A 459009-nucleotide genomic window follows, 5' to 3' on the forward strand; every position below is an offset into this window, starting at 1 on the left:
TTAATTCATGGAGTTTAAGACGGGCAGCGGCGAGAGAAGTCTGCGGGAAGTTGCCTATTTTGACCTGAACTAGTTTGCCCGTCAGAGGGCTTGTGTAACGGTAGAAAAAAGACTTAACCCCAGTTGCACCACAGGAGACACGTAAACCTCGATTTTCGCCTACATCAGCCTTATCTTTGTCCCCAGGCTTCATCATTTCTACCGCTTTAAACGAAAGTGGCGCGCCCTCTTGTTTTCCTGCCATAAAGACTCCGTTATCATGCACCTTATGTAGTCATGAATAAAATGTAGGTTGTGCTGCACATGCCTATATTTTACCAAGCTATAGGTTAGCAAGCTACACTTTAACCTACATTTAAATGTAGGATTTCATGAGATCCAATGAGACAAAGTGAAACTCAATGAGAACAACAAATACCGCTAACTCATTAAAATTTAAGAAAATGGATATCATAAGCTGATGAGCACGCTAGAGAATTTCGACGCCCACACCCCAATGATGCAGCAGTATCTGAAGCTGAAAGCCCAGCACCCAGAGATCCTGCTGTTCTATCGGATGGGCGACTTTTACGAACTTTTTTATGATGATGCGAAACGCGCATCTCAGCTGCTCGATATCTCGCTGACCAAACGCGGCGCCTCTGCAGGCGAGCCGATCCCGATGGCGGGCATTCCCCACCACGCGGTGGAAAACTATCTGGCGAAGCTGGTTAATCAGGGTGAGTCGGTAGCCATTTGCGAACAGATTGGCGATCCCGCGACCTCAAAAGGGCCGGTTGAGCGCAAAGTGGTGCGCATCGTCACCCCAGGCACCATCAGTGATGAAGCCCTGCTGCAGGAGCGGCAAGATAATTTGCTGGCCGCCATCTGGCAGGACGGCAAAGGTTACGGCTACGCCACGCTGGATATTAGCTCCGGGCGTTTTCGTCTGAGTGAACCGGCCGACCGTGAAACCATGGCGGCAGAGCTGCAGCGCACCAACCCTGCGGAACTTTTGTATGCCGAAGACTTTGCCGAGCTGGCATTGATTGAAGGTCGTCGCGGCCTGCGTCGTCGCCCCCTGTGGGAGTTTGAGATCGATACCGCCCGTCAGCAGCTCAACCTGCAGTTTGGCACCCGCGATCTCATTGGTTTTGGTGTCGAAAATGCGCCACGTGGCCTTTGCGCGGCGGGATGTCTTTTGCAATACGTGAAAGACACCCAGCGCACGGCTCTGCCGCACATCCGCTCTATTACCATGGAGCGCCAGCAGGACAGCATCATCATGGATGCCGCCACCCGTCGCAATCTTGAGATCACCCAGAACCTGGCCGGGGGCGTTGAAAACACCCTGGCCTCGGTGCTCGACAGCACTGTCACCCCAATGGGGAGCCGTATGCTCAAGCGCTGGCTGCACATGCCGGTGCGTGATACCGCAACGCTGGTCGGCCGTCAGCAGACTATTGCCGCCTTGCAGGATCGTTTTACCGAACTGCAGCCGGTTTTGCGTCAGGTAGGCGACCTCGAACGTATCCTTGCCCGCCTTGCGCTGCGCACCGCTCGCCCGCGTGACTTAGCCCGTATGCGCCATGCCTTTCAGCAGTTGCCCACCCTGCGGGCGCAGTTGGCTGAGGTTGAGAGCGCACCGGTACAAAAGCTGCGTGAGACCATGGGTGAATTTAGCGAGTTACGCGAGTTACTGGAGCGTGCTGTGGTTGAAACCCCGCCGGTGCTGGTGCGCGACGGTGGCGTTATCGCACCTGGCTATAACGAAGAGCTGGATGAGTGGCGCGCGCTGGCAGACGGCGCAACGGATTATCTCGATAAACTGGAGATCCGCGAACGCGAACGCCTGGGCCTGGATACCCTGAAAGTCGGCTATAACGCCGTTCATGGTTACTACATCCAGATTAGCCGTGGGCAGAGCCACCTGGCGCCTATCCACTATGTCCGCCGCCAGACGCTCAAAAATGCCGAACGCTATATTATTCCTGAGCTAAAAGAATACGAAGACAAAGTGCTGACCTCCAAAGGGAAAGCGCTGGCGCTGGAAAAACAGCTTTATGACGAGCTGTTCGATACGCTGATGCCGCATCTGGGCGATCTGCAGCTCAGCGCAAGCGCGCTGGCAGAGCTGGACGTGTTGGTTAACCTGGCGGAGCGTGCCGATACGCTGAACTACAGCTGCCCCACCTTTAGCGACAAGCCTGGCATTCGTATCACCGAAGGTCGCCACCCGGTGGTGGAACAAGTGCTCAATGAGCCCTTTATTGCCAACCCGCTTAACTTGTCGCCTCAGCGTCGTATGCTGATCATTACCGGCCCGAACATGGGCGGTAAAAGTACCTATATGCGCCAGACCGCGTTGATTGCGCTACTGGCCTATATCGGCAGCTACGTGCCCGCGCAAAAAGTTGAGATCGGCCCCATCGATCGCATTTTCACCCGCGTGGGTGCGGCAGATGACCTGGCCAGCGGCCGCTCCACCTTTATGGTGGAGATGACCGAAACCGCCAATATTCTGCACAATGCCACGGAAAACAGTCTGGTGCTGATGGATGAAATTGGCCGCGGAACCTCAACCTACGACGGCCTGTCGCTGGCGTGGGCCTGCGCTGAAAGCCTGGCAAACAAAATCAAGGCGCTGACGCTCTTTGCAACCCACTATTTCGAGCTAACCCAGTTGCCCGAAAAGATGGAAGGGGTGGCGAACGTGCATCTGGATGCGCTGGAGCATGGGGATACTATCGCCTTTATGCACACGGTGCAGGATGGCGCGGCCAGCAAGAGCTACGGCCTGGCGGTAGCGGCGCTGGCAGGGGTGCCTAAAGAGGTCATTAAACGGGCACGGCAGAAACTGCGCGAGCTGGAAAGCCTGTCGCCAAACGCGGCGGCAACCCAGATAGACGGTACGCAGATGTCTTTGCTTGCGCCGGCAGAAGAGACATCGCCTGCCGTTGAGGCGCTGGAGAATCTCGACCCGGATACACTGACACCGCGTCAGGCGCTGGAGTGGATCTACCGGTTGAAGAGCCTGGTTTAGGGCTCAGCGGTCTCCGGGCCGATTGAGTCAGATCTGTAACCTATGTGACCGGTTCATACACGGCCGGTCCTCCTTGTCACGTTCACGGGTGGTGTAATGCCACACTCCGCTGAACATGAGGTGAACGGAACGATTCCACCGCGCTAACTGATCGGCATGACAACCAGAGTTGCCGTTGTGCTTTGTCCATCTGTCACGACCGTTTTTCAGCGGCAGTTGTAGCGACGCGCCTAACGGCAACTCACCCGCAGTAACACATATCACTCTCTGGCAGCCAGGAGTGGAACCGCTGGCTCTCACCGTCATGACCATGAGCCCAAAGCGATACCAGCGAACCGGCGGAGCAGCAGAGAACCTGCCGTCTGGAAAATGGCGAGCATAATCATGCCGACCATCATCGCTGCTTTCTCTTTTTATCCGCGCTTGGTGAGGGCGCTGGAAGGGCACCTTCACAAAGAAGAACCTGAGCGGTACCCGGCAAGCATCAAAACCAGGATCATAACGCGTTAACCCGGGTACGCATAAAATCAATAAACGTGCGCACCTTTGCTGAAACATGCTGGGCATCAGGATAGACAGCATAGATGCCCTGTTGGGCAAAAGTGTATTCCGGTAAAACGGGGAGCAGTTGCCCCTCCTCCAGCGCGCTTTGTGCCAGCCACGCAGGCAACAGCGCCACACCACTACCGGCCAGGGCAAAGGCCATTAATGCCTGCGCGCTGTCCGCATATAATCGCGGGGCTTTTTTTATCTCCAGCATGACGCTCTCACCGGCAGCGTTACGTAGCTGCCAGCGCAGCGGTGAAGCGACGCGTTCATGAATGATCCAGTCAGCCTGCGCCAGCGCCTCTGGTGATCCCACAGGATGGGCCTGCAGCCACGCCGGGGATGCTACGGGCAAGATGGCAAACTGCGAAATCAGCGCGGCGTGGTAGCGCGAATCTGCAAGCGTCCCAAGCCGAATGGCGACATCAAAACGTTCAGAAATAAGATCCCTGTGCAGCGAAGATGATACCAGCCGCACGCGTAGCTCCGGGTGCTGAAGGCTAAATTCGGCCAGCAGGGGGACCACCACCTTCGCCCCATATTCCGGAGTGCTGGTAATACGCAGTTCCCCCGTCAGCCCGGCATGGTTGGCGCGTACATCATCCGCGAGTTTCTCCGCGTTCTGAAGCAGCGCCACGCTACGTTGGTAAAACAGTTCCCCGGCTTCGGTTAAGCGCAGCCGGCGGGTGGATCGTAGCAGCAGCGTAACGCCCAGCTCATCTTCGAGCTGGCGAATATTGAAACTGAGAACCGCTTTTGTTAACCCCATAACGTCTGCGGCAGCGGTAAAACTTCCGCTCTCTACCACCGCCACAAACATCCCTGTACGCTGCAAATTCAACATCGTCAGCCTTTTCATTGTCAAAATTTTTTTGACAGTATATCGCGCTTTGTCGCGTTTATCTGTTCTCTTCCGCCCGCTACGATACGGCCTCACTTGAGGAGTTCCCATGACCTATCGCACCAGGGTTGCCGTTGTATTTCTGCTCGGTTTTTTTCTCGACCTGATTAACATGTTCATCGCCAGCGTGGCCTTTCCAGCAATGGGCCGGGCGTTTGACGCCACGCCTTCCGCACTTGCCTGGGTGAGTAATGGCTATATTGCCGGGCTAACGCTGGTCATCCCGTTCAGCGCCATGCTGGCGCGCCTGCTGGGCCCCAAACGCCTGATCCTGCTATCGCTTTTACTATTTAGTACCGCTTCTACCGCCGCGGGGCTGGCGTCCACACTCGACAGCCTCATCGCCTGGCGCGTCGTGCAGGGGCTTGGCGGTGGGCTGCTGATACCGGTTGGGCAGGCGCTGGCGTGGCAGCAGTTTAAGCCGCACGAACGTGCCAGACTCTCTTCGGCGGTTATGCTGGTGGCGCTGTTGGCACCGGCATGCTCACCCGCGCTGGGCGGCGTGCTGGTGCAAACGCTCGGCTGGCGATGGATATTTTTTGCGACTCTGCCCGTCGCTGCCCTCGCATTTACGCTGGCCTGGCTATGGCTTCGTGACGAGAAACCACAGCAGATCGTGACGCGACGACTGCTTCATCTCCCGCTGCTGAAAGATCCGCTGCTGCGGTTTTCTATGCTGGTCTACCTGTGCATTCCCGGCACGTTCATTGGCGTGAACGTGATAGGCATGTTTTACCTGCAAAGCGTCGCCAGACTGACGCCTGCCGAAACGGGGGCGCTGATGCTGCCCTGGTCACTGGCCTCTTTTGTGGCGATCGCATCAACCGGACGCTACTTCAACCGTCTGGGTCCCCGACCGCTGATTATCCTCGGCTCTCTTTTGCAGGCCACGGGAATGGCGCTTCTTGTCCCTGTCGGCCCGGAGAGCCCGCTCGCACTGCCGGTGCTGGCATTTACGCTTATGGGTGCGGGCGGTAGCCTGTGCAGCAGCACGGCGCAAAGCAGCGCGTTTTTGACTATCCCGCATGATGCGATGCCGGATGCCAGCGCGCTGTGGAACCTGAACCGTCAGCTGAGTTTTTTTCTGGGGGCGTTAGTGCTGGCCGCGCTACTTAGCCTGGCGCAGCACTACCTGCCGCCGATTACGGCGTGGCACAGTACTTTTCTTTTTGCCGCTGGCGTAACCTTACTGCCCCTGCTGACCGTTATTCGTCTTAACAATGCGAAGGTGCTGATGCAGCTTCAACAGGAGAAATCATGACCCCGTACGAAAAAGAAATTATTGATCTTCACGTTGCGCTCGAGCAGTGGCTTGGAGAAGGCGAAGGCGACATCACCGCCCTGCTCGCCCGCTTCCGGCCGGATTTTATGATGATTCCACCGGGCGGCACTCATCTGGACCATGCGGCACTGGCCGGCTTCCTGCAAAACCAGCGCGGCAGTCGCCACGGCCTGAAAATAGCTATCGATGAGCTCGCTACGGTGCAGGAATGGGAAGGTGGCGCGGTGCTGCACTACCGGGAGACGCAAACCCGTCCGGACCAGCCTGTCAACGTACGTTGGTCAACCGCGGTGCTTAATCAGGAAGGCGCTAGAGTCACCTGGCGTCTGTTGCACGAAACGACGCAGGGGTAGCACAAAAGAAAAAGGCCCGTCTCACGACGGGCCTTTTTTGACGAAAGGGTAATTATTCGCGGAACAGCGCTTCGATATTCAGACCCTGCCCCTGCAGAATTTCACGCAGGCGACGCAGACCTTCTACCTGAATCTGACGAACACGTTCACGGGTCAGGCCAATTTCGCGGCCGACGTCTTCCAGTGTCGCAGCTTCATACCCCAGTAAACCGAAACGACGTGCCAGCACTTCACGCTGTTTGGCGTTCAGTTCGAACAGCCATTTAACGATGCTCTGTTTCATGTCATCGTCTTGCGTAGTGTCTTCCGGGCCGTTGTCTTTTTCATCGGCCAGGATGTCCAGCAGCGCTTTTTCGGAATCGCCACCCAGTGGGGTGTCAACCGAGGTAATACGCTCATTGAGACGCAGCATACGGCTTACGTCATCAACCGGTTTATCAAGCTGCTCGGCAATCTCTTCTGCACTTGGCTCGTGGTCCAGCTTATGGGACAACTCGCGTGCAGTACGCAGATAGACGTTCAGCTCTTTCACGATGTGAATCGGCAGGCGAATCGTACGGGTTTGGTTCATGATTGCCCGTTCGATGGTCTGTCGAATCCACCAGGTTGCGTAGGTTGAGAAACGGAACCCACGTTCTGGGTCAAACTTCTCAACAGCACGGATAAGCCCCAGGTTACCCTCTTCAATCAGATCCAGCAGAGCCAGACCACGATTGCTATAACGACGGGCAATCTTCACAACCAGACGCAAGTTACTCTCAATCATGCGACGGCGTGAGGCTACGTCACCACGCAATGCACGGCGCGCGAAATAAACTTCTTCTTCGGCTGTTAACAGTGGGGAGTAACCAATCTCCCCAAGGTAAAGCTGAGTCGCGTCAAGCACACGTTGTGTGGCGCCCTGCGATAACAGCTCTTCTTCAGCTAAATCGTTATCACTGGGTTCCTCTTCTACTAAGGCTTTTTCATCAAAAGCCTCTGCTCCGTTCTCATCAAATTCCGCGTCTTCATTTAAATCATGAACTTTCAGCGTATTCTGACTCATAAAGGTGGCTCCTACCCGTGATCCCTGAACGAAACATCCTGACTGGCATGTCTCGTCAAATTATCGCTGCGGCAAATACTGCAGCGGGTTTACGGATTTCCCCTTGTAACGAATTTCAAAATGCAAGCGTGTAGAACTGGTTCCGGTGCTACCCATGGTAGCGATTTTTTGCCCCGCCTTAACTTCTTGTTGTTCCCGGACCAGCATCGTATCGTTATGGGCGTAGGCACTCAGGTAATCATCGTTGTGTTTGATGATAATAAGATTACCGTAACCGCGAAGTGCATTACCGGCATACACAACACGTCCGTCTCCGGTCGCGATGATAGCCTGTCCTTTACTCCCCGCGATATCGATCCCTTTATTTCCCCCCTCGGAGGAAGAGAAGTTCTCGATAACCTTGCCGTCAGTCGGCCAGCGCCATGAAGAGATCGGCGAGCTGGACGTTACACTGCTGGCAGTGGGCTCGGTAGAGCTAACCACAGGTGCCGTAACCGGTGCTGTGACAACGGTCGCAGTACCCTTATTATTCGGCAACATCTTGTTAGCACTCTGTTCACCTGAGTCCTCAGAATACGTAATTACAGGTTGTGAAGCAACCACTGTGCTTGATTTTTGTGCAGGGGTCACACTGTTATTTTGCGCGGTGACGTCGGCCGCAGAAACGCTGTTACCCGGCGTCAGAGGTTTACCGGTGGCATTGCCCACCTGCAGCGTTTGGCCTACTTCCAGTCCATACGGGGCTTGTACGTTGTTTCGCTGGGCGAGATCGCGGAAATCGTTCCCGGTGATCCACGCGATATAGAACAGGGTATCGCCGCGCTTAACGGTATAGGTGCTGCCGCCAGTATAGCTGCCTTTCGGAATGTTCCCATACTTGCGGTTATATACTATGCGGCCATTTTCGGTCTGAACAGCTTGTTCCACTGGCTGAATCTGCGTCGGCTGGACAACAGGACGTTGAACAGGCTGGATCTGCGGAGTTTGCTGCGCTGTAGAGTTACCCATCTTTGGTGGAGGAGTAATCAGCATTCCACTGGATGTGTTACCAGAACCGCTATTGCCGCCAACTGAGCTCACCGGCGCAGGGGGATTGTTTGAATTAGAACAACCTGCCAGCCAGAGTGAAACCAGTGATAATGCCGCGACACGGCTGATGGTGAATTTTGGGCTTCCCGCGCTCATTTATCCCCCAGGAATGTGTTAACTACCAGTGACTTAATATTATCCGTGTTGGCACGAATCTTTTGCGCCCCACGATACGCTGAATTGGCCTGAATAACCCTGGAAAAATCTGAGTCTCAGGCCAGCTCCCCCTTTACGAGAGGGACAAAGCGCACGGCTTCCACGGTATCGATGATAAATTCGTCGCCGCGCCGACGAACACGCTTTAATAGCTGCTGTTCATCGCCCACCGGCAAAACGAGAATACCGCCCTCATCCAGCTGCGATAGCAGTGCTGCCGGGATTTCGGGCGGTGCCGCCGTGACAATGATGGCGTCGAACGGGGCGCGTGCCTGCCAACCCTGCCAGCCATCACCATGACGTGTTGAAACATTATGTAAATCAAGTTGTTTGAGGCGACGACGCGCCTGCCACTGCAACCCTTTAATGCGCTCCACTGAACAGACATGGTGCACCAGGTGCGCCAGGATCGCGGTCTGGTAGCCAGAACCGGTGCCAATCTCCAGCACCCGGGACTCCGGTGTCAGTTCCAGCAGTTCGGTCATCCGGGCAACCATATAGGGCTGCGAAATTGTCTGCCCCTGCCCGATGGGCAACGCGACGTTTTCCCAGGCTTTGTGCTCAAACGCCTCATCGACAAACTTCTCGCGCGGTACCTGAGCCAGGGCATCAAGCACCTTCTCATCGGTAATGCCCTGAGCACGTAATTGATTCAGAAGGCTTTGTACACGTTGACTTACCATTGCTCGTTCACCCCGGCACGATCCAGCCAGCCTGACACCACATCCTGCGCGCTGTAAGCGGTTAAATCTACGTGCAGTGGTGTAATCGAGACATAGCCTTCATCAACGGCAGCAAAATCGGTATCGGGCCCGGCGTCGCACTTCTCGCCCGGCGGCCCGATCCAGTAGAGCGTATTACCACGCGGATCCTGCTGTGGGATGACCTGGTCCGCCGGATGGCGGCTACCACAGCGGGTAACGCGTATGCCTTTAATCTGGTCGAGCGGTAAATCGGGCACGTTGATATTCAGGATCCGCCCGGTGCGCAGTGGTTCACGGCTCAGGGCACGTAGAATCGTGCAGGTGATGGCAGCAGCCGTATCGTAATGCTGGTGACCATTGAGTGAGACCGCCAGGGCCGGAAAACCGAGATGACGGCCTTCCATTGCGGCGGCAACGGTACCCGAGTAGATGACATCATCGCCCAGGTTTGGCCCGGCGTTGATGCCGGAGACCACCACATCCGGTCGCGGACGCATCATGGAATTCACCCCAAGGAAGACGCAATCAGTCGGTGTGCCCATCTGCACGGCAATGTCGCCGTTATCGAAAGCAAAGGTGCGAAGCGATGACTCCAGCGTTAATGAGTTAGAGGCACCGCTGCGGTTACGATCGGGAGCAACAACCTGAACCTCTGCGAACTCGCGCAGATGCCTGGCCAGTGTCTGTATGCCTGGGGGGTGGATCCCGTCATCGTTACTCAGCAATATTCGCATAGTCACCCGAAGTGTTGATAAGTTCCCTGACAACACTGGTGGCAAAGCTACCTGCCGGCAGCCAGAATCGTAACTCAAGGGTTACGTCATCCCACCAGTTCCAGTTCAACTGTTGCGGATAGAGCAGCATCGCCCGGCGTGCCGCTTCCACTTTTTCCCGCACCAGCAAAGATTGTAATTCCTGCGCATCTGCCACCGCAGATTGCTCCGCGCTCAGCGCGTCGCCCACACTTCCCCACTCTCCGGAGCCCGGAAGCGGTGCGGTAATCATCAGCGTTTTGTTTCCGACGCGCGTCTGCAGGTCGTCCATCTCTTCAGCCGTGGCCACGAACCAGCTGCCGCGCCCCGCTAATTGTAGCGCATCGCCGACAACAACTTGATTCGCGTCTGGTTTTTTCAGCCTTTCACTCACAATCTGATTAAACAACGCACTGCGGGCCGCAGACAACCAAAAACTGCGTTTATTCCTGTCGCGAACCGGCGCGTTACTCTGCGCCCAGCGTAGCGCCCCCTGCAGATTACTGCCGCCAATGCCGAAACGCTGCGCACCAAAGTAGTTAGGCACGCCCTGGGCGCTGATGGCTGCCAGACGTTTTTCGACATCGGCGCGATCGCTGACTTCACGCAGCACCAGCGTAAACGCATTTCCCTGCAGGGCACCGAGGCGCAGTTTGCGTTTATGGCGGGCGTACTCCAGTACCTTACAACCTTCAAGCTCAAACTTACTGAGATCCGGCATCGAATTGCCCGGAACGCGCGCGCAGAGCCACTGCTCTGTAACGGCATGTTTATCTTTTTGCCCGGCAAAGCTCACTTCACGGGCATGAATCTTCAGGAACTTTGCCAGTGCGTCGGCAACGAAACGGGTGTTACAACCGTTTTTCAGGATCCGCACCAGGATATGCTCGCCTTCCCCATCCGGCTCAAAGCCGAGATCTTCCACCACCACGAAATCTTCCGGGCTGGCTTTTAGTAAACCCGTGCTTTGCGGCTTACCGTGCAGATAAGTGAGGTTGTCGAATTCGATCATTTTGCCGCCTTCACCAGCAGGGCTACTGCTTCGCAGGCAATGCCTTCACCACGGCCAGTGAAGCCCAGCTTCTCGGTGGTGGTGGCCTTGACGTTGACATCATCCATGTGACAGCCGAGATCTTCGGCGATAAACACGCGCATCTGTGGGATATGCGGCAACATTTTGGGTGCCTGCGCGATGATGGTGACATCGACGTTGCCAAGGGTAAAACCTTTGGCCTGAATACGGCGCCAGGCTTCACGCAGTAGCGCGCGGCTGTCGGCCCCCTTGAATGCCGGGTCGGTGTCCGGGAAGAGTTTGCCGATATCACCCAGCGCCGCCGCGCCCAGCAGCGCGTCGGTTAAGGCATGGAGCGCCACGTCGCCATCAGAATGGGCCAACAGTCCTTTTTCGTAGGGGATGCGTACGCCGCCAATGATAATTGGGCCTTCACCGCCAAAGGCGTGTACGTCAAAACCATGTCCAATTCGCATTATGCCTTCTCCTGAGGGGTCGAACGGGTAAGATAAAATTCCGCCAGCTGTAAATCTTCCGGTCGCGTCACTTTGATATTATCAGCGCGTCCTTCAACCAGAGTGGGATGAAAACCACAATACTCCAGCGCCGATGCCTCATCGGTAATGGTCGCCCCCTCATTCAGGGCGCGAGTCAGGCAGGCGTGGAGCAGCTCGCGAGGGAAAAATTGTGGGGTCAGCGCGTGCCACAAATCAACGCGCTCTACGGTATGGGCAATGGATGCAAGGCCTGGTTCAGCGCGCTTCATGGTGTCACGCACCGGCGCGGCCAGAATGCCCCCGACCTTGCTGGTCTCGCTAAGCGCCAGAAGTCGCGCCAGATCGTCCTGATGCAGACAAGGGCGCGCCGCATCGTGCACCAGCACCCATGCGGCCTCACCGGCGGCCTGAATACCGGCCAGCACCGAGTCGGCGCGCTCTGCGCCGCCATCAACGACCGTAATTTGCGGGTGGTTTGCCAGCGGGAGCGCGGCAAAGCGCGCATCGCCTGGGCTGATGGCGATCACCACCCGGGACACCCGCGGGTGCGCCAGCAGCGCCGCCACGGAGTGTTCAAGAATGGTTTTATCGCCAATTGAGAGATACTGCTTAGGACACTCTGTCTGCATGCGTCGGCCGAACCCGGCGGCCGGTACAACGGCGCATACGTCCGTAAAAGTTACTGCCATGTCGTCATCCCGGGCTAATTATCGATTGTTTTGTACAGAGCCCTGGTTGCGTTTAGACGCATCCGGAACCAGACGATAGAAGGTTTCGCCCGGCTTAGTCATACTGAGTTCATTGCGTGCACGTTCTTCAATCGCCTCTTGCCCGCCATTGAGGTCATCAATTTCGGCAAAAAGTTGATCGTTTCGCGCTTTAAGTTTGGCGTTTGTCGCCTGCTGTGCCGTCACGTCATCGCTGACGCGACTATAGTCGTGAAGGCCGTTCTTACCGAACCACAGCGAATACTGAAGCCAGACCAGCAAAGCCAGCAACAGCAGCGTAAGTTTACCCATCCTGCCCCCTGAAAAACGGCATCATCATCCCATAACTTTCCCCACGACTCTACTCTGGGGCTACAGAGATGCCGCAACATCGCGGGCAAATGTACCACATTTTTTCCGCAGATTCGCGCCAGCACACCATTGCACATAGTTGGTTACGGTTTGAATTATGGCTGAACTTATCCCATGAGCCACAAAAATAACAGCCCGAACAGGACGACGACCGTCACAATGGTGATGATGGCGCTATAAAGCAGTCTGCCATCCAGCAGCGAGTGCAGCGCAATGCCGACCACAACCGCGACGGGCATCAGCGCCAGGAAGAAAGGCCAGGTATAGAGGAAGAAAAACAGCGTGTTACTGCCGTAAATCAGAAACGGGATGCCCAGCGCCATAAGCCACGAGATAAAGCCGACGATCGCCCCAGGGAAAGACCAGGTCGTCTCGTCGTTAGTCGCTACTGTTTCCGACCTGGTGATAATGTAATTTTCGCTGTTACGCATCGCTAATCCTGTACCATGACACATCGGGGAAGCCTAAGCCCGATACCGTCTCAGGATCTGATAATATCGCCCTGTCTGAGCAGGTCTAATAATTGGCCTACTAAATTTGTTACCAATTGTTGACCTTGCAGGTGAATTTCAGGCGTTTCAGGCGCTTCGTAAACGGCATCAATTCCGGTGAAGTTTTTCAGCTCGCCCGCGCGCGCTTTCTTATACAGGCCCTTCGGATCGCGCTGCTCACATACGGCCAGCGGCGTATCGACAAAGACCTCCAGAAAACGGTCGTTACCCACGCGCTCGCGTACCATCTGCCGCTCGGCGCGGTGCGGAGAGATAAAGGCCGTCAGGACCACCAGCCCGGCGTCGGCCATCAGGCTGGCCACCTCACCGACCCGACGAATATTCTCTTTGCGATCATCATCGCTAAAGCCCAGATCGCGACACAGGCCGTGGCGTACGTTGTCGCCATCAAGCAGATAGGTGCTGACCCCCGCCTGGTGAAGCGCCTCCTCCAGCGCCCCGGCAACGGTCGATTTACCCGAGCCCGAAAGCCCGGTAAACCACAGCACAACCCCACGGTGACCGTGGAGTTGTTCGCGTTGCGCGACGGTAACCGGATGAGGATGCCAGACGACGTTCTCATCATGTTGCGCCATTACTTGCCTCCCAGCAGATCGCGTGCGCCCCAGTGTGGGAAGTGCTTACGCACCAGCGCGTTCAGCTCCAGTTCAAAGGCGCTGAATTCAGAGACGACGGCAGCCTCTTCATTAGGCTGGCGTACCATACCGGCGCCTACCGTGACGTTCGTCAGACGATCAATAAAGATCAGTCCGCCCGTGACCGGATTCTGCTGATAAGCGTCCAGCACCAGCGGTTCGTCGAAGGTGAGATCGACCAGACCAATACCGTTCAGCGGCAGTTCAGTGACATCGCGCTGGGTCAGATTATTGATATCCACCTGGAACTGAATACCGTCCACGCGGGCACGGGTCTTCTTGCCCGCGATTTTAATGTCGTAGCTCTGGCCTGCGGTCAACGGCTGTTCAGCCATCCACACCACATCCACGGCAGCCCCCTGCACCGCTTTTACCCTTTCCTGGGCATCCACCAGCAGGTCGCCACGGCTGATATCAATTTCGTCTTTTAGTACCAGGGTTACGGCTTCACCTGCCCCCGCTTCCTGGAGATCGCCATCGAAGGTCACAATGCGGGCGATGGCCGATTCCACGCCGGACGGCAGCGCTTTAACGCGCTGACCTACCTGCACAGAGCCGGACGCCAGCGTGCCAGAGAAGCCGCGGAAGTCGAGGTTCGGCCGGTTGACATACTGCACCGGGAAGCGCATTGGCTGGGTATCGACCACACGCTGGATCTCTACGGTCTCGAGTACTTCCAGCAGCGTCGGGCCGCTATACCAGGGCATATTTGCGCTCTGGGAGGCGACGTTATCCCCTTCCAGCGCCGAGAGCGGCACGAAACGGATATCAAGGCTGCCCGGCAACTGCTCAGCAAAGGTCAGATACTCTTCACGAATACGGTTGAACGTCTCTTCGCTGAAGTTCACCAGATCCATTTTATTGACCGCCACCACCAGGTGTTTGATCCCCAGCAGCGTGGAGATAAAGCTATGACGGCGAGTCTGGTCCAGCACCCCTTTACGCGCATCCATCAGCAGAATGGCCAGGTCGCAGGTGGAGGCACCAGTCGCCATGTTGCGGGTGTACTGCTCGTGCCCCGGGGTATCGGCAATAATAAATTTGCGCTTTTCGGTGGAGAAGTAGCGATAGGCCACGTCAATGGTGATGCCCTGCTCACGCTCCGCCTGCAGGCCGTCTACCAGCAGCGCCAGGTCGAGCTTTTCGCCCTGAGTCCCGTGACGCTTGCTATCGTTATGCAGCGACGAGAGCTGATCTTCATAAATCTGGCGTGTGTCGTGCAACAGGCGACCAATCAGGGTGCTTTTCCCGTCATCGACGCTGCCGCAGGTCAAAAAGCGCAGCAGGCTTTTATGCTGCTGAGCATGCAGGTAGGCTTCAACCCCGCCTTCGTCGGCAATTTGTTGTGCAATTGTGCTGTTCATGGCGGCTCCTTAGAAATAACCCTGACGTTTCTTCAGCTCCATGGAGCCTGCCTGGTCGCGGTCAATGACGCGGCCTTGTCGCTCGCTGGTGGTGGAGACCAGCATCTCTTCGATGATCTCCGGCAGCGTTTGCGCGTGAGATTCCACCGCGCCGGTCAGCGGCCAGCAGCCGAGGGTACGGAAGCGCACCATCTGTTTTTTGATCACCTCACCCGGTTGCAGGTCGATACGGTCATCATCAATCATCATCAGCATGCCATCGCGCTCCAGTACCGGACGCTCTGCGGCCAGGTACAGCGGAACGATTTCAATATTTTCCAGATAGATGTACTGCCAGATATCCAGCTCGGTCCAGTTTGAGAGCGGGAAGACGCGAATGCTTTCGCCCTTGTTAATCTGGCCGTTGTAGTTGTGCCACAGCTCCGGACGCTGGTTTTTCGGGTCCCAGCGGTGGAAACGATCGCGGAAGGAGTAGATACGCTCTTTCGCGCGGGATTTCTCTTCGTCACGGCGCGCGCCGCCGAAGGCCGCGTCAAAACCGTATTTATTCAGCGCCTGCTTCAGCCCTTCGGTTTTCATGATGTCGGTATGTTTGGCGCTGCCGTGCACGAACGGGTTAATCCCCATCGCCACCCCTTCCGGGTTTTTATGCACCAGCAGCTCACAGCCATAGGCTTTGGCGGTGCGGTCACGGAATTCATACATCTCACGGAATTTCCAGCCAGTGTCCACGTGCAGCAGCGGGAACGGCAGCGTGCCTGGATAGAACGCTTTACGCGCCAGGTGCAGCATCACGCTGGAATCTTTGCCGATGGAGTACATCATCACCGGGTTGGAGAACTCGGCGGCCACTTCGCGGATGATATGAATACTTTCCGCTTCGAGCTGCCGCAGGTGAGTAAGTCGTTTTTGGTCCATAACCGTTCCTTAAGCCAAATTTACAACAGAAGAACCAAAGCCTTCCGTCTCGGTTGTGTGCTGGAACCAGGCGAGCGTGCTATGCAGCTGCACCACTTCACCCACCACAATCAGGGCGGGCATAGGGGCGTCTTTCGCCAGGGTTGCAAGGTTGTGTAATGTGCCGATGGCGACATGCTGATCGGCGCGCGTGCCGCGAGAGATCACGGCAACGGGCGTTGCTGCATCGCGACCGTGTTTAATCAGTTGTTCACTAATGTCCGCCGCTTTCATGGTGCCCATGTAGATAGCGAGGGTCTGACGACTTTGCGCCAGGTGAGACCAGTCGAAGGGGGTGCTGTCGGCTTTGTAGTGCCCGGTAACAAAGGTGACGCTTTGGGCGAAATCACGATGCGTAAGGGGAATACCGGCATAGGCCGTTACCGCCGAGGCGGCCGTGATGCCCGGCACCACCTGGAACGGGATGCCCGCTTCCGCCGCGGCCTGCAGCTCTTCACCGCCGCGACCAAAGATAAAGGGATCGCCCCCTTTCAGGCGCACCACGGTTTTACCCGCTTTGGCTGCCGCAATAAGCATCTGGTTGGTTTCATGTTGCGGAATAGAGTGCTCTCCCGCCCGTTTACCCACGCAGATCTGCTCGGCGTCGCGACGAATAAGCTCGCGCACGCCGTCGGTAACCAGGTGATCGTAAAACACCACGTCAGCCTGCTGAATCACCTGTAAACCGCGCAAGGTCAGCAACCCGGCATCTCCCGGCCCGGCGCCGACCAGAATAATTTCGCCATTTGCCCCCTGCCCGGAGGCGAGTGAGCGTTCCAGGTGTTGTTCCGCTTCGGCCTGATTACCCGCCGCCATCAAACTGGCGAAGCGGCCGCGGAAAGCGCGATCCCAGAAGCGACGGCGACCGTCGGTGGTGGTAATCACCGTTTTCAGACGCTCACGAAACTGGCCCGCTACCGCGGCCATGCGGCCAAGGTTCGCTGGCAGCAGGGCCTCTATTTTTTCACGCAGCAGACGCGCCAGCACCGGTGCATTGCCACCGGAAGAGATGGCAACCAGCAGGGGCGAGCGGTCAACGATAGAGGGGAAAATAAACGAGCACAGCGGCTGGTCATCCACCACGTTCACCAGACGGTGACGGACATTCGCGGCATCAAAGACCTGGCGGTTCAGCTCGCGATCGTCCGTTGCGGCGATGACCAGTACCACGTGATCGAGCATGCTGGGCTCGAATTCGGCACCGGTAATGACCTGCACGCGCGCACCCGCCTTATGTAAAAAGGCAATTTTACGATCGGCGACCTCGCCCGTACCAACAACCAGTACGGGTCGATCTTTAATGGCAGCAAATAACGGCAGGTAGTCCACAGTGCTACAACTCACTAACAAACAGGAATAGTGGGACTATAGGGGGCGGCTAAGATCGAATGAAATTACGAATTGGAATGAGTAGTTACTCAATGGAATAACGCCCTGAAAAAGCTAATATCAAAAAGTGCTTAACGCGCGATTTTTCGGGGATTTAAGAGCAAATCAAATTGTGTAAGGCCGATCACAGTTTCATACTAGGCGCGTCAAATTTTTTGCTCTGTTTTTAAGGACTCCCCTATGTTTTCCGCAATGCGCCACCGTATCGCTGCCCTGGCGTTCGGCGTTTGCTGTATCTTCCCCGTTCAGGCAAAAACCCACCCTTTTGGTGAAATGGCCGCCGAACAGGCACGACACATTGCCACCGTGTTTCCAGGACGCATGACCGGAACGCCCGCCGAAATGCTTACCGCCGATTATGTGCGTCAGCAGTTCGCCGGAATGGGGTATCAGAGTGATATCCGCACCTTCCACAGCCGCTATATCTATACCTCCCGCAATCGTACGCAAAACTGGCATAACGTCATTGGCAGCACGGTGATTGCAGCGCATGAGGGCGAAACGGCACAGCAGATTATTATTCTCGCCCATCTCGATACTTTCGCGCCGATGAGCGATAACGATGTGGATAACAACCTGGGCGGCTTAACGCTACAGGGGATTGATGACAACGCAGCCGGCGTCGGGGTGATGCTGGAGCTGGCAGAACGCCTGAAAGATATTCCGACCCAGTATAGCGTGCGCTTTATTGCCACCAGTGGCGAAGAAGAGGGACGACTTGGGGCCGAAAATGTACTGAATCGCATGAGCGAGAAAGAGAAAAAAAATACGCTGCTGGTGATCAATCTCGATAACTTAATCGTGGGCGATAAACTCTATTTTAATAGCGGCAAAACCACCCCGGCCCCGGTGCGTAAGATCACCCGGGACCGCGCGCTGACGTTAGCCCGTGCGCACGGCATTTTCGCCACCACCAACCCCGGTGGCAATGCGGCCTACCCGAAAGGAACAGGTTGCTGCAACGATGGTGACGTGTTTGATAAGGCCGGGATCCCGGTGCTGTATGTTGAAGCAACCAACTGGTCGTTGGGTAAAAAAGATGGCTACCAGCAACGGGCGAAGTCGAAAGCGTTCCCGGATGGCACCAGTTGGCATGACGTGAGACTGGATAATCAGCAGTACATTGATAAAACCCTGCCGCAGCGCATAGAACACCGCAGTCGCGATGTGGTGCGTATTATGCTGCCGCTGGTGAAAGAGCTGGCGAAAGCGGGGAAAGCGTAGCGCGGGGTTTTCCCCTCACCCTAACCCTCTCCCACAGGGAGAGGGGATCTTACAAAGCACGCTTCCCCCCCAGCCCTTCAGAGAGAGGGGGAAATCACTCAACCTTCGTGCAATCCGCATTCGCGCTTAAGCCCAAAGAAGCGGGTCTCTTCTTCCGCCATGCCGGGCTCCCATTTACGCGTGGTATGGGTATCGCCCACCGACAGATAGCCCTGATCCCACAGCGGATGGTATTTCAGCCCATGCTGTTGCAGATACTGATACACGGTACGGTTGTCCCAGTCGATGATCGGCAGCACTTTGAACACGCCGCGCTGGACAGCCAGCACCGGCAGGCTGGCACGGCTGCCAGACTGATCCCGGCGCAGCCCGGCAAACCAGGTTTGCGCGTTAAGCTCTTTCAGCGCCCGGTTCATCGGCTCGACTTTGTTGATCTCATTGTATTTCTCAATGCCCTCAACGCCCTGCTCCCACAGCTTGCCGTAACGCGCCTCCTGCCAGGCCGCGCTCTGCGCTGCGCGATACACTTTCAGGTTCAGCTTCAGCTTATCCGTTAACTCATCAATAAACTGATAGGTCTCCGGGAACAGATAGCCGGTATCGGTGAGGATCACCGGAATGTCCGGGCGGATCTGATTCACCAGATGCAAACTGACCGCTGCCTGGATACCAAAGCTCGATGAGAGCACAAACTCTCCCGGCAGATTTTCCAGCGCCCATGCTACACGCCCTTCGGCGTCCAGCTTCTCCAACTGGGCATTGGTTTCTGCAAGCTGAAGAACACGTTCCACTTTGGGCAGTGCATTCAGGGCATTTAAATCGAGTACGGACATAATTACCTCTCGTGTTTACTCCCAGAAATCCCTTGCGGGATCGAGCACCGGGCGAATGATGCCCGCACGCACCGTAAAGTCGCCGAAGCCTTCACCCGCTTCGCGCTCTTTCGCCCAGCGCCCGACAAGCTGGTCAATGGAATCGAGAATTTCCGGCTCCGTGATGTTTTCGCGATACATTCGCGGAATGCGTGTTCCCATCCGGTTACCGCCCAGATGCACGTTGTAACGGCCCGGCGCTTTACCCACCAGTCCCAGCTCGGCCAGCATCGCGCGGCCACAGCCGTTCGGGCAGCCGGTCACGCGCATCACGATATGCTCGTCCGGGATACCGTATTTTTGCAGGATCGCTTCCACTTTGTCGGTGAACGACGGCAGGAAGCGTTCGGCTTCAGCCATCGCCAGCGGACAGGTTGGGAACGAGACGCAGGCCATTGAATTTTCACGCTGCGGTTTCACCGCATCCATCAGCCCGTGGCTGCGCGCCAGCTCTTCGATCTTCGCTTTCTGATTTTCTGGCACGCCAGCAATGATCAGATTCTGATTAGCGGTGATCCTGAATTCGCCCTGATGGATCTTAGCAATTTCCAGCAGGCCGGTTTTCAGCGGACGCCCCGGATAATCGAGAATACGGCCGTTTTCGATGAACAGCGTCAGGTGCCAGTTATTATCGATACCTTTCACCCAGCCGATGCGATCGCCGCGCCCGGTAAATTCGTAAGGACGGATCGGTTCGAACTTAATGCCTGCGCGACGCTCCACTTCCGCTTTGAACGTCTCAACGCCCACGCGCTCCAGCGTGTATTTGGTTTTCGCGTTTTTACGATCGGTACGGTTACCCCAGTCGCGCTGGGTGGTAACGACCGCTTCCGCCACTGCCAGGGTGTGCTCCAGCGGCAGATAACCAAACTCACTCGCAGTACGTGCATAGGTATTCTTGTTGCCGTGCTCGATTGAAAGCCCCCCGCCCACCAGCAGGTTAAAGCCCACCAGCTTGCCGTTTTCCGCAATGGCGACAAAGTTCATGTCGTTAGCGTGCAGATCGATATCGTTCTGCGGTGGGATCACCACGGTCGTTTTGAACTTACGCGGCAGATAGGTCTGTCCGAGGATCGGCTCTTCGTCGGTGGTTGCCACTTTTTCCTGATCGAGCCAGATCTCCGCGTAGGCGCGGGTGCGCGGCAGCAGATGTTCAGAGATCTTTTTCGCCCACTCGTAGGCTTCTGCGTGCAGTTCGGACTCGTATGGGTTCGAGGTGCAAAGCACGTTACGGTTCATGTCATTGGCGGTCGCCAGCGCGTCCAGCCCGACGGAGTGCAGCATCTGATGTACCGGCTTCACGTTCTTCTTCAGAATGCCGTGGAACTGGAAGGTCTGACGGTTGGTCAGACGGATGCTGCCGTAAATCGTGTTTTCACCGGCAAACTTGTCTATCGCCTGCCACTGTTTCGTGGTGATGATCCCACCCGGCAGGCGGCAGCGCAGCAGCATCGCATGACGCGGCTCCAGCTTCTGCTCGGCACGCTCGGCGCGAATATCACGGTCGTCCTGCTGATACATACCGTGGAAACGGATCAGCAGAAAGTTATCGCCTTTAAAACCGCCGGTCAGACCGTCATTCAAATCTTCGGCAATGGTGCCACGTAGGTAGTTGCTCTCTACCTTCATGCGCTCGGCATCAGACAGTTTGCCTTCGACCACCAGTGGGCCAGGATGTTTTTCGCTCATTAGTAGACATCTCGCTGATAACGGCGCTCTACGCGCAGCTCACTTAAAAATTCATCCGCCGCTTCGGCATCCATACCGCCGAATTCGGCAATCACTTCCAGCAGTGCCTGCTCAACGTCTTTCGCCATACGATTGGCATCGCCGCAGACATAAATATGGGCGCCATCATTAATCCAGCGCCACAGCTCTGCGCCCTGTTCGCGCAGTTTGTCTTGTACGTATACTTTTTCTTTTTGGTCGCGAGACCAGGCCAGATCGATGCGCGACAGCACGCCCTCTTTGACGTAGCGCTGCCACTCAACCTGATAAAGGAAATCTTCGGTAAAGTGTGGGTTGCCGAAAAAGAGCCAGTTTTTACCCGGCGCCTCGTCTGCCGCACGCTGCTGCATAAAGGCGCGGAATGGCGCAATACCGGTTCCGGGGCCAATCATAATCACCGGGGTTTCCGGGTTAGCCGGCAGGCGGAAGTTGTCGTTATGTTCGATGAACACCCGGACTTCACCATCCTCTTCCACGCGATCAGCCAGGAAGCTGGAAGCGCCGCCCGCCCGGGCACGACCTTCGATGTCGTAGCGCACTGCACCCACGGTAATGTGCACTTCGCTTTCCACTTCCGCCTGCGACGAGGCGATGGAGTAAAGACGCGGTGTGAGGGGGCGCAGCAGGCCAACCAGCGCCTCAGCATCCAGCTGTGCCGGCGAGAAACGCACCATATCGACAATCGGCGTGGTGGCGGCGTAATGCTGCAACTGTGCCTTATCCCCTACTAACGGCAACAGCGTTTCGCTGCGCGTTAAGGTGGCATAGTTTTCTACGATATTGGCGGTGTTGACGGTCAACTCAAAATGCCACTGCAGGGCCTCGGCCAGCGGCAGGGTTTTGCCATCCACGGTAACGGGCTCATCGCCCTTCAACCACAGCAACTCAACCAGCTCTTTCACTAAGGCAGGGTCATTCTGATACCAGACGCCCAGCGCATCGCCTGGCTGGTAGCTCAGGCCCGAATCACCGAGATCGATTTCGATATGACGCACATCTTTTTCAGAGTCACGGCCGGTGATTTTTTGGTTAACGGAGAGCGCAGCCGTCAGCGGCGCCTCTTTAGTATAAGGGCTGGAGGAGACTTCATTTACCGCGCCGGACGCGGTAACGGCGGCCTGAGCCGGCGTCTCTTTTGGCACACGCGCTTTCAGCACATCCACAATGCGCTCGCGCCACTGGGCCGCTGCTGCCTGATACTCTACATCGGTATCAACGCGGTCCAGCAGACGCTCGCCGCCGAGCTCCGCCAGTTTGCTATCAAAATCTTTACCCGACTGGCAGAAGAATTCATAGGAAGAGTCCCCGAGACCAAAGACGGCAAACGCCGTGCCGTCGAGCTTCGGCGCTTTCTTAGAAAACAGGAATTTATGCAGCGCTACCGCCTCTTCTGGCGGCTCACCTTCGCCCTGCGTTGAGGTCACCACCAACAGCAATTTTTCTGACGCGATTTGCTTAAATTTGTAATCTCCGGCGTTGACCAGATTCACGTTCAGTTTGGCGGTCAGCAGGTCATCGCGAAGTTGCTCTGCCACACGACGAGCGTTACCGGTCTGGGACGCGGAGATCAGCGTAATCGACGGAACCTCGACCGCTGCCGCAGGTGCAGCGACCGCAGCGCCCGGCTGCTGGTTAAGGACACCCCAGAAATAGCCAGAAACCCAGGCAAGCTGGTGAGGAGAGAGATCGGTGGTGGCTGCCTGGAGGCGCGCCAGTTGCTCCGGATTTAGCGGTAGCAAATTTGAAGGTGGGGCCTGTGTTGTCATGCGTCGTTATGTTCCAGTAGCAAAGCGGACTTTAAGCGAATAAATCCAAACTGAAGATAAGGTTAACGGCGGCGATAATAACAATTAAAGAAGGGATGGAAATATTAAATAACCAAATGGACTAACCTGTTTTAGTTATCGTTCTTAACAATAAAAACGATTATTTAACCTAATGAAATTTATAGATAAAAAAGCAAATTACCCCATAACTTAAGCCCACCGGCAAGTTTGGCCGTTTTAGCTAATGATAAAAAAAGTCCTTTCCGGTACTATGCGGCGGTTTTTTCCGCATTTGAGAGTCCACGATGTCCACCACACTGTTTAAAGATTTCATCTTCGAAGCCGCACACCGCCTGCCTCACGTACCGGAAGGACACAAATGTGGCCGTCTGCACGGGCACTCCTTTATGGTGCGCCTTGAAATTACGGGTGAGGTCGATCCGCATACGGGCTGGATTATGGATTTTTCCGAGCTGAAAGCGGCCTTCAAACCCACTTATGATCGCCTCGATCACTATTATCTGAACGACATTCCGGGTCTGGAAAACCCCACCAGCGAAGTGCTGGCGAAATGGATTTGGGATGTGATGAAACCGCAGGTTCCGCTGCTGAGCGCGGTGATGATCAAAGAGACCTGCACCGCCGGGTGTGTCTATCGCGGCGAGTAAAAAAAAGCCCGGTTAAACCGGGCTTTTTTTTTAAGCGATGTTCAGGTACTTGTGCGTCTGCATCGACAACCGCCAGTTGCGGGCGATGCAGGTTTCGATGCACAGGCGCGTGGCATCCTCTTTCTGACTGATGGGTTGCAGCGCAATCACGCGCTGTTTTTCATCCGTCAGCGTTGTCAGCAGCTCATCCAGCGCTTCGATATCCCGCACGCGGCCAACCGGATGCTTGATTTCATCAGCACGCTCCAGCGCCTGGGATAAGATATCGTAGCCGCCGCGCATGTTTACCTTAGGTGAGACCGTCACCCAAGTGGTGTGAGAGCAGCGGACTTCGTGGGTACCGCTGGTCTCAATCTGGCAGCTATAACCATTTTTTTCCAGCAACTGGGTGAGCGGCATCAGATCGTGAATGCAGGGCTCGCCCCCGGTGATCACCACGTGACGCGCCGTCCAGCCCTGGCGGCTAATAATCGCCAGCAGATCTTCCGAACTGGCCGCGCCCCACTTATCGCTCTCTTTGGTTTTGGCCAGGATGCTAAACAGCGACACTTCTCGATCCGCGAGCTTATCCCAGGTATGTTTGGTGTCGCACCAGGCACAGCCTACCGGGCATCCCTGCAAACGAATAAAAATAGCGGGAACGCCGGTAAAGTAACCCTCGCCTTGCAGGGTCTGGAACATCTCGTTAATCGGGTACTGCATAGTTATCTCTGGTCTGATTTGCGGGGGGGCATTATTGCAGATCGCACATAATCAGGCAAAACAACCCCGGCCTCGATTTTATACCTGTCAGTTTAAGGATAGCCAGGCTAACAGTCCTAAGGTAGAAAGCCGTTTTCAGAAGGCAATGTTAAAAACATTAAAACTTACGCTACGCTTTAAAGATATCGCCCATCCGGCACGCGTCGACGTTAACCTCCTTGACTGAGTAGCCATCACAATACTGGACAAGCAGAATGAGCCATTTTGCGGTAATAACGCTACCGTTATACAGCCATATGCACGCTATGGAAGCACTGGCAAAACACCTTATCATGCGCGGCCATCGGATCACTTTTTTTCAGCAGGAAGAGGCTCGCACCTTGCTCAGGGAACCGCAGGCGCACTTTGTCGCTGTGGGTAACCCGACGCAGTCTGCGATGCACGAGCCGGGGTTTTTTCGCCTGATATCAGATATGGCAAGCGTTACCGATATGCTGTGCCGTGAACTTCCCCTCGCCTTCCGGCAGCACAATATTGACGCCGTGATTGTCGATCAGATGGAGCCGGCTGGAGGGTTGGTGGCACAAGCTCTCAACCTGCCTTTTATCTCCATCTGCTGCGCCCTGCCGGTAAACCGGGATAACAACATCCCCCTGCCAGTGATGCCTTTTCGCTATGGCACCAGCGATCGCTGCCGGAAATTATACGCCTCCAGCGCGGATGTTTATGACTGGCTGATGTCGAGACAAGGCCGGGTAATTGCCCGTCATGCCCGGGCATTTGGTCTGCCTTCGCGCAGCAGACCAGATCAATGCCTGTCGCCGTTGGCGCAAATCAGCCAGACCATTCCAGGCTTTGATTTTCCGCGCTCCTTGCCCGCCTGCTTCCATGCGGTAGGCCCGCTACGCTACGATCCGCTAACGGTTTCATCCGGCAAAAAGAAGCCGTTTGTTTTTGCGTCATTAGGCACGATCCAGGGCTACCGCTTTGGACTGTTCCGCACGATTGCCCGCGCCTGCCGACAGGCTGGTGTGCCCTTGCTTATTGCCCACTGCGACAGACTCAATGCAAGTCAAACCGCCCGGCTGGCGCGTACGGGGACGCAAATTGTAGGATTTACCGATCAGCTGGCGGTATTACGTGATGCCAGCGCCGTCATCACCCACGCCGGACTGAATACGGTTATGGATGCCATCGCCACCGCCACGCCTATCCTCGCCGTGCCGCTGGCATTTGATCAGCCAGGCGTCGCCGCCCGCGTGGTCTTCAGCGGCATTGGTCTTAAGGCCTGCCGTTTTTCGCCGAGCCGCACGCTCAGCCAGCATCTTCTCGACCTGCTGGAAAATAAGCAGTACACGCAGCGCATCACCGCCCTCCAGACTCAGTTGATAAACGCCGGAGGGGCAGCACGGGCTGCAGAAATTATTGAACGGGCGGTATATACACGTCATAGCGTACCGACGGTGTGATGATAAAAAAAAACCCGCCGAAGCGGGTTTTTTCTAAAGATTAAGGTTCAGGATTACTGACCTTTGATCTCTTTACGGCCGTTGTATGGTGCTTTTTCGCCCAGCGCTTCTTCGATACGAATCAGCTGGTTGTATTTAGCAACACGGTCAGAACGGCTCATAGAACCGGTTTTGATCTGGCCTGCAGCGGTACCCACTGCCAGGTCAGCAATGGTCGCATCTTCAGTTTCGCCAGAACGGTGGGAGATAACCGCAGTGTAGCCAGCGTCTTTCGCCATTTTGATCGCAGCCAGAGTTTCGGTCAGAGAACCGATCTGGTTGAATTTGATCAGGATGGAGTTAACGATGCCTTTCTCGATACCTTCTTTCAGGATCTTGGTGTTGGTTACGAACAGATCGTCACCAACCAGCTGGATTTTGTCGCCCAGTACTTTGGTCTGGTATGCGAAACCATCCCAGTCAGACTCGTCCAGACCGTCTTCGATAGAGACGATTGGGTACTGTTTGGTCAGGTCTTCCAGGAAGTGAGTGAACTCTTCGGAGGTGAATGCTTTGTTGCCTTCGCCAGCCAGGACGTATTTACCGTCTTTGTAGAATTCAGATGCTGCACAGTCCATCGCCAGGGTGATGTCGGTGCCCAGCTCGTAGCCCGCTGCTTTAACCGCTTCTGCGATTACAGCCAGTGCTTCGGCGTTGGAGCCCAGGTTAGGTGCATAACCACCTTCGTCACCAACTGCAGTGTTCATACCTTTAGCTTTCAGAACTTTAGCCAGGTTGTGGAACACTTCAGAACCCATACGTACCGCTTCTTTCAGGGTTTTCGCGCCAACTGGCTGAATCATGAATTCCTGAATATCAACGTTGTTGTCTGCGTGCTCACCACCGTTGATGATGTTCATCATTGGTACAGGCATGGAGTATTTGCCTGGGGTGCCGTTCAGTTCAGCAATGTGCTCGAACAGTGGCTGACCTTTGGACGCAGCGGCAGCTTTGGCGTTTGCCAGAGACACGGCCAGGATTGCGTTCGCACCGAAGTTAGATTTGTTTTCAGTACCGTCCAGATCGATCATGATCTTGTCGATGCCAGCCTGGTCTTTCGCGTCTTTGCCCAGGATAGCCTGTGCAATTGGGCCGTTAACCGCGCCAACCGCTTTGGTTACGCCTTTGCCCAGGAAACGGGATTTGTCGCCATCGCGCAGTTCCAGCGCTTCGCGGGAACCAGTAGAAGCACCTGACGGCGCAGCTGCCATACCGACGAAACCACCTTCCAGGTGTACTTCGGCTTCAACAGTCGGGTTACCACGGGAGTCGATGATTTCACGACCGATGACTTTAACGATTTTGGACATTAGATTTTCCTCAGTACAAGTTAAACTAAAACTCCAGACAAACAACGCGTACCAAAGGTACGCGTTGCCGTTCTAACTTTTTTTACTTCGCCTGACGCTTCTGGTAATCGCTGGCGGCTTTCACGAAGCCGGCAAACAGCGGATGTCCATCGCGCGGGGTTGAAGTAAATTCCGGGTGGAACTGACAGGCAACAAACCATGGATGGTTCGGCACTTCGATGATCTCGACTAACTGATCATCCCCGGAGCGGCCCGCAACACGCAGGCCCGCGGCTTCAATCTGTTTCAACAACATGTTGTTGACTTCATAGCGGTGACGATGGCGCTCGGTGATGGTCGGCTCGCCGTACAGCTTGCGAACCACGCTATCATCGGTCAACTGGCAGGCCTGTGCGCCAAGACGCATTGTGCCACCCAGATCGCTCTTCTCGGTACGGACTTCGACGTTACCTTCTTCGTCGCGCCATTCGGTGATAAGCGCCACAACAGGGTACTTACAGTCTGGCACAAATTCCGTAGAGTTCGCGTTTTCCATCCCCGCTACGTTGCGCGCAAATTCGATCAGCGCAACCTGCATACCCAGGCAGATGCCGAGGTAAGGAATATTGTTTTCACGCGCATAGCGTGCGGTGGCGATCTTGCCTTCAACACCACGGTAGCCGAAGCCGCCTGGGATCAAAATCGCATCCAGATCTTTCAGAATTTCAACGCCGCGTGTTTCAACATCCTGCGAATCAATCAGCTTGATGTTTACAGAGACGCGGTTCTTCAGACCACCGTGTTTCAGCGCTTCGATAACGGACTTATAGGCATCTGGCAGTTCGATGTACTTGCCAACCATACCGATAGTCACTTCGCCTGCCGGGTTCGCTTCTTCATAGATAACCTGTTCCCATTCAGACAGGTTAGCTTCCGGACAGTTCAAGCTGAATCGTTTACAAATATAATCGTCCAGCCCCTGAGATTTCAACAGGCCTGGAATTTTATAAATGGAATCGACATCTTTCATTGAAATAACGGCTTTTTCTGGCACGTTACAGAACAATGCAATTTTCGCACGTTCGTTCGCTGGCACCGCACGATCGGAGCGGCAAACGAGGATGTCTGGCTGAATACCGATAGAGAGCAGCTCTTTAACAGAGTGCTGGGTCGGCTTGGTTTTCACTTCACCGGCAGCCGCCATGTACGGCACCAGCGTCAGGTGCATGAACAGCGCGTGTTCACGACCGATATCCACCGCCAGTTGACGAATTGCTTCCAGGAATGGCAGGGACTCGATATCCCCTACGGTACCGCCGATTTCCACCAGCACCACGTCGTGGCCTTCGCCACCCGCGATAATGCGCTCTTTAATGGCATTGGTGATGTGCGGGATAACCTGAACGGTTGCGCCCAGATAGTCGCCACGGCGCTCTTTACGCAGAACGTCAGAATAGATACGGCCAGTGGTGAAGTTGTTGCGGCGGCTCATTTTGGTGCGAATGAAGCGCTCATAGTGACCCAGGTCCAGATCGGTTTCGGCGCCGTCTTCAGTAACGAACACTTCCCCGTGTTGGATCGGGCTCATGGTGCCAGGATCGACGTTGATGTACGGATCCAGTTTCATCATGGTCACATTGAGGCCACGGGCTTCAAGAATGGCTGCGAGGGAGGCTGCGGCAATGCCTTTACCCAGAGAGGATACGACCCCGCCGGTCACAAAAATATAGTTCGTTGTCATGCTGAACCTGAGAAGTTAGGGTGAAACGATGGAATAACCAGGACGGGAAAGTAGTATACCCGAACACGGCGAGCGCCACAAACTTTCATTCTCCGTCTCCATTCCAGGCCATGACAAACATAAGGAGTGAGAAAATAGCCCCTTTTGGGTAAATGTTTTTGACGCAAATCAAGCGCTTGTCATTTAAAAAATCACACAAATTGCGCTTGGTCGCAAAAAGCCGTTAGAGATCAGTTTCCTGGCGTTTTACTTCCTGCCAGACTTCTTCCATTGCATTAAGGTCAACCCCGGTCATTTCCAGGCCGCGCGCCGCAATAATGCGTTCTACTTCGCGGAACCGACGTTCAAACTTCAGGTTCGCTTTTTGCAGTGCCGTCTCGGCCTTTACCCCTAAATGGCGCGATAAATTTACCGTGGCGAAGAGCAGATCGCCAACTTCCTCTTCCAGCTTCGCCTGGTCAACGACCGCCTGGTTAGCTTCGTGCATAACTTCATCGATCTCTTCATGCACTTTGTCGAGCACCGGGCCAAGCGTGGTCCAGTCAAACCCTACCGTGGAGCAACGCTTCTGGATTTTATGGGCGCGCATCAGCGCGGGCAGGCTTAAGGGGATGTCATCAAGTGCAGAATGCTGTGATTTTTCAGCGCGTTCCGCACTTTTGATCTGTTCCCAGCGGGCAAGAACCTCGCTGCTGTTTTCGGCCGTCGCGTCGCCAAAAATATGCGGATGACGGCGTTCGAGCTTGTCGCTGATGGCCGCACAGATGTCGTTAAAATCAAAACGCCCCTCTTCCTGCGCCATCTGGGCGTAAAAGACCACCTGAAACAGCAGGTCGCCCAGCTCACCGCGCAGATCGTCGAAATCTTCGCGGGAGATAGCATCCAGCACTTCGTAAGTCTCTTCCAGGGTATAAGGTGCGATGGTGGCAAAGGTCTGCTCTTTGTCCCACGGGCAGCCATTTTCCGGGTCGCGCAGGCGCTGCATGATGCCAAGCAGGCGGTCGATTTGAGTCATAATTCTGTCCTGATAAAAAAAGAGCCGGGTGAGCGAGCGCGCCCTACCCGGCTTACAAAAAAGAAGGATTAGCCGCCGTGCAGACGACGCGCGTCAATCACATCCGGCACCTGGTTCAGCTTACCGAGCACGCGGCCCAGCACCTGCAGGTTATAAATTTCGATGGTCATATCAATGGTGGCCAGCTGCTGACGCGTATCGCTGCGGCTGGCAACCCCGAGAACGTTGACCTTTTCATTCGCCAGAATGGTAGTGATATCGCGCAGCAGACCGCTGCGGTCATTGGCGGAGACCCGCACCACCAGCGAATAACCCGCAGAGTAGCTTTCACCCCAGACGGCATCGACGATGCGTTCCGGCGCATGGGATTGCAGCTCTGCCAACTGATCGCAGTCCGCGCGATGAATGGAGATCCCGCGCCCCTGGGTGATAAAGCCCACAATTTCGTCGCCGGGAATGGGCTGACAGCAGCGGGCAATGTGGTGCATCAGATTCCCCACGCCCTCAACCACCACCCGGCCATTATCCTTGCTATGGTGCTGCGGCGGCACGTAGGTTTTCTGCTGCAGTTGTTTCAGTGCTGCCGCATCCTGCTCTTCCGCGCTCGGCTTATTAAACTGGGCCTGCAGGAAGTTGACCATCTGGTTAAGACGGATGTCGCCCCCACCGATGGCGGCCAGCAGCTCATCCAGCTCGTTGAAGTTGTAGCGTGGCAGGAGGTGTTTTTCCGCCTCTTTCAGGTGAATACCTAAATGCTCCAGCTCATCGTCCAGAATCTGGCGGCCGGCGAGGATGTTTTTGTCACGATCCTGTTTACGGAACCAGGCGTGGATTTTCGACCGTCCCCGGCTGGTGGTGACATAGCCCAGGTTCGGGTTGAGCCAGTCACGGCTGGGGTTCGGCTGTTTCTGGGTGATGATTTCAATCTGATCGCCCATCTGCAACTGATAGGTAAACGGCACGATACGGCCACCAATTTTGGCACCGATGCAGCGATGGCCTACATCGCTGTGAATATGGTAGGCAAAATCGAGCGGGGTCGATCCTGCGGGAAGATCCACCACGTCGCCCTTCGGCGTAAAGACATAGACCCGGTCATCAAAGACCTGGCTGCGCACCTCATCCAGCATTTCGCCGGAGTCGGCCATCTCCTCCTGCCACGCAATCAGCTTACGCAGCCAGGCGATGCGATCTTCATGGCCGGAACGCGCCCCGCCTGAGGTGCCCTCTTTATATTTCCAGTGCGCGGCGACGCCCAATTCGGACTCTTCGTGCATCTGTTTGGTACGGATCTGGATCTCCACCGGTTTGCCGCCCGGCCCCAGCACCACGGTGTGGATCGACTGGTAGCCGTTCGGTTTCGGGTTCGCGACGTAGTCGTCGAACTCATCCGGCATGTGGCGGTAATGGGTGTGAACAATCCCCAGCGCAGCGTAGCAGTCCTGCAAACGCTCGGCAACGATTCGCACGGCGCGCACATCAAACAGCTCATCAAAGGCGAGATGCTTTTTCTGCATTTTGCGCCAGATGCTGTAGATGTGCTTCGGCCGGCCATAGACTTCGGCCTTCACGCCCTCTTCTTTCATCGACTTACGTAAGCCGCCGACAAACTCTTCAATGTAGTGTTCGCGGTCGATACGGCGTTCATGCAACAGCTTAGCGATACGTTTGTATTCCGCCGGATGCAGGTAGCGGAAGCAGTAATCCTCCAGCTCCCATTTCAGCTGGCCGATCCCCAGACGGTTCGCCAGCGGCGCATAGATATTGGTGCACTCTTTCGCCGCCAGCACGCGTTCGTCTTCCGGCGCATCTTTGACTTCGCGCAGATGGGCCACGCGTTCGGCGAGCTTAATGACCACGCAGCGGAAGTCATCCACCATGGCCAGCAGCATACGGCGAACGTTATCGACCTGTTCGGAAGAGACGGAGTCGGTATGGGTTGCTTTAAGCTGGCGGATAGCCGCCATGTCACGTACGCCGTGTATCAGCGAGACGATCGACTTCCCGACGCTTTCGCGCAGCACCTCTTCGGAGACCACCTCGGCGTCGGCCAGCGGGAAGAGCATGGCGGCGAGCAAAGTGTCAATATCCATGCTCAGCATGGAGAGGATCTCCACCATCTCTACGCCGCGCCACAGCAGCAGCTCGGCATCGGGATGCCCTTGGGTGGTGCGCAGACAATAGGCCCAGGTTTCGGTTAAGCGTTCACACGACTGCTGGCTGGAAATCCCCAGACTTGCGATCCATTTTTGTGGGTCAAACTCACCAGCTTTATTGAGATGTGCACTTCTTACCGCAACCATTGTCCTCTCCTTTTGGGACCGTGCCTGTCGAATTCGACAAGCCGAAACTAATCGATGTGCTCAAACAACGCCATGGATTCCAGGTGTCCAGTGTGCGGGAACATATCCAGCATTGCCAGACGCGTAATTTGGTAACCCGCACGCAATAATGCCTCACTATCCCGGGCAAGCGTCGCCGGATTGCAGGAGACATAAACCACGCGCGTTGGCGCGAGTTTAATAATATGCTGCATCACGCCAGGCGCGCCAGCGCGTGCCGGGTCGAGCAGGATTTTATCGAAACCGTGCTTCGCCCAGGGCTGCTGCGTGACATCCTCTTCCAGGTTCTCATGAAAGAATGTCACGTTGTTCAGCTCATTGTGACGGGCATTGTCACGCCCTTTTTCCACCAGCGCTGCCACCCCTTCGACCCCCACCACGCTCTGTGCCCGCGTAGCCAGCGGCAAGGTGAAGTTACCCATCCCACAAAACAGATCCAGTACCCGGTCGTCACGCTGAACGTCAAGCCAGGCCATTGCGGTCTCCACCATTTGCTGGTTAACCCCGTCGTTGACCTGAATAAAATCGCGTGGGCTGAACGTTAAGCGTAGCCCGTCTGAATCATACCAGGGGCTTTCACCGCTAAGCTGCTCAAGTATCTCGCTTTGCGGAGCGAGATAAAGCGCAAGCTGATGGGAATGCGAAAAGCGTTCCAGTTTTTCGCGATCTTTCGCACTGAGCGGCGCGGTATGGCGCAAGACCATCATTGGCCCGTTGTTCGCCTGCACCAGTTCTACGTGGCCGAGATGACGCACACCCTCCAGTCCGGAGAGACATTCGCGCACCGCGGGGAGCAATGCCTCAAGTTGGGGCGCAAGAACGGGGCACTGTTTGACGTCAACAATATCGCTGGAGTTGGCTTTACGAAAACCCATTTCCAGGCGTTCTGTTTTCGGCTGATAGTTAAGGCTGAGCCGCGCACGACGCCGATAGCCCCAGGGCGTGTCGGCGATAATCTCGTTGACCTCATTTTTCAATAAACGCGCCAGCGCGCTGCTTTTGCTTTTCTCTTGCAGGGCAATGCTGGCATGCTGTTGCTGGCAACCGCCACAGACGCCAAAGTGCGGACAACGCGGGATTTCGCGTTCGGGGCTATCATTCAGGCGGCGTTTTACCTGGCCGCGGGCATACTGACGTTTCTCTTCCGTCAGGGTGATTTCCGCCCGTTCCCCCGGTAACAAACCCGGAATAAATAACGCCTTACCGTTATGGCGCGCCACGCCCTGACCGAAGGGATCAAGGTCGGTGACATCAACAGTTATGATCTGACGCGTCGTCACGCGTCGCTTTGCAGAGTAGAATTGCGCCATTGTCGGGATTTATCTCGTATGAACTTATTGACTCTAATTGTCCCATAACGGAACTCCATGACCAACTACAGCCTGCGTGCGCGCATGATGATTTTGATCCTCGCCCCGACCGTTCTCATCGGTTTGCTTCTGAGCATCTTCTTTGTTGTGCACCGCTATCATGACCTGCAGCGTCAGCTGGAAGACGCAGGAGCCAGCATTATCGAACCGCTGGCCGTCTCCAGTGAATACGGTATGAACTTGCAAAATCGCGAGTCAATCGGCCAGCTTATTAGCGTGTTACACCGGCGTCATTCGGAGATCGTGCGAGCCATTTCCGTCTATGACGAACATAACCGTCTGTTCGTGACCTCAAATTTCCACCTTGATCCTGGCACGCTGAAAATCCCGGATAACACGCCGTTTCCCCGCAGGCTGAGCGTGGTGCGCCGTGGCGATACTATGATTTTACGTACCCCGATTATCTCCGAAAGCTATTCGCCTGATGAATCCGCCGTATCGGATGCGAAAACCAGCAGTAATATGCTGGGATATGTGGCGCTGGAGTTGGATCTTAAGTCCGTGCGGCTCCAGCAGTACAAAGAAATTTTCATCTCCTCGGTGATGATGCTCTTCTGTATCGGTATCGCCCTGATCTTTGGCTGGCGCCTGATGCGCGACGTGACCAGCCCTATCCGCAACATGGTGAACACCGTTGACCGTATTCGTCGGGGTCAGCTTGATAGCCGCGTTGAAGGATTTATGCTCGGCGAACTGGATATGTTGAAAAACGGCATCAACTCCATGGCGATGTCGCTGGCTGCCTACCACGAGGAGATGCAGCACAACGTTGACCAGGCCACCTCTGATTTACGTGAAACCCTGGAGCAGATGGAGATCCAGAACGTCGAGCTGGATCTGGCCAAAAAGCGTGCCCAGGAGGCGGCGCGCATTAAATCTGAGTTCCTGGCCAATATGTCGCACGAGCTGCGTACGCCACTGAATGGCGTGATTGGCTTTACCCGCCTGACGCTGAAAACGGAGCTTAATCCAACCCAGCGCGATCATCTGCATACCATCGAGCGTTCGGCGAATAACCTGCTGACTATCATTAACGATGTGCTCGACTTCTCGAAGCTGGAAGCGGGCAAGCTGATTCTGGAGAGTATCCCCTTCCCGCTGCGTAACACGCTGGATGAAGTGGTCACGCTACTGGCCCACTCCTCCCATGACAAGGGGCTGGAGTTAACGCTTAACATCAAGAATGATGTGCCGGACAACGTGATTGGCGACCCACTGCGCCTACAGCAGGTGATCACGAATCTGGTGGGCAATGCCATTAAATTTACCGAAAGCGGCAATATCGACGTCCTGGTGGAGAAACGCGCGCTCAGTAACACTAAAGTGCAGATTGAAGTACAGATCCGCGACACCGGCATTGGCATTCCTGAGCGCGATCAGTCCCGGCTGTTCCAGGCATTTCGTCAGGCGGATGCCAGCATCTCGCGGCGCCATGGCGGTACCGGGCTGGGTCTGGTCATCACCCAGAAGCTGGTGAAAGAGATGGGTGGGGATATCTCCTTCCACAGTCAGCCGAACCGGGGCTCCACCTTCTGGTTCCATATCAATCTCGATCTTAACCCCAACGTGGTGACCGATGGCCCGGTCATGGACTGCCTGCGGGGCAAGCGGCTGGCTTACGTTGAGCCGAATACCGCCGCGGCTCAGAGCACGCTGGATGTGCTCAGCATCACCCCGCTGGAGGTGATTTACAGCCCGACCTTCTCGGCGCTGCCGGAAGACCATTACGATATTCTGCTGATGGGGATCCCGGTGACCATTACCGGGGAACTGACCATGCAGCAGGAGCGGCTGGCAAAAGCTGCGTCCATGACCGATTACCTGCTGTTAGCTCTCCCCTGCCACGCCCAGATTAACGCCGAAGAGCTGAAGCATGACGGCGCCGCGGCCTGTCTGTTAAAACCCCTCACCTCCACGCGCCTGTTGCCAGCACTCACTGAATATTGTCGTCTGAATCACTATGCCGTGCCGCTGGTGAACGATGAGAGCAAGCTGTCGATGACGGTGATGGCGGTGGACGATAACCCGGCAAACCTGAAGCTCATTGGCGTACTGCTGGAAGATCAGGTACAGCATATTGAACTGTGCGAAAGCGGGGCAAAAGCGGTGGAGCGCGCCCGGCAGATGCAGTTTGATCTGATTCTGATGGATATTCAGATGCCCGACATGGATGGCATCCGCGCCTGCGAACTGATTCGCCAACTGCCGCACCAGCAGCAAACGCCGGTGATTGCCGTTACGGCGCACGCGATGGCCGGGCAGAAGGAGAAGCTGCTCGGCGCAGGCATGAATGACTATCTGGCCAAGCCGATCGATGAAGAGAAGCTGCATAGCCTGCTGCTGCGCTACAAACCCGGCCCGACAACCACCAGCTGGATTGCCCCGCCTGAAAGCCCGGAGCCGGCGATAAACAATAACGCTACCTTCGACTGGCAGCTGGCATTACGCCAGGCGGCGGGGAAACCGGATCTCGCCAGGGAGATGCTGCAAATGCTGATCGCTTTCCTGCCGGAAATTCGCAACAAGGTGGAAGAACAACTGGTTGGAGAAAATCCGCCGGATCTGCTTGAAGCCATCCATAAGCTGCATGGCAGCTGCGGCTATAGCGGCGTACCGCGTCTGAAAAATCTCTGTCAGCTACTGGAACAGCAATTACGTTCCGGCACCCCGGAAAGCGAGCTGGAGCCTGAGTTTCTGGAACTGCTGGATGAGATGGATAACGTCACGCGGGAAGCCACCAAAATTCTGGTGTTGTAACCGCCAGCGGGAGCAAAGGGAGCTCAGGCTCCCATTCCCACTTTCACTGCCGCCGCAACGTTGCGGGCCGTCATGCGAACGTTCTCGCTGGCGTTTTCCAGCGCCTCTTCCAGCGTGCAGATGGTATAGAGGACGCTAAAGACGGCATCCAGTCCGTGGTCATGTACTACGCCCACGTCGGCAGTCAGGCTGCCGGCGATGCCGATAACCGGCTTGTTGTAACGTTTAGCGATTTTCGCCACGCCGACGGGCACTTTGCCGTGAATGGTCTGGCTGTCGATGCGCCCTTCACCGGTGATCACCAGATCCGCATCGGCTACCTGCCGATCAAGATCTAGCGCGTCGGTCACGATCTCAATTCCCTGGCGCAGGTGCGCACCACAGAACGCGTAGAGTGCGGCACCCATCCCCCCCGCAGCCCCCCCGCCTTCGAGGCTGAGTACATCAACGTCGAGATCCCGGGCGATCACCTGCGCATAGTGTTCCAGCGCCTTATCCAGCCGCGCGATCATCTCAGGGGTCGCCCCTTTTTGTGGGCCAAAGACGGCGGTAGCCCCCTCCTTGCCGGTGAGCAGATTGGTCACGTCACAGGCCACATCAATGCGGCACCCGGCCAGCCGTTTATCCAGACCGCTAATATCAATGCGTGAAATGTTCTCCAGCGCCTCGCCGCCGGGGCCAATTGGCTCACCCTGCGCGTTAAGAAGTTTCGCCCCCAGCGCCTGCACCATACCGGCACCGCCGTCGTTGGTTGCGCTGCCGCCGATGCCGATAATGATATGGTTAACGCCCGCATCCAGCGCGTGGCGGATCAGCTCTCCGGTTCCCCAGGAGGTGGTTTTGAGTGGATTACGTTGAGAAGGGGCAACCAGTTCAAGGCCGCTCGCCGCAGCCATTTCAATAAAGGCGCTCTCTTTGTCACCCGAGCGGCCATAAAACCCCTCAACGCTTTCGCCCAGCGGCCCGGTTACGCGCACGTGAACAATTTCGCCCTGAGTGGCGGCCACCATTGCTTCGACGGTGCCTTCACCGCCATCAGCAACCGGCAGTTTGACGTACTCTGCCGTGGGAAAAATCTCGCAAAAACCTTGCTCAATCGCCGTTGCGACTGCCAGAGCACTCAAACTTTCTTTGTATGAGTCCGGTGCAATCACTATTTTCATAAGCCGTCCTTACGCCTGTTAACTCTCGTTAGCTTACACCCGAATAATCGGAGGAGATGCCGGCCCCGTCAGGAACCGGCATGCGGCTTAACGCACCATGCAGGGGCGTTTGTTATCAAACGTCCAGTTCGGGATCAGATACTGCATGCCCATCGCGTCATCACGCGCGCCCAGCCCGTGCTTCTGATACAACTCGTGGGCTTTCATTACCTGATCCATATCCAGTTCAACGCCAAGACCCGGCTTCGACGGCACCTGCACCATCCCGCCCTTGATCTCAAACGGCTCTTTGGTCAGACGCTGGTTCCCCTCCTGCCAGATCCAGTGGGTATCGATAGCGGTAATCGTCCCCGGTGCCGCGGCGGCCACGTGGGTAAACATCGCCAGCGAGATATCGAAGTGGTTATTGGAGTGTGAACCCCAGGTCAGGCCGAACTCGTGACACATCTGCGCCACCCGCACGGAACCATGCATCGTCCAGAAGTGCGGATCGGCCAGCGGAATATCGACCGACTGCAGCGAGAGCGTGTGCCCCATTTGACGCCAGTCGGTAGCGATCATATTAGTAGCGGTGGGCAGGCCCGTCGCGCGGCGGAACTCTGCCATCACTTCACGGCCTGAGAAGCCCTGCTCGGCACCGCACGGATCTTCCGCATAGGCCAGTACCCCTTTCAGCTGTTTACCAATGCGGATGGCCTCTTCCAGCGACCAGGCCCCGTTGGGATCCAGCGTCACGCGCGCCTGCGGGAAACGTTTTGCCAGTGCGGTAATAGCCTCAGCCTCTTCTTCACCAGCCAGCACGCCCCCTTTCAGTTTGAAATCGTTAAAGCCATATTTTTCATAGGCTGCCTCTGCCAGACGCACCACCGCATCCGGAGTCATTGCCTCCTCGTGACGGATGCGATACCAGTCGAGTTTCTCATCCGGCTGGCTTTGATACGGCAGCGGGGTCAGTTTGCGATTGCCCACAAAGAACAGGTAGCCCAGCATCTCCACTTCGCTGCGCTGTTGACCGTCGCCCAGCAGCGAGGCAACGTTGACGCCCAGGTGCTGACCGAGCAGATCAAGCAGCGCCGCTTCAATCCCCGTGACCACATGGATGGTCGTACGCAGGTCAAAGGTTTGTAGACCACGCCCGCCCGCATCACGATCGGCAAAGGTGCTACGTACTACGTTAAGGATGTTTTTGTATTCACCCAGCGGTTTGTCCACCACCAACGGAATCGCATCTTCCAGCGTTTTGCGGATCTTCTCACCGCCCGGAATCTCACCCACGCCAGTATGGCCAGCGTTGTCTTTAATGATCACGATGTTACGGGTGAAGAACGGGGCATGTGCGCCGCTCAGGTTCATTAACATGCTGTCATGGCCGGCGACCGGGATAACCTGCATGGAGGTGACGACAGGGGTAGAAAAAGTACTCATATTTCAATCCTTTTAATCAGTGGCGACCAAACGCCGGGCGTTTGCGATCAAATGTCCAGCCGGGGATGAGATACTGCATCGGGCCTGCGTCATTACGCGCCCCACCAGGCAGCTTTTTATACAGCGCATTGGCTTTATGGATCTGATCCCAGTCAAGCTCTACGCCGAGACCCGGCGCATCCGGAACAGCAATCATGCCGTTCTTAATTTCCAGAGGATTTTTGGTCAGGCGCGCATCGCCCTCCTGCCAAATCCAGTGCGTATCGATGGCGGTCGGCTTACCGGGCGCGGCGGCCCCCACGTGGGTAAACATCGCCAGCGAGATATCAAAGTGGTTATTGGAGTGGCAGCCCCAGGTTAAGCCCCAGTCGTCGCACAGTTGCGCAACGCGCACTGCGCCGGAGAGGGTCCAGAAATGGGGATCAGCCAGCGGGATATCGACCGAGTTCAGCATCACCGCATGACCCATTTCACACCAGTTTGTCGCGATCATGTTGGTGGCCACCGGCAGCCCGGTGGCGCGGCGAAATTCCGCCATCACCTCGCGTCCGGAGAAGCCCTGCTCTGCGCCACACGGATCTTCCGCGTAGGTCAGGACATCCCCCAGCCCTTTACACAGCCCGATAGCCTCGTCCAGCAGCCAGGCTCCATTAGGATCCACGGTGATTCGCGCCTCAGGGAAACGCTTTTTCAGCGCCCGAATGCTGTCAATCTCCTGTTCGCCCGGCAGCACGCCGCCCTTCAGTTTGAAATCTTTAAAACCGTAACGATCTTGCGCCGCCTCGGCCAGGCGGACCACGGCCTCGCTGGAGAGCGCCTCCTGATGGCGCAGGTGATACCAGTCATGGCTGCCAGGCGTATGCGCCAGATAAGGCAGATCGGTTTTATTGCGATCCCCGACATAGAACAGATAACCCAGCACCGTGACCGCATCGCGCTGTTTGCCCGGACCAAGCAGTTCGCAGACCGGCACATGCAGCGCTTTCCCCAGCAGATCAAGCAGCGCGGCCTCCAGCGCCGCCACCGCGTTGACCCGTAGTTCAAAGGTCCAGGCACCTTTGCCAAAGGTATCGAAATCTGCGGACTGATTGCCCTTATGTACCTGTTGCACCACTTTATTCAGGCGGGCGACCTCTTGCCCTACCACCAGCGAAGTGGCATCCACCAGCGTCTGATAAATAACTTCGCCGCCCGGCGCTTCACCGACGCCGGTATTCCCGGCGTTATCCGTCAGCACCACGATGTTACGGGTGAAGTAAGCATGGTGCGCACCGCCGATATTCAGCAGCATACTGTCCTGGCCGGCGACAGGGATAACCTGCATGTCCGTCACAATGGGGCTTGCTTGAGTGTTCATCAGGCGCGTTCTCCCACAGGTTTCAGTTCAATACGTTTAATATCTCCCACCAGCACCAGGTAGCTCAGTACGGCGACCAGAGCATGAACGCCCACATAAATCAGCGCGCCGTTAAAGGAGCCCGTGGTTCCCACGATGTAACCAATGGCAATCGGGGTAACGATACCGGAGATATTGCCGAACATGTTGAACAGACCGCCGCTCAGGCCGCTGATCTCTTTCGGCGCGGTATCGGCCATGACGGCCCATCCCAGCGCACCGATGCCCTTGCCGAAGAAGGCCATCGCCATAAAGCCGATAATCATCCACTCGGCGCTTACGTAATTGCAGAAGATCATGGTCATGGAGAGCAGCATGCCCAGTACGATGGGGGTTTTACGCGCAATATTCAGCGAACCGGTACGACGCATCAGCCAGTCGGAAATGACACCGCCCAGTACCCCACCAATAAAGCCGCAGACCGCCGGAACAGAGGCGACAAAGCCCGCTTTCAGAATCGACATGCCGCGCGCCTGCACCAGATAGACCGGGAACCAGGTGATAAAGAAATAGGTCAGGGCGTTGATACAGTATTGACCCAGATAGATGCCAATCATCATGCGCGAGCCGATGAGCTGTTTGATCTGCCCCCATTTCTGGCTGAACGGTACTTTTACTTTCTCGCTTTTCTGATCCATGTTGATCAGCGCGCCGCCTTCAGCAATGTACTCCAGCTCTTTTTTATTCACGCCAGGGTGTTGGTTCGGCTCGTGGATCACTTTCAGCCAGATAAAGCTGATTACGATCCCCAGTCCACCCATGAAGAAGAACACGTGCGACCAGCCCACTTCGTGAGTCAGCCAACCCATGATCGGGGCAAAAATAACCGTGGCAAAGTATTGCGCCGAGTTAAAGATCGCCACCGCCGTTCCCCTCTCCTGCGCCGGGAACCAGGCCGCCACGATTCGACTGTTTCCCGGGAACGATGGCGCTTCTGCCAGCCCGACCAGGAAGCGCAGCGTAAAGAGCGCAACGATAATGCCAAAACCGCTAAAGATATCGACGAACCCCTGCAGCAGGGTAAACATGGACCAGATAAAGATGGACCAGAAATAGACGCGTTTGGAGCCGAAGCGGTCAAGCAACCAGCCGCCGGGGATCTGGCCAATAACATAGGCCCATGAGAAAGCAGAGAAAACATAACCCATACCGACGGGATCGAGCCCGATATCTTTTGCCATCTCTGAACCGGCAATTGACAGGGTGGCGCGGTCGCCATAGTTAAAGGATGTGACGATAAACAACATCACCACTATCCAGTAGCGAGCATTAGTGCGCTTCTCAGCGCTGCTCGCCGCGTGGCTAAATGTACTCATTGTTGCACTCCTGAATCATAGCTTTTATCGCTACGTTCATTCTGAACAGCACAACCTGTAGGGTAATCAGAATGACGTGTTAGTGTTTTGCAGTTTTTGTACTCAAGGTCATATTTGCCTTGTTGGCTGCATATTTTTTAACTGGCGAGAAAAGTATAAGAAAGGGACAACCTCTCCCTCACCGTGCAACACCACAACATTGGCGGATCGCATGCAGGTTGTTTTTGGCATAAGCCCAACCCAATGGAAGGCAGTTCACGGAAACGTGGCTGAAGTGAAAAAGTGGGGGGAAGAAAGAGAAGAATGTGAAACAGGTCGCTTGACGCAATAGAAAGCCCTCCCGGCGCGGGAGGGCCAGCCTTTAGCCGAGAAGTGTGCCCCAGTGTTCAACCCAGGGGTTGGATTCGCTCTCGGGTTCAGGATGCTCGGCGGCGTCAATCATCAGCATGTCGCCCACGCGCTTAGCACTCTGCTCCTGTAACAGGGCATCGAACAGCTTACCGCCACCACAAAAGTTGGCGTAGCTGCTGTCACCGAGCGCGATAATGCCGTAGCGCATCTCAGGCTGGTATCCCAGATCTTTGAGCCCCTGGAACAGCGGAACAATACTGTCCGGCAGATCGCCCTGCCCGGTAGTGGACGTGACGACCAGCGCAAACTGCCCCTGATACTTCTGCCAGTCGGCCAGCTCAGGATCTTCATACACCGTCGCTTTATGGCCCATCTCACCAAGGATGGTCTCGGCCTCTTCGGCGACCAGTAGCGCGTTGCCGTACATCGTGCCGACAAAAATTCCGACCTCAGCCATACATGACTCCCTACGTTGAATGCGTTTGCTGTTCATCCTGAACGTTGGCGGCAGCAAACTCAACCCTTTCATTTTCGGGGAGTTGTCCACGCCAGCCAAACTGTGACAGGGCCTGCATCCATACCTCATCCAGCCCGGCGCGGATAACCAGCGGCTCGCCGGTGAAGGGATGCGTCAAACTCAGCTGGCTGGCATGCAGCATCAGACGATTGCAGCCAAAATGTTCTGCGGCGCTGCGGTTCTGGCGCAGGTCGCCATGCTTGCTGTCGCCAATAATCGGGTGGCGGAGGTGGGCCAGATGACGACGAAGTTGATGTTTGCGCCCGGTTTTGGGCTCCAGCTCCACCAGACTGTATCGGGTAGTGGGGAATTTACTGGTAGCCACAGCCATTTCGGTGGTGGCAAAGCCGCGATAGTGCGTCACCGCAGGCTGTGGGTCTTTGTCTTCGCGCGCGTATTTATCGCCAATTTTATCCAGCTCTTCCACCAGCGGGTAATCGAGGGTCGCCGTCTCCGTTAACCAGCCGCGCACAATAGCGTGGTAACGTTTCTGGATCTGATGCTGTTCGAATTGCTGCGACAACAGGCGCCCGGCCTCGCTGGAAAGCCCCATGAGCAGGACACCAGAGGTAGGGCGATCGAGACGATGGACAGTAAACACATGCTGACCAATCTGGTCGCGCACGGTTTGCATCACCACCACTTTTTCATCGCGATCGAGCCAGCTGCGGTGCACAAGCCAGCCGGAGGGCTTGTTCACCGCCACCAGCCACTCATCCTGATAAAGGATTTCAATCATGCTTTGCCGCCGAACAGGGCGTCGAGCGCCTCGAGTTCCGCCAGCAGCGCATCGCGCGCGGGGTGGGCGGCATCCAGCGCCATTTCGTAATAGGGTGCAACGGCAAAAGCTTGCGGCAGCGGATGACCGCTATCAAGCAGTGCGTGCAGTCGGGGGATCATTACCCACTGCAGCCACTCAAACGGTGCAAGGGTGTCCAGGCAGAATGGCTGCGTACTGGCAAACGCCTCTGGCGCTGGCGCCGCTGTTTGCCAGAGCTGCTGCGCCTGCATTAGGGCTTCGAGTGCGTGCAACTGCGCGCGCACGCTTTCGTGATGGGTCATATCACCTCCACTGAAAATCTGAACGGCGCGCAGCATAGCAAAGACCGCGCAGAAATAAAAAAAGGGAGCACTGTAAAAACAGTGCTCCCGGTTCGTTTCGCAGCAATCCAGCTACTTTTCGTGCTCCCTGCTCATCCGTGACAACTTTTCCTCTGACCCGAAGGCCTGGTCATCCGTTTACCGCTGCATCCTGCATCACACCGTCCTGGTGTGATTGTCCATCCTGAGACGTCCTGGCCTTCCTGACCCACCGGGCATCCTGACCGGCTCTCGTTCTCCTTCCTGGAGGTGTCCCTTACGCGTCCTGCGTGTTCCGCTTTGCTTCGTCCAGAAGCCTTCCTTGTAACGCCTTCCTGACGTGTCCTGCTTTAGTAACGCCATCATCCTGATGTTCGTTGCTGGTGTTGACTTCCTGTCAACGAATATAGAATCCGCCATTCCGCTTCGTCTTACAAGGCATGCTGTAAGCCTGACGAAGGCGGCGCTAAGTGAATAGCAGCGTGTGCTACCATATAAATGGTTGATTATAAGAAGATAAAAAGAATTGTCTGAAAAACTATCTTAAGAAGATTCCAGCGATCTCTCACAAGCTTTGTAAGAGATCTCTTACAAGACGAGTAGTATTCCGGATTACACTACGGGCTGTAGTTGATTGAGGAAATCCGCAAGATTATTAGCGAGAACTTCACGTTGGCGGGTGCCGAGCGTCTCTCTGATTACCTCGCCGGAAAGGTTGCACAGGGAAATTACGTCCAGCTCGCTATCCAGTGTGGCAATAAAAAACGTAGGCGATAGCTTAAGGCGTTTCTGTGTGACCAGATGGCCGATCAGATTTTCCTGCACACGCTGGAAATCGGTTTCGCTCCAGCTTTGCAGCAACATCATCGTGCAATTGCCAAATCTGGCGCCCATATCCCCGGCAAACTGTGAGGTATAGAAAGCAGTAACGGCTGGTTGTACCACAATGTCCATCGCCCGTTCAATGCCCTTTACATTCTGCTCAGCCGTGAAAGGCTGCGGCTGCCAGATGACCGCGCCGCCGCAGGTGCTGATGATGCACGGAGAGGGAACCCCTACGTACTCTTCGCTTTGCGGCCAGGTCCCCTTTTGATCATGCCAGGCATCGCAATAACGTGTGGTAAAGCCCTTCAGGGCAGCTGCGATCTCTTTTTCCACCGATTTCTCTCTTCACTTAAGCCAGGATACACTCAGCTCTATAGTTTACCGTTAAAGCGACAATGAAACATGTCTTACGAAGGAAATCAGGCCCTGACGGGCTTAACATTGGGTAAAACCACCGATTATCGTGATGTCTATGACGCCAGCCTGCTCCAGGGCGTGCCGCGTAGCCTGAACCGCGATCCGCTGGGGCTGAGCGCAGATGCTCTCCCCTTCCATGGCGGTGATATCTGGACGCTGTACGAGCTTTCATGGCTCAATGCGCGCGGCCTGCCGCAAGTAGCGGTGGGCCATGTCGAACTGGACTACACCAGCGTGAATCTGGTGGAATCCAAAAGCTTTAAGCTCTATCTCAATAGCTTTAATCAGACGCGATTCACGAGCTGGGAAGAGGTACAAGAAACCTTGCAGCGCGATTTAAGCGCCTGCGCCCAGGGTAAGGTGACGGTGGCGCTCTATCGCCTGCATGAACTGGAAGGTCAGCCCATCGCTCACCTGCACGGTACCTGTATCGACGAGCAGGCCATCGACATCGACAACTACGAATTTGACACCGCTTATCTGCAAGATGCTGCCAGCGGTGATGTAGTGGAAGAGACCCTGGTGAGCCACCTGCTGAAATCTAACTGTCTGATCACCCATCAGCCGGACTGGGGCTCGGTACAGATTCAGTATCGCGGTGGCAAAATCGATCGTGAAAAACTGCTGCGCTACCTCGTCTCTTTCCGACATCACAACGAATTTCACGAGCAGTGCGTAGAGCGGATTTTTAATGACATTCTGCACTTCTGTCAGCCAGAGTCCCTGAGCGTGTACGCCCGCTATACCCGCCGCGGCGGCCTGGATATCAATCCATGGCGCAGTAATAGCGATTTTGTGCCGGCCACCGGCCGCCTGGTCCGTCAGTAAAGTAAATAATTTCACAATAATGCGCGGTCTGTTCCGCGCTTTAGGTTGTGAAAGGTCATAAGCCAGGGCTATTGTAATCAACAGGGAATGACGATAAACGTCCCATAAGGAGCTCACTTGATTACACATATTAGCCCGCTTGGCTCTATGGATATGTTGTCGCAGCTGGAAGTGGACATGCTTAAAAGCACGGCCAGCAGCGATCTTTATCAACTGTTTCGCAACTGTTCACTTGCCGTTCTGAACTCCGGAAGCCTGACCGATAACAGCAAAGAGCTGCTCTCGCGCTTCGAAAGTTTTGACATTAACGTCCTGCGTCGCGAACGCGGCGTGAAGCTGGAACTGATTAATCCACCGGAAGATGCCTTTGTGGATGGGCGCATTATTCGCTCCCTGCAGGCGAACCTCTTTGCGGTGCTGCGTGACATCCTGTTTGTTAATGGCCAAATCAGCAACGCCGGGCGATTCCAGCATCTGGATCTGGAAAGCTCGACCCACATTACCAACCTGGTCTTTTCTATTTTACGTAACGCCCGTGCCCTGCACGTGGGCGAAGCGCCGAGTATGGTCGTCTGCTGGGGTGGCCACTCCATCAACGAAACCGAATATCTGTATGCCCGTCGGGTGGGAACCCAACTGGGCCTGCGTGAACTGAATATCTGCACCGGCTGCGGCCCGGGCGCTATGGAAGCGCCAATGAAAGGGGCTGCCGTAGGCCATGCCCAGCAGCGCTACAAAGAGGGGCGTTTTATCGGGATGACCGAACCCTCGATCATTGCCGCTGAGCCGCCTAACCCGCTGGTTAACGAACTGATTATCATGCCGGATATCGAAAAACGCCTTGAGGCGTTTGTCCGTATTGCGCACGGTATAATCATCTTCCCGGGCGGGGTAGGTACCGCAGAAGAGCTGCTGTACTTGCTCGGCATTCTGATGCACCCGGCGAACAAGGATCAGGTGCTGCCGCTGATCCTCACCGGCCCGAAAGAGAGCGCAGATTACTTCCGCGTGCTGGATGAATTTATTGTCCATACGCTGGGCGAGGCGGCTCGTCGTCACTATCGCATCATCATCGATGACGCGGCGGAAGTGGCGCGGCAGATGAAAAAAGCGATGCCGCTGGTCAAAGAGAACCGTCGCGAAACCGGCGATGCCTACAGCTTTAACTGGTCTATCCGTATCGCGCCGGATCTGCAGATCCCGTTTGAACCGTCGCATGAAAATATGGCGAACCTGAAACTTTACCCTGATCAGCCCGTTGAAGTTTTGGCTGCGGATCTGCGTCGTGCCTTCTCTGGCATCGTGGCGGGTAACGTGAAAGAGGTCGGGATCCGCGCCATCGAGGCGTACGGTCCTTATAAAATTCATGGCGATCCTGAAATGATGCGCCGTATGGACGACCTGCTGCAGGGCTTCGTTGCTCAGCATCGTATGAAATTACCGGGCTCTGCCTATATCCCCTGCTACGAAATCTGCGCCTAATCTGCTTTTGCCCGGTTAACATGCCGGGCAATTTTCCTCCCCTGCGCTCCTCATCATCTTGTTCATAGTCATCAGGCATATAGACACGCCCTTATCATTCCTCAAACTTATAGTTTTTCGCATTCTGCTGCGCGCGCAAACGTTTACCTGGAATGTGTAACCGGAAAATATCACCACTAATCAAGGTTATTTGCTGGAATATCCTGAAAATCACCATCTTTACAGCGTAAGCCACCTATCTCTCTGGTAACGCTTTCAGCCTGTATGTCGTTAATGGTAGCCTTCGCGCCCGTAAATTCGCTTTGAAGTTTTTTTAGCAGATAAATGGTCTAAAGATATGCATCTCAAAAGTGGATTATTGCAATTGGGATCAAGATCACTGAAGGATTCATAACGAAAATGTATCTTTCCGCCCGCCAATAGTTACGGGCAAAAATTATATAAAAACCGTCACTAAACGAATTTCATATTACCGTTGGGCACTTTTTTATCGGATTCGACTAAAAAACCTGACAATTCGCTTCCTCCAGGAGATACAGATGGAAACTACTCAAACCAGCACCGTTGCTTCGATTGATTCCCGAAGTGGCTGGCGCAAAACGGATACCATGTGGATGCTTGGCCTGTACGGCACAGCAATCGGCGCTGGTGTACTGTTCCTTCCAATCAACGCAGGCGTAGGCGGTCTGATCCCGCTGATCATCATGGCGATCATCGCTTTCCCGATGACCTACTTTGCCCACCGCGGTCTGACCCGTTTCGTCCTGTCCGGTAAAAACCCGGGTGAAGACATTACGGAAGTGGTTGAAGAGCACTTCGGCGTTGGCGCAGGTAAACTGATTACCCTGCTCTACTTCTTCGCGATTTACCCGATTCTGTTGGTATACAGCGTGGCAATCACCAACACGGTTGAAAGCTTCATGACGCACCAGCTGCAGATGACCCCGCCACCGCGCGCCATTCTGTCGCTGATCCTTATCGTGGGCATGATGACTATCGTCCGTTTCGGCGAGCAAATGATCGTGAAAGCGATGAGCGTGCTGGTCTTCCCGTTCGTTGCGGCGCTGATGCTGCTGGCTTGCTACCTGATCCCACAGTGGAACGGTGCAGCGCTGGAAACCCTGTCTCTGAGCAGCGCTTCCGCAACCGGCAACGGCCTGCTGTTGACCCTGTGGCTGGCAATCCCTGTGATGGTCTTCTCCTTCAACCACTCGCCGATCATCTCCTCCTTCGCAGTAGCGAAGCGTGAAGAGTACGGCGATAAAGCAGAGAAGAAATGCTCCAGTATTCTGGCACGTGCGCACATCATGATGGTGCTGACCGTTATGTTCTTCGTCTTCAGCTGCGTACTGAGCCTCTCTCCGGCGGATCTGGCTGCGGCGAAAGAGCAGAACATCTCTATTCTCTCTTACCTGGCGAACCACTTTAACGCACCGCTGATTGCCTGGATGGCGCCAATTATCGCCATTATCGCAATCACTAAATCCTTCCTGGGCCACTACCTGGGCGCACGTGAAGGCTTCAACGGTATGGTGATTAAATCTCTGCGCGGTAAAGGCAAGAGCATTGAAATCAACAAGCTGAACAAAATCACTGCGCTGTTTATGCTGCTGACCACCTGGGCAGTTGCAACCCTGAACCCAAGCATCCTGGGGATGATTGAAACCCTGGGCGGCCCGGTTATCGCGATGATTCTGTTCCTGATGCCGATGTATGCGATTCAGAAAGTGCCTGCGATGCGTAAATACAGCGGCCATATCAGCAACGTATTCGTTGTGATTATGGGCCTGATTGCCATCTCCGCTATCTTCTACTCGCTGTTCGCTTAATTCCTTTCGCGCCGTCCTCGGGCGGCGCACTCTCTCCTCTTCAGACTGAAAGCAACGGACGCATCATGATTAGCGTATTCGATATTTTCAAAATCGGTATTGGTCCCTCCAGCTCTCATACTGTTGGCCCAATGAAAGCCGGTAAACAATTCACGGACGATCTGATTTCACACGGCATTCTCCATGACACCACCCGCGTAGTCGTGGATGTCTATGGCTCCCTCTCCTTAACCGGAAAAGGTCACCATACGGATATCGCCATTATCATGGGGCTGGCGGGTAACCTGCCGGATACCGTCGATATTGATGCGATCCCGAGCTTTATCCAGGACGTGAATACCCACGGTCGTCTGCTGCTGGCGAACGGCGAACATGAGGTTGAGTTCCCGGTTGACCACTGCATGAATTTCCATGCGGATAACCTGTCGCTGCATGAAAATGGCATGCGTATTACCGCGTTAGCTGGCGATAAAGTCCTGCACAGCAAAACCTATTACTCTATCGGCGGCGGTTTTATCGTCGACGAAGAACACTTCGGGCAAAGCAGCAACGACACTGTGGCGGTGCCTTACCCGTACAAATCGGCAGCCGATCTGCAACGCCATTGTCAGGAGAGCGGTCTGTCGCTCTCTGGCCTGATGATGAAAAACGAGCTGGCGCTGCACAGCAAAGAAGAGCTGGAACAGCACTTTGCGAACGTCTGGGAAGTGATGCGTGGTGGGATCGAGCGCGGAATTACGACCGAAGGCGTATTACCGGGTAAGCTGCGCGTTCCACGTCGTGCCGCCGCGCTGCGCCGCATGCTGGTCAGCGCCGATAAGACCACCACAGACCCGATGGCGGTTGTGGACTGGATCAATATGTTTGCGCTGGCCGTGAACGAAGAGAACGCCGCTGGTGGACGTGTGGTAACGGCACCGACCAATGGCGCATGCGGGATCGTGCCGGCAGTACTGGCTTACTACGACAAATTCATCCGCGAAGTGAACGCTAACTCACTGGCACGCTATATGCTGGTGACCAGCGCGATTGGTTCGCTCTATAAGATGAATGCGTCTATCTCCGGCGCCGAAGTGGGCTGTCAGGGTGAGGTTGGCGTGGCCTGCTCGATGGCTGCAGCAGGTCTGGCTGAGTTGCTCGGCGGTAGCCCGGCGCAAGTCTGTATTGCGGCGGAAATCGGTATGGAACACAACCTTGGCCTTACCTGCGACCCGGTTGCCGGACAGGTACAAGTCCCCTGCATTGAGCGTAACGCGATTGCCTCGGTAAAAGCGGTTAACGCTGCGCGTATGGCCCTGCGCCGCACCAGCGAGCCGCGCGTCTGCCTCGATAAGGTCATCGAAACCATGTTCGAGACCGGAAAAGACATGAACGCCAAATACCGCGAAACCTCCCGCGGCGGCCTGGCGATGAAAATCGTTGCCTGCGACTAACCTTTAGCGCCTCGTTTTTGCGAGGCGCTTTCCCGTTTCACCCACCGCGCGTAGTTTCATTCTGCCGACAGTGATACCCTTTATTCACAAGATGGAAGGAGATTATCTGTGGCTGTTCATTTGCTTATTGTCGACGCGCTTAACCTGATTCGCCGTATCCATGCGGTACAGGGTACGCCCTGTAAGGATACCTGCGTCCACGCGCTGGAGCAGTTAATCCGCCACAGCGAGCCCACGCATGTGGTGGCGGTGTTTGACGACGAAGCACGCAATACCGGCTGGCGACATCAGCGTCTGCCCGACTACAAAGCCGGACGCGCTCCTATGCCCGACGACCTGCACAGCGAAATGCCAGCCCTGCGTACGGCATTTGAACAGCATGGCGTTCCCTGCTGGGGGGCCCAGGGCAACGAAGCCGACGATCTCGCTGCTACGCTGGCAGTCAAAGTAGCCAGCGCCGGACACCAGGCCACTATCGTCTCTACCGACAAAGGCTACTGCCAGTTGCTCTCCCCCACCATCCGCATTCGTGATTACTTTCAGAAACGCTGGCTGGATGCCCCCTTTATCGCCAGTGAATTTGGCGTGACCCCTGAGCAACTCCCCGACTACTGGGGGCTGGCAGGCATTAGCAGTTCAAAGGTGCCCGGCGTGGCCGGTATCGGGCCGAAAAGCGCAGCCCAGCTCTTGAACGACTTTCACTCTCTGGAAGGTATCTATGACCGGCTGGATGAGGTGCCTGAAAAGTGGCGTAAGAAACTGGTGGAGCATAAAGAGATGGCGTTTATCTGTCGGGACGTGGCGAGATTACAGACGGATTTACAGCTCGACGGGAATTTACAGCAGTTGCGGTTAACGCGGTAATTCCCTTCAACCTGGCCCTCTCCCGGGGGAGAGGGAATCAGACCGCGCAGACTTTTCCCCCTCGCCCCAGGAGATGAGGGGATTTCAGTGCACTATCGCTCGTCGCGGCGTCCACCGACCGCAGCCCACCAGCGACGAACATGTACCGTCACCTCTTCGCGATCGTGATACAACTGACGCGCCTGGATCACCACGTTAATACCGTTAGCATCCATCTGCTCCTGAATATAAGCCAGGTTCTGCGACACCTCTTCGTAGCGCTTCTTCATTGGCAGCTTGAGGTTGAAAATGGTTTCACGACACCAGCCATTTACCAGCCAGGAAGCCATCAGCGCAGCCACTTTCGCCGGTTTTTCCACCATATCGCATACCATCCAGGTGATGTTATTGCGGGTCGGGCGATAGCGGAAGCCATCCTCACGCAGCCAGGTCACCTGCCCGGTATCCATCAGGCTCTGCGCCATCGGGCCGTTATCAACGGAGGCAACCCACATGTTGCGCTTCACCAGCTGATAGGTCCAGCCACCAGGGCAAGCCCCCAGATCCACCGCGTGCATGCCATTAGCCAGGCGTTCGTCCCACTCATCAGCCGGAATAAAGACATGAAACGCCTCTTCAAGCTTCAGCGTGGAGCGGCTCGGCGCGTCAGACGGGAACTTCAGGCGCGGGATCCCCATATAGAACGGTGAGTTATTGGTGGTGAGCGAATAGCCTGCGTAGCAGCAGCCCGGCGCAATGAAAAAGATATGCACAACAGGACGTTTTGGCGTCTCGTAGTTGGTCAGTACGCCTGCTTCACGCAGAGCTGCACGCAGCGGTACGGTGAATTTGCGGCAGAACTTCATCAACTCTTTGCTTTCGTTGGTATCGGCGACTTCAACGCGCAGATCGCCCCCCTTCTCAACGACACCCTGCAGCATACCGACGATAGGCGTAATACGATCTTCAGGCGGGAGATCTTTGAGCAGCTCGCCTGCCACAAACATCTGGCGGGCAAAAATCAGGGAGCTAAACGGCAGCTCGTGCACCAGTTTTTCTGCGTCATCCGGCTGATAGCACTCGAATACCACATAACCCGAGTCCTCTTTGACGCGGGCAAAACCAAATACCTCGCGCTTAGCGGCTTTATCGGTGATTTCCGCAGCGCACTCTTTCTCAAAGCCCGGGCGACAATATAAAACAACTTTATTCATGAACAACGCCCTTGCGTTTCAGACGGATAGAACCAATCAACATTAAAAACCACCCCACCAGGAAGCAGACGCCGCCGACAGGGGTAACAAACGCCCAGAGGCGTAAATGTGACAGCGCCAGGCAGTAAAGGCTGCCGCTGAACAATACGGTACCGAGCGCGAGGAAAACGCTGCTCCAGTAGAACCAGATGCTAATACGGCGCTGCATGGCAACCGCTAAACCGAATATCGCCAGGGTATGAAACGCCTGATACTCAAGGCCGGTCTGGAGCCAGCCCATCTCGACAGCACCCAACGATTTACTTAATACATGCGCACCGAAGGCGCCCAGCGCAACGAAAATAAAGCCACTTATTGCGGCGAAAATTAGCATGAAACGGCTGGTCATGTTCCTATCCCAAAGTCATGCGTGCAGGCACGCGAAATCATTTATTGCTCATAACGAAAGCGGAATTTCTCTTGCTCACTGGCCGCTTTCGCCAGTATCCATTGCCGGAAGGCGGCTATTTTACCCAGTTCTGCCTGACTGTCATGACAAACCAGATAAAACGCATTTTTACTGACCAGAACATCATTAAATGGACAGACCAGGCGGCCTGCCTCAATTTCGGACTGCGCCATCACGTTGTTCGCCAACGCCACGCCCTGCCCGTGAATAGCAGCCTGTAACACCATCGCGCTGTGGCTGAAGATGGGCCCCTGCTGCACATTGATATGGTTCAGGCCCAACTGGCGGGTATAAGTTTGCCAGTCGCGGCGAGAAGCATCATGCAAAAGGGTATGTTTCGCCAGGTCGGCAGGTGTTTTCAGCGCCTTTTCACCCGTTAATAATAGCGGTGAGCAGACCGGCAGCAGATATTCTGCGTATAATTTTTCGACACGCAAGCCCGGCCAGTTACCGCGACCATAAAAAATCGCCACGTCGACATCATCCGCGAGCTTATCTTCCTGACGGTCTACCGCCTGGATTCGAACGTCGATTCCCGGATAAGCTGAGTTAAAGCTTGTGAGCCTCGGCACCAGCCACTGGATGGCAAAACTGGGCAATAAACTGACCGTCAGGGCCCCTTTTGCACTGCGCGCTTGCAGTTTGCGGGTCGCCTCCGTCAGCTGTGAAAAAATCTCTTTGATATCCTGAAAATAGCTCTGTCCCTCTTCCGTTAATAAGAGAGAACGGTTGCGTCGACGGAACAGCTTAAGCCCCAGAAAGTCCTCAAGAGACTTGATTTGATGACTTACTGCGGCCTGTGTCACAAATAGCTCATCTGCCGCGCGAGTGAAACTCAAATGGCGGGCAGCAGCATCAAAAACACGTAATGCGTTCAGTGGTGGTAATCGCTTTGACATGGCTTTATGGCTTAGATGTTAAAGGCTTTTAACAAACAGGAAACAATAGTTAACCTATTAGTTTTTTTTATCTGAGCCATTATAATTTGTCCGTTGAGGAACTACCAGCAAATACCTATAGTGGCGGCACTTCCTGAGCCGGAACGAAGAGCTTTTTCGGAATGCGTGTTCTGAGGGGCTTTTGGCTTACGGTTGTGATGTTGTGTTGTTGTGTTTGCAATTGGTCTGCGATTCAGACCACGGTAGCAACGCTACCAATTTTTCACTTCCTGTACATTTACCCTGTCTGTCCATAGTGATTAATGTAGCACCGCCTAATTGCGGTGCTTTTTTTTATCTGCTATTCCCTTACTTGTTCAGCTCTACCATCTCTTTTACATCAGAGCGGTTGATCTGCTGCTTATTCCCGTTGGCATCCTTATAGGAAATCATACCGGTATCGTTATCGGTCTGCGGCTTCCCTTCAGACACGATGGAACGACCATCGTTGGTATGCATCACATAGTTGTTACCAGAACAGGCGCTCAGGGCAAAAGTAAACATACAGGCAGAGATGATCGCGGCAGTCTTTTTCATAATTCTTCTCCTTCAGCAATTAATGCTATTCATAGCTCGTTTTATGACAGGCTCAGACACTCACCTAACACTATTCAGCATAACGTGCTTCACGCAGGATGCCAGGATAAACAGACAATTCCGATAGAGATCAACCTCCTTGCTCTGCCGGGAATTTTGCGCGACGATCTAGCGATGACCATGAGGAGTCCCATGAACGCTTTCAGTCCTGCCCACTTTCGCGCCCAGTTTCCGGCGCTGGCTGATGCCGGCGTCTACCTTGATAGCGCCGCTACCGCCCTTAAGCCAACGGCGGTTATCGAAGCCACAAACCAGTTTTACAGCCTGAGCGCGGGCAATGTGCATCGTAGCCAGTTTGCAGAAGCCCAGCGCCTGACCGCGCGCTATGAAGCGGCTCGCGAACAGGTGGCGCGGCTGATCCATGCCGAAAGCGGCAAAAACATTGTCTGGACCCGCGGCACCACCGAAGCGATAAACATGGTGGCCCAAAGCTTTGCTCGCCCGCGTCTGCAGCCGGGTGACGAGATCATTGTCAGTGAAGCTGAGCATCACGCCAATCTTGTCCCGTGGTTGATAGTGGCAGAGCAGACCGGCGCCAAAGTCGTGAAACTGCCGCTGGGCGCCGACCTGTTGCCCGATGTTGCGCGTCTGGAGGCGTTGATTACCCCACAAAGCCGGATCCTCGCTCTCGGGCAGATGTCGAACGTCACGGGGGGCTGCCCCGATCTCGCCCAGGCGATAACCATGGCTCACGCCCATAATATGGTGGTGATGGTGGACGGCGCTCAGGGAGTGGTGCACTTCCCGGCGGATGTACAGGCGCTGGATATTGATTTTTACGCTTTCTCAGGCCACAAGCTGTATGGTCCTACCGGCATCGGCGTCCTTTACGGAAAGGCGGAGTTGCTGGAGCAGATGTCGCCCTGGTTGGGCGGCGGAAAGATGATAACTGAAGTCAGTTTTGACGGATTCAAAACACAGCCGGTGCCTTATCGCCTGGAGGCGGGTACGCCGAACGTCGCGGGGGTGATAGGCCTGAGCGCCGCCCTGGAGTGGCTTGCAGACATTGACGTGGCGCAGGCCGAAAGCTGGAGCCGTGGGCTGGCGACGCTGGCTGTAGAGGCATTGAAAACGCGTCCGGGCTTCCGTTCGTTCCGTGTTCAGGACTCCAGCCTGCTGGCCTTTGATTTTGCAGGCGTTCATCATAGCGATATGGTTACGTTGCTTGCCCAGTCAGGTATCGCCCTGCGTGCCGGGCAGCACTGCGCCCAGCCGCTGCTGACAGCCCTGGGCGTAAGCGGCACCCTGCGCGCGTCCTTTGCCCCTTACAATACCCAAAGCGATGTCGAGGCGCTGGTCGCCGCCGTGGATCGCGCACTTGCACTACTGGTGGATTAATGACAAGCCCTACCCTGGCCGGACACCCGTTCGGCACCGTCATCACAGAAGAGACGTTAAAAGAGACCTTCGCTCCACTTAATCAGTGGGAAGATAAATATCGCCAGCTCATCCTGCTTGGCAAACAGCTGCCAGCGCTTTCCGATGAACTCAAAGCACAGGCCAGAGAGATCCCCGGTTGTGAAAACCGCGTCTGGCTGGGTGTCACCCGGGTAGGTGATAAGCTGCATTTTATGGGCGACAGTGAAGGGCGTATTGTGCGGGGACTGCTGGCCGTGCTGCTCACGGCTGTCGAAGGCAAAAGCGCAGCGCAGCTGCTGGCCCGCGACCCGCTCACGCTGTTCGATGAGCTGGGGTTACGCGCTCAGCTCAGCGCATCCCGTAGCCAGGGGCTGAATGCGCTGAGTGAAGCGGTGCTGGAGGCTGCGCGTCAGGCCTGACGGTTCGCCTTCGCCATCATTTTCTTCAGGGCGTGAGAGACCGCCACAAAGCCAAAGGAGGCAGTCACCATGGTGGCTGCACCAAAGCCGGAGGCACAATCCATCCGTTTTGGCCCTTCTGCCGTGCTCTTCATTGCGCAGACGGTGCCATCGGCCTGCGGATAAACCAGCGCTTCCGTCGAGAAGACGCAGTCCACCCCCAGTTTACCTTTGCTGTTTTTGACCACGTTGAAATCGCTTTTCAGCCGCTCGCGTAATTTTGCCGCCAACGGATCCTGAATGGTTTTTGCCAGATCGCTCACCTGAATCTGGGTCGGATCAATTTGCCCGCCAGCTCCCCCCGTGGTGACCAACGGCACCTTATACCGCCGGCAGTAAGCAATCAGCGCCGCTTTCGGGCGCACACTATCAATAGCATCGATCACATAGCTATAACCGGCACTCATATACTGCGCCACGTTATCCGCCGTCACGAAATCATCGATCACCGTTACCCGGCACTCAGGGTTGATCTGGCGAATACGATCCGCCATGACTTCAGATTTGGCCAGGCCCACGCTGTCGCGCAGGGCATGGATCTGCCGGTTGGTATTGGTGACGCAGACATCATCCATATCAATAAGCGTAATGGCACCGATACCGGTTCGTGCCAGCGCTTCCGCCGCCCAGGAGCCGACGCCGCCAATCCCGACTACGCAAACATGCGCCCCGGCAAAGAGTTGCAGGGCATTTTCACCGTAAAGACGCGCTGTGCCGCCAAAACGCTGGCGCCAGGCGTCGCTGATTACCACAGACATATGACCTCAGATGTAAAAAGGGGTGAGAGTTATCCCTCACCCCGGCCCCCGTCAGAGAGCAGAAAGCATGACGTTAATGTACCACATTTAGCCGCTAAAGACGCTGCCACCCGCGCCCGGCGCCGTTTTCAGCACCCAGACGCGGCCATAGTGGTTATACCAGCCCGCGCGGTGACCCGCATCCGGGCCAATCCCCTGATAGATATCGAAGTGCTGACCCTTAATGGCACCACCTACGTCGAGAGCGACCATCAGGCGCAGTTCGTACTGACCGGAGAACTTACCGTTATTATCCAGCGTCGGTACCTCTGCTAACAGCGTGGTGCCTTGCGGGATCACCGTACGGTCAGAGGCGACGGACGCGCGGCCAATCAGCGGCACCGCGCTTGCCCCTTTCACTGGCGCAAAGTTTTGCGGTTTAAAGAAGACGAAGGAAGGGTTCTGCTCCAGCAGTTCACGGACTTCGCTTTCGCTGTGCTTCTCGCCCCACTCACGGATAGCCTGCATCGACATATCTTCGCGTTTGACTTCACCGCGGTCGATCAGGACTTTGCCAATGCTGCGATAGGCATGGCCGTTTTTACCTGAATAGCTAAAGAAGTTAAGCGGGCTGCCATCACCGAAATCGATATAGCCACTGCCCTGCACATCCATAATGAAGTTATCCATCAGCGAGTTGCTGTAGGCGAGGATATAGTTGTCACTCAGCGCCCCCGCATAGATCTCGGCGCGGGACGGCAGGCGGCCACGCTTCGGTGGCATACGGTAGATAGGATACTGGAACTCACCCTGGCGGGTATGACGCGCTTGCACTACCGGCGTGTAGTAGCCGGTAAACTGGACGTTGCCATAGTTATCGGCCCCTTCCATCTGCCAGGCATCAATACCGTACTGACGCAGCATGCGGGTATCTCCCCCGGCGCGTAACCACTCCTGAATCGCGTTATAAACGGCATTCTGTGAGCCATACAGGCGCGGAGAGGCGGTACGGATCTGGCTTACCTGCTCAGCAAAGTCACCACCGTTAATTGGCGCCCCGACGGCATCGGGCTGGTTCACTAAGGAGAAAGGCTGGGTAAATTTCCCGTCTTTATATTGCTGACCGCGATCGGTCGGTTTGGAGGAGCAGGCCGCAAGAATCGCTACCATTGCGCCCGTCATCAGATACTTCGCCCAACGTCCTTTCATTATATCTCGTCTTTTAGTTGCCCGTTTCTGCGAAATGAAGATAACAAACCGCTACAGTGATTGAAATGCGATTACATGCCCAAGGGCAAATTTCGCGCAAAAAATCGCCTTATTGTATCTAATTCGTTCAATTTACATACTATTAGGGTATTTTTACTTAAAAAGGGTTGCAACAATGAGTCAGCAGAGTATAGTGCGCATCCACGGACGCGGGGTGGAGCAGCCTGGTAGCTCGTCGGGCTCATAACCCGAAGGTCGTCGGTTCAAATCCGGCCCCCGCAACCAATTAAAATTTGATGAAGTACAAGTAGTACGGTGACGCGGGGTGGAGCAGCCTGGTAGCTCGTCGGGCTCATAACCCGAAGGTCGTCGGTTCAAATCCGGCCCCCGCAACCAATCAAAATTTAATAAAAATAGAAGCAGTACGGTGACGCGGGGTGGAGCAGCCCGGTAGCTCGTCGGGCTCATAACCCGAAGGTCGTCGGTTCAAATCCGGCCCCCGCAACCAATCAAAATTTAATAAAAATAGAAGCAGTACGGTGACGCGGGGTGGAGCAGCCTGGTAGCTCGTCGGGCTCATAACCCGAAGGTCGTCGGTTCAAATCCGGCCCCCGCAACCAATACTTCGAAAACATTAAACACCCATCTGGGTGTTTTTTTGTATCTGCGATTTGTGAATCGGCCGGGCGTGAACCCGGCGTGTCTCCACTACCCTCTTCTGGCCAGCGTCGCGCCATCAGAAAAGTAAGCTTTAATCCCGGCCAGAATCGACTCGGCCACTTCCTGCTGGAATTTAGCGGTCTTAAGCTTACGCTCTTCTTGAACGTTACTAATAAAAGCCGTCTCGACCAGAATCGACGGAATATCCGGTGCTTTCAGCACGGCAAAGCCGGCCTGTTCAACGCTGTTCTTATGCAGTTTGTTGATGCCGCCAAGTTTACCCAGCACCGCTTTACCAAATTTAAGGCTGTCGGTGATAGTGAGCGATTGCACCATATCAAACATCGTGTGGTCGACGTAGCGGTCGCCGCTTTTGCTCACGCCGCCAATCAAATCCGAGGCGTTCTGCGTATCGGCGAGATAGCGTGCTGCGGTACTGGTGGCCCCTTTTGTTGAGAGCGCAAAGACGGAGGACCCGCTCGGCTGACGGCTGGTAAAGGCATCCGCATGAATCGAAACAAAGAGATCCGCACGCTGCTTCTGCGCTTTGGCCACGCGCACCTTCAGCGGGATAAAGACATCTTCGTTGCGCGTCATATAGGCGCGCATATTGCCTTCCCGATCGATCAATGCCTTCAGGCGACGGGCGATCTGCAGTACCACATCTTTTTCGCGCGTATGATATTTGCCTACCGCGCCGGAGTCTTCTCCACCATGCCCCGGATCGAGCATGATCACTATCGGGCGATCGCGCCCGGCTTTTCCTGGCTGCGGGCCACTCTGGGCCGGAGGAACCTGCCGGTCAAGATCGCCTTTGTTGTAATCTTCCAGCAGGGCCAGCAGCGGATCCTGAATGTCTGTGGCATTGGCCGGATAAAGATCCATCACCATACGCTCTTTGAAACCCGCGACCGGCGCCAGCGCAAACAGCTGCGGCTTCACGTTTTGTTTCAGTTCAAACACCATGCGCACGGTATGCGGATCAAACTGCCCTACCCGCGCAGACTTGATGTAAGGATCATCGCCGCGGATCTGCGCGCTCATCCCCTTCAGGACGGAGTTAAGATTGACACCTTCAAGATCCACTGCAACGCGCTCAGGGTTGCTCAGGGCAAACTGCTTATATTTCATCACCCGGTTCGATTCTACCGTGACGCGGGTATAGGTTGAGGATGGCCAGACGCGTACAGCCACGACCTGCGTGACAGCAGCAAGCCCAACCTGACTCACACTGAGTAACCACATGGCCCCGGCCCCTTGTAACAGACGGCGGCGGCTTAAAGCTGACTTGGATCCCGACATGCTTCTCCCGAGCAAAGAAATCGTATTTATACACAAAACGTCCAAATTGACCGAAAACTTTAACGAATGACGCATAAACTGTCATCTATTAAAGGGTAAACAATCCTTAGTTAATGCCTTGCTTATATAGCTATTTCTTCGTATCAGCCAAAATTTAGGCTTGCGCTCGCGGCCACGATCGAATAAAAATACATTAATTACGAATAAAAATTCATTGAGGGTTGTGCCGTGGTGAAGGAGCGTAGAATCGAACTGGTCCAGGGATTCCGCCATTCTGTTCCCTATATCAACACCCATCGTGGGAAAACCTTTGTCGTGCTGCTCGGCGGCGAAGCCATTGAACACGAAAACTTTTCCAGTATCGTCAACGACATCGGCCTGCTGCACAGTCTGGGTATTCGCCTGGTTGTGGTTTATGGCGCCCGGCCGCAGATCGACGCCAATCTGGCCTCTCATCACCACGAACCTATCTACCATAAACATACCCGCGTTACCGATGCCAAAACGCTGGAACTGGTTAAGCAGGCGGCGGGCCTGCTGCAGCTGGATATCACCGCACGTCTCTCAATGAGCCTGAACAATACCCCTCTGCAGGGGGCACATATCAACGTGGTGAGCGGCAATTTTATTATCGCCCAGCCACTCGGCGTGGATGACGGGGTGGATTACTGCCATAGCGGCCGTATACGGCGCATCGACGAAGAGGCGATCCATCGTCAGTTGGACGGCGGTGCCATCGTACTGACGGGGCCGGTCGCCGTCTCCGTCACCGGCGAAAGCTTCAACCTCACCTCGGAAGAGATTGCCACGCAGCTGGCTATCAAGCTGAAAGCCGAGAAGATGATTGGTTTCTGCTCATCGCAGGGCGTGACCAACGAGCTGGGGGATATTGTCTCTGAGCTGTTCCCTAACGAAGCGCAGGCCCGCGTAGAGTCTCTCGAAGCCCAGGGCGATTACCACTCTGGCACCGTGCGCTTCTTGCGGGGGGCGGTAAAAGCCTGCCGCAGCGGGGTGCGTCGCAGCCATTTGATTAGCTATCAGGAAGATGGCGCGCTGTTGCAGGAGCTCTTCTCGCGCGACGGCATTGGTACGCAGATCGTCATGGAGAGCGCCGAGCAGATACGCCGCGCCACCATCAACGACATCGGCGGAATTCTGGAGCTGATCCGCCCGCTGGAGCAGCAGGGGATTCTGGTGCGTCGTTCCCGCGAACAGCTGGAGATGGAGATCGACAAGTTCACCATTATTCAGCGCGACAACCTGACTATCGCCTGTGCAGCTCTCTATCCCTTCCCGGAAGAGAAGATCGGTGAGATGGCCTGTGTGGCCGTGCATCCGGATTACCGCAGTTCGTCACGCGGTGAAGTGTTGCTGGAGCGTGTTGCCGCCCAGGCGCGGCAAATTGGGCTGAATAAACTCTTCGTCCTCACTACCCGCAGCATTCACTGGTTCCAGGAGCGTGGCTTCACGCCGGTGGATATTGACTCTCTGCCTGAGAGCAAAAAAGAGATGTATAACTATCAGCGCCGTTCCAAAGTGCTGATGGCCGATCTCACCTGAGCCCTCTCCCGCGGGAGGGGCAGTTACAGCGCTTCGAATAGGGTGTTCAGGCCGCTACGCCGCTCGGTTCGCGTGGTGACAGCCTGCTTCAGGACACTCTCATCCGCATACAAGGATAAGCGGCGACGCGCACGGGTAATGGCGGTATAGACCAGCTCACGGGTGACGACGGGCGACATCTGTACCGGCAGGATCAGCGCCGCATGATCGAACTCCGACCCCTGGGATTTATGCACCGTCATGGCCCACGCGGTTTCATTTTCAGGTAAACGGCTTGGCTGAACCGATTTCACGCGGCCATCCGGCATCTGGAACCAGACACGTAACCCCTGCCCGCGATCCAGGGCAATCCCGATATCCCCGTTAAATAACCCGAGCGCGCTGTCGTTGCGCGAGATCATAACCGGGCGGCCCTCATACCAACGGGAGAGGGGCTGACGGGTAATCTTGCGTTTTTGCGCCAGTACCTGCTCCAGCTTCTCGTTCAACCCTGCCACTCCGAAGGGCCCTTCTCGCAGCGCACACAGCAGCTGGAACTCGCCAAAGGCGGCAATGACCGCCTCCGGGGAGGCTTGCTGCTGAACGGCCTGCAGGAAGCGCTGATATCCGTCCAGAGCATCGTCGAGCATACTCAGATACTCTTCACCGCTTTGTAGCGCCTTTTTCTCAATATCGCTGAAACGACCATCAAAGACGGTGCTTAAGGCCTGGCGATCGCCGCGATTGACTGCCGCCGCCAGCTGACCAATGCCGGAGTCGCTACCAAATCGATAGCTCTTTTGCAGCAGGCACAGGCTGTCGCGCAGCGCCCCTGCCACCTGGCTGGCATTACCTTCGAGCGCGTAGCCCGTCAGGCCAGCAAGCTCCTGCGCGCGCTGGGCAGTGAATCCCGCGCTGGCCCAGGTGCAGATATCCCCCAGCACCGCGCCGGCCTCTACCGAAGCCAGCTGATCGCGATCGCCTAAGAAGATCACGCGCGCATGCGCAGGCAGCGCATCGATCAGGCGCGACATCATCGTCAGGTCAATCATGGACGCTTCGTCTACCACCAGCACATCCAGATGCAGTGGATTACCTACGTGATAACGCAGATTCTGGCTACCCGGCTGCGCCCCCAGCAGGCGATGCAGTGTGCTGGCCTCGCTCGGGAAGAGCTTGCGCTGCGCCTCTGTCAGGGGCAGTTTTTGCACTGCGCCACCCAATGACTCCGTCAGGCGTGCCGCCGCTTTGCCCGTCGGTGCGGCCAGGCGGATACGGCATTTTGTCTTGCCGGCCATCTGTATCAGCGCGGCCAGCAGGCGCGCCACGGTGGTGGTTTTACCGGTACCCGGCCCGCCGGAAATGACCGAGATTCGGCGTGTCAATGCGACTGCCGCGGCCACTTTTTGCCAGTTCACGTCGCCCTCGACGCTAAACAGATCGTTGAGCGTCTTCTGCATCTCTGCTTCATTGTGCGTTAAAGGCTGGTTCGCTTCCGTGAAGAAACGCGCCACGGCCTGCTCGTAACGCCACATCCGGTTCAGATAGAGCCGATCGTCAACCAGGATCAGCGGAGTAGGTTTCGCGCCATCGCTCACCGCCGGAGAGTCCATTAACGCTCCCCGCCAGTCGGGATCGTCCCCCAGCAGATTAAAGCAGGCCAGCAGCGGGGCTGGCGTTTTCGCGTCGGGCTTCAGGCGCGATAATGGCAGGCAGACATGCCCTTCCCCGGCATCATAACTGAGTAAAGCGGCAGCCAGCATCAACGTCGGGTGGTCGTTATCTGCCACCATCATGGCAAATTGCACATCCAGACGACGCAACAGACGCTGCTCAACCGCCTCAAGTAAGCACTCCTGCATCGTCATTGCGCTACCTCCTCTGTGGTGCCAGCAAACAGGCTATCCATCTGGTTAATCAGGGCTTCGTCAGGACGCGTGCAGAAAATCCCCGATCCCGGCGCGCTGCCGTCGACGCCACGTAAAAACAGATAAATCACGCCGCCAAAATGGCGCTCATAAGTGTAATCCGCAATGCGATGGCGCAAATAGCGGTGTAACGCCAGGGTATAGAGCTGGTACTGCAGATCATAGCGATGCATCTGCATCGCCCGCGCCATCGCCTCCTGGGTGTAAGCATCACGGTTCTCGCCCAGCCAGTTAGATTTGTAATCCAGCAGGTAATAACGGCCGTTATGGCGAAATACCAGGTCGATAAAGCCTTTCAGCATGCCGCGCACCTGACGAAAGTCGAGAGGTGGGCAGCCCTGCGACAGGGGATCATATCGACGAATTAGCGCGTCCAGCGCCGTAGCGGTAAGCGGGCCAGAAATAGGCAGATAAAACTCCATCTCTACCTGTTTCTCTTTCGCCGTTAACTGACTCAGAGAGATGCCTTCATCGATCAGCGGCGCCTGTAAAATACGGGTAATCCAGGCCGTCAGCACCGGTTGCCAGCGTACGTCGTACCCCCCTTTTTGCAGCACATCCGCTACCCAGGTTTCTGATACCGGCTGGGTAAAGTCGAGTGTTTCAAACAGGCTATGCAGAAAGGTCCCAGGGGACGCACCACGTGGAAACTGGTGCGGCGTCAGCTCCGGCTCCTGTGCGACTTCTCCAACGCCTGCGGCATCGACATCCAGCCGCGGCATCAGATCCTGTGCCAGCGCCTGGCCGTGCTGCTGCAAACCAGAGTAGCTGGTGACCCGCCAGTCATCCGCCAGCGCGCGGGCGATTTGTCGCGCCTGCAGCTCAGGAGATAACGATTCAGGCATTTGCCAGCGGTCGCTGTCTGCCACGCCGGCCGTGAGCAGCGAGATATGCTCATTGCAGAGAGTCTCCAGACACTGGCGCAGCCCGACGGCGTCTTTCGCTTCGCCTTTTTGCACCAGTCGCCCCAGCGCGCTGAGATGGAAATCGCTCTCGCCGGATTTATCGCCACGACGGCGTGATAGAGGAGCCACTCCCAGGCTGCAGTGCCATACGGAACGGGTGAGCGCCACGTACAGCAGGCGTAGATCTTCTGCCAGTCGCTCCGCCTCGGCAAGCTCAATACTGGCATCGGCCTTGCTGAGATCCAGCACCGCTTCGAAGGTTTTGCGATCGTGGTAGAAGGCCTGATCCTGCACCCGATAGTTAGCAATAAAGGGCAGCCAGACCAGCGGGTACTCCAGGCCTTTGGATTTGTGAATAGTCACGATCTGGACGAGGTGTTTGTCGCTTTCCAGCCGCATCTGCTGGCTGGAAGCATTGCTGTTTGGCTCGGCAATATGCTGCGCCAGCCAGCGTACCAGCGCGTGCTCGCTTTCCAGCTGCGAACCCGCTTCCTGTAACAGCTCGCTAATATGCAGGATATCCGTCAAACGCCGCTCGCCGCCGGGAGTGGCCAACATATTCTCGGCAATCTGTCGCTGCGTCATGACATCGCGCAGCATTGCCATTACGCCCCGCTTTTGCCAACGGTCGCGATAGCGGGTGAACTCTTCTACCGCTGCATCCCAGTGGGTTTCGTTATTATTCAGCGTGTCGATATCCTGCGCGTTCAGCCCCAGCATGGAGCTGGCGAGCGCACTGCGCAGCACGTTTTCGCGCTCCGGCGCCAGCACCGCCTGCAGCAGCCAGAGCATCTCCTGCGCCTCCAGCGTTTCGAACACGCTGTCGCGGTTGGAGAGATAGACCGAAGGGATACTGAGCAAGGTTAGCGCGTCGCGCACCAGCGCAGCCTCCTGGCGACTGCGCACCAGCACCGTGATATCCGATGCCTGCACCGGTCGGGAATCTTTGCCTGTATGCAGCACGGCTTCATTGCGCAGCCCGGCGCTCAGCCAGTCGCGGATTTGCGCCGCGCAGTGCTGGGCCATAAAGGCCTGGTAGTCTCCTACGCCACAGCCCTCCCCTTCCATCAGCCAGAAACGCATCGCCGGCTGCGCTTCACCCTGGTATTCGAAGCGTAACCCGGCATTTCTTTCAGCCCATTTGACCGGTTTGAAGGGAATGTCGCGGAACATGAAGGCATCGTCCATCTGCGAGAAGAGCCTGTTTACGCTCTCGACCATGCCAGGCGCGGAACGCCAGTTAGTATCCAGCGTATAGTGCGCCGCCACTTCGCCACGTGCTTTCATGTAGGTGAAGATGTCGGCGCCGCGAAAAGCGTAGATCGCCTGCTTAGGGTCACCGATCAGCAGCAGCGCCGTCTCCTCTTGCTGGCGCCAGATGCGGCGGAAGATACGGTACTGTTGCGGGTCGGTATCCTGGAATTCATCGATCATCGCCACCGGGAATCGTTTACGAATCGCGGCCGCCAGCGCTTCGCCGTTTTCACTGTTAAGCGCAGCATCAAGTCGACTCAACATGTCGTCAAAGCCGAGCTCGCCCCGACGGCGTTTTTCGCGCGCTACGGCTTCGCGGATCTCCACCAGCGCACGGGTAATCATTAAATCGTTCAGGGTAAGGGACTCAGCCAGTATCGCATCAATGGCGGCGAACAGCGGATGTTCCGGTACCTGGCCGCCCGCTTTGGTGCGTTCGGTCAGGGATGTCTGAGAGAATTTTTCCAGCGCGTCAGGCAACTGATAGCTACAGGTCTCTTCTTCTGCCCAGGCGTTAATTCTCTCAATGTATTTTGCCTGATTACCCCGGTTAAGCTTGCGCCTGTCGATGCCCGAATTTTCGATGATGGCATCAATCTCACCGACCCCACTGCGCCACTGCTCTTTCATCGCATCGATCGTCGCGATGATCTTTTCATGGCGAGAGGCCAGGGTTTCATCCGCTGGCGGCGGGGATTTAATCACCGGGGCTTCCCCCTGCAGATAACGATCGATGGAACGCAGGAGCGCTTCCGGCCCTTTCCACAGGTCGTGAACAGCCTGGGCGATATCGCGTGGCAAGGGGTAACAATGGCGACGCCAGAAATCAGCGCAGGCCTGGTAGCGCAGCTCAGATTCATCTTCGATCAGCTGTTGTTCAAAGAGCATGCCCGATTCAAAGGCATTGAGGCTGAGCATCCGCTGACAAAAACCGTGGATAGTAAAGACCGCCGCTTCGTCCATCTGCCGCTCTGCCAGCAGCAACCATTGCGCCGCCTGTTCGGTATCGCCAATCTCTTCGAGCAGGCTGGCATAGAGCGGGTTATCGGTGGCGTTTCGCAGGCAGGCGATGCGTAGTTCGTGGATGTTGGCGCGGATACGGCCACGCAACTCTTCCGTTGCGGCCTCGGTGAAAGTCACCACCAACAACTCTTCCACGCTCAGGGGGCGGCTAAAAGCAGAACTGCCGCCCAGGCCAAGCAGTAGTCGCAGGTACAGGGCGGCAATGGTGAAGGTCTTTCCGGTTCCCGCTGAGGCTTCAATCAACCTTTCGCCCTGGAGTGCTAAACGAAGGGGATTAAGAGACTCAGCGGTATCGGTCATTCTTTCTTGCTCCATGGTAGTGATTGCTGCAGCTCACTTACGCTTTTCCAGACTTTCCAGCCGTCCGGGTGGAGGTATTCGACCTTCCCGTTCTGGCTACCTGACACCTGGGAGAGGATGGCCATCCCTTTAGGATCAACCACCGCCTGGTGGAAGAAGTCGGCCACTTTTTGCGGCGTGAGCTGCTTAATTTCGGCCACTACTTTATCACGCGAATCGAAGCGCATATTACCCCGATCGAAATCTTTGCTGATTTTTGAGGCCTCTTCGCCCAGGGTTTGTGGCGCCTGGTTGATCTGCGCAATCACTGCTTGCTGGATTTGGGCAAACTCTTCCGGCTTCATGGCGCGAAGCTTCGCCTCTGCCTGCGGGAAGAATGCCTGATAGCGTTGCCACAGATAGGCAGGCTGCTTATCGCTACTTTGCAGCAGGAAGCCGAGCCCCCACTGGCGCCCGACGTTCATCGAGAAGGCAAAGACCGCATAACCCAGCTGTTCTTCAGTACGCAGCTGGTTATAGAACCATGGCTGAATGATCTGTCCCAGCACCGCGCTGTTTGCCGAACTGGCAAACTCGTCGTATCCGGTAGGGACAAAAACGGCCGCCAGCGCAGAGTCAGAGGTGTTGCTCTCTTTATCGAAAATCACGTTCTGCTGTTTTTCGACCAGCACATCCTGATTACGACACCATTCGTTACCATGAGCATCCAGCTGGTCACGGACATTTTTCGCCAGCGTTTTCGTCTGCTCTTCCGTCATATTTCCGACCACCAGGAACTCCGGACGGGCATTCGCTTTCAGCGCATCGCGATAGGCCATCACCTCTTTCAGACTGATAGAGGGCAGCAATGCACGGCGCTCTTCACGCTGGAAGTACGGAATCTGAGACAACATTTGCACCGGCATGATCGCCTGATCAAAGGCTTTGCCTTTTTCCGCCGAATCCATCATCTGGGCATACCATGACTTCGCCTGCTCCAGCTGATCCTCGGTTGGCGTATAGCTGAAATATCCCGCCAGTAGGGCCTGGAAAAGCTGCGGCAGCCGTTGGGTATAACCGTTGGCATTGAGCATCAGGCCATTGTTGGCATTGGTCGAGAAGCTGATCCCGCCGACGGCGGCCTGGTTGCTGAGCTCGTCCAGCGCGATCCCCGCCAGATAATCATTCAGGGCAAACATCACCTGGTTGCGGGCACTGTTCATGGCCGCAGGATTACGCAGTATCACGCTAACGTCGGCCTTCGGCTCGTTAGCAAAGTACTGGCTTGGGGTATAGACCACCCGCAGGGTTGGCTCATCGACAATCAGTTTGGGTTGTGGATAAGCCCCCTGCGGCTTGATCAGGGTGAAGTCATCAGGAATGTAAGGGTTCAGCTCCGGCAACTTGAGCGCGATGGCCGCCGATTTTTGCTGCCAGTCGGTAAAGGTTTTATCGCTAATTTTATCGACCTGATAAGGCGCATTGACGAAATAGGCTGTCTTGTTGTGCGGTTCATCCGGGCTGATATACCAGATGCGGGCATTCTGCGGCGTCATCATCTCCAGACGGGCTTTCACCGCGGCAGCATCGTATTGATCGGCAATATTGACCGCGTCAAGCGTGTGCTCAACCGGCACGCGGATCATGGTATCGGCCAGCCACTCGACGTAATCCATATCGCGGGTGATAGAGGGGTAACGGAAGTCGAGATCCAGCACGTGAGCCAGTTCGTCAAAGTAGCGCTTATCGACCCCTTTCTCGCGCAGCAGATTGAGGTAGCTGAAAATCGCCGCCACCACCTCGTCGCGATGGGCAAGGCCTTTATCGGTTAAGGTTGCGGAGATGGCGAGCACGCCACTGTTGCCGTTTACTACCGGATCGGAATCAGCGCGGATACCTTCTGCCAGCCCCTGCTTTTGCAGCCAGTCCGACAGCGTGTCGGCGCTGCGGTTGCCGATGAGGTAGTTCACCAGTTCGTCGGTTTTACTGCGGAACTGGGCGGTGTTGTCGTCAATACGAAACTCGACGCGCAAGACTTTACGCGGCATCGCCGGTACGTAATGAATGATCACCCCTTTTTGTGCATCGGTCACGACCGGGACGTCAATTTGCGGTTTAGTAATGTTTTTATTCGGCACGCGGCCGTAAGTCTCAGCAGCGATTTTTGCCAGTGCTGGCAAGGGCTTATTACTGTACACCACCGCTTTCATCAGGTTGGCGGAGTAGTATTTATCGCGAAACGCATGCAGGGCATCCAGCACCGGGCTGCCGGGTTTGTCGCTCAGGGTTTCGAGGTTCCCACCAGAAAAACGGGAAGCCGGGTGCGCCGGGTTGATGGTCTCGGCGCTTACCTGGGCCATACGCATCCCGTCACGGGTACGGGCCAGCGTCAGCTCTGCGTTTACGGCGTTGCGTTCGCGATCGGCATACTTTTTATCCAGTAACGGCGAGGCTATCGCATCCGCAAGACGATCTACCGCCCCTTCCAGGGCGTCATTTTCCACTTCAAGGTAGAAGGCGGTGCGATACGGCGCGGTACTGGCGTTGTGGCTGCCACCGTGCATTTTTAAAAATTCGGCGAGACTGTCGGGCTGCGGGTACTTTTTCGAGCCCATCAGGATCATATGTTCAAGATAGTGTGCAAGCCCGGGATGCGCATCGGGATCTTCCAGCGAGCCAACCGGCACCACCAGCGCCGACAGCGACTTTACCGCCTGAGGATCGGAAACCAAAAGCACAACCATCCCGTTATCAAGCCGAATAGCCTGATACTGACGGGTGTCTTTGTCGCTTTTGCGGATCGTTTCCTGAAGGGGTTGCCAACCGGTGTTCGCCTGACTGAAGGGTGCCCAGAGGGCGACAAACAAAACAAACGCTTTCAACATGGTGCTGCCTGGCATTCACTACCTCATCATCACGGACGACATCATTAACGTGTTTCGTGCCGAACGCGCCGGCATCTCTTTATCGTGGTACATCAGTCCGTGACGCGATGGGCATCATAATTCAATGCTTATGACCGCGCAATTTTTATACAGCCGCCAGGACTAATTAAATTTGAACAAAGGTAACAGATAGCGCTGCGCCTCTTCCGTGATAGCGTCAAAGTATTCCGGTTCAAGGGTGCGCCATAAACGCTGATACCAGACATCATCCCCTTCGCCGCGCACCATCATATTGCCCTCGTAGGCCTGCAGGAACTTGCTACGCGCTTTTTGCAATGTGGCCTCATCGGTTAACATGACATTGTTTGTCGCGTCGTAACAGGTTTTTACCCATGCCCCCCCACTTTCTGGCAGCAGAAGTAGCGGTTGGTTCATTCCTTGCAGATAACCGGCAACGAGCTGTTCCAGATAGTGCATAGCCTGTTCCGCCGGAAGCGGCGGGAAGCGCCACTCGCCATCCTTGCGCACAAAGAGCCGGCTTTCGCCTTCACCGCCACTGGCACAGTAGACAAGATGTTCCAGCCAAAGTTGCAACCCTTGTGAAACACTCAACATCGCCGGGCGCCAGCGCAGCAGGCCATCCGGCTGTACATGCTGTAGCCAACCGGTGAGCGGAATACCGCTGCATTCGAGATCGATCTCCATACTGATACCCGGCTGGCGACATTCAATCACGCGGGAAGCCAGCGTCTGCATCTCCTGACACTGAGTCTCCCAGACGATTTCGCCAAAGGCGCCATAGGGTAGCTGCCCCGCAGCGCGAAAACGACGAAACAGCATGTCGGCATCTTGCTCATCAACCAGCGCATTCAACAGTTGCTGATTAAGCTGATAACGGCTTAGTCCCTCCAGGGTAAAGGGCTCCGCATCGGGGATTTCGCTCTCTTCAGAGCGGAAGTTGACCTGCAGGCGCATCTGGAAAAAAGCGCGCACAGGGTGCGCCCAGAAACGCTGTAACTGCTCGAAGGTAATGGCGGTGATGGGCAGCGCGGGCAGCGGCTGTATAAAGTCGGTATGGGCTTTGCCTTCTCTCTTCGCCGCCGGTAACCATTCGCGGGCATAGCTCTGCTGCTCGCTTGCCACGTAGTTGGCTGGATCAAATGGCATGCGGCTGTGATAGCAGGTGATATGCGCTTTCACCCGCTTCTCGCTCTCGTCACAGTTACGTTCTTCATCGCCCGGCAGGTAATGGCTCTGCCCGATATAGTCCACCAACTCCTGCACCAGCACGGAGGGGAAACGTTCGCTGTTATCCTGAATGGAGCGACCGATATAGCTGATGTAAAGTTTTTGCTGAGCTGAGATCAAGGCTTCAAGGAACAGATAGCGGTCATCATCACGACGACTACGGTCGCCACGCTGGGGATTCTGGCTCATTAAATCGAAGCCGAGCGGGGCCAGCGCGCGTGGATAGACACCGTCGTTCATCCCTAACAGGCAGACCACCTTGAACGGAATGGAGCGCATTGGCATCAGAGTACAGATGTTAACCGGCCCGGCGAGGAAGCGCTGGCTGATACGCTCCTGATCCAGACGCTGGGTCAATTCGTCGCGCAGCAGAGAGAGGGGAATCGCTTCGCCATAGTGAGAATTTACCCCCTCTTCGATGATCGCCTGCCACTGCTGCTCAATCAGCGCCATTGCCGCTTCAGTCTCCTGGTCGGGCAGGAAAAAGTCGTTCAACATTTCCCGGGCGACTGGCAGCCACGCTTCCAGCTCCCGGCTCTCCATCAGCCTGCTACGCCAGCGATTAAGCTGCATCAGCAACGAGGCAAGATGCCCAACCAGTTCGGCAATCAAGCCGCTTGATTCGTCATAAGGCAGAACGTCGTTCCACTCCCCCTGGCTGCTCTCCATGGCATAGCCGAGCAGCATACGGGTCAGCCCGAATTGCCAGGTGTGCTGGCCCGTCACAGGCAGTTCAAACGCCTGCACGTTGTCGTCATCCATCCCCCAGCGCACGCCCGATTCGTTTACCCACTGGCGCAGGTAACGTAGCCCCTCTTCATCAATATCGAAACGGGCAGCCAGCACCGGCACGTCCAGCAGCGCCAGTACGGTTTCAGGCACAAAGCGGCTGTCTGGTAGCGTAAGCAGACTGATAAAGGCCTGCAGGGCCGGATGAGACTGGCGCGCACGACGGTCAGATACGGCATAAGGAAGATAGCGATCGCCCGTCGCGCTGCCAAACACCGCCTGAATAAAAGGACTGTAGCTATCAATATCGGCCACCATGACCACGATATCACGTGGAGTGAGCGACGGATCGTCCTCAAGCATCGCCAGCAGTCTGTCATGCAGCACTTCTACTTCACGCTGCGGACTATGGCAGATATTGATGGTCACGCTGCGATCCTCGGGATCAAGCAGGCGTTTTCTATCGCTGCGGGCAAACTCATCGGCAGTGATTCCCGCGACGGCACTGTTTTCCAGATCCAGAATATCCAGTTGAACGTTATGCAGCAGGCTGTCGGGCGTGATATCTACAAACGCATCCACATCCCCTTCACCCGTTTCCGTGATCTCCGAAAGCATGTAGATATAGTCGCGTCCCAGCTTGCCCCAGGAGGCCAGCAAAGGATTCGCCAGCTCATGGATCCCTTCATCGTTAAAGCGTTGCGCCGCCGTCTCGCTGTCTTTGAACAGCGGGACACTGCGCTCATCGAAAAGACGCCGCCGCTGACGGGTCAGCCTGCGTGCCAGCCAGCGGGCATCCTGAATATCACCCCAGTAGTGACGACAGGGATTGGTAAAGAGAATGTGGATATCAATGTGTTTACCCAGCGCATTAAGCGCCTTCAGGTAGACCGGCGGCAAAGCAGAAATACCGCAAATAAAGACCCTTGAAGGCAGGCCTTCTGGTGCAGAGTCTGCGGACTCCAGCATGGCGATGAAACGCTCATATAAATTGGCACGGTGCCAGCGGGGCTGCCCCAGCGCGTGCGTATGTTCCACCAGTGCCTTCCAGAGCGGGGCCTGCCAGATTTGCGCCTGATCCAGGCCATCAATCAGTTCGCCCGCTTCCCAGCGGGTGAGCCATTCCGGGCGATAGACCAGATACTGGTCATAGAGATCCGCCGTCCGCGAGGCCAGCTGGAAGAGTTTTCGCTTATCCGTATCGTCGTTGAGATAGTGCCGCAGCATGGCAAACTCATCGCGGGGTAACATATCGGGCAGAAGCGACATTAGCTTCCAGCTCATGCTCTGCTTATTGAACGCGCTCTGTTCTGGAATTTCTGGCAACACGCGGACGAACATATCCCAGATAAAGCTGGCGGGCAGCGGGAAATCAATATTGGCGGCGATACCAAATTTTTGCGACAGGGACATCTGCAGCCATTGGGCCATACCGGTGCTTTGAACCAGGATCATCTCGGGTTCAAAGGGATCGTCGAGCCGTTGCTGTTCGACGATGAACTCCATCAGTGCTTCCAGCACATCCAGGCGGTTTGAGTGGTAGACCCTTAACATAACTGCTCTCAACTATTTACTGATCGGACAGTGCAGGCGTGTCATCTGCCCCTGTCGACCTTGTGGAGAAATAAGTGTGACCGAGATGCTGACACATCCGGCGTGCGTTGTCTGCCCCCGGTTTATTTGCCAGCCTTCCGGGAGAGTGCTGGCGTGGAGCTGAGACTGGTTCCAGCCATGGCGCCAGAGCTGGCGATAGTGATCCAGCATGATGAACCGGCTGGCCAGGGCACGATGATAGCCCGCCAGCATCGTGACGACCATGATCATCAGCGCCATTGCCAGTAACACCTCGACAATACTGAATCCACGCTGTCTGCTGATTATTTTGCCTGACACAGTGCGGCCTCCTTTATGGGGCAAAAGTCGCTCCAGCCGTGGCGGGAAAATTCGACCTCACCGGAGGTAATGCTCCCTAACCGCCACAGCGTGCTGCCTTCGCTGCCGGCAATCAATAGACGCTCGTCATCCCCAACAGGACGCAGACATGCCCACCACGTCTGGCTGGGATGCTTTTGGCATTGCTGCTCAGCGACAGGCTGCCAGCCAAGGGTGCGCGCCCACTCCATCGCTGACTGCGCCCCGGCCTGCTGCTGTATAGCATGACGTTCAGCATTGACGATGAACAACAGGGTATTCAGTTGCTGGTTGTGCCCGGCCAGCAATAGCGAGCCCAGCATCAGGATCATCAATACCATTGCCAGCGAAGAGATCCCTTTTTGCCGCTTCACAGGTTATACCCCGTCACACTGTGATAGGCCTGGAAAACCCGCCCCTGCCGACCTGCAAACGCGGCAGAAAGTGCCAGGGTAAGCTCCGGGGCAAACCCCGCTCGCTGCACCTTTTCTACTTTAAAATGAACAACCGTAACCCTGTCCGGATCCGTTATCCGCTCCCAGCCTTTACCCCGACAGGATGTGGCCCCGCGCAGCGTTTCCAGTGCCCCGGCATTCAGACGAAATCCCGTTTGCTCCGCCGCCGTTTGTGGGGTGGTTTCCCAGCGGCCATTACTGTTTTCATCCCATTGCACAATGACGCACTCACCCTGCGCGCTAAGCTCTAACGCAGCCCCCTGACAGGTGCCGGCGCAGAAACCCGCGCGCTGCAGATGTTTACCAATACCTGCTAATCGCAGCCCGATCTCCTCTTCAATTTCCTGCTGCGCGGTCTCCGTTTGCAGCGCCCGCTGCAGTCCCGGCAGGAAACGGACGGCACTGAGCAGCAGCAGGCTGCTGATGGCCATCGCGATCAATACTTCCGTCAGTGAAAAGCCTGTCTGTTTTAGCGGCATGCAAATTCTCCCTTTGCGCTGCACATCCTGATGCGACCCCAGGATGAGACAATCACCAGCCACTCCCCCGCCGGGCTTTGAAGGTAAATACGCCCGGCCCAGGCCGTATCCCGAAGCCCATAGAAGCCTAGCCCGGGCGTGATCGCTTTGACGCTGATGGCTGGCCAGAGGGGGATTAGCACCCAGGGATCATGCTGCTGGCACGCAACTGCCTGTTCCCTTCGCAGGCACCACTGTTGACCGCGCTGCCCGAGTACCACCCTATGGTCGCGGTTATTACGCCAGGCGTCGTTGCGCAGCATAACCAGGTAGTCACGTACCTGACGTGCGGTCTGCCAGAGTTGCTGCTGTTGCTGCCAGCTTCGCCAGCCATACAGCCCCGCCGCGCTTAGCGTCACGACAAGCGAAATAGCCACCAACGTTTCGATGAGCGTAAAGCCCTTTGCGATTTTCATGTGCGGAGTGTGGCGCAGCGGCGTAGCACTGGCGACAGGCAAGTCGGCGGTTTACGAGGCGGTTTCCACGCTTTTTTTGACATTGCAGCCCGTTGCAAACAGGGCGGAAGCAGGGCCGCAAAGAGAGCTTACAGGCAAAAAAAACCGGCGCCCTGGGGCACCGGTTGTGTCAGCATGATCGGGTCAGATCGCGACCGGCGCCTTGATGCCAGGGTGCGGGTCGTAGCCCTCGATTTCGAAGTCATCAAAACGATAATCGAAGATAGAGTCGGGCTTACGCTTGATCACCAGTTTCGGCAGGGCACGCGGTTCACGGGTGAGCTGCAGATGGGTCTGCTCCATATGGTTGCTGTACAGGTGGGTATCTCCCCCCGTCCAGACGAAGTCACCCACTTCCAGATCGCACTGCTGCGCCATCATATGTACCAGCAGCGCATAGCTGGCGATGTTAAACGGCAGACCGAGGAACACATCGCAAGAACGCTGGTAGAGCTGGCAAGAGAGCTTACCGTCTGCCACATAGAACTGGAAGAAGGCGTGGCATGGCGCCAACGCCATCTTATCCAGCTCGCCGACGTTCCAGGCAGAAACGATGATCCGGCGCGAATCCGGGTCATTCTTCAACTGGTTCATCACGGTGGTGATCTGGTCAATGTGACGGCCATCTGGCGTAGGCCAGGCGCGCCATTGCTTGCCGTATACCGGCCCCAGATCGCCGTTCTCGTCGGCCCATTCGTCCCAGATGGAGACATTGTTTTCATGCAGATACGCAACGTTAGTATCACCCTGCAGGAACCACAGCAGCTCATGGATAATCGAGCGCAAATGGCAACGCTTGGTGGTGACCAGCGGGAAGCCCTCTTGCAGATTGAAGCGCATCTGGTGGCCAAAAATGGAGAGCGTACCGGTGCCGGTGCGGTCGTTTTTCGGCGTGCCCTCATCGAGCACTTTTTGCATCAGGTCAAGATACTGTTTCATGAGACCTCAGGAAAGCTGTTGCTGTGGGCGACGACGATAAGCCCAAATCATCATGATAATACCCGCGACAATCATCGGGATGGAGAGAATCTGCCCCATGCTGATGTACTGCACCCACTCGCCGGTGAACTGCGCATCCGGTTGGCGGAAGAATTCCACGATAATGCGGAACGCCCCGTAACCTATCAGGAACAGACCCGACACGGCCCCCATTGGACGCGGTTTGCGGATAAAAATGTTCAGAATGATAAAGAGCACTATGCCTTCCAGCGCCATTTCATACAGCTGAGACATGTGTCGCGGCAGAACGCCGTAGGTATCGAAAATCGATTGCCATTCAGGATGCGAGGGCAGCAGCGCCATATCTTCCGCGCGGGAAGCCGGGAAGAGCATGGTGAAGGAGACGTTAGGATCGACACGTCCCCACAGCTCGCCGTTGATAAAGTTACCGAGACGACCTGCACCCAGGCCAAACGGGATCAGCGGCGCGATGAAATCTGACACCTGGAAGAAGTTACGTTTGGTGCGATAAGCGAAGATCACCATCACCAGAATGACGCCAATCAGGCCGCCGTGGAACGACATGCCGCCATCCCAGACGCGGAACAGATAGAGCGGATCGCTGAGGAACACCGGGAAGTTGTAAAACAGCACATAGCCGATACGTCCGCCGAGGAATACCCCGAGGAAGCCGGCATAGAGCAGATTTTCAACTTCGTTTTTGGTCCAGCCACTGCCGGGACGGGAGGCGCGACGGCCTGCCAGCCACATGGCAAAGATGAAACCAACCAGATACATCAGGCCGTACCAGTGAAGCGCAACGGGTCCAATTGAGAAAATGACCGGATCAAATTCCGGAAAATGCAGATAGCCACTATTCATCTGTCACCACAGGATCTTGTTATTCCGCCGAAAAGAGGTGGACAGCGGTAAAAATGCCGCCCGTGTTTATCGGGGGCTCCAGGGTTGCGAATCATAGCACAAGGGAGACGGCGACGCGGTGGTGAAGTTGTAAAAGATATGTATACCCTCTCGTCACCGGGAGGGTATCGCTTTTTAACGCCCGCCGCGAATCAGGCCACCCATCCCACGGCGCTCCATGAAGGCCGCAACCTGATGACGTACCTCTGTCGCCAGTTGGGCTTCGAGACTGCGCTGGGCCAACTGCTGCGCGTCTTCATATTCAATATGGCGTAACAGGTATTTGACGCGCGCCACGGAACGCCCGTTCATGGAGAGGTGGCGGAAGCCCAGGCCGACCAGAATCGCTACGCACATCGAATCACCGGCCATTTCGCCGCAGAGCCGCAGGTCGAGACCCTGCTGTTCTGCTTCCCGGGCAATCATCGCCAGCGCACGCAGCATGGCCGGGTGCAGGCTGTCGTAGATACTCGCCACACGGGTATTGTTACGATCGACCGCCAGCATGTACTGCGTGAGATCGTTGGTGCCCACGGAGATAAAATCGACGCGAGAAGCCAGCTGGGGCAGCATGAACACCATTGACGGTACTTCAAGCATCACCCCGATACGCGGTTTCGGGATCGCATAGCCGATCATCTCTTCCACTTCGCGCCCGGCACGTTCGATCAGGCGTTTCGCCTCGTCAATCTCGTCGATGCTGGTAACCATCGGCAGCAGAATACTGAGATTGCCGGTCGCGGCGTTGGCTCGTAGCATGGCCCGCACCTGGATCAGGAAGATCTCAGGCTGATCGAGCGTAATCCGGATCCCGCGCCAGCCGAGGCAGGGATTCTCTTCGCTGATCGGCATATACGGGAGCTGCTTGTCCGCCCCCACATCAAGGGTACGCAGCGTGACAGGTTTATCATTGAACATCTGCAGCATGCCCTGATATTGCGCGACTTGCTCCTCTTCCGACGGGAAGCCGCTTTGCAACATAAAGGGGATTTCGGTGCGATAAAGTCCAATGCCGTCGATACGGCTACCCAGCTTTTCTTCATGCTCCGGGCTTAAGCCGGCGTTGAGCATGACTTTGATTCGCTCGCCGCTTTTCAGCGCAGCGGGCAGGTTAACATCGTCTTCTGCCAGACGACTCAGCTCATTCTCTTCAACAATAAGCTTTTGATATTCTTGCAGGACTACCGGTTCAGGATCGACCAGCAGTTCTCCGCGATAGCCATCCACCACCAGCGTACGGCGATGCAGTACTGAAGGCTGGATGTCTGCCCCCATAACCGTTGGGATCCCCAGCGCGCGCACCATGATGGCAGCATGCGAGTTAGCTGCCCCGTCGCGCACGACAATCCCGGCGAGGCGATCTTGCGGCAGCTCCGCCAGCGTAGTCGCTGACAGCTCATCGGCCACCAGCACAAAGCGTGCAGGCCAGGTATTGGGTCCCTGAATGGTGTCGTCAAGATGGAAGAGCAGGCGCTGACCCAACGTACGCAGATCCCCTGCCCGCTCTTTCAGATAGCCATCGGTCAGGGCCGCAAACTGCTCGGCAAATTTTTCAATGACCTTTTTGACCGCCCACTCGGCCACCGAGCCGTTATCCACCTCAGCAAAAAGCTCCCGACGCAGACGCGCATCTGACAGCAGGTGGGAGTAAAGATCGAAAATGGCGGCCGTCTCTTTCTGCGCACCGGCGGCAAAGCGTTTACTGTAGCGGCGAAACTCACTGGCTGCCTCTTCCAGCGCGCCGGTTAGTCGCTCTCGCTCAAGGGCGGTGTCCAGCGTAGAGGCTTCGTAAACCTGCTCCATTAACGGCAGGGTTGCGTCCATCCAGCCTTCGGCGATGGCGACGCCCGGCGAAGCAGGCAGCGCGCGTATGCGCGTCTGGCGATATTGACCAAACAGCGCCGCGAGCTGGGACTGGGAGAGAATGGCTGCCATTTGCGTGGCCAGCGTAACGAGGAAAGACTCTTCACTTTCGTCGTACTGACGCAGTTCGCGCTGCTGAACGACCAGCACGCCAAGCAGCTGACGACGCTGAATAATGGGAACGCCCAGAAATGCCCGGAAGCGTTCTTCTTTTACGGAGGGGATATATTTAAAGCTGGGGTGTTTCTGCGCATCCGCCAGGTTGATAGGCTCAGCAAGGCGCCCAACCAACCCGACGATACCTTCATCAAATGCAAGCGCGACGGTACGGCCGCGTGGTTTTTTCAAACCTCGCGTGGCCATCAGATAATAACAACGCCGATCATGGTCGGCCAGGTAGACCGAACAGACCTCAGTTTCCATCGCAAGACAGATGTCAGTGACCAGAATATCCAGCGCCTCGTTGAGCCGTGGAGCGCTGGCCACCTTCTCGACTATTTCTCGCAGGCGGGTGAGCATAATGTGCGTAGCTTAACCTCTTTTACGTCGCCAGGCAGGTGCACTTTGCGGCTTAGGAGGGGCCTCCTGAAGCGTCATGACGGCACTTGCGAACTCTTTCATTACCCTGCGGTAAACGTCGCGTTTAAACGACACGACCTGACGGACAGGATACCAGTAGCTAACCCAGCGCCAACCGTCGAACTCCGGCGTGCTACTGCTTTGCATGTTGATATCTGCGTCGCTGCTCACCAGTTGCAGAAGAAACCATTTTTGTTTCTGGCCGATACATACCGGCTTTGTGTCCCAACGCACCAAACGTTTTGGTAATTTGTAACGCAACCAGTTGCGGGTCGAAGCAAGGATACGAACATCCTTCCGGCTTAAGCCAACTTCTTCGTACAGCTCCCGATACATCGCTTGCTCTGGGGTCTCTCCGGGGTTTATCCCACCCTGGGGAAATTGCCAGGAGTGCTGGCCATATCGGCGGGCCCACATCACCTGCCCCTGACGATTACAAATTACGATTCCGACATTCGGGCGGTAGCCATCGTCATCAATCACCGGACTACCTCAAACTAAACTTTATATAGAAATGATTGTTTCACACTCCAGTGAGGCGGTAAACCACTCTCTTACAGCCCTGCGGCGTAATAACATTTGAATAACTCACAAATTTCATCTGAGTTATAAACAGATGACCGAGCCGAAAGACGATTTTATTCACTTTTTCTGTGGATAGAGTTGTGAAGAAGTATGGAATTACCGATGGACAACCCAGATTACTCTTAATGATACGTAAAAACCCCACCCAAACAAAAGCTTTAAATACAGGGCATTACCCTGCTAATTCACTGCATAACATCGGCTAGTGTGATGCAGGTCACAAGCAAGATCATTGTATTGATGAAAGATCCACCAGCGTCGGTTTTATCCACAGATTGTGCCAATAAGTTAGGCACATTTTGTCTGATTTTTCGATTTTGACCATACGTCAAGGCTGTAAATGGAACCAGTAGTCAGGGTTATCACCACTTATCCCATTTTTCTGTGGATAACATGGTATAAGATCCTGTTCATTGTCAGTGACCAGAATTGAACAACCTTTTCGTGCCAGAAAAATTTCGCCTAAAAAGGTTAAGAAAAGCGTTATAAATCATTGGCCTGTTTTCTTTATACAGAACGGGATAAACTCATTCCCGATCGTGTATAACAACTGCTCATTTTTTAACCAATAGGTTCGTTATGTTTTCCCTCGTACCGTTAAGCTCTCCACCTGACAGCGAAGCACAGTTAATGGCCCAGGCCCAGCGGCTGGCAGGCTACTCTTTGGGAGAGTTGGCGCGGCTTGCAGGTTTACCCATTCCGCAGGATCTGAAGCGTGATAAAGGCTGGATCGGTCTCTTGCTGGAGGTGTGGCTGGGTGCCAGCGCCGGCAGCAAGCCGGAGCAGGATTTTGCGGCGCTCGGGGTAGAACTCAAAACCATCCCGGTGGATAGTCAGGGTAAACCGCTGGAGACGACCTTTGTCTGTGTGGCACCACTGACGGGGAATACCGGGATCACCTGGGAAACCAGCCACGTGAAGCATAAATTGAACCGCGTCCTGTGGGTGCCGGTTGAAGGGGATCGAGCTATTCCACTGGCAGAACGGCGAATCGGTTCGCCGCTGATCTGGAGCCCTGACGAGGAAGAAGATCGGCAACTGCGGCTGGACTGGGAAGAGTTGATGGATATGATTGTCCTTGGCCAGGTTGAGCGTATTACTGCGCGTCACGGAGAGGTGTTGCAATTGCGCCCTAAAGCCGCCAATAGCAAAGCCCTGACCGAGGCCATTGGTACACATGGCGAGCCCATTTTGACCCTTCCGCGCGGCTTTTACCTGAAAAAGAATTTCACCGGCGCCTTGCTGGCCCGCCATTTTTTGTTGAAAACATAGTTTTTCATGGCCATTTTCGTTATATCGCCCGCAATATGAGTATTTTTAAGATTTTACTGCTTTCGGCTTCGTAACTTCTAAGTTATTACTACACTAAGAAGAGTTTGAGCCAGTTAAAGGGGGTGGATATGAAAAAATGGGCAGTGATCATTTCAGCTGTTGGTTTAGCGTTTGCCGTTTCTGGTTGCAGTAGCGATTACGTCATGGCGACAAAGGACGGTCGGATGATTTTGACTGACGGCAAACCCGAAGTCGACGATGATACCGGTCTGGTGAGCTACCGCGATCAGCAAGGAAATTCGATGCAGATTAACCGCGATGAAGTTTCACAAATTATTGAACGATAAAGATTAAGGTCAGCGCCCGCTGGCCTTTTTGATTTTTCTCTTCCCCTTTTGCTTCCCCTCTGCCATGTTTATATTCCTTTGTCGGGAGGTTCCTGACCCATCTTATAAGTCACTATAAAGGAAGCCGGCTATGCATTATCACCGTATCCCCCATAGCTCACTGGAAATCAGTCAACTGGGGTTGGGCACCATGACATTTGGTGAACAAAATAGCGAAGCCGATGCCCATGCTCAACTCGACTACGCCATCAGCCAGGGGATAAACCTGATTGATGTGGCAGAGATGTACCCGGTGCCGCCGCGCCCCGAGACTCAGGGCTTAACGGAAACCTATGTTGGCAACTGGCTGGCAAAGCATGGCAACCGTGAGAAGCTGGTCCTCGCCTCTAAAGTCAGCGGGCCGTCACGCAACAATGACAGCGGGATCCGCCCGAATCAGATCCTTGATCGCAAGAACATTCGCGAAGCGCTGGATGCCAGCCTGAAGCGTCTGCAGACCGATTACCTTGACCTCTATCAGGTACACTGGCCGCAGCGACCAACTAACTGTTTCGGCAAACTGGGTTACAGCTGGGCCGACAGCGCGCCGGTGGTGACCCTGCTCGAAACCCTGGAAGCGCTGACCGAGTGCCAGCGCGCCGGAAAGATCCGTTATATCGGTGTCTCTAACGAAACCGCGTTTGGCGTGATGCGCTATCTGCACCTGGCCGATAAGCATGATCTGCCGCGTATCGTCACTATCCAGAACCCCTATAGCCTGCTGAACCGCAGCTATGAAGTGGGTCTTGCGGAAGTGAGCCAGTATGAAGGGGTGGAACTGCTCGCCTACTCGTGTCTGGCCTTTGGCACCCTGACGGGTAAATACCTTAACGGCGCGAAACCTGCCGGGGCGCGTAATACCCTCTTTAGCCGCTTTACCCGCTACAGCGGCGAGCAGTCGCAAAAAGCGGTGGCGGCGTATGTCGATATCGCGAAACGTCACGGTCTGGATCCTGCCCAGATGGCGCTGGCCTTTGTTCGCCGTCAGCCGTTTGTTGCCAGCACCTTGCTGGGCGCAACCTCGCTGGAGCAGTTGAAAACCAACGTTGAAAGCTGGCATCTCGAATTGAGTGAAGAGGTGTTAGCCGAGATTGAAGCGGTGCATCAGGTTTATACCTACCCCGCCCCATAACAAAAGCAAAACGGCAACCCAGAGGTTGCCGTTTTCGTCTCTGCCCTCTCCCTTATGGAGAAGGCATCAGCCCGCACAGGTTTACCGCCGACGCTGCCAAATCCACAGCGCCGCAATCGCCAGCGCAAACAATGCGCCAAAGCCCACACCGATACCCACCACCGGCACTCCCACCTTCACCGCCAGCGAATAAAGGCCCAGCATCAGCAGCATCGCAATATTTTCGCCCAGGTTCTGTACCGCAATCGCATTCCCCGCCCCTACGGTGTGCTTGCCGCGCTCCTGCAAGAGCGCATTGAGCGGCACCACAAAGAAACCGCCGAACATACCGATCAGCAGTAACAGCGCATAGGCGGGCAACAGCGCGTGTTGTAACGTGAAGAACAGCACCGCCACACCGATAAGGATCCCCGCAGGCATACAGCGCGCCACCGTTTGCAGCGTCACCAGTTTGGCTGCCGCGCCAGCGCCCACCACAATCCCTACCGCAACCATCGCATTGAGATAGGTTGGCGTGGCGTTATCCGTGATACCAAGCGCAACTGGCACCCAAAGAACCAGCAGAAAGCGTAGCGTAACCCCGGCCCCCCAGAACATGCTGGTTCCCAGCAGCGAAAAACGGGTTTCACCGTTATGCCACAGTACGCGCACGGCATTAAAGAAGCTGGCCGTCATTGGCGTAAAGCGCCAGGATTGTCCCGGACGGGCAACCGGCAGGCGCGGAATAAAGAGGTTTGCCACCACCGCCCCGGCATAGACAACGGCACACACGCCCAGCGCCGCCAGCACGTGCCAGTCGGCCAACACGCCTCCCGCCATCGATCCCAGCAGAATCGCGGCAATAGTGGAGGATTCCATTAAGCCGTTGGCTTTCACCAGCTTATCGCCGGTCGTCAGCTCTCCCAGAATGCCGTACTTAGCCGGCGAGTAAGCTGCCGCCCCCACGCCCACCAGCGTATAGCCAATAAAGGGATTAACGCCGAAACAGATGCTGGCTGCGCCTAGCAACTTCAGGCCGTTAGCGAACATCATCACTCTGCCTTTCGGGAAGCTGTCAGCCACCTGCCCGACAAAGGGGGCAAAAACGATGTAAGCACCCACAAACACCATCTGCAGGATCGGCTGACTCCAGTCCGGATAGAACTGCTCTTTTAGCAGCGCCAGGGTGGCAAACAGCAGCGCGTTATCGCCGAATGCAGAGAGGAACTGGGCGGCGGTCACCGCCATCATCCCTTTCGACCACAGGGAAGTGTTAGTGTGTACTGACTCACGCATGTGGTTGTTCCACCTCTTCAACCATCCCTTTCAGGGTCACAAAATCGGGTTTCCCGCTGCCCAGCACCGGCAATTGTTTCAGGAAACGGATATCACGCGGTACCGCCAGCTCCGGAATGCCGTGCTCGCGAGCATGCTGCAGCAGTTGCTCGCGCCTGAGCTCGCTATCGGTCGTGAAAAGCACCAGCGCCTCACCTTTACTGGCATCGCTTTTTACGACAGTGGCATGAAGTTTATCGGCAGAGACAGAGAGAGCCAGCTGCACAACCATCTCCAGCGACACCATCTCGCCGGCAATTTTGGCAAAGCGCTTCGCCCGGCCCTGGATTTGCACGTAGCCCTGTTCGTCAAAACGAACAATATCCCCGGTGTCGTACCAACCGGTCTCGACCTCGCCGTTCACGTTTTCTGCCGTCGGCGCTTCCAGTACGCCCGGGTTTTCAACCCGCAGATAACCGTTCATGACGTTCGGCCCTTTTAGCTGCAGCCGCCCCCCCTCTTCAATGCCCGGCACGGCCATCAGACGTGCATCCATACCCGGCAGAATACGCCCGACGGTGCCCGGCTTCGCGGCCATCGGCACATTAATCGACACGACGGGCGCACACTCGGTAACGCCGTAACCTTCCAGAATGCGCAGGCCAAATTTATCCTGCCAAAGCTGGCGAGTGCTCTCCTGCAATTTTTCCGCCCCCGCCACCACGTAGCGAATCCGGTGGAAGTCGTACGGATTGGCGAAGCGAGCATAGTTACCCAAGAAGGTCGAAGTACCGAAAATCACCGTGCAGTTACGGTCATAGGTCAGCTCCGGCACAATGCGATAGTGCAACGGGCTCGGATAAAGGAACACTTCCGCACCGGTCAACAGTGGGGTGAAGAGCCCAACGGTCAGACCAAAAGAGTGGAACAGGGGCAGCGCAGACATAAAGCGGTCTTTTGCCGTGAAGTCGGCGATAGTTTTAATCTGCTCTACGTTTGCCAGCAGGCTTTTATGACTGTGCACCACACCTTTTGGGTTGCCTTCAGAACCGGAGGTGAACAGGATAATCGCCGCATCTTCTGGCTGCTGTTTGACCTGCGCAAGACGCGGGGCCAGCAGGTGCGCAAAGATCCACAGCTTATCGCCGGTTGTGACATCGGCTTTTAAATCTTCCAGGAACACCCAGCGTACCTGCGTCAGCTGTTCCGGCAGATGCCAGAGCTTGCCTTTATCGAGGAACTGGCGTGAGGTAAAGATGGTTTTAATCTGGGCGGCGGTGATGGCGCTGGTAAGCCCTTTCACCCCGGAGGTGTAGTTCATCATCGCCGGGATACGCCCGCGTGAGACCGCACCGAAAATCACCGCGGCGCTGATCCCTGCGTTCGGTAGCATCAGGCCAATTTTTTCGCCCTGCTGGCTATATTTATCCAGGATGCGGCCTACGAACAGAGTTTTGGTCAGCAGTTTGCGATAGGTATCCGGCGCGAAATTGATGTCTTCAATACAATTCTTCTTCGCCCCATAACGATACTGGGCCGAGAGCAGTGATTCATACAGCGTTTCGCGCGGACGCACCGCCATGCGTGCTTCCATCATGATTTGGTGCAACATCTCACCAGCAATTTTGCGGCGATCGCGGGCGCGGGGCGCTTCAGGCATCGGCAAATGAGTAGGCGGCAGAATATGCAGGCTAATACGCGGGAAAAGGCGCTGTTTCACCAACCCTTTCAGACGGCTGAAATAAGTCAGCTCCGCCCCTTCAATACGCAGCGGTACCACGGTTGCCCCGGATTTAGCCGCCACAAACCCCGCGCCGTCATAAATTTTCATCAGCGAGCCGGTAATAGAGATACGCCCTTCGGGGAAGATCACCACCGGGCGACCCTGCTCAATCAGACGCACCAGATGTTTGATCATCATCGGTTTGGTGGGGTCGAGCGGCACGAAGTCGATCACTTTGGTAAGCCAGCGCATGTACCACTGTTGGCTAACGGAGGTATAGACGGCAAATACGGGGCGCACCGGCAAAAACAGCGCCAGTAAAATACCATCAATAAATGAGACGTGGTTCGGTGTGATCAGTACGCGCTCGGCGCGAAGCGCCTGAGTATCGCCCGTGAGGCGGATGCGGAAAAGAATACGGAAGAGTGTGCGAAAAAACCCAAAAAGCATTTCAACTCCCTTTGCCCTGACAATGTATGGGATGACTATAAATTGTGGCAGATTACACGAGAAGTGCGGCAGGGGCGACAGCTATATCCGGACAAAAAAAAACCTGCGCATCTGCGCAGGTTGGTGCAAGAGATGAGTACGCAGTACGTACCAAGAATTCTCACCAATCAATACCTCTGGGATCTTGATTGTGGCTGTTGGGCACGGGCTTCGCCAGCGTGAAAACGCAAGCGAATGAGCCTAAGTGCAACCAGGTGTGAATATTTCCGCCGCCTGTTACATATTGAGTTACAAGCAAAAAAAAACCTGCGTAAGAACGCAGGCTGGTGTAACGCGGTTCATCAACTGACGTTGATTCCACCTATCAATACCTCTGGGATCCAGAATGTAGCAAGGGGGGCCGGACGCCAGCCAGCGAACAATCGCAACAGCCTGCGCCAAAGTGTAAGCAAAGATTCATAATCACACGCTCCTGAAACGCCTTGCCGTGTAACGATTACACTGTTTTCGGTGACAACTCCTGCTTTTGTGATCGCCACGATTTTCCCAGGCTTGAATAGACCTCGCTTTTCCGCAACACTGTTAGGTGTGTAAACGCTTACCCAATACTGAAGGTGTTAAATGGCGACAATTAAGGATGTGGCCCGGCTGGCTGGAGTATCTGTCGCCACTGTCTCGCGCGTTATCAATGACTCCCCGAAAGCCAGCGAGGCCTCTCGTCAGGCGGTACTGACGGCGATGGAGTCCCTCAACTATCACCCTAATGCCAATGCCCGCGCCCTTGCTCAGCAGTCTACCGACACCGTCGGTCTGGTGGTGGGCGATGTCTCCGATCCGTTCTTTGGTGCCATGGTGAAAGCCGTGGAGCAGGTTGCCTACCAGACCGGTAATTTCCTGCTGATTGGCAACGGCTACCACAGCGAGCAAAAAGAGCGCCAGGCCATTGAACAACTCATTCGCCATCGCTGCGCGGCGCTGGTGGTGCACGCCAAAGTATTGCCCGATGAAGAGCTCATTCATTTGATGAAGCAGATCCCCGGCATGGTGATTATCAACCGCATTATCCCGGGCTATGAGAAGCGCTGCGTGGCGCTGGACGACCGCTACGGCGCCTGGCTCGCCACCCGCCACCTTATTCAACAAGGCCATACGCGCATCGGCTATCTCTGCTCTAACCATCAAATTTCAGACGCTGACGATCGTCTGCAAGGCTATTACGACGCGCTGCGTGAAAACGGCCTGCCCTGCAATGATCGGCTGGTCACGTACGGCGAGCCCGATGAGAGCGGCGGGGAGCAGGCGATGACCGAGCTGCTGGGACGCGGACGTAATTTTAGCGCGGTGGCCTGTTATAACGACTCAATGGCCGCCGGGGCGATGGGGGTGCTGAACGATAATGGCGTTGAGGTGCCGGGCGAGATCTCGCTGATTGGTTTCGACGACATTTTAATATCGCGCTATGTGCGGCCAAGGCTGACCACCGTGCGCTATCCGATTGTCACCATGGCAACCCAGGCTGCAGAGCTGGCCCTTTCCCTTGCTGAGAAACGCCAGCCGCCAGAAATCACCCATGTCTTTAGCCCGACGCTGGTGCGCCGTCACTCCGTTACGCCACCCGCCGAGGCGGTAAGCGAATAACGGTAGAGGTGCACCGTTTTGTCCGGGTACTCCAGCCCATCGCCGATATACTGCCAGCCGTAACGTTCGTAAAAGTCACGGCAGGCAGACCAGAGATGCAGCTCGTGATACCCGGCCTCTCTCGCCCAACGTCGTACATAATCCTGTAGTTGTCCCGCCAGCCCTTGTCCGCGTGCGGCTTCATCCACATACAGCGCTGCCAGCCACGGATAGAGATCCTGACGGCTAATCAGATCGCAGCGCCAGAGCCCCACTGTGCCCAGCAGACGCTCGCCGTCGGTGGCGATAAAGGTCAGCGGCAGTGCCCCGGGCGTTTGGCTGTGCTGGACGATACTGGCGAAGAATGCCTGCGGTAATCCCTCACCAAAGGCCTGCCACAACCACTGCGCGACCTGCCCCGCATGCTGGGGGGCGGCGTACAGAGGCTGAATAGTCATACCAGCTTGCCCTGGAAAAGCGGCACCGATTCAAACAGATAGCCGTCAAAATCCGGTGCGTCTTCGTCAGAAAGCTCCAGCAGGCTCTTTTTGACGTTTTCCAGATGCTGAAACATGGCCTGCCAGGCGCCCATCACGTCGCGGCGACGCAATGCCGCCAGGATCGTCTGCCGATCCCCGAGCCACTTCAGACGATAGGCGCGACTGGCAATATGCACATTAAATTGTTGCCACAGTGGACTGCTGTCCATGTGATGCCAGACGCTTTCGACCGTTGCCAGCAGCATCTGGTTTTGCGTGGCGCCCGCCAGCACCAGGTGGAACATCTTATTGTTGTCCTGGCTATTATCATTAGCCGCAATCGCCCGCTGCTCCTGCTCAATGATCCGCCTCAGGTTGTCGATATCAGCGCGGGTGGCCATTTTAGCGGCGAAAGCGGCGATATTGCTTTCGAGTAACTGCCGGGCCTGCAGGATTTCAAACGGGCCGACGTCGCTATTGAGGAAACGCTCTTCTTCGTTTTCATGCTCTTCCGGAATGCGCATCACATACACGCCAGACCCCTGGCGAATATCCACCGTCCCCTGTAGTTCAAGCATCAGTAGCGCTTCACGGACGATGGTACGGCTCACCCCGTAGGTTTCCGCGATATTACGCTCCGGCGGCAGGCGCGATCCCACGGGATAGTGCCCCTGGATGATCTGCAGGCGCAGATCCTCGCCAATCTCCTGGTACTGCTTCTTTTCCGCCGGGACGACAGCCTTATCCACGTTATCACCTGTACTCTTTGTTAATGCGTCGGCCGGGCATCCTGCCGGCCAGTTTGTGCGCTATGTTACCAGAACTGGCACGCTCTTCGCCTACTTCCATTCTTCGTCGAGAATGAGCGCCAGCACACGCTCATCACGCAGCTGGCGGAACCAACTCGCCGACTTCTTGGGCCGCCGGGCGCGCTGATTATCGAGATCGATCTCAATCAGGCCGTAGCGGTTTTTAAAGGCATTCATTGGCGAGACATTATCGGTAAACGCCCACAGCATGTAGCCGTGACAGTTCGCTCCCTCTTCCCGCGCCAGTAGCGTGTAATAAAGATGTTCGCTGATGAACGTGATCCGGTAATCATCTTCTATGACTCCGTCACGGTTGCGGAACTGACTCTCGTTCTCGACCCCCATCCCGCTTTCGGCAACGAACCACGGGATGTTGCGATAGTCGTTTTTGATGCGCATTGCCATGTCATAAATAATGCGCGGATAAATCTCCCAGCCGCGGGATTTATTCATGCGCCGCCCCGGCAGCTCAAAAGGCTCGTAATAATAGGCCGGATGGAAAGGCGTCTCAGGATGCCAGGCTCTGGAGGGCGCCTTAACCCGGTGCGGGTAGTAAAGGTTGATGCCCAGCTCATCGACGGTGTTATCCGCAATTAGCGCCAGCTCCTGCTCGTTGTATTCCCACTGTACATCGTGCTGTGCCAGTAGGGAGAACAGCGCCTGCGGGTAACGCCCGTGAACCAGCGGATCGAGAAAGACCCGGTTGTAGAAGAGATCGTAAATTTCTGCCGCCCGCACGTCATGCGCTGCGCGTGAGCGCGGATAGGTCACCTCCGGGTTGAGTATGCAGCCCACGCTTCCGCTGTAGCCTTTTTCGCGAAACAGTTTCACCACCTTTGCCGTCGCCAGCACTTTGTGATGGTTCCACTGCATCCAGGTGCCGGTGTTCTGCTCGTAGGGCCAGCGCAGCGCATCCAGATAGACGCGAGTCTGTACAACGATCGGCTCGTTAAAGGTGAACCAACGCTTCACGACCTTGTGATAACGGGCGAAGACCTGCTCTGCATAACGGGTGAAGAGCTCCACCACATGCTTCGATCCCCAGCCGCCGTAGGTCTCCAGCAGGGTGCCAGGCAGTTCGTAATGTTCGAGGCAGATCATCGGCTCAATGCCTTGGCGATGCATCTCGGCGAACAGTTCATCGTACCAGGCGGCGTAGGTCTCATCGACCACGGCGTTTTCATAGTCGATTAAAAAGCGTGACCAGTTGATGGACGTGCGGTAATGGGTCAGTCCCGCCTGTTTCATCAGCGCCACGTCTTCCCTGAAGCGGTTGATGAAGTCGGTGGCCACCGCCGGGCCATAGCCGTTATGCCAGACGTGGCGATCATTTTTGTACCAGAGGTCAATCCAGGAGTCTTGTCCCTCTCGCTTGCCGCTCCAGCCTTCAGTCTGCCAGGCGGAGGCCGCCGCCCCCAGGATAAAATCCTGAGGGATGCTAATGCGTTTTATGCTCATGAAATCCTCATGCGTTATGGGTCGCCTGCTGGTTCTGGGCCTGCTGCGCGGCAATCTCTGCGCGGCGGGAGGCGATTTTCACAAAGGGCAGATAGATAAGTATCGCGGTCACAATGCAGATCAGCTGGGTGATCACCGCCCCCATCGAGCCCGCCGTTGAGAGCCAGGCGTTAATCAGCGGCGGCGTCGTCCAGGGCACCATCACCACGGCTTTACCGGCAAAACCGGTTACGGTGGCGAAATAGCCGATAGAGCCCGTCACCAATGGGGTGATGATGAACGGGATCGCCAGAATCGGGTTGAGCATGATTGGCATACCGAAGATCACCGGTTCGTTAATATTGAAAATGCCGGGGCCAATCGAGAGCTTGGCGATCTCTTTCATCTCTTTACGTTTGGTGGCGATCATCACCGCGATCAGCAGCCCGATCGTCAGGCCGGAGCCGCCGATGCTCATATAGACATCCCAGAACGGCATGGTAATGATATTGGGTACCTCTTTGCCCTGCTCAAACGCGCTCATATTTACGGTGATGGCCCCCAGCAGAAGCGGCTCGCGGATCGGTTTGATCATCTGGTTGCCATGAATGCCGATCACCCAGAACAGCTGGGCCACAAACATCAGCAGCAGAATGCCCGGCAGGCTTTGCACCACGCGTTCAAGCGGCTGTTGCACCACCTGATAAACCGCATCGTACAGATACATACCGGTCAGCTGATGGAAGACAAAGCCGAATGTAGCAATAGCGGTGGTGGTGATGATCGCCGGGATCAGCGCAGAAAAAGAGGCAGAAACGTTAGGCGGTACGGTGTCGGGCATTTTGATCTTCAGCCCGGGACGGGTCTCCAGCCAGCAATAGATCTCTACCGACAGAATCGCGATAAACATGCCGAGGAACAGGCTGCGGGTGTCAGAGAATTGGCGCAGCAGCACATCTTTTACCACGTGCATTTCACCATCCACCAGCATCTCTACCGTCGTTGGCGTAACGCAAATAAAGCAGATGACCGCCAGCAGCCCCGGAAAGAGCGATTTAATGCCGTTAATCCGCCCCAGTTCGACGCCGATCAGGAACACGGCGCCGATATTCAGGAAGTTAAGGGTGGCGTAGTTAAGCGCACTGGTGATGGGCTTTAGCGCCGCCAGGAACGAGAGCGACTGAAAGCTGGCCAGGCCGTTTTTCGGATCCAGCACCATATTGGAGATCAGCACCGAAAAGGCCCCAACGATGATGACCGGCATTAAGGTGATGAAAGCGGATTTTATCGCCATGATGTAGCGATAACTGTTGAACTTGGTGGCGAAACTGCCCAGAGAATCGATCAGTTTTTCCTGTAAGGCCATAGGGGTAATACCTCAGTAAAAGGGCTTTTATTGAATAAGGTGTACAGCCGGATACTATTGGCATACCAAAAATAGCTTTCAGCGTCATATTGTTCTGTGACTTGGCTCGCAACGCGGTAAGAGGTATCCCAGATTGTGATTTAGATACACTTTGGTATACCACTTATCGCCCGCGATTCCGCGGGTGGCAAAAAGCGTGATCATGATGGGGGTTTTGCCCTACCCGCCCGGCTTAAGCGCCGGAACGTCTGTGATAAACTGCTTTTATAACGGGAAAGCAGGAATAACGAATGGCAACAATGCTGGATGTCTCACTGCGTGCGGGCGTATCAAAAGCCACTGTATCGCGCGTGCTGAACGGCACAGGTCAGGTAAAAGAGAGTACGCGGCAGCAAGTGTTCAAAGCGATGGAAGAGCTGGGTTATCGCCCTAATTTTCTTGCCCGCTCGCTGGCTAACCGTACCAGCAACAGTATTGGCCTGGTGGTTTCCACCTTTGACGGATTCTATTTTGGCCGCCTGTTGCAACAAGCCTCGCGTCAGACAGAAACGCATGGCAAGCAGCTGATTGTTACAGATGGCCATGACACGCCCGAGCGGGAGCAGGAAGCCGTGCAGATGCTGGCGGATCGTCAGTGCGACGCCATCGTGCTCTATACCCGGTATATGAGCGAAAAAGCCATTATGGCGCTGATCAACAGCGTGAAGATGCCGCTTATTGTCATCAACCGTGACGTCAGCCAGGCCCGCGATCGCTGCGTCTTCTTCGAGCAGCAGGATGCGGCGTATAAAGCCGTGGATTATCTGATTCGCCAGGGGCATCGGGAGATCGCCTGTATGACGGTACCGATCCATACGCCGACCGGGAAAGCGCGTCTGATGGGGTATCGTAAAGCGCTGGAAGAACACGGCATTGCGTGGGAGGAGAGCCGGGTAAAATATGGCGACGCCGGGATGACGCGGGGCTATGAACTCTGCCGCGAACTGCTTACCGAAAACGTGAAGTTTACCGCCCTGTTTGCCTGTAACGACGATATGGCGCTGGGCTCATCGAAAGCGCTGCACCAGGCGGGGCTGCGTATTCCGCAGGATGTCTCTCTGTTCGGCTTTGATGACGCCCCCTGCGCGAAATGGCTGGAGCCAGCCCTGTCGACCGTCTATCTGCCGATCGACAATATGATCACCACGGCTATCGATCAGGCAATCCGGCTGGCGAATGACCAGCCGATCGAGGCGATCCCGCCCTTTACCGGCACGCTCGTCATCCGGGACTCCGTCGCGCCAGGGCCGGAGTATGATCAGAAGAGTTCCAGCGCCAGTAATTCCTGAATCGTCTGACGGCGGCGGATCAGGCGTGCCGCGCCGTTATCAAAAAGCACTTCCGGCAGTAGCGGGCGGCTGTTGTAGTTAGAAGACATCGACGCACCGTAGGCCCCCGTATCATGCAGTACCAGATAATCTCCCGGTACCACGGCGGGCAGCGAACGGGTTTCGACCTTGCCGCCTTCCAGCTGGGTAAAGACATCACCGGATTCACACAGCGGTCCGGCAACCACGGTTTCTACCTGCTCTGCCTGGGTTAAATCGCGCCCGTCGCCGGCCAGCGCGGTAATGTGATGATAGCTGCCGTACATTGCCGCTCGCATCAGATCGTTGAATCCTGCGTCGATCAGTACGAAGTGGCGGCTACCCATTGTCTTGACGCTACGCACCTGTGCCACCAATACGCCGGACTCAGCCACCAGGAAACGCCCAGGTTCGATCTCCAGCTTTACCGGATGGCCGAGGTGAGCGGCAATTTTGTCACGCGCGGCGCTCCACAGACCGTAATAGTGATCGGTATCGATCGCCTCTTCCCCTTCACGATACGGAATAGAGAGGCCGCCACCCGCGGAGATCGCTTCCAGATCCTGCCCGAAATCCATGACCTGACGCACCATGGCACCGCATACCTGCTCCAGGTGGCCGTAATCGACGCCAGAACCAATGTGCATGTGAATGCCCACCAGCTTCAGGTTGTACTGTTGCAATACCTTCAGCGCCACCGGCAGATCGCTATACCAGATGCCGTGTTTACTGTTCTCGCCGCCGGTATTCGTTTTCTGACTGTGGCCATGGCCAAAGCCGGGGTTAACGCGCAGCCAGACGCGATGGCCAGGCGAAACCTCCCCTAACTGGGCAAGCATATCTACCGAGCCCGCGTTAACCGGGATCTGCAGTTCATGCACGCGGGCCAGGGTTTCGCTGTCGATCAGATCGGCAGTAAACACAATGGCATCGCCATCGGCTTGCGGATCATAACCCGCCGCCAGGGCACGTTCGATCTCCCCCAGCGATACGGAGTCGACTTTGACACCCTGCTCGCGCATCAGGCGCAGGATATGGATGTTTGAGCACGCTTTCTGAGCGAAACGCACCACATCAAACTGATGCAGCGCGGCGATTTTTTCTCGAACGATCTGTGCGTCGTAAACCCAGACCGGGCAGCCAAACTCCGCAGGCATGCGCAGCAAATTCTCGGCGTTGAGGGCGGTGTCTGTGTTGTGTAACGAGCGTGGCATGGTCTTCTCCGGTACAGGTTTTTTATGATTACGCCACAGTGTGAACCGAATAAAAAATATCGTTTTATCTTCAGTCTATGCAAAAATGATATGGATAACTTTTTGCCACAGGCCACCGTTATGCCCGCCGTTAACCTACGCCATATCGAAATCTTCCACGCCGTGATGACCGCCGGTAACCTGACCGAGGCCGCACGTCTGCTCCACACCTCGCAGCCCACGGTCAGCCGCGAGCTGGCGCGCTTTGAAAAGGTAATTGGGTTGACGCTCTTTGAGCGAAGCCGCGGGCGTCTGCATCCTACGGTGCAAGGGCTGCGGCTCTTTGAAGAGGTCCAGCGATCCTGGTACGGGCTGGACAGGATTGTCAGCGCCGCCGAAAGCCTGCGTGAATTCCGCCAGGGAGAGTTGTCGATCGCCTGTCTGCCGGTTTTTTCCCAGTCCTTTTTACCGACGCTGTTACAGCCCTTTCTGACGCGCTATCCCGACGTTAATCTGACTATCGTGCCGCAAGAATCCCCGTTGCTTGAGGAGTGGCTTTCCGCCCAGCGACACGATCTGGGGCTGACGGAAACCTTGCTCACCCCTGCCGGAACGGAACGTACTGAGCTGCTATCGCTGGATGAGGTGTGCGTGCTGCCCGCAGGGCATCCGCTCAGTCAGAAGAGCGTGCTCACCCCCGCCGATTTTCAGGGTGAGAACTACATTAGCTTGTCGCGCACCGACAGCTATCGCCAGCTGCTGGATTCGCTCTTTAGCGAGCATCAGGTTAAACGCCGGATGGTGGTGGAGACCCACAGCGCAGCATCGATTTGCGCCATGGTGCGCGCAGGGGTAGGAATTTCGGTAGTGAATCCGCTCACGGCGCTGGAGTATGCGGCGAGCGGAGTGGTTATCCGCCCATTTAGCCTCTCGGTGCCGTTCACGGTGAGTTTGATCCGCCCGCTGCACCGGCCGGCCTCCGCCCTGGTGGAGGCATTCAGTGGCTGGTTACAGCAGGGGGCAAAACAGTTTACAGCCGATCTTCTCAGGACAACATAAATTCCACCGCATCTGCCGCGTGGATCGCCGCCGTATCGAAGACCGGAATGGGGCTGTGCTCAGCAGGCACCAGCAGGCCAATCTCGGTGCAGCCGAAGATCACCCCTTCCGCCCCCTGCGCCGCCAGTTTCTCGATCACGCTCAGATAATAGTCGCGCGAGGCATCACTAAAGGTGCCGAGGCAGAGCTCTGCAAAGATGATCTCATTGATGCGCGCGCGGTCTGCTTCATCGGGGATCAGCGTTTCAATGGCAAACTGCGACGTCAGACGGCCCCGGTAAAAGTCCTGCTCCATGGTATAGCGGGTGCCCAGCAATGCCACGCGCGACATGCCGGATGTCGTAATCGCCCGCCCGGTCGCATCGGCAATATGCAGAAATGGCAGCGGGCAACGCGCTTCAATATGCGACGCAACTTTGTGCATGGTATTAGTACAGAGCAGAATGGCTTCGGCTCCCGCCTGCTGCAGGCCCAGCGCCGCGCTGGCCAGCATCTCTCCGGCTTTGTCCCAGTCGCCGCTTGATTGACAGGCTTCGATCTCATGAAAGTCCACGCTATGCAGCAGCAGACTCGCAGAGTGCAGACCACCCAGGCGCTGCTTTACGCCCTCATTGATTAAACGATAATAGGGAATGGTTGATTCCCAACTCATTCCGCCCAACAGACCGATCGTTTTCATTCTGCTCCCCTTTCTGGTTTTCCTCAGTGAAGCAAACTTGTGATCGAGTTTCCAGTTCCTTGGTTCAACGTTTTCTTTTTATACGGGCTGAGATAAGTTAATTGAAACAACGTTTCACTCTATATCAGGATACAACCATGTTTATTTTTCATAAAGAGACCCGCCTGGACGATTTGGGCAACGGCGTGACGCGCCGCATTCTGGCTCACGACGGCAAAATGATGGCAGTAGAGGTGAATTTTGAGGAAGGGGCAATTGGCCCGATGCACAACCATCCGCACGAGCAGCTGACCTATGTGCTGTCTGGCGAGTTTGAGTTCACTATCGGTGATGAAAAACATATCGTGACCGCTGGCGATACGCTCTATAAAGAGCCGCATGTGATGCACGGCTGCGTCTGCCTGAAGCCCGGTACGCTGCTGGATACCTTCACGCCGGTGCGCGAAGACTTTCTGAAGTAAATAAGAGGGCGCGATTAAGCGCCCTTTTCTTTCCTGCCTTTAGGCCGCTACCGCCTCAGGCAGTGGAATACGGGAACTTAATGCCTGGTTCAGCAGTACGCTACCGCAAGCGAATAGCCCACCCAGTAATCCCGCCAGCAGTACAATGAGCGCTTTACCTGGGCCGTCTTTATTTACCGGCATAGAAGGGGAAAGCTGATATTTAAACGGCTCTACGTTCACATCTTCAATAGAGAGATTTTCCAGCTGTTGCAGATAGTATTGACGGTTCTGGAAGTCCGCATTGAGTTCAGCCACGTCCTTGATGTTTTTTTCAATCTGCAGTTTCTGCGCGATACCGTCAGCGCCTAACGCCACTGAGTAGTCAGGATCATCCTTCACGGCTTGCCCGTTACTGTAGACCGGCTTTTTGATGCCCGCCGCGTTAGCGACCTCCAGCGAGTAATGCAGGCGCTGAAGATTGGTGTTGTGAATATTGGTCAGGCGCACCCTATCAAGCTGCAGCTGCTCTTTTACCACTTTGGTTTTCAGCGCGATCTGGTTGCGTATGTTCTGCATTGTCTCCTGCTCGACGATGCGAGAAACGTAGTTGATATAGCCTTCCAGCACGGTCTGTGCATCGGCTGCCGTTGGCGCGGTAAAGCTCAACGTCCACGAAATATAGGGCGCTTTATCCGCATCTTTTGCGGAGGTGTTATCGGCTGCTTTCATTCTGTCAGCGATGCTGACTACCGCGCGATGCAGCGTCAGGGGATCCACCTCTGAGCCTTTCAACTGTTCCATCACAAAGGGTGAACTCGCCATGTACTCTTCGAGAAGGGACTGCGACTGGAATTTTTTAATGAACATTTTGAACACTTCCGGTCGGTCCACCTTAACGTCAACATCAAGGACTTGTAACGCAACCATCATCTGGCGCAGCGGGTTCCACTGTGTCTGTTCTGCCGGGGTGATAACGGCTTTACTGGTCCATTTCTGCGGGAGTAAAAACGCGATTGCCAGGCCGGCCAACGCAAACGCGGGTGATGCTGCCAACTTACTGATTTAGTGTATGATGGTGTTTTTGAGGTGCTCCAGTGGCTTCTGTTTCTATCAGCTGTCCCTCCTGTTCAGCTACTGACGGGGTGGTGCGTAACGGCAAAAGCACCGCCGGACATCAGCGCTATCTCTGCTCTCACTGCCGTAAAACATGGCAACTGCAGTTCACTTACACCGCTTCTCAACCCGGTACGCACCAGAAAATCATTGATATGGCCATGAATGGCGTTGGATGCCGGGCAACCGCCCGCATTATGGGCGTTGGCCTCAACACGATTTTACGTCACTTAAAAAACTCAGGCCGCAGTCGGTAACCTCGCGCATACAGCCGGGCAGTGACGTCATCGTCTGCGCGGAAATGGACGAACAGTGGGGCTATGTCGGGGCTAAATCGCTCCAGCGCTGGCTGTTTTACGCGTATGACAGGCTCCGGAAGACGGTTGTTGCGCACGTATTCGGTGAACGCACTATGGCGACGCTGGGGCGTCTTATGAGCCTGCTGTCACCCTTTGACGTGGTGATATGGATGACGGATGGCTGGCCGCTGTATGAATCCCGCCTGAAGGGAAAGCTGCACGTAATCAGCAAGCGATATACGCAGCGAATTGAGCGGCATAACCTGAATCTGAGGCAGCACCTGGCACGGCTGGGACGGAAGTCGCTGTCGTTCTCAAAATCGGTGGAGCTGCATGACAAAGTCATCGGGCATTATCTGAACATAAAACACTATCAATAAGTTGGAGTCATTACCCAAACGCGAAGGTAATTGCCACAATGCGCTTTTTGGCTGCAAAAAGGGTCTGTAACAACTCCAGAAGGTCTATTTCTCGGGTATTGACTGCCGGGGAGGCATAACGAGGGAAATCGAGGTCCGTGTGTTTGTTGGTATCCATAGATGACATAACCGTTTTTCTTTTAAAGGTGCAGTGCATTTCTGCCTGGCAAATTACGGGGATCCCGATGATACAAGAACCTAAGAATAATCTGAACGCCTGAATGGTATATCTGTCGATGGGCTATCAAATTTAGTAGCCCATCCAACAAAAGGATTGCTGCTATAAAACCTCTCCGTTATGCCCCACCCTCCTCTTCCTTTTGGCGAGTGCAATTTTTTGAAATGACGCAAAAATGCCAGCCCCATCACCTTATTGAAACAGCGTTTCGACATCGATCACATTTCCATCATTAACCGAATGACGCGGAAATAAATAGCAATAAAATAAAATAAAACGATGTTTTAGTATTCAAGAAAGACAGTTCGTAAGTTTTGAAAACCAGACACTTCAGTGCGAGGTGCATTCTGAAAATACCCTATTAATCAGCATGTAATGGGTGACTAACCTTCGCATCGCCCTAAAAATTTTCCCTCATGCTAAGGAACACAGGCGTGAGAAGTCTTTACAAATGCAGATTCCGTTTTTTAAACCATTGATCGCCAGGTAGGTATGTATGAATGAAAACAAGCTGCTGGGGTTAGCATGGATATCGCCCTACATAATTGGGTTGATACTCTTTACTGCTTTCCCATTTGTTTCATCTTTCTTCCTCAGTTTTACTGATTACGATTTGATGAGCCCGCCGGTATTTAACGGCATTGAGAACTATCGCTACATGTTTACCGAAGACACCCTCTTCTGGAAATCCATGGGCGTGACCTTCGCGTATGTATTTTTAACCATCCCGTTAAAGCTGGCCTTTGCCCTTGGCATCGCTTTTGTCCTGAACTTTAAATTACGCGGCATTGGATTCTTCCGAACCGCTTACTATATTCCGTCGATCCTGGGCAGCTCCGTCGCGATTGCCGTTCTGTGGCGCGCCCTGTTTGCCATCGATGGGCTGTTAAATAGCTTTATCGGCGTATTTGGCCTCGATCCGGTCAACTGGCTTGGTGAGCCTTCGCTGGCGCTGATGTCCGTCACCCTGCTGCGCGTATGGCAGTTCGGCTCCGCGATGGTCATCTTCCTTGCCGCTCTGCAGAACGTGCCGCAATCCCAGTACGAAGCGGCAATGATCGACGGCGCATCTAAGTGGCAGATGTTCATGAAAGTGACCGTGCCGCTGATTACGCCGGTGATCTTCTTTAACTTCATTATGCAAACGACCCAGGCGTTCCAGGAATTTACCGGGCCGTATGTCATCACCGGCGGTGGGCCGACTTACTCGACCTATCTGTTCTCGCTCTACATCTACGACACCGCATTCAAATACTTTGACATGGGTTATGGCGCCGCACTGGCCTGGGTCCTGTTCCTGGTCGTTGCTGTCTTCGCCGCTATCGCCTTTAAGTCTTCGAAATACTGGGTGTTCTACTCCGCCGATAAGGGAGGCAAAAATGGCTGATATTCAACAACTCTCCACGGCGAGAAGCATCGCAGAACGCGAAGTGGCCCGTACGCTGCGTCGTGAAAAAATTAGCGCCAGCATTCGCTATGTGATCCTGCTGTTTGTTGGCCTGCTGATGCTCTACCCACTGGTGTGGATGTTCTCGGCGTCGTTCAAACCGAACCACGAGATCTTTACCACCCTGAGCCTGTGGCCTGCCCATGCCACCTGGGATGGTTTTGTGAATGGCTGGAAAACCGGCACCGAGTACAACTTTGGCCATTACATGCTCAACACCTTTAAGTATGTGATCCCCAAAGTGATCCTGACCATTATCTCCTCCACCATCGTGGCGTACGGCTTTGCCCGCTTCGAGATCCCGTGGAAGAAATTCTGGTTCGCGACGCTGATCACCACCATGTTGCTGCCAAGCACCGTGCTGCTGATCCCGCAGTACCTGATGTTCCGTGAAATGGGGATGCTGAACAGCTATATGCCGCTGTACCTGCCGCTGGCCTTCGCCACGCAAGGGTTCTTCGTCTTCATGCTGATCCAGTTCCTGCGCGGCGTGCCGCGAGACATGGAAGAGGCGGCGCAGATTGACGGCTGTAACTCTATTCAGGTGCTGTGGTACGTGGTGGTACCTATCCTGAAGCCGGCCATCATCTCCGTGGCACTGTTCCAGTTCATGTGGTCCATGAACGACTTTATCGGGCCGCTGATCTATGTCTACAGCGTGGATAAATACCCGATTGCACTGGCTCTGAAAATGTCCATCGACGTCACCGAAGGGGCGCCGTGGAACGAAATTCTGGCAATGGCGAGCATCTCCATTCTGCCATCCATCATTGTCTTCTTCCTGGCACAGCGCTACTTCGTACAGGGCGTAACCAGCAGCGGAATTAAAGGTTAAGAGGGAAATATCATGGCTGAAGTTATCTTCAACAAACTGGAAAAGGTTTACTCCAACGGCTTCAAAGCGGTACATGCTATCGACCTGAAAATCGCTGAAGGTGAGTTCATGGTGATCGTCGGCCCTTCCGGCTGCGCGAAGTCCACCACCCTGCGTATGCTGGCCGGTCTGGAGACCATTAGCGGCGGCGAAGTACGCATCGGCGACAAGATCGTCAATAACCTGGCGCCAAAAGAGCGCGGGATTGCGATGGTGTTCCAGAACTACGCCCTTTACCCGCATATGACCGTGCGCGAAAACCTGGCCTTTGGCCTGAAGCTGAGCAAACTGCCGAAAACGCAAATTGAGGCGCAGGTGAATGAAGCGGCCAAAATCCTTGAACTGGAAGAGTTGCTGGATCGCCTGCCGCGCCAGCTCTCCGGGGGCCAGGCCCAGCGTGTGGCGGTAGGCCGTGCGATTGTGAAAAAGCCGGACGTGTTCCTGTTTGACGAACCGCTCTCCAACCTGGATGCCAAACTGCGTGCCTCAATGCGTATTCGTATTTCGGATCTGCACAAGCAGCTGAAGGCCTCCGGCAAACCGGCGACCACCGTCTACGTAACGCACGATCAGACCGAAGCGATGACCATGGGCGACCGCATCTGCGTGATGAAACTGGGTCATATCATGCAGGTAGATACCCCGGACAACCTCTACCACAAACCGAAAAACATGTTCGTGGCCGGTTTTATCGGCTCGCCGGAGATGAACATTCGCGCCAGCAAACTAGTGCACCAGGACGGCCAGCTCGCCCTGACCATCGGCGACCAGACCATGCCGCTAAGCGCTGAACTGAAAGAGAAAGTCGAGAGCCACGTTGGCCAGGACATTTTCTACGGGATTCGCCCGGACTTTGTCTCGCTCTCTGACGAGCCCTTTATTCAGGGCGGCTGCAGCGGCGAGATAGTTCGCGCCGAAAACATGGGGCACGAATTCTTTGTATACCTGAAAGTCGCCGACTATGAACTGACAGCCCGCATTCCTTCCGACGAAGCTAAGCCCATGATTGAAAAGGGACTTTATCGTAAGGTGTATTTTAAGTTCGACATGAATAAGTGTCATATCTTTGACGCGAAATCTGAACAGAACATCTCTCTCTGACTGGAGTTATAAAAATGAAAAAAGTGCTTTTAAGCGCAGCAATCTCCGCTACCCTGGGTCTGACTGCTTTGCCATCGATGGCGCAGGATGTTGATTTACGTATGTCCTGGTGGGGCGGTAATGGCCGCCATCAGGTGACGCTGAAGGCGATTGAAGAGTTCCACAAACAGAATCCGGACATCAACGTTAAAGCCGAATACACGGGGTGGGATGGACACCTCTCCCGTCTGACGACGCAAATCGCAGGCGGCACCGAGCCGGACGTGATGCAGACCAACTGGAACTGGCTGCCGATCTTCTCTAAGACCGGTGAGGGCTTCTACGACCTGAACAAAATGAAAGATGTGATCGATCTGGCGCAGTTCGATCCTAAAGAGCTGCAGTCCACCACGGTAAACGGCAAGCTGAACGGGATCCCTATCTCCGTGACCGCGCGCGTCTTCTATTTCAACGATGAAACCTGGAAAAAAGCCGGTGTCACCTACCCAAAAACCTGGGATGAGCTGATGGCGGCGGGTAAAACCTTCGAAAGCAAACTGGGCAAACAGTATTACCCGGTTGTACTGGAGCACCAGGACACCCTGGCGCTGCTGAACTCTTATATGACTCAGAAGTACAACATCCCGGCGGTTGATGAAAAGGCGAAAAAATTCTCCTACAGCAAAGAGCAGTGGGTCGAATTTTTCCAGACCTACAAAAAGCTGGTTGATAGCCACGTGATGCCTGACACCAAATACTATGCCTCATTTGGTAAGAGCAACATGTATGAGATGAAGCCGTGGATCCAGGGTGAATGGGGCGGGACCTATATGTGGAACTCCACCATCACCAAGTATTCCGACAACCTGAAGCCACCGGCAAAACTGGAGTTGGGTAGCTACCCAATGCTGCCGGGCGCAACGGACGCGGGTCTGTTCTTTAAACCGGCACAGATGCTCTCCATCGGCAAATCGACGAAGAATCCGGAAGCGGCAGCTAAGTTGATTAACTTCCTGCTGAACAGCAAAGAGGGTGTCCATACTCTGGGCCTGGAACGTGGCGTACCGCTGAGTAAAGCGGCAGTGCAGTATCTGACGGAAGACGGCACCATCAAAGAGAATGATCCTTCCGTAGCGGGTCTGCGCCTGGCGCAGTCACTGCCTGCCAAACTCTCTGTATCGCCATACTTTGACGATCCGCAGATCGTGGCACAATTCGGCACCTCCCTGCAATACCTCGACTACGGCCAGAAAACCGTGGAAGAGACTGCCGCTGACTTCCAGCGTCAGGCTGAACGTATTCTGAAGCGCGCCATGCGCTAACAAGGACTTACTTTGAATACCCTGACGCCTATGCGTTGGGGTATTTTTTTATGGAGAAAACACCATGAAAGGCAAAATCATCCCGCTGAATTTTCAGACGCGTCAGGACAGTGAGACCGGACACGAGGTCATACGGATGACGCCCCCGCATATTATTTGCCACCGTAATTACTTCTATCAAAAGTGCTTCACCCGCGATAGCAGCAAGCTGCTCTTTGGCGGCGCCTTTGAAGGGCACTGGAATTACTATCTGTTGGATATCCCCGGTCAGCAAGCCATGCAGCTCACCGAGGGGCCTGGAGATAACACATTTGGCGGCTTTTTATCGGCTGACGATAAATCGCTCTGGTATGTCAAAGAGACCCGCGAACTCCGGCGCGTCGACCTGGAGAGCCTTGAAGAGTACGTGGTGTACGAGGTCGATGACGACTGGGTCGCCTACGGCACCTGGGTGGCCAACAGCGACTGCACGAAGCTGGTCGGGATTGAAATTAAAAAGAGCGACTGGCAACCCCTCACCGACTGGAGCAAGTTTCGGGCATTTTACTTCACTCAGCCGGAGTGCCGCTTAATCAATATCGATTTACGCACCGGCGAAAGGACAGTGATTTTGCAGGAGAAGCGCTGGCTTGGGCATCCCATTTATCGTCCGTTTGACGACAATACCATCGCTTTTTGCCATGAGGGCCCGCGCGATGCTATCGATGCGCGTATGTGGCTGATCAACCCCGACGGTCGCAACCTGCGCAAAGTGCGCCAGCACGCCGCAGGAGAGAATTTTACCCATGAATTCTGGGTGCCGGACGGATCCGCTCTCTATTATGTGGCGCACAAAGAGCATGCAGCCCAGCGCTATCTGTGCAGTGCCGATCCTGCCACCTTAGAGAACCGCGAACTAATGGCCATTCCCCCCTGCTCTCATCTGATGAGCAACGACGATGGCTCGCTGATCGTCGGCGACGGCTCGCCGCACCACACGGGCGATATCAACCTGAACGATCCTTTTATCTGGGTATTCGATATTAAGAAGGGAACACAAAAAGCCATTTGCCAACATAACAGTAGCTGGAAAGTGCTGGACGGCGACCGTCAGGTGACGCATCCCCACCCCTCGTTCTCGCCGGATAATAAGTGGGTGTTGTACACCTCAGATACGGAAGGAATGCCTGCGCTCTATCTGTGTGCGGTTTAACTTGCTTGCCCCTCTCTATGCAAAGAAGAGGGGCAAACTGAACAGACATTACACGCCGATGTCGCGCAGTTTCTCTCCTGACATCAGTTTGCGTTCGATATGTTCCAGCGTCACCCCTTTGGTTTCAGGAATAAGCCAGAAGGTGATGCCAATAAAGGCCACGTTTAACGCCGTGTAGAGCCAGAACGTTCCCGCCGCACCAATGGCATCCAGCAATGTCAGGAAGGTTGCCCCGATGATCATGTTGGAGACCCAGTTAGTGGTGGTAGAGCAGGTGATGCCAAAGTCACGGCATTTCAGTGGCTGAATTTCAGAACACAAGATCCATACCACCGGCGCGGCGCTCATGGCATAGCCTGCAATGCACATCATGGTCATGCCCACCGAAAGCCAGGAGAGCCCGCTCGATGCGGTACCGTTATCGAACTGCATCAGGCAGTAGCCGAGGATCAGCGTACCTATTGCCATCACGCTAAAGCCAATCTTCAGCGCCGGCTTACGCCCGGCTTTATCGACGGTGAACACGGCGATAAAGGTGGCAAACATAAAGGTCAGCCCGACCACCAGGGTAGCAATCATCTGCTGTTCTGTGGTGGTGAATCCGGCCATTTTGAAGATACGCGGGGCGTAATACATGATGATATTCATGCCGGTAAACTGCTGCATTGCCTGCAATAGCATGCCGAGGAATACCGCGCGGCGAACGTTGCGGTTAACCTTAAACAGCGACCAGCCGCCCTGCTTCAGCTTCAGACTTTCGCGGATCTCATTCAGCTCTTCGCGCGCTTTTTCAGAGGTGTCTCGCAGCATGCGTAGCACCTCTTCCGCCTCCACGTGGCGACCTTTCTGCGCCAGCCAGCGCGGGCTGTTCGGCAGGAAAATTACTAATACGATCAGCAGCAGCGCTGGTAACGCCAGTACTCCTAACATAGCGCGCCAGTTACCGCTGTAGCTAAAATAGGTATCCGACAGGAATGCCAGCACGATGCCCAGCGTCACCATCAGCTGATACATACTGATCATTTTCCCGCGCACGTTTTCACTCGCCATTTCCGAGAGGTAGAGCGGCGCCGTATAAGATGCAATCCCCACCGCCACGCCCAGCAGCACGCGGGCGAGCAGTAGCACTTCAACCTGTGTGGCAAAGGCAGAGCCAACGGACCCGGCAACAAACAGAATTGCCCCCACCATCAGGCTGTATTTACGCCCCAGACGGAATGAGAGCCAGCCATTAAATAACGCTCCTATCGCTGCGCCCAGCATCATGCTGCTCACTACCCACTCCTGCAGGCGGCTGCTGAGGGTGAAATGCTCGGTAATAAACGGCAACGCACCGGCGATCACGCCAATATCGAGCCCGAACAGCAGGCCTGCCACGGCAGCCGCAATCGAGACAAACTGATTCATGCGCCGGGTGTCGCGCAGCGCAGCCGGCATAAGGGTAGAGTCATTTATCGATGTCATAATTTCCTGCCAGAACCGAAAAATCGTTAACTGAAATTACGAGATAAGGGGAATAAGTGTCAGGCGGGAATGGGTGAAGTTATGGACTAATTAGCTATGGCATGGCGTTATGTGATGGACATTACAATTTCAAATGATTATGAAAAATCTTAATTTCCCGTTAATTAGCTAATAAATAAACAATAAATGTGTGACGCCTGTCGTGCCTGTTTTTTGAGTATGGATTAATTATCTTTCTTGATATGGATAATCAACATTACAGGCAAAAAAAACCTCCGCCCATGGGCAGAGGTTTTTTATAACGTGACGCGAAAATTAACGTGCCAGCCAGCCACCATCAACCGCAATGGTATAGCCGTTGATATAGTCAGATGCACCGGAGGCCAGGAATACCACCGGCCCCATCAGATCCGATGGCAGACCCCAGCGGCCTGCCGGAATACGCTCAAGAATGGCAGCACTGCGCTCTTCGTCAGCACGCAGCTGCTGGGTATTGTTGGTTGCCATGTAACCTGGCGCGATGGCGTTCACGTTAATGTTGTGCTGCGCCCATTCGTTGGCCAGCAGACGGGTCACGCCCATTACGCCGCTTTTCGATGCGGTGTAAGAAGGCACACGGATACCGCCCTGGAAGGAGAGCATAGAGGCGATATTGATAATCTTGCCGCCGTTGCCCTGAGCGATAAAGTGCTTCGCCGCTGCCTGAGACATGAAGAACACGCTCTTGATGTTCAGGTTCATCACGTCATCCCAGTCCTGCTCGCTGAAGTTAATCGCATCTTCACGGCGAATCAGACCCGCGTTGTTTACCAGAATGTCGATTTTACCGAACTCAGCAACGGCGCGATCCAGCAGCTCAGGAATAGCGTCGATTTTACGCAAATCGGCAGTCAGGCTCAGGAAGCGACGACCCAGCGCAGTAACGCGCTCAATGGTTTCTGTCGGCTCAACGATGTTAATACCAACGATGTCGCAGCCCGCTTCTGCCAGACCTAACGCCATACCCTGGCCCAGCCCCGTGTCACAACCCGAAACAACGGCCACTTTACCTTGCAGAGAAAATGAATCCAGAATCATGTTTTTTCCTTAATCGTTCAGCGCCTGTCATAACAGGCAGAGTTATGCATAACTGCCCGCAGTTAGCGCAAATCTTTAACAGCGACGTGGTCCATGTCATCAAAGACCTGGTTCTCACCCACCATACCCCAGATAAAGGTGTATGCACGGGTACCAACGCCTGAGTGAATGGACCAGCTTGGCGAGATAACGGCCTGCTCGTTGTGCATCACGATATGGCGCGTCTCTTGCGGCTGTCCCATCATGTGGAATACGCAGGCGTCGTCTTCCATGTTGAAGTAGAAGTAAACTTCCATGCGGCGCTCATGGGTATGGCACGGCATGGTGTTCCAGAGGTTGCCCGGCTCAAGCTCGGTCAGCCCCATGCTGAGCTGGCAGGTTTCCAGCACATCGGGAACGAAATATTTATTGATGGTGCGACGGTTGCTGGTGAGGTTATCCCCCAGCGTGACCGGAGCGACGTCTGCCGGGGTCACTTTTTTGGTGGGATAGGTGGTATGCGCAGGGGCGCAGTTGTAGTAGAACTTCGCGGGTTTGCTGTTATTTACGCTGGCGAAGACCACCTCTTTTGCACCCTTGCCTACATACAGCGCGTCGCGATGACCAATTTCGTAGCACTGGCCATCAACGGTGATGGTACCTGGCCCACCGATGTTGATCACGCCCAGTTCGCGACGCTCGAGGAAGTAGCTTACGCCCAGCTGTTTGCCCACTTCGCCGCCCACGGAGACGGTTTTTGCCACCGGCATAATGCCGCCAACAATTATGCGGTCAATGTGGCTGTACACCATGGTGTACTCATCCGCGACAAACACTTTCTCAACTAAAAACTCATTACGCAGCCCCTGGGTATCCAGCGTTTTTGCGTGCGCACTGTGGATGCTTTGTCTGACTTCCACATTAACCTCCAACGTATTCTGGCTAGTTAGCCTGGATAATTAACAAAACGATGTTCCGTTTTCATGATGAGCACATATTATCTTCTGTGAAATGGGTTTTCAATTGCATTCGAAACGTTGTTTCACTTTTTCTGCATGTTAATCTCAGAAGTGTAGTTTCGATCACGATTGTCAGGCTAGCGGCCCTACCGCGTCGTTTACGGTGTTTTTTAAATCACTTTAAAAACATGAAGATATAATAGAAAAAGGTTTTTACCAGGTTATTCAGTACAAAAATTATTATCAGCAATAACATGAAACTGAATGATACAAATGTCTCCATATTGTCCAGAAGTGCGCCACCAGTCACACACATTGAAACGATGTTTTGATAATTTAATACCCAGTTTTTAAACCATTATCTTCAGGGCCTTTGCCCTGCCGTCGACATCAAGGAGCGCATCATGGCAAAAGGTATGCGGGTCAAGCTGAACTATGACGTCAGCCGCGATCCGGATACAGGCGTGGAAGTCACCCGCCTGACCCCCCCGGAAGTAACGTGCCACCGTAACTACTTCTATCAAAAATGCTTTTTCAATGATGGCAGCCATCTGCTGTTTGCCGGAGAGTTTGACGGCCACTGGAACTACTACCTGCTGGATATCAACAAAGCCGAGGCCGTACAGCTGACCGAAGGGGCCGGTGATAACACCTTTGGCGGCTTCTTGTCACCCGACGATACTTCGCTCTACTACGTGAAGAACGATCGTACCCTGCGGGAAGTGAATCTGCGCACGCTCGACGAGCGTGAAATCTATCGCGTGAGCGATGACTGGGTCGGATACGGCACCTGGGTGGCGAACAGCGATTGCACGAAACTGGTTGGCATTGAAATCGCCAAAAGCGACTGGACGCCGCTCAATGACTGGAAGATCTTCCACGACTTTTTCCACAAAGGCCCACACTGCCGTCTGCTGCGCGTGGATCTGCAAACCGGCGAAAGCCGCGTCATCCATGAAGAGAAAAACTGGCTCGGTCACCCTATCTATCGCCCGTTCGATGACAACACCGTTGCGTTCTGCCATGAAGGTCCGCACGACCTGGTCGATGCCCGCATGTGGCTGGTCAACGAAGACGGAAGCCATGTGCGTAAAGTAAAGGAGCACGCTGAAGGCGAAAGCTGCACCCATGAGTTCTGGGTGCCAAACGGTTCTGCCCTGATTTATGTCTCTTATCTGAAGGGCGAACAGGGCCGCACGATTTATCGCTTCAATCCGGATACCGGCATTAATGAAACCGTGATGCAGATGCCCGCCTGTTCTCACCTGATGAGTAACTTTGATGGCACGCTGCTGGTAGGCGATGGTTCGGGTACGCCGGTGGATGTGAAAGACACCAGCGGCTATACCATCGATAACGATCCTTATCTGTATGCGTTCGACGTGGCGAAGAAAGGTTATTTCCGCATCGCGCGTCACGATACCTCCTGGGCCACGGTAGCAAATAGCCGCCAGGTGACCCATCCGCACCCTTCCTTTACGCCGGATGACAGTGCGGTCCTGTTTAGTTCCGATAAAGACGGTAAACCCGCTCTTTATATCGCGAAACTTCCTGAGCAACCTGAAATGTTGCAATCTTAATTGAGTTAGTGTTTCTGTAACTGGCCTTGCCCTCCTTCGCGGAGGGCTTTTTTTATTTCTACTGAAACCCATAAGATATTTCAGGCACAAAAAAGCCGGCGCATGAGCCGGCTTTTCTTTCCCTGATGCTGTCTGGTTAGAATGAATATGCCACACCTAAACGGAAACGGGTTTGACGTTCATCTGTTGTTTTAACACCGACGTTACCCACTTCAGCGTATGGTGCCCAGTTTTTATCCCACTTATATGCCAGCTTCACGTTATATTCTTGAGAATAATCTTTGTTGTTATTGCGAATGGTGCCTTCAGAGCTTTTCGCATAAACATAATTCAGCTCGGTGCGCCAGTCGCCCATTACCCAACCGATCCACGCATCACCACGATTGACTTTATCGTCTTCCCGGTCTGGCGTAGAAGGATAACGGTTATATTCATAACGGTAACGTGCGGCCATGTAGAAACCGCTATCGAAGCTATATTGCGCATGCAGATAAGGTTTATAGACGGTATTACTCTCTTTGCTTTCCAGCGTCAGGCCCGGCGTTATCGCAATATTCTTGTTTGCTTTCCAGCGCCAGCTAATTTGCTCTTCGTGGCCATTGCCCACGATATCTGCAAAAGGCTGATCGGCTTTATCACCACCTGATTTCCATTTCGCTTCAACAGAGAAACCAAAACCATTATCAAAACGGTGTGATACGGACACGCGGTCTGCGTTAGTTCCTGTATCGATATACTCATGACGCAAATCTACGGTAACAGCCTGAGCCGCGAAAGACGCACCAATGAGAGAAGCAAGGACCAGAGATTTTTTAAACATGGGACACCCTCAATTAAAATGATGTTTCGTTTTTATGGAATTGCATTTTATTTTTTAAATAACGATATTTCAGTGATCCTGATCGTAATTATTTGTTTCATTTTTTTTGGCAACGATGGACGTGACAACCATCAACAAAAGAAGATGATTAAGGGGAAATTTAATGGTAAGGATCACAAAAGGAGGGTATTAACGCACGGGATTAATGACACTTAAATTATTAGAAAATTGAGAATTGACTTATGCGGATAAAAATAAGATTCATTTCACAAAAAAAGCCCCCAAAATTGGGGGCTGTGTAGCAGGAGATATTACTGCGCTGGGGTTATCTTTCGATGGCGAGCGCCACACCCTGGCCGCCGCCGATACATAATGTGGCCAGCCCTTTACGGGCATTGCGCTTCGCCATCTCATGAACCAGCGACACTAAAATACGACAGCCTGAAGCGCCAATAGGGTGACCGAGAGCGATTGCCCCGCCGTTAACGTTGACCCGGAGAGGATCCCACTCCAGCATCTTACCCACCGACAGCGCCTGCGCGGCAAAGGCCTCGTTGACTTCAATCAGATCCACGTCGCTGAGTTGCCAGCCTGCACGCTCCAGACAGCGGCGGGTGGCATAGACCGGCGCAATCCCCATCAGGGCAGGATCGACTCCCACGCTGGCAAAGGCTTTTATACGCGCCAGCACCGGAAGATTCAGCTCTTCCGCTTTACTCTCACTCATCATCATCACCGCCGCAGCACCGTCATTGATTGACGACGCATTGCCGGCGGTCACGGAACCGAGCATTTCAAAGGCCGGAGCCAGCATAGCCAGCCCTTCGGCGCTGGCATCCACACGCGGTTGTTCGTCGGTATCGACGATAAAGGGTTCGCCGCCAGCGCGGGATGCAGCAACCGGTACAATCTCATCGCGAAAACGCCCGGAATCAATAGCCGCGCGGGCCTTTTGCTGAGAGCTGAGCGCATAGGCATCCTGTAACTCACGCGTGATGCCATACTCCCGCGCCAGGTTCTCTGCGGTCACGCCCATATGGTAATCATTGAAGGCATCCCACAGGCCATCGTGCACCAGGCTATCGATAAGCTGACTGTTGCCGAGCTGCGCACCGGTGCGACTGTCGGTCAAAACATGTGGGGCACGGCTCATGTTCTCCTGACCGCCCGCAATGACCACGTCGGCTTCGCCGCACTGGATCGCCTGCGTGGCCAGGTGCAGTGCCTTCAGGCCCGAACCGCATACGTCGTTAATGGTGATCGCCGAGACGGTATTCGGGAGTCCCCCTTTTAACGCCGCCTGCCGCGCGGGATTTTGCCCGGCTCCTGCGGTCAATACCTGACCGAGGATCACTTCATCAATTTCATGGGCAGCAACGCCGCTACGTGCCACCAGCGCGTTAACCACCACGCTACCCAGCTCAACCGCAGAGTGACGCGCCAACGCTCCCTGAAAACAGCCAATAGCTGTACGCAATGCACCCACAATGACGACGTCTTTCATCTCAACCTCTGCGCAAAATGACACCGGCAATAGTAGAGGATTGTTATCAACTATTAATGTAATTGTTTAAAAATAGTGAGTTTTATCACAAAGGATTTGTGGCTTAACGCCGCAGGACATTAAGAAGAGTAATCATTATCAAGGTAATTATAAGAGAACGTATTTGCATTATCTCAGCAGAAAGATAAGTTAGAAATTGCAAACACGCGTTCACACTGGAGTAACAAATGGTCGACTGTATCATTCCAGAAATAAAAGAATCAGAAGACGAAATTATTGCCATCCGCCGTTATTTACATGCCAACCCAGAATTAAGCCTCGAAGAGTTTAATACCAGTAATCTGGTTGCCCGCCAGCTAGCGTCGTGGGGCTACCAGGTTACGCGTGATATCGGTAAAACCGGCGTCGTGGGTTCGCTCAGCAAAGGCCAGGGCAGTAAAACTATCGGCCTGCGGGCCGATATGGATGCGCTGCCGATTTTTGAAACCACCGACCTCCCCTGGGCCAGTACCGTACCCGGCAAAATGCACGCCTGTGGTCACGACGGACACACCGCCATTTTACTGGCGACGGCAAAATACCTCGCCTCAGACGCCTGTCAGTTTAACGGCACAGTGCACCTTATTTTCCAGCCAGCCGAAGAGGCAATTGGCGGGGCGGATTTAATGATTAAAGATGGACTGTTTGACCGCTTCCCTTGCGACCGAATTTTTGCCCTGCACAATATGCCCTGGCTGCCGACCGGTAAATTCGGCTTCTATGAAGGCAACTTTATGGCCTCTGCCGATACCGTCAAAATTACCCTTAACGGCTACGGTGGACATGGCGCGCACCCTGAGCGTAGCGTCGATCCCATTCTGACGGGCGCCGCGTTGGTGATGGCGTTGCAAAGCATTGTTTCGCGAAACGTACCGCCGGGAGAAACCGCCGTCGTTACCGTAGGGACCTTCAACGCGGGTATTGCTTCCAACGTGATCCCGGATAGTGCCCAGATGGAACTGACAGTACGTTCCATGAAACCGGAGATCCGTGAGCTACTGATTCGCCGTATTAAAGAGATTGCCGATCTCACCGCCCGTAGCTATGGCGCCCGCTGTGAAATCGAGATCTATGACTCCTATCCGGTATTAATTAATGATGCCGAACAGACTGCTTTTGCCCGCCAGCTGGCCATCGAGTTCTTTGGTCAGGATGCGGTGCTGGATAGCGTATCGCCTTCTAACGGCAGCGAAGACTTCGCTTTTATGTTGCAGGAACGCCCTGGCAGCTATTTCTTACTCGGCAACGGCGAGAAAGGGGAGAAAGGCGGCTGCATGGTGCATAACCCGGGCTACGACTTTAATGACGAAATCATCACCACGGGTGCCTCTTTCTTTGCCCGTTTAGTGGAAAACTATTGCCGTTAAGAGAGTACATAAAAATGAAAAAATATTTATTACCGCTGCTGGCATTGATGGCTACGTCATCCGTGTTCGCGGGTGAGACCCGGGAGCTCCGCTTTGGCGTAGATCCGACCTTCGCCCCTTTTGAGTCGAAAAATCCTCAGGGCGACGTGGTTGGGTTTGATATCGATCTGGGTAATGCGATTTGCGCAAAGTTACAGGCGAAATGCGTCTGGGTAGAGAACAATTTCGACGGAATTATTCCCTCCCTGAAGGCGCGTAAGTTCGATGCCATTTTATCGGGGATGTATATCACCGAGAAACGCAAAGAGCAGATTGCCTTCAGCGACAAGATATACAGCGGACCCGCTTTCCTGGTCGCCCGTAAAAATAGCCTGCCCGACAACAGCCTGGCCCAGCTGAAAGGCAAAACCATTGGCGTTGAGCAGGGTTCCGCCCAGGAGACTTATGCCAACCAGAAGTGGCGCGGTGAGGGAGTTAACGTGGTGGCGTATCAGGGTGCCGACCAGGTTATCCGCGATCTCGAATCCGGGCGAATTGACGGGGCTGTCCTCTCGGGCGTTATGGCTGAGTACAGTTTTCTGAGCAAACCCCAGGGCAAGGCATTTGCCTTTGTTGGCGGCGCGCTTCAGGACGATGCCCTGTTTGGCGCCGGGGCGGCCATTGGTCTACGTAAAGAGGACGATAAGCTGCGCCAGGAGCTGAACGGGGCGATTGCCGCGATCCTGGCGGATGGTACCTACAAAAAGCTCGCCGACCGCTATTTCAGTTTTGATATCTATACCGGTAAGTAATGTTTTCCCGCTCGTCACAAACGGATGGGCGGGCCTTTTCTGCCGGACGATGTCCCGGGATCGGCCTTCTCCTGTAAGTAATGCCGCAGCCAGTTCCCCGCCATTCCCGGCGGGGAACGTTTATTCCATACCGCATCAATGGCCACCGATCGCGGCCACCCTGCGACATTGAGCTGCACCAGGGTTTTTGCCGGCGCGAACTCCTCTACCAGCGCGCAGGGTAATTCGCACCAGCCGAAGCCCTGCACCGCCATGCTGAGCAACATCAGATAGTTAGGTGCAGACCAGACCGGCCCCTGAGCCAGCGTTGGCTGGCGCTCCAGATAGGTGTTCAGGCGCAGTTCTCGCCAGCCGTGCAGTTCATCGGCATTGATGCGCGTCTGCGCCGCCAGAGGGTGGCCGGCAGAGGTATATATCGCCATGTGCGTCTGCATGGGCAGGCGGGTGGCACCAATATCGGTAGGATAGTGCTCACGCGCCTCGGTCAGGCCAATCTGCGCCCGCTCTTTTTGCAGCAGATCGATCACGTCCTCTTCTTCCCCAATCAGACATTCAAATTCGGTGTGTGGAAAGCGCTCGTCGAAACGGTAGAGCATCTCTTCAAGCACATCCGGGTGCAGGGTGTCAGAAAGTACAAAGGTCAGCCGGGGTTCAGTTTCATCGCTGAGCGAGACCGCCAGTTCATCGAGACGAGCGCTGGCGGCCAGGATCGACTGGACATAGCCCAGCACCTGCCTGCCCTGAGCAGTCAACACCGGCTGTCGTGCACTGCGATCAAACAGTGTAAAACCGAGATCGTCCTCCAGGTGGGCGATGGCCGTGCTGATGGTGGACTGACTTTTTCGTAGACGGCGGGCCGCAGCGGAGAAGGATCCCGCCGCCACCGTCTCGACAAACGCCGTTAATGCTTCAGGAGAGTAGCGCATGGTGTATCTACTTTATCGATGGAATCCAACTTTTATATATCAGTTTAAACGATAAAAATAGCGACATTATTTTGCCCATACAGGCACGCTAACGAGGTATCAGGTTATGCAGCACAACGATGTTCAACGCAGAAAACTGCCGGAACGCATCTTTCACGCCGTCTGTTTTGAGGGGATTGCCACGGCGATCCTCGCGCCGACAACCGCCTGGCTGATGCAGCGCCCGGTGCTGGAGATGGGAGGATTAACCCTGCTTCTCGCCACCACCGCGATGATCTGGAACATCATTTATAACGCCGGGTTCGACGCACTGTGGCCCCGGCATAAGGTGCCGCGCACGACCAAAGTGCGCGCCCTGCACGCGCTCGGTTTTGAAGTCGGATTTATTTTTATCGGCGTCGGTATCGTATCGATGGTGCTGGGCGTGAGCCTGCTTCAGGCGTTTATGTTAGAGATAGGGTTCTTCATTTTCTTCCTGCCCTACACCATGTTCTATAACTGGGCATACGACACGCTGCGCGATCGTATTATCCGCCGCCGCGAGCTGCGACGCGCCGCAGCAAACTAACGTCCCCACCGGCCGGAAATGTTTTCCGGCCCCGCTTACCTAACGTCAACTGCGCCGTCTTCCCATAATTATGGTAAATTAGCCTCCTTTTTGTTGTTTTTATAGTTGATACGTTTTTCTAATGTCGAAAATTTGGTCTAAAGAAGAGACCCTCTGGAGCTTTGCCCTGTATGGCACTGCCGTGGGCGCAGGAACCCTGTTCTTGCCTATCCAGCTCGGGTCCGCAGGCGCTATCGTCCTGTTTATCACCGCTCTTGTGGCCTGGCCACTCACTTACTGGCCTCATAAAGCACTGTGCCAGTTCATCCTCTCCTCAAAGACAAAAGGCAATGAAGGGATCACCGGTGCGGTAACGCACTACTACGGAAAGACGATCGGCAATCTGATCACCACGCTCTATTTCGTGGCTTTCTTTGTGGTCGTGCTGATCTATGCCGTGGCGATCACCAATTCGCTTACTGAACAACTGGCAAAACGCATGACGGTAGACCTTACCGTGCGGGTGCTGGTGAGCCTTGGCGTGGTACTGGCCCTGAACCTCATCTTCCTGATGGGACGTCATATCACTCTGCGGGTAATGGGTTTTCTGGTCTTCCCGCTGATCGCCTATTTTCTGCTGGTCTCGATTTATTTGACCGGCAGCTGGCAACCCACCCTGCTCACCAGCCAGATGAGCTTCGATAAACAGACGCTGCATCAGGTGTGGATATCGATCCCGGTCATGGTATTTGCCTTTAGCCACACGCCGATCATTTCAACCTTTGCCGTTGACCGTCGGGAAAAGTATGGCGATGCCGCCATGGGACACTGTACCCGCATCATGAAGGTGGCCTATTTGATCATCTGCCTGAGCGTGCTGTTCTTTGTCTTTAGTTGTCTGCTGTCGATTCCGCCGGCCTATATCGTGGCCGCCAAAGAGCAAGGCGTGACCATTCTCTCTGCGCTGTCGATGATGCCTTCATCGCCGTCCTGGCTGGGTATTTCCGGGATTGTGGTCGCCATTGTGGCGATGTCGAAATCCTTCCTTGGCACCTATTTTGGCGTGATCGAGGGGGCGACGGAGATAGTGAAATCGTCGTTGAACCAGGTGGGGGTCAAGAAAAGCCGGGCCTTTAACCGCGCGCTCTCCATTATGATCGTGTCGTTGATTACGTTCGTGGTGTGCTGCATTAATCCGAACGCCATTTCGATGATTTATGCCATTAGCGGGCCGCTCATCGCCATGATTTTGTTCATCATGCCGACGTTATCAACCTACCTGATCCCGGCCCTGAAACCCTACCGCTCGGTGGGTAACCTGCTGACGCTGATTGTCGGCGTGATGTGCGTATCGGTGATGTTTATCGCCTAAATCGCCATGCCATAGACGTGCAGCACGCTGGTCTGGTCCGGCGTGCTGAACACGTCGTCGCGCAGATGGCGCATGCCCTGCGCTTCATAAAACCGCCTTGCCCTTTCGTTGCCCTGCAATACCTCAAGACAAAAGTAGCGACTGCCGCTGGCTTTCGCGCGGGTTAACACCTCTGTAAAGAGTAATTGTCCAAAGCCATGGCCGGTGGCGGCCTGGGTGAAATAGAGTTTATTCAGCAGCGTACCCGGCTCCGCAGGCGGCGGCTGCCGGGTGTATTTTGCAAAACCGATGGGCTTATCGGTGATGGCCAGCAGCCAGCGCACGTCAGGGTCATTCAGGCTGGCCGTAAGGGTCGAGACAGAATACTCCTCCTCCAGCCATGCCAGCATCGCCTGTTGCGAATGCCAGTAATAGGCAAAGTGGCTAAGGTAGGTTGTTTTGCCTAATGCGGATAGCACGGCGATATCCTCAACCGTGGCTTCTTTGATCTGTAAATCCATGCTTCCCCCTGATATCCCTGAAGAGAGTACCGGGGGGCATAGCACTGAGGCAACTATCAGATTTTGCAGGATAAGGTCTGTGAATGCGGCATCAGGCGCGGATACTGTCGTACTCGCGATTATTATCAAATTCATGCTTAGCAAACGGACAGAGAGGAATGATTTTGCGATTCTCTGCACGCATTTTTTCGACTACTTTCGCCACCAGCTGTTTGCCCACCCCTTGCCCCTTCAGACTCGGATCGACATCCGTATGTTCAATGATGCTCAGGTGCTCGCCCGTAGGCACAAAGACGATTTCCGCGACCTGGTTACCTGCGGCATCATTGACATAAAATTTGTTGTGGCCTTCCTGAATTTCCATAATTTCTCGCTTATTTATGACGGTATTTAAGGGCGCCGCTCGGGCAGGTGTCGATGACGCGCACCACGGTATCTACATCCACTTCATCAGGGATGATCCAGGGTTTACGTTTAAGATTGAAGAGCTTTGCACTTCCACGCACGCAGTTGCCTGCATGCTGGCAGATACCGGTATTAAAATAGACATCAATTTTTTCACCGGTATAGGCGCGATACCCCGCTTCCAAGAGTTCGTTATCCATGACATTGCCTCTGTAATTATTATTGATTCGGCAGTAAGAATAGCGCTACGGCTCATTGAGAAGCAAAATGAAAAAGTGTGCCTCAGGCAGTTCAGATAGAAGAGTGGCGTTTTAAAAAGAGAGTGGAAGAAGATGCGCTTTTTTTCGTTTAAAGCTGTGATTGTTCATGCTGACAGAGCGTTAAGCGGCTGATTATTTGTCGGGTGATGCAGGAATAAAGAGATTTTTTAAGAAAAGAGAAAGCTGGAGCGGGCGAAGGGAATCGAACCCTCGTATAGAGCTTGGGAAGCTCTCGTTCTACCATTGAACTACGCCCGCTTTGAGGTGCGTAAAGCATTATAGGCTTTACGCACACGCTGACAAGCCTGCTAACAGCTAAGTGGCGATTAAATAACCATTTAGCACTTCGGTTTTCCGCCCGGGGCGGGCAGATAGCGCTGGGGATCGATAGCCGTGGCGCGATAGCGGATCTGGAAATGCAGCGCCACCGTATTGGTCCCGGTACTGCCCATGGTGGCGATCTTCTGTCCGGCCTTCACGTTTTGCCCGTTATTCACCAGCATGGAATCGTTATGCGCATAGGCGGTAATGTAATCCTCACCATGTTTAATCATGATCAGGTTGCCATAGCCACGTAGCTGATTACCCACGTAGACCACTTTGCCGGCATCCGAGGCATAAACCGGTGAACCGCGCGTGCCTGCGATATCTATTCCTTTGTTTCCCCCCTCTGCGGTGGAATAGGGAACAATCACTTTTCCACTGGCAGGCCAGACCCAGCAGCGCTGCCCAACCGGTGGCCAGGAGGAGGTCGGTACCGCATAGGACGGCGTGACGGCAGTTTTTCTGCTGCTCTTGCCAGACGACTTTTTCGCCCCTCCGCTGCTGCCGTTCACGTTCAGCTTCTGCCCGATTTCGATGGTATACGGCGGAGAGATATTATTCAGACGCGCCAGCTCCTTCACGCTGGTGCCCGTCATCCGCGATATGCGATAAAGGGTATCGCCGCGTTTAACGGTATACACCGCACCGGAATAACTGCCCCCCGAAGATTTACTGCCCGAACATCCCACCAGCAAAAGTGTGAGCGTCAGGCAAGTAAGCGCGAAGAGGTTTTTTCTCGTCAGGCTTCCTGCAAACAAAACAGTTCCTTATTCAACTTGAATGGCCGCCATATGATAGCAGCCCCCTTCCCGATGCCCAATCTTTTCACGGCAGCTGAACTCGCCTTCTGCCAGACGAGATAACGGTATACCGGTGGATAGTGCCCGATGCGCTGTTATCCCCCCGAGGCAGGCAATAAAAAAGCCCCGACGCGGTAAACGTCGGGGCTTATTTGTGTCTCTGTCAGGCTTACTTCACCGGACGCATCGCCGGGAAGAGGATCACGTCACGGATGGTGTGGCTGTTAGTAAACAGCATTACCATACGGTCGATACCAATGCCCAGGCCCGCCGTTGGTGGCAGACCGTGCTCCAGCGCGGTCACGTAGTCTTCGTCAAAGAACATCGCTTCGTCGTCACCGGCGTCTTTCGCGTTAACCTGATCCTGGAAACGCTGCGCCTGGTCTTCGGCATCGTTCAGCTCGCTAAAGCCGTTACCGATTTCGCGGCCACCGATAAAGAATTCGAAGCGGTCAGTGATTTCCGGGTTCTCGTCATTACGACGCGCCAGCGGAGAAACTTCAGCCGGGTATTCAGTGATGAAGGTCGGCTGAATCAGGTGCGCTTCTGCCACTTCTTCGAAGATCTCGGTCACGATACGACCCAGACCCCAGCTCTTCTCAACCTTGATACCGATGCTCTCGGCAATGGCTTTCGCCGAGTCGAAGTTATCCAGATCGGCCATATTGGTTTCAGGACGGTATTTCTGTATTGCTTCGCGCATGGTCAGTTTTTCGAACGGCTTACCGAAGTCAAAGACCTCTTCACCGTAAGGCACTTCCGTGGTGCCCAGAATATCCTGCGCCAGGGTACGGAACAGGGATTCGGTCAGCTCGATCAGATCTTTGTAATCTGCGTACGCCATATAGAGTTCCATCATGGTGAACTCTGGGTTATGACGCACGGAGATGCCTTCGTTACGGAAGTTACGGTTGATTTCGAACACGCGGTCGAAACCACCCACCACCAGACGCTTCAGATACAGTTCCGGCGCGATACGCAGGTACATGTCGAGGTCGAGGGCATTGTGATGGGTGATGAACGGACGCGCAGAGGCGCCGCCAGGGATCACCTGCATCATCGGGGTTTCCACTTCCATAAAGTCGCGATTCACCATGAACTGGCGAATACCGGCCATGATCTGAGAGCGAATTTTGAAGGTCTTGCGGGATTCATCGTTAGAGATGAGGTCCAGATAGCGCTGACGATAACGCGCTTCCTGATCCTGTAGGCCGTGGAATTTGTCCGGCAGCGGGCGCAGGGCTTTGGTCAGCAGACGCAGCTCGGTGCAGTGAATAGAGAGCTCGCCGGTCTTGGTTTTGAACAACTTGCCTTTCGCGCCCAGAATATCGCCCAGGTCCCACTTCTTGAACTGCTCGTTGTAAATGCCTTCCGGCAGGTCATCACGAGAAACGTACAGCTGAATACGGCCGCCCACGTCCTGCAGCGTTACAAAGGAGGCTTTACCCATAATACGGCGGGTCATCATGCGGCCAGCAACGGCCACTTCGATGTTCAGCGCTTCCAGCTCTTCGTTCTCTTTACCATCAAAGTCAGCGTGCAGTTGGTCTGAGGTATGGTCACGACGAAAATCGTTCGGGAACGGCACGCCCTGCTCACGCAGCGCAGCCAGCTTCTCACGGCGGGTTTTCAGTTCATTGTTAAGATCGACGACCGCGTCAGCGCCCTGTGCTTGTTGTTCAGACATGTTGGTTCCTCATAACCCTGCTTTCAAACTTGCTTCGATAAATTGGTCCAGGCTGCCATCCAGCACCGCCTGCGTGTTACGGGTTTCAACACCGGTACGCAGATCTTTAATGCGGGAGTCATCAAGGACATAAGAACGAATCTGGCTGCCCCAGCCGATGTCAGATTTGTTATCTTCCATCGCCTGCTTCTCAGCATTTTTCTTTTGCATCTCCAGCTCATAAAGCTTCGCTTTCATCTGCTTCATGGCCTGGTCTTTGTTCTTATGCTGGGAACGGTCATTCTGGCACTGCGTCACCAGCCCGGTTGGGATGTGGGTAATACGCACCGCAGATTCTGTACGGTTAACGTGCTGACCACCCGCGCCGGATGCGCGATAAACGTCGATACGCAGATCCGCCGGGTTGATGTCAATATCAATATCTTCGTCAACTTCCGGGTAAACAAACGCGGAACTGAAGGAGGTATGGCGACGGCCGCCGGAGTCGAACGGGCTCTTACGCACCAGACGGTGCACGCCGGTTTCAGTACGCAGCCAGCCGTAAGCGTAATCGCCGATGATCTTGATAGTCACGGATTTCAGACCCGCCACTTCGCCTTCAGACTCTTCGATGATTTCAGTTTTGAAACCACGCGCTTCCGCCCAGCGCAGGTACATACGGGTCAGCATGCTGGCCCAGTCCTGTGCTTCGGTACCGCCGGAGCCCGCCTGGATATCCAGGTAGCAATCTGCGCTGTCGTATTCGCCAGAGAACATACGACGGAATTCGAGCTGTGCCAGCTTCTCTTCCAGAACGTCGAGCTCGGCTACGGCTTCGTTAAAGGTTTCTTCGTCGTCGGCTTCAACAGCCAGCTCCAGCAGCCCGGAAACATCTTCCAGACCCTGAGACATTTGGTCGAGGGTATCAACAATGGCTTCGAGGGAGGAACGCTCTTTACCCAGCGCCTGTGCGCGTTCAGGTTCGTTCCAGACGTCCGGCTGTTCCAGCTCGGCGTTTACTTCTTCGAGACGCTCTTTCTTGGCATCGTAGTCAAAGATACCCCCTAAGAACGTCAGAGCGCTCCGTGAGGTCCTGAATGCGGTTTTTTACCGGGTTAATTTCAAACATGGTCTGTTTTCTTTTCTGGACTAGTCAAAATGCGGTGATAAGAGCGGGATTGTACCCAATCCACGCCCTTTTTTATAGCGATTACTGCCGTTAAATTGGCCAGATATTGTCGATGATGATCTGCAGGGAGCGGTTGCCACGAAACTCGTTAATATCGAGTTTATAAGCCAACTCCACTTCACGCACGCCGTTGTCCGGCCAGATAGAGGTGTCAACATTAAAGGCGATACCGTCCAGCAGCGGACCGCCGCCAACAGGCTCGACCATAACTTTCAGGTGGCGTTCGCCGACAATGCGCTGCTGCAGCAGACGGAAGCGGCCATCGAACAGCGGTTCCGGGAACATCTGCCCCCAGGGCCCTGCATCGCGCAGCATTTGTGCCGTTTCCATGGTCATTTCGGCTGCCGGAAGTTCTCCGTCCGAGACCACCTCGCCCTGCAGTAACGCGGGATCCAGCCACTCGGTCACCAGCGCGCCAAACAGCTGCTGGAATTCCTCAAACTTTGCCTCTTCCAGCGACAGGCCCGCCGCCATCGCGTGGCCGCCGAACTTAATCATCAGGTCCGGATGAAGCGTATGGAGTCGCTCCAGAGCATCGCGCATATGCAGCCCCTGAATGGAGCGGCCGGAGCCCTTCAGCGTGCCATCCCCCGCGGGGGCAAAGGCAATGACAGGACGATGAAAACGCTCTTTGATACGCGACGCCAGAATGCCGACGACCCCCTGGTGCCATTCCGGGTGATACATCGCCAGCCCGCCCGGCAGCGTCTCACTGCTGCGCTCCAGTTTCTCGCACAGATTCAGCGCTTCGGCCTGCATCCCCTGCTCAATCTCTTTGCGGGTCTGGTTCAGCGCATCCAGTTCGTTGGCCAGCATGCGCGCTTCGCCGATGTTATCGCACAGCAGCAGCGCCACGCCGACGGACATATCATCCAGACGCCCCGCCGCATTCAGCCGCGGCCCCAGAGCAAAGCCCAGATCGCTGGCAGCCAGCTTTAACGGATCGCGCCCGGAGATCTCCAGCAGCGCTTTAATACCCGGCCGGCATTTGCCCGCACGGATGCGGCCTAACCCCTGCCAGGTGAGAATACGGTTGTTAGTATCCAGCGGTACCACGTCTGCCACGGTACCCAGCGCCACCAGATCGAGATATTCAGCGAGGTTAGGTACGGCGATGCCGCGAGATTCAAACCAGCCTTTATCACGCAGCAAGGCGCGCAGGGCCAGCATCAGATAAAACGCCACCCCGACACCCGCCAGCGATTTAGACGGGAAGGCGCAGTCGCGCAGATTTGGGTTGATGAGCGCTTCTGCCGCCGGGAGCGTATCGCCGGGGAGGTGATGATCGGTGACCAGCACCGGGATCCCAAGTTCATGCGCGCGATCCACGCCGCTATGAGAGGAGATCCCATTATCCACGGTCATGATCATTTGCGCGCCGCGCGCGTGGGCTTGATCCACCACTTCCGGGCTCAGGCCGTAACCATCTTCAAAACGGTTCGGCACCAGGTAGGCCACATTGTCGCAGCCCATCGCCCGCAGGCTCAAGACGCTCAGCGCCGTACTGGTAGCGCCATCGGCGTCAAAATCGCCCACCACCATAATGCGAGTGCCTTCACGAAACGCGTTGTAGAGCATTTCAACGGCTTTATCGATACCGCTCAGTTGCTGCCAGGGAAGCATCCCTTTTACGCTGCGTTCCAGATCGTCAGGTTTTTTTACGCCACGGCTGGCGTACAACCGACGCAACAGGGGCGGCAGATCCGCAGGCAGATCTGCATTTTCATCCACTTCACGTCGGCGGAGCTGTATCGTTGATTTCACGCGAATTATTTACCGCCAAACTGTTTCTGGTGTGCATCAAGGAAGGCTTTCATCTCTTTCGGCCCCTGATAACCCGGCACTACATAGCCGTTATTCAGCACAATGGCCGGGGTGCCGGTCACACCGAACTGAACGCCCAGCGCATAGTGATTCGCGATATCGATATCGCAAGAGGCCGGCTGAATGCCTTTGCCGCTCATGGCGTCATCAAAGGCTTTGTTGCGATCTTTCGCACACCAGATGGCTTTCATATCCTGTTCTGGCTGGCTCTGGACGCCCGCGCGCGGGAAGGCCAGATAACGCACGGTGATCCCCAGCGCGTTGTAGTCTTTCATCTCTTCATGCAGCTTGTGGCAGTAGCCGCAGGTGATGTCGGTGAAGACGGTGATAACATGTTTTTCCTGCGGCGCTTTGTAGATGATCATCTCTTTTTCCAGCGCATTCAGGTTTTTCATCAGCATCTGGTTGGTGATATTCACCGGCTGCGCGCCGCTCACATCGTACAGCGGCCCCTGAAGGAAATGTTTGCCATCTTCGGTGACGTACAGCACGCCGCCGCTGGTCATGACGGTTTTCATTCCGGCAATGGGCGCAGGCTGAATGTCGCTGCTGGTGACGCCAAGCTTAGCCAGCGACTGTTTAATCGCTGCATCATCTGCATGTGCCAAACCCGATAACGAAGCTGCCAGCAGAGTGAACAGCGCTAATGACTTTTTCATAATCCTTCCTTAAACAATTCGGCACTCACGCGCGTGGGTGGTGCTGTTGATGTAGCTGCCGCAAGCGTTCCGTGGCGACGTGCGTATAGATTTGCGTCGTGGAAAGATCGCTATGACCAAGCAACATCTGCACCACGCGCAAATTGGCCCCGTGGTTTAACAGATGCGTTGCAAAGGCGTGACGCAGAACGTGCGGTGACAGTTTTTCACTGTCGATGCCTGCCAGTGTGGCGTAATGTTTGATGCGATGCCAGAAGGTTTGCCGCGTCATTTGCTGGGCGCGCTGGCTGGGAAACAGCACATCGTTAGAGACGCCGTTCAGCAGCCAGGGGCGACCGTGCTCCAGCCAGTTTTCCAGCCAGTACACCGCCTCTTCGCCCAGCGGAACCAGTCGCTCTTTATTCCCTTTACCGATTACCCGCACCACACCCTGACGCAGGCTGATATCGCTCATCGTCAGCCCGACCAGTTCAGAGACGCGCAGACCTGTCGCATACAACACTTCAAGCATCGCTTTATCGCGTAACTCCAGCGGCTGGTCAACAACGGGTGCCTGTAATAATCGCTCAACTTGCGCTTCGCTCAGATCTTTGGGCAGACGTTGGGGCAGCTTAGGCGACGCCAGCGAGGCGCTGGGATCGTCCGGGCGAATTTTCTCGCGATAAAGATATTGAAACAGCCGACGCACAGCGCTGAGCAGCCGCGCAGAGCTGGTGGCTTTGTATCCCCCCTCAACGCGCTCGGCAAGCAGGGTCTGCAAATCATCGCTTTGCGCAGTCGCCAGTTCGCGATCGTGATGATGCAGCCACGCCGCCAGCATCGTCAAATCGCGCCGATAAGCACTGAGGGTATTTTCAGCCAGATTCTTCTCAAGCCAGAGCGCGTCGAGAAATTGTTCGATGAGTGCGAGATCCTTTTCCACTTCCGCCCCTTTAGTTCTGCTGTCGGTGCATTATGCCTGAAGGCGTATCGTTTCTGGTACACTAGTTCGCAACGTCAAAGCAAGTATTGAGACATTTTAGCGATGAATATTGGTCTGTTTTATGGTTCCAGCACCTGCTATACCGAAATGGCTGCTGAGAAAATTCGCGACATTATCGGCCCTGAGCTGGTCACCCTCCATAACCTCAAAGACGATGCGCCGACCCTGATGGAGCAGTACGACGTGCTGATCCTCGGCATTCCAACCTGGGACTTTGGCGAACTGCAGGAGGACTGGGAAACGGTGTGGGATCAGCTGGACTCCCTGAACCTGGACGGCAAAATTATTGCGATGTACGGCATGGGCGACCAGCTGGGTTACGGCGAGTGGTTCCTGGATGCGCTGGGCATGCTGCACGATAAACTCGCGCCAAAAGGGGTGACCTTTATCGGCTACTGGCCGACGGAAGGCTACGAGTTTACCAGTAAGAAACCTATCACCGCAGAAGGGCAGCTGTTTGTCGGTCTGGCCCTTGATGAAACCAACCAGTACGACCTAAGCGAAGAGCGGCTGCAAAACTGGTGCGAGCAGATCCTCGGCGAAATGGCAGAGCAGTTTAGCTAAATCGCTACCGTCCTTGCGTCGGCTGTTGCTGAGCAATCATCCGACGCAGGTCTCGCCACTCCCCTTCATCCATGCTATCCGCCGATACCCATAAATGGTGGCAGCGCTGCTCTTCGCTTGCACGCAGACGCAGCATCATGCCGGCGTTAATCATCCACGGCGAGCCGACGATCTCCCACTCTTTCCCCTGCCAGCGCAGGCGGGAATCCATAAACAGTTTGATTTCACCCTGACGGGCGTTGATCCGCCGCTGGCTTCTAACGCTGTCAAAGACCACCAACGAGAGAAGTAGCAGCCAGAGCGGGGTATAGCTCAGCGGCCATGGCATTAACAGAATGGCGGCCGCAACCAACCCGTGGAGTAAAAGAGACATCCACTGTGAGCGCCACGAGACGCGTAAATCAGATTGCCACAGGACCACGTTCCCGATTCCGTGTTTGAATTAAAAGCACCATCCGTTGCAGCTCGCTGTCGGCTGGTTCGCCATGATTCATCAGCCAGTTGAATAAATCTGGATCGTCACACTCCAGCAGGCGGATAAACAGCTGTTTGTCTTCATCGCTCAGGCTGTCGTATTCATGTTCGAAGAACGGCATGATGGAGATGTCGAGTTCACGCATACCGCGACGGCATGCCCAGTGAATGCGGGCTTTATTATTAATATCCATGTCATTTTTCCTGCATAACGTTGGGTTCAGACACTGCTCCACGCCAGAGTTTTCCCTGCGTGAGGCAAAATCTAGTGTAACGTGTTTTCTGTCGATTCTTTACTGGAATATTACGCATAGGAAGAGGCTGCGCAGAAAACAGAGGCAAAACTGAAGCGGCTCGCACGCTCTTGCGTAACCTTTCGCAGAACGCGTTGAAGGCACGAATAGCCTGTTGAAACCGCTTGCATTGACTACAGTCTCTTTTACCATTAGGCATCAATAAAGCGTTAAGCAAATCAGGACATCACTATGGCATTTACCCCTTTCTCTCCGCGCCAGCCTGTCGCCTCTGCGCGTCTGCCGCTGACGCTGATCACCCTCGATGACTGGGCGCTGGTTTCCGTTACCGGCCCGGATAGCGAAAAATATCTGCAGGGCCAGGTGACTGCGGATGTGGGTCAACTGACGGAGCACCAGCATCTGCTTGCGGCTCACTGCGATGCAAAAGGTAAAATGTGGAGTAACCTGCGCCTGTTCCGTCGCGGCGAGGGCTTTGCTTTTATCGAGCGCCGCAACCTGCGCGATGCTCAGCTGACTGAGCTAAAAAAATACGCGGTCTTCTCCAAAGTCACTTTTTCGCCGGACGACGAGGTCGTGCTGCTGGGCGTGGCAGGTTTCCAGGCGCGTGCTGCCCTGACGAATCAGTTTGCAGAGCTGCCGGATGCCAGCAAACCGCTGACCACCGATGGCGTTACGTCTATTTTGTGGTTTGAACATCCCGCTGAACGCTTCCTGCTGGTCACCGACGTCGCCACGGCCGAGCGCCTGACCGAAGCGCTGCGCGGCGAAGCGCAGCTGAACGGCAGCCAGCAGTGGCTGGCGTTGAACATTGAAGCCGGTGTGCCCGTCATCGATAGCGCCAACAGTGGGCAATTTATTCCGCAGGCCACGAATTTGCAGGCGCTGGGCGGCATCAGTTTCAAAAAAGGGTGCTATACCGGCCAGGAGATGGTGGCGCGGGCGAAGTTCCGTGGCGCGAATAAACGTGCGCTCTGGTATCTGGCGGGCACCGCCAGCCGCGTTCCGGAAGCCGGCGAAGACCTTGAAATGAAGATGGGTGATAACTGGCGTCGTACCGGTACGGTTCTGGCCGCCGTTCAGCTTGATGATGGCCGCCTGCTGGTGCAGGTCGTGATGAATAACGATATGGAGCCTGACAGCGTGTTCCGTGTACGTGATGACGCCAACACATTAAGCATCGAGCCGCTGCCTTACTCTCTGGAAGAGTAATAGCCCTGACAGACGGCGAGTAAAAAAAACGGTAACCCGAAGGTTACCGTTTTTTGTTATGAGAGCGCGCGCGCCGCACTGCGGTTACACCTGCCCCACATATAAATAAATCGCCAGGAAGTGACAGACACTTCCCCCCAGCACGAAGCCGTGCCAGATAGCGTGGTTGTAAGGGATGCGTTTGCAGACGTAGAAAATAACCCCTAGCGAATAGATTACGCCCCCTACCGCAAGCAAGGTCACGCCGCCTGCCGACAGTTTCACCGCCAGCTGATAGACCACAATCAGCGACAGCCAGCCCATGGTCAGATAGGTGACCAGTGACAGAACTTTGAAGCGGTGAGCGATGGTCAGTTTAAACAGGATGCCCAGCAGCGCCAGACTCCAGATAACAATCATTAACCCACGCGCAAGCGGAGAACCCAGCCCCACCAGCAGGAAAGGTGTATAGGTGCCGGCAATCAACAGATAGATGGCGCAGTGGTCGAATTTCTTCAGCCAGATCTTGGCTCGCTGGTGTGGAATAGCGTGATAAAGGGTGGAGGCCAGGAACAGCAAAATCATGCTTCCGCCGTATAAACTGTAGCTGGTGATAGCCATCGCACTGGCGTTAGCATCCACCGCCTGCACCAGCAGCAACACCAGACCGACAATACCAAAGACGAGGCCAATGCCGTGGCTGATGCTGTTGGCTATCTCCTCAGCCAGTGAATATCCCTGTGCGAGTAATGGTTTATTAACCATAGAGGTCTCCAGGAGAACATAAAAAAATAACGTATCGCCAGACTATGCTAACTGAGAATGATTCCAGTGAACACCTGTTAGCTAAAATAAAGTCTGATTTTCAGATAAGTTATATTTTTCATATTGTTACATATAAACCTCACCGCACAGCTGTTCACTCTACGTTAAAGACATTCAAATTCAATGAGATAAAACTGCGTCTGCCCGGGATAGATGTCGGTGATGACCTGCTTTAGCTCAGACAAGGTCATGTTTTCTTGTCGTGCATGTTGTTCATCAAGCGTATCCAGGGTCACGGTCGCGGTGCCGGTCACCTTGATGGTGCAGAAATAGCCATCATCTTCATAGCGGCCAACGCGCAAAATATCACCTGTTTTAAAATGCGACTCGCTTTTATCGCGAAGGGTAATGGTCTTACGCCCGGCCAGAATGTCATCCTGAAAGCGTTGAAAAAAAGTGATGTCGTTTGGCTGCATGGTATGATTCCTTAACGATGACGTCTGCGATGAGAGTTTTGCCACAGTGAGTATGTTCACCCACGCCGCGATTGCCAGTCTCAATAATCTGGAGATGATGGTCTACAACTTTGTCATCAAAAACCGCGACAAAGTCATGTATATGACCATTCGCGAGCTGGCAGATGCCGCGGGCGTGTCCACGACCACCGTGCTGCGTTTTTGCCGCAAGCTTAACTGTGAAGGTTATTCTGAATTTCGGGTACGCTTTAAACTCTATTTAGAGCAGAACGAACCTCAACAAGCTAATTTTGGCGCCAGCGAAATTATCAGCTTCTTTAAAGGTGTCAATAACGAAGAGTTTGATGCCCTGCTCGACGAGGCTGTAGATATTATTTTATCTTCTGAACGAATTATATTTGTCGGCGCGGGCACCTCTGGCTCCCTGGCAAAATATGGCGCACGCTTTTTCTCAAATATCGGAAAATTTAGCAACCATATCGACGATCCTTATTTCCCCGTGACTAACGATATGGCTAAAAACGCCCTGGCTATTGTCCTCTCTGTCTCGGGCGAAACCGAAGAGATCCTGCGCTTCGCCAGCCAGTTCAGCCTGCATCACTGCAAGGTACTCTCCATTACCAGTCACGAGCACTCTCGCCTGGCGAAGCTGGCCGACTTTAATCTCTCCTGGCATGTGCCTCAAACGCGCATCGGCGGCGTCTACGATATTACCACTCAGATCCCGGTGATTTATATTCTGGAATCTTTAGGCCGTAAACTGGCGAAGAAACTGACAGAATAAAACATCCTGTTTTTTTGATGTAACAAATCACATTTAGCGCGAATTGTTATATCGTGACTTTTAATTCCCCTTTGTTAGACTCGAAAACAGAACGTAATTAACGAGATTAGCAAAGATGAAAAAACTCACCTTACCAAAAGACTTTTTATGGGGCGGCGCGGTTGCGGCGCATCAGGTCGAAGGCGGCTGGAACAAAGGCGGCAAAGGGCCGAGCATTTGTGACGTGCTGACCGGCGGTGCCCATGGCGTACCGCGTGAAATCACCCAGCAAGTGGTGCCGGGGAAATACTATCCGAACCATGAGGCGGTCGACTTTTACGGCCACTATAAAGAAGACATTAAGCTGTTTGCCGAAATGGGCTTCAAATGTTTCCGCACCTCCATCGCCTGGACCCGTATCTTCCCGAAAGGGGATGAAACCCAGCCAAACGAAGAAGGGCTGAAGTTCTACGATGAGATGTTCGATGAGATGCTGAAGTACAACATCGAGCCGGTGATCACCCTCTCCCACTTCGAAATGCCGCTGCATCTGGTGCAGGAATACGGCGGCTGGACCAACCGTAAAGTGGTCGATTTCTTTGTGCGCTTCTCTGAAGTGGTCTTCGAGCGCTACAAAAATAAGGTCAAGTACTGGATGACCTTTAACGAAATCAATAACCAGCGTAACTGGCGTGCGCCGCTGTTCGGCTACTGCTGCTCCGGCGTGGTCTATACCGAGCATGCTAATCCGGAAGAGACCATGTACCAGGTGCTGCATCACCAGTTCGTGGCCAGCGCCCTGGCGGTGAAAGCCGCGCGTCGCATTAACCCGGAGATGAAAGTCGGCTGCATGCTGGCGATGGTGGCGCTCTATCCGTTCTCCTGCAAGCCAGAAGACGTGATGTATGCCCAGGAATCCATGCGTGAGCGTTATGTCTTTACCGATGTTCAGCTGCGCGGCTACTACCCGTCTTACGTGCTGAACGAGTGGGAACGCCGCGGCTTCTCTATCAATATGGAAGCGGGCGACGAGCAGATCCTGCGCGAAGGCACCTGCGACTATTTAGGCTTTAGCTACTACATGACCAACGCCGTGAAGGCAGAGGGCGGTACCGGCGATGCAATTTCCGGCTTCGAAGGTAGCGTGCCGAACCCGCACGTCAAAGCCTCTGACTGGGGGTGGCAGATTGATCCGGTGGGCCTGCGCTACGCACTGTGCGAGCTGTATGAACGCTATCAGAAGCCGCTGTTCATCGTGGAAAACGGGTTCGGCGCCTACGATAAAGTGGAAGAGGACGGCAGCATCAACGATGATTACCGCATCGACTATCTGCGCGCCCACGTCGAAGAGATGATAAAAGCCGTCACCTACGATGGTGTAGATCTGATGGGCTATACCCCGTGGGGCTGCATCGACTGTGTGTCGTTCACCACGGGTCAATACAGCAAGCGTTACGGCTTTATCTATGTGAACAAGCACGACGACGGTACGGGCGACATGTCGCGCTCCCGTAAGAAGAGCTTTGAGTGGTATAAAACCGTCATCGCCAGTAACGGCGAAACGCTTTAAGCCCCACGGGCACATGGCCTCTCCCCTGCGGGGAGAGGTTCTATTTCCCGCCCGCTAATTCAAGAAAACTGCCCGTCACGTACGACGCCTTCTCGCTCAGCAGCCAGACAATCGCCTGTGCCACCTCTTCCGGCTGCCCACCGCGCTGCATCGGCAACATCGACTTCACCCGATCGACACGGCCCGGCTCACCGCCAGAAGCATGAATATCGGTGTAAATCAGCCCCGGACGCACGCAGTTCACGCGGATCCCCTGCGCTGCCACTTCCAGCGCTAAGCCGGTGGTCAGCGAATCCACGGCCCCTTTCGACGCGGCATAATCCACATACTCGCCCGGTGCGCCAAGGCGAGAGGCGGCAGAAGAGACGTTCACAATCGCCCCGCCTTTACCCCCGTGGTTGTGCGCCATGCGTTTGACCGCCTCACGGCAGCAGAGGAAATAGCCAGTGACGTTGGTCGCCAGCACCCGGTTAATGCGCTCGGCAGAGAGATTCTCAATCGTGCTCTGTTCAAACAGAATGCCGGCATTATTGACCAGGGCGGTGAGCGGTTCTCCTTCACGATCGAGACTTTCAAACATTGCCAGCACCTGCGCTTCATCGCTGATATCGGCGCGCAATGCAAACGCCCTGCCGCCTGCGTCCTGTATGGCATTAATGACCTGCGTTGCGGCGTGGATGTTGTGATGGTAGTTAACCGCCACGGTATAACCTTCACGGGCCAGCTGCAGCGCGGTAGCTTTGCCAATCCCCCGGCTGGCGCCGGTAACCAGTGCGATTGCCATTGTTCACTCCTTAAAAAAAAACCGGGTAGCGCATGCGCTTACCCGGTTTGTTAATCAGTGGGGGGTTACTGGTATTCGCTCATCGGCACGCAAGAGCAGAACAGATTCCGGTCGCCGTAGACATCGTCCAGACGTTTAACCGTCGGCCAGTATTTGTTTGCCACACCCGCCGGGAAGACCGCCAGTTCGCGGGTGTAACCGTGGTTCCACTCCGCCACCAGTTCGTTCTGGGTATGCGGGGCATTTACCAGTGGGTTATCGGTAAGCGTCCACTCACCCGATTTCACGCGGTCAATCTCACTGCGGATCGCCAGCATCGCATCGATAAAGCGGTCCAGCTCGACTTTGCTTTCAGACTCGGTTGGCTCAACCATCAGGGTTCCGGCAACCGGGAAGGACATGGTTGGCGCGTGGAAGCCGTAGTCGATCAGACGTTTAGCAATATCCAGTTCGCTGATGCCGGTCTCTTCTTTCAGCGGACGGATATCCAGAATGCACTCGTGTGCTACGCGGCCATCACGGCCCGTGTAGAGCACCGGATAGGCATCTTTCAGACGCGTCGCAATGTAGTTCGCGTTGAGGATGGCGACCTGGCTTGCCTGCTTCAGCCCTTCGGCACCCATCATGCGGATATACATCCAGCTGATTGGCAGGATAGAAGCGCTGCCAAACGGTGCCGCAGAGACCGCGCCCTGACGGGTCAGCATGCCTTCGATCTGCACCACGCTATGGCCCGGAACAAACGGCGCCAGGTGCGCTTTCACGCCAATCGGCCCCATACCTGGTCCGCCGCCACCGTGTGGGATGCAGAAGGTTTTATGCAGGTTCAGGTGGGAGACGTCCGCGCCGATAAAGCCTGGGGTCGTGATACCCACCTGGGCATTCATGTTGGCGCCATCCAGGTAAACCTGGCCGCCATACTGGTGCACGATTTCGCAGACTTCGCGGATAGTCTCTTCGTACACACCGTGAGTGGACGGGTAAGTGACCATGATGCAGGAGAGCTTGTCACCGGTCTGCTCGGCTTTCGCCCGCAGATCCGCAAGATCAATGTTGCCGTTCTTATCGCAAGCGACCACCACCACTTCCATACCCGCCATCTGAGCAGAGGCTGGGTTGGTGCCGTGCGCGGAGCTTGGGATCAGGCAGATATCGCGATGCCCTTCGTTGCGGCTTTCATGATAGTGGCGAATCGCCAGCAGGCCCGCGTATTCACCCTGCGCGCCGGAGTTCGGCTGCATGCAGAGCGCGTCGTAGCCGGTCAGCTTCACCAGCCAGTCAGAGAGCTGGTTGATCATCTGGTGGTAACCTTCCGCCTGATCTGCGGGGCAGAACGGGTGCAGCTCGGCGAATTCCGGCCAGGTGATCGGGATCATCTCGGCCGCGGCGTTGAGCTTCATGGTGCATGACCCCAGCGGGATCATTGCCTGGTTCAGCGCCAGATCTTTGCGCTCCAGAGAGTGCATATAACGCATCATCTCCGTTTCGCTGTGGTAACGGTTAAAGACCGGATGGGTCAGGATGTCGTCGTTACGCAGCATGCTTTCCTGGATGGAGCGGCTATCGTGCGCCACCTCTTTATCCAGCGTGTCGATGTTCAGGCCATGGTCTGCACCCAGCAGGACGTCGAACAGCGCTGCAATATCGTCGCGGGTCGTGGTTTCGTTCAGCGTAATACCCACCGCGTTCAGGATGTCGCTGCGCAGGTTAATCTCTGCGGCCTCGGCGCGCGCCAGCACTGCGGCCTTGTCGGCAACCTCAACACACAGGGTGTCGAAGAAGTGGGCGTGACGCAGCTTTTGCCCTTTTTGCTGCAGACCCGTCGCCAGAATATCGGCGAAGCGATGAATGCGGGAAGCAATGCGCTTCAGGCCAACCGGGCCATGGAAGACGGCATACAGGCTGGCGATGTTGGCCAGCAGTACCTGAGAGGTACAGATATTGGAGTTCGCTTTCTCGCGGCGGATATGCTGCTCGCGCGTCTGCATCGCCATGCGCAGCGCGGTATTACCGGCCGCATCTTTAGAGACGCCGATAATACGGCCCGGCATGGAGCGTTTGAATTCATCTTTTGCGGCAAAGAAGGCCGCGTGCGGGCCACCGTAGCCCATCGGAACGCCAAAGCGCTGGGCAGAGCCGAAGACGATGTCCGCCCCCTGTTTACCCGGCGCCGTGAGCAGTACCAGTGACATAAAATCGGCCGCTACGCTGACCACGATTTTACGGGCTTTCAGCTCAGCAATAAGATCGCTGTAATCGTGGACTTCACCGGTGGTGCCCACCTGCTGCAACAGCACGCCAAAGACATCCTGATGATCCTTCGCCTTTTCGGCATCATCCACAATGACGTCAAACCCGAAAGTTTCCGCACGGGTACGTACTACGTCCAGAGTTTGCGGATGGATATCGGCCGCGACGAAGAAGCGGTTTGCGCCCTTCAGTTTGCTGACGCGTTTTGCCATCGCCATGGCTTCGGCAGCGGCGGTGGCTTCATCCAGCAGTGAGGCAGAAGCAATATCCAGCCCCGTCAGATCCAGCGTCACCTGCTGGAAGTTCAGCAGCGCTTCCAGACGGCCCTGAGAGACTTCCGGCTGATACGGCGTATAGGCGGTGTACCAGCCCGGATTTTCCAGCATATTGCGCAGAATAACCGGCGGCAACTGTACCGGGGTGTAGCCCATGCCAATGTAAGACTTAAAGCGCTTGTTAAGGCCGGCAATCGCCTTCAGCTCCGCCAGCGCGGCAAATTCCGTCGTGGCATCGCCTACCTGCGGCGGTGTGGCAAGCTGGATGTCTTTTGGCACGATCTGGCCGATCAGGGCGTTTAATGAATCTGCGCCAACCGTGTTCAGCATCTCCTGCTGTTGCTGAGCATCCGGCCCGATGTGACGTTCAATAAAGGCGCCACGATTTTCAAGCTGGCTTAAAGTCTGTGTCATGAGCGATGGTTCCTGAAACGTGCAGTGAATGTGTATTCTCCCTCTCCCTGAGGGAGAGGGCTGGGGTGAGGGTGTCGTCTGTTCCCCTCACCCTACCCTCTCCCCAAAGGGAAGAGGGAAAAGGCTTACTCGTCTTCTAACAGTGCTTCGTACGCGGTAGCATCCAGCAGCGCGGCAACTTCCGCTTCATCGCTGGCTTTGATTTTAAAGATCCAGCCGCCCGCGTAAGGCTCGCTGTTTACCAGTTCCGGGGAGTCGCTCAGCGCGTCATTCACGGCAACGATTTCGCCGCCAACCGGCGCGTAGATGTCAGAAGCGGCTTTCACAGACTCCGCCACCGCACAGTCATCGCCTGCGCTAACGGTCGCGCCCACTTCCGGCAGGTCAACAAAGACCATGTCACCCAGCAACTCTTGCGCATGCTCGGTGATGCCTACCGTGTAAGTGCCGTCCGCCTCTTTGCGCAGCCACTCGTGTTCTTTGCTGTATTTCAGTTCTGCTGGCACATTGCTCATTGAAGTTCTCCTGATAAAAATAATTAGACGACCGGCTTACCGGCGCGAACAAAAATCGGTTTAGTGACGGCAACCGGCATCTCGCGATTGCGGATCTGTACAACGGCAGTTTCGCCAATGCCCGCCGGTACGCGTGCCAGCGCAATGCTGTAGCCCAGGGTCGGCGAGAAGGTGCCGCTGGTGATCACCCCTTCGCGATGATTGCCATCGGCATCGGTGAAGCGCACCGGCAGTTCACCGCGCAGCACGCCTTTGTCTTTCATAACCAGGCCAACCAGCTGTTCGGTGCCCTTCTCACGCTGCATCTCCAGCGCTTCGCGACCGATAAAGTCACGGTCAGCCGGTTCCCAGGCAATGGTCCAGCCCATATTCGCAGCCAGCGGAGAGACGCCTTCGTCCATCTCCTGGCCATATAAATTCATACCGGCTTCCAGACGCAGCGTATCGCGCGCCCCCAGGCCTGCCGGTTTCACGCCGGCTTCTACCAGCGCACGCCAGAAATCAGCGGCTTTCTCGTTAGGCATGGCAATTTCATAACCCGCCTCGCCGGTGTAACCGGTGGTGGCAATGAACAGGTCACCTGCCTGCACACCAAAGAACGGCTTCATGCCTTCGGTGGCGTTACGCTGCTCATCGCTAAACAGCGTTGCAGCTTTCGCCTGGGCATTCGGCCCCTGAACGGCAATCAGCGACAGATCGTCACGGACGGTGATGTCGATGGCGTAAGGTTCGGCGTGTTGGGTAATCCAGGAGAGGTCTTTTTCGCGGGTGGCGGAGTTTACAACGAGGCGGAAGAAATCTTCAGTGAAGTAATAGACGATGAGGTCATCAATCACGCCGCCGGAGGCATTGAGCATGCCGGTATAGAGCGCTTTTCCCGGCGTCTTCAGTTTGGCGACGTCGTTGGCCAGCAGATAACGTAAAAACTCCCGGGTGCGGCTGCCGTGCAGATCGACAATGGTCATGTGGGAAACGTCGAACATGCCGGCATCGGTGCGCACGGCGTGGTGCTCATCAATTTGTGAGCCGTAGTGCAGCGGCATCATCCAGCCATGGAAATCCACCATGCGCGCGCCACATAACGTGTGCTGTTCGTACAAAGGAGTCTGTTGAGCCATCTTTTCCTCGTTGAATAAGCAGGGCTATCTTTGCGTTTCATGCGGTTTTATCCCCACGAAACCCGGCATCGGCACCACTCCTGGATGTCGACGCAAACGTTCTCTTTGACCTGAACTTACCACCGAAAACGGCGGCAAACCATAAGCGAAAATGGGCCATCACATTAGCTTATGACCAAAAAGGTGCCGAAAGCCTACAGAGTTATTCACTAGAATTATGCGATACAGGCCGCACAAATCCAGCATCACACCCGCTGCATTCTGTTAAAAATGATATTTAATCTGGAAAAACGGGATGATTTTCCGCAACATAAAAATCACTACATTAGTTTTATTAATGCGAAAAGGCGGGTGAAATTAGATTATTTCAAACGAGGAGAAACACCCGGCCAGTAGGCCGGGAAAGGAAAGTGTGACGGGGGTCTTATTTAGCGCAGCCAGTCCGGCAGGTCGTTCAGACCCATTGCCTGGCGTAAAAGTTGGGGTTTCACGCCCGGAAGGGTATCGGCCAGCTTCAGACCCAGGTCGCGCAGCAATTTTTTGGCCGGGTTAGCTCCGGCAAAGAGTTCGCGAAAACCCTGCATCCCTGCCAGCATCATGGCGGCGCTATGTTTGCGGCTGCGCTCATAGCGGCGCAGATAGAGATGCTGGCCAATGTCTTTGCCCTGCTGATGCAGACGACGCAACTCCGCGACCAGCTCCGCGGCATCCATAAAGCCGAGATTGACCCCCTGCCCGGCCAGCGGATGAATGGTGTGGGCAGCATCCCCCACCAGCGCCAGACGATGCGCGGCAAACTGGCGGGCATAACGCCCCGTCAGCGGGAAGACAACACGTTCGCTTTCGACGCTGCAGAGCCCCAGGCGGTTATCAAATGCCACGCAAAGCGCCTGGTTAAAGGCCTCTGGTGTAGCATCACGCATGGCCTGTGCCGCATCGGGAGAGAGCGACCAGACGATGGAACAGAGATGGGGATCGCTGAGCGGTAAAAAGGCCAGAATGCCGTCATTGTGGAAAATCTGCCGCGCCACGGCCTGATGCGGCTCAGCGGTGCGGATCGTCGCTACCAGCGCATGGTGATGGTAGTCCCACCAGGTCAAGGGGATATCGGCTTTGTTACGCAGCCAGGAGTTGGCGCCATCGGCTCCCACCATCAGGCGTGCCGTGAGCATTTCGCCGCTTTGCAGGGTGAGAAACGCCTCATTTTCTCCCCAGGCTACCTGCTGGATTTGCGCCGGCGCCAGTAGCGTGACATCGCTGCACTGTTCAGCTTTTTGCCACAGCGCCTGGTGAATCACTGCATTTTCAACAATGTGGCCGAGATGGCTATAGCCCAGGCTCTCGTCATCAAAGGCAATGTGACCGAAGCTGTCTTTCTCCCACACTTCCATACCGTGATAGCAACTGGCGCGGCGCGCAACGATATCAGACCAGACGCCAAGGCGGGTAAGCAGCTTTTCGCTGGCGGCATTGATGGCCGACACGCGCAATTCGGGTGCCGCATCGGCGGCTATGGGCTGAGGCGGCTGCTGTTCGAGTACCGCCACGCGCAGGCCGCTACCCTGTAAACCACAGGCTAACGCCAGCCCAACCATCCCACCACCGACAATGGCAACATCAACATTCTGCACTTGTTAACTCCTTAGCGAGCGACCCAACCGAGAGTCCTCTGCGCCAGCACGTCGCGTGCCGGAATGAATAATTCCATCGCCATCAGCCCTAAGTTGCGCCCCGCAACCAGCGGGGCCCAGCGGTTAGCGAACAGATGCACCAGCCCATCGGTGACGCCGATGGTCGCCTCTTTATCGCGCTGACGACGGTGTTGATATTGGCATAACAGGGGATACGCCCCGCAATCTTCTTGTCCGAAAAATGCCTGCGCCAGCGTTTCGGCGAGGGTCATCACGTCGCGCAGCCCCAGATTAAAGCCCTGCCCGGCAATCGGGTGCAGGGTCTGGGCGGCGTTACCCACCAGCGCTACGCGATGGGAAATAGCCTGACTGGCGGTGGTGAGCGCCAGCGGATAATGTGCGCGCTGCCCAACATGGGTAATGCGCCCTAACCGCCAGCCGAAAGCCTGTTGTAATTCGTTGCGAAAACGTTCGTCAGACCAGCCTTTGATCTCGTCCGCTTTCTCCAGCGGATGGCTCCAGACCAGCGAACTGCGCCCCTCAGACATGGGCAGCATCGCCAGAGGGCCGTATTCGGTGAAACGCTCAAAGGCACGGCCCTGATGCGCCACGGCGGTGGCAACGTTGGCGATAACCGCCAACTGGTGATAAGGCTGCTGCTGCCACTGGATACCACACTGCTGGCCCAGCGCTGAACGCGAGCCATCGGCGGCCACCAGCAACTCACCCGTGAGAGAGCTGCCATCATCAAGCGTCACGCTGACCTGATCGTCACTACGCGTGAAATGGGTAACACGTGCCGGACAATGCAGCGTCACGCCCGGCGCCTCTTTTAACAGACGGAAAAGCCGCAACCCCACATCATGGAGCTCGACTACCTGTCCAAGGGCATCGATACGATAATCCTGCGCTTCAAGGGTGACGAACCCGGCGTGACCGCGATCGCTCACGTGCACGGTCTTGATCGCCGTCGCGCAGTCGGCAATCGCCTGCCAGATACCGATGCGGGCAAGGTGCTGACAGGTACCCTGCGCGATAGCGATAGCACGGGCATCGAAACCCGGATGGTCGTTACGCTGTGGTGCGACGGCTTCAATAAGATGGACGGGTAATTGCCCCCGGGTAAGCCGGGAGATCGCCAGCGCCAGCGTCGCGCCGGTCATGCCGCCGCCTACGATGATGACGCTCATGCGCGCGCCGCCGCCATCAACGCTTCGATATCGTCGGCTTTTTTCACTACCGTCGCCGTCAGGTTTTCATTACCGGTTTCGGTAATCACAATATCGTCTTCAATACGAATACCGATTCCGCGATATTGCGCCGGGACATCGGCATCCGGGGCAATGTACAGACCGGGCTCAACGGTGAGCACCATTCCCGGCTCCAGCACGCGGGAGCGGTCCGGGCCATAGAAACCGACATCGTGGACATCCAGCCCCAGCCAGTGACTAAGTCCGTGCATAAAGAAGGCGCGATGTGCGTTCTCTGCAATAAGCTGCTCCACGTCACCTTTGAGGATTTCGAGATTGACCAGCCCGGTGACCATAATACGCACCACTTCACCGGTCACCTCCTGAATGGTGGTGCCAGGGCGGAAAAGGGTCAGCGCCGTCTCCAGCGAATCGAGGACAATATCGTAAATCGCACGCTGGGCAGGGGTGAACTTACCGTTAACCGGGAAGGTACGGGTAATGTCTCCCGCATAGCCTTTATACTCACACCCTGCATCGATCAGCACCAGATCCCCATCGCGAAGTTCGGATTCGTTTTCAGTGTAATGCAGAATGCAGCCGTTTTCGCCGCCGCCAACGATAGTGTTGTAAGAGGGGAAACGCGCGCCGTGGCGGGTAAACTCGTGCAGAATTTCCCCCTCCAGCTGATATTCAAACATCCCGGGGCGGCAGCGTTCCATGGCGCGGGTATGCGCCAGGGCACTGATCTCACCGGCGCGACGCATTACCTCCAGCTCCTCGGGCGATTTAAACAGGCGCATCTCATGCACGACAGGGCGCCAGTCAGTCACAGATGCTGGTGCCTTCAGGTTCTGCCGTGAGCCTTTGCGCAGCGTATCGAGCGCAGTAAATACAATCTCATCGGCATACGCATACTCGCCCTGGGCGTGGTAGACCTCGTCCAGCCCATTGAGCAGTTGCGCGAGCTGTTCATTGATCTCACTGAAGGCCAGCGCACGGTCTACGCCCAGTTTTTCTGGTGCCGCCTCCTGCCCCAGCCGACGGCCAAACCAGATCTCGGCCGTCAGGTCGCGTACCCGGTTAAACAACACGCTGTGGTTATGGGTGTCATCGCTCTTAATCAGCACCAGCACGGCTTCGGGCTCATTAAAGCCGGTGAAGTACCAAAAATCGCTGCTCTGGCGATAGGGGTACTCGCTGTCGTTGCTGCGTGTGGCTTCCGGTGCGGCGAAAATAAGCGCGGCGCTGCCTGGCTTCATGGTCGCCAACAGCGCCTGACGGCGGCGAAGATACTCTTGCTGAGTCATGACACCCTCCAGTGGTTGATCTTAATGTAAGGTTGGCTTCTTAACTTCCGGTGCTGTCGGTTTCACGCGCGTAAATGCGTCATGGCACAGCAGCGATGCTACGCGTACATACTCAATGATCTCTTCGAGAGACATCTCCAGCTCTTCCTGGTCTTCGTCTTCGTCATAGCCTAACTGGGCGATATTACGCAGATCATCGATGGCTTCACCCGCCTCACCGGTCACTTTATCCAGCTTCGGCTGCGTTACCCCCAGGCCAAGCAGGTAGTGGTTAACCCAACCGGCCAGCGCGTCGGCGCGCTCAAAGACGCTGACCTCATCGCCTTCAGGCAGATAAAGCTGAAAAAGGAAGCCGTCATCTTCCAGTGAATCGCTGGTCGCGGCGTGCATTTTTCGCAGGGCCTCGGCCAGCTCGTGGCCAAAAGCCAGCCCTTCGTTAGTCAGGTCGTGAACCAGCGGCAGCCATGAGCTGTCGTTGTTTCCACCACACAGCATCCCGCTGATCAGACCGTGCATTTCAGCCGGGGTGAGCCCCACGCCCTGCTGGTTCAGTAACTGGCCAAATTCGTTGTAGCCAGGCATTTCGTTCTGTATAGACATGCGCATTCGTCATCATTGGGAGGAATATTCATGATATGCTACCACTTTGGACCCTGGTGACACCAGAAAAGGGCTTGTATCTCCGCACCAGGGTAGCTATAGTGTCGCCCCTTCGCAGGCCCCGGGCCGGATGTGAAGGTAGCGCAGTCAAACAGCAGGAAGGTGGCATGTCTGCACAACCCGTCGATATCCAAATTTTTGGCCGCTCGCTGCGAGTGAATTGCCCGCCTGAACAAAGGGATGCTCTGAATCAGGCTGCGGATGATCTGAATCAGCGGTTGCAAGATCTAAAAGAACGCACTAGAGTCACCAATACTGAGCAACTGGTTTTTATTGCCGCGTTGAACATCAGTTATGAACTGACTCAGGAAAAAGCGAAGACCCGCGATTACGCGGCGAGCATGGAACAACGTATTAAAATGCTCCAGCAGACCATTGAACAGGCGTTACTTGATCAGGGTCGCATTACCGAAAGAACGGGGCAAAACTTTGAATAACGCTTCACAGTTGACTATGGTAGAGTGACTGTGAAGAAAAAATTTCTCTGAGATGTTTGCATGTGGGCCAGTCCCCTGAGCCGATATTTCATACCACAAGAATGTGGCGCTCCATGGTCGGTGAGCATGCTCGGTTCGTCCGAGAAGCCTTAAGACTATGACGACACATTCACCTTGAACCAAGGGTTCAAGGGTTACAGCCCGCGGCGGCATCTCGGAGATTCCCTCTCTTCCTACTACCTCTTCATTACCCATGACGCAACTTCCTGAAGTCTCTTCATCCCGACAAGCCATTCGTCAATCTATTCGCCAGCGTCGTCGCGCATTATCCGCCGAACAGCAAACCCTTTTTGCCCAACAAGCCGCCGCCCGCATGATGGCCTGGCCACCCGTATTGATGGCCCATACCGTGGCACTGTTTTTGTCGTTTGATGGCGAACTGGATACCCGACCGCTTATCGATGCGCTGTGGCGCGCCGGCAAGAAGGTCTATTTGCCCGTATTGCACCCCTTCAGCCCAGGCCATTTACTCTTCCTGCACTACCATCCCCACAGCGAGCTGGTGGTGAATCGTATGAAAATCACCGAGCCAAAACTGGATGTTCGTGACGTGCTGCCTCTGAGCGAATTGGATGTATTGATTACGCCTCTGGTCGCCTTTGATGAGCACGGCCAACGTCTGGGGATGGGGGGCGGTTTTTACGATCGTACCCTGCAAAACTGGCAGCAGTATGGCCTGCAGCCTGTGGGTTATGCTCATGATTGTCAGAGAGTGGAAGCGCTGCCGGTTGAGAAATGGGATATTCCGCTGCCTGCGGTGGTTACCCCGTCCAGAGTGTGGGAGTGGTAGAGATGTCGGGTAAGCGCGAACGCTACCCGACAAACTTGCAGGATTAGTACAGCAGACGGGCGCGAATGGTGCCCGGAATCGCCTTCATGCTCTGCAGCGCTTTCTCCGCCACATCTTCATCTGCTTCAATATCGATAACCACGTAGCCCATCTGGGCGTTAGTTTGCAGATACTGAGCCGCGATGTTCACGCCCTGCTCGGCGAAGATCTGGTTGATGGCGGTAAGCACGCCTGGTCGGTTTTCATGGATGTGCAGCAGACGACGGCCACCGTGAAGCGGCAGAGACACTTCCGGGAAGTTCACGGCAGAGAGCGTCGAACCGTTATCGGAGTATTTGCTCAGCTTGCCCGCCACTTCCAGACCGATATTCTCCTGCGCTTCCTGCGTTGAGCCACCAATGTGCGGCGTCAGGATCACGTTGTCGAATTCGCACAGCGGAGAGGTAAAGGGATCGCTGTTGGTTGCCGGTTCAGTCGGGAAGACGTCGATGGCGGCACCCGCCAGGTGTTTACGCTTCAGGGCATCGCACAGAGCCGGAATATCGACCACGGTACCGCGTGCGGCGTTAATCAGCAGTGAACCGGGCTTCATCAGCGCCAGCTCTTCCGCACCCATCATGTTTTTGGTGGAAGCATTTTCTGGCACGTGCAGGCTCACCACGTCGCTCATATTCAGCAGGTCGGAGAGATGCTGAACCTGAGTCGCGTTGCCCAGCGGCAATTTGCTCTCAATATCGTAAAAGAAGACGTTCATCCCGAGAGATTCCGCCAGAATACCGAGCTGAGTACCGATATGGCCGTAGCCGATGATGCCCAGTTTCTTACCGCGCGCTTCGAAAGAGCCGGACGCCAGTTTGTTCCAGATACCGCGGTGTGCTTTGGCATTCGCTTCCGGAATACCACGCAGCAGCAACAGCAGTTCGCCAATAACCAGCTCGGCAACAGAACGGGTGTTTGAGAACGGTGCGTTAAACACCGGAATACCGCGTTTCGCTGCAGCGCCAAGATCAACCTGGTTAGTGCCAATACAGAAGCAGCCGATAGCAACCAGCTTCTCAGCGGCGGAGATAACGTCTTCGGTCAGTTGGGTACGGGATCGCAGGCCAATGAAGTGTGCATCACGGATCGACTCTTTCAGCTGTTCAGTGTCCAGCGCACCTTTATGAAACTCAATGTTGGTGTAACCCGCCGCACGAAGGCTATCCAGTGCTTTTTGATGCACCCCTTCGACCAGCAGAAATTTAATTTTGTCTTTCTCCAGTGATACCTTTGCCATTTACCCGACCCTGTCTGATTGTCTGAACTGATGTTGTGCTGGATTTAAATCCGCTCCAGCCAACATATCAAAAAAAACTATTGCAGCAATATGAACGTTTGCGTCGGCTCTCTGAAGAAAAGTCATCCAGAGCAAAATGGCAGAGGAAAATGCTGGAGATGATAATGAAAGCGGCAGGATTGTCAGACGAGACCGAAAAACGTGATACAAGTCACCGAATTTGGCTTTTGCAAAATATTTAGCGGGGGGGCAACGCCCCCCACCAGATCATTTTGTGATGGTTTTGACGCCATCTGCGGTACCGATCAGCGCGACATCCGCGCCGCGATTGGCAAATAACCCTACCGTGACGACGCCCGGAAGCGCGTTGATCGCGTTTTCCATTGCGATAGCATCCAGAATTTCCAGACCGTGAACATCCAGAATCACGTTGCCGTTATCGGTAACCACGCCCTGGCGGTATTCCGGACGGCCACCCAGCTTCACCAGTTCGCGCGCCACAGCGCTGCGCGCCATCGGGATCACCTCAACCGGCAGGGGAAATGCACCCAGAATATCCACCTGCTTGGAGGCATCAGCAATACAGATAAACTTGTCAGCTACGGAGGCGATAATCTTCTCACGCGTTAGCGCCGCGCCGCCGCCTTTGATCATCTGCATATGACCATTGATCTCATCAGCACCATCGACATAGATCCCCAGACGATCCACTTCGTTGAGATCAAAAACGGTAATACCCAGGCTTTTCAGTTTTTCGGTAGAGGCGTCAGAGCTAGAAACCGCGCCCTCGATCTGGCCTTTCATCGTCCCCAGCGCATCAATAAAGTGTGCTGCGGTCGACCCCGTACCCACGCCAACAATGGTGCCCGGCTGCACATACTGGAGAGCGGCCCATCCTACTGCTTTTTTCAGTTCATCCTGTGTCATGATCTCATGCCTGTGGTGTCAATGCGTGACGCGCATTATAGAGCAAACACCTTGCCGGTGTGATCGGCGCGGTCACCAATTTCGTCTGTATCAAACATAAATTTATGTCATAGTGCGACGTAATGAATTTCCTGGGAGCCAGCCAAAGCAATGAAACGTCCGGACTACAGAACACTTCAGGCGCTTGATGCCGTTATTCGTGAACGCGGTTTTGAACGCGCGGCGCAAAAGCTGTGCATTACGCAATCCGCCGTATCACAACGTATCAAACAGCTGGAGAACATGTTCGGGCAGCCGCTGCTGGTTCGTACCGTACCACCGCGCCCAACCGAACAGGGGCAGAAGCTGCTGGCGTTGTTGCGTCAGGTTGAGCTGCTTGAAGAGGAGTGGCTGGGCGACGAGCAGACCGGCTCTACCCCACTGCTGCTGTCACTGGCGGTAAACGCCGACAGTCTGGCGACCTGGCTGCTGCCCGCGCTGGCGCCGGTCTTATCCGATTCGCCCATTCGTCTGAACCTGCAGGTTGAAGATGAAACCCGCACCCAGGAGCGCCTGCGTCGCGGGGAAGTGGTAGGCGCAGTCAGTATCCAGCCTCAGGCACTGCCAAGCTGCCTGGTAGACCAGCTGGGGGCGCTGGATTACCTGTTCGTCGGGTCAAAAGCTTTTGCCGACCGCTATTTCCCGAACGGCGTGACCCGTGCCGCGCTGCTTAAAGCCCCTGCCGTGGCGTTCGACCATCTGGATGATATGCACCAGGCATTTTTACAACAGAACTTCGACCTGCCGCCAGGCAGCGTGCCGTGCCATATTGTTAACTCGTCAGAGGCCTTTGTGCAGCTGGCGCGTCAGGGCACCACCTGCTGTATGATTCCGCACTTGCAGATTGAGAAAGAGTTGAACAGCGGCGAGCTTATCGACCTGACGCCAGGCCTCTATCAGCGCCGGATGTTGTACTGGCACCGTTTTGCGCCGGAAAGCCGCATGATGCGCAACGTGACGGATGCGCTGCTGGCCCACGGGCATAAGGTATTAAGACAGGATTAAATGTGAAAACCCTCTCCGGCTGGAGAGGGTTTAAGTGAAGCGTAAATCGTTACTGCGCTTTAGCCGCCGTATCCTGCTGCTGACCCTGCGCAGGCTCAAGCTGGAACACCACATCAACCTGATCATCAAACTGAATCGTTGGCTGCTCGTAGGTTTCCTGTGCGGAGACCGGTGCTGAATCGGCCTTCATCATACGAACCATCGGGCTCGGCTGGTAGTTAGAGACGTGATAACGAACACTGTACACTGGCCCCAGCTTACTGTTGAAACCGGAAGCCAGCTGCTGAGCCTGACGCACGGCATCATCAATCGCTGCTTTACGTGCTTCGTCTTTGTATTTTTCAGGTTGCGCAACGCCCAGTGAGACGGAGCGAATCTCGTTCAGCCCCGCTTTCAGCGCGCCATCCAGTAGAGAGTTAAGTTTATCGAGCTGACGCACGGTCACTTCCACCGTACGCACTGCACGGTAGCCTTTCAGAATGCTTTTACCGTTCTGGTAATCGTAATCTGGCTGGGTACGCAAGTTGGCTGAGTTGATATCCTTTTTACCTACGCCGTTCTGCTCAAGGAAAGAGAGATATTGCGCAACACGGTCGTCAGCCTGCTTCTTGGCTGTCGCGGCGTCTTTTGCCGCCACGTTCACTTCAATGGCCAGGGTGGCGATATCCGGTACCGCATCCACGCTTGCCGTACCTGAGGTAACAATATGCGGGCTGTCAGGCAATTCGCTGGCCTGAACAGATACGGCGGCAAAACCCATTAATGCCGCTAGGGCGATTGCATTCAACTTCACTTTCATTCCTCCATGCTGCGAAAGAGTGCCCATGTAGCAGGGCGCATGCCAGCAAGCTTAGCGGCTGCTGGCCTATTGTCCATAAGACAACGCTTAGTTGAATAGTTCACGGACGTGATAAATACCCTCTTTCGCCAACTGGAAGGCGATAAACCACATCACCAGCCCCACCAGGATGTTGATAATGCGCTGGGCTTTGGCGGTGCGCAGTCGCGGAGCCAGCCAGGCGGCGAGCAGCGCCAGACTGAAGAACCAGAGGAATGAGGCGCTAATTGTCCCCAGCGCAAACCAGCGCTTCGGCTCTACGTCGAGCTGTCCCCCCAGACTGCCCAGTACGACAAAGGTATCAAGATAAACGTGCGGATTAAGCCAGGTGACGGCCAGCATAGTGACAATCAACTTCCAGCGTCCCTGCTTCATTACCCCGGCGGTCGCCAGTTCCAGATTACTGCTCATCGCGGTTTTCAGGGCGCCAAAGCCATACCAGAGTAAAAACGCCACCCCGCCCCAGGTCACCAGCGCCATCAGCCACGGTGACTGCATTAACAGGGCGCTGCCACCAAAGATCCCCGCGCAAATGAGCAGCAGATCGCTCACGGCACATAGCAGCGCAATCATCAGGTGATACTGGCGACGTATCCCCTGATTCATCACAAAGGCATTTTGTGGGCCGAGGGGAAGTATCATGGCCGCACCTAGAGCAAGCCCTTGAAAATAATAGGATAACATTCTTAATGTCTCATACTGTTGTCTTAAGTGCAGACTATACTGCGAGAGCGTCATTAGTTGAAATTGATATTATTAATTGTTAATTAAAATAATTAATGGCAGCAGTGATTATTGTATAACAGAATCAATTCCGTTTATTTAACTCACCAGGGATTGGTATGAAACCTCATCGTAGATTGTTTTGTCTGTCGTTAGTTCTCACTGCCCTTTTCATATCCTGCGCTGTTGGCCATGCGCAAACTGTGTTGCGCTACACCGATCACGAACCCTATGGCAACATGCGAACACGAGCCATCAACGAGATTTTTTTCCATGCAGTTGAGCGTGAATCTCAGGGAAAGGTAAAAATAGAAGCTCACTGGGGAGGTGAGCTCTCCGCCAGCTACAATGCGCTTACCACCGTTGCCGAAGGCAAAATAGCGGATATGGGTATTGTGGTTCCGGAGTATTCACCCGCCCAACTCCCTCTGCACCAGATTTTCAAAAGCTTCCCTGTTGGGCCGGATACGGGCGCAGCTCAGGTCGCCTTTTTTAAACACATATTTTTGCAGAATCCACAGTTCAGCCGCGAGCTGAACAACAACAACCTGATCAATCTGCAATTTTTCCTGGGCTATCCAGCCGGATTTTTCAGCACGGTACCGTCGCTACGGTTCGATGCGCTGGAGGGAACCCGCTGGCGCACAGCCAGCTTTTGGCACCAGGCGTGGCTCAGGAACGCGGGAGGAACGCCAATCTCAATGCCCTGGAACAACAATATTAGCGGGGCGTTGCGCAGCGGGCAGCTTGATGGTCTTCTGGTAAATCTTGATAGCGCCTGGGACATTCAGGCGCAGCGCGCTGCGCCGTGGGTAAGTTACTCTCCCGCGATGTGGCTGGGACATGTTTATCTATTAGCGATTAATAAAGAGGTGTGGGCGGCGCTGGATGCAAAAGATCAGGCTGCCATTCAACGGGCGGCGGCATCAACGGAAAAGCAACTGGGCACGCTACTCGACAAGAGTGTTCGTTCCCTGGGTAAGCGGATGGCAAAAGAGGGGGCTCACCTTCACATCCTGAGCCATGCAGAGCTCGCGCGTTGGCAGGAAGCCACGAATTATCAACAGGTACAGGCAGAATGGATCCAGATTCAGGAAGAGAAAGGCAATAAAGATGCCGCTCTGATAATGCGTGCCGTGGGATTAGCGCTTAAGGATGCCTTGCAAAAATAGCCTTTAAACGACGCCCCCGCGATGCGTGGGCGTCATTAAACGGGTGTCAGTTATTCACTCGCGTTCTCTTTCACTCGCTTAAAGTTAACGTCCATCTGCGGATACGGGAAGCTAATACCGTTGGCATCGAAATCACGTTTGATGCGCTCCAGTACGTCCCAGTAAACGCTCTGCAGATCGCTGCTGTTACTCCAGACACGAACCACAAAGTTAATTGATGAGGCACCCAGCTCGTTGAGACGCACCGTCTTTTCACGATCGTTCAGAATACGATCGTCGGAGTCGATGATGTTGGTGAGCAGCTGTTTCACTTTATCAATATCAGAATCATACGCGACACCAATAATAAACTCGTTACGACGTACCGGTTCGCGTGAGAAGTTGATGATGTTATTAGCGATGATTTTACCGTTCGGGATGACCACGATACGGCCATCTACGGTACGCATAGTGGTAGAGAAGATCTGCACCTGCAATACCGTACCTGCCACCCCACCCAGATCAACGTACTCGCCGGAGCGGAACGGGCGGAAGGTCACCAGCAGCACGCCAGCCGCCAGGTTCGACAGAGAACCCTGCAACGCCAGGCCAATCGCCAGACCGGCGGCACCCAATACGGCGATAACCGATGCCGTTTGCACCCCCACGCGGCCAAGCGCGGCGATCAGCGTAAAGGCAATAATACCGTAACGAACCAGCGCGGAGAGAAAGTCCGCAACCGTGGCATCAATGTGACGCGCGCGCATTACGCGGTTAACCGCATTCGAAATGATTCGTGCGACAATCATCCCGATGATGATGATCGCAATCGCCGCAACGATGTTTACCGCATAACTCAGCAGTAGCGCCTGGTTACGCACCAGCCAGGAGCCAGCGTTATTGATGCTATCTACAACACCGAGATCTTCCATTTATCTATCCTTATGCTCATTCAACGTCAGAACCCTCCCACAGAGGGACAGGCAAGTGAGTAAAGGGTAAACAAAAAGCCAGGGTTTTGCCAAACAGATCACAAAATCAGGATTTACAGCTTATTGAAAAAGCATAAAAAAAGGCCCGCACAGGCGGGCCTTTCTGAGGCTGTTAGCAGCGCAAATTACAGAACGTCAACCGCGTTCAGCTCTTTGAAGGCCTGCTCCAGACGCGTCACCATGGATGACTGGGCAGCACGCAGCCATACGCGCGGATCGTAGTATTTCTTGTTCGGCTGGTCTTCGCCTTTCGGGTTACCCAGCTGACCTTGCAGATACGCTTCGTTGGTTTTGTAGTACTGCAGGATACCGTCCCAGGTTGCCCATTGGGTATCGGTATCGATGTTCATTTTGATAACGCCGTAGCTGACGGAATCTTTGATTTCCTGAGCAGAAGAACCGGAACCGCCGTGGAAGACGAAGTTCAGGCTGTTGTGCGGCAGGTTGTGTTTCTTAGAAACGTATTCCTGAGAATCACGCAGGATGGTCGGGGTCAGAACCACGTTACCTGGTTTGTAAACGCCGTGCACGTTACCGAAGGACGCTGCGATAGTGAAGCGTGGGCTGATTTTGCTCAGCTCGGTGTAAGCGTAATCAACATCTTCTGGCTGAGTGTACAGGGCAGAAGCGTCCATGTGGCTGTTGTCCACGCCGTCTTCTTCTCCACCGGTGCAACCCAGTTCGATTTCCAGAGTCATGTCCATTTTGGCCATACGCGCCAGATATTTGGAGCAGATCTCGATGTTCTCTTCCAGAGACTCTTCAGACAGGTCGATCATGTGAGAAGAGAACAGTGGCTTGCCGGTAGCTGCGTAGTGTTTTTCACCCGCATCCAGCAGACCATCGATCCACGGCAGCAGTTTCTTCGCGCAGTGGTCAGTGTGCAGGATGACTGGAACACCGTAATGTTCAGCCATCTGGTGTACATGGTGTGCACCAGAGATAGCACCCAGGATAGCCGCGCCCTGAGGAACGTCAGTTTTCACGCCTTTACCTGCGATGAACGCAGCACCACCGTTGGAGAACTGAACGATAACCGGTGCTTTAACTTTCGCAGCGGCTTCCAGTACGGCGTTGATGGAGTCGGTACCCACGCAGTTAACAGCAGGCAGAGCAAAGTTGTTTTCTTTAGCTACCTGGAACACTTTCTGAACGTCATCACCGGTGATTACGCCAGGTTTTACGAAATCAAAAATTTTAGACATGTTGCGAGTCCTGTATCTTCGGCCTTGGAAAGGGATGCGTGCTTTAAAGCGCGCTAATAATTGGGCAGGTTACCCTGCCCTTAAATGGCTTACTTCTTCGCGCGCTCTTCGAGCATTGCTACTGCCGGCAGAACTTTGCCTTCCACGAATTCGAGGAATGCGCCGCCGCCAGTGGAGATGTAGGAGATTTTGTCGGAAATACCGAACAGGTCGATTGCCGCCAGGGTGTCACCACCGCCTGCGATGGAGAACGCTTCGCTGTCAGCAATCGCGTTAGCCACGGTTTCAGTACCTTTACGGAAGTTCGGGAATTCGAACACGCCAACCGGGCCATTCCACAGAATGGTTTTGGCGTTTTTCAGGATCTCTGCCAGACGCTGTGCAGAGACGTCGCCGAGGTCCAGAATCTGCTCTTCATCTTTAATGTCAGAGACAGATTTCAGGGTCGCGGTCGCGGTTTCAGAGAACTCGGTCGCCACGCGAACGTCGGTTGGAACCGGGATATCGCAGGTAGTCAGCAGGCGTTTCGCTTCATCAACCAGATCGGCTTCGTACAGGGATTTACCCACGTTGTGGCCCTGGGCCGCGACGAAGGTGTTCGCGATACCACCGCCAACGATCAGCTGGTCAGCGATTTTGGACAGAGAGTCCAGAACGGTCAGTTTGGTAGACACTTTAGAACCGCCGACGATAGCAACCATCGGACGTGCTGGTTCTTTCAGGGCTTTACCCAGTGCTTCCAGTTCGTCAGCCAGCAGTGGGCCTGCACAGGCGACATCAGCGAATTTACCGATACCGTGGGTAGAGGCTTGCGCGCGGTGAGCGGTACCAAAGGCATCCATAACGAATACGTCACAGAGTGCAGCATATTTTTTGGACAGCGCTTCGTCGTCTTTCTTCTCGCCTTTGTTAAAGCGAACGTTTTCCAGCACTACCAGCTCGCCTTCAGCCACTTCAACGCCATCCAGGTAATCTTTTACCAGGCGCACCGGGCTGGACAGTTTGTCTTTCAGGTAATTAACAACCGGCAGCAGAGAAAACTCTTCGTTGTACTCGCCTTCGGTCGGACGACCCAGGTGGGAAGTTACCATCACTTTAGCGCCTTGTTTCAGGGCCAGTTCGATGGTCGGCAGAGAAGCACGGATACGCGCGTCACTGGTCACTTTGCCGTCTTTAACCGGTACGTTCAGATCTGCACGGATGAAAACGCGTTTACCAGCCAGATCCAGATCGGTCATCTTAATTACAGACATGGTGAATCCTCTCGTTGATTCTTAAAGTTTTGCAGGCGCTTTACGCGCCTTACCTGAAACCTTTAGCGGCCATTGCTAACGTGGTGTCGAGCATCCGGTTAGCAAAGCCCCATTCGTTGTCGCACCAGACCAGCGTTTTGATTAAGTGCGCTCCACTGACCCGCGTTTGGGTGCCATCGACAATGGCACTGTGCGGATCGTGGTTGAAATCAATTGAGACCAACGGTAATTCCGTATAGTCAACTATACCATGAAATGCTTGCTGTGCCGCTTTTTGCAGCAACAGGTTGACTTCACTGGCTTTTACCGGTTTTTTCACGGTAACGCTGAGGTCAATTGCCGTCACGTTGATGGTCGGTACGCGCACGGCAATGGCTTCAAAACGGTCGTTAAACTGCGGGAAAATGCGCGAAATACCGGCGGCCAGTTTGGTATCGACCGGGATAATCGACTGGCTCGCAGCACGCGTGCGTCGCAGGTCAGGATGATAGGCATCAATAACCTGCTGATCGTGCATGGCAGAGTGGATTGTGGTGACGGTACCCGACTCGATGCCATACGCATCATCTAACAGTTTAATGACCGGAATAATGCAGTTGGTGGTGCAGGAAGCATTGGAGACAAGGCGGTGTTCAGCTTGCAGTTCATGGTGATTCACACCAAAGACCACAGTAGCATCGAGATCGTTGCCGCCAGGATGAGAGAAAAGAACCTTTTTCGCGCCCGCCGCAAGATGCGCTTCGCCATGCTCGCGGCTGCCGTATACGCCGGTGCAGTCGAGCACCACATCTATGCCCAGCTCGCGCCAGGGCAGCGCATCAAGGCTGCGTTCATGCAGAACCCGAATGGCATCGTCACCGACAAAAAGCTGCTCTCTTTCCTGACGAACGTCCCAGGCAAAGCGCCCATGGCTGGTGTCATATTTCAACAAATGCGCCATGCCAGCAGCATCGGCCAGTTCATTGATTGCCACCACGGTGATTTCCGCACGGCGCCCGGATTCATATAAAGCACGAACCACGTTGCGTCCGATGCGACCGAAGCCATTAATCGCTATGCGTACGGTCATAAGTCTCCTGCAAGGCTATCCTTGATTCGAGGTGGCTGACAGAGTAATGCAGCGACGCTCAGAGGGGAATGCTTGCCTGTCACAAACTGCAACTGATTGGTCATTTGTCGAACACATAATCGACTGAAACGCTTCAGCCAGAATAAGCGAAACGTGGAATAAAAGGAACGTTCCAGCGGAGTGATTCGCCATTTATCTGACTTGCGTCACATTTTCTCCGTTAAAAGCGCGTCCAATTATTCCAGTCAGGCAAACCTGTATTCCCCTGCTGCCGTCATCTGCAATACCACATCAGCCTGGCGACTCTGACTAAGCACACGATCGACGTTTGGCCCATCTGTGCGCAGATAAAATGCCTGCGCCTCGTCTGGTGATAACCCCCCTGCTATCTTGCGCTGCACCAGCCGTTCACGCAGCGCCGATGGCGGGGCTGTGATAAATACCGATAAATCACAAAATACTTCCAGCGCTTTCCATTTCTCGTCATCGAGCAGGAGCCAGTTGCCTTCAACGATCGCAATACTCGCCGTTACCGTAATAGCCGCTTCGACAGGATCGTGTTTTTGTCTGTCATACTGCGGCCAGAGTGCGATTGGCTCGCGAAGCTGAGCCAAATTTGCGGCAAGTTTATCAACGTTAAAGGTCTCCAGAGCGCCTTTAAACGTGCGTAAATGGTTGGCGTCCAGCCAGGTGTTGTAGTGATGGAAACCGTCCATCGGCAGCGTCTGGATGCTGGGCAGGTCGGGGGCTTGCCGGGAGAGGTACTCCCAGAACGTTGTGAGCGTCGATTTACCTGTCCCCGGGGGGGCGCTGAGGAAAACAACGGTTCTGGATTGCGGGTTCTCCCTGTGTCGCTTCGCTATGTGCTGTAGCAAGGGAAGATGTACGTTTTGGATTTCATCATCTGAATACTGAGCGTCAACCGGTAATCCATTCACCGTCAGGCTAATTTTCACGGGTCTAATTCCTTAAGTATTGCCGTTATCGCCAGCGTCATTGCCGTTTTGACCATGCCCGTAAACCGCACTTCAGACCACGCGGCAAAGTCAGCAAACTTCATCGACTCAAGGGCGTTAAATAAGGTGGCATTGCGGGTAATGCTATTCACGTTGCTGATGAAATCCCAGGTGATGTCATCTGCAAAACCCGGGATCTCTTTTTGCTCCTGAAGATAGTGATAGAACTGCGAGAAATGGGTGATATCGGCATACAACCATTTCTCCATTTTCCCCAGGGCAAAAATCAAACGCAGCGCCACGGTAATATCGTCTAACGGCCCGCTTTGCGCGAGTAACGGCTTCACTGCATATTCCACAATTTCTTCATCATTATTGACGAACAACGACGGCAGAAAACGTCTGATACCCAGCAGCAAGATCTCATTTGCTTTTGCCATAAACGCGAGTAAATCCGTCTGAGCATCCAGTTGCTCAATTACGTCGTCTTCGATTAGCGTCGTCATTCGTTTCTCGATAAATCACCATGAATGCAGAGAGTCTATAATATTACACGTCCGGTCCGCGCCGCCGATGAGTAAAGTTTGCGTGCGCACGCCGTCCGTCACCTGTTGAATGCCATTGACGAGATCGCCTCCGGTCACGCCCGTGGCGGAGAAAATAACGTCCTCGCCTGCAACGAGTTCGCCCAGTGAGTAGACGCGGTTTATTATCACGCCCATTGCTTCACAGCGCAGGCGTTCGCTGGCGGCGATACGATGATTCTCTTCCGACTCCCCTTTCGCCTGACAAAAGTCGATAAGCTCTGCCTGCATATCTCCCCCCAGTGCCGCGACCGCACAGGCGGAGATCACCCCTTCTGGCGCGCCACCGAGGGTATACATCACATCGTACTGATTATCCCGCAGACAGGTCATTACGCTTGCCGCCACGTCTCCGTCGGGTAAGGCAAAGACCTTCACGCCAAGAGCGGTTGCTTCATCAATGGTCGCCCGCATTCGGGGCTTATCGAGCGTGACCAGCCGCAATTTGTCCAGTGGTTTATCCAGCGCCTGCGCCACGTTACGTAGATTGTCGACCAGCGGTAAATGGAGATCGATGGCCCCCTTCGCCAGCCGGTTCACCACCAGCTTTTTCATATACATATCGGGGGCATGCAGCAAACTCCCCGCTGGCGCAAACGCCATTACCGCCAGGGCATTGTTTTGCCCCATCGCCACCATCCGGGTGCCTTCGATAGGATCAACCGCAATATCCACGCGAGGCCCGCAGCCCTGTCCGACCTCTTCGCCAATCCACAGCATTGGCGCATGGTCAATTTCACCCTCACCAATAACAATGCGGCCACGTATCGGCATATTGTTGAGAGACTGACGCATTGAGCTTACCGCCAGTCCGTCGATTTTATTTTTGTCACCGCACCCGATTTGAGGCCAGGCAGCAAGCGCCGCCTGCTCCGTTGTGCGAAACAGCGGCCAGGCAAGCGACATCATGCCAATGCCTCCCCGGTATCAACGCCAAAGTGCGCCAGAAGATATTTTTCTGCCTGCTCATTCCAGATGCCATGCGTTTCGGCAACCAACCTGGCCAACGCGTTAAACAGCGGGTCGGTCTTCCCTTTCTCGGCAAAATCGGCAATCGCCGTCAAAGGCATGGTCACACCGTTGTAGATGAGCTTTTTACCCCCCGGAATGTTGGGCAAATTGAGGACAGTTTCAGGTACCGCATCCAGCCCGCCGATATGTGTCACCATAAAGGAGGGTTGCAGCTTCCCTGAGGCGCTAAGCGCTATCGCTTCTTTCATATCATCGGTTGAGCCGCCTGAGGTGCCCACCACGTGCGTGCTGTTGTAATGCACGTTATAAAAGTTGAAGGGAACCTTGAAGGCTTTATCAGTAGGGCCGGCGAAGAAGTTAAGGCAGCCATCCTCCGCCAGCAGTTCGTCGGCCATCTCAACCACTGACGCAACCGCTGCATAGACAAAGACGTCGTCAAAACCGACATCGTTAGTCAGCGCGCGCAAAGCCGCCGCAGGATTTTCCATACCCGACGTGTTGATATAAATGAGCTCAATACCCTTTTGGGCCGCCAGTTCAACGGGTAATAGTTTACGGGCCTGCGCCAGGCGAGTTTCATCAATATCAACCACCACAATACGAGCAGGCTGAATACCGCCGTTAATGGCGTAATCTATTGCACCAATTCCCATTGGCCCGGCACAGGCCAGTAGGGCCAGATTACCACCGGGCTTTATTCCCATTCGATGTTCGTAGACATATTGCGTGGTATGGTAATTCGCTTTATAGGCGCCAATAATGCAACAGGTTGGCTCCGCCAGCGATGCGGCGGCAAAATAGGAGCCGCTATAAGGTAATACGCAGCCCAGATTTACCGCTATTTCCGGAATAATCATATAGGTCGCGTTGCCACCAAAATACTCATAGCTATACCCGGCCGAATAACCGCTCGGTAACCCCATGGCGGGTTGTAAAACAAAACGTTGTCCTTTTTTATATTTCCCGACCAGATTTTTCCCTACCTCAACAATAACGCCTGCACATTCGTGCCCGGTAATAACGGGATGGTTTTCTAAATCATCCGGTACGCGTTTATGATCGCTTCCCAGCATTGCCGCTTTCCAGGTAGATAAACAGACGCTATCCGAAATAACGCTCACCAGTAATTCATTATCGGTAATTGCAGGCAGTTCGAATTCGCGTAAACGTACATCACCCTTACCGTATATCGCGGCGACTTTTGTTTTCATGATAAACCTCTATGAATTTGATTAGATTTCAGCAGTGAGTTTTTTGAACAGCACATCAAGCTGTGGGTCGCCGATATAATTATTAATAAGAATGAGTGGCTTTTCTGATACTCGTTTTACGCGCCCTTCAAAACTGGCATGCGTCACCACCATATCCGCATCGGCGGGAATATTTTCAATGGCATAATGTTTTACCTCGATAACAAGACCACTCTTCTCAAGCCGGGTAATGACTCCAACTTATTGATAGTGTTTTATGTTCAGATAATGCCCGATGACTTTGTCATGCAGCTCCACCGATTTTGAGAACGACAGCGACTTCCGTCCCAGCCGTGCCAGGTGCTGCCTCAGATTCAGGTTATGCCGCTCAATTCGCTGCGTATATCGCTTGCTGATTACGTGCAGCTTTCCCTTCAGGCGGGATTCATACAGCGGCCAGCCATCCGTCATCCATATCACCACGTCAAAGGGTGACAGCAGGCTCATAAGACGCCCCAGCGTCGCCATAGTGCGTTCACCGAATACGTGCGCAACAACCGTCTTCCGGAGCCTGTCATACGCGTAAAACAGCCAGCGCTGGAGCGATTTAGCCCCGACATAGCCCCACTGTTCGTCCATTTCCGCGCAGACGATGACGTCACTGCCCGGCTGTATGCGCGAGGTTACCGACTGCGGCCTGAGTTTTTTAAGTGACGTAAAATCGTGTTGAGGCCAACGCCCATAATGCGGGCGGTTGCCCGGCATCCAACGCCATTCATGGCCATATCAATGATTTTCTGGTGCGTACCGGGTTGAGAAGCGGTGTAAGTGAACTGCAGTTGCCATGTTTTACGGCAGTGAGAGCAGAGATAGCGCTGATGTCCGGCGGTGCTTTTGCCGTTACGCACCACCCCGTCAGTAGCTGAACAGGAGGGACAGCTGATAGAAACAGAAGCCACTGGAGCACCTCAAAAACACCATCATACACTAAATCAGTAAGTTGGCAGCATCACCGACCATCGCCGTTAAAAAGCCACCAAAAGCCTGGACTTTAGCGCGAGCAGACTTATTTTCCATAATAGTATCCTGTAAAGGAAAGCGTGATTAAGCGTTAGCAATAATATCGGTGAGTTGTTTTTCTGTATCACAATCTAACAAAGACGTTAAGTTTTCTTCCTCTGATAATAACTCACTGAGGGCCTGGATTGCCTCAATATGTGAATCTGCGTCAGCCGCCGATAACCCGATTAATAGCTTTACAGGTTCATCATTATTATCGAACATGACTCCTTGCTTTAATAAGGTTAAAGACATGCCTGTTTTTAATGCGCCATGCTCTGGTCTGGCGTGGGGCATCGCAACACCGGGAGCCAAAATATAATAGGGTCCGTTATGCTGCGTTGAATCTTTAATGGCCTGAATATATTGCGCGTTGACATAACCATTTTTTAGCAATGATGCCATACTGTGATCAATGGCTTGCTGCCAGTTATCAGCAGAATGTTTTATCTTTATTGATTCATCGGGAAAATAACTTATAAGTCGCATAACCACCCTCTTATTTTAGGTTCGGGCTGAACGTAAAAATAAAATACGCGGGGAAATGCTTTAAGGCAAATTAAGCAAATACGAAAGGTCAATACTAATGGAAAAAATCAAAGCGTTATTAAACAATAATTTGTGAAGCTAATTTAATTTTGCAACTGTTTAAATGGGATCTTCACTGCAGATATACAAAATACCCATTATTGAAATTTGTGATAAAAATCAAGTTTCAGCTATTGCTTCACATTTAATTCGTGATCTTAGCCATAAAAAAACCAGGCGACTTTTGGTCTGCCTGGCTTTGCGATTTCAGCCCCGGGCGTATAACGCGCCGGGGAAAATATCAATTACAGCAACGCTTTCGCTTTCGCGACTACGTTCTCAACGGTGAAGCCGAACTCTTCGAACAGCTGCTCCGCTGGTGCAGACTCACCGAAGGTGGTCATACCAACGATAGCGCCGTTCAGGCCCACGTATTTGAACCAGTAGTCTGCGATACCGGCTTCCACCGCCACGCGAGCGGAAACCGCTTTAGGCAGTACGGATTCACGGTATGCCGCATCCTGCTTGTCGAACGCATCAGTAGACGGCATGGACACCACGCGCGCCTTCACGCCTTCGGCAGTCAGTTTTTCCCATGCCGCTACGGCCAGCTCAACTTCAGAACCGGTAGCGATGAAGATCAACTCAGGCTGGCCTGCGCAATCTTTCAGTACGTAACCACCACGCGCGATGTTAGCCAACTGCTCAGGAGTACGCTCCTGCTGTGCCAGGTTCTGACGGGAGAGGATCAGCGCGGTCGGGCCGTCCTGACGCTCAACGCCGTATTTCCACGCTACCGCGGATTCAACCTGGTCACATGGACGCCAGGTAGACATGTTCGGGGTCACGCGCAGGGAAGCTACCTGCTCAACCGGCTGGTGAGTTGGGCCATCTTCGCCCAGACCGATAGAGTCGTGGGTGTAGACCATCACCTGACGCTGTTTCATCAGCGCAGCCATACGCACGGCGTTACGCGCGTACTCAACGAACATCAGGAAGGTTGAGGTGTACGGCAGGAAACCACCGTGCAGGGAGATACCGTTAGCAATCGCGGTCATGCCGAATTCGCGCACGCCGTAATGAATGTAGTTACCGGCAGTGTCTTCGTTGATTGGCTTAGAGCCGGACCAGATAGTCAGGTTAGACGGTGCCAGGTCAGCGGAGCCGCCCAGGAATTCTGGAAGCCAAGGACCGAACGCTTCAATCGCATTCTGAGACGCTTTACGGCTCGCGATTTTAGACGGATTAGCCTGCAGTTTAGCGATGAATTCGTTGGCTTTCGCATCGAAATCAGATGGCATTTCGCCTTTCATACGACGGGTGAATTCAGCGGCTTCCTGTGGGAAAGCTTTCGCATAGGCAGCGAATTTCTCGTTCCATGCGGACTCTTTCGCCTGACCCATTTCTTTCGCATCCCACTGTGCATAGATCTCAGACGGGATTTCGAAGGCAGGGTGTTTCCAGCCCAGCGCTTCACGGGTCAGCGCAATTTCTGCGTCGCCCAGCGGCGCACCGTGGGAGTCATGGGTGCCAGCTTTATTCGGGGAACCGAAACCAATGATGGTTTTGCACATCAGCAGGGATGGTTTATCCGTCACCGCACGCGCTTCTTCAACTGCGCGTTTAATCGAGTCAGCATCGTGGCCATCAACGCCACGCACCACGTGCCAGCCGTAGGCTTCGAAACGGGCTGCGGTATCGTCGGTGAACCAGCCTTCAACGTGACCATCGATAGAGATGCCGTTGTCATCGTAGAACGCAACCAGTTTGCCCAGCTTCAGGGTACCGGCCAGGGAGCACACTTCGTGAGAAATGCCTTCCATCATGCAGCCGTCACCCAGGAATGCGTAGGTGAAGTGATCAACGATGTCATGGCCCGGACGGTTAAACTGCGCTGCCAGCGTTTTTTCGGCAATCGCCATACCGACTGCGTTAGCAATACCCTGACCCAGCGGGCCGGTGGTGGTTTCTACGCCCGCGGTGTAACCCACTTCCGGGTGACCTGGAGTTTTAGAATGCAGCTGACGGAAGTTTTTCAGCTCTTCGATTGGCAGATCATAGCCAGTGAGATGCAGCAGGCTATAGATCAGCATTGAGCCGTGGCCGTTGGACAGCACGAAGCGGTCGCGGTCAGCCCATGCTGGGTTCTGCGGGTTATGGTTCAGGAAATCACGCCACAGGACTTCGGCAATATCAGCCATGCCCATTGGGGCACCCGGGTGGCCAGATTTGGCTTTTTGTACTGCGTCCATGCTCAGCGCACGGATAGCATTTGCAAGCTCTTTACGTGAAGACATTTTGACTCCAGATCGGACTGTTAAAGGCCATACCCTTGACGACAGCGCGTTTTGGGCTACGCCGGAAAAAAGTGCCAACAATGTAACCCAAGCGACAAAGCATGTACATGGACCATTCTTTTGCCTGTTAAGAAATCTCTGGAACACGCTCGCATGTTGCGCAATCTTCTCGCCCGGCGTGATTTATATTCTTTATACTGAGTGAAACTCCGGCTTCGCTGCCCTGGAGTACTTTCAGAATTTATCGAATTTAACGAGTACGGAAGCAACATAATGAAAATGCGTGCAATAGTGCTGGCTCTGGGTACCACTCTGCTTTTGAGTGGCTGTCAGAACATGAACTCCAACGGTCTGATGAGCTCCGGTGCCGAAGCCTTTCAGGCCTACAGCCTGAGCGATGCTCAGGTTAAAGCCCTCAGTGATGAAGCCTGTAAAGAGATGGATGGCAAAGCCACCGTCGCGCCAGCTAATAGCACCTACTCGCAGCGTCTGACCAAGATTGCTTCCGCACTGGGCGATAACATCAACGGCCAGCCGGTAAACTACAAGGTATACATGGCGAAAGACGTGAACGCCTTCGCGATGGCGAATGGCTGTATCCGCGTCTACAGCGGCCTGATGGATATGATGACCGATAACGAAGTCGAAGCGGTGATCGGCCATGAAATGGGTCACGTGGCGCTCGGTCACGTGAAGAGAGGCATGCAGGTTGCGCTGGGCACCAACGCCGTGCGCGTGGCCGCCGCTTCTGCAGGCGGCATCGTCGGTAGCCTGTCTCAGTCACAGCTAGGCGATCTGGGCGAAAAACTGGTGAACTCTCAGTTCTCACAGCGTCAGGAGTCAGAGGCCGATGACTACTCCTACGATCTGTTGCGCAAACGCGGCATCAACCCATCCGGTTTAGCCACCAGCTTCGAAAAACTGGCCAAACTGGAAGAGGGTCGTGCAAGTTCTATGTTTGACGATCACCCGGCCTCCGCAGAACGTGCACAGCATGTACGCGACAGAATGGCGGCTGACGGCATCAAATAAAACAAAAAGGAGGCGATATCGCCTCCTTTTTATTTCGCACCAATTGCCAATATTATCGCACAGATTGTTAATATCCCCAGATAGCAATCAAAGCGGGTTATTCGATATTTCAGCTTGTCTCAGTGAAATATATTAAGAGCAAATGACTCTGCCATTTTTATCGCTGCCTGTATCCCTTCTGTCGAAATATAAAATAGTCTACCCCCTGCACCGGAGAACCACGCGGACAGTGGCCCGGCGCGTTACAGCGCGTCACATAACCATTGCAATCATTTATCTTTCAGGTAACTATCAAATACGCAGCAACGCAATTTGATATTATTTAGAAAGAGAAGTTCCTTCCGTGAAAAAAGAATTATCGTTAATCGCATTAGGTTTATTTTCGGCCCTTCCCGCCGTTGCAAGCCAGCAATCTGACAGCCAGGGTTTTATTGACGACAGCCATCTGGACCTGTTTTTCCGTAACGCATACATCAGCCGCGACTACCATCAGGGCCAGCAAGACAAGGCCGAATGGGGTCAGGGGATCGTTGCGACCTTTGAATCCGGTTATACCGAAGGGCTGGTAGGCTTTGGTGTCGACGGCATTGCGCAGTACGGCGTGCGTCTCGACGGTGGCCGCGGCAAGAGCGGCGCGGGGGGTATCGACTTCTTCAGGCAGGAAGATGATGGCCGCGCGAAGTCCGAACTGGCAAAATTTGGCGCGACTGCCAAAATGCGCATCTCCAATACCGTGCTGAGCTACGGCAACCAGCGTCCTGCGTTACCGATTGTCACCTCCGACAGCTCACGCCTGCTGTTCGAAAGCTATACCGGCGCGCTGTTAACCTCTAAAGAGATCGACGGTCTGGAAGTTAACGCAGGTTACTTTACCGACGAGCAGCGTAAGAGTGACGATCGCCACGATAGCGGTCTGAAGAGCCTTACCTTCGGCGGCGCAAGCTATCAGTTTAACGATCAGTTCAGCGGCGCGCTGTACGCCTCTCACAATGAAGAGGTGATGAACAAGCAGTACCTGGGTCTGAACTTCAAACAACCGTTCAGTACTGGCCAACAGCTGGTACTCGACTTTAACGGCTATAACTCTCGTCTGGATCAGGGCTATGCCAACGACCTCAACACGGGTCGCAGCAATAGCATCTGGAGCCTGGCGGCCAGCTATATCTGGGACGTTCATACCTTTAAGGTGGCGTACCAGCAGAGCAGCGGCAGCACCGGTTATCACTATGGTAGCTATCGCGATCGCGACGGCGTGGGCGATGGCGGCAACACCATCTGGCTGGCGAACTCCTACTGGTCTGATTTTAATGGTGAAGACGAACGCTCGTGGCAGGCCTCTTACGGTCTGGACTTCGCTGGCCTCGGCTTACCGGGTCTGAGCTGGACCACGGCCTACGTGCGTGGCGATAACATCAAAACGTCTGAAACCAGCAACGGTAAAGAGCACGAGTGGTTCAACCAGGTGCAATACCAGGTCCAGGATGGCCCCGCAAAAGATCTGAAGCTGAAACTGCGCTATTCCGTCCTGCGGGTCTCCAGCAACGCCAGCGACTATAACGTCGGCGGCAACGAGCTTCGCGCTTACGTGGAATATCCGTTTAACGTGTTTTAAGTTTGTCCCCCCTCACTCTAACCCTCTCCCAAAGGGAGAGGGAACGCGATCACCCTCTCCCTTTGGGAGAGGGCCGGGGTGAGGGGAATTAACCCGCACCTCAGCTAACGTTGCTATATCCTCTAATCAATACAGCGACTTCTGCGGCGGCCCGGCAAACTTCAGCGCGCCAATCTGCCCCATGCGCACCTCTACCACCGATGGCCCCGGCATTGACAGCGCCTCCGTCATCACCGCGTCAAAATCCTCGGCCCGCTCCACGCTCCACGCCTGCAGGCCAATCGCCTGCGCCAGTAGGGTAAAGTCCGGCGTGTGCAGTTCGTTGTAATACTGACGCCCACCGAAATACTTATCCTGGATACCGCGCATTACGCCATAGCCGCCGTCGTTCATGATCAGCAGCGTCACGTTCGCTTTCTCCTGGGCAAGCGTTGCCAGTTCCCCGAGGTTAAGGCTCAGGCCGCCGTCACCTACCAGCCCCACCACCTTGCGCTGCGGGTTGGCAATCGCGGTGCCGATCGCCATCGGCAGCCCCATGCCAATCGCCCCCGCCAGAGAGTGAATGTTCATCAGCGGGCCGTTAGCGCGGAACAGACGGCTGCCCCACAGGCTGCCGGAAACGGTGATATCCCGCACCAGCAGGCCGTCGTTCGGCAGGGCGTTGTCGATAGCGTCGTTCAGCTTCGCATAGGCGCCGCACTGCTCGCGCAGCCCCTGCTCTGCTGTTGCTACCGCCTGCTGAACCTGCCCATCCCACTGGGCATTGCCCCATTCGCGCCCCTGCGCTTTGTTCGCCAGCACCGCCAGTAGTGCGGAGCAGTCGGCGACCAGGGTGTTATCCATCAGATAGTTACGGCTCGCCGCCGCCGGATCGATATCAATCTGCACGCGGGGATGCGGCAGCTCGAGCGTCCACGAGCGGGTTTCGTTACTGCGCAGGCGTGAGCCTGCCACCAGCGTAAAGTCGCACCGGGCAATCAGCGCCTCGACCGACGGTGAATTGTGGAACGCCCGCAGGCTGGCGCGATGGCTGTCCGGCAGCACGCCGCGTGCGTGGGTGCTGGAGATCACCGTAACGCCCGCATCCGCCAGCTTTTGCACGGCCTCAGCACTTCCCAGCGCCCCCCCGCCCAGCCACAGCAGAGGCTGTTTCGCCTGCTTAAGCTGTGCCCAGAGCGCCTCGACCACAGCCTTATCAACGGTGTCCGGCGCGGTGGATTTTACCGGTGCCGTCACCAGCGAGGCCGGGATCTTCGCCCCCTGAATATCAATCGGAATTTCCACCGAAACCGGCCCGCACGGCGGCGTCTGTGCCTCCTGAATGGCCTTATGGAGAATAGCGACCGCCTGGTGAGCATTGCTGATGCGCCAGGCCCGTTTCGAGCTGGCCTTGAGGAAGGTCAGCTGATCGCGGGTTTCGTGTATAAACCCGGTGTCGGCATCCAGCCAGGCTTTTTCAACCTGGCCGGTCAGGTGCAGCAGCGGCGTACAGGCGTTCATGGCTTCCACCAGCGCCCCCACCGCGTTGCCCGCCCCTGCGCCGGTGCTGGTCAGCGCCACGCCAAGGCCGGAAAAGCGTCCGTGGGCGTCGGCCATGGTGACGGAACCCGCCTCGCCGCGCGCGGGCACAAAGCGGATGTTGCCCCGCTGACCCACCGCATCCGCGATCGGCAGGTTGTGAATAGAGATGACGCCGTAGATGGCCTCAACCTGATACTGCTCCAGCGTTCTGGCGATGGCGTCGCCGACGGTTATCATTTCGCTCATTGCTCACCCTTTCTCAGTCGCACCAGTGGTTGACGCTATTACCCGTCGCCAGATAAATGCTCTTTTGCTGCATCCAGGCTTTCAGCCCCTGAATGCCCTTTTCGCGGCCCAGACCGCTCTCTTTAAAGCCCCCAAACGGGGTCGAAATCGCAAACACTTTGTAGGTGTTGATCCACACGGTGCCTGCTTCCAGTTGCTCGCTCAGGCGCAGGGCACGTCCGGTATCGCGCGTCCAGATGCCCGCCGCCAGGCCGTACACCGAGTCGTTGGCCTCGCGGATCAGCGCCGCCTCGTCACTGAACGGCATCGCCACCAGCACCGGGCCGAAGATCTCCTCCTGACAGGCGCGGGCGGAGTTGGTCAGCCCCTCGATAATCGTTGGCTGGAAGAAGCTGCCGCTGGCAAGCGCCGGATCGGCCGGGATCTCCCCGCCGCACAGGACGCGGCCCCCTTCGCGTTGCGCCAGCTCTACGTAGGCCTGCACGCTCTGGCGATGTTTGTCGTTAATCAGCGGGCCGATATGCGTACCGTCGGCAAACGGATGGCCGACGCGCAGGCCGCGCGTGAGTTTCAGCAGCCGTGCCATCAGCGGAGCGTAAATGCTCTCGTGGATAAACAGCCGTGAACCGGCAATGCACGCCTGCCCCGCCGAGCTGAAAATGCCGTAGCAGATCCCGCGCGCAGCCTGCTCGACGTCCGCATCGTCCAGCACAATGGTCGGGGATTTTCCGCCCAGCTCCAGCGACGCCGGGATCAGTTTTTCCGCCGCCACGTGCGCCAAATGCCGCCCTGTGGTCGTGCCGCCGGTAAAGGAAATTTTCCGCACGCGAGGATGGCGCGCCAGCGCGTCGCCAATCACCGAACCTTTGCCCGGCAGCACGCTCAGCAGCCCGGCGGGCAGCCCGGCCTGTTCAAAAATACGCGCCAGCTCCAGCGCCATCAGCGGCGTGGCCTCGGCAGGTTTGAGGATCACGGCATTTCCGGCGGCAATGGCCGGGGCAACCTTCTGCATTTCGCTGGCAATCGGTGAATTCCACGGCGTGATGGCCGCCACCACGCCGAGTGGCTCGTAGCGGCTCAGCGTCAGGAGATCGGGCTGGCGTGGGGTGGGAAGTTCGCCTTCCAGCAGTTCGCAGGCGGCGGCGAAATAGCGCGCCGTGCCCGCCGCACTCATCACCAGGCCACGCGCTTCCGCCAGCGGCTTGCCGTTATCGCGGCTCTGCATCTGCGCCAGTTCATCGACGCGGGATTCAATCAGATCGGCCACCTTGTGCAGGATCTTCGCCCGCATATGCGGCAGGCGGTTGCGCCAGTCCGGATCGCGCCACGCGCGTTCGCCTGCCTCGATGGCATCTTCCAGATCGTCCAGGCTTGCGGCGTTGAGCGTCGCGTTGATTGAGCCGTCCGCCGGGAACTGGCTCTGCATCAGGTTGCCGCCGCCGTGGCGCCAGTGACCACCGATAAAAATCTTCAGATCGTCCATTGTGACTCCTTAGCTCAGGGCCAGCTCACGGCAGGCGCGCACCGCGCTCAGTGCCGCCAGGGTGGAGGTTTTGGGGTTGCTGGCAAGCGGCAGGCCGCTCAGTTCCAGATGAAACTCGCCAAACAGCCCTTCGACGTGCAGCGTATGGGTGTTGCGCGTCGTCGCCGGGTCGACCATCAGTTGCACGCGAGTGTCATCCATCCCGACGCCGCCGAGCGCCACGGTCGCCGCCACGTTGGCGTTAGCCGGGAACAGCCGCGCCGCCTCGCGGGCGCTGCCCTCAAAGAACACCTGCGCCTGCGACACCGCGTTAAGATCGATAAGCTGCTCGGCGTAGCTGCCGCGCCAGCTGGCCGGGCTTTTGCGCGACCGATAGGTCACACGCTCCAGGCCGCCCTCTCTGGCGGCGGAAAGCCCGTCGATGCCCGCCACCGCGCCGGAGAGGAGCGTGAGTTTTCCGCCCGCGTTGAGCAGACGCTGTTCCAGCGCGCTGTCCGCCAGCGCGCCGGTGGATATCACGGCCAGATGCCAGCCGCGATGCAGTATCTCTTCGCCGTACTGCGCCACTGCCTGCTGGCTGGCGCACTCCAGCACCAGATCGGGCGCTTCAGCGCAGTCCACCGGCGAGGCCAGCGCCGCCACCGCACCGCCGAACTGCGCGCGAATGGCCTCGTGGTGAGCCTCGCGCGCAACGATCCAGCCGATGCTGACGCCATCAGGCAGGCGCTCAATTACCGCCTGCGCCATCGCGCCAAAGCCAATTAACATGATTTTTTTCATGATGCGTCCTTACAGGTGACGGCAGAAGCCGCCGGAAACGTCCAGTGCGGCACCGGTGGTAAACGAGGCCAGCTGCGAGGCGAGGAACAGCAGCGCCTGTGCGGGCTCCTGCGGCTTGCCGAGGCGCGCCATCGGTATGCCCCGCTTGCGCGCAATATCCGCCGTCCATTCCGGCCAGCTCTGGCTTTTATCCGTCCGGTTTTCAAAGCGGCGCTGCCACTGGCCAGACTCCACCATGCCGAGCAAAATGGAGTTGACGCGAATACCTTTGCCCACCAGCTCTTTAGAGAGTGTCAGCGTCATGTTCAGCAGCGCGGCGCGGGCGGCGGAGGTGGCGATCATGTGCTCCTCCGGCTGCAACGCCAGCAGGGAGTTGACGCAGGTAATCGAGGCGATATCGGACTGCTCCAGCAGAGGCTGAAACGCCTGCACCGGGTTGATTACTCCGAACAGTTTCAGTTCGGCTTCGTGCAGCCACGCCTCGCGCGGGGTGTCGTTGAAGTGCGCCACGTAGCCCTGCCCGGCGTTGTTGATCAACATATCCGCCGCGCCAAAGCGCGCCTGAACCGCCTGCGCGAAAGCCTGCACCTCATCGGCGTTGAGCACGTCGCAGCGGTAAGCGAAGATCTCTCCGTCGGGGTAGTCGTTTTGCAGCGCCGCGTGCGCACTGGCGAGCCGGTCCGGATCGCGGCCGCAGAAGGCCACTTTTGCCCCCTCGCCCAGCAGCAGGCGCAGCGTTTCAAAGCCAATGCCGGACGATCCGCCGGTGACTACCGCTACGCGACCATCAATGTGTGCATTCATCGCCTATCTCCTGGTGAATACGTAAAAGCTGTTGGTTAAAAAACGCCGCGTTATCGAGGTAGCTGGCGTGCCCGGCCTGGGGAATAGAGGTAAACGGCATGCCGTAGCGCAGCGCCAGCCCCTGCACCTGCTCGGGTTGGGTGATGGCATCCTGCTCGCCGCACCAGGCTTCAAAGGTGCCCGAATAGCGCGTCAGCCAGCCGTGGATATCGTCGTGGGCCAGCATCCACGCGGCGGCGAGATAGCCTTCCGGGCGCAGGGCGCGCATGCCCGTCGCAACGGTCGCGATATCCTCCGCGCGCGCGCCGGGGCGCAGCAGCTTCGCCGCACGGGTCTGGGCGAGTATGTCGCCGCCCAGCGCGATCTGCTGCTCGCGGTTGCGCCACACCTGCTCACGCTGCTCCGGCGCGGCCTGGCCGTAGCCCTGCGCCGCGTCCGCCAGCACCAGATGCTGCACGCGTTGCGGAAACTTCGCGGCAAAGGCGCTGGCAACCAGCGCCCCCAGCGAGTGCCCGACCAGCACCGCCTGCCAGACGCCCGCGCGATCGAGCATCGCCGCCAGCGCGTCGGCGTAATCGCCCGCGTTCGCGCGTTCGGTCGAGAGCATCGGGCTTTCGCCATACCCGGGCATGTCCCACGCCAGCACGCGAAAACCGCTCAGCGCCATCTGCTTATGCCAGGAGGCCGCGCCGGAGCTGATACCGTGCAGCAGCATCAGCGGCGTGCCGCTTCCCTGTTCGCGAAAGCCCGTCATACCGCCTCCTTACCCGCGCTTCACTTTAGAGAGCGGATGATCGGCCGGATAGGTTGGGACTTCCGGCTTGTTGGTTCCCAGCATTACGCACATCAGCGCCTCTTCTTCGCCGTGGTTAAACAGCCCGCGGTAGATGCCTGGCGGAACGGAGATCAGGTCGCGCTCGCGCAGCACGGTTTCGGTGTAGTTGTCGCCGTCCTGAATCATCAGGGTGATCTGCCCTTTGAGCATGAAGAAGACCTCTTCCACGTCGTCGTGCAGGTGCAGCGGCCCTTCGCACTTCGACGGCAATACCATGGTGGAAAAGGTGAAGTGGTCGGCCTGAACGGTATTGGTGTCGTTCGCCACGCCGGTTGCGCCGGTGCCGATATAGCGCATCTGCGCGCGGCGGTATTTCGGGTCATAGTCGGCCTGGAACTTCAGGGCGTTCCAGTCGTATTTGCGGCCTTCAAAGCGCGCAATGCGCGACTCGACCCACTCTTCCATGGTCAGATGGTCAGGCTTAATGCCCGGTTTTGCAGTTACGGTTGAATCAGTCATGACACTCTCCTCAGTAACGTCTCAGCAGCGGCAGTAACAGGACGCAGCCCACCGCCGCCATCACCGCCAGAAAAATCAGTCCGGAATCCATGCTGTGGGTGAAGGCGATAAGCGCCCCCATCACCGCGGGCGACAGCGCCCCCGCAAAGTTTCCCAGCCCGTTGAAAATGCCGCCCGCCGTCGCGCTCACCCGGGGATGGGTAGCCTTCGCCAGCAGGGCGAAAATGTTCGGCGCACCCGTGCCCCACATAAAGGTGCTAAAGCTCATCGCCGCGATAATCGTCAGGGGCGTATCAAGGTGCATCACCGCCGTCAGCCCGACGGCTGCGCCCGCCATGGAGATAAAACAGGCCGCCGCGCGCTTATCGACGCGGTCCGAAAGCCAGGCGCCAATCACTTCGCCCGCCAGCATGGCGATAAACGGCATCGACGACAGCCAGCCCGCGTGCTCCAGATGAATGCCCTTGCCCTTGATCAGGTAGCCCGGCAGCCAGCCGTTGATCCCCCACAGATAGGTGAGAAAGGCGACGTTAAAGACGCAGATTATCCAGAAGTGCGGGCTGACAAACAGCTCGCGCCGCGCCGCACGCCGCTCGTCCCGTGATGCCTGCGTGGTTGTCGGCTTCACGTCGAGACGAATACCGCGCAGGCCTATGCGCACAAAGATCAGCACCGGCACGGTGAGCATCGCCATGACAAAGAAGGTGCTTTGCCAGCCGAAAGTGTTGAGCAGCCAGAGGGAGAGCGGGAAACCAATTGCCGCGCCCACCGGCGTACCGAGCAGCCACAGCATGGTGGCGCGCGCCTGCAGATGTTGCGGGAAGTTATGGCGCACGATGGCGAACGCCAGCGGGAACAGCGGCCCTTCGGCGATGCCCAGCAGAATGCGCAGAACAATCATCACCGTGTAGTTATGGGTGAAGCCCATCGCCACCATCAGCACGCACCACACCGCCATCATCCCGGTGAGCAGGCGCAGCGGCGGGATTTTGTCCCCCAGCCCGCTAAGTAGAACCGATGAAAAGCCGTAGCTCAGCAGAAATACGCTCATCAGGATGCCGAGGCGCGTGGTGTCAAAATCGATCCCCATCGCCTGCTGGAAATGGCTATCGGAAAACAGTGCCGCGATACTGATTTTGTCGAAAAACGCCAGCAGCACGCAGGCCAGCAGCGACAGCGGGATAGCCCAGCGTACGGCTTTTTCAGGCGTGCGGGTTCCCTCGCCGCTCGCCTCTGCGGGCGCGGCGTTGGTCTCGAATGTGGTCATGTCTCCCCCTACGGGTGCGGGTTAGCTATCGCAGTGACATCAGTGAAAAGGCCGGGTCGCTCAGCGGCACGTCCGATAAGTCTCGTCCCGCCGCCATCCAGCGCTTCGCCAGCTTGACGGTACGCGCGTCGTTAAAGGCTACCAGCTGCGTCAACCGTCCGCCGTCATCCAGCGAGAAGAACAGCGCGTTATCACGAACGACGGTTTTGCCGCCAGGCTGCGGAATGCCGAGGATCTGAATGTTGTGCTGATATTGATCCGACCACAGCCACGGTGCGTCGTCGTAGCCCGGCGCGTCTGGGTTAAGCATTGCTTTCGCCGTCGCCACCGCCTGATTCTGGGCGAAGGCCCACGACTGGATGCACAGCCCGTAGTGGTGATGCTGCGCGACATCGCCCGCGGCAAAGATGGCCGGATCCGACGTGCGCCCCTGCGCGTCCACCACGATCCCACGGTCGGTCTTCAGCCCGGCGTCGCGGGCCAGCTCAAGGTTCAGATCGACGCCGATCCCCACCACCACCGCATCGAAGATTTCGCGTTTGCCGTCGCAGTGGAGCACCGGCAGACCGTTGTGATCGTCAAGTTCCAGCGCGCCGCAGCCGGTGCGGATATCCACGCCCTGCTCGCGATGGATCTTCTCCAGCTGTCGGGAGACCTCGCCGCTCACCGAGCGCATGCACAGGGCAGGCTGCTGCTCGAACAGCGTAACCGCCACGCCACTTTTGCGCGCCGAGGCGGCAATCTCCAGGCCGATCCAGCCGCCGCCGACAATCGCCAGGGTGTTGCTTTGCGCCAGACGCGCTTTCAGGCGCTGCGCGTCCTGCCAGTGGCGCAGGGTGTAGACCTGCGGATGTTTTGCCCACGTCTCGCCCGGCAGACGCGCCCGCCCACCGGTCGCAATTAAAAGGATGTTGTAACTAAGGAGCTCACCATTGCTTAAATGTACCTTTTTCGCGGCGCGATCGATCTGCGTGGCGCGTAAAGGGCGGTACCAGGTCAGATTCAGCGCCTGCTGGGCCTCTTCAGCAAACAGGCGCGGCAGCGCGGCATCGGCGTCCAGCAACGCGGCTTTCGAAAGCGGCGGGCGCTCATAAAAATCCCACTCCTCTTCCGCCACCACGCAAATCTCGCCGTCAAAGCCGTCGTCGCGCAGGGTTTTCGCCGCCCAGGCACCCGCCTGGCCGCCGCCGATAATGACAATGCGCGAGGTCATACCGCCTCCGGCTTTTTCTGCTGGCGGCGCGTGTCATGGTCAATCCCGCCCTCTACTGCCCATTCGGTAAAGGAGATCAGGGAGTGTTCCAGCTCACGCGGCTGCCAGTTTTCGGTCAGGTAGTCGTCGTTGGTGTAGTACTCAAACGCGCCGCCGGTCGGGCTGTTGACGTACCAGAAGTAGGCGGACGACACCGGATGGCGGCCCGGCCCGATAAAGGTGCTCCAGTCGTTTTTATTCATCGCAATGCCGCCGCCGATCACCTCGTGAATGTCGCGCACGGTAAAGGCGACGTGGTTCAGGCCGCGCTTGCGATTCGGCAACTGGAGCAGGAAAAGATTGTGATGGCCGCCACGCGGGCCACAGCGCAGGAACACGGCGCGGTTGATGTAGCGGTCAGAAACCTGGAAGCCAAGCACCTCGCGGTAGAACTTTTCTACTGCCGCCAGCTCCTCGACGAAGAAGACCACGTGACCAACGTTGATCGGCTGAGCGCGGTCGTACACCGGGCTTGGCGTGTCGATGCGGCGGGCGTCGCCCCACTGGTTAATCGGCTCGACGTTCAGCTCAACCGGCACCTGCTGGCTCACCTGTACGCGCAGGGTCATACTGTTCGGATCAAGACACTCCAGCGCGTCCCCCACCTGGCGAAAGCCGGGCTGCTGCGCCAGCTTCGGGCGCAACGCATCCAGCTCGTCCTGGGTCGCCACCGCCCAGGTCATGCGGCGCAGGGTGTTGCCCGCTTCAAACGCCGGCGGCAGGTCGGGGCTGTCAATTGGGTTGAGCTCAACGCGCGCGCCGCTCAGGGTGGTAAAACGCTGGCCGCTGGCATCGCCCGTCAGGCCAAAATCACGCATAAATTTGGCGCAGTGCGTCAGGTTATCAACGCCAAATTCCAGCTTTTCAATTCCGGTTACACTCATCGTTCGTTGCCTCATCTGGCCCAAATTGGGCGTAAAACATGCCCGACGCAGCAAAGCGCCTGACGTTAATTCACTGATTTAACTGGCCTGTGACAAATATCCTAAGAAGCCAGAGATCTTATCCGCCGCCAGACGGACCTCGTTTTGCAGGCGCTCGCGGTCGGTCCGGGGGATCTCCTCTGACGGCACCAGAATGCTGACCACCGCCGCCACCCGTCCGCTGCGGTCATACACCGGATAGACGATGGAGGAGATGCCGTGGCGGAAGAAAGATTCGCCAATGACAAACCCGCGGGCTTTGTCCTGCTGCACCATCTGCCACAGCGCTTCGCGGTCATGAAGCTGCCCCGGCGTGTTGCCCGGCAGGCGCTCGTGCGGGAACAGGTGTTCAAAGTCAGCGCGCGAAATATCGGTCAGCAGCATGCGGCCAAGCGAGGTGCAGTGCACCGGCAGGCGGGTGCCAATACTTACCTGGTTGATGCGCGAACCGGCTGCGCTGACGCGGGCGACGTAAATAATGTCGCGCCCGTCGCGGATCGCCAGATGGCTGCTGCACTGGCTGACGTCGCGCAACTGTTCAATAACCGGCTGGCCGACCTGCGCCACGTCCAGCGAGGCGATGTACTCAAAGCCCAGACGCAGCACGTTCATGCCGAGCGAGAAAGTATTGGTGCGCACGTTGCGCTCCAGAAATCCCATGTATTCCAGCGTCTGCACCACGCGATAGGCGGTCGCTTTTGGCATATCCACCAGCCGGTGCAGCTCGGCAAAGGTCAGATCGCGGTGCTGCTCGCCGAAGGCCAACAGCAGCTGGAGACCGCGCTCCAGCCCTGGCACGAGATACTTCACTTCACGATCGTTTTCCATATTCACCAGGCCTCAGTTAAAGACAAAACCGCCGTTGACCGGAATCAGCTGCCCGGTAATGAACCGCGACAGATCGCTTAACAGCCAGACCACGCTGCCCGTCACATCTTCCGGCTGCTGCGCGCCGGTTAACGCGCGGCCATTTTCGTACAGCTGATGGCGTTCGGCGGGCACATATTCGGTCGCCTCGACGCGGGTTAATCCCGGCGCGATGGCATTGATGCGGATACGTTTTTCACCCAGCTCACGGGCCATCGAGCGGGTCATGGCAATCACCGCGCCCTTGCTGGCAACATAGGCCATCAGGCGCGGTGCACCCCACAGCGCGGTGTCGGAAGCGACGTTCACAATCCCGGCCCCCTCGCGCAGCAGCGGCACGGCGGCGCGCGTCACCAGCCAGGTGCCCTTGACGTTAACGCTCATCACCCGATCCCAGAGATCCGGATCGTAATCGAGCATGTTTTTGCCCCCCACGCCGGTCGCCATGGCTGCGTTATTCACCAGCCCGTCAATCTGGCCCTGCTCGCCGATGGCGCTGAATACCTGCTCAATGGCGTGCGGATCGGCCAGATCGATTATGTGGGATTCAATTTCATAGCCCTGCTCACGCAGCCCGTGCGCGCTTTCGGCCAGCTCGCCCTTCAGGATGTCGCACATCACCACCGCCGCCCCCTGCTCTGCGCAGGCTTTAGCAAAGTGATAGCCCAGCCCGCGCGCGGCGCCGGTCACGACGATGCGCTTCCCGCTCAGCAGGCCGTTCATCAGGCGGCTCCCTGCTGTTCTTCCCGCATCGCCAGCTGCTCTTTTGCCGCCTTTTGCATCATGCGGCGCAGGCGGGAGAGGCCGACGTCGTGCTGGTACAGGTATTCATGCTCGCGGGCGTTCGGGGCGAGGCTTTCGAGTACCACGCGGTCCTGTTCGAGGACTTCCCAGTGCAGTTTCTCCAGGCGGTTGCGGTACATGAAGCGCCACATGTCGCGCTGCCAGCCCTGCACCCGGCGGATACGCCAGAAGAAGACGCGGCAGTTGTCGTTATCTTCCGGCACCACCATGCCGACGATAAAGAAGTGGCCGCCCGGCCCGAAACGCTTCTTATAAGGAATGGAGAGGCGCATCCAGCAGGTGCCGCTGTTGCCCAGCTCTACCCAGTCGAAGTTGATGCCGCTCTGCCCTTTTTTCTCAAAGATGAAGCCGGTTTTGGTCGGCTGCAGCACCATCTCCGCCTTGCGGTCCCCTTCCGCCATCGAGTGCGACGACGAGTGCAGATAGGTGCCGTGCATCGGGTCCATCACGTTTTCCAGCGCGTACTGGTAGTTGCATTTCCACCCGGCGGTGCAGAGGAAGTTGCTGAAATTGTCGGTGTCGGCGAGTTCATCCGGGAAGCTCAGTTCATCCGGCTGCTGGTCAGCGGTAACGCCGAACCACAGGAAGATGGCCCCATGCGCCTCCTGCACGTTGTAGCTGCGGACGCACTGCTGGCCGACCAGCGGGCATTTATCCACCGCGGGTACATCTTTCACCTCGCCGTTACCCGCCACTTCCACGCCGTGATACCAGCAGGCGATGCGGTCGCCGAGATTCCAGCCCATAGACAGCCGCGCGCCGCGGTGTGGACAGCGATCTTCCAGCGCCTGCACCTGGCCGTCTTTGTTACGCCAGACCACAATCTGCTCGCCGAGACGGGTAATACCCACCGGCGCAGACTGCACTTCCCAGCTCGCCAGAACCGGATACCAGAGGCCGCGCAGACCTTTATCAAGATAGTGTTGTACGGGAGTCGTCATCGCGTTGTCCTCAGTAGCCGTTAACCTGTAAGAATGCCTGGAAGCTGTTCTCGCTCCAGGGCTCGCCCTGCTGGTCGTGCAGGCGTGCGGAGTTCAGACCGTTCACCAGCTCCGGCAGGGTTTCCGCCCCCTACTCAAACAATTCTTCCAGGGTGGCGATAAGGTGCAGCTCCCAGTTTTCCGGCTCGCGGCTGCGGGTCTGCCAGATAATGTTCGGGTATTCGCCCGGCTTGTGGATCGCGCCGTTACCGCCCTCTGCCGGAGGGGTAAACTGGCGGCTTTCCGGCAGCGCCGGGTTAAAGTTCAGGGTCTCGCTCATGCCACGGTCTCCTCGACAAAGGTAATCTGGATTTGGTTTTCAAAGACCCGAACCGGGTAGCGGTTGAGGTTGCGACCGCCAGGGCCATGCAGGCACTGGCCGGTTTTGACATCAAAAACCGCCTCATGCAGCGGGCATTCCACTTTGCCGTCTTCCACAAAGCCCTGGCTCAGCAGCGCGTAGGCGTGCGGACATACGTCTTCCAGCGCGTAATATTCACCGTCAATTAAATAAACGCCGATCTCTTTACCCTCGACGTTGCCGCTAAAAGGGAAATCTTCCTGTACTTGTTCTGCGTCACATACGCCTATCCAGCTCATCGCGATCCTCCAGGCTTTTGTTTCATATATGAAACTCTGTTTCTTATTTAATACGGTCAATATAAAAGCGATGAATCTTTCGTCAAGCGGCAATGTGACGAATTTGTTAAACAAAAGCCAATTAATTAACTAAGTGTGCAAAGGATCACGAAAAAATGCAGCGATATGAAATTTTCATTATTTAGGCGTGAGGAAATACGTTTTAGTAATGGACGTAAATATTCACCAAAAGATATTGACTAATTTTATCATTCGTCATTAGAAATAAATAAAAGGGGTGCACGCGGAGTTTCACCTGTGAAACTTATTTTAATTTTATTGTTTATTAACAACGAGTTTCACTGGTGAACCATTTTACTTGCGTGACAATCACATTTATAAAAAATCAATCAATAAGGCGAGCATGATGACGGCAAGATGGCAAGGTACGATAGCACTGTTATTGCTAATTATTATTTCGTATGTCGACCGGGTTAATATTTCGGTGATGATTTTAAACCCGGAGTTCGCCGAACACTTTCAGTTAAATGAAAACAGAATGTTACAGGGAATGCTAATGACATGCTTTCTGCTGGGCTATGGTTTTTCCGCGTTACTCTTAACGCCGGTTATTGAAAGCAAACTCCATTATCGCCAGGGGTTGTTAATGAGCATTGCCATCTGGGCAGCGGTGTGTGCCATTTCACCGCTGCTCGGCTCGCTGATGGGGATGCTCATCGCGCGGGTGATTTTAGGCGTTGCCGAAGGGCCACTCTTTTCGCTGAAAACCCGCTTTATCAGCGATAACTTCTGCGCGGAGGAGATCGGCAAACCCAACGCTGTCACCGCGCTGGGCGTTTCGCTGGGGCTGACGGTGGGCTTTCCGCTGATTACCTGGCTGATGGCGCACCTCGGCTGGGCCGGATCGTTTTATGCCCTGGCAGCGATCAACCTGGTGCTGGGCGGCGGTGCGATCTGGCATTTTCTGCCCGCGCCGCGCGAGGTGACGACCATCCAAAAACCGGGTTTTATGCAGACCTTTACCCTCGCCTGGCATACGCCACTGCTCGGCCTGATCCTGCTGGTTGAAATCGCCACGCTGAGCTATCTCTGGGGTAGCAGCGCATGGCTCCCCGCCTGGCTGCGCGATGAGCATCACTTCTCGCTGCACGCGACCGGGCTGCTTGCCGCGGTCCCCTTCCTGTTAAGCCTTGGCTCAAAATTTCTCGGCGGCGTACTGCTCGACAAAATGCGCCCGGAGCAGGCCCCGGTGCTGTTTGTGGTGGGCGGCTTGCTAACGGCGTTGTCCGTCATCGCGCTGATGCTGAGTCACCAGCCGCTGTGGCTTGCGCTGTTTATGCTCTCGGCAAATATCTTCTGGGGACTTCAGGGGGCGGCCATTCCTGCGGTGATTCAGCATCACGCGGCGCGAGAAGCGGTCGGTAGCGCCTACGGAATTATTAATGGGATCGGCAATCTCTGCGCCGCCTTTATTCCGCTGCTGATGGGGATGGTGATGAAATCGATGGGGTCGGTGAGCTCAGGCTTTCCGGTGCTGGTGGTGTCGCAGGCGATCACCCTGCTGGCGGGGGGAGTGTTGCTGCTGCGCATGCGTCGCACAGCAGCACTCAGCGCGTAAAGGTTATTCGCCCTTTTTCGCCGCCTGGATGTAAAGCATTTCCAGCGCCAGGGTCGCCGCGGCCAGCGCGGTGATCTCGGACTGATCGTAAGCCGGCGCGACTTCCACCACGTCCATGCCCACGATGTTCAGATCTTTCAGGCCGCGCACCAGCTTGATGGCGCGGTCAGAGGTCAGCCCGCCGATGACCGGCGTACCGGTACCCGGTGCAAACGCCGGATCCAGACAGTCGATATCAAAGGTCAGGTACACCGGCATATCGCCAACGATCTGCTTCACCTGGGCGATGATGTCATCCACGCCGCGATCGTTCACCTGGCAGGCATCCAGCACGGTGAAACCGTTGTCTTTGTCGAACTCGGTGCGGATACCGATCTGCACGGAATGGTTCGGGTCAATCAACCCTTCTTTCGGCGCGGTGAAGAACATGGTGCCGTGGTCAAATTCACAGCCGTTTGCGTATGTGTCGGTATGCGCATCGAAGTGCACCAGCGCCATTTTACCGAAGTGTTTAGCGTGGGCGCGCAGCAGCGGCAGGGTCACGAAGTGGTCGCCACCGAAGGAGAGCATGCGCTTACCGGCAGCCAGCAGCTTCTCGGCGTGAGCCTGCAGCTTTTCGCTCATCTCACGCGCGTCGCCGAAGGCATACACCAGATCGCCGCAGTCCACGACGTTCAGGCGCTCACGCATGTCGAAGTTCCACGGGAAACGGTGATGTTCCCAGGCAAGGTTAGTGGAGACCTGACGGATCGCCGCCGGGCCGTGACGGCCACCCGCGCGACCAGAGGTCGCCATATCAAATGGCACCCCGGTGATCACCCACTCCGCGTCACTGTCGTACGGCTGGAAGTTCATCGGAAGGCGTAAAAAACCAAACGCGTTAGATACCAGAGAGTTATCGTACTGATGACCTAAGGTGCTCATGTCCTGACCTCATTTAACGTCGATGTTTAAAAAAGATGAAAAAAAATCCCCTCCGCGTCGTTAAACCCGACGAGGAAGGGATTGATTCGTAAATCGCATATTGGGGCGAATTATCGCCGGTAATCCATACGGGTTCAAGTGAGTATAGCATCCTGCCGGAGGGCGCCTTCGCCTTATCGGGCCGACATTCCCGGGCCCGATAAACGGGCATCACACGCCCGGCGGTCTGTTACCCTCTCCCACAGGGAGAGGGAGGTTCACTTACTCGTCTTCCAGATACGTATAGCCGTACAGACCCGCTTCAAACTCTTCCAGGAACTGCTGCTGGAGCTGATCGTCCAGACCGGTGTTCTTCACCTGATCGCGGAACTGGGTCAGCAGTTTTTTCGGATCCAGCTGGACATACTCCAGCATATCGGCCACGGTATCGCCCTCGTCAGAGAGCTCTACTTCTACATTGCCATCCGGGAAGACAAAGACATCCACCGCCTCGGTATCCCCGAACAGGTTGTGCATGTTACCGAGGATCTCCTGATACGCCCCGACCATGAAGAAGCCCAGCATTGGCGGGTTCTCCGGATCGTACTCCGGCATTGGCATGGTAGTGGCGATCCCGTCACCGTCGATGTAGTGATCGATGGCACCGTCTGAGTCACAGGTGATATCGAGCAGCACCGCACGGCGCTCAGGTACCTGATCCAGCCCTTCCAGCGGCAGGACCGGGAACAGCTGGTCAATACCCCATGCGTCCGGCATCGACTGGAACAGCGAGAAGTTGACGTACATTTTGTCCGCCATCCGCTCCTGCAGTTCGTCGATAATCGGGCGGTGCGCACGGTTGCTCGGATCGAGCTGCTTCTGCACTTCGTGGCACATGTTCAGATAAAGCTGCTCTGCCCAGGCACGCTCTTGCAGGCTGTACGCCCCGGATGAATAGCCGATATGAATATCATGCAGGTCCATCTGGCTATCGTGCAGCCATTCACGCAGCGAACGACGCGTGCTCGGCTCGTGCATCTCTTGCCAGGTTTCCCACATGCTCTGCAGCGCACGCGAGGCATCTTCCGCCGGCGCGGTCGCTTCGGTGTATTCGTTGCGCTCAACGCCGATAATGTTCGAGACCAGCACCGTATGGTGTGCGGTAACGGCACGACCCGATTCGGTGATCACGGTCGGGTGCGGCAGACCGTGCTCATCACACGCATCGCCAATCGCCCAGATGATGTTGTTAGCGTATTCGTTAAGGCCATAGTTCACCGAGCAATCCGACTGGGAGCGCGTACCTTCGTAGTCCACGCCCAGGCCGCCGCCCACGTCAAAGCACTGAATGTTCACGCCCAGCTTATGTAGCTCAACGTAGAAACGGGCCGACTCGCGCACGCCGGTGGCGATGTCGCGGATGTTAGCCATCTGCGAACCGAGATGGAAATGCAGCAGCTGAATACTGTCCAGACGACCATGCTCACGCATGATCTCTACCAGCTGCAGCACCTGGTTTGCCGCCAGGCCAAATTTGGATTTCTCGCCGCCGGAGGACTGCCATTTGCCGGAGCCCTGAGACGCCAGACGGGCACGCACGCCAAGACGCGGTACCACGTTAAGGCGCTCGGCCTCTTCCAGCACGATAGCGATTTCGGACATCTTCTCAATGACCAGATAGACCTTGTGGCCCATCTTCTCGCCAATCAGCGCCAGACGGATGTATTCGCGGTCTTTATAGCCGTTACAGACGATCACCGAGCGGGTCATGCCCGCATGCGCCAGTACCGCCATCAGCTCGGCTTTAGAGCCAGCTTCCAGCCCCAGCGGTTCGCCGGAGTGGATAAGGGATTCAATAACGCGGCGATGCTGGTTAACCTTGATCGGATAAACCAGGAAATAGTCGCCGTTGTAACCGTAGGATTCACGGGCGCGTTTAAACGCGGCGTTAATGGAACGCAGACGGTGTTGCAGGATCTGCGGGAAGCAGAACAGAGCAGGCAGACGCTGTCCCTGCGCTTCACGTGCTTTCACCAGTTGGGCGAGATCGACGCGCGCTTCCGGTACGTCAGGATCCGGGCAGACGCTGATGTGACCCAGTTCGTTGACGTCGTAGTAGTTGTTACCCCACCACGTAATATTGTATGTGCGCAGCATCTTGCTGGCTTCCTGGGAGCTCATCGCAACCTCCTGCATAGAACGTAGTACACCCTGTTCGCCTGCTGACGAAGGCGAAAATGAAGACATGTCGTCAGACATTGCGAACCTCAACTCTTACTAAAAAGTGTAAAACAGTTGACTACTATCGCAGCGTTAAACTGCGATAACAACCCATTAACCGACCAGTTTTCCAGCACAGAATGCTGGAAGCCGGGCCGTGCGACCGGTTTCTTGTTCATATCATTGTAAAACACGTAACCGAACTAAGTATGACAAGGTTCGGCGAAACCACGAGAAAACTCTTGTATTAACAAGAGCGCCCTTGTTCAGACTTCACAAAGCGTAACCGGCCCTGGAATCCTGAGAAGCGCCGAGATGGGTATAACATCGGCAGGTTTGCAGAATAGATTTGTAGAGAACGGGGAGTGCACTCCGGCCAGAAAGGCGGGACTGACAAGGCAGAAAACGACGGTTCATTATCTTGAATCACCTCCACGGGCGCCCCGAAAGACAGACCCACAAGCCAAAGCGAAAAGTTCACTGCTTAACCCGGCTGGAAGTGGCGTCCCGATGAGATCATCGAGCGCTATTATGTCGAAGCCGTGCGCGGCGTTTTATACCGAGAAGATGGGTAAAAAGCAAAATATAAATATGCGCATTGCCAGTGGTGTCCTGAAAAATTTCCAGTCGGGTTTTCAACGTAGTGGGAGCTATCTCAAAAAAAGCTGGAAATGGGGCGAAGAAGTGACCTAAAATAGCCGTCCAGATGTTAATCCATCCATACTGATTAACACTCAGACTGCCAGTGTCACTACCTGCACGTTCTGGCGGAAAACTCCGCTATAACGACCTCACACGACAGTTTGAGCTAACTAAATTCTCCTTAGGTGAAATAAAACATGGCAAAACACCTGTTTACGTCCGAGTCTGTATCAGAAGGACATCCTGATAAAATTGCTGACCAAATCTCCGATGCGGTGCTGGATGCGATCCTGGAACAGGATCCAAAAGCCCGCGTGGCATGTGAAACCTATGTCAAAACCGGCATGGTTCTGGTTGGCGGTGAAATCACCACCAGCGCATGGGTTGATATCGAAGAGATCACCCGTAACACGGTGCGTGAAATCGGCTATGTGCATTCTGATATGGGCTTTGATGCCAACTCCTGCGCCGTACTGAGCGCGATTGGCAAACAGTCTCCTGACATCAACCAGGGCGTTGACCGTGCTGACCCGCTGGAACAGGGCGCGGGCGACCAGGGCCTGATGTTCGGCTATGCGACCAACGAAACCGACGTGCTGATGCCAGCACCTGTGACTTACGCCCACCGTCTGGTGCAGCGTCAGGCTGAAGTGCGTAAAAACGGCACCCTGCCGTGGCTGCGCCCGGATGCGAAAAGCCAGGTAACTTTCCAGTACGATGACGGCAAAATTGTTGGCATCGATGCGGTTGTTCTCTCCACCCAGCACGCGGAAGATATTGATCAGAAATCCCTGCAAGAAGCGGTGATGGAAGAGATCATCAAGCCCGTTCTGCCGACCGAATGGCTGAACTCCGCGACCAAATTCTTCATCAACCCGACTGGCCGTTTCGTTATCGGTGGCCCAATGGGTGACTGTGGCCTGACCGGTCGTAAAATTATCGTTGATACCTACGGCGGCATGGCTCGTCACGGCGGCGGCGCGTTCTCCGGTAAAGACCCGTCTAAAGTTGACCGTTCCGCAGCGTACGCGGCACGTTATGTGGCGAAAAACATCGTTGCCGCTGGCCTGGCTGACCGCTGTGAGATTCAGGTTTCCTACGCAATCGGCGTGGCTGAACCGACTTCCATCATGGTGGAAACCTTCGGTACCGAAAAAGTGCCTTCCGAACAGCTGACTCTGCTGGTGCGCGAGTTCTTCGACCTGCGTCCATACGGCCTGATTCAGATGCTGGATCTGCTGCACCCAATCTATAAAGAGACCGCAGCATACGGTCACTTTGGTCGCGAACATTTCCCATGGGAAAAAACCGACAAAGCAGCCCTGCTGCGTGACGCAGCCGGTCTGAAATAAACGACCGACCTCTCTTCAAGGCCAGCCTCGCGCTGGCCTTTTTTTATCGTCCTGCCCTGGCTTTATGACGTTTTCAACACGATATGAAACCGCTTACATCACCTGTCATCGGCAGCGCTTTCAGAATATTCTCTTTGCATGAATCCCTTTCTTCTGCTGTTACATCCCCTTTAGGTTAAGTCTGAAACTGGCGCAAATACGATGCGCATCAACTATTTTAACTCTATATTTTCAAAGTCTTAATTTACTTTACGATCGCGATCTGGTGTAACCGATTACACCAATGTGACCTGTATCACATAACTTCACGATCTAATAACCTACCCTTTACATCGATAAAATTGATAACCCAACTGGAGGGCATAATGCCTGACAATAAAAAACAGGGGCGTACGTCCAATAAAGCCATGACGTTTTTCGTCTGCTTCCTTGCAGCCCTGGCAGGATTGCTATTTGGCCTGGATATCGGCGTCATTGCCGGTGCATTACCCTTCATCACCGATGAATTCAAAATTAGTGCCCACACCCAGGAGTGGGTAGTGAGCTCAATGATGTTTGGCGCCGCTGTGGGCGCCGTCGGCAGCGGCTGGCTCTCTTTCAAACTCGGGCGTAAAAAGAGCCTGATGATTGGGGCGATCCTCTTCGTGGCCGGTTCACTCTTTTCAGCCGCCGCACCCAATGTGGAAGTGCTGATCCTCTCCCGCGTATTACTGGGTCTGGCGGTAGGGGTAGCCTCTTATACCGCCCCGCTCTACCTCTCTGAAATAGCGCCGGAAAAAATCCGTGGCAGCATGATCTCTATGTATCAATTGATGATTACCATCGGTATCCTCGGTGCCTATCTGTCCGATACCGCGTTCAGCTATAGCGGCGCATGGCGCTGGATGCTGGGCGTCATTATCATCCCGGCGATTCTGCTGTTGATCGGGGTCTTCTTCCTGCCGGATAGCCCGCGCTGGTTCGCCGCAAAACGCCGCTTCCACGATGCGGAACGGGTGCTGTTACGTCTGCGAGACACCAGCGCCGAGGCCAAAAATGAACTGGAAGAGATCCGCGAAAGTCTGAAGGTAAAACAGTCCGGCTGGGCGCTGTTTAAAGAGAACAGCAACTTCCGTCGTGCCGTCTTCCTGGGGGTATTGCTCCAGGTCATGCAGCAGTTCACCGGTATGAACGTCATCATGTATTACGCGCCAAAAATCTTTGAACTGGCGGGTTATACCAACACCACCGAGCAGATGTGGGGAACGGTGATCGTCGGGCTGACTAACGTGCTGGCGACCTTTATCGCCATCGGCCTGGTTGACCGCTGGGGCCGTAAACCGACCCTGACGCTGGGCTTCCTGGTCATGGCGGTAGGTATGGGCGTGCTGGGTACCATGATGCACATGGGTATCAACTCACCGACCGCGCAGTACTTTGCCGTAGCGATGCTGCTGATGTTTATCGTTGGCTTCGCAATGAGCGCCGGTCCGCTGATTTGGGTACTGTGCTCTGAAATCCAGCCGCTGAAAGGCCGCGACTTCGGTATCACCTGTTCCACCGCCACCAACTGGATTGCGAACATGATCGTCGGCGCAACCTTCCTGACCATGCTCAATACGCTGGGCAATGCCAATACCTTCTGGGTTTATGGCGGTCTGAACGTGCTGTTCATTGTATTGACCCTGTGGCTGGTGCCTGAGACCAAACACGTCTCGCTAGAACACATCGAACGTAACCTGATGAAAGGACGTAAGCTTCGCGAAATCGGCGCTCACGACTAATCTTCAAACGGGGAGGATGGCTATTGCGCCTCCCCGCCTCCCGCTTTATGCTCTGCCCCTATGAAAACACCCCGTCTTCCCATCGCTATCCAGCAAGCCGTTATGCGCAGCCTGCGGGAAAAACTCGCCCAGGCCAACCTGAAACTGGGGCGCAGTTATCCGGAACCGAAGCTGGTTTATCAGCAGCGTGGCACCTCGGCTGGTACCGCATGGCTTGAGCCATACGAGATCCGCCTTAATCCGGTGCTTATGATGGAAAATCAGCAAGCCTTTATCGATGAAGTGGTGCCGCATGAACTGGCCCATCTGCTGGTCTGGAAACATTTCGGGCGCGTTGCCCCGCACGGTAAAGAGTGGAAATGGATGATGGAGAGCGTCCTCGGCGTCCCGGCGCGCCGCACCCACCAGTTCGAGCTGGATTCTGTACGCCGTAATACCTTCCCCTATCGCTGCGCGTGCCAGCAGCATCAGTTGACCGTACGCCGCCATAACCGGGTGGTGCGCGGTGAAGCGACTTACCGCTGCGTAAAGTGTGGCGAGGCGCTAACCGCAGAATAGACTGCGAACATTCAGGAACATTCCTGATCTGACTGATTGCATACAAGAACAACATTCGCTACGTTGCGGGCTCGTTTTACTACGGAGTTCACGATGTACCGTAAATACTCTCTCGCGGTTGCCCTTCTGGCTGCCGCGGTCTCTGGTCACGCGCTGGCCGAAGGTATTCACAGTTTCTCTCAGGCCAAAACCGCCGGCGTGAAGATTAACGCCGATGTGCCCGGTGATTTTTACTGTGGCTGTAAAATTAACTGGCAGGGCAAAAAAGGGGTCGTCGACCTTGAGTCCTGTGGCTACAAGGTTCGCAAAAACGAGAACCGCGCCAGCCGTATTGAGTGGGAGCACGTAGTCCCGGCATGGCAATTTGGCCACCAGCGGCAGTGCTGGCAGGACGGCGGACGAAAAAACTGCGCTAAAGACCCCGTCTATCGCCAGATAGAGAGTGATATGCACAATCTGCAGCCCGCGGTGGGCGAAGTTAACGGCGATCGCGGCAACTTTATGTACAGTCAGTGGAACGGCGGTGAAGGTCAATATGGCCAGTGCGCCATGAAGGTCGATTTCAAAGAGAAAGTCGCCGAGCCGCCAGCCAGGGCACGGGGCAGCATTGCCCGGACCTATTTCTATATGCGTGACCGCTACAACCTCACTCTTTCTCGCCAGCAAACCCAGCTGTTCAACGCCTGGAACAAGCTTTACCCGGTCTCCCCGTGGGAGTGCCAGCGCGACGAACGCATTGCAAAAGTTCAGGGGAATCACAACCCTTACGTGCAGCGCGCTTGCCAGGCGCAAAAGAGCTAACCTACACTAGCGGCAACTGATTTAGACAGACACGCCTTCAGGCCAGGGCCTGGAGGCGTGTCTGTATCACCGTATGACACATGGAATTTCTGACTATGCGCACTCCTCGCATCTATCACCCGGACCTGATTACCGCTGGCAGCGAAATTGCCCTCTCTGACGATGCGGCGAACCACGTCGGCCGCGTATTACGCATGGGCGCAGGCCAGGCGATTCAGCTTTTTGATGGCTCGAATCAGGTTTTTGAGGCGGAAATTACCCGCGCGGATAAAAAAAGCGTGCTGGTGCGCGTTGTGCGCGGCGAAATGGATGATCGTGAATCTCCGCTGCATATTCACCTGGGCCAGGTGATGTCGCGTGGCGAAAAAATGGAATTCACTATCCAGAAATCGATCGAACTGGGTGTAAGCCTCATTACGCCACTTTTTTCTGAGCGTTGCGGCGTTAAACTGGATGCTGAACGGCTGAATAAGAAGCTTCAGCAGTGGCAAAAAATCGCGATTGCCGCCTGTGAACAGTGTGGTCGCAACCGCGTCCCGGAGATCCGCCCGGCGATGGATCTCGAAGCCTGGTGCGCTGAAGAGGAGCAAGGGCTTAAGCTCAACCTGCATCCGCGCGCCAGCGCCAGCATCAATACCCTGCCGCTACCGGTTGAGCGCGTACGGTTGCTGATTGGCCCGGAAGGCGGGCTGTCAGCGGATGAAATCGCCATGACCGCGCGCTATCAGTTTACTGATATTCTGTTGGGGCCACGCGTTCTGCGTACTGAGACGACTGCACTCACTGCCATTACCGCACTTCAGGTGCGATTTGGCGATCTGGGTTGAAGCATTAACGGAGAAGAAGAATGATCAAGCTCGGCATCGTGATGGATCCCATCACAAGCATCAACATCAAGAAAGACTCCAGCTTTGCCATGCTGCTGGAAGCGCAGCGTCGCGGCTACCAGCTCCACTATATGGAGATGAGCGATCTTTATCTGATTAACGGCGAAGCCCGTGCGCGCACCCGCATTGTTAACGTCGAGCAGAACTACGACAAATGGTACGAATTTGGCTCCGAGCAGGATCTGCCTCTGGCCGAACTCGACGTGATCCTGATGCGTAAAGATCCGCCATTCGATACTGAATTTATCTACTGCACCTATATCCTTGAGCGTGCTGAAGAGAAAGGGACGTTGATCGTCAACAAGCCTCAGAGCCTGCGCGACTGTAATGAGAAGCTCTACACCGCCTGGTTCTCAGACCTGACGCCAGAAACCCTGGTGACCCGTAACAAAGCACAGCTGAAAGCCTTCTGGCAGAAACACGGCGACATCATCATGAAACCTCTGGACGGGATGGGCGGTGCGTCTATTTTCCGCGTCAAAGAGGGCGACCCGAACATCGGCGTGATTGCCGAAACCCTGACCGAACTGGGCACCCGTTACTGTATGGCGCAGAACTATCTGCCCGCCATTGTGGACGGTGATAAGCGCGTGCTGGTTGTTGATGGCGAACCGGTTCCTTACTGCCTGGCGCGTATTCCGCAGGGTGGCGAAACCCGCGGTAATCTGGCGGCAGGTGGTCGCGGTGAGCCCCGTCCGCTGAGCGAAAGCGACTGGGAAATTGCCCGTCGCGTCGGCCCGCTGCTGAAAGCCAAAGGGTTGATATTTGTGGGTCTCGACATTATTGGCGATCGTCTGACGGAAGTGAATGTGACCAGCCCAACCTGTATTCGCGAAATCGAAGCGGCGTTCCCGGTTTCTATTACCGGCATGCTGATGGATGCGATTGAAACGCGTCTGAAGGGATAATTTCGTTCGAAATACTGTTAGTGACAGCGCCCCTCTTTGTACGCATACTGGGCGCTGTCGCTTTTTAAACCAGGAAACAGAACCTCTGACAATGAATTTACAGCATCACTTTCTTATTGCCATGCCTGCTCTCCAGGATCCGATTTTCCGTCGTTCCGTAGTCTATATCTGCGAATACAGTGATGACGGCGCAATGGGGATCATCATCAATAAACCGCTGGAAAATCTTAATGTTGAAGGCATTCTGGATAAGCTGAAAATTGCCCAGGATGAGCGCGTGCCGGAAATCCGCCTCGACAAACCGGTGATGCTGGGGGGGCCGCTGGCAGAAGATCGCGGATTCATCCTGCATACCCCGCCGGGCTTCTCTTCCAGCATTCGCATCTCTGACAACACCGTCATCACCACCTCCCGCGATGTTCTCGAGACGCTGGGTACCCTGAATCAGCCCGCCGATGTGCTGGTTGCGCTCGGCTATGCGTCCTGGGAAAAGGGCCAGCTGGAACAGGAGATTCTGGATAACGCATGGCTTACGGCGCCGGCGGATCTGAACATCCTCTTCAAAACCCCTATCGCCGACCGCTGGCGTGATGCTGCGAAGCTGATTGGCATTGATATCCAGACTATGCCTGGCGTCGCGGGGCATGCCTGATGAGCGGTACCCTGCTGGCGTTTGATTTTGGCACCAAAAGTATCGGCGTAGCCATTGGCCAACGCATTACCGGCACGGCGCGCCCGCTGACGGCTCTTAAAGCGCAAGACGGTACGCCCGACTGGAGCCTCATTGAGCGGTTGCTAAAAGAGTGGCAACCTGATGAGGTCATTGTGGGCCTGCCGCTGAATATGGACGGTTCTGAACAACCGCTTACCGCCCGGGCGCGTAAGTTTGCCAATAAAATCCATGGCCGGTTTGGCGTGGCGGTGAAACTGCATGATGAGCGGCTGAGCACGGTGGAAGCCCGCTCCGGCCTCTTTGAACAGGGTGGATTCCGCGCGCTGAATAAAGGCAGCGTGGATTCAGCCTCTGCGGTAATTATTCTCGAAAGCTACTTCGAACAGGGTTTCTGACCCCTCTCCTTTGATGCCCGGCATGCCGGGCAAATGCGCGCAATATCTCGATCGCCATCACACTTCAGCTGGCCCTTTTTTGCTTTCTGATTAATGTTTCTATAAAAGAAACATTAAGGTGATTTTTGCAGCAACTGCTGGTTAAGCGTATCCAGTTGTTCGAGGCGAGTCTGAATGGTCTGTTCATCAGGGTTCCACATCCCGGCAAAGGCCAGTGCAGCCTGATGTTCGCCAACGGGCCGGGCCATGGAGACTTCGCCATCGTCATGGTGCCACACAACCTGCCCCTGTTCGCGTTGCTGAGCCACATGCGGTGCCAGGTTCTGCCACTGTTCCGGGGTAAAACGCGCCATCAAGGCCTCGTCGCTCTCGGCAGCCAGCAGTGACATGCCGATGACCGAACGCCAGGCAGGGAGCATATGAAAGCCAGCCAGCGCCTGCGTCGCCTGACTGCCGGGAACGGAGTGCCAGATATAGATGACCTGGTCTTCCCACAATACTCCCAACGCCACCACGATATCGCGCGGGGCATGGCGTTCCAGCGCCGGTAGCGCACGGGAGAAGAGCTCTGAGCCACGTATCGCCTGCGCCGCCAGTGCGTGGATCCCAGGTCCCGGCAGATAGCGACGCTGTTCATCCTGCATGGTGAGGCCAATAGAAGCCATGGTCATCAGCAGACGGTTAACGCGGGTGGTGTTAATGCCCATCAGACGCGCCAGCTCCCGGCAGCCAATAGCGCGACCACTGGAGACCAGATACTGCAGACAGCGAATGCCCTCAATAAGGCTTTGGTTCGGTTGTGATGACATAGCCACGTTCATTTTGTGTCGAAAAGTGAGTCGATTCTACCGCCAGTTCAGAAGGATACAAGGTAATGAATATCTATCCCCAACGCGAGGCCAGAACCTTTCCTGGCACCTCTCTGGAAGCTGACCTGCTGGTGGCAGGTGGTGGCCTGGCCGGGCTGTGCGCGGCCCTGGCGGCAGCCCGGGAGGGGCTCAGGGTCGTACTCATTCAGGACCGCCCCGTATTAGGGGGCAACGCCTCCAGCGAAGTACGCCTGTGGGCAAACGGCGCCACCTCGCACATGGGCAACAATAATCGCTGGGCGCGTGAAGGCGGCATCATGGGTGAGATCATGGAGGAGAACCTCTGGCGAAACAAAGAGGGGAACCCGGTGATGTTTGACCTGGTACTGCTCGATCTCGCTAAAAGTCAGCCGGGTCTGACCCTGCTGCTTAATACCGCCGTATATGAGATCACTCAAGAGCAGGCTCGCCTGACCGCCGTCAAAGCCTTCAATGCCATTAATGAAACCTTTTATACCGTAACGGCAAGCCAGTTTTGCGATGCCACCGGGGATGGCGTCCTGGGCTTTCTGGCGGGGGCTGAGTATCGCGAAGGGGCCGAGTCGCCGGATGAACTGGGGGAGAAAATGGCCCCAGGGGAGCATTTTGGACACAAGCTCGGGCACTCGATCTATTTTTACACTAAGCGCACCGCTGAGCCGGTAAATTTTGTCCCCCCCTCCTTTGCGCTTGATGACATCACCGCCATCCCTCGTTATAAGCGACTGACCTCGACCCTCAACGGCTGCGATCTGTGGTGGCTTGAGTGGGGAGGCCGCCTCGACACCGTTCATGAGAGCGAGACCATCAAATGGGAGCTGTGGAAAATCGTCTGGGGGGTCTGGAACTATATTAAAAATTCGGGCGAATTCCCCGATGCGGACAACCTGACTATCGAGTGGGTGGGCGCGATCCCCGGCAAGCGCGAGAGCCGCCGCTTTATGGGCGATCATCTACTCTGCCAGCAGGACATTATTGAACAGCGCGACCATTACGACGCGGTGGCGTACGGCGGCTGGTCTATCGACCTGCACCCTGCGGACGGGGTGTACAGTACACACGATGGTTGCCGACAGTTCCACAGTAAAGGGACGTACACCATTCCCTTTCGCTCGCTCTACAGCCGCTCTCTGGACAACCTGTTTTTGACCGGCAGGCTGATCTCTGCGTCGCATGTTGCCTTTGGTAGCGCAAGGGTGATGTGCACCTGCGGCCTGCTTGGGGAGGTGGTGGGCCGCGCAGCGGCGCTCTGTCATCGTCATCAGCTGACGCCGCAGGCGTTTGCGCAGCCGGGCCGCATTGGTGAACTGCAGCAGCAGTTGCAGACTACGGGCTGTTACATCCCGCGCCAGTGGCTGGAAGACCCGGCAAAAGGCGCCACTGTCACCACCAGCAGCGAGTATCTCCTCCGCGCGCTGGCGCCAAATGGTCAGTGGCACTCCCTGACGGCGCGCATGGCAATACTGTTGCCGGTTCGCCGTGGTGACACCTTGCCTGCCATGACCTTTACGCTGCGCGCCCGCAGACCGCAGTCGCTCACCGTTACCCTGCTGGGGAGCGAAAAGAGCGGTAACTTTACGCCAGAATGTTGCTACGCCGGGGTGACGCTGGATGTCGGACAAGAGGGCGATTACACCTGCAACTTCGACTGGCAGAGTGATCGGGATCAGTACGTTTTTGTCGCCTTCAACGCCAGCGAAGAGGTGGAGATAGCGCTGACGGATACGCATTTGCCTGGGCTGATGACCGTCTTTAATAGTCTGAACGCCCGGGTGGCGAAACATACTCGCCAGGTGGCGGATGGCGATTATGGCGTGGATGAGTTTGACTTCTGGCTGCCGCGCCGTCATCCGCAGCAGATCTTCCCGGCCATCCGTTTGGATACGCCGCTGGAGTGCTACAGCAGGCAAAACCTGCTGAATGGCCGCCTGCGCCCGGAACAGCAAGCCAACGCCTGGTCTCCCGCGGCTGATGAACCTGCACCGCAGGTGGTATGGCGATGGTCCAATCCGCAGGAGATTACCCACCTGACGCTGGTGCAGGATAACGATTTTGACAACGCAATGGAGAGCGTGCAGATGGGCCATCACCGGGCCATTACGCCGCACTGCATTACCCATTATCGCCTGTGGGGAGATCAGGTCCTGCTCGCTGAAGTAACAGATAATCACCACTCCGTCTGTGAGCACCGTTTTGCGCCCCCGCTCAGGGTGCAAGAGATCAAACTGGAGATCCTTGCCACCGCAGGCGCACTTCCGGCGGTCTACTCCCTGAACGTCCGTTAAACCCGGCCCTGGGCGCGGCGCTCGGCCAGGCTCTGGTCGAAGTTCTGCATCCCCATCTGCTGCCCGGTCTGAATCACGCCGGGCAACTGGTACGTTTTGCCCTCGCGGATCAGGTTCGCCGCCGCGGGGGTATTGACCAACAGCTCATACAGCGCCACTCGCCCGCCCTGGTTATCGTTAACCAGCTTTTGCGCCAGTACCGCACGCAAACTGCCTGCCAGCTGGTTACGCACCGGATCTTTTTCCTGCGCGGGAAAGGTATCGACCAGCCGTTCAATGGCCTGCGATGCGCCGCGCGTATGGAGCGTCGCCAATACCAGATGCCCGGTCTCGGCGGCGGTGAGCGCCAGACGAATGGTTTCGCTGTCGCGTAATTCCCCCAGCAAAATCACATCGGGATCTTCACGCAATGCGCCACGTAATGCCTCGGCGAAGGTGCGGCTGTGTAAGCCTATTTCGCGCTGCTGCACCAGACAGCGCTTGCTCTGGTGAATAAATTCTACCGGATCTTCCAGCGTCAGAATGTGCCCGTCGCTGTGGCAGTTAAGATAATCGACCATGGCGGCCAGCGTGGTCGATTTTCCGCTACCCGTTGCCCCGGTCACCAGTATCAGGCCGTTATCGTTCGCCAGCAGCTCCGGCATCGTACGCGGCGTACCCAGCGCGCGTAGCTGCGGACAACAGTGCGGCAGCAGCCTCAGCGCAAGGGAGCAGCCCTGCGTGTGGGCAAAGGCACTGGCGCGCAGGCGACGCGCCTCCCCTACCGTGATGGCAAAATCGACCTGCCCGCGGGCAATCCACTCGCCCTGCAGCTCTTCGCTGAGCCAGCCATTCAGCAGCGCGGCGACATCCGGCGGGGGAAAAGGGGCTGGCTCAATCTTTCCACGGCGTCGCCAGCGCGGTGGCGCATTACTACACAGGTGTAGATCCGAGACATTATGCTTTACACTAAGGGCCACAATTTCTTCCATATCCACACGAATCTCCTCGGAAAATGAACGACATTGCGCATAACCTGGCACAGGTCCGGGATAAAATCTCAGCCGCAGCAACGCGTTGCGGCCGTGTTTCAGAAGAAGTTACGTTGCTTGCAGTCAGCAAAACCAAACCTGCGAGCGCCATCGCAGAAGCGATTGACGCAGGCCAACGCGCATTCGGCGAAAACTATGTTCAGGAAGGGGTAGAAAAAATCCGCCATTTCCATGACGCGGGCAGAAGCGATCTGCAATGGCACTTTATTGGGCCGTTGCAGTCGAACAAAAGCCGCCTTGTCGCCGAACATTTCGACTGGTGCCATACGGTCGATCGTCTGCGCATAGCCACGCGGCTTAGCGAGCAGCGTCCAGCCGAAATGCCTCCACTTAACGTGCTGATTCAAATCAATATTAGTGATGAGAATAGCAAGTCAGGAATCGCGCTTTCTGAACTTGATGCACTGGCAGAGGCCGTGGCGCAGTTGCCCGGACTCCAGCTGCGTGGATTGATGGCGATCCCGGCGCCGGAAGCGGATTACGACAGGCAATTTGCCGTGGCACAGCAAATGGCTGTAGCATTTGAGGCGCTCAAAGCGGGCTACCCAACCGTCGACACGCTTTCACTGGGCATGACGGACGATATGGACGCCGCCATTGCGGCAGGCAGTACCATGGTGCGCATCGGCACAGCCATTTTCGGTGCGCGCGACTACACCCAATAATAAGGAAACCTGAGGAACGCCATGAAGACGTTGACTTTCCTGCTCTCGACGGTCATTGAACTCTATACGATGGTGCTTTTGCTGCGCGTATGGATGCAGTGGGCGCGTTGTGATTTCTACAACCCCTTTTCACAATTTGTCGTTAAAATCACCCAGCCGATCATTGGGCCACTACGCCGTATTATCCCTCCGATGGGGCCGATTGATAGCGCATCGCTGCTAGTGGCACTGGTGCTCTGCTTTATCAAAGCCATCGTGCTGTTTATGGTGGTCAGCTTCCAGCCTATCATCTGGATTGCCGCCGTACTGATCCTGCTGAAGACCATCGGCCTGCTCATCTTCTGGGTATTGCTGCTGATGGCGATCATGAGCTGGGTAAGCCAGGGCCGTAGCCCGGTAGAGTTTGCCCTCATCCAGCTGGCAGACCCTTTACTTCGCCCGATCCGTAACCTGCTGCCGTCGATGGGCGGGATCGACTTTTCCCCGATGATCCTTGTACTGCTGCTGTACGTGGCCAACATGGGGATCGCCGAGCTGTTACAGGCGACGGGCAACATGCTGCTGCCGGGGCTGTGGATGGCGCTATGAGTGCCGTAAGCACCTGCGCTGACGGGCTGGTTTTACGGCTGTATATTCAGCCGAAAGCCAGCCGCGACAGCATTGTTGGGCTGCATGGCGACGAGCTTAAGGTCGCCATCACCGCCCCGCCGGTTGATGGCCAGGCCAATGCGCATCTGACCAAATATCTGGCTAAACAGTTTCGCGTCGCCAAAAGCCAGGTCATCATTGAAAAAGGTGAACTGGGGCGGCATAAACAGGTAAAAATCCTCAACCCGCAAAATATCCCGACGGAAGTCGCGGCGCTGACAGAACAGGACTAAACCATGCAGAAAGTTGTTCTCGCTACCGGTAATGCCGGTAAAGTGCGCGAGCTGGCCTCGCTTTTAAATGATTTTGGGCTGGACGTGGTCGCTCAGACCGAGCTTGGCGTGGATTCCGCCGAGGAGACAGGCCTGACCTTTATCGAAAACGCCATTCTGAAAGCGCGCCATGCCGCTCAGATTACCGGCCTGCCGGCCATTGCTGACGACTCCGGCCTGGCCGTCGATTATCTTGGCGGTGCGCCGGGGATCTACTCCGCGCGTTACTCTGGTGAAGATGCCACCGACCAGCAAAACCTGGAAAAGCTGCTTGTTGCCCTGAAGGATGTGCCTGACGACCAGCGCACCGCGCAGTTCCACTGCGTGCTGGTTTATCTGCGCCACGCTGAAGACCCCACGCCTGTTGTCTGTCACGGCAGTTGGCCGGGCGTAATTACCCGTGAGGCGGCAGGCAACGGCGGCTTTGGCTACGACCCGATTTTCTTTGTCCCGTCTGAGGGCAAAACCGCTGCGGAACTGACCCGCGAAGAGAAAAGCGCGATTTCCCATCGCGGACGCGCCCTGAAACAGTTACTGGAAGCATTACGTAATGGCTAATTTGCCACCTTTGAGTCTTTATATTCACATCCCGTGGTGCGTGCAGAAATGTCCGTACTGCGATTTCAACTCGCATGCGCTGAAGGGCGAAGTGCCGCACGATGATTATGTTGCGCATCTGCTGGCCGACCTGGACGCCGATGTACCTTACGCACAGGGACGTGAAGTTAAGACCATTTTTATTGGTGGCGGTACGCCGAGCCTGCTTTCAGGCCCGGCGATGCAAACGCTGCTGGATGGCGTGCGTGCGCGCCTGAACCTGGCAGCGGATGCTGAAATTACGATGGAAGCCAACCCCGGCACCGTTGAGGCCGACCGTTTTGTCGAGTATCAGCGTGCAGGGGTGAATCGTATCTCCATCGGCGTGCAGAGCTTTAGCGAGCCGAAATTAAAGCGCCTGGGGCGTATTCACGGCCCGGACGAGGCAAAGCGCGCTGCGCATCTGGCAACGGGGCTTGGCCTTCGCAGTTTTAACCTTGATTTGATGCACGGCCTGCCGGACCAGTCGCTCGACGAAGCGCTGGATGACCTGCGTCAGGCGATCGAACTTAATCCGCCGCATCTCTCCTGGTATCAGCTAACCATTGAGCCAAACACGCTGTTTGGCTCTCGCCCGCCGGTACTGCCGGATGACGACGCGCTGTGGGATATCTTCGAGCAAGGCCATCAGCTGTTGACCGCTGCGGGCTATCAGCAGTACGAAACCTCCGCCTATGCGAAGCCGGGCTACCAGTGCCAGCACAACCTGAACTACTGGCGCTTTGGCGATTATCTGGGGATAGGCTGCGGCGCGCACGGCAAAGTGACCTTCCCGGAAGGGCGCATCCTGCGTACAGCTAAAACGCGCCATCCGCGCGGGTACATGGAAGGCCGCTATCTGGAACGTCAGCACGACGTCGAGGCAGCGGATAAGCCGTTTGAGTTCTTTATGAACCGTTTCCGCCTGCTGGAAGCCGCACCGCGCGCGGAGTTCTCGCGCTATACCGGGCTGGCGGAGTCGGTGATTCGTCCTCAGATTGACGAGGCGCTGGCGCAGGGGTATCTCACCGAATGTGATGAATACTGGCAGATCACCGAGCACGGCAAACTGTTCTTAAACTCCCTTCTCGAGCTGTTCCTCGCCGAAGATTCCTGAAGACCGCTTCCGGATTTTGCATCCCGTTCTGCCAGCTGAAGAAAAGGCTGGCAGAGTGTGGGGATGGATAAATTAAAAATTTACGCAAAACAGCTCAGGCGTGAGCTGACAATGGAAGAGAGGCACCTCTGGTATCTCTTGCGTGGTCGCCGTTTCTCACGTTACAAGTTTCGCCGACAACATCCCGTGGGCCACTACATTCTTGATTTTGCCTGCTGCGAAGCGCGACTGGCGGTTGAACTGGATGGCGGGCAACATGATGAAAAACAGGACTACGATGAGCAAAGGTCGTTGTGGTTAAACCAAAAGGGGTGGTACGTCATTCGATTCTGGAACAACGAACTCTGGAATAATGAAGAGGTGGTATTAGAAAAAATTCTTGAGACACTGCAAACGCTGCTACCCTCACCCCGACCCTCTCCCTGAAAGGGAGAGGGGGCAAACCATCACCTCGCCTACGAGATGAGGGAGCAAACTATCCCCTCGCCTACGAGATGAGGGAGCAAACTATCCCCTCGCCCCTTTGGGGAGAGGGTTAGGGTGAGGGGTAAAGAAACTTACTTCAGCGTCCCTACCAGCGCCTTCCTGCTCTCTTCCAGCGACACCACGCGTTTACAGACATCTTTGCCGAAGGCCTGGAAATCCGCTTCCTGGTTCTTCCACTCGTTCTGAATCGAAGTCTGTAATCCGCCCAGGCTACCCAGCACGCCCTGCAGCGGGTTACCGCCGCCTTTCAGCACGGCTTTTGCACCCATCTCGTTGATGCTGTCCTGCAAAATACCGCCCATCGCCTGGTTCACCAGCTGCTGGCCGTCGGCACGCACCTGGTCGATAGCTTTGTAGTGGAAGGTCAGGCCGTCGGGACGGCGTTCAATGATGCGGTTCATCTGCTCTTTCAACTGGGCATCCAGTTTGGTCAGGCGGGTACGCATGTTGCTGCTCTCCCCCACCTCTTTGGCGATGATCTTATCCAGTGCCACGCGGCCCTTTTCTACGCGGGTACGGGCGCCGTCGTCGATCCACGGCAGCGCGGAGCGCAGATCGGCCTGATAATCTTTCGCCTGCTCACGCTGGGCTGCGCTCAGGCTCGCTTGTTTGCCATTAAACATGACGCTGCCATCCGGGGTAATGACCAGATTGCCGTTCTCGCCTTTCACCTGCACGGTTTGCGGGCTCAGGATTACATCGTCACGCGGCGTCACTTCACATTTATATTCCGCATGCGCCGTTAAGGCGGTTGCCATCAGTGCCGCTGCCAGCAGCGTTTTGCGCATCATAAAAACTCCCTCAGACAAAATGGGCCAGCAAATGCTGGCCCCATATGTTTAATTAGTCCCACCAGACGTCGAAAAGTTCGCTGATGCGTACCTCTTCGTATTTATGGTCTTCTAACCATTTACGGACGATAGCCTGATGTTCTTCCGTGCAACGGCCGATCTCTTGTTTGCAGATCAGACCTTCCCACGCCAGGTAGCCACTGCCATCAAAGGCCAGCTGGTTAGGTTCGATAACCTCTTCGATAAACGCATCAACGTCTTTATCGATCTGTTCTACGCTGGTGCCTTCCGGAAAACGCCATGCAACGGAAAAACCTACTTCCTGGAATTCGTCGATGTGCATTTTCTTACGCAGACGACGGCTACGGTTCTTTGCCATTATTTCACCCTCTCGAACATTAAGTCCCATACGCCGTGACCAAGACGATGGCCACGCTGTTCAAATTTGGTTACCGGCCGGGAGTCCGGACGCGGCACGTAGTCGTTACTTTGCGACTGGTTTTTATACCCGTCGAGCCCCGACATGACTTCCAGCATATGTTCTGCATAGGCTTCCCAGTCGGTCGCCATATGGAAAACGCCACCCAGTTTAAGCTTACTCTTCACTAACTCAGCAAAGGGTGCCTGCACAATGCGACGTTTATTATGACGCGCCTTGTGCCATGGGTCAGGGAAAAAGAGCTGAACCATGTTAAGTGAGTTGTCAGGGATCATTTTGTGCAGCACTTCTACCGCATCGTGGCACATCACACGCAGGTTTTCGACACCCTCTTCATGGGCCGTAGCCAGACATGCGCCCACGCCCGGGGAGTGCACTTCAATACCGAGGAAATTTTGTTCCGGGCGCGCTTTCGCCATCGTGACCAGCGAAGCGCCCATGCCAAAACCAATTTCCAGGGTGATGGGCGCGTCGCGGCCAAACAGTTCGACAAAATCGACAGGCTGCTCGCTGAACTCAACGCCCATCACCGGCCAGTAGTTGTCCAGCGCATGTTGCTGACCTTTGGTCAGGCGCCCCTGACGGCGGACGAAGCTGCGAATACGGCGCAGCGGGCGGCCGTTTTCATCAAATTCCGGTGAAATGACGTCGTTTTTCATAAAAGAGTAGTCTGCTTGTGAGTATGTTCGGGAAACGGGCATTATCCAAAGTTAAGGCATCTATGCAAGCATGGGAAAGATCCGGTTTACAGCCGATTGCCGCTGTGCTGCAATTCGCCCCCCTGATATCGCGAATCGAAGACCATGCAAGCCTCTCAATTTTCAGCCCAGGTGCTGGACTGGTACGACAAATACGGGCGTAAAACCCTGCCCTGGCAAATTGAAAAAACGCCCTACAAAGTATGGCTCTCTGAGGTGATGTTGCAACAAACGCAGGTCGCCACCGTGATCCCCTATTTTGAGCGCTTTATGGCGCGTTTCCCAACGGTAACCGATCTGGCGAATGCCCCCCTTGATGAAGTGCTGCATTTGTGGACCGGGCTTGGCTATTACGCCCGGGCGCGTAATCTGCACAAAGCCGCTCAGCAGGTTGCCACGCTCCATAAGGGTAAGTTCCCGGAAACCTTTGACGAGGTTGCGGCGCTGCCCGGTGTCGGGCGTTCCACCGCCGGGGCGGTACTCTCCCTGTCGCTGGGCAAACATTTTCCAATACTGGACGGCAACGTTAAGCGGGTGCTCGCCCGCTGCTACGCCGTTGACGGCTGGCCCGGAAAAAAAGAGGTCGAAAAGCGTCTATGGGCGTTAAGCGACGCGGTGACGCCGGCCAAAGGGGTTGAGCAGTTTAATCAGGCAATGATGGATTTAGGGGCGATGGTCTGCACCCGCTCCAGACCAAAGTGCGAGCTTTGCCCGGTTAATAACCTCTGCGTAGCCTATGCCAACCATTCATGGGCTAACTACCCTGGCAAAAAACCTAAGCAAACGCTGCCAGAGCGCACCGGCTATTTTCTGCTGCTGCAGCATGATGAGAACGTCTTCCTGGCCCAGCGTCCGCCGAGCGGGCTGTGGGGTGGATTGTTCTGTTTCCCGCAGTTTGCCGACGAAGCCGGGCTACGCGCCTGGCTGGCGGATCGGCAGATTAATGCCGATAATCTTCGGCAGTTAACCGCGTTTCGCCACACCTTTAGCCATTTCCATCTGGATATTGTGCCAATGTGGCTTCCTGTGTCCTCATTCACCGCGCGCATGGATGAGGGAACCGGTCTCTGGTATAACTTAGCGCAGCCACCGTCAGTGGGACTGGCGGCACCTGTAGAGCGCTTGTTACAGCAATTACGTGTTGGGGCAATAGCGTAGCCCCGGCGCGACAAAGAGGAATGATTATGGCCAGAACAATTTTTTGCACCTTCCTGCAACGTGACGCAGAGGGTCAAGACTTCCAGCTTTATCCAGGCGAGCTGGGTAAGCGCATCTATAACGAGATCTCCAAAGAAGCCTGGGCGCAGTGGCAGCATAAGCAGACCATGATCATCAACGAGCAGAAGCTCAATATGATGAACGCTGAACATCGTAAATTACTGGAGCAGGAGATGATCAACTTCCTGTTCGAAGGTAAGGATGTTCACATCGAAGGCTATACGCCGCCGGAAAAATAATGAAGGGCCAGATGGCCCTTTTCACTGCTCACAACACGCACTCCCGGAATGATGAAAAAATTTTTAGCGCTAGCCCTTGTTGCGCCGTTGCTTGTTTCTTGTTCCTCGAAAAATAAAGGCGATAGCTATAACGAAGCCTGGATAAAAGACACTAACGGTTTTGACATTCTGATGGGGCAGTTTGCCCATAACATTGAAAATATTTGGGGATTTAACGAGGTCCTGATTGCCGGACCAAAAGATTACGTTAAATATACCGACGCGTATCAGACCCGTAGCCACATCAACTTTGATGACGGTACGATCACGATTGAAACCATTGCAGGCACAGAACCTGCGGCACGCCTGCGTCAGGCCATCATCAAAACCTTGTTGATGGGTGACGATCCGGGCACTATCGATCTCTACTCTGATGCCGACGACATCACCATCTCTAAAGAGCCGTTCCTGTACGGCCAGGTAGTGGACCAGACCGGCCAGCCGATTCGCTGGGAAGGTCGCGCCTCGAACTTCGCCGATTATCTGTTACAAACGCGCATGAAGAGCCGCACCAACGGCCTGAAAATTATCTACAGCGTCACCATCAATCTGGTACCGAACCACCTTGATAAACGTGCCCATAAGTACATCGGTATGGTGCGTCAGGCGTCGCGTAAGTATGGCGTCGATGAGTCGCTGATCCTTGCGATTATGCAGACTGAATCCTCGTTTAACCCGTATGCCGTCAGCCGTTCCGATGCGCTGGGCCTGATGCAGGTTGTGCAGCACAGCGCCGGGAAAGACGTGTTCCGTTCACAGGGGAAATCGGGTACGCCGAGCCGTAGCTATCTGTTCGATCCTGCCAGTAACATTGATACCGGCACCGCCTACCTGGCGATGCTGAACAATGTCTACCTGAGCGGCATTGATAACCCTACGTCGCGTCGTTATGCGGTGATCACCGCCTACAACGGCGGTGCGGGCAGCGTGCTGCGCGTCTTCTCCAGCGATAAGCTGCAGGCGGCGAATATCATCAACAGCATGGCGCCAGGTGATGTCTATCAGACCCTGACCACCCGCCATCCGTCCGGTGAATCCCGTCGCTACCTCTACAAAGTGAATACGGCGCAGAAAAACTATCGTCGCCGTTAGTCCACACTTTCCCCTCACCCTGCCCCGTCTCCCTGTGGCAGGGTGAGGGGAACGCCACAACGCCCTCCTGCCATACGAAAATGTTATTTGCATCACAATCCAAACTGCAAATTAATGAGGATTGCATTTTTTTGCGGGAGGTAACAAAACATCAGGCCGTCCACTGATAGAATTGCACCAAATAGCCCCCCCTGAATGTTTACACACTAACAATTAGCCCGCTCACTTGTGAGGAAAGCAACATGAACCTTAAGCTGCAGCTTAAAATTTTGTCATTTCTGCAGTTCTGCCTGTGGGGGAGCTGGCTAACCACGCTCGGCTCCTACATGTTTGTCACGCTGAAATTTGATGGCGCATCCATCGGGGCGGTATACAGCTCGCTCGGTATCGCGGCGGTGTTTATGCCGACGTTGCTGGGGATTGTGGCGGATAAGTGGATCAGTGCGAAGTGGTTGTACGCACTCTGTCACCTTGTAGGCGCAGCAACGCTATTTATGGCGGCCGGGGTGACCACGCCTGGGGCGATGTTTGCGGTCATTCTGCTTAACTCGCTGGCCTATATGCCAACGCTTGGGCTGATCAACTCGATCTCCTACTATCGCCTGAAAACGGCAGGTATGGATATCGTGACCGACTTCCCGCCAATCCGTATCTGGGGCACCATCGGCTTTATCATGGCGATGTGGGCGGTGAGCTTCTCTGGGTTCGAACTGAGCCATATGCAGCTCTATATCGGCGCGGCGCTCTCCGTACTGCTGGTGCTGTTCACCCTGACGCTGCCGCATATCCCGGTTTCCAACCAGCAGAAAAACCAGAGCTGGAGCAGCATGCTCGGTCTGGATGCGTTTGCGCTGTTCAAAAATAAACGCATGGCGATCTTCTTTATCTTCTCGATGCTGCTGGGCGCTGAACTGCAAATCACCAACATGTTCGGCAATACGTTCCTGCACAGCTTTGATAACGATCCGCTCTTCTCGGGTAGCTTTATCGTTGAACACGCGTCGGTAATGATGTCGATTTCGCAGATCTCCGAGACGCTGTTTATCCTGACTATCCCGTTCTTCCTGAGCCGCTATGGCATCAAGAACGTGATGCTGATCAGTATCGCCGCGTGGATGCTGCGCTTTGGTCTGTTCGCTTACGGTGACCCGTCTGCCTTCGGCACCGTGCTGCTGGTGCTGTCGATGATTGTCTACGGCTGCGCCTTCGACTTCTTCAACATCTCGGGTTCCGTGTTTGTCGAGAAAGAGGTTCGCCCTGAAATTCGCGCCAGTGCGCAGGGGATGTTCCTGATGATGACCAACGGCTTCGGCTGTATTCTCGGTGGGATTGTGAGCGGTAAGGTTGTGGAGATGTATACCACTAACGGCATTACCGACTGGCAGCCGGTATGGCTAATCTTCGCCGGTTACTCCGTGGTGCTGTTCTTTGCCTTCATGGCTCTGTTCAAATACAAACATGTTCGTACTGCGGATGGCGTTCAGCCCATCGCACACTCGTAAGATGTTGCCCCTCTCCCGCGGGAGAGGGGCTGTGCATCACTTCAGCACATAGCCGTACAACCGCTTAATTCCGTCCGCATCCTTTTCGCTGTAGACTCCCTGTAGCTCCGGTGAGAAGCCGGGCAGAAGATTAACCCCCTCTTCCAGCGCCAGGAAGTAACGCTGTACCGCCCCGCCCCACACTTCGCCAGGCACAACGCACAGCACGCCCGGTGGATAAGGCAACGCCCCTTCAGCAGCGATACGCCCTTCCGCTTCGCTAATACGCACCAGCTTCACGTCGCCGCGGATAAACCCCTGGTTAGCATCCTGCGGGTTCATCGCCACCGGCGGCAGGCTCTCCTGTCGGAACATCGCTTTTTGCAAATCTTTCACATCAAAGCTGACGTACAGATCGTGCATCTCCTGGCATAGCTGACGCAGGGTGTAGTCGCGGTAGCGCACCGGATACTTCTGCCAGATGGTGGGCAGCACATCCGCCAGCGGCGTATCGTCTTCAATGTGCTGTTCAAACTGGCCGAGCATTGCCACCAGCTGCGCCATCTTATCTGCACTCTCCGCCGGGGTGAGCAGGAAGAGGATTGAGTTGAGGTCGCATTTCTCCGGCACAATCCCGTTTTCACGCAGATAGTGCGCCAGAATAGTCGCCGGAATACCGAAGTCGGTGTACTCCCCGGTTTGCGCGTCGATGCCGGGGGTGGTCAGCAGTAGCTTGCAGGGATCGACAAAATATTGCTCACTGGCGTAGCCCTCAAAGCCATGCCATTTTGCTCCCGGCTCAAAGCTAAAGAAGCGCAGTTCACTGGCAATCGCGTGGGTGGGATGGTCCTGCCAGGGTCGCCCGCCTACCTCCGGCGGAATAAACGGACGTATCATTTTGCAGTTAGCGATAATCGCTTTACGCGCTTCAATACCCAGCGCGACGCACTCAGCCCAGAGACGGCGTCCGCTCTCCCCTTCGTGCATTTTGGCGTTCACATCCAGCGCGGCAAACAGCGGATAGAACGGGCTGGTAGAGGCATGCAGCATAAAGGCATTATTCAGGCGCTTATGCGGGCAGAAGCGTGCCTGGCCGCGAATGTGGTTATCTTTTTTGTGAATTTGCGAGGTTTGCGAGAACCCGGCCTGCTGTTTGTGCACCGACTGGGTGACAAAAATACCTGGATCGTTCTCGTTCAGTTCCAGTAACAGCGGTGAGCTGTCAGCCATCATCGGGATAAACTGCTCATAACCGACCCATGCCGAGTCAAACAGGATGTAGTCACAGAGGTGACCAATTTTGTCGATGACCTGACGAGCATTGTAGATGGTGCCATCGTAGGTGCCGAGCTGGATCACCGCCAGGCGGAACGGACGTGCATCGTTCGCCTTCGCGGGTGCCACCTCGCGAATCAATTTTCGCAGATAGTCATCGTTAAAGCAGTGTTCATCAATCCCGCCGATAAAGCCAAACGGGTTTCGCGCCGCCTCCAGATAGACCGGCGTCGCACCGGCCTGAATCAGCGCTCCATGATGGTTTGATTTATGGTTGTTGCGGTCAAACAGCACCAGGTCGCCACGGGTGAGCAGCGCATTGGTCACCACTTTGTTAGCGGCAGAGGTGCCGTTCAGCACGAAGTAGGTTTTGTCGGCGTTAAAGACCTTTGCCGCGAATTTCTGCGCATGCTTGGCCGAGCCTTCGTGGATCAGCAGATCGCCCAGTTTGACGTCGGCGTTGCACATATCGGCGCGAAAGAGATTCTCGCCAAAAAAGTCGAAGAACTGACGCCCGGCCGGGTGCTTTTTAAAGAAGGCACCGTGCTGATGGCCAGGGCAGGCAAAGGTGCTGTTCTCCATGGCAACGTACTGGGTCAGGGTGTCAAAAAATGGCGGCAGCAGCGTCTCTTCGTAGTGGCAGGCGGCGTTTTCGAGCTCCAGCCACTCCTGCGCTTTACCCGCGATGACGGCGGCAACCCCGGCAGGCGCATCCAGCGGCTCTTGCGAGAACATAAATACAGGTAGCTGGAACCCCGTGCGTTTCAGTAAGGCCAGGATACCGCTGTGACTATCAGCGAGGGTAATGACGACTGCCGCCACATCCGTAAAATCGGTGTTATCCAGCGTCACCACTTCCCGGTGCGTGGACAAGGCGGAAACCAGCTCGCGGCTGACGGCAATTTTCATTGTTTTCATAAGCGCAAATACCCGTTAAAGGCGAGAAAAAGCCCCGGACAGGGTGACAACCCTGCCCAACGAATGTGTCTGACCGGAGTTCAGCTCCGACCGCCAGACATCAGTAAAAGCAGAGCATGTCTGATTTTACTGCTGTCCTGCAGCGAGCGTGCGATACCCTCACCGCATGGTGAGGATAGAGGAGAAAGCGGAGATACGGCCAGCCATTCGCAAAGCGACATACAACATATTCATAGGCGGCCCCGTATCCTGAAGGAGAAAATTCGCGCAATAATGTCACCTTTCGCCAGGGGGCGCAAGGAAGAATCCTTATGCAGAAAAGCGGCTAAGAATTGGCGATTACTCTCTGAAAAGAGTAATAATAATGCAATATCAATGAGTAATTAACAGGAGTCCATTTTGGTTATCGGCCCCTTTATCAATGCAAGTGCCGTGCTGCTGGGCGGCGTGCTTGGCGCGGTTTTAAGCCAGCGTTTACCTGAGCGTATTCGCTCCTCCATGCCGTCGATTTTTGGTCTGGCCTCGCTGGGTATCGGCATTCTGCTGGTCATCAAGTGCGCCAACCTGCCGGTGATGGTGCTGGCGACCCTGCTCGGTGCGTTGATCGGCGAATTTTGCTATCTGGAAAAAGGTATTAATGGCGCTGTCGGCAAAGCCAAAAATCTGATCTCGCGCGGCAAGAACGCTGCTGGCGCGCACGATTCATTTATTCAGAGCTATGTGGCAATCATTATTCTCTTCTGCGCCAGCGGCACCGGTATTTTTGGCTCGATGCAGGAGGGGATGACCGGCGACCCGAGCATTCTTATCGCTAAGGCATTTCTCGATTTCTTCACCGCCACCATCTTTGCCACCACGCTGGGTATCGCCGTGGCGGCGATTAGCGTGCCGATGTTGCTGATTCAGCTTGCTTTGGCGACCTGTGCCACACTCATATTGCCGCTCACCACTCCCGCGATGATGGCCGATTTTACTGCCGTGGGTGGCCTGCTGCTGCTGGCAACCGGGTTGCGGATTTGCGGCATTAAGATGTTCGCCGTGGTGAATATGCTTCCCGCGTTGATCATCGCTATGCCGCTCTCGGCCCTGTGGACGGCCTTTTTTGCCTGAGTTCGCAGCAATCTGGCGAGAGAGTGTGCAGTCTGTAGCGAAAACAACAAATTTCGTTGACGAGAATGGGCGGATCGGGTTTAATGCGGCCCGTTGCCCGGATAGCTCAGTCGGTAGAGCAGGGGATTGAAAATCCCCGTGTCCTTGGTTCGATTCCGAGTCCGGGCACCACTATTTAGAAGAACCCGCCTATGGCGGGTTTTTTGCTTTCTGGAGCCGGACTCTCCATCGAACTTCGTTCGATTATTCGCTGCAAACACTTAAATCATTCAACCTGCAAATCGGTGATGCTGCCAACTTACTGATTTAGTGTATGATGGTGTTTTTGAGGTGCTCCAGTGGCTTCTGTTTCTATCAGCTGTCCCTCCTGTTCAGCTACTGACGGGGTGGTGCGTAACGGCAAAAGCACCGCCGGACATCAGCGCTATCTCTGCTCTCACTGCCGTAAAACATGGCAACTGCAGTTCACTTACACCGCTTCTCAACCCGGTACGCACCAGAAAATCATTGATATGGCCATGAATGGCGTTGGATGCCGGGCAACCGCCCGCATTATGGGCGTTGGCCTCAACACGATTTTACGTCACTTAAAAAACTCAGGCCGCAGTCGGTAACCTCGCGCATACAGCCGGGCAGTGACGTCATCGTCTGCGCGGAAATGGACGAACAGTGGGGCTATGTCGGGGCTAAATCGCTCCAGCGCTGGCTGTTTTACGCGTATGACAGGCTCCGGAAGACGGTTGTTGCGCACGTATTCGGTGAACGCACTATGGCGACGCTGGGGCGTCTTATGAGCCTGCTGTCACCCTTTGACGTGGTGATATGGATGACGGATGGCTGGCCGCTGTATGAATCCCGCCTGAAGGGAAAGCTGCACGTAATCAGCAAGCGATATACGCAGCGAATTGAGCGGCATAACCTGAATCTGAGGCAGCACCTGGCACGGCTGGGACGGAAGTCGCTGTCGTTCTCAAAATCGGTGGAGCTGCATGACAAAGTCATCGGGCATTATCTGAACATAAAACACTATCAATAAGTTGGAGTCATTACCGCGATCTCGTTATCACGACCTCTGCTGATAGCGTCATTATTGATGACCCACTGATCGGTAACCCCACCACGGCGTTAGCGGTGAACTCGGGTATTACTGTTGGAACCCTTATTAATAACAGCCATATTCAGGATATGGCTGACAATAATTCTTATAGCAATCTTAATATTGCCCAAATTGATGGTAATGTCGGTACACTGATTAACAATGGCACCCTTGCCAGCGTCAATCGCTATCACTATGGCAGTATTCTTGAAGTCAGTTCTGCCGGTGTAGTTTCAAACTTCATCAACCATGGCAAAATTGAATTTTCATCCGACAGCTATAGCCTTAATTATTACGATACTGGCGCGATTGATAATGCCGGCAATATCGGCACGCTGACTAACGCAGTTGATGGCACAATTAACGGGCCACGCGGTATCAGTAACCTGGGGCGAATTGATAATTTAAATAACGCCGGGGTCATCGCAACCGAATCAGGAAATATGCCAGGATTTGGCAACAATGGCGCTATTTACAACAGCGGCTCCATCGGTACGCTGCATAACACCGGAAGTCTGATCGCCACTGAGGATATGATGGGTGACAGCTCAGGGGTTTATAACCAGGGCACCATCACCACGCTGATTAACGATAATACCATTGAGGCCAGTAACAGCGGCATTCACAACTACGGTATCATCAATACCCTCGAGAATAATGGCACGATCCACGGCAGCATTGGTATCTTTGACAGTACCTCCGGCACTACCTCAATCAAGAGTATCGTTAATAACGGCGAGATCGTTGGTAGTTACTCAGGTATTTACCTGATTAATTTCAATACCACGCCGGATGCCATGACCATTGTGAATAACGGCGTGATAAGCGGCCAGACCTACGCGCTCTATATTTACAGCGACATCAATAATGGCAATGCCAGCGCTGACGTGACGCTGACTAACACCAATATGGTGAAGGGCATTATTGAATCCCGTAGCCCTGTCGCGCTGAAAATTAACGGCGGCGATCACTCCGTGGGCGTGCTGACCGGCCTTGATGGTCTCAACACTGTCGGCACCATTACCACCACCAAATCCGATCTCATCTTTGGTACCGGTTCCCTGTTGCTGAATGACAACGTGTTGACCAACAACAGCACCGTGGTGAACGACGCGGCCTCGCTGCAGGTGAATAACGCCATCAGCATCACCGGCGATTACCATCAAAAAGCCGCTGCGACGCTGATTTCCGGGATCTCCGATCTGGCGACCCAGGACCTCGACCTGCTGAGCGACAGTGGCTACGGCCGCCTGAACGTTAGCGGCAACGCCGTCATCGACGCGGGTTCCAGCGTTAACCTACTGCGTACCGGCAGCACCTACAAATTCGCTGAAGGTCAGCGCTATGTGGTGATTAACGCGCAGGGCGCGGACACGCAATACAACGCCAGCGCGTTGAAATATAAAGCCGTCGGTTATAACGGCAAGGTTTACGGTTCAGTGTATGAGGTTGATGCCAATAAAGCCCTGGTGCTGACCGTGGGCCCACAGAACAGTGAACCGGATGTGGTGACGAACCCAACCAAACCTGAGCCGACAGCGCCGACGCAGCCGACGCAGCCGACGCCAACTCAACCGACTACGCCGACAAAGCCGACCCCAACTCTGCCGACAACGCCGACGAAGCCGACTCCGACTCAGCCGACGCCGACGCAGCCCACTCAGCCAACTCAGCCGGCGCAACCTGAGCCGACTCTGCCGACGCAACCGACTCAGCCATCACAACCTGAGCCGACAGAACCTGCACAGCCAGGTAAACACAGCTGGGCTACCACGCCAACCGCAACCGCGGCGCTGGGCGGTCTGAGCAACTACTCTGGCATCGCTTCCCCGCAGCTGCTTGAACTGTATAACGCCTCTTTAGCGATCGATGGCACTGCAGAAGCCAACCGCGTGGGCGAGAAGCTTTCTCCGGGTCAGAACATCAACACCAGCACCGCAGCAGGGGTAGCAACCTCTACCGCGCAGGCCGTGGTTGGCGCACACATTGATGCCGTACGCAATCCACAGGCCTCCGGCACCACGGGCGTGGCGACCGGCGACGACTATAGCGCGAACTGGATCGTCTGGGGTCAGCCGTTTGGCGGTTATGCCCGTCAGGACAGCACCCGCGATATCAGCGGTTACTCCGCCAAATTCGGCGGTCTGATCCTCGGCGCCGACCGCGCGCTGGGCGACGACTGGCGTCTGGGTGCGGCGGTGAACTACAGCAACACCTCTGTTCACGGTAAAGACAACCTGAGTGGTAACACCTCTACCGCCGATAACTACGGTGTGATTGCTTACGCAGGTTATACCGGCGAACCCTGGTACCTGAACCTCTCCGCAGGGCTGAACCGTCAGAACTACAGCTCCGTTCGTCGCGCTGAGTTCACCGGTTTCTCCGGCTCCGCTCAGGGTAAATTTAACGGCTCTTCCGTCACCCTGCAGACCGAGTTCGGTTACCCGATCACCCTGCCGGCAGACGTGGTCGTCACGCCGCTCGCCAGCCTGACTTACGGTTATCAGCATGTTGATGGCTATACCGAGACAGGCGGAAACGGCATGGCGCTGGACGTGGGCAGCACCCACTCTGAATCGGTGGTGAGTGATATCGGTGCCCGCATCGAAAAAACCTTCGACACTGGTCTGGGTAAGCTGACGCCATTCGCACAGGTTTCCTGGATCCACCAGTATGACAACCGTCAAATGAGCAGCCGTGCGACCTACGCCGCAGATACCATTGGTGAAACCAGCTTCATCACCAAAGGCGCGGCCCCGGTCGAAGATATGGCCGGTCTGGCGGTTGGTAGCACGCTATATGACGCAAACGAGTTGAGCATTGATGCCCGTTACGATCTGCAGGCAGGTGACCGTTACCAGGCGCATACCTTCAGTCTGCGTTTACGTAAGATGTTCTGATAACCACAGCTGAAAAACGGGGCCACTACGGGCCCCGTTTTTTTATCCCTTTGCCAGCCATTGAATTTTTACCCCTGCAGGTCGATAGTAGTCATTTTTCAATAAGTAGAATGCTATGACTGCAACCACGCTCTCCCCGGCATTAAAAGGCGGCGCGCTGATCCTGCTGCTTGTCCTGATCTACACCGGTGTCTATACCGGCGACCGTATCACCTGGCTGATGGAAGTCACGCCGGTGGTGATCGTTGTGCCTCTACTGCTGGCAACCCATCAGCGCTATCCCTTAACCCCGCTGCTCTACATTCTGATTTTCTTCCACGCCCTCATTTTGATGGTCGGCGGGATGTACACCTATGCCAAAGTGCCCATCGGTTTTGAGGTGCAGGCGCTGTTCGACCTCAGCCGCAACCCCTACGACAAATTGGGTCACTTCTTCCAGGGGCTGGTGCCGGCCCTGGCCGCGCGGGAGATCTTGCTGCGCGGTCATTACGTTCAGGGGCGCAAAATGACCGCGTTTCTGGTCTGCTGCATTGCGCTGGCCATTAGCGCCACCTATGAGCTGATCGAGTGGTGGGCGGCGCTGGCGATGGGACAAGGCGCGGATGATTTCCTCGGGACCCAGGGCGATCCCTGGGATACCCAGTCGGATATGTTCTGCGCCCTGCTCGGCGCGCTCACCACCGTCCTGCTGCTCGGGCGCACTCATCAGCGACAGCTAATGAGGACGGTTAAGCCTTAAGGTCAATGCCGCTGTGCGCCAGCACGCCCATCTGGCTATACATGGCGCAGGCGGCGCTGACGATCGACATGCCCAGCGCGGCGCCGCTCCCCTCGCCAAGCCGGAGGTCGAGCCAGAGATAGGGCTGTAAACCAAGATGTTCCAGCGCACGCTGCGATCCCTTCTCTGCCGAGAAATGGGAAGGGATACAGTAGTGTTTCACCGCCGGCGCGATCTGGCAGGCCGCGATTGCCGAAGCGTAAGAGAGAAATCCGTCGAGCACCACCGGCAGTCCGCAGGCCCCGGCCCCCAGGATAACCCCGGTCATCCCCACCAGGTCATACCCCCCTACCTTCGCCAGCACGTCCAGCGCATCGGCGGGATTGGGCTGATTAACGCGGATGGCCTGCCTGACAATCGCCTCCTTGTGCTGCAGCCGCTCGGGGGGCAGGTTTGCACCATGCCCCACCACCTCATGCGGATCGCAGCCGCACAGGACGCTGATCATCGCCGAGGCGGGGGTGGTGTTCGCCATCCCCAGCTCACCGGTACCCAACACCGCGATCCCCGCTGCGGCTCGCTGTTTTACCAGCTCAGCGCTCGCCAGCAGGATCTGTTCCGCCTGCTCGCGACGCATTGCCGGGCCGACGGCGATGTTATCGCTGCCCCGCGCCACTTTCAGGCTGAGCATCCCGTCGAGTGGGTCGCCGTTAATGCCCACATCCACCGGCAGCACCGTCGTCTGGTTGCTTTTCGCCAGCACGCAGACGCCAGAGGAGCCATTGAGCATATTCTGCGCCTGAAGACGGGTGACCGCCTGCGGAGCCAGCGCAACCCCCTCCTGATAGACACCGTGGTCGGCGCACATCACGATAATCTCTTTGGCCAGATCGCCCAGCGGCGGCAGCCCCCGCATACCCGCCAGTTGAATAGCCAGCGCCTCCAGCCTGCCAAGGCTATTCAGCGGCTTCACCAGACCATCAATGTGCTGCGCGGCCTGCGCCATTTTCTCTGCGTCCAGCGGGGCGATCGCCGCCACCAGCGCTTCTATGCTCTGCATCGGTGTTATTCTCACTGTTCTGAACGAAAAAGACTTTGATGATTAAAGTGGCGTAAGATCATAAACCCACCGCGATTTTCCACCATCGTCCAGCTGTCCTGCTGAAACGGAAAGTGCCACATCGCCTCTGCCGGCATACGCAGCCAGTGGGCCAGCATCAGGCTTAATACGCCCTGATGAGCGACGACCAGGCTGTCACCGTCATCCTGTTGTTGCGCCAACTCGTCGGCAACGCTTTTTACCCGCCCGGCAAATTCGGCAAAGGGCTCACCGCCGCCGGGGGTGACGTTCTGCCAGTCATCCACCCAGCGCTGCCACGCCTGGGGTTCCTCTTCGGCAATGCTGCTGTGGTGGCGCATCTCCCAGCTGCCGAAGTGCATCTCGTTGAGCCGGGGATCGCTGTTAGTAATAATGCCGTTGGGCACCACCAGCCGGGCGGTTTGCTGCGCGCGCTGAAGCTGGCTGCAGTGAATTTGCCCGAAGGTGAGCGTCGCCAGACACTCCCCCACTCGCCGCCCCTGCTCAATGCCTTTATCGGTTAATGGCAGGTCGGTGCTGCCGTAAAAGAGGCCGCTCTCATTGGCTGCGGTTTGCCCGTGACGTACCAGAACCAGGCGCATGGTTTAGCTCCACATCAGGGCCAGCAGAAACAGCGTCTCGCCGGTTTCTGCCAGCGCGCCAAGGGTATCGCCGGTCTGGCCGCCTAAACGGGTACGCAAATAGCGCACCAGGCACGCCATCAGCCCCCAGGTGACCAGCATCGCCACCACGCCGTGGAGTCCGGTCAGCGCCACCACGATAAGCGCGCCGATGAGCAGCGTTATCGCCGCTTCGTGAAACAGAATGCCGCCAATGTACAGCGTACCCAGCCCCTCGCCTTCCCGGGCATAGCGCTGACCATACATCCCCAGCACCAGCCCTGCCCGTGAGACAACCGGCGCACAGACCAGCAGCACGAAGAGTTCCGCAGGGGGACGAGAGGATAAGCCCGTCACCGCCATCACCTTCAGCAGAATGCAGAAGATCAGCGCCAGCCCGCCGAAGGTGCCGAGGCGGCTGTCCTTCATGATCGCCAGCATCCGCTCCCGGCTACGGGCAGAGAAGATCCCGTCGCAGGTATCGGCCAGCCCGTCGAGATGGAAGCCGCCCGTCAGCAGGGCCATCGCCAGCGCCCAGACGGCGGCCCCCAGGTAAATGCCGCCGCCCGTCTGGCTCACCAGCAACGCGGCCAGCGCGGCCACCACGCCGACAAACAGCCCCACCAGCGGGAAATAGGGCACGCCACGCCCAAGCTGGCGAAACTCGACGCCATCGGCCCACTTCTCCGGCACCGGGAAACGGGTCATTAGCCGCAGCGTGGCCCAGAGTAAATTCAGCTTCATTTAATTTTGACTCCAATCCCTGAGACCATCAGCCATACGTCGTCTGCGGCCAGGGCCAGCTTCTGGTTGGCCCGGCCGGCGATATCGACAAAGTGACGTGCGAGGCGATTTTCCGGGGTGATGCTCATCCCCAGCTCATTGGTAACAATAAATACCGGTGCCGCCGTGTGCTGGCAGGCGGTAATCAGCGCGTCCACCTGCTCCTGCAGCCAGATCTCCAGCGGCGCGAAATCGAGCGTATCCGGATCGGCACCGCCGGAGGCCTCGTACAACAAGTTAGCGAGCCAGGTGGTGATGCACTCCAGCACCACCCCTTCTCCCGGCTGCACCTGCTCGCGTAGCACCCGATCGAGCGCACGGTATCCCTCCCAGGTGCGCCAGTGTGCGGGGCGCTGCGCCTGATGCTGCGCAATGCGGCGAGCCATCTCCTCGTCCGTCACGACGGAGGTCGCGATATAGAGCACCTGCTGACACTGTCCGGCAACCAGCTTTTCAACCTGCGCGCTTTTGCCGCTGCGCGCCCCGCCCGTAACTAAAATCATGCCATCGGCTCCTGATGCTCGCGCATAATCCGGTAAATGCTCTGTAGATCGAGATGCTGGCGCATGCTCGCCGCCAGCTTGTCAAACTGCTGCGCTTTATAGGCCGCGTAGTCTGGCAAGGTTTCCAGGGGGGCGAGTCCTTTTCGCACCCGCAGGCTGTCCACCAGGGTACGGGTAAAGATGTCGTTGTCGAACAGACCGTGCAGATAGGTACCCCAGACCAGACCATCGTCGCTCACCGCGCCGTCGGCGACGGGCTGACCATTTTTTTGCAGGTACAGGGCCGGCTGCGCGCCGGTAGCCAGGGTGGTTTGTCCCATATGGATTTCGTAGCCGCGCAGCGTCAAGCCTGAAGCGCTGGCCAGCCAGCCGGGAAGTTCAGCCAGTCTGGCATCGACCAGGGTAGTGGTTTTAAGTGGGGCGAAACGGGTGACGGTCTCCAGCAACCCCAGCCCTGGCAGCGTACCGAGGCCGGACTCCACCTCATCTATCAGGGTGTTGCCTAGCATCTGATATCCGCCGCAGATCCCCAGTAGCGGCACGCCGTTCCGGTGTTGCACCCGCAGCGCCTGCGCCATCGCGCTCTCCCGCAGCCAGGTGAGATCCTGCAATGTACTTTTGCTACCCGGCAGGATAATCAGATCTGCGCCTGCAAGCTGGTACGGATCGCGGACATAGCGCACCCGCACGTCCGGCTGCGCGGAAAGGGCATTAAAGTCGGTGAAATTGGACATGTAGGGCAGTTGCACCACGGCGATATCGACGCTGCGCTGCCCCTGCTGCATGGCGCGGCGTTGTAACACCACGCTATCTTCCTCTTCCAGATCAAGCTCCAGCCAGGGCAGCACGCCCAGAACCGGCACGCCGGTGAGCGACTCAATCTGCCGCAGTCCCGGGGTCAGCAGCGACACATCGCCGCGAAATTTATTGATGATGACGCCTTTCACCCGCCAGCGCTCATGCTCCTGCAACAGGGCCAGGGTGCCGTAGATCGCCGCAAAGACGCCGCCGCGATCGATATCGGCCACGAGGATCACCGGACAGCGGGCAATCTCGGCCATGCCCATATTGACGATATCCCGGTCGCGCAGGTTGATCTCTGCCGGGCTGCCCGCCCCTTCCAGCACCAGCCGGTCGTACTCCTGCGCCAGGCTCTGGTACACCGCGGCAATCTGCTCGCGAAGCCGGGGTTTGAAATCGTGGTAGCGAACGGCATCCATATCGCGCAGCACCTCGCCCATCAGCACCACCTGCGCCTGGCAGTCAGAGGTGGGTTTCAGCAAAATGGGGTTCATACGCACATCCGGGGGGATCCCCGCCGCTTCGGCCTGCATGATCTGCGCCCGCCCCATCTCTTTACCGTCAGGGGTGATGCCGGAGTTGAGCGCCATGTTTTGTGATTTAAAGGGGGCGGTGCGCCAGCCATCCTGATGGAGGATCCGGCACAGCCCGGCCACCAGCACGCTTTTTCCCACGTCCGAGGCGGTGCCCTGCAGCATGATTGCCTGCGTCATTACTTCTCCTGAATACCTTCACTGAGAGGTATTCAGCTTATCACTACATGCCTCCAGCCCAACACTATCGTTGCGCTGACAATGGTGAGGATGGCGGCAATATGCAGCAGAAAATCCAACGGGTGTATCTCAACGGGGTGGCAAAAGGTGAGCAGCGTCAGCGCCATGCTGGCGACCCCGGCCCCGGCGGTCGCCAGGGTGCGCAGAGGATAGAGCGACCGGGTGCGGCGCAGATACGCAATGACAATCACCACCATCGGGGCGCTGACCGTGAGCATAAAGGCATAGCAGTTCACTTCGTCGCTGTGATGCCCGGCAGGAGGCGATGAATTGAGGCTGAACAGCGCCCCTACGGCCCACAGCAGCAGGGGCAGCGCAAACCAGCGCCAGCTCAGCGGCTTGCGCCCGGCAATACTCAGGGTGAACGCATTCGCAATCGCCATCCCCCCTACCAGGAAAGCGAGAGAGAGTTGCACCACCGCCAGCCAGGATCCCGCTGCAGACCAGTCGGTGGCGGCACGGTTGACCAGCAGGCTGCTTAATCCTGCGCAGGGGAGCGCCAGCAGCATCCAGGTGAGCACCCGCAGATTGCGGGCCTGCGGGCGCGTCACGGGCGTCGCCTCGCGGCTCAATTGTTTAATCAAGAGATCATGATCGGCCATGGTTCGCTCCCATCCGGCGAAGATTGGTTAAGGCTCTGTGCAGGAGAGATTTGACCGCCGAAATAGTCAGGTTATGCCGCGCGGCGGCCTCGGCGAGGCTCATCTCCTGCAGGTGGATATGCTCCACAATCTGGCGCTGTCGCGCCGGAAGCTGGTCTAAAATCAACGCCAGCTCCTCTTCGGTTTCTTGTTGCCCGATATTCCCGGTCCAGACCCCTTCCGCCAGCGGCTCATCGTCGCTTTCCCGCCGCTGTCGCCGTCCGCGCTGGCGTAACGCATCCACGGCACGCGCCTGCGCGATCGCCATCAGCCAGGGTAAAAAGGGGCAGGCCGGATCGTAGGTATGACGCACCCGGTGCACGGTGAGCAGCACCTCCTGAATCACATCATCGATCAGCACAGGATCGGCAATCTGCTTACGGACCAGCGCCCGAATCACCGGCACCAGGGCCCGGAGTAGCAGGGAATAGGCGTCGCGATCCCCGGCCTGTGCACGCGCCATCAGCCCGGGCCAGGTCTCGCGCGGAGCCAGATTGCTATCCATCATTCGCCATGCGAACTACCTCACGCTTTTTTACCGGCCGCCCGATCGAGGGCGTTCACCACAATCGACGGGGTCAGCACCTGCGGCAGCACCTTAGGTTCGCTACCGTCGGCCGGATAGACCACGTACAGCGGCAGCCCGCCCTGCCCGAAGGCCGTCATGGCATCGTCGATATCGGCGTTAAATTTGGTGGAGTCCGCCACCATATAAATGGTGCCAGTGCGCGACAGCGCCTGCTTCACCGCCGCGGTAGAGAGCGAGGTGCGATCGTTCACCTGACAGGTGATGCACCACGAGGCGGTAAAGTTCACAAAGATAGCTTTGCCGTGGCCGCGCATCTCTGCCACCGTTTGCGGCGACCACTTCACCGGCGCGACCTGGCTCGCAACGGCCGGTTCTGCCGTAACGGACTGCATCTGCATGATGCCCGGCAGGGGCGTAATCGCCGCCACGAAGAGCACCACCGTCACCGCCAGCAGCACTTTATACGAACGCCCGGCGAAACGTCTGCGCTGGGCCATCCCATACAGCCACGCGGTGAAGCTCACCACCACGGCACAGGCCAGCATTGCCGCCAGCGCGGTGGTTCCCGCCTGTTGCGCTAATACCCACACCAGCCAGGCAAAGGCGCCAAACATCGGAAACGCCAGCCCGCGTTTGAGGATATCCATCCACGCGCCCGGTCTGGGCAGGCGAGCGGCGATCGCCGGGAAGAGCGAAATCAGGGTAAAGGGGGCGGCGAACCCCAGCGCCAGCGAAAGGAAGATAACCAGCGAAACCGCTGGCGGCTGCACCAGCGCATACCCTACCGCACCCGCCATAAAGGGGGCAGAGCATGGCGTAGCGACCACAATCGCCAACGCGCCGGTTAACGCCGAACGGGTAAATGCCCCGCGCCCGCCTGAGATCTCACCCGCTCGCTGCAGGGATAATCCCACCTCAAACACCCCCAGCAGGTTCAGCGCCGCGCCGAGGATAATCAGCGCCAGCGCGGTAATGACCAGTGGAGATTGCAGCTGAAAGCCCCAGCCCACGGCGGTACCGCCAGCGCGCAACGCCAGCAACACGGCAGCCAGCGCCAGCATGGTAAAAATCACGCCCAGTAAAAAACCGAGCCCTTCGGTGCGGGCGCTGGCCCGGTCTCCCTGATGTCACAACAGCCCCAGCGCCTTCAGCGAAATCACCGGAAAAACGCACGGCATAAAATTGAGGATAATGCCGCCGGCGAAGGCGGCCAGAATGGCGGTTAACATAGCGGGCCCCAAAACTAATTATGAATGTGTGTTCGCGTATTGCTTCACGGCATCCATGGACTTCTGGATATGCTGGTCAGGGTTACGGTCGGTATAGCTCATCAGAATTTTACCGTCGGGGGCGATGACGTAGGAGGTGCGGTCAGAGACCGTTTTACCGTTCATCTGCATCAGCGTTTTGTACTCGCCCGCCACTTTCGCGCCGGGATCGGCGGCCACGGCAAATTTATCACGGCACTCCAGCTTCGAGAACTCATCCACCTGATCGACATTCCCGGCGGTGACCCCAACCACGGTCGCCCCCAGCTTTTTAAAATCATCGCTCGCTTCGGCGAAAGCATGTGCCTCCAGGGTGCAGCCTTTGGTAAAGGCTGCCGGGAAGAAGTAGAGCACCACCGGGCCTTTCTGTAATGCCTGCTGAAGCGAGAAGGTGAGCGGCTTGCCCCCCAGCGCCCCTTTCAGGCTGAAATTGGGCGCGTTATCCCCCACCTCGAGCGCCGCGTTGGCATTCAGGGTGAAGAGGGAAAAGGTCAGTACCGCAGCAGCAGAGAGGGTGTTTAACAGTTTCATGGTCAGCTCCATCAGGAAAAAACGTACTTTATGAATCATAGTTCGCACGCTAAGACCCGAAGGTTTCGCTCGCCGATAAAAAAAATCCGCAAGGGTCGCTTGCGGAGGGGAAGAGAGCGTCAGGATGGGTGGAGGTTACCGATCTTTTTCCACCATTAACGGTTCAATATCGCTCTCTTTCTTAATCACCAGCGAAGTATCACCGCGCAGGCAGGTACCGCCGTAATTGCCGCCGACGGTAAAGGTACAGACCTGGATATACTTCTCGTCCACCTTCGGCAAACACCACAGCTGCTGGTAGATGTTTTTGCGATCGACAAACTTGCCGCTCGATTTATCCAGTAGCTCCTCCTGCGGGCTGATGAGATCGATATTGCTACCGCAGCGCCCGGCGATAGGCTTCACGGCATACCCGGTCTGGCTAAGCAGTGCGTTGACCTCAAAATCGGTATCCAGCAGGTAGCGATGGTGAGGGAAGAGCTGCCACAGCACCGGCAAAATGGCTTTGTTGCCGGGGATCACCGTCCATAAAGGTTCAAAGACCAACACTTCCGGGCGCAGCAACACATCGATTAAGCGCACCTCGTTTTGCGGATGGCCGGTACGGATAGGAACCGCCGCGTACTCGGTTTCACTGACTTCGCGGATCTGCTCGATGGCCGTCTCCCACGCCCAGGTTTTCCAGACGCAGTTGACCAGCCGCCCTTCATCATCAATTAATTGACCCGCCGCATCCCAGCTTAACGCCCCCAGCCCATGCAGGATTTTGGTTTCAAACCCCGCCTGAAGCAGCGAACGCTGAATAAAGAGCGCGTGGTAATCCTCCTCCACATCGTTGTCCTGCATGATGTGCACAAAGGGGCGGGCCTGGCTGTGCTTCCAGGCGCCAGAAAGCTCTTCCAGTAACCCTTCCGCCGGGTTATGTCCGCCGCCGCGATAGCCGTTTTTCACCCATTCTTCCAGGATCAGGCCACCTTCGGTGTGGCACGACGCGGAGTCAGCGTTGTACTCATAGACCTTGATGCCACGCTCATCCATGCAGAAATCCATGCGGCCGGTAATCATATGGTGACGACGCCACTGCCAGGAGAGACGCAGGCGCGGCCAGAGAATTTTCGGAATGTCGAAAAGCGCCAGTAAGTTGTCATCTTTCAGCACCTTGTCGGTGGCATGCAGATACATCAGGTGCAGCTCGTTGGTCGCTTTGATCAGCTCCTGCTCGGCGCTTTCGGTGATGGTGAAGTAGTGGCAGGGATCGTGATTGATAAAATGGCCGTTGGCACGCACGTAGGCCTGCTGCAGCGCATCGTTCTCATTGAGCCATTTGCCATCAAACTGGCGGTTGTTTTTCAGCCGCGCGCCGCGAATATTCAGCAGTTCGCCGTTTACCTCAGGCTGCGGGAGGCTGTGTTCGGTGTCGCTGGTCTGAATCATCCAGCCCAGAATTTCGGTGTCGCTGAAGGTGTCATGGAGCCGGTAGCAGCCGTTCTCCACGCTCATTCTGAGTTCGCGCGTCCACTGCTGTCCCAGCGGCAGCGGAGAGTGAATAACATTCTGCTCCGCAATGCGCACCTTATCACCCAGCCGTTGCGTGATGACGGCCACGTGGCCGGTTTCGTGGAACTCACCACCCTTTTGCCAGATAAGCAAAGCCCCCGCCTCCGGCGCGCGCTGAGAGCCGTTAGCAAAGGCCTGCAGCGGCAGGATATCGTCATTCACTACCTGACGAACAAAGCGTAAAGAGAAGATCTCCCACGCCATGCGCACATCGGTAAAGACAAAGCCGTAATTCAGGAACAGGAAGCGGCGGGCAAACTCAACGCACTGCCACTTGTGCCCCATATATTCATTGCCGGTATAGCTGCGAAAATCGGCATCTTCCGGATAATTTCGCGGATCGAGGGAGCTGTAATTCGAGGAGTAGATCGCCACGCCTCCCGGCGCATAGCCTAATAATGTCCCGAATGGCGCATCACTGCTTAACGTTCCTTTACGCATGTTTCCAACCTAATAAAGGCAGGCGGCAATTTTTTAGGGGGTTGTCGTCGTCTGCACGTTGTAATTAACCTGACAGAGGTGGATTTATCATACACCCGCGTGGCAAATTATTCGCCGCAGCAATAACGAAAAACAGACAACACAGGAGTCAATATGAGCGTACAGGCGCAGCCGCTGGAGTGGGGTCACGGCCCACGCATCTTTGAAGTGTTCCTGGAACCGACCTGCCCGTTTTCGGTCAAGGCCTTTAATAAGTTAAACGCGCTGCTGGAACAGGCTGGCGAGGATAAGATCACCGTCAAAATCCGTTTACAGTCGCAGCCCTGGCATCTCTTTTCCGGCGTGATTGTGCGCTGCATTCTGGCGGCGTCGACGCTGCCCGAGGGGAAAGCGGCGGCACACAAGGTGATGCAGGCGGTGGCCGATCGCCGGGAAGAGTTTGAATTTACCGACCACTGTAGCGGGCCGAATATGCAGGCGACGCCCGAGGAGATTATCGCGCGCATCGAGGGTTACAGCGGGGTGCAGCTTGCCGACGCCTTTGCGCGCCCGGAACTGCAAACGGAAATTAAGTGGCACTGTAAATATGCACGTCAGAATGGGATCCATGTCTCCCCAACCTTTATGGTCGATGGTCTGGTGCAGCCCGATTTGGGCAGCGGTGACGACGTTGCGGTATGGGTGAAGCGACTGCTGGGATAAGCGCCACCCTCTCTCGTCCGGGCGAGAGGGTGGCTCCTGTTACGTTTTAAATAACCAACAGGCGGTAAAGTGCCCCGGCGCGATCTCCTGCATCGCCGGTTCCTGCGCCTGACACACCGGCATCGCATGGGGGCAACGGCTGCAAAAACGACAGCCTGGCAGCGCCGAGGTCGGCCCTGGGATCTCGCCCCGCAACGTGGCGTTATCAAGATTGCGGATGCGCGGATCGGGCTGGGGCACCGCCGCCAGCAAAGCACGCGTGTAGGGATGGGCCGGATGCTGATAGAGCGCATTCGCGGGTGCGACCTCCACCAGCTTACCGAGATACATCACCCCAATGCGGCTGGAGATGTGGCGCACCATCGACAGATCGTGGGCGATAAACAGATAGGTGAGCCCCAGCTCCTGCTGTAAATCCTGCAGGATATTCACCACCTGCGCCTGCACCGAGACATCCAGCGCCGACAGCGGCTCATCGCACAGTACAAACTCCGGGCGCACGGACAAGGCGCGGGCAATGCTGATGCGCTGACGCTGGCCACCGCTGAACTCATAGGGGAAACGTTGCAGATGTTCCTGTTTGAGCCCCACTTTATAGAGCAGCGTTTCGGTACGTTCACGCTGCTCCTCCCGACTGTAGCCGTGGATCTGCATCGGCTCGGCAACCAACTGCTGCACGGTCATGCCGGGGTTGAGCGAGGAGTAGGGATCCTGAAAAATCGCCTGCATCCTTCTGCGCAGCGGTTTCAGCTGTTTCTCGCTGGCCTGGGCAATGTTCTGCCCGGCAAAGTGGATCTCGCCGGAAGTGATAGCAAACAGGCGTAAAATGGCGCGTCCGAGGGTCGATTTGCCGCAGCCTGACTCCCCCACCAGGCCAAAGGTTTCACCGGGCATGATGTCAAAACTGACGCCATCCACCGCTTTTACCGCCGCCCCCTTTCGCAGTAGCCCGCCGTTTAGAGGATAGTGTTTGCGTAGCTCACGCACGCTGACTAATGGAGTACGTTGTTCGCTCATGCCTGAACCTCCTTATCGGCCCATAGCCAGCACGCGGCGCGGTGGCCTTCGTCCATCCGGTAAAACGCTGGCTGCCGATCACACTGCGGCATCCGCTTCGGACAGCGCTCGGCAAAGGGGCAGCCGGGAGGCGGATTGAGCAAGCCAGGTGGCGTGCCCTCGATCGGCGATAATCGCTGATTCACCTCGCCCGGACGGGGCAATGAGGCCAACAGCCCCTGGGTATAGGGGTGCGCCGGACGGTAAAAAATGTCCTCAACGCTCCCCTCTTCCATCACCAGCCCGCCATACATCACCACGACGCGGCTACACACTTGCGCCACCACGCCCAGATCGTGGGTGATGAGCAGGATGGCGGTCTGGGTTTGTTGTTGCAGACTTTTCAGCAGACGCAATATCTGCGCCTGAATCGTCACGTCCAGAGCGGTGGTCGGTTCGTCGGCAATCAGCAGCTTTGGGTTACAGGAGAGCGCAATGGCTATCATCACCCGCTGGCGCATGCCGCCGCTGAACTCATGGGGATACTGATTGTAGCGCCGTTCCGCCTCGGCAATGCCGACCTGCTCCAGCATCGACAGCGCCGCCGCTTTGGCCGCTTTTTTGGTCAGCCCTTTATTACGCATCAGGATCTCAGACATCTGCTTGCCGATGGTGAGCACCGGGTTAAGGGCGGTCATCGGATCCTGGAAAATCATGGCGATCTCATTGCCGCGAATGGCGCGCATCTGCTGCGGCGTTTTTTGCGCCAGATCGGCATTCTGAAACCGAATACTGCCACCGGTGATGCGGCCGTTACTCCCCAGAAGCTGGATAATGGATTTACAGGTCACGCTCTTGCCGCAGCCAGATTCGCCAACAATGCCGATAAGTTCCCCCGGCTGCACCTGAAAGCTCACACCGCGAACTGCATGGACATCTCCCTGTCGGGTATGGAAGGTGGTTTGCAGATTATCGAGTTCGAGCAAGTTACTCATCGCGGTTCGCTCCCGGCTCAAAGGCGGTACGAAATACGTCGCCTAATACGTTAAAGCTGAACACCGTCAGCAGGATCAGAATGCCGGGGAACATCGCCAGCCACGACGCTTCGCCAATGTACGACTGGGCGTTGTTGAGCATACTTCCCCAGGAGGCGGCCGGTGCCTGTACGCCAAGCCCAAGGAAGCTCAGCGTCGACTCCATCAGGATCGCCGAAGCGATATTGAGCGTGGCGGCCACGATAATGGTCGGCAGCACGCCGGGAATGATATGGCGCACGATGATCCGTAGCGGCTGTTCGCCGGAAGCACGGGCATATAGCACATATTCGCGCTCTTTAACCGAAAGCGTTTCGGCACGTACCAGCCGGGACATGTTCATCCACGTCAGCAGGCTGATGATAAAAATGATGTTATCCACGCCTGGCTTGAGGTAAGCGTTCACCACCAGCAGCAGGAAGAAGGCCGGGATCGCCATCAGAATATCGACGATACGCATCATCAGGTTATCGAGCCAGCCGCCAAAATAGCCGCTGATCGTGCCGACAAGGGTGCCAATCAGCGTAGAGAAAACCATCGCCAGAAAACCGACCATCAGCGAGATCTGCCCGCCGTAGAGGGCGCGGGTAAAGTAGTCGCGCCCGTACTCATCGGTACCAAACCAGTGAGTACTGTCCGGCGGCAGGGTACGGGCGTTCAGCGCCATCTGATCCGGGTCGAACGGGCTCAGCCCCGCGCAGAGCGCGGCGACAACAAAGATAAAAAGGACAAATAACGAGAACTGCGCCGGACGGTTGCGGCGCAGCTGGTGACGAACTTGCTGCCAGCGTCTGCTCATCCGGGTTACCTCAGAGTACGAATGCGGGGATCGGCGAAGCGATACAGTAGATCGGCGATCAGGTTGCCCACGATCAACATCATGGAAGAGAGCATGATGATCGCCATGATCAACGGGTAATCCAGCGAGGTGATCGACTGGATCCCCAGCAACCCCATGCCCGGCCAGGAGAAGACGCTTTCCGTCACGTAGGCCCCGACCACCAGCTCCCCAAACGACAGGCCGAACAGGGTAATCACCGGCAGTAGCACGTTTTTCAGCACATGGCGGAACAGAATGCCGGAACGGGTCGCGCCGTACGCGAGCTGGGTCTGCACGTAGTCGGCAGAGAGCTGCGTGATGGTATTGGAGCGAATGTAGCGCACATAGCTTGAGAGATTGTAAAAGGTGAGCGCAATGCACGGCAGCACGCCGTGGCGAACCACATCCAGCCAGTTATCTTCCATGCCGATGGTGCGCATCCCCATGCTGGGAAACCAGTTGAGTTGTACGGCAAACACGGTGATCAGTAGTATGCCGAACCAGAAGATCGGCACCGAGATGCCAATATAGGCAAACAGATTCAGCAGATGATCCAGCCAGCGATGTTTAAACGCCCCGGCAAGCAGCCCGAGAGGAATGGCCAGCACGATGGCCAGCAGCAGCGACGCCCCCATCAATCCCAGGGTGGCCGGAATGCGCTCGGCGATCATCTCCAGCACCGGGCGGTGATAGATAAGCGAGTAACCCAGGTCGCCCTGCGCGACGTTTTTCAGCCACAGCAGGTACTGGGTGACCAGCGGCTTATCCAGCCCCAGGCTTTGACGGATGCGCTCGATATCTTCCGGCGCCATCCGCGGCGTGATATAGGCGGCAACCGGGTCGCCAGGAGCGAGTTTGACCAGCAAAAACGCCACCAGCGAAATAAAGAACAGCATCGGCAGCAGTTGCAGCAACCGACGCGTGAGTAATGTGTTCACGACATGCCCTTAAACGACTTACCTTGACGTAAGGCCCCGGCGAAATGGCCGGGGCAACCGCTTATTTCTGATAGATTTTTGATAAGTCCTGGAACAGATAAACCGGCTTCGGCTCCGCCTCTTTTGTGCCGCCGAAGCGTTTATCCACGGCAACGATCGCATTGGTATAGGCGATCGGGTAATAGGTCATGTCGCTCGCCACGGTCTGCTGGATTTGCTTGTAAATCTCCGCACGTTTTTTGGCATCGGTTTCCACAGCACCTTTATCCCACAGGGCATCAAACTGCGGATTTTTATAGTGCGCGTAGTTGTAGGCCTCGTTACTCATAAACAGTGATTTGTAGCCGTCCGGCTCTGCGCCCATGATGTAGCCACCCAGATTCAGATCCCACGCGGTGTTGTTCATGTCCAGACTGCGCTGCGACATGGCGTTGGAATCCAGCGGCATCAGCTCAACGATCACCCCAATTCCCTTCAGGGCCTGCTGGATGTACAGCGCCTGGCTCTCCTGGGTTTTATTGGTATTCACGTAGGCCAGACGCAGCTTCAGGTTTTCTGGCGCGCCTGAGTCCTTCAGCAACGCTTTGGCTTTTTGCTGATCGAACTTGTACTGCTCTACGTCGGCGGTCTGGTAGAGGGTATCCGGCGTCAGGAACGAGGCGGCGGGTTTCGCATAATCCAGCGAGGTGAAGGCGGTCTGGGTCAGCTCGTCTTTGTTGATAGCGTAAGCGATAGCCTGGCGCAGCGCTTTGCTCTTCATGACCGGCACGTTCTGGTTGAACGTCATATAGGCCAGACGCCCTTCCGGATAGACCACAAAGTCGAATTTACCGGTGTTTTTCAGGCGTGACACATCCTGCGGATCCACCATCTTCATGTTGATCTCGCCATTTTGCAGCGCAAGGTTGGCAGAGTTGCTGTCTTTGGCAAAACGGTAGGTGACGGAATCGAGCTTCGCTTTGCCGTTCCAGTAATCGTCGAAACGCGTCAGGGCATAGTACTGCCCGGCGCGATACTCTTTAAATTTGAACGGCCCGGAACCGACCGGCGTATCGTTTTTGGCGCTCTTTTCAAAATCGCTTTCACCGGCGAAAACATGCTGCGGGATGGGGTAAATTTGTACCAGCGTACCGGTAAATGCCGCACTCACCTGCGGTAGGGTGAACTTAACGGTGCGATCGTCAACCTTGCTCACCACCACGGGTTTGCCGCCGTAAGTAAACATGCTGCGGAAGAAGCTGTGCTGGCTGGGGTCGAGCAGTTTATTGAAGGTGAAGACCACGTCGTCGGCGGTCAGCGGCTGGCCATCCTGCCACTTCAGATTGGGTTTTAAGGTCAGGGTATAGCTCAGGTTATCGGCGGCGGGCGTCAGGCTTTCGGCCAGCCCCCATTCGATTTTCCCCTCGTTGAAGCTATATAGCGGTGCATACAGCGCCTGCATGATAGTTAACGTAGTACGGTCGCTGGCATAGAGCGGATTCACGGCCAGCGGGTCGCCGGAGGTAATGCCGATAATTAACGAACCGCCCGCTTTAGGCGCGTCATTGTTGGCGGCAGGCGCGTTGGCCGCCTCTTTATTTTTTGCCTCATCACAACCCGCCAGACCTAACGCGAGCGAAACCACAACTGCCGAAAACAGAAGCTTACGCATCTCACTAACTCCTTGCCTGATAAAGTGTTTATTACTGCCCGTTTTTATATATGTGCAAGCATCATAGGCAGCTTTACGCCCTTTCGCATTAACAATGAAAATGCGATTTTCGATTAAGCTTATACCGAATTTGATATATATAAGCGCAATGTGGAATAGCGCATAACCTTATGCGCTCGCAACGTTAAAGGGTTCACGAATCTCCTGCTAAACTGCCTCAACACATCATGCAAAAGGCAGGTCAACATGTCAGACAACAACTATCAGCCACCGAAAGTGTGGGAGTGGAAGCAGAACACCGGCGGCGCGTTTGCCAATATCAACCGCCCTATTTCCGGCGCAACGCATGAAAAAGCGCTGCCCGTCGGCGCGCATCCGTTGCAGCTCTATTCGCTGGGTACGCCGAACGGCCAGAAGGTGACCATTCTGCTCGAAGAGCTGCTGGCTCTGGGCGTAACCGACGCCGAGTACGATGCCTGGCTGATTCGCATTGGTGAGGGCGATCAGTTCTCTAGCGGGTTTGTCGAAGTGAACCCTAACTCCAAGATCCCGGCGCTGCGCGACCACTCCACCACCCCGCCGACCCGGGTGTTTGAATCTGGCAATATCCTGCTCTATCTGGCCGAGAAGTATGGTCATTTTCTGCCGAAAGACCCGGCAGGCCGTACCGAAACGCTGAACTGGCTTTTCTGGCTGCAGGGGGCTGCCCCCTTCCTTGGCGGCGGTTTCGGCCACTTCTATAACTACGCCCCCGTGAAGATCGAATACGCGATCGATCGCTTTACCATGGAAGCGAAACGTCTGTTCGACGTGCTGGATAAACAGCTGGCGCGCGGCCGCTACGTGGCAGGCGATGAGTATACGATTGCCGATATCGCCGTCTGGCCATGGTTTGGCTGCGTGGCGCTGGGCAGCGTGTACAACGCCGCCGAGTTCCTGGATGCAGAGAAGTACACAAACGTGCAGCGCTGGGCGAAAGAGGTGGCCAACCGCCCAGCCGTCAAACGGGGCCGTATTGTGAACCGTACCTACGGCGAGCTGAACGAACAGCTGCATGAACGCCACGCCGCCAGCGATTTTGACACCAACACAGAAGATAAGCGCCAGGCATAAGCGCAGGCCGGGTGGTTCGCCGCCCGGCTATGCCTCAAATCCCGCTTCGCGTAAGATCCCCTTCGCAACCTCTGACTGTAAAAACATGCCCAGCCGCTGCCCTGCAGGGGTTATCACCGCACAGCCATACTCCGCGCAGGGGTTGTAAGGCGCCGGGAGAGGAATCACGGTTAAGCCGGGGATCGTGCGCAGCCTGGAGGCATAGCTGGCATAGCCGATAAACAGCTCAGCCTGGCCGCTGTGGATAATCCACTCCGCCGCCAGCTTGCCCGCAGGAATCGGCGCAGAGTGTCGCCCACCGACCAGCGCCCTCGCCCGGGCTCTTACCCCCTCGCCGCTATCGCCCATGCGATCAAATAACGTCTGCGCATAATCTCCGCAAGGGTCTTCCCCCGCCGTCGAGGTGGCGAGGCGTAAATCGGCGCGGGTCAGCAGCGATAGCCAGTTATCCCCCTGCTGCAGCACATCACTGCGCACGGTCAGGCAGAGTGAATTGCGGGCGAAGGGGATGACGGCGAGCGGATTAAGCGCCCGGGGATGGGCAAGGTTTGCCGAGGCGAAAAGGTCGCACGCTTCACCCGCCGCAATACGCTCCTGCAGCAGCCCCGCCGGGCCAAAAGCGGTCTCTACGGGCTCCGGGAAGTGGCGCAGTAACGAGGGCCAGACCCCGCGCAAACTGCCTGCCGCCAGGACGCGCATTAATCGATGCCCTGGTAGTCAGTGCGGTAAAAACGGTGATACCAGGCGTTAGCCTCTTTACGCATATCCACGTCTTTGAACTTCCCGGGATAGAGTTTTTTCGCCATCCACAACTCGCCCAGCCCCATCGCTTCCGGCATCGGGTAACCCCAGGCTTTCGCGTAATCGGGCATCAGGTAGACGCGCTGATTTTTCACCGCATCAATGGTTTGCCATTGCGCAGAGGTTTTAATCTCATTGACCACGGAGGGGTAGCGATCCTGCACGAAAATTACCTGCGGGTTCCAGGCGATAACCTGCTCCATCGCCACGGTTTTAAAGCCCTTGATGGTGGCGGCGGCCACATTCAGCGCCCCCGCATGCGCCATCATTAAACCGGTATATTTTCCGGAGCCGTAGGTGGTTAACGCCGGGTTCGCCATATAGGCACGCACGCGCTCTGCGGCCGGGATCGCCTGCAGGCGATCGCGCACCTTTTTGCGTCCCGCGTCCGTTGCCGCAATCAGCGCCTTCGCTTCTGCCGGCTTATTCACGATCTCGCCAATCAGGGTGATCCCTTCCCGCAGCCCCAAATCGTAGGCTTTCTCTTCATCGGCTTGGGTGGGGTTCAGTTTGTCTTGTTCTCCGGGGGCGTCGTGGCGTAGCGAAATCGCCACCACCGGGATCCCAAGGCTAGCGATCTTGTCGATCATCTCCCGCGGCGCATAGTTTGTGACAAACACCACCTGCGGTTTTAGCGCAACCAGCTTTTCCGGATCCACATGGGTGAGATCGCCGAGCATGGGTTTCTGGTTCAGCTCGGGCGCAAGGCGGGCATAGCCATCGCCGAGTTGTTGCTTCCAGTTCGCCATCACCCCAACGATTTTATCGCTGGCGTTCATTTGCACCAGCAAGTTCAGCGTCTGGTGCTGCAGTACCACCACGCGATTCACCTCATCCGGGATCGTCACCTGACGACCAATCTGGTCGGTAATCTGGCGCGACGCCTGAGAAGAGAGCGGAGAAATGGCCAGAAAAAGAAAAGGTAATACCTGCCAAAAACGCTGTTTCATCGTAGCCTCACATTCGTTATGTAATTTATTATATAACGATTGCGCGCCGCGTGTCCCGGCCCCTTTAGAGGTAGAGCGGGCAGGCGTGCCTTAACGCAAATCCCTCTCTTTTTTCAACGGCATGTTTACAACCATCCGGTAATCGCGCAAGAATCATTCTTATTTACCGATGAGCCTTTTCATGTCAGAGCAGGCGTTAAGACAACAGATTCAGAATCTCAAAAAGCACAATGCCCGGCTCGTCAGGCTAGCACGTGACGCCCGCAGTAAGCTGAGCGCTGCGCTGGACGGGACGGGTCTCTGTCTCTGGCAGCTGGATATTCCCAGCGGCAAGCTGATTATCTATAACCGCCGATGGGGTTCGATGCTGGGCTATCAGCCGAAAGAGCTTAGCGCCCAGTTTGAGGTCTGGCGGGAGCACCTCCATCCCGATGACAAGCAAGACGTGCTGGACGCGTTTTACGATCATCTGAACGGTAAGACCCCCTTCTATGAAGCGCTGCACCGTATGCAGCACAGAAACGGTACCATCACCTGGGTGCTTGACCGGGGCCGCGTGACCGAATGGGATGAAAACGGCGCGCCGCTGAAGGTGACCGGCACCCATATTGATATGACCAAAGAGAAGCAGTACGAAGAGCAGTTGGCGCAGCTGGCTAACCACGACCCGCTCACCGGGCTGGCTAACCGTCATGCGCTGCTGCAACACTTTGAACAGCTTAAAGCCCACGGTCCGCTGTGCGTGGCCTTTATTGATCTTGATGATTTCAAAGACGTTAACGACGCCTTCGGACACCGCAGCGGTGACGAACTGCTGATCCAGCTTAGCCAGCGTTTACGGGAAAGCTGCCCACCAGACAGCATCGTCGGGCGTCTCGGTGGCGACGAATTTGTGCTTTTACTCCCCCTTGCACTCTCCAGCCTGCAGGTGACGCGCATTGCTCAGCAGTGTCTGCACGCCGCCCTCACCCCCTTTGAGCTGGACAATGGCCAGGCGCGGGTGGGCGCGTCGGTGGGCATTGATGAGGTGCAGGAGGAGGATGACTTTGTGAATGCCCTCAAGCGCGCCGATCGGTCGATGTATCAGATCAAACATACCGGTAAAAACGGCGTCGCCCTCGGGCAGACGCCCCTCTCTCTCCCCCGTCTGGAAACCGGAACATGAAAAACAGCCGTCAGCAGGCCATTATTCAGCGGCTGGCGACGTGCGACTGGCTGACGACGGACGCGCTGGCCGACGCGCTGGCGGTGAGTAAAGAGACGATACGCCGGGATCTGAAAGCGCTGCAGGAGCAGGGGAAGATTGTGCGCCATCACGGGCGGGCGCGGGCGATCCACCCGGACAGGCAAGACGGCGGTGAGCCCTTTGGCGCGCGGCTGAAAAGCCATTACGCCGACAAAGCCGATATTGCTCGCCTCGCGCTGGACTGGGTGAGCGAAGGGATGACACTGGCGCTGGATGCCAGTTCGACCTGCTTTCATCTGGCAAAACAGCTCCCCGATATCGCCCTGACGGTGTTTACCAATAGCCTGCCGATTTGCCAGGAGATGGCCAGACGCGAACGCGTTACGCTAATTTGCTCCGGCGGTACCCTTGAGCGTAAATACCGCTGCTATGTGAACCCCATGCTGGTCACCCAGTTGAAATCGCTGGAGATCGATCTGTTTATCTTTTCCTGCGAGGGGGTAGATGAGCAGGGCATTATGTGGGATCCCTCGCCCGATAATGCCCGTTTTAAAACCCAGCTACTTAGCCGCGCCAGCCAGTCCTTGCTGTTGATCGACAAGAGTAAGTTCCGACGTTCCAGCGAAGTGAAAATTGGCCACCTGTCACAGGTCACCCAACTTATCTCCGACGCGGAGCTCGTCAGGCGATAGCGCCGCGTCAGGCCGAATGCTGGCCGCGCGAGGCGGCCATTTTCAGATCCTTAGAAATTGGTCCAGTCTTCTGCGGCTGACGCCGCGGCGGGTTTCAGGCGAACCGGGGCGCTTGGCGGCGCGGCGACAGGCTCCTGAGCTGAGAGACGGAACTTCTGCACCGACCGCTGTAGCTCTTCGGTCTGGCGCTCAAGCGCAGAGGCGGCGGCGGAAACTTGCTCCACCAGCGACGCATTCTGCTGAGTCACGCCATCCATCTGGGTGATGGCGACGCCCACCTGCGAAATGCCCTTGCTCTGCTCTTCCGAGGCGGCGGCAATCTGCTTCATGATGGTGGTCACTTCGGTTACCGCCCGCAGCACCGCTTCCATGGTGGTGCCCGTGTCGTTAACCAGCTGCGAACCCTGCTCCACCCGGGAGACAGAATCAGCGATCAGCCCTTCGATCTCTTTCGCCGCATTGGCGCTGCGGCTGGCCAGATTACGGACTTCGCCCGCCACCACCGCAAAACCACGCCCCTGCTCGCCCGCACGCGCCGCTTCCACCGCAGCGTTCAGCGCCAGAATGTTGGTCTGGAAGGCGATGCTGTTGATCACATTGGTGATCTCAGCGATTTTCTTCGAGCTGTCCGAGATGCCGGTCATGGTGCTGATCACATCTTCAACCAGCGCACCGCCCCGGCTGGCGGTAGTCGAGGCCACATCCGCAAGCTGGCTGGCCTGACGGGCATTATCTGCGTTCAATTTCACCGTGGCCGTCAGCTGCTCCATGCTGGCGGCGGTCTCTTCCAGCGCGGCCGCCTGCTCTTCGGTACGTGATGAGAGGTCGTTATTGCCGCTGGAGATCTCCGTCGCCCCGCGCCAGATGTTATCGCTGCCCGAGCGGATAGTGCTGACCGCTTCGCGCAGGCTATCCTGCATGGCGCTCAGCAGCGGCACCAGCTGACCAACACAGTTACGGCCAAAGGGGGTAATAGGCTGACTGAGGTCGCCCTGCGCAATCTGGCGGAAATGTTCGCGAATACGATCCAGCGGTTTCACCAGCATGGCGACCAGATAGCGATCGGTAAACAGCAGGATCAACAGGCCAATGATGGTCGCCACGATAATCACCGTGCGGGTGATGCTGGTGAAGTTGTCTACCATCACGCGGGTCGTATCCAGCAGGCGATCGGCGGCTTTATTGAAGTTTTCAGCGCTGGCGCCAAACGCGCGACTGAGCGGCGGCGTGACGTTATTGGCCTGCTGACGGTAACCGTCCACGTTGCCCTGCTGTGCGAACTGCATCTGAGGGATGACGCCGTTTTCCAGTAACGCCTGCCAGCTGGCAATGACCTGGGCTGAGACCTGCGCATCCATCGGCCCCGGAGACATGGCTTTCATCTCCGCCAGTTTTTTGCTCATGTTATCCAGCGCCTGCTGTACAGGCGCGAGATCTGGCGAGCCTCCTGCCGCTTTAACATCCATAGCGCGGGTCAGGCGGGTCACGAAACGAAAATACTGATCGTTGCCCTGGCTCAGGACCGTCATCTGTTTGACCAGTTGGCGGTCGATTTCATTACCGTCCGACATTTTAGAAAGGGACCAGGTGCTATACAGCCCGACGCCTGCCCACATTAAACAAAAGATCCCAAGAATCGTCAGCAGAACGAAACGGATCGTGAAATTACGAAGCATTTGCATTTTTTTTCCTTACCGTGAGGAAGATATCGCCCGAAAGCGACTCCTGATCCCGTTATCGGCAGAAAAAAGGAAGTTATACCTTTTCGCGAGTAATTTTATAAAACTTTTCATTCACCTTTAATTAGCGGAGAAACGATAATCATGCTGGGGAAATATCCCTGGAAATAACGTGTTTTTACATGTCATAGAATTAACAAATGTAAGTCATCCTCGCCATTCATTACCCGCATAATCCGAAAGGATTAGGGTGTTGAGAAGCGTTGCCAATGAATCGCCCGCCTTCAGCCTAAAAGCCCCGCTTTTTGTACGTTAATAAATCCATCACATTCACCTTAAGAATATATTTATTTTGATTAATCAGGTTTAATTAAGTTAATTGCCATATTTTTAGCGCGGTCAATTTTTAAATTTCATTACATCCTTTACCCGTCAGACGTTTCTGAATTACGCAATTTTAAATTAAAAAGAGTCCACTTTTTTCTGGACTCAAAGAGGATTTGAAATGCGTCATTCCGTAAAACGGACAGTATTGTCACAATGTGTATTACTGGCTTTAACATCTTTCGCCGCGCAGGCCTAGGCGGGCACCGCCATCCCTTGTCAAAATGGTGATACGACCCAAACCTGCGGCCTCTCCCATTACGATGACGGCAATTATTATCAGGATAAGGGCGCGACTAACGCCGTTATGGCCGATAAAACCGCAACCGATATCTATATGGATGGTCACCGCTCGCCAACCGATAGCCAAACCTTAACCGTCTCTGGCACGGATATGACAGGCTATTATATTCAGGGCAGTACCGGCGGTACCGCCAATATTAATGTCACCAATAACGCTAAGGTGGATATGGTCGAAGTCGGATCGGCTAAGGATACTACCAATACTACGGTCAATATCGATCATGCCACCCTGAACGGTGAAAACAGCGCGATCGAATACGGCGGGAAAAATAAAAGCTATATGATGGGCGCCGCCATCTATGTTGACCCTCTTGATAAGGGGGCCCACAACGTGAATGTCAGCAATGGCAGTGTCCTGCACGGCAGTATTATCAGCGCGGGGGCGGGCACGCAAAATATTGCTATCAGTAATAGCACCATGGACAACGCCGGCATTTATACCGGCAGTGCCACTTCGGATGTCACCGTCTCGCTGACCAACGCCACTCTCGACGCCAGCAACAGCCAGGTGGCGAAGAAGATGAAAACACTCGTGGACACACTGAGTAAGACCGAACCGTTCAGCGATATCAACCTGGATGCCTTTAGCGATGTGGCGATTGCGATGTATGGCACTACCCACGAAAGTTTAACCCTGAATAACAGTACCGTGACCGGGGATGTGGGCATCATCAATGATAAAGGTCAGGTCGATCTCTCAGTCACGAATAACAGCGTGGTGAATGGCAATGTCACCCTCAACGGCAACGCCACCGACACCATACTGGTAGATAACAGCACCATTAATGGTGATGTGAATACCAGCCAGAATAGCGGCAATACCACGGTTACCCTGCAAAATAACGCCAACGTCAATGGCGATATCACCACCGGCACCGGCAACGATACCGTCGTGCTGGTCAATAACTCCCACGTCAGCGGCAACGTGTCAGGCGGCGACGGCACCGATACCCTATCCATGGATGCGGGCAGCTCTATATCCGGGCAGATTAATCAGTTCGAAACCATCAACACCACCAGCGCGAACAGCATTACTATCGATACTATTAACGATGCCACGAGCTGGAATCTACAAAATGGCTCACGTCTTGTCTCCGCTACCACGGGCAGTAATGCCGTTGTGAATATGAGTACCGATAGCTTTGTCGATTTCGGCCAGATTACCGGCAGCGACAACGCGGTCGTGGTGAATAACATCACCCCCTCGGCGCTGAATCAGCAAAACCTGGTGATCGGCACCTTTACGACAAACACAGAGGGTGCGCCACAAGATTACGCAGCCGCCCGTTTTACCAATGGTGAGCAGCAGGTTGAGAACCGGAGTGGAGCCTATAACTACGATAACAGCCTGGACATTGTCGCCGCCAATGGGGATGTCACCCCGCAAACGCTGCTCGCCGCAGACAACAGCCAGAGCTGGAATATCGTCTTTAACAGTGAGCGAGGCTCTCTGGCGAGCGATGTTCAGGGGCTGATCGCCGGGCTGGATGCCGCCGAACAGGCGGGCCACCAGGTCACCGACGACATCACCAGTCACCTGGATCGTCTGCATCTTGCTGCCCTGACCGGGACGCAGCAGGAGGGGGCGCAGGTATGGGGAGATTTCCTCTATCAGAACGGCACCTTCAGCAACGATGTGGATTACACCAGCATCACCCAGGGCGCGCAGGGCGGCGTTGACTGGACGCACGCGCTCGCCAACGGTGACAGCGTGACCGGCGGTGTCGCCCTGGCCTGGACCCGCAGTCGCGTGGATGATACCCAGAGCGGCCCGGATAGCTTCAAAGATACCGTCTACGGTAACTATTACAGCCTTTATGGCGGCTGGGAGCAGGCAATGAATGGCCGTGACTGGGGCCTGTTCGCGGACGGTAGCTTCAGCTATGGCGATATGCGCTACACCCTCTCCGCCAACAACGTGACCGGCAACACCAGCGGCATGACCGAAGCTCTGCACGGTTCCACCGACGGCAACCTGTATATGGCGCAGGCGCGTGCTGGGGTGAACGTGCTCCTGCCAGGGGAGACGCTGCTACAGCCGTACGCCATTCTTGGCTGGGATCAGACCAAAGCCAACGGCTTCTCTGACAAGGAGGTGACCTTCGCCGACAGCCAGGTCTCCTCCTGGAACGGCGGCGCAGGGCTGCGTCTCTCCACCACCCTCACCGATCTCAATAAGAACGTGCAGATCACCCCCTGGGTGGATGCCCGCTTCCAGAAAGAGTTCAGCGATGATACGGATATCCAGGCGGCGGATTATCACAATACTCAGGGTCATAACAATACGATGGGCATGTTCGGTGCGGGGATCAACGCCACTGTTGCCCATAACTTCTCGGTCAATACGGGCATTTACTATGGCACCGGCGATGTGGATAACGACGCCAGCGTGCAGGCCGGTTTAAGCTATAGCTTCTGATAACGTTATGCCCGGTGCCCTTGCGCGCACCGGGCGCTTTGCGCTTAGCTCAGATACTTTTCAAACCATCCTAACGTGCGCTTCCACGCCAGCTCCGCTGCCGCTTCGTCGTAACGTGGCGTCGAGTCGTTATGAAAGCCATGATTCACGCCGGGGTAGATATAGGCCTCGTAAACCTTATTATTTGCTTTCAGCGCCGCCTCCCAGGCGGGCCAGCCTTCATTAATGTTTTTATCCAGTTCGGCAAAGTGCAGAAGCAACGGTGCCTTGACCTTCGCGGCATCTGCCGCCGGGGGCTGACGACCATAGAACGGGACGGCGCAGGCGAGCTCAGGCCAGGCGACCGCCGCCGCGTTAGAGACTCCGCCGCCATAGCAAAATCCGGTTATCCCCACCTTGCCGGTGGCCTCCGGATGCTGCTGCATAAACGCAATAGCGGCAAAGAAATCGTTCATCAGTTTGGTGGGATCGACCTTCTGCTGTAACACCTTCCCCTCTTCGTCGTTACCCGGATAGCCGCCGACTGAACTCAGGCCATCAGGCGCCAGGGCGATATACCCCGCCTTTGCGACCCGACGCGCAACGTCTTCGATATAGGGATTCAGGCCACGGTTCTCATGCACCACCACCACCGCCGGGACCTTGCCGGCGGCTTTGGCCGGTTTGACCAGATAGCCCCGCACTTCACCGTGCCCCTCGGGCGAAGGATAGGTGATGTACTCCGGCACAATATCGGGATCGGTAAACTTAACCTGCTCCGCCAGGGCATAGTTGGGCTTGAGCATGTTAAACAGCGCCAGCGCCGTCACGCCGCCAACAGCATACTTTGCCGCCAGGTTGAGGAATTCACGTTTGCTGATTTTGCCATGGGCGTAATAGTCATAGCTGTCGAGCAACTCTTGCGGAAAATCTTTGGCGGTGAGACGTGTCATAGCATATCTCCATGAATTGTGGGCTCTGTAAGGATAGAATGAAAACGCTGTTTCGAAAATTTATCGATAATAAAGGAGACATCATGCCCTGGAACGCCTCCCCCGAACGTTACGAAACCATGCAGTACCGCCGCTGTGGTAACAGCGGCCTGCGTCTGCCCGCACTGTCGCTGGGCTTATGGCACAGCTTCGGTCACGTTCATCCCCTCGAATCCCAGCGCGCCCTGCTGCGTAAAGCCTTCGACTGTGGGATCACCCACTTCGATCTCGCCAATAACTACGGCCCACCGCCGGGCAGCGCCGAGGAGAACTTTGGCCGTCTGCTGCGTCAGGATTTCGCCGCCTACCGCGACGAGCTGATTATCTCCACCAAAGCGGGATATGACATGTGGCCCGGCCCCTATGGCTCAGGCGGCTCGCGCAAGTATCTGCTCGCCAGTCTCGACCAGAGCCTGAGCCGGATGGGTCTGGATTACGTGGATATTTTTTACTCCCACCGGGTAGATGAGGCGACGCCCATGGAGGAGACCGCCTCTGCGCTGGCCCTGGCGGTGCAGAGCGGAAAAGCGCTCTATGTGGGTATCTCGTCCTACTCGCCCGAGCGGACGCAGAAGATGGCTGACTTACTGCGCGAGTGGAAAATTCCGCTCCTGATTCATCAGCCCTCTTACAACTTGCTGAACCGCTGGGTCGATAAAAGTGGATTACTGGATACGCTCAAGGCCAACGGCACGGGTTGTATCGCCTTTACCCCGCTAGCGCAGGGTCTGCTGACCGGCAAATACCTGAATGGCATTCCTGAAGGGTCGCGCATGCAGCGTGAAGGCAAAAAAGTGCGTGGACTGACGGAGAATATGCTGACCGAAGCGAACCTCGCCAGCCTGCGGTTATTGAATGAGATGGCGGAACAGCGCGGCCAGACCATGGCGCAGATGGCGCTGAGCTGGCTGTTAAAAGATGAGCGCGTTACATCAGTGCTTATCGGCGCCAGCCGACCAGAACAGCTGGAAGAGAATGTGAAGTCGCTGGATAACCTGCACTTTACCGCAGACGAGCTGGCGAGGATTGATCGTCATGTGGCGGATGGGGAGTTGAACTTGTGGCAGGCGTCGTCAGATAAATAGAGGTAAAGGGACAGCCCTGCGCTACAACAGGGCTGTCCGGGTTTGGCTTACTTGCTGCGATTCAGCTTATCCAGATACCCCATCACAAACGCCGATAACACGAACGTCAGGTGGATAATCACATACCACATCAGTTTGTTATCCGGGATATTTTTGGCGTCCATAAACACCCGCAGCAGATGAATCGATGAGATTGCAACAATCGACGCCGCCACTTTGTTCTTCAGCGAAGACGCATCCATCTTGCCCAGCCAGTTGAGCTTCTCTTTATCGGCAGAGATATCCAGCTGAGAGACGAAGTTCTCGTAGCCAGAGAACATCACCATCACCAGCAGACCGCCCACCAGGGTCATGTCCACCAGCGATAACAGAACAAGGATCAGATCGGATTCGGCGACGCTGAAAATATGGGGCAGGACGTGAAAGATTTCCTGAAAGAATTTAATACCGAGGGCAATTAACGCCAGCGAAAGGCCAAAATAGACCGGGGCTAATAACCAGCGGGAAGCATACATTGCGTTTTCGAAAAAGCGTTCCATAGGATCCTGTCCGCGAAAAAAAACCAGCGTGCAGTATATCGCAAGGAGGCAATTCGTATGCAACAACTAAACGATAAAGACCTTACACATGCTCAGGCTTAACCATCGGGCGCTGGTATTCCGGCCACACCAGCACCACCAGTGCCGGATAAGCCTCCATGCTAAATTCGCGGAAACACTGGCGCAGGTTCAGCACATCGAGATCGGAGTGGGAGACCTTTTCTCCGTTCAGGCAGCGCTTTTTGATATTATCGTAATATTTGTAGACCGCCGAGTTGAGATCGCTACAACGGCGTTGAGCGTCAAACAAGCCGGGAATACTATTTAATTCCGCCATGTTCATTCGTTTAATTGTGGCATGGAGAAAATCAATATATTCATGATTAACCCGCCAATACCACACCGGGGTAATGGCATTCATTAACAGCGAAAAATGGTCCTCCCCCTCCTCTTTGGACAGAGGCGGCGGCGGCGGCGAGGCCTGCCCGACTGCATCATCGCTGCTTTTATTGAAATCGCGCATCAATACAAGAACAACCGCAGTAAGCAATAACAATGTAATGACAGTATAAAAAATGCTGTTCATGAGAGGCTCCATTTTTTTTGATTTTAAATTTGCCTCATGTTATTGTCAACGAATCTCACGCTTCGAACAACCTCACCCCGTTGAATTTAAAGGACATATAAATGCTGCCTGAGAATCTGGTTCCGTCCAGGTTTCACATTTCTTCAGTGGAGCCGAAACAGGCGGAAGCAGAAACTGACGCTAATTTAACTAAGGGGAAAAGAACGCTCGCTGATTATGCGCCAGATATATTAATTGGCGTAACCCGCAATGGTCAGTCACGCAATATGTTGCTGGAAGAGCATGACCGTCATATTAAAGACCGTTTATTTCGCGTTTTTAAAATCGAGACCTTTGCCCGCCTGCTAAACGACCTGCAAGCTGAAGGGGAAATTGACGCGCAGGAACTAAGTCAAATATTGGCGGAAAAGACCGAAGAAATAAATGAAGCGGGTAATGAAATTTGGCTTAATTTAATTACCTGCGAAAAGGAAACGCCCCTTTTTTATCAACTTGAGGACGAATAAAATGAAAGAAGTTGATAATAACAATGTATATTTGACTTTAGATGATAAAAATAGCGACGAGTTTATCTTAAAGCAGAATCTCGACACGCTTAAAATGATCAAAAATGAAGAGATGGCGCGCATCGCCAAAGAACTGGTATCGATTCCGGCCGCGCTGGTTCGTCTGAAGTGGCATAATCGTCGGGAAATTTATCCCCTGCAGGTCAAAGAAGAGATCTACGGCGCCACTCTCAGCGCCATAATTGAACGCCAGCCCGCGCTGAAAGATAAAATTATGGCCCGACTGGAGAGCAACTATCAGTATCTGCTGGCCCGCGAAACGGCCACCCTGCGCATTACGCGTAAACTTGCTGATGGGGGCTATCGCGCCTCTTGCGTCACTACCGTCGCGCTCGACGAGGAGTATCTGGCAAAGCATCAGCAAAACGACCCTGTCTGACCACCTTTTCTGCGTCACCCACTCGCCCGACTAACGTCTACCGCTTCGCTTCCCGTTGTAAAAAAACTTAAGGATTATCCTGAATATTTCTCAGAGTGCAGTTGATTCTCCTAAGCTTAGATTCTCTCTACGCAAACAAGGAGCGCAGTTATGGCTAAGAATCAAACCGAACTTCAGGACCCAACCACCCAGTACTACACCGGCGAGTATCCGCAGCAGAAGCAGCCTGCGCCGGGCGTTCAGTCGAAAATGGATCCGGTACCCGATTGCGGTGAGCAGAGCTATAAAGGCAGCGGCCGACTTCAGAATCGTAAGGCACTGGTGACAGGGGGCGACTCCGGCATCGGGCGTGCTGCCGCCATTGCTTACGCGCGTGAAGGGGCGGATGTGGCGATTAACTATCTGCCTGCCGAAGAAGAGGATGCGCAGCAAGTTAAGCAGCTGATTGAAGAGGCTGGCCGCAAAGCGGTGCTGTTACCCGGCGATTTGAGCGATGAGAGCTTTGCCCGCTCGCTAGTGCATAAAGCGCATGAGGCGCTGGGCGGACTGGACGTGCTGGCGCTGGTCGCGGGGAAACAGACGGCGGTCGAGGACATTGCCGACCTGACTACCCAACAATTTAAAGAGACCTACGCGGTGAACGTGCTGGCCCTCTTTTACATCACGCAGGAGGCGCTGCCGCTGTTGCCAGCCGGTGCGAGCATCATTACTACCTCCTCTATCCAGGCTTATCAGCCAAGTCCACACCTGTTGGATTACGCCTCTACCAAGGCGGCGATCCTTAACTACAGCCGCGGGCTGGCGAAGCAGGTGGCTGAGAAAGGGATTCGCGTGAACGTGGTGGCACCGGGTCCAATCTGGACAGCGCTGCAGATTTGTGGCGGCCAGCCGCAGGAGAAAATCCCGCAGTTTGGTCAGCAAACGCCGATGAAACGTGCCGGTCAGCCGGCAGAGCTGGCGCCGGTATATGTTTATCTGGCAAGTCAGGAATCTAGCTATGTTACCGCAGAAGTGCATGGGGTATGCGGCGGGGAACATCTGGCATAACCCCTCTGCGGGCTGATGCCCTCACCCCGGCCCTCTCCCACAGGGAGAGGGAGCTGATACGCAAAAAGGCAACTGACGTTGCCTTTTTGTTATGGCTTCTGTGCGGGCTGATGCCCTCACCCCAGCCCTCTCCCACAGGGAGAGGGAGCTGATATGCAAAAAGGCAACTGACGTTGCCTTTTGTTTTGGGTTCTGTGCGGACTGATGCCCTCACCCCAGCCCTCTCCCACGGGGAGAGGAAGCTGATAAGTAAAAAGGCAACTGACGTTGCCTTTTTACTTTTATTTCGCTGCCGTTTTCTCTTCGCCGACCAGACCAATCTTCAGATAACCCGCCTGGTGCAGCGTGTCCATTACCTTCATCATGGTTTCATAGTCGACGGTTTTATCGGCGCGGAAGAAGACCGTCGTGTCTTTCTTGCCCTGCGTCAGCGCGTCGAGCGCCGGGATCACAGACGCATCGGTCACCGGGTCATTGCCCAGGAACATCGATTTATCTGCCTTAACGGACAGGTAGATCGGTTTTTCCGGACGCGGCTGCGGCTGGCTGGAGGAGGCCGGCAGATTCACCTTCACGTCTACCGTCGCCAGCGGCGCAGCAACCATGAAGATAATAAGCAGAACCAGCATAACGTCGATGAACGGCGTTACGTTGATTTCATGCATTTCACCGTTATCGTCCAGATTTTCATTAAGACGCATCGCCATACAATCAACCTACACGCAGTTTCGACGAGGAATGTACCGGCTTAACATTGCTGGCGTTGAGGTCCAGGTCACGGCTTTGCAGCAGCAGAACCTGTGCGGCGACATCGCCCAGCGTGGCTTTGTAGCTGCCAATCATGCGGGCAAAGACGTTATAGATAACCACGGCCGGGATTGCCGCAACCAGACCGATAGCCGTAGCCAGCAGCGCTTCTGCGATACCCGGTGCTACCACCGCCAGGTTAGTGGTCTGGGTTTGAGCGATACCGATAAAGCTGTTCATGATGCCCCAGACGGTACCGAACAGACCTACGAACGGCGAAATCGCCCCGATGGTCGCCAGATAGCCGTTACCGCGTCCCATATGACGGCCCACGGCAGCAACGCGACGTTCCAGGCGGAAACCTGTACGCTCTTTAATACCTTCGTTATCTTCACTGCCTGCAGAGAGTTCCAGCTCGTTCTGAGCTTCATTAACCAGAAGGCTGGTCAGGCTTTTCGCGTGGAAGGCGGAGGTCATATCGCTGGCCTGGTCCAGAGAGCGGGCTTCAGCCAGCTGCTGCTGTTCGCGCTTAAGGCGACGCTTCTGGCTGATGAGCTCCACGCTCTTGCTGAAGAAGATGGCCCAGGTGACAACGGACGCCAGAATCAGGCCGATCATCACAATCTTAACCACGATGTCAGCATGATGGTACATGCCCCAGACGGAGAGGTCCGTCTGCATCAAATTATTACCCACTCTGTATCTCCAGGACGCAAATCACAAATTCTGAGCATAATAATATCAAAATATCTCCGAATTGATAGTAGTTCTCATTAGTATTTGCATACTGCATGAATTTGCCCGTTTTTTCCTTGCGCTTACGCAGGGAAAACTTTCATCGCCCTATTTTAAAAAATTATCTGTTTATTCTTCCAGCAAGAAGGCACACACTTTTACTTTCATGATAGTCTGGACGTCCAGACGTATAAAACAGGTTGCGCGAACATGACAGAGAAGCATCTTGATACCGCCCTCGTTCAGGCGGGACGCAGTAAAAAATATACCCTCGGCTCCGTTAACAGCGTCATTCAGCGCGCCTCCTCTTTAGTCTTCGATACCGTCGAGGCCAAAAAACAGGCCACCCGTAACCGTGCCAACGGTGAGCTGTTTTATGGACGCCGCGGCACCCTGACCCACTTCTCATTGCAGGAAGCCATGTGCGAACTGGAAGGCGGCGCAGGTTGTGCCCTCTTCCCCTGCGGCGCGGCGGCCGTGGCCAACACGATACTGGCGTTTGTCGAACAGGGTGATCACATCCTGATGACCAATACCGCCTACGAGCCGAGTCAGGACTTCTGTACCAAAATTCTGAGCAAGCTGGGAGTGACTACCGACTGGTTTGATCCCTCCATCGGGGCGGGGATTGCGGAACGTATTCAACCGAATACGCGCATCGTATTCCTGGAATCGCCGGGATCCATCACCATGGAAGTACATGATGTTCCCGCCATCGTGAAGGCGGTGCGCAGTAAAGCGCCTGATGCCATTATCATGATTGATAACACCTGGGCGGCGGGAGTGCTGTTTAAGGCCCTGGACTTCGGTATCGATATCTCTATCCAGGCCGCCACGAAATACCTGATTGGACATTCCGACGGCATGATTGGCACGGCAGTCGCCAATGAACGCTGCTGGGCACAGTTGCGCGAAAATGCCTATCTGATGGGGCAGATGGTCGATGCCGATACCGCCTATATGACCAGCCGTGGCCTGCGTACGCTTGCGGTGCGCCTGCGTCAGCACCATGAAAGTAGCCTGTTGGTGGCACAGTGGCTGGCGCGACATCCGCAAGTTGAGCGGGTCAACCATCCGGCACTGCCGGGCAGCGTGGGCCATGAGTTTTGGCAACGTGACTTTACGGGCAGTAGCGGCCTCTTCTCCTTTATATTGAAAAAACGGCTGACTGACGACGAGCTGGCTAACTACCTGGATAACTTTACGCTGTTCAGCATGGCCTACTCCTGGGGCGGCTTTGAATCATTGATCCTGCCAAACCAGCCAGAGCAGATCCAGGCACTGCGGCCCGGCGGCGATGTCGACTTTACCGGCACCCTGATCCGTCTGCACATTGGGCTGGAAAGCGTGGACGATTTAATTGCCGATTTAGCAGCAGGATTCGAGCGCATCGTGTAGAGTGCGGGCTGTAAACGACTCCTGGACCTCTTTTTGCACACCACCAGCAGAAATGTCTGTATTTGTTGCGCCCGGGATCAACCCCCGCGCGCGAAAATGGGAGTACAATAGACCGATACATGCTGTTCCACAGGAAAGTCCATGGCTGTCATCCAGGAAATTATTGCCGCGCTCTGGCAACACGATTTTGCAGCGCTGGCAGACCCGCATATCGTCGGGATTGTCTATTTTGTTATGTTCGCAACGCTGTTTCTCGAAAATGGATTGCTGCCAGCCTCGTTTTTACCCGGTGACAGCCTGCTGCTTCTGGCAGGCGCGCTAATTGGCAAAGGCGTTATGGACTTCGCCCCCACGATGGTGATTTTGACCTCCGCCGCCAGCCTCGGCTGTTGGCTGAGCTATCTGCAAGGTCGCTGGCTGGGCAATACACGGGTTGTGAAGAGTTGGCTGGCGCAGTTGCCACATAAATATCACCAGCGCGCCACCTGCATGTTTGATCGACATGGCCTGCTGGCCTTGCTGGCCGGGCGTTTTCTGGCCTTTGTCCGCACCCTGTTGCCGACGATGGCGGGGATCTCAGGCCTGTCGAATCGCCGTTTCCAGTTCTTTAACTGGTTAAGTGCCCTGCTGTGGGTTGGGGTCGTCACCACCTTTGGCTATGCCCTGAGCATGATTCCATTCGTGAAACGACACGAAGATCAGGTGATGACCTTCCTGATGATTCTGCCTCTGTTTCTTCTGGTGGCGGGCTTAATCGGTACCCTGGTCGTGGTGATCCGCAAAAAATACTGCCGCGCCTGATGTCGCCCTCTCCAACAGGAGAGGGTGTTACATCCCCTGCATCATACGAATTCTGGCCGCATCTTCCCCCGGCGTGACACCAAAATAGCGCTTAAACTCGCGGCTAAATTGCGACGCACTCTCATACCCTACGCGCATCGCCGCCGCGCTGGCTTTCATGCCATCGTGGATCATCATCATCCGCGCCTTATGCAGACGATAGGTTTTTAAATATTGCAGCGGCGAGGTGCTGGTCACCGATTTAAAGTTATGGTGAAACGCCGAAACGCTCATGTTTGCCTCGGCGGCCAGTTGGTCAACGCTCAGGTTTTCGGTGTACTGACTCTCGATCCGTTTTAGCACCCGGCTGATCAGACTAAAGTGCGTCTGACGGCTGACCAGCGCCAGTAACGCGCCGCCGCCCGGCCCCAGCAGCACGTGATACAGAATTTCACGAATGATCTGCTTGCCCAGGATGCGGGCATCCAGCGGGCGCTCCATCACATCCAGCAGACGTTCAATGGCACAGAGGATCTCATCGGTGAGGGTCGCGGAATTGATGCCGCTCGCCGCCATCATCGGACGGAAAAGCGCATCTTCGCCGATATCCATCAATAGCTCCTGCAGCTGCAAAATATCCACGTTCAGGCGAATTCCCGCCAGCGGTACCGCCTCTGTCGCGAAGGTTTCACATTCGAAGGGTAAAGGTACGGTGAGCAGCAGGTACTCGTTGGTGTCGTAACGAAACACGCGCTCGTTGATATAGCCAATTTTATGCCCGGAAAAGAGAAAAACGATGCCTGGCTGATACATCACCGGCGTACGCGTACCGGGTTGCGTCCCGTAAAGCAGACGAACATCGGGCAACAGATGGTTAAGATTATTTTCATTAACTTTCAGTCTGTTAATCTGCGCCGTTAATAGCTGACAGGTCTCCTGACGGTTCATTTTCGCGGGCTCCAGAGGGCGATTTTGATGCTGGCATTGTGCGCATATTTTCGCATTTTCTCCAGCGTGATGTAGAAATGGGCAAGACATCGGCAGGAATGTGCATTGAGAGACGCGCCCCCCCTCTTCACAATGGACACCATCAGGCAGCACTCTGCGCCGCCACGTTTTCCACCCACTTAAGGGCACGAGCAATGAACAATTTTAATCTCCATACCCCAACCCGCATCCTGTTTGGTAAAGGCGCCATCGCTGATCTGCGTGACCAGATCCCGGCCGACGCCCGCGTTCTGATTACCTACGGCGGCGGCAGCGTGAAAAAGACCGGCGTTCTGGATCAGGTTTACAGCGCGCTGCAAGGGCTGGATGTGCGTGAATTTGGCGGTATTGAACCGAACCCGTCCTACGAAACCCTGATGAATGCGGTCAAGATCGCCCGCGATGAACAAATTACCTTCCTGCTGGCGGTAGGCGGGGGCTCCGTACTGGATGGCACCAAATTTATCGCCGCCGCGGCCCACTACGCTGACGGCATCGACCCGTGGGAGATCCTGCAAACCGGCGGAAGCAACATTACCAGCGCCATCCCGATGGGCTCCGTGCTGACGCTGCCGGCAACCGGCTCAGAATCTAACAAAGGGGCGGTTATCTCCCGTAAAAGCACCGGTGACAAACAGGCCTTTATGAACGAACACGTTCAGCCGGTCTTCGCGGTGCTGGATCCGGTTTATACCTACACGCTGCCGCCGCGCCAGGTCGCCAACGGCGTTGTGGACGCCTTTGTCCACACCGTAGAACAGTACGTGACGTATCCGGTAAATGGCAAAATTCAGGATCGTTTCGCGGAAGGCATTCTGCTGACGCTGATTGAAGAAGGCCCGAAAGCGCTGGCAGAACCCGAAAACTACGATGTGCGTGCCAACGTCATGTGGGCCGCGACCCAGGCGCTGAACGGCCTGATTGGCGCGGGCGTCCCTCAGGACTGGGCAACCCATATGCTGGGGCATGAACTGACCGCAATGCACGGGCTGGATCACGCCCAGACTCTGGCAGTCGTGCTGCCTGCCCTGTGGAATGAGAAGCGCGAGACCAAACGCGCCAAACTGCTGCAATACGCAGAACGCGTCTGGAACATCACCCGCGGCACCGAAGATGAGCGTATCGATGCGGCCATCCTCGCCACCCGTAACTTCTTCGAGCAGATGGGCACTCCGACCCGCCTGTCCGATTATGGCCTCGACGGCAGCTCTATCCCTGCCCTGCTGGCAAAACTTGAAGAGCACGGCATGACTCAGCTGGGCGAGCAGAAAGATATTACCCTGGAGGTGAGCCGTCGTATCTACGAGGCCGCACGCTAAGCGTTTTTACGTGCCTGCCTTTCGTTTTTCGGCATTTCGACCAGACTTAATGCACACCACGCCGCCGGGGGCACGCTCCCGGTAGCTGAGCAAATGGAGGAGGAAAGATGGCAAACCCAACCTTAATCAAGCTTCAGGACGGGAACGTAATGCCCCAGCTGGGGCTCGGCGTATGGAAAGCCGGTAACGATGAAGTCGTGTCCGCCATTCATAAAGCACTGGAAGTGGGCTACCGATCAATTGATACCGCTGCTGCCTACAAAAACGAAGAGGGTGTCGGCACCGCGCTCGCCAGCGCTGGCTTGCCGCGCGAAGAGCTTTTTATCACCACCAAGCTCTGGAACGATGACCAGAAACGCCCGCGCGAAGCGTTAGAGGAGAGCCTGGAGAAGCTGCAACTCGATTTCGTCGATCTCTATCTGATGCACTGGCCGGTCCCGGCGATTGACCACTACGTAGAGGCCTGGAAAGGGCTTATCGAACTGCAAAAATCGGGTCTGGCAAAGAGCATTGGTGTCTGTAATTTCCAGGTCCATCACCTGCAACGTCTGATTGATGAAACGGGCGTCGCCCCGGTGATTAACCAGATTGAGCTCCACCCGCTGATGCAGCAGCGTCAGCTTCATGCCTGGAATGCAACTCACAAAATCCAGACCGAATCCTGGAGCCCACTGGCGCAGGGCGGCGAAGGGGTGTTTGATCAGAAGATCATTCGCGATCTGGCCGAGAAGTATGGCAAAACCCCGGCGCAGATTGTCATTCGCTGGCACCTCGACTGCGGTCTGGTGGTGATCCCGAAATCGGTCACCCCTTCGCGTATTGTCGAGAACTTCAACGTCTGGGACTTCCGCCTCGATAAAGATGAGCTGGGCGAGATAGCGAAGCTGGAACAGGGCAAGCGGCTAGGCCCGGATCCCGATCAGTTTGGTGGTTAAATTCCGAAAAGCCCCCGGTTATACCGGGGGTTGTTATTTTCGGCCTGACTGAAGATCTAGAGTGCATTTAATATCGGGACGTTTTCCCTACACTGAAAAAGGATTTTTCAATGAAAAAACGTCTCGCGATCTCTCTCGCCCTGCTGCCTTTCTTTACCTGGGCGCAGCCTGCTCAATCCCCACAGGATTTTATTACCCTGCTGTATAACGACGATGGGGTGAATCTGGAGCAGCTCTACTCTCCGGCCATGAGAAATATCCTGCATGAAAACATCCGTGTCACGCCGCACGATAAGGTGCCCTACCTGAACTTCAATCCGCTGTGCGGCTGTCAGGACGGGGAAGTGAAGCTGCAGAAGGTTTCCGGCGTTAGCCCTGACAAGCGCGGGAGACATGAGACTGTCCTGCAGGTGTTTTATACGCTATCCGACGAGAGGGAACGGACGCTGATTCTGAAGCTTGTCCCGGACGGGATGTCATGGAAGATCGATGATTTCGTCTACCCGGAGATGGGCAGCCTGAAGATGAAACTGCAGGAAGTGTCGGCCAGCCTGGTGAAACAGGCCAGCCGAAAATCGTCCTGAGAGTCGATTAAGATGAGGCTTTACGCTTCGCTGGCTTCTTAACCCCTGCGCTACCATGAGAACGCTGATGCGCAATCGGCGTGTGTTTGGTCAGCGCCGGACGCGTATGGCGATTCTGACGACGTGCTTCGCGCATCTCGTCGAGCGTTGGCGCGGGTACCAGGCAGTCGCGGCGAGAACCGATCAAGTGCTTTTTACCCATCTCCTCCAGCGCCTGACGGATCAGCGGCCAGTTAGCCGGATCGTGATAACGCAACAGCGCTTTATGCAGACGACGCTGTTTGTCCCCTCTCGGCACCACCACCTCTTCACTTTTATAACCAATCTTACTCAGCGGGTTCTTGCCGGTGTAATACATGGTGGTCGAATTCGCGAGCGGCGACGGGTAGAAGTTCTGCACCTGATCCAGACGGAAGCGACGTTGTTTCAGCCACAGGGCCAGATTCACCATGTCTTCATCTCGCGTGCCGGGGTGCGCGGAAATGAAGTACGGGATCAGATACTGCTCTTTGCCCGCCTGCTTTGAGTAGGTGTCAAACAGCTCTTTGAAGCGATCGTAGCTGCCCATCCCCGGCTTCATCATCTTCGACAGCGGGCCTTCTTCCGTGTGCTCCGGGGCAATCTTCAGATAACCACCGACGTGGTGCGTCGCCAGCTCTTTGATATAACGCGGATCTTCCACGGCGATGTCGTAACGCACGCCGGAGGCGATCAGGATCTTCTTGATGCCTTTCAGATCGCGGGCTCGGCGATAGAGGTTGATCGTCGGCTCGTGGTTGGTGTCCATGTGCTCGCAAATGCTCGGATAGACACAGGATAAACGACGACAGGTCTGCTCCGCGCGCGGCGACTTACAGCGCAGCATGTACATGTTGGCGGTCGGGCCGCCGAGATCGGAGATCACGCCGGTAAAGCCCGGCACGGTGTCGCGAATGGCTTCGATTTCGTTAACGATCGACTCTTCAGAACGGCTCTGAATAATGCGCCCTTCGTGCTCGGTAATGGAGCAGAAGGAGCAGCCGCCAAAACAGCCACGCATAATATTGACCGAAAAACGGATCATCTCATAGGCCGGGATGCGGGCATTACCGTATGAGGGGTGCGGCACACGCTTGTAGGGCAGCGCAAAGACGCTGTCCATCTCTTCGGTAGAGAGCGGGATCGCCGGCGGGTTAACCCAGATATAACGTTCCCCGTGCTTTTGCATCAGTGCACGCGCGCACCCCGGGTTGGTTTCGTGGTGCAGAATACGGGAGGCATGGGCGTACAGCACTTTGTCGCTTTTGACCTTCTCGAAGGACGGGAGCAGAACGTAGGTCTTTTCCCAGGGCTTCGGACGCGGCGGCTGAACCACAACAGCTTTCGCTTCGGCTTTTTTGGGTTCAACAGGTTTGTTATCTGCACAGGGCAGATCGTCGCCGTACGGGTGTGGGATCGGATCGATTTTGCCCGGCATATCGATGATACGGGAATCGACTCCGCTCCAGCCCGGCAGCGCCTCTTTGACCATGATCGCCGTGTTACGTACATCGCGGATGTTCCCTACCGGCTCGCCCTGGGCGAGACGGTGCGCGACTTCCACCAGCGGACGCTCACCGTTACCGAAGATCAGCATGTCGGCTTTTGAATCCACCAGCACCGAGCGGCGCACGGTATCAGACCAGTAATCGTAATGCGCGGTACGGCGCAGGCTCGCTTCAATTCCGCCGAGGATGACCGGCACCTCTTTCCACGCTTCTTTGCATCGTTGGGTATAGACGAGCGTGGCGCGATCGGGACGTTTACCTGCCACGTTGTCGGCGGTATAGGCGTCGTCATGACGCAGTTTACGATCGGCGGTGTAGCGGTTAATCATAGAGTCCATGTTGCCCGCAGTCACGCCGAAAAAGAGGTTGGGTTTGCCCAGACGCATAAAGTCGTCTTTGCTGTTCCAGTCCGGCTGGGAGATGATTCCCACGCGGAAGCCCTGCGCTTCCAGCATACGGCCGCAGATGGCCATTCCGAAGCTCGGGTGATCGACGTAGGCGTCACCGGTCACCAGTATAATGTCGCAACTGTCCCAGCCCAGTTGATCCATCTCTTCACGAGACATTGGCAGAAAGGGTGCCGGTCCAAAACAGGCTGCCCAGTATTGCGGCCAGGAGAAGAGGTCTCGATCCGGCTGGATCAAGGAGATTGCGCTCATAGTGCTTCCGAAGAAAAAATAGACAAAAGGGCCGGGATTATACGCTGGAACAGTGGGGGAATTGAAGGGGGAATGTGCGGGCTTTTTCCCCTCACCCTAACCCTCTCCCCAGGGGAGAGGGGACGGTCATATGCGGTTTTAGGCCCTTGCGCAGTTTTTTTCTCCCTCTCCCTCCGGGAGAGGGCCGGGGTGAGGGTAAAACTTACGGCGCCGGGTTCACCAGCATCTGTCCCACCGAACCGCGATCCGCCATCTCCAGCGTCTGGCTGTGGAACAGGAACGGGAAGTGCGGCCACGAAGGTTGACCATAATAGACCAGCAGCTCAACCTGCCCGTCGATCCAGACCGTATCTTTCCAGCCCCTGTCTTCCGGGAAAGGCATCGCGCCATTCACATTGCGGATCAGGAAGCTTACCCCTTCGATATGGAACGACTGCGGCATGTCCGCGCGCACCGTCCAGCGCTCCCAGGTGCCCTGCTGAGCGGTGATATCGATGCGGTTGATGTCCCACAGCGTCCCGTTAATACCCGGGTCGTCGCCCAGGCTGACATCCCGGCTGCGCACCGGCGACCCGGAGAGGATCTCCTCCGACAGCAGGCGCATCGGCAGGCTGTCGGTCACCAGCGGTAACAGGCCAGTCGGGCGCAGGGTTAAAACCAGCGTCGACACCAGAATACTGGAGGGCTCAAAGAAGCCGCGAATACGATCGACAATACCCGCCGCTTCACCGCAGGTAATCGACACTTCGTCGCCGTTGGTCATATCCACGAGAATTTCGCGGCGTTCACCCGGCGCCAGGGCCAGCTGTTTGACGGATACCGGTGCCGGTAAAAAGCCCTGATCGCTCGCGATAACGTGTAAGGCCCGACCGTCGCTCATTTGCAGTTGATAGCGTCGGGAGTTTGAGGCGTTCAGCAAGCGTAGACGCACCCAGCCGCGGGATACCTCAACGTATGGGCTCTGGGCACCGTTAACCAGCAGGGTGTCACCCACAAAGCCCCCGCTGCCCGGCTCGCTGTATTCAGGCGTGCCGAAATTATCCAGCCGTTTATCCTGGATAATAATCGGGAAATCATCCACGCCGTAGTGGTTCGGAATAGGCAGCGATTTGCTGACCTCGTCCTCAATCAACCACATTCCCGCCAGGCCGTTGTAAACCTGCTGGGCAGTGCGGTTAGGGGTATTCGCATGATACCAGAGCGTCGCCGCACGCTGGCGCACTGGCAGCACCGGCGCCCAGTCGGCGCTCGGGGACATCATGCGCGGCGCGCCACCCAGCAGCGGGCCTGGCACCTGCAAACCGCTGATGGTCATGGCGACGTTTTCGGCCAGACGGTTGCTGTAGATCAGCTTCACGTCATCGCCGTTCCAGACACGCACCGTCGGCCCGAGATAGCGGCCATTAATACCCCAGACGGGCGCACGTGTGCCCTGGCTAAAGGACCAGTGGCTCCGTTGCAGCGTCAGAAAAAGGGGCTGACCACGACGGGATTCGAGTAACGGCGGGATGGGCAGCGGCTGTTGCTGCCCGGCGGCGTTTGCCCTCAGTGGAACCGCACCTGCACACAAGGCGATTCCGGATGCCTGAATAAACTGACGGCGACTGAGTGACATATTGGCTCCATGTAATACAAACGAACAAGGCGGGAAGTCGTTTCCCTTTCATCCGGCTTAAACCTTGCCGGCAGCTTCTCTTTCAGCAACTTCTTTATTGAGTGCCTCATACTTATTCAGCATGAGCTCACGGCAGTGGGTTGCCAGTTCACGCACCTGATCTTTGCCATACTTGCTGACGTCGACAGGCGGCAGCATTTCGACAATCACCAGCCCATTATTCAGGCGGTTAAGATTAATCTTATTCGAAGTATTGGAAACGCACACAGGAATAATTGGAACACCTGCCGCAATAGCGGCGTGAAATGCGCCCGTTTTAAACGGCAGCAGGCCGCGACCACGGCTGCGAGTACCTTCCGGGAACATCCAGATTGAAATCTTGCGCTTTTTGAAGTGATTGACCACTTCAGCAATGGTGCTGTGCGCTTTGGCGCGGTTATTACGGTCGATCAGCAGATTGCCGGTCAGCCAGTAAAGCTGGCCGAAGAACGGGATCCACAGCAGGCTTTTTTTCCCGACGGTCACCGTCGGCGGCTGCACAATCTTGGCGGCAGTGACCATATCGTAATTGTTCTGATGGTTGGCGATATAGATAGCGTTGCCATACTGCTCTGCCCCCTCGGGTTTGCGCAGCTCCACTTTCAGGCCGAACAGCGGCGATAAACGGCCAAACATATGGCCAAACGTCGCGACATGCTTAGGATTGCGCGGGCTGAACAAGCACCAGATAGAGCCAAAAATACAGACCAGAATGCAGTAGATGACGGTAAGAATGATTCGAATAATTAATAGCATAGCGACCTCAAAAGCCCTGACAGCGGATAATGGTATGTCAATTTCAGTCAGGACCTGGATTACGAACGGATCCGCAAACCCGTATTGTTAATCGCAACGCACGAATTAACAACGGCTTTACAGGAAATTTTAGCGAGATCCCCCTCCAGAACGGAGGGGGAAAATGGCGTTATTCTTCGCTATCGCCTGCGCGCGACGCCTTAGGCGCGTCAACCTCAATGCGGTCGATACGCTGCAGGCCGCGCATCAGCGAACCGCGACGTCCGCGCTCGCCCACCACCTTCTGCAGCTCTTCCGGACGCAGCTTGATTTTACGCTTGCCGACGTGAATGGTCAGCGTGCTCTGCGGCGGCAAAATCATCAGATGCGCCAGGCCATCTTCGCCTTTGGCAGCTTCAGCGGAAGGGATGTTGATGATCTTGTTGCCCTTGCCTTTCGACAGCTCTGGCAGGTCGCTGACCGGGAACATCAGCATACGGCCGGCCTGGCTGATCGCCAGCAGCATGTCGCTTTCGTTCTCAACGATCAGCGGCGGCATCACATGGGCGTTGTCCGGCAGGCTGATCAGCGCTTTACCGGCACGGTTGCGTGAGATCAGGTCATTAAAGGTACAGATAAAGCCGTAGCCCGCGTCAGAGGCCATCAGCAGTTTCTGCTCTTCGGCCTCCATCAGCATATGCTCAACGGTTGCCCCCGGCGGCAGCGTCAGCTTGCCGGTGAGCGGCTCACCCTGTCCGCGTGCCGATGGCAGCGTAATCGGGTCAATGGCATAGCTGCGACCGGTGGTGTCGATAAAGGCGACCGGCTGGTTGCTCTTCCCTTTCACCGCCGCTTTGTAGCTATCGCCCGCTTTGTAGCTCAGGCCCGGCGCGTCGATATCGTGACCTTTGGCGCTACGCACCCAGCCGCTCTGGGAAAGCACAATGGTCACCGGCTCGGACGGCAGCATGTCGTGCTCGTTCATCGCCTTCGCCTCTTCGCGCTCATGGAGCGGAGAGCGACGATCGTCGCCAAAGGCATCGGCATCGGCCTGCAGCTCTTTCTTCAGCAGGGTGTTCATCTTGCGCTCGGAGGCCAGAATCGCCTGCAGCTGATCGCGCTCTTTTTCCAGTTCGTTCTGCTCACCGCGGATCTTCATCTCTTCCAGTTTGGCGAGATGGCGCAGTTTCAGTTCCAGGATCGCTTCGGCCTGGGTTTCACTGATGCCAAAGCGCGACATCAGCGCTGGCTTCGGCTCATCCTCGGTACGGATGATCTCAATGACTTCATCGATATTGAGGAACGCCACCAGCAAACCTTCGAGGATATGCAGGCGTCGAAGGACTTTTTCCAGACGGTGATTCAGACGGCGACGCACCGTATCGCGGCGGAACGCCAGCCATTCGGTGAGGATCTCCAGCAGGTTTTTCACCGCCGGGCGCCCGTCCAGGCCGATCATGTTCAGGTTAATGCGGTAGCTTTTTTCCAGATCGGTGGTGGCGAAGAGGTGGTTCATCACCTGTTCCATGTCCACGCGGTTAGAGCGCGGCACAATCACCAGACGAGTTGGGTTCTCGTGGTCCGACTCATCGCGCAGGTCGTCGACCATCGGCAGCTTTTTATTGCGCATCTGGGCGGCGATCTGCTCCAGCACTTTCGCGCCAGAGACCTGATGCGGCAGCGCGGTGATCACCACGGCGCCGTCCTCTTTGCTCCATACCGCACGCATACGGACAGAGCCGCGGCCGCTCTGGTAGATTTTGCGGATCTCCGCGCGGGAGGTAATGATCTCGGCTTCGGTCGGGTAGTCTGGCCCCTGCACGATATCCAGCAGATCGTCCAGCGAGGTTTTAGGCTGTTCAATCAGGGTAATGGCGGCTTTCGCCACCTCGCGCAGGTTGTGCGGCGGAATGTCCGTCGCCATGCCCACGGCGATACCGGTGGTGCCGTTCAGCAGGATATTTGGCAGACGCGCAGGCAGCATTTTGGGCTCCTGCATCGTACCGTCGAAGTTAGGTACCCAGTCAACGGTACCCTGGCCGAGCTCGCCCAGCAGCACTTCCGCATATTTTGACAGGCGCGATTCGGTATAACGCATCGCCGCAAAGGATTTCGGGTCGTCCGGCGCCCCCCAGTTCCCCTGGCCATCGACCAGCGGATAGCGGTAAGAGAACGGCTGGGCCATCAGTACCATCGCCTCATAGCAGGCGCTGTCGCCGTGCGGATGGTATTTACCCAGCACGTCACCAACGGTACGGGCTGATTTTTTGAACTTGGCGCTGGCGCTCAGCCCCAGCTCGGACATCGCATAAACGATGCGACGCTGAACCGGCTTCAGGCCATCGCCAATAAAGGGTAACGCCCTGTCCATGATGACGTACATGGAGTAGTTCAGGTAGGCGTTTTCGGTAAATTCATGTAGCGCGAGGCGCTCTGCCATATCGCTCATTAATTGTGATTCCTCAACTCAGAAACCTGTTGGCTTCAGGCAATATTGCCGCAGATACTACCCTATCTGGCGTGTTGAGTCACAAAGAAAAAGGACCGGCTAAGCGGTCCTTTTTAGGGTTATTTGTTCAGTTTGATGACCTGCTTCACGTCAATTTCAAACTCGTTCCACTCTTTATCGACTTTACCCTGAATTTCCACTTTATCCTGCGGGGTCACCGTCACGCCGTTCCAGCGTTTGTGGTCGATCTCGACGTCTACCGTGCCGCTCTCATCGCGGAAGGTGTAACGGTCGTCAGAGAGGCGCTGAGTGATATTTCCGCGCAGCTTCACCCAGCTGTCGTCCTTCAGATCTTTCACTTTTGCCGCCGTGGTCAGATTGGCGTCGTTATCGACAAAACCGCCCTTCTGGGTCTCGGTTTGCGTCTGAGCCGGTGCGGCTGTCGGGCCGTTAAAGCCCCCCTGGGCAGCAAAGACCGGGGCCGTGGTCATCATCATGATGGCAGCAATTGCAGCATATTTTTTCATCTTAACTCTCCCTTTAATGTCGTTTCGCAATCCATTAAACAGGGTAAACCTTAACAACTTCTTAAGGGGAAAATTTATTTATTTTTACTGTACAGCAGGCTGAAGCAGAGGGTTTACTGACGGCATCAAGGAGGGAATATGCGCATTTTACTGGTAGAAGATGACAAGCTTATCGGGGATGGCATCAAAGCAGGCCTCACCAAAATGGGCTTTAGCGTCGACTGGTTCACCGACGGCCACACCGGGCAGGCGGCGTTACTCAGCGCCCCTTACGACGCGGTGGTTTTAGACCTGACTCTGCCAGGGATCGATGGGCTGGCGATCCTGCGCGCCTGGCGCGACCAGAGGCGCAGCGAGCCGGTGCTGATCCTCACCGCCCGCGATGCGCTTGAACAGCGTGTGGAGGGGTTACGCCTGGGGGCCGATGATTATCTTTGTAAGCCCTTTGCCCTTATCGAAGTCGCGGCCCGTCTGGAGGCGCTGGTGCGCCGCAGCCATGGTCAGAGCCAGAGCCTGCTTCAGCACGGCAAGGTGGCGCTGGATCCGGTCAGGCTGGTTGCGACGCTGGAGGGCGCTCCGCTGGTGCTGAAGCCGAAAGAGTTTGCCCTGCTGGAGCTCCTGCTGCGCAATGCCGGGCGCGTGTTACCACGTAAACAGATCGAAGAGAAGCTCTACACATGGGACGACGACGTGTCGAGCAACGCCATTGAAGTGCATATTCATCATTTACGCCGCAAGCTCGGTAGCGAGTTTATCCGCACCGTGCATGGCATCGGTTATACCCTGGGTGACGCATGAAACTGACCCAACGCCTGAGCCTGAAGCTGCGGCTCACCTTTCTCTTTCTGATACTGGCCCTGGCGGCCTGGCTGGCAGCAAGCGTGGTGGCCTGGCAGCAGACCACTGACAAGCTTGATAAGCTGTTCGATACCCAGCAGATGTTATTTGCTAAACGCCTGCTGACGATGGATCTCGATGAGCTAAACGCCTCTGCACGCCTGCGCGACGTGCCGGAAAAAGCCCGGCATGGTCATCTGGATGACGACGCCCTGGCGTTCGCCATCTTTACCCCTGAGGGGAAGCGGGTACTACACGATGGGGAAAACGGGCAGGAGATCCCGTATCGCTGGCGGCGGGATGGCTTTACCAACGGACACCTCGAAGATGACAACGATGCGTGGCGCTTTCTGTGGCTGACCTCCCCGGATGGAAAATACCGTATTGTGGTGGGTCAGGAGTGGGAGTATCGCGAGGAGATGGCGCTGGAGGTGGTGACATCTCAGCTCACGCCGTGGCTGTTGGCCCTGCCCGTGATGCTGCTATTGCTTATCCTTCTGTTAAGCCGCGAGCTGAAGCCGCTGAAAAAGCTGGCGCAGACATTGCGTACACGTTCACCCGATGCCACCGACAAGCTGCCGACGGAGGGGGTCCCCACGGAAGTACGGCCTCTTCTCGACGCGCTGAATCAACTGTTTGCCCGCACCCAGGCGATGATGAGCCGCGAGCGTCGCTTTACCTCAGATGCCGCCCACGAGCTACGCAGTCCGCTGGCCGCCCTGAAGGTACAGACCGACGTGGCGCAGCTCTCCCTTGACGACCCGCAGGCCCAGGAAAAAGCGCTGGCGCAGCTGCATGCCGGTATCGACCGCGCCTCCCGGCTGGTCGATCAACTCCTCACGCTGTCGCGTCTGGATTCGCTGGATAACCTGGACGGAGTAGAACCCCTCTTACTGGCTGATTTACTCCAGTCGGCGGTGATGGAGAGCTATCATCCGGCGCAGCAGGCGGGCATCGATCTACGTCTGCATATCAATGCACCAGAGGTGAAACGCATGGGGCAACAACTGCTCCTCAGTCTGCTGGTGCGTAATCTGCTGGATAACGCCATACGTTACAGCCCGCGCGGTAGCGTCGTGGACGTGACGCTGGATAGCCGCAGCTTCATCGTGCGTGACAACGGCCCCGGTATCTCACCCGACGCGCTGGCGCGGATCGGTGAACGCTTTTATCGTCCGCCGGGACAGGATGCCACCGGCAGCGGGCTGGGCTTATCGATTGTGAAACGCATCGCCACCCTGCACGGAATGCACGTCTCGCTGAGAAATGCAGCCGACGCTGGCGTTGAAGTCCAGATTAGCTGGTAAGCGATTATTGCGTATAACGCAAAAGACTATGCACATTTTGCTTATTTTTCCGCTCCGTCCTCGCGCGTAGAATACTCGGCATACTCTCACCACCGAGGACAAATAATGAGCAACGTACTGATTATCAATGGCGCGAAAGAGTTCGCGCACTCAAAAGGCCAACTGAACGACACCCTGACCGAGGTCGCGGATGGTTTTCTGCGCGACGCCGGGCATGATGTTAAAGTCGTCCGCGCAGACGGCGACTATGATGTGAAAACGGAAGTGCAGAACTTTCTCTGGGCCGATGTCGTTATCTGGCAGATGCCGGGCTGGTGGATGGGCGCGCCATGGACTGTGAAAAAGTATATGGATGACGTCTTCACCGAAGGTCACGGCTCCCTGTATGCCAGCGACGGCCGTACCCGTTCAGATGCGTCTAAAAAATATGGTTCAGGCGGCCTGATTCAGGGCAAAAAGTATATGCTTTCCCTGACCTGGAATGCCCCGCTGGATGCCTTCACCGACCCGGATCAGTTCTTTGAAGGAGTAGGCGTAGACGGTGCCTATCTGCCTTTCCACAAAGCCAACCAGTTCCTCGGAATGGAAAGCCTGCCAACCTTTATCGTTAACGATGTCATTAAAATGCCTGACGTGCCGCGTTATATCGCAGAATATCGCAAGCATCTGGCGGAAATTTTTGCTTAACTGGAAGCCTGTTATCAGGAGAAAATATCATGCTTACCATTATTGCTGAAATCCGCACCCGCCCTGGTCAACACCACCGCCAGGCGGTCTTGGATCAGTTTGCAAAAATTATCCCCACCGTTTTGCAAGAAGAGGGCTGCCACGGCTATGCGCCGATGGTGGATGCTGCTACCAGCGCCAGCTTCCAGGCCACCGCGCCAGACTCCATTATCATGGTAGAACAGTGGGAAACCGTGGCCCATCTTGAAGCCCACCTGCAGACGCCGCACATGAAAGCCTGGAGCGATGCCGTTAAAGGTGATGTGCTGGAAACGCACATTCGCATCCTCGAGCCTGCGGCTTGATGTAATCCTAATCAGTCTTCGCCCTCATCGGTGAAGACTGATTAACTTTCCCTTTGCCTGCTATGCTTATTCTGTCTTCATATCTAACAGGAGGGGTAGTATGGGCATTTTTAACTTCGTTAAAGAAGCAGGTGAAAAACTCTGGGACAATTTGACGGACCATAAAAACCAGGGCGAAAAAGTCACCGAACATCTCAAAAAACTCAACATACCTGGCGCCGAGAAGGTTCAGGTCAACGTCACCGACGGTAAAGCCAGCGTGACCGGCGATGGCCTCACCCAGGAGCAGAAAGAGAAGATTCAGGTTGCCGTAGGTAACATTGCGGGCGTTAGCGAAGTGGAAAACAACATCACCGCTTCCGATACCAAAGATGAAGCCACCTACTACACGGTAAAATCGGGCGATACCCTGAGCGCCATCTCCAAAACCGTGTACGGCGATGCCAATCAGTACAACAAAATCTTCGAGGCTAACCGCCCGATGCTCTCCAGCCCCGACAAAATCTACCCGGGTCAGACGCTGCGTATTCCTAAAGCATAACGTCTGAGGCTATCGGTTCACGTCGCACAGAGGAACAGGATGAAAATTGCGTGTCTGGGTTGGGGTTCGTTAATCTGGAAAAGCGGCGCGTTACCTGTCGCCGGAGAGTGGCAAACCGACGGGCCTTCCCTGCCCGTCGAGTTTTGCCGGGTGAGCGATGGCGGCGAACTGGCGACCGCCATCTGCATGAATGCGCCTGCTGTACCGGTGCTCTGGGCATGGCTGGATACAGACCAGTTGAGTCTCGCCTGCCAGGCTTTGCGCGCACGTGAAGGGATACCGGAGGAGCGCTGCGATGGCATTGGTTCGCTGCTGATAGCGGGTCGCCATGTGGGCGAGCTATCGACCTGGGCCGCACAGCGAGACATCGAGGCGGTTATCTGGACCGGACTACCGCCCCGCAGCGCGTCGCTGGAAGGCCGGGTGCCAACCGCGGACGAGGCTATCGCTTATCTGGATAGCCTCAGCGGCGAGACCCGCAGCCATGCAAAGGATTACATGCGCCGCGTGCCGTCTCAGATCGATACGCCCTATCGGCGCGTCATTAAAGAGGTACTGGGGTGGTAACACCCCAGCCTGTTACCAGTACAGCTTCCAGCTCTGCGTAAAGCGCACCAGCGCCTCTACATAGAAGTAATCCCCCCAGCTCGCACACTCATCCACCCCTTTATTGCTTGCCAGGTGATAAACAGAGTGCTTCAGCAGGCCCGTCCCCTTCTCCTCTTTGCCCATCAGGTAGTGCTTCGTCAGTGACGACATGATCCCTTTTGCCCAGGCCAGATAACGCTCCCGGTCCGGATCGGTGGCTGGCAGATGTTTCACCAGCTCCAGCAGGCCGCATACCGCGATAGCCGCCGAGGAGGAGTCACGCAGCGCGTCGGTTCCGACCAGCGCCAGATCCCAGTGGCAGACATAGTCTTCCGGAAGCCGATTAAGGAAATAGTTTGCCAGCCGTTTTGACAGGTCAATCATCGCCGCGTCGCCGGTATAGATATAGCTCAGCAGGAAGCCGTAAATTCCCCACGCCTGGCCGCGCGACCAGCACGAATCGTCGGCGTAGCCCTGCTGAGTATTGCCATAACGCGCCGCGCCGGTGTTAACGTCCATATAGTAGGTATGGAAGGTCGAGGCATCTTCACGGATCAACCAGGTCGCCGCCTGCATGACGTGGGCTTTCGCGGCATCGGCAAAGCGCGGATCGCCTGTCTGTTCCGTCGCCCAGTAGAGGAGCGGCAGATTCATATTGCAATCGATGATCATCCGTCCGGCTTGATCCGGATCGGTCAGATCGCCCCACGCCTGTATGATCTTCGCCTTGTCATGGAAACGCTCCAGCAGCGCCTCTGCCGCCAGCAGCGAGAAGCCACGCGCTTCGCGGTTTCCCGTCAACCGCCAGGCCGCGACGCAGGAGAGCGTATAGAGAAAACCGAGATCGTGGGTATTGGTATCATTGCGCCCGGCGATACGCAGACCAAACGAACGGACGTGTTTCTCGGCCATGGCGCGGTATTTCTCTTCACCGCTCATCTCCCACGCCAGCCAAAGCTGCCCGGTCCAGAAGCTGGTGGTCCACTCCACGTTGTCGGTCAGCGGGTAATAGCCCTCCTGGCAGGTTTCTGCCGGAAACTGCTCGCCAAAGGTTTCTAAATGACGGCCAATCAGTTCCAGAACATGGCTGCGGGCTGAGCGTAATTCATCGCTGAATGCCCTCTCGTCTACAGGCTCGGCAATCCCGGTCAGGCGCTCAAGGGCAATCTGATTTAACATATTTGGTTCCTTCTTTAACGGCGTAAATTAGCGAGTTGAATGCTGTTCTGCGACGTTAAGCGGCTGCGCACTGCGCCATTTGCTTTGGCAGGCGGATAACGTAAAGGCAGAAATCAGCGTAAAGGTCAGCGCCGTGGCACCCATGATGATGTAGGTCTGCTCGAAGCCAATGCGGTCGTACATATAGCCAGCCGGCGAAGAGACCACCACATTCCCGACGTACAACATCGCCTGATACCCCAACAAATACATGGTGGCATTGACGCGTTTATCGAAATGCTCGGCGATATATTTAAAGACCGATACCAGCAGCAGACAGATTTCCAGGCCATAGAGCGGCTTGAGAACAGAAATTAATAGATGTGAGTCGCAGATGCCGGAAATAATCAGGCGTGCCCCGACCACCAGCCCGACAATTAATAATCCCCGTTTTGCGCCAATAAAGTTCACAAACAGCGGGATCACCATATACATGACAAATTCCATCCCTGACTGCACGGTGCCCAGATAACCAAATACCGCGTTGCCCTGGTGAATATCATCGAAGAAGGTGACGAAATAACGCGAGAACTGCTGCTCGGCGATAAACATCATCCAGGCTACGCCCGCCACGTAAAGACAGAATGCCCAGAACTTGCGGTTGCGCAGCAGCGCATAGACATCCGCCGGGGCAATTTTCTCTTTGGTCAGCACGTCGCCGGCATGGACGGAGTTAGTGTTCACTTTCAGTTTCAGCAGCACAATCAGCATGATCACAGAGGCCACGCTGCCCATAATAAAGTTATATGCCGGAGAAAGGTTAAACAGCAGGCCCGAGAATGACGAGGCTACCGCCCAGCCGAGCGATCCCCACATGCGGATCTGGCCAAATTCCATGCCGTTCAGGCGGCTAAAGCGGTCGGAATAGGATTCGCACGCCGCCACGCCCGCATACCAGGCAAAGCTTAAATAGAGTGCCCCGATAATAATCCCCAACAGGGTGTTGGACATTAGCAGCGGCTGATAAACGTAAATAAAGAACGGGGCCATCAGCGCAGACATCGCCACCACAAAATAGAGCAGATATTTGCTCATGCCGATCTTATCGAGAATATAGCCATAGATAGGTTTCAAAATGACGGAGAAGATGCCGTTCACCGCAAATACCGTGCCGATGACCGAACCGCTCAAATTCGCCTTTTGTCCTAGCCAGATAGCCAGCAAGCCAATACTTGCGGACCAGGTAAAGAAATAGAGAAAAATAAAACTACTGATTTTGTAATATTCAATTCTGTTATTCATACCATCCTCGCCGACATTCAGGTGCAGGGCTTTATAAAATGAACGACAGCTGACGTTCGCTTCCGGGCTGGCTGATTACGGCCTGCCGGTTATTGATTTCCAGCCGCGGGGGTTCCCCGTGGTTGACAGGCGCTCCGCTGGCAAACACGGCGCAGCAGAGCCAGCTCTCACCGTGAGCAATCTCGCCGGTAAGGAGCGGGATAGCGGCACATTCCGGGAACATGACGCTGCTGTTTGGCGGAGTGACAATACTTTCCGCACGGCGATGGATGACCGGTGAGAGATCGACGATCCGGCTCATGCCGTTATCCGCCACCAGGCTCACCCCGCGCTCGTCGGCCTGCGGCTCGGTTTTGCGTACCGCAAAGCCCCCTTCCGCCGTTTGCAATGTCCGTGCGCTGTTAATGCGATGCAGACGAAGGTGCCATTCGCCAAACGGGATCAGCCAGGTGTCGACATGCACGTCATGCCACGGCGACCAGCGTGAAAAGATGACGTTCTCATCAACGCGAACCTCCTCGCAGTCGCGGCGGCCGCGGTAGTAGTTATCGCCGTCGGCCAGCAGGAGCATGGAGTCGCTGGCCGCATGCTTAAGACCATAGCGCCCACGCTCGATGGTGAAGCCAAAGCGGCTGGAGTAGGCAAATTTGGTGTATTTCGCCTCGGTATTAACGTAATTATTCAGCTCCAGCTGCCCGGCAGTGAGCAGGGTGACATGCTGCGACTGTGGCGCGTGAATGAGGATCTGCTGGGCCTTCGGGAGCACGCGCTTTTCAGCCAGCGGCGGCAGCGGTTGCTCTTCCGCCTGCCAGAACGGGTGCGCTTCAGGCAATGCCAGAATCAGCATCGTTTTCAACGCCCAGTAAGGCGAGCCGGGGGAATTGTAGTCTTCACACATCGCCAGGTTGGGGTAAGCAAACCCGAGCGTCAGGATCCCGTCGCGATCGGTAATCGGCTGCTGTTGCCACCAGCGCAGATGGCGCAGGATGATCCCCTTTACGATGCCGGGGGTGAACACCTCCAGCCCGGAGAATGCCACTGCGCTCCAGAAGGCGACCATCGCGAAGCGGTAGGTCAGGCTGCGGCCGAACGGAATCGACGCGCCATCGGCGGCAGACATAAAGATAAAATCGTCCGCAAAGAGGCGGGAACGCTCGCGCAGCACGGCGGCCCGCTCGTCATCACCGCTGAGTGTGGCGTAGATAAGGCCGTAAAAGTGGAACGCCATCGAGATGTAATAATCTTTCGGACGGCCAGCACCGTCGGAGTACCAGCCGTCGCCGAGGTAGTAGGCATCCATCATCGCAAAACGGCGATCGATGGCGGACTGATCGTACGGTAGCCCGGCGCGTTTAAAACCGAGCTGAACCATAATGGCGAAATAGTTCCAGTTGCTGTCGGGCATCTCCGCGTCGGTGATCTGGTTTAACCAGGCGTGCAGGTTCATGACCTCGCGCTCGCTAAACAGGTCGGTGAGCTTCTCCTGTAATAACGTAAGCCCCAGACCGTAGGCCGCCATCTCTACCAGCCGCTGATCGTAAGGGGCAGTTTCTCCCCAGTAGTCCGGGTGCGTCGGATCGGTGCCAATGCGCATAGCGTTGATATATTTGTCGCTAAAGGGGGTGGTGTCCCCTCCTGCCATCAATGGAAACAGCCCCCACAGCACGCGGGAAAGCCCCTCCATTTCGGCAATGTCTGTTGCGTAGTGCGCGCTGGTTTTCCCCAGCGAAAAGCGCGAACGCCCGGCCGGAAACTGTTTATCCAGCGCGCTCAGCATCCCATTCAGGGCCGTAACCAGATCCTGACGGGAAGACAACGGATTTGATTTTTCTTGCTCTACCGCCCACATACGCTTGCCCTCGTAATCAACTGCGGCAAAGCATAGTGAATCCGTCGGGCGCAGAAATGTTAGCCCGGTCACAGGAGTGAGAGATGAATGAACTCCCCGTTGAGAAAATTTAAAAAGGTGGTTTATAACGACGTAGAGAGGGGTAAAAATTGAGTTTTATTGCACTATGCGCGAAACGCCACAATCTGAATTTCTTGAGCTTATTACCTTAAACGATACCCTGGTGTCGTTCAGTCGACTCTTTGCCAACACCGTGCGCTACCACCACTGGCACCAGTGTCTGGAGATCCTCTACGTTGAAGAGGGGTTTGGCGTGGCGATTGTTGATAACCGACATTACACCATGCGCCCCGGGCGGCTCTTTTTCTTTCCCCCCTTTACGCTGCACAAGGTGATGGTGGATGAGCAGGCCGAGGCCAGCTATCGCCGCACCATTATTCATCTCGATCACCACGCGGTACTAAAGGCACTGCGGGATTTCCCTCAGACCCGGCAGCGCCTGCAGCAGCTCTCACGCCGTGGCGGACCGGCGTGGGTCGTGGATATGGCCCACTGCCATAGCCATCTCGATCATCTGTTTAGCTGTTACCAGCCCCCGCTTAATGCAGAGCGTATCGCCAGCCTGCTGATTAGCCTCTTCGCCATGCTGCCTCAGGAGATAGACGGCGAGCGCGGCAGCAGCCACGGGATTGCCAGCCAGGTGATGTTCTGGCTGGATGAGCACTATCGTGAGAAATTCAGGCTGGATACGCTGGCGCAGGCGCTGGGAAAGTCTCGCAGCTATGTGTCACGAAAATTTCACGCCGAAACGGGGGAGAAAATTCACGACTATCTGAACACCCTGCGGCTGCGTAAGGCGTGCGAATATCTGCTGCATAGCGAAGAGAGCGTGCGCGATATCGCCGCGCGGGTGGGGTTTTCAGACGTGACCTGGTTTATCAGCGCCTTTCGCAAGGGGATTGGGGAGACGCCGCTGCAGTATCGTAAAAACCACGCCAGCGACTAATCTTCAGGCACAAAAAAGCCCTGCATCGCAGGGCTTGTTTATCAGGCTTCGATATCGGCCATGTCGCCTTTCTCCTGCAGCCAGTTACGTCGGTCTTCCGAACGTTTCTTGGCCAGCAGCATATCCATCACGGCGTTGGTTTGCTGTTCGTCTTCATCGCTGATGGTCAGCTGTACCAGACGACGCGTGTTGGGATCCAGGGTCGTTTCACGCAGCTGCATCGGGTTCATCTCGCCCAGCCCTTTAAAGCGCTGCACGTTGGGTTTGCCCTTCTTACGCTTTAACTGCTCCAGCACGCCCGCTTTCTCTTCTTCCGTCAGCGCGTAGTAAACCTCTTTGCCGAGGTCGATACGGTAGAGCGGCGGCAGCGCCACGTGAACGTGGCCGTTTTTCACCAGCGTACGGAAGTGCTTCACGAACAGCGCGCAGAGCAGCGTGGCGATGTGCAGCCCGTCGGAGTCCGCATCCGCAAGGATACAGATCTTGCCGTAGCGCAGCTGGCTCAGATCCTCGCTGTCCGGATCGATCCCGATCGCGACAGAGATATCGTGCACTTCCTGCGAGGCCAGCACTTCGTCTGAAGAGACTTCCCAGGTGTTGAGGATCTTACCCTTCAGGGGCATGATCGCCTGATATTCACGATCGCGCGCCTGCTTGGCCGATCCGCCCGCCGAGTCCCCTTCTACCAGGAACAGCTCGGTGCGGTTGAGATCCTGCGCGGTGCAGTCCGCCAGCTTGCCCGGCAGCGCGGGGCCGCTGGTGAGCTTTTTACGCACCACTTTCTTCGCCGCACGCAGACGACGCTGGGCGCTGGAGATGGCCATTTCGGCCAACATTTCTGCCGCCTGCACGTTCTGGTTCAGCCACAGGGTAAAGGCATCTTTTACCACCCCGGAGACAAAGGCCGCGCACTGGCGTGAAGAGAGACGCTCTTTGGTCTGTCCGGCAAACTGCGGATCCTGCATCTTCACGGAGAGCACGTAGGCACAGCGATCCCAGATATCTTCCGCCGACAGCTTCACGCCGCGCGGCAGAATATTGCGGTATTCGCAGAATTCACGCATCGCATCGAGCAGACCCTGACGCAGGCCGTTGACGTGGGTGCCGCCAAGCATGGTCGGGATCAGGTTGACGTAGCTTTCGGTCAACAGCTCGCCGCCTTCCGGCAGCCACAGCAATGCCCAATCCACCGCCTCGGTGTCGCCGGCGAAATTACCGACGAAAGGTTTTTCCGGCAGGGTCGGCAGGCCGTTTACCGCTTCGCAGAGATAGTCGTTCAGACCATCGGCATAGCACCAGCTCTGCTCGGTGTTATTAACGTGATCTTTAAAGGTGATCTCCACACCCGGGCAGAGCACCGCTTTCGCTTTCAGCAGGTGCGTCAGACGGGAAACGGAAAAACGTGGGCTGTCGAAGAAGCTCTCGTCAGGCCAGAAGTGGACGCTGGTGCCGGTGTTGCGTTTGCCGCACGTGCCGACAACCTGCAGATCCTGCACCTTTTCACCGTTCTCAAACGCGATGTTATAGATCTGGCCGTCGCGACGGACGTTCACTTCCACGCGCTTAGACAGGGCGTTAACGACGGAGATCCCCACGCCGTGCAGACCGCCCGAGAACTGATAGTTCTTGTTAGAGAACTTACCGCCCGCATGCAGACGACAGAGAATCAGCTCAACGGCAGGTACGCCCTCTTCCGGGTGAATATCCACCGGCATACCACGCCCGTCGTCGATGACCTCCAGCGACTGATCGGCGTGCAGGATGACGTCGACGCGTTTGGCATGGCCTGCCAGCGCTTCGTCCACACTGTTATCAATAACTTCCTGGCCCAGATGGTTTGGGCGCGTCGTATCGGTGTACATCCCCGGGCGGCGGCGAACCGGCTCTAGCCCGGTGAGTACCTCAATGGCATCAGCGTTATAGGTTTGCGTCATGATTTAAACTAGCAATTCGCATTGATTGTCAGTGGCTGTGCAGTCCAAGAAAATCGACAATCTGGGTGAAATGATTCTCAAAGCCCGTGAAAGCATGATTTCCGCCCTCTTCTACAGTCTGGCGGCAAGAGGCGTAATACGCCACTGCCTGGCGGTAATCCAGCACTTCATCGCCCGTTTGTTGCAGCAGCCAGATAAGATCCGGCGCTTCAAGCGGGTCTACCTGCATAACTTTGAGATCGTAAATATGGCGTGACTCTAGCACATATTGCTGCCCGGTGTAGGGGTTCTCGTTTTGCCCGAGAAAGTCCCGTAACAGCTCGAATGGCCGAACTGCCGGATTCACCACCACCGCAGGCAACATAAAGCATTGTGACAGCCAGGTGGCGTAGTATCCGCCCAGAGAAGAGCCCACGACGCCCAGCGGTTCACCGCCGTGCGCCAGCACGATAGATTCCAGCAGTTCTGCAGCATCGGCCGGGTATGGCGGCAGCTGCGGCACGATTATCTCAACCTGTGGATGATGAACATTTAGCCACTGGCGAAACTGTGTTGCCTTCGCAGAGCGCGGCGAACTGTTAAAACCGTGGAGATAAAGAAGTGCTGACATCAGTATCCTTCTGAAGCCGTATCCGGACGGAACGCGGTTCCTTGCAGGCGGCAAACTTCCGTCGTTAAGCTGCCATCAGCATGCAGTTCCAGCCAGCGCCAGCCCGGCGCAATGGTATCAAGCGTAAAGTTGGCGCAGTGGGGTTTGAACTGCACGCAGGTGGATGGCGTAGCCAGCAGGCGACGACCGTTCCAGTCGAGATCCTGCTCCTGGTGGATATGACCACAGAGCAAATTTTTTACGCGGGGGAATTTCACCAGCACCTGATCCAATGCGGCAGAGTTGCGCAGACTGTGCTGATCAAGCCAGCTACATCCCGCAGGTAACGGATGATGGTGCAATAACAGCAGGGTATGGCGCTCGGGCTCAGCGTTGAGCTTATCTTCCAGCCACTCGAGCTGGAATTCACTCAGCTCGCCGTGCGGTACGCCGAACACCTGGCTATCGAGCAGCAAAATTTGCCAGTGGTCGCCCACGAAGACGCGCTTGGCAGGCGAGATGCCCGCATCCTGAAGCGCGCTGTACATCGCAGGCTGGAAATCGTGGTTGCCAGGCAACCAGACGCAGGGCACGCTGAAGCTCGCGATACCCTCAGCGAAGCGCTGGTAGGCCGCAGCGGTTTGATCCTGCGCCAGATCACCCGTGGCGACAATCAGATCGTATTCGCGCTTTTCAGCATGAATCGCATCCAGGACAGCCTGATAGCTCTCCCAGGTATTCACCCCCAACAGGGTTTCATGCTTTTCGGCAAACAGGTGAGTATCAGTAATTTGTAGTACCCTGACTGGCGCCCCACCAGCAACAGTCAGGTTTAACAGGCTTTCCAAATGGTGTCCTTAGGTAGGTTTCACGACGCTAACAAACCGGAATCGCCATCGCTCCATGTGCTAAACAGTATCGTAGCCAGTCGGCCAGAAACTGATTAATTTGATGCTTTTCGTCACGTTGATGCAACTTTTTATTTGGGTAATCATACCGCGCTTTGAAGCGGAAGATCTGCTGACTTGAACACACTTCCGCGACCATCGCATCGTGGTAAAGGCGCACCGTCATCGACGGTAAGCTCCAGTAGCTGACGGATGGGGCCGTCTGCTCAATTTCGACCAGCGTAGTGTAGCGGGTAGATTCCACAATCGTTAACCGATACTGCGCGTTGCTCACCTGATAGCTCACTGTCTCGCCAGCCGCGTCGTTTCGCGGCAGCAGGCGTCGGAGTTGCGCGAAGTTGGTCTCGCACAAACGCATCATTTCAGGGAAGTCAGGTGTATAACGCTTCATTCATTTCCACTCATTTCGTAAGTCTTGATAGTGCAGCTGGAGCCATTGCAAAGCGATGACAGAAGCTGCGTTGTCGATTTTCCCCTCTTCTACCCAAAGGTAAGCCTGCTCCCGGCTCACCACATGAACACGAATGTCTTCGTTTTCATCAGCCAGACCATGTATACCTTGTGCGGTCGTGGCGTCCACTTCGCCTACCAAAACAGATAAACGCTCGCTGGTGCCACCCGGGCTCGCGAGATAGTTCAACACCGGTTTGGTGCGGCCTACTACCAGCCCGGCCTCTTCCATGGCTTCGCGACGGGCGACATCTTCCGCTGTTTCGCCCTCTTCAATCATTCCGGCCACCATCTCCAGTAACCACGGGCTTTCGCTGGTATCAAATGCGGCAATACGAATCTGCTCTACCAGTACCACTTCGTCGCGCACTGGGTCAAAGGGTAGCAATACTGCGGCGTGCCCGCGCTCAAAAATTTCGCGTTTCACTTCGCCACTCATTTCGCCGTTAAACAAGCGGTGGCGAAAACGGTAAAGATCGAGCGAAAAAAATCCGCGATAGAGCGTTTCTCGTGCAATAATTTCTACATCATTTTTGCTGAAAGTCACTGGCATCTTTTCCGGTATAGGCATGAGAGTGTCCTGTAAAAGTGGTGATGTTATTTCGATTTTCAAATCTTCTAAAATGCGGTTTCTCAGACAGTATGGTAAATTGCTGCGAGTTACTGCCGGATGGCACGGAACGCCAACCTTTTGTACTGGCGAAGTCTGCTAGAATCGGTAAATTATTTTTAATTAGATCAGCGCTAACAAAGCTTCACAACAAGGAAAGCAAATGAAGAAATTGCTCCCCATTCTCATCGGCCTGAGCCTGACGGGTTTCAGCGCGATGAGTCAGGCAGAGGACCTGTTACAGGTTTATAAGCAGGCACGACTGAGCAACCCGGAACTGCGTAAATCCGCTGCCGACCGTGATGCTGCCTTTGAGAAGATTAATGAAGCACGCAGCCCACTTCTGCCGCAACTCGGTTTAGGGGCTGACTATTCCTACACTAACGGCTATCGCGATGCTAACGGTCAGGACTCAAACGTGACCAGCGGTTCTCTGCAGTTAACCCAGACTCTGTTTGATATGTCTAAATGGCGTGCTCTGACCCTGCAGGAAAAATCTGCCGGTATTCAGGATGTCACTTTCCAGACCGATCAACAAACCCTGATTCTCAACACCGCGACGGCTTACTTCAAGGTGCTGAGCGCTATCGATACCCTCTCTTATATCGAAGCCCAGAAACAGGCTATCTACCGTCAACTGGATCAGACCACCCAGCGTTTTAACGTTGGCCTCGTGGCGATCACCGACGTACAGAACGCCCGTTCACAGTACGACAGCGTGCTGGCGAACGAAGTGACCGCGCGTAACGACCTTGATAACGCCGTTGAAGAGCTGCGTCAGGTCACCGGTAATTACTACCCGCAACTGGCTTCGCTGAACGTCGACAGCTTCAAAACCGATAAGCCGCAGGCGGTGAATGCCCTGCTGAAAGAAGCTGAAAACCGTAACCTGAGCCTGCTGCAGGCACGTCTGAGCCAGGACCTGGCCCGTGAACAGATTCGTCAGGCGCAGGATGGCCACTTGCCAACCCTGGATCTGAATGCCTCCTCCAGCATCTCTAACTCACGTTACAGCGGCTCCAACTCCATCAATAATAACGCTGACGTAGGTCAGAACAAAGTTGGCCTGAGCTTCTCCCTGCCGCTGTATCAGGGCGGAATGGTGAACTCGCAGGTTAAACAGGCGCAGTACAACTTTGTTGGCGCGAGCGAGCAGCTTGAAAGCGCACACCGCAGCGTTGTGCAGACTGTACGTTCCTCCTTTAACAACGTGAACGCCTCCATCAGCAGCATCAACGCCTATAAACAGGCCGTTGTCTCTGCCCAGAGCTCTCTGGATGCGATGGAAGCCGGTTACTCAGTGGGTACCCGTACCATTGTTGACGTGCTGGATGCGACGACCACGCTCTATAACGCCAAGCAGCAGCTGTCTAATGCGCGTTATAACTACCTGATTAACCAGCTGAACATCAAATCTGCCCTGGGAACCCTGAATGAACAGGACCTGCAGATTTTGAACAGCTCCCTGGGTAAACCTATCTCTACCACGCCAGAATCCGTGGCGCCGGAAAATCCAGGTCAGGATGCGTCCGCTGATGGTTATGCCGCGAACAGTGCCGCTCCAGCCGCACGCCCGGTCTCTACCGGAATGCTGCGCAACTGATGCGCTAACCCGGCCTGATTTTTCAGGCCGGGTCTGTTTTCACACCAACCGATAAATACAACCCGATCCCTTCGAATTGCAGACAGCCGAGGCACAGGCAGTTTGAACTCTGTCCGGTATAAACGTAAGCCAACGTAAAGATCCCCTCGATTCCCGCACTACGCTTCATTTTCGACCACTCATCCTCTATTCTGAGCGTTATATACCACGTAATACCACCGGGTCCTGGAAGACAAAAATGAAACGGACAAAATCCATCAATCACGCGTCGTTCCGCAAAAATTGGGGCGCACGCCATCTTACTCCTGTCGCACTGGCCGTAACGGCCGTCTTTATGCTGGCGGGCTGTGAACAAAACGACGAAACGGTTTCGCTCTATCAGAACGCTGATGACTGCGCGACCGCCACCGGCAACAAAGCGGAATGTACCACCGCTTACAACAGTGCCCTGAAAGAGGCTGAACGTACTGCGCCGAAATACGCCAGCCGTGAAGACTGCGTAGCCGAATTCGGTGAAGGTCAGTGTCAGCAGGCACCAACACCGGCACAGGCTGGCACCGCGCCAGAAAACCAGGCGCAGGCGCAATCCAGCGGCAGTTTCTGGATGCCGCTGATGGCGGGCTATATGATGGGCCGCCTGATGAGCGGTGGCGCAGGCTACCAGCAGCAGCCGCTGTTTAGCTCCAAAAATCCGAACAGCCCTGCCTACGGCAAATATACCGACGCCAGCGGTAAGGGATACGGCGCCGCGCAGCCGGGCCGTACCATGACGGTACCGAAAACCGCGATGGCGCCAAAACCGGCGACCACCAGCACCGTGACCCGCGGCGGCTTTGGGGAATCTGTTGCGAAACAGACCTCCATGCAGCGTAGTGCCACGGGCACCTCGACCCGCTCCATGGGCGGCTGATAATGGAACGAGTCAGTATTGTCGAGCGCCCGGACTGGCGCGAAAAAGCCACTGAATATGGTTTTAACTTCCACACCATGTACGGCGAACCGTACTGGTGTGAAGAGGCCTATTACAAGCTCACTCTTGAGCAGGTTGAAAAGCTGGAAGAGGTGACTGCCGAACTGCATCAGATGTGTTTGAAAGTCGTCGATAAGGTCATTGCCAGCGATGCGCTAATGACCAAATTCCGCATTCCTAAACACACCTGGGGTTTCGTTCGCCAGTCCTGGGAAACGTATCAACCGTCGCTCTATTCCCGCCTCGATCTGGCGTGGGATGGCGTTGGTGAACCTAAGCTACTTGAGAATAACGCCGATACGCCGACTTCCTTGTACGAAGCGGCGTTCTTCCAGTGGATTTGGCTGGAAGATCAGCTCCAGGCGGGCAAGCTGCCGGAAGGTAGCGATCAGTTTAACAGCCTGCAGGAAAAGCTGATTGCGCGCTTTGCCGAGCTGCGTGAGCAGCACGGTTTCAACCTGCTGCATCTGGCCTGCTGCCGCGATACGGTAGAAGATCGGGGTACCGTGCAGTATCTGCAGGACTGCGCTGCAGAAGCAGAGGTCGCCACCGAATTTCTGTATATGGAAGACATTGGTCTGGGTGAGAAAGGTCAGTTTACTGATCTGCAGGACCAGGTCATCAGCAATCTGTTCAAGCTCTATCCGTGGGAGTTCATGCTGCGCGAGATGTTCTCCACCAAGCTGGAAGATGCCGGCGTGCGCTGGCTGGAGCCAGCATGGAAGAGCATCATCTCGAACAAAGCGCTGTTGCCGATGCTGTGGGAGATGTTCCCGGATCACCCTAACCTGCTGCCTGCTTATTTCGCCGAAGATGACTATCCGCCCATGGATAAGTATGTCGTGAAACCGATCTTCTCCCGCGAAGGTGCCAACGTATCGATTATCGAAAACGGTAAAACGGTGGAAGCCGTTGAAGGTCCGTACGGTGAAGAGGGAATGATCGTCCAGCAGTTTTATCAACTGCCTAAATTTGGCGACAGCTATGTCCTGATTGGCAGCTGGCTTATCAACGACGAGCCAGCCGGGATTGGTATTCGTGAAGACCGGGCGCTGATTACCCAGGATCTGTCACGCTTCTATCCGCACATCTTTGTAGAGTAAACCTTGCCCGGTGGCCTGCGCTACCGGGCATGTTTTAACCCACCTGTACCGACAACATGCTCAGGCTCCCCATCTCAATTCCGTCGACCGGGATCGTTATCGGCTCTTCACCATCCCAGGCCCCCAGCACATACAGCAGAGGCAAGAAATGTTCAGCCGTGGGATTCGACAGCGAGCCGCCTTCGTGTTCCAGGTAATTCGCGAGCGGATGCTCTCCGGCGGGCCCCTGCCAGTGAAGATTCGCTTTTACAAAATCGTTGAACGATGTCGCCCAGGGATAGGGCGTATGTTCGCCATGCCAGCGCGCGGTACGCAGGTTGTGCACCACATTACCGCTGGCCACCAGCATAATGCCCTTGTCACGCAATGTTGCCAGCTTGCGCCCCATCTCCAGATGCCAGGCCGCCGGTTTGGTGCTGTCGATGCTAAGCTGCACCATGGGGATGTCTGCTTCCGGATACATCTTAATAAGCACGCCCCAGGAGCCATGGTCGAAGCCCCAGGCCTCTTTATCCAGCGCCACCGGGACGGGCGCCAGCCTTTCAACCAGCGCCTGCGCCAGCTCGGGCGAACCCGGCGCCGGGTAGTGCGTGTCATACAATGCCTGTGGAAAACCGCCAAAATCGTGGATCGTTTTCGGCGCTTCCATCGCGGTCACGCCAGTACCGCGGGTGAACCAGTGGGCGGACACCACCACGATAGCCTTCGGACGCGGTAAGGTCTCGCCCAGATGACGCCATGCGCGGGTATAGACGTTATCCTCCAGCACGTTCATCGGGCTACCGTGCCCCAAAAACAGCGCTGGCATACGAGAAGCAGTCATGGTGATATCCTTACATAAGATGTCGATTTAATAGCATCACATTACGCGCTATCGCGCTAAGATGAACCCGGATAAGCATGATGATGATCTTCAGGAAATTTGAATGTAAGGGAATGGTAAAGGCGTAGCGGCCCTCTCGCTTTGCCCGCTTTTAGCCCTTAATATTAATGAGAATCGTTATCAAAAGGAGAGAGACATGTCAGTACCCTTGCTTCTGACCATACTTGCAGGCGCCGCCACGTTTATTGGTGCGATTCTCGGCGTGCTGGGCCAGAAACCGTCTAACCGCGTGCTGGCCTTCTCCCTCGGCTTTGCCGCGGGCATTATGCTGCTGATATCACTCATGGAGATGCTGCCCGCCGCGCTGGGTACCGAGGGCATGTCGCCGGTGCTGGGCTATGGCATGTTTGTCTTCGGCCTGCTGGGTTACTTTGCGCTGGACCGGATGCTGCCCCATGCGCATCCGCAGGATCTGATGCAAAAAGGGTCGAAACCGCTGCCGGGCAATATCAAACGTACCGCCGTGCTGCTGACGCTGGGCATCAGCCTGCATAACTTCCCGGAAGGGGTCGCCACCTACGTTACCGCCAGCAATAACCTTGAGCTGGGCTTTGGTATCGCGCTGGCCGTGGCATTGCACAATATTCCTGAAGGTCTGGCGGTGGCCGGACCGGTCTATGCCGCCACGGGCTCTAAACGTAAAGCGGTATTCTGGGCTGGGATCTCCGGTATGGCAGAGATTCTTGGCGGCGTGCTGGCATGGCTGATTCTGGGAAGCCTGATTTCACCGGTGGTGATGGCGGCCATCATGGCTGCGGTCGCGGGGATTATGGTGGCGTTGTCCGTGGATGAACTCATGCCGCTGGCAAAAGAGATCGATCCTAACAATAACCCGAGCTATGGCGTGCTCTGCGGCATGTCGGTGATGGGGCTAAGTCTGGTCCTGCTACAAACCGCAGGGATAGGATAAAAAAAACGCCGGGTTAACCCGGCGTTTTTCATTCAATTAGCTGGCTTTGCGCTCATGTGCCTGACGATAGGCCACCAGATCTTCAATGGTGACAACGGCCATGTTGTGCTTCACGGCAAAGTCGATGCACTCTGGCGCGCGCGCCATGCTGCCGTCGTCGTTGGTCAGTTCACAGAGCACGCCGGCTGGCTTGAAGCCTGCCAGAGTCACCAGATCGATGGTTGCTTCAGTGTGACCACCGCGGGTCAGAACGCCGCCCGGCTGCGCGCGCAGCGGAAAGACGTGGCCCGGACGGTTCAGATCGGAAGGTTTTGCGCCGTCGGCAATGGCGGCACGAACGGTCGTAATACGGTCGGCAGCAGACACGCCAGTGGTCACGCCGTGGGCTGCTTCGATGGTTACCGTAAAGCCGGTGCCGAAGGCGCTGGTGTTGTTTTCTACCATCATTGGCAGATCCAGCTGCTTACGGCGCTCTTCGTTAAGACACAGGCAGACAATCCCACTGCCGTGGCGAATGGTCAGCGCCATCTGCTCAACGGTCATGGTTTCGGCGGCGAAAATCATATCACCTTCGTTTTCACGATCTTCATCGTCAAGCACCATTACACCGCGACCTTCACGAAGGGCGGTTAGAGCCTGTTCGATACGTTCGACAGGGGTACCAAAAGAGGAAAGTAGCGTCTGATTCATGGTAAATAAACCTCATTAAAATTATGGTTACCAGAATCAGGGCAGTCTTAGGAGCGCCGCAAAGCGGCAAAAAAATAACGTGAGCGGGCCTCGCCCGACTTGATCGTTACTCTCTCCCATCCGGACTTTAACCGTCGGCCCCGGAATTACACCGGATCTGCTGACCTTCAGGCTCACACCTGAAGCGCTCGCGGGCTTTCAACGTAAGGTTGATTTACCGCCGGTGGGGAATTTCGCCCCGCCCTGAGAATAAGCGAGATAACTATAACGCTAATGATTATGTTCGGCAACGCATTAGCTTCATACAAATCTGGTTTATGGATCCGCGTTACGCGCTACAATGGTCATTAACACCTTTTCATCAAGGGAAACGACAATGATTGACCCGAAAAAAATTGAACAGATTGCCCGTCAGGTCCATGAATCCATGCCGAAAGGCATTCGTGATTTTGGTGACGATGTAGAGAAGAAGATCCGTCAGATCCTGCAATCGCAGCTGATGCGTCTGGATCTGGTGAGCCGCGAAGAGTTTGACGTCCAGACTCAGGTGCTGTTGCGTACCCGCGAAAAAATCGCCCTGCTTGAGCAACGTCTGACAGAGCTGGAAAACCGCAACACCCCTGCGGAAGTGAAACCGGCCCCGGCTATTCCACCGGTCGACGATCAGGTATAAAAAAACGGGCCATCAGGCCCGTTTTTTTATTCACTATCTTTCTGTATCTTTTTGATGATGTTCGTCGTTGAACAGCCATCTTCAAAGTTCAGCACCATCACTTCACCGCCGTTAGCCCATACCTCTTCGCTACCGGCGATCTGCTCTGGCTTATAATCACCGCCTTTCACCAGCAGATCGGGCAGGATACCGGCAATCAGGCGCTGCGGCGTGTCCTCTTCAAACGACACCACCCAGTCCACCGCCTCCAGCGCACCCAGTACAATCATGCGCTGTTCCAGAGGATTGACCGGACGGGTCTCGCCCTTCAGACGTTTTGTCGAGGCATCGCTGTTGACCGCCACAATCAGGCGATCGCCCAGCTTGCGCGCGTTGGCCAGATAGGAGACGTGGCCGGCATGCAGGATGTCGAACACGCCATTGGTCATCACCACTTTTTCGCCCCGCTTACGCGCTGCGGCAACGGCGTCTTTAAGCTCGTCTTCGGTCATCACGCCGAAGCCCGTCTCTGCGCGGCCACGCACGGCGTTTTCCAGCTCAACCGGCGAGACGGTAGAGGTGCCCAGTTTGCCCACCACCACGCCTGCCGCGGCGTTGGCAAAGTAACACGCCTCTTCCAGGGTATTGCCCGCCGCAAGCGTCGCCGCCAGCACGCCAATCACCGTATCGCCCGCACCGGTCACGTCATAGACTTCCTGGGCCTGGGTTGGCATATGCAGCGGCGCTTTGCCGGGCTGCAGCAGGCTCATCCCCTGTTCGGAACGGGTCACCAGCAGCGCAGAAAGTTCGAAATCGGCGATGATCTTCATGCCGCGCTCTACCAGCTCAGCTTCGTTTTTGCACTTGCCCGCCACCGCCTCAAACTCAGAGAGGTTAGGCGTCAGCAGCGTGGCACCACGATAGCGTTCGAAGTCTGTCCCTTTCGGGTCGATCAGCACAGGCACATTGGCTTTACGCGCCAGCTGAATCATCTGCTGTACGCTCGCCAGCGCCCCTTTGGCGTAGTCAGAGAGCACCAGCGCGCCAATGTTGCCCAGCGCCTGGTTGATGCGCTCGTGCAGCGGTTGCGGATCTACTCCCTCAAACCCCTCTTCAAAGTCGAGACGGATCAGCTGCTGGTTACGCGATAGCACGCGCAGCTTGGTAATGGTGGGATGGGTAGGCACAGAAACGAAATCACATTTGACGTTCACGTCGGCCAGCGTTTTGCTCAGGGCACGCGCCGCATCATCAATACCTGTCAGCCCCACCAGACGCGAATGCGCGCCGAGGGAGGCAATGTTCATCGCCACGTTTGCCGCGCCGCCAGGACGCTCCTCAATGGTATCAACTTTTACCACCGGTACCGGCGCTTCCGGGGAGATGCGGCTGGTGGGTCCGTACCAGTAGCGATCCAGCATTACATCGCCCACAACCATCACGCCAGCCCGTTCAAACTTTGGCAGTGTTACTTTCATTCCTGACTCCAGAAAGATTCACAATTTGCGCGCGATAATATCACACTTGTTTTGTTACGCACGGTTCCACCAGCCACTTCTGCCAGCTGGCCCGCACAAGCTCTCGCTCTGCCGCGAAGCACTCTGGAGCCACATGGCCAGGCTGCTCTTGCAATGCCAGATGGTGCAACTCATCACGTAGCGTGGTGTAAGCCCGGGTTAACGCCAGCGACTCCGCTTCATCCATGATGTCGTTTTGCGCCAGCAGTTCCAGAATGCGTACGTTATCCGACCAGCGGGTCAGCTTTGGTTTCAGGTGCGCGTGACGCAGTACCAGATATTGCGTAATAAACTCAATATCGGTGATCCCGCCCTCATCGGCCTTGATATCGAAGCGATCCCGGTGCTTATTGCCAAGATGCGAACGCATCTTGTCGCGCATTTCACGCACTTCAGTTTGTAGGGTCTCGCCCTCGCGCGGGGTGGTAAGCACATCCCGACGAATGGTGTCGAATTGCGCGGTTAACTGCGGATCGCCATACACCACCCGGGCGCGCACCAGCGCCTGATGCTCCCACGTCCAGGCTTCGTTTTGCTGATAGTCGGCAAAGGATTCGGTCGAGGTGACCAACATGCCCGCCGCGCCAGAGGGACGCAGTCGCGCATCCACCTCATAGAGGATCCCTGATGAGGTGCGGGTGCTAAAGAGGTGCATGATGCGCTGAGCCAGCCGCAAATAGAACTGCCGCCCGTCGATTTCCCGCTCGCCGTCGGTCATCACGTCCACCGGGCAGTCGTGCAGGAAGATCAGATCCAGATCGGAGCTGTATCCCAGCTCCCAGCCACCCAGCTTGCCGTACCCCACTACCGCAAAACCGCGGCCTTCCCGATCGGCCAGGTGCTTCGGCTGCCCATAGCGCGCCACCATTTGCACCCATGCCTGCTGTACCACCGCATCAATAATCGCTTCCGCCAGCCAGGTTAAATGGTCACTCACTTTCATGACCGGCAGCGTTTCAGCGATATCAGCAGCCGAGACGCGCAACATCTGCGCCTGCTTGAACTGGCGCAGCGCCTCAAGCTGCTGCTCTTCGTCCTCTTCCGGTACGCGCAGCAGATATTGGCGCAGCTCGTCGCGATAGGCGTCCGTCGCCGTCGGCTGGTAAAGGGTATTGGGATCAAGCAGCTCATCCAGCAACAACGGATAACGCGCCAGCTTATTGGCCACCATGGGCGAGGCGGCACAGAGGGTGATCAGGTGCTTAAGCGCGCCGGGAAATTCGCTTAGCAGCTCCAGATAAGTGGTACGGGTGATAATGCCCGTTAGCAGCGGCGTCAAACGCGAAAGGGGGATCGGGGCATCCGCGCGGGGGCAGACTTCACTCAGCAGATGCGGCATAAGATGATCCAGCACCTGGCGCCCGCGAGGGCCGATGGCGCGCCTGTTCATCTCCAGGCGGAAATCGGCAATCAGCGCCACGACCCGGTGACGATCTTCATCGCTCAGGTGCGCCAGTACCGGGGTGGTGTCGTCCTCTTCCAGCGCATCCTGCCACAGCTCGCGCCAGTGCTCAGAGAGTTCATCCTCTTGTGATTCGCTTTCGTCATCGCCAATCAGTTCATTAAAGATATGCCTCACCGCGGCCATGTGCCGATCGAGCTGGTCGGTAAGGCTTTGCCAGTCATCCATCCGCATGCCCCAGGCGAGGCGTGCGCGATTGAGATCGTCGCCCGGCAGAGTCTGCGTCTGCTCGTCGTTGATACTTTGCAGCAGATTCTCAAGCCGACGTAAAAAGAGGTAGGCCTCACGCAGCGTCTGCGCATCCCCTTCCGGCAGCAAATTCAGCTGCGCAATCGCCGCCAGGGTGGGCAGCAGAGAGCGGGATTGCAGCGACGGCTCGCGCCCACCGCGAATCAACTGGAAGACCTGAACAATAAATTCGATTTCCCGGATACCGCCCGCGCCGAGCTTGATGTTATCCCGCAGTCCACGACGCCGCACTTCCCGGGCTATCATCCCTTTCATGTTTCGCAGCGACTGAATTACGCTGAAGTCGATATAACGACGGAAGACAAACGGGCGCAGCATGGCGCGTAACTCACCAGCGTAGACATCGTCGTTATCGCCCATGATCCGCGCTTTTACCATCGCGTAGCGTTCCCAGTCGCGCCCCTGCTCCTGGTAATAATCTTCCAGCGCGGCATAGCTCAGCACCAGCGGGCCGCTGTCGCCAAAGGGGCGCAAACGCATATCCACCCGATAGACAAAGCCGTCCTGAGTCGGCTGATCCAGCGCTTTGATAAGCCGCTGACCCAGACGCGTGAAAAATTGAGCGTTATCCAGCTCGCGGCGCCCCCCACGGGTCGCCCCTTTCTCCGGCCAGGCAAAGATCAGATCAATATCCGAAGAGAAGTTCAGCTCGCCGCCGCCCAGCTTCCCCATCCCCAGAATCATCAAGGGCTGCGGGATGCCTTCGTCATTACAGGGGGTTCCCCACTCTTTGCAGCACGCCTCGTACAGCCAGTCGCGGGCGGCGACGATTAAGGTCTCCGCCAGGGCACTCAGCTGCTGTAACGTGCTCTCTTCGCTCACCAGTGACAGCGCCTGCGCCCAGGCGATGCGCACCATCACCTGACGGCGGAACTGACGCAGCACGCGCATCAGCGCAGCCTCGTCGGTCACCTCTACCAGCGCAGCGTGCAGCCAGGCGGCATACTCCCGCCACTCTTCCGCCTGGGGTGGCGAGGTTTCAAGTTCCACCAGCCAGTCGGGATGCGCAGAAATACTCTCCTGCACAAAATCGCTAAAGGTCAGCACCTGCTGCGCCTGCTCACTCAGGGAGGAGGCGGGTAACGACGCCGGCAGACGTTCACACACCGTCTGCCACTGCTGCTGTAACTGGGAGAAAAGCGGCATGATTGGGGTTCCTTGCCTGCGTTAACGTTTTCCGCTGTGCAGCCAGAATGGCTCCTGCGAAATGGACTCATTACGGAAATGTTCAATCTCAATACGCTGACGAGTCTTAATGGCATGCTGCAACCCCTGCCAGTTCTCCAGCCAGGCATGGGCGACGGGGCCATCATAGGCGCCAGCCAGCAGCAATATGCTGTCGATATCACGCGCCAGTCGGATCAGCTGATCGCCATACTGGTCACCCAGCGGCTGGGCGAACGCCGCTTTCAGTTCCGCCGCGTGACGGGAAAGGTGAATATCAGCAAAGCGTTTAAATGAGTCGTCAATTTTGGCCTGCGCTTTGGCATCCAGGAAATTGCGCCAGCCATGGGTCACCAGAAACTCGGTCAACGCCAGTTTAGCCGTGGCGTTTTGCGCGCTGTACGCGGCCGTCTGGGCAGAGACCTCGGTTGCCATCAGGGTCTCGGTCTGGGTAAGCAGATCACGTAAACGAGCACTTGCTTTACGCGGAACGATACCGCCAAACAGCGCCAGGGTATGGCGCACCAGGCTTATTGCCGCCAGCACGTCTGCTTTGGCGTCTTTCACGCCGCGTACCCACAGCTCTTCATGGTACTGCCACTGGCTGAGGGCCAGTTCCAGTGCCGCTTCAAAGCCCTTCTCCACGGAGGATTTGGCCGGAACCTTCAAAATTGGCGTCGGTTTGCGGGTGCGTGGGGCATTACCTGCCGCCAGGTGATAACCGCGCGCGGCTTTGCTCAGGCTTCCCTGACGCAGACCCGGCTGGCTTACCAGCTTGCGCGCCAGTTTCAGCACATCTTCGGCATCGCCTTCCAGCAGCTCCAGCTCCAGCTCGCAAAGGGGTTCCTGCAGTTCACCGGCCTTCACTTCCCCGAGGTCGAGGGCAATCTCAATGCGGCTGTTGCCTTCATTCACAAGCCACTTCTCGCGCATGAAATTGGTGCTGAACAGGGGGCTCACCTCGGCGGCAAGCGTGGCGGGTAATCCCCCTTCCGGCCAGACCTCAGCCGGGAAGCGATCCAGCGCCAGTTCAGGCTTTTCAATGTTGATGTTGTATTCAGGACGTTGATGCAAACCGCCCACCACGCGACCGGCGATTTTCATCGTCATCTCATAGCGCCCGCTGGCACCACGGATGCGCAGGCCCATATCGTGGCGGCGCAGCCAGTTATCCGGCGTTTCGTAATAGATGTTAAGTAACTCCACCGGCTGATGATGTTCAGCGGTCAACTGGTGAAGGCGGGTACGCAGCGCATCAACGCTGTCATTTTCGACGATAAATTTTAATTCGATTTCCTGAGCCATGGCCTCGATCTTCTGGTTGCGTCACAGCGGGGTAAATTACAGCGAACTTACTCATCACTTTTTTGTCAGTAGATAGTATTTTGCGCCAGATTGCCACGCAATGAGCAATTTGACGGGCGTAAAGGTTAGACGCAGTGCGTTACGGTACACAGATGATTCTGAATGCTGACGAATCTTTTGCGTGGAAGCATCGTAACCTCTACTATCGTTCCACTTTTTATGTAAATAACGACTAATGATGCTTAAATTACGCCTGATTGGACTCACTTTCCTCGCTTTCAGCGCCGCCACTGCGGTGCACGCGGAAGAGAAACGCTACGTTTCTGATGAACTCAACACCTGGGTACGCAGCGGCCCGGGCGACCATTATCGTCTCGTGGGCACCGTCAATGCCGGCGAGGAAGTCTCTCTGTTACAGACCAATGCGGATACCAACTACGGCCAGGTGCGCGACAGCAGCGGCCGTACGGCGTGGATCCCGTTGAAAGAGCTTAGCACTAACCCCAGCCTGCGTACCCGTGTACCGGATCTGGAAAATCAGGTTAAGACCCTGACCGATAAGCTAAATAATATCGATACCACCTGGAACCAGCGCACCGCCGAGATGCAGCAGAAGGTCTCGCAGAGCGATAGCGTGATTAATGGCCTGAAAGAAGAGAACCAGAAGCTCAAGAACGAGCTGATCGTCGCGCAGAAGAAGGTCAACGCCGCGAACCTGCAGCTTGACGACAAACAGCGCACCATCATCATGCAGTGGTTTATGTATGGCGGCGGCGTGCTGGGCGTAGGCCTGCTGTTGGGTCTGGTGCTGCCTCACCTGATACCGAGCCGTAAGCGTAAAGATCGCTGGATGAACTAAATCGTCTTCTCTGCCACACTAACGTATTATTTTGTGAAAAATGGATGCGGGAGTGTAAGGCGTGAAGATTTATCTGGTCGGTGGTGCGGTTCGCGATGCGTTGTTAGGTCTGCCGGTCAAAGATAAAGACTGGGTGGTGGTGGGCGCCACCCCCCAGCAGATGCTTGACGCGGGCTACCAGCAGGTAGGCCGCGATTTTCCCGTATTCCTTCATCCCCACTCTCACGAAGAGTATGCCCTGGCGCGTACGGAGCGAAAATCTGGCTCCGGCTATACCGGGTTTACCTGCTATGCCGCACCGGACGTCACCCTGGAGCAAGATCTGCTTCGCCGCGATCTCACTATCAATGCCCTCGCGCGTAATGATGACGGCACCATCGTGGATGCTTACGGCGGCCAGGAGGATTTGAAAAACCGCCTGCTGCGCCATGTCTCCCCTGCGTTTTCAGAAGACCCGCTGCGCGTTCTGCGCGTCGCGCGCTTTGCCGCACGCTACGCCCACCTCAGCTTCCGCATTGCCGACGAGACCATGGCCTTAATGACGGCCATGACCGCCGCAGGCGAGCTGGAGCATTTGACGGCGGAGCGCGTCTGGAAAGAGACGGAAAATGCGCTCTCTACCCGCAACCCGCAGGTCTTTTTCCAGGTGCTGCGCGATTGCGGCGCCCTGAAGGTGCTCTTCCCGGAAATTGACGCCCTCTTTGGGGTGCCTGCGCCAGCGAAGTGGCACCCGGAAATCGATACCGGCATCCATACCCTGATGACCCTAAGCATGGCGGCGATGCTGAGCCCGACGGTGGATGTGCGCTTTGCCACGCTCTGTCACGACCTGGGAAAAGGACTCACGCCAAAAGCGTTGTGGCCACGGCATCACGGCCATGGTCCGGCGGGCGTGAAGCTGGTCTCCGGGCTCTGCCAGCGTCTGCGCGTACCGAACGAACTGCGCGATTTAGCGAAGCTGGTCGCCGAATTCCATGACCTGATCCACACCTTCCCGATCCTGAAACCGGCCACCATCGTGAAGCTTTTCGACAGCATCGACGCCTGGCGCAAGCCCGTACGCGTGGAGCAGATCGCCCTTACCAGCGAAGCGGACGTACGTGGACGCACCGGGTTTGAGGCCAACGACTACCCGCAGGGTCGGTTACTCCGTGAAGCCTGGGATGTGGCGAAAGCGGTGCCGACCAAAGCGGTCGTGGAGGCAGGATTTAAGGGCGCAGAAATTCGCGAAGAGTTAACGAAAAGGCGTATTCAGGCAGTGTCAGAATGGAAGGAAAAGCGTTGCCCTCAGCCAAAAGAGTGAGGGCAACCGGTCATCAGAAGAAGACCACGTACACCGCTGCCGCGACGATAAAGCGGTAGATGGCGAACGGAATAAAGGAGATGCGCTTGATGAGCTGGAGGAAGGTTTTGATCGCCACCAGCGCCACGAGGAACGCCGTCACGAAGCCGACGGCAAACATCGGGATGTCGCCCACCGTCAGGAAGTGGAAGCTCTTATAGAGATCCAGCGCGGTGGCACCCATCATCATCGGCACCGCCAGCAGGAACGAGAACTCCGATGCCGCATAGCGGCTCACGCCCATCAGCATACCGCCGGAAATGGTCGCCCCGGAGCGGGAGAAGCCCGGCCACAATGCCAGACACTGGAAGCAGCCAATCATAAACGCCTGGCGGTAAGTCATATCATCCAGACCCGGCGCGCGCGGCTCTTTTGGCTTCAGCAGTTCTGCCGCAATCAGCAGCACGCCACCCACCACCAGCGCGTACATCACGTTAATGGGGTTGAAGAGCGATTTGATGGTGTCGTGGAAAATCAGGCCCAGCACCACGGCGGGCGCCATACCAAGCAGAATATGAATCAATGTGAGACGACCTTTGCCCTCGCCTTCATGCTGCGGTGGGCGGCCAAAATGAATGCCAATCAGGCCGAACAGACGGCGCCAGAACATCACCACCACGGCGAGAATGGAACCCAACTGAATAACCACTTCGAAGGTTTTTGCCGTTTCGCCCTCAAAGCCCAGCAGGTGACCCACGATAATCATGTGTCCGGTACTGGAAACCGGCAAAAACTCCGTCAATCCTTCGACCACACCCAGTATTGCCGCTATCAACAGCGAGTGCATATCGCTCATCAAATAAACCCCTAAAAATTATAGTAAAAACGGCCTACCCTACGGGCAGCCGCGAAAGCTACAGCTTTAAGACCGGTTTAACCGGAAATGGTTTAGTAATTATGAAGTTAATTATCGCCTTTAAGATTTTGGCTACGCTCGATCACCACGCCAACGTTGGCAGCACGCGCCACGGCGCCCGGTTTGCTGAGTTTGATGCGCACCCAGGGGGAGTTAAAGCGGCTTAACAACAGGCTCGCCACCTCTTCCGCCACGCGCTCGACCAGCGCAAAACGTTGCCCTTCAACATGGTTTACCACCGCCTCGCTGATATCGGCATAACTTAAGCAGTCATTCACGTCATCGCTTTTCGCTGCGGCACGGTTATCCCAGCCCATTTCGATATCGAACACCAGCTTCTGTTCGATGGTCTGTTCCCAGTCGTAAACACCAATAGTGGTGATTACCGAAAGTTGCTCTATAAATACAATATCCATCACGACCTGCCTGCTTTTTGACTTAACCAGATACCACTCCCGGCGAATTATGCGTATTATCCACAGATGCTGAGTACAAAACGACATTTTCAAAACGGAACAGCGTTATGAGTGCAATCGCGCCTGGAATGATCCTCCTCGCCTACCTTTGCGGCTCAATTTCCAGCGCCATTCTGGTCTGCCGTCTTGCCGGGCTTCCCGATCCACGTGAGAGTGGCTCCGGAAATCCGGGGGCGACCAATGTACTACGAATTGGCGGCAAAGGAGCAGCCGTAGCGGTGTTGATTTTCGACGTCCTGAAAGGCATGTTGCCCGTCTGGGGCGCATACGCATTGGGCGTGACGCCGTTCTGGCTGGGACTGATTGCTATTGCCGCCTGTCTGGGCCATATCTGGCCTGTCTTCTTCGGTTTTCAAGGCGGCAAAGGCGTGGCCACCGCCTTCGGGGCGATTGCCCCTATCGGCTGGGATCTCACCGGCGTCATGGCGGGCACCTGGCTGCTGAGCGTATTGCTGAGCGGTTACTCTTCACTGGGTGCGATTGTCAGCGCGCTGATTGCGCCCTTCTACGTCTGGTGGTTTAAACCCCAGTTTACCTTCCCGGTTTCGATGCTCTCCTGCCTTATCCTGCTACGCCATCACGATAATATTCAGCGCTTGTGGCGTCGTCAGGAGACCAAAATCTGGACCAAATTCAAACGAAAAAAGAGAGAGTCTGAGTAATTTCTCTCTCCTCTTTTTGCCCGGCGACGCGCTGCGTAAACGGGCCTGGCGGGCCACGCTCTCTTCAGGTTATGTCTTATAACCAAATGTGATATTTATCACTTTCTGCCTGTGGTAACTCTAAGAGACACACCACAACGACACAAAAAGAAAAATGGCAGACATTTCAGATACAACTCCGCTTTCAACGGCAGGACATGCCCCGGATGGTGACATCAGGTGGGTTCGTAGCGCGGCAGACGTTTCACGTCTGGTCAACGCGGGATCACAAGGCAGAGCTAACGCCCGTATCGTGGTCGGCATCGCACTGGGTGGCATTTTCCTCGATGCGTACGATCTGGGTGCGCTGGCGTTTGGCATCAAAGATATCACCCGCGAATTCAATCTCACTCCGGCCGGTACCGGGATGGTGGCATCGGCCATTACCTTTGGCGCCATTGTCGGGGCGCTCCTCGGGGGTTATCTCACTGATAAAATCGGGCGCTACCGCGTCTTTATGGCCGACATGGTCTTCTTTGTGGTCGCAGCCATCGCCTGCGCCCTCGCCCCCAATGAATACGTGCTGGCAGGGGCCCGCTTTGTGATGGGCCTGGGGGTGGGGATCGATCTCCCCGTCGCGATGGCGTTTCTCAGCGAGTTCGCCAGGCTTAAAGGTCCGGGCAACAAAGCGTCCAGCGTGGCGATGTGGTGCCCTACCTGGTACGCCGCAATCAGTATTTCGTATCTGCTGGTGCTCTTTTTCTATGCCGTACTGCCCGAAAGCCATAGCGACTGGCTCTGGCGCTTAATCCTCGGCTTTGGCGCGGTGCCTGCGCTGGTAATTATTGCGATTCGTAGCCGCTATATGAGCGAATCCCCGGTCTGGGCGGCGAACCAGGGCAAGCTGAAGGAGGCCGCGTCTATCCTGCGGCAGTCTTATAACATTAATGCCCATGTGCCACAGGAGGTGCTTAACCAGCCGGCCCCGGTGGTGAACAAGGCCAAATGGTCAAACTACCTGAACCTGTTCCGCGGTCGCTATTTACGGCGTACCACCCTGGCGACGCTGCTCTCCGTGGTCTCCTCTTTTGCCTACAACGCCGTCGCCTTCGGTCTGCCGGTGATCATCTCCAGCTTCTTTGTGCAGTCGATGCTAACAACGATTCTGATCTCGCTGGCGCTCAACCTGCTGTTTGCCTTTGTGGGCGGGCTGCTGGCGGTACGTTATGTGCCGCGCTTCGGCGCATGGCGGATGTCGCTGGCGGGCTACGCTTGCCAGCTTGTCGCCTTGCTCGGACTGGCGTTGATTGGTCGACCGGATGGTGCCGCTGAAGGGGTGACAGCCGTGGCGATGCTGGCGCTGTTCCTGTTCGGCCAGGGGTTTGGCCCCGGCGCGCATACCATGACCTTTGCCTCGCTGAGCTATCCGACCTCACTGCGCGGCGTGGGTGTTGGGCTCAATCAGACTCTGATGCGCAGCAGTTCGACGTTATCCCTGTTTATGTTCCCGCTGCTGGTGGCCTCGCTGGATACCGCCGTCTTCTGGGTGATTGCCCTGGCGCCATTCATTGGTCTGGCGTCGCTGCTGGCGATCCGCTGGGAGCCCTCCGGGTACGATGTGGACGCCGAAGATTACCGCTAAGGATAAGGCACTGGCGGGGGCGCAACGTCCCCGCCATCACGGGCTATAAATCCTCCAGCAGATTTCTGGCGAGCTGTCTCAACGTCGCCAACTCCTCATCGTTCATACGCATGCTACAGCGCATCTGGTCCGGCAAGCCCATAATTTGCGCTTTCAGCGCATCCGCTTTTTCGGTTAGCACGACGTTTTTCATTCGTTCATCTCCCACCACCGCAACGCGTTTCAAAAAGCCTTTCGCTTCAAGCTTTTGTACCAGCGGGGTCAGGGTACCCGAATCAAACAACGTCTTTTCACTGAGGTCACGCAGCGGAATATTATCCTGCTCAAAGAGGGCCATCAGCACCACGAACTGCGGATAGGTGAGATCCAGTTCGTTGAGTAAGGGCCGGTACTGGCGGATCAGGGCGTTGGTTACCGAGTACAACGAAAAACAGAGCAAGCCATCTAACGTTTTGTTTTCTTTCATTTTTAACTCCCATCACACAAATCTTTCTAAAAAAAGTATAAATAATGTTTGACTAAAAGTATCTTGTGCGCAAGTATTACAGCACAAACTAAATAGCGCACTACCTAGTTAGTGACAAACAACCTTAACGACACATACAGAGGCTTCACCATGAAAACATTGTCCGCAATCCTGGTTTCTTCCGTCTTCGCATCCGCTGCGGCCTCCGCGCAGCCTGTTAATACACCGGCCCCCACTGCTGGTGTGCAGGCGTTTCTGAACGTCCTGAATAGCGGTAACGGTAAGCCGATGGAGCAAATGACCCCGCAGGAAGCACGCCAGGTACTGATTGGCGCCCAGCAGGGGGCAAAACTGCCACCGGCGCAGGTTTCGCAGAAAACCATCCAGGCCAACGGGCAGGCGATCAAATTGACCATCGTTAAGCCTGAAGGTGTGACCGGCACGCTGCCGGTGTTTATGTTCTTCCATGGTGGCGGCTGGGTACTGGGTGATTACCCAACCCACGAACGTTTGATCCGCGATCTGATGCGGGCATCCGGCGCGGCTGCGGTCTATGTGGATTACACCCCGTCACCAGAGGCGCACTTCCCGGTGGCCATCAATCAGGCCTATGAAGCGACAAAATGGGTAGCAGAGCACGGTCAGGAAATTGGTGTGGATGGCAGCCGTCTGGGTCTGGTCGGTAATAGCGTGGGTGGCAACATGGTGGCCTCCGTGGCGCTGCAGGCAAAACAGTTTAAAGGGCCGAAAATCCGCTATAACGTAATGCTGTGGCCGGTTACCGATGCAAACTTCGATACCGCCTCTTATAACCAGTTTGAGAACGGCTATTTCCTGTCAAAAAACATGATGAAATGGTTCTGGGATAACTACACCACGAACGCGGCTGACCGTAATTCGATTCTCGCCTCGCCGCTGCGTGCCAGCACTGAACAGCTGAAAGGCTTCCCGCAAACCCTGATTCAGACCGCGGAGCTGGATGTGCTGCGCGACGAGGGTGAAGCGTTTGGCCGTAAACTCGATGCCGCAGGCGTGCCGGTTACCGTTACCCGCTACAACGGTATGATCCATGACTATGGCCTGCTGAATCCGCTGAGCGAAGAGCCAACGGTGAAAGTTGCCTTGCAGCAGGCGGGCGCAGCGCTGCATGAACATCTGAAATAAGCCATAACACGCGTTTGAGAGCACGGCCCCGGCCGTGCTTTTTCTTTTTCATCCCCCGCTATCCATAAGCGACTCATATGACAGGGTTCATTTGCGCCAGGGCATACTGACCTGGAACCCGACGACGAGCAGATGGACGAACCATGTTAGCAACCCAGGTGGCTGATAATACGTATAAAGGCTGGCGCGCCTCGCTGGCTTTAGCGTTTCGTCATACGTCGGAAAAGACCCTCCTCCACTCTGCCCGTCACGTTGGTCCCCTTACCGTTCAGCGCCCCTTTTATCCGGAAGACAACACCTGCCATCTCTACCTGCTTCACCCCCCTGGCGGGATTGTCGGAGGCGATGAACTGGATATTTCTATTCGACTGGACGCCAACAGCCATGCGCTGATCACCATGCCGGGCGCCAGTAAGTTCTACCGCAGCAGCGGGCCGCAGGCGCGGCTGGCTCAGCACTTCTGGCTGGACGAAAACGCCACGCTTGAGTGGCTACCCCAGGACACGATTTTCTTCCCCGGCGCCAACGCCGCGCTGCGCTCGGTATTCCATCTGCATGCCACCAGCACGCTGCTGGCGTGGGAGCTTTACTGCCTGGGCCGCCCGGTCATTGATGAAACCTTTAGCCACGGCACGCTCGAGAGTCGACTGGAAGTGTGGCGCGATGGCGAACCGCTGTTAATTGAACGCCAGCACCTGGCCGACGGCGACCTCTCGCCGGTGGCGGGCCATCCGTGGCTCGGCACGCTGCTTTTCTATCCGGCAAATGAGAGCCACCTGGAGGAAACGCGAAGCCTGCTGGCAGAGCTGAACCATTTTGCCGGCGCCACCCTCACGGATGGTCTGCTGTCGGTGCGTTTTCTCTCGCACGATAACCTGGTTTGCCAGCGGGTGATGCGCGATATCTGGCAGCATCTGCGCCCGCACTTAACCGCCAAAGCGCCCCATTCACCCCGGATCTGGCAGACCTGAGAGAGCCCGTATGGAACTGACCCCCAGAGAAAAAGACAAACTGTTGTTATTCACCGCCGCGCTTGTGGCAGAGCGCCGTCTCGCCCGCGGAGTCAAACTCAACTATCCGGAATCGGTCGCGCTGATTAGCGCCTTCATTATGGAAGGCGCGCGCGACGGGCAGACCGTGGCGGAGCTGATGGAGGCCGGACGTCATGTCCTCACCCGCTCGCAGGTGATGGAAGGGGTACCGGAGATGATCCCGGATATTCAGGTGGAGGCGACCTTCCCGGACGGCTCCAAGCTGGTCACCGTTCACAACCCCATCGTCTAAGGAGCGCGCAATGATCCCAGGCGAGTATCAGATCAAACCAGGGCAGATCGCCCTCAACGTGGCCCGCGAGACCCAACGCGTGGTGGTCGAAAACCATGGCGATCGCCCCATTCAGGTGGGATCGCACTACCACTTTTACGAGGTCAACCCGGCGTTAAAATTCGATCGTGAGGCCACGAGAGGCTACCGCCTGGATATCCCGGCCGGCACCGCCGTGCGCTTCGAACCCGGCCAGAAGCGCGAAGTGACGCTGGTTCAGGTGGCGGGTGCGCAGCGTATTTTTGGCTTTCGCGGCGAGGTGATGGGCGAGGTGAAGCATGGCTGAGATTTCGCGTCAGGCCTACGCCGACATGTTTGGCCCTACCACCGGCGACAAGGTCCGGCTGGCGGACACCGGGCTGTGGATCGAGGTGGAAAAAGATCTCACCGTGTACGGCGAAGAGGTGAAATTTGGCGGCGGGAAAGTGATCCGCGACGGCATGGGCCAGGGGCAGATGACCGCGCAAGATTGTGTGGATCTGGTTCTGACCAACGCGCTGATCGTCGATCACTGGGGGATCGTGAAAGCCGATATCGGCGTCAAAGATGGCCGGTTCTTCGCCGTGGGCAAAGCCGGTAACCCGGATATTCAACCCGGCGTGACCATCCCCATCGGCGCCGCGACGGAGGTGATTGCCGCCGAAGGGAAGATCGTGACCGCCGGCGGGATCGACACCCACATTCACTGGATCTGCCCGCAGCAGGCGGAAGAGGCGCTGGTCTCCGGCGTCACCACCATGATCGGCGGCGGCACCGGCCCGGCAGCGGGCACAAACGCCACCACCTGTACACCGGGCCCCTGGTACATCGCCCGCATGCTGCAGGCGGCCGATACATTGCCGGTCAATATTGGCCTGCTGGGCAAAGGTAACGGCTCTAATCCCGACGCGCTGCGCGAGCAGATTGCAGCGGGTGCCATCGGGCTGAAGATCCACGAAGACTGGGGGGCGACGCCGGCGGCCATCAACTGTTCGCTGGAGGTGGCCGAAGAGATGGATATACAGGTGGCCCTGCACAGCGACACGCTGAACGAATCCGGCTTTGTAGAAGATACCCTGGCAGCGATTGGCGGGCGTACCATTCACACCTTCCACACCGAAGGGGCGGGCGGCGGTCACGCGCCGGATATCATTACCGCCTGCGCGCATCCGAACATTCTCCCCTCCTCCACCAACCCGACGCTGCCTTATACGGTGAATACCATCGATGAGCATCTCGACATGCTGATGGTGTGCCACCACCTTGACCCGGACATCGCCGAGGACGTGGCTTTTGCCGAATCGCGCATCCGCCGGGAGACCATCGCCGCCGAAGATGTGCTGCATGATATCGGTGCCTTCTCGCTCACCTCGTCCGACTCGCAGGCGATGGGCCGCGTGGGCGAAGTAATTATCCGCACCTGGCAGGTCGCCCACCGGATGAAAGTACAGCGCGGCGCGCTGCCGGAAGAGAGCGGTGATAACGATAACTTCCGCGTGAAGCGCTACGTCGCCAAATACACCATTAATCCGGCGCTGACCCACGGTATCGCCCACGAAGTCGGCTCCATCGAAGCGGGCAAACTGGCGGATCTGGTGGTCTGGTCTCCGGCATTCTTTGGCGTAAAACCCGCGACCATTGTGAAAGGCGGGATGATCGCCTGCGCCCCGATGGGCGATATCAATGCCTCTATCCCTACGCCGCAACCCGTGCACTACCGCTCGATGTTCGGCGCGCTGGGGGCCGCCCGTCACGCCACCCGCCTGACCTTTATTTCGCAGGCGGCAGAGGCGCAGGGCATTGCCCGGCAGTTGAACCTGCAAAGCACCACCGCCGTGGTGCGGGGCTGTCGCAGCGTGAAGAAGGCCGACATGATCCACAACGGCCTGCAACCCAACATTACCGTCGATGCGCAAACTTACGAGGTGCGCGTGGACGGCGAGCTGATAACCAGCGAACCGGCAGAGATCCTGCCGATGGCGCAACGCTATTTCCTGTTCTGAGGAGCCAAGATGATCACCTTAACCCAACGCCTTGATCACGCCCATCGCGTCACCACCAGCGTGACGCTGCCGATTGATATCCGCGTCAAAAGCCGCGCCCGCGTCACGTTGAACGATGGTCGCGAAGCGGGGCTCATGTTGCCGCGCGGCCTGCTGCTTCGCGGCGGCGACATGCTGGCAACGGAAGACGGCAGCGAAATTATTGAAGTGATTGCCGCCCCGGAGTCCGTTTCGGTGGTGCGTTGCGCCGATCCTTTCCTGCTTGCCCGCGCCTGCTATCACCTGGGCAACCGCCACGTGCCGCTGCAAATCATGCCCGGCGAGCTGCGCTATCACCACGATCATGTCCTCGACGACATGGTGCGGCAGCTCGGCCTTGAGGTGACGTTTGCCACGCTGCCGTTTGAACCGGAAGCCGGGGCGTATGCCAGCGATGCTCACAGCCATAGCCACTCTCACGCTCATTCACATTAAGGATCTGTCATGCGTACGTACCTTCCTCTGTTATTGCTGGCCTTTTCCCTTCCCGCCCTCGCCCATCCGGGGCACGGCGCAGATAGCTTTCAGGCGGGCTTTTTCCATCCGCTGACCGGTCTCGATCACCTGCTGATGCTGACCGGCGCTGGCGTCCTCTCTGCCCTGAGCGGCCGTAAGCTGCTGATGCCGCTCGCCACCCTCGGCATGATGCTTACCGGCGCCATTGCGGGCAGCCTGTTCGGCGGCTTTAGCGGGATGGAGACGCTGATCGTCGCCTCGCTGGCGGTATGCGGCGTGATGATGTTTAAAACAGAGAACCGACTGCTGCTGGCGGTGCCTGCGCTGGCTATGTTCCACGGCTGGGCGCACGGCGTGGAAATGGCGGGCCACAGCTTCTGGCTCTTTACCTCTGGCTTTATGCTCGCCAGCGCGGCGGTGCTGTGCGTGAGCTTCGGCGCAGGCCTGCTGCTGCGCCGTCATGACGGGATCCGTAAAACCCTGGGCGGCGGACTTATCGCCTCTGCGCTGCTGGCGCTGATGAGCTGATGGAGAACGCCCGCCAGCGGCTGCGGCTGATGCAGCTCTCCAGCAGTAGTCTGCCGGTGGGGTCGTTTACCTGGTCCCAGGGGCTGGAGTGGGCGGCCGAAGCGGGCTGGGTGACGACCGTCGACGCATTCCGCCGCTGGCAGATACAGCAGATGGAGCAGAGCTTTTTCTGCACCGATTTACCGCTGTTTATCCGTCTCTGCCACGCCTGCGAGCGGCACGATATCGCTCAGGCAAAACGGTGGACGGCGTACCTGCTGGCCTGCCGCGAAACGCGTGAACTGCGCGAAGAGGAGCGCAATCGCGGCGCCGCCTTCACCCGGCTTATTAAGAGTTGGGAGCCGGACTGCCCGCCAGACTGGCAACCGCTGTTTATGCAAAGCCAGCTTTGCGGCATGGCATGGCTGGGCGTTCGCTGGGCGATCCCTCCTCGCGAGCTAGCCCTGAGCCTGGGTTACAGCTGGATTGAGAGCGCGGTGATGGCGGGCGTCAAGCTGGTGCCATTCGGGCAACAGGCGGCGCAACAGCTGATTATCGAACTGAGCGATCGCTTCGCGGCGGGATTTGAACAGGCTTTACTGCGCCATGATGATGAACTGGGTGCCGCGACGCCCCTGTCGGCCATCGCCTCGGCGCGTCATGAAACACAATATTCACGGTTATTCCGTTCCTGAGGATTGTCTATGTCTGATTACAAACATCCCCTGCGCGTGGGCGTGGGTGGCCCGGTGGGGTCGGGTAAAACCGCCCTGCTCGAAGCGCTGTGTAAAGCCATGCGCGACACGTATCACCTGGCGGTGGTCACTAACGATATCTACACCAAAGAAGATCAGCGCATCCTGACCGAAGCTGGTGCCCTGGAGCCTGAGCGCATCGTGGGCGTAGAGACCGGCGGCTGTCCGCATACCGCCATCCGTGAAGATGCCTCGATGAACCTGGCGGCGGTAGAAGCGTTGAGCGAGAAGTTTGGCAACCTGGACATGATCTTCGTCGAAAGCGGCGGCGATAACCTGAGCGCCACCTTCAGCCCGGAACTGGCCGATCTGACCATTTACGTCATCGACGTGGCCGAAGGGGAAAAAATCCCCCGTAAAGGCGGGCCGGGGATCACCAAATCCGATTTTCTGGTCATCAATAAAACCGATCTGGCGCCCTATGTCGGGGCCTCACTGGAGGTGATGGAGCGCGATACCAACCGCATGCGCGGCGAGCGTCCGTGGACCTTCACCAACCTGAAAGCCGGCGACGGCCTGGCAACGATCATTGCGTTTCTGGAAGAGAAAGGGATGTTGCGGGTGTAGTAACGCGGGATGGGAATATTTCCCTCTCCCCGTGGGGAGAGGGAGAGGCGTTACGCCGCAGGCAGCTCTGCCAGCGGCCAGCGTGGACGCACAGAGACGGCTAAATCTGCCGTCGCGCCCGCTTTCAGACGCACCAGGCCGGCGTAAGCGATCATCGCCCCGTTATCGGTACAAAACTCGGGGCGAGCGTAGAACACTTCGCCACGGCGTTTTTGCATCATCTCTGCCAGCTTCGCGCGCAGCGTGCGGTTGGCGCTCACGCCCCCCGCCATCACCAGACGTTTAAAACCGGTCTGATCCAGAGCGCGTTTACACTTGATCATCAGGGTATCCACCACCGCATCTTCAAACGCACGGGCAATGTCCGCCCGGGTTTGATCGTCGTTGCCGTTGTTACGAATGGTGTTGGCAGCAAAGGTCTTCAGACCGGAGAAGCTGAAATCCAGGCCCGGACGGTCGGTCATCGGACGGGGGAAGACAAAGCGCCCTTCCGTTCCCTGCGAGGCGAGTTTAGAGAGCATCGGCCCCCCCGGATAGTCGAGCCCCAGCAGCTTGGCGGTTTTATCGAAGGCTTCACCGGCCGCATCGTCAATGGATTCGCCCAGCAGGGCATACTCACCAATGCCCGTCACGCTAATCAGCTGGGTATGCCCGCCGGAGACCAGCAGCGCCACGAAGGGGAATTCCGGCGGGTTATCTTCCAGCATCGGCGCCAGCAGATGGCCTTCCATATGGTGAACAGGAATGGCAGGCACGTCCCAGGCGAACGCCAGCGCGCGCCCAACGGTGGCACCGACCAGCAGCGCACCCACCAGGCCAGGCCCTGCGGTGTAACCGACGGCGTCGATCTCTTTCGCCGTTAAGCCGGCCTCTTTCAGCGCCGCCTGGATCAGGGGCACCGTTTTGCGCACATGGTCGCGGGAGGCCAGTTCAGGTACCACACCGCCGTAGTCAGCGTGTAATTTCACCTGACTATACAGTTGGTTGGCAAGCAGCCCTTTTTCGTCGTCGTAAATGGCGATGCCGGTTTCATCGCAGGATGTTTCAATACCGAGTACACGCATGACTTGTTTTACCTCGTTTCAATACCGCGCAGTGTAGGGCCAATGCGGGTTGATGTAAAACTTTCCTCACCCCTGGCGTTGAGTTCGTGTATACTCCCCACCCTTATAAAAGTCCCATTTCAAAATCGCATCGGTGCTTTACAAAGCAGCAGCAATTGCAGTAAAATTCCGCACCATTTTGAAATAAGCTGGCGTTGATGCCAGCGGCAAACCGAATTTATTAAAGGTGAGAGTTACATGCCGGTAATTAAAGTACGTGAAAACGAGCCGTTCGACGTAGCACTGCGTCGCTTCAAGCGTTCATGCGAGAAAGCAGGTGTTCTGGCTGAAGTTCGTCGTCGTGAGTTCTATGAAAAACCAACGACCGAACGTAAGCGCGCTAAAGCTTCTGCTGTGAAACGTCACGCGAAGAAACTGGCTCGCGAAAACGCACGCCGTACTCGTCTGTACTAATCTGTTGAGGGCAACGGCCCTCAATTGACAGACAGAGTAATAGTCGTAAGGCCGTGCTTCCGTAAGGAATGCGCGGCTTGTTTTCGTTTATGAGTAGCTAAAAATTCACGGGGCATATGGCTGGACGAATCCCACGCGTTTTCATCAATGACCTGCTGGCAAGAACCGACATCGTCGATCTCATCGACGCGCGGGTAAAGCTCAAAAAGCAGGGCAAGAACTACCATGCGTGCTGTCCGTTCCATAACGAAAAAACCCCCTCTTTCACCGTAAACGGTGAGAAACAGTTTTACCACTGCTTCGGTTGCGGCGCACACGGCAATGCCGTCGACTTTTTGATGAACTACGACAAGCTCGAGTTTGTTGAAACCGTCGAAGAGCTGGCCGCCATGCACAACCTTGAAGTGCCTTATGAAGCAGGCTCTGGCCCAAGCCAGATAGAGCGCCATCAACGGCAAAGCCTCTATCAACTGCTGGAAGGTCTGAATTCGTTTTACCAACAGTCTCTGAAGCAACCTGCCGCTGAGCCTGCGCGTCAGTATCTGAACAAGCGCGGTCTGAGCGACGATGTCATTGCGCGTTTCGCTATTGGTTTCGCCCCGCCCGGCTGGGATAACGTGTTAAAGCGTTTTGGCGGCAATAGCGAAGATCGTAAATCGCTTATCGATGCGGGCATGCTGGTCACGAATGACCAGGGACGCAGCTACGACCGCTTCCGCGAGCGGGTGATGTTCCCCATTCGCGACAAGCGTGGCCGGGTCATTGGTTTTGGTGGCCGCGTGCTGGGCGATGCCCTGCCAAAGTACCTGAACTCCCCGGAAACTGACATTTTCCATAAGGGCCGCCAGCTGTATGGCCTTTATGAAGCGCAGCAAGATAACGCTGAACCGCCGCGCCTGCTGGTGGTCGAAGGCTATATGGACGTGGTCGCCCTGGCGCAATACGACATCAACTATGCCGTTGCGTCGCTGGGCACCTCCACTACGGCTGACCATATTCAGCTGTTGTTCCGGGTGACCAATAACGTCATCTGCTGTTACGACGGCGATCGCGCGGGACGCGATGCCGCCTGGCGCGCGCTGGAAACCGCGCTGCCGTATATGACCGACGGGCGGCAGCTACGCTTTATGTTCCTGCCCGACGGTGAAGACCCGGATACGCTGGTGCGTAAAGAGGGTAAAGCGGCATTTGAAGCGCGGATGGAGCAGGCACAGCCGCTCTCCACGTTTCTCTTTAACAGCCTGATGCCGCAGGTAGATTTGAGCACGCCGGATGGCCGTGCGCAGTTAAGTACGCTGGCCCTGCCGCTGATTACTCAGGTACCGGGCGAAACGTTGCGCATCTATCTGCGTCAGGAGCTGGGCAAAAAGCTGGGCATACTGGATGACAGCCAGCTTGAACGGTTAATGCCAAAACAGGCCGATAACGGCACGGCACGTGCCGCTCCGCAGCTAAAACGCACAACCATGCGTATACTGATAGGACTGCTGGTACAGAACCCTGAGCTGGCGCCCAAAGTGCCGTCGCTGGCGGGTCTGGACCACGATAAGTTGCCAGGACTTGGCTTATTTTCAGAATTGGTCAACACTTGTCTGTCACAGCCAGGTCTGACCACCGGGCAACTTTTAGAGCACTATCGCGGCACAAAAGCGGCTGCAACCCTTGAAAAATTGTCGATGTGGGACGATATAGCAGATAAGGATATCGCTGAAGAGACCTTCACCGATTCGCTCAACCATATGTTTGATTCGATGCTTGAACTGCGCCAGGAAGAGTTAATTGCTCGCGAGCGCACACACGGTTTAAGCAGCGAAGAGCGCCGGGAACTCTGGATGTTGAACCAGGAACTGGCGAAGAAATAAGAGAAAGACAAAAGTATTTAACGGCTTAAGTGCCGAATATCGATCGGGAAGCCCCCGACAGCCGCACTGAGAGGCAGCGGCAAAAATATAAGTACGCCCTCGCTTTAAATGTTGGCAGCCGTATTGCCGACACCAATCAAACGAATAAGTGTGGATACCGTCTTATGGAGCAAAACCCGCAGTCACAGCTGAAACTTCTTGTCCAACGCGGTAAGGAGCAAGGCTATCTGACCTATGCCGAGGTCAATGACCATCTGCCGGAAGATATCGTCGATTCAGATCAGATCGAAGACATCATCCAAATGATCAATGACATGGGTATTCAGGTGATGGAAGAAGCACCGGATGCCGATGATCTGTTGCTGGCTGAAAACTCCAACAACACTGATGAAGATGCTGAAGAAGCCGCTGCACAGGTACTGTCCAGCGTAGAATCTGAAATCGGACGCACGACCGACCCGGTTCGCATGTACATGCGTGAAATGGGTACCGTTGAACTGTTGACCCGCGAAGGCGAAATCGACATCGCAAAACGCATTGAAGACGGGATCAACCAGGTTCAGTGCTCCGTTGCCGAATACCCGGAAGCCATCACCTATCTGCTTGAGCAGTACGATCGCGTTGAAGCGGAAGAAGCGCGTCTGTCCGATCTTATCACCGGCTTCGTCGATCCAAACGCTGAAGAAGATATGGCGCCGACCGCCACCCACGTTGGATCTGAACTGTCTCAGGAAGAGATGGATGACGACGAAGACGAAGATGAAGAAGACGACGACGACAGCAGCGATGACGACAACAGCATCGACCCTGAGCTGGCGCGCGAGAAGTTTGGTGAATTGCGTACCCAGTACGAACTGGCTCGCGACACGATCAAAGCCAAAGGCCGCAGCCATGCTGCCGCTCAGGAACAGATCCTGAAGCTGTCTGAAGTGTTCAAACAGTTCCGTCTGGTGCCAAAACAGTTCGACTACCTGGTTAACAGCATGCGCGTGATGATGGATCGCGTACGCACCCAGGAACGCATCATCATGAAGCTGTGCGTTGAGCAGTGCAAAATGCCGAAGAAGAACTTCATCACCCTCTTCACCGGTAACGAAACCAGCGAAACCTGGTTCAACGCCGCTATCGCGATGAACAAGCCGTGGTCTGAAAAACTGCACGACGTGAAAGAAGACGTGCATCGCGGCCTGATGAAACTGCAGCAGATTGAAGAAGAGACCGGCCTGACCATCGAACAGGTGAAAGATATCAACCGTCGTATGTCCATCGGTGAAGCGAAAGCCCGCCGTGCGAAGAAAGAGATGGTTGAAGCAAACTTGCGTCTGGTTATCTCTATCGCCAAGAAGTACACCAACCGTGGTCTGCAGTTCCTGGATCTGATTCAGGAAGGCAACATCGGTCTGATGAAAGCGGTAGATAAGTTTGAATACCGTCGTGGTTACAAGTTCTCCACTTACGCAACCTGGTGGATCCGTCAGGCAATTACCCGCTCTATCGCGGATCAGGCGCGCACCATCCGTATTCCGGTGCATATGATTGAGACCATTAACAAGCTCAACCGTATTTCTCGCCAGATGCTGCAGGAGATGGGTCGCGAGCCGACGCCAGAAGAGCTGGCCGAGCGTATGCTGATGCCGGAAGATAAGATCCGTAAAGTGCTGAAGATCGCCAAAGAGCCTATCTCCATGGAAACACCGATCGGTGATGATGAAGATTCGCATCTGGGTGATTTCATCGAGGATACCACCCTCGAGCTGCCGCTGGACTCTGCCACCACCGAGAGCCTGCGTGCCGCAACGCACGACGTACTGGCTGGCCTGACCGCCCGTGAAGCGAAAGTGCTGCGTATGCGCTTCGGTATCGATATGAACACCGACCATACGCTGGAAGAAGTGGGTAAACAGTTCGACGTAACCCGCGAACGTATCCGTCAGATCGAAGCGAAAGCGCTGCGTAAACTGCGCCATCCGAGCCGCTCTGAAGTGCTGCGTAGCTTCCTGGACGACTAATCCAGGCACACAGCAAAAAGCTCCCAAACGGGAGCTTTTTTTTTGTTTTTTCCCTCGCCCCTGGAGGGGCTCTGAACGCAGAGGGCTCACAGCCCCCTCACCACCAGCGCCTCATCCAGCTCCCGATACGCCTCGACCAGCTTATCCAGCGTCGCACGGTTTAATCCACTCGGGTTTGGCAGCACCCAGACCTGCGTCACGCCAATCATCACGCTCTGCTTACCCCACTGCACCCCACGCTGGCTAAAAGCCTGCTCGTACGCCTGCTTGCCCAGAATCGCCAGTGCGGCAGGCTGGTAGTCTTCCATTTTCTTAATCAGCTCCCGGCCCCCACTGCGCAGTTCATGCAGATTAACCTCGCTGGCCTGCACCGTGGGCCGTTCTACCAGCATGGTAATGCCGCAGCGTGTATCCAGCAGCCGTTGTTCCTCTTCCGGTTTGAGTTGCGTATCGGTAAAGCCTGCCTGGTGTATGACCTTCCAGAAGCGGTTTCCCGGATGTGCGAAGTGGAATCCGGTGTGGGCCGATGACTTACCCGGATTGATACCGCAGAACACAACGCGCAAGCCTGGCGCAAGAATGTCATTGATCATTATTACTCCCGATAGATGAATCACTATAGAAGTATAAAAGATTGAAAATACGTTGTTTATAAAAACAGCAGGCAGGCGCGTATGGCTGGATTGCGGCGGGGAGTTACATTATAATCCTTCGCCACGGCCCCTTAGCTCAGTGGTTAGAGCAGGCGACTCATAATCGCTTGGTCGCTGGTTCAAGTCCAGCAGGGGCCACCAAATTTTAGCTTTAAAATCATATGATTAAGCCACTCAATTGAGTGGCTTTTTTGTTTTCTAAATTATAAATGACTACAAAATGGCGACAGCTTTTCTGGTTGTGCCATTAACAACCCCTCCGGGGCAGATACTCTCTCTTCGATCTCAATTCAGCGGCAGTAGCCTGAGAGGCAGTAATGCCTGTTACCTCATATGCACCGGTCTCGTGTACATAGTCGATCCCCCCGCAAGCACAGGCTATGTAAAACGCATCAGCGCTTAAAGACGGTTCCGGTTTTGCTTCTGATGGCTTCATCCTATTGATTATCTTGTGTACAGCACACAATAACCACAATAAAATTGCGCATTACTTAACGCAAATGGAGATTGTGGATTATGGCTATTCCAGCTTACTTATGGATAAAAGATGATGGTGGCGCGGACATTAAGGGCTCTGTTGATGTTCAGCATCGCGAAGGTAGTATTGAGATTCACAGTTTCGCGCACGGACTACATCTACCCACGGACAACATGACGGGTAAAATTACAGGAACCCGCGTTCATAGCCCTCTTAGTTTCGAGAAAGAATTCGACTCTTCCAGCCCCTACTTATACAAAGCCGTGGCAAAGGGGCAAACCCTTCAGAGTACCGAATTTAAGTGGTATCACATCAATGACGCAGGGCAGGAAGTTGAATACTTCAACATGTTGCTGGAAGGCGTGAAGGTCGTATCGGTCTGCCCTCTGATGCATAACTGCAAAAATGCCGGTACCGAAAAGCATAATCATCTTGAAGCCATGTCGCTGCGCTATGAGAAAATTACATGGAAGCACTGCGACGGGAATATCATGTTCCCTGACGCGTGGAATGAACGATGATCCATTGCACCTTTCGGCTAAACGGGAATGCGTTATCAAACCTCAGTTGTCCGGGGATAGGTTTCTTCCCCGCCTATTCAGGATATGAAGGGGGACACAGGAACAATCCGGACTCAGTAAATATACCGAACGAGGGTCCTTTGCCTCCTGGAAAATATTACATTGTCAGCCGCCCCACAGGAGGACTCAGAACAATGGTACAGGACTGGGCCGCAACGAAGTATTCCGGTTCAGACCGTTCCGTCTGGTTCGCGCTGTATCGCGATGACGGAAACATTGATGACTGGACTTTTACTGATCGCGTCGAGCGAGGACATTTCAGGTTACATCCTGCGGGGTACATGGGAATTAGCGAAGGTTGTATCACTCTACCCAGCCCCTCACATTTCGCAGTTTTAAGAGAAGCTTTATTAAGAACGCCTACGATGCAGGTCACGGCGACTTTGACAGCTTACGGAACGGTGCAGGTTTATTGATGAGAGCGATCCACATTGCCCTTTTGTGGGCTGCATCATTCGTGGTGTATGCAGTTATTTTGATCCTGATGTATGCATTCATCCCTCAGGGCAAACTATTCGCATTTTATAGTGATTTAACAGGCCCCGTCTCCGGTATCGAATGGGACAACCTAATCAGCAATTTCTTCATATTGGGCAGCGCTGCAATCACTTTTCTGCTTGTATGGGCTGCCGCATGTATTGCTTTGAAAAATCGGAATGAGTGACTCCAGCTAACCCGGTTAGTTTGACCGGGTTCTTTTCCTCAACAATGTGAGAACATTCAGTGATTAATAAAACGAAGGTTGGCGAAAACAGATAGCGCCATAGCAGACAGCTGCGCGATCTCACTATCGTGAGATAAATATAAAGCAGACAGGGAATAGTGGTCATATTGATGCCTCTGCTGAGTTTGACAAGCCACAACCTAAGTTGCTAAGCACAGCGGTAAGAACCGGAACTCAATGGCAACTGCCCAACCTTTCTGCTGCGCTGCCAAAAGCAAAAAAAGCGCCACGGCTCCCTTCTGCGAGCCCTCTTCCGTAATGAATGTAACGGATTCATCACTCAGGCGAAAAAACCGTTAAAACTAAAGAAATCCGTCATCGCGCCGATCATCATCCGTGTGTATTATTTCCTGTAGCTCTTACCACAACTACCCTTAACTCAAATACTTAAGCGCCAAAGCGAAAGGCATCATGAGCACTCCGATAAAACGGCTAGAAATCATCAAAAATGCCATTGAACTGGAAGACGACGACATCATCCTGAGCCAGCTCGCCAGGCTGAAAAGTGAAGCGTTTGACGATGAGCTACAGGCAATCGTCGTGGCGCTTGAGCAGAAAAATTATACCGCCGCGATGGCCGCTATCACCGCCTGGCTGCAGAGCCAGCGCGCCGTCACCCCGTGGCGCGATCCCCAACTGGCGGCCAGTAAACTGGAATTGAAAGCGCTGGAAGAGCGCCTGCGCGATCTGATTGACCGTCGTAACGCCCGCGTCCAGCAGCTGGATGAGTTTAACGACAGCTATTTCTCTCGCCTCGGCCCCCTGATGACCCAGATCCTCGCCCTGCGTAAAACTCTGGCGGAGCTGAATCTGCGCCGTCAGCAGGCGGAGGCGCGTCGGCGTGAAGAGGATTATCGCCGCTGTCAGCACTATATGGCTCAGGCGGTGGAAGTGCTGGCCACCCTGACCCAGCGCTGGCGCGACCTGCCGGCAGACTCGCTGCAGGCCGCCGAGGCGCGTAAACAGCTGCAGCAGCAGAGTAACCTGATTGCCAATCTGCTGACCGAAGCGCAGGAGCTGGAGATCGGTTTAACCCGCGAAGAGGAGCCTGCCCGTCAGGCACGGGATGAGGCCAACGACGAGTATGAAAAATACCGCGAACAGCATCACGAAGCCGAAGTGCGGCTGCGTAAGGGTAAGGACTTATCAGAAGAGGATAAGAACGAGTTAAAACGCCTCTGGCGTCAGGCCAGTAAGCTCTGCCATCCGGATCTGGTGGCGGACGACCTGAAAGAAGAGGCGAATGCCATGATGGTGCAGCTCAATCAGGCTAAACAGCGGGGTGACGTGAAAGCCATCCGTTCGCTGGTGGCGCGCCTGCAGCAGGGCTTTGAGCCACTGATGGCCAGCGACAGACTGAACGATCTAGAACGTATCCGCAAAAAGATGAACCAGGTGCGCGAGCAAATCGACACGCTGGTGAACGAGCTGGCAGAGCTGGAAAAAGAGGAGTCCTGGCTGCTGGTCTCTTCCCTGAGCAATATGGAGGCCTACTTCGCCCAGCAGGAGAAAGCGCTGAACGACGTCCGCGCCTCGCTCGAACATCAGGTGAACGAAGCGCAGTTGGATTCAGCGGCCTGACTATTTTGCGTGCCAGTATGCGCTGGCACGCACCAGCTGTTGATCAAAGGCATCCGTTTCAAACTGGCGGCTCAGGTTTTTCACCATCTTCCCTTCCCCGGTCAGCCAGATAAAGTAATCCGCCGCGGGCACGCTTAAGGTCGCCAGCGTGTCGGCAACCGCCTGCTCGTTATGCCCCACTACCCAGTGAATGTTAAACGCACTCAGGTGTGCCAGATACTCTTTATATGCTTCGTCACCCACCGTCACTACCGCGTGGATCTCCGGGCGTACCGGCAGCGCCGCAATGGCTTCAAGACGACGACGAAGGGCCGGCATGCCCGATTCATCGCACACGTACAGCTGCCAGGCATAATCTTCCGGCACAACCAACGAACCGCGCGGGCCGCCGATGGTCAGCTTATCGCCCACTTTGGCCTGCGCCGCCCAGTCGCTGGCGAGACCGCGTTCGTGAATGAAGAAATCGAGCGCCAGTTCATGGCGCGCCGCATCGTACAGGGGGGTGTAATCGCGCGCCTGCGGGCGCACGCCCTCGCCCCAGTCGATTCCCTCTTCCGTGACGACCGGCGGCACAAAGGTCGTCCCCGGCTCAGGGAAAAAGACTTTGGTATGGTCGTCAAAACCGCGTGAGCTAAAGCCTTCCAGCGCCTCGCCGCCTAAAACAATGCGCTGAAATCCGCCGCTGATGCGCTCCACGCGCAGCACATCCAGTTCGCGAAAACGCAGCGCATTGCGCACGCGTTGTGGGTATCTGGTCGATGTCATTTTTCTGCCTTCGTGATGATTTACGATATATCTAAATTAATTTTAAATGATAATGATTGCTAATAACCAGGATTGCAAGTTTTTTTTGATAGCCTTTTACTTCTCCCTGCCACGAATCCATAGCCATAAAATAAATCTTTTTAATCATTTAGTTAGAAACAAATTGGCGTAAACATTTGCAAACCAGAACAATTTAGATATAAATTAGATATATCAAAATAAGGAGCCAACTCTATGCGACACGCACATCCTGATCGCGACCACGATCATCACCCCCACGGCGGCGGACGTCGACAGCGATTCTTCGGACACGGCGAGTTACGGCTGGTCATCCTCGACATTTTGACCCGCAATGCCAGCCATGGTTATGAGTTGATTAAAGCGATCGAGAGCCTGACCCAGGGCAATTACACTCCAAGCCCGGGCGTGATCTATCCGACGCTGGATTTCTTGCAGGATCAGCAATTTATTACCATTACGGAAGAAGAGAACGGCCGCAAAAAGCTGGCCATCACCGTGGCCGGGCAGCTGTGGCTGGATGAAAATCTGGAACAGCTGGAGCAGATTCAGACGCGTATCAAAGCGCGCTGTGTGGGTGCCCAGTTACGTAAAAACCCGCAGATGAAGCGGGCTCTGGATAATTTTAAAGCGGTGCTGGATTTACGTGTTAACCAGGCCCCGCTCAGCGACGCGCAGCTTAAGCAGATTATCGGCGTGATCGACCGCGCGGCGCTGGAGATCTCCCAGCTGGATTAAGTCACGGCTTCATCACGCAGACGGAAGATTTTCACCATCTCTTTCAGGTGTCGGGCCTGATCGTTCAGTGCCGATGCCGCCGCAACGGACTCCTCTACCAGCGCAGAGTTCTGCTGGGTAGTGGAGTCAATCAGGCCGATGGCGCTGTTGATCTGGGAAATGCCTTCCGTCTGTTCGCGGCTCGCCTGGCCAATCTCGCGCAGAATGGCATCCATCTCTTCCACGTTCCCCACCATGCCGTTAATCAGCGCGCTGGCTTTCTCAACCAGTTCCATGCCTTCCTGCGTCTGGCTGGTGGAACTCTCAATGAGCTGGCGGATCTCACGGGATGACGAGGCGCTTTTCTGCGCCAGCTGACGTACTTCTCCGGCCACCACCGCGAATCCGCGCCCGTGCTCGCCCGCGCGTGCCGCTTCTACGGCGGCATTCAGCGCCAGAATATTGGTCTGGAAGGCGATGGCATCGATCAGGTTGATAATGTCAGACATGCGGTTAGAGGTGTCGTTAATCAGACGCATTTTTTGCGTCACCTGCTTCATCATTTCACCGTTATTTTTCACCACCAATGCCGCATCGGCAGAGAGGTGAGTGGCGTCGCCGGTGTGGGCTGCTGTGTTCTTCACCGTCACGGTGATCTGCTCCATCGACGCCGCCGTCTGCTCGACGGAACTGGCCTGCTCTTCAGTCCGGGCTGCCAGATCCTGGTTGCCTGCCACAATCTGCGCCGCCGCGCTGGAGATGCTCTCGGAGCCGGACTGCACCTCCTGCACAATCTCCTGCAGACGGGTTTTCATGGTCATCAGCGCGTTCAGCAGAACGCCGGTCTCGTCACGGGAGCGGCTGACCACCGTTCGGGTGAGATCGCCCTCGGCGATAGATTCCGCCAGCGAGACGGCCTGGCCCAGCGGATGGGTGATTGAGCGGGCGATAAACCAGCCGATCACCGACGCCGCCAGCACACTTCCCAGCGCCAGCAGGACCAGAATCATACGGTTCGATTTGAAGTCGCGCTCAACGTCGGCACCGCCCTTCTGCATCTCGCGGTTCTGCACCGCAATCAGCTCCTGCACTTTCGCTTTATAAGCTTGCTGCAGCGTCAGGGTCGTGGTCATCATCTCGGCCACCGCCCCCGGACGGTCATTATTTTGTATGGCTTTCAGGATACGGAAGCGGGACTCAAGATATTGCTGGCGTATCTGGCTGAAGTCGGAGAGGATTTTTTGCGATTCTTCGTCGTTGAGCCTGTTGGTCAGGTCAGTAGAAATGCGCGTGATATTTTCACTTATCGCCTTCAGATGCTGCTCCGACGTGGCGGTGTAGGTGCCCTGGTCATCCAGCAACATGAGCTGCTGGGTACTGACAAATTCCTGGAACTGTTCGATTAACTGATTGGCTTTTACCGTGGTGGGATAATCCTCAGAAATGATGGTCTGCATACCGCTATTAGCCCGACTCAGGCTCAGTAAGGAGAGACCGGAGCTCACTATCATGAGTAAAATAATGAACCCAAACGCCAGAAATAATTTCGTGCCGATCCTTACGTTATTTAAAGACATATTAACTCCGTCGATGTGATTATTTCTTTGACGAGGGGGTTATCGGTCGGTTTTTAGCTAACTTTATGACTTTGATCGCTTTTTTCTTACAAACCACTATCAAAGAATAGGTATCACCTATTAAATGTGGGTAATCGATCGTTTTAGCGCCTGTATTTAAGTGAATTGACTTCTGCGCAAGAATAAGCGCGCATTATTTCTGGTTATTATTTCAGCGGGAACTTTAATTATTTAATATAAAATTAACATTCCCTGCGGCTTTACCGCGGAATAAAAAAAGCCGCTTACTTAAAATAAATAAGCGGCCTTTTCTTCTGCGGGACGTTTAGTGTAAAACGGTGACCGCATCCTCCAGGCGTTTCGCCCGGTGCTTCACCATGGCGGAGACATGCGCGCTCTCTTCCACCAGCGCGGCGTTTTTCTGGGTGATGCCATCCAGTTCTGCCACGGCACGGGTCAGCTCCGATAAACCGGTGGCCTGTTCCGAGGTCGAGTGGCTAATCTGGGCAATCAGGCGGGTGACGTTCTGAACCTGCTCAACGATATCATCCATGGTCTGGCCGGCGGCATGCACCTGCTCCGAACCGGACTGCACCTTACTGGAACTGGCATCAATCAGCTTACGGATATCATTGGCCGCGCTGGCGCTGCGGCTCGCCAGATGGCGCACTTCGCCAGCCACCACCGCAAAACCTTTCCCCTGCTCACCCGCACGGGCCGCCTCAACCGCAGCGTTCAGCGCCAGGATGTTGGTCTGGAAAGCAATGTCATTAATCAGTTTAGTGATTGAGCCGATACGCTGGGTACTGTCGGCGATCTCATCCATCGTCCTGACTACCGTCTGCATCGCGCTGCCCCCTTCGGTGGCCGCGCCGCTGGCCGCCATAGAGAGCTTATCGGCGGCGGCGGCCGTCTCTGAGTTGCTCTGCACCGATGCCGCCATCTGGTTCATGGTGGTCACCGTCTGCTGCACGTTGGCCACGGTCTGACGGGTGCGATCGTTCAGGTCTTCGTTGCCCTTCGCCAGTTGGTCACTTCCGTCGCGCACGCTCACCACCTGGCTTGATACGTCATTGATCAGCCAGCGGCACATCAACCCTAACTGCCCCACCGCACGCAGGGTCAGCCCCAGTTCGTCGCTGCGGTTGAGGTGCTCTACGCTATTGCGCGCCCCGGTCGCCACGTTCAGCGCCTGGCGCGCAACGTTCTCGATCGGGCGTACAATCTGCTGCTCAAACAGCAGGGTGCCTGTCAGCATGATGAGGGCACAGGCCGCCAGCGGCGCCCAGCCTGCAGAGGTGGCCAGCAGCACCGCGGCAAGCACCACAAACAAACCGGCCATCACGCTACGCACCCGCCAGCGCAGCGGCAGAGTGGGCAGCTTGCCAGACCAGCCTTTACGCAACACCAGCCCTTTATGCAGACGTTTGTTACTGCGCCCTTCGTTCAGCGCTTTGTAGAGCGGCTCTACCGCGGCAATCTCTTCCGGCGTGGCCTTCGCGCGAATCGACATATAACCCGTCACCTGCCCGTTACGCACCATCGGCACGGCGTTGGCGCGCACCCAGTAATGGTCGCCATTTTTGCGGCGGTTTTTCACAATGCCGCTCCACGGCTCGCCCTGCTTCAGCGTGTACCACATATCGGCAAACGCGGCTTTTGGCATATCCGGATGGCGTACCACATTGTGCGGCTGGCCCAGCAACTCATTCAGTTGGTAGCCGCTGACCTTCACGAAAGTATCGTTAGTGTGGGTCATGTAGCTGTTGAGATCAGTGGTGGACATCAGAGTGGTGTCATCGTCCAGAGGATACGCATTCTGGGTGACATACGATTGAGAAGACATGTGAGCATCCCTTGCAGGTTATTTGAATGTTAATTTCGGGGGTTAATCTCTTTTCGGCGGTGGGGAATTTATCTTTAGTTGTTAAATTCGATCGAGATCGCAAATCATCCCTAAACCGCACGTTTAGTACGCTTTTCTAATCTATTGATTCAAAATACTTTCACGGTGAAATTACTCACAAAGCCTTACCCGTTAAGGCCTACTTAAGTAGCGTGCGCCGCACCACGTCAGTGCAATTGACGAAAATGAGTGCAACGCAATGGCCCGCGACCCTACGCCAAAACCGCCTCCGCTGCGTCTCACATGATTAAATATTGTGCAACATTACTTTAACCTGGCGTTTATCCCGATTTTCGTCGGGTCATCGGAAGTGGCGCAATCCCTGCAATAATTAACTCAGTATCATGTGATACGCGATCCCCGGGAGCACATCTTGAACAGGTTACCCTCCAGCGCCTCGGCTCTTGCCTGTACCGCGCACGCACTGAATCTCATTGAAAAGCAAACGCTTGATCATGAGGAGATGAAACAACTTAACCGCGAGGTGATTGATTACTTCAAAGAGCATGTGAATCCGGGGTTTTTAGAGTATCGAAAATCTGTGACCGCTGGCGGGGATTACGGAGCCGTAGAGTGGCAGGCGGGGAGTTTAAATACGCTTGTCGACACCCAGGGACAGGAGTTTATTGATTGCCTGGGTGGTTTTGGGATTTTCAACGTGGGGCACCGTAATCCAGTTGTCGTTTCCGCCGTACAGAATCAACTCGCTAAACAACCTCTTCACAGTCAGGAACTCCTCGACCCCCTGCGGGCGATGCTGGCAAAAACGCTGGCGGCCCTGACCCCCGGCAAACTGAAATACAGCTTCTTTAGCAACAGCGGCACGGAGTCGGTCGAAGCGGCGCTTAAGCTCGCCAAAGCGTACCAGTCGCCGCGCGGAAAATTCACCTTTATCGCCACCAGCGGTGCCTTCCACGGCAAATCGCTGGGCGCCCTCTCCGCGACGGCAAAATCGACCTTCCGTAAACCGTTTATGCCGCTGCTGCCGGGCTTCCGCCATGTGCCGTTCGGCGATATTGCTGCGCTGCGCCTGCAGCTCAGCGAGTGCCGTAAAACCGGCGATGACGTGGCGGCGGTGATTCTGGAACCTATTCAGGGTGAAGGGGGCGTGATTCTGCCTCCGCAAGGCTATCTGCCTGCCGTGCGTCAGCTGTGCGATGAGTTTGGCGCGCTGCTGATCTTCGACGAAGTACAGACCGGTATGGGGCGTACAGGCAAGATGTTTGCCTGCGAGCATGAGAACGTGCAGCCAGACATTCTCTGCCTGGCGAAGGCGCTGGGCGGCGGCGTAATGCCGATTGGCGCCACAGTGGCGACCGAAGAGGTATTCTCGGTGCTGTTTGATAACCCGTTCCTGCACACCACCACCTTCGGCGGTAATCCGCTGGCCTGTGCAGCTGCGCTGGCGACCATCAACGTATTACTGGAGGAAAACCTGCCTGCGCAGGCCGAGCAGAAAGGCGACATGCTGCTCGATGGTTTCCGCCAGCTAGGGCGTGAATACCCGGACCTGGTGCAGGACGCACGCGGCAAAGGGATGCTGATGGCTATCGAGTTTGTTGATAACGTAATCGGCTACAACTTCGCGAGCGAGATGTTCCGCCAGCGGGTGCTGGTAGCCGGCACGCTGAACAACGCCAAAACCATCCGCATTGAACCGCCGCTCACGCTCACCATTGAGCAGTGTGAGCAGGTGCTGAAAGCTGCGCGTAAAGCGCTGGCGGCGCTGAGAGTGAGCGTCGAAGAGGCGTAAAAAAGCGCCGGGCGGCCCTGCGCCTGCCCGGCCGTTTTTTTTCCGCTACGTCCGAACCTTTTTAACGGTAAACCGCCGCACATTTCCCCTTTACTGGCCCCGCTCTGTTTTTGCCAACGCCTGGCTTACCGGAACGATATTCGCTTCCGGCCAGGTCCATACCTTGTCTTTATCCTTGTTGGGTCACAACCATGGTATAAAACCGTCAACAGAGGTTACGCCGTCAGTAGCCTCGCATCTTGCCGTGATGGCCCCTGCTTTATTTTTTGTTAACGCGATGACGACGGCTCAGGTTCACCGCTGGCGCTTTAAGAGGAGAGACGATGTTTCACGGATTAAGTGCATTTCCGTTGACCCCCCTGAAAGAGGGAAAGATCGACGAGCAGGCTTTCACAACCCTTCTGCGCCCACTGGTGGATGCGGGCGTAGATTCGCTGGGTATTCTTGGTTCCACGGGCAGCTACGCGTACCTCACCGTTGCAGAACGGGCTCAGGTAGCACGCTGTGCGGTTGAGCATGCGGGCGGCATCCCTGTGATGGTGAGCATCGGCGCACTTCGGCTGGACGATATTCTGCGTCTGGCCGACGACGCGCAAGCGGCCGGGGCGGCCGGCGTGCTAATGGCCCCGGTCTCGTACCAGCGGCTGACGGCGGAGGAGGTCTATTCGCTGTACGAGCGGGTTACCCGCCAGCTCTCCGTTCCGCTGTGCGTTTACGATAACCCGGCCACTACCGGCTTTACATTTAGCGATGAGCTGATGTTTGCCGTGGCGGCGCTACCGAACATCGGCTCCGTGAAATTTGGCCGCGTGCCGGAGGATATCGCGCAGGTACGCTCGCGCCTTCCGGACAACGTTACCATGGGCATCAGCGGCGACTGGCAGGCAGCGCCAGCCCTGCGGGCCGGGTTCGACGTCTGGTACTCGGTTATCGCAGGCGTGTTCCCGCAGACCGCGCTGGCGATTGCGCGTTCAAAAGAGACGGCGCAATCTGAACGGCTTGAGCCGCTGTGGGCGCTGTTCCGCCGTTATGGCAGCCTGCGCGTCATGGCAGCCGCAGCCGAGATGATGGGAAAAGTCACGGTGCCCGCACTGCCGTTTCCCCTGCAGGCGATCCAGGGCGAGCCGCGTGAAGCGCTGGCGAGACTGATTGTCAGCCTTGAGCTGGCCTGAACCACCCGCTGGTGCTCCGCGTACCCGGCAAGCGGGATTTACACTCCACATGCCCGGTCCGCGTTGCGCCACCGGGCAAGACCGTTATTCCGGCAACAACCCGACAAAACAGCGTTTTTTACGCGGCTCCGACATCAGTTCCTCGAGCTTATCCACGCAGGCCAGATAGTGCGGCGTCTGCTTATGCGCTAATACTGCCTCTTCGTCTTTATAGGCTTCATAGATAAAGAACCGGGTTTTCACCCGCGGATCCTGCAGTACATCAAAGCGCAGATTGCCCGGCTCCTGAATCGCCCCTTCATGATTGGCGCGAAACACCTCCAGAAACTCATCTACCCGTTCGGGTTTGATATTGATCTCTACCAGCGTCACATTCATTTTGCTTCTCCCTGTTTCTCTTCCTGCCAGAACTGGAACGCGTCCCGCGCGCGCATGTTCTCGTGGACCACTTTTTTCACCGCCTTCAGCATGGCGAGCGGCGCGCTGGACTGGAAGATATTGCGCCCCATGTCCACGCCGGATGCCCCCTGGTCGATGGCGCGCCAGCACATCTCCAGCGCCTCGTTTTCCGGTAGCTTCTTGCCCCCGGCGATGACAATCGGCACCGGGCAACTGGCGGTCACTTTCTCAAAGCCCTCGTCGACATAATAGGTCTTAACGAACTGCGCCCCCATCTCGGCGGCGATGCGGCTGGCGAGCGAGAAATAGCGGGCGTCGCGCGTCATCTCTTTGCCCACCCCCGTTACCGCCAGCGTCGGCATGCCATAGCGCGCGCCCGCGTCCACCAGCTTGATGATGTTGTTGATGGACTGGTGCTCAAATTCACTGCCGATATAGACCTGCGCCGCTACCGCGCAGACGTTCAGGCGCAGCGCGTCCTCCATCGCGACCGCCACGCACTCGTTGGAAAGCTCGCCCAGAATCGAATTTCCCCCGGAGGCGCGCAGCACCACCGGTTTGTTGGTGGCCGCGGGCACCTGGCTTCGCAAAATGCCACGAGTGCACATCAGCACGTCGGTCTCGCCAAACAGCGGGGCAATGGAGAGATCGATACGTTCAAGGCCGGTGGTTGGCCCCTGGAAGTAGCCGTGGTCAAAAGCCAGCATTACCGTGCGGTTGCTTTGCGGGTTGAAGATGCGTGAAAGCCGGGACTGCATGCCCCAGTCCAGCGAACCGCAGCCCTTCAGGGTGTAAGGTACGTTGACCTGCGGCGTACCGATACCAAAATCCTTGCCGTCTTTGATGTCGTCTAAATCAGCCATGCTCTCCCCCGTCAGAAGTCGTACTTATCTATGTTCTCTTTGGTGAACACTACCCGCTCCGGCAGCAGCACGATGCCGTTGCCCTTCGCCTCATACTGGTAGCCCTGCACGCTGTTCGGCTCAACCTTCAGCGTCCCAATGTCTTTAATCTCTACGCTGTCGCCAACGTTAACATCGCCCTTTTTCAACATATGATCGGCGACGTTGACCGCAATTTTGCCCTGCTGCACCACATCCCACAGCCCAAAGGCTTTTACCGTGCCGCGCTCAACGTAGGGGCGCATTACGTTCGGCGTACTGAACCCGACGATCGCGACCCCTTCCCGCTTCAGGTTTTCTGCCGCCTGCGCTGCCGCCGGCAGGGCGTTAGCGTCCGGGGCGATGATCGCATCCAGATCCGGATAGGCTTTTAAGATCCCTTCGGCGGTTTGCAGGGATTTGGTGGCGTCGTTATAGCCAAACTGGGTGGTGACGACCTGCCATTGAGGATGGTCCTTCTCGATTTTGGCTTTCGCCTCTTTGACCCACTGGTTCTGGTCGGTGACGGTCGGGCTGGAGTAGAAGAAGGCGACTTTGGCATTCGGTTTGGTGACCTGCTTGCCGGCCATCTCTACCAGCAGGCCGCCGAGCTGTTCCGGTGTGCCCTGGTTGATGTAAATGCTGCGGCACTCCGGTTTGGTGTCGGAATCCCATGTCAGCACCTTCACGCCGCGCTGCATCGCGCGCTTCAGCGCCGGGCAGAGACCGTCCGGCGACACGGCAGAGACGATAATGGCGTTGTACCCCTGGTTGACGAAGTTGTTGATCAGCTGCACCTGGCCGGAGACGCTCGGTTCGGTCGGGCCGTCGTAGGTCACATCTACGCCGAGATCTTTACCCGCCTCTTTCGCGCCGTTGCCGCCGCTGGTAAAGAAGCCGACTCCCACCAATTTCGGGATAAAGGCGATGCGGTCTGCCGCCTGCGCCGAGGCGAAGCTGAGGGCCATCGCCAGCACTATCAGTTTTGTTTTCATCGTACGCTCCGGGTAGTTTTCAGGAAGATATTGCGCACCCATTCACGGTGCAGACTCAGCGAACGTCCCATCACCACCACAACCAGTAGCGCCCCTGATAGCGCGCTCGACACCTGGTTGGGGATGCCGACCATCTGTAACCCCTGTTGCAGGTAGCCCACCAGCAACGCCGCCAGCGCCGTACCCACAATCGAACCTGACCCGCCGTAGATATTCGCCCCGCCGAGCACGGCGGCGGTGAGGGCCGGCATCAGTAAATCGCGCCCGAGATCCGAACGCGCGGAACCGAAATAAGAGACCATCACCAGGGCGGCAATCGCCGAAGCTACGCCCACCAGGCCATACAGCGCGTAAGGCATGCCGTTTACCGACAGCGCCGCATAGCGTGCCGCGCGGGGGTTCTGGCCGATCAGGAACAGATGCCGGCCAAAGCGTCCGCGATGAGTGATCAGCCAGAAGAAAAGAGTTACGACGGCGAAGAGCACCAGCGGGATCGGCAGGCCGAAGAGCGTCAGGTTAGCGAAGGCGGTAAAGCTCTCCGGGAAGCCGCCAATCCCCTCATAGCCGGTCGCCCCCGCCATGCCAGAGAGCAGCAGCGCCCCGCCGCCGTAGAGGTAGAGCGTGCCGAGGGTAATGACCAGCGGGCTGATACCGGTGTAGTGAATCAGCGCGGCGTTGAGCAATCCGCACAGCAGACCGAGCAGCAGCGTCATCGGAATGGCGACGGCCATTGGCCATCCCGCCTGCGTCATCACCCCCAGCGCAATGGCGCACAGACCGATGGTCGACCCCAGCGAAATATCAATCCCACCACTGATGATCACCAGCGTTAGCGGCAGCGCCACAATGCCGATGCAGATAAAGTCGCTGGTGCTGAACAGCAACATGTTGATATCGAGCATCCGCGGGTTAATGGCGCCAAAGAGCAGGATCTCCAGCACCAGCAAGATCAGCAGCGCGCTTTCCCAGTTAAGCTTCATTTACGCCACCTCTTTTTTGCGTTTTGGAAAGGGGGTGACGTGTTTTCCCCCTTTATTGCCTGGATGAAAGCGGCTGTACTTCAGCGCCCGCTGATGTCGTGCGAGTGCCTGACGCAAGCGCCCGTCGAGGACCAGCACCCCCAGCAGCACCAGCCCGGCGATAAAGTCGTTCCACCAGGCCGGGAGCCTGAACAGCACCAGCACGGTGTCGATTTGGGTCAGGAAGAAGGCGCCGAGCAGCGCGCCAATTAGCGTGCCCGTCCCGCCCAGCAGCGAAATTCCGCCAAGTACGCAGGCGGCGATGGCTTTCATCTCCAGTCCGCTGCCGGTCTGGTTTGGCACAAAGCCAATCTGCGCAGCAAAGATAATGCCCGCACAGGCCGCCAGCATGCCGTTCAGAGTAAAAGCGAGCATGCGGGTGCGGTTTACCGCCACGCCCAGCTGGCGTGCGGCGGCGAGGTTGTCGCCCACCGCATAAAAATCACGCCCGAAAGCGGTGCGCGACAGGATCCACGCCCCCACGGCGGCGATAAACAGCACCACAAAGCCCAACGGTGAAATCCCGAGGGCGACCGGCGCTGAGAGGCCTTTCAGGGCCGGTGGCAGCCCTTCTATCCACTTCCCACCGGTCCAGAGCAGCATGCCACCGCGATAGAGCCCCAGCGTGCCGAGGGTGGCCACAATCGCCGGGATACGTAGCCCCACCACCAGCAGACCATTAAACGCACCGGCCAGCGCGCCTATCATCAGCGCAAAGAGCATAGAGACCGGCAGGCTATAGCCGTTATTAAGCGCCACGCCTACAGCAATGGCGCAGAGGCCGACGGTCGATCCCACTGAAACATCAATATTACGGGTCAGCATCACCAGCGCCGCGCCGATCGCCAGCAGGATCAGGATCTGCGCGCTGGCAAAGATCATTCCCAGCGTCTGTAGACTTAAATAGGTCGGATTCAGTGCCACCAGTACGGCAAACAGAGCGAGGATCGCCAGTAAAGCGCTCAGCTCACGGTTCTTTAATAAGGTCTTCATGCCTGGCCTCCGAAGGCCAATGCCATCATGCGATCGAGGCTGACCGCCTGGCGGGGCAACTCGCCGCTGAGCCTCCCCTGGTGCATCACCAGCACGCGATCCGCCAGACCGGGAAACTCATCAAGATCGCTTGAGATCATTAGCACCGCCACGTTTTGTGCCGCCACGCTCTTAAGCAGCTGATAGATATCGGCGCGCGCCGAGACGTCTACGCCGCGCGTAGGTTCATCGACGATCAACAGCAGTGGGTTGGCCTCCAGACAGCGTGCCAGCAGGACCTTCTGTTGATTACCGCCGGAGAGGGTGCGCACGGTTTGATCCGCATGGTTGAGTTTGATCCCCAGCGCCCGGTGATAACGCTCCACCACCGCAGATTCCCGCTTGCGCTGTTGCCAGACAGAGGGCTCGTTCAGCGCCACGGTGTTCCAGCGGATCGGCGCATCCAGGAACAGACCCGATACCTGCCTGTCCTCCGGCAGGTAGACCAGCCCCTTCCCGAGGCGGGCCGAAACGGTATCGTGGCCGATCTCCTGATTCTCCAGCCAGACGCGCCCTCCGCGTGCCGGACGTAGGCCATAGAGGGTTTCCGCAAACTCCGTGCGCCCGGATCCCACCAGCCCGGCGAGGCCGACAATCTCGCCGGCGTAAATTTCCAGGCTGAGATCGATAAATCCCTCCCCGGTGAGATCGTCCACCCGCAGGACCGGGAAATCCTGCGCCTGGGTACGGCGGTTTCCCGGCAGGGCCAGCCACAGTTTTTGTGTATCGCTTAAGCTGCGATCCCGGCTGACCGGGGTCATGGCAGCGATCAGCGCATTGTCATCCAGCTGCGCGGTTTCGCCGCTGAGTACCACCGCGCCGTCACGCATCACCGACACGTGGCTGGCGAGCGCGCGGATCTCCGGCAGCTTATGGGAGATAAAAACAATGCCGACCCCCAGCGCCTGGAGCGCGCGGATCTGGCGGAACAGGCGCTCGGTTTCCCCGGGCGTGAGCGATGCGGTAGGTTCATCAAGGATCAGGATCTGCGCCTCGCGCATTAACCCGCGCAGGATCTCCACCATCTGCTGATCTGCCACCTCCAAAGTGCTGGCGGCCGCGTCGAGATTTAGCTGGCACTGCAGCTGCTGGAGCTTATCGGTCAGGCGTGTATTAAGGTCGTTGCCGCGCGGCAGGCGGAAAAGAATGTTTTCGCGCACCGTGAGATTGGGAAACAGCATCGGCTCCTGCGGCACCAGATAGATGCCAAGCCCGTGCGCCTGGCCGGGCTTAAGGCGCGCAAATGCGTGACCGGCCACAGAGAGTTCACCGCGATCGGGCGTCTCAACCCCGGCAATGATCTTCATTAGCGTCGATTTTCCCGCGCCATTACCGCCCATTAACGCATGCACCTGGCCTGACAGCAGTGTGAAATCAATGCCTTTCAACACCGGAACGCCAGAGAACTGCTTATGGATATCGCGTGCCTCTAAGAGTGTTTTCATCTTCACGCCGCCATTGAACAAAAGATTTTTAGATTTAATAATGTTCAAAAGCGTAGACCCTGAACTATATTTACAACCGTGCAGGGATCACAGTTTTATGGTTTGAGATCCAGAGATTAGCCAAACACATTAAAAGATCCGTTTTGTCGCGTGGCTCACATTTTCGCGGCGCAACATAACGAACATATGATCTAAATTTTTATAAGAGTTCATCTATGAGCGAGAAACGCATTGTCGAAGAGAGCCGGTTTGCTGGACTGGCGCTGTCAGAGGAAGAGCTGGTGGCTCGCGTGGCCTGGTGTTACTACCACGACGGCCTGACCCAGAACGACATAGGCGAACGGTTAGGCCTGCCGCGCCTGAAGATTTCCCGCCTGCTGGAGAAAGGGCGTCAGTCGGGGGTGATCCGCGTACAGATTAACTCGCGCTACGAGGGGTGCCTGGCTCTGGAAACCGAGCTGCAACAGCGTTTTGGCCTGAAGCTGGCCCGCGTGTTACCGGCCCTGAATACCCCAGCGATGAGCGTACGCCTGGGCATTGGTGCCGCCCAGTCGTTAATGGGCGTACTGGAACCCGGGCAGCTGCTGGCAGTGGGATTTGGTGAAACCACCATGAGCTGCATCCAGCACTTAAGCGGTTTTATTGGTTCACAGCAGGTACGGCTGGTGACCCTTTCGGGCGGCGTCGGGCCCTATATGACCGGTATTGGCCAGCTGGATGCGGCCTGTAGCGTAAGCATGATCCCCGCCCCGCTGCGCGTGTCGTCAGCATCCGTTGCCGGGATCTTAAAGCGTGAAGCCAGCGTAAGGGATGTGATCCTCGCCGCCACGGCCGCCGATGCAGCCGTAGTCGGTATCGGATCGGTGAACCAGCGTCGCGATGCCACGATTTTACGCTCCGGCTACATCAGCGAGGGAGAACAGCTGATGTTCGCCCGTAAGGGCGCCGTGGGGGACATCCTCGGTTACTTCCTTAACGCCGGCGGCGAGCGGGTTGAGGATCTGGAGATTCATCAGGAGTTACTCGGCGTGACCCTCGAAGAGCTGGCGCAACTGCCCACTATCGTTGGTGTGGCCGGTGGCGAAGAGAAAGCCGATGCGATTTATGCCGCACTGAAAGGTCGCCGTATCAATGGCCTGGTGACGGAAGAGACCACAGCCCGCGCGGTGCTGGCCCTGGCAAAATAAGGGCGTAGCTCGTGCAAACCACGAGGCATGCTCATGAGTTACCTTTTAGCGTTAGATGCAGGGACAGGCAGCGTTCGCGCCGTGATTTTCGATCTACAAGGCAACCAGATTGCCGTCGGCCAGGCTGAGTGGAAACACCTGAGCGTGGAGAATGTGCCTGGGTCGATGGAGTTTGACCTCGATACCAACTGGCGGCTGGCCTGCCAGTGCATTCAGCAGGCGCTGACGCGCGCGCACCTGAACGCGGCGGATATTCAGTCCGTCGCCTGCTGCTCAATGCGCGAAGGGATTGTGCTGTATGACCGCAACGGCGAGGCCATCTGGGCCTGTGCCAACGTCGATGCCCGCGCCAGCCGCGAGGTAGCCGAACTCAAAGAGATCCACGATTACCGTTTCGAATCCGAGGTGTATGACGTTTCCGGCCAGACCCTGGCCCTCAGCGCCATGCCGCGCCTGCTGTGGCTGGCGCACCATCGCCCGGATATCTATCGCAAAGCCGCCACCATCACCATGATCAGCGACTGGCTGGCGGCAAAACTCTCCGGCGAGCTGGCGGTCGATCCGTCCAACGCGGGGACCACGGGCATGTTAGATCTCTTCTCCCGCGACTGGCGTCCGGCGCTGCTCGACATGGCCGGGCTGCGCGCCGATATTCTCTCTCCGGTGAAAGAGACGGGGACCGTGCTGGGGGCCATCACCCGCGAAGCCGCGCAACAGAGCGGCCTGCGCGAAGGCACGCCGGTAGTGATGGGGGGCGGCGACGTACAGCTGGGTTGCCTGGGATTAGGGGTGGTGCGCACCGGGCAAACGGCGGTATTAGGCGGCACCTTCTGGCAGCAGGTGGTAAACCTGCCGCAAGTGCGAACCGATCCTGATATGAATATTCGCGTTAACCCGCACGTCATCCCCGGTATGGCCCAGGCAGAGTCGATTAGCTTCTTTACCGGGCTGACCATGCGCTGGTTCCGCGATGCCTTTTGCGCGGAAGAGAAGCTCATTGCCGAGCGGATGGGGGTAGATACCTACAGCCTGCTGGAAGAGATGGCGAGCCGCGTGCCGGCGGGATCCCACGGTGTGATGCCGATATTTTCTGATGCGATGCACTTTAAGCAGTGGTATCACGCAGCACCGTCGTTTATCAATCTCTCCATCGACCCGGAAAAGTGCAACAAAGCCACGCTATTCCGCGCGCTGGAAGAGAACGCGGCGATTGTCTCCGCCTGCAACCTGACGCAAATTTCGCACTTTTCCGGGGTGACGTTTGAGAGCCTGGTCTTTGCGGGCGGCGGAGCAAAAGGCGCCTTATGGAGCCAGATTTTAAGTGACGTCACTGGCCTGCCGGTGCGCGTGCCCGAGGTAAAAGAGGCGACGGCGCTCGGCTGTGCAATTGCGGCGGGTACTGGCGCCGGGCTGTTTGCGGATATGGCCTCAACGGGAGAGCGGCTGGTGAAATGGAGCCGCGAATTTACGCCGAACCCGGAACACCGGGAGCTGTACGACGGCATGATGCAGAAATGGCAGGCTGTATACGCGGATCAGCTTGGGCTGGTGGATAGCGGGTTGACCACGTCAATGTGGCAGGCGCCTGGGCTGGTGCGGGTATCCCCCTCACCCCGGCCCTCTCCCCAAAGGGGCGAGGGGGAAAACCACATTGAGCCAACACTTTAGGACCGCACAGGTCAGTCCCCTCTCCCCTGTGGGGAGAGGGTTAGGGTGAGGGGGGAATATTTGAATCCCATCACAATCACCGCATTCCCCTTTTCCCTTTTACTCTCCGCTGGCTAAATTAGTAACTCATCCGACCACATAACAATAAATTAACACTGGAAGAGAGTATGAGCCGCTACCCGTCGTTATTCGCCCCGCTCGACCTGGGGTTCACCACCCTCAAAAACCGTGTACTGATGGGATCGATGCACACCGGTCTGGAGGAGCGTCCGGACGGCGCTGAGCGCCTGGCGGCTTTCTACGCCGAGCGCGCCCGCCATGGCGTGGCGCTGATTGTGACCGGCGGCGTGGCCCCCGCCCTTTCTGGCGTTACGATGGAGGGCGGCGCGGTACTGAATGACGCCAGCCAGCTTCCCCATCACCGCCTCGTGACCGACGCCGTCCATCGTGAGGGGGGCAAAATCGCGCTGCAGATCCTGCATACCGGCCGTTACAGCTATCAGCCGCATCTGGTGGCGCCCTCTGCCATTCAGGCACCGATTAACCGCTTCAAACCGCTGGCGCTCAGTCACGATCAGATCCTGGCGCTGATTGACGACTTCGCCCGTTGCGCCGCACTGGCGCGGGAAGCAGGATATGATGGCGTAGAGGTCATGGGGTCGGAAGGCTACCTGATTAACGAGTTTCTTGCCGCCCGCACCAACCAGCGCGACGACGAATGGGGCGGCGATTATGCCCGCCGCATGCGTTTTGCCGTCGAGGTGGTGCGCGCCGTACGGGAACGGGCGGGTGCAGATTTTATTATCGTCTACCGTCTCTCGCTGCTCGACCTGGTGGAGGGCGGCGGCACCTTCGACGAAACCGTCCAGCTGGCCCAGGCAATAGAAGCCGCCGGAGCCACGATCATCAACACCGGCATCGGCTGGCACGAGGCGCGCATCCCGACCATCGCTACCCCGGTACCGCGCGCCGCGTTCAGTTGGGTGACGCGTAAGCTGAAAGGCAAAGTCTCTATTCCGCTGGTGACCACCAACCGTATTAACGATCCGCAGGTGGCGGACGATGTGCTTTCACGCGGTGATGCCGATATGGTCTCTATGGCGCGCCCGTTCCTCGCCGATGCGGAGATCCTTTCTAAAGCGCAGAGCGGCCGCGCAGATGAGATCAACACCTGCATCGGCTGTAACCAGGCCTGTCTGGATCAGATCTTTGTGGGCAAAGTCACCTCCTGCCTGGTCAACCCACGCGCCTGCCACGAAACCAAACTGCCAGTGATCCCGGCGATCGTAAAAAAACGTCTTGCCGTGGTCGGTGCAGGGCCGGCAGGGTTAGCGTTTGCGGTTAATGCCGCCGCGCGAGGGCACAGCGTCACGCTGTTTGACGCGGCGGCCGAGATTGGCGGGCAGTTTAATATCGCCAAACAGATCCCCGGCAAAGAGGAGTTTTACGAGACGCTGCGCTACTACCGCCGGATGATCGAGGTCACGGGCGTCAATCTGCAGCTCAACCAGAGAGTGAATGCGCCCGATCTGATCGGTTTCGACGAGGTGATCCTCGCCAGCGGGATTGCCCCGCGTACCCCGGCGATCGCGGGTATCGATCATCCGAAGGTGCTGAGCTATCTCGACGTGCTACGCGATAAAGTGCCGGTGGGCGAAAAGGTGGCGATTATCGGCTGCGGCGGAATCGGCTTTGATACCGCCATGTACCTGAGTCAGCCAGGGGAGGCCACCAGCCAGAACATTGCCGAATTTTGTGTGGAATGGGGAATCGATACCAGCCTGAACCAGTCCGGTGGGTTACGCCCGGAAGGGCCGCAACTGCCGCGAAGCCCGCGCCAGATTGTGATGCTGCAGCGTAAAGCCAGCAAACCGGGTGAAGGGCTGGGTAAAACCACGGGCTGGATCCACCGCGCCACCCTGCTCTCACGGGGGGTGAAGATGATCCCGGCGGTGAGTTACCAGAAGATCGACGACGACGGTCTGCATGTGACGATCGGCGGAGAGCCGCAGCTGCTGGCGGTGGATCAGGTGATTTTATGTGCCGGGCAGGAGCCGAAACGCGATCTGGCAGATCCGCTGCGCGATGCCGGCAAAACGGTGCATCTGATTGGTGGGTGTGATGTGGCGATGGAGCTGGATGCCCGACGGGCGATTGCGCAGGGGACGATGCTGGCATTAAGCATTTAATTTTTCCCCTTACCCCGGCCCTCTCCCCACAGGGGCGAGGGTGTATTCGTCCCCTCTCCCCCGTGGGGAGAGGGTTAGGGTGAGGCGGTAATCATCTTACCGACGACGTCCCAGCTTAACCGCTTTCAGCACCACAAACTTATTGTTCGTCGCGATGGTGACGCAGTTACCGAAAATCTTCTTCAGCTTGTGGAAGTAGTCCAGGTGGCGGTTCGCCACGATGTACAGCTCGCCGTTAATTTTCAGGCAGCGGCGGGCGTGGTGGAACATCTCCCACGCAACGTTATCCGTCAGGGCGTGCTTCTGGTGGAACGGCGGGTTACAGAAGACGGCGTTGAAGCGGAAAGGCTCCACGCCCGACAGCGCGTTGTTGATCATAAACTCGCAGCGATCCAGCGCGTCCGGCATGTTGGTTTCGACGTTCAGACGGCTTGATGCCACCGCCATTGGCGACTCATCGCTAAACACTACGCTGGCGTCCGGGTTCTTCGCCAGCAGCGTCAGGCCAATTACGCCGTTACCACAGCCCAGGTCAACGATCTCCCCTTCGAGATTCTCCGGAAGATGCTCCATAAAGAAACGCGCCCCAATATCCAGCCCGGTGCGGGAGAAGACGTTCGCATGGTTGTGAATGGTCCAGTCGGTACCCTCCAGCTTCCAGCTCAGGGTTTCGGGTGCGTCAGCCAGTTCCGGTGCGCTGAAGGTGCAGTTGATCAGGCGCGCCTTTTTCCAGGCCAGCGTGGTGGTGGTTGGGCCGAGCACTTTCTCGAACAGTTCCAGCGTCGAGGTGTGGATATCGCGCGCCTTGGCACCGGCGATGATACGCGTTTGCGGGGTGACAACCTTACGCAGCGCGCGCAGCTGCTGCTCCAGCAGCGCCATGGTTTTTGGCACTTTAATCAGCACCACGCCCGGCGCCTGCGGGTAGTCCGCGGTGCTGTCGAGGAACTTCACGCTGCCTTCATCGATATCGTTATGGCGCAGGTTCTCACGCGTTGCCAGTTCGCTCAGGTAAGAGTCGCCGATGCTGTAGGGCGTGTGCTCTGCCAGCGCGCAGGCCAGCGCGCCAAAGGCGTCATTCAGGATCAGAACCGGGCCGCTGATTTCAGTGTCATCCAACTGCTGCAGCAGATAGTCATCCGCCGCTTCCCACGCCTGAAGCGGGTTAACGTCATCCGTTTCCGGGAAACGTTTAAGGTTGAGTGAACGGAAACCGTTGTCTAAGTGGCTCATCGGCCCTCCTGAATGGTAAAATTTGGCGTATCCCTGAAAAGGGTGCGTGAGTATACCTGTTTTCACATTATTTTGGGGCCTTGATGAACCAACTTACTTATCTCCAGGGCTACCCGGAGAACTTACTGACTCAGGTTCGCAGCCTGATTGCCGAGCAAAAGCTGGGCGCGGTGCTGGAAAAACGCTACCCCGGCACGCACGATTTCGCGACCGATAAGGCGCTCTGGCAGTATACGCAGGATCTGAAAAACCGGTATCTGAAGAGCGCGCCGCCGATCAATAAGGTGATGTACGACAACAAGATCCACGTCCTGAAAAATGCTCTCGGCCTGCATACCGCCATCTCTCGCGTGCAGGGCGGCAAGCTAAAAGCCAAAGCCGAGATCCGCGTAGCGACGGTGTTTCGCAACGCCCCCGAGGCGTTTTTGCGAATGATCGTGGTGCATGAGCTGGCGCACCTGAAAGAGAAAGAGCACGACAAAGCGTTCTACTCCCTGTGCTGCCATATGGAACCGCAATACCACCAGCTGGAGTTTGATACCCGGTTATGGCTTACGCATTTATCGTTAAAAGGTAATGCGGAATAGCGCACTCATTTTGTCACGCGGCCGTGCTACAGTGGCTAAAGGTTCCCAGCTACGGAGTACGTAAACGTTTATGATACGTTTCGCAGTCATTGGAACGAACTGGATCACCCGCCAGTTCGTTGACGCCGCCCACGAGACCGGCAAATTCAAACTCACCGCAGTCTTTTCCCGTAGCCTTGAACAGGCCCAGACTTTTGCCGGTGATTATCTCGTCGAACACCTGTTTACCTCTCTGGAAGAGATGGCTCAAAGCGATGCCATTGATGCTGTCTATATCGCCAGCCCAAACTCTCTGCACTTTACGCAAACGGCACTGTTCCTCAGCCATAAAAAACATGTGATTTGCGAAAAGCCGCTGGCCTCGAATATTCAGGAAGTAGAAGCCGCAATTGCGCTTGCCCGCGAAAACCAGGTGGTGCTGTTCGAAGCCTTCAAAACCGCCAGCCTGCCAAACTTTCTGCTGTTGCAGCAGTCCCTGCCGAAAATTGGCAAAGTGCGTAAAGCCTTTATCAACTACTGCCAGTATTCGTCGCGCTATCAGCGCTATCTTGACGGCGAAAACCCAAACACCTTTAATCCGGCTTTTTCTAACGGCTCGATTATGGATATTGGGTTTTACTGCCTCGCCAGTGCCGTGGCGCTATGGGGCGAACCGCACGGTGTAACCGCCACCGCCAGTCTGCTGGAGAGCGGCGTCGATGCCCACGGGTTAGTAGTACTGGATTACGGTGATTTCAGCGTCACGCTGCAACACTCCAAAGTGAGTGATTCGGTGCTGCCAAGCGAAATTCAGGGCGAAAACGGCTCGCTGGTGATTGAAAAAATCTCTGAGTGCCAGAAACTGAGCTTCGTGCCGCGCGGCGGCAAAGCGCAGGAGCTGACGCAGCCTCAGCATATTAACACTATGCTTTATGAGGCAGAGGTATTCGCGCGACTGGTTGAAGACAATGAAGTGAATCACCCGGGCCTCGCGGTCAGCCGCACCACGGCGAAACTGCAGACAGAAATCCGCCGTCAGACCGGTGTGGTCTTCCCCGCTGACGGTCTGAGCGCTGAAGTCACCGCGTAAAGCTATGTAATAAAGTCTGGCAGGAGATTGACGAAATCATTGACCTGACATATTTTGTTACGTGCAAAGGGGAGTAACTTCCTTGCCGGTGGATCGTCATTACGATGCGTGCAAAACCGCATCCGGTCGCCGGGCAACCTTCATGGTTGTAAGTGAGACCTTGCCGAAAGGCGAGGTCTATGCATAAAAAGCTAACGGCTATCGTCTTTCGACCATAGCCGTTTTTGTTTTTTATGTGCGAGGAAAAAAATTATGCACTCTGTCGGCACTCCAATGTTGTGGGGCGGATTCGCGGTTGTCGTGCTCATCATGCTGGCGATAGACCTCTTTTTGCAGGGTCGTCGCGGCGAACACGGCATGACCATGAAGCAAGCCGCCGCCTGGTCCCTGGTGTGGGTCACCCTCTCTCTGCTCTTCTGCGCCGCTTTCTGGTGGTACCTGGCGACAACCCAGGGCCGCGCTGTCGCCGATCCGCAGGCGCTCGCCTTCCTCACCGGTTATCTGATTGAAAAAGCGCTGGCGGTGGATAACGTCTTCGTCTGGCTGATGCTGTTCAGTTACTTCGCGGTACCGGCGGCGTTGCAGCGCCGGGTGCTGGTTTACGGAGTACTGGGTGCCATTGTCCTGCGTACCATCATGATCTTCGCCGGTAGCTGGCTGATTACGCAGTTCGAATGGCTGCTGTATGTCTTTGGCGCGTTCCTGCTCTTCACCGGGGTCAAAATGGCGCTGGCGAAAGAGGACGAAACCGGCATCGGCGAAAAGCCGATGGTCAAGTGGCTTCGCGGCCATCTGCGCATGACCGATACCATCGAGAGCGAGCACTTCTTTGTGCGCAAAAATGGCCTGCTGTTTGCCACGCCGCTGCTTCTGGTGCTGATTCTGGTTGAGCTAAGTGATGTGATCTTCGCGGTGGACAGCATTCCGGCGATCTTCGCGGTGACCACCGACCCGTTCATCGTCCTGACCTCAAACCTGTTTGCGATTCTGGGCCTGCGTGCCATGTACTTCCTGCTGGCGGGCGTCGCGGAGCGCTTCTCAATGCTGAAGTATGGCCTGTCGGTTATCCTGGTCTTTATCGGTATTAAGATGCTGATTGTCGACTTCTATCATATTCCGATCGCCATCTCGCTGGGCATAGTGTTTGGCATTCTGGCGCTGACCTTAATCATCAACGCCTGGGTGAACCATCAGAACGATAAAAAGCAGCAGACGCAGTAAGGTCGGATATCGCCTCCTGACGCGTTAAATTCGACTGAAAACGGTAACCTCCGGGTTGCCGTTTTTTTTGGATATTGCTCTGCTCCGCAAAAATGTAAACAGACAGTTAAAAAACATGACGCAGTGCGTAAATTCCAGCATTTTGCGCTTCCCCCTTACCGCACATTCTTTATACTCAACCAGGCAAACATTTAGTTACATCCAGACATAAGCGTGACTGAGATCACGGCCAGGATGGAACGCAATTTCACTTTAGGAATTTCTATGACGACACAATCTTCGGGTCTGCTTCAACGCCTCGTGCATGGCAGCCTGGTAAAACAAATACTGGTGGGCCTGGTGCTGGGTATCTTGCTGGCGCTGGTCTCTAAATCTGCGGCAATTGCCACCGGTCTGCTCGGTACACTGTTTGTTGGCGCGCTGAAAGCGGTGGCGCCGGTGCTGGTGTTAATGCTGGTGATGGCCTCTATTGCTAATCACCAGCACGGCCAGAAAACCAACATCCGCCCTATCCTGTTCCTTTACCTGTTAGGCACATTTTCTGCTGCGCTGACGGCGGTCATTTTTAGCTTCCTCTTCCCTTCAACGCTGCATCTGACCAGCGCTGCGGGAGACATTACCCCACCATCCGGCATCGTTGAGGTGCTGCGTGGCCTGCTGATGAGCATGGTCTCTAACCCGGTGGATGCCCTGCTGAATGCGAACTATATCGGCATCCTGGTGTGGGCAATTGGCCTGGGCTTCGCGCTGCGTCACGGTAACGAAACGACGAAAAACCTGGTCAACGATATGTCCAATGCCGTGACCTTTATGGTGAAAATCGTGATTCGCTTCGCCCCTATCGGTATCTTCGGCCTGGTCTCTTCCACGTTAGCAACCACCGGCTTCGACACCCTGTGGGGTTATGCCCAGCTGCTGATGGTATTGATTGGCTGCATGCTGCTGGTTGCGCTGGTGATTAACCCGCTGCTGGTCTTCTGGCAAATCCGTCGTAATCCGTACCCGCTGGTACTGATGTGCCTGCGTGAAAGCGGCGTATATGCCTTCTTTACCCGCAGCTCCGCAGCGAACATTCCGGTGAATATGGCTCTGGCCGAGAAGCTGAACCTGGATCGCGATACCTATTCGGTGTCGATTCCGTTAGGCGCAACCGTGAATATGGCCGGCGCGGCGATTACCATTACCGTACTGACTCTGGCGGCCGTACATACGCTGGGTATTCCGGTTGACCTGCCAACGGCGCTGCTGTTGAGCGTGGTGGCTTCACTGTGCGCCTGTGGTGCATCCGGCGTGGCGGGCGGCTCGCTGCTGCTGATCCCACTGGCGTGTAATATGTTTGGCATTCCAAACGAGATTGCCATGCAGGTGGTGGCGGTGGGCTTCATTATCGGCGTATTACAGGACTCTTGCGAAACGGCGCTGAACTCATCGACCGATGTACTGTTCACCGCAGCAGCCTGCCAGGCAGAAGATGCGCGTCTGGCGAAAAACGCCCTGCGCAGTTAACACTCAAGCCCTTCCGTCAACGGACGGAGGGGCGCTCTTCCCGCAAGTCTTTCTCTACTTTAAACGGATCGATCCCCCTGCGCTGCATGCGCCAGAAACGGATGATGTTCAGCCCGTTCATGACCAGAAAACTCCCTTCGATTAAGGTCCCGCCAATCGACCCCAACCAGAAGTTATGAATCACCCAACAGAGCGTGGAGCACCAGATAATGCAGCGCATCGTCAGCCCTTTGCTGCGAAACAGCGCCCAGGTGCTAACGATGGTGCTGGCAACCGGCAGCAACTCCATGGGGTGATGGAATTTAGTCAGCCCAATGCCGCCCGTCAGGACAATAAACACCGTCATCACCCACAAACTGCGGGTGCGCAGGGTAATCAGCGTGCGCACGGTATTGAGCATGGCGCTGGAGCCAGCCGGAAAGGCTCCCATCAGAAAGAAATGGATGCCAATAACGGCGCTGTAGAGGGAGAGCTGGATTTTGAATTTCCGCTCGTCGCGGTTGAGGAAGGTGGTAATGCCGATCAGAAAGGCGAAGACACCAACGCCCTGGGCAAGCCAATACGCGGTCATGAAAGTTTCCTGTGGTCAGGCAAAAAGAAACGGCGCTTCCTTAAGAAACGCCGCTTTAATTCGATCCCTGTGATTTACAACGTCACGCCGCTTTTGAAGATCGCCAGCTCACGGAAGTCGTTTTTCTCGTTACAGGTAGATTTGCCGTTTGCAATATCAACAATCAGATCAACAAACTCATCCAGCACCTGGGGCATCCCTTTGCCGTGGATCAACTGGCCTGCGTCGAAATCGATCCAGTGCTTCTTCTTCGCCGCCAGCTCGCTGTTGGTGGCAATTTTCACCGTAGGGACAAAGCCGCCGTACGGCGTACCGCGCCCGGTACTGAACAGCACCATATGACAGCCTGCTCCCGCCAGGGCGCTGGTGGCGACCGCATCGTTGCCCGGCGCGCTCAGCAAGTTCAGGCCGTGCGTCTTCAGGCGCTCGCCGTAGCGCAGCACATCAACCACCTGGCTGGCCCCCGCTTTCTGCGTACAGCCGAGGGATTTCTCCTCCAGAGTGGTGATCCCGCCCGCTTTGTTGCCCGGCGACGGGTTTTCATAGATGGGCTGGTTGTGGGCGATAAAGTACTGTTTGAAGTCGTTGACCATGGTCACGGTCTTTTCAAAGGTCGCTTCATCGCGGCAGTGGCTCATCAGAATACGCTCTGCGCCGAACATCTCCGGCACTTCAGTCAGCACGGTGGTGCCGCCGTTGCCAATCACGTAATCAGAGAAACGTCCCAGCATCGGGTTAGCGGTGATGCCGGACAGACCATCAGAACCACCGCACTCGAGGCCGAATTTTAGCTCACTCAGCTTACCTGGCTCACGTTTATCGTGGCGCATCGCCTCATACAGCTGGTGCAGCTGCTCAAGCCCCGCTTCCACTTCATCGTCCTGGTGCTGACAGACCATAAAGTGCACGCGATCGGGATCATACTCCCCCAGGGTCTCGCGGAAGGCATCCACCTGATTGTTTTCACAGCCGAGACCTACCACCAGCACTGCACCGGCATTCGGGTGACGCACCATATTTTGCAGCATGGTCCGGGTATTAATGTGGTCGTCGCCCAGCTGCGAGCAGCCGTAGGTATGGCTAAACAGGTGAACGCCGTCGATACCTTCGGCGTTGTTCGTCTCTTTCAGGAAACGGTTCTGCATCTGACGGGCCATGGCGTTCACGCAGCCGACGGTCGGCAGGATCCACAGCTCGTTGCGGATCCCCACCTCACCGCTGGCGCGGCGGTAGATCTCCACGTCGCGATCCGCGGCCTGCTGCTCCCCGGCCTGGAAATCGGGTTGATAGCTGTACTCGTCCAGATCGCTCAGATTGGTGCGGGTATTGTGGGAGTGAATGAATTCACCCGGCGCAATGTCTGCCAGCGCATGGCCGATAGGCAGGCCGTATTTGACGACATTCTCCCCTTTGGCAATCAGGCGCAGGGCAAACTTATGCCCGCGCGAAACAGCCTGACGAAGCGTGACGCTCTGGTTATCAAAAGTCACTTCCGTGCCTTCGGCCAGATCCGCCAGCGCTACCGCAACGTTATCCAGCGAATGGATCTTGATGTATTGCATATCAACCCCTAACGGCCTTAGTTCAGTTCAATGGCGAAGTAGTCACGCGCATTGTTAAAGCAGATATTTTTCACCATTTCGCCCAGCAGCTGGATATCTGCCGGTGCTTCGCCCGCGGCGACCCAGCGGCCGATCATCTGGCAGAGAATGCGGCGGAAATATTCATGGCGTGTATAAGACAGGAAGCTACGGCTATCGGTCAGCATCCCGACGAAGCGGCTTAACAGACCCAACTGCGCCAGCTGCGTCATCTGACGCTCCATGCCGTCTTTCTGATCGTTGAACCACCAGCCGGAGCCAAACTGCATCTTGCCTGGCATCCCTTCGCCCTGGAAGTTACCGATCATGGTGCCCAGCACTTCGTTATCGCGCGGGTTCAGGCAGTAGAGGATGGTTTTTGGCAGCAGGTTCTCTTCGTTTTGCTTGCTCAGCAGTTTAGAGAGCTCTTCCGCCAGCGGGCGGTCGTTAATGGAGTCAAAGCCCACGTCCGGTCCCAGCAGTTTGAACTGACGCAGGTTGTTATTACGCAGCGCGCCAATGTGGTACTGCTGAACCCAGCCGCGACGGGCATATTCCGCGCCCAGCCAGACCAGTACGGCGGTTTTAAACTGCGCCACTTCGTGTTCGCTTAGGGTTTGACCTGCCAGGCGACGGGCCAGAATGCTGTCCAGCTCGGCTTCACTGGAATCGGCAAACAGCACCACGTCCAGCGCATGGTCAGACACTTTACAGCCGTGCGCCGCGAAGTGATCCAGACGTTTTGTCAGAGCCGTTTGCAGGTCGGTAAAGCGACGAATCTCGGTATCAGAGACGTCGCCAAGCTTCGCCATGTAATCGTTAAAGGTGGCCAGTTCAATATTGAAGGCTTTATCCGGGCGCCAGCTTGGCAGCACTTTCACATCAAAGCTGCTGTCTTGTGCAACGATGGCGTGGTGCTCCAGTGAGTCAATCGGATCGTCGGTGGTGCCGACCATCTTCACGTTCATCTGCTTCATGATGCCGCGGGCAGAGAATTTGTCCTGCGCCAGCAGCGCGTTGCACTCATCCCAGATCTCATCTGCCGTGGTCGGGGACAGCAGTTTGCCCGTGATACCAAACGGACGACGCAATTCCAAGTGTGTCCAGTGGTACAGCGGGTTACCGATGGTGTGCGGCACGGTTGCCGCCCAGGCATCAAATTTCTCGCGGTCTGACGCATCACCGGTGCAGAGGCGCTCGGCTACGCCGTTGGTGCGCATGGCGCGCCACTTGTAATGGTCACCTTTCAGCCAGATGTCATACAGGTTTTTGAAGCGATAATTTTCGGCAACCTGCTGCGGCGGCAGATGGCAGTGGTAGTCGAAAATCGGCTGGTCTTTTGCATAGTCATGATACAGGCGGCGGGCAAATTCGGTATCTAACAGGAAATCGTCGGTCATAAACGCGGTCATATCGTCATCCTCATTACGAGTGCGTCAGAAAGCTTATGTTCAGATGCTGCAAAGTTATCACACCAATTTCCAGAGCCAGAAGATTTTTTCGTGAGTTAGATCAATAAACGCCCACAAAAAAATTACCTCCAAAGGGGCAGAGGCCGCTGGAAGCCGCGCCAGCACTGGCTTAGCTCGCCGCAAATAATGACCTTACAAAGATTCACACTTTTGTGATGTCACTCACCTTTTAAAGTTGTATGACAAGTTATCTTCTCGCCGTCGCAATTTATAAGCCGACGGAATGATTTACCGGTTTCTATCACAACCGGAATACACGGTACGGATACCGACTTATGCACGATTCACTTATGGCAAGGTTCGGGCCGTTCCGGGAGACACTCCCGGTTACGCCCTCCCGTTAAAGAAGCCGCTCAGGTTTACCGAGAGAGGCGCTGCGCCAGAGCGCAGATATAACATAACGATGAGGTTTTACATGCGTAAAATTAAAGGGTTACGTTGGTACATGATCGCACTGGTGACGCTTGGCACCGTGCTGGGCTACCTGACGCGTAACACTGTGGCGGCTGCGGCGCCAACGTTAATGGAAGAGCTGCACATTTCGACCCAGCAATACTCTTACATCATCGCCGCTTACTCTGCGGCATACACCATCATGCAGCCCGTTGCCGGCTATGTGCTGGATATTCTCGGCACCAAAATTGGCTACGCCTTCTTCGCCGTCACCTGGGCAGTATTCTGCGGCGCGACCGCGCTGGCGGGCAGCTGGGGTGGACTGGCACTGGCACGTGGCGCAGTAGGTGCTGCAGAAGCCGCTATGATCCCGGCCGGCCTGAAAGCCAGCTCTGAATGGTTCCCGGCGAAAGAGCGCTCCATCGCCGTTGGCTATTTCAACGTGGGTTCTTCTATTGGTGCGATGATTGCCCCGCCGCTGGTGGTATGGGCTATCGTGATGCACAGCTGGCAGATGGCATTCATCATCTCTGGCGTGCTTAGCTTTGCATGGGCAATGGCGTGGCTGGTCTTCTATAAGCACCCGCGCGATCAGAAAAAACTTTCTGAAGAAGAACGTGAATACATCATTGGTGGTCAGGAAGCACAGCACCAGACCAACAACGGTAAAAAGATGTCTGTCTGGCAGATTCTGGGTACCCGTCAATTCTGGGGTATCGCCCTGCCACGCTTCCTGGCAGAACCGGCCTGGGGTACCTTCAACGCCTGGATCCCGCTGTTCATGTTTAAAGTCTACGGCTTTAACCTGAAAGAGATCGCCATGTTTGCCTGGATGCCAATGCTGTTTGCTGACCTGGGCTGCATCGTAGGGGGTTACCTGCCGCCACTGTTCCAGCGCTGGTTTGGTGTTAACCTGATTGTGTCACGTAAGATGGTTGTGACCATGGGCGCACTGCTGATGATTGGCCCAGGCATGATCGGCCTCTTCACCAGCCCGTACGTGGCGATTGGCCTGCTGTGCATCGGTGGTTTTGCTCACCAGTCTCTGTCTGGCGCGCTGATTACCCTCTCTTCCGACGTCTTTGGGCGTAACGAAGTGGCAACCGCCAACGGCCTGACCGGTATGGCGGCCTGGACCGCCAGCACCCTGTTTGCACTGGTTGTGGGCGCACTGGCAGATACTATCGGCTTTAGCCCGCTGTTCGCGGTACTGGCGGTGTTCGACGTGCTGGGGGCCATCGTTATCTGGACGGTACTGAAAAACCAGTCAGCCGAGGAGCTGGCAAAGAGCACCATAGGCGGCCCCGCCGCCCAGAGTTAGCGAAGAAAAGTGTGAACTAAAGCCGCCTGTCAGGGCGGCTTTTTTGATGGCGAAATCTGGTGGGGGTTTAGCAAAAGTGGTATAACAAATATCATCTGCCGTACCCTGCCTGGAGCGCATATGGAAATCAACGAACCCCGTCGTCTTTATCAGCAACTTGCTGCCGAGCTGAAAGATCGCATCGAGCAAGGCGTCTATCTGGTGGGCGATAAACTGCCTGCGGAGCGTTTCATTGCCGATGAGAAGAGCGTCAGCCGCACCGTGGTTCGTGAAGCTATCATTATGCTGGAGGTCGAAGGTTACGTCGAAGTGCGTAAAGGTTCAGGCATTCATGTTATCTCCAGCCAGGCAAAACACTCCCCGGCACCGGACGAAAGTCTGGAATTTGCCAGTTACGGCCCCTTTGAGCTTCTGCAGGCGCGTCAGCTTATTGAAAGTAATATCGCCGAGTTTGCCGCCACCCAGGTGACCAAACAGGACATCATGAAGCTGATGGAGATCCAGGATAAAGCGCGTCAGGAAAAATGTTTCCGCGATTCCGAATGGGATTTGCAATTCCATGTCCAGGTGGCCCTCGCAACGCAAAACACGGCACTGGCGGCGATTGTTGAAAAAATGTGGACTCAGCGCGTTCATAACCCGTACTGGAAAAAACTGCACGATCATATCGATTTACGCACCGTCGATAACTGGTGTGATGATCATGACCAGATCCTTAAAGCATTGATTCGAAAAGATCCGCATGCGGCGAAGCTGGCTATGTGGCAGCACCTCGAGAACACTAAACAGATGCTGTTTAACGAAACGAGTGATGACTTCGAATTTAACGCTGACCGTTACCTTTTTGCCGAAAATCCGGTTGTTCATCTTGATACTGCCGCAAGCGGCACAAAATAGTTTTCTTCTCTGCTGGCGGGCGCATCATTGCGCCTTCTGGCGTCTGTGGGTAAGCAAACCTCTATAGTGTCAGCCTTTGTAAATACCCTCGCGTCCCCTCCCTGGGTTAAGCCAAAATCACATCATTATCCTCGCGAAATTCTGTGACGCAGAACTGCGGGGTTTGTTACAATTAGATGCAATTTGCATTTCTGTAAGTTAGTGCTTGCTTACCCAGCCATTTAACAGGGAACAGTTCTGGCCACACAATGTGTCCGCGAGCGATCATAATGTCTTTATAAAAACTATCGCCGTGCTGTTTTGACCCGGTTGACGGGCATGACGTTAACCGATTTCCAGGAACACTGAATGGAACTTTTTACCCAATTACTTAATGCCTTATGGGCCCAGGATTTCGAAACCCTGGCCAATCCTTCCATGATTGGCATGCTCTATTTTGTCCTGTTTATGATTCTGTTTCTTGAAAACGGCCTGCTGCCCGCCGCGTTTTTGCCGGGCGATAGCTTGCTGGTGCTGGTAGGGGTGCTCTGCGCAAAGGGGGCGATGGCCTTCCCGCAAACGGTAGTGTTACTGACCATTGCCGCCAGCCTGGGCTGTTGGGTGAGCTACATTCAGGGGCGATGGCTGGGCAATACGCGTATTGTGCAGAACTGGCTTTCGCATCTTCCGGCGCACTACCATCAGCGTGCGCACCATCTGTTCCATAAGCATGGTCTTTCCGCCCTGCTGCTTGGCCGTTTTATCGCGTTCGTCCGTACCCTTTTACCTACCATAGCCGGCCTCTCCGGCCTGAACAGCGCCCGTTTTCAGTTCTTCAACTGGATGAGCGGCCTGCTCTGGGTACTGATTCTGACCACCCTGGGCTACGCGCTCGGCAAGACGCCCGTGTTCCTTAAATATGAAGACGCGCTAATGTCGTGCCTGATGTTGCTTCCGGTGGTGCTGCTGGTGTTTGGCCTGATTGGCTCACTGGTTGTTTTGTGGAAGAAAAAACATGGGAGTCGAGGTTAACGTGCGCCTCTCAATGCGACAGTTTACTTACGCCATGGTGGCGCTGTGTATGCTCAGCGCCATGCTGCTGGTCTGGAAAGCGCTCCAGACCCACGAGTCTACGCTGGCGATTCGCCCGGTGATTCAGGGTTCGAGCGTGCCAGATGGCTTTTCCATCTGGCACCATCTGGATGCTAATGGCATTCGCTTTAAAAGCATTACGCCTCAGAATGACGTGCTGTTAATCACCTTCGATTCCAGCGCCCAAAGCGCTGAAGCGAAAAAGGTGCTCGACCGTACGCTGCCGCAGGGTTATATCATCGCGCAACAGGATGATCCTAACCAGACTGCACTCTGGCTAACTCGCCTGCGTGATACCTCTCGCCTGGCGGGCTAAACTTCCAGGATTCTGAATCTTTTCACCCACTTTGGTGATATCGCCGTTTACTTACTATGCTTAAGTACGCGGAGCACCTCTCGATGTACTCCGCAGCACTCTGGAAAATCGGCATTTCGTTAGGATTTGCCGTTAACAATGGAAGGTTTCAATCATGAATTACCGCATCGTTCTGGGTCTTGCCCTTTTTTCAATTAGCACAGCGTCTTTCGCCACTTCCCTGTGTCAGGAGAAGGAACAGGATATCAAGCGTGAGATCAGTTACGCCGAAAAGCATAACAATCAGAGCCGCATCAGTGGTCTGAAAAAAGCGCTGAGTGAAGTACAGGCGAACTGTACGGACAGTAAGCTGCGTGCTGAACACCAGAAAGATATTGCTGAGCAGAAAGAAGAGATTGCCGAACGCCGTCAGGATCTGGTGGAAGCAAAAGCGAAAGGCGATGCGGATAAGATCGAAAAGCGTGAAAAGAAACTGAAAGAAGCGCAGGAAGAGCTGCATGCGCTGGAGTCTCGCGATTATTAAGCCAACGGAAGTCTTAACAGGAGAGAATCATGTCCAAAGATACCACATCGGAACATCTGCGCGCTGAACTGAAATCCCTGGCGGATACCCTGGAAGAGGTGCTGAATACCTCTTCAGACAAATCAAAGGAAGAGCTGAGCAAACTGCGCAGTAAAGCCGAAAGCGCCCTGAAAGACAGCCGTTATCGCCTGGGTGAGACAGGTGACGCGCTGGCCAAACAGACCCGTGAAGCAGCCGCTCGCGCGGATGAATATGTACGTGACAACCCGTGGACCGGAGTGGGCATTGGCGCCGCTATCGGTGTCGTTCTGGGTGTCCTGCTGACGCGTCGTTGATTATGGAAGATCCTCGTCAAGCACAAGGCCCTGCAAAAAACGTCCTCGGCATTGGGCAGCGTATTTTAACCACTCTGGTTGGCATCGTGGAGACACGCGTCAGGCTGGCTGTGGTTGAACTTGAAGAGGAGAAGGCCAACCTCTTCCAGATGCTGCTTATGCTGGGGCTGACCATGCTCTTCGCCGCCTTTGGCCTGATGAGCCTGATGGTGCTGATTATCTGGGCGATTGATCCGCAGTATCGTCTGAACGCCATGATCGCGACTACCGTAGTATTGCTGGTGGCAGCCCTGATTGGCGGGATTTGGACGATGCGCAAAGCGCGTCAGTCAAGCCTGCTCCGTCATACTCGTCATGAACTGGCCAACGACCGGTCTCTGCTGGAGGATGACAAGTCGTGAGTGACAAATCAGATCGTCAACAGCGAAAGGCGTATCTGCTGAGCCAGATCCAACAGCAGCGGTTGGATCTGTCCGCCAGCCGTCGCGACTGGCTAGCCGTAACGCGTTCGTACGATCGCGGCTGGAATACCTTTCTGAGCTTACGCTCATGGGCGCTGGTTGGCAGCAGCGTGATGGCTATCTGGACGGTACGCCATCCCAATCTTCTGGTTCGCTGGGCACGTCGCGGTTTTGGCGCATGGACCGCATGGCGACTGGTTAAGTCGACCCTTCGCCAGCAACAACTGGGTAATTAGCCCCACTCCGCAGGCCGGGTTAGTCCTCTTCCGGCCTGCGCACCCCTTACTGATTGCTCAATATCTTTGATTAAGATTGACAGTTTTCCTTGCTAACAATTGCCAATCGCCCCGTTTAATATCCTCTCCATCGACAGCAAATGCGCGGCAGGTGCCCGGATTTGCGGAAAAATAAAAATCAGCAGCCCTTGTGGTTTCGTGGAGAGTAAAATGAAAAAATTAGAAGATGTTGGTGTACTGGTTGCGCGTATTTTGATGCCGATTCTGTTTATTACAGCAGGCTGGGGCAAAATCACTGGTTACGCAGGAACGCAACAGTATATGGAAGCCATGGGCGTACCGGGGTTCCTGCTGCCTCTGACCATCCTGCTTGAGTTTGGCGGCGGTCTGGCAATTCTGTTCGGTTTCCTGACCCGTACCACCGCGCTGTTCACCGCAGGCTTTACTCTGCTGACGGCATTCATCTTCCACAGTAATTTTGCAGAAGGCGTGAACTCTCTGATGTTCATGAAAAACCTGACTATCGCAGGCGGTTTCCTGCTGCTGGGTATCACCGGTCCAGGCGCATTCAGCATCGACCGTGTGCTGAATAAAAAGTGGTAAGCCGATTACCCGAGTAAACTTGAAGCGAGGAGATATCTCCTCGCTTTGGCTATCTGAAGGAGGAAAAAATGGGACAACTTGTTGAGGGCGTCTGGCAGGATACCTGGTACGACACCAAATCTACCGGAGGACGTTTTAAGCGTTCTGTTTCTGCCTTCCGCAACTGGCTCACCGCCGACGGCTCCGCCGGCCCGAGCGGTGAAGGCGGCTTCGCGGCGGAGAAAGACCGTTATCATCTCTACGTTTCACTCGCCTGTCCGTGGGCGCATCGCACACTGATTGTCCGCACGCTGAAAGGGCTGGAATCGCTGATCCCCGTTTCGGTCGTTAACCCGCTGATGCTGGAAAACGGCTGGACCTTCGACAAGGATTTCCCGGCCGCCACGGGCGATGACCTCTATCACCACGATTTTCTCTATCAGCTCTATCTGCGTGCCGATCCACATTACACTGGACGCGTCACCGTTCCGGTACTGTGGGATAAGAAAAACCAGACCATCGTCAGCAATGAATCGGCTGAAATTATCCGCATGTTCAATACCGCTTTTGATGCTCACGGCGCGCGGGCGGGCGATTATTATCCCACTGAACTGCGGGAAAAAATTGATGAGCTGAATAGCTGGATTTACGACAACGTCAATAACGGTGTTTACAAGGCCGGGTTTGCCACCAGCCAGGAAGCTTACGACGAGGCGGTCGAGAAAGTCTTTGAGTCGCTGGAGCGCATTGAGCAGATCCTTGGCCAGCATCGCTACCTCACCGGCGATCGACTGACAGAAGCCGATATTCGTCTGTGGACAACGCTGGTACGTTTCGATCCGGTCTATGTCACCCACTTTAAATGCGATAAGCATCGCATCAGCGATTATATGAACCTGTATGGTTTCCTGCGCGACATCTACCAGATGCCGGGGATTGCCGAAACGGTCGATTTTGACCACATCCGCACCCACTATTACCGCAGCCATAAAACCATCAACCCAACGGGTATTATCTCCATTGGTCCATGGCAGGATCTGAACGAACCGCATGGCCGTGACGTCCGTTTCGGCTAAATATTCAGGGCATCAATTGATGCCCTTTTTTTATTCACAATCTCCGTCTATTCTTACCTCGATCGCTTAGAAAACAAGTGATTGACTGATTATTGAGGCAAGATATATGGACTGGTATCTCCAAGTACTGCGCAACTACATTGGATTTGGTGGCCGCGCCCGCCGCAAAGAGTACTGGATGTTTGTTCTGGTGAACTTCATCCTTATCCTCGTGCTGGGCATCCTCGATAAAATGCTCGGCTGGGAGCGCGCCGGGGGCGAAGGGGTGCTGACGACGATTTATGGTCTGCTGGTTCTGCTGCCGTCCTGGGCTGTTCTGTTCCGGCGCCTGCACGACACTGACCGTTCGGCGTGGTGGCTGTTGCTGGTGCTTATTCCCATCGTCGGCTGGCTAATTATTCTGATCTTCAACTGCCAGGCTGGCACGCCGGGTGAAAACCGCTTCGGGCCGGATCCTAAACGGCAAGCTTGATACCTTGCCCGGCGGCATTGCGCCACCGGGCATGCGCTTATTTGACGGTAAACAGCTTCTGGATCTCGCGCAGGCACCAGGATTTGGCCTCGCCCATACTGTCCCGACGCCACGCCATAATGATATCCACTTCGCTAGTGTACTCCGGACTGACCACGCGCAGGCGCCCTTCAGCAATATCTTTTTCCACAAACGGATAAGGCATAGTGGCGACGCCCAGCCCGGCCAACAGCGCCTGGCGTTTATCTTCCAGCGTACTGACGGTGAGACGCGGCTGCTTATCCAGCAGCTGCACGGTCAGTACCGGACGTTCGCGGGCGGTATCGGCCACCGCCACACCACGGTACTTTACGCGGGTAACTTCTGAGAGCGGCTCAGGCTCGTCATGAATCGGATGATCCGGGGCAGCAACATAGACATTCATTACGCTATAGAGCTTACGGGAGTTGATCTCAGACGAGGATCGGAAGTGCATGTCCGGCGCAATGACAATATCCGCCCTGCCTGTTTCAAGACGCTCCCACGCCCCTGCCAGCACCTCGGTGATAATCGACAGCTGCGTATTGGCTTTATCCGCCAGTCTTTCTACCAGCGGGAAGAGCACGTGCGTCGGGACGAGTGCTTCTGTTACCAGAGTGAGATGAGTCTCCCAGCCGCGAGCCAGAGCCTCTGCATCGGTAGTGAGTTTATCAGCCGCCTCCAGCAGTACACGCCCGCGCTCAAGCAACATGCGGCCAACATTGGTGAATTTTGTTCGATGACCGGAGCGGTCAAATAACACCACATCCAGCTCTTCTTCCAGCTTCTGCATGGTGTAACTCAGGGCTGACGGCACGCGCCCCAGCTCGTCTGCAGCCGCAGCAAAGCTGCCACGTCTGTCAATCGCGTCCATGACGCGCAGCGCTTCAAGCGTCAGTGCTCTCTCTTTAGCCATAACGTTATCATTCAGGAAATTTGAACATAGTGGGCAGAATATCTGGCTAACAATGCAGCGTCCATACCTTTACCATTGTTTTAGTGTAAAGAGAGGTCAAGCATTATGATTACTACAAGAACTGCAAAGCAGTGTGGACAAGCCGACTTCGGTTGGTTGCAGGCCCGCTATACCTTTTCCTTTGGACACTACTTTGACCCGAAACTGTTGGGCTACGCCTCACTGCGCGTGCTGAATCAGGAAGTGCTTGCACCAGGCGCCTCCTTCCAGCCGCGTACCTATCCTAAAGTGGATATCCTTAATGTGATTCTGGAAGGCGAAGCCGAGTACCGCGACAGCGAAGGCAATCATGTCCAGGCGAAGGCCGGTGAAGCGCTGTTGATTGCCACCCAACCAGGCACAAGTTATAGCGAGCATAATCTCAGCAAAGACAAAACGCTGACCCGCCTGCAGCTGTGGCTGGACGCATGCCCGGAGCGTGAAAATGCACCGGTTCAGAAGATGGTATTGCAGGACGGTAAGCAGCAGCTGCTCGCTTCGCCGGACGGCAGCCAGGGTAGCCTGCAACTGCGCCAGCAGATTTGGCTGCATCATATTGAGCTGAAGAAAGGCGAGGAGCTTAGCTTCCAGCTGCATGGCCCGCGCGCCTATCTGCAGTCGATTCACGGCACGGTACATGCCGTCACGCATGCGCAAGGGAAAGAAGCGCTGACCTGTGGTGACGGGGCGTTTATTCGTGATGAAGCGAATATTACCCTGGTCGCGGATACACCGCTGCGCGCATTGCTGATTGATTTGCCTGTGTGACGATAATACCTGCTGACCCTCTCAGAAAGAGAGGGTCAGGGGAAAGGCGTTACACTTTGCTCATCATAATCTCAATGATCTGCTTATCCGTGGCCTGCATTGAGCGGCATGCCAGTGCGCACAGATTTGCGATCGACTGTTCCACATCCTGCGCAACTATCCCTTCATTGCCCGTCACGGCAGACTCCTCCAGTGCCATCATCACCGCTTTCCAGGCGCTGGATACGCTGGTAGAGACCTTCATGGCGCAGCTGTTCGCCGCCCCGTCACAGATAATGCCACTGACATCCCCGATCATACTGCCGATCGCCATCGCCATCGTCTGGTAGTTGCCGCCCATTAGCCAGGCCATGCCTGCTGCTGCTCCCATTGCTGCCGTCGTGGCGGCACACAGTGCCGACAATCGCGGAAGCTGGTTATGGATGTAGATGGCCACCAGATGAGACAGCATTAATGCCCGTGCCAGCATGTTCTCGTCGGCCTGAACATATTCAGCAACGACCACGACCGGCATAGTGGCAGCGATCCCCTGGTTGCCAGAGCCTGAGTTACTCATCGCCGGCAGTGTCGCTCCGCCCATGCGTGCGTCCGAGGCGGCGCTGGTGCGAATAACAATCTCCGACGCAAGATCCTGCGCCATCCAGCCACGCTCGCGCTGTTTTTGCAGCGTAGCGCCGATATGGAGACCCCATTTCCCGCTCAGCCCCTCGCGGGAAAGCGCATCGTTGAGCCGGGCGGCCTCCAGAATGAAGCGGATATCGGCAAAGGGAACGTGCCCGGCAAATTCAAAGATCTGCGACAGCGTAGCCGTGGAAAGTACAGTCAGGGGATCATCGTCGTGGTGCTCTACCTTCTCATTGCGATGAAAACATGTTTTTCCACCGCAGGTAATCTCGATCACACGCGTATGTTCACCGGCAATGGTCACCGAGGCTGACTCATCCTCTGCATAGACGCAGGCGCGGGAATAGAGGATCTCATCGCACGGCACCTGCAAGTTTATCTGCACTTTACCGGCATCCAGCAACGCTTTAGCCCTGGTGAGCGCCTCGGCTGAGGCCTCTTTGAGCACTTCCAGCCCGCCCTGCGGATTGCCCCCCAGCGCCCCCAGCGCCGCGGCAACAGGCAGCCCGACCATCCCGGTTCCTGGTACTGTTACCCCCAGCCCGTTTTTCATCAGATTTGGCGATACCCACGCTTCAATGTGCGTTACCGGCTTCGTGAGTTGCCCGGCGGCAATCGCACAGGCCAGCGCCAGAGAGATGGGTTCGGTACAGCCAAGGGCAGGTTTTACTTCCGCCCGGACAGCGCGAATAAAAGGGTTCCATAAAGGATTCGTGAACTCAGACATCTTAACCACCTAAATGATCCTCAGGAGAAGGCGAGGAAAGGAGAAACGCAAAGCAGCACGCCGGTGATAATAATGATCATCAGCGATACGCCTTTGTATTTATGCAGTGCGGGGACTTTATAGACCAGCCAGGCAGGAATTAAGCACCCCACCATGCCAAAGATAGGACTGCAAATAGAGGTGAAGCTCAGTACCGGCGCATTTAAGACAATGGCGCTCCAGGCCAGTAAAATGGCGAAAAGCATGATGCCGCGCTGTACCAGGGATTCATTGATTTTTTCTGCCGGCATCCTGCGGCGCAGAATATTCATCACGATGCCCTGTGTGGCTTCGCGAAAGCCGAGATACACACCGAAGAACGCGGTCATAACCGCAAAAATATTGAGGATGACGCTGACAATTTTGACCCAGCCCGCCCCTTCGCCGCTAATAAATTGTGCCGCAATCGCCAGTGCGGAAATATTCTGCTCGTACGCTTTTACCGCATCGTCATGCCCCATCGCCAGCGTGAACGAGACCGCGTAAAAGAAGACCGTGACAAACAGAATGCCGAAGGCGATATTCATCGCCCGCAGCGCTTTATAGCGCGCGACTTCTACCGACTTTTCTCGCGAGCGATAAGAGATCACCATCGGGCTTAACGTCTGAATAAAAAGAATCGAAGTGAGCGTAAAAGGCAGCGTGATAATGGCGTTTTTAATCAGCAGTCCGACGGGCGGCAGCATACCCACGTTGGCTAAGTGCCAGAGCCCAATCATCGACAGCCCCAGCGCCGCGACGACAAACAGCTTTGTAAGCACCATCAGGCTTGAAACCTTAAATAAGAGCTTTTCACCGCGCGATGAGATCGCCACCAAAATACAGATCAGCAGCAAGCCGTAGAAGGGATTTTCCGAAAGCAGGCCGTCGGTAATGCCAAAGGTGTGTAAATAAGAGGCGCTGTCATTGGTGATCGCGGTGGAGTAGACAAACATCCAGATCACCAGCATCACGAAATAGAGCGCGCCCAATAAAATCCCCCAGTTCTTGCCCAGGTAGCCGCTAATAACGCTCGGGTAATCTTTGCATTCTGGTGATTCCGCCAGCGTATTAATAAAGAGGCGCTGGAAGAGATACATCGCCGGATAACCGATTATTGAGGAGAGCAGGAATACCCACAGGCCCATTAATCCCACCTGGACCGGGAGAAAAACAATTCCCGCACCTATCGCCATGCCGATACTCATAATGATCCAACCGGTATCGGTACTGTCGAATTTAATGGCTTCTTGCCATTCACTTTCACGCATTCCCGCTCGCATTGCCGCAGGGGAATCCGTGACCATCACGCTGCTATTTTTCGCCGTATCCATAAGGCTCTCGCTTATTGTGTAGGGTATAGAGTTCTCATTTTTGGGTCTGTGCTCATCAGCGATAATGAGCCAGAGATGTGCAGGCGCGAATTATTGGAATGGGGAAAATCATACCCGCAGGTGAAGAGAAAAAAGTCACAATATTAATAAGGCTTTTCGAAAATTAGAGCAAAAATTGCTCCTGATTGTGTGCCTAAAGGAATGATTTCCTTAGTATTAGCGTTGCACGTTAAAAAACATGCCAAAGCAAAAAACCCCGCCGAGGCGGGGTTTTCTTTAAGAAGTTGAAGCTGACCGATAAGTCAGGAGATTTCAACCATACGTCAGGCATCTGTGGCGTTTGTGTTGTCTTGTATCACAGACTGTATCCCACTTTGTATCACAACGATAGTCCTGAAATTTACTCGCTATCAGCCGTGTCGAAGCTTTTGCTGTACGGGCAATGTTTCGACTTCGTGATATAGGTAAACGTGTAAATGCTATTGCTATAAACACAGAGAGTCCGACCATTTTCCATCGTCGATTGATCTGGGTTACTCATCGTTATTCGACCCGCGCTGGCGTTAAACGGCAACAACAAACTGCAAAACATCAATACAGAACCTTTCATCCTTAACCCCTCAATGTTCGTTTTTCACCAATCACGACTACTTAGCAATCTTCAATCTCCTTAGACGATTATAGTTACCATGTTGATCAATTTTACCGATCGATTTTATAATATCAATCGACTAAAGTAATTTAAGCACATCTATGTGTTTGCCTATGGTGCACAAACTTTACTCAACTAATGAGGCTATTATGAAAAAGATTGTTGCGGTATTTCTGGGGGTTAGCATGTCCAATTGCGTGCTGGCGGGTGATGGATCGCCTGAACTGAAATCAGAAAGCCAGGCTGTTATTCGTAATGCTGGTTATCAATGTGACAAAGTGAATGGTGTCTTCCCTGCTGCTTTTGGTGGCTCAGTCACTGTGTTCTGCGATGATGTCTACCAGTATGTAATTAAGGACAAAGGCGGGCGGTATACCGTCGAAGTTAATGATTAAGGACTTGTATCATGGCAATGAGGCCTTGCAGAGAGTGTGGGCAGAAGGTTTCTTCAGAAGCGAAAGTGTGTCCAGGGTGTGGTGTTAAAAAACCATATCAGTCTCCCGTGAGAGGATTCATTTTTTTAGGTTTCATCGCAATCGCGATTTATAAAGGATGTAGTGGCGGTGGTAGTGAGAATACTGGGAACTCCTATTACTCGAATGATGTAGCTAGCAATGATGCCCCAACAAGCCAGCCATTTGTTGCGCCTGAAGCAGTAAAGGTAAAGAAAGCTGCGTCGGTGAACCTTATGCCAGCATCAACTACGCCATTCACTCAATCTCAAGTCTGTAAGGCAGCAATTGCAGGTATGTTCGGTAAGAGTGTGGGTAAAACTCAAGTAACCAAAACGAAAACGGCTGGAGTGTTTACTGTTTCATACATGCGCCCTTCAGATAACCAGCGTTTTTCATTCGACTGTAAATTATCTGATGACAACGTGATTTGGAAAGAGTCAGGTCAAAGTTCTAACCGTTGGCAGGGCGCTGGTAATGTTGAATTTAATGTGGTTTTTATGGTTCGAGATGACGAACTCACAGTGAAAGAGTTACACGCGGACTCTGACGACGTAAGGTACAAATTCAGGATGAAAGATTTCCGATAACGAATTTCAGGGGCTGCATCCAGCGGCCTCCTGTCGTAACTTCATATTGAAAACAAAACAAGATGTAAGATAAGCTAAATGGCTCCATATTTATTGACTTAGTTACTCATTCTCTTGACCAAACGCCCTTCTAAAACACTTATAACCAGCTGATAATATTAAAGTTTAATCGAAATAATCTGAAGATGTTATTCTGCTGACCCAATCAAACATGACCTGCATATGGTTGCCATTAGGTCTAATCATTCCGACCTGACAAGCATTAACGCCTGTCGTCTCCCCTATCAGAATGCGCCCATCTAGCATATGTACTTTTATACCCACCCCTTGTTTGAAACACTTATTGCAGATAGAGAAAAAGTCTTTCCTTGTTGGTTCACATGGCTGAACATTAAAAACATCAGCAGCAATAAGTCTTGCGGTTAAATTTTCGCCAATCGACAATTCTTCAAGTGATGCGAGAAACTCAAGTTTGACTTCAACTCGATTGCATCCCTTGGCCTCATCAGATGCCAAAATTACATTTTCTTTCTGGTTAAACTTTGAAATATAACCAACTATTGATTGCCCATTGCTGCTTACCAGCTTCACCGGATAATCATTAAAGCGTAGAAATTGTATCCTGCGAGCAAGCATAGAATATTCTCGGGGCCAGTTTTCCGCTTCTCGACCATATGAGATATCATTCATAACAGCTGTACCTGATAACCGACTTTAGCATATTAAATAAAAAAGCCCCGCAATCACGGGGCTTAGCCCTATAAACTATATTAACGCAGCAGGGACAGCACGTTCTGAGTAGTCTGGTTAGCCTGCGCCAGAACAGAAGTACCCGCTTGTTGCAGGATCTGTGCACGAGACATGTTAGACACTTCTGTAGCATAGTCAGAATCTTCGATACGGCTACGTGCAGAAGACAAGTTGTTTACAGTATTGCCAAGGTTTGTAACAGCCGATTCAAAACGGTTTTGAATTGCACCCAGTGAACTACGTTGCTGGTCAATCTGAGATAAAGCTTTATCAATAGCGTCCAAAGGGTTTTTAGTTGCAGTAACAACTGCTTTGAGATCAGTCGCAGATAATGTAGATGTATCCAACTTGAAAGCAGCAGTACCCGCAGCTGTTGTAGTATCCGCATCACCGGCTTTCAAAGCCACATAGAAAGAGGTATCCGCTGTTTTCGTAACATCTAACCCTTGACCCTTTAATTTTGCAAGTTCAGTATCATCGGCTGCTTTGATGTTAACTTTTGCGTAAAGATTACCACTGCTATCTTTTGTAATAGCAGTGCCATCAAATTTAACACTACCTGCAGCAACACCGAGTTGACTAGCGAAATCGCCAGCCGTTTTTTCTGCAAATGTGGCTGTTGTAACACCTGCATCTTTTCCGAATGCTTTAGTGAAATCATCACCGGCAAGTGTTTTGGGTGCGAAAGGTGCGACATTAAAACCTTTCAAACCTAATTTCTCTGCTGTGACTTCTTTCAAATCAATTGTAATAGTTTCATTATCGTTTGCACCAACCTGGATTTTCAAACTCTGGGTTTCGCTGAGTACTTTTTTCCCGTTGAATTGAGTCTGATCAGAAACACGATCAATTTCAGCTAAACGCGCTGTAATTTCGTCCTGAATTGAAGACAAATCTGAACCAGAGTTGGTATCATTTCCAGCCTGAACAGTCAGCTCACGTACACGCTGTAAGTTATTATTAATCTCATTAAGTGCACCTTCAGTAGTTTGTGCAATTGAGATACCATCGTTGGCGTTACGAGAAGCCTGAGTCAGGCCTCTGATATTTGAGCTGAAACGGTTAGCAATCGCCTGGCCAGCAGCATCATCTTTAGCGCTGTTGATACGCAGACCAGAAGACAGACGCTCAATAGCAGAGCTCAGGGATGACTGAGATTTGTTCAGATTATTTTGGGTCAACAGCGACAGGCTGTTAGTATTGATAACTTGTGCCATAACATTTTCCTTTTGGTTTATTACGCTGGACTTGTGTGCGTTACTCAAGTTATCGACAGCTCGTAGTTAAACTTTATCTTTTTTTTATGTAATACAACCTTATGTTTTCCTTTTGTTTTTAAACTTATCACGCGATAGCAGATACTTACTTGCCTCAATAATGTTGATTTTTCAGCATACATTGCCATGATCTGCCCCCCCATAATTTCATCACCGTATTGTCAGGTCTGCCAGACAGGTTCTCTCCGCACGTAAAGGTAACTCCTGATGTTTCCCAAATATCATACGGGTGTCATCGGTGGCGGTGATCAGAGTGGTATCAACAATCGAACGTTTTACGATACCAACAAACACCATATGAAACTGGTATCAACAAAATACCCTATTGACATAAAGATACCAATAATAAATTATGATACCGTATATTGATACCACCTGAAGGAATGTTATGAGCCGAACTTTTGCATATTGTCGTGTGTCCACCAGCGAGCAGACCACAGAAAACCAAATCATGGCGATTCGTCAGGCTGGCTATGATGTGCTCGATAATCGTGTTGTCTCGGAGGTTGTGTCCGGTGGTGTACAGGCAATGCAGCGTAAAGCCTTTGCCGATATGATCAATCATAAGCTGGAGACTGGTGATAGGTTGGTCGTCCTCAAGCTTGATCGCTTAGGCCGTGACAACATCGATGTACAGCAAACTATCACAATGTTGATGGATGAAGGTATCGATGTTGTATCGTTAGACCTACCAACACATAACCTTGCCAGCGCCGAAGGAAAGTTGATGCTTCAAATGTTTTCAGCTTTTGCGGAGTTCGAAAAATCTCGTATCGTGGAACGCACCAAAGAGGGGCTAGAGCGTGCGAAGAAGGAAGGTAAGAAGTTAGGTCGCCCGGTTGCTACAGAGACGCGTAAGCGCGTACAGGAAGCTAGAGCAAGCGGATTGAGCCAAGCTAAGGCTGTTACCGCTTTAGGATTGAGTCTGCCGACAATCAAACGACATTGGAACATTTTAAGTTAGAATTGTTGATGACCCTTCTTAGCATGGATGGGCCTTGAGCAAATCTTAGCATTCAGCATTCGCAACTGTTTCAGCATAACCTGTTATTTTGGCGGATAAAATGAAAAGGTCTTTAGCCGAAATTTGATATTTCTCTGAAATGCGGAATATGTCTTCTACTTTCTCTTCGTCACCAGTACCTGGATCGGGATACCTTCCTGCCCAGTAAACAAAATGGGTTAACCCACGAAGGATCGCGATATCTTTCTTGGTGAGATCTGGTATAAATTTAGCTAAATCATGTAACCTATGATGTTTATTTTTACGCTCCGTTTCTTGGTAACTCTCAATGCCATGCTTCATTATTATCATTGCTTTTAGTGAGACTTCAAGGCTATAACCAACAAGCATTAGTCCCACAGCGCAGTATTGACTATCACAAACGCCACGCATTAAAACTGGCATGTTTTCAAAAGATGGTTCATTACGGAAAACGGCAATAGCGGCTTCAGTTAAAGCCTGTGTCTGAGTCAGCCAAAGTACAGGGTTCTTTAGATCGCCATTATTTGTAGGTTTAGTTACACCAACAGAAGAACCTGAATATGAGCTTGCCATCCCAAATTTAATATTAGCCAATGCGCCATATCCGAAGGGATCTTTGCCAAAACCACTTCTGTCGATTTTAAAACAATCTGGTATGTTCATGACGTTAAGCATCCTAATGAAAATAAAGCCGATATTACATCAGATTGTGATAAAACGTCCATTAAGGCCGTGATCCCACGTGCAAGTTTTTATTATACTTTTTTATAATATTTTTCTTTTAATTATGATTAGATTCGAGAAAACAAAAAAGGGCTACGCCGATGAAAGCGGTAGCCCTGTGGTTATTTATTAAGCAAAATTGAGAATGACGCTCGACAATTTAAATCTATACTGAGATGATGGATTAAGAACCCTGCTAAACGCACGGTATCATTCCCTAAGAGGTTTTAAGAGGGTAAGCAATGCGATGGTACTACATAAGATGCAAAATTGAATGTCGGGCTTCCTATAAAGGATTTTAATGAAGTATTCTAGCCGTCTTAAATTTTACCCTCGAAGCTGAGAATGTTTGCTGCCCTTTACCATTAGAATACTTCCCGCGATTCTTGGCAAGATATGAGATTCTTTCTACCATATCCACCAACGAGTCATGGTCACCTCTTTTGATTCTGTATCGACCATCAGGAAGATGAACACGGGAAACGCCACTCGTGAGTTCTGACCAGATTCGACTGATACGCCCAATCATTCCCTTATCGCCAAATCCCGCTGTTCTGACTTGAAAGTATGGCAGAGCAATCCAGCAGTGGTAATGAACTTGCTTAGACTTTTCTTTTTCCCTAACCCAACCATATCCGAATTTTTTAATTGGTTGGTTATTCCAAGCCTTTGCTGTGAATTCACCACGCAGACGGGTAAACAGATCGCTAATCAATCTGTTGCTTTCAGCAACGGGCATTCCTTCAGGTACAGATAAATCAAAGCGGAATCCGTACAGTTCGTCATAATGCGTGAGCATAGCTTGTAGCTGATCGATGAATCGATCGATAATTTCTTTTCGTATTGGGTGGCTTAGCTTGCTTAACGGGTCATGGTTAAGCGCATAGGTCAGACCATCGTGAAGATAGGTTGAGGAATGGACCAGAGTGTAATGACCGTTATCACGGTGAGATGTCAGTAAATTGATGGATTGGGGTAAAGATAAAACAGATTGCTGCATACGCCTCCTTCTAGAGTGTCAGATAGGTGTAGATCCTTGTATAGGTATTAATAAAAACCAGTAGGAAAAAGAAACGCAAAAAGCCCAGTAGACCCGCACCATTTCTGATGTTTGAATACAGGCATTATAAAATTTTTTACTCAGAAAAGTTTCTGCTTTGCAACAGAAACTTCTACTAGATTACCACTGGATTTTATGTTTCGCAAGGGCCTGGCTGGCGCTAGTATATTCCTGATTGCAGCAGAGGCAAAAATTAGGGTGGTTAGCTGAGACCAAGAACCAGCGGGATACGCCTGAGCGGTCGATGATGTAGTCAGCCAAACCAGCCTTAGACAGTACAGACAAATTGCGGTGTGTAGTTGAAAGCGGGACGTTCAGAAGTTTTGAAAGTTCGAGAGCCGTGCTTGGAATAACGGTTCGGGTTAGATGGTACAAAACATTAATGCGGGAAGTTGTCAGCGTTAATCTGGCTGACTTCAGGATCATTACCATGCGTTTACGTTCATCCAGGGATGGGGGGTTAAACGCAGGCAAATTGAATTCAAGGTACAATATTGCTTCTCTTCAACTCTGTTGCATTAGAAGTATATTTTACCACAAAACGCCACAAATGAGAATCATTCCCATTAAATCCAATCAATACTATCTATCACCGAAATCAAGTCGGAAATCCTCATTCTGCCCGTATAAGTCTGAGTTTCCTTATGACCTGAATGTTCATGCCCAACGGTTTGCTGAACAAGAGTAAGGGCATTATTTTTTGATAAGGCTTCAGTAATAAAGGTATGCCGAAAGCTATGTACAATGCGCCTTTCTTTGAAATCATTAAGATAATTAATTTCCAAGTTGTCTCTTATCGCGTGGAAGATCCGTGTTACCTGATTGCTATACGAAATTTCAGGGAATAGCTTGTCGCTACGATGTTTGCCCTCTAGGTAATTCAAAAATCCCATATCGATTAGGCGAAGCGAAATAGGAACCTGCCGAATACCAGCCTCCGTTTTGCTGTCCTCAATCATAATGTAGTATCGCTGGCTATCATCGTCTAAGCGAACATCCGATACCTTCAGGTTAGCGATTTCACTTCTACGAGCGCCAGTATATGCCAGCAGCAGGAACCCCCATTTTTTCCAGCCGTCCAACGTTTCGAAATGTGTAACCAACTTTCGCATTTCAGTTTGGCTGTATACGCCGTAACCTTTACTCTTTGATTCATACTTAACATTATTTGTCGGCGATGATTCAAGAACATCAAGTTCACCAGTCAAGTACGTGGAGAACAATCCTTGACAGAGTTTCAGGTAATCTTTGACGGTTTTTGAGGATACCAGATCATCTTCTGGTACTTCATCCAAGTCCAAACACTGCTGGGCACCCATCCTGTTGTATGGTTTCTTGTTTTGTCGAGGAAGGCCTTCGACAACTTCAAGCAAATTTTTAATATCACGACGGGTAATGCTCGTAACTAGTGTTTCAGCCCCCAGAACAGCCTCAATTACTTCGAAATATTTTTCATTGCCTTGCCGAATCTTAGGTTTCCAGTCTGACTTGAACTCAAGAAATCCCTTCCATGCCTGAGATAGTGTCAGTTCGGAGGCCAATGGTTTTTCAGATTTATCGACCACAGCGGGAGCGTAGTCATTCTCTGGTCGCAAAGAGCTAAGGATCTGCCGATATTCAGAATGTCGGGAATCAAGAAAGGCTACATGTGCATCACAATAATGTTTCCACATGAGGTCATATTCCGAGGCTATATAATCGATCTCCTCCGCCATGCCTGTAATGTCATACTGCCTGCTAAGACGTTCAATAACAGAGTCTTCCGACAAAGCTGGACCATCAGTTGTGAAAGTATCACCAAGCACCTCCCCTAAGAGGGTGACGTTACTTTTTTCATAAGTTAATGAAGTCGAGCTTCGTAGTCTCTTACGTACAGTTGTTGGAATTTTTTTTGCGGCGGAATAAAAAGCCACCTGAATACTGAGCAAATAATCATCAATGTCTTTTTGTTCTAATTTCTTCATTTTATGCACTATGTCCAATAGTTGGGCTGGCTCCATCTTGGACGATTTTACAAGAGAAATGAACATAGTGAGCCGGGAAGATATAAACCTTGCCCTACTGGCTGAATCGCAACCCAGAGACATGCGAAAAAAACCGCCTGAAGGTAGTCGGAAATGAAGGAAGTAACGGTTGCCACGCTTTAGGATATTCGGGATGGAACAGCCGTTGGTGTGCCTCGTTTGTATCACAGTCTGTGTCACATTTTCACCTAGAAAGGGCTGAGACACACCAACGTATTGTTTTAGAAGAAGTTGAAGCTGACCGATAAGCCGGGTTCTGTCGTTGGACAGTCATTCATCTAGGCCAGCAATCGCTCACTGGCTCAAGCAGCCTACCCGGGTTCAGTACGGGCCGTACCATGTGAACCCCTATTTGGCCTTGCTCCGGGTGGAGTTTACCGTGCCACGGACTGTTACCAGCCGCGCGGTGCGCTCTTACCGCACCCTTTCACCCTTACCTGATCCCACTTGCGCGGGCCATCGGCGGTTTGCTCTCTGTTGCACTGGTCGTGGGTTTCCCCCCCAGGCGTTACCTGGCACCCTGCCCTATGGAGCCCGGACTTTCCTCCCCTCCGCCCGTCTCCCCCGAAAGGGACGACGACGAAGCGGCGACTGTCTGGTCAGCTTCGGCGCGAAGTATAGAGGGTTTGCGCCCCGCTGTCACCCTCGCGTGTGCATCCCCACCCTTAAGGTGGCGGCAACATTGCGCGAAGCGCGATAAATATTATCCGATGCGTTACGGAAGGCCTCTTCCAGCGTCCCAATACTGTTCAGCACGCTGAATACGGCATCGATACCATACTGATGCACCACCGCGACGTCGCGGGTCAGACTGCCGGCGATACCAATCACCGGTTTATGATATTTTTTGGCCACGCTTGCCACGCCCACCGGCACTTTGCCGTGAATACTCTGGCTGTCGAGGCGCCCTTCCCCAGTGACTACCAGCGTACAATCGTGGATATGTTCTTCCAGATGCAGAGCCTGGGTGACAATTTCGATGCCGCTACGCAGTTCCGCACCAAGGAAGGCGGTCAGCGCCGCGCCCATACCGCCTGCCGCGCCGGCACCCGGCATATTTTTCACGTCGATACGCAGCGATGCTTTAATCACGTCGGCGAAGTGCTCAAGATTGGTATCCAGCTCGACAATCATCGCCTCCGTCGCCCCTTTCTGTGGGCCGAAAATCCTCGAGGCGCCCGTCTCCCCCACCAGCGGGTTGGTCACGTCACAGGCCACGCGGATAGCGCAATGCTTCAGGCGCGGGTCGAGGCCGCTGGTATCAATATGATTCAGCGCCACCAGGCTTCCGCCGCCATAACCAATGTCGGTGCCATTAGCATCCACCAGCCGGGCCCCCAGTGCCTGGACCATGCCCGCGCCGCCGTCGTTAGTGGCACTGCCACCGATGCCAATAATGATATTACGCGCCCCTTTATCCAGCGCAGCGAGGATCAGCTCCCCGGTACCGCGAGAGGTGGTTGTTAAGGGGTTACGTTGTGCCGGAGGCACCAGCGCCAGGCCGCTGGCCGCCGCCATCTCGATAAAAGCCGTGGTGCCATCGCCAGAGATACCCCAGCAGGCATTCACCGTTTCACCCAGTGGCCCGGTGACGGCAGCGTGCTGTAGCGCGCCGTTAGTGGCGGCGATCATCGCTTCAACCGTGCCTTCGCCGCCGTCGGCGACCGGAACAGTGACATATTCTGCGTCGGGGAAAATTTCCCGAAATCCTTTTTCTATTGCCTGCGCTACCTCGGTAGCGGAGAGACTTTCTTTGTAAGAGTCAGGGGCAATTACGATTTTCATAGTTATAGCCTGTTACCGCTCGAGGCAGAAATACCGGGCGCGTCCCCGCGCCCTTCTTCGTTAGCGCGTGATTTCCACTTTCGCCAGTTTTTCGTAATAGCATGCAATTGCGCTGTGATCCGCCGTGCCCAGTCCATCTGCACGCAGCGCCTGCATCATCTCCATAACCGCTGCGGTGAGCGGCAGCTGCGCCCCTACGCCATGAGAGGTATCCAGCGCGTTCGCCAGATCTTTGATATGCAGATCGATACGGAAGCCAGGCTTGAAGTTACGATCCATCACCATAGGTGCCTTCGCATCCAGCACGGTACTGCCCGCCAGGCCGCCACGAATTGCCTGATAGACCAGGTCCGGGTTAACTCCTGCTTTGGTTGCCAGGCTCAGCGCTTCGGACATCGCGGCGATGTTCAGCGCGACGATCACCTGGTTCGCCAGCTTGGTCACGTTACCGGCACCGATTTCGCCGGTATGAACCACGGAGCCCGCCATCGCTTTCATCAGGTCATAATATTTGTCGAAGATCGCTTTATCGCCGCCCACCATCACGGACAGGGTGCCGTCGATCGCTTTCGGTTCACCGCCGCTGACCGGCGCATCCAGCATATCTACGCCTTTCGCCTTCAGCGCTTCGCTGATTTCGCGGCTCGCCAGCGGGGCGATAGAACTCATATCAATGACCACCAGGCCCGGCTTCGCCCCTTCAATAATGCCGCCTTCACCCAGCGCCACCTCTTTTACGTGCGGGGAGTTTGGCAGCATCGTGATAATCACATCGCACTGCTCTGCAATGGCTTTCGCAGAGGCGGCTGTTTCTGCCCCGGCGGCAATCACATCCGCAATAGCGTCGGGATTACGGTCAGCAACCACCAGTGAGTAACCTGCTTTGATGAGGTTTTTACTCATTGGTTTACCCATGATACCCAGGCCAATAAAACCAACTTTCATCGTCATAATTGCGTCTCTCTCTTTCTCTCAGTGGTGATTATTTTTTAAAGGAATCCGCTAATTTCTGCGTGGCGGAACGGAATACGCCCAGGTCACTGCCTACGGCGACAAAGGTTGCGCCCCACTCCAGATAGCGACGGGCATCAGCCTCAACCGGCGCCAAAATGCCGCACGGCTTACCGTGTGCCTTGGCGCGGGCAAAAATATGCTGAATAGCACGCTGTACGTCCGGGTGGTTGGCATTACCCAGGTGACCAAAAGCGGCGGCCAGATCGCTTGGCCCGACAAAGATACCGTCTACACCGTCGGTGGCGGCGATAGCGTCCAGGTTATCCACCCCCTGCTGGCTTTCAATCTGTACCAGGATGGTGATGTTTTTGTTGGACTGCGCTAAGTAGTCCGGCACGGTGCCAAACATGTTGGCGCGATGAGAAACCGATACGCCACGGATCCCCTCCGGCGGGTAACGGGTAGAGGCCACCGCCTGCACCGCCTCTTCTTCGCTCTCCACAAACGGAATCAGGAAGTTGTAAAACCCGATATCCAGCAGGCGCTTGATGATCACAGGCTCGTTGGTCGGCACGCGCACGACCGGTGCACTGTGGCTTCCCTTCAGCGCCATCAGCTGAGGAATAAAGGTGGTGATATCGTTCGGGGCATGTTCGCCGTCCAGTACCAGCCAGTCGAAACCTGCCAGGCCCAGCACTTCGGTGCTGATGGGGCTCGCCAGGGCAGACCAGCAGCCGATTTGAATCTCTTTTGCCGCCAGCGCAGCTTTGAATTTGTTCGGGAAGATATCGTTACTCATCGCTTATACCTTTGCTTATTTCTGCAATTCCATACGTTTGATGTCGCCTACCACGAACAGGTAGCAGACCATCGCCATCAGCGCCGAACAGCCTACGAAGACCAGCGCCGCGTTAAACGAATGCAGCTCACTTACCAGATAGCCAATCACCAGCGGAGTGACGATTGACGCTACGTTACCGAATACGTTGAATACCCCACCGCACAGGCCGACAATCTCTTTCGGCGCGGTATCGGAGATAACGGGCCAGCCCAGCGCGCCAAAGCCTTTTCCAAAGAATGCCAGCGCCATCAGCATCACCACCAGAGTGGTGTTATTGGTGTAGTTACACAGAATGATGGTCGAGGCCAGCAGCATCCCGAGCACGATAGGTAATTTACGTGCCAGCGTCAGTGACATACCGCGTTTAATCAGGTGATCCGAGAACACACCGCCCAGAACACCACCGGCAAAACCACACAGCGCAGGGATGGAGGCGACCAGGCCCACCTTCAGAATCGACATCCCCTTCTCCTGCACCAGGTAGATAGGGAACCAGGTGAGGAAAAACCAGGTAATGGTGTTGATAAAGTATTGACCAAAAAAGACGCCCAGCATCATGCGGTTAGTCAATAACTGCTTGATATAATGCAGCTTTGGACCATTCGCTGCTTTGTCGCCGGGCTTTTTGTGATCCATATCGACCACGGCGCCATTCTCAGAGATGAATTTCAGCTCTTCAGCAGACATGCGCGGATGGTCGGTCGGGTTGTGAATGAACTTCACCCACATGCCGGTCAGCACAAAGCCAATGACACCCATAACGGTAAAGACATGTTCCCAGCCCCAGGCAAAGGTCAACCAGCCCAGCAGCGGGGAGAACAGCGCCAGCGAGAAGTACTGCGCAGAGTTAAAGATCGCCGATGCGGTGCCACGCTCTTTGGTCGGGAACCAGGCAGCCACGATACGGGCGTTTGCCGGGAAGGAGGGCGCTTCCGAGAAGCCGAGCATAAAGCGCATGAAGAACATCGACACACCGGCCCAGGCCAGCGGGAACATATCGACAAAGCCCTGTAGGAAGGTAAACAGGGACCAGAAGAACAGACTGTAGGTATAGACTTTTTTGGAGCCAAACTTATCCAGCAGCCAGCCGCCCGGGATCTGCATCAGCAGATAAGCCCAGCCGAATGCGGAGAAGATGTATCCCATCGACACGGCACTTAACTGCAGCTCCTTTGCCACTTCCGTCCCGGCAATCGATAAGGTCGCGCGGTCAGCGTAGTTAACCGCAGTCACAATAAAAATAATCAGCAATATTAAATGACGGGTATGAATACCCTTTTTCGTTTCTACAGCAGTATCCAGGCTCATATATAATTCCTCGGGCACATCGCTATACTTTTTATTATTTTAAGAAGAAGTTTCCCTGGTTATTTTAGACAGCAGGTAATATCAATTAATTAACCAGATACAATGAAATCGAGAATAAGTATAAACATCAGACGCAACCTGCACATTGTGTTAAAGCTCAATTATCACGCCAATAACGAATAATATATTGAGCATATGCACAACATCCTGGGCGCTGATGCACAGATTTACGCATAACCCGCCAGTCGCGGCGCTCTCTCTCCCCGATGAGTGATCATGATCACATTTTTATTCCCGGAGTCCTGACATTCTTTATTCAACAAGACCGAGACTTTATTTCTGACAATAAGAAAATAAGCATCCTCTTATCGACTTTTAATATCTAAAACTTCGCTGGAGAATACTGAACAATGGCCGACATCGAAATTCGTCAAGAGTCGCCGACGGCGTTTTATATAAAGGTGCATGACACCGATAACGTGGCGATTATTGTTAACGATTATGGGTTAAAAGCAGGAACCCGCTTCCCGGACGGACTAGAGCTGATTGAGCATATCCCGCAGGGACATAAGGTGGCGCTGGTGGATATTCCGGCGAAAGGCGAAATTGTTCGTTACGGTGAAGTTATTGGCTACGCGGTGCGTGCTATTCCACAGGGCAGCTGGATCGATGAATCACTGGTCGAACTGCCAAAAGCCCCACCGCTGAATACCCTGCCGCTGGCGACCCGCGTGCCGGAGCCGCTGCCGCCGCTCGAGGGTTACACCTTTGAAGGCTACCGCAACGCAGACGGCAGCGTAGGTACAAAAAATCTGCTCGGCATTAGCACCAGCGTACACTGCGTAGCAGGCGTGGTGGATTATGTAGTGAAAATCATTGAGCGTGATCTCCTGCCCAAATACCCGAACGTCGATGGCGTGGTAGGACTTAACCACCTGTACGGCTGCGGCGTGGCGATCAACGCCCCGGCGGCCATCGTCCCCATCCGGACGATTCATAACATCGCCCTGAACCCCAACTTCGGCGGCGAGGTGATGGTCATCGGGCTCGGCTGTGAAAAACTGCAGCCAGAAAAACTGCTGATGGGCACCGAAGATGTGCAGGCTATTCCGGTGGATGACGCCAGTATCGTGCGTCTGCAGGACGAGCAGCACGTAGGCTTCCGTTCGATGGTCGACGACATTTTACAGGTGGCCGAACGCCATCTGGCGAAACTTAATCAACGCCAGCGTGAAACATGTCCGGCTTCCGAGCTGGTTGTGGGTACCCAGTGCGGCGGCAGCGATGCGTTTTCAGGCGTGACCGCGAACCCGGCGGTCGGCTACGCCTCGGACCTGTTTGTACGCTGCGGCGCCACGGTAATGTTCTCTGAGGTCACGGAAGTGCGTGACGCAATCCATCTGCTGACCCCACGCGCCGTCAATGAAGAGGTGGGTAAACGTCTGCTGGAAGAGATGGCCTGGTACGACAACTATCTTGATATGGGTAAAACCGACCGCAGCGCTAACCCCTCTCCGGGCAACAAAAAAGGCGGCCTGGCAAACGTGGTGGAGAAAGCCCTCGGCTCGATTGCCAAATCTGGCCAGAGCGCCATTGTGGAAGTGTTGTCCCCGGGTCAGCGCCCAACCAAACGTGGTCTGATCTACGCAGCGACCCCGGCGAGCGACTTCGTCTGCGGCACGCAGCAGGTGGCCTCCGGTATCACCGTACAGGTGTTCACCACCGGACGCGGCACCCCGTACGGCCTGATGGCGGTTCCGGTGATCAAGATGGCCACCCGCACCGAGTTAGCAAACCGCTGGTTTGACTTAATGGATATCAACGCTGGCACCATCGCTACCGGTGAAGAGAGCATTGAGGATGTGGGCTGGAAGCTGTTCCACTTTATTCTTGATGTGGCGAGCGGCCGTAAGAAAACCTTCTCTGACCAGTGGGGCTTGCACAATCAACTGGCGGTGTTTAACCCGGCGCCGGTTACCTGAGTTGGCAGTAAACCTTGCTTAGCATGGCTTCGGCCATGCTTTTTTTATTCTGCATTCAGCGCAAGATGCCGGCCGAGTGTGTCCAGCCGTTAAGCGATCTCAACGGCCAGATTGAGGCTGGCCGGTGTGATACCGGCTCACCGCTTACTCCCCTTGCTGCTCCAGGGCGTATTTATACAGCGCATTCTTTTTCACACCGTGGATTTCGGCAGCCAGCGCGGCGGCTTTCTTCAGGGGAAGCTCGGCCTGCAACAGCGCCAGGGTGCGCAGCGCATCGGCAGGCAGCGCGTCCTCTTCGGCTTTGTGGCCTTCCACAATCAGTACCATCTCGCCCTTACGACGGTTCTCGTCGGCTTTAACCCACGCCAGCAGTTCGCCGACGGGCAAGCCATGGATCGTCTCCCAGGTTTTGGTGAGCTCGCGTGCCAGCACCACGTAGCGCGACGTTCCCCAGACGGCGACCATATCTTCTAAGCTCTCCAGCAGGCGGTGGGTGGATTCATAGAAAATAAGCGTGCGCGGCTCGGCTTCCAGCGCTTTAAGTACGTCGCGGCGGCCTTTGGATTTTGCCGGTAAGAAACCTTCATAGCAGAAACGATCGGAAGGCAGACCCGCAGCGCTTAAGGCCGCGATGGCGGCACAGGGACCAGGCAGTGGCACTACGCGGATGCCCGCTTCCCGGCAGGTACGCACCAGGTGATATCCAGGATCGTTGATGAGCGGCGTGCCGGCATCTGATACCAGGGCAATGTTCTGCCCCTCTTTCAGCTTCGCGACCAGCGTCTCTGCCTTTTGCTGCTCATTATGGTCGTGCAGCGCGAACAACCGCGCACTGATAGCGAAATGCTGTAGCAGTAATCCCGTATGGCGAGTGTCTTCAGCGGCAATTAAATCAACGCTTTGCAATACGGTGAGTGCACGTTGGGTAATATCAGACAAATTCCCGATGGGAGTAGGTATAATATACAGTTGACCCTGAGAATTATCTGCCGTTTCGTGTTGTTTCATTGTTTCATCCGTATTGCCGATTTAATATTGAGCATGCGTAAAAAAATATCACTGGATACAGTATGGTACCCTTAACGTTTCTTCGTAACAAAGTCACGCGCAGCCTTCCCCTTGTAGTTGCCGCGCTGATTTTTGCAGGCTGTGGCACCCAGGCGCCCGATCAGACGACTCCTCACATGGAGGGCACTGCTCAGGCTGATTCCGGCTATTATCTGCACCAGATGGAGCAGAGCTCGAATGATACCAGGATCAACTGGCAATTACTTGCCATTCGTGCACTGCTGAAAGAAGGCCAAACCCAGCGGGCAAGCGAACTGTTTAACCAGTTGCCGCAGGATCTCACCGACAGCCAGCGTCGCGAGCAGCAGCTTCTTGCCGCTGAGCTGAAAGTGGCACAGAACGACGCTGCTGGCGCGAAAAAGATCCTTGCCGATATTGACGTCAATGCACTGGAAAACAACCAGCAGGCACGTTACTGGCAGGCCGTCATTACCACCGAGCAAGGCCGCCCTTCCCTGACGCTTCTCCGTGCTCTGATTGCGCAAGAGCCTTTGCTGGCAGGAGATCTGAAGCAAAAGAATATTGATGCCACCTGGCAGGCGCTGTCGTCCATGACGCAGGATCAAGCCAGTAAGCTGGTGATCAACGCCGATGAAAACATTCTGCAGGGCTGGCTGGATCTCCAGCGCGTCTGGTTTGATAACCGCAATGATCCCACGATGTTGAAAGCGGGTATTACCGACTGGCAGACCCGTTATCCCAACAACCCTGGTGCTAAAATGCTGCCAACGCAGCTGGTGAACGTGCAGAATTTCAAACCTGCCTCCACCAGCAAAATTGCGCTGCTGCTGCCTTTAAATGGCCAGGCAGCCGTATTTGGACGCACCATCCAGCAAGGCTTTGAAGCCGCGAAAAACGGCACCACGGCGGTGACGGGGAGCGCAGTACCGACGCAGACAGCTCAGGCTGCAAACGTGAATGACGTTGTTAGCCCTTCTGCGGCAGAGACCAGCGATCTGACGGCGACCCAGCCGCAGGGCACGATGCAGAACCCGGTTACCGCCCCTACCACCCCATCCGCAGCCCCGGCGACCCAGCAAGCTCCGCAACCGCAGGACACCCCGGCGACGAATGCGGCAGCCACGGAGCAGCCGCAGACTACGGAGCCACAACAACAGGCGGCACAACCGCAGACTACTGAGCCACAACAACCAGCTGCGCAACCGCAGGCCGTAGCAGCGACCACGGCGAACCCGGGTGCTGAGCTGAAGATTTATGACACCAGCGCACAACCTTTGGATCAGGTGCTGGCTCAGGTTCAACAGGATGGCGCCAGCATCGTGGTCGGGCCGCTGTTGAAAAACAACGTGGAAGAGCTGATGAAGAGCAACACCTCGTTGAACGTGCTGGCGCTTAATCAGCCAGAGCAGGTACAGAACCGCGCCAATATCTGCTATTTCGCCCTCTCTCCTGAAGACGAAGCCCGCGACGCCGCACGTCATATTCATGAACAAGGTAAGCAGGCTCCCCTGTTACTGACCCCACGCTCTACGCTGGGCGATCGCGTCGCGAATGCCTTTGCCCAGGAGTGGCAACAGCTGGGTGGCGGCATCGTGCTGCAGCAGAAATTCGGCTCAAGCTCAGAGCTGCGCGCCGGGATTAACGGCGGCGCAGGTATCGCGCTGAGTGGCAGCCCGGTCACCGCCAGTCTGCCGCAGCAGCAGGGTGTGACCATCGGCGGCCTGAACATACCGGCTCCACCAACGGATGCGCAAATCTCGGGTGGCGGTAAGGTCGATTCAGCGTACATTGTGGCCACGCCGGAGGAGATCGCCTTTATCAAACCGATGATTGCCATGCGCAATGGTAGCCAGAGCGGCGTGACGCTGTATGCCAGCTCCCGCAGCGCGCAGGGCACCTCTGGCCCTGACTTCCGTCTGGAGATGGAAGGTCTACAGTACAGTGAGATCCCTATGCTCGCCGGCAGTAACCCGGCGCTGATGCAGCAAGCACTCGGCAGCGTACGTAACGACTACTCGCTGGCCCGCCTGTACGCCATGGGCGTTGATGCCTGGGCGCTGGCAAACCACTTCTCTCAGATGCGTCAGGTACCCGGCTTTGAAATTAGCGGCAACACCGGCGATCTGACCGCGACTCAGGACTGCGTGATTAACAGGAAGTTATCATGGCTCAAATACCAGCAGGGGCAGATCGTCCCGGCCAGTTAAGCCGTAAACAGACCGGCGACGCATGGGAATTACAGGCGCGTCGCTGGCTGGAGAGCAAGGGACTGCGCTTTATCGCCGCGAACGTCCGCGCGCGCGGCGGTGAAATTGACCTCATCATGAAAGAGGGCCGGGTGACGGTGTTTGTCGAGGTTCGCTACCGACAAACATCCCACTTTGGCGGTGCCGCCGCCAGCGTGACCCGGGCCAAGCAACAAAAATTATTACAGACCGCCCGCGTGTGGCTTGCCCGCCATAATGGGAGTTTTGATACTGTGGATTGCCGGTTCGATGTGGTAGCCTTCACCGGAAACGCCATCGAATGGCTTAAAAACGCCTTCGGCGAAGACGCGTAAACCAGATCGTTAAGGGATATTGTGCTCGAAAGAATTAAGGTGTGCTTCACAGAAAGCATTCAGACTCAGATAGCCGCGGCAGAAGCGCTGCCGGATGCCATCTCACGCGCCGCGATGACGCTGGTGCAGTCCCTGCTCAATGGCAACAAAATTCTGTGCTGCGGTAATGGTACCTCGGCCGCCAACGCCCAACATTTCGCCGCCAGCATGATCAACCGGTTCGAAACGGAGCGTCCGAGTTTACCCGCCATTGCACTTAATACCGATAACGTGGTCTTAACAGCGATTGCTAACGATCGTCTTCACGATGAAATCTATGCCAAGCAAGTCCGTGCGTTAGGGCATGCCGGTGATGTGCTGCTGGCTATCTCTACGCGCGGTAACAGCCGCGACATCGTCAAAGCCGTAGAAGCGGCCGTCACTCGCGATATGACTATCGTAGCGCTGACGGGATACGACGGTGGCGAGCTGGCCGGGCTTTTGGGTCCGCAGGATGTGGAAATTCGCATTCCCTCTCACCGCAGTGCGCGCATCCAGGAGATGCATATGCTGACGGTGAACTGTTTATGCGATCTGATCGATAACACGCTTTTCCCTCACCAGGATGATTAAGGAGTCAACATGAAGGCATTTTCGCCCCTCGCAGTCCTTATTTCTGCGCTGCTGCTTCAGGGATGTGTCGCCGCAGCGGTCGTGGGTACTGCCGCAGTGAGCACCAAAGCCGCAACCGACCCACGCTCCGTGGGCACGCAGGTAGATGACGGCACCCTTGAGTTGCGTGTAAACAGCGCGTTGTCCAAAGACGAACAGATTAAGAAAGAAGCGCGCATCAACGTGACCGCTTATCAGGGCAAAGTTCTGCTGGCAGGCCAGGCGCCCACCACCGAACTGGCATCCCGTGCGAAGCAGATCGCCATGGGCGTTGAAGGTGCGACAGAGGTGTTCAACGAAGTGCGTCAGGGGCAGCCAATCGGTCTGACCACTGCGTCATCGGATACCTGGATCACCACCAAAATGCGTTCGCAGCTGTTGGGTAGCGATCAGGTGAAATCTTCCAACGTAAAAGTGACCACCGAGAACGGTGAAGTCTTCCTGCTCGGTCTGGTTACCGATCGTGAAGGTAAAGCGGCAGCGGATATCGCCAGCCGGGTGAGCGGCGTGAAGCACGTCACTACCGCCTTTACCTTCATCAAATAACCTTCTTGCCCTCAAGAAGGTCTTACAACAGGCCGGATGCGCTTAACGCCATCCGGCTTTTTTTATACCAGCGCAATGCTTCCCACAATGATTCCACTCAGCGCAACCAGTATCCCTGTCAGCCACAGCGCTTTTGCCGGGAATGATTTACGCAGCATGATAAGCGATGGCAGGCTAACCGCCGGAAGCGTGATGAGTAGTGCCAGCGCCGGGGCGACGCCCATACCCGCCAGCATCATGGTTTGCACAATCGGGATCTCGGTGGCAGTAGGAATTACAAATAACATACCGGCCACGGCCAACGCGATCACCCACAGCAGCGAGTTTTCAACGGCACCGTCCGCATGCGGAAAGAGCCAGACGCGGGCTGCGCCAAGAACCAGTACTGCAAGGATATAGACCGGGATCGTGCTCCAGAAGAGCTGCCAGAGCGCTTTACCCCAGCGCGACAGGAAACTGCCCTGCGGCTCCGGGAGTTCGACCTGCAGCGGCGCAGGGGTCAAGGCGGTCTCTTTCACCAGTCTCTGCACGAGGGTTGCCACCACCAGCACGGTCAACAGACCCGCGACCAGACGAATAAAGGCAAAATGCCAGCCAAGCACGAAGCCCATAAACACCAGCGTGGCGGGGTTGAGCAGCGGGTTGCCCATCCAGAATGCCAGCGCCCCGCCCATCGACACTTGCTGGCGACGCATCCCGGCGGCCACCGGCGCGGCACAGCAAGTGCACATCATGCCCGGCAATGAGAAGAGCGTACCCAGCAGGGTCCCCTGAAAACGGGGTTTCCCTAAGGTTCGCAGCAGCCAGTTACGTGGAATCAGCACCTGGATCAGCGAGCCAAGTAATACCCCTAGCACCGCAGCTTTCCATACGGCCAGGAAGTAGACCAGCGCATAGTCCCACGCCGCCTGCAGCGGGCTGCTGTTGGCGTTAGCGAGAATTGATTTACCGATCGAGTGGGTATCGGCGGCAGTAAAGGCTTTGCCGTAATAGGGCTGCCACTTCACATACCAGAGCCCAATAATAACAACGAGAAAAAAGAGAGCGGGCTTCCACCACTGCAGTGGTGTTGCCGCCTGAGATGAAGACTGACCAGTCATAGCATTCCCCGGGGAGTGTTTTTAATTTTGCCCGGGGATATTACGCCTCGCCTTTTGAAATTTCATGCAGTTTTGCTGAAGGAATAATATTTACCCCCTCTCTGGAGGGGGAAAGCCCCTCGCTCAGCATCGCTCTGGCCACTTCGCGTCCGTCGATTGATTTCCAGTTGCCCGGTAACAGTGAGAAGAGAGGGGCAAACAGGGACTCGCTAAAACGGTGCTTTTCACGCTCACCCAGGAGCATGGAAGGGCGAACGATGGTCAGCCGTTCCCACTTCTGCGCGATTAACGCCTCCTCCATCTTCCCCTTCACTTTGTTATAAAAGAAGGGAGAGCGGGCGCTGGCCCCCATTGCGCTGACCACCAGGAAGTGTTTAGCGCCCAGCTTTTTCGCCGTCAGGGCGGTATCCACGACCAGGGTGTAGTCCGCATGGATAAAAGCCTCTTTGCTGCCCGCTTCGCGCCGGGTGGTTCCCAGACAGCAAAAAGCGATATCAATCGGGTCCTGGACCTGCGCCAGCGCATCGCTCAACTGCGGATCGTGAGGGTTAAAAACGCCCGAAATATCCGCCAGCGGACGACGCGTGGGGGCGGCGATATAATTTACCCGCCGATCCTGAATTAACATTCGCAGTAGATGCCCGCCCACCAGTCCGGTGGCGCCGGTAATTAGCACCTGACTCATTTTTTTCCCCTTTGCAGAATAGTCCGTAGGCGATTTTGCCCTGCTCGACCACACTTAGAAGTCTGTGAGGTAAGTATTTACCACAAACGTAGAAAAATCTGTCTGAAGCCAAAACAACGGAGGAAACATGAGCAAGAAAATTGCGGTCCTGATTACCGACGAGTTTGAAGATTCAGAATTCACCTCACCCGCTGAGGCGTTCCGCAAAGCGGGACATGAGGTCATCACCATTGAGAAAGAGACCGGCAAAACCGTCACGGGGCATAAAGGCGAGGCGAAAGTGACCATCGATAAAAACATTGATGAGGTCAGCCCGTCAGATTTCGACGCCCTGCTGTTGCCGGGTGGCCACTCCCCGGACTCGCTGCGCGGAGATGACCGTTTCGTTACCTTTACGCGCGATTTCGTTGCCAGCGGGAAACCGGTGTTCGCCATTTGCCATGGCCCCCAACTGCTGATCAGCGCGGATGTGGTGCGCGGACGTAAGCTGACCGCGGTTAAACCGATAGTCATTGATCTGAAAAATGCCGGGGCAGATTTTTACGACCAGGAAGTGGTGGTCGATAAAGACCAACTGGTCACCAGCCGTACGCCAGACGATCTGCCTGCCTTCAACCGGGAAGCGCTACGCCTGCTCGGCGCGTAACCAGTGCAGTTTTTTACCAAAGCCCAGCGTGTTATCGGTGAACTTCAGTTCATCGAGCCGGATCTCCCATACCGGCGCTAACATCGCTGCGGCAATTGGGAAGCGGCGGATGTAATGCTTACGCATCGCGTCGCTTTCCTCTCCCTCCAGGCGGCGAATCTCCCCTTTAAACTGCACACCGCGGATCAGCGCCACGCTTTTTGGCTGGCCATTGACAGTGCCTGCTACTTTCGCCTGATGCCCGGTCATTTGTGCGTGACGCGTCTTATCTTCGCTTAAGACGTAGAAAGCCACAGCCTGTGGATCGTAATAATAGAAGGCATTCGCACACCACATTTCGCCCTCGTGATGTACGCACCAGGTCACGACGTGCTGCTTTGCCAGCCAGCAGTTAATGGTGGGCAGTGTTTCCATTTTGCGTCTCTCTTGCTAAGGTGCGTTCACCTTAACATAACGAATTGATAGCCGTGTGCTGGTTTCTCTATCTTATCCGTACCGCTGATAACGCACTCTACACGGGGATCACCACCGATGTGGCGCGGCGTTTCTTGCAACATCAAACCGGAAAAGGGGCAAAAGCCTTGCGGGGAAAAGGTGAGCTGCAGCTGGCGTTTGCCGCACCGGTGGGTGAGCGCTCGCTGGCGCTGCGGCTGGAATACAGGATCAAGCAGCTTACGAAGCGCCAGAAAGAGCGCCTCGTCGCCGGGGATGGATCGTTCGAGGCGCTACGCGAGAGCCTGCTAACGCCGTGAGTTAAAAACGGTTAAAGTGGTCGTGATACTCAACCAGGCCGCTTACCCCCTGCAGCGCGTCATCAGCCAGACGATGCACCTGGAACGCAGATTCCGTACCCGGCCAGCGGCAATGCAGATCGTAATGGGCTGCCTTTTCAAAGCCTAGCTTGCTGTAAAAGGCAGGGTCGCCCAGAGTGACCACGGCGGCATAGCCAAACTCGTTCAGGGAGTCCAGCCCTTCATAAACCAGCTGGCGTGCCAGCCCCTGGCCACGGTAACTTTCGTCTACCGCCAGCGGAGCCATACCGACCCACTGCAGCTCTTCACCCTGTACGGAAACCGGGCTGAACGCGACGTAACCAACGACCTGCCCCTCATCATCGGTCGCCACCAGCCCAAGGGTGATCAGGCCATCTTCACGAAGATTATGCACCAGCTGCGCTTCACCCTCACCTTCGAAAGCGCGACGTAACAAGGCATCGATGCCGGGGGCATCAATCCCAATTTCAACTCGAATCAGCATGGCTCACCTACTGAAGTGTGTTTACTCTCCGGCGGGCTTTTCAGACCTGCCTCGACAAAATCGGCCATTTGCAGCAAGGCCATGCGTAACGCTTTTGGCATCTGCTCCAGCTCAATGGCATCCATCAGGTTTTTCACATACAGGCCTAGCTCGGTATCCCCTTCAATCACCAGACGGCGTTGGAAAAAGAGCGTGTCCGGATCCTGTTTACGCGCTGCGATCATCAGGAGATCGCTGGCATCTGCGCTGAAACTGACATCGGCGTCGGCAGATTCACGAACGACCAGCCGACCCTTTTCAACAGAGGTAAACCAGCAAAGACCGATATCACGAACGGTGATGCTTAACCAGCGCCCTTCCAGAAATTCCAGCTCGCCCTCTTCCAGCGCCTGGCGGAATTGCCAGCTTAGCAGTTGTTCCAGCACCTGGCGCTTCAGTGCAAAGGGGGTGAGCTTCACCGGCAAACTTAACAGTGACGGGCCTGCCTGTACGAGTCGTGAACGCAGTTTTTCCAGCACGAACTTTTCTCCCTGATATCTATAGTCCCGATATATTGCCATATCCAGTCGTCGGTATAGCGGCGTAAATCAACAAACCAGCGACCTTCATCGGCCATTATTGGTCCCATCAATACGCGATTAACTGCCTCAAATCAAAATTTGTCCCCAGGGGGTTCATTAAAATCCCTGTTTTATAACATTTTTGCATCCCCTGGGCTGCGAACGTCAGGATACATTATGGAACTGCTCTGTCCTGCCGGAAATCTTCCGGCGCTTAAGGCGGCTATCGAAAATGGCGCCGATGCGGTTTACATCGGTCTGAAAGATGACACTAACGCCCGCCACTTCGCAGGCCTCAATTTTACCGAGAAAAAACTGCAGGAAGCCGCTCGTTTTGTGCACCAGCATCGCCGTAAACTGCATATTGCGATTAACACCTTCGCCCACCCGGATGGCTATTCCCGCTGGGAGCGCGCGGTGGATATGGCAGCTCAGTCAGGTGCCGATGCGCTGATCCTGGCCGATCTCGCTATGCTGGAGTATGCCGCAGAACGCTATCCTCATATTGAGCGCCATGTCTCGGTACAGGCCTCGGCGACCAATGAAGAAGCGATCCGTTTTTATCATCGTCACTTCGATGTTGCCCGTGTCGTATTGCCGCGGGTGCTCTCTATTCATCAGGTTAAGCAACTGGCGCGCGTCACGCCAGTTCCGCTGGAAGTTTTTGCGTTCGGCAGCCTGTGCATCATGGCCGAAGGGCGCTGCTACCTCTCCTCTTATTTAACCGGGGAATCGCCCAATACCGTTGGCGCATGTTCCCCTGCCCGCTTTGTACGCTGGCAGCAGACACCGCAAGGGCTGGAGTCTCGCCTGAACGATGTGTTGATCGACCGCTACCAGGAGGGGGAAAACGCAGGCTACCCAACGCTGTGTAAAGGCCGTTACCTGGTGGACGGCGAGCGCTATCACGCTCTCGAAGAGCCCACCAGCCTTAACACGCTGTCGCTATTACCAGAACTGCTGGCTGCGAATATCGCCTCGGTGAAAATTGAAGGCCGCCAGCGTAGCCCGGCCTACGTTAGCCAGGTGGCAAAAGTGTGGCGTCAGGCGATAGATCGCTGTATGGCCGATCCACAAAACTATGCGCCACAGCCCGCCTGGATGGAGACGCTCGGCGCCATGTCCGAAGGCACCCAAACTACGCTTGGCGCGTATCACCGTAAATGGCAGTGAGATAACCATGAAATATTCCTTAGGGCCGGTACTTTACTACTGGCCGAAAGAGACGCTGGAAGCGTTCTATCAGCAGGCGGCCACCAGCAGCGCCGATGTGATCTATCTTGGCGAAGCGGTGTGCAGTAAACGCCGCGCCACAAAAGTGGGTGACTGGCTTGAGATGGCAAAAAATCTGGCGGGCAGCGGCAAACAGGTGGTGCTTTCAACGCTTGCGCTGGTGCAAGCCTCCTCTGAGCTGGGCGAAATAAAACGATACGTTGATAACGGTGAGTTTTTACTCGAGGCCAGCGACCTGGGGGTGGTGAACCTGTGCGCCGAGCGCAAGCTGCCGTTTGTCGCAGGCCATGCGCTGAACTGCTATAACGCCGTAACCTTGCGTCTGCTGCTTAAACAGGGGATGACCCGCTGGTGTATGCCGGTTGAGCTGTCGCGTGACTGGCTGGTCAATTTGCTAGACCAGTGCGAAACGCTGGGGATCCGCAATCAGTTTGAAGTGGAGGTGCTGAGCTATGGTCATCTGCCGCTGGCTTACTCTGCCCGCTGCTTTACCGCCCGCTCGGAAGACCGTCCGAAGGACGAATGCGAAACCTGCTGCATCAAGTACCCGAACGGGCGCAGCATGCTGTCGCAGGAAAATCAGCAGGTGTTCGTCCTCAACGGTATTCAGACCATGAGCGGCTATGTCTACAATCTCGGTAACGAGCTGACGTCGATGGACGGGCTGGTGGATATGGTGCGCTTGTCCCCACTGGATACTAACGTGTTCGCCATGCTCGATGCGTTTCGCGCCAATCAACACGGCGAAGCCCCCCTGCCGCTGACTGCCAACAGTGACTGCAACGGCTACTGGAAACGCCTTGCCGGGCTGGAGCTGCAGGGCTGACGTAATAGCTCACTTTGTTAACAACTTTAGCTAATCTTTAATGCAGTATGGAAAGATTAACCGGAACAAAGTGAGCTCTTATGACTGATAAAACCATTCCGTTTTCGGTGCTGGATCTGGCACCGATCCCTGAAGGCTCCTCTGCCCGAGAGGCTTTTTCACACTCCCTGGATCTCGCGCGTCAGGCTGAACAGCGTGGCTATCATCGCTACTGGCTGGCGGAACATCACAATATGGTGGGCATCGCCAGTGCGGCAACCTCCGTGCTGCTGGGCTATCTGGCCGCGAATACCACCACGCTGCACCTGGGCTCAGGTGGCGTCATGCTGCCGAACCACTCTCCGTTGGTCATCGCCGAGCAGTTCGGGACCTTAAATACCCTTTACCCGGGGCGCATCGACTTAGGTCTGGGCCGTGCGCCTGGTAGCGATCAGCCCACGATGCGCGCGCTGCGCCGCCATATGAGCGGCGATGTAGACAATTTCCCCCGCGATGTGCTTGAGCTCGTCGAGTGGTTCGACGCTCGCGACCCGAATCCTCATGTCCGCCCGGTGCCGGGCTATGGCGAGAAGATCCCCGTCTGGCTGCTGGGCTCTAGCCTTTATAGCGCCCAGCTCGCAGCCCAGCTTGGCCTGCCTTTTGCCTTCGCGTCGCACTTCGCGCCAGATATGCTGCACCAGGCGCTGCATCTCTATCGTACCCAGTTCAAGCCGTCTGCGCGCCTTGAGAAGCCGTATGCGATGGTCTGCATTAACATTGTTGCTGCCGATAGCAACCGCGATGCAGAGTTCCTCTTTACCTCTATGCAGCAGGCGTTTATGAAGTTGCGTCGCGGCGAAAGCGGGCAGTTACCGCCGCCGGTCGATAATATCCATCAGCTGTGGTCGGCCTCCGAGCAGTACGGGGTTCAGCAGGCGCTGAGTATGTCGCTGGTGGGCGATAAAGCGAAAGTACGCCACGGGCTGGAAGCGGTTCTGCGTGAAACCCAGGCCGACGAGATTATGGTCAACGGCCAGATTTTCGATCATCAGGCTCGTTTACACTCGTTTGATCTGGCGATGCAGGTGAAAGAGGAATTGGTGGGTTAGTTGTGATTCTGCCCTCTCCCGTGGGGAGAGGGCAAGGGAACCCGATTTACGGATATACCGGCAACAGATTAAAGCTCGACAGGATGTGCACCAGGGCGTTGCCCACCCCGAAGACCAGAATCAGGGCAATCATCGGCTTTCCACCCCAGACGCGGAATGTTGGACTGCCGAAGCGTTGACGTGATTTACGCGCGAGCAGCGCAGGAACAATTGCCGCCCAGATGGTGGCCGCCAGCCCCGCATAGCCGATAGCATACAGGAAACCATTCGGCCACATCAGACCACCCACAATCGGGGGCAGGAAGGTCAGCAGCGCGGTTTTGAAGCGCCCCGGCGCGGAATCGTCAAAGCCAAACAGATCCGCCAGGTAATCAAACAGGCCCAGCGTCACGCCGAGGAAGGAACTTGCCACCGCGAAGTTCGAAAAGATAACCAGCAGCAGATCCAGACTGCGGCTGTTCAGTACACCGCTTAACGCCTGCACCAGCACATCGATGTTTCCGCCCTTCTGCGCAATGCCGATAAATTCCGGACGCGGGATGTTACCCATCGTCCCCAGCAGCCAGATGACATACAGCCCCAGCGCCAGCAGCGTGCCGTACACCAGGCACTTCACGATGGTACGCGGATCTTTGCCGTAATACTTCATCAGGCTCGGCACGTTGCCGTGATAACCGAACGACGCCAGACAGAACGGTAAGGTCATCAGCAGGTACGGCGTGTAGCTGGCATGACTTTCCGCCACGTTAAACAGCGTTGCTGGCGTCACATGCCCCAGCAGGCTGCCAAAGGTGAGGAAGAAAGTGATGACTTTGGCGCCCAGTACAATGGCCGTCATGCGGCTGACGGCCTTTGTGCTCAGCCAGACGATAAAGGCCACCGCCAGCGCAAAGCACAACCCCGCCAGACGCGCCGGCACGTCTAATGACAGTTCTGAAAAGGTGTGATGCAGAATAGAACCGCTCGCAGAAATGTAGGCGTACGTCAGGATATAAAGCACGAAGGCGATGGAGAGACCGTTTACCAGGTTCCAGCCTTTGCCCAGCAAGTCTTTCGTAATGGTGTCGAAGCTGGAACCTATGCGGTAGTTCAGGTTGGCTTCCAGAATCATCAGCCCGGAGTGCAACATACAAAACCAGGTAAAGACCAGCGCTGCCAGTGACCAGAAAAACCACGCCCCGGACATGACCACCGGCAAGGAGAACATCCCCGCGCCGATAATGGTGCCGCCGATGATCACCACGCCGCCGAGCAGCGAAGGTGACGTTTGGGTGGTGGTTAGTGTCGCCATACAGCCAGATCTCCAGTCATAAATTTGGTACAGCATATCAATGCGCTGCACTGTACCAGTACAAGAGTACAAAAGGAATAAAAAAAGCCCCGATAATGATTACCGGGGCTGTATAGATTACTTTACGCTAGTTAACGCAGGGGTTACGCATCGCCACCGAAGCGGCGACGGCTGGTGCCTTCGTCACGACGTGGACCACGGTTTTCGCGACGTTCACCGCTGAAGCGACCCGCGCCTGGCGCAGCGCCTTCACGACGAGGACCACGACCGCCTTCACGACGCTCACCGCCGCCGAAGCTACGACCACCTTCACGACGCTCACCGCCGCCGAAGCTACGACCACCTTCACGACGCTCACCACCGCCACGACGTTCGCCGCCACGGTCAGGACGCGGCTGAGCATCGCCCAGCAACTGCATGTTCATCGGTTTGTTCAGAATGCGGGTGCGAGTAAAGTGCTGCAGAACTTCGCCCGGCATACCTTTCGGCAGTTCGATAGTCGAGTGGGTACCGAACAGCTTGATGTTACCAATGTAACGGCTGCTGATGTCGCCTTCGTTAGCGATAGCGCCAACGATATGACGAACTTCAACACCATCATCACGGCCAACTTCAATACGGTACAGTTCCATATCGCCAGCGTCACGACGCTCACGACGTGGACGGTCTTCACCACCACGCTCTGGACGATCGCCACGTGGGCCACGGTCGTTACGATCACCACGACGCTCGAAACGGTCGTCACGGTCACGGAACTCACGCTTAGGACGCATTGGCGCATCTGGCGGAACGATCAGGGTACGTTCGCCCTGAGCCATTTTCAGCAGTGCCGCAGCCAGAGCTTCCATATCCAGCTCTTCGCCTTCTTCCACTGGCTGAATCTTCGCCAGCAGACCACGGTACTGATCCAGATCGCTGCTTTCCAGCTGCTGCTGAACTTTAGCGGCGAATTTTTCCAGACGGCGTTTGCCCAGCAACTCTGCGTTTGGCAGGTCTGCTTCTGGAATGGTCAGTTTCATGGTGCGTTCGATGTTGCGCAGCAGACGACGCTCGCGGTTCTCAACGAACAGCAGCGCACGGCCAGCACGACCCGCACGACCGGTACGACCGATACGGTGAACGTAAGACTCGGAGTCCATTGGAATGTCGTAGTTCACAACCAGGCTGATACGCTCAACGTCCAGACCACGTGCTGCCACGTCGGTTGCAATCAGGATATCCAGACGACCGTCTTTCAGACGTTCCAGCGTCTGCTCACGCAGAGCCTGGTTCATATCACCATTCAGCGCTGCGCTGTTATAGCCGTTACGCTCCAGCGCTTCAGCCACTTCCAGGGTCGCGTTTTTGGTACGCACGAAGATAATCGCCGCATCAAAATCTTCCGCTTCCAGGAAGCGTACCAGCGCTTCATTTTTACGCATGCCGTACACAGACCAGTAGCTCTGGCTGATGTCAGGACGCGTGGTCACGCTAGACTGAATGCGTACTTCCTGCGGCTCTTTCATGAAGCGGCGGGTAATACGACGGATAGCTTCTGGCATGGTTGCAGAGAACAGAGCGGTCTGATGACCTTCCGGGATCTGCGCCATAATGGTTTCTACGTCTTCGATGAAGCCCATACGCAGCATTTCATCTGCTTCATCCAGTACCAGACCGCTCAGTTTAGAGAGATCAAGGGTACCGCGCTTCAGGTGATCCAGCAGACGGCCCGGCGTACCGACGACAATCTGTGGGCCCTGGCGCAGGGCGCGTAACTGCACGTCATAACGCTGGCCGCCGTACAGGGCTACCACGTTTACGCCGCGCATATGTTTAGAGAATTCAGTCATTGCTTCAGCAACCTGAACAGCCAGTTCACGGGTTGGAGCAAGAACGAGGATCTGCGGTGCACGCAGGTCCGGATCAATGTTGTTCAGCAGCGGCAGCGAGAACGCCGCAGTTTTACCGCTACCCGTCTGGGCCATGCCCAGCACGTCACGACCAGAGAGCAGATGTGGGATACACTCTGCCTGGATCGGAGATGGTTTTTCGTAACCCAGATCGTTAAGGGCTTCAAGGATAGGAGCCTTCAGGCCCAGATCTGCAAAAGTGGTTTCGAATTCAGCCATGTAGTACAAGTGCCTCGATATTAATGGCGGCCAGTCTACTTAGCTCATCGTGAAAATGATTAGCAATTTTCATTGAAAAGTGTGAACCGGCTCAAAGTAGGTGTATTGACGAACAACAACGCCCTCACCAGTGAAGGTGATGGCAATCAAAAGATTACGGGCTGATGTTTATGTCGTCAGCTATTGCTGGTCCGATTCTGCCAGGTCGTCATGCTCCTGGCCCAAGAGCGATAATTCCAACAATGCATAACGGTGCTCAACATAGTTGTGTACGTTGTTAGCAACCGCTAATTTGAACAGTGCCGTAGCGCTGTCCATATCCCCCAGACTTAGGTAGTACTTACCTAAATAGAAGTTGGTTTCACTGAGATGTTCAGCGAGCGAGGTGTTATCCGTTGCGTCCGCCTTGAGCCGTTCCATTAGCGTTGCTTCGCTAATGTTGCCCAGGTAGAACTCGACAATATTCCATCCCCATTGTTCCTTGTCCGATTTGTCGAAGCGCTGTTTCAGTGCTTCTTTGGCCTGCTTCGCATCAAGCTTCTGCTCAACGATGTAAAGCCACAGGCTACGGAAAGGATCGTTCGGATCGTCTTGATAAAACGCCAGCAGATCATCTTGCGCTAACTTGTCACGACCGCCGTAATACAGGGCGATACCGCGATTCAAGTGCGCGTAGTTGTAAGTTGGATCAAGCTCAAGTACAGAATCAAACGCTTCATAGGCAGCATCAAAATTGCCTGCCTGCGTTAAATAAATGCCTAAGTAATTGAATACTTCAGGCATATCGGGTCGGATGGCTAACGCTTGTGAAAAATCATTTCGCGCCAGTGCCCTCAGACCGAGACTATCATACAACACTCCGCGCTCATATAAAAGCTGTGCGCGTTCGTCATCGGTTAAAGCCCGACTGGCAAGAATTTGTTCCATGCGAGCCAGAATCACTTCTTGCTGCAAAGTCGGTTGCAATGGTACCGCGAGGACTTCACTTTTACGCCAGGCAGAGTTGCTGCATCCTGCCAGCGTTAAAGCTGTCGCAACGAAACACCAGCGCAGAAAAGGCTTCATTTCCCACTCCCGAAGACAACAATTGGATGAACGTCCTGTCCCCCGGCGGCTCAACAAGGCGTCCTGCCTGATAATAAGCCCTCCGCCTGAGCGGAGGGCAAATGGCAACCTTACTCGCCTTGTTCCGCTGCCGGAGCTTCCGGCGCGGCGGCAGGCTGTGACTGCTCGGTCGCTTCTTTAATGCTCAGACGGATACGGCCCTGACGGTCAACTTCCAGAACCTTAACCGGTACTTCCTGACCCATCTGCAGGTAATCGGTCACTTTCTCAACGCGCTTGTCGGCGATCTGAGAGATGTGAACCAGACCTTCTTTACCGCCACCGATGGCAACAAATGCGCCAAAGTCAACGATACGGGTCACTTTACCATTGTAGATGCGGCCCACTTCGATTTCCGCAGTAATTTCTTCGATGCGACGGATTGCGTATTTTGCTTTCTCGCCGTCGGTTGCTGCGATCTTCACAGTACCGTCATCTTCGATTTCGATAGTGGTGCCAGTCTCTTCGGTCAGAGCACGGATAACAGAACCGCCTTTACCGATAACGTCTTTGATCTTGTCCGGGCTGATCTTAATCGTGTGGATACGTGGAGCGAACTGAGAGATGTCGCCGCGCGGCGCGTTGATCGCCTGTTCCATCACGCCCAGGATGTGCAGACGCGCACCTTTAGCCTGGTTCAGCGCAACCTGCATGATCTCTTTGGTGATGCCTTCAATTTTGATATCCATCTGCAGTGCAGAGATACCGTCGCGGGAACCCGCCACTTTGAAGTCCATATCACCCAGGTGGTCTTCGTCGCCCAGGATGTCAGACAGAACAACGAAGTTGTCGCCTTCTTTCACCAGACCCATCGCAATACCTGCAACGGCGGCTTTGATTGGCACACCTGCGTCCATCAGCGCCAGGGATGCGCCACATACAGAAGCCATGGAGGAAGAACCGTTGGATTCGGTGATTTCAGAAACCACACGCACGGTGTACGGGAATTTGTCAGCTTCTGGCATAACCGCCAGCACGCCACGTTTCGCCAGACGACCGTGACCAATTTCACGACGCTTCGGCGAACCTACCATACCGGTCTCACCAACGGAGTACGGAGGGAAGTTGTAGTGGAACAGGAAGCTGTCAGTACGCTCACCCATCAGTTCGTCGATGTTCTGCGCGTCACGTGCAGTACCCAGGGTCGCGGTAACCAGCGCCTGAGTTTCGCCACGGGTGAACAGTGCGGAACCGTGAGTACGTGGCAGAACGCCAGTACGCACATCCAGACCACGGATCATGTCTTTCTCACGGCCATCGATGCGCGGCTCGCCTGCCAGTACACGGCTACGAACAACGTTTTTCTCGATAGCGTGCAGGATTTCGCTCAGCTCGTTAGCATCCAGCGTTTCGTCTTCAGCCACCAGCGTCGCAACGGTTTCAGACTTGATCACGTCAACCTGAGCATAACGCTCTTGTTTGTCAGTGATACGGTAAGCATCGCTCAGGCGAGATTCTGCCAGAGCCGCTACGCGTGCGTTCAGCGCGTCGTTTACCGCTTCTGGCTGCCAGTCCCAACGTGGTTTACCGGCTTCTTTCACCAGGTCGTTGATGTTCTGGATAACGATCTGCTGCTGGTCGTGGCCATATACCACAGCACCCAGCATCTGGTCTTCGCTCAGCAGCTCAGCTTCGGATTCAACCATCAGCACTGCCGCTTCAGTACCCGCAACTACCAGGTCCAGCTTACTCTCTTTCAGCTCTTCCTGAGTTGGGTTCAGTACATACTGGTCATTGATATAACCAACACGTGCAGCACCGATTGGGCCGTTGAATGGAATACCAGACAGGGAGAGCGCAGCAGATGCGCCGATCATCGCAACGATGTCCGGGTTAACCTGTGGGTTAACAGAAACAACGGTGGCAATAACCTGTACTTCGTTAACGAAGCCTTCCGGGAACAGCGGGCGAACCGGGCGGTCAATCAGACGCGCGATCAGGGTTTCGCCTTCGCTTGGACGGCCTTCACGACGGAAGAAACCACCCGGGATTTTACCGGCAGCGTAGGTACGCTCCTGGTAGTTAACGGTCAGCGGGAAAAAGTCCTGACCTGGTTTAGCTTTTTTCTGGCCGACAACGGTCACGAATACCGCGGTGTCATCCATGCTTACCATTACGGCAGCAGTCGCCTGACGCGCCATCATGCCGGTTTCCAGCGTAACGGTGTGTTGACCGTACTGGAATTTACGAACGATCGGATTCAGCAAGATTCTGTCCTTTCTTAAATAAGTGTCAGCACACCCCTGGCGTGCTGACGATTTAACCGGATCTACTCTGCATCCTCGCGACTAATGACAACCGACACCCTTATGGGTGAAGCCTCTCATTAGCCGCGCGAACCTCTGCAATGCAGATCATTTAAAGCAACAATACATTAGTTTCCAGTGAATTGCTGCGTCTGATTGAAAAAAGGGGCCATAAGGCCCCCTTTTCTGAAACTCGCAAGACTTAGCGACGCAGACCCAGACGCTCGATCAGCGCGGTGTAGCGTGCAACATCTTTACGTTTCAGGTAGTCGAGCAGTTTACGACGCTGAGAAACCATACGCAGCAGACCACGACGGCTGTGGTGATCTTTTTTGTGCTCTGCAAAGTGACCCTGCAGGTGGTTAATCTGTGCAGTCAGCAGTGCAACCTGAACTTCGGTAGAACCGCTGTCGTTAGCATCACGACCAAACTCAGAAACGATTTTAGCTTTAGCTTCAACGCTTAGAGACATTTTACAACTCCAAAGTATAAAGAATGAAAGGATGCCGATCTCTAATTCAGCTATCCCGAGTATAACGCCGGCCTATTGTTAAACAATTTGCGAGACGTTAAGCCGCAATATTCTACCCGCCTCCCCTGCTTATCGCAAGTTGAGGCGTGAGGTTATGCGGGATATTCGACCACCAGACGACGAGGTGCGACACGCCCTTCGTCATCCATTTCACCCATACCGATGAACTTACCTTCGTCACCTTCCGTGACGCGAACCAGGCCATCGGCCGGTGCGCCTGAGGTGCGAACAGGGTTGCCGTTTTTAAAGTAAACGGACGATGTTAACGGCAAATTCACGACCGGATAGTCCGCGGCCGGACTGTCCATAGGCATCAAAAGCGGGTCCAGCAGCTCGGCGGCAGAGAGACCCTGCTGTTCCGCCTGCTCCACCAGCGCACCAAGCTGCTCAAGCGTCACCATCCGCTCAGCGGGATAGTTGCTGACGGCAAGGCGACGCAGGTAGATGACGTGCGCGCCGCAACCCAGTTTTTCGCCCAGGTCGTCGATAATGGTGCGGATGTAAGTGCCCTTTGAACAGTGCACTTCCAGCTCCAGCTCGTCGCCTTCGTGGCGGATAAACAGCAGCTCGTAAACGGTGATCGGGCGAGTCTCACGCGGCACCTCGATACCCTGACGCGCATACTCGTAGAGCTTCTTGCCCTGGTATTTCAGCGCCGAATACATAGAGGGCACCTGCTGAGTCTCGCCACGGAAGCTTTCCAGCGCATCAGCAAGCTGCTCTGCGCTAAAAGTGACAGGACGCTCTTCCACGACCTGACCATCAGCATCAGAGGTATCGGTACGCTGACCCAGCTTTGCGATGACGCGATAGCGCTTATCAGAATCCAGCAGATACTGAGAAAACTTTGTCGCTTCGCCAAGACAGACTGGCAGCATGCCGGTCGCCAGGGGGTCCAGCGCACCGGTATGGCCGGCCCGGTTGGCGTTATATAGACGCTTTACCTTTTGCAGAACGTCGTTGCTGGATGCCCCTTGCGGTTTATCCAGCAACAGCACGCCATGCACGTCGCGACCGCGACGACGAGGACGACTCATCAGTCCTCCTTATTGTCGTCCGGGTTTACACGACGTTCGTCGTCGTGTTTAACCACGCTGGTCACCAGGTTGGACATGCGCATACCTTCTACCAGCGAGTTGTCATAGAAGAAGGTCAGCTCAGGCACGATACGCAGGCGCATTGCTTTACCAAGCAGGGAACGGATGAAACCCGAAGCTTCCTGCAGCGCTTTAATGCCGTTTTTTACCGCCGCTTCGTCCTGATCGTTCAGGAAGGTCACGAACACTTTGGCATAGGCCAGGTCACGCGACATTTCAACGCCTGACACGGTGGTCATCATGCCCACGCGTGGGTCTTTAATTTCGCGTTGCAGAATGAGCGCGATCTCTTTCTGCATTTCCTGCGCTACGCGCTGAGGGCGACCAAATTCTTTCGCCATAATAAATTCTCCAGACAAAAAGGGGCTAAAAGCCCCTTTTGAAATTATTGCCGGGTGGCGCTTCGCTTACCCGGCCTACGCGAATTAATCATCTACGGATTTTGGTTTGCCGCCAACACAGTGGCGGCCCAAAAGTCGACGACGATTACGCGATGGTACGCTGAATTTCGATGATCTCGAACACTTCGATCATGTCGCCAACGCGAACATCGTTGTAGTTCTTCACGCCGATACCACATTCCATACCGTTACGGACTTCGTTAACGTCATCTTTGAAGCGGCGCAGAGATTCCAGCTCGCCTTCGTAGATAACCACGTTGTCACGCAGTACGCGGATTGGGTTGTGACGTTTGATGGTACCTTCAGTAACCATACAGCCCGCGATAGCACCAAATTTCGGTGATTTGAACACGTCACGGACTTCAGCCAGACCGATGATCTGCTGTTTCAGCTCAGGAGAGAGCATGCCGCTCATCGCTGCTTTCACTTCGTCGATCAGATGATAGATGACGGAGTAGTAACGCAGATCCAGGCTTTCAGCATCGATAACTTTACGCGCGGACGCGTCAGCACGAACGTTGAAGCCAACCAGGATAGCATTGGACGCTGCAGCCAGAGTCGCGTCGGTTTCGGTGATACCACCTACGCCAGAACCGATGATCTTCACTTTCACTTCGTCGGTAGACAGTTTCAGCAAGGAGTCGGAGATCGCTTCCACAGAACCCTGAACGTCGGCTTTCAGTACGATGTTCACTTCGTGAACTTCGCCTTCGGTCATGTTGGCAAACATGTTCTCGAGTTTAGATTTCTGCTGACGAGCCAGTTTAACTTCACGGAATTTGCCCTGACGATACAGCGCAACTTCACGTGCTTTCTTCTCGTCACGAACTACGGTCACTTCGTCACCCGCAGCCGGCACGCCGGACAGACCCAGGATTTCCACCGGAATGGACGGACCTGCTTCCATCACTTCCTGGCCCAGTTCGTCACGCATTGCACGAACACGGCCATACTCGAAGCCACACAGTACGATGTCACCCTTATTCAGGGTACCTTCGCGTACCAGTACGGTTGCAACCGGGCCACGACCTTTATCCAGGAAGGACTCGATAACCGCGCCGCTCGCCATACCTTTACGAACCGCTTTCAGCTCCAGAACTTCAGCCTGCAGCAGGATAGCGTTCAGCAGGTCGTCGATACCGGTACCCGCTTTTGCAGATACAGGGATGAACTGTGCTTCACCGCCCCACTCTTCCGGCATAACGCCGTACTGAGAGAGTTCGTTTTTAACGCGGTCCATGTCAGCTTCTGGTTTGTCGATTTTGTTGACTGCAACAACCAGTGGCACCTGCGCCGCTTTCGCGTGCTGGATAGCTTCGATGGTCTGTGGCATCACGCCGTCGTCGGCTGCAACAACCAGTACCACGATATCCGTTGCCTGCGCACCACGAGCACGCATTGAGGTAAAGGCGGCGTGGCCCGGGGTATCCAGGAAGGTGATCATGCCGTTATCGGTTTCTACGTGGTAAGCACCGATGTGCTGGGTAATACCACCCGCTTCGCCGGAGGCAACCTTAGTAGAACGAATGTAGTCGAGCAGAGAGGTTTTACCGTGGTCAACGTGACCCATGATGGTCACAACCGGTGCACGCGGTTCAGCCGCAGCGCCAGTGTCACGGTCGCTCATTACGGCTTCTTCCAGTTCGTTTTCACGACGCAGGATAACTTTGTGGCCCATCTCTTCGGCAACCAGCTGTGCGGTTTCCTGATCGATAACCTGGTTGATGGTCGCCATCGCGCCCAGCTTCATCATCGCTTTGATGACCTGAGAGCCTTTCACGGCCATCTTGTTCGCCAGATCGCCAACGGTGATGGTTTCGCCAATGATAACGTCACGGTTAACAGCCTGCGCTGGCTTCTGGAAGCCCTGCTGCAGAGCGGAACCTTTACGCTTACCGCCTTTCCCACCGCGACCCGCTGCACGCGCTTCTTCGCGATCGGCTTTGGATTCAGCGTGCTTGTTGCCTTTCTTCTGAGGACGGGCAGTCTTCGACGCGGTGCGGGTACGGCCACGACCACCTTCAACTTCACGGTCGTTTTCGTCTTCTGCCTGGCGTGCATGCTGGGAAGTGGTTACGTGGTAATCGCTGGTGTCTTCAGTCTGTTCAGCGGTATTCACGCCGTTTTTCTCGTTTTCTTCTGCCATACGGCGCGCTTCTTCAGCAACACGACGTGCGTCTTCTTCCAGCTTACGGCGAGCTTCTTCTTCCGCTTTACGCTTCAGTTCAGCTGCTTCATTTTCACGACGGGCTTTTTCCGTCTGGGCTGTTTTGGTCATTTCGTCAGTCTGTTGATTGCTCACTTTGTCTTTTTCCGCAGCTTCACGCTTCGCTTTATCACTGGCGTCGCGTTTCGCTTTTTCTGCGGCCTCACGTTCAGCTTTTAATTCTGCTTCACGTTTGGCAGTTGCTTCTGCCTCACGCTGAGCTTGTTCTTCCGCTTCACGCTGTGCCTGCTCTTCCGCAGCAAGGCGTTCAGCCTCTTGCGGATCACGTTTTACAAAGGTGCGCGTCTTGCGGACTTCGATTTGTACCGATTTGCTTTTACCACCGGTACCAGGGATATTCAACGTGCTACGCGTTTTGCGCTGCAACGTTAACTTGTCAGGCGTAGAACCATGTTCACGGTTCAGGTGCGCTAACAAGGTTTGTTTCTCTTGCGCGGTTACCGAATCATCAGCGGACTTCGGGATCCCTGCATCAGCAAATTGCTGTACCAGGCGATCCACGGAGGTCTGAATCTCGGCAGCCAGCGTTTTTACAGTTACATCAGTCATGCTGTTCCTTCCTGCTACAGTTTATTACGCTTCGTCGCCAAACCAGCAAATATTACGTGCGGCCATGATGAGTTCGCCGGCTTTCTCGTCGGTTAAACCTTCGATATCGGCCAGGTCATCAACGCCTTGTTCAGCGAGATCTTCCAGCGTACAAACACCACGGGCAGCCAGCTTGAACGCAATCGCACGATCAAGACCTTCCAGATTCAGCAGGTCATCAGCCGGCTTCTTATCACCAAGGCTTTCTTCCTGAGCCAGTGCCAGGGTGGTCAGTGCGTTTTTAGCGCGTTCACGCAGGGCTTCAACGGTTGGCTCATCCAGACCGTCAATTTCCAGCAGCTCTTTCATTGGCACATAGGCCAGCTCTTCCAGCGTAGAGAAGCCTTCTTCAACCAGTACAGTGGCGAAATCTTCGTCAATGTCCAGGTACTTAGTGAAGGTATCGATCGCCGCGTGGGCTTCAGCCTGATGCTTAGCCTGCAGGTCATCAACGGTCATTACGTTGAGTTCCCAGCCGCTCAGCTGAGACGCCAGACGCACGTTTTGACCGTTACGGCCAATCGCCTGCGCCAGGTTACCCGCTTCAACAGCGATATCCATGGTGTGCTTATCTTCGTCCACAACAATGGAAGCTACGTCAGCCGGCGCCATCGCGTTGATCACGAATTGCGCCGGGTTGTCGTCCCACAGAACGATATCGATACGTTCGCCGCCCAGTTCGGTCGAGACCGCCTGCACGCGAGCACCACGCATACCTACGCATGCGCCAACCGGATCGATACGCTTGTCGTTGGTTTTTACCGCGATTTTCGCACGGGAACCAGGATCGCGAGCGGCCGCTTTGATTTCGATAACTTCTTCGCCGATTTCCGGCACTTCAATGCGGAACAGTTCAACCAGCATTTCTGGTTTAGAACGCGTCACGAACAGCTGGGCACCGCGTGCTTCTGGACGCACAGCGTAAAGTACGCCACGGATACGGTCACCCGGACGGAAGTTTTCACGCGGGAGCATGTCTTCACGCAGGATGACGGCTTCAGCATTACCCGCCATGCCTTCAGATTTGATTTCCAGGGAAATGTTGTCGCGGTTAACTTTCTTCACCACGCCAGTAACGATTTCACCTTCCTGATCGCGGAACTGATCAACCACCATAGCGCGCTCGGCTTCACGTACTTTCTGCACGATAACCTGCTTCGCCGTCTGGGTAGTGATACGGTCAAAGGTCACAGATTCAATCTGATCTTCAACATACTCGCCAACATTCAGGCTTTCATCTTCGAAACGTGCTGCTTCCAGCGTGATCTCTTTAGTCGGCTGAGTCACTTCTTCCACGATCACCCAACGGCGGAACGTGTCGAAGTCACCGCTTCTGCGATCGATTTCAACGCGAACATCGATCTCTTGCTCGTATTTTTTCTTGGTTGCTGTAGCCAGTGCACTTTCCAGCGCTTCGAAAATCTTCTCACGCGGCAGCGCTTTCTCATTGGAAACGGCTTCAACAACAGCCAAAATTTCTTTGTTCATCGCGGGCTTTTCACCTCAATCCAGACTGTTAAAAGTGGGGAACCAGGTTCGCCTTCTGGATATTACTCAGCGCGAACACTTCATCTTTGCCTTCGACTGTCACCGTGATCATTTCACCATCAACGGCTTTGATAACGCCCTGCCATTTACGGCGGTTCTGTACAGCCATACGCAGAACGAGAGCCACTTCTTCACCGGTAAAACGCACATAGTGCTCGGCCGTGAACATTGGACGATCGAGGCCAGGTGAGGAAACTTCCAGGTTGTATGCAACAGTAATCGGGTCTTCAACGTCAAGAACCGCACTCACCTGGTGGCTGACATCAGCACAATCGTCAACATTGATGCCATCTTCACTATCAATATAGATGCGCAGCGTCGATGTACGGCCGCGAACGAATTCGATGCCGACCAGTTCGTAGCCCAGTGCTTCGACCGGTGCTGTAATCATCTCTGTTAATTTTTGCTCTAATGTGGACAAGCCCACCCCCAAGACATAAAAAAAGGGCATAAAGCCCAGTTATTCTGTAGTCAGATAACAAAAAACCCCGATAAATCGGGGCTTTAGATAACTGAACCCTATAGCCGCAACTGCGGCCTGGAGCACTCTCCGAAAGAATTCTTTCAAATCCAGCTACGAAGGCTCTGAGTCTTCACAGTATATTTGAAAAAGAACTTAATGGGAAAGTGGTTGCGGGGGCCGGATTTGAACCGACGACCTTCGGGTTATGAGCCCGACGAGCTACCAGGCTGCTCCACCCCGCGCCTGAAACGTGGCAAATTCTACTCGTTTTGGGTAAAAAATGCAAATAATGCTGGGATTTGGTACCGAGGACGGGACGTAAAATCGGCGTTTAGTATATTGATAGTATGGGTTGGCTGTCAACCCTGTAACCGACAGTGGAAAGGCTAAGATATTTTTACAAAAAGTACACGAATGTCTTCCGGTCATCGTCAAAAGATGATTAAATGAAAACTCACTTATTTTGCATAAAAATGCAATTCAGGTGAAAAGGATAACTCATCAGTCAATCAAGCAGGGTTTTATTTTATGACGACGATTCTCAAGCATCTTCCGCAAGGACAACGTATTGGCATCGCTTTTTCGGGCGGCCTGGATACCAGCGCTGCACTGCTGTGGATGCGCCAAAAGGGAGCGGTTCCTTATGCATATACTGCGAACCTGGGTCAGCCGGATGAGGACGATTATGAAGCCATCCCGCGTCGCGCCATGGAGTATGGTGCAGAGAACGCCCGTCTGATTGACTGCCGTAAGCAACTGGTTGCTGAAGGTATCGCAGCCATTCAGTGTGGCGCGTTTCATAACACCACCGGCGGTTTGACTTATTTCAATACCACGCCTCTGGGTCGCGCCGTGACCGGTACTATGCTGGTTGCTGCGATGAAAGAAGACGGCGTCAATATCTGGGGTGACGGCAGCACCTATAAAGGCAACGACATTGAGCGTTTCTATCGCTATGGCCTGCTGACCAACGCTGAACTGCAGATCTACAAACCCTGGCTGGATACCGATTTCATCGATGAGCTGGGTGGTCGTCATGAAATGTCTGAATTTATGATTGCCTGCGGCTTCGATTATAAGATGTCCGTCGAGAAAGCTTACTCAACTGACTCCAACATGCTGGGTGCGACGCACGAAGCGAAAGACCTGGAGTACCTGAACTCCAGCGTGAAGATCGTTAACCCGATCATGGGCGTTAAGTTCTGGGACGAAAACGTCAAAATCCAGGCCGAAGAAGTGACAGTACGTTTCGAGCGCGGCCATCCGGTTGCCCTGAACGGCAAAACCTTCTCTGACGATGTCGAGCTGATGATGGAAGCGAACCGTATCGGCGGACGTCACGGTCTGGGCATGAGCGACCAGATTGAGAACCGTATTATCGAAGCGAAAAGCCGTGGCATCTATGAAGCTCCGGGGATGGCGCTGCTGCACATTGCCTATGAACGTCTGCTGACCGGTATTCACAACGAAGATACCATCGAGCAGTATCACTCTCATGGTCGTCAGTTAGGTAAACTTCTGTATCAGGGCCGCTGGTTCGACCCGCAGGCACTGATGCTGCGTGATGCGTTGCAGCGCTGGGTGGCAAGCGCCATCACGGGCGAAGTGACGCTGGAGCTGCGTCGCGGTAATGACTACTCCATCCTTAACACGGTCTCTGACAACCTGACCTACCAGGCAGAACGTCTGACCATGGAGAAAGGCGATTCAGTCTTCTCTCCGGACGATCGTATCGGCCAGCTGACTATGCGTAATCTAGATATCACCGATACCCGTGCCAAGCTGTTCACCTATACTGAGAACGGTCTGCTCTCGGTATCCGGTGGAAATGGTTTGCCGCAGGTTGAGAATCAGGATCATAACGATAAGTCGTAATCGTTACTCCGAAAGAAAAAAAGCGCCTGCCAGGCGCTTTTTTTTGCCCTTTAACGGGGCGCGTCGATAGTATCTAACCCATTATCGTCACTGTCAGGTGATAAAGGACAGACGAAAAAAAAGACGCTTTTCAGCGTCTTTCTTTCGGAATATTGGTACCGAGGATGGGACTCGAACCCACAAGCCCGTTAGGGCACTACCACCTCAAGGTAGCGTGTCTACCAATTCCACCACCTCGGTACGGAATACTTACTTACTGCGGGATATCGCTGGTCGGCTTAGCCGGTGCAGCTGGCTGAGTCTGCTCGGATTTCGCCGGCGCGCTCAGGTTTTCCCACTCACTTCCCTTACTGGTCTTGTTGCTGTTGATATTGCCAAGCGCCAGGCTGATGATGAAAAACAGCGTCGCCAGAATCGCCGTTGCACGGGTCATGAAGTTACCAGAACCACTTGAACCGAACAGCGTACCGGAAGCGCCTGCTCCGAAGGAGGCTCCCATGTCAGCGCCTTTACCTTGCTGCAGCATAATCAGCGCAACGAGTGCGATGGCCACAATAAGGAAAACAACCAAAAGAGCTTCGTACATAATCAACCTGTTCCTTGCGGATTTGCCGCATACCAATGCTTCGACCAATAAGCAGGAATTTCTCTTTCCCACTGAAGCGGGTGTGAATACTAACCAAAGCGAATGACCTTCGCAAGGGCAATTTCAGCGCATTGTATCAAGTGCGGAAAAAAACAGCAAAAGCCGCATATCTGCGCAATTTAAAGGCGGCAATCGCCGCCTTTTTAAACACTTAACCTGAATGATTATGCCGCTTTTACCGCATCGGCGATACGGTGAGCAAATTCAGTCACCTGAGCTTCGTCTTCACCCTCTACCATCACGCGGATCAGCGGTTCAGTACCAGATTTACGCAGCAATACACGGCCACGTGAGCCCAGCGCGGCTTCAACCTCGGCCATGACGGCTTTCACGTTCTCATTTTCCAGCGGATCGCCGCTACCTGCAGAGAAACGTACGTTGACCAAAATCTGCGGGAACATTTTCATGCCGCTGCAGAGGTCGTGCAGGGACATATGGTTACGTACCATCGCCGCCACAACCTGCAGGCCCGCCACGATGCCATCGCCCGTGGTGGTTTTATCCAGCAGAATAACGTGACCGGAGTTTTCAGCCCCAATGCGCCACCCTTTCTCCTGCAATTTTTCCAGTACATAGCGATCGCCCACTTTCGCGCGGACAAACGGAATGCCGAGCTGTTTCAGCGCCAGTTCCAGACCCATGTTACTCATCAGCGTACCAACAGCACCGCCGCGCAGTTGTCCCTGGCGCAGCCCTTCACGCGCAATGATATACAAGATCTGGTCGCCATCGACCTTGTGACCCTCATGGTCGACCATGATGACGCGGTCGCCGTCGCCGTCCAGCGCAATCCCCAGATCGGCTTTTTCTGCCAGCACACGGGCCTGCAGTGCCCGGACGTCGGTTGCCCCAACGCCTTCGTTGATGTTCACGCCATCCGGTTCACAGCCGATAGTAATCACTTTCGCGCCCAGTTCGCGGAACACATTCGGTGCAATGTGGTAGGTCGCGCCGTTCGCACAGTCGACAACAATTTTGAGATGGCTAAGGCTCAGCTCGTTAGGGAAGGTACCTTTGCAGAATTCAATGTAGCGGCCCGCAGCATCCACAATGCGGCTCGCTTTACCCAGCTCAGCAGAATCTACGCAGGTAATCTCTTTTTCCATCTCCGCTTCAATGGCTTCCTCTACTTCATCTGGCAGTTTGGTACCGTCGATGGAGAAGAATTTGATGCCGTTGTCATAAAACGGGTTATGGGAAGCAGAGATAACAATACCCGCTTCCGCGCGGAAGGTGCGGGTGAGATAAGCCACTGCAGGGGTCGGCATCGGTCCTGTAAAAGAGGCAGAAAGCCCCGCAGCGGCCAGCCCAGCCTCTAATGCCGATTCCAGCATATAACCGGAGATACGCGTATCTTTGCCAATGATGATTTTGCGTGAGCCGTGACGCGCCAGCACTTTACCAGCTGCCCAGCCCAGCTTCAGGACAAAATCAGGGGTGATTGGTGCATCGCCTACGCGCCCACGGATGCCATCGGTACCAAAATATTTACGTTCACTCATAGCGTTTGTTTTCCTTCGCTGCCAATGTAGCTTCCACTACACGCATGGCTTCAACAGTCTCTTTTACGTCATGGACGCGAATAATATGAGCTCCCTGCATCGCTGCAATAACGGCGCAAGCCAGGCTGCCGCTCAGGCGCTCGGAAGGGCCCACGTTCAGCAACTGTCCTATCATTGATTTTCTCGACATCCCAACCAGCAGCGGCAGGCCAAAATGGTGAAACTCAGATAAGCGCGCAAGAAGTTCGTAGTTATGGGAGAGATTCTTACCGAAACCGAATCCCGGGTCGAGTAGCAATTTCTCTTTTGGGATGCCTGCACGCTCACAGCGTGCGATATGCTCAATAAAGAAGCGATTAACATCGGCAAAGACATCTGCATACTTAGGCGCTTCCTGCATCGTTTTCGGCTGCCCCTGCATGTGCATCAGGCACACCGGTAGCCCGGTTTCTGCTGCCGCCTCAAGCGCGCCCGGCTCGGTCAGCGAGCGAATGTCATTGATAATGTGAGCACCTACTCTCGCCACTTCGCGAATCACTTCAGGCTTAGAGGTGTCGACGGAAATCCACACTTCAAAACGTTGAGCAATCGCCTCAACCACTGGAACGACGCGCGCTAACTCTTCGTCTACCGAAACATCCGCCGCCCCCGGGCGCGTGGACTCCCCGCCGACATCAATAATGGTGGCACCCGCGTTGATCATCAAATTCGCGTGTCTCACCGCCTCGATAAGCGTGTTGTGCGTCCCGCCGTCGGAGAAGGAGTCAGGGGTAACATTCAGGATACCCATCACATGAGGATGTGAGAGTTCAAGATGCGAATCCTGGGCGAAAAGTTTCATGGCAAAAATCCCTGGTAACTATATGGTTTAGCGGAAAAGAAAAACCCCGGAGCAAGCTCCAGGGTTTTGAAGTTAAGACAAACGCATCAACAGCAGTGACTTATTTGTCGCCCAACTGTTCTGACATGGTGTTACCCGGGTTTGGCGTACGCGGTTCATCGACCGGACGCGGTGCACGCGGAGTGCCATTGTTGTCAGAATTGTTGGAAGCGCCTGGGTCTTCCCAGCCTGCTGGCGGACGCACATCACGGCGAGCCATCAGGTCGTCGATCTGCGGCGCATCGATGGTTTCATATTTCATGAGCGCATCTTTCATCGCATGCAGGATGTCCATATTGTCATTCAGGATTTGACGAGCACGAGCATAGTTACGCTCGATAAGCGATTTCACTTCCTGATCGATGATACGTGCTGTTTCATCGGACATATGTTTGGCTTTCGCTACAGAACGGCCCAGGAAAACTTCACCCTCTTCTTCCGCATACAGCAGAGGACCGAGTTTGTCAGAGAAACCCCATTGGGTCACCATGTTACGCGCCAGGTTAGTCGCAACTTTAATATCGTTGGACGCACCGGTAGAAACATGTTCCGCACCGTAGATGATCTCTTCTGCCAGACGACCACCGTAGAGGGTCGAAATCTGACTTTCCAGCTTCTGACGGCTGGCGCTGATCGCGTCGCCCTCTGGCAGGAAGAAGGTCACACCCAGCGCACGACCGCGCGGAATAATCGTCACTTTGTGTACCGGATCATGTTCCGGTACCAGGCGACCAATAATGGCGTGGCCTGCTTCGTGATAAGCCGTGGACTCTTTCTGCGCTTCCGTCATCACCATGGATCGACGTTCCGCACCCATCATGATTTTGTCTTTCGCTTTCTCGAACTCCACCATGGAAACCACGCGCTTGTTACCGCGAGCCGCAAACAGAGCCGCTTCGTTCACCAGGTTAGCCAGATCAGCACCGGAGAAGCCCGGCGTACCGCGCGCAATGATTGCCGCATCGATATCTGGCGCCAGCGGAACGCGACGCATGTGTACTTTCAGAATCTGTTCACGACCACGAACATCCGGCAGACCGACCACAACCTGACGGTCGAAACGGCCTGGACGCAGCAGTGCTGGGTCGAGTACGTCCGGACGGTTAGTCGCCGCGATAACGATAATACCTTCGTTACCTTCGAAGCCATCCATCTCAACCAGCATCTGGTTAAGGGTCTGTTCACGTTCATCGTGACCACCGCCCAGGCCTGCGCCACGCTGGCGGCCTACGGCGTCGATTTCATCGATGAAGATGATGCACGGTGCCGCTTTCTTGGCCTGTTCGAACATGTCGCGCACACGAGATGCACCCACACCCACGAACATTTCCACGAAGTCGGAACCAGAAATGGTAAAGAACGGCACCTTCGCTTCACCCGCAATGGCTTTCGCCAGCAGGGTTTTACCGGTACCTGGAGGGCCGACCATCAGAACGCCTTTCGGGATCTTACCGCCCAGTTTCTGGAAACGGCTCGGCTCACGCAGATATTCAACCAGCTCACCCACCTCTTCTTTTGCTTCGTCACAACCTGCGACGTCGGCAAAAGTGGTTTTGATCTGGTCTTCCGTCAGCATGCGCGCCTTACTCTTACCGAACGACATGGCGCCTTTGCCACCGCCGCCCTGCATCTGACGCATAAAGAAGATCCAGACGCCGATAAGCAGCAGCATCGGGAACCACGAAATGAAGATAGAAGCCAGCAGGCTTGGTTCTTCCGGCGGCTCACCGACCACCTTGACGTTTTTAGTCAGAAGGTTATCAAGCAGCTTAGGATCGTTCACCGGGATGTAAGTCGTGTAACGGTTACTATCTTTCTTGGTAACGTTGATCTCACGTCCGTTGATACGCGCTTCGCGAACCTGATCCTGGTTGACCTCTTGCAGGAAGGTAGAATAATCCACCTTGCGGCCATTAGACTCGCTGGGCCCAAAGCTCTGGAATACTGACATCAGCACAACGGCAATGACCAGCCAGAGTATTAGGTTTTTCGCCATGTCACTCAAGGGATTAACCTCTTATTACAACTGTGTTAAAAACAGCGTCAGGATACTCTGTATCCGATTTATTTCAAACTTTCGTCTGAAACTCACCGACTATCATTTTCGCCCGGTCGCTACAATATACACTTCGCGTGAACGCGCACGAGAAGAGTCCGGCTTACGAACTTTGACCTTCGTAAACAGGGAGCGAATTTCCTTTAGATACTCCTCGAAACCTTCGCCCTGGAACACCTTTACTAAAAAACTACCACCTGGCGCCAATACATCACGACACATTTCTAACGCCAGTTCTACCAGATACATGGAGCGAGGAATATCCACCGCCGGTGTTCCGCACATATTTGGCGCCATATCAGACATGACAACCTGTACTTTACTGTCACCTACACGCTCAAGTAACGCTTTCAGCACTAATTCATCACGAAAGTCGCCCTGAAGGAAGTCAACACCAACGATAGGATCCATTGGTAAAAGATCGCATGCAATGATTCGGCCCGTTCCGCCGATTTGCGTCACCGCATACTGAGACCATCCGCCTGGTGCTGCACCGAGATCGACAATCGTCATTCCCGGTTTAAAAAGTTTGTCACTTTGCTGTATTTCATCAAGTTTAAACCAGGCACGGGAACGTAACCCCTTTTTCTGTGCCTGTTGAACATATTTATCGCTAAAGTGTTCCTGGAGCCAGCGGCTCGAGCTAGCAGAACGCTTTTTACCTGTCATTTAACATTCCGTCCTGGTTCATCGTCGCCAGTGGTGTAAATTTCCACATAGCAATTTGGCGATATATGGGAGATGGCGGTAGAATGAACCGTTTTCAATCCCAACGTAAGCAAAAATATACGATGAATCTGAGTACTAAACAAAAACAGCACCTTAAAGGTCTGGCACATCCGCTCAAGCCTGTAGTTATGCTTGGCAACAATGGTTTGACCGAAGGGGTACTGGCCGAGATTGAACAAGCGCTGGAGCACCACGAGCTGATCAAGGTGAAAATCGCCTCTGAAGACAGAGAGACCAAAAACTTGATCGTGGAAGCCATCGTGCGCGAAACCGGCGCCTGTAATGTACAGGTCATCGGTAAAACGCTGGTGCTCTACCGCCCATCTAAAGAGCGTAAAATCTCGCTGCCACGCTAAGATTATCCTGAATTGAACACAGTTTCTGTGTAAAACGAGGGGTTTTCCTTTAGCAGGTGAGCAAAATGCCATGCTCCTTGAGTTGATAAAAGGCCGCTATGCGGCCTTTTTCCTTTCTTTACAATGTATCAACATCTTGCGGGAGATGCGAATTACAGGTAATCAACCTTCGTAATTTCATACTCCACTTCGCCACCCGGGGTACGGATGGTGACCACATCGTCCTGCTCTTTACCGACCAGTCCACGCGCAATCGGCGAATTCACGGAGATCAGATTTTGCTTAAAATCAGCTTCGTCATCGCCCACGATGCGGTAAGTCTGCTCTTCGTCCGTGTCGAGATTAATCACTGTCACGGTTGAACCGAAAATCACGCGGCCGTTATTAGGCATTTTTGTGATATCAATCACCTGCGCGTTAGACAGTTTTGCTTCGATATCCTTGATGCGACCTTCACAGAAGCCCTGCTGTTCACGCGCGGCATGATACTCAGCATTCTCTTTCAGGTCGCCGTGCTCGCGGGCATCCGCGATGGCAGCGATGATTTCAGGGCGGCGAACAGATTTCAGGAAATCCAGTTCTTCACGCAGTTTTTCGGCACCACGTAAGGTCATCGGAATAGCTTGCATTTGTTATACCTCTTAAACATTCCTGTTGGGGGCAGCGTCACCTGCTCCGGCCCCTGCCACCCTGACGTTCAGCGGGGCAGAAGCAAAAGAAAACTGACCCGGAAACGAAGTTCCAGGTCAGCGGCAATTTTTCAGTTTGATACGTATTTTACCCTGAAGTTCACTATGGGTCATCGTTTACTTTGCAGGGCGTTGCGCCTTAGTATGACGGCTTCTTTCCAGCTTGTTAGCGCGAGATTATGCGATTTTCCAGATTTGTCATCGGATTGACCACCAGTATAGCGTTTACTGCCCAGGCTGCTAATGTCGATGAGTACGTTAACCAGCTCCCTGCCGGCGCCAACCTTGCCCTTATGGTGCAGAAGGTCGGTGCCCAGACTCCTGAAATAGAGTATCACAGCCAACAGATGGCGTTGCCCGCCAGTACCCAAAAGGTCATCACCGGGCTGGCGGCGCTACTGCAACTTGGCCCTGATTTTCGCTTTACCACTACGCTGGAAAGCAAGGGTAACATTGATGGCGGTGTACTAAAAGGTGACCTTACGGCGCGATTTGGCGGCGATCCTACGTTAAAGCGTCAGGATATTCGCAATATGGTTGCGGTGATGAAAAAAGCCGGAGTCCAGCGAATCGAAGGCAATGTGCTGATAGATACCTCGATTTTTGCCAGTCATGATAAAGCCCCGGGTTGGCCCTGGAATGACATGACTCAGTGCTTCAGTGCCCCTCCTGCCGCCGCGATTGTTGATCGCAACTGTTTCTCAGTCTCGCTGTATAGCGCGCCTAAAGCCAATGACCTCGCGTTTATACGCGTCGCCTCTTATTACCCAGTCAATATGTTCAGCCAGGTGCGCACCTTAGCGAAAGGCTCCTCAGAAGCCCAGTATTGCGAACTGGACGTGGTGCCCGGTGATTTAAATCGCTTTACGCTTACAGGGTGTCTAACTCAGCGCGCCGATCCGCTGCCGCTGGCGTTTGCCATTCAGGACGGCGCCAGCTACGCCGGGGCCATTCTGAAAGATGAGCTGAAACAAGCGAACATAAGCTATTCCGGAACACTGCTGCGCCAGACGCTGACTAACGAACCGGGAACCGTCCTGGCCAGCAAACAGTCGGCGCCCCTGCATGATCTGCTGAAGATTATGCTGAAAAAGTCAGACAATATGATTGCCGATACCGTATTCCGCATGATTGGCCATGCCCGCTTCGGCGTGCCCGGCACCTGGCGCGCGGGCTCCGATGCGGTACGTCAGATTTTGCGTCAGCAGGCGGGTATCGATCTGGGTAATACCATTGCGGTGGATGGCTCAGGCCTGTCACGCCATAACCTCATCTCCCCCGCCACGATGATGCAGGTGCTTCAATACATTGCCCAGCACGACACTGAGCTAAACTTCATTTCAATGCTGCCGCTGGCAGGTTATGACGGTTCACTGCAATATCGCGCTGGCCTGCACGCGGCTGGTGTCGATGGCAAAGTCTCCGCCAAGACCGGTTCGCTGCAGGGGGTATATAACCTTGCCGGGTTTATTACCACCGCCAGCGGCCAACGCATGGCGTTTGTACAATATCTGTCAGGTTATGCTGTCGAGCCCGCGGATCAACGTAATCGCCGTATTCCACTGGTGCGCTTCGAAAGCCGCCTTTATAAAGACATCTATCAGAATAATTAACGATGAAACTGCTTATTGTTGAAGATGATATGCTGTTACAGGAAGGGCTGGCGCTAGCCCTTACTGCTGAGGGCTATACTCTTGACTGCGCGGCTACAGCGGCAGAAGCGGATGGCTTGATCCAGAGTGGTGAGTACAGCCTGGTGATCCTTGACCTTGGTCTGCCGGATAAAGACGGGGCAACGCTGCTTAGCCAGTGGCGTCGTCGGGGCATCTCTAATCCCGTGCTGATCCTCACCGCACGCGATGCGCTGGCGGATCGCATCAATGGGCTTGATTCAGGCGCTGATGACTACCTAGTTAAGCCTTTTGCCCTGGCAGAGCTGCAAGCTCGCGTTCGGGCGCTGATTCGTCGCTATCAGGGACACAGCGATAATTTGCTGAGCGATGGCGATCTCACCCTCAATTTGCAAACGCAGCAGGTATTGCAGCAGACGCTACCGGTTGAGGTGACGCCGAAGGAGTTTGCCCTGCTCACTCGCCTCATTATGCGCAGCGGGCAAACCGTGCACCGAGAAACCCTGCAGCAGGATATCTACTCCTGGCAGGATGATCCCGGATCTAACACCCTTGAAGTTCATATCCATAATTTGCGACGCAAACTCGGTAAAGATCGTATTAAAACCGTCCGCGGCGTCGGCTATCGACTGGAAAGCCAAAAATGAACAGTATGCGCCGTCGGCTGATGGTGTTGCTTGCTATTATTTTACTCTTTTTTCAACTGATTAGCGTCGTCTGGCTCTGGCATGAAAGCCGGGAGCAGATCGGCTTTTTAGTCAATGAAACCTTGTCAGCGAAATCGCGAAACCAGCACGTTGAGAAGGAGATCCATGAAGCGATCGCTTCTTTGCTGGTTCCCTCGCTGGTGATGATTGGCTTTACCCTGCTTTTCTCGTTCTGGGCAATCACCTGGATTACCCGTCCACTTAATCAGTTGCGTACCAGCCTGGCAAACCGTTCTGCCGACAATCTCACGCCGCTGCCAGTCTATTCCGACATGCTGGAGATCAGTGCCGTAACCCGCACGCTAAACCAGCTGCTGGCTCGTCTTGACCATACTCTGCAGCAGGAGCGCTTATTCACCGCTGACGCCGCACACGAGCTGCGAACGCCGCTGGCTGGCATTCGTCTGCATCTGGAGTTAATGGCGAAGTCTGGCACGCCTCAGGCGGAGCCATTGATTACACGTATTGACCAGTTGATGCACACGGTAGAGCAACTCTTAATGCTGGCCCGTGCGGGACAGGCGATGGCGAGTGGTCACTATCAGACGCTGAGCTGGAGCGACACGATATTTGCGCCTTTGGCGCTGGAACATGATGCTAAAGAGCACAGGCTTATCTGGCCCCCGCAAAGTCCCCTCGTGGCCGAGGGTGATGCCATCCTGCTGCGCCTGATGCTGCGTAATCTGCTGGAGAACGCCGTTCGTTACAGCCCAAAAGGCACCGTAATCGAGGTGAAATTAGAAGAGACGGGCGACGGGACGAGAGTCAGCGTACTTGACCAGGGGCCGGGTATTGATGAGGCGCATCGACAGTCTATTACTGAGCCGTTCCGCCGTATTGATCAACGTTATGGCGGCAGTGGTCTGGGGCTGAGTATCGTTCAACGTATTCTGCAACTCCATCGCGGCACCCTGCATCTGGAGAATCGTCCTGAAGGCGGGCTAATAGTGAGCTGCTGGCTCCCTGCAAAACTGAGATAAAAAAAACCCCCTTGATAAGGGGGTCACAGACGGTCTTAACGTTTGTAGATGAATTCGACGCCTTCTTCGTCATCTTCATCCCAGTCGTCATCCCAGTCTTCGTCATCTTCGATATCTTCTTGCTGCTCTTCGAGTTGCTGACGATGATAATCGTCCCACATGAACTCGACTTTCTCGGGCTGTTTCGCCTCTTCTGCCTGAGCGATCGGGTTCTCGATGATAAAGGTCATCACATCCCAGCAGAGATCTTTAACGCCAACCTGGCTTGCCGCAGAGATCAGATAGTATTTATCTTCCCAGCCCATCGCGTCGGCAATCGCTTTCGCCTTCGCTTCGGCCTCGGCTTTGTCCATCAGGTCGATCTTGTTAAAGACCAGCCAGCGCGGTTTCGCCGCCAGCTTGTCGCTGTATTTTTCCAGCTCACCGATGATGATACGGGCGTTTTCAACCGGATCAGAACCGTCGATAGGATCGATATCGATCAGGTGAAGCAGGACGCGGCAACGCTCGAGGTGCTTCAGGAAGCGAATACCCAGACCCGCACCTTCGGCAGCACCTTCGATCAGGCCAGGAATATCAGCCACAACGAAGCTCTTCTCGTTATCCATACGAACCACGCCCAGGCTTGGCACCAGCGTGGTAAACGGATAATCAGCTACTTTCGGCTTGGCAGCAGAGACGGCGCGGATAAAGGTCGATTTACCGGCGTTCGGCATGCCCAGCATCCCCACGTCGGCCAGCAGCATCAGCTCCAGCTGCAGATCGCGCTTATCGCCCGGCGTCCCCATCGTTTTCTGACGAGGTGTACGGTTCACAGAGGACTTGAAGCGGGTGTTGCCCAGGCCGTGCCAGCCACCTTTAGCGACCATCAGGCGCTGACCATGCTTCGTCATGTCACCCATGGTTTCGCCGGTGCCCTGATCGATGACGCGCGTCCCTACCGGCACTTTAATGCTTACGTCTTTCCCGCGTTTACCGGTGCAGTCACGGCTCTGGCCATTCTGGCCACGTTCCGCACGGAAAGATTTCTCGAAACGGTAGTCGATCAGCGTGTTGAGGTTTTCATCCGCCTCCAGCCACACATCGCCGCCATCCCCGCCATCGCCGCCGTCCGGGCCGCCGCGTGGAATGTATTTTTCACGGCGGAAGCTTACGCAACCATTACCGCCATCACCTGCAACAACCAGGATCGTTGCTTCATCAACAAACTTCATTTTACTCTCCGTAACTCATTCGCCTGAGCGGGGCATGACTACAACCGCTTCATTTTTGCGCCAACGTCCCCAAAGACGATGACCAATGGCGGAATACATCGCGCCCGCAACCACGACAAACGCACCGAGATAACCCAGAAGGTTTAACATCGGTTTGACGAAGAAATCGGGCCAGGCCACTGATAACAAATCTGAAAATAATAGCGTAAACAGCGGGGTAAGCGTGATTAAGGCGCTCACCTGTGCTGCTTGCCAGCGCGCCATCGCCTCAGCGAGCGCACCATAACCCACCAACGTGTTCAGACCACAAAAGATCAGACACGCCAGTTGCCAGTCGCTCAACTGAGCAATGACGCCCGGCTTCGCAAGTGGCAGCAATGCAATAGTACATAAAGTGTACAGCAAAAAGAGGATCTGCTGTGACGCCAGACGCCGCAATAACACCTTTTGCGCGACGCCATAACTCACCCAGACCATCGCTGCACCTACCCCAAAAATCACACCCCATGTGTAATCCGTCAGGCGGGTGAAAATCTCAACCAGACTGGTGTTAAAGAACATCACCAGCCCACACAACAGCATACATGCCCCAATAATTTGGGTGCCACGCATCTTCTCTTTGAGAATAAACACGCTGGCTACCATCATGCCCACAGGGGAAAGCTGACCAATCACCTGCGATGCCGTAGGGCTTAAATATTGCAGGGAAGAGCTGAACAGGATGAAGTTACCGAATAACCCCCCCGTCGCGATAGCCAGTAACACCAGCCAGCGCGGACTACGGAAGAGCCGTAGTGGTGGGAGCTTGCCTCTTATCGCGAGGATCGCACCAAGGCCAATACTTGCCATCAGGAAGCGATAAAACACCACGGTGGGCGGCTCCATCACCTCCAGAACCTGCTTCATTGCGATTGGCAGTGCACCCCAGCACATTGCGGTAGTGAGCGCCAAAAGAATACCAATGCCGGCCTGCTGCTTCATGCCCGTTTTCCCTACAGAAAAAATTGCCGGGTTTCCAATGTAAAAAGCCCCGCAACAGGTTGCGGGGCTTTAATCCGTTACCGGACCGAGAAAACCTTACTCAGCAACGATGCTGATGTATTTACGGTTGTTCGGGCCTTTAACTTCAAATTTCACTTTACCGTCTGCTTTAGCAAACAGAGTGTGGTCACGACCGCAACCTACGTTGTTACCAGCGTGGAATTTGGTGCCACGCTGACGAACGATGATGCTACCCGCCAGTACAGTTTCGCCACCGAAACGCTTAACGCCCAGGCGTTTAGCTTCTGAATCGCGACCGTTACGTGTGGAGCCGCCAGCCTTTTTATGTGCCATTTAAATCTCTCCTCAGGTCTTAGGCGCTGATGCCAGTAATTTTCACATCAGTGAACCACTGACGGTGGCCCTGCTGCTTACGGTAGTGTTTACGACGACGAAACTTAACGATTTTAACTTTCTCGCCACGACCGTGTGCAACAACTTCAGCTTTGATAACGCCGCCATCAACGAAAGGAACGCCGATTTTGACTTCTTCACCGTTTGCGATCATCAGAACTTCTGCGAACTCAACAGATTCGCCAGTTGCGATGTCCAGCTTTTCCAGGCGAACGGTCTGACCTTCGCTTACTCGGTGTTGTTTACCACCACTTTGGAAAACCGCGTACATATAAACTCCGCTTCCGCGCACATCCTCGTATGATTCAGAGTGCGCTATAAATATTCACAATAGGGCGCGAATATTACGCAAAACGCGAGCCTTTGACAAGTGCTACCGTCAATACATGAAGAAAAAAAACACAACACGTACGGCAACGTTTATCTGAGGCGTTTTTTCAGTACAATCGGCGCTACTATTGATTAACCGAACCCTTTGTTAACCCATTTAAAATGGGGCCTACAGGACTAAAAGCCCGGCTTTTACGATGAATTTAGAAAAAATCAATGAGTTAACCGCGCAGGATATGGCGGGTGTGAATGCAGCAATCCTGGAACAGCTCAACTCTGATGTTCAGCTTATCAATCAGTTGGGTTACTACATCGTCAGCGGAGGCGGGAAACGCATCCGTCCAATGATCGCTGTGCTTGCCGCGCGCGCGGTGGGCTATCAGGAAAATGCGCACGTTACGATTGCAGCCCTGATCGAATTTATCCATACCGCAACGTTGCTCCACGACGATGTGGTGGATGAATCGGACATGCGCCGGGGTAAAGCCACCGCGAACGCCGCGTTTGGCAATGCCGCCAGCGTTCTGGTCGGCGATTTTATTTACACACGTGCGTTCCAGATGATGACGAGTCTGGGATCCTTAAAGATCCTGGAGGTGATGTCTAAAGCCGTTAACGTCATCGCCGAAGGTGAAGTGTTGCAGCTGATGAACGTCAACGATCCGGACATCACCGAAGAGAACTACATGCGCGTCATCTACAGCAAGACGGCACGTCTGTTCGAAGCGGCGGCACAGTGCTCGGGTATTCTTGGCGGCTGCTCTGAGGCGCAAGAAAAGGGTCTGCAAGACTACGGGCGTTACCTGGGTACGGCTTTCCAGCTGATTGACGATCTGCTCGACTACAGCGCCGATGGCGAAACGCTGGGTAAAAACGTGGGTGATGACCTGAACGAAGGCAAACCGACACTACCCTTGCTGCATGCCATGCGTAACGGTACGCCTGAACAAGCGAAGCAGATCCGTGATGCGATCGAACAGGGTAATGGCCGACACCTTCTGGAACCCGTGCTGGAAACAATGGCAGCTTGCGGCTCTCTGGAATGGACGCGTCAGCGCGCCGAAGAGGAAGCAGACAAAGCGATCGCTGCCCTTCAGGTTCTGCCTGAAAGCCCTTGGCGTGAGGCGCTTATTGGCCTGGCGCACATTGCGGTACAACGCGATCGTTGATCTGAATAAGAACTCTCGATTCGGAAAAAGAGAGTTCTTATAAGCTCCAATTTTATCCATAACGTTGTTAATGAATTCGCTTACAACCCGCATGAATAAAGGATTGGCATAATCTGAATGTCACTCCGCATGCCGCGAACTTTTTAGAACCGCTGTTCGAAGAAGGTATAGTAACAACGTCATTTAACTCGAAATGACGTGGACGCACCTGAACAGAGGGACAGCAACATGGATAAGAAATTTATCGACTGGCATCCGGCCGATATTATTGCCGCGCTGCGTAAAAAAGGAACTTCACTGGCTGCGGAGTCTCGCCGTAATGGTCTTAGCTCATCCACTTTAGCTAACGCGTTAACGCGCTCATGGCCGAAAGGTGAGTTGATCATTGCCACTGCACTGGGCACCGATCCCTGGGTGATATGGCCATCGCGTTATCACGATCCCATAACCCACGAATTTGTTGACAGAACGCGGTTGATGCGGCGGAAAAGAGAAGAGAGAAAGCGCCAGGAGTGACGCTTTTTTAGCAGGAATAGCAACCCCCCGGTCTGAAAGGCAGGGGGCTGCCAGGCACGATTACTCGCCCTTCACACGCTCGATATTGGCACCCAGCGCGCGCAGTTTATCTTCGATACGTTCGTAACCGCGATCGATGTGATAAATACGATCGACAATCGTTGTACCTTCGGCAATACAACCCGCCAGCACAAGACTCGCTGACGCGCGCAGATCGGTCGCCATCACCTGTGCGCCAGACAGTGTTTCAACGCCATGGCAAATAACGGTATTGCTTTCGATTTCCGCGTGTGCGCCCATACGGATAAGTTCCGGTACGTGCATGAAGCGGTTCTCAAAGATGGTTTCAGTGATGAAGCCGGTTCCTTCCGCCACGAGGTTCAGCAGAGTGAACTGTGCCTGCATATCGGTCGGGAATGCCGGATGAGGCGCGGTACGGACGTTTACCGCTTTTGGACGGTTGCCGTGCATATCCAGGCTGATCCAGTCTTCACCGATCTCGATATCGGCCCCTGCGTCACGCAGTTTAGCCAGTACGGCATCCAGGGTGTCGGGCTGTGCATTGCGGCAGACAATTTTGCCGCCTGAAATCGCGGCAGCAATCAGGAAAGTACCGGTTTCGATACGGTCAGGCAGTACGCGGTAAACGCCGCCACCCAGACGCTCAACGCCTTCGATGGTGATGCGATCGGTACCCTGGCCGGTGATCTTCGCGCCAAGCGCGACCAGGAAGTTTGCGGTATCCACAATTTCCGGCTCGCGTGCGGCGTTCTCGATAACCGTGGTGCCTTCTGCCAGCGTGGCGGCAGACATAATGGTTACCGTGGCGCCAACGCTCACTTTGTCCATGACAATGTGCGCGCCTTTCAGACGGCCATTAACAGAGGCTTTTACGTAACCCTCTTCCAGTTTGATATCTGCGCCCAGTTTTTCCAGGCCGTAGATGTGCAGATCAACCGGACGCGCGCCGATAGCACAGCCGCCAGGCAGTGAGACCTGCCCCTGACCAAAACGCGCCACCAGTGGACCCAGGGCCCAGATAGAGGCACGCATGGTTTTTACCAGATCGTAAGGCGCAGAGAAGTTGTTCACGTTGCTGGCATCGATCCACACGGATCCGTTGCGCTCCACCTTCGTACCGAGCTGAGTCAGCAGCTTCATAGTGGTGTCGATGTCTTTCAATTTTGGTACGTTCTGGATCTCTACCGGCTCTTCCGCAAGCAGTGCGGCGAAGAGGATTGGCAGCGCGGCGTTTTTGGCGCCGGAGATTGTCACTTCGCCCTGGAGACGCGTCGGCCCCTGTACACGAAATTTGTCCATTATTTGCTCTCTGTATGAATTCAACCGTGCTGCTGGCTAATCGCCCTCAGCTCAAAAACCGTTTAGTTTGCGATCGCGAGCCCACTCTTGTGGGGTAAACGCCTTAATCGACAGGGCATGGATACGATTATCCGCGATATATTCCATCAGCGGCGCATAAACAGCCTGCTGTTTCTTCACGCGGCTCATGCCGTCAAAAATCTCACCCACAGCAATAACCTGGAAGTGACTGCCATCGCCGGAGACGTGGGCTTCCTGAAGGGAGAGTGCATTCATCAGCACTGCCTGGATTTCATTATTTTCCATGGGTTCTATATCATCTGGTAGTGAAAACAAGCCCAACATCTTAGAGCAAAGTGGCGCTGTCTTAAACAAGCAAAAAGCCCCGACAATGAAACTGTCGAGGCTTTTGATAGTAACGTACTGAAAAAATTAGCGAGGCAAAACGTCTTGCGGCAGATTATAGAGCTGAGCCAGCGTGATGACGTTATCGCTGATGCCTGCCAGAGAGACCTGTAGCCCCTGCTTCTTACCGGCAGCGACAAGATGTGCCAGCAGTGCGACGCCGGCCGTATCCACGCGAGAGATCCCGCCAAGATCGATGCAGGTCACCCCTTGCATCGCCTGGTCGCGCGCATCCCACAGAGGATTCAGATAATCCTGATCCAGCTCGCCTGATAGCAACAGCTTTTCGCCATCACGGATCCAGCTGAGTGGCTGCGTCATTATTTTTTCTCGTCCAGGGTAATTTTCTGGCGAGAGATGGATTGCAGCTGAGCAGTCAGGCCGTCAATACCTTTGGTACGCAGCAGGTCGCTCCACTCGTTCTGCTTGGTGGTAATCATGCTAACGCCTTCAGCGATCATGTCATAGGCCTGCCAGTTGCCCGTCTGGCTATTTTTACGCCACTGGAAATCCAGGCGTACCGGCGGACGGCCGTTCGGATCGATAATGGTTACGCGAATCGGCACGATAGTGGCATCACCCAGCGGCTGCTCAGGGGCGATCTGGTAAGTCTGGCCGTGATACATCGCCAATGCCTGACCGTATGCCTGCTTCAGATATTCACGAAACGCAGCAAAGTAGGCGTCACGCTGCGCTGGGGTGGCGTCTTTGTAGTAGCGGCCCAGAACCAGCGCACCGGCATACTTAATCTGTACGTATGGCAGCAGTTCTTGATCGACGATATCACGCAGATAATCCGGGTTAGAGCGAATTTTAGGTTGTTCGTTTTTAAGGCGATCGAAGGTTTTCTTGGCCGCCTCATTCATCTGTTGGTAAGGGTTAGCCTGACCAGCCGCATTTGCCGCTGTGAGTGGGGCAATCATCAGCATGGCAACCATTAACAGTCGTTTAATCATGAATTACTTCTCCTGAGATGAATTCGTCGTGCCAGTAGGTGGCGTGACATCTGATTCTGCGGGCGCTTCAGCAGATTTGTTCTCGTCACCTCCCTTACTGTTGTAAAGGAACTGACCAATCATATCCTCAAGTACCATGGCTGACTTGGTATCCTGAATAACGCCGCCATCTTTAAGAATAGTCGTTCCCAGTTCAGGGTCTTCAAAACCGACATTCAGCGCCAGATATTGCTCGCCGAGCAGGCCAGAGGTACGAATGGAGAGCGAGCTGGTATCCGGAATGTGGTTGTAGCGCTCTTCGATATCCAGCGCCACGCGAGGCAGATAGGTTTTCTCGTCCAGCGAGATATCCGCTACCCGCCCAATCACCACGCCGCCGATGCGCACCGGCGAACGTGCCTTCAGGCCGCCAATATTATCGAAGGTGGCATAAATTCGGTACGTAGGCTCGGTACGAACAGAGGTGATATCTGCCGCTCTCAGGCAAATAAACAAGGCCGCCAGCAGCGCCAGCAAAACAAAGATACCAACCCAAATTTCACTTTTTCTCGTTTGCATGAACTCAATTCCCAAACATCAGTGCGGTGAGCACAAAATCCAGACCCAATACGGCCAGCGACGAATGCACGACAGTACGTGTTGTTGCGCGGCTGATCCCTGCAGACGTCGGGATAGCATCGTAACCGTTAAATAAGGCAATCCAGGTAACGGTGATGGCAAACACAATGCTTTTTATCAGGCAGTTCACCAAATCCATTCGCAGATCGATAGCATCCTGCATAGCAGACCAGAAGAAGCCGGCATCGATGCCCTTCCACTGCACGCCCACCAGCGAACCACCCCAAATGCCCACCGCGACGAAGAGAATGGTCAGCAGCGGCAGAGAGATTACCCCAGCCCAAAAGCGCGGTGAAATCACCCGACGCAGAGGGTCGACCGCCATCATCTCCATACTGGAAAGCTGCTCGGTCGCGCGCATCAAACCAATCTCCGCCGTGAGCGCAGAACCCGCCCGCCCCGCAAAGAGCAGCGCGGCCACTACCGGCCCAAGTTCACGCAGCAATGAAAGCGACACCAGCATACCGAGGCTGGTTTCTGCACTATAGGTGGTCAGGACCAGATATCCCTGCAACCCCAGCACCATTCCAATGAACACTCCCGAAACGATGATGATAACCATCGACAGTACGCCAACATTATAGAGCTGACGTATCAGTAGCGGGGTGTGTTTACGGAACTCCGGTTTGCCGACCAGCGCATTGAATAACATCAATCCGGCACGCCCGAACGTCCTGACGGTTTTTATGCCGTGGTGTCCTAAAGCGGCCAACGCATTTAACAGCATGAGCGGCTTAACTCCCTATTCCTAATAAATCTTGATGATAATCATCCGCCGGATAACGGAACGGAACCGGCCCATCAGCAATACCGTAGAGGAACTGGCGCACGCGCGCGTCGTCGTTCTCTTTCAGGGACTGCGCACTGCCGTGAGCGACGATCTTTTTATCGGCCACGATATAGGCATAGTCAGCGATGCTCAGTACTTCCGGAACATCGTGCGACACCACAATACAGGTCACGCCGAGCGCACTGTTCAGTTCCGAGATCAGTTTAACCAGCACTCCCATGGTGATGGGATCCTGCCCGACAAAAGGTTCGTCGAACATAATCAGATCCGGTTCAAGGGCAATGGCACGGGCAAGCGCTGCCCTGCGCGCCATCCCGCCAGAGAGCTCAGAAGGCATTAACTTTGCCGCCCCGCGTAGCCCCACGGCCTCGAGTTTCATCATTACCGTGCTTTTCAGCAGCGGCGCGGGCAGACGTGTGTGTTCACGCAGCGGATAAGCCACGTTATCGAAGACGTTAAGATCGGTAAAAAGCGCCCCCGACTGGAAAAGCATGCTCATGCGTTTACGCACGGTATAGAGGCGTGAACGTGACATGGCTGAAACGTTTTCGCCATCGAAAAGGATCTCGCCGCTGTCCGGGGGGATCTGGCCGCCGATCAGGCGCAGCAGCGTGGTTTTACCAATGCCAGAAGGCCCCATGATGGCGGTGATCTTGCCGCGCGGCACGGTCAGAGAAATATTGTCAAAAATGACCCGGTCGCTGCGCGTAAAACTTACGCCGCGAACATCGACTAAATTCGCCCCGTTCAGGCTCATGTATATTTCCTTTCTATTGCCGGCTCAGGATAAGCATGATGCTTGATTCAGCTCCAAACCCAGCATTTTTACAGAATATTTCACACTGAGGTAAGCGAAAGCTGGCATTTGTTTTACTTTTACGGCGCATAAAGTCAAAATTAAGAATTCGTTACGTCTACAGACTGTATGCAGCCAGAGATTTTCTCTCAGTGGACCGGCGAGTATACCTGAAGAAAGGACTTTTGATGCTTCTCGCAACAGCACTGTTAATAATTGGTTTACTTTTGGTCGTCTACAGTGCCGATCGTCTGGTGTTTTCAGCATCAATACTCTGTCGTCTCTTTGGCATTCCCCCTTTGATTATTGGCATGACGGTGGTCAGCGTTGGCACCTCCCTTCCTGAGATCATCGTGTCGGTCGCCGCTTCGATGCATGACCAGTTGGATCTCGCCGTCGGTACCGCCATTGGCTCCAATATCGTCAATATATTATTGATATTAGGGCTTGCCGCACTGTTGCACCCATTTCGCGTGCATTCTGATGTTCTGCGCCGCGAATTGCCGCTAATGTTGATCGTAAGTCTGTTGGCAGGCTGCGTATTGTACGACGGGCAGTTGACGATGAGCGATGGCATATTCCTGCTGGCGCTGGCGACGGTCTGGCTGCTTTACATTGTTAAGCTCGCCCGCGCCGCAGAAAAACAGGGCAATGATAGCCTGACCCGAGAACAGATGGCGGAGCTACCGCGCGAAGGCACGCTGCCCGTGGCGCTACTCTGGCTGGGGATCGCTTTGATCATCATGCCCATGGCGACGCGGATGATCGTCGATAACGCTACGGTATTGGCAAACTACTTTGCCATGAGCGAGCTCACCATCGGCCTGACGGTTATCGCCATTGGTACCAGTCTGCCCGAACTGGCAACCGCCATCGCGGGAGCGCGTAAAGGCGAGGACGATATCGCCATTGGTAACATCATCGGTTCGAACATTTTCAATATCGCGATTGTGCTCGGCCTGCCAGCGTTGCTCTCACCTGGCGTATTCAACCCGCTGGCGTTCTCGCGAGATTACGGGGTGATGGTGCTGGTCAGCGCCATCTTTGCCCTACTCTGCTGGCGCCGCAAACGGCAGATTGGTAAAGGCGCAGGCGCGCTACTGACCGCGGGTTTTATCGTATGGATGGCGATGCTGTACTGGCTCTCGCCTCTTCTCTCTGGGTAAACGGATACGGATTATGTCGCACATAGAATTGCAGCCGGACTTTGACTTTCAGAAAGCAGGAAAAGCGGTTCTGGAGATTGAACGTGAAGGTCTGGCGCAGTTAGACCAATACATTAATCAGGATTTTACGCTGGCGTGCGAAATGCTGTTTCGCTGTAGCGGCAAAGTCGTGGTAATGGGGATGGGTAAATCAGGTCATATCGGCCGCAAAATGGCGGCAACCTTTGCCAGCACCGGGACAACGGCCTTTTTCGTCCACCCAGGCGAAGCCGCTCACGGCGATCTCGGTATGGTCACGCCGCAGGATGTGGTTATTGCCTTATCCAACTCAGGTGAATCTAACGAAATTCTGGCGCTGATCCCGGTCCTAAAGCGGCTGCAGGTTAAGCTTATCTGCGTTACCAGCCGCCCCGAGAGCAGCATGGCGCGCGCCGCAGATGTGCACCTGTGCGTGAAAGTCCCTAAAGAGGCCTGCCCGCTGGGTCTGGCTCCCACATCCAGCACCACCGCGGTACTGGTGATGGGCGACGCCCTTGCCGTCGCGCTGCTTGAGGCCCGCGGTTTTACGGCAGAAGATTTCGCCCTCTCCCACCCTGGCGGTGCGCTTGGACGCAAATTGCTATTACGCGTCAACGACATCATGCATACTGGCGAGGAAATTCCGCACGTCAGTAAAGACGCTCCCTTACGTGATGCGTTACTGGAAATCACCCGTAAAAACCTGGGCATGACGGTCATCTGTGATGAGACGATGAAGATCGAAGGTATCTTCACCGACGGGGACCTGCGCCGGGTATTTGATATGGGCGTCGATGTTCGTACGCTGGGTATCGCCGATGTGATGACCAGCGGCGGAATTCGCGTGCGTCCGGGGACGCTGGCGGTCGATGCACTCAACCTGATGCAGTCCCGCCATATTACCGCGGTCATGGTTGCCGATGGCGACCAGTTGCTGGGTGTGGTACATATGCATGATCTTCTGCGCGCAGGCGTAGTGTAATGAAGGATAAGACAATGAGTAATGCGGGTGCTTCGCTTGCAACCTGTTACGGCCAGGTCAGTTCACAAATGATGGCGCAAGCGGAAAAGATTCGTTTGCTGATTCTGGACGTGGACGGCGTCCTCTCCGACGGCCTGATCTATATGGGCAATAACGGCGAGGAGCTTAAGGCCTTTAATGTGCGTGATGGCTACGGCATTCGCTGCGCACTGACTTCTGGCATAGAAGTTGCCATTATCACCGGCCGGAAGGCTAAACTAGTAGAAGACCGTTGCGACACGTTGGGCATTACCCATCTTTATCAGGGACAATCCGATAAGAGGGTCGCTTTCAGGGATTTGCTGGATAAACTGGCTATTGCCCCAGAAAACGTAGCCTATGTAGGCGACGATCTGATTGACTGGCCAGTAATGGCTGAAGTGGGACTGAGCATTGCCGTTGCCGATGCGCATCCGCTTTTACTCCCCCGCGCTGACTATGTCACCCGGATCAACGGTGGGCGGGGCGCGGTTCGTGAGGTGTGCGATCTCCTGTTACTGGCGCAAGGCAAGCTTGATGAGGCCAAAGGGCAATCGATATGAGTAAAACCAGACGTTGGGTTATTATTCTGCTTTCGCTGTTGGCACTGGTACTGATTGGCGTGAATCTTGCCGATCGGGATGACACCGAAGCGCCGACGGTGAACACGAGCGATCCAACCTATAAAAGCGATCAAAGCAATACCGTGGTTTATAGCCCGGAAGGCGCACTGAATTATCGCCTTATCGCCCAGCACGTTGAATATTTCTCTGAGCAGGGTGATTCGTGGTTTACCCAGCCGGTGCTGACCACGTTTGACAAAGATAAAGTTCAGACATGGTCCATCAAATCAGATCGGGCAAAACTGACGAATGACCGTATGCTTTATCTTTATGGCCATGTGGAAGTGAATGCGCTGACCCCTGATGCGCAATTGCGCAAAATCACCACTGACAACGCACAGATCAACCTGGTCACCCAGGATGTCACATCCCAGGATCTGGTCACTTTATACGGCACAACATTTAATTCCAGCGGCCTCAGAATGCGCGGGAACTTACGCAGCAAGAACGCAGAGCTGATTGAAAAGGTTAGAACCTCCTATGAAATTCAAAACAAACAAACTCAGCCTTAATTTCGTCATCGCCAGCGCACTGCTGGCCGCCAGTCTGCCTGCGCTTGCTGTGACAGGTGATACCGAGCAGCCGATTCATATCGAGTCAGACACCCAGTCTCTTGATATGCAGGGCAATGTGGTGACGTTCACTGGCAATGTGGTGGTGACTCAGGGCACCATCAAAATCAATGCAGACAAAGTCGTCGTGACCCGTCCGGGTGGCGAAGATGGTAAAGAGATTATCGATGGTTACGGCAATCCGGCCACCTTCTACCAGATGCAGGACAATGGCAAACCGGTAAAAGGCCACGCCTCGCACATGCACTATGAGCTGGCAAAAGATTTTGTCGTGCTCACTGGCAACGCGTTCCTGGAGCAGCTGGACAGTAATATCACCGGCGACAAGATCACCTACCTGGTGAAAGAGCAGAAAATGCAGGCCTTCAGTGAAAAAGGCAAACGCGTCACCACCGTACTTGTTCCGTCGCAGCTGCAGGACAAAAACAGCAATCAGGCTCCGGCACAGAAAAAGAGTAACTAATTCGTTATGGCAACATTAACTGCAAAGAATCTTGCGAAGGCCTATAAGGGCCGCCGCGTCGTGGAAGATGTCAGTCTGACCGTAAACTCTGGTGAGATCGTCGGGCTTCTGGGGCCGAACGGTGCGGGTAAAACCACCACTTTCTACATGGTGGTCGGTATTGTGCCGCGCGATGCAGGCAACATCATTATCGATGACGAAGACATCAGTCTGCTGCCACTGCACGCCCGTGCCCGTCGTGGTATCGGCTATCTGCCGCAGGAAGCGTCCATCTTCCGTCGCCTGAGCGTCTTCGACAACCTGATGGCCGTCTTGCAGATCCGTGACGATCTTACCGCCGAGCAGCGTGAAGATCGCGCTAACGAGCTGATGGAAGAGTTCCACATTGAACATCTGCGTGATAGCCTCGGTCAGGCGCTCTCGGGCGGCGAACGTCGTCGCGTTGAGATTGCCCGAGCGCTGGCTGCCAACCCAAAATTCATTCTTCTTGATGAACCCTTTGCGGGCGTTGACCCCATTTCCGTAATCGATATCAAACGCATTATCGAGCATCTGCGCGACAGCGGCCTCGGCGTATTGATAACGGACCATAACGTGCGCGAAACGCTGGCCGTCTGCGAACGTGCATACATTGTGAGCCAGGGGCATCTGATTGCTCATGGCACGCCGCAGGCGATCCTGGAAGACGAGCATGTTAAGCGCGTGTATCTTGGGGAAGACTTCAGACTCTGATAGGGTAAGAGGTACAACAACGCGTAACCGGAGAAAAATGCTCTGAATATGAAGCAAGGTTTGCAATTAAGGCTCAGCCAGCAGCTGGCAATGACGCCACAATTACAGCAGGCAATCCGCCTGTTGCAATTGTCTACGCTTGAACTGCAGCAGGAGCTCCAGCAAGCGCTGGAGAGCAATCCTCTGCTTGAGCAAACCGATCTTCACGATGAGGTAGACACCCAGCAGTCCCAGGACACCGAGGCACTTGATACCGCCGATGCCCTTGAGCAGAAAGAGATGCCCGACGAGCTGCCGCTGGATGTCAGCTGGGATGAGATCTACACCGCCGGCACCCCTTCCGGTAACCGCGTGGATTACCAGGACGATGAACTGCCGGTTTATCAGGGGGAAACGACCCAGTCACTGCAGGATTATCTGATGTGGCAGGTGGAGCTGACCCCGTTCTCCGATACCGATCGCGCCATCGCCACCTCTATCGTCGATGCTGTTGATGACACCGGTTATCTCACCGTAACGCTGGAAGATATTCTTGAAAGCATTGGCGATGCCGATATCGATCTGGAAGAGGTCGAAGCGGTTCTGAAGCGAGTTCAGCGCTTTGATCCCATTGGCGTAGCGGCGAGAGATTTACGTGACTGCCTGCTTATACAGCTGTCGCAGTTTGTGAAAGAGACGCCCTGGATCGAAGAGGCCAGACTGATCGTCAGCGATCATCTGGATCTACTGGCAAATCATGACTTCCGGGCCTTAATGCGGGTGACGCGGCTAAAAGAAGATGTGCTCAAGGCCGCCGTGAATCTGATTCAGTCACTGGATCCCCGTCCGGGTCAGTCGATCCAGACCAGCGAGCCCGAGTATGTTATCCCCGACGTGCTGGTGCGAAAACATAACGGTCTGTGGACCGTAGAACTTAACTCCGACAGCATTCCCCGCCTGCAAATTAACCAGCAATACGCCTCAATGTGCACCAGCTCGCGCAACGATTCCGATAACCAGTTTATTCGCAGTAATCTGCAGGAAGCGCGCTGGCTGATTAAAAGCCTTGAGAGCCGTAACGATACCCTGCTGCGCGTCAGCCGCTGTATCGTCGAGCAACAGCAGGCCTTTTTCGAACGGGGCGAAGAGTACATGAAACCGATGGTGCTGGCGGATATCGCCCAGGCCGTCGAAATGCACGAATCCACGATTTCCCGCGTCACTACGCAGAAGTATCTGCATAGCCCACGCGGTATTTTTGAGCTTAAGTATTTCTTCTCTAGCCATGTTAATACCGAGGGCGGCGGCGAAGCATCGTCGACAGCCATCCGTGCGCTGGTGAAGAAATTGATCGCCGCGGAAAACCCCGCGAAACCACTGAGTGACAGTAAGTTAACCACCATGCTGTCGGATCAAGGTATCATGGTGGCTCGCCGCACTGTTGCGAAGTATCGAGAGTCTTTATCCATTCCGCCGTCTAACCAGCGTAAGCAGCTGGTCTGACACAACCGATAAGGAAGACACTATGCAGCTCAACATCACTGGACATAACGTCGAAATTACCGAGGCGCTGCGCGAATTTTTGAATACAAAATTTGCCAAACTTGAACAGTATTTCGAGAGGATCAACCAGGTCTACATTGTGTTGAAAGTGGAGAAAGTGACTCATATCTCGGACGCCACCCTGCATGTCAACGGTGGCGAGCTCCATGCCAGTGCGGAAGGGCAGGACATGTATGCGGCTATCGACGGCTTGATTGATAAGCTGGCCCGACAGCTAAATAAACATAAAGATAAACTGAAACAACACTAATTGTCCGGGCAGTTAACGGATGCAGGCCGGCCTGTTGTGAAACACATCAGGCCCTTTGTATCGTTAGCGCTTAGGTGAAATTATGATAAATAACGATTCCGCTCTTCAACTGAGCAATGTCCTTAACCAGGAATGTACCCGCAGTGCCGTTCATTGCCAGAGCAAAAAACGTGCGCTGGAGATCATCAGCGAACTGGCGGCTAAACAGCTGGGCTTAGCGCCGCAAGTGGTGTTTGAAGCCATCCTGACCCGTGAGAAAATGGGCAGTACCGGTATCGGTAACGGCATCGCCATTCCGCATGGCAAGCTGGAAGAGGACACCCTGCGCGCCGTGGGCGTCTTTGTGCAGCTGGAAACGCCGATCGCCTTTGATGCCATCGACAATCAGCCTGTCGACCTGCTGTTTGCGCTGCTGGTTCCTGCCGATCAAACGAAAACCCATCTGCATACGCTGTCGCTGGTCGCCAGACGCCTGGCAGACAAAACCATTTGTCGCCGCCTGCGCGCTGCGCAGAGTGACGAAGAGCTTTATCAAATTATCACGGAAGCGGAAGGCAACCAGGATGATGCGTAATCGGGTAATGGCTATGACATTTGCTGTCCTGAGGAGAAAAGTTTCATGGTGCTGATGATCGTCAGCGGACGTTCCGGGTCGGGTAAATCCGTCGCCCTGCGTGCGCTGGAAGATATGGGCTTTTACTGCGTAGATAACCTGCCGGTGGTGCTGTTGCCCGACCTGGCACGAACGCTGGCAGACAGACAAATCTCGGCGGCCGTCAGTATCGACGTACGAAATATGCCGGAATCCCCGGAGATCTTCGAACAGGCCATGAGCAGCCTGCCGGAAGCGTTTTCCCCGCAGCTGCTCTTCCTTGATGCCGACCGCAATACGTTAATCCGTCGTTATAGCGACACCCGTCGTCTGCACCCCCTTTCCAGTAAGAATCTGTCGCTGGAAAGCGCTATTGATGAAGAGAGCGATCTACTGGAGCCGCTGCGTTCCCGCGCGGATCTGATCGTAGATACCTCTGAGATGTCAGTGCATGAGCTGGCCGAGATGCTGCGTACCCGCCTGCTGGGTAAACGCGAACGCGAGTTGACCATGGTGTTTGAGTCCTTTGGCTTCAAGCACGGTATCCCTATCGATGCCGACTACGTCTTTGACGTACGCTTCCTGCCAAACCCACACTGGGATCCTAAACTGCGCCCAATGACGGGTCTGGATAAGCCGGTAGCGGCCTTCCTTGATCGGCATACTGAAGTCCATAACTTTATCTACCAGACTCGTAGCTATCTTGAGCTATGGTTACCTATGCTGGAGACCAATAACCGCAGCTATCTGACTGTGGCGATTGGCTGTACGGGCGGTAAACACCGTTCGGTCTACATTGCCGAGCAACTGGCTGACTATTTCCGCTCTCGCGGTAAAAACGTTCAGTCGCGTCATCGCACGCTGGAAAAACGTAAAACATGACCGTAAAGCAGACCGTGGAAGTCACCAATAAGCTGGGAATGCACGCCCGCCCGGCCATGAAGCTATTTGAGCTGATGCAGGGCTTCGACGCAGAGGTTCTGCTACGTAACGACGAAGGTACCGAAGCGGAAGCGAACAGCGTGATTGCACTGCTAATGCTCGATTCCGCTAAGGGCCGCCAGATTGAAATTGAAGCGACGGGGCCTCAGGAAGAAGAGGCGCTGGCCGCGGTCATTGCGCTGTTTAACGCCGGGTTCGACGAAGATTAGTAGAGCTTGTGCGCCTGCATAAAGCCTTCGCCGCCTAACTGCCGCATCTGCCGCAGGATCCACGCCTGGCGGCTACGCACGTAACCCGTCGGTGCGCTGGCCTTAAAGCGAATTGGGTTTGGCAGAACGGCTGCGAGAAGCGCGGCTTCAGCGGGGCTTAGCTTACTGGCAGGTTTATGGAAATAGCGTTGAGACGCAGCCTCCACACCAAATACCCCCTCACCAAACTCGGCGATGTTGAGATACACCTTCAGGATCCGCTTCTTACTCCAGACGGTCTCCATACCTAGCGTCAGCCCGGCTTCCAGCCCTTTTCTCACCCAGCTGCGTCCATCCCACAAAAAGAGGTTTTTGGCCGTTTGCTGGGAAAGCGTCGATGCACCACGGATCCGGTTCTCATTGCGTTCGTTATGCGCCAACGCTTTTTCAATGGCGCCCATGTCAAACCCCCAGTGCTCCGGGAATTTCTGATCTTCAGCGGCTATCACTGCCAGCCCCATCCAGGGGGAGATCTCATCCATGCTCACCCAGTCGGAATGCGCCACATAGCTGAAGTTTCCCGCGAACCAGGCACTAAGCTGACGCTCTACCATTACCGCAGAAAATGGCACCGGTAGAATATTGAACAGCGCAATGCCGCCGCCCCAGAACACCGCCAGCACCAACACAATCCGCAGCAGCCAGCGCTTGAACATCTTCACAATCATTCCGTCAGCACCAGTACGCGTGCGACCAGTTTATCAATGCCCGCAGCGGCTTCGGCGATAGTCTGTGCCAACATATACGCAGGTGTGGTGACGATTTTGTTATCTTCATCGACAACGATATCTTCCACCGGGCAGGGAACATGTTCACCGCCCATCTCCTCGATCACCTCGGCAGTATCGATATCGGTGCCGATGGTCAGGCGCAGCGGGAAATCAAAAATCTTTGGCAGCAAGGCCGGTGCAATGCAGATAAAACCCAGGGGTTTGCCCTGCTGGTGCATCTGCTGCGCCAGCGCTTTCAGATCGTCATCAACTTCACACTGGCTTCCCTGCGCAGCAAAGTTGCTCAGGTTTTTTGCCGCACCGAATCCGCCAGGTACGATCAGCGCATCCAGCGCCTCTGCCTTCGCCATATTGAGCGGATGAATATCTCCACGGGCGATGCGCGCCGCTTCGATCAGCACGTTACGGCTGTCGGCCATCGCTTCGCCAGTCAGATGATTAATGACGTCGGACTGGACTTTATCTGGGGCAAAACAGATTGCCTGCGCACCTCCCCGGGACAACGCCAGGAGCGTAAGGACGGACTCGGTGATTTCAGCCCCGTCATAAACACCACAACCGCTAAGCACTACGCCAACTTTTTTCATCATGCCGATTCCTTATAGCAAGTGACTGAAGCTTATTAATAATTCTGATTAAAACGCTATGCTTCACATATTTCACTGATTCATGTAACAAAGTATTTAAGATTTGCTATCTTAACTGCGTGCGGCCTAAATTTTGAGGCGGCGTCTGGTTCCAAAATGATAACAATGTTCTCTACAGGCGCAGCCAAGATTTCCCTGGTGTTGGCGCAGTATTCGCGCACCCCGGTTTAGCCGGGGTCATTTTTTTCTGCTTTCTACCCACGCTTTCAATACCGCCACATCGTTCTGCCACTCTTGCTTCATCTCTTCGACCCATTCACCGACATTATCGGACCAGGCAGGAAGATCGGGGCTCTGGATCTGCTGACCAAGCTGTTGCAGATGACGCAAACCTACCGATCCCGCTGCGCCTTTAATTTTATGCCCCTCTTCCACGATGCCTTTCTGATCGCGCGCGGTCAGGTTCGACTCCAGCACCGCTAAATAGCCAGGCATCATCTTCTCGAAGACCGCCAGCCCATCGGTAATCAGCTTCGGGCCAACCAGTTCGATGTATTGTTCAAGCATGGCGATATCCAGCAAGGTATGCGCTTTATCGGTATCAACCTTCGTCATGGTGCTCTCCTCTTCGTCACAGGTATCCCAGTACTTCTTAATCATGGCAGTGAGAGCAGGTACGGACAGCGGCTTGCTCAGCACATCGTCCATCCCGGCCTCCAGATACTCTTTTTTATCCTTCAGCACGTTCGCGGTCAGCGCCACCAGCGGCGGCAGCTCGTCACGGCTGTAGCGACGCGTGAGCTCACGCGAAATATCCAGCCCGGTCATATCCGGCAACTGGATATCAAGCAACAGCAGGTCATATTCGCCTGGCGTGAACATCTCCAGCGCGGCAGTCCCGGTCATGGCGACATCCACGCTACTGCCCAGCTTTTCCAGCACCGAGCGCGCCACAATGACGTTAAGTTCAATATCTTCCACCAGCAAGACGTGCAGCGCGGGCAGCGGTAAATCATCGTGAGCGAAGGTATCTTCCACCTCTTCTGCCACCGCCGGAGCATGCACGCTCAGAGCAAACAGCGAGCCCTTACCCGGGTTGCTGGAGACGGTGATATCGCCGCCCATGCTTTTCGCCAGACGACGCGATACTGCCAGACCTATACCGGTGCCGGTGGCAGGCTTACCGCCCTGACTATCTTTCACCTGATAATACATGGCAAAGATCTTATCCTGCTCTTCCTGTGGAATGCCGATCCCTGAGTCTTCAACCTCGAAATGCAGCATCTCCCCTTCGCCGTAGCGAACCCGCACCGACACCTGCCCTGCCTGCGTAAACTTGACGGCGTTACTGATCAGATTCCACAGAATCTGGCGCAGACGCGTACCATCGGTGACCACTTTATGGGGCAACGGCAATGTCGGCTCCAGCACAAAGCGTAGACCTTTCTGCTGCGCTTGCAGGCCTGACAGATTTTCCAGGTCGGCCAGGAAGCTGGTGAAGTCTACCGGCTGGTTATCCAACTGAACTTTACGCCGCTCCATTTTATCCATGTCGATAATGTCGTTGAAAATATTCCCCAACGTCACGGCTGAAACATGGATAGTCTTAAGGTATTTCTCCTGCTCGGCAGACAGCTCGGTATCAAGCAGAATACGGCTTAGCCCGACGATACCGTTAAGGGGCGTACGCAGCTCATGGCTGATGGTCGAGATAAAGGTGGTCTTATCCCGGCTGGCGCGCTCCAGCGCATCCTGATAGCGCTTACGTTCGGTAATATCGCGGCCAAAGCCCATCAGGCCATGGCGTTTACCCACGCGGTCGTAATAGGGAACTTTGCGGATCTCAAAGCAGGCTTTGCGCCCATCCGGATAATCCAGCCACTGTTCGTAGGTGAGGGAGACGTTGTGACGGAAGACTTTTTCATCCGTTTCAATGACTTTTGCCGCCGCCTCTTCGGAATAGACGTCCTGCGGTTTGAGGCTAACCAGCTGTTTTTCACTTTTGCCGGTCAGCAGTTCCATTGCCCGGTTGCAGCCGGAGAACTCTTTATCCTCATTACGGTAGAAGACCAGATCCGGTGAGGCATCAAGAAACGAACGAAGAAAAGAGGATTGCTGTTCGAGCTGGATCTGCGTCTCTTCACGCTCTTTCATCTCTACCTTCAGCTGCTCCAGCGTTACGCGGCGCTCTGCTTCGGCTTTTTCACGATCTGAAATTTCCTGATTAAGCTGTGCAATGTTGTCCTTCAACTGAACATTGAGCTTCAGATCACGCTCGCGCATCTCCTCCAGTTTCTCCACCAGCCGGGAGAGGCGCTGACGCGACTCCTCGAGCTGCTCGACCACCACCGACAGGAAGTAGACCGCCCAGGGGGTAATCAACAGACCGAAGAAAATAGAGCGGATGACGTCGATACTTTCGACCTGCCCATGCAGCACCATGGTCACCGCCATCTGTACCACAATCGCCAGCACTACCAGCGCCAGGGCGAGCAACATGGAGAAGCGTACCAGGCCAAGCTTCATCATGAGATCGACGTAGTACTGCGCCAGCATTCGAATTTGCTTCATAGAGGATTCCTTCACGGCTTCATCGCACAATCATACTCAAATTTCAGGCAAGACGTTGAAGGTTGTGCGAAAAAGTGCGGGGTAGAGCGGGAGATCCCCCTCGCTCCCACGACGGGGAGAGAGGGGTAAAGCAGGTCAGGAGCGTTTTAGCATCAGCCAGAGGCTGATAACGAAGAAAGATGCGCTTGGCAGCAGGGCACCAATCACCGGCGGTATGCCATACACCAGGGTCAGCGGACCGAAGATCTGGTCCAGCACGTAGAAGACAAAGCCAAAGCTAATCCCGGTGACGACGCGCACGCCCATGGCTACGCTACGCAGCGGCCCGAAGATAAAGGAGAGAGCCATCAACATCATGACCGCCACGGAGAGTGGCTGGAAGATTTTGCTCCACATATTGAGCTGATAACGACCGGCATCCTGGCCACTCGACTTAAGATACTTCACATAGTTGTGAAGGCCACTGATAGAGAGCGCGTCCGGATCCAGCGCCACCACGCCGAGCTTGTCCGGCGTCAGGTTGGTTTTCCAGGTGCCACTGACGGTTTGCGAGCCCGTGATCTGTTTTGGATCCTGCAGGTTAGACTCGTCAACCTGCGACAGACGCCAAAGTTTATTGTCTGCATCAAAGGTCGCCGATGCCGCATAACGTACCGCCTGCAGCCGGCGCTGATCGTTAAAGCTATAAATGCTTACGCCGCCAAGGGAGTTGTCGCCCTTCACGCGTTCGATATAGACAAAGTTATTTCCGTCTTTCGCCCACAGCCCCTGCTGGGTTGAGAGCAGCGAGCCGCCGTACATGGCCTGCGCACGGTAGTTACGCGCCATCTGCTCGCCCTGCGGTGCCACCCATTCGCCGATGGCCATGGTCAGCAGCACCAGTGGAATGGCGGTTTTCATGACCGACAGCGCCACCTGCATACGGGTAAAGCCAGAGGCCTGCATGACAACCAGTTCACTGCGCTGTGCCAACATCCCCAGACCCAGCAGGGCACCTAACAACGCCGCCATCGGGAAGAAGATCTGCACATCTTTTGGCATGCTGAGCAGGGTATACATACCTGCACCCAGAGCGTCGTAACTCCCCTGCCCGGCCTTTTTCAGCTGATCAACAAACTTGATGATGCCGGAGAGGGAGACCAGCATGAATAACGTCATCATGATGGTGGTAAAAATGGTTTTACCGATATAGCGGTCTAAAACGCGAAAAGCCTGCATTACACCGCTCCTTTACGCATAAAACGGGATCTGAAACGGCGCATCGGCACGGTATCCCAAAGGTTAAGCGCGATGGCCAGCAACAGATACAGCACGTTGACCGCCCAGGTCCAGATAACCGGGTCGATTTTGCCTTTCCCACCGTTCGATTTTATGGAGGTCTGCAGCAGGAAGAACACCAGATAGAGCAGCATCGCCGGCAGCATTGACAGCACACGTCCCTGACGCGGGTTGACCACGCTCAGCGGAACCACCATCAGTGCCATCATAAACACGGTGAATACCAGCGTAATACGCCAGTGCAACTCTGCCCGGGCGCGATCGGTATCGGTGGTGAAGAGCGTACGCATGTTCATCTGATCCGTATCGCTCGGGTCCAGCGCGACCGCCTGGTGACCAATGATCGCCTGGTAGTTCTGGAAGTCGGTAATACGGAAATCGCGCAACATGGCAGTGCCTTCAAAGCGGGTGCCTTTGTTCAGCGTGACGACCTGAGACCCATCTTTAGTCTGAGAAAGCTGGCCTGAATCAGCCACCACCACGGAGGGACGGGCATTGCCTTTCGGTCGAATTTGCGCGAGGAAAACGTCGTTGAACCGGCTACCGTCAACGCTTTCGATAAACAGGACCGAGTTGCCGTCGCTGGCTTGCTGGAACTGTCCCTGGGCCAGGGCAGCCATGCCGGGGTTGGCTTTCGCTTCAGCTAGCACTTCATCCTGATGGCGCGATGACCAGGGGCCTGCCCACATCACGTTGACGGCGGCAACGATACCGGTAAACAACGCCAGTACCATGGCGGCTTTTACCAGTACCGCTTTGCTCAGTCCGCAGGCGTGCATGACGGTGATTTCACTTTCGGTATAGAGTTTACCGAGCGTCATCAGCAATCCGAGGAAAAGGCTCAACGGCAGGATCAGCTGCGCCATTTCAGGCACGCCTAACCCGAGGAGGGAAAGCACCAGATTTGTAGGAATTTCGCCGTCGACCGCTGCACCGAGGATCCTCACCAGTTTCTGACAGAAAAAAATCAGAAGCAGGATGAAGAGTATTGCCAGCTGGCTTTTGAGCGTCTCCCGCACCAGATATCTTATGATTATCACATTAAATACGCCCGTAAAAACCCGTCTTTTTGCTGGAAAATCGCTTGTTTCATGGCTTAAACGTCATTTATTCTCTTGAGTCGTCGAAATCATCGCTAAGATTAGAACACCCGACGGATTCGCGCTTCAGAAGATGTAATGATGTGTCGAAACCGTAATAACGTAAGATTAACACGAAGTCACCGCAACAGCGGGCATGAGTTACGAAAGGTTTCAATTCTATCCGTAGCGGCCGCTGTTGTCTTTAAGATTCAGGAGCGTAGTGCATGGAGTTCAGTGTAAAAAGCGGCAGCCCGGAGAAACAGCGGAGCGCCTGTATCGTTGTGGGTGTCTTTGAGCCCCGCCGCCTCTCCCCCATCGCCGAGCAACTCGACAAAATCAGCGACGGCTATATTAGTGCCCTGCTGCGCCGTGGCGAACTGGAAGGCAAACCGGGACAGACCTTATTACTGCATCATGTTCCCAACGTACTGTCCGAGCGTATTCTTCTGATCGGCTGCGGTAAAGAACGTGAGCTGGATGAGCGCCAGTACAAACAGGTTATTCAGAAAACTATCAATACGCTGAATGATACTGGCTCAATGGAAGCGGTCTGCTTCCTCACCGAGCTGCACGTTAAAGGCCGTAACACTTACTGGAAAGTACGTCAGGCCGTTGAGACGGCAAAAGAGTCGCTGTACAGCTTCGATCAGCTGAAAACTAATAAAAGCGAACCCCGTCGTCCGCTGCGTAAAATGGTCTTTAACGTGCCTACCCGCCGTGAACTGACCAGCGGTGAACGTGCGATTCAGCATGGTCTGGCCATCGCTGCCGGTATTAAAGCCGCGAAAGATCTGGGTAATATGCCACCAAACATCTGTAACGCTGGCTATCTGGCCTCGCAGGCGCGTCAGTTGGCAGACTCTTACAGCAAAAACGTCATCACCCGCGTGATTGGCGAGCAGCAGATGAAAGAGCTGGGCATGCACTCCTACCTCGCGGTGGGAAATGGTTCCCAGAACGAATCCCTGATGTCGGTCATTGAATACAAGGGCAATCCATCTGAAGACGCACGCCCTATCGTGCTGGTGGGTAAAGGCCTGACCTTTGACTCCGGTGGTATCTCCATCAAACCTGCCGAAGGCATGGATGAGATGAAGTACGACATGTGCGGTGCGGCGGCCGTGTACGGTGTCATGCGTATGGTGGCAGAGCTGCAACTGCCGCTTAACGTCATCGGCGTACTGGCCGGCTGTGAAAACATGCCGGGTGGCCGCGCATACCGCCCAGGCGACGTGCTGACCACCATGTCCGGTCAGACCGTTGAAGTGCTGAATACCGATGCTGAAGGCCGCCTGGTGCTGTGCGACGTCCTGACCTACGTTGAGCGCTTCGAACCTGAAGCAGTTATCGATGTGGCAACCCTGACCGGGGCCTGCGTCATTGCGCTGGGCCACCACATCACCGGGCTGATGTCGAACCACAATCCGCTGGCGCACGAGTTGATTGGCGCGTCCGAGCAGGCTGGCGACCGCGCATGGCGACTGCCGCTGGCCGACGAGTTCCAGGATCAGCTGGAGTCGAATTTCGCGGATATGGCGAATATCGGCGGCCGTCCGGGTGGTGCCATCACCGCGGGCTGTTTCCTGTCGCGTTTCACCCGTAAGTACAACTGGGCACACCTCGACATCGCGGGTACCGCATGGCGCTCCGGCAAAGCCAAAGGCGCCACCGGTCGTCCGGTTGCGCTGCTGTCGCAGTTCCTGCTCAACCGCGCCGGCTTTAACGGCGAAGAGTAAACCCGAAAGCCGGGTGGCAGATGCCACCCGGTTTCGCATTTAAAATCACCACAAGAAGCCCCATATCATGAAAAACGCAACGTTCTATATTCTGGACAACGATACACAACAGGATGGCCTGAGCGCCGTTGAACAACTGGTGTGTGACATTGCCGCAGAACGTTGGCGCAGTGGCAAGCGCGTGCTCATCGCCTGTGAAGATGAGCAGCAAGCCATTCGTCTTGATGAGGCGCTATGGGCGCGACCTGCCGAGAGTTTTGTCCCACACAATCTGTCGGGTGAAGGGCCGCGTGGCGGTGCCCCGGTGGAGATAGCCTGGCCACAAAAACGTAACAGCAGCGCGCGCGATATCCTGATAAGCCTGCGTACTGGCTTTGCAGATTTTGCCACCGCTTTCACAGAAGTGGTAGACTTTGTCCCCTACGAAGATTCCCTGAAACAACTGGCGCGCGAACGCTATAAAGCGTACCGCCTGGCTGGTTTTAACCTGAATACGGCAACCTGGAAATAATGGAAAAGACATATAACCCACGCGATATCGAACAGCCGCTTTACGAGCACTGGGAACAGCAGGGCTATTTCAAGCCTAACGGCGATGAAAGCAAAGAGTCCTTCTGCATCATGATCCCGCCGCCGAACGTCACCGGCAGTTTGCATATGGGTCATGCTTTCCAGCAGACCATCATGGACACCATGATCCGCTACCAGCGCATGCAGGGTAAAAACACCCTGTGGCAGGCGGGGACTGACCACGCGGGTATCGCGACCCAGATGGTCGTTGAGCGTAAAATTGCCGCTGAAGAGGGTAAAACCCGCCACGACTACGGTCGCGACGCGTTCATCGACAAAATCTGGCAGTGGAAGGCAGAATCTGGCGGCACCATTACCCGCCAGATGCGTCGTCTCGGCAACTCCGTGGACTGGGAGCGCGAGCGCTTCACCATGGACGAAGGCCTCTCCAACGCTGTGAAAGAAGTGTTTGTCCGTCTGTATAAAGAGGACCTGATTTACCGTGGCAAGCGCCTGGTAAACTGGGACCCGAAACTGCGCACCGCCATCTCTGACCTGGAAGTGGAAAACCGCGAGTCAAAAGGCTCGATGTGGCACATCCGCTATCCGCTGGCCGACGGCGCAAAAACCGCAGACGGTAAAGATTACCTGGTGGTTGCTACCACCCGTCCGGAAACCCTGCTGGGCGATACCGGTGTGGCCGTTAACCCGGAAGATCCGCGCTACAAAGATCTGATCGGTAAATTTGTGGTCCTGCCGCTGGTTAACCGCCGTATTCCGATTGTGGGCGACGAACACGCCGACATGGAAAAAGGCACCGGCTGCGTGAAAATCACCCCGGCCCACGACTTCAACGACTACGAAGTGGGTCGTCGTCATCAGCTTCCAATGATCAACATTCTGACCTTCGACGGCGATATCCGTGAAAGCGCAGAAGTGTATGACACTAAAGGCAACGAGTCTGATGTTTACGCAAGTGACATCCCGGCCGAGTTCCAGAAGCTGGAACGCTTCGCCGCGCGTAAAGCGATCGTCGCTGCCGTAGATGCGCTGGGCCTGCTGGAAGAGATCAAGCCTCACGATCTGACCGTGCCGTACGGCGACCGTGGCGGTGTGGTTATCGAGCCAATGTTAACCGACCAGTGGTATGTGCGTGCCGACGTGCTGGCTAAACCTGCTGTTGAAGCGGTTGAAAACGGCAGCATCCAGTTCGTGCCGAAACAGTATGAAAACATGTACTTCTCCTGGATGCGTGACATTCAGGACTGGTGTATCTCCCGTCAGCTGTGGTGGGGCCACCGTATTCCGGCGTGGTATGACAACGAAGGCAACGTCTACGTTGGCCGCACCGAAGACGAAGTGCGTCAGGAAAATAACCTGGGCGCTGACGTTGCCCTGCGTCAGGACGAAGACGTGCTGGATACCTGGTTCTCCTCCGCACTCTGGACCTTCTCTACCCTCGGCTGGCCGGAAAATACCGATGCCCTGCGTCAGTTCCACCCAACCAGCGTGATGGTTTCCGGCTTCGACATCATCTTCTTCTGGATCGCCCGCATGATCATGATGACCATGCACTTTATTAAAGATGAAGACGGCAAACCGCAGATCCCGTTTAAGACGATCTACATGACTGGCCTTATCCGCGATGACGAAGGTCAGAAGATGTCTAAATCCAAGGGTAACGTTATCGACCCGCTGGATATGGTCGACGGTATTTCGCTGGAAGAGCTGCTGGAAAAACGTACCGGCAACATGATGCAGCCGCAGCTAGCCGAGAAGATCCGCAAGCGTACCGAGAAGCAGTTCCCGAACGGGATTGAGTCTCACGGTACCGACGCCCTGCGCTTCACCCTGGCGGCGCTGGCCTCTACCGGCCGCGACATCAACTGGGACATGAAGCGTCTGGAAGGTTACCGTAACTTCTGTAACAAGCTGTGGAACGCCAGCCGTTTCGTGCTGATGAATACCGAAGATCAGGATTGCGGCTTTAACGGCGGCGAGATGACGCTGTCGCTGGCTGACCGCTGGATCCTGGCGGAATTCAACCAGACGGTGAAAGCCTTCCGTGACGCACTGGACAGCTTCCGCTTCGACATCGCGGCAGGCATCCTGTACGAATTCACCTGGAACCAGTTCTGCGACTGGTATCTGGAGCTGGCGAAGCCGGTGATGAACGGTGGTTCTGAAGCAGAACTGCGCGGTACGCGTAATACGCTGATCACCGTGCTGGAAGGTCTGCTGCGCCTGGCGCACCCGGTCATTCCGTTCATTACTGAAACTATCTGGCAGCGCGTGAAGGTGATTGCAGGTATCAACGCCGACACCATCATGCTGCAGCCGTTCCCGGAGTTCGATGCCGCTAAAGTAGATGAAGCCGCATCAGCTGATACCGAATGGCTGAAACAGGCGATTGTTGCTGTGCGTAACGTTCGTGCAGAAATGAACATCGCCCCGAGCAAGCCGCTGGAACTGCTGCTGCGCGGTTGCAGCGAGGCTGCCGTTCGTCGTGTGAATGAGAACAGCACCTTCCTGAAAACCATGGCGCGTCTGGAGAGCATCACCGTGCTGCCTGCCGATGACAAAGGTCCGGTTTCTGTGACCAAAATCATCGACGGCGCCGAGCTGCTGATCCCAATGGCGGGTCTGATCGACAAAGATGCCGAGCTGGCGCGTCTGGCGAAGGAAGTGGCGAAAGTCGACGTGGAAATTGGCAAAATCGAAAGCAAACTGGCGAACGAAGGCTTTGTCGCCCGCGCGCCGGAAGCGGTCATCGCCAAAGAGCGTGAGCGTCTGGTTGCTTTCGCCGATGCAAAAACCAAACTGATTGAGCAGCAGGCGGTTATCGCAGCCCTGTAATGCTTTTACCCCTTACGCTTCAGGGCGTAAGGGGTTTCCTCCCTGAAAACTCCTCGCTTGCACTCCCTTTGCTCCGGTGCTATTAACAGCAGCTGTGTGTCAATTTTTGTCATGAGTAATGCTATGAGCGTGATTGCCCCCGTCGCGACGACGATGCGTCGTATCACTGAACAGGACAACCCGGCTATCGCCGCCGTTATCCGCACCGTTTCCGCCGAATATGGCCTCACGGCCGATAAAGGCTACACCGTAGCCGATCCAAACCTCGATGAGCTGTTCCAGCTATACAGCCAGCCGGGCCACGCCTACTGGATCATTGAGCAGGCAGGCAAGGTTGTGGGCGGTGGCGGCGTGGCGCCTTTGACCTGCAGCGAGCCCGATATCTGTGAACTGCAGAAGATGTACTTTCTGCCCGCCATTCGCGGCCAGGGGCTGGCGAAAAAGCTGGCGCTGGTAGCGCTTGAACACGCGCGCGCTGAGGGCTTCACCCGCTGTTATCTCGAAACCACCGCGTTCCTCAAAGAGGCCATTGGCCTGTATGAACACCTGGGCTTCGAACATATCGACGCGCCGCTGGGCTGCACTGGCCACGTCGACTGCGAAGTGCGGATGCTAAAGACCCTCTGATACTGCCCCCATTCTGTTAAGCGGCTGTAAACTGAATGCTCTACACTCTCAGTTCAACACCATAACGGGGGAATAAAGATGTCGATGATAAAAAGCTATGCCGCGCCGCAGGCGGGTGCAGAACTTGAGCTGTACGAGTACGATGCGGGTGAGCTAAAAGCAGAAGACGTCGAAGTTCAGGTAGATTATTGCGGCATTTGCCACTCGGATCTGTCGATGATCGACAACGAATGGGGCTTTTCAAATTATCCCCTGGTTGCCGGGCATGAGGTCATCGGCCGTGTGGTTGCGCTGGGCACTGCCGCGCAGGACAAAGGGCTGAAAGTTGGCCAGCGCGTGGGCATTGGCTGGACGGCACGCAGCTGTGGACATTGTGATGCCTGTATCAGCGGTAACCAGATTAACTGTCTGGAAGGCGCGGTACCTACCATTCTCAATAAGGGCGGGTTCGCCGACAAACTGCGCGCCGACTGGCAGTGGGTGATCCCGCTACCGGACAGCATTGATATCGAATCCGCAGGCCCGCTGCTCTGCGGCGGTATTACGGTATTTAAACCGCTGCTGATGCACCACATCACCGCCACCAGCCGCGTGGGCGTAATTGGTATTGGCGGACTGGGCCACATTGCCATTAAGTTACTGCACGCCATGGGCTGCGAAGTGACGGCGTTCAGCTCTAACCCGGCGAAAGAGCAGGAAGTGCTGGCAATGGGCGCCGATAAAGTGGTGAACAGCCGCGATCCGGAAGCCCTGAAAGCGCTGGCGGGTCAGTTCGATCTGATCATCAACACCGTGAACGTCGATCTCGACTGGCAGCCGTACTTTGAAGCGCTGGCCTACGGCGGTAACTTCCATACCGTTGGGGCAGTGCTGAAGCCGCTGCCGGTTCCGGCATTTACCCTGATTGGTGGCGATCGCAGCGTATCTGGCTCTGCAACCGGCACACCGTTCGAGTTGCGCAAACTGATGAAGTTTGCCGGACGCACCAAAGTGTCCCCAACCACCGAACTGTATCCGATGTCGAAAATCAATGAGGCTATCCAGCACGTGCGCGACGGCAAGGCCCGTTACCGCGTGGTGTTAAAAGCCGATTTCTGATGTGACTACGCCGGGTGGAGGCATCGCCCCACCCGGCTTTTCTTCGCTACTTCGCCAGCGCTTTAAACACCTCCGCCACCGCCACCGCACCCGGATCGGTCACCCCTTGAAGATTCTCTTTATTGACATAGGATGAACGCCCCGCACCGGCTTTGTGCATGCTGGCCGTCGCCTCTGCACCCTGCTGAGCGGCCTGTGCAGCAGCCTGAATATCCCCTTGCTGCAAAGCTTCCAGCGCGGGCTGGAGCGCATCGATCAGGGTGCGATCCCCAGGCGCGGCCCCACCGTAATGCTTCATTTGCGCCAACCCGCTCAACAACGACTCTGGCACGGTTTTACCCTCCAGCAACGACTGCCCGGCGGCGGTAAAGAAGATCGACATCAATACGCCGCTCGAGCCGCCCATCACCGTCGCCAATCTTTCACCCACCAGCAATAACAACTTCGCGGGATCATTTAGCGGCAACTGCTTTTGCGCAAGGCGTTGGGCTATCTCCTTCGCACCTTGCGCAAAGGTAGATCCGGTATCGCCATCGCCTACTTTCGCATCCAGCGCGTTGAGCCGGTTTTCCAGATCCAGCAGCGTCTGCGTCGCTGCGCCCACCCACGCGGCAATTTGCGCATTATCGGAGGGGGTAAATTCCACTTTGTCGCGCACAACCTCGTGCGATACCGTACGCATTGGCGCAAAGGCGACGGGTTTTTGCCAGCCCAGGGTCTCCACTGGCGAATTGAGTGCCTGCTCAAAGGTGTCGTTCAGCTTCAAACACGAGAGCGAAAAGCCTTTCATATCCAGCGAACTGACCAGCGTCGCCGGGCCGATAAGCCAGTCAATCTGGTCTTTTACCGCTGAGTGCGCCAGCTCTTTGGTAAGCTGCGCCATCTCCAGCGCAGATACGCCGCCGAGGTTATTGATCATAACCGCCAGCCGCCCGGCGCCAGCCTGCTCCTGCAGCGGTTTCACCAGGGTGTCGATGATTGTTTTACTGTTCTGGGTATTGACAATCGACGCACCCGGCTCACCGTGGATCCCGAGACCCAGCTCGACTTGCCCCTGCTGGATACGCCCCTCTTCTTCATCGCTGCCGGGCAGACTGCATGTGCGCATCGCCACACCGAGGCTCCAGAGGTTATCGCAGGCCTGCTGGGCGAGATCCCGAACCTCACGGAGCGATTTCCCCTGCTCGGCAGCGTAACCGGCTATCTTATGCACCAGCACCGTACCCGCAATGCCTCGCGGTTGTTTGTTATCAGGCAGAGCAATGTCGTCGGCCACGATCACCATTTCGACGTTCAGCCCGTAGCCCTTGGCCTTTTCTGCCGCGAGGCCAAAGTTCAGACGATCGCCGGTATAGTTTTTGACGATCAACAGGCAGCCATGCTCGCCCGTTACCGCCATGATCGCATTCAAGACCGCGTCAACGCTCGGCGAAGCAAAAAGATCGCCGCACACCGCTGCGGTGAGCATCCCCTTGCCCACAAACCCGGCATGGGCGGGTTCATGACCCGAACCACCGCCGGAAATAACCGCCACGCGGCTTTTATCCCAGTCAGCACGGGCGACAACGCGAATAGCCGGGTCAATATCAAGCCTGGCGAGATTAGCGTGTGGTGTAGAAATCAGCATGCCTTCAATGGCGTCATTGACCAGCTGTTCGCGGTCGTTAAAAAAGAATCTGGACATAATTTCCCAAAAAGTTGATAACCGTATGGAAAAGCATAGTCCGCACTGGGTAATGCGCAGCAAACAAAGGAATTTGCGCATCAGGTTGCCTATACTCCACCCAGTGCCCAGAAAAGGAATTGGATCATGAGTACTCCTCTGCTAATTGCTCGTACGCTGGATCACGAGCTGTTTCTCCTCCCTGCAATGGCAAACCGACACGGGCTCATTACCGGTGCCACCGGCACGGGCAAAACCGTCACCCTACAAAAGCTGGCTGAATCATTCTCAAGCTGTGGCGTACCGGTATTTGTGGCCGATGTGAAGGGCGATTTGACCGGCATTGCGCAGGAGGGCGTTGGCTCAGAGAAGCTGCTCGCCAGACTGAAAAACATCGGTGTGACCGACTGGCAACCGCAGGGTAACCCGGTCGTCTTGTGGGATATCTTCGGCGAAAAAGGCCACCCGGTACGTGCCACCGTTTCCGATCTGGGCCCGCTGCTGCTGGCACGGCTGCTCAATCTGAACGAGGTGCAGTCTGGCGTGCTGAATATCATCTTTCGTATTGCCGACGAACAGGGATTACTGCTGCTGGATTTCAAAGATCTACGCGCTATCACCCACTATATTGGCGATAACGCCAAATCTTTCCAGACCCAGTATGGCAACATCAGTTCCGCCTCGATTGGCGCTATTCAGCGTGGATTGCTCACGCTTGAGCAGCAAGGCGCCGGGCACTTCTTCGGCGAACCGATGCTGGATATTAAGGACTGGATGCGCACCGACAGTAACGGTAAGGGCATCATTAACATTCTGAGCGCGGAAAAGCTCTATCAGATGCCCAAACTGTACGCCGCCAGTCTGCTATGGATGCTCTCTGAAATATATGAACAACTCCCTGAAGCGGGCGATCTGGAAAAACCCAAACTGGTGTTCTTCTTTGACGAAGCACATCTGCTGTTCAGCGGTGCTCCGCAGGTCTTACTCGACAAGATTGAACAAGTGATCCGTTTGATCCGCTCGAAAGGGGTTGGCGTCTGGTTTGTTTCGCAAAATCCGTCCGATATCCCTGACAACGTACTGGGTCAGTTAGGTAACCGCGTACAGCACGCCCTGCGCGCCTTCACGCCAAAAGATCAAAAGGCGGTTAAAGCGGCCGCACAGACCATGCGCGCCAATCCAGCGTTCAGTACGGAAGAGGCAATTCAGGCGCTGGGCACCGGTGAAGCCTTGATCTCCTTCCTGGATGTCAAAGGCAGCCCCTCAGTGGTAGAGCGCGCAATGGTGATCGCACCCAACTCACGTATGGGGCCCGTCACTGACGATGAACGTAACGGGCTAATTAACCACTCTCCGGTTTACGGCAAATACGAAGACGAGATCGATCGGGAATCGGCTTTTGAAAAGTTACAGGCGGGGATAGAGGCGAGCCCGCAGCAGCAGAGTGCTCCCACTGCGAAAGGCGATGCAGCGGCCACGGACGATGGCATTCTGGGCGGGCTCAAAGATATTCTGTTTGGCAGCACCGGGCCGCGCGGGGGTAAGCGCGACGGCGTGGTACAAACTATGGCGAAAAGCGCAGCACGCCAGGTCACCAATCAGATCGTACGCGGCATGCTGGGCAGCTTGTTAGGCGGACGTAGACGCTAAAGGTGGTAGCCAAGGGCGCCCCAGGGCACTCCCCTGAACCCCGTGCTCAATGAGGTATTTATCGATTTCCACCATCCCCGTCCAGCGGTTCTCGCACCAGAGCGGTGCCAGCAGCGTTGGACGGCGGGCGCTGGCGGATATACGGTGGTAAACCACTTCTGGCGGCGTATGGCGGATCATCTCCCCCGCCGTCACGGTGTACTCTTCGAGTGTAATTCCATTTACCCTTCCCGCTTCCCAGGCCTTTGCCATAATACTGCCGGTCACGATATGTAGCGGATGCAGCTTGATGCCATCCACGCCGGTTTCGACCACATTTTCCAGCGTCTCGAGCCCCTGCTGGAGCCCCTCTCCGGGCAAGCCTACAATCAGATGCGAGCACACCTTAAGCCCCCGTTCACGCGCCAGCCGCGTAGTGCGCTGGTAGCAGGCAAAGTCATGGCCGCGATTAATACGGTGTAGCGTTTTGTCGTGCGCGCTCTGTAACCCCAACTCCAGCCAGACTTCATAACCCTGCGCGTGGTATTCGCTCAGCAGGTCTAATACGGCATCAGGGACACAATCCGGACGCGTGCCGACACAGAGCCCGACGATATTCGCCTGGCTTACGGCCTGCTGATACATGGCGCGCAGTACCTGCACCTCTGCCCAGGTGCTGGTATAAGCCTGGAAGTAGGCCAGATAATGTCTGGCGCGATTGACCCGGCTCGCCTGATGCGCCAGCTGTTCAGCCATGGAGTGCTGCTGCTGTGTTTCATCGGCGAAAGAGGCCACGTTGCAGAAGGTACAGCCGCCACGGCCAATAGTTCCATCGCGGTTGGGGCAGCTGAAACCACCGTGCAGCGTCAGCTTATGGACCTTTTCGCCATAACGACGTAAAAGATCCCCACCAAACATATTGACTAATTTCTGTAACTGCATAATCTGATAGACCGCCCCGCTGAAAGGGGCCTAGCCTGCCATTTTTAGCCACAGTCGGCGATGACCTGGATCAATCGCCCTGGACGGCTATTATTCATTTGAATAAAAAATCAAGATTACTGCAATTTCATTCAAGCATTAGCCAATTACTTTTCCTTATGTTCAGCCGCTTTTTTTTCATTTATAGCGTCACTGCTGAAAAAGAGTGTGATTATGCGGGTTTGATCGCCACCCCAGAGTAATATCCTGCCAAAAACAAGCTTTTCAGCATCCCACGTGGATAATACCGCTTTCAGATAGTGAGTCAGATCACACTACCCCGCTCCCTCCCTTGGCCTTTTGTGGTTGTAAAATTCGTTAAATATCTTTTTATTTCAATTAATTAAACATGCTTTAGCACATTTTCGTATAAATAAGATTGCCATTTGACCTGATAACCGATTCCCGATAAGTTGGAAATCCGCTGGAAGCTTTCTGGATGAGCAGTCTGCTCATCATATTTATGCAGTAATTGAGATTCCCTCTGAAGCAAGTCCTCAAACTTGTTTACCTGCGCGAAAGGATGAAAAAGAGGGCGAATGCGAGGTACGCGTATGAAACGCAAACCCCGTCGCCATGCTCTTTCTGTGCCTGTGCGCCACGGTTAAGTTCAGTGGGAAGCCCGACGAGCCTGGGGAGGTTCACTGATATGTTGTACGATAAATCCCTTGAGAAGGATAACTGTGGTTTCGGCCTGATCGCCCACATAGAAGGCGAACCTAGCCACAAGGTAGTGCGTACTGCCATTCACGCACTGGCCCGCATGCAGCACCGTGGTGCCATCCTTGCCGATGGTAAAACCGGCGACGGTTGCGGTCTGCTGCTGCAAAAACCGGATCGTTTCTTCCGTATCGTGGCGGAAGAGCGCGGCTGGCGTTTAGCCAAAAACTACGCTGTCGGCATGCTGTTCCTGAATCAGGATCCTGAAAAAGCAGCCGCCTCACGCCGCATCGTTGAAGAAGAACTTCAGCGCGAAACCCTGTCGATTGTCGGCTGGCGCGATGTGCCAACCAATGAAGGGGTGCTCGGTGAAATTGCCCTCTCCTCGCTGCCTCGCATTGAACAAATTTTTGTCAACGCGCCTGCGGGCTGGCGTCCACGTGATATGGAACGCCGTCTGTTTATCGCTCGCCGCCGCATTGAAAAACGTCTCCAGGAAGACAAAGAGTTCTACGTCTGTAGCCTCTCCAACCTGGTGAACATCTATAAAGGTCTGTGTATGCCGGCTGACCTGCCGCGCTTCTACCTGGACCTGGCGGACCTGCGTCTGGAATCGGCCATTTGCCTGTTCCACCAGCGCTTCTCCACCAACACCGTTCCACGCTGGCCGCTGGCTCAGCCGTTCCGCTATCTGGCACACAACGGCGAGATCAACACCATCACCGGTAACCGCCAGTGGGCGCGCGCCCGTACCTATAAGTTCCAGACTCCACTGATCCCCGATCTGCACGATGCCGCACCGTTCGTGAACGAAACCGGCTCGGACTCCAGCTCCATGGATAACATGCTTGAGCTGCTGCTGGCTGGCGGGATGGACATCGTCCGTGCCATGCGTCTGCTTGTGCCACCGGCCTGGCAGAACAACCCGGACATGGATCCTGAACTGCGCGCGTTCTTCGACTTTAACTCCATGCACATGGAGCCGTGGGACGGCCCGGCGGGCATTGTTATGTCCGATGGCCGCTTTGCCGCCTGTAACCTGGACCGTAACGGCCTGCGTCCTGCGCGCTACGTCATCACCAAAGATAAGCTCATCACCTGCGCGTCTGAAGTCGGCATCTGGGATTACCAGCCTGATGAAGTGGTCGAGAAAGGCCGCGTCGGCCCGGGCGAGCTGATGGTTATCGATACCCGTGGCGGGCGTATTCTGCACTCCGCTGAAACCGATAACGATCTGAAAAGCCGCCACCCGTACAAAGAGTGGATGGAGAAAAACGTTCGTCGCCTGGTGCCTTTTGAAGAGCTGCCGGACGAAGAAGTGGGTAGCCGTGAGATGGATGACGATGCGCTCGCGAGCTTCCAGAAACAGTTTAACTACAGCGCGGAAGAGCTGGACTCGGTTATCCGCGTACTGGGCGAAAATGGCCAGGAAGCGGTCGGATCAATGGGCGACGATACCCCATTTGCCGTCCTCTCCAGCCAGCCGCGTATTATTTATGACTACTTCCGCCAGCAGTTTGCGCAGGTAACCAACCCGCCAATCGATCCGCTGCGTGAAGCGCACGTCATGTCGCTGGCCACCAGCATCGGCCGCGAGATGAACGTCTTCTGCGAAGCCGAAGGCCAGGCGCACCGTCTGACCTTTAAATCGCCGATTCTGCTCTATTCCGATTTCAAACAGCTTACGACGCTGCAAGAGGATCACTATCGCGCCGACACGCTTGATATTACCTTCGACGTGACCGAAGCGACCCTCGAAGAGACGGTGAAGGCGCTGTGCGACAAAGCGGAGCAGATGGTACGTAACGGTACCGTGCTGCTGGTGCTCTCTGACCGCAACATTGCCAAAAACCGTCTGCCAGTGCCTGCGCCGATGGCGGTGGGAGCGATTCAAACCCGTCTGGTGGATAAGAGCCTGCGCTGCGATGCCAACATCATTGTTGAAACCGCCAGCGCCCGCGATCCGCACCACTTCGCCGTGCTGTTAGGCTTTGGTGCGACGGCCATCTACCCGTACCTGGCCTACGAAACGCTGGCGAAGCTGGTCGATAGCCGTGCCATCGACAAAGATTACCGCACTGTCATGTTGAACTACCGCAACGGTATCAACAAAGGCCTGTACAAGATCATGTCCAAGATGGGCATCTCGACTATCGCCTCTTACCGCTGTTCGAAGCTGTTTGAAGCCGTGGGTCTGCATGACGATGTGGCAGAACTCTGCTTCCAGGGCGTGATCAGCCGCATCAGCGGCGCGGGCTTTGCTGATTTCCAGCAAGACCTGCTCAACCTTTCCAAACGTGCATGGCTGGCGCGTAAACCACTGGAACAAGGTGGTCTACTGAAATACGTTCACGGGGGCGAATACCATGCCTATAACCCGGACGTTGTGCGCACGCTGCAGCAGGCAGTGCAGAGCGGCGAGTACAGCGACTATCAGCAGTACGCTGAACTGGTCAATAACCGTCCGGCGGCAACGCTGCGCGACCTGATTGCCCTGAATCCGGGTGATGAAGCGGTCAGCATCGATGACGTTGAACCGGCGTCCGAGCTGTTCAAACGCTTCGATACCGCGGCGATGTCTATCGGCGCGCTCAGCCCGGAAGCTCATGAAGCGCTGGCAGAAGCCATGAACAGCATCGGCGGCAACTCGAACTCCGGCGAAGGCGGCGAAGATCCTGCGCGCTACGGCACCAATAAAGTGTCGCGCATTAAGCAGGTGGCATCCGGTCGCTTTGGCGTAACGCCTGCGTACCTGGTTAACGCCGACGTGATTCAGATTAAGGTCGCTCAGGGGGCAAAACCGGGCGAAGGTGGTCAGTTGCCGGGTGATAAAGTCACGCCGTACATCGCTAAATTGCGCTACTCGGTGCCGGGCGTGACGCTGATCTCCCCGCCGCCGCACCACGATATCTACTCTATCGAGGACTTAGCGCAGCTGATTTTCGACCTGAAACAGGTTAATCCGCAGGCGATGATCTCCGTGAAGCTGGTTTCCGAACCGGGCGTCGGCACCATCGCTACCGGCGTGGCAAAAGCCTACGCAGACTTGATCACCATTGCCGGCTACGACGGTGGTACCGGCGCAAGCCCGCTCTCCTCCGTGAAATACGCTGGCTGTCCGTGGGAGCTGGGCCTGGTGGAAACCCAGCAGGCGCTGGTGGCGAACGGCCTGCGCCACAAGATCCGCCTGCAGGTAGACGGGGGTCTGAAAACCGGCCTCGACATCATCAAGGCGGCGATCCTCGGTGCAGAAAGCTTTGGCTTCGGCACCGGCCCGATGGTGGCGCTGGGCTGTAAATACCTGCGTATTTGCCACCTCAACAACTGCGCAACCGGTGTGGCAACCCAGGACGAAAAGCTGCGTAAGAACCATTACCATGGTCTTCCCTTCAAAGTGACCAACTACTTTGAATTTATTGCCCGCGAAACGCGCGAGCTGATGGCGCAGCTGGGCGTGAAGCGTCTGGTGGATCTGATTGGCCGTACCGACCTGCTGAAAGAGCTGGAAGGATTTACCGCCAAACAGCAGAAACTGGAGCTGAGCAAGCTGCTGGAAACCGCGCAGCCGCACCCTGGCAAAGCGGTCTATTGCACCGAGAAAAACCCGCCGTTTGACAACGGCGTGCTGAATGCACAGTTGCTGCAGCAGGCGAAGCCGTATGTGGATGATAAGCAGAGCAAAACTTTCTGGTTTGATATCCGCAATACTGACCGCTCCGTCGGCGCATCGCTCTCCGGCTACATCGCGCAAACGCACGGCGACCAGGGCCTGGCATCCGATCCGATTACCGCGCACTTCAGCGGCACGGCGGGTCAGAGCTTCGGCGTCTGGAACGCGGGCGGCGTGGAGCTGTACCTGACCGGAGATGCCAACGACTACGTGGGTAAAGGCATGGCGGGTGGTCTGCTGGCGGTACGTCCGCCGGTCGGTTCTGCCTTCCGTAGCCACGAAGCCAGCATTATCGGTAACACCTGCCTGTACGGCGCGACCGGCGGTCGTCTGTTTGCAGCCGGTCGTGCGGGTGAGCGTTTTGCAGTGCGTAACTCCGGTGCTATCACCGTGGTAGAAGGTATTGGCGACAACGGTTGTGAGTATATGACCGGCGGGATCGTCTGTGTTCTGGGCAAAACCGGTGTGAACTTCGGTGCCGGTATGACGGGCGGCTTCGCCTACGTGCTGGACGAAAGCGGTGATTTCCGTAAACGTGTAAACCCGGAGCTGGTTGAAGTGCTGGATGTTGAATCCCTGGCGATCCACGAAGAGCATCTGCGCGGTCTTATCACCGAGCACGTGCAGCATACCGGTTCTTCACGCGGCGAAGAGATTCTGGCGAACTGGCCAGCCTTCTCCTCGAAATTCGCGCTGGTTAAACCGAAGTCCAGCGATGTTAAAGCCCTGTTGGGTCACCGTAGTCGTAGCGCAGCAGAGCTGCGCGTGCAGGCGCAGTAAGGGGTAGCAATGAGCCAGAACGTATACCAGTTTATCGACCTGCAGCGTGTTGATCCGCCAAAGAAACCGCTGAAGATCCGTAAAATTGAATTTGTAGAAATCTATGAGCCGTTTTCAGAAGGCCAGGCCAAAGCGCAGGCAGACCGCTGCCTGTCCTGCGGTAACCCTTACTGCGAATGGAAATGCCCGGTCCATAACTACATCCCGAACTGGCTGAAGCTGGCCAATGAAGGACGTATTTTTGAAGCCGCCGAACTGTCTCACCAGACCAACACCCTGCCGGAAGTGTGCGGTCGCGTCTGTCCACAGGATCGTCTGTGTGAAGGCTCCTGTACGCTGAACGACGAGTTTGGTGCGGTGACCATCGGAAACATCGAACGCTATATCAACGATAAAGCGTTCGAGATGGGCTGGCGTCCGGATATGACCGGCGTGCGTCAAACCGACAAGCGCGTGGCGATCATTGGTGCAGGCCCGGCGGGCCTGGCCTGTGCCGACGTCCTGACCCGCAACGGCGTGAAGGCGGTGGTCTTCGACCGTCATCCGGAAATCGGCGGCCTGCTGACCTTCGGCATCCCGGCCTTCAAGCTGGAAAAAGAGGTCATGACCCGCCGCCGCGAAATCTTCACCGGCATGGGCATTGAGTTCAAACTGAATGTGGAAGTGGGCCGCGACGTGCAGCTCGACGACCTGCTGAAGGATTACGACGCCGTATTCCTGGGCGTGGGTACCTATCAGTCCATGCGCGGTGGTCTGGAGAATGAAGATGCGCCAGGCGTGTACGACGCCCTGCCGTTCCTGATTGCCAACACCAAACAGCTGATGGGCTACGGTGAAACGACCAACGAGCCCTTCGTGAGCATGGAAGGTAAACGCGTCGTGGTGCTGGGCGGCGGCGATACCGCGATGGACTGCGTGCGAACCTCTATTCGTCAGAATGCGGCGCACGTTATCTGCGCCTACCGTCGTGATGAAGAGAACATGCCAGGCTCAAGACGCGAAGTGAAAAACGCGCGTGAAGAGGGTGTCGAGTTCCAGTTCAACATCCAGCCGCTGGGTATTGAAGTGAATGCAAACGGCAAGGTGAGCGGCGTGAAGATGGCGCGTACCGAGATGGGGGCGCCGGATGCGAAAGGCCGTCGTCGTGCAGAAATCGTGGCCGGCTCCGAGCATGTGATCCCGGCAGATGCAGTGGTGATGGCGTTTGGTTTCCGTCCCCACAGCATGGAGTGGCTGGCGAAGCACAGCGTTGAGCTGGATTCGCAGGGTCGCGTGATTGCCCCGGAAGGCAGCGATAACGCCTTCCAGACCAGCAACCCGAAAATCTTCGCCGGTGGCGATATCGTTCGCGGTTCTGACCTGGTGGTCACGGCGATTGCCGAAGGGCGCAAAGCGGCTGACGGCATTATGAACTACCTGGAAGTATAAAACGCGTAAAGACAGGCCATCTCGTCTATTAAAGATGGCCTGTCACATTCATCAGTTAATGATTTTCCCACCTAAAAATAGCCCTCTTACTCCATTAATAAGCATTTAAATTTTGCAAGATGATTTTTGCTTAAAATTATCCAGCAGCGTAATTGCCGCTTTTACGGCTTTAAATAAAATCACGCTTATAATAAAAACCCTTAAATGGCCTCGGTAGAGACATTAAATAATAACGTCCAGATAATTTTAATTGGTTATTAAAAGCTTTAAAAACAGATGATTTAGTATAAATACATTCAACAAATCAATACGAACCAAATGAATTCTTAATACTCGAGTTGCTAATTCACATTAGCCTAAAGAGTATTTAATATAGGAATAGCTAAAGCAACACACTCTAACCCATGCCAATTAAGCGTTAATAATCATCTTAACAGGATGATCGTTAATCCCTGAATGGCATTGTTGTAACGAATCTTAATTCACTACAACGCTTTTATTAACACACCGTAATTTTATCAGTAAGGATATTTGATACTATGAACATGAAATGGAAAATTTCTGCAGTCGCGCTGTGCTCTGCACTGTCATTTGCAACTTTTAATGCAGCAGCCGCTGGCAGCGTGACCATGGGCGTAAAAGGCTCTATCACCCCGGGTTCATGCACCCCAACCCTGAGCGCAGCTGAGATTGACTTCGGCACCATCACTGCTTCCACCCTGACCGCAGTAGCGCCTGCACTGAACCAGCTGGGTTCACGTGATATTACTCTTTCTATTGCCTGCACCGGCGCAACGGGAGTGGCATTTGCCGCTAACGACAACCGCCTCGAATCTGTCGTTCCGCTGAGCACTGATACTTTTATTGCCAACGCCAGCCCTAACCAGACCAACTACTCCGTAGGCAACAGTTCTCAGGCGTTTGGTCTGGGTACCGTTGGGACAACGAAGATCGGTGCATACACCATTGCCATGAAAATGAGTGACATCACCGCGACCGATGGCGCTGATGCCAACCTGCCTGTAGATATGCTCTCCGTTCGTGCAGGCATCACTACCTGGAGCAAAGCGAATACCGGCATGTTGAGTCCCTTTAATGGTACCAGTGCAAATATCGTCACCTTTGCGCGTACCGGTACCCTGGCTCCGGTCGCTATTAAAACCGCGAGCGTACCGCTGACCATCACTGCCGCTGTACAACCAATGTCTGCCTTCAGCAGCGCAAGTGAAAGCATTACTCTGAGTGGTAATGCAACTATCGGTCTGATTTACCTGTAATACGCCGGCCTGCGAACGGAACGTTCGCAGGCCTTTTTACTATTTTTTTAGCTGATGTGTTTATGAAAAAACATTTCCTACCCACCCTGCTTATTCTTTATTCGGCGCAAAGTCTGGCGTCAGGAATGGTTCCTGAAACCACAATGCTTCTGGTCGATGAAAGCAAAGGCGAAGCCAGTATTAATATTACCAATACGGACAGCACCCCTGCGCTTTTATATACCCGCGTCACAGAGCTACCGGGCAGTAAGAGCACTACCCGTCTGGTGGCTACTCAGCCAGTGGTTCGCTTAGAAGCAGGCCAGGTACAGCGTGTGCGCTTTATGTTGCAAACATCCGGTCCGTTACAGCAGCAGGAAATGAAACGTGTAAGTTTTGAAGGGATCCCGGCCAAAACGAAGGATGGCAACCGTCTCGCCGTCACGATACGCCAGGATTTACCGGTAATTATTCAGCCAACCTCTCTGCCAGAAGACTTACAACCCTGGAAGCATCTGCAATGGCAAAAAAAAGGCAGTGATATTGATATAGTTAATCCCGGAAAATATGTCGTTCGGATGTCACCAAGGTTTATTTCCATGCCTTCAGGGAAAGAAGGTCATCTTCCGGCAACCTATATTCTACCCGGCACTCACATCACAGTGAAATTACCGCAGACAACCGACTCTAAAATTAAATTCTTCCCGGCCAGCCGCTATGGCTACACAGGAGAAAGTTATACCACCGCATTACAATAAAAGGGAATAGAATGTGGTTACATGGATCGTTCTTAAAAAAATTAATTGTTATTACGCTTGGTACGCTGCCTGTAGTCATTTATCCGACCGTTGCTTCCGCGGGTAATGACTCCAACTTATTGATAGTGTTTTATGTTCAGATAATGCCCGATGACTTTGTCATGCAGCTCCACCGATTTTGAGAACGACAGCGACTTCCGTCCCAGCCGTGCCAGGTGCTGCCTCAGATTCAGGTTATGCCGCTCAATTCGCTGCGTATATCGCTTGCTGATTACGTGCAGCTTTCCCTTCAGGCGGGATTCATACAGCGGCCAGCCATCCGTCATCCATATCACCACGTCAAAGGGTGACAGCAGGCTCATAAGACGCCCCAGCGTCGCCATAGTGCGTTCACCGAATACGTGCGCAACAACCGTCTTCCGGAGCCTGTCATACGCGTAAAACAGCCAGCGCTGGAGCGATTTAGCCCCGACATAGCCCCACTGTTCGTCCATTTCCGCGCAGACGATGACGTCACTGCCCGGCTGTATGCGCGAGGTTACCGACTGCGGCCTGAGTTTTTTAAGTGACGTAAAATCGTGTTGAGGCCAACGCCCATAATGCGGGCGGTTGCCCGGCATCCAACGCCATTCATGGCCATATCAATGATTTTCTGGTGCGTACCGGGTTGAGAAGCGGTGTAAGTGAACTGCAGTTGCCATGTTTTACGGCAGTGAGAGCAGAGATAGCGCTGATGTCCGGCGGTGCTTTTGCCGTTACGCACCACCCCGTCAGTAGCTGAACAGGAGGGACAGCTGATAGAAACAGAAGCCACTGGAGCACCTCAAAAACACCATCATACACTAAATCAGTAAGTTGGCAGCATCACCGCTTCCGCGGATGACAGTCAGGCGGTAGATTTTGATCGCGAGACGCTTAAAGCGTTGGGCATGGACCCTGCTATCTCCAAATATTTTGAGAAAGAAGCTCGCTTTGCGCCCGGTGAAGTCCCTCTGGCATTGAAAGTGAATGGCACTTCTAAAGGTGCTTTTATCGCTCGTTTTTCTGAGAAAGGCGAACTGTGCTTTGATGAAGGGTTGCTTAAGCAGGCGGCGCTGAAAATACCCAGCAATATTAACGATACGCCTTGCTATGACTTTCGCAAAACCTGGCCCAATACGATCATCAAACAGCATCCTGAAAAGGAAGAACTGGAAATCATCGTACCGACTGACGCGCTGGACAGTCAGGCGGACCATCTGGGTGATTACGTAACGGGTGGCGCGGCGGGAATGTTAAATTATTCCCTTTTCACGACCCGAAACCAGTTTGCTGATTCGCAATCCGACTATTCACAGGCGACGATTGACGGCGGTTTCAACATCCTCGACTGGATGGTGCGCTCGCACCAAATGCTGAGCTATAACGACGGCAGATACAGCACCACAAGCTCCTCAACATGGATACAGCATACCTTTGTTGGGCTTGGCAGCACCATGAAAGCGGGTGAGGTCAGTCTCAATAATAGCTTACTGGATGGAGCATCCATTTACGGCGTATCGTTCTCACCGGATAGCGCATTGTCTCCCAATGATGCTGGTGTCCAGGTAAGCGGTATCGCCAACTCTTCCCAGGCTCGCGTGGAGATTCGTCAGGGTAATAAGCTCATCGCCTCCAACCTTGTTCCTCAGGGACCCTTTACGCTCACGGATCTTCAACTGCTCGATCGCAGCAGCGATCTGTCGGTGACGGTGGTGGAATCGGACGCTTCACAGCAGCGCTTTATCGTACCGGCAACACAATATAACCGGGGGAGCGGCACGCCGACGGGCATCCACGTAGCATTTGGGCGCGTCGATGATGATTACAAGAAAAAGCCCTGGGTGGGTAGCGTGTCGATGGGCACTCGTTTAACCCATAACCTTAACCTGAGCGGCGGCCTGATCGGCGCACGGGATTATCAAAATGCCGCGATTAACGTCGACTGGCTGCTTACACGCCTGAGCACGACGACGCAGTTGGCGGTATCAAACGATCGGGAATACACCCTTCAGGGGCAAAAAGCCTCGGTTTCGGCAAACTATGCGCTTACGCCAAACATCAGCCTGCGGGCCAGTGCTGCGCACGCGACGCGTGATTACCGCACCTTGTCGGACACGCTCGACAACGATTTTGTGGCGCAAAACAAAAATGAATACTCTGCTGGGATAAGCCTGGCGACCGAGGCGATCGGCAGCCTGGGCCTGAGCTACTATCAGACGGACAGTTACCAGCGCGATAATGATACTCGCTATCTCGCGCTGAGCTGGTCGAAAGCCTTCCGTCGCGCCATGTTATCCGTGAGCTGGCAGCACCAGTTAGGGACCAACGGCCAGCTCCACTATGACACCGGCAATGGCAAAAATAACACGGCAGGAAACGATAAGGATCTGGTCTACGTGAATCTCAGCATACCGCTGGGAGAGAAGTCGGCCAACCTGTATAGCCGCCATGACAGCAACAACACCCATTTTGGCGCCACGATGAACGCCAATGTCTCTGACGAGCTGAACTACTCGGTCGGCGCGGAAAGAGGCACCAAAGATAACGTTAACGCCGTCAACGGCGGTATTAACGCCAATCTGCATTATACCCAGTTGAACCTGAACGCCAGCGCAGACAACGATCGAAATCGGACCTACAGCGCATCGATGCAGGGGGGAATTGTAGCCCACGGCAACGGTGTGACCTTCTCTCCGTGGCAGATCAACGACACCTTCGCCGTTGCTCGCCTGGATAGCAATATTTCCGGGGTCAGAATTGAGACGCCACAAGGCCCGGTCTGGACTGACAGATGGGGCCAGGCCATCATTCCGGCGCTGCCCCCCTACCGTAACGCGTTAGTGCAAATTGATACAGAAACCCTCCCGCGCAATGTGGACGTCAGTAACGGAAGCAAGCGCATGAAACAGGGCCGCGGTGCTGTCGGAAACGTCAATTTCAAATTACTGGAACAGCGTCGGGCACTCCTCTACGTCACCCTTCCTGATGGTAGCAAGCTGCCGAGAGGCATTGCCATTGAAGATACTGACGGGAAATACATCACCACCGTAGTCGAAGACGGTATCGTTTTCATTAATAACATTCTGCCGAGACAGATCCTGGCGGCAAGACTCGAAAATGGCGTTTGCCGTATCGAAACGTCGTTGCCTGAAAACAGCGACCCTAACACCTTTTACGATACCGCAGAGGGGGTATGCAAATGAGAAGTGAACTCCGTTATTCACTCTGCCTGATGTTATTCACGTCCAGTCTGGCCCTTGCGGATTGTCAGATTACCGCCAGTCAGCCTTCGCTCTCCTACAGCCGGATGAGCCCGGCAGAACGCCAGCTGCAGGGTAGCCAAAAGATTACTCTGACGGAAAAGCAGGTGGTGGTACGCGCCGTGTGCGATACACCTTCCCGAATCCGTCTGTTTGTCTCTTCTGGTTTGGCCAACGGCAACCAGTTTGGATTCGGCAGTCGCGGAGCAATGAAAGTCATGGCGAGCCAGGCAATGCTGGATGACCGTAGCGTGCGGCTCAGTAAAGTGAGCGCTGGCGACGAGGCCATTACCGACGCGGGCCAATCCTCCTTGTCTCTCAACGTCAACGACGGGTTAGCGTTTATCGACAGTGGCGAACGGACGGCAAGCCAGGCGAGCGTCACGCTGACGGTTACGCCGCAGTTTGAAAACGAAGCCATTACTGATACAACCCGCTATGCCGGTAACATTAGAGTCAGGGTGGAAGCACAATGAATACACTGCTTAAAACGCTCGTCGGGCTGGTTGTATCAACCTCTCTGGCCTGGGCATCGGACACCGTGAATATTGATGTGTCTGTCACCACAGATGCCGCAGCCTGCACGCCCACGCTCAGTAATAACGGCATCGTAGACTTCGGGAAACGTTCTGCCGCGTTGCTTTCTGCCACCCATTTCACACAGTGGGGCAGTCGCGACATCACGCTGAATATCGTATGCGAAGCCTCCACGGCCGTGGCCATCACCGCCAGAGATTCGCGACCCGATTCTGTCGCTTATGGTCAGGATGGAAACGGCAATACCGGCCCTGATGTCCCTTTCCAGGGTCAGGGCAATATTAGTAATCCGGAGCGTCTGTTCGGACTGGGCAAAACCAGCGAAGGTAAAAATATTGGTAGCTATGCCATTGTCATCGACCAGGAGAGTGTGCAGGCGCAGGATGCGGGTTCGGCTGTCCCGGTAAGCATTGTCAGTGCCAGCACCACGGCCGGCCCCTGGTCCATCGCCTCTCCTGCCGCGTTCTCATCGGGTATGAACGGGTATTTATCCTTTGCCCGCAAAAACAGTACCACGCTGCAGCCTGTGACAACGGTAGTTGTGCCTCTGCGCGTATCCGCGAGCATCGCCAGTGGTCTCACTTCCAGCAACACTATCGGGTTAGATGGATTAGCCACCATTACGCTCGTTTATCTTTAAAGGTTTCTTACCGATAAAAAAAAGCCCAAATTTCTATTTGGGCTTTTTATCATTCGCACTTTACTTCACAACGCGTAACGCAGGTCGACCACCGCGCGGCGGCGGATCGTCATCCGGATCGTTGTCGTGGTCATGGTCAGGCTTATCACCGTCGATAACCGACATGACGGTTTCGTTCTCGCCAGTCGCGGTCTCTCCGTCATCGTTCAGGCTTGTCACATCTTCATCATAAGCCGCTTCAGGCTCAAACATGGTACCGGCACCGTTTTCACGAGCATAAATTGCCAGCACCGCAGCCAGCGGCACGGAAACCTGACGTGGCACGCCGCCAAAACGCGCATTAAAGCGCACTTCGTCGTTTGCCAGCTCCAGATTACCTACGGCACGCGGAGCGATATTGAGAACGATCTGTCCGTCGCGCGCATACTCCATCGGGACCTGTACGCCGGGCAGCGTCACATCCACAACCAGGTGCGGCGTGAGCTGGTTATCCAGCAGCCATTCATAGAAGGCGCGCAGCAGATAAGGACGGCGTGGAGATAACTGTGACATTTCCACAATGATTAACCCCGGCCGAGACGCATTTCACGTTCGGCTTCTGTCAGAGAAGCCAGGAAAGAGTCGCGCTCGAAGACACGCGTCATATAGCCTTTCAGCTCTTTCGCACCCGGGCCACTGAACTCAACGCCCATTACCGGCAGACGCCACAACAACGGCGCCAGGTAGCAATCGACCAGGCTGAACTCATCGCTCAGGAAGAAAGGCTTCTGACCAAACACCGGTGCAATAGCCAGCAGCTCTTCGCGCAGCTGTTTGCGCGCGGCATCGGCTTCGGAAGAGGTACCATTCACGATAACGTTCATCAGCGTATACCAGTCTTTCTCGATACGCTGCATGTACAGGCGGCTTTCACCACGCGCAACCGGATAAACTGGCATCAGCGGCGGATGAGGGAAACGTTCATCAAGGTATTCCATAATGATACGGGATTCCCACAGGGTCAGCTCACGATCAACCAGCGTCGGCACGCTTTGGCTCGGGTTGAGATCGATAAGATCCTGAGGCGGGTTATCCTTTTCCACATGCTCGATCTCAAAACTGACACCCTTCTCGGCCAGCACGATACGAACCTGATGGCTATAAATGTCAGTAGGACCAGAAAACAGCGTCATTACCGAACGTTTGTTGGCAGCGACAGCCATGAAAACCTCCAGGTATATTCAGAATTTTTACTGCTACCGGCCACGTGGCCAGCCAGATGATTTGTCACCCATCCCGGAGAGCCTAAATCATTGCTCAAAAAGCGAACAAAAATCGAGTATTCACCGATATTTGGGCATAAAATTGGATGATAGTTTACCAGATTTTGATGGCTTTGTGGTGAGGCGATTCTGGAAATGCCGAAAAAGAGGAGATAAACAAGCTTATCCTGAGGGTAACCGCAGCAGCGGTCATAAAAAAACCCGCCGAAGCGGGTTTTTGGCCAATTGTTGTCTGCCAAAGCAGAAAGCAATTAACGCTTGGAGAACTGTGGACGACGACGTGCTTTACGCAGACCCACTTTCTTACGTTCAACCTGACGAGCGTCACGAGTAACGAAGCCAGCTTTACGCAGTTCAGAACGCAGGGATTCGTCGTACTCCATCAGAGCGCGGGTGATACCGTGACGGATCGCACCTGCCTGACCAGAGATACCACCACCTTTAACAGTGATGTACAGATCCAGTTTTTCTACCATATCAACCAGTTCCAGCGGCTGGCGAACTACCATGCGGGCAGTTTCGCGACCGAAGTACTGTTCCAGAGAACGCTGGTTGATTACGATTTTACCACTGCCCGGTTTGATGAACACGCGAGCTGCGGAACTTTTGCGGCGACCAGTGCCGTAGTATTGATTTTCAGCCATTGCCTATAATCCCGATTAGATGTCAAGAACTTGCGGTTGCTGTGCCGCGTGGTTGTGCTCGTTGCCTGCGTAAACTTTCAGTTTACGGAACATAGCACGACCCAGCGGGCCTTTTGGCAACATGCCTTTAACCGCGATTTCAATCACACGCTCAGGACGGCGAGCAATCATCTCTTCAAAGGTCGCTTCTTTGATACCACCGATGTGGCCAGTGTGATGGTAGTACATTTTGTCAGTACGCTTGTTGCCAGTTACTGCAACTTTGTCTGCGTTCAGAACGATGATGTAGTCACCAGTATCAACGTGCGGAGTGTATTCCGCTTTGTGCTTACCGCGCAGGCGACGAGCCAGTTCAGTAGCCAGACGGCCCAGAGTTTTACCGGTCGCGTCAACAACATACCAGTCGCGTTTTACGGTTTCTGGTTTAGCTGTAAAAGTTTTCATTAAAAGCTTACCCAAATAAATAAGTTACACGTAGGTGTTCACCCAAACGTTTAATCAGTTGAGGTTCACACGACAGAGTCCGGCAAACCTACCCCTTCGAATAGCAAATGCCGACACATAGAAAGTTTTGGGAAAAAAACCTTCTTGTAACGTGGGGTCGCAAGATTATAGAGAAGTCGAGGTCAAAGATCGACCCCTAAATGTGATTTGACGAGGGTTTTTCAGCGGTGCGAAAAGCACCGCCCACTGCCCGACTTTTCCGGAACGAAAAGAGCCATTCAGGGCATATGCTCGCGTTTCAGGTACTCTTCGCTCTGCATCTCCTGCAAACGCGACAGACAGCGCTGGAACTCAAACTTTAACCGCTCGCCCTGATAGACTTCATAGAGCGGCACCGCGGCGCTTACCACCAGCTTAACGTGACGCTCGTAAAACTCATCAACCAGCGCAATAAAGCGACGAGCCTCACTCTCCATCAGCATGGTCATCACCGGCACATCAAAGAGCATGACGGTATGAAACAGGCGCGACAGTGCAATGTAATCATGCTGGCTACGGGCATCGACGCACAGCGTCGCGAAGGAGACGGCCAGCGTCTGGTTGGCCATGCCCAGCGTTGGCAACGGGCGGTGGTTAATCTCAAGTTCAGTGGCGTTTTCGCGCTTCGCCCCAGCCAGTGCCAGCCAGAGTTTATCCATCTGCTGGCGGGTATCATCATTGAGGGGGGACAACCAGAGATGTGCCTGCGTCAGCGTGCGCAGCCGATAGTCAACGCCCGCATCCACGTTCATGATGTCACAATGCTGTTTAATTGCATCGATGGCGGGTAAGAAACGCGCCCGCTGTAAACCGTTGCGATAGAGTTCATCCGGCGGGATGTTCGAGGTTGCCACCAGGGTGATGCCCCGGGCAAAAAGCGCTTTCATTAGCCCGCCCAGCAGCATGGCGTCGGTAATATCGGAAACAAAGAATTCATCAAAACAGAGCACATCGGTTTCGGCTTTGAAACGTTCGGCGACAATATCCAGCGGATCGCTCTGCCCCTGAAGCGCGGTGAGCTCTTCATGCACGCGCAGCATGAAGCGGTGAAAGTGCAAACGCTGTTTACGCGTGCCCGGCAGGCTCTGATAAAAGAGGTCCATTAGCCAGGTTTTACCGCGCCCTACGCCACCCCACATATATAAGCCACGCACAGGTGTGATCGCCTGCGGCTCTTTTTTTCCTAACAGACGACCAAAGGCGGCTTTCAGTCCACCTGCGGGTGCGGCCTCGGTGGGACGGGATGTCAGCGCCTGAAAGATTTTTTCCAGACGATTTACCGCATCGCGTTGAACATCGTCCGGCTGATGCGAGCCCTCCTGCAGGGCCTGCTGATAACGCATTGTCGGGGAGAGGCTTTGCATAATCTCGTTGTTATTCCTTCAATTAAGACGCGCCAACCTGCGCTGTTGACGAAAAAAAGGCCGTTCTACACTACGCGATGATACCGCGGGATTCCACTTCTACGGAAATAGCGGTTATAGTGGCATAATCAGGCACAGGCATGGAGCCGAGCCAATACCCTACGGAACCACAAGACAACGGGAGAAGTTCATGACCTGGGAATATGCGCTAATTGGTTTAGTCGTCGGCATCGTTATCGGCGCCGTGGCCATGCGTTTTGGTAATCGCAAATTGCGTCAACAACAGGCTTTGCAGTACGAACTGGAAAAGAACAAAGCTGAACTGGAAGAGTATCGTGAAGAGCTGGTTAGCCACTTTGCGCGTAGCGCAGAGCTGCTGGACAACATGGCGGACGATTACCGTCAGCTCTATCAGCATATGGCAAAAAGCTCCAGCAGCCTGCTGCCGGAAATGACCGCAGAAACGAATCCATTCCGCAACCGCCTGGCTGAATCCGAAGCCAGTAACGATCAAGCTCCGGTACAGATGCCGCGCGATTATTCTGACGGTGCATCTGGTCTGCTGCGCGGTGGCGTAAAACGCGACTAACCGCACAGCGCAAATATATTTCACGGGCGCAGCCTTTGCGCCCGTCCTTTCTTCATTACCCCAGCTATTATTTAGTCAAACACCTCATTGTTCAGCGTTTTAAAATTCAATAACATCAGACTGTTTTTGGGCCGATATTCCTTTACCCCAGGTTGCGAGAGCCAGCGTCAATGAACAAAAAAAATCAGCTGTTAAGCGCGTTAGCATTGTGTGTCGGATTCGCTCTTCCGGCATCTTTCCCTGTTTATGCAGCCATGCCTTCACAGGTACCTGGCCAGGCGCCCCTTCCGACGCTCGCCCCAATGCTGGAGAAAGTGTTGCCGGCGGTGGTGAGCGTGAAGGTGGAAGGCACGGCGCAACAAAGCCAGCGCATTCCTGAAGAGCTGAAAAAATATTTCGGCGAAGAGGGGGCCGATCAGGCGCAACCTTTTGAGGGGCTGGGATCCGGTGTGGTCATCGATGCCGCTAAAGGCTATGTACTGACCAATAACCACGTCATCAGCGAGGCTGACAAAATCAGCGTCCAGATGAACGATGGTCGTGAATTCGAGGCCAAACTGATTGGCGGGGATGATCAAAGCGACATCGCCCTGTTACAGCTCCAGAATGCCACTAACCTGACGCAAATCGCGGTTGCCGACTCTGACAAGCTGCGCGTAGGAGATTTTGCCGTTGCGGTCGGTAACCCATTTGGCCTTGGGCAGACTGCGACGTCGGGCATCATCTCTGCGCTGGGGCGCAGCGGCCTGAATCTCGAAGGGCTGGAAAACTTTATTCAGACCGATGCTTCCATCAACCGCGGAAACTCGGGCGGCGCATTGTTGAACCTGAACGGTGAGCTTATTGGTATCAATACCGCTATTCTCGCGCCGGGTGGCGGCAGCGTCGGCATCGGCTTTGCCATTCCGAGCAATATGGCCCGAACGCTGGCCCAACAGCTTATTGACTTTGGTGAAGTGAAACGTGGCCTGCTGGGCATTAAAGGGATGGAGATGAGCGCGGATATCGCCAAAGCGTTCAATCTGAACGTCCAGCGCGGTGCGTTTGTGAGTGAAGTCTTACCGAACTCTGGCTCAGCGAAAGCGGGCATTAAGTCGGGTGATGTCATTGTTAGCCTTAACGACAAGCCGCTGAGCAGTTTTGCGGAGCTGCGTTCACGCATCGCCACCACCGAGCCTGGCACCAAAGTGAAGCTGGGGCTGCTGCGGGAGGGCAAACCAATGACCGTAGAGGTAACGCTTGATAAAAGCACCTCCTCCTCTGCCAGCGCCGAGATGATTGCACCTGCGCTGCAGGGGGCGACCCTGAGCGATGGCCAACTGAAAGATGGTACCAAAGGGATCACGCTTGAGAGCGTAGAGAAGAGCAGCCCGGCGGCACAAGCGGGTCTGCATGAAGATGACGTGATCATTGCGGTCAACCGCACGCGCGTACAGTCTATTGCCGAAATGCGCAAAGTGCTGGAGAACAAACCGGCGGTGATCGCCCTGCAGATCGTGCGGGGTAACGATACGCTCTATATTCTTCTGCGATAAGCATTTCTGCTCCGGGCATCACGGCATGTGATGTCCGGAAAAGTCATGTTATGCTGCAGCAGTTTTCACTTTAACGACGCCCGCATCATGTTTCTGAAGATCATTCGTTCGGTCGCCATTGGCCTGGCTGTTGGTGGCCTGTTACTGGTCGCCATGCCCTCTTTGCGCCAGTTTAATAAGCTGGCTGCGCCGCAGTTTGACAGCGCAGATGAAACACCTGCCAGCTACAACCAGGCGGTACGCCGCGCCGCGCCTGCGGTGGTGAATGTCTATAACCGCGGTCTGAACAGTACCAGCCATAATCAACTAGAGATCCGTACCCTGGGCTCCGGGGTGATCATGGATGAACGCGGCTATATCATTACCAATAAGCACGTTATCAACGACGCCGATCAGATTATTGTCGCCTTGCAGGATGGGCGCGTGTTCGAAGCGCTGTTAGTCGGTTCAGACAGCCTGACCGACCTTGCGGTACTGAAAATCACGGCCACCGGCGGCCTGCCGGTGATCCCCATCAACCGCAAACGTAGCCCGCATATTGGCGATGTGGTGCTGGCCATCGGTAACCCTTATAACCTTGGGCAGACCATTACTCAGGGCATTATTAGCGCCACCGGCCGAATTGGCCTGAACCCCTCGGGCCGTCAAAACTTCCTGCAAACGGATGCTTCCATTAACCACGGTAACTCCGGCGGGGCGCTGGTCAACTCCCTGGGGGAGCTGATAGGCATCAATACGCTCTCCTTCGATAAGAGCAACGATGGTGAAACGCCGGAAGGGCTGGGATTTGCGATTCCCTTCCAGTTAGCAACCAAAATCATGGATAAGCTGATTCGCGATGGCCGGGTGATCCGCGGCTATATCGGTATTGGCGGGCGTGAAATCGCGCCACTGCACGCACAGGGCGGCGGCGGTATCGATCAGATTCAGGGAATTGTAGTCAACGAGGTCTCTCCGGGCGGGCCGGCGGCTGCAGCGGGTCTGCAGGTTAACGACGTTATTGTCTCGGTGAATGGCAAACCGGCGATTTCCGCGCTGGAAACTATGGATCAGGTGGCCGAAATCAGGCCTGGCTCCATCATCCCTGTCGAAGTGATGCGCGAAGATAAAAAGCTCACGCTGCAGGTGACCATTCAGGAATATCCCGCCACCAACTGACAGCAATAAAAAAACCGGAGCCTGGGCTCCGGTTTTTGTTCACTGGGAGGAGATTACTTGTTTACAAACTCTTCGCCCAGTTTGATATCGCCTTTCAGCGTATCCAGCATGCCTGCCATCGCTTGTTGTTCAAACGCGCTCAGCGTGCCGATAGATTGACGTTCTTCGATACCGTTTTTACCCAGCAGCAGTGGCTGCGAGAAGAAGCGGGCGTGTTCGCCATCACCTTCAACGTAAGCACATTCTACAACGCCTTTCTCACCCTGCAGGGCGCGAACCAGGGACAGGCCGAAGCGCGCTGCTGCCTGGCCCATAGAGAGCGTCGCAGAACCGCCACCCGCCTTCGCTTCCACCACTTCGGTGCCCGCGTTCTGGATACGTTTGGTCAGGTCAGCCACTTCCTGCTCAGAGAAAGTCACGCCTGGGATCTGGGAAAGCAGCGGCAGAATAGTCACGCCAGAGTGGCCACCGATAACCGGCACTTCCAGCTCGGTTGGCTGCTTGCCTTTCAATTCCGCCACAAAGGTGTTGGAGCGGATGATGTCCAGCGTGGTTACGCCAAACAGTTTGTTTTTGTCATACACGCCCGCTTTTTTCAGCACTTCTGCAGCAATCGCCACAGTGGTGTTGACCGGGTTAGTGATGATACCGATGCACGCTTTCGGGCAGGTTTCAGCGATCTGCTGAACCAGGTTCTTCACGATGCCCGCATTAACGTTAAACAGGTCGGAACGATCCATACCCGGTTTACGCGCGACGCCTGCAGAGATGAGAACCACGTCCGCACCTTGCAGCGCAGGACGCACATCTTCACCGGAGAAGCCTTTGATTTTAACAGCCGTTGGGATGTGGCTCAGGTCAACCGCCACACCTGGGGTAACCGGGGCAATATCGTACAGGGAGAGTTCTGAGCCTGAAGGCAGCTGGGTTTTCAGTAGTAGGGCAAGCGCCTGGCCGATACCGCCAGCAGCGCCGAGGACTGCGACTTTCATCCTAAACTCCTTATTATGGTGAGCTAAATATCTGTTGCTCCGTCGCGGCGACCTTAATTCAGCAGATAAATAATTACAATCGTCGTTGCTGCAGAATCAGGGGTCACTCACTTTTCGCTGCGGCCTGAAGGCTATCAGGTGCCTGGCGAGAACTAAGCAACGAATCAAGAGGGGGTTACAATACACCTCTGCGCGCCACCAAAACAACATCAATTTGATAACATTTAATTTACTTTTAAGGTTATTTATAAGGCGTGACGCAGGCATGTTCCTGGATAACAAAATTTGATAAAATCCCGCTCTTTCATAACATTATTTCAGCCTAAGTTTGGGCAGATAGTTTGCATAAAAATTCATCTATGTGCATAATAATGTTGTTTCTACCGCCATATTTCGGGTGACTTATGCGAACCTCTTCAAAACAAGAAGAATTAGTGAAGGCGTTTAAAGCGCTACTTAAAGAAGAAAAATTCAGTTCCCAGGGTGAAATCGTCCAGGCCTTGCAGGAAGAGGGCTTCGATAACATCAATCAGTCGAAAGTCTCGCGCATGTTAACGAAGTTTGGCGCGGTGCGGACTCGCAATGCCAAAATGGAGATGGTTTATTGCCTGCCAGCCGAGCTTGGCGTTCCGACCACCTCCAGCCCGCTGAAAAATCTGGTACTGGATATCGATTATAACGACGCGGTTGTCGTCATTCACACAAGCCCGGGGGCTGCACAGCTTATCGCGCGCCTGCTGGACTCGCTGGGTAAAGCAGAAGGCATTCTTGGCACTATTGCCGGGGATGACACTATCTTCACCACCCCGGCCAATGGTTTCTCGGTCAAAGACCTTTATGAAGCCATCCTGGTGCTGTTCGAACAAGAACTCTGATCCCCCTTCCCTGCTGCTCCTGGCAGCGGGGAACCTACTGCCACAAACGCCCTTCTCCCTACATTCTGTTGCTTATTGCTTTCACATTTAGTGCGATTTCCTGCCATTTGACATTCATGTGGTGAATGATAAACCGTAAAATCGCACAAAAAATCAAAGTACCCTATCCCAATGATTTTTAAAGCTATACACCACCAATGTGACGAATAAGTGACCATTTTAATTCATTTTAGTTATAAAAAACGCCGTGCTTAATACGTAATTTCAGGGGAAACAATTAGCATGGTATTAATTTTTCCCGTTATTAGTGTATACTTGATTTTGTGATGAGGGTCACGAAATGAAAGGCCCTATAAAAAATACGACGAGGAAAAAATCATGAAAATCAAAACAACTGTAGCAGCGCTTAGCGTCCTGTCCGTTCTCTCTTTCGGTGCCTTTGCGGCTGATTCCATCAACGCTGAACAGGCACAGTCTCGCCAGGCTATCGGCACTGTTTCTGTTGGTGCAATTGGTACGTCACCGATGGATATGCGTCAGATGTTGAACAAAAAAGCGGAAGAACAGGGTGCCTCTTCTTACCGTGTGATCGAAGCGCGCAGTGGTGACCACTGGCACGCAACCGCAGAGCTGTATAAATAAGTTCTGGTAATAAGCACTGATAATTCACTCAACGGCGTCAGATATAAAAAAAGCGGTTTAATCCTTCATGCCGTTGAGCAAAACAACTTCTGGAGTAATGACTATGAAAATGAAATCTCTCATCGCCACACTGGGTTTAGCCTCTGTTATTTCCTTTGGTGCCAGCGCGGCTGTGCAACAAGTGAATGCCGATCAGGCACAAAACCTGCAATCTTTGGGTAGCGTATCCGTATCACAGGTTTCTGGCTCGCCAATGGATATTCGCCACAAACTGGCGGCAAAAGCTGAAAAAGCAGGTGCCGGCAGCTATCGCGTCACTGAACTCACTCAGGGCGATCACTGGCACGCCACCGCAGAACTGTATAAATAAACCCTCGTCGTACTCAGCGTACGACTTGCCCCTGCCTGTCAGGGGCTTTTTTATGTCTACGGCCGGACATTGAACCGAATTTGTCCTTCCAGCTCCTCTTCTGCCTCATCAAACAGCAAAATCAACGCCCCAAAACGCCTGCGTAGCTTCTCGGGGAGATGAATGAACTCAATCTCCAGCGGTACAGGGAGCGGATGAGTCGTTACCACATCCCACAAGGAATCCAGGTTGGCGACCTTCCCTTTTTCAATGCCGAACACCCGCGAGAACTCGCGATAAAAGTCTTCCTGACTGTCGATTTCATCAAAATCAAACGTGTAGATATTCATTGTCCGCCACCCCGTAAAGGTGGGCGGCATAGCCGCCCCGACGATTATAATCCCCCGATATGCAGGGTTTTGACTTCAAGAAACTCTTCCAGCCCCAGTACCGAGCCCTCACGACCCAGCCCTGACTCCTTCACCCCACCAAATGGTCCAAGCTCAGTTGAGACCGCGCACTCGTTAATACCGATCATGCCGCTTTCAATGGCCTGAGACACCCGGAATACGCGCGACAGATTCTGGGTGTAAAAGTAGGCAGCCAGACCAAACGGCGTGTTATTGGCTCGCTGGATCACCTCATCTTCTGTAGTAAAGCGGAAGCATGCTGCCACCGGCCCGAAGGTCTCTTCGCTGGCCAGCTTCATACCTTCATGACAATCTCCCAGCACCGTAGGCTGCCAGAAATTGCCGCCCAGGCTGTGCGGTTTACCGCCTGCCAGCACGGTTGCCCCTTTTGCGACTGCGTCTTCCACATGCTCGCGTACCTTTTCCACGGCAGAGGATTCAATAAGCGGCCCGACTACGATGCCCTCCTCCAGTCCATTACCCACTTTCAGCGCATTGACCGCCTCAGCAAGCTTGTTAACAAACTCGTCGTACACCGATTCCTGAATATAGAAACGGTTAACACTCACGCAGACCTGGCCTGCGTTACGGAATTTGTTAGCGATGGCTCCTTTTACGGCAGCGTCAATATCGGCATCGTCGAAGACGATGTACGGCGCGTTCCCCCCCAACTCCATGGAGACTTTTTTCATGGTCTCTGCGGCGTTGCGCACCAGGGTTTTTCCAACCTCAGTAGAGCCGGTGAAGGAGATTTTTCGCACTTCATGGCTGGCCATAATGGCGTCGCTTATCTCATGCGTATTGCCCGCAACGGCATTCAGCACACCATCCGGCACGCCCGCTTTTTTCGCCAGCGTCAACAGTGCAAAGGCACTAAGGGGAGTGTTGTTCGCCGGTTTGATCACCCCCGTACAGCCGGCAGCCAGCGCCGGACCGAGCTTGCGGGTCAGCATGGCCATGGGGAAGTTCCACGGCGTGATGGCTGCCACCACGCCAACGGGTTCGCGAGTAGCAAGGATCCGGGAGCCGGGTTTAATGGGTGGGATAATTTCACCGTTTGCACGCTTGGCCTGCTCGGCAAACCACTGGATAAAGCTCGCCGCGTATTCTACCTCGCCTTCGGCCTCTTTCAGGGGTTTGCCCTGTTCCATGGTCATCAACTGACCAAGCCAGCTTTTGTTTTCGATGATGAGTTCATACCAGCGATAAAGTATCGTTGAGCGCTCTTTAGCGGTTTTCGCCCGCCATGCAGGAAACGCCTTACTGGCCGCAGCGATAGCCTCTTCGGTCTCTTTGGTGCCCGCTTTCGCCACTTTGGCGATCACCTCGCCGGTAGCCGGATTGAGCACATCGAAGGTGGTGTCGAGCGTTTTCCAGACGCCATCAACCAGATACCCGGTTTGAAAAAGCGCACTGTCCTGGAGAGTCTGCGTTGTCATGGTGTCCTCCCTTTCTGGATTTAAAAACTTGCCAGACT

At 55.3% G+C, this 459009-nt stretch carries 432 protein-coding genes, 9 tRNA genes, 2 other RNA genes, 4 pseudogenes and 1 riboswitch (1 of these 448 running past the window's edge); of the genes and pseudogenes, 192 read left to right on the forward strand and 255 right to left on the reverse strand.

Annotated features, from left to right (window positions below):
- On the reverse strand, positions 1-244 hold the 5' end (the start) of the coding sequence (locus JZ655_RS16420; protein ID WP_207292313.1) for a tyrosine-type recombinase/integrase. 1037 nt of this gene lie to the left of the window's left edge; the window shows 244 of its 1281 coding nt (coding positions 1-244); its start codon is at positions 242-244; its stop codon lies off the left edge, out of view.
- A gap of 216 nt (positions 245-460) precedes the next feature.
- Between JZ655_RS16420 and mutS the strand changes: the two genes are divergently transcribed.
- Complete coding sequence (mutS, locus tag JZ655_RS16425; protein ID WP_207292314.1) at positions 461-3022, forward strand: DNA mismatch repair protein MutS; 2562 nt, start codon at positions 461-463, stop codon at positions 3020-3022.
- A 496-nt stretch (positions 3023-3518) separates the two neighbouring features.
- On the opposite strand, the gene JZ655_RS16430 is transcribed toward mutS, so the two are convergent.
- The gene (locus tag JZ655_RS16430) at positions 3519-4412 is read right to left on the reverse strand and encodes a LysR family transcriptional regulator (RefSeq protein WP_207292315.1); all 894 of its coding nucleotides are present in this window, start codon (positions 4410-4412) and stop codon (positions 3519-3521) included.
- A 106-nt stretch (positions 4413-4518) separates the two neighbouring features.
- On the opposite strand from JZ655_RS16430, the gene JZ655_RS16435 reads away from it, so the two are divergent.
- Together JZ655_RS16435 and JZ655_RS16440 are read left to right on the forward strand one after the other, a co-directional pair.
- Positions 4519-5730: an MFS transporter gene (locus JZ655_RS16435; RefSeq protein ID WP_207292316.1), complete on the forward strand. Its 1212-nt coding sequence runs from the start codon at positions 4519-4521 to the stop codon at positions 5728-5730.
- Positions 5727-6104, forward strand: coding sequence for a DUF4440 domain-containing protein (locus JZ655_RS16440; RefSeq protein WP_207292317.1), 378 nt, complete (start codon positions 5727-5729; stop codon positions 6102-6104). Before JZ655_RS16435 ends, JZ655_RS16440 begins: the two co-directional genes overlap by 4 nt.
- A 52-nt stretch (positions 6105-6156) precedes the next feature.
- On the opposite strand, the gene rpoS is transcribed toward JZ655_RS16440, so the two are convergent.
- From rpoS to cysG, 13 genes are all read right to left on the reverse strand, one after another.
- Entirely contained in the window at positions 6157-7149 is a 993-nt protein-coding gene (gene rpoS, locus JZ655_RS16445; RefSeq protein ID WP_039029959.1) for an RNA polymerase sigma factor RpoS, read from the reverse strand.
- A gap of 60 nt (positions 7150-7209) precedes the next feature.
- On the reverse strand, positions 7210-8334 hold the full coding sequence (gene nlpD / locus JZ655_RS16450) for a murein hydrolase activator NlpD (RefSeq protein WP_040074263.1): 1125 nt from the start codon (positions 8332-8334) through the stop codon (positions 7210-7212).
- 116 nt (positions 8335-8450) lie between these two features.
- Positions 8451-9077: a protein-L-isoaspartate(D-aspartate) O-methyltransferase gene (locus tag JZ655_RS16455; protein ID WP_046886149.1), complete on the reverse strand. Its 627-nt coding sequence runs from the start codon at positions 9075-9077 to the stop codon at positions 8451-8453.
- Positions 9071-9832, reverse strand: coding sequence for a 5'/3'-nucleotidase SurE (gene surE / locus JZ655_RS16460; protein WP_207292318.1), 762 nt, complete (start codon positions 9830-9832; stop codon positions 9071-9073). Before surE ends, JZ655_RS16455 begins: the two co-directional genes overlap by 7 nt.
- Positions 9813-10862, reverse strand: a complete 1050-nt coding sequence (gene truD / locus JZ655_RS16465; protein WP_207292319.1) for a tRNA pseudouridine(13) synthase TruD — start codon at positions 10860-10862, stop codon at positions 9813-9815. The genes surE and truD overlap by 20 nt, the downstream gene beginning before the upstream one ends.
- Entirely contained in the window at positions 10859-11338 is a 480-nt protein-coding gene (ispF, locus tag JZ655_RS16470; RefSeq protein WP_207292320.1) for a 2-C-methyl-D-erythritol 2,4-cyclodiphosphate synthase, read from the reverse strand. Before ispF ends, truD begins: the two co-directional genes overlap by 4 nt.
- Complete coding sequence (ispD, locus tag JZ655_RS16475) at positions 11338-12048, reverse strand: 2-C-methyl-D-erythritol 4-phosphate cytidylyltransferase (protein WP_040074258.1); 711 nt, start codon at positions 12046-12048, stop codon at positions 11338-11340. Before ispD ends, ispF begins: the two co-directional genes overlap by 1 nt.
- 18 nt (positions 12049-12066) lie before the next feature.
- Positions 12067-12378, reverse strand: coding sequence for a cell division protein FtsB (ftsB, locus tag JZ655_RS16480; protein WP_040074257.1), 312 nt, complete (start codon positions 12376-12378; stop codon positions 12067-12069).
- Positions 12379-12545: 167 nt separating this feature from the next.
- Positions 12546-12869, reverse strand: coding sequence for a DUF3561 family protein (locus tag JZ655_RS16485; RefSeq protein ID WP_046886152.1), 324 nt, complete (start codon positions 12867-12869; stop codon positions 12546-12548).
- 50 nt (positions 12870-12919) lie between these two features.
- A complete protein-coding gene (gene cysC / locus JZ655_RS16490; RefSeq protein WP_046886153.1) occupies positions 12920-13525 on the reverse strand; it encodes an adenylyl-sulfate kinase in 606 nt (201 codons plus the stop codon).
- Positions 13525-14949, reverse strand: a complete 1425-nt coding sequence (gene cysN, locus JZ655_RS16495; protein WP_040074254.1) for a sulfate adenylyltransferase subunit CysN — start codon at positions 14947-14949, stop codon at positions 13525-13527. Before cysN ends, cysC begins: the two co-directional genes overlap by 1 nt.
- Positions 14950-14958: 9 nt before the next feature.
- Entirely contained in the window at positions 14959-15867 is a 909-nt protein-coding gene (gene cysD, locus JZ655_RS16500; RefSeq protein ID WP_040074253.1) for a sulfate adenylyltransferase subunit CysD, read from the reverse strand.
- 9 nt (positions 15868-15876) lie between these two features.
- Positions 15877-17235, reverse strand: a complete 1359-nt coding sequence (gene cysG / locus JZ655_RS16505) for a siroheme synthase CysG (protein ID WP_207293869.1) — start codon at positions 17233-17235, stop codon at positions 15877-15879.
- 240 nt (positions 17236-17475) lie between these two features.
- On the opposite strand from cysG, the gene JZ655_RS16510 reads away from it, so the two are divergent.
- A complete protein-coding gene (locus JZ655_RS16510) occupies positions 17476-18519 on the forward strand; it encodes an aminopeptidase (protein ID WP_207292321.1) in 1044 nt (347 codons plus the stop codon).
- A gap of 98 nt (positions 18520-18617) precedes the next feature.
- Here the strand turns inward: JZ655_RS16510 and cysH are convergent, their stop codons facing one another.
- From cysH to cysJ, 3 genes are read right to left on the reverse strand one after another with little or no spacing between them, the layout of a single operon-like run.
- Entirely contained in the window at positions 18618-19352 is a 735-nt protein-coding gene (gene cysH / locus JZ655_RS16515; RefSeq protein WP_040074250.1) for a phosphoadenosine phosphosulfate reductase, read from the reverse strand.
- A 15-nt stretch (positions 19353-19367) separates the two neighbouring features.
- Complete coding sequence (gene cysI, locus JZ655_RS16520; RefSeq protein WP_040074249.1) at positions 19368-21080, reverse strand: assimilatory sulfite reductase (NADPH) hemoprotein subunit; 1713 nt, start codon at positions 21078-21080, stop codon at positions 19368-19370.
- The gene (gene cysJ / locus JZ655_RS16525) at positions 21080-22885 is read right to left on the reverse strand and encodes an NADPH-dependent assimilatory sulfite reductase flavoprotein subunit (protein ID WP_207292322.1); all 1806 of its coding nucleotides are present in this window, start codon (positions 22883-22885) and stop codon (positions 21080-21082) included. Before cysJ ends, cysI begins: the two co-directional genes overlap by 1 nt.
- Before the next feature lie 305 nt (positions 22886-23190).
- Between cysJ and queD the strand changes: the two genes are divergently transcribed.
- Positions 23191-23553: a 6-carboxytetrahydropterin synthase QueD gene (gene queD / locus JZ655_RS16530; protein ID WP_040074247.1), complete on the forward strand. Its 363-nt coding sequence runs from the start codon at positions 23191-23193 to the stop codon at positions 23551-23553.
- A gap of 30 nt (positions 23554-23583) precedes the next feature.
- Here the strand turns inward: queD and queE are convergent, their stop codons facing one another.
- Positions 23584-24255 carry a 7-carboxy-7-deazaguanine synthase QueE gene (queE, locus tag JZ655_RS16535; RefSeq protein WP_207292323.1) on the reverse strand — a complete coding sequence of 224 codons (672 nt, stop codon included), beginning with the start codon at positions 24253-24255 and terminating at the stop codon, positions 23584-23586.
- A gap of 254 nt (positions 24256-24509) precedes the next feature.
- Between queE and JZ655_RS16540 the strand changes: the two genes are divergently transcribed.
- Complete coding sequence (locus JZ655_RS16540; RefSeq protein WP_207292324.1) at positions 24510-25724, forward strand: glycosyltransferase; 1215 nt, start codon at positions 24510-24512, stop codon at positions 25722-25724.
- 53 nt (positions 25725-25777) lie between these two features.
- On the opposite strand, the gene eno is transcribed toward JZ655_RS16540, so the two are convergent.
- The 5 genes from eno to rlmD all read right to left on the reverse strand — a co-directional run bounded on the left by eno (position 25778) and on the right by rlmD (position 33460).
- On the reverse strand, positions 25778-27073 hold the full coding sequence (gene eno, locus JZ655_RS16545) for a phosphopyruvate hydratase (protein ID WP_032613680.1): 1296 nt from the start codon (positions 27071-27073) through the stop codon (positions 25778-25780).
- Between the two features lie 82 nt (positions 27074-27155).
- Positions 27156-28793 (reverse strand): glutamine hydrolyzing CTP synthase, encoded by a 1638-nt coding sequence (pyrG, locus tag JZ655_RS16550; protein ID WP_040074244.1) that lies wholly within the window; start codon positions 28791-28793, stop codon positions 27156-27158.
- A 223-nt stretch (positions 28794-29016) separates the two neighbouring features.
- On the reverse strand, positions 29017-29808 hold the full coding sequence (gene mazG / locus JZ655_RS16555; protein WP_207292325.1) for a nucleoside triphosphate pyrophosphohydrolase: 792 nt from the start codon (positions 29806-29808) through the stop codon (positions 29017-29019).
- 68 nt (positions 29809-29876) lie between these two features.
- The gene (gene relA, locus JZ655_RS16560; protein ID WP_046886160.1) at positions 29877-32111 is read right to left on the reverse strand and encodes a GTP diphosphokinase; all 2235 of its coding nucleotides are present in this window, start codon (positions 32109-32111) and stop codon (positions 29877-29879) included.
- A 47-nt stretch (positions 32112-32158) separates the two neighbouring features.
- Positions 32159-33460 (reverse strand): 23S rRNA (uracil(1939)-C(5))-methyltransferase RlmD, encoded by a 1302-nt coding sequence (rlmD, locus tag JZ655_RS16565; RefSeq protein ID WP_207292326.1) that lies wholly within the window; start codon positions 33458-33460, stop codon positions 32159-32161.
- A 57-nt stretch (positions 33461-33517) separates the two neighbouring features.
- Between rlmD and barA the strand changes: the two genes are divergently transcribed.
- Entirely contained in the window at positions 33518-36277 is a 2760-nt protein-coding gene (barA, locus tag JZ655_RS16570; protein ID WP_040074240.1) for a two-component sensor histidine kinase BarA, read from the forward strand.
- 23 nt (positions 36278-36300) lie between these two features.
- Here the strand turns inward: barA and JZ655_RS16575 are convergent, their stop codons facing one another.
- The 8 genes from JZ655_RS16575 to syd form a co-directional block, all read right to left on the reverse strand.
- Positions 36301-37440, reverse strand: coding sequence for a glycerate kinase (locus JZ655_RS16575; RefSeq protein ID WP_207292327.1), 1140 nt, complete (start codon positions 37438-37440; stop codon positions 36301-36303).
- An 87-nt stretch (positions 37441-37527) separates the two neighbouring features.
- The gene (gene gudD, locus JZ655_RS16580; RefSeq protein ID WP_040074238.1) at positions 37528-38865 is read right to left on the reverse strand and encodes a glucarate dehydratase; all 1338 of its coding nucleotides are present in this window, start codon (positions 38863-38865) and stop codon (positions 37528-37530) included.
- Positions 38866-38881: 16 nt separating this feature from the next.
- Positions 38882-40222, reverse strand: a complete 1341-nt coding sequence (locus JZ655_RS16585) for an enolase C-terminal domain-like protein (RefSeq protein WP_207292328.1) — start codon at positions 40220-40222, stop codon at positions 38882-38884.
- Entirely contained in the window at positions 40222-41577 is a 1356-nt protein-coding gene (gene gudP, locus JZ655_RS16590) for an MFS transporter (RefSeq protein ID WP_207292329.1), read from the reverse strand. Before gudP ends, JZ655_RS16585 begins: the two co-directional genes overlap by 1 nt.
- A 361-nt stretch (positions 41578-41938) precedes the next feature.
- Positions 41939-42385, reverse strand: coding sequence for a flavodoxin (locus tag JZ655_RS16595; protein WP_040074235.1), 447 nt, complete (start codon positions 42383-42385; stop codon positions 41939-41941).
- A 10-nt stretch (positions 42386-42395) separates the two neighbouring features.
- Positions 42396-43184: a tRNA pseudouridine(65) synthase TruC gene (gene truC / locus JZ655_RS16600; RefSeq protein WP_046887068.1), complete on the reverse strand. Its 789-nt coding sequence runs from the start codon at positions 43182-43184 to the stop codon at positions 42396-42398.
- Entirely contained in the window at positions 43181-43507 is a 327-nt protein-coding gene (locus tag JZ655_RS16605) for a YqcC family protein (protein WP_040074233.1), read from the reverse strand. The genes truC and JZ655_RS16605 overlap by 4 nt, the downstream gene beginning before the upstream one ends.
- Before the next feature lie 630 nt (positions 43508-44137).
- Positions 44138-44683 carry a SecY-interacting protein gene (gene syd, locus JZ655_RS16610; protein WP_207292330.1) on the reverse strand — a complete coding sequence of 182 codons (546 nt, stop codon included), beginning with the start codon at positions 44681-44683 and terminating at the stop codon, positions 44138-44140.
- Between the two features lie 69 nt (positions 44684-44752).
- Between syd and queF the strand changes: the two genes are divergently transcribed.
- From queF to xni, 5 genes are all read left to right on the forward strand, one after another.
- Complete coding sequence (queF, locus tag JZ655_RS16615; RefSeq protein WP_040074231.1) at positions 44753-45595, forward strand: NADPH-dependent 7-cyano-7-deazaguanine reductase QueF; 843 nt, start codon at positions 44753-44755, stop codon at positions 45593-45595.
- Positions 45596-45712: 117 nt separating this feature from the next.
- Positions 45713-47077: a nucleotide 5'-monophosphate nucleosidase PpnN gene (gene ppnN, locus JZ655_RS16620; RefSeq protein WP_046887071.1), complete on the forward strand. Its 1365-nt coding sequence runs from the start codon at positions 45713-45715 to the stop codon at positions 47075-47077.
- 539 nt (positions 47078-47616) lie between these two features.
- Positions 47617-48906, forward strand: a complete 1290-nt coding sequence (locus JZ655_RS16625) for an HAAAP family serine/threonine permease (protein ID WP_046887072.1) — start codon at positions 47617-47619, stop codon at positions 48904-48906.
- A 65-nt stretch (positions 48907-48971) separates the two neighbouring features.
- A complete protein-coding gene (locus tag JZ655_RS16630; RefSeq protein ID WP_040074228.1) occupies positions 48972-50339 on the forward strand; it encodes an L-serine ammonia-lyase in 1368 nt (455 codons plus the stop codon).
- Positions 50340-50447: 108 nt separating this feature from the next.
- Positions 50448-51203 (forward strand): flap endonuclease Xni, encoded by a 756-nt coding sequence (gene xni, locus JZ655_RS16635; RefSeq protein ID WP_207292331.1) that lies wholly within the window; start codon positions 50448-50450, stop codon positions 51201-51203.
- Between the two features lie 92 nt (positions 51204-51295).
- On the opposite strand, the gene rlmM is transcribed toward xni, so the two are convergent.
- From rlmM to JZ655_RS16655, 4 genes are all read right to left on the reverse strand, one after another.
- Complete coding sequence (gene rlmM, locus JZ655_RS16640) at positions 51296-52396, reverse strand: 23S rRNA (cytidine(2498)-2'-O)-methyltransferase RlmM (protein WP_207292332.1); 1101 nt, start codon at positions 52394-52396, stop codon at positions 51296-51298.
- On the reverse strand, positions 52389-52784 hold the full coding sequence (locus JZ655_RS16645) for a DUF423 domain-containing protein (protein WP_040074224.1): 396 nt from the start codon (positions 52782-52784) through the stop codon (positions 52389-52391). The genes rlmM and JZ655_RS16645 overlap by 8 nt, the downstream gene beginning before the upstream one ends.
- 41 nt (positions 52785-52825) lie before the next feature.
- Entirely contained in the window at positions 52826-53743 is a 918-nt protein-coding gene (gene gcvA, locus JZ655_RS16650; protein ID WP_040074222.1) for a glycine cleavage system transcriptional regulator GcvA, read from the reverse strand.
- Positions 53744-54091: 348 nt separating this feature from the next.
- Positions 54092-54319, reverse strand: coding sequence for a YgdI/YgdR family lipoprotein (locus tag JZ655_RS16655; RefSeq protein WP_040074221.1), 228 nt, complete (start codon positions 54317-54319; stop codon positions 54092-54094).
- A 192-nt stretch (positions 54320-54511) separates the two neighbouring features.
- Between JZ655_RS16655 and csdA the strand changes: the two genes are divergently transcribed.
- Together csdA and csdE are read left to right on the forward strand one after the other, a co-directional pair.
- A complete protein-coding gene (csdA, locus tag JZ655_RS16660) occupies positions 54512-55717 on the forward strand; it encodes a cysteine desulfurase CsdA (RefSeq protein ID WP_207292333.1) in 1206 nt (401 codons plus the stop codon).
- A complete protein-coding gene (gene csdE / locus JZ655_RS16665; RefSeq protein WP_046887076.1) occupies positions 55717-56157 on the forward strand; it encodes a cysteine desulfurase sulfur acceptor subunit CsdE in 441 nt (146 codons plus the stop codon). The genes csdA and csdE overlap by 1 nt, the downstream gene beginning before the upstream one ends.
- Here csdE and tcdA read toward each other — a convergent pair.
- Complete coding sequence (tcdA, locus tag JZ655_RS16670; RefSeq protein ID WP_207292334.1) at positions 56148-56954, reverse strand: tRNA cyclic N6-threonylcarbamoyladenosine(37) synthase TcdA; 807 nt, start codon at positions 56952-56954, stop codon at positions 56148-56150. The genes csdE and tcdA overlap by 10 nt on opposite strands.
- An 87-nt stretch (positions 56955-57041) precedes the next feature.
- Positions 57042-58142, reverse strand: a complete 1101-nt coding sequence (gene mltA, locus JZ655_RS16675; RefSeq protein WP_207292335.1) for a murein transglycosylase A — start codon at positions 58140-58142, stop codon at positions 57042-57044.
- A 208-nt stretch (positions 58143-58350) separates the two neighbouring features.
- On the opposite strand from mltA, the gene JZ655_RS16680 reads away from it, so the two are divergent.
- The 4 genes from JZ655_RS16680 (at position 58351) to JZ655_RS16695 (ending at position 58762) form a co-directional block, all read left to right on the forward strand.
- Positions 58351-58427: transfer RNA gene (locus tag JZ655_RS16680), tRNA-Met, on the forward strand.
- 34 nt (positions 58428-58461) lie between these two features.
- Positions 58462-58538: transfer RNA gene (locus tag JZ655_RS16685), tRNA-Met, on the forward strand.
- Between the two features lie 35 nt (positions 58539-58573).
- Positions 58574-58650: transfer RNA gene (locus JZ655_RS16690), tRNA-Met, on the forward strand.
- Positions 58651-58685: 35 nt separating this feature from the next.
- Positions 58686-58762: transfer RNA gene (locus JZ655_RS16695), tRNA-Met, on the forward strand.
- A gap of 88 nt (positions 58763-58850) precedes the next feature.
- Here JZ655_RS16695 and amiC read toward each other — a convergent pair.
- Entirely contained in the window at positions 58851-60104 is a 1254-nt protein-coding gene (amiC, locus tag JZ655_RS16700) for an N-acetylmuramoyl-L-alanine amidase AmiC (protein WP_207292336.1), read from the reverse strand.
- A 228-nt stretch (positions 60105-60332) separates the two neighbouring features.
- Between amiC and argA the strand changes: the two genes are divergently transcribed.
- Positions 60333-61664: an amino-acid N-acetyltransferase gene (gene argA / locus JZ655_RS16705; protein WP_040074213.1), complete on the forward strand. Its 1332-nt coding sequence runs from the start codon at positions 60333-60335 to the stop codon at positions 61662-61664.
- 23 nt (positions 61665-61687) lie between these two features.
- Here argA and recD read toward each other — a convergent pair whose 3' ends face one another.
- The 12 genes from recD to rppH form a co-directional block, all read right to left on the reverse strand.
- Positions 61688-63511 carry an exodeoxyribonuclease V subunit alpha gene (gene recD, locus JZ655_RS16710; protein WP_207292337.1) on the reverse strand — a complete coding sequence of 608 codons (1824 nt, stop codon included), beginning with the start codon at positions 63509-63511 and terminating at the stop codon, positions 61688-61690.
- On the reverse strand, positions 63508-67053 hold the full coding sequence (recB, locus tag JZ655_RS16715) for an exodeoxyribonuclease V subunit beta (protein ID WP_207292338.1): 3546 nt from the start codon (positions 67051-67053) through the stop codon (positions 63508-63510). The genes recD and recB overlap by 4 nt, the downstream gene beginning before the upstream one ends.
- A complete protein-coding gene (gene ptrA / locus JZ655_RS16720; RefSeq protein WP_207292339.1) occupies positions 67050-69932 on the reverse strand; it encodes a pitrilysin in 2883 nt (960 codons plus the stop codon). Before ptrA ends, recB begins: the two co-directional genes overlap by 4 nt.
- Positions 69933-70079: 147 nt before the next feature.
- Complete coding sequence (gene recC / locus JZ655_RS16725; protein WP_207292340.1) at positions 70080-73448, reverse strand: exodeoxyribonuclease V subunit gamma; 3369 nt, start codon at positions 73446-73448, stop codon at positions 70080-70082.
- A 12-nt stretch (positions 73449-73460) separates the two neighbouring features.
- Positions 73461-73787: a prepilin-type N-terminal cleavage/methylation domain-containing protein gene (locus tag JZ655_RS16730; RefSeq protein WP_233800712.1), complete on the reverse strand. Its 327-nt coding sequence runs from the start codon at positions 73785-73787 to the stop codon at positions 73461-73463.
- The gene (locus JZ655_RS16735; protein ID WP_207292341.1) at positions 73772-74179 is read right to left on the reverse strand and encodes a DUF2509 family protein; all 408 of its coding nucleotides are present in this window, start codon (positions 74177-74179) and stop codon (positions 73772-73774) included. Before JZ655_RS16735 ends, JZ655_RS16730 begins: the two co-directional genes overlap by 16 nt.
- Positions 74176-74739 (reverse strand): prepilin peptidase-dependent protein, encoded by a 564-nt coding sequence (locus tag JZ655_RS16740; RefSeq protein WP_040074205.1) that lies wholly within the window; start codon positions 74737-74739, stop codon positions 74176-74178. The genes JZ655_RS16735 and JZ655_RS16740 overlap by 4 nt, the downstream gene beginning before the upstream one ends.
- The gene (locus JZ655_RS16745; protein WP_046887161.1) at positions 74730-75194 is read right to left on the reverse strand and encodes a prepilin peptidase-dependent protein; all 465 of its coding nucleotides are present in this window, start codon (positions 75192-75194) and stop codon (positions 74730-74732) included. The genes JZ655_RS16740 and JZ655_RS16745 overlap by 10 nt, the downstream gene beginning before the upstream one ends.
- A 183-nt stretch (positions 75195-75377) precedes the next feature.
- Positions 75378-76172, reverse strand: coding sequence for a thymidylate synthase (thyA, locus tag JZ655_RS16750; protein WP_040074203.1), 795 nt, complete (start codon positions 76170-76172; stop codon positions 75378-75380).
- Positions 76173-76178: 6 nt separating this feature from the next.
- Positions 76179-77054 carry a prolipoprotein diacylglyceryl transferase gene (lgt, locus tag JZ655_RS16755; RefSeq protein WP_040074202.1) on the reverse strand — a complete coding sequence of 292 codons (876 nt, stop codon included), beginning with the start codon at positions 77052-77054 and terminating at the stop codon, positions 76179-76181.
- A gap of 174 nt (positions 77055-77228) precedes the next feature.
- Positions 77229-79475 (reverse strand): phosphoenolpyruvate--protein phosphotransferase, encoded by a 2247-nt coding sequence (ptsP, locus tag JZ655_RS16760; RefSeq protein ID WP_046887085.1) that lies wholly within the window; start codon positions 79473-79475, stop codon positions 77229-77231.
- Positions 79476-79487: 12 nt separating this feature from the next.
- A complete protein-coding gene (gene rppH / locus JZ655_RS16765) occupies positions 79488-80018 on the reverse strand; it encodes an RNA pyrophosphohydrolase (protein ID WP_040074200.1) in 531 nt (176 codons plus the stop codon).
- A gap of 681 nt (positions 80019-80699) precedes the next feature.
- Between rppH and mutH the strand changes: the two genes are divergently transcribed.
- The 3 genes from mutH (at position 80700) to JZ655_RS16780 (ending at position 82910) form a co-directional block, all read left to right on the forward strand.
- Positions 80700-81392 (forward strand): DNA mismatch repair endonuclease MutH, encoded by a 693-nt coding sequence (gene mutH / locus JZ655_RS16770; protein WP_040074199.1) that lies wholly within the window; start codon positions 80700-80702, stop codon positions 81390-81392.
- A gap of 128 nt (positions 81393-81520) precedes the next feature.
- Complete coding sequence (locus JZ655_RS16775) at positions 81521-81739, forward strand: YgdI/YgdR family lipoprotein (RefSeq protein WP_040074197.1); 219 nt, start codon at positions 81521-81523, stop codon at positions 81737-81739.
- Positions 81740-81869: 130 nt separating this feature from the next.
- Entirely contained in the window at positions 81870-82910 is a 1041-nt protein-coding gene (locus JZ655_RS16780; RefSeq protein WP_207292342.1) for an NADP(H)-dependent aldo-keto reductase, read from the forward strand.
- 81 nt (positions 82911-82991) lie between these two features.
- On the opposite strand, the gene lplT is transcribed toward JZ655_RS16780, so the two are convergent.
- Complete coding sequence (gene lplT / locus JZ655_RS16785; RefSeq protein ID WP_046887088.1) at positions 82992-84185, reverse strand: lysophospholipid transporter LplT; 1194 nt, start codon at positions 84183-84185, stop codon at positions 82992-82994.
- Positions 84178-86337 carry a bifunctional acyl-ACP--phospholipid O-acyltransferase/long-chain-fatty-acid--ACP ligase gene (gene aas / locus JZ655_RS16790; protein WP_207292343.1) on the reverse strand — a complete coding sequence of 720 codons (2160 nt, stop codon included), beginning with the start codon at positions 86335-86337 and terminating at the stop codon, positions 84178-84180. Before aas ends, lplT begins: the two co-directional genes overlap by 8 nt.
- A 621-nt stretch (positions 86338-86958) precedes the next feature.
- On the opposite strand from aas, the gene galR reads away from it, so the two are divergent.
- A complete protein-coding gene (gene galR, locus JZ655_RS16795) occupies positions 86959-87975 on the forward strand; it encodes an HTH-type transcriptional regulator GalR (protein WP_040074193.1) in 1017 nt (338 codons plus the stop codon).
- Here the strand turns inward: galR and JZ655_RS16800 are convergent.
- The 4 genes from JZ655_RS16800 to JZ655_RS16815 form a co-directional block, all read right to left on the reverse strand.
- Entirely contained in the window at positions 87936-88412 is a 477-nt protein-coding gene (locus tag JZ655_RS16800; protein ID WP_207292344.1) for a GNAT family N-acetyltransferase, read from the reverse strand. The genes galR and JZ655_RS16800 overlap by 40 nt on opposite strands.
- Positions 88409-89182, reverse strand: coding sequence for a GntR family transcriptional regulator (locus JZ655_RS16805; protein WP_040074191.1), 774 nt, complete (start codon positions 89180-89182; stop codon positions 88409-88411). The genes JZ655_RS16800 and JZ655_RS16805 overlap by 4 nt, the downstream gene beginning before the upstream one ends.
- A gap of 90 nt (positions 89183-89272) precedes the next feature.
- Positions 89273-90700, reverse strand: a complete 1428-nt coding sequence (locus tag JZ655_RS16810; protein WP_207292345.1) for a glycoside hydrolase family 1 protein — start codon at positions 90698-90700, stop codon at positions 89273-89275.
- A 7-nt stretch (positions 90701-90707) separates the two neighbouring features.
- Positions 90708-92045 carry a PTS sugar transporter subunit IIC gene (locus tag JZ655_RS16815; RefSeq protein WP_040074187.1) on the reverse strand — a complete coding sequence of 446 codons (1338 nt, stop codon included), beginning with the start codon at positions 92043-92045 and terminating at the stop codon, positions 90708-90710.
- 290 nt (positions 92046-92335) lie between these two features.
- Between JZ655_RS16815 and JZ655_RS16820 the strand changes: the two genes are divergently transcribed.
- Positions 92336-93373 carry a LacI family DNA-binding transcriptional regulator gene (locus tag JZ655_RS16820; RefSeq protein ID WP_207292346.1) on the forward strand — a complete coding sequence of 346 codons (1038 nt, stop codon included), beginning with the start codon at positions 92336-92338 and terminating at the stop codon, positions 93371-93373.
- Here JZ655_RS16820 and lysA read toward each other — a convergent pair.
- On the reverse strand, positions 93343-94605 hold the full coding sequence (gene lysA / locus JZ655_RS16825; protein ID WP_207292347.1) for a diaminopimelate decarboxylase: 1263 nt from the start codon (positions 94603-94605) through the stop codon (positions 93343-93345). The genes JZ655_RS16820 and lysA overlap by 31 nt on opposite strands.
- Positions 94606-94725: 120 nt before the next feature.
- Here lysA and JZ655_RS16830 point away from each other — a divergent pair, with 120 nt between their 5' ends.
- The gene (locus JZ655_RS16830) at positions 94726-95643 is read left to right on the forward strand and encodes a LysR family transcriptional regulator (RefSeq protein WP_207293871.1); all 918 of its coding nucleotides are present in this window, start codon (positions 94726-94728) and stop codon (positions 95641-95643) included.
- On the opposite strand, the gene JZ655_RS16835 is transcribed toward JZ655_RS16830, so the two are convergent.
- Positions 95630-96322 carry an aspartate/glutamate racemase gene (locus JZ655_RS16835; protein ID WP_207292348.1) on the reverse strand — a complete coding sequence of 231 codons (693 nt, stop codon included), beginning with the start codon at positions 96320-96322 and terminating at the stop codon, positions 95630-95632. The two genes, JZ655_RS16830 and JZ655_RS16835, sit on opposite strands and share 14 nt — an antisense overlap.
- A gap of 137 nt (positions 96323-96459) precedes the next feature.
- On the opposite strand from JZ655_RS16835, the gene JZ655_RS16840 reads away from it, so the two are divergent.
- Positions 96460-96783 (forward strand): cupin domain-containing protein, encoded by a 324-nt coding sequence (locus JZ655_RS16840; RefSeq protein ID WP_040074182.1) that lies wholly within the window; start codon positions 96460-96462, stop codon positions 96781-96783.
- A 39-nt stretch (positions 96784-96822) separates the two neighbouring features.
- Here JZ655_RS16840 and wzz(fepE) read toward each other — a convergent pair whose 3' ends face one another.
- Positions 96823-97818, reverse strand: coding sequence for an LPS O-antigen length regulator Wzz(fepE) (gene wzz(fepE), locus JZ655_RS16845; protein ID WP_242637279.1), 996 nt, complete (start codon positions 97816-97818; stop codon positions 96823-96825).
- Positions 97819-97859: 41 nt separating this feature from the next.
- Here wzz(fepE) and JZ655_RS16850 point away from each other — a divergent pair.
- The 6 genes from JZ655_RS16850 to JZ655_RS16875 all read left to right on the forward strand — a co-directional run bounded on the left by JZ655_RS16850 (position 97860) and on the right by JZ655_RS16875 (position 104689).
- A protein-coding gene (locus JZ655_RS16850; RefSeq protein WP_242637262.1) for an IS1-like element IS1A family transposase occupies positions 97860-98557 on the forward strand; the annotation gives its coding sequence in 2 pieces (ribosomal slippage) (positions 97860-98109 and positions 98109-98557; 699 coding nt in all).
- Between the two features lie 713 nt (positions 98558-99270).
- The gene (locus JZ655_RS16855) at positions 99271-100161 is read left to right on the forward strand and encodes a carbohydrate ABC transporter permease (RefSeq protein ID WP_040074179.1); all 891 of its coding nucleotides are present in this window, start codon (positions 99271-99273) and stop codon (positions 100159-100161) included.
- Positions 100154-101056 carry a carbohydrate ABC transporter permease gene (locus JZ655_RS16860; protein WP_040074178.1) on the forward strand — a complete coding sequence of 301 codons (903 nt, stop codon included), beginning with the start codon at positions 100154-100156 and terminating at the stop codon, positions 101054-101056. The genes JZ655_RS16855 and JZ655_RS16860 overlap by 8 nt, the downstream gene beginning before the upstream one ends.
- Before the next feature lie 12 nt (positions 101057-101068).
- Positions 101069-102196, forward strand: a complete 1128-nt coding sequence (locus tag JZ655_RS16865) for an ABC transporter ATP-binding protein (protein WP_207292349.1) — start codon at positions 101069-101071, stop codon at positions 102194-102196.
- 14 nt (positions 102197-102210) lie between these two features.
- Positions 102211-103497 (forward strand): ABC transporter substrate-binding protein, encoded by a 1287-nt coding sequence (locus JZ655_RS16870; protein ID WP_207292350.1) that lies wholly within the window; start codon positions 102211-102213, stop codon positions 103495-103497.
- 64 nt (positions 103498-103561) lie between these two features.
- A complete protein-coding gene (locus JZ655_RS16875) occupies positions 103562-104689 on the forward strand; it encodes an oligogalacturonate lyase family protein (RefSeq protein WP_207292351.1) in 1128 nt (375 codons plus the stop codon).
- A gap of 48 nt (positions 104690-104737) precedes the next feature.
- Here the strand turns inward: JZ655_RS16875 and araE are convergent, their stop codons facing one another.
- The 3 genes from araE to kduI form a co-directional block, all read right to left on the reverse strand.
- Complete coding sequence (araE, locus tag JZ655_RS16880; RefSeq protein WP_040074173.1) at positions 104738-106153, reverse strand: arabinose-proton symporter AraE; 1416 nt, start codon at positions 106151-106153, stop codon at positions 104738-104740.
- Between the two features lie 315 nt (positions 106154-106468).
- Positions 106469-107230: a 2-dehydro-3-deoxy-D-gluconate 5-dehydrogenase KduD gene (gene kduD / locus JZ655_RS16885; protein WP_040074172.1), complete on the reverse strand. Its 762-nt coding sequence runs from the start codon at positions 107228-107230 to the stop codon at positions 106469-106471.
- Between the two features lie 62 nt (positions 107231-107292).
- Positions 107293-108129: a 5-dehydro-4-deoxy-D-glucuronate isomerase gene (kduI, locus tag JZ655_RS16890; RefSeq protein ID WP_046887100.1), complete on the reverse strand. Its 837-nt coding sequence runs from the start codon at positions 108127-108129 to the stop codon at positions 107293-107295.
- Positions 108130-108572: 443 nt separating this feature from the next.
- On the opposite strand from kduI, the gene JZ655_RS16895 reads away from it, so the two are divergent.
- On the forward strand, positions 108573-109748 hold the full coding sequence (locus JZ655_RS16895; RefSeq protein ID WP_046887101.1) for an oligogalacturonate lyase family protein: 1176 nt from the start codon (positions 108573-108575) through the stop codon (positions 109746-109748).
- Between the two features lie 136 nt (positions 109749-109884).
- Here JZ655_RS16895 and JZ655_RS16900 read toward each other — a convergent pair whose 3' ends face one another.
- Positions 109885-110568 (reverse strand): oligogalacturonate-specific porin KdgM family protein, encoded by a 684-nt coding sequence (locus JZ655_RS16900; RefSeq protein ID WP_040074170.1) that lies wholly within the window; start codon positions 110566-110568, stop codon positions 109885-109887.
- Positions 110569-110893: 325 nt separating this feature from the next.
- Complete coding sequence (locus JZ655_RS16905; RefSeq protein WP_040074167.1) at positions 110894-112072, reverse strand: acetyl-CoA C-acetyltransferase; 1179 nt, start codon at positions 112070-112072, stop codon at positions 110894-110896.
- Positions 112073-112299: 227 nt separating this feature from the next.
- On the opposite strand from JZ655_RS16905, the gene JZ655_RS16910 reads away from it, so the two are divergent.
- Entirely contained in the window at positions 112300-113478 is a 1179-nt protein-coding gene (locus JZ655_RS16910; RefSeq protein ID WP_040074164.1) for a M20 aminoacylase family protein, read from the forward strand.
- A 14-nt stretch (positions 113479-113492) separates the two neighbouring features.
- A complete protein-coding gene (locus JZ655_RS16915) occupies positions 113493-114269 on the forward strand; it encodes an ABC transporter substrate-binding protein (protein WP_207292352.1) in 777 nt (258 codons plus the stop codon).
- Between the two features lie 14 nt (positions 114270-114283).
- Here the strand turns inward: JZ655_RS16915 and JZ655_RS16920 are convergent, their stop codons facing one another.
- The gene (locus JZ655_RS16920; RefSeq protein ID WP_207292353.1) at positions 114284-115195 is read right to left on the reverse strand and encodes a LysR family transcriptional regulator; all 912 of its coding nucleotides are present in this window, start codon (positions 115193-115195) and stop codon (positions 114284-114286) included.
- Positions 115196-115301: 106 nt separating this feature from the next.
- Here JZ655_RS16920 and JZ655_RS16925 point away from each other — a divergent pair, with 106 nt between their 5' ends.
- Both JZ655_RS16925 and JZ655_RS16930 read left to right on the forward strand, forming a co-directional pair.
- Complete coding sequence (locus JZ655_RS16925; RefSeq protein WP_046887106.1) at positions 115302-115763, forward strand: multidrug/biocide efflux PACE transporter; 462 nt, start codon at positions 115302-115304, stop codon at positions 115761-115763.
- A gap of 121 nt (positions 115764-115884) precedes the next feature.
- The gene (locus tag JZ655_RS16930; protein ID WP_040074160.1) at positions 115885-117114 is read left to right on the forward strand and encodes an amino acid permease; all 1230 of its coding nucleotides are present in this window, start codon (positions 115885-115887) and stop codon (positions 117112-117114) included.
- Here the strand turns inward: JZ655_RS16930 and JZ655_RS16935 are convergent.
- From JZ655_RS16935 to xerD, 10 genes are all read right to left on the reverse strand, one after another.
- Entirely contained in the window at positions 117111-117614 is a 504-nt protein-coding gene (locus tag JZ655_RS16935; RefSeq protein ID WP_207292354.1) for a GNAT family N-acetyltransferase, read from the reverse strand. The two genes, JZ655_RS16930 and JZ655_RS16935, sit on opposite strands and share 4 nt — an antisense overlap.
- Positions 117615-117705: 91 nt before the next feature.
- Positions 117706-117978: a GNAT family N-acetyltransferase gene (locus JZ655_RS16940; RefSeq protein ID WP_040074156.1), complete on the reverse strand. Its 273-nt coding sequence runs from the start codon at positions 117976-117978 to the stop codon at positions 117706-117708.
- A 10-nt stretch (positions 117979-117988) separates the two neighbouring features.
- A complete protein-coding gene (yjdI, locus tag JZ655_RS16945; protein WP_040074154.1) occupies positions 117989-118219 on the reverse strand; it encodes a 4Fe-4S mono-cluster protein YjdI in 231 nt (76 codons plus the stop codon).
- A gap of 244 nt (positions 118220-118463) precedes the next feature.
- A tRNA-Gly gene (locus JZ655_RS16950) sits at positions 118464-118537 on the reverse strand.
- Positions 118538-118617: 80 nt separating this feature from the next.
- Positions 118618-119361 carry an amidase activator ActS gene (gene actS, locus JZ655_RS16955; RefSeq protein WP_207292355.1) on the reverse strand — a complete coding sequence of 248 codons (744 nt, stop codon included), beginning with the start codon at positions 119359-119361 and terminating at the stop codon, positions 118618-118620.
- 211 nt (positions 119362-119572) lie between these two features.
- Positions 119573-121090 carry a lysine--tRNA ligase gene (lysS, locus tag JZ655_RS16960; protein WP_040074151.1) on the reverse strand — a complete coding sequence of 506 codons (1518 nt, stop codon included), beginning with the start codon at positions 121088-121090 and terminating at the stop codon, positions 119573-119575.
- 9 nt (positions 121091-121099) lie between these two features.
- Positions 121100-122198, reverse strand: a protein-coding gene (prfB, locus tag JZ655_RS16965) for a peptide chain release factor 2 (protein ID WP_154298971.1) whose coding sequence is annotated in 2 segments (ribosomal slippage) — positions 121100-122122 and positions 122124-122198 — 1098 coding nt in all. Because the reading frame shifts where the segments join, the coding sequence is not laid out codon by codon here.
- Positions 122199-122288: 90 nt separating this feature from the next.
- Entirely contained in the window at positions 122289-124022 is a 1734-nt protein-coding gene (gene recJ, locus JZ655_RS16970) for a single-stranded-DNA-specific exonuclease RecJ (RefSeq protein WP_207292356.1), read from the reverse strand.
- 5 nt (positions 124023-124027) lie between these two features.
- The gene (gene dsbC, locus JZ655_RS16975) at positions 124028-124741 is read right to left on the reverse strand and encodes a bifunctional protein-disulfide isomerase/oxidoreductase DsbC (RefSeq protein WP_040074147.1); all 714 of its coding nucleotides are present in this window, start codon (positions 124739-124741) and stop codon (positions 124028-124030) included.
- A gap of 25 nt (positions 124742-124766) precedes the next feature.
- Entirely contained in the window at positions 124767-125663 is an 897-nt protein-coding gene (xerD, locus tag JZ655_RS16980; RefSeq protein WP_207292357.1) for a site-specific tyrosine recombinase XerD, read from the reverse strand.
- Positions 125664-125765: 102 nt separating this feature from the next.
- On the opposite strand from xerD, the gene fldB reads away from it, so the two are divergent.
- On the forward strand, positions 125766-126287 hold the full coding sequence (gene fldB, locus JZ655_RS16985) for a flavodoxin FldB (protein WP_207292358.1): 522 nt from the start codon (positions 125766-125768) through the stop codon (positions 126285-126287).
- 4 nt (positions 126288-126291) lie between these two features.
- Here fldB and JZ655_RS16990 read toward each other — a convergent pair whose 3' ends face one another.
- Both JZ655_RS16990 and sdhE read right to left on the reverse strand, forming a co-directional pair.
- The gene (locus JZ655_RS16990) at positions 126292-126708 is read right to left on the reverse strand and encodes a protein YgfX (RefSeq protein ID WP_046887112.1); all 417 of its coding nucleotides are present in this window, start codon (positions 126706-126708) and stop codon (positions 126292-126294) included.
- A complete protein-coding gene (gene sdhE / locus JZ655_RS16995) occupies positions 126689-126955 on the reverse strand; it encodes an FAD assembly factor SdhE (protein ID WP_040074142.1) in 267 nt (88 codons plus the stop codon). Before sdhE ends, JZ655_RS16990 begins: the two co-directional genes overlap by 20 nt.
- Positions 126956-127246: 291 nt before the next feature.
- Between sdhE and ygfZ the strand changes: the two genes are divergently transcribed.
- A complete protein-coding gene (ygfZ, locus tag JZ655_RS17000) occupies positions 127247-128227 on the forward strand; it encodes a tRNA-modifying protein YgfZ (protein ID WP_207292359.1) in 981 nt (326 codons plus the stop codon).
- An 84-nt stretch (positions 128228-128311) separates the two neighbouring features.
- Here the strand turns inward: ygfZ and trhA are convergent, their stop codons facing one another.
- On the reverse strand, positions 128312-128971 hold the full coding sequence (trhA, locus tag JZ655_RS17005) for a PAQR family membrane homeostasis protein TrhA (RefSeq protein ID WP_040074140.1): 660 nt from the start codon (positions 128969-128971) through the stop codon (positions 128312-128314).
- A gap of 164 nt (positions 128972-129135) precedes the next feature.
- Positions 129136-129447 (reverse strand): N(4)-acetylcytidine aminohydrolase, encoded by a 312-nt coding sequence (gene yqfB, locus JZ655_RS17010; protein WP_040074139.1) that lies wholly within the window; start codon positions 129445-129447, stop codon positions 129136-129138.
- Between the two features lie 52 nt (positions 129448-129499).
- Between yqfB and JZ655_RS17015 the strand changes: the two genes are divergently transcribed.
- Positions 129500-130231, forward strand: coding sequence for a MurR/RpiR family transcriptional regulator (locus tag JZ655_RS17015; RefSeq protein WP_046887115.1), 732 nt, complete (start codon positions 129500-129502; stop codon positions 130229-130231).
- A gap of 115 nt (positions 130232-130346) precedes the next feature.
- Positions 130347-131780 carry a 6-phospho-beta-glucosidase gene (locus tag JZ655_RS17020; protein ID WP_207292360.1) on the forward strand — a complete coding sequence of 478 codons (1434 nt, stop codon included), beginning with the start codon at positions 130347-130349 and terminating at the stop codon, positions 131778-131780.
- Between the two features lie 40 nt (positions 131781-131820).
- Here the strand turns inward: JZ655_RS17020 and JZ655_RS17025 are convergent, their stop codons facing one another.
- From JZ655_RS17025 to JZ655_RS17060, 8 genes are all read right to left on the reverse strand, one after another.
- Positions 131821-132564 carry an SDR family oxidoreductase gene (locus tag JZ655_RS17025; RefSeq protein WP_046887117.1) on the reverse strand — a complete coding sequence of 248 codons (744 nt, stop codon included), beginning with the start codon at positions 132562-132564 and terminating at the stop codon, positions 131821-131823.
- A gap of 65 nt (positions 132565-132629) precedes the next feature.
- Complete coding sequence (gene gcvP, locus JZ655_RS17030; RefSeq protein ID WP_207292361.1) at positions 132630-135503, reverse strand: aminomethyl-transferring glycine dehydrogenase; 2874 nt, start codon at positions 135501-135503, stop codon at positions 132630-132632.
- Between the two features lie 125 nt (positions 135504-135628).
- Positions 135629-136018, reverse strand: coding sequence for a glycine cleavage system protein GcvH (gene gcvH / locus JZ655_RS17035; protein ID WP_040074134.1), 390 nt, complete (start codon positions 136016-136018; stop codon positions 135629-135631).
- Positions 136019-136041: 23 nt separating this feature from the next.
- The gene (gcvT, locus tag JZ655_RS17040; RefSeq protein ID WP_207292362.1) at positions 136042-137136 is read right to left on the reverse strand and encodes a glycine cleavage system aminomethyltransferase GcvT; all 1095 of its coding nucleotides are present in this window, start codon (positions 137134-137136) and stop codon (positions 136042-136044) included.
- A 428-nt stretch (positions 137137-137564) separates the two neighbouring features.
- Positions 137565-138767 carry an FAD-dependent 2-octaprenylphenol hydroxylase gene (gene ubiI, locus JZ655_RS17045; protein ID WP_046887120.1) on the reverse strand — a complete coding sequence of 401 codons (1203 nt, stop codon included), beginning with the start codon at positions 138765-138767 and terminating at the stop codon, positions 137565-137567.
- A gap of 11 nt (positions 138768-138778) precedes the next feature.
- On the reverse strand, positions 138779-139957 hold the full coding sequence (gene ubiH / locus JZ655_RS17050) for a 2-octaprenyl-6-methoxyphenyl hydroxylase (RefSeq protein WP_207292363.1): 1179 nt from the start codon (positions 139955-139957) through the stop codon (positions 138779-138781).
- The gene (pepP, locus tag JZ655_RS17055; RefSeq protein WP_040074130.1) at positions 139954-141267 is read right to left on the reverse strand and encodes a Xaa-Pro aminopeptidase; all 1314 of its coding nucleotides are present in this window, start codon (positions 141265-141267) and stop codon (positions 139954-139956) included. Before pepP ends, ubiH begins: the two co-directional genes overlap by 4 nt.
- Positions 141268-141288: 21 nt before the next feature.
- Positions 141289-141867 carry a YecA/YgfB family protein gene (locus JZ655_RS17060; RefSeq protein WP_154298974.1) on the reverse strand — a complete coding sequence of 193 codons (579 nt, stop codon included), beginning with the start codon at positions 141865-141867 and terminating at the stop codon, positions 141289-141291.
- Between the two features lie 167 nt (positions 141868-142034).
- On the opposite strand from JZ655_RS17060, the gene zapA reads away from it, so the two are divergent.
- From zapA to JZ655_RS17075, 3 genes are all read left to right on the forward strand, one after another.
- Positions 142035-142364, forward strand: a complete 330-nt coding sequence (gene zapA, locus JZ655_RS17065; protein WP_040074128.1) for a cell division protein ZapA — start codon at positions 142035-142037, stop codon at positions 142362-142364.
- 41 nt (positions 142365-142405) lie between these two features.
- Positions 142406-142589, forward strand: a non-coding RNA gene (gene ssrS, locus JZ655_RS17070) — 6S RNA.
- 28 nt (positions 142590-142617) lie between these two features.
- The gene (locus tag JZ655_RS17075) at positions 142618-143214 is read left to right on the forward strand and encodes a 5-formyltetrahydrofolate cyclo-ligase (protein ID WP_207292364.1); all 597 of its coding nucleotides are present in this window, start codon (positions 142618-142620) and stop codon (positions 143212-143214) included.
- A gap of 43 nt (positions 143215-143257) precedes the next feature.
- On the opposite strand, the gene serA is transcribed toward JZ655_RS17075, so the two are convergent.
- Both serA and rpiA read right to left on the reverse strand, forming a co-directional pair.
- Positions 143258-144490: a phosphoglycerate dehydrogenase gene (gene serA / locus JZ655_RS17080; protein WP_040074126.1), complete on the reverse strand. Its 1233-nt coding sequence runs from the start codon at positions 144488-144490 to the stop codon at positions 143258-143260.
- A gap of 267 nt (positions 144491-144757) precedes the next feature.
- Entirely contained in the window at positions 144758-145417 is a 660-nt protein-coding gene (gene rpiA, locus JZ655_RS17085) for a ribose-5-phosphate isomerase RpiA (protein WP_040074125.1), read from the reverse strand.
- A 150-nt stretch (positions 145418-145567) separates the two neighbouring features.
- Here rpiA and argP point away from each other — a divergent pair, with 150 nt between their 5' ends.
- Positions 145568-146461 (forward strand): DNA-binding transcriptional regulator ArgP, encoded by an 894-nt coding sequence (gene argP / locus JZ655_RS17090; RefSeq protein WP_040074124.1) that lies wholly within the window; start codon positions 145568-145570, stop codon positions 146459-146461.
- A gap of 49 nt (positions 146462-146510) precedes the next feature.
- Here the strand turns inward: argP and JZ655_RS17095 are convergent, their stop codons facing one another.
- On the reverse strand, positions 146511-147221 hold the full coding sequence (locus tag JZ655_RS17095) for an oxidative stress defense protein (RefSeq protein ID WP_249220288.1): 711 nt from the start codon (positions 147219-147221) through the stop codon (positions 146511-146513).
- A gap of 126 nt (positions 147222-147347) precedes the next feature.
- Positions 147348-147983 (reverse strand): arginine exporter ArgO, encoded by a 636-nt coding sequence (gene argO, locus JZ655_RS17100; RefSeq protein WP_207292365.1) that lies wholly within the window; start codon positions 147981-147983, stop codon positions 147348-147350.
- A gap of 242 nt (positions 147984-148225) precedes the next feature.
- Between argO and dctP the strand changes: the two genes are divergently transcribed.
- Positions 148226-149194 (forward strand): TRAP transporter substrate-binding protein DctP, encoded by a 969-nt coding sequence (dctP, locus tag JZ655_RS17105; RefSeq protein WP_242637280.1) that lies wholly within the window; start codon positions 148226-148228, stop codon positions 149192-149194.
- Positions 149195-149244: 50 nt separating this feature from the next.
- Here dctP and JZ655_RS17110 read toward each other — a convergent pair whose 3' ends face one another.
- The 13 genes and pseudogenes from JZ655_RS17110 to tkt form a co-directional block, all read right to left on the reverse strand.
- Positions 149245-150105, reverse strand: a complete 861-nt coding sequence (locus JZ655_RS17110; RefSeq protein WP_046887126.1) for a small-conductance mechanosensitive channel MscS — start codon at positions 150103-150105, stop codon at positions 149245-149247.
- A gap of 185 nt (positions 150106-150290) precedes the next feature.
- Complete coding sequence (gene fbaA / locus JZ655_RS17115; protein WP_040074120.1) at positions 150291-151370, reverse strand: class II fructose-bisphosphate aldolase; 1080 nt, start codon at positions 151368-151370, stop codon at positions 150291-150293.
- 89 nt (positions 151371-151459) lie between these two features.
- Positions 151460-152623 (reverse strand): phosphoglycerate kinase, encoded by a 1164-nt coding sequence (gene pgk, locus JZ655_RS17120; RefSeq protein ID WP_040074119.1) that lies wholly within the window; start codon positions 152621-152623, stop codon positions 151460-151462.
- A gap of 49 nt (positions 152624-152672) precedes the next feature.
- Positions 152673-153692, reverse strand: a complete 1020-nt coding sequence (gene epd, locus JZ655_RS17125) for an erythrose-4-phosphate dehydrogenase (RefSeq protein WP_207292367.1) — start codon at positions 153690-153692, stop codon at positions 152673-152675.
- Between the two features lie 245 nt (positions 153693-153937).
- The gene (locus tag JZ655_RS17130; RefSeq protein WP_207292368.1) at positions 153938-154648 is read right to left on the reverse strand and encodes a nucleoside/nucleotide kinase family protein; all 711 of its coding nucleotides are present in this window, start codon (positions 154646-154648) and stop codon (positions 153938-153940) included.
- Positions 154645-155154 (reverse strand): MltR family transcriptional regulator, encoded by a 510-nt coding sequence (locus JZ655_RS17135; RefSeq protein WP_040074116.1) that lies wholly within the window; start codon positions 155152-155154, stop codon positions 154645-154647. The genes JZ655_RS17130 and JZ655_RS17135 overlap by 4 nt, the downstream gene beginning before the upstream one ends.
- 15 nt (positions 155155-155169) lie before the next feature.
- Entirely contained in the window at positions 155170-156141 is a 972-nt protein-coding gene (glpX, locus tag JZ655_RS17140) for a class II fructose-bisphosphatase (RefSeq protein WP_207292369.1), read from the reverse strand.
- The gene (locus JZ655_RS17145; protein WP_046887130.1) at positions 156138-157415 is read right to left on the reverse strand and encodes a zinc-binding dehydrogenase; all 1278 of its coding nucleotides are present in this window, start codon (positions 157413-157415) and stop codon (positions 156138-156140) included. The genes glpX and JZ655_RS17145 overlap by 4 nt, the downstream gene beginning before the upstream one ends.
- A 21-nt stretch (positions 157416-157436) precedes the next feature.
- A pseudogene (locus JZ655_RS17150) lies at positions 157437-157640 on the reverse strand (PTS sugar transporter subunit IIB); the annotation flags it as partial.
- A 15-nt stretch (positions 157641-157655) separates the two neighbouring features.
- A protein-coding gene (locus tag JZ655_RS17155) for an IS1-like element IS1A family transposase (protein ID WP_242637262.1) occupies positions 157656-158353 on the reverse strand; the annotation gives its coding sequence in 2 pieces (ribosomal slippage) (positions 157656-158104 and positions 158104-158353; 699 coding nt in all).
- Between the two features lie 55 nt (positions 158354-158408).
- A pseudogene (locus tag JZ655_RS21670) lies at positions 158409-158471 on the reverse strand (PTS mannitol transporter subunit IIBC); the annotation flags it as partial.
- A 27-nt stretch (positions 158472-158498) separates the two neighbouring features.
- Positions 158499-158942: a PTS mannitol transporter subunit IIA gene (gene cmtB / locus JZ655_RS17160; protein WP_207292370.1), complete on the reverse strand. Its 444-nt coding sequence runs from the start codon at positions 158940-158942 to the stop codon at positions 158499-158501.
- Between the two features lie 344 nt (positions 158943-159286).
- A complete protein-coding gene (gene tkt / locus JZ655_RS17165) occupies positions 159287-161278 on the reverse strand; it encodes a transketolase (protein WP_040074111.1) in 1992 nt (663 codons plus the stop codon).
- A 273-nt stretch (positions 161279-161551) separates the two neighbouring features.
- Here tkt and loiP point away from each other — a divergent pair, with 273 nt between their 5' ends.
- On the forward strand, positions 161552-162310 hold the full coding sequence (gene loiP / locus JZ655_RS17170) for a metalloprotease LoiP (protein ID WP_040074110.1): 759 nt from the start codon (positions 161552-161554) through the stop codon (positions 162308-162310).
- Positions 162311-162653: 343 nt separating this feature from the next.
- Positions 162654-163922 carry an OprD family outer membrane porin gene (locus JZ655_RS17175; protein WP_040074109.1) on the forward strand — a complete coding sequence of 423 codons (1269 nt, stop codon included), beginning with the start codon at positions 162654-162656 and terminating at the stop codon, positions 163920-163922.
- Positions 163923-164048: 126 nt separating this feature from the next.
- Here JZ655_RS17175 and JZ655_RS17180 read toward each other — a convergent pair whose 3' ends face one another.
- The 14 genes and pseudogenes from JZ655_RS17180 to JZ655_RS17245 all read right to left on the reverse strand — a co-directional run bounded on the left by JZ655_RS17180 (position 164049) and on the right by JZ655_RS17245 (position 176743).
- Positions 164049-165689 carry a thiamine pyrophosphate-binding protein gene (locus JZ655_RS17180; protein ID WP_207292371.1) on the reverse strand — a complete coding sequence of 547 codons (1641 nt, stop codon included), beginning with the start codon at positions 165687-165689 and terminating at the stop codon, positions 164049-164051.
- Between the two features lie 13 nt (positions 165690-165702).
- On the reverse strand, positions 165703-167172 hold the full coding sequence (locus tag JZ655_RS17185; protein WP_207292372.1) for an aldehyde dehydrogenase: 1470 nt from the start codon (positions 167170-167172) through the stop codon (positions 165703-165705).
- A gap of 9 nt (positions 167173-167181) precedes the next feature.
- Positions 167182-167952 carry an aspartate dehydrogenase gene (locus JZ655_RS17190; protein ID WP_207292373.1) on the reverse strand — a complete coding sequence of 257 codons (771 nt, stop codon included), beginning with the start codon at positions 167950-167952 and terminating at the stop codon, positions 167182-167184.
- 9 nt (positions 167953-167961) lie between these two features.
- Positions 167962-168756 (reverse strand): SDR family oxidoreductase, encoded by a 795-nt coding sequence (locus JZ655_RS17195; RefSeq protein WP_207292374.1) that lies wholly within the window; start codon positions 168754-168756, stop codon positions 167962-167964.
- Positions 168740-169510 carry an alpha/beta fold hydrolase gene (locus tag JZ655_RS17200; protein WP_207292375.1) on the reverse strand — a complete coding sequence of 257 codons (771 nt, stop codon included), beginning with the start codon at positions 169508-169510 and terminating at the stop codon, positions 168740-168742. Before JZ655_RS17200 ends, JZ655_RS17195 begins: the two co-directional genes overlap by 17 nt.
- Positions 169511-169519: 9 nt before the next feature.
- A complete protein-coding gene (locus tag JZ655_RS17205) occupies positions 169520-170050 on the reverse strand; it encodes a cupin domain-containing protein (RefSeq protein ID WP_207292376.1) in 531 nt (176 codons plus the stop codon).
- Between the two features lie 10 nt (positions 170051-170060).
- A complete protein-coding gene (locus JZ655_RS17210) occupies positions 170061-171317 on the reverse strand; it encodes an MFS transporter (RefSeq protein WP_207292377.1) in 1257 nt (418 codons plus the stop codon).
- A 25-nt stretch (positions 171318-171342) separates the two neighbouring features.
- Positions 171343-172530 (reverse strand): NAD(P)/FAD-dependent oxidoreductase, encoded by a 1188-nt coding sequence (locus JZ655_RS17215; protein WP_207292378.1) that lies wholly within the window; start codon positions 172528-172530, stop codon positions 171343-171345.
- A complete protein-coding gene (locus JZ655_RS17220) occupies positions 172527-173453 on the reverse strand; it encodes a VOC family protein (protein WP_207292379.1) in 927 nt (308 codons plus the stop codon). Before JZ655_RS17220 ends, JZ655_RS17215 begins: the two co-directional genes overlap by 4 nt.
- Positions 173454-173531: 78 nt before the next feature.
- Positions 173532-174320, reverse strand: coding sequence for an IclR family transcriptional regulator (locus tag JZ655_RS17225; protein WP_207292380.1), 789 nt, complete (start codon positions 174318-174320; stop codon positions 173532-173534).
- A 12-nt stretch (positions 174321-174332) separates the two neighbouring features.
- Positions 174333-175082 (reverse strand): SDR family oxidoreductase, encoded by a 750-nt coding sequence (locus tag JZ655_RS17230; protein WP_207292381.1) that lies wholly within the window; start codon positions 175080-175082, stop codon positions 174333-174335.
- Complete coding sequence (locus JZ655_RS17235) at positions 175082-176104, reverse strand: aromatic ring-hydroxylating oxygenase subunit alpha (protein WP_046887141.1); 1023 nt, start codon at positions 176102-176104, stop codon at positions 175082-175084. The genes JZ655_RS17230 and JZ655_RS17235 overlap by 1 nt, the downstream gene beginning before the upstream one ends.
- 10 nt (positions 176105-176114) lie before the next feature.
- Positions 176115-176423, reverse strand: a pseudogene (locus JZ655_RS17240) (recombinase-like helix-turn-helix domain-containing protein).
- Positions 176420-176743 carry a Rieske (2Fe-2S) protein gene (locus JZ655_RS17245; protein ID WP_013098654.1) on the reverse strand — a complete coding sequence of 108 codons (324 nt, stop codon included), beginning with the start codon at positions 176741-176743 and terminating at the stop codon, positions 176420-176422. Before JZ655_RS17245 ends, JZ655_RS17240 begins: the two are co-directional and overlap by 4 nt.
- A 406-nt stretch (positions 176744-177149) precedes the next feature.
- On the opposite strand from JZ655_RS17245, the gene JZ655_RS17250 reads away from it, so the two are divergent.
- Positions 177150-178361 (forward strand): MFS transporter, encoded by a 1212-nt coding sequence (locus tag JZ655_RS17250; RefSeq protein WP_207293873.1) that lies wholly within the window; start codon positions 177150-177152, stop codon positions 178359-178361.
- 3 nt (positions 178362-178364) lie between these two features.
- On the opposite strand, the gene speB is transcribed toward JZ655_RS17250, so the two are convergent.
- The 4 genes from speB to JZ655_RS21675 form a co-directional block, all read right to left on the reverse strand.
- Positions 178365-179285 (reverse strand): agmatinase, encoded by a 921-nt coding sequence (gene speB, locus JZ655_RS17255; protein WP_040074090.1) that lies wholly within the window; start codon positions 179283-179285, stop codon positions 178365-178367.
- Positions 179286-179546: 261 nt separating this feature from the next.
- Positions 179547-181523 (reverse strand): biosynthetic arginine decarboxylase, encoded by a 1977-nt coding sequence (gene speA, locus JZ655_RS17260; RefSeq protein WP_207292382.1) that lies wholly within the window; start codon positions 181521-181523, stop codon positions 179547-179549.
- A gap of 8 nt (positions 181524-181531) precedes the next feature.
- Positions 181532-181663 carry an acid stress response protein YqgB gene (gene yqgB, locus JZ655_RS17265; protein ID WP_154298976.1) on the reverse strand — a complete coding sequence of 44 codons (132 nt, stop codon included), beginning with the start codon at positions 181661-181663 and terminating at the stop codon, positions 181532-181534.
- A 94-nt stretch (positions 181664-181757) separates the two neighbouring features.
- Entirely contained in the window at positions 181758-181901 is a 144-nt protein-coding gene (locus JZ655_RS21675) for a hypothetical protein (RefSeq protein ID WP_422393496.1), read from the reverse strand.
- Positions 181902-182015: 114 nt separating this feature from the next.
- On the opposite strand from JZ655_RS21675, the gene JZ655_RS21445 reads away from it, so the two are divergent.
- The 9 genes from JZ655_RS21445 to ruvX all read left to right on the forward strand — a co-directional run bounded on the left by JZ655_RS21445 (position 182016) and on the right by ruvX (position 189463).
- Positions 182016-182177, forward strand: coding sequence for a hypothetical protein (locus tag JZ655_RS21445; RefSeq protein WP_242637281.1), 162 nt, complete (start codon positions 182016-182018; stop codon positions 182175-182177).
- A gap of 146 nt (positions 182178-182323) precedes the next feature.
- Positions 182324-183478 carry a methionine adenosyltransferase gene (gene metK, locus JZ655_RS17275; protein WP_040074088.1) on the forward strand — a complete coding sequence of 385 codons (1155 nt, stop codon included), beginning with the start codon at positions 182324-182326 and terminating at the stop codon, positions 183476-183478.
- 365 nt (positions 183479-183843) lie between these two features.
- Positions 183844-185241 (forward strand): galactose/proton symporter, encoded by a 1398-nt coding sequence (galP, locus tag JZ655_RS17280; protein WP_040074087.1) that lies wholly within the window; start codon positions 183844-183846, stop codon positions 185239-185241.
- A 60-nt stretch (positions 185242-185301) separates the two neighbouring features.
- A complete protein-coding gene (locus JZ655_RS17285) occupies positions 185302-185799 on the forward strand; it encodes a SprT family zinc-dependent metalloprotease (RefSeq protein WP_040074086.1) in 498 nt (165 codons plus the stop codon).
- A gap of 93 nt (positions 185800-185892) precedes the next feature.
- A complete protein-coding gene (endA, locus tag JZ655_RS17290; RefSeq protein ID WP_040074085.1) occupies positions 185893-186600 on the forward strand; it encodes a deoxyribonuclease I in 708 nt (235 codons plus the stop codon).
- Positions 186601-186695: 95 nt separating this feature from the next.
- The gene (rsmE, locus tag JZ655_RS17295; protein ID WP_040078396.1) at positions 186696-187427 is read left to right on the forward strand and encodes a 16S rRNA (uracil(1498)-N(3))-methyltransferase; all 732 of its coding nucleotides are present in this window, start codon (positions 186696-186698) and stop codon (positions 187425-187427) included.
- Between the two features lie 20 nt (positions 187428-187447).
- Positions 187448-188395 carry a glutathione synthase gene (gshB, locus tag JZ655_RS17300; protein ID WP_040074083.1) on the forward strand — a complete coding sequence of 316 codons (948 nt, stop codon included), beginning with the start codon at positions 187448-187450 and terminating at the stop codon, positions 188393-188395.
- Positions 188396-188486: 91 nt separating this feature from the next.
- Entirely contained in the window at positions 188487-189047 is a 561-nt protein-coding gene (locus tag JZ655_RS17305; RefSeq protein ID WP_040074082.1) for a YqgE/AlgH family protein, read from the forward strand.
- Positions 189047-189463, forward strand: coding sequence for a Holliday junction resolvase RuvX (ruvX, locus tag JZ655_RS17310; RefSeq protein WP_046887145.1), 417 nt, complete (start codon positions 189047-189049; stop codon positions 189461-189463). Before JZ655_RS17305 ends, ruvX begins: the two co-directional genes overlap by 1 nt.
- Positions 189464-189576: 113 nt before the next feature.
- On the opposite strand, the gene JZ655_RS17315 is transcribed toward ruvX, so the two are convergent.
- Entirely contained in the window at positions 189577-190272 is a 696-nt protein-coding gene (locus tag JZ655_RS17315) for an IclR family transcriptional regulator (protein ID WP_046887146.1), read from the reverse strand.
- 65 nt (positions 190273-190337) lie between these two features.
- Here JZ655_RS17315 and JZ655_RS17320 point away from each other — a divergent pair, with 65 nt between their 5' ends.
- The gene (locus tag JZ655_RS17320) at positions 190338-192596 is read left to right on the forward strand and encodes an FAD-dependent oxidoreductase (RefSeq protein WP_207292384.1); all 2259 of its coding nucleotides are present in this window, start codon (positions 190338-190340) and stop codon (positions 192594-192596) included.
- Here the strand turns inward: JZ655_RS17320 and JZ655_RS17325 are convergent.
- Positions 192593-193573 carry a type IV pilus twitching motility protein PilT gene (locus tag JZ655_RS17325; RefSeq protein ID WP_207292385.1) on the reverse strand — a complete coding sequence of 327 codons (981 nt, stop codon included), beginning with the start codon at positions 193571-193573 and terminating at the stop codon, positions 192593-192595. The genes JZ655_RS17320 and JZ655_RS17325 overlap by 4 nt on opposite strands.
- Positions 193574-193590: 17 nt before the next feature.
- Here JZ655_RS17325 and JZ655_RS17330 point away from each other — a divergent pair, with 17 nt between their 5' ends.
- From JZ655_RS17330 to JZ655_RS17355, 6 genes are all read left to right on the forward strand, one after another.
- Complete coding sequence (locus JZ655_RS17330) at positions 193591-194292, forward strand: YggS family pyridoxal phosphate-dependent enzyme (protein ID WP_040074074.1); 702 nt, start codon at positions 193591-193593, stop codon at positions 194290-194292.
- A gap of 21 nt (positions 194293-194313) precedes the next feature.
- Positions 194314-194880: a YggT family protein gene (locus JZ655_RS17335; RefSeq protein ID WP_040074073.1), complete on the forward strand. Its 567-nt coding sequence runs from the start codon at positions 194314-194316 to the stop codon at positions 194878-194880.
- Entirely contained in the window at positions 194877-195173 is a 297-nt protein-coding gene (gene yggU, locus JZ655_RS17340; protein WP_040074071.1) for a DUF167 family protein YggU, read from the forward strand. Before JZ655_RS17335 ends, yggU begins: the two co-directional genes overlap by 4 nt.
- A gap of 3 nt (positions 195174-195176) precedes the next feature.
- The gene (locus JZ655_RS17345) at positions 195177-195770 is read left to right on the forward strand and encodes an XTP/dITP diphosphatase (protein ID WP_046887152.1); all 594 of its coding nucleotides are present in this window, start codon (positions 195177-195179) and stop codon (positions 195768-195770) included.
- Complete coding sequence (gene hemW / locus JZ655_RS17350; RefSeq protein WP_207292386.1) at positions 195763-196905, forward strand: radical SAM family heme chaperone HemW; 1143 nt, start codon at positions 195763-195765, stop codon at positions 196903-196905. The genes JZ655_RS17345 and hemW overlap by 8 nt, the downstream gene beginning before the upstream one ends.
- 63 nt (positions 196906-196968) lie before the next feature.
- Positions 196969-197331: an endonuclease domain-containing protein gene (locus tag JZ655_RS17355; protein WP_207292387.1), complete on the forward strand. Its 363-nt coding sequence runs from the start codon at positions 196969-196971 to the stop codon at positions 197329-197331.
- Positions 197332-197462: 131 nt separating this feature from the next.
- On the opposite strand, the gene JZ655_RS17360 is transcribed toward JZ655_RS17355, so the two are convergent.
- Genes JZ655_RS17360 through trmB form a run of 3 tightly spaced genes read right to left on the reverse strand, consistent with a single transcriptional unit; the run spans position 197463 to position 199280 of the window.
- Complete coding sequence (locus JZ655_RS17360) at positions 197463-198182, reverse strand: YggN family protein (RefSeq protein ID WP_040074067.1); 720 nt, start codon at positions 198180-198182, stop codon at positions 197463-197465.
- A gap of 52 nt (positions 198183-198234) precedes the next feature.
- Positions 198235-198561, reverse strand: coding sequence for a YggL family protein (locus tag JZ655_RS17365; protein WP_040074066.1), 327 nt, complete (start codon positions 198559-198561; stop codon positions 198235-198237).
- Positions 198561-199280, reverse strand: a complete 720-nt coding sequence (trmB, locus tag JZ655_RS17370) for a tRNA (guanosine(46)-N7)-methyltransferase TrmB (RefSeq protein WP_040074065.1) — start codon at positions 199278-199280, stop codon at positions 198561-198563. Before trmB ends, JZ655_RS17365 begins: the two co-directional genes overlap by 1 nt.
- 144 nt (positions 199281-199424) lie before the next feature.
- Here trmB and mutY point away from each other — a divergent pair, with 144 nt between their 5' ends.
- The 4 genes from mutY to JZ655_RS17390 all read left to right on the forward strand — a co-directional run bounded on the left by mutY (position 199425) and on the right by JZ655_RS17390 (position 203409).
- Positions 199425-200477: an A/G-specific adenine glycosylase gene (gene mutY / locus JZ655_RS17375; protein WP_207292388.1), complete on the forward strand. Its 1053-nt coding sequence runs from the start codon at positions 199425-199427 to the stop codon at positions 200475-200477.
- Between the two features lie 26 nt (positions 200478-200503).
- Positions 200504-200776 (forward strand): oxidative damage protection protein, encoded by a 273-nt coding sequence (locus JZ655_RS17380; RefSeq protein WP_040074062.1) that lies wholly within the window; start codon positions 200504-200506, stop codon positions 200774-200776.
- A gap of 51 nt (positions 200777-200827) precedes the next feature.
- Positions 200828-201907: a membrane-bound lytic murein transglycosylase MltC gene (gene mltC / locus JZ655_RS17385; RefSeq protein ID WP_046887157.1), complete on the forward strand. Its 1080-nt coding sequence runs from the start codon at positions 200828-200830 to the stop codon at positions 201905-201907.
- Between the two features lie 242 nt (positions 201908-202149).
- A complete protein-coding gene (locus JZ655_RS17390) occupies positions 202150-203409 on the forward strand; it encodes a nucleoside permease (RefSeq protein ID WP_046887158.1) in 1260 nt (419 codons plus the stop codon).
- A 36-nt stretch (positions 203410-203445) separates the two neighbouring features.
- On the opposite strand, the gene JZ655_RS17395 is transcribed toward JZ655_RS17390, so the two are convergent.
- Positions 203446-205581 (reverse strand): ornithine decarboxylase, encoded by a 2136-nt coding sequence (locus JZ655_RS17395; protein ID WP_207292389.1) that lies wholly within the window; start codon positions 205579-205581, stop codon positions 203446-203448.
- A gap of 399 nt (positions 205582-205980) precedes the next feature.
- On the opposite strand from JZ655_RS17395, the gene JZ655_RS17400 reads away from it, so the two are divergent.
- The 5 genes from JZ655_RS17400 (at position 205981) to JZ655_RS17420 (ending at position 211426) form a co-directional block, all read left to right on the forward strand.
- Complete coding sequence (locus JZ655_RS17400; protein ID WP_040074057.1) at positions 205981-206691, forward strand: DUF554 domain-containing protein; 711 nt, start codon at positions 205981-205983, stop codon at positions 206689-206691.
- A gap of 95 nt (positions 206692-206786) precedes the next feature.
- A tRNA-Phe gene (locus tag JZ655_RS17405) sits at positions 206787-206862 on the forward strand.
- Between the two features lie 167 nt (positions 206863-207029).
- Positions 207030-207727, forward strand: a protein-coding gene (locus JZ655_RS17410; RefSeq protein ID WP_242637262.1) for an IS1-like element IS1A family transposase whose coding sequence is annotated in 2 segments (ribosomal slippage) — positions 207030-207279 and positions 207279-207727 — 699 coding nt in all. Because the reading frame shifts where the segments join, the coding sequence is not laid out codon by codon here.
- Positions 207728-207876: 149 nt separating this feature from the next.
- On the forward strand, positions 207877-210687 hold the full coding sequence (locus JZ655_RS17415; RefSeq protein WP_207292390.1) for an autotransporter family protein: 2811 nt from the start codon (positions 207877-207879) through the stop codon (positions 210685-210687).
- 115 nt (positions 210688-210802) lie between these two features.
- A complete protein-coding gene (locus JZ655_RS17420; RefSeq protein ID WP_040074049.1) occupies positions 210803-211426 on the forward strand; it encodes a DUF2238 domain-containing protein in 624 nt (207 codons plus the stop codon).
- On the opposite strand, the gene cobT is transcribed toward JZ655_RS17420, so the two are convergent.
- From cobT to gss, 10 genes and pseudogenes are all read right to left on the reverse strand, one after another.
- Complete coding sequence (gene cobT / locus JZ655_RS17425; RefSeq protein WP_207292391.1) at positions 211416-212465, reverse strand: nicotinate-nucleotide--dimethylbenzimidazole phosphoribosyltransferase; 1050 nt, start codon at positions 212463-212465, stop codon at positions 211416-211418. The genes JZ655_RS17420 and cobT overlap by 11 nt on opposite strands.
- A gap of 11 nt (positions 212466-212476) precedes the next feature.
- Positions 212477-213085 carry an adenosylcobalamin/alpha-ribazole phosphatase gene (locus tag JZ655_RS17430; RefSeq protein WP_207292392.1) on the reverse strand — a complete coding sequence of 203 codons (609 nt, stop codon included), beginning with the start codon at positions 213083-213085 and terminating at the stop codon, positions 212477-212479.
- Positions 213086-213088: 3 nt separating this feature from the next.
- Positions 213089-213847, reverse strand: a complete 759-nt coding sequence (gene cobS / locus JZ655_RS17435; protein WP_207292393.1) for an adenosylcobinamide-GDP ribazoletransferase — start codon at positions 213845-213847, stop codon at positions 213089-213091.
- A complete protein-coding gene (gene cobU / locus JZ655_RS17440; protein WP_207292394.1) occupies positions 213844-214389 on the reverse strand; it encodes a bifunctional adenosylcobinamide kinase/adenosylcobinamide-phosphate guanylyltransferase in 546 nt (181 codons plus the stop codon). The genes cobS and cobU overlap by 4 nt, the downstream gene beginning before the upstream one ends.
- Complete coding sequence (locus JZ655_RS17445) at positions 214386-215903, reverse strand: cobyric acid synthase (RefSeq protein WP_207292395.1); 1518 nt, start codon at positions 215901-215903, stop codon at positions 214386-214388. Before JZ655_RS17445 ends, cobU begins: the two co-directional genes overlap by 4 nt.
- A gap of 32 nt (positions 215904-215935) precedes the next feature.
- On the reverse strand, positions 215936-216565 hold the full coding sequence (locus tag JZ655_RS17450; RefSeq protein ID WP_207292396.1) for an NrsF family protein: 630 nt from the start codon (positions 216563-216565) through the stop codon (positions 215936-215938).
- Entirely contained in the window at positions 216552-217109 is a 558-nt protein-coding gene (locus JZ655_RS17455) for a sigma-70 family RNA polymerase sigma factor (RefSeq protein ID WP_207293874.1), read from the reverse strand. Before JZ655_RS17455 ends, JZ655_RS17450 begins: the two co-directional genes overlap by 14 nt.
- A gap of 20 nt (positions 217110-217129) precedes the next feature.
- Positions 217130-218362 (reverse strand): annotated as a pseudogene (locus JZ655_RS17460) (protein-disulfide reductase DsbD family protein).
- Positions 218363-218380: 18 nt separating this feature from the next.
- Positions 218381-218932 (reverse strand): peroxiredoxin, encoded by a 552-nt coding sequence (locus tag JZ655_RS17465; RefSeq protein WP_040078395.1) that lies wholly within the window; start codon positions 218930-218932, stop codon positions 218381-218383.
- Positions 218933-219067: 135 nt separating this feature from the next.
- Positions 219068-220930 (reverse strand): bifunctional glutathionylspermidine amidase/synthase, encoded by a 1863-nt coding sequence (gene gss / locus JZ655_RS17470; protein ID WP_040074037.1) that lies wholly within the window; start codon positions 220928-220930, stop codon positions 219068-219070.
- Between the two features lie 153 nt (positions 220931-221083).
- Here gss and JZ655_RS17475 point away from each other — a divergent pair, with 153 nt between their 5' ends.
- Positions 221084-221632: a DsbA family protein gene (locus JZ655_RS17475; RefSeq protein WP_207292397.1), complete on the forward strand. Its 549-nt coding sequence runs from the start codon at positions 221084-221086 to the stop codon at positions 221630-221632.
- A 39-nt stretch (positions 221633-221671) separates the two neighbouring features.
- Here JZ655_RS17475 and JZ655_RS17480 read toward each other — a convergent pair whose 3' ends face one another.
- The 5 genes from JZ655_RS17480 to JZ655_RS17500 form a co-directional block, all read right to left on the reverse strand.
- A complete protein-coding gene (locus tag JZ655_RS17480; RefSeq protein ID WP_207292398.1) occupies positions 221672-222649 on the reverse strand; it encodes an ABC transporter ATP-binding protein in 978 nt (325 codons plus the stop codon).
- Positions 222646-223623: an ABC transporter ATP-binding protein gene (locus JZ655_RS17485; protein ID WP_040074034.1), complete on the reverse strand. Its 978-nt coding sequence runs from the start codon at positions 223621-223623 to the stop codon at positions 222646-222648. The genes JZ655_RS17480 and JZ655_RS17485 overlap by 4 nt, the downstream gene beginning before the upstream one ends.
- Positions 223616-224461 (reverse strand): ABC transporter permease, encoded by an 846-nt coding sequence (locus JZ655_RS17490; RefSeq protein WP_040074033.1) that lies wholly within the window; start codon positions 224459-224461, stop codon positions 223616-223618. Before JZ655_RS17490 ends, JZ655_RS17485 begins: the two co-directional genes overlap by 8 nt.
- Before the next feature lie 5 nt (positions 224462-224466).
- Entirely contained in the window at positions 224467-225420 is a 954-nt protein-coding gene (locus JZ655_RS17495; RefSeq protein WP_207292399.1) for an ABC transporter permease, read from the reverse strand.
- 61 nt (positions 225421-225481) lie between these two features.
- Entirely contained in the window at positions 225482-227071 is a 1590-nt protein-coding gene (locus tag JZ655_RS17500) for an ABC transporter substrate-binding protein (protein ID WP_046886017.1), read from the reverse strand.
- Positions 227072-227317: 246 nt separating this feature from the next.
- Between JZ655_RS17500 and yghU the strand changes: the two genes are divergently transcribed.
- Positions 227318-228184, forward strand: a complete 867-nt coding sequence (yghU, locus tag JZ655_RS17505; RefSeq protein ID WP_046886016.1) for a glutathione-dependent disulfide-bond oxidoreductase — start codon at positions 227318-227320, stop codon at positions 228182-228184.
- Between the two features lie 27 nt (positions 228185-228211).
- Here yghU and JZ655_RS17510 read toward each other — a convergent pair whose 3' ends face one another.
- Together JZ655_RS17510 and JZ655_RS17515 are read right to left on the reverse strand one after the other, a co-directional pair.
- Entirely contained in the window at positions 228212-228883 is a 672-nt protein-coding gene (locus JZ655_RS17510) for a substrate-binding domain-containing protein (protein WP_207292400.1), read from the reverse strand.
- Positions 228883-229935, reverse strand: a complete 1053-nt coding sequence (locus JZ655_RS17515) for an ABC transporter substrate-binding protein (protein ID WP_207292401.1) — start codon at positions 229933-229935, stop codon at positions 228883-228885. The genes JZ655_RS17510 and JZ655_RS17515 overlap by 1 nt, the downstream gene beginning before the upstream one ends.
- Before the next feature lie 181 nt (positions 229936-230116).
- On the opposite strand from JZ655_RS17515, the gene JZ655_RS17520 reads away from it, so the two are divergent.
- Both JZ655_RS17520 and fucR read left to right on the forward strand, forming a co-directional pair.
- On the forward strand, positions 230117-231100 hold the full coding sequence (locus tag JZ655_RS17520) for a sensor domain-containing diguanylate cyclase (protein ID WP_207292402.1): 984 nt from the start codon (positions 230117-230119) through the stop codon (positions 231098-231100).
- Positions 231097-231813: an L-fucose operon activator gene (gene fucR, locus JZ655_RS17525; protein WP_040074026.1), complete on the forward strand. Its 717-nt coding sequence runs from the start codon at positions 231097-231099 to the stop codon at positions 231811-231813. Before JZ655_RS17520 ends, fucR begins: the two co-directional genes overlap by 4 nt.
- A 50-nt stretch (positions 231814-231863) precedes the next feature.
- Here the strand turns inward: fucR and JZ655_RS17530 are convergent, their stop codons facing one another.
- Positions 231864-233495 (reverse strand): methyl-accepting chemotaxis protein, encoded by a 1632-nt coding sequence (locus JZ655_RS17530; RefSeq protein ID WP_207292403.1) that lies wholly within the window; start codon positions 233493-233495, stop codon positions 231864-231866.
- Positions 233496-234183: 688 nt separating this feature from the next.
- Here JZ655_RS17530 and JZ655_RS17535 point away from each other — a divergent pair.
- Positions 234184-236598: an autotransporter outer membrane beta-barrel domain-containing protein gene (locus tag JZ655_RS17535; protein ID WP_242637282.1), complete on the forward strand. Its 2415-nt coding sequence runs from the start codon at positions 234184-234186 to the stop codon at positions 236596-236598.
- A 44-nt stretch (positions 236599-236642) separates the two neighbouring features.
- Here JZ655_RS17535 and yghX read toward each other — a convergent pair whose 3' ends face one another.
- Positions 236643-237530 carry a YghX family hydrolase gene (gene yghX, locus JZ655_RS17540; protein WP_040074023.1) on the reverse strand — a complete coding sequence of 296 codons (888 nt, stop codon included), beginning with the start codon at positions 237528-237530 and terminating at the stop codon, positions 236643-236645.
- 83 nt (positions 237531-237613) lie between these two features.
- On the opposite strand from yghX, the gene JZ655_RS17545 reads away from it, so the two are divergent.
- The gene (locus JZ655_RS17545) at positions 237614-238654 is read left to right on the forward strand and encodes an aldo/keto reductase (RefSeq protein WP_207293875.1); all 1041 of its coding nucleotides are present in this window, start codon (positions 237614-237616) and stop codon (positions 238652-238654) included.
- A gap of 47 nt (positions 238655-238701) precedes the next feature.
- Here the strand turns inward: JZ655_RS17545 and JZ655_RS17550 are convergent, their stop codons facing one another.
- Positions 238702-239193 (reverse strand): TIGR00645 family protein, encoded by a 492-nt coding sequence (locus tag JZ655_RS17550; RefSeq protein ID WP_046886010.1) that lies wholly within the window; start codon positions 239191-239193, stop codon positions 238702-238704.
- An 82-nt stretch (positions 239194-239275) separates the two neighbouring features.
- Positions 239276-239779 carry an ESA_00282 family adhesion-associated protein gene (locus JZ655_RS17555; RefSeq protein WP_207292404.1) on the reverse strand — a complete coding sequence of 168 codons (504 nt, stop codon included), beginning with the start codon at positions 239777-239779 and terminating at the stop codon, positions 239276-239278.
- A gap of 101 nt (positions 239780-239880) precedes the next feature.
- On the opposite strand from JZ655_RS17555, the gene JZ655_RS17560 reads away from it, so the two are divergent.
- From JZ655_RS17560 to JZ655_RS17570, 3 genes are all read left to right on the forward strand, one after another.
- Complete coding sequence (locus tag JZ655_RS17560) at positions 239881-240285, forward strand: hypothetical protein (RefSeq protein WP_046886008.1); 405 nt, start codon at positions 239881-239883, stop codon at positions 240283-240285.
- Position 240286: 1 nt separating this feature from the next.
- Positions 240287-240724 (forward strand): cytoplasmic protein, encoded by a 438-nt coding sequence (locus JZ655_RS17565; protein ID WP_207292405.1) that lies wholly within the window; start codon positions 240287-240289, stop codon positions 240722-240724.
- 150 nt (positions 240725-240874) lie between these two features.
- A complete protein-coding gene (locus JZ655_RS17570; RefSeq protein ID WP_040074018.1) occupies positions 240875-241771 on the forward strand; it encodes an SDR family oxidoreductase in 897 nt (298 codons plus the stop codon).
- Between the two features lie 281 nt (positions 241772-242052).
- On the opposite strand, the gene exbD is transcribed toward JZ655_RS17570, so the two are convergent.
- Together exbD and exbB are read right to left on the reverse strand one after the other, a co-directional pair.
- On the reverse strand, positions 242053-242478 hold the full coding sequence (gene exbD, locus JZ655_RS17575; protein ID WP_040074017.1) for a TonB system transport protein ExbD: 426 nt from the start codon (positions 242476-242478) through the stop codon (positions 242053-242055).
- A gap of 4 nt (positions 242479-242482) precedes the next feature.
- Positions 242483-243214: a tol-pal system-associated acyl-CoA thioesterase gene (gene exbB, locus JZ655_RS17580; RefSeq protein ID WP_040074016.1), complete on the reverse strand. Its 732-nt coding sequence runs from the start codon at positions 243212-243214 to the stop codon at positions 242483-242485.
- 249 nt (positions 243215-243463) lie between these two features.
- On the opposite strand from exbB, the gene metC reads away from it, so the two are divergent.
- Positions 243464-244651, forward strand: a complete 1188-nt coding sequence (gene metC, locus JZ655_RS17585) for a cystathionine beta-lyase (RefSeq protein ID WP_207292406.1) — start codon at positions 243464-243466, stop codon at positions 244649-244651.
- Between the two features lie 141 nt (positions 244652-244792).
- The gene (gene yghB / locus JZ655_RS17590; RefSeq protein WP_040074014.1) at positions 244793-245452 is read left to right on the forward strand and encodes a DedA family general envelope maintenance protein YghB; all 660 of its coding nucleotides are present in this window, start codon (positions 244793-244795) and stop codon (positions 245450-245452) included.
- A gap of 27 nt (positions 245453-245479) precedes the next feature.
- Here the strand turns inward: yghB and JZ655_RS17595 are convergent, their stop codons facing one another.
- Entirely contained in the window at positions 245480-246379 is a 900-nt protein-coding gene (locus JZ655_RS17595) for an AraC family transcriptional regulator (protein WP_040074013.1), read from the reverse strand.
- A 194-nt stretch (positions 246380-246573) separates the two neighbouring features.
- On the opposite strand from JZ655_RS17595, the gene yqhD reads away from it, so the two are divergent.
- The 3 genes from yqhD to JZ655_RS17610 all read left to right on the forward strand — a co-directional run bounded on the left by yqhD (position 246574) and on the right by JZ655_RS17610 (position 249256).
- Positions 246574-247737, forward strand: a complete 1164-nt coding sequence (gene yqhD / locus JZ655_RS17600) for an alcohol dehydrogenase (RefSeq protein ID WP_207292407.1) — start codon at positions 246574-246576, stop codon at positions 247735-247737.
- Between the two features lie 107 nt (positions 247738-247844).
- Positions 247845-248672, forward strand: coding sequence for a 2,5-didehydrogluconate reductase DkgA (gene dkgA, locus JZ655_RS17605; RefSeq protein ID WP_040074011.1), 828 nt, complete (start codon positions 247845-247847; stop codon positions 248670-248672).
- A gap of 110 nt (positions 248673-248782) precedes the next feature.
- Entirely contained in the window at positions 248783-249256 is a 474-nt protein-coding gene (locus JZ655_RS17610) for a YqhG/Tai3 family protein (RefSeq protein ID WP_207292408.1), read from the forward strand.
- A gap of 7 nt (positions 249257-249263) precedes the next feature.
- On the opposite strand, the gene JZ655_RS17615 is transcribed toward JZ655_RS17610, so the two are convergent.
- The 5 genes from JZ655_RS17615 to JZ655_RS17635 form a co-directional block, all read right to left on the reverse strand.
- Positions 249264-251441: a YgiQ family radical SAM protein gene (locus tag JZ655_RS17615; protein ID WP_040074009.1), complete on the reverse strand. Its 2178-nt coding sequence runs from the start codon at positions 251439-251441 to the stop codon at positions 249264-249266.
- Between the two features lie 202 nt (positions 251442-251643).
- Positions 251644-253056 (reverse strand): cell division protein FtsP, encoded by a 1413-nt coding sequence (ftsP, locus tag JZ655_RS17620; protein ID WP_207292409.1) that lies wholly within the window; start codon positions 253054-253056, stop codon positions 251644-251646.
- A gap of 57 nt (positions 253057-253113) precedes the next feature.
- Positions 253114-253851 (reverse strand): 1-acylglycerol-3-phosphate O-acyltransferase, encoded by a 738-nt coding sequence (gene plsC, locus JZ655_RS17625; RefSeq protein ID WP_040074007.1) that lies wholly within the window; start codon positions 253849-253851, stop codon positions 253114-253116.
- Positions 253852-254020: 169 nt separating this feature from the next.
- A complete protein-coding gene (gene parC, locus JZ655_RS17630) occupies positions 254021-256279 on the reverse strand; it encodes a DNA topoisomerase IV subunit A (protein WP_046885857.1) in 2259 nt (752 codons plus the stop codon).
- 119 nt (positions 256280-256398) lie between these two features.
- Positions 256399-256806 carry a YgiW/YdeI family stress tolerance OB fold protein gene (locus JZ655_RS17635; protein ID WP_040074005.1) on the reverse strand — a complete coding sequence of 136 codons (408 nt, stop codon included), beginning with the start codon at positions 256804-256806 and terminating at the stop codon, positions 256399-256401.
- 138 nt (positions 256807-256944) lie between these two features.
- On the opposite strand from JZ655_RS17635, the gene qseB reads away from it, so the two are divergent.
- The 6 genes from qseB (at position 256945) to JZ655_RS17665 (ending at position 261089) form a co-directional block, all read left to right on the forward strand.
- Positions 256945-257604, forward strand: a complete 660-nt coding sequence (qseB, locus tag JZ655_RS17640; protein WP_207292410.1) for a quorum sensing response regulator transcription factor QseB — start codon at positions 256945-256947, stop codon at positions 257602-257604.
- The gene (gene qseC, locus JZ655_RS17645) at positions 257601-258950 is read left to right on the forward strand and encodes a quorum sensing histidine kinase QseC (protein WP_207292411.1); all 1350 of its coding nucleotides are present in this window, start codon (positions 257601-257603) and stop codon (positions 258948-258950) included. Before qseB ends, qseC begins: the two co-directional genes overlap by 4 nt.
- 105 nt (positions 258951-259055) lie before the next feature.
- Positions 259056-259637 (forward strand): NAD(P)H-dependent oxidoreductase, encoded by a 582-nt coding sequence (locus JZ655_RS17650; protein WP_040074002.1) that lies wholly within the window; start codon positions 259056-259058, stop codon positions 259635-259637.
- Positions 259638-259666: 29 nt separating this feature from the next.
- The gene (locus JZ655_RS17655; protein ID WP_040074001.1) at positions 259667-259981 is read left to right on the forward strand and encodes a putative quinol monooxygenase; all 315 of its coding nucleotides are present in this window, start codon (positions 259667-259669) and stop codon (positions 259979-259981) included.
- 100 nt (positions 259982-260081) lie between these two features.
- Entirely contained in the window at positions 260082-260522 is a 441-nt protein-coding gene (lysM, locus tag JZ655_RS17660) for a peptidoglycan-binding protein LysM (RefSeq protein ID WP_040074000.1), read from the forward strand.
- 39 nt (positions 260523-260561) lie between these two features.
- Positions 260562-261089 (forward strand): hypothetical protein, encoded by a 528-nt coding sequence (locus JZ655_RS17665; protein WP_207292412.1) that lies wholly within the window; start codon positions 260562-260564, stop codon positions 261087-261089.
- A gap of 12 nt (positions 261090-261101) precedes the next feature.
- Here the strand turns inward: JZ655_RS17665 and JZ655_RS17670 are convergent, their stop codons facing one another.
- Genes JZ655_RS17670 through JZ655_RS17680 form a run of 3 tightly spaced genes read right to left on the reverse strand, consistent with a single transcriptional unit; the run spans position 261102 to position 265419 of the window.
- Positions 261102-262289: a glycoside hydrolase family 88 protein gene (locus tag JZ655_RS17670; protein WP_207292413.1), complete on the reverse strand. Its 1188-nt coding sequence runs from the start codon at positions 262287-262289 to the stop codon at positions 261102-261104.
- A 27-nt stretch (positions 262290-262316) separates the two neighbouring features.
- Complete coding sequence (locus tag JZ655_RS17675) at positions 262317-263570, reverse strand: oligosaccharide MFS transporter (protein ID WP_040073997.1); 1254 nt, start codon at positions 263568-263570, stop codon at positions 262317-262319.
- A 31-nt stretch (positions 263571-263601) separates the two neighbouring features.
- Positions 263602-265419 carry a DUF2264 domain-containing protein gene (locus JZ655_RS17680; protein WP_207292414.1) on the reverse strand — a complete coding sequence of 606 codons (1818 nt, stop codon included), beginning with the start codon at positions 265417-265419 and terminating at the stop codon, positions 263602-263604.
- A 166-nt stretch (positions 265420-265585) separates the two neighbouring features.
- Between JZ655_RS17680 and JZ655_RS17685 the strand changes: the two genes are divergently transcribed.
- Entirely contained in the window at positions 265586-266425 is an 840-nt protein-coding gene (locus tag JZ655_RS17685; protein ID WP_207292415.1) for an AraC family transcriptional regulator, read from the forward strand.
- Positions 266426-266466: 41 nt separating this feature from the next.
- On the opposite strand, the gene parE is transcribed toward JZ655_RS17685, so the two are convergent.
- Genes parE through nudF form a run of 5 tightly spaced genes read right to left on the reverse strand, consistent with a single transcriptional unit; the run spans position 266467 to position 270877 of the window.
- The gene (gene parE, locus JZ655_RS17690; RefSeq protein WP_040073994.1) at positions 266467-268359 is read right to left on the reverse strand and encodes a DNA topoisomerase IV subunit B; all 1893 of its coding nucleotides are present in this window, start codon (positions 268357-268359) and stop codon (positions 266467-266469) included.
- 28 nt (positions 268360-268387) lie between these two features.
- On the reverse strand, positions 268388-268969 hold the full coding sequence (yqiA, locus tag JZ655_RS17695; RefSeq protein ID WP_040073993.1) for an esterase YqiA: 582 nt from the start codon (positions 268967-268969) through the stop codon (positions 268388-268390).
- Complete coding sequence (cpdA, locus tag JZ655_RS17700) at positions 268969-269796, reverse strand: 3',5'-cyclic-AMP phosphodiesterase (protein ID WP_040073992.1); 828 nt, start codon at positions 269794-269796, stop codon at positions 268969-268971. The genes yqiA and cpdA overlap by 1 nt, the downstream gene beginning before the upstream one ends.
- Positions 269797-269824: 28 nt before the next feature.
- A complete protein-coding gene (locus JZ655_RS17705; RefSeq protein WP_040073991.1) occupies positions 269825-270247 on the reverse strand; it encodes a DUF1249 family protein in 423 nt (140 codons plus the stop codon).
- Positions 270248-270877 carry an ADP-ribose diphosphatase gene (gene nudF, locus JZ655_RS17710; protein ID WP_046885849.1) on the reverse strand — a complete coding sequence of 210 codons (630 nt, stop codon included), beginning with the start codon at positions 270875-270877 and terminating at the stop codon, positions 270248-270250. It abuts the gene before it with no gap.
- Positions 270878-271079: 202 nt separating this feature from the next.
- Here nudF and tolC point away from each other — a divergent pair, with 202 nt between their 5' ends.
- The 3 genes from tolC (at position 271080) to JZ655_RS17725 (ending at position 274592) form a co-directional block, all read left to right on the forward strand.
- Positions 271080-272519: an outer membrane channel protein TolC gene (gene tolC, locus JZ655_RS17715; protein ID WP_207292416.1), complete on the forward strand. Its 1440-nt coding sequence runs from the start codon at positions 271080-271082 to the stop codon at positions 272517-272519.
- A gap of 238 nt (positions 272520-272757) precedes the next feature.
- Positions 272758-273429, forward strand: a complete 672-nt coding sequence (locus JZ655_RS17720) for a DUF1190 family protein (protein ID WP_040073988.1) — start codon at positions 272758-272760, stop codon at positions 273427-273429.
- 2 nt (positions 273430-273431) lie between these two features.
- The gene (locus tag JZ655_RS17725) at positions 273432-274592 is read left to right on the forward strand and encodes a glutathionylspermidine synthase family protein (RefSeq protein WP_207292417.1); all 1161 of its coding nucleotides are present in this window, start codon (positions 273432-273434) and stop codon (positions 274590-274592) included.
- Positions 274593-274626: 34 nt separating this feature from the next.
- On the opposite strand, the gene ygiD is transcribed toward JZ655_RS17725, so the two are convergent.
- Positions 274627-275415: a 4,5-DOPA-extradiol-dioxygenase gene (gene ygiD, locus JZ655_RS17730; protein ID WP_207292418.1), complete on the reverse strand. Its 789-nt coding sequence runs from the start codon at positions 275413-275415 to the stop codon at positions 274627-274629.
- 196 nt (positions 275416-275611) lie between these two features.
- On the opposite strand from ygiD, the gene zupT reads away from it, so the two are divergent.
- Positions 275612-276385 carry a zinc transporter ZupT gene (gene zupT / locus JZ655_RS17735; protein ID WP_207292419.1) on the forward strand — a complete coding sequence of 258 codons (774 nt, stop codon included), beginning with the start codon at positions 275612-275614 and terminating at the stop codon, positions 276383-276385.
- 36 nt (positions 276386-276421) lie between these two features.
- Here the strand turns inward: zupT and ribB are convergent, their stop codons facing one another.
- Positions 276422-277075, reverse strand: a complete 654-nt coding sequence (gene ribB / locus JZ655_RS17740) for a 3,4-dihydroxy-2-butanone-4-phosphate synthase (RefSeq protein WP_046885846.1) — start codon at positions 277073-277075, stop codon at positions 276422-276424.
- 104 nt (positions 277076-277179) lie between these two features.
- A riboswitch (FMN riboswitch) is annotated at positions 277180-277330 on the reverse strand.
- Between the two features lie 121 nt (positions 277331-277451).
- On the opposite strand from ribB, the gene ubiK reads away from it, so the two are divergent.
- The gene (ubiK, locus tag JZ655_RS17745; protein WP_040073983.1) at positions 277452-277748 is read left to right on the forward strand and encodes a ubiquinone biosynthesis accessory factor UbiK; all 297 of its coding nucleotides are present in this window, start codon (positions 277452-277454) and stop codon (positions 277746-277748) included.
- Positions 277749-277774: 26 nt separating this feature from the next.
- Here ubiK and hldE read toward each other — a convergent pair whose 3' ends face one another.
- The 3 genes from hldE to JZ655_RS17760 are packed head-to-tail and all read right to left on the reverse strand — an operon-like array spanning position 277775 to position 283424.
- Positions 277775-279205 carry a bifunctional D-glycero-beta-D-manno-heptose-7-phosphate kinase/D-glycero-beta-D-manno-heptose 1-phosphate adenylyltransferase HldE gene (gene hldE, locus JZ655_RS17750; RefSeq protein ID WP_046885845.1) on the reverse strand — a complete coding sequence of 477 codons (1431 nt, stop codon included), beginning with the start codon at positions 279203-279205 and terminating at the stop codon, positions 277775-277777.
- 40 nt (positions 279206-279245) lie between these two features.
- A complete protein-coding gene (gene glnE, locus JZ655_RS17755) occupies positions 279246-282104 on the reverse strand; it encodes a bifunctional [glutamate--ammonia ligase]-adenylyl-L-tyrosine phosphorylase/[glutamate--ammonia-ligase] adenylyltransferase (RefSeq protein ID WP_207293876.1) in 2859 nt (952 codons plus the stop codon).
- Between the two features lie 18 nt (positions 282105-282122).
- A complete protein-coding gene (locus JZ655_RS17760; protein WP_207292420.1) occupies positions 282123-283424 on the reverse strand; it encodes a CYTH domain-containing protein in 1302 nt (433 codons plus the stop codon).
- A 238-nt stretch (positions 283425-283662) separates the two neighbouring features.
- On the opposite strand from JZ655_RS17760, the gene JZ655_RS17765 reads away from it, so the two are divergent.
- Both JZ655_RS17765 and JZ655_RS17770 read left to right on the forward strand, forming a co-directional pair.
- A complete protein-coding gene (locus JZ655_RS17765; protein WP_046885842.1) occupies positions 283663-284283 on the forward strand; it encodes a TIGR04211 family SH3 domain-containing protein in 621 nt (206 codons plus the stop codon).
- 61 nt (positions 284284-284344) lie between these two features.
- Positions 284345-285586, forward strand: coding sequence for a multifunctional CCA addition/repair protein (locus JZ655_RS17770; RefSeq protein ID WP_207292421.1), 1242 nt, complete (start codon positions 284345-284347; stop codon positions 285584-285586).
- 13 nt (positions 285587-285599) lie between these two features.
- Here JZ655_RS17770 and bacA read toward each other — a convergent pair whose 3' ends face one another.
- Positions 285600-286421 (reverse strand): undecaprenyl-diphosphate phosphatase, encoded by an 822-nt coding sequence (gene bacA, locus JZ655_RS17775; protein ID WP_046885840.1) that lies wholly within the window; start codon positions 286419-286421, stop codon positions 285600-285602.
- Between the two features lie 107 nt (positions 286422-286528).
- Positions 286529-286897, reverse strand: coding sequence for a bifunctional dihydroneopterin aldolase/7,8-dihydroneopterin epimerase (gene folB, locus JZ655_RS17780; protein WP_040073976.1), 369 nt, complete (start codon positions 286895-286897; stop codon positions 286529-286531).
- Between the two features lie 107 nt (positions 286898-287004).
- Between folB and plsY the strand changes: the two genes are divergently transcribed.
- Together plsY and JZ655_RS17790 are read left to right on the forward strand one after the other, a co-directional pair.
- Entirely contained in the window at positions 287005-287619 is a 615-nt protein-coding gene (gene plsY, locus JZ655_RS17785; protein ID WP_207292422.1) for a glycerol-3-phosphate 1-O-acyltransferase PlsY, read from the forward strand.
- Positions 287620-287773: 154 nt separating this feature from the next.
- Positions 287774-289240, forward strand: a complete 1467-nt coding sequence (locus JZ655_RS17790) for an MFS transporter (protein ID WP_040073974.1) — start codon at positions 287774-287776, stop codon at positions 289238-289240.
- A gap of 43 nt (positions 289241-289283) precedes the next feature.
- On the opposite strand, the gene JZ655_RS17795 is transcribed toward JZ655_RS17790, so the two are convergent.
- The gene (locus JZ655_RS17795) at positions 289284-289706 is read right to left on the reverse strand and encodes a MarR family winged helix-turn-helix transcriptional regulator (RefSeq protein ID WP_046885838.1); all 423 of its coding nucleotides are present in this window, start codon (positions 289704-289706) and stop codon (positions 289284-289286) included.
- A gap of 150 nt (positions 289707-289856) precedes the next feature.
- On the opposite strand from JZ655_RS17795, the gene JZ655_RS17800 reads away from it, so the two are divergent.
- The 9 genes from JZ655_RS17800 to ureG all read left to right on the forward strand — a co-directional run bounded on the left by JZ655_RS17800 (position 289857) and on the right by ureG (position 296499).
- Positions 289857-290870 carry an alpha/beta hydrolase gene (locus tag JZ655_RS17800; protein ID WP_207292423.1) on the forward strand — a complete coding sequence of 338 codons (1014 nt, stop codon included), beginning with the start codon at positions 289857-289859 and terminating at the stop codon, positions 290868-290870.
- A 143-nt stretch (positions 290871-291013) separates the two neighbouring features.
- A complete protein-coding gene (locus JZ655_RS17805; RefSeq protein ID WP_207292424.1) occupies positions 291014-291841 on the forward strand; it encodes an urease accessory protein UreD in 828 nt (275 codons plus the stop codon).
- A 10-nt stretch (positions 291842-291851) separates the two neighbouring features.
- Positions 291852-292154 carry an urease subunit gamma gene (locus JZ655_RS17810; protein WP_040073970.1) on the forward strand — a complete coding sequence of 101 codons (303 nt, stop codon included), beginning with the start codon at positions 291852-291854 and terminating at the stop codon, positions 292152-292154.
- 10 nt (positions 292155-292164) lie between these two features.
- A complete protein-coding gene (locus tag JZ655_RS17815; protein ID WP_046885835.1) occupies positions 292165-292479 on the forward strand; it encodes an urease subunit beta in 315 nt (104 codons plus the stop codon).
- Positions 292472-294175, forward strand: a complete 1704-nt coding sequence (ureC, locus tag JZ655_RS17820) for an urease subunit alpha (protein ID WP_207292425.1) — start codon at positions 292472-292474, stop codon at positions 294173-294175. Before JZ655_RS17815 ends, ureC begins: the two co-directional genes overlap by 8 nt.
- Positions 294176-294184: 9 nt before the next feature.
- Positions 294185-294649, forward strand: coding sequence for an urease accessory protein UreE (gene ureE, locus JZ655_RS17825; protein ID WP_207292426.1), 465 nt, complete (start codon positions 294185-294187; stop codon positions 294647-294649).
- A gap of 9 nt (positions 294650-294658) precedes the next feature.
- Positions 294659-295198: a HupE/UreJ family protein gene (locus JZ655_RS17830; RefSeq protein WP_046885833.1), complete on the forward strand. Its 540-nt coding sequence runs from the start codon at positions 294659-294661 to the stop codon at positions 295196-295198.
- Positions 295198-295872 carry an urease accessory protein UreF gene (locus JZ655_RS17835; protein WP_046885832.1) on the forward strand — a complete coding sequence of 225 codons (675 nt, stop codon included), beginning with the start codon at positions 295198-295200 and terminating at the stop codon, positions 295870-295872. Before JZ655_RS17830 ends, JZ655_RS17835 begins: the two co-directional genes overlap by 1 nt.
- Positions 295873-295881: 9 nt before the next feature.
- The gene (gene ureG / locus JZ655_RS17840; RefSeq protein WP_207292427.1) at positions 295882-296499 is read left to right on the forward strand and encodes an urease accessory protein UreG; all 618 of its coding nucleotides are present in this window, start codon (positions 295882-295884) and stop codon (positions 296497-296499) included.
- A gap of 50 nt (positions 296500-296549) precedes the next feature.
- On the opposite strand, the gene tsaD is transcribed toward ureG, so the two are convergent.
- Positions 296550-297563 (reverse strand): tRNA (adenosine(37)-N6)-threonylcarbamoyltransferase complex transferase subunit TsaD, encoded by a 1014-nt coding sequence (gene tsaD / locus JZ655_RS17845; RefSeq protein WP_040073963.1) that lies wholly within the window; start codon positions 297561-297563, stop codon positions 296550-296552.
- Between the two features lie 237 nt (positions 297564-297800).
- Here tsaD and rpsU point away from each other — a divergent pair, with 237 nt between their 5' ends.
- From rpsU to rpoD, 3 genes are all read left to right on the forward strand, one after another.
- Positions 297801-298016, forward strand: coding sequence for a 30S ribosomal protein S21 (gene rpsU / locus JZ655_RS17850; RefSeq protein WP_001144069.1), 216 nt, complete (start codon positions 297801-297803; stop codon positions 298014-298016).
- A gap of 116 nt (positions 298017-298132) precedes the next feature.
- Positions 298133-299878: a DNA primase gene (gene dnaG, locus JZ655_RS17855; RefSeq protein ID WP_046885829.1), complete on the forward strand. Its 1746-nt coding sequence runs from the start codon at positions 298133-298135 to the stop codon at positions 299876-299878.
- A gap of 164 nt (positions 299879-300042) precedes the next feature.
- A complete protein-coding gene (gene rpoD / locus JZ655_RS17860; RefSeq protein WP_040073961.1) occupies positions 300043-301887 on the forward strand; it encodes an RNA polymerase sigma factor RpoD in 1845 nt (614 codons plus the stop codon).
- An 86-nt stretch (positions 301888-301973) separates the two neighbouring features.
- On the opposite strand, the gene mug is transcribed toward rpoD, so the two are convergent.
- Complete coding sequence (gene mug, locus JZ655_RS17865) at positions 301974-302480, reverse strand: G/U mismatch-specific DNA glycosylase (RefSeq protein WP_040073960.1); 507 nt, start codon at positions 302478-302480, stop codon at positions 301974-301976.
- Positions 302481-302605: 125 nt separating this feature from the next.
- Between mug and JZ655_RS17870 the strand changes: the two genes are divergently transcribed.
- From JZ655_RS17870 to JZ655_RS17885, 4 genes are all read left to right on the forward strand, one after another.
- A tRNA-Ile gene (locus JZ655_RS17870) sits at positions 302606-302681 on the forward strand.
- A 375-nt stretch (positions 302682-303056) separates the two neighbouring features.
- A complete protein-coding gene (locus JZ655_RS17875) occupies positions 303057-303539 on the forward strand; it encodes an Hcp family type VI secretion system effector (RefSeq protein ID WP_207292428.1) in 483 nt (160 codons plus the stop codon).
- Entirely contained in the window at positions 303536-304015 is a 480-nt protein-coding gene (locus JZ655_RS17880) for a DUF2778 domain-containing protein (protein ID WP_207292429.1), read from the forward strand. The genes JZ655_RS17875 and JZ655_RS17880 overlap by 4 nt, the downstream gene beginning before the upstream one ends.
- Positions 304016-304734: 719 nt before the next feature.
- Complete coding sequence (locus JZ655_RS17885) at positions 304735-305904, forward strand: coiled-coil domain-containing protein (RefSeq protein ID WP_207292430.1); 1170 nt, start codon at positions 304735-304737, stop codon at positions 305902-305904.
- On the opposite strand, the gene JZ655_RS17890 is transcribed toward JZ655_RS17885, so the two are convergent.
- Positions 305905-306669, reverse strand: coding sequence for a siderophore-interacting protein (locus tag JZ655_RS17890; protein ID WP_207292431.1), 765 nt, complete (start codon positions 306667-306669; stop codon positions 305905-305907). It abuts the gene before it with no gap.
- Positions 306670-306903: 234 nt separating this feature from the next.
- Here JZ655_RS17890 and JZ655_RS17895 point away from each other — a divergent pair, with 234 nt between their 5' ends.
- Positions 306904-307425 (forward strand): PadR family transcriptional regulator, encoded by a 522-nt coding sequence (locus tag JZ655_RS17895; RefSeq protein ID WP_207292432.1) that lies wholly within the window; start codon positions 306904-306906, stop codon positions 307423-307425.
- On the opposite strand, the gene JZ655_RS17900 is transcribed toward JZ655_RS17895, so the two are convergent.
- Both JZ655_RS17900 and JZ655_RS17905 read right to left on the reverse strand, forming a co-directional pair.
- Complete coding sequence (locus tag JZ655_RS17900) at positions 307422-308981, reverse strand: methyl-accepting chemotaxis protein (protein ID WP_207292433.1); 1560 nt, start codon at positions 308979-308981, stop codon at positions 307422-307424. The genes JZ655_RS17895 and JZ655_RS17900 overlap by 4 nt on opposite strands.
- Positions 308982-309306: 325 nt before the next feature.
- Positions 309307-310827, reverse strand: a complete 1521-nt coding sequence (locus JZ655_RS17905) for a methyl-accepting chemotaxis protein (protein ID WP_207292434.1) — start codon at positions 310825-310827, stop codon at positions 309307-309309.
- A gap of 433 nt (positions 310828-311260) precedes the next feature.
- Here JZ655_RS17905 and ygjG point away from each other — a divergent pair, with 433 nt between their 5' ends.
- Together ygjG and JZ655_RS17915 are read left to right on the forward strand one after the other, a co-directional pair.
- Positions 311261-312640, forward strand: a complete 1380-nt coding sequence (ygjG, locus tag JZ655_RS17910; RefSeq protein WP_207292435.1) for a putrescine aminotransferase — start codon at positions 311261-311263, stop codon at positions 312638-312640.
- A 323-nt stretch (positions 312641-312963) separates the two neighbouring features.
- Positions 312964-313812: a dihydrodipicolinate synthase family protein gene (locus JZ655_RS17915; protein WP_207292436.1), complete on the forward strand. Its 849-nt coding sequence runs from the start codon at positions 312964-312966 to the stop codon at positions 313810-313812.
- Positions 313813-313896: 84 nt separating this feature from the next.
- On the opposite strand, the gene lsrG is transcribed toward JZ655_RS17915, so the two are convergent.
- The 6 genes from lsrG to lsrA are packed head-to-tail and all read right to left on the reverse strand — an operon-like array spanning position 313897 to position 319583.
- Entirely contained in the window at positions 313897-314190 is a 294-nt protein-coding gene (gene lsrG / locus JZ655_RS17920) for a (4S)-4-hydroxy-5-phosphonooxypentane-2,3-dione isomerase (RefSeq protein WP_022649458.1), read from the reverse strand.
- A complete protein-coding gene (lsrF, locus tag JZ655_RS17925) occupies positions 314187-315074 on the reverse strand; it encodes a 3-hydroxy-5-phosphonooxypentane-2,4-dione thiolase (protein WP_040073948.1) in 888 nt (295 codons plus the stop codon). Before lsrF ends, lsrG begins: the two co-directional genes overlap by 4 nt.
- 11 nt (positions 315075-315085) lie before the next feature.
- On the reverse strand, positions 315086-316087 hold the full coding sequence (gene lsrB / locus JZ655_RS17930) for an autoinducer 2 ABC transporter substrate-binding protein LsrB (RefSeq protein ID WP_040073947.1): 1002 nt from the start codon (positions 316085-316087) through the stop codon (positions 315086-315088).
- Positions 316084-317067: an autoinducer 2 ABC transporter permease LsrD gene (gene lsrD / locus JZ655_RS17935; RefSeq protein ID WP_207292437.1), complete on the reverse strand. Its 984-nt coding sequence runs from the start codon at positions 317065-317067 to the stop codon at positions 316084-316086. Before lsrD ends, lsrB begins: the two co-directional genes overlap by 4 nt.
- Positions 317068-318099 carry an autoinducer 2 ABC transporter permease LsrC gene (gene lsrC, locus JZ655_RS17940; RefSeq protein WP_207292438.1) on the reverse strand — a complete coding sequence of 344 codons (1032 nt, stop codon included), beginning with the start codon at positions 318097-318099 and terminating at the stop codon, positions 317068-317070.
- Positions 318096-319583 (reverse strand): autoinducer 2 ABC transporter ATP-binding protein LsrA, encoded by a 1488-nt coding sequence (lsrA, locus tag JZ655_RS17945; RefSeq protein ID WP_207292439.1) that lies wholly within the window; start codon positions 319581-319583, stop codon positions 318096-318098. Before lsrA ends, lsrC begins: the two co-directional genes overlap by 4 nt.
- A 215-nt stretch (positions 319584-319798) precedes the next feature.
- Here lsrA and lsrR point away from each other — a divergent pair, with 215 nt between their 5' ends.
- From lsrR to JZ655_RS17960, 3 genes are all read left to right on the forward strand, one after another.
- Positions 319799-320770, forward strand: coding sequence for a transcriptional regulator LsrR (gene lsrR / locus JZ655_RS17950; protein WP_040073944.1), 972 nt, complete (start codon positions 319799-319801; stop codon positions 320768-320770).
- A 33-nt stretch (positions 320771-320803) separates the two neighbouring features.
- A complete protein-coding gene (gene lsrK / locus JZ655_RS17955) occupies positions 320804-322438 on the forward strand; it encodes an autoinducer-2 kinase (RefSeq protein WP_052452713.1) in 1635 nt (544 codons plus the stop codon).
- A 167-nt stretch (positions 322439-322605) separates the two neighbouring features.
- The gene (locus JZ655_RS17960; protein ID WP_207292440.1) at positions 322606-324627 is read left to right on the forward strand and encodes an NADPH-dependent 2,4-dienoyl-CoA reductase; all 2022 of its coding nucleotides are present in this window, start codon (positions 322606-322608) and stop codon (positions 324625-324627) included.
- Positions 324628-324723: 96 nt separating this feature from the next.
- On the opposite strand, the gene rlmG is transcribed toward JZ655_RS17960, so the two are convergent.
- Positions 324724-325860 (reverse strand): 23S rRNA (guanine(1835)-N(2))-methyltransferase RlmG, encoded by a 1137-nt coding sequence (gene rlmG / locus JZ655_RS17965; RefSeq protein WP_040073942.1) that lies wholly within the window; start codon positions 325858-325860, stop codon positions 324724-324726.
- 83 nt (positions 325861-325943) lie between these two features.
- Here rlmG and JZ655_RS17970 point away from each other — a divergent pair, with 83 nt between their 5' ends.
- From JZ655_RS17970 to sstT, 4 genes are all read left to right on the forward strand, one after another.
- Complete coding sequence (locus JZ655_RS17970) at positions 325944-326447, forward strand: YgjP-like metallopeptidase domain-containing protein (protein WP_046885815.1); 504 nt, start codon at positions 325944-325946, stop codon at positions 326445-326447.
- Between the two features lie 70 nt (positions 326448-326517).
- Positions 326518-327516, forward strand: a complete 999-nt coding sequence (locus JZ655_RS17975) for a Gfo/Idh/MocA family protein (protein WP_207292441.1) — start codon at positions 326518-326520, stop codon at positions 327514-327516.
- 252 nt (positions 327517-327768) lie between these two features.
- Complete coding sequence (locus JZ655_RS17980) at positions 327769-328737, forward strand: TerC family protein (protein ID WP_207292442.1); 969 nt, start codon at positions 327769-327771, stop codon at positions 328735-328737.
- 264 nt (positions 328738-329001) lie between these two features.
- The gene (gene sstT / locus JZ655_RS17985) at positions 329002-330243 is read left to right on the forward strand and encodes a serine/threonine transporter SstT (RefSeq protein ID WP_046885812.1); all 1242 of its coding nucleotides are present in this window, start codon (positions 329002-329004) and stop codon (positions 330241-330243) included.
- 16 nt (positions 330244-330259) lie between these two features.
- Here sstT and JZ655_RS17990 read toward each other — a convergent pair whose 3' ends face one another.
- From JZ655_RS17990 to uxaC, 3 genes are all read right to left on the reverse strand, one after another.
- The gene (locus tag JZ655_RS17990; RefSeq protein WP_207292443.1) at positions 330260-330814 is read right to left on the reverse strand and encodes a YgjV family protein; all 555 of its coding nucleotides are present in this window, start codon (positions 330812-330814) and stop codon (positions 330260-330262) included.
- A gap of 74 nt (positions 330815-330888) precedes the next feature.
- Positions 330889-332376 (reverse strand): UxaA family hydrolase, encoded by a 1488-nt coding sequence (locus JZ655_RS17995; protein WP_046885810.1) that lies wholly within the window; start codon positions 332374-332376, stop codon positions 330889-330891.
- A 17-nt stretch (positions 332377-332393) separates the two neighbouring features.
- Positions 332394-333806 carry a glucuronate isomerase gene (gene uxaC / locus JZ655_RS18000; RefSeq protein ID WP_207292444.1) on the reverse strand — a complete coding sequence of 471 codons (1413 nt, stop codon included), beginning with the start codon at positions 333804-333806 and terminating at the stop codon, positions 332394-332396.
- Positions 333807-334281: 475 nt separating this feature from the next.
- Here uxaC and JZ655_RS18005 point away from each other — a divergent pair, with 475 nt between their 5' ends.
- The 11 genes from JZ655_RS18005 to JZ655_RS18055 all read left to right on the forward strand — a co-directional run bounded on the left by JZ655_RS18005 (position 334282) and on the right by JZ655_RS18055 (position 341549).
- Entirely contained in the window at positions 334282-335580 is a 1299-nt protein-coding gene (locus JZ655_RS18005; protein WP_046885808.1) for an MFS transporter, read from the forward strand.
- Between the two features lie 120 nt (positions 335581-335700).
- Positions 335701-336477, forward strand: a complete 777-nt coding sequence (gene exuR / locus JZ655_RS18010; protein WP_046885807.1) for a transcriptional regulator ExuR — start codon at positions 335701-335703, stop codon at positions 336475-336477.
- A 348-nt stretch (positions 336478-336825) separates the two neighbouring features.
- Positions 336826-337488 carry a DedA family general envelope maintenance protein YqjA gene (gene yqjA, locus JZ655_RS18015; RefSeq protein ID WP_040073932.1) on the forward strand — a complete coding sequence of 221 codons (663 nt, stop codon included), beginning with the start codon at positions 336826-336828 and terminating at the stop codon, positions 337486-337488.
- Positions 337489-337522: 34 nt separating this feature from the next.
- Entirely contained in the window at positions 337523-337864 is a 342-nt protein-coding gene (gene mzrA / locus JZ655_RS18020) for an EnvZ/OmpR regulon moderator MzrA (RefSeq protein ID WP_425352494.1), read from the forward strand.
- Positions 337865-338018: 154 nt separating this feature from the next.
- A complete protein-coding gene (locus JZ655_RS18025) occupies positions 338019-338387 on the forward strand; it encodes a DUF1090 domain-containing protein (RefSeq protein ID WP_040073930.1) in 369 nt (122 codons plus the stop codon).
- A 29-nt stretch (positions 338388-338416) separates the two neighbouring features.
- On the forward strand, positions 338417-338722 hold the full coding sequence (locus JZ655_RS18030) for an ElaB/YgaM/YqjD family protein (RefSeq protein WP_040073929.1): 306 nt from the start codon (positions 338417-338419) through the stop codon (positions 338720-338722).
- Between the two features lie 2 nt (positions 338723-338724).
- Positions 338725-339123, forward strand: a complete 399-nt coding sequence (locus tag JZ655_RS18035) for a phage holin family protein (RefSeq protein ID WP_040073928.1) — start codon at positions 338725-338727, stop codon at positions 339121-339123.
- Complete coding sequence (locus JZ655_RS18040; protein WP_207292446.1) at positions 339120-339419, forward strand: YqjK-like family protein; 300 nt, start codon at positions 339120-339122, stop codon at positions 339417-339419. Before JZ655_RS18035 ends, JZ655_RS18040 begins: the two co-directional genes overlap by 4 nt.
- Before the next feature lie 210 nt (positions 339420-339629).
- Entirely contained in the window at positions 339630-340022 is a 393-nt protein-coding gene (locus JZ655_RS18045; RefSeq protein ID WP_040073926.1) for a DoxX family protein, read from the forward strand.
- A 68-nt stretch (positions 340023-340090) separates the two neighbouring features.
- On the forward strand, positions 340091-341077 hold the full coding sequence (locus JZ655_RS18050) for a glutathione S-transferase family protein (protein ID WP_207292447.1): 987 nt from the start codon (positions 340091-340093) through the stop codon (positions 341075-341077).
- Between the two features lie 106 nt (positions 341078-341183).
- Positions 341184-341549, forward strand: coding sequence for a DUF805 domain-containing protein (locus JZ655_RS18055; RefSeq protein WP_207292448.1), 366 nt, complete (start codon positions 341184-341186; stop codon positions 341547-341549).
- Between the two features lie 37 nt (positions 341550-341586).
- Here JZ655_RS18055 and JZ655_RS18060 read toward each other — a convergent pair whose 3' ends face one another.
- Positions 341587-342483, reverse strand: a complete 897-nt coding sequence (locus JZ655_RS18060; protein WP_207292449.1) for a LysR family transcriptional regulator — start codon at positions 342481-342483, stop codon at positions 341587-341589.
- Between the two features lie 105 nt (positions 342484-342588).
- Between JZ655_RS18060 and JZ655_RS18065 the strand changes: the two genes are divergently transcribed.
- Positions 342589-343290, forward strand: a complete 702-nt coding sequence (locus JZ655_RS18065) for a pirin family protein (protein WP_207292450.1) — start codon at positions 342589-342591, stop codon at positions 343288-343290.
- A 49-nt stretch (positions 343291-343339) separates the two neighbouring features.
- Here the strand turns inward: JZ655_RS18065 and JZ655_RS18070 are convergent, their stop codons facing one another.
- From JZ655_RS18070 to JZ655_RS21450, 3 genes are all read right to left on the reverse strand, one after another.
- Complete coding sequence (locus JZ655_RS18070) at positions 343340-344641, reverse strand: L-cysteine desulfidase family protein (RefSeq protein WP_207292451.1); 1302 nt, start codon at positions 344639-344641, stop codon at positions 343340-343342.
- Between the two features lie 20 nt (positions 344642-344661).
- Positions 344662-345993: an SLC5/6 family protein gene (locus JZ655_RS18075; RefSeq protein ID WP_207292452.1), complete on the reverse strand. Its 1332-nt coding sequence runs from the start codon at positions 345991-345993 to the stop codon at positions 344662-344664.
- Between the two features lie 400 nt (positions 345994-346393).
- A complete protein-coding gene (locus JZ655_RS21450) occupies positions 346394-346603 on the reverse strand; it encodes a hypothetical protein (protein ID WP_071681678.1) in 210 nt (69 codons plus the stop codon).
- A 191-nt stretch (positions 346604-346794) separates the two neighbouring features.
- Here JZ655_RS21450 and JZ655_RS18080 point away from each other — a divergent pair, with 191 nt between their 5' ends.
- Together JZ655_RS18080 and JZ655_RS21455 are read left to right on the forward strand one after the other, a co-directional pair.
- Positions 346795-347040 carry a hypothetical protein gene (locus JZ655_RS18080; RefSeq protein WP_029139669.1) on the forward strand — a complete coding sequence of 82 codons (246 nt, stop codon included), beginning with the start codon at positions 346795-346797 and terminating at the stop codon, positions 347038-347040.
- 11 nt (positions 347041-347051) lie between these two features.
- The gene (locus JZ655_RS21455) at positions 347052-347687 is read left to right on the forward strand and encodes a hypothetical protein (protein ID WP_242637283.1); all 636 of its coding nucleotides are present in this window, start codon (positions 347052-347054) and stop codon (positions 347685-347687) included.
- A gap of 165 nt (positions 347688-347852) precedes the next feature.
- Here JZ655_RS21455 and JZ655_RS18090 read toward each other — a convergent pair whose 3' ends face one another.
- A complete protein-coding gene (locus JZ655_RS18090) occupies positions 347853-348377 on the reverse strand; it encodes a phase 1 flagellin transcriptional repressor (protein WP_207292453.1) in 525 nt (174 codons plus the stop codon).
- A gap of 80 nt (positions 348378-348457) precedes the next feature.
- A complete protein-coding gene (locus JZ655_RS18095) occupies positions 348458-349654 on the reverse strand; it encodes a FliC/FljB family flagellin (protein WP_207292454.1) in 1197 nt (398 codons plus the stop codon).
- A 448-nt stretch (positions 349655-350102) separates the two neighbouring features.
- Between JZ655_RS18095 and JZ655_RS18100 the strand changes: the two genes are divergently transcribed.
- Positions 350103-350678, forward strand: a complete 576-nt coding sequence (locus JZ655_RS18100; protein ID WP_023566401.1) for a recombinase family protein — start codon at positions 350103-350105, stop codon at positions 350676-350678.
- 45 nt (positions 350679-350723) lie between these two features.
- On the opposite strand, the gene JZ655_RS18105 is transcribed toward JZ655_RS18100, so the two are convergent.
- The 8 genes from JZ655_RS18105 to garP all read right to left on the reverse strand — a co-directional run bounded on the left by JZ655_RS18105 (position 350724) and on the right by garP (position 359394).
- Positions 350724-351362, reverse strand: a complete 639-nt coding sequence (locus tag JZ655_RS18105) for a HEPN domain-containing protein (protein WP_023566400.1) — start codon at positions 351360-351362, stop codon at positions 350724-350726.
- A gap of 358 nt (positions 351363-351720) precedes the next feature.
- A complete protein-coding gene (locus JZ655_RS18110) occupies positions 351721-352422 on the reverse strand; it encodes a YagK/YfjJ domain-containing protein (RefSeq protein WP_023566399.1) in 702 nt (233 codons plus the stop codon).
- A 626-nt stretch (positions 352423-353048) separates the two neighbouring features.
- Positions 353049-354446 (reverse strand): site-specific integrase, encoded by a 1398-nt coding sequence (locus JZ655_RS18115; RefSeq protein WP_242637284.1) that lies wholly within the window; start codon positions 354444-354446, stop codon positions 353049-353051.
- A gap of 289 nt (positions 354447-354735) precedes the next feature.
- Positions 354736-355113, reverse strand: an RNA gene (gene rnpB, locus JZ655_RS18120) — RNase P RNA component class A.
- 32 nt (positions 355114-355145) lie between these two features.
- Positions 355146-356291 (reverse strand): glycerate 2-kinase, encoded by a 1146-nt coding sequence (garK, locus tag JZ655_RS18125; RefSeq protein WP_207292456.1) that lies wholly within the window; start codon positions 356289-356291, stop codon positions 355146-355148.
- Between the two features lie 60 nt (positions 356292-356351).
- A complete protein-coding gene (gene garR, locus JZ655_RS18130) occupies positions 356352-357242 on the reverse strand; it encodes a 2-hydroxy-3-oxopropionate reductase (protein ID WP_046885798.1) in 891 nt (296 codons plus the stop codon).
- 31 nt (positions 357243-357273) lie between these two features.
- Positions 357274-358044: a 2-dehydro-3-deoxyglucarate aldolase gene (garL, locus tag JZ655_RS18135; RefSeq protein ID WP_040073918.1), complete on the reverse strand. Its 771-nt coding sequence runs from the start codon at positions 358042-358044 to the stop codon at positions 357274-357276.
- A gap of 15 nt (positions 358045-358059) precedes the next feature.
- Positions 358060-359394 (reverse strand): galactarate/glucarate/glycerate transporter GarP, encoded by a 1335-nt coding sequence (gene garP / locus JZ655_RS18140; RefSeq protein ID WP_040073917.1) that lies wholly within the window; start codon positions 359392-359394, stop codon positions 358060-358062.
- Between the two features lie 410 nt (positions 359395-359804).
- Between garP and garD the strand changes: the two genes are divergently transcribed.
- Positions 359805-361376 carry a galactarate dehydratase gene (gene garD, locus JZ655_RS18145; RefSeq protein ID WP_040073916.1) on the forward strand — a complete coding sequence of 524 codons (1572 nt, stop codon included), beginning with the start codon at positions 359805-359807 and terminating at the stop codon, positions 361374-361376.
- Positions 361377-361520: 144 nt separating this feature from the next.
- Here garD and rsmI read toward each other — a convergent pair whose 3' ends face one another.
- Positions 361521-362384 (reverse strand): 16S rRNA (cytidine(1402)-2'-O)-methyltransferase, encoded by an 864-nt coding sequence (gene rsmI / locus JZ655_RS18150; protein WP_207292457.1) that lies wholly within the window; start codon positions 362382-362384, stop codon positions 361521-361523.
- Between the two features lie 62 nt (positions 362385-362446).
- Here rsmI and JZ655_RS18155 point away from each other — a divergent pair, with 62 nt between their 5' ends.
- The 4 genes from JZ655_RS18155 to dolP are packed head-to-tail and all read left to right on the forward strand — an operon-like array spanning position 362447 to position 366162.
- On the forward strand, positions 362447-364612 hold the full coding sequence (locus JZ655_RS18155) for a penicillin-binding protein activator (RefSeq protein ID WP_207292458.1): 2166 nt from the start codon (positions 362447-362449) through the stop codon (positions 364610-364612).
- Complete coding sequence (locus tag JZ655_RS18160; protein ID WP_207292459.1) at positions 364570-364965, forward strand: YraN family protein; 396 nt, start codon at positions 364570-364572, stop codon at positions 364963-364965. The genes JZ655_RS18155 and JZ655_RS18160 overlap by 43 nt, the downstream gene beginning before the upstream one ends.
- A gap of 21 nt (positions 364966-364986) precedes the next feature.
- Positions 364987-365577, forward strand: coding sequence for a DnaA initiator-associating protein DiaA (gene diaA, locus JZ655_RS18165; protein ID WP_003861754.1), 591 nt, complete (start codon positions 364987-364989; stop codon positions 365575-365577).
- A gap of 9 nt (positions 365578-365586) precedes the next feature.
- The gene (gene dolP, locus JZ655_RS18170) at positions 365587-366162 is read left to right on the forward strand and encodes a division/outer membrane stress-associated lipid-binding lipoprotein (RefSeq protein ID WP_207292460.1); all 576 of its coding nucleotides are present in this window, start codon (positions 365587-365589) and stop codon (positions 366160-366162) included.
- A gap of 62 nt (positions 366163-366224) precedes the next feature.
- Here dolP and JZ655_RS18175 read toward each other — a convergent pair whose 3' ends face one another.
- Positions 366225-367262 carry a permease gene (locus tag JZ655_RS18175; RefSeq protein WP_207292461.1) on the reverse strand — a complete coding sequence of 346 codons (1038 nt, stop codon included), beginning with the start codon at positions 367260-367262 and terminating at the stop codon, positions 366225-366227.
- Between the two features lie 40 nt (positions 367263-367302).
- Positions 367303-367947, reverse strand: a complete 645-nt coding sequence (locus tag JZ655_RS18180; protein WP_046885793.1) for an NAD(P)H-binding protein — start codon at positions 367945-367947, stop codon at positions 367303-367305.
- Between the two features lie 127 nt (positions 367948-368074).
- On the opposite strand from JZ655_RS18180, the gene JZ655_RS18185 reads away from it, so the two are divergent.
- Positions 368075-368593 (forward strand): type 1 glutamine amidotransferase domain-containing protein, encoded by a 519-nt coding sequence (locus JZ655_RS18185; protein ID WP_040073909.1) that lies wholly within the window; start codon positions 368075-368077, stop codon positions 368591-368593.
- On the opposite strand, the gene JZ655_RS18190 is transcribed toward JZ655_RS18185, so the two are convergent.
- Complete coding sequence (locus tag JZ655_RS18190) at positions 368573-369007, reverse strand: YhbP family protein (protein WP_207292462.1); 435 nt, start codon at positions 369005-369007, stop codon at positions 368573-368575. The two genes, JZ655_RS18185 and JZ655_RS18190, sit on opposite strands and share 21 nt — an antisense overlap.
- Before the next feature lie 53 nt (positions 369008-369060).
- Between JZ655_RS18190 and JZ655_RS18195 the strand changes: the two genes are divergently transcribed.
- Positions 369061-369345 carry a GIY-YIG nuclease family protein gene (locus JZ655_RS18195; protein ID WP_040073907.1) on the forward strand — a complete coding sequence of 95 codons (285 nt, stop codon included), beginning with the start codon at positions 369061-369063 and terminating at the stop codon, positions 369343-369345.
- Position 369346: 1 nt separating this feature from the next.
- On the opposite strand, the gene JZ655_RS18200 is transcribed toward JZ655_RS18195, so the two are convergent.
- Both JZ655_RS18200 and ubiT read right to left on the reverse strand, forming a co-directional pair.
- Entirely contained in the window at positions 369347-369850 is a 504-nt protein-coding gene (locus JZ655_RS18200; RefSeq protein ID WP_046885792.1) for a GNAT family N-acetyltransferase, read from the reverse strand.
- The gene (gene ubiT / locus JZ655_RS18205; protein ID WP_207292463.1) at positions 369844-370368 is read right to left on the reverse strand and encodes a ubiquinone anaerobic biosynthesis accessory factor UbiT; all 525 of its coding nucleotides are present in this window, start codon (positions 370366-370368) and stop codon (positions 369844-369846) included. Before ubiT ends, JZ655_RS18200 begins: the two co-directional genes overlap by 7 nt.
- Positions 370369-370587: 219 nt before the next feature.
- On the opposite strand from ubiT, the gene ubiU reads away from it, so the two are divergent.
- From ubiU to JZ655_RS18220, 3 genes are all read left to right on the forward strand, one after another.
- Entirely contained in the window at positions 370588-371583 is a 996-nt protein-coding gene (gene ubiU, locus JZ655_RS18210) for a ubiquinone anaerobic biosynthesis protein UbiU (protein ID WP_046885790.1), read from the forward strand.
- Between the two features lie 7 nt (positions 371584-371590).
- Positions 371591-372469 carry a U32 family peptidase gene (locus JZ655_RS18215; protein WP_040073903.1) on the forward strand — a complete coding sequence of 293 codons (879 nt, stop codon included), beginning with the start codon at positions 371591-371593 and terminating at the stop codon, positions 372467-372469.
- A gap of 80 nt (positions 372470-372549) precedes the next feature.
- The gene (locus JZ655_RS18220; RefSeq protein WP_040073902.1) at positions 372550-373557 is read left to right on the forward strand and encodes a luciferase-like monooxygenase; all 1008 of its coding nucleotides are present in this window, start codon (positions 372550-372552) and stop codon (positions 373555-373557) included.
- A 46-nt stretch (positions 373558-373603) separates the two neighbouring features.
- Here the strand turns inward: JZ655_RS18220 and mtr are convergent, their stop codons facing one another.
- The 12 genes from mtr to JZ655_RS18280 form a co-directional block, all read right to left on the reverse strand.
- Entirely contained in the window at positions 373604-374848 is a 1245-nt protein-coding gene (mtr, locus tag JZ655_RS18225; RefSeq protein ID WP_207292464.1) for a tryptophan permease, read from the reverse strand.
- Between the two features lie 143 nt (positions 374849-374991).
- Positions 374992-376956: a DEAD/DEAH family ATP-dependent RNA helicase gene (locus JZ655_RS18230; protein WP_207292465.1), complete on the reverse strand. Its 1965-nt coding sequence runs from the start codon at positions 376954-376956 to the stop codon at positions 374992-374994.
- Entirely contained in the window at positions 376949-377029 is an 81-nt protein-coding gene (yrbN, locus tag JZ655_RS18235; RefSeq protein ID WP_097397692.1) for a protein YrbN, read from the reverse strand. The genes JZ655_RS18230 and yrbN overlap by 8 nt, the downstream gene beginning before the upstream one ends.
- Before the next feature lie 107 nt (positions 377030-377136).
- Positions 377137-378021 (reverse strand): lipoprotein NlpI, encoded by an 885-nt coding sequence (gene nlpI, locus JZ655_RS18240; protein ID WP_040073899.1) that lies wholly within the window; start codon positions 378019-378021, stop codon positions 377137-377139.
- A gap of 110 nt (positions 378022-378131) precedes the next feature.
- Complete coding sequence (gene pnp, locus JZ655_RS18245; protein ID WP_207292466.1) at positions 378132-380267, reverse strand: polyribonucleotide nucleotidyltransferase; 2136 nt, start codon at positions 380265-380267, stop codon at positions 378132-378134.
- A 241-nt stretch (positions 380268-380508) separates the two neighbouring features.
- Positions 380509-380778 (reverse strand): 30S ribosomal protein S15, encoded by a 270-nt coding sequence (rpsO, locus tag JZ655_RS18250; RefSeq protein ID WP_032614416.1) that lies wholly within the window; start codon positions 380776-380778, stop codon positions 380509-380511.
- A 152-nt stretch (positions 380779-380930) separates the two neighbouring features.
- Positions 380931-381875 (reverse strand): tRNA pseudouridine(55) synthase TruB, encoded by a 945-nt coding sequence (gene truB, locus JZ655_RS18255; protein WP_207292467.1) that lies wholly within the window; start codon positions 381873-381875, stop codon positions 380931-380933.
- On the reverse strand, positions 381875-382276 hold the full coding sequence (gene rbfA, locus JZ655_RS18260; RefSeq protein ID WP_040073896.1) for a 30S ribosome-binding factor RbfA: 402 nt from the start codon (positions 382274-382276) through the stop codon (positions 381875-381877). The genes truB and rbfA overlap by 1 nt, the downstream gene beginning before the upstream one ends.
- Positions 382277-382421: 145 nt before the next feature.
- A complete protein-coding gene (infB, locus tag JZ655_RS18265; protein WP_207292468.1) occupies positions 382422-385112 on the reverse strand; it encodes a translation initiation factor IF-2 in 2691 nt (896 codons plus the stop codon).
- A gap of 24 nt (positions 385113-385136) precedes the next feature.
- Positions 385137-386639 (reverse strand): transcription termination factor NusA, encoded by a 1503-nt coding sequence (gene nusA, locus JZ655_RS18270; protein WP_040073894.1) that lies wholly within the window; start codon positions 386637-386639, stop codon positions 385137-385139.
- A 28-nt stretch (positions 386640-386667) separates the two neighbouring features.
- Complete coding sequence (gene rimP / locus JZ655_RS18275; protein WP_040078388.1) at positions 386668-387120, reverse strand: ribosome maturation factor RimP; 453 nt, start codon at positions 387118-387120, stop codon at positions 386668-386670.
- 207 nt (positions 387121-387327) lie between these two features.
- Positions 387328-387404: transfer RNA gene (locus JZ655_RS18280), tRNA-Met, on the reverse strand.
- A gap of 286 nt (positions 387405-387690) precedes the next feature.
- Between JZ655_RS18280 and argG the strand changes: the two genes are divergently transcribed.
- Positions 387691-389037 (forward strand): argininosuccinate synthase, encoded by a 1347-nt coding sequence (gene argG / locus JZ655_RS18285; protein WP_207292469.1) that lies wholly within the window; start codon positions 387691-387693, stop codon positions 389035-389037.
- 153 nt (positions 389038-389190) lie between these two features.
- Here the strand turns inward: argG and JZ655_RS18290 are convergent.
- From JZ655_RS18290 to rlmE, 6 genes are all read right to left on the reverse strand, one after another.
- Positions 389191-389277: transfer RNA gene (locus JZ655_RS18290), tRNA-Leu, on the reverse strand.
- A gap of 13 nt (positions 389278-389290) precedes the next feature.
- Positions 389291-389623 (reverse strand): preprotein translocase subunit SecG, encoded by a 333-nt coding sequence (gene secG, locus JZ655_RS18295; RefSeq protein WP_032614427.1) that lies wholly within the window; start codon positions 389621-389623, stop codon positions 389291-389293.
- Between the two features lie 224 nt (positions 389624-389847).
- Entirely contained in the window at positions 389848-391185 is a 1338-nt protein-coding gene (gene glmM / locus JZ655_RS18300) for a phosphoglucosamine mutase (protein WP_046885787.1), read from the reverse strand.
- On the reverse strand, positions 391178-392026 hold the full coding sequence (gene folP, locus JZ655_RS18305; RefSeq protein WP_046885786.1) for a dihydropteroate synthase: 849 nt from the start codon (positions 392024-392026) through the stop codon (positions 391178-391180). Before folP ends, glmM begins: the two co-directional genes overlap by 8 nt.
- 100 nt (positions 392027-392126) lie before the next feature.
- Positions 392127-394061 (reverse strand): ATP-dependent zinc metalloprotease FtsH, encoded by a 1935-nt coding sequence (gene ftsH, locus JZ655_RS18310; RefSeq protein ID WP_046885785.1) that lies wholly within the window; start codon positions 394059-394061, stop codon positions 392127-392129.
- Between the two features lie 102 nt (positions 394062-394163).
- Positions 394164-394790, reverse strand: coding sequence for a 23S rRNA (uridine(2552)-2'-O)-methyltransferase RlmE (gene rlmE / locus JZ655_RS18315; protein WP_039031646.1), 627 nt, complete (start codon positions 394788-394790; stop codon positions 394164-394166).
- A gap of 122 nt (positions 394791-394912) precedes the next feature.
- Between rlmE and yhbY the strand changes: the two genes are divergently transcribed.
- Positions 394913-395206, forward strand: coding sequence for a ribosome assembly RNA-binding protein YhbY (yhbY, locus tag JZ655_RS18320; protein WP_040078387.1), 294 nt, complete (start codon positions 394913-394915; stop codon positions 395204-395206).
- A 152-nt stretch (positions 395207-395358) separates the two neighbouring features.
- Here yhbY and greA read toward each other — a convergent pair whose 3' ends face one another.
- Positions 395359-395835, reverse strand: a complete 477-nt coding sequence (gene greA, locus JZ655_RS18325; RefSeq protein ID WP_046885784.1) for a transcription elongation factor GreA — start codon at positions 395833-395835, stop codon at positions 395359-395361.
- Between the two features lie 239 nt (positions 395836-396074).
- Between greA and dacB the strand changes: the two genes are divergently transcribed.
- The 3 genes from dacB to pmrB are packed head-to-tail and all read left to right on the forward strand — an operon-like array spanning position 396075 to position 399213.
- Positions 396075-397508 (forward strand): serine-type D-Ala-D-Ala carboxypeptidase, encoded by a 1434-nt coding sequence (dacB, locus tag JZ655_RS18330; protein ID WP_207292470.1) that lies wholly within the window; start codon positions 396075-396077, stop codon positions 397506-397508.
- 2 nt (positions 397509-397510) lie between these two features.
- The gene (gene pmrA / locus JZ655_RS18335) at positions 397511-398173 is read left to right on the forward strand and encodes a two-component system response regulator PmrA (protein WP_046885782.1); all 663 of its coding nucleotides are present in this window, start codon (positions 397511-397513) and stop codon (positions 398171-398173) included.
- Complete coding sequence (gene pmrB / locus JZ655_RS18340; RefSeq protein ID WP_046885781.1) at positions 398170-399213, forward strand: two-component system sensor histidine kinase PmrB; 1044 nt, start codon at positions 398170-398172, stop codon at positions 399211-399213. Before pmrA ends, pmrB begins: the two co-directional genes overlap by 4 nt.
- 35 nt (positions 399214-399248) lie before the next feature.
- On the opposite strand, the gene cgtA is transcribed toward pmrB, so the two are convergent.
- The 4 genes from cgtA to rplU form a co-directional block, all read right to left on the reverse strand.
- Positions 399249-400427, reverse strand: coding sequence for an Obg family GTPase CgtA (gene cgtA, locus JZ655_RS18345; protein WP_040073885.1), 1179 nt, complete (start codon positions 400425-400427; stop codon positions 399249-399251).
- A 15-nt stretch (positions 400428-400442) separates the two neighbouring features.
- Positions 400443-401408 carry a DMT family transporter gene (locus tag JZ655_RS18350; protein ID WP_040073884.1) on the reverse strand — a complete coding sequence of 322 codons (966 nt, stop codon included), beginning with the start codon at positions 401406-401408 and terminating at the stop codon, positions 400443-400445.
- 96 nt (positions 401409-401504) lie between these two features.
- Positions 401505-401762 (reverse strand): 50S ribosomal protein L27, encoded by a 258-nt coding sequence (gene rpmA, locus JZ655_RS18355; protein WP_007673187.1) that lies wholly within the window; start codon positions 401760-401762, stop codon positions 401505-401507.
- A gap of 19 nt (positions 401763-401781) precedes the next feature.
- The gene (gene rplU, locus JZ655_RS18360) at positions 401782-402093 is read right to left on the reverse strand and encodes a 50S ribosomal protein L21 (protein WP_003025032.1); all 312 of its coding nucleotides are present in this window, start codon (positions 402091-402093) and stop codon (positions 401782-401784) included.
- Positions 402094-402349: 256 nt separating this feature from the next.
- On the opposite strand from rplU, the gene ispB reads away from it, so the two are divergent.
- Both ispB and sfsB read left to right on the forward strand, forming a co-directional pair.
- Entirely contained in the window at positions 402350-403321 is a 972-nt protein-coding gene (gene ispB / locus JZ655_RS18365) for an octaprenyl diphosphate synthase (RefSeq protein ID WP_040073883.1), read from the forward strand.
- Between the two features lie 228 nt (positions 403322-403549).
- Positions 403550-403837, forward strand: coding sequence for a DNA-binding transcriptional regulator SfsB (sfsB, locus tag JZ655_RS18370; RefSeq protein WP_040073882.1), 288 nt, complete (start codon positions 403550-403552; stop codon positions 403835-403837).
- 60 nt (positions 403838-403897) lie between these two features.
- Here sfsB and murA read toward each other — a convergent pair whose 3' ends face one another.
- The 7 genes from murA to mlaF all read right to left on the reverse strand — a co-directional run bounded on the left by murA (position 403898) and on the right by mlaF (position 408683).
- Positions 403898-405157, reverse strand: a complete 1260-nt coding sequence (gene murA / locus JZ655_RS18375; RefSeq protein ID WP_040073881.1) for a UDP-N-acetylglucosamine 1-carboxyvinyltransferase — start codon at positions 405155-405157, stop codon at positions 403898-403900.
- 51 nt (positions 405158-405208) lie between these two features.
- Positions 405209-405463 carry a BolA family iron metabolism protein IbaG gene (gene ibaG / locus JZ655_RS18380; protein ID WP_014071941.1) on the reverse strand — a complete coding sequence of 85 codons (255 nt, stop codon included), beginning with the start codon at positions 405461-405463 and terminating at the stop codon, positions 405209-405211.
- A gap of 126 nt (positions 405464-405589) precedes the next feature.
- Entirely contained in the window at positions 405590-405883 is a 294-nt protein-coding gene (mlaB, locus tag JZ655_RS18385) for a lipid asymmetry maintenance protein MlaB (protein WP_040073880.1), read from the reverse strand.
- Complete coding sequence (gene mlaC, locus JZ655_RS18390) at positions 405883-406518, reverse strand: phospholipid-binding protein MlaC (protein ID WP_040073879.1); 636 nt, start codon at positions 406516-406518, stop codon at positions 405883-405885. The genes mlaB and mlaC overlap by 1 nt, the downstream gene beginning before the upstream one ends.
- 3 nt (positions 406519-406521) lie before the next feature.
- A complete protein-coding gene (gene mlaD / locus JZ655_RS18395) occupies positions 406522-407076 on the reverse strand; it encodes an outer membrane lipid asymmetry maintenance protein MlaD (protein WP_207292471.1) in 555 nt (184 codons plus the stop codon).
- A 4-nt stretch (positions 407077-407080) separates the two neighbouring features.
- Positions 407081-407863, reverse strand: a complete 783-nt coding sequence (gene mlaE, locus JZ655_RS18400) for a lipid asymmetry maintenance ABC transporter permease subunit MlaE (protein WP_040073877.1) — start codon at positions 407861-407863, stop codon at positions 407081-407083.
- 7 nt (positions 407864-407870) lie between these two features.
- Positions 407871-408683, reverse strand: coding sequence for a phospholipid ABC transporter ATP-binding protein MlaF (gene mlaF / locus JZ655_RS18405; protein WP_040073876.1), 813 nt, complete (start codon positions 408681-408683; stop codon positions 407871-407873).
- A gap of 227 nt (positions 408684-408910) precedes the next feature.
- On the opposite strand from mlaF, the gene JZ655_RS18410 reads away from it, so the two are divergent.
- From JZ655_RS18410 to npr, 11 genes are all read left to right on the forward strand, one after another.
- Positions 408911-409888, forward strand: a complete 978-nt coding sequence (locus tag JZ655_RS18410; protein ID WP_040073875.1) for a calcium/sodium antiporter — start codon at positions 408911-408913, stop codon at positions 409886-409888.
- A gap of 13 nt (positions 409889-409901) precedes the next feature.
- Positions 409902-410888 (forward strand): arabinose-5-phosphate isomerase KdsD, encoded by a 987-nt coding sequence (kdsD, locus tag JZ655_RS18415; RefSeq protein WP_046885778.1) that lies wholly within the window; start codon positions 409902-409904, stop codon positions 410886-410888.
- Positions 410889-410902: 14 nt separating this feature from the next.
- On the forward strand, positions 410903-411469 hold the full coding sequence (gene kdsC, locus JZ655_RS18420) for a 3-deoxy-manno-octulosonate-8-phosphatase KdsC (RefSeq protein ID WP_207293878.1): 567 nt from the start codon (positions 410903-410905) through the stop codon (positions 411467-411469).
- On the forward strand, positions 411466-412041 hold the full coding sequence (lptC, locus tag JZ655_RS18425) for an LPS export ABC transporter periplasmic protein LptC (protein ID WP_040073872.1): 576 nt from the start codon (positions 411466-411468) through the stop codon (positions 412039-412041). Before kdsC ends, lptC begins: the two co-directional genes overlap by 4 nt.
- Entirely contained in the window at positions 412010-412564 is a 555-nt protein-coding gene (lptA, locus tag JZ655_RS18430; protein WP_040073871.1) for a lipopolysaccharide ABC transporter substrate-binding protein LptA, read from the forward strand. Before lptC ends, lptA begins: the two co-directional genes overlap by 32 nt.
- A gap of 6 nt (positions 412565-412570) precedes the next feature.
- Entirely contained in the window at positions 412571-413296 is a 726-nt protein-coding gene (gene lptB / locus JZ655_RS18435; RefSeq protein ID WP_040073870.1) for an LPS export ABC transporter ATP-binding protein, read from the forward strand.
- A gap of 48 nt (positions 413297-413344) precedes the next feature.
- Positions 413345-414778: an RNA polymerase factor sigma-54 gene (rpoN, locus tag JZ655_RS18440; RefSeq protein WP_207292472.1), complete on the forward strand. Its 1434-nt coding sequence runs from the start codon at positions 413345-413347 to the stop codon at positions 414776-414778.
- A gap of 22 nt (positions 414779-414800) precedes the next feature.
- A complete protein-coding gene (gene hpf, locus JZ655_RS18445; RefSeq protein ID WP_010436063.1) occupies positions 414801-415088 on the forward strand; it encodes a ribosome hibernation promoting factor in 288 nt (95 codons plus the stop codon).
- Positions 415089-415170: 82 nt separating this feature from the next.
- A complete protein-coding gene (gene ptsN / locus JZ655_RS18450; RefSeq protein WP_040073868.1) occupies positions 415171-415662 on the forward strand; it encodes a PTS IIA-like nitrogen regulatory protein PtsN in 492 nt (163 codons plus the stop codon).
- Between the two features lie 45 nt (positions 415663-415707).
- A complete protein-coding gene (rapZ, locus tag JZ655_RS18455) occupies positions 415708-416562 on the forward strand; it encodes an RNase adapter RapZ (RefSeq protein ID WP_040073867.1) in 855 nt (284 codons plus the stop codon).
- Positions 416559-416831, forward strand: coding sequence for a PTS phosphocarrier protein NPr (npr, locus tag JZ655_RS18460; protein ID WP_040073866.1), 273 nt, complete (start codon positions 416559-416561; stop codon positions 416829-416831). Before rapZ ends, npr begins: the two co-directional genes overlap by 4 nt.
- On the opposite strand, the gene mtgA is transcribed toward npr, so the two are convergent.
- From mtgA to lptF, 5 genes are all read right to left on the reverse strand, one after another.
- Complete coding sequence (gene mtgA, locus JZ655_RS18465) at positions 416828-417526, reverse strand: monofunctional biosynthetic peptidoglycan transglycosylase (RefSeq protein WP_242637320.1); 699 nt, start codon at positions 417524-417526, stop codon at positions 416828-416830. The genes npr and mtgA overlap by 4 nt on opposite strands.
- Before the next feature lie 8 nt (positions 417527-417534).
- Positions 417535-418188, reverse strand: coding sequence for an isoprenoid biosynthesis glyoxalase ElbB (elbB, locus tag JZ655_RS18470; protein ID WP_207293879.1), 654 nt, complete (start codon positions 418186-418188; stop codon positions 417535-417537).
- Between the two features lie 237 nt (positions 418189-418425).
- Positions 418426-420759, reverse strand: coding sequence for an aerobic respiration two-component sensor histidine kinase ArcB (gene arcB, locus JZ655_RS18475; protein ID WP_046885776.1), 2334 nt, complete (start codon positions 420757-420759; stop codon positions 418426-418428).
- A 135-nt stretch (positions 420760-420894) separates the two neighbouring features.
- Positions 420895-421977, reverse strand: a complete 1083-nt coding sequence (lptG, locus tag JZ655_RS18480; protein ID WP_046885775.1) for an LPS export ABC transporter permease LptG — start codon at positions 421975-421977, stop codon at positions 420895-420897.
- Positions 421977-423077 (reverse strand): LPS export ABC transporter permease LptF, encoded by a 1101-nt coding sequence (gene lptF, locus JZ655_RS18485; protein ID WP_040073862.1) that lies wholly within the window; start codon positions 423075-423077, stop codon positions 421977-421979. The genes lptG and lptF overlap by 1 nt, the downstream gene beginning before the upstream one ends.
- 266 nt (positions 423078-423343) lie before the next feature.
- Here lptF and pepA point away from each other — a divergent pair, with 266 nt between their 5' ends.
- The 5 genes from pepA to ahr all read left to right on the forward strand — a co-directional run bounded on the left by pepA (position 423344) and on the right by ahr (position 429946).
- Complete coding sequence (pepA, locus tag JZ655_RS18490) at positions 423344-424855, forward strand: leucyl aminopeptidase (RefSeq protein WP_040073861.1); 1512 nt, start codon at positions 423344-423346, stop codon at positions 424853-424855.
- Positions 424856-424922: 67 nt separating this feature from the next.
- On the forward strand, positions 424923-425366 hold the full coding sequence (holC, locus tag JZ655_RS18495) for a DNA polymerase III subunit chi (RefSeq protein ID WP_040073860.1): 444 nt from the start codon (positions 424923-424925) through the stop codon (positions 425364-425366).
- Positions 425366-428221, forward strand: coding sequence for a valine--tRNA ligase (locus JZ655_RS18500; protein ID WP_207292474.1), 2856 nt, complete (start codon positions 425366-425368; stop codon positions 428219-428221). Before holC ends, JZ655_RS18500 begins: the two co-directional genes overlap by 1 nt.
- 123 nt (positions 428222-428344) lie before the next feature.
- Positions 428345-428848, forward strand: coding sequence for a GNAT family N-acetyltransferase (locus tag JZ655_RS18505; protein ID WP_046885773.1), 504 nt, complete (start codon positions 428345-428347; stop codon positions 428846-428848).
- A gap of 78 nt (positions 428849-428926) precedes the next feature.
- Positions 428927-429946, forward strand: a complete 1020-nt coding sequence (ahr, locus tag JZ655_RS18510; protein WP_040073857.1) for an NADPH-dependent aldehyde reductase Ahr — start codon at positions 428927-428929, stop codon at positions 429944-429946.
- Positions 429947-429992: 46 nt separating this feature from the next.
- Here the strand turns inward: ahr and JZ655_RS18515 are convergent, their stop codons facing one another.
- Positions 429993-431630 carry a glycerone kinase gene (locus JZ655_RS18515; protein WP_207292475.1) on the reverse strand — a complete coding sequence of 546 codons (1638 nt, stop codon included), beginning with the start codon at positions 431628-431630 and terminating at the stop codon, positions 429993-429995.
- A 126-nt stretch (positions 431631-431756) separates the two neighbouring features.
- Here JZ655_RS18515 and JZ655_RS18520 point away from each other — a divergent pair, with 126 nt between their 5' ends.
- Positions 431757-433259 (forward strand): helicase HerA-like C-terminal domain-containing protein, encoded by a 1503-nt coding sequence (locus JZ655_RS18520; protein ID WP_207292476.1) that lies wholly within the window; start codon positions 431757-431759, stop codon positions 433257-433259.
- Here the strand turns inward: JZ655_RS18520 and mnmL are convergent.
- Positions 433239-434180, reverse strand: coding sequence for a tRNA modification radical SAM protein MnmL/YtqA (mnmL, locus tag JZ655_RS18525; protein WP_207292477.1), 942 nt, complete (start codon positions 434178-434180; stop codon positions 433239-433241). The genes JZ655_RS18520 and mnmL overlap by 21 nt on opposite strands.
- A 688-nt stretch (positions 434181-434868) precedes the next feature.
- Here mnmL and gltB point away from each other — a divergent pair.
- The 4 genes from gltB (at position 434869) to JZ655_RS18545 (ending at position 442771) form a co-directional block, all read left to right on the forward strand.
- Positions 434869-439329: a glutamate synthase large subunit gene (gene gltB, locus JZ655_RS18530; RefSeq protein ID WP_046885768.1), complete on the forward strand. Its 4461-nt coding sequence runs from the start codon at positions 434869-434871 to the stop codon at positions 439327-439329.
- Between the two features lie 9 nt (positions 439330-439338).
- Positions 439339-440757: a glutamate synthase subunit GltD gene (gene gltD, locus JZ655_RS18535; RefSeq protein ID WP_040073853.1), complete on the forward strand. Its 1419-nt coding sequence runs from the start codon at positions 439339-439341 to the stop codon at positions 440755-440757.
- 539 nt (positions 440758-441296) lie between these two features.
- Positions 441297-442034: a DUF1120 domain-containing protein gene (locus JZ655_RS18540; protein WP_046885767.1), complete on the forward strand. Its 738-nt coding sequence runs from the start codon at positions 441297-441299 to the stop codon at positions 442032-442034.
- A 62-nt stretch (positions 442035-442096) separates the two neighbouring features.
- Positions 442097-442771 (forward strand): fimbria/pilus chaperone family protein, encoded by a 675-nt coding sequence (locus tag JZ655_RS18545; protein WP_040073851.1) that lies wholly within the window; start codon positions 442097-442099, stop codon positions 442769-442771.
- 116 nt (positions 442772-442887) lie between these two features.
- Here JZ655_RS18545 and JZ655_RS18550 read toward each other — a convergent pair.
- Positions 442888-443585 (reverse strand): IS1-like element IS1A family transposase gene (locus tag JZ655_RS18550; protein ID WP_242637262.1). Its coding sequence is split into 2 segments (ribosomal slippage): positions 442888-443336 and positions 443336-443585, totalling 699 coding nucleotides; the frame shifts between segments, so codons are not numbered across the junction.
- Between the two features lie 115 nt (positions 443586-443700).
- Between JZ655_RS18550 and JZ655_RS18555 the strand changes: the two genes are divergently transcribed.
- From JZ655_RS18555 to JZ655_RS18565, 3 genes are read left to right on the forward strand one after another with little or no spacing between them, the layout of a single operon-like run.
- Positions 443701-445995 (forward strand): fimbrial biogenesis usher protein, encoded by a 2295-nt coding sequence (locus JZ655_RS18555; protein WP_242637285.1) that lies wholly within the window; start codon positions 443701-443703, stop codon positions 445993-445995.
- On the forward strand, positions 445992-446528 hold the full coding sequence (locus JZ655_RS18560; RefSeq protein WP_207292478.1) for a DUF1120 domain-containing protein: 537 nt from the start codon (positions 445992-445994) through the stop codon (positions 446526-446528). The genes JZ655_RS18555 and JZ655_RS18560 overlap by 4 nt, the downstream gene beginning before the upstream one ends.
- A complete protein-coding gene (locus JZ655_RS18565; protein WP_207292479.1) occupies positions 446525-447229 on the forward strand; it encodes a DUF1120 domain-containing protein in 705 nt (234 codons plus the stop codon). The genes JZ655_RS18560 and JZ655_RS18565 overlap by 4 nt, the downstream gene beginning before the upstream one ends.
- A 60-nt stretch (positions 447230-447289) precedes the next feature.
- Here the strand turns inward: JZ655_RS18565 and sspB are convergent, their stop codons facing one another.
- The 5 genes from sspB to zapE all read right to left on the reverse strand — a co-directional run bounded on the left by sspB (position 447290) and on the right by zapE (position 450982).
- Entirely contained in the window at positions 447290-447787 is a 498-nt protein-coding gene (sspB, locus tag JZ655_RS18570; protein ID WP_046885763.1) for a ClpXP protease specificity-enhancing factor, read from the reverse strand.
- A gap of 5 nt (positions 447788-447792) precedes the next feature.
- A complete protein-coding gene (gene sspA / locus JZ655_RS18575; protein ID WP_040073848.1) occupies positions 447793-448431 on the reverse strand; it encodes a stringent starvation protein SspA in 639 nt (212 codons plus the stop codon).
- A gap of 311 nt (positions 448432-448742) precedes the next feature.
- Positions 448743-449135 (reverse strand): 30S ribosomal protein S9, encoded by a 393-nt coding sequence (gene rpsI / locus JZ655_RS18580; protein ID WP_003860436.1) that lies wholly within the window; start codon positions 449133-449135, stop codon positions 448743-448745.
- A gap of 15 nt (positions 449136-449150) precedes the next feature.
- Positions 449151-449579 (reverse strand): 50S ribosomal protein L13, encoded by a 429-nt coding sequence (rplM, locus tag JZ655_RS18585; protein WP_040073847.1) that lies wholly within the window; start codon positions 449577-449579, stop codon positions 449151-449153.
- A gap of 278 nt (positions 449580-449857) precedes the next feature.
- Positions 449858-450982, reverse strand: a complete 1125-nt coding sequence (gene zapE, locus JZ655_RS18590) for a cell division protein ZapE (RefSeq protein WP_046885762.1) — start codon at positions 450980-450982, stop codon at positions 449858-449860.
- Positions 450983-451172: 190 nt separating this feature from the next.
- Here zapE and zapG point away from each other — a divergent pair, with 190 nt between their 5' ends.
- The 3 genes from zapG to degS all read left to right on the forward strand — a co-directional run bounded on the left by zapG (position 451173) and on the right by degS (position 454264).
- Positions 451173-451571 (forward strand): Z-ring associated protein ZapG, encoded by a 399-nt coding sequence (gene zapG, locus JZ655_RS18595; protein ID WP_040073845.1) that lies wholly within the window; start codon positions 451173-451175, stop codon positions 451569-451571.
- 170 nt (positions 451572-451741) lie between these two features.
- The gene (degQ, locus tag JZ655_RS18600; protein WP_207292480.1) at positions 451742-453106 is read left to right on the forward strand and encodes a serine endoprotease DegQ; all 1365 of its coding nucleotides are present in this window, start codon (positions 451742-451744) and stop codon (positions 453104-453106) included.
- Positions 453107-453193: 87 nt separating this feature from the next.
- Entirely contained in the window at positions 453194-454264 is a 1071-nt protein-coding gene (degS, locus tag JZ655_RS18605; protein ID WP_046885859.1) for an outer membrane-stress sensor serine endopeptidase DegS, read from the forward strand.
- A 53-nt stretch (positions 454265-454317) separates the two neighbouring features.
- Here the strand turns inward: degS and mdh are convergent, their stop codons facing one another.
- Positions 454318-455256, reverse strand: coding sequence for a malate dehydrogenase (mdh, locus tag JZ655_RS18610; protein WP_207292481.1), 939 nt, complete (start codon positions 455254-455256; stop codon positions 454318-454320).
- A 404-nt stretch (positions 455257-455660) separates the two neighbouring features.
- On the opposite strand from mdh, the gene argR reads away from it, so the two are divergent.
- From argR to yhcN (JZ655_RS18625), 3 genes are all read left to right on the forward strand, one after another.
- On the forward strand, positions 455661-456131 hold the full coding sequence (argR, locus tag JZ655_RS18615; protein WP_046885760.1) for a transcriptional regulator ArgR: 471 nt from the start codon (positions 455661-455663) through the stop codon (positions 456129-456131).
- Between the two features lie 378 nt (positions 456132-456509).
- A complete protein-coding gene (gene yhcN / locus JZ655_RS18620) occupies positions 456510-456773 on the forward strand; it encodes a peroxide/acid stress response protein YhcN (protein WP_040073841.1) in 264 nt (87 codons plus the stop codon).
- A gap of 103 nt (positions 456774-456876) precedes the next feature.
- The gene (gene yhcN / locus JZ655_RS18625; RefSeq protein ID WP_207292482.1) at positions 456877-457143 is read left to right on the forward strand and encodes a peroxide/acid stress response protein YhcN; all 267 of its coding nucleotides are present in this window, start codon (positions 456877-456879) and stop codon (positions 457141-457143) included.
- A gap of 56 nt (positions 457144-457199) precedes the next feature.
- Here yhcN (JZ655_RS18625) and JZ655_RS18630 read toward each other — a convergent pair whose 3' ends face one another.
- Both JZ655_RS18630 and JZ655_RS18635 read right to left on the reverse strand, forming a co-directional pair.
- Positions 457200-457472 carry a barstar family protein gene (locus JZ655_RS18630; RefSeq protein ID WP_207292483.1) on the reverse strand — a complete coding sequence of 91 codons (273 nt, stop codon included), beginning with the start codon at positions 457470-457472 and terminating at the stop codon, positions 457200-457202.
- 44 nt (positions 457473-457516) lie between these two features.
- Positions 457517-458971, reverse strand: coding sequence for an NAD-dependent succinate-semialdehyde dehydrogenase (locus JZ655_RS18635; RefSeq protein WP_207292484.1), 1455 nt, complete (start codon positions 458969-458971; stop codon positions 457517-457519).
- Positions 458972-459009: the final 38 nt, after the last annotated feature.

This window comes from Leclercia pneumoniae, assembly GCF_017348915.1.
Classification (GTDB): Bacteria; Pseudomonadota; Gammaproteobacteria; order Enterobacterales; family Enterobacteriaceae; genus Enterobacter; species Enterobacter pneumoniae.

Excerpts from the sequence above, each read along its gene's own strand:
- ubiH (WP_207292363.1), bottom strand. The coding sequence starts at position 139,957 with ATGAGCGTCATCATCGTAGGCGGCGGCATGACCGGCGCGACGCTGGCG.
- JZ655_RS17320 (WP_207292384.1), top strand. The coding sequence starts at position 190,338 with ATGAATATCTATCCCCAACGCGAGGCCAGAACCTTTCCTGGCACCTCT.
- recD (WP_207292337.1), bottom strand. The coding sequence starts at position 63,511 with ATGACGATGCAGGAGTGCTTACTTGAGGCGGTTGAGCAGCGTCTGTTG.
- JZ655_RS18080 (WP_029139669.1), top strand. The coding sequence starts at position 346,795 with ATGAAAAAGATTGTTGCGGTATTTCTGGGGGTTAGCATGTCCAATTGC.
- mutS (WP_207292314.1), top strand. The coding sequence starts at position 461 with ATGAGCACGCTAGAGAATTTCGACGCCCACACCCCAATGATGCAGCAG.
- cobS (WP_207292393.1), bottom strand. The coding sequence starts at position 213,847 with ATGAAGCTGAATTTACTCTGGGCCACGCTGCGGCTAATGACCCGTTTC.
- JZ655_RS16775 (WP_040074197.1), top strand. The coding sequence starts at position 81,521 with ATGAAAAAATGGGCAGTGATCATTTCAGCTGTTGGTTTAGCGTTTGCC.
- JZ655_RS17365 (WP_040074066.1), bottom strand. The coding sequence starts at position 198,561 with ATGGCAAAGAACCGTAGCCGTCGTCTGCGTAAGAAAATGCACATCGAC.
- ptsN (WP_040073868.1), top strand. The coding sequence starts at position 415,171 with ATGATAAATAACGATTCCGCTCTTCAACTGAGCAATGTCCTTAACCAG.
- JZ655_RS17900 (WP_207292433.1), bottom strand. The coding sequence starts at position 308,981 with ATGTCTTTAAATAACGTAAGGATCGGCACGAAATTATTTCTGGCGTTT.
- argO (WP_207292365.1), bottom strand. The coding sequence starts at position 147,983 with ATGTTATCCTATTATTTTCAAGGGCTTGCTCTAGGTGCGGCCATGATA.
- JZ655_RS17885 (WP_207292430.1), top strand. The coding sequence starts at position 304,735 with ATGAGCACTCCGATAAAACGGCTAGAAATCATCAAAAATGCCATTGAA.
- ibaG (WP_014071941.1), bottom strand. The coding sequence starts at position 405,463 with ATGGAAAATAATGAAATCCAGGCAGTGCTGATGAATGCACTCTCCCTT.
- speA (WP_207292382.1), bottom strand. The coding sequence starts at position 181,523 with ATGTCTGACGACATGTCTTCATTTTCGCCTTCGTCAGCAGGCGAACAG.
- JZ655_RS16575 (WP_207292327.1), bottom strand. The coding sequence starts at position 37,440 with ATGAAAATAGTGATTGCACCGGACTCATACAAAGAAAGTTTGAGTGCT.
- ubiU (WP_046885790.1), top strand. The coding sequence starts at position 370,588 with ATGGAACTGCTCTGTCCTGCCGGAAATCTTCCGGCGCTTAAGGCGGCT.
- JZ655_RS17705 (WP_040073991.1), bottom strand. The coding sequence starts at position 270,247 with ATGAAGCGTTATACACCTGACTTCCCTGAAATGATGCGTTTGTGCGAG.
- gshB (WP_040074083.1), top strand. The coding sequence starts at position 187,448 with ATGATCAAGCTCGGCATCGTGATGGATCCCATCACAAGCATCAACATC.
- dsbC (WP_040074147.1), bottom strand. The coding sequence starts at position 124,741 with ATGAAAAAGTCATTAGCGCTGTTCACTCTGCTGGCAGCTTCGTTATCG.
- JZ655_RS17390 (WP_046887158.1), top strand. The coding sequence starts at position 202,150 with ATGAACCTTAAGCTGCAGCTTAAAATTTTGTCATTTCTGCAGTTCTGC.
- JZ655_RS18220 (WP_040073902.1), top strand. The coding sequence starts at position 372,550 with ATGACTGATAAAACCATTCCGTTTTCGGTGCTGGATCTGGCACCGATC.
- cobU (WP_207292394.1), bottom strand. The coding sequence starts at position 214,389 with ATGATTTTAGTTACGGGCGGGGCGCGCAGCGGCAAAAGCGCGCAGGTT.
- kdsD (WP_046885778.1), top strand. The coding sequence starts at position 409,902 with ATGTCGCACATAGAATTGCAGCCGGACTTTGACTTTCAGAAAGCAGGA.
- kdsC (WP_207293878.1), top strand. The coding sequence starts at position 410,903 with ATGAGTAATGCGGGTGCTTCGCTTGCAACCTGTTACGGCCAGGTCAGT.
- yqhD (WP_207292407.1), top strand. The coding sequence starts at position 246,574 with ATGAACAATTTTAATCTCCATACCCCAACCCGCATCCTGTTTGGTAAA.
- murA (WP_040073881.1), bottom strand. The coding sequence starts at position 405,157 with ATGGACAAATTTCGTGTACAGGGGCCGACGCGTCTCCAGGGCGAAGTG.
- lsrR (WP_040073944.1), top strand. The coding sequence starts at position 319,799 with ATGAGCGAGAAACGCATTGTCGAAGAGAGCCGGTTTGCTGGACTGGCG.
- loiP (WP_040074110.1), top strand. The coding sequence starts at position 161,552 with ATGAAAATGCGTGCAATAGTGCTGGCTCTGGGTACCACTCTGCTTTTG.
- pepA (WP_040073861.1), top strand. The coding sequence starts at position 423,344 with ATGGAGTTCAGTGTAAAAAGCGGCAGCCCGGAGAAACAGCGGAGCGCC.
- rsmE (WP_040078396.1), top strand. The coding sequence starts at position 186,696 with ATGCGCACTCCTCGCATCTATCACCCGGACCTGATTACCGCTGGCAGC.
- JZ655_RS17180 (WP_207292371.1), bottom strand. The coding sequence starts at position 165,689 with ATGAGCGAAATGATAACCGTCGGCGACGCCATCGCCAGAACGCTGGAG.
- JZ655_RS16430 (WP_207292315.1), bottom strand. The coding sequence starts at position 4,412 with ATGTTGAATTTGCAGCGTACAGGGATGTTTGTGGCGGTGGTAGAGAGC.
- JZ655_RS17245 (WP_013098654.1), bottom strand. The coding sequence starts at position 176,743 with ATGAGCTGGATAGGCGTATGTGACGCAGAACAAGTACAGGAAGATTTC.
- rpoD (WP_040073961.1), top strand. The coding sequence starts at position 300,043 with ATGGAGCAAAACCCGCAGTCACAGCTGAAACTTCTTGTCCAACGCGGT.
- JZ655_RS18215 (WP_040073903.1), top strand. The coding sequence starts at position 371,591 with ATGAAATATTCCTTAGGGCCGGTACTTTACTACTGGCCGAAAGAGACG.
- queE (WP_207292323.1), bottom strand. The coding sequence starts at position 24,255 with ATGCAGTACCCGATTAACGAGATGTTCCAGACCCTGCAAGGCGAGGGT.
- dnaG (WP_046885829.1), top strand. The coding sequence starts at position 298,133 with ATGGCTGGACGAATCCCACGCGTTTTCATCAATGACCTGCTGGCAAGA.
- rpsO (WP_032614416.1), bottom strand. The coding sequence starts at position 380,778 with ATGTCTCTAAGCGTTGAAGCTAAAGCTAAAATCGTTTCTGAGTTTGGT.
- yhcN (WP_207292482.1), top strand. The coding sequence starts at position 456,877 with ATGAAAATGAAATCTCTCATCGCCACACTGGGTTTAGCCTCTGTTATT.
- JZ655_RS17905 (WP_207292434.1), bottom strand. The coding sequence starts at position 310,827 with ATGTCTTCTCAATCGTATGTCACCCAGAATGCGTATCCTCTGGACGAT.
- csdE (WP_046887076.1), top strand. The coding sequence starts at position 55,717 with ATGACAAGCCCTACCCTGGCCGGACACCCGTTCGGCACCGTCATCACA.
- JZ655_RS18505 (WP_046885773.1), top strand. The coding sequence starts at position 428,345 with ATGAGCGTGATTGCCCCCGTCGCGACGACGATGCGTCGTATCACTGAA.
- lysA (WP_207292347.1), bottom strand. The coding sequence starts at position 94,605 with ATGCCACGCTCGTTACACAACACAGACACCGCCCTCAACGCCGAGAAT.
- JZ655_RS17880 (WP_207292429.1), top strand. The coding sequence starts at position 303,536 with ATGATCCATTGCACCTTTCGGCTAAACGGGAATGCGTTATCAAACCTC.
- mltA (WP_207292335.1), bottom strand. The coding sequence starts at position 58,142 with ATGAAAGGACGTTGGGCGAAGTATCTGATGACGGGCGCAATGGTAGCG.
- yqiA (WP_040073993.1), bottom strand. The coding sequence starts at position 268,969 with ATGTCAGCACTTCTTTATCTCCACGGTTTTAACAGTTCGCCGCGCTCT.
- JZ655_RS17975 (WP_207292441.1), top strand. The coding sequence starts at position 326,518 with ATGATACGTTTCGCAGTCATTGGAACGAACTGGATCACCCGCCAGTTC.
- plsY (WP_207292422.1), top strand. The coding sequence starts at position 287,005 with ATGAGTGCAATCGCGCCTGGAATGATCCTCCTCGCCTACCTTTGCGGC.
- surE (WP_207292318.1), bottom strand. The coding sequence starts at position 9,832 with ATGCGAATATTGCTGAGTAACGATGACGGGATCCACCCCCCAGGCATA.
- cgtA (WP_040073885.1), bottom strand. The coding sequence starts at position 400,427 with ATGAAGTTTGTTGATGAAGCAACGATCCTGGTTGTTGCAGGTGATGGC.
- ureC (WP_207292425.1), top strand. The coding sequence starts at position 292,472 with ATGGCTGAGATTTCGCGTCAGGCCTACGCCGACATGTTTGGCCCTACC.
- hpf (WP_010436063.1), top strand. The coding sequence starts at position 414,801 with ATGCAGCTCAACATCACTGGACATAACGTCGAAATTACCGAGGCGCTG.
- mlaC (WP_040073879.1), bottom strand. The coding sequence starts at position 406,518 with ATGATTAAACGACTGTTAATGGTTGCCATGCTGATGATTGCCCCACTC.
- recB (WP_207292338.1), bottom strand. The coding sequence starts at position 67,053 with ATGACCGATACCGCTGAGTCTCTTAATCCCCTTCGTTTAGCACTCCAG.
- JZ655_RS18115 (WP_242637284.1), bottom strand. The coding sequence starts at position 354,446 with ATGAAGAAATTAGAACAAAAAGACATTGATGATTATTTGCTCAGTATT.
- JZ655_RS17535 (WP_242637282.1), top strand. The coding sequence starts at position 234,184 with ATGGCCGATAAAACCGCAACCGATATCTATATGGATGGTCACCGCTCG.
- yjdI (WP_040074154.1), bottom strand. The coding sequence starts at position 118,219 with ATGGATAACGAACTCTTGGAAGCGGGGTATCGCGCCTATACCGGTGAA.
- JZ655_RS17675 (WP_040073997.1), bottom strand. The coding sequence starts at position 263,570 with ATGAATAACAGAATTGAATATTACAAAATCAGTAGTTTTATTTTTCTC.
- JZ655_RS17230 (WP_207292381.1), bottom strand. The coding sequence starts at position 175,082 with ATGAACGGCCTGCTGAGCGGGAAGCGCATCGTCGTGACCGGCGCCGCG.
- ispF (WP_207292320.1), bottom strand. The coding sequence starts at position 11,338 with ATGCGAATTGGACATGGTTTTGACGTACACGCCTTTGGCGGTGAAGGC.
- exbD (WP_040074017.1), bottom strand. The coding sequence starts at position 242,478 with ATGGCGATGCGTCTTAATGAAAATCTGGACGATAACGGTGAAATGCAT.
- JZ655_RS17485 (WP_040074034.1), bottom strand. The coding sequence starts at position 223,623 with ATGAGTAACTTGCTCGAACTCGATAATCTGCAAACCACCTTCCATACC.
- JZ655_RS17075 (WP_207292364.1), top strand. The coding sequence starts at position 142,618 with ATGACGCAACTTCCTGAAGTCTCTTCATCCCGACAAGCCATTCGTCAA.
- JZ655_RS17520 (WP_207292402.1), top strand. The coding sequence starts at position 230,117 with ATGTCAGAGCAGGCGTTAAGACAACAGATTCAGAATCTCAAAAAGCAC.
- nlpD (WP_040074263.1), bottom strand. The coding sequence starts at position 8,334 with ATGAGCGCGGGAAGCCCAAAATTCACCATCAGCCGTGTCGCGGCATTA.
- csdA (WP_207292333.1), top strand. The coding sequence starts at position 54,512 with ATGAACGCTTTCAGTCCTGCCCACTTTCGCGCCCAGTTTCCGGCGCTG.
- rpoS (WP_039029959.1), bottom strand. The coding sequence starts at position 7,149 with ATGAGTCAGAATACGCTGAAAGTTCATGATTTAAATGAAGACGCGGAA.
- JZ655_RS16840 (WP_040074182.1), top strand. The coding sequence starts at position 96,460 with ATGTTTATTTTTCATAAAGAGACCCGCCTGGACGATTTGGGCAACGGC.
- JZ655_RS18410 (WP_040073875.1), top strand. The coding sequence starts at position 408,911 with ATGCTTCTCGCAACAGCACTGTTAATAATTGGTTTACTTTTGGTCGTC.
- JZ655_RS17345 (WP_046887152.1), top strand. The coding sequence starts at position 195,177 with ATGCAGAAAGTTGTTCTCGCTACCGGTAATGCCGGTAAAGTGCGCGAG.
- JZ655_RS16870 (WP_207292350.1), top strand. The coding sequence starts at position 102,211 with ATGAAAAAAGTGCTTTTAAGCGCAGCAATCTCCGCTACCCTGGGTCTG.
- infB (WP_207292468.1), bottom strand. The coding sequence starts at position 385,112 with ATGACTGATGTAACTGTAAAAACGCTGGCTGCCGAGATTCAGACCTCC.
- lsrD (WP_207292437.1), bottom strand. The coding sequence starts at position 317,067 with ATGAAGCTTAACTGGGAAAGCGCGCTGCTGATCTTGCTGGTGCTGGAG.
- tsaD (WP_040073963.1), bottom strand. The coding sequence starts at position 297,563 with ATGCGTGTACTCGGTATTGAAACATCCTGCGATGAAACCGGCATCGCC.
- JZ655_RS18100 (WP_023566401.1), top strand. The coding sequence starts at position 350,103 with ATGAGCCGAACTTTTGCATATTGTCGTGTGTCCACCAGCGAGCAGACC.
- gcvT (WP_207292362.1), bottom strand. The coding sequence starts at position 137,136 with ATGGCTCAACAGACTCCTTTGTACGAACAGCACACGTTATGTGGCGCG.
- JZ655_RS17560 (WP_046886008.1), top strand. The coding sequence starts at position 239,881 with ATGCTGCCTGAGAATCTGGTTCCGTCCAGGTTTCACATTTCTTCAGTG.
- JZ655_RS17720 (WP_040073988.1), top strand. The coding sequence starts at position 272,758 with ATGAAACGGACAAAATCCATCAATCACGCGTCGTTCCGCAAAAATTGG.
- JZ655_RS16915 (WP_207292352.1), top strand. The coding sequence starts at position 113,493 with ATGAAAAAATATTTATTACCGCTGCTGGCATTGATGGCTACGTCATCC.
- JZ655_RS17110 (WP_046887126.1), bottom strand. The coding sequence starts at position 150,105 with ATGGAAGATCTCGGTGTTGTAGATAGCATCAATAACGCTGGCTCCTGG.
- mutY (WP_207292388.1), top strand. The coding sequence starts at position 199,425 with ATGCAAGCCTCTCAATTTTCAGCCCAGGTGCTGGACTGGTACGACAAA.
- mazG (WP_207292325.1), bottom strand. The coding sequence starts at position 29,808 with ATGACTCAAATCGACCGCCTGCTTGGCATCATGCAGCGCCTGCGCGAC.
- lgt (WP_040074202.1), bottom strand. The coding sequence starts at position 77,054 with ATGAATAGTGGCTATCTGCATTTTCCGGAATTTGATCCGGTCATTTTC.
- garP (WP_040073917.1), bottom strand. The coding sequence starts at position 359,394 with ATGAGCCTGGATACTGCTGTAGAAACGAAAAAGGGTATTCATACCCGT.
- JZ655_RS16645 (WP_040074224.1), bottom strand. The coding sequence starts at position 52,784 with ATGACCAGCCGTTTCATGCTAATTTTCGCCGCAATAAGTGGCTTTATT.
- JZ655_RS17810 (WP_040073970.1), top strand. The coding sequence starts at position 291,852 with ATGGAACTGACCCCCAGAGAAAAAGACAAACTGTTGTTATTCACCGCC.
- fucR (WP_040074026.1), top strand. The coding sequence starts at position 231,097 with ATGAAAAACAGCCGTCAGCAGGCCATTATTCAGCGGCTGGCGACGTGC.
- truB (WP_207292467.1), bottom strand. The coding sequence starts at position 381,875 with ATGAGTCGTCCTCGTCGTCGCGGTCGCGACGTGCATGGCGTGCTGTTG.
- JZ655_RS17610 (WP_207292408.1), top strand. The coding sequence starts at position 248,783 with ATGAAAAAACGTCTCGCGATCTCTCTCGCCCTGCTGCCTTTCTTTACC.
- JZ655_RS17360 (WP_040074067.1), bottom strand. The coding sequence starts at position 198,182 with ATGATGCGCAAAACGCTGCTGGCAGCGGCACTGATGGCAACCGCCTTA.
- mlaE (WP_040073877.1), bottom strand. The coding sequence starts at position 407,863 with ATGCTGTTAAATGCGTTGGCCGCTTTAGGACACCACGGCATAAAAACC.
- queF (WP_040074231.1), top strand. The coding sequence starts at position 44,753 with ATGTCTTACGAAGGAAATCAGGCCCTGACGGGCTTAACATTGGGTAAA.
- JZ655_RS18110 (WP_023566399.1), bottom strand. The coding sequence starts at position 352,422 with ATGCAGCAATCTGTTTTATCTTTACCCCAATCCATCAATTTACTGACA.
- argP (WP_040074124.1), top strand. The coding sequence starts at position 145,568 with ATGAAACGTCCGGACTACAGAACACTTCAGGCGCTTGATGCCGTTATT.
- JZ655_RS17315 (WP_046887146.1), bottom strand. The coding sequence starts at position 190,272 with ATGTCATCACAACCGAACCAAAGCCTTATTGAGGGCATTCGCTGTCTG.
- yqjA (WP_040073932.1), top strand. The coding sequence starts at position 336,826 with ATGGAACTTTTTACCCAATTACTTAATGCCTTATGGGCCCAGGATTTC.
- JZ655_RS17960 (WP_207292440.1), top strand. The coding sequence starts at position 322,606 with ATGAGCCGCTACCCGTCGTTATTCGCCCCGCTCGACCTGGGGTTCACC.
- JZ655_RS17415 (WP_207292390.1), top strand. The coding sequence starts at position 207,877 with ATGGCTGACAATAATTCTTATAGCAATCTTAATATTGCCCAAATTGAT.
- folP (WP_046885786.1), bottom strand. The coding sequence starts at position 392,026 with ATGAAACTTTTCGCCCAGGATTCGCATCTTGAACTCTCACATCCTCAT.
- JZ655_RS21445 (WP_242637281.1), top strand. The coding sequence starts at position 182,016 with ATGTCGAAGCCGTGCGCGGCGTTTTATACCGAGAAGATGGGTAAAAAG.
- lsrA (WP_207292439.1), bottom strand. The coding sequence starts at position 319,583 with ATGAAAACACTCTTAGAGGCACGCGATATCCATAAGCAGTTCTCTGGC.
- yhbY (WP_040078387.1), top strand. The coding sequence starts at position 394,913 with ATGAATCTGAGTACTAAACAAAAACAGCACCTTAAAGGTCTGGCACAT.
- JZ655_RS18190 (WP_207292462.1), bottom strand. The coding sequence starts at position 369,007 with ATGGAAACACTGCCCACCATTAACTGCTGGCTGGCAAAGCAGCACGTC.
- JZ655_RS16855 (WP_040074179.1), top strand. The coding sequence starts at position 99,271 with ATGAATGAAAACAAGCTGCTGGGGTTAGCATGGATATCGCCCTACATA.
- lsrF (WP_040073948.1), bottom strand. The coding sequence starts at position 315,074 with ATGGCTGATTTAGACGACATCAAAGACGGCAAGGATTTTGGTATCGGT.
- zapE (WP_046885762.1), bottom strand. The coding sequence starts at position 450,982 with ATGCAAAGCCTCTCCCCGACAATGCGTTATCAGCAGGCCCTGCAGGAG.
- sdhE (WP_040074142.1), bottom strand. The coding sequence starts at position 126,955 with ATGGATATTAATAATAAAGCCCGCATTCACTGGGCATGCCGTCGCGGT.
- JZ655_RS18055 (WP_207292448.1), top strand. The coding sequence starts at position 341,184 with ATGGACTGGTATCTCCAAGTACTGCGCAACTACATTGGATTTGGTGGC.
- parE (WP_040073994.1), bottom strand. The coding sequence starts at position 268,359 with ATGACGCAAACCTATAACGCTGATGCCATTGAGGTACTCACCGGGCTA.
- JZ655_RS18095 (WP_207292454.1), bottom strand. The coding sequence starts at position 349,654 with ATGGCACAAGTTATCAATACTAACAGCCTGTCGCTGTTGACCCAAAAT.
- JZ655_RS16860 (WP_040074178.1), top strand. The coding sequence starts at position 100,154 with ATGGCTGATATTCAACAACTCTCCACGGCGAGAAGCATCGCAGAACGC.
- ruvX (WP_046887145.1), top strand. The coding sequence starts at position 189,047 with ATGAGCGGTACCCTGCTGGCGTTTGATTTTGGCACCAAAAGTATCGGC.
- dacB (WP_207292470.1), top strand. The coding sequence starts at position 396,075 with ATGCGATTTTCCAGATTTGTCATCGGATTGACCACCAGTATAGCGTTT.
- JZ655_RS16740 (WP_040074205.1), bottom strand. The coding sequence starts at position 74,739 with ATGCCGCTAAAACAGACAGGCTTTTCACTGACGGAAGTATTGATCGCG.
- yqgB (WP_154298976.1), bottom strand. The coding sequence starts at position 181,663 with ATGAACAAGAAACCGGTCGCACGGCCCGGCTTCCAGCATTCTGTGCTG.
- garD (WP_040073916.1), top strand. The coding sequence starts at position 359,805 with ATGGCCGACATCGAAATTCGTCAAGAGTCGCCGACGGCGTTTTATATA.
- JZ655_RS18555 (WP_242637285.1), top strand. The coding sequence starts at position 443,701 with ATGGACCCTGCTATCTCCAAATATTTTGAGAAAGAAGCTCGCTTTGCG.
- rplM (WP_040073847.1), bottom strand. The coding sequence starts at position 449,579 with ATGAAAACTTTTACAGCTAAACCAGAAACCGTAAAACGCGACTGGTAT.
- JZ655_RS16485 (WP_046886152.1), bottom strand. The coding sequence starts at position 12,869 with ATGCGTAACAGCGAAAATTACATTATCACCAGGTCGGAAACAGTAGCG.
- JZ655_RS18500 (WP_207292474.1), top strand. The coding sequence starts at position 425,366 with ATGGAAAAGACATATAACCCACGCGATATCGAACAGCCGCTTTACGAG.
- JZ655_RS16435 (WP_207292316.1), top strand. The coding sequence starts at position 4,519 with ATGACCTATCGCACCAGGGTTGCCGTTGTATTTCTGCTCGGTTTTTTT.
- gudD (WP_040074238.1), bottom strand. The coding sequence starts at position 38,865 with ATGAGTACTTTTTCTACCCCTGTCGTCACCTCCATGCAGGTTATCCCG.
- JZ655_RS17220 (WP_207292379.1), bottom strand. The coding sequence starts at position 173,453 with ATGAGTGTAACCGGAATTGAAAAGCTGGAATTTGGCGTTGATAACCTG.
- JZ655_RS17595 (WP_040074013.1), bottom strand. The coding sequence starts at position 246,379 with ATGAACCGTCAGGAGACCTGTCAGCTATTAACGGCGCAGATTAACAGA.
- cysD (WP_040074253.1), bottom strand. The coding sequence starts at position 15,867 with ATGGACCAAAAACGACTTACTCACCTGCGGCAGCTCGAAGCGGAAAGT.
- glpX (WP_207292369.1), bottom strand. The coding sequence starts at position 156,141 with ATGATGTCGCTTGCCTGGCCGCTGTTTCGCACAACGGAGCAGGCGGCG.
- JZ655_RS17145 (WP_046887130.1), bottom strand. The coding sequence starts at position 157,415 with ATGAAAACAAAAGTCGCCGCGATATACGGTAAGGGTGATGTACGTTTA.
- mdh (WP_207292481.1), bottom strand. The coding sequence starts at position 455,256 with ATGAAAGTCGCAGTCCTCGGCGCTGCTGGCGGTATCGGCCAGGCGCTT.
- lsrG (WP_022649458.1), bottom strand. The coding sequence starts at position 314,190 with ATGAATGTGACGCTGGTAGAGATCAATATCAAACCCGAACGGGTAGAT.
- JZ655_RS17670 (WP_207292413.1), bottom strand. The coding sequence starts at position 262,289 with ATGTTAAATCAGATTGCCCTTGAGCGCCTGACCGGGATTGCCGAGCCT.
- JZ655_RS18160 (WP_207292459.1), top strand. The coding sequence starts at position 364,570 with ATGGCTCAAATACCAGCAGGGGCAGATCGTCCCGGCCAGTTAAGCCGT.
- JZ655_RS18515 (WP_207292475.1), bottom strand. The coding sequence starts at position 431,630 with ATGTCCAGATTCTTTTTTAACGACCGCGAACAGCTGGTCAATGACGCC.
- holC (WP_040073860.1), top strand. The coding sequence starts at position 424,923 with ATGAAAAACGCAACGTTCTATATTCTGGACAACGATACACAACAGGAT.
- metC (WP_207292406.1), top strand. The coding sequence starts at position 243,464 with ATGACAGAGAAGCATCTTGATACCGCCCTCGTTCAGGCGGGACGCAGT.
- hldE (WP_046885845.1), bottom strand. The coding sequence starts at position 279,205 with ATGAAAGTAACACTGCCAAAGTTTGAACGGGCTGGCGTGATGGTTGTG.
- mlaB (WP_040073880.1), bottom strand. The coding sequence starts at position 405,883 with ATGACGCAGCCACTCAGCTGGATCCGTGATGGCGAAAAGCTGTTGCTA.
- cysH (WP_040074250.1), bottom strand. The coding sequence starts at position 19,352 with ATGTCCGTACTCGATTTAAATGCCCTGAATGCACTGCCCAAAGTGGAA.
- gltB (WP_046885768.1), top strand. The coding sequence starts at position 434,869 with ATGTTGTACGATAAATCCCTTGAGAAGGATAACTGTGGTTTCGGCCTG.
- rlmG (WP_040073942.1), bottom strand. The coding sequence starts at position 325,860 with ATGAGCCACTTAGACAACGGTTTCCGTTCACTCAACCTTAAACGTTTC.
- mtgA (WP_242637320.1), bottom strand. The coding sequence starts at position 417,526 with ATGTTCAAGCGCTGGCTGCTGCGGATTGTGTTGGTGCTGGCGGTGTTC.
- argG (WP_207292469.1), top strand. The coding sequence starts at position 387,691 with ATGACGACGATTCTCAAGCATCTTCCGCAAGGACAACGTATTGGCATC.
- JZ655_RS16895 (WP_046887101.1), top strand. The coding sequence starts at position 108,573 with ATGGCAAAAGGTATGCGGGTCAAGCTGAACTATGACGTCAGCCGCGAT.
- barA (WP_040074240.1), top strand. The coding sequence starts at position 33,518 with ATGACCAACTACAGCCTGCGTGCGCGCATGATGATTTTGATCCTCGCC.
- arcB (WP_046885776.1), bottom strand. The coding sequence starts at position 420,759 with ATGAAGCAAATTCGAATGCTGGCGCAGTACTACGTCGATCTCATGATG.
- endA (WP_040074085.1), top strand. The coding sequence starts at position 185,893 with ATGTACCGTAAATACTCTCTCGCGGTTGCCCTTCTGGCTGCCGCGGTC.
- ygiD (WP_207292418.1), bottom strand. The coding sequence starts at position 275,415 with ATGACTGCTTCTCGTATGCCAGCGCTGTTTTTGGGGCACGGTAGCCCG.
- JZ655_RS17215 (WP_207292378.1), bottom strand. The coding sequence starts at position 172,530 with ATGACCTCGCGCATTGTCATTATCGGCGGCGGCCAGGCGGGTGCCTGG.
- JZ655_RS16910 (WP_040074164.1), top strand. The coding sequence starts at position 112,300 with ATGGTCGACTGTATCATTCCAGAAATAAAAGAATCAGAAGACGAAATT.
- JZ655_RS17555 (WP_207292404.1), bottom strand. The coding sequence starts at position 239,779 with ATGAACAGCATTTTTTATACTGTCATTACATTGTTATTGCTTACTGCG.
- JZ655_RS17830 (WP_046885833.1), top strand. The coding sequence starts at position 294,659 with ATGCGTACGTACCTTCCTCTGTTATTGCTGGCCTTTTCCCTTCCCGCC.
- garK (WP_207292456.1), bottom strand. The coding sequence starts at position 356,291 with ATGAAAATCGTAATTGCCCCTGACTCTTACAAAGAAAGTCTCTCCGCT.
- nlpI (WP_040073899.1), bottom strand. The coding sequence starts at position 378,021 with ATGAAGCCTTTTCTGCGCTGGTGTTTCGTTGCGACAGCTTTAACGCTG.
- mlaD (WP_207292471.1), bottom strand. The coding sequence starts at position 407,076 with ATGCAAACGAGAAAAAGTGAAATTTGGGTTGGTATCTTTGTTTTGCTG.
- JZ655_RS16835 (WP_207292348.1), bottom strand. The coding sequence starts at position 96,322 with ATGAAAACGATCGGTCTGTTGGGCGGAATGAGTTGGGAATCAACCATT.
- JZ655_RS17185 (WP_207292372.1), bottom strand. The coding sequence starts at position 167,172 with ATGGACGATCTGAAGATTTTTATCGGTGGTCACTGGCGCCACGGCGGC.
- ubiK (WP_040073983.1), top strand. The coding sequence starts at position 277,452 with ATGATTGACCCGAAAAAAATTGAACAGATTGCCCGTCAGGTCCATGAA.
- tolC (WP_207292416.1), top strand. The coding sequence starts at position 271,080 with ATGAAGAAATTGCTCCCCATTCTCATCGGCCTGAGCCTGACGGGTTTC.
- lsrK (WP_052452713.1), top strand. The coding sequence starts at position 320,804 with ATGAGTTACCTTTTAGCGTTAGATGCAGGGACAGGCAGCGTTCGCGCC.
- rplU (WP_003025032.1), bottom strand. The coding sequence starts at position 402,093 with ATGTACGCGGTTTTCCAAAGTGGTGGTAAACAACACCGAGTAAGCGAA.
- JZ655_RS16930 (WP_040074160.1), top strand. The coding sequence starts at position 115,885 with ATGTCGAAAATTTGGTCTAAAGAAGAGACCCTCTGGAGCTTTGCCCTG.
- yrbN (WP_097397692.1), bottom strand. The coding sequence starts at position 377,029 with ATGAAAATTGCTAATCATTTTCACGATGAGCTAAGTAGACTGGCCGCC.
- qseC (WP_207292411.1), top strand. The coding sequence starts at position 257,601 with ATGAAACTGACCCAACGCCTGAGCCTGAAGCTGCGGCTCACCTTTCTC.
- JZ655_RS17135 (WP_040074116.1), bottom strand. The coding sequence starts at position 155,154 with ATGACGACGCTAATCGAAGACGACGTAATTGAGCAACTGGATGCTCAG.
- gudP (WP_207292329.1), bottom strand. The coding sequence starts at position 41,577 with ATGAGTACATTTAGCCACGCGGCGAGCAGCGCTGAGAAGCGCACTAAT.
- JZ655_RS18545 (WP_040073851.1), top strand. The coding sequence starts at position 442,097 with ATGAAAAAACATTTCCTACCCACCCTGCTTATTCTTTATTCGGCGCAA.
- JZ655_RS16900 (WP_040074170.1), bottom strand. The coding sequence starts at position 110,568 with ATGTTTAAAAAATCTCTGGTCCTTGCTTCTCTCATTGGTGCGTCTTTC.
- JZ655_RS17760 (WP_207292420.1), bottom strand. The coding sequence starts at position 283,424 with ATGGCTCAGGAAATCGAATTAAAATTTATCGTCGAAAATGACAGCGTT.
- aas (WP_207292343.1), bottom strand. The coding sequence starts at position 86,337 with ATGCTTTTTGGGTTTTTTCGCACACTCTTCCGTATTCTTTTCCGCATC.
- JZ655_RS16625 (WP_046887072.1), top strand. The coding sequence starts at position 47,617 with ATGGAAACTACTCAAACCAGCACCGTTGCTTCGATTGATTCCCGAAGT.
- npr (WP_040073866.1), top strand. The coding sequence starts at position 416,559 with ATGACCGTAAAGCAGACCGTGGAAGTCACCAATAAGCTGGGAATGCAC.
- metK (WP_040074088.1), top strand. The coding sequence starts at position 182,324 with ATGGCAAAACACCTGTTTACGTCCGAGTCTGTATCAGAAGGACATCCT.
- gltD (WP_040073853.1), top strand. The coding sequence starts at position 439,339 with ATGAGCCAGAACGTATACCAGTTTATCGACCTGCAGCGTGTTGATCCG.
- JZ655_RS16935 (WP_207292354.1), bottom strand. The coding sequence starts at position 117,614 with ATGGATTTACAGATCAAAGAAGCCACGGTTGAGGATATCGCCGTGCTA.
- JZ655_RS16800 (WP_207292344.1), bottom strand. The coding sequence starts at position 88,412 with ATGACTATTCAGCCTCTGTACGCCGCCCCCCAGCATGCGGGGCAGGTC.
- JZ655_RS16780 (WP_207292342.1), top strand. The coding sequence starts at position 81,870 with ATGCATTATCACCGTATCCCCCATAGCTCACTGGAAATCAGTCAACTG.
- secG (WP_032614427.1), bottom strand. The coding sequence starts at position 389,623 with ATGTACGAAGCTCTTTTGGTTGTTTTCCTTATTGTGGCCATCGCACTC.
- JZ655_RS16585 (WP_207292328.1), bottom strand. The coding sequence starts at position 40,222 with ATGAACACTCAAGCAAGCCCCATTGTGACGGACATGCAGGTTATCCCT.
- lsrB (WP_040073947.1), bottom strand. The coding sequence starts at position 316,087 with ATGAAAACAAAACTGATAGTGCTGGCGATGGCCCTCAGCTTCGCCTCG.
- JZ655_RS17875 (WP_207292428.1), top strand. The coding sequence starts at position 303,057 with ATGGCTATTCCAGCTTACTTATGGATAAAAGATGATGGTGGCGCGGAC.
- JZ655_RS17480 (WP_207292398.1), bottom strand. The coding sequence starts at position 222,649 with ATGAGCGAACAACGTACTCCATTAGTCAGCGTGCGTGAGCTACGCAAA.
- JZ655_RS17650 (WP_040074002.1), top strand. The coding sequence starts at position 259,056 with ATGAGCAACGTACTGATTATCAATGGCGCGAAAGAGTTCGCGCACTCA.
- rlmM (WP_207292332.1), bottom strand. The coding sequence starts at position 52,396 with ATGAATAAAGTTGTTTTATATTGTCGCCCGGGCTTTGAGAAAGAGTGC.
- mtr (WP_207292464.1), bottom strand. The coding sequence starts at position 374,848 with ATGGCGACACTAACCACCACCCAAACGTCACCTTCGCTGCTCGGCGGC.
- dkgA (WP_040074011.1), top strand. The coding sequence starts at position 247,845 with ATGGCAAACCCAACCTTAATCAAGCTTCAGGACGGGAACGTAATGCCC.
- JZ655_RS18630 (WP_207292483.1), bottom strand. The coding sequence starts at position 457,472 with ATGAATATCTACACGTTTGATTTTGATGAAATCGACAGTCAGGAAGAC.
- amiC (WP_207292336.1), bottom strand. The coding sequence starts at position 60,104 with ATGTCGGGATCCAAGTCAGCTTTAAGCCGCCGCCGTCTGTTACAAGGG.
- JZ655_RS17465 (WP_040078395.1), bottom strand. The coding sequence starts at position 218,932 with ATGAAACTGTTAAACACCCTCTCTGCTGCTGCGGTACTGACCTTTTCC.
- queD (WP_040074247.1), top strand. The coding sequence starts at position 23,191 with ATGTCCACCACACTGTTTAAAGATTTCATCTTCGAAGCCGCACACCGC.
- JZ655_RS17615 (WP_040074009.1), bottom strand. The coding sequence starts at position 251,441 with ATGAGCGCAATCTCCTTGATCCAGCCGGATCGAGACCTCTTCTCCTGG.
- tcdA (WP_207292334.1), bottom strand. The coding sequence starts at position 56,954 with ATGTCTGTGGTAATCAGCGACGCCTGGCGCCAGCGTTTTGGCGGCACA.
- galP (WP_040074087.1), top strand. The coding sequence starts at position 183,844 with ATGCCTGACAATAAAAAACAGGGGCGTACGTCCAATAAAGCCATGACG.
- rsmI (WP_207292457.1), bottom strand. The coding sequence starts at position 362,384 with ATGAAACAACACGAAACGGCAGATAATTCTCAGGGTCAACTGTATATT.
- folB (WP_040073976.1), bottom strand. The coding sequence starts at position 286,897 with ATGGATATTGTATTTATAGAGCAACTTTCGGTAATCACCACTATTGGT.
- JZ655_RS21450 (WP_071681678.1), bottom strand. The coding sequence starts at position 346,603 with ATGAAAGGTTCTGTATTGATGTTTTGCAGTTTGTTGTTGCCGTTTAAC.
- eno (WP_032613680.1), bottom strand. The coding sequence starts at position 27,073 with ATGTCCAAAATCGTTAAAGTCATCGGTCGTGAAATCATCGACTCCCGT.
- JZ655_RS18520 (WP_207292476.1), top strand. The coding sequence starts at position 431,757 with ATGAGTACTCCTCTGCTAATTGCTCGTACGCTGGATCACGAGCTGTTT.
- JZ655_RS21455 (WP_242637283.1), top strand. The coding sequence starts at position 347,052 with ATGGCAATGAGGCCTTGCAGAGAGTGTGGGCAGAAGGTTTCTTCAGAA.
- parC (WP_046885857.1), bottom strand. The coding sequence starts at position 256,279 with ATGAGCGATATGGCAGAGCGCCTCGCGCTACATGAATTTACCGAAAAC.
- speB (WP_040074090.1), bottom strand. The coding sequence starts at position 179,285 with ATGAGCACCTTAGGTCATCAGTACGATAACTCTCTGGTATCTAACGCG.
- lptA (WP_040073871.1), top strand. The coding sequence starts at position 412,010 with ATGAAATTCAAAACAAACAAACTCAGCCTTAATTTCGTCATCGCCAGC.
- cobT (WP_207292391.1), bottom strand. The coding sequence starts at position 212,465 with ATGCAGAGCATAGAAGCGCTGGTGGCGGCGATCGCCCCGCTGGACGCA.
- zupT (WP_207292419.1), top strand. The coding sequence starts at position 275,612 with ATGTCAGTACCCTTGCTTCTGACCATACTTGCAGGCGCCGCCACGTTT.
- qseB (WP_207292410.1), top strand. The coding sequence starts at position 256,945 with ATGCGCATTTTACTGGTAGAAGATGACAAGCTTATCGGGGATGGCATC.
- JZ655_RS18030 (WP_040073929.1), top strand. The coding sequence starts at position 338,417 with ATGTCCAAAGATACCACATCGGAACATCTGCGCGCTGAACTGAAATCC.
- lplT (WP_046887088.1), bottom strand. The coding sequence starts at position 84,185 with ATGCGTGAGTCAGTACACACTAACACTTCCCTGTGGTCGAAAGGGATG.
- rapZ (WP_040073867.1), top strand. The coding sequence starts at position 415,708 with ATGGTGCTGATGATCGTCAGCGGACGTTCCGGGTCGGGTAAATCCGTC.
- JZ655_RS17795 (WP_046885838.1), bottom strand. The coding sequence starts at position 289,706 with ATGAAAGAAAACAAAACGTTAGATGGCTTGCTCTGTTTTTCGTTGTAC.
- JZ655_RS17355 (WP_207292387.1), top strand. The coding sequence starts at position 196,969 with ATGGATAAATTAAAAATTTACGCAAAACAGCTCAGGCGTGAGCTGACA.
- truC (WP_046887068.1), bottom strand. The coding sequence starts at position 43,184 with ATGATTGAAATCCTTTATCAGGATGAGTGGCTGGTGGCGGTGAACAAG.
- thyA (WP_040074203.1), bottom strand. The coding sequence starts at position 76,172 with ATGAAACAGTATCTTGACCTGATGCAAAAAGTGCTCGATGAGGGCACG.
- JZ655_RS17990 (WP_207292443.1), bottom strand. The coding sequence starts at position 330,814 with ATGACCGCGTATTGGCTTGCCCAGGGCGTTGGTGTCTTCGCCTTTCTG.
- mnmL (WP_207292477.1), bottom strand. The coding sequence starts at position 434,180 with ATGCAGTTACAGAAATTAGTCAATATGTTTGGTGGGGATCTTTTACGT.
- JZ655_RS18025 (WP_040073930.1), top strand. The coding sequence starts at position 338,019 with ATGAATTACCGCATCGTTCTGGGTCTTGCCCTTTTTTCAATTAGCACA.
- JZ655_RS18635 (WP_207292484.1), bottom strand. The coding sequence starts at position 458,971 with ATGACAACGCAGACTCTCCAGGACAGTGCGCTTTTTCAAACCGGGTAT.
- JZ655_RS16810 (WP_207292345.1), bottom strand. The coding sequence starts at position 90,700 with ATGAGCATAAAACGCATTAGCATCCCTCAGGATTTTATCCTGGGGGCG.
- JZ655_RS21675 (WP_422393496.1), bottom strand. The coding sequence starts at position 181,901 with ATGAACCGTCGTTTTCTGCCTTGTCAGTCCCGCCTTTCTGGCCGGAGT.
- yggU (WP_040074071.1), top strand. The coding sequence starts at position 194,877 with ATGAGTGCCGTAAGCACCTGCGCTGACGGGCTGGTTTTACGGCTGTAT.
- JZ655_RS18065 (WP_207292450.1), top strand. The coding sequence starts at position 342,589 with ATGATTACTACAAGAACTGCAAAGCAGTGTGGACAAGCCGACTTCGGT.
- sspA (WP_040073848.1), bottom strand. The coding sequence starts at position 448,431 with ATGGCTGTCGCTGCCAACAAACGTTCGGTAATGACGCTGTTTTCTGGT.
- JZ655_RS16865 (WP_207292349.1), top strand. The coding sequence starts at position 101,069 with ATGGCTGAAGTTATCTTCAACAAACTGGAAAAGGTTTACTCCAACGGC.
- JZ655_RS18180 (WP_046885793.1), bottom strand. The coding sequence starts at position 367,947 with ATGAGTCAGGTGCTAATTACCGGCGCCACCGGACTGGTGGGCGGGCAT.
- elbB (WP_207293879.1), bottom strand. The coding sequence starts at position 418,188 with ATGAAAAAAGTTGGCGTAGTGCTTAGCGGTTGTGGTGTTTATGACGGG.
- JZ655_RS16540 (WP_207292324.1), top strand. The coding sequence starts at position 24,510 with ATGAGCCATTTTGCGGTAATAACGCTACCGTTATACAGCCATATGCAC.
- JZ655_RS16940 (WP_040074156.1), bottom strand. The coding sequence starts at position 117,978 with ATGGAAATTCAGGAAGGCCACAACAAATTTTATGTCAATGATGCCGCA.
- JZ655_RS17430 (WP_207292392.1), bottom strand. The coding sequence starts at position 213,085 with ATGCGCCTGGTTCTGGTACGTCACGGGCAAACCGCAGCCAATGAGAGC.
- JZ655_RS16830 (WP_207293871.1), top strand. The coding sequence starts at position 94,726 with ATGCCCGCCGTTAACCTACGCCATATCGAAATCTTCCACGCCGTGATG.
- JZ655_RS17190 (WP_207292373.1), bottom strand. The coding sequence starts at position 167,952 with ATGAAAAAAATCATGTTAATTGGCTTTGGCGCGATGGCGCAGGCGGTA.
- JZ655_RS18050 (WP_207292447.1), top strand. The coding sequence starts at position 340,091 with ATGGGACAACTTGTTGAGGGCGTCTGGCAGGATACCTGGTACGACACC.
- JZ655_RS16630 (WP_040074228.1), top strand. The coding sequence starts at position 48,972 with ATGATTAGCGTATTCGATATTTTCAAAATCGGTATTGGTCCCTCCAGC.
- JZ655_RS18070 (WP_207292451.1), bottom strand. The coding sequence starts at position 344,641 with ATGTCTGAGTTCACGAATCCTTTATGGAACCCTTTTATTCGCGCTGTC.
- JZ655_RS18200 (WP_046885792.1), bottom strand. The coding sequence starts at position 369,850 with ATGCTGATTCGAGTTGAAATTGGGATTGATGCCCCCGGCATCGATGCC.
- JZ655_RS18005 (WP_046885808.1), top strand. The coding sequence starts at position 334,282 with ATGCGTAAAATTAAAGGGTTACGTTGGTACATGATCGCACTGGTGACG.
- fldB (WP_207292358.1), top strand. The coding sequence starts at position 125,766 with ATGAATATTGGTCTGTTTTATGGTTCCAGCACCTGCTATACCGAAATG.
- JZ655_RS16925 (WP_046887106.1), top strand. The coding sequence starts at position 115,302 with ATGCAGCACAACGATGTTCAACGCAGAAAACTGCCGGAACGCATCTTT.
- JZ655_RS18560 (WP_207292478.1), top strand. The coding sequence starts at position 445,992 with ATGAGAAGTGAACTCCGTTATTCACTCTGCCTGATGTTATTCACGTCC.
- JZ655_RS17545 (WP_207293875.1), top strand. The coding sequence starts at position 237,614 with ATGCCCTGGAACGCCTCCCCCGAACGTTACGAAACCATGCAGTACCGC.
- rpoN (WP_207292472.1), top strand. The coding sequence starts at position 413,345 with ATGAAGCAAGGTTTGCAATTAAGGCTCAGCCAGCAGCTGGCAATGACG.
- garR (WP_046885798.1), bottom strand. The coding sequence starts at position 357,242 with ATGACGATGAAAGTTGGTTTTATTGGCCTGGGTATCATGGGTAAACCA.
- yghB (WP_040074014.1), top strand. The coding sequence starts at position 244,793 with ATGGCTGTCATCCAGGAAATTATTGCCGCGCTCTGGCAACACGATTTT.
- hemW (WP_207292386.1), top strand. The coding sequence starts at position 195,763 with ATGGCTAATTTGCCACCTTTGAGTCTTTATATTCACATCCCGTGGTGC.
- JZ655_RS17995 (WP_046885810.1), bottom strand. The coding sequence starts at position 332,376 with ATGCAATACATCAAGATCCATTCGCTGGATAACGTTGCGGTAGCGCTG.
- pmrB (WP_046885781.1), top strand. The coding sequence starts at position 398,170 with ATGAACAGTATGCGCCGTCGGCTGATGGTGTTGCTTGCTATTATTTTA.
- JZ655_RS16920 (WP_207292353.1), bottom strand. The coding sequence starts at position 115,195 with ATGCGCTACTCTCCTGAAGCATTAACGGCGTTTGTCGAGACGGTGGCG.
- nudF (WP_046885849.1), bottom strand. The coding sequence starts at position 270,877 with ATGCCTATACCGGAAAAGATGCCAGTGACTTTCAGCAAAAATGATGTA.
- cysC (WP_046886153.1), bottom strand. The coding sequence starts at position 13,525 with ATGGCGCAACATGATGAGAACGTCGTCTGGCATCCTCATCCGGTTACC.
- JZ655_RS16655 (WP_040074221.1), bottom strand. The coding sequence starts at position 54,319 with ATGAAAAAGACTGCCGCGATCATCTCTGCCTGTATGTTTACTTTTGCC.
- yqfB (WP_040074139.1), bottom strand. The coding sequence starts at position 129,447 with ATGCAGCCAAACGACATCACTTTTTTTCAACGCTTTCAGGATGACATT.
- JZ655_RS16595 (WP_040074235.1), bottom strand. The coding sequence starts at position 42,385 with ATGGCTGAGGTCGGAATTTTTGTCGGCACGATGTACGGCAACGCGCTA.
- pepP (WP_040074130.1), bottom strand. The coding sequence starts at position 141,267 with ATGACTCAGCAAGAGTATCTTCGCCGCCGTCAGGCGCTGTTGGCGACC.
- rpiA (WP_040074125.1), bottom strand. The coding sequence starts at position 145,417 with ATGACACAGGATGAACTGAAAAAAGCAGTAGGATGGGCCGCTCTCCAG.
- ygfZ (WP_207292359.1), top strand. The coding sequence starts at position 127,247 with ATGGCATTTACCCCTTTCTCTCCGCGCCAGCCTGTCGCCTCTGCGCGT.
- cysJ (WP_207292322.1), bottom strand. The coding sequence starts at position 22,885 with ATGACAACACAGGCCCCACCTTCAAATTTGCTACCGCTAAATCCGGAG.
- dolP (WP_207292460.1), top strand. The coding sequence starts at position 365,587 with ATGAAGGCATTTTCGCCCCTCGCAGTCCTTATTTCTGCGCTGCTGCTT.
- JZ655_RS16820 (WP_207292346.1), top strand. The coding sequence starts at position 92,336 with ATGGCAACAATGCTGGATGTCTCACTGCGTGCGGGCGTATCAAAAGCC.
- JZ655_RS17195 (WP_207292374.1), bottom strand. The coding sequence starts at position 168,756 with ATGAATGCACACATTGATGGTCGCGTAGCGGTAGTCACCGGCGGATCG.
- JZ655_RS17565 (WP_207292405.1), top strand. The coding sequence starts at position 240,287 with ATGAAAGAAGTTGATAATAACAATGTATATTTGACTTTAGATGATAAA.
- JZ655_RS17205 (WP_207292376.1), bottom strand. The coding sequence starts at position 170,050 with ATGACTGATTCAACCGTAACTGCAAAACCGGGCATTAAGCCTGACCAT.
- lysM (WP_040074000.1), top strand. The coding sequence starts at position 260,082 with ATGGGCATTTTTAACTTCGTTAAAGAAGCAGGTGAAAAACTCTGGGAC.
- JZ655_RS17095 (WP_249220288.1), bottom strand. The coding sequence starts at position 147,221 with ATGGGTTTTGCCGCCGTATCTGTTCAGGCCAGCGAATTGCCTGACAGC.
- JZ655_RS17225 (WP_207292380.1), bottom strand. The coding sequence starts at position 174,320 with ATGGAAAACGATCGTGAAGTGAAGTATCTCGTGCCAGGGCTGGAGCGC.
- lsrC (WP_207292438.1), bottom strand. The coding sequence starts at position 318,099 with ATGAAGACCTTATTAAAGAACCGTGAGCTGAGCGCTTTACTGGCGATC.
- JZ655_RS17890 (WP_207292431.1), bottom strand. The coding sequence starts at position 306,669 with ATGACATCGACCAGATACCCACAACGCGTGCGCAATGCGCTGCGTTTT.
- JZ655_RS17515 (WP_207292401.1), bottom strand. The coding sequence starts at position 229,935 with ATGAAACAGCGTTTTTGGCAGGTATTACCTTTTCTTTTTCTGGCCATT.
- JZ655_RS17200 (WP_207292375.1), bottom strand. The coding sequence starts at position 169,510 with ATGACGGGCTTTCGCGAACAGGGAAGCGGCACGCCGCTGATGCTGCTG.
- JZ655_RS17445 (WP_207292395.1), bottom strand. The coding sequence starts at position 215,903 with ATGACGCAGGCAATCATGCTGCAGGGCACCGCCTCGGACGTGGGAAAA.
- JZ655_RS18060 (WP_207292449.1), bottom strand. The coding sequence starts at position 342,483 with ATGGCTAAAGAGAGAGCACTGACGCTTGAAGCGCTGCGCGTCATGGAC.
- argR (WP_046885760.1), top strand. The coding sequence starts at position 455,661 with ATGCGAACCTCTTCAAAACAAGAAGAATTAGTGAAGGCGTTTAAAGCG.
- zapA (WP_040074128.1), top strand. The coding sequence starts at position 142,035 with ATGTCTGCACAACCCGTCGATATCCAAATTTTTGGCCGCTCGCTGCGA.
- truD (WP_207292319.1), bottom strand. The coding sequence starts at position 10,862 with ATGATCGAATTCGACAACCTCACTTATCTGCACGGTAAGCCGCAAAGC.
- exuR (WP_046885807.1), top strand. The coding sequence starts at position 335,701 with ATGGAAATCAACGAACCCCGTCGTCTTTATCAGCAACTTGCTGCCGAG.
- JZ655_RS17420 (WP_040074049.1), top strand. The coding sequence starts at position 210,803 with ATGACTGCAACCACGCTCTCCCCGGCATTAAAAGGCGGCGCGCTGATC.
- mug (WP_040073960.1), bottom strand. The coding sequence starts at position 302,480 with ATGATCAATGACATTCTTGCGCCAGGCTTGCGCGTTGTGTTCTGCGGT.
- JZ655_RS17020 (WP_207292360.1), top strand. The coding sequence starts at position 130,347 with ATGAAAAAACTCACCTTACCAAAAGACTTTTTATGGGGCGGCGCGGTT.
- JZ655_RS17380 (WP_040074062.1), top strand. The coding sequence starts at position 200,504 with ATGGCCAGAACAATTTTTTGCACCTTCCTGCAACGTGACGCAGAGGGT.
- ftsB (WP_040074257.1), bottom strand. The coding sequence starts at position 12,378 with ATGGGTAAACTTACGCTGCTGTTGCTGGCTTTGCTGGTCTGGCTTCAG.
- JZ655_RS17305 (WP_040074082.1), top strand. The coding sequence starts at position 188,487 with ATGAATTTACAGCATCACTTTCTTATTGCCATGCCTGCTCTCCAGGAT.
- JZ655_RS17550 (WP_046886010.1), bottom strand. The coding sequence starts at position 239,193 with ATGGAACGCTTTTTCGAAAACGCAATGTATGCTTCCCGCTGGTTATTA.
- JZ655_RS17635 (WP_040074005.1), bottom strand. The coding sequence starts at position 256,806 with ATGAAAAAATATGCTGCAATTGCTGCCATCATGATGATGACCACGGCC.
- relA (WP_046886160.1), bottom strand. The coding sequence starts at position 32,111 with ATGGTTGCGGTAAGAAGTGCACATCTCAATAAAGCTGGTGAGTTTGAC.
- gss (WP_040074037.1), bottom strand. The coding sequence starts at position 220,930 with ATGCGTAAAGGAACGTTAAGCAGTGATGCGCCATTCGGGACATTATTA.
- uxaC (WP_207292444.1), bottom strand. The coding sequence starts at position 333,806 with ATGACCGCGTTTATGACCGACGATTTCCTGTTAGATACCGAATTTGCC.
- ureE (WP_207292426.1), top strand. The coding sequence starts at position 294,185 with ATGATCACCTTAACCCAACGCCTTGATCACGCCCATCGCGTCACCACC.
- JZ655_RS17790 (WP_040073974.1), top strand. The coding sequence starts at position 287,774 with ATGGCAGACATTTCAGATACAACTCCGCTTTCAACGGCAGGACATGCC.
- JZ655_RS16875 (WP_207292351.1), top strand. The coding sequence starts at position 103,562 with ATGAAAGGCAAAATCATCCCGCTGAATTTTCAGACGCGTCAGGACAGT.
- JZ655_RS17285 (WP_040074086.1), top strand. The coding sequence starts at position 185,302 with ATGAAAACACCCCGTCTTCCCATCGCTATCCAGCAAGCCGTTATGCGC.
- mlaF (WP_040073876.1), bottom strand. The coding sequence starts at position 408,683 with ATGAGCCTGAACGGGGCGAATTTAGTCGATGTTCGCGGCGTAAGTTTT.
- JZ655_RS18230 (WP_207292465.1), bottom strand. The coding sequence starts at position 376,956 with ATGGCTGAATTCGAAACCACTTTTGCAGATCTGGGCCTGAAGGCTCCT.
- serA (WP_040074126.1), bottom strand. The coding sequence starts at position 144,490 with ATGGCAAAGGTATCACTGGAGAAAGACAAAATTAAATTTCTGCTGGTC.
- JZ655_RS17800 (WP_207292423.1), top strand. The coding sequence starts at position 289,857 with ATGAAAACATTGTCCGCAATCCTGGTTTCTTCCGTCTTCGCATCCGCT.
- nusA (WP_040073894.1), bottom strand. The coding sequence starts at position 386,639 with ATGAACAAAGAAATTTTGGCTGTTGTTGAAGCCGTTTCCAATGAGAAA.
- sstT (WP_046885812.1), top strand. The coding sequence starts at position 329,002 with ATGACGACACAATCTTCGGGTCTGCTTCAACGCCTCGTGCATGGCAGC.
- JZ655_RS17655 (WP_040074001.1), top strand. The coding sequence starts at position 259,667 with ATGCTTACCATTATTGCTGAAATCCGCACCCGCCCTGGTCAACACCAC.
- JZ655_RS18350 (WP_040073884.1), bottom strand. The coding sequence starts at position 401,408 with ATGAAGCAGCAGGCCGGCATTGGTATTCTTTTGGCGCTCACTACCGCA.
- JZ655_RS17835 (WP_046885832.1), top strand. The coding sequence starts at position 295,198 with ATGGAGAACGCCCGCCAGCGGCTGCGGCTGATGCAGCTCTCCAGCAGT.
- ureG (WP_207292427.1), top strand. The coding sequence starts at position 295,882 with ATGTCTGATTACAAACATCCCCTGCGCGTGGGCGTGGGTGGCCCGGTG.
- pgk (WP_040074119.1), bottom strand. The coding sequence starts at position 152,623 with ATGTCTGTAATTAAGATGACCGATCTGGATCTGGCTGGTAAACGCGTT.
- JZ655_RS17335 (WP_040074073.1), top strand. The coding sequence starts at position 194,314 with ATGAAGACGTTGACTTTCCTGCTCTCGACGGTCATTGAACTCTATACG.
- JZ655_RS17765 (WP_046885842.1), top strand. The coding sequence starts at position 283,663 with ATGCTTAAATTACGCCTGATTGGACTCACTTTCCTCGCTTTCAGCGCC.
- JZ655_RS16745 (WP_046887161.1), bottom strand. The coding sequence starts at position 75,194 with ATGAAAATCGCAAAGGGCTTTACGCTCATCGAAACGTTGGTGGCTATT.
- galR (WP_040074193.1), top strand. The coding sequence starts at position 86,959 with ATGGCGACAATTAAGGATGTGGCCCGGCTGGCTGGAGTATCTGTCGCC.
- cysI (WP_040074249.1), bottom strand. The coding sequence starts at position 21,080 with ATGAGCGAAAAACATCCTGGCCCACTGGTGGTCGAAGGCAAACTGTCT.
- cysN (WP_040074254.1), bottom strand. The coding sequence starts at position 14,949 with ATGAACAGCACAATTGCACAACAAATTGCCGACGAAGGCGGGGTTGAA.
- JZ655_RS16510 (WP_207292321.1), top strand. The coding sequence starts at position 17,476 with ATGTTTTCCGCAATGCGCCACCGTATCGCTGCCCTGGCGTTCGGCGTT.
- JZ655_RS18105 (WP_023566400.1), bottom strand. The coding sequence starts at position 351,362 with ATGAACATACCAGATTGTTTTAAAATCGACAGAAGTGGTTTTGGCAAA.
- yhcN (WP_040073841.1), top strand. The coding sequence starts at position 456,510 with ATGAAAATCAAAACAACTGTAGCAGCGCTTAGCGTCCTGTCCGTTCTC.
- JZ655_RS17210 (WP_207292377.1), bottom strand. The coding sequence starts at position 171,317 with ATGACCACATTCGAGACCAACGCCGCGCCCGCAGAGGCGAGCGGCGAG.
- greA (WP_046885784.1), bottom strand. The coding sequence starts at position 395,835 with ATGCAAGCTATTCCGATGACCTTACGTGGTGCCGAAAAACTGCGTGAA.
- yghX (WP_040074023.1), bottom strand. The coding sequence starts at position 237,530 with ATGACACGTCTCACCGCCAAAGATTTTCCGCAAGAGTTGCTCGACAGC.
- lptB (WP_040073870.1), top strand. The coding sequence starts at position 412,571 with ATGGCAACATTAACTGCAAAGAATCTTGCGAAGGCCTATAAGGGCCGC.
- mzrA (WP_425352494.1), top strand. The coding sequence starts at position 337,523 with ATGGTGGCGCTGTGTATGCTCAGCGCCATGCTGCTGGTCTGGAAAGCG.
- gcvA (WP_040074222.1), bottom strand. The coding sequence starts at position 53,743 with ATGTCAAAGCGATTACCACCACTGAACGCATTACGTGTTTTTGATGCT.
- JZ655_RS17530 (WP_207292403.1), bottom strand. The coding sequence starts at position 233,495 with ATGCAAATGCTTCGTAATTTCACGATCCGTTTCGTTCTGCTGACGATT.
- pmrA (WP_046885782.1), top strand. The coding sequence starts at position 397,511 with ATGAAACTGCTTATTGTTGAAGATGATATGCTGTTACAGGAAGGGCTG.
- JZ655_RS17685 (WP_207292415.1), top strand. The coding sequence starts at position 265,586 with ATGCGCGAAACGCCACAATCTGAATTTCTTGAGCTTATTACCTTAAAC.
- glmM (WP_046885787.1), bottom strand. The coding sequence starts at position 391,185 with ATGAGTGAACGTAAATATTTTGGTACCGATGGCATCCGTGGGCGCGTA.
- rpmA (WP_007673187.1), bottom strand. The coding sequence starts at position 401,762 with ATGGCACATAAAAAGGCTGGCGGCTCCACACGTAACGGTCGCGATTCA.
- JZ655_RS16815 (WP_040074187.1), bottom strand. The coding sequence starts at position 92,045 with ATGGCCTTACAGGAAAAACTGATCGATTCTCTGGGCAGTTTCGCCACC.
- JZ655_RS17815 (WP_046885835.1), top strand. The coding sequence starts at position 292,165 with ATGATCCCAGGCGAGTATCAGATCAAACCAGGGCAGATCGCCCTCAAC.
- JZ655_RS18540 (WP_046885767.1), top strand. The coding sequence starts at position 441,297 with ATGAACATGAAATGGAAAATTTCTGCAGTCGCGCTGTGCTCTGCACTG.
- sfsB (WP_040073882.1), top strand. The coding sequence starts at position 403,550 with ATGGATAAGAAATTTATCGACTGGCATCCGGCCGATATTATTGCCGCG.
- JZ655_RS17570 (WP_040074018.1), top strand. The coding sequence starts at position 240,875 with ATGGCTAAGAATCAAACCGAACTTCAGGACCCAACCACCCAGTACTAC.
- JZ655_RS17725 (WP_207292417.1), top strand. The coding sequence starts at position 273,432 with ATGGAACGAGTCAGTATTGTCGAGCGCCCGGACTGGCGCGAAAAAGCC.
- JZ655_RS18565 (WP_207292479.1), top strand. The coding sequence starts at position 446,525 with ATGAATACACTGCTTAAAACGCTCGTCGGGCTGGTTGTATCAACCTCT.
- zapG (WP_040073845.1), top strand. The coding sequence starts at position 451,173 with ATGACCTGGGAATATGCGCTAATTGGTTTAGTCGTCGGCATCGTTATC.
- degS (WP_046885859.1), top strand. The coding sequence starts at position 453,194 with ATGTTTCTGAAGATCATTCGTTCGGTCGCCATTGGCCTGGCTGTTGGT.
- cmtB (WP_207292370.1), bottom strand. The coding sequence starts at position 158,942 with ATGCGACTTATAAGTTATTTTCCCGATGAATCAATAAAGATAAAACAT.
- epd (WP_207292367.1), bottom strand. The coding sequence starts at position 153,692 with ATGACCGTACGCATAGCGATTAATGGCTTCGGTCGCATCGGACGCAAC.
- gcvP (WP_207292361.1), bottom strand. The coding sequence starts at position 135,503 with ATGACACAGACTTTAAGCCAGCTTGAAAATCGTGGCGCCTTTATTGAA.
- mutH (WP_040074199.1), top strand. The coding sequence starts at position 80,700 with ATGTTTTCCCTCGTACCGTTAAGCTCTCCACCTGACAGCGAAGCACAG.
- JZ655_RS17455 (WP_207293874.1), bottom strand. The coding sequence starts at position 217,109 with ATGGATAGCAATCTGGCTCCGCGCGAGACCTGGCCCGGGCTGATGGCG.
- JZ655_RS18075 (WP_207292452.1), bottom strand. The coding sequence starts at position 345,993 with ATGGATACGGCGAAAAATAGCAGCGTGATGGTCACGGATTCCCCTGCG.
- JZ655_RS16455 (WP_046886149.1), bottom strand. The coding sequence starts at position 9,077 with ATGGTAAGTCAACGTGTACAAAGCCTTCTGAATCAATTACGTGCTCAG.
- JZ655_RS17895 (WP_207292432.1), top strand. The coding sequence starts at position 306,904 with ATGCGACACGCACATCCTGATCGCGACCACGATCATCACCCCCACGGC.
- lptG (WP_046885775.1), bottom strand. The coding sequence starts at position 421,977 with ATGCAGGCTTTTCGCGTTTTAGACCGCTATATCGGTAAAACCATTTTT.
- plsC (WP_040074007.1), bottom strand. The coding sequence starts at position 253,851 with ATGCTATTAATTATTCGAATCATTCTTACCGTCATCTACTGCATTCTG.
- trhA (WP_040074140.1), bottom strand. The coding sequence starts at position 128,971 with ATGGTTAATAAACCATTACTCGCACAGGGATATTCACTGGCTGAGGAG.
- JZ655_RS17805 (WP_207292424.1), top strand. The coding sequence starts at position 291,014 with ATGTTAGCAACCCAGGTGGCTGATAATACGTATAAAGGCTGGCGCGCC.
- JZ655_RS17250 (WP_207293873.1), top strand. The coding sequence starts at position 177,150 with ATGACGGCAAGATGGCAAGGTACGATAGCACTGTTATTGCTAATTATT.
- JZ655_RS18035 (WP_040073928.1), top strand. The coding sequence starts at position 338,725 with ATGGAAGATCCTCGTCAAGCACAAGGCCCTGCAAAAAACGTCCTCGGC.
- ftsP (WP_207292409.1), bottom strand. The coding sequence starts at position 253,056 with ATGTCACTCAGTCGCCGTCAGTTTATTCAGGCATCCGGAATCGCCTTG.
- rbfA (WP_040073896.1), bottom strand. The coding sequence starts at position 382,276 with ATGGCGAAAGAATTTGGTCGCCCTCAGCGCGTAGCGCAGGAAATGCAG.
- JZ655_RS17915 (WP_207292436.1), top strand. The coding sequence starts at position 312,964 with ATGTTTCACGGATTAAGTGCATTTCCGTTGACCCCCCTGAAAGAGGGA.
- gcvH (WP_040074134.1), bottom strand. The coding sequence starts at position 136,018 with ATGAGCAATGTGCCAGCAGAACTGAAATACAGCAAAGAACACGAGTGG.
- ptrA (WP_207292339.1), bottom strand. The coding sequence starts at position 69,932 with ATGCCAGGCAGCACCATGTTGAAAGCGTTTGTTTTGTTTGTCGCCCTC.
- recC (WP_207292340.1), bottom strand. The coding sequence starts at position 73,448 with ATGTTAAGGGTCTACCACTCAAACCGCCTGGATGTGCTGGAAGCACTG.
- JZ655_RS17235 (WP_046887141.1), bottom strand. The coding sequence starts at position 176,104 with ATGACGACTCCCGTACAACACTATCTTGATAAAGGTCTGCGCGGCCTC.
- rpsU (WP_001144069.1), top strand. The coding sequence starts at position 297,801 with ATGCCGGTAATTAAAGTACGTGAAAACGAGCCGTTCGACGTAGCACTG.
- JZ655_RS17395 (WP_207292389.1), bottom strand. The coding sequence starts at position 205,581 with ATGAAAACAATGAAAATTGCCGTCAGCCGCGAGCTGGTTTCCGCCTTG.
- JZ655_RS17450 (WP_207292396.1), bottom strand. The coding sequence starts at position 216,565 with ATGGCCGATCATGATCTCTTGATTAAACAATTGAGCCGCGAGGCGACG.
- rlmD (WP_207292326.1), bottom strand. The coding sequence starts at position 33,460 with ATGGCGCAATTCTACTCTGCAAAGCGACGCGTGACGACGCGTCAGATC.
- JZ655_RS16440 (WP_207292317.1), top strand. The coding sequence starts at position 5,727 with ATGACCCCGTACGAAAAAGAAATTATTGATCTTCACGTTGCGCTCGAG.
- degQ (WP_207292480.1), top strand. The coding sequence starts at position 451,742 with ATGAACAAAAAAAATCAGCTGTTAAGCGCGTTAGCATTGTGTGTCGGA.
- JZ655_RS16905 (WP_040074167.1), bottom strand. The coding sequence starts at position 112,072 with ATGAAAGACGTCGTCATTGTGGGTGCATTGCGTACAGCTATTGGCTGT.
- JZ655_RS17330 (WP_040074074.1), top strand. The coding sequence starts at position 193,591 with ATGAACGACATTGCGCATAACCTGGCACAGGTCCGGGATAAAATCTCA.
- trmB (WP_040074065.1), bottom strand. The coding sequence starts at position 199,280 with ATGAAAAACGACGTCATTTCACCGGAATTTGATGAAAACGGCCGCCCG.
- JZ655_RS17680 (WP_207292414.1), bottom strand. The coding sequence starts at position 265,419 with ATGTGGGCGGTAGAGCAAGAAAAATCAAATCCGTTGTCTTCCCGTCAG.
- JZ655_RS17490 (WP_040074033.1), bottom strand. The coding sequence starts at position 224,461 with ATGAGCAGACGCTGGCAGCAAGTTCGTCACCAGCTGCGCCGCAACCGT.
- JZ655_RS18090 (WP_207292453.1), bottom strand. The coding sequence starts at position 348,377 with ATGAATGATATCTCATATGGTCGAGAAGCGGAAAACTGGCCCCGAGAA.
- JZ655_RS18175 (WP_207292461.1), bottom strand. The coding sequence starts at position 367,262 with ATGACTGGTCAGTCTTCATCTCAGGCGGCAACACCACTGCAGTGGTGG.
- JZ655_RS17015 (WP_046887115.1), top strand. The coding sequence starts at position 129,500 with ATGTTCACCCACGCCGCGATTGCCAGTCTCAATAATCTGGAGATGATG.
- kduD (WP_040074172.1), bottom strand. The coding sequence starts at position 107,230 with ATGATTCTGGATTCATTTTCTCTGCAAGGTAAAGTGGCCGTTGTTTCG.
- lysS (WP_040074151.1), bottom strand. The coding sequence starts at position 121,090 with ATGTCTGAACAACAAGCACAGGGCGCTGACGCGGTCGTCGATCTTAAC.
- ptsP (WP_046887085.1), bottom strand. The coding sequence starts at position 79,475 with ATGCTCACCCGCCTGCGAGAAATAGTCGAGAAGGTGGCCAGCGCTCCA.
- araE (WP_040074173.1), bottom strand. The coding sequence starts at position 106,153 with ATGACATCGATAAATGACTCTACCCTTATGCCGGCTGCGCTGCGCGAC.
- JZ655_RS17970 (WP_046885815.1), top strand. The coding sequence starts at position 325,944 with ATGAACCAACTTACTTATCTCCAGGGCTACCCGGAGAACTTACTGACT.
- JZ655_RS17500 (WP_046886017.1), bottom strand. The coding sequence starts at position 227,071 with ATGCGTAAGCTTCTGTTTTCGGCAGTTGTGGTTTCGCTCGCGTTAGGT.
- JZ655_RS17060 (WP_154298974.1), bottom strand. The coding sequence starts at position 141,867 with ATGTCTATACAGAACGAAATGCCTGGCTACAACGAATTTGGCCAGTTA.
- fbaA (WP_040074120.1), bottom strand. The coding sequence starts at position 151,370 with ATGTCTAAAATTTTTGATTTCGTAAAACCTGGCGTAATCACCGGTGAT.
- rpsI (WP_003860436.1), bottom strand. The coding sequence starts at position 449,135 with ATGGCTGAAAATCAATACTACGGCACTGGTCGCCGCAAAAGTTCCGCA.
- ispB (WP_040073883.1), top strand. The coding sequence starts at position 402,350 with ATGAATTTAGAAAAAATCAATGAGTTAACCGCGCAGGATATGGCGGGT.
- JZ655_RS18155 (WP_207292458.1), top strand. The coding sequence starts at position 362,447 with ATGGTACCCTTAACGTTTCTTCGTAACAAAGTCACGCGCAGCCTTCCC.
- lptC (WP_040073872.1), top strand. The coding sequence starts at position 411,466 with ATGAGTAAAACCAGACGTTGGGTTATTATTCTGCTTTCGCTGTTGGCA.
- JZ655_RS17980 (WP_207292442.1), top strand. The coding sequence starts at position 327,769 with ATGCACTCTGTCGGCACTCCAATGTTGTGGGGCGGATTCGCGGTTGTC.
- ispD (WP_040074258.1), bottom strand. The coding sequence starts at position 12,048 with ATGGCAGTAACTTTTACGGACGTATGCGCCGTTGTACCGGCCGCCGGG.
- JZ655_RS18185 (WP_040073909.1), top strand. The coding sequence starts at position 368,075 with ATGAGCAAGAAAATTGCGGTCCTGATTACCGACGAGTTTGAAGATTCA.
- pyrG (WP_040074244.1), bottom strand. The coding sequence starts at position 28,793 with ATGACAACGAACTATATTTTTGTGACCGGCGGGGTCGTATCCTCTCTG.
- JZ655_RS17510 (WP_207292400.1), bottom strand. The coding sequence starts at position 228,883 with ATGCGCGTCCTGGCGGCAGGCAGTTTGCGCGGGGTCTGGCCCTCGTTA.
- ftsH (WP_046885785.1), bottom strand. The coding sequence starts at position 394,061 with ATGGCGAAAAACCTAATACTCTGGCTGGTCATTGCCGTTGTGCTGATG.
- ribB (WP_046885846.1), bottom strand. The coding sequence starts at position 277,075 with ATGAATCAGACGCTACTTTCCTCTTTTGGTACCCCTGTCGAACGTATC.
- tkt (WP_040074111.1), bottom strand. The coding sequence starts at position 161,278 with ATGTCTTCACGTAAAGAGCTTGCAAATGCTATCCGTGCGCTGAGCATG.
- garL (WP_040073918.1), bottom strand. The coding sequence starts at position 358,044 with ATGAGTAACGATATCTTCCCGAACAAATTCAAAGCTGCGCTGGCGGCA.
- JZ655_RS17475 (WP_207292397.1), top strand. The coding sequence starts at position 221,084 with ATGAGCGTACAGGCGCAGCCGCTGGAGTGGGGTCACGGCCCACGCATC.
- JZ655_RS17025 (WP_046887117.1), bottom strand. The coding sequence starts at position 132,564 with ATGGCAATCGCACTGGTTACCGGCGCCAGCCGGGGGATTGGCAAAGCT.
- yghU (WP_046886016.1), top strand. The coding sequence starts at position 227,318 with ATGTCAGACAACAACTATCAGCCACCGAAAGTGTGGGAGTGGAAGCAG.
- JZ655_RS17665 (WP_207292412.1), top strand. The coding sequence starts at position 260,562 with ATGAAAATTGCGTGTCTGGGTTGGGGTTCGTTAATCTGGAAAAGCGGC.
- rlmE (WP_039031646.1), bottom strand. The coding sequence starts at position 394,790 with ATGACAGGTAAAAAGCGTTCTGCTAGCTCGAGCCGCTGGCTCCAGGAA.
- mltC (WP_046887157.1), top strand. The coding sequence starts at position 200,828 with ATGAAAAAATTTTTAGCGCTAGCCCTTGTTGCGCCGTTGCTTGTTTCT.
- bacA (WP_046885840.1), bottom strand. The coding sequence starts at position 286,421 with ATGAGCGATATGCACTCGCTGTTGATAGCGGCAATACTGGGTGTGGTC.
- JZ655_RS16605 (WP_040074233.1), bottom strand. The coding sequence starts at position 43,507 with ATGACCCATCACGAAAGCGTGCGCGCGCAGTTGCACGCACTCGAAGCC.
- JZ655_RS18045 (WP_040073926.1), top strand. The coding sequence starts at position 339,630 with ATGAAAAAATTAGAAGATGTTGGTGTACTGGTTGCGCGTATTTTGATG.
- ahr (WP_040073857.1), top strand. The coding sequence starts at position 428,927 with ATGTCGATGATAAAAAGCTATGCCGCGCCGCAGGCGGGTGCAGAACTT.